At 45.3% G+C, this 428,485-nt stretch carries 362 protein-coding genes, 5 tRNA genes and 2 pseudogenes (1 of these 369 running past the window's edge); 140 read left to right on the top strand and 229 right to left on the bottom strand.

The genetic code is table 11. The features are described from left to right. Positions 1 to 182: 182 nt before the first annotated feature. Positions 183 to 254, bottom strand: a tRNA-Glu gene (locus HGH90_RS22000). Between the two features lie 142 nt (positions 255 to 396). Here HGH90_RS22000 and gap point away from each other — a divergent pair. The 3 genes from gap (at position 397) to HGH90_RS21985 (ending at position 4,344) form a co-directional block, all read left to right on the top strand. Beyond that, on the top strand, positions 397 to 1,413 hold the full coding sequence (gap, locus tag HGH90_RS21995; RefSeq protein ID WP_145660349.1) for a type I glyceraldehyde-3-phosphate dehydrogenase: 1,017 nt from the start codon (positions 397 to 399) through the stop codon (positions 1,411 to 1,413). A 167-nt stretch (positions 1,414 to 1,580) separates the two neighbouring features. Then, the gene (locus HGH90_RS21990; protein WP_168767091.1) at positions 1,581 to 2,780 is read left to right on the top strand and encodes a phosphoglycerate kinase; all 1,200 of its coding nucleotides are present in this window, start codon (positions 1,581 to 1,583) and stop codon (positions 2,778 to 2,780) included. Positions 2,781 to 2,928: 148 nt separating this feature from the next. Continuing rightward, positions 2,929 to 4,344 carry a cation:proton antiporter gene (locus tag HGH90_RS21985; protein WP_169191886.1) on the top strand — a complete coding sequence of 472 codons (1,416 nt, stop codon included), beginning with the start codon at positions 2,929 to 2,931 and terminating at the stop codon, positions 4,342 to 4,344. 77 nt (positions 4,345 to 4,421) lie between these two features. On the opposite strand, the gene HGH90_RS21980 is transcribed toward HGH90_RS21985, so the two are convergent. From HGH90_RS21980 to HGH90_RS21940, 9 genes and pseudogenes are all read right to left on the bottom strand, one after another. Continuing rightward, entirely contained in the window at positions 4,422 to 5,687 is a 1,266-nt protein-coding gene (locus tag HGH90_RS21980; protein ID WP_168767089.1) for a lytic transglycosylase domain-containing protein, read from the bottom strand. 10 nt (positions 5,688 to 5,697) lie between these two features. Next, positions 5,698 to 7,143 carry an Asp-tRNA(Asn)/Glu-tRNA(Gln) amidotransferase subunit GatA gene (gene gatA / locus HGH90_RS21975; protein ID WP_168767088.1) on the bottom strand — a complete coding sequence of 482 codons (1,446 nt, stop codon included), beginning with the start codon at positions 7,141 to 7,143 and terminating at the stop codon, positions 5,698 to 5,700. Between the two features lie 59 nt (positions 7,144 to 7,202). Continuing rightward, a complete protein-coding gene (locus HGH90_RS21970) occupies positions 7,203 to 7,454 on the bottom strand; it encodes a twin-arginine translocase TatA/TatE family subunit (RefSeq protein ID WP_246121025.1) in 252 nt (83 codons plus the stop codon). 190 nt (positions 7,455 to 7,644) lie between these two features. After that, complete coding sequence (gene rplS, locus HGH90_RS21965) at positions 7,645 to 7,992, bottom strand: 50S ribosomal protein L19 (RefSeq protein WP_079473603.1); 348 nt, start codon at positions 7,990 to 7,992, stop codon at positions 7,645 to 7,647. Between the two features lie 119 nt (positions 7,993 to 8,111). After that, a complete protein-coding gene (trmD, locus tag HGH90_RS21960; RefSeq protein WP_168767087.1) occupies positions 8,112 to 8,783 on the bottom strand; it encodes a tRNA (guanosine(37)-N1)-methyltransferase TrmD in 672 nt (223 codons plus the stop codon). A 13-nt stretch (positions 8,784 to 8,796) separates the two neighbouring features. Beyond that, positions 8,797 to 9,318: a ribosome maturation factor RimM gene (gene rimM / locus HGH90_RS21955; RefSeq protein WP_168767086.1), complete on the bottom strand. Its 522-nt coding sequence runs from the start codon at positions 9,316 to 9,318 to the stop codon at positions 8,797 to 8,799. 339 nt (positions 9,319 to 9,657) lie between these two features. Then, positions 9,658 to 9,909: pseudogene (rpsP, locus tag HGH90_RS31830) on the bottom strand (30S ribosomal protein S16); the annotation flags it as partial. Positions 9,910 to 10,017: 108 nt separating this feature from the next. After that, positions 10,018 to 11,343 (bottom strand): signal recognition particle protein, encoded by a 1,326-nt coding sequence (gene ffh, locus HGH90_RS21945; protein ID WP_168767085.1) that lies wholly within the window; start codon positions 11,341 to 11,343, stop codon positions 10,018 to 10,020. A 219-nt stretch (positions 11,344 to 11,562) separates the two neighbouring features. Further along, entirely contained in the window at positions 11,563 to 12,429 is an 867-nt protein-coding gene (locus tag HGH90_RS21940; RefSeq protein ID WP_089758842.1) for an RNA polymerase sigma factor RpoD/SigA, read from the bottom strand. A gap of 363 nt (positions 12,430 to 12,792) precedes the next feature. On the opposite strand from HGH90_RS21940, the gene HGH90_RS21935 reads away from it, so the two are divergent. After that, on the top strand, positions 12,793 to 13,173 hold the full coding sequence (locus HGH90_RS21935) for an START-like domain-containing protein (RefSeq protein WP_145660380.1): 381 nt from the start codon (positions 12,793 to 12,795) through the stop codon (positions 13,171 to 13,173). Here the strand turns inward: HGH90_RS21935 and HGH90_RS21930 are convergent. Continuing rightward, positions 13,170 to 13,787 carry a hypothetical protein gene (locus HGH90_RS21930; protein ID WP_168767084.1) on the bottom strand — a complete coding sequence of 206 codons (618 nt, stop codon included), beginning with the start codon at positions 13,785 to 13,787 and terminating at the stop codon, positions 13,170 to 13,172. The genes HGH90_RS21935 and HGH90_RS21930 overlap by 4 nt on opposite strands. Before the next feature lie 131 nt (positions 13,788 to 13,918). Here HGH90_RS21930 and HGH90_RS21925 point away from each other — a divergent pair, with 131 nt between their 5' ends. The 3 genes from HGH90_RS21925 to HGH90_RS21915 all read left to right on the top strand — a co-directional run bounded on the left by HGH90_RS21925 (position 13,919) and on the right by HGH90_RS21915 (position 17,768). Further along, positions 13,919 to 15,358 (top strand): LptF/LptG family permease, encoded by a 1,440-nt coding sequence (locus HGH90_RS21925; RefSeq protein WP_168767083.1) that lies wholly within the window; start codon positions 13,919 to 13,921, stop codon positions 15,356 to 15,358. A gap of 33 nt (positions 15,359 to 15,391) precedes the next feature. Next, complete coding sequence (locus HGH90_RS21920; RefSeq protein ID WP_168767082.1) at positions 15,392 to 16,066, top strand: phosphatase PAP2 family protein; 675 nt, start codon at positions 15,392 to 15,394, stop codon at positions 16,064 to 16,066. Positions 16,067 to 16,148: 82 nt separating this feature from the next. After that, positions 16,149 to 17,768, top strand: a complete 1,620-nt coding sequence (locus HGH90_RS21915) for an ArnT family glycosyltransferase (protein WP_169191885.1) — start codon at positions 16,149 to 16,151, stop codon at positions 17,766 to 17,768. 69 nt (positions 17,769 to 17,837) lie between these two features. Here the strand turns inward: HGH90_RS21915 and HGH90_RS21910 are convergent, their stop codons facing one another. Continuing rightward, positions 17,838 to 18,566: a superoxide dismutase gene (locus tag HGH90_RS21910; RefSeq protein WP_168767080.1), complete on the bottom strand. Its 729-nt coding sequence runs from the start codon at positions 18,564 to 18,566 to the stop codon at positions 17,838 to 17,840. Positions 18,567 to 19,020: 454 nt separating this feature from the next. On the opposite strand from HGH90_RS21910, the gene HGH90_RS21905 reads away from it, so the two are divergent. The 6 genes from HGH90_RS21905 (at position 19,021) to HGH90_RS21880 (ending at position 24,711) form a co-directional block, all read left to right on the top strand. Then, positions 19,021 to 20,115 carry a ThiF family adenylyltransferase gene (locus HGH90_RS21905; RefSeq protein WP_168767079.1) on the top strand — a complete coding sequence of 365 codons (1,095 nt, stop codon included), beginning with the start codon at positions 19,021 to 19,023 and terminating at the stop codon, positions 20,113 to 20,115. Positions 20,116 to 20,201: 86 nt separating this feature from the next. Next, on the top strand, positions 20,202 to 20,852 hold the full coding sequence (locus HGH90_RS21900; RefSeq protein WP_246121026.1) for a hypothetical protein: 651 nt from the start codon (positions 20,202 to 20,204) through the stop codon (positions 20,850 to 20,852). A gap of 56 nt (positions 20,853 to 20,908) precedes the next feature. Continuing rightward, on the top strand, positions 20,909 to 23,062 hold the full coding sequence (locus tag HGH90_RS21895; protein WP_168767078.1) for a 7TM diverse intracellular signaling domain-containing protein: 2,154 nt from the start codon (positions 20,909 to 20,911) through the stop codon (positions 23,060 to 23,062). Positions 23,063 to 23,076: 14 nt separating this feature from the next. Next, positions 23,077 to 24,174 carry a sensor histidine kinase gene (locus tag HGH90_RS21890; protein ID WP_168767077.1) on the top strand — a complete coding sequence of 366 codons (1,098 nt, stop codon included), beginning with the start codon at positions 23,077 to 23,079 and terminating at the stop codon, positions 24,172 to 24,174. Further along, a complete protein-coding gene (locus tag HGH90_RS21885) occupies positions 24,158 to 24,577 on the top strand; it encodes a two-component system response regulator (protein ID WP_168767076.1) in 420 nt (139 codons plus the stop codon). Before HGH90_RS21890 ends, HGH90_RS21885 begins: the two co-directional genes overlap by 17 nt. Positions 24,578 to 24,638: 61 nt before the next feature. Further along, positions 24,639 to 24,711: transfer RNA gene (locus HGH90_RS21880), tRNA-Ala, on the top strand. Between the two features lie 37 nt (positions 24,712 to 24,748). Here the strand turns inward: HGH90_RS21880 and HGH90_RS21875 are convergent. Genes HGH90_RS21875 through HGH90_RS21855 form a run of 5 tightly spaced genes read right to left on the bottom strand, consistent with a single transcriptional unit; the run spans position 24,749 to position 31,855 of the window. Then, positions 24,749 to 26,020, bottom strand: coding sequence for a response regulator (locus HGH90_RS21875; protein WP_168767075.1), 1,272 nt, complete (start codon positions 26,018 to 26,020; stop codon positions 24,749 to 24,751). 21 nt (positions 26,021 to 26,041) lie between these two features. Continuing rightward, the gene (locus tag HGH90_RS21870) at positions 26,042 to 26,614 is read right to left on the bottom strand and encodes a chemotaxis protein CheB (RefSeq protein ID WP_168767074.1); all 573 of its coding nucleotides are present in this window, start codon (positions 26,612 to 26,614) and stop codon (positions 26,042 to 26,044) included. A gap of 18 nt (positions 26,615 to 26,632) precedes the next feature. Continuing rightward, positions 26,633 to 27,460: a CheR family methyltransferase gene (locus HGH90_RS21865; RefSeq protein ID WP_168767073.1), complete on the bottom strand. Its 828-nt coding sequence runs from the start codon at positions 27,458 to 27,460 to the stop codon at positions 26,633 to 26,635. Between the two features lie 3 nt (positions 27,461 to 27,463). Beyond that, positions 27,464 to 27,838 carry a response regulator gene (locus HGH90_RS21860; RefSeq protein ID WP_169191884.1) on the bottom strand — a complete coding sequence of 125 codons (375 nt, stop codon included), beginning with the start codon at positions 27,836 to 27,838 and terminating at the stop codon, positions 27,464 to 27,466. Positions 27,839 to 27,844: 6 nt separating this feature from the next. Beyond that, entirely contained in the window at positions 27,845 to 31,855 is a 4,011-nt protein-coding gene (locus HGH90_RS21855; protein ID WP_169191883.1) for a response regulator, read from the bottom strand. Between the two features lie 155 nt (positions 31,856 to 32,010). On the opposite strand from HGH90_RS21855, the gene HGH90_RS21850 reads away from it, so the two are divergent. Then, entirely contained in the window at positions 32,011 to 32,412 is a 402-nt protein-coding gene (locus tag HGH90_RS21850) for a response regulator (protein WP_168767070.1), read from the top strand. Between the two features lie 151 nt (positions 32,413 to 32,563). On the opposite strand, the gene HGH90_RS21845 is transcribed toward HGH90_RS21850, so the two are convergent. Continuing rightward, positions 32,564 to 33,952, bottom strand: a complete 1,389-nt coding sequence (locus HGH90_RS21845; RefSeq protein ID WP_169191882.1) for a S41 family peptidase — start codon at positions 33,950 to 33,952, stop codon at positions 32,564 to 32,566. Between the two features lie 129 nt (positions 33,953 to 34,081). On the opposite strand from HGH90_RS21845, the gene HGH90_RS21840 reads away from it, so the two are divergent. After that, the gene (locus HGH90_RS21840) at positions 34,082 to 36,370 is read left to right on the top strand and encodes a hypothetical protein (protein WP_169191881.1); all 2,289 of its coding nucleotides are present in this window, start codon (positions 34,082 to 34,084) and stop codon (positions 36,368 to 36,370) included. A gap of 86 nt (positions 36,371 to 36,456) precedes the next feature. Here HGH90_RS21840 and HGH90_RS21835 read toward each other — a convergent pair whose 3' ends face one another. Both HGH90_RS21835 and HGH90_RS21830 read right to left on the bottom strand, forming a co-directional pair. Then, complete coding sequence (locus HGH90_RS21835; protein WP_169191880.1) at positions 36,457 to 36,879, bottom strand: VOC family protein; 423 nt, start codon at positions 36,877 to 36,879, stop codon at positions 36,457 to 36,459. A gap of 56 nt (positions 36,880 to 36,935) precedes the next feature. Next, positions 36,936 to 38,159 (bottom strand): ROK family transcriptional regulator, encoded by a 1,224-nt coding sequence (locus HGH90_RS21830; RefSeq protein WP_168767066.1) that lies wholly within the window; start codon positions 38,157 to 38,159, stop codon positions 36,936 to 36,938. Between the two features lie 233 nt (positions 38,160 to 38,392). Between HGH90_RS21830 and HGH90_RS21825 the strand changes: the two genes are divergently transcribed. From HGH90_RS21825 to HGH90_RS21805, 5 genes are all read left to right on the top strand, one after another. Beyond that, positions 38,393 to 38,474, top strand: a tRNA-Leu gene (locus tag HGH90_RS21825). Between the two features lie 215 nt (positions 38,475 to 38,689). Further along, on the top strand, positions 38,690 to 40,069 hold the full coding sequence (gene tig / locus HGH90_RS21820) for a trigger factor (protein WP_168767065.1): 1,380 nt from the start codon (positions 38,690 to 38,692) through the stop codon (positions 40,067 to 40,069). Beyond that, positions 40,059 to 40,760, top strand: a complete 702-nt coding sequence (gene clpP, locus HGH90_RS21815; protein WP_168767064.1) for an ATP-dependent Clp endopeptidase proteolytic subunit ClpP — start codon at positions 40,059 to 40,061, stop codon at positions 40,758 to 40,760. The genes tig and clpP overlap by 11 nt, the downstream gene beginning before the upstream one ends. A 223-nt stretch (positions 40,761 to 40,983) precedes the next feature. Continuing rightward, a complete protein-coding gene (gene clpX / locus HGH90_RS21810) occupies positions 40,984 to 42,231 on the top strand; it encodes an ATP-dependent Clp protease ATP-binding subunit ClpX (protein WP_168767063.1) in 1,248 nt (415 codons plus the stop codon). 57 nt (positions 42,232 to 42,288) lie between these two features. Beyond that, positions 42,289 to 42,573, top strand: a complete 285-nt coding sequence (locus HGH90_RS21805; RefSeq protein WP_168767062.1) for a hypothetical protein — start codon at positions 42,289 to 42,291, stop codon at positions 42,571 to 42,573. A 64-nt stretch (positions 42,574 to 42,637) separates the two neighbouring features. On the opposite strand, the gene HGH90_RS21800 is transcribed toward HGH90_RS21805, so the two are convergent. From HGH90_RS21800 to HGH90_RS21775, 6 genes are all read right to left on the bottom strand, one after another. Beyond that, entirely contained in the window at positions 42,638 to 43,513 is an 876-nt protein-coding gene (locus tag HGH90_RS21800; protein ID WP_169191879.1) for a cytochrome c, read from the bottom strand. Positions 43,514 to 43,937: 424 nt separating this feature from the next. Beyond that, positions 43,938 to 45,077, bottom strand: coding sequence for an acyl-CoA dehydrogenase family protein (locus tag HGH90_RS21795; protein WP_169191878.1), 1,140 nt, complete (start codon positions 45,075 to 45,077; stop codon positions 43,938 to 43,940). 12 nt (positions 45,078 to 45,089) lie between these two features. Then, positions 45,090 to 46,052, bottom strand: a complete 963-nt coding sequence (locus tag HGH90_RS21790; protein ID WP_168767059.1) for a helix-hairpin-helix domain-containing protein — start codon at positions 46,050 to 46,052, stop codon at positions 45,090 to 45,092. Positions 46,053 to 46,123: 71 nt separating this feature from the next. Then, positions 46,124 to 46,885 carry an MBL fold metallo-hydrolase gene (locus HGH90_RS21785; protein ID WP_168767058.1) on the bottom strand — a complete coding sequence of 254 codons (762 nt, stop codon included), beginning with the start codon at positions 46,883 to 46,885 and terminating at the stop codon, positions 46,124 to 46,126. A gap of 23 nt (positions 46,886 to 46,908) precedes the next feature. Then, positions 46,909 to 47,235: a hypothetical protein gene (locus tag HGH90_RS21780; RefSeq protein WP_168767057.1), complete on the bottom strand. Its 327-nt coding sequence runs from the start codon at positions 47,233 to 47,235 to the stop codon at positions 46,909 to 46,911. Between the two features lie 23 nt (positions 47,236 to 47,258). Next, the gene (locus HGH90_RS21775; protein ID WP_168767056.1) at positions 47,259 to 48,812 is read right to left on the bottom strand and encodes a response regulator; all 1,554 of its coding nucleotides are present in this window, start codon (positions 48,810 to 48,812) and stop codon (positions 47,259 to 47,261) included. Positions 48,813 to 49,159: 347 nt separating this feature from the next. Between HGH90_RS21775 and HGH90_RS21770 the strand changes: the two genes are divergently transcribed. The 8 genes from HGH90_RS21770 (at position 49,160) to HGH90_RS21735 (ending at position 57,162) form a co-directional block, all read left to right on the top strand. Then, positions 49,160 to 50,404: an HD domain-containing protein gene (locus tag HGH90_RS21770; RefSeq protein ID WP_168767055.1), complete on the top strand. Its 1,245-nt coding sequence runs from the start codon at positions 49,160 to 49,162 to the stop codon at positions 50,402 to 50,404. Positions 50,405 to 50,472: 68 nt separating this feature from the next. Then, positions 50,473 to 51,522 (top strand): UDP-3-O-(3-hydroxymyristoyl)glucosamine N-acyltransferase, encoded by a 1,050-nt coding sequence (gene lpxD, locus HGH90_RS21765; RefSeq protein WP_145660475.1) that lies wholly within the window; start codon positions 50,473 to 50,475, stop codon positions 51,520 to 51,522. Between the two features lie 42 nt (positions 51,523 to 51,564). Next, positions 51,565 to 52,974 carry a bifunctional UDP-3-O-[3-hydroxymyristoyl] N-acetylglucosamine deacetylase/3-hydroxyacyl-ACP dehydratase gene (locus tag HGH90_RS21760; RefSeq protein ID WP_169191877.1) on the top strand — a complete coding sequence of 470 codons (1,410 nt, stop codon included), beginning with the start codon at positions 51,565 to 51,567 and terminating at the stop codon, positions 52,972 to 52,974. A gap of 5 nt (positions 52,975 to 52,979) precedes the next feature. Beyond that, entirely contained in the window at positions 52,980 to 53,780 is an 801-nt protein-coding gene (gene lpxA, locus HGH90_RS21755) for an acyl-ACP--UDP-N-acetylglucosamine O-acyltransferase (RefSeq protein ID WP_168742722.1), read from the top strand. Next, positions 53,764 to 54,381: an ATP-binding cassette domain-containing protein gene (locus HGH90_RS21750; protein ID WP_168767053.1), complete on the top strand. Its 618-nt coding sequence runs from the start codon at positions 53,764 to 53,766 to the stop codon at positions 54,379 to 54,381. Before lpxA ends, HGH90_RS21750 begins: the two co-directional genes overlap by 17 nt. Positions 54,382 to 54,528: 147 nt before the next feature. Further along, positions 54,529 to 55,812 carry an MFS transporter gene (locus HGH90_RS21745; protein ID WP_168767052.1) on the top strand — a complete coding sequence of 428 codons (1,284 nt, stop codon included), beginning with the start codon at positions 54,529 to 54,531 and terminating at the stop codon, positions 55,810 to 55,812. Between the two features lie 73 nt (positions 55,813 to 55,885). Then, positions 55,886 to 56,725: an MBL fold metallo-hydrolase gene (locus HGH90_RS21740; RefSeq protein ID WP_168767051.1), complete on the top strand. Its 840-nt coding sequence runs from the start codon at positions 55,886 to 55,888 to the stop codon at positions 56,723 to 56,725. 56 nt (positions 56,726 to 56,781) lie between these two features. Beyond that, positions 56,782 to 57,162, top strand: coding sequence for a co-chaperone GroES family protein (locus tag HGH90_RS21735; protein ID WP_211092464.1), 381 nt, complete (start codon positions 56,782 to 56,784; stop codon positions 57,160 to 57,162). Between the two features lie 77 nt (positions 57,163 to 57,239). Here the strand turns inward: HGH90_RS21735 and HGH90_RS21730 are convergent, their stop codons facing one another. Together HGH90_RS21730 and HGH90_RS21725 are read right to left on the bottom strand one after the other, a co-directional pair. After that, on the bottom strand, positions 57,240 to 57,443 hold the full coding sequence (locus HGH90_RS21730) for a helix-turn-helix domain-containing protein (RefSeq protein WP_168742726.1): 204 nt from the start codon (positions 57,441 to 57,443) through the stop codon (positions 57,240 to 57,242). An 8-nt stretch (positions 57,444 to 57,451) separates the two neighbouring features. After that, complete coding sequence (locus HGH90_RS21725) at positions 57,452 to 57,949, bottom strand: DUF2975 domain-containing protein (protein ID WP_169191876.1); 498 nt, start codon at positions 57,947 to 57,949, stop codon at positions 57,452 to 57,454. A 167-nt stretch (positions 57,950 to 58,116) separates the two neighbouring features. Here HGH90_RS21725 and HGH90_RS21720 point away from each other — a divergent pair, with 167 nt between their 5' ends. Both HGH90_RS21720 and HGH90_RS21715 read left to right on the top strand, forming a co-directional pair. Next, complete coding sequence (locus HGH90_RS21720; RefSeq protein ID WP_168767049.1) at positions 58,117 to 59,670, top strand: helicase HerA-like domain-containing protein; 1,554 nt, start codon at positions 58,117 to 58,119, stop codon at positions 59,668 to 59,670. 51 nt (positions 59,671 to 59,721) lie between these two features. Then, positions 59,722 to 60,768 (top strand): Gfo/Idh/MocA family oxidoreductase, encoded by a 1,047-nt coding sequence (locus HGH90_RS21715; protein WP_168767048.1) that lies wholly within the window; start codon positions 59,722 to 59,724, stop codon positions 60,766 to 60,768. 22 nt (positions 60,769 to 60,790) lie between these two features. On the opposite strand, the gene HGH90_RS21710 is transcribed toward HGH90_RS21715, so the two are convergent. Next, positions 60,791 to 62,698, bottom strand: a complete 1,908-nt coding sequence (locus HGH90_RS21710) for an ATP-dependent DNA helicase RecQ (protein ID WP_169191875.1) — start codon at positions 62,696 to 62,698, stop codon at positions 60,791 to 60,793. A 146-nt stretch (positions 62,699 to 62,844) separates the two neighbouring features. Continuing rightward, the gene (locus tag HGH90_RS21705; protein WP_248277043.1) at positions 62,845 to 64,917 is read right to left on the bottom strand and encodes a heavy metal translocating P-type ATPase; all 2,073 of its coding nucleotides are present in this window, start codon (positions 64,915 to 64,917) and stop codon (positions 62,845 to 62,847) included. 214 nt (positions 64,918 to 65,131) lie between these two features. Here HGH90_RS21705 and tsaE point away from each other — a divergent pair, with 214 nt between their 5' ends. Both tsaE and HGH90_RS21695 read left to right on the top strand, forming a co-directional pair. Next, complete coding sequence (gene tsaE, locus HGH90_RS21700; protein WP_168767045.1) at positions 65,132 to 65,569, top strand: tRNA (adenosine(37)-N6)-threonylcarbamoyltransferase complex ATPase subunit type 1 TsaE; 438 nt, start codon at positions 65,132 to 65,134, stop codon at positions 65,567 to 65,569. A 43-nt stretch (positions 65,570 to 65,612) separates the two neighbouring features. Further along, positions 65,613 to 66,830: an alanine dehydrogenase gene (locus HGH90_RS21695; protein ID WP_168767044.1), complete on the top strand. Its 1,218-nt coding sequence runs from the start codon at positions 65,613 to 65,615 to the stop codon at positions 66,828 to 66,830. A 117-nt stretch (positions 66,831 to 66,947) separates the two neighbouring features. Here HGH90_RS21695 and HGH90_RS21690 read toward each other — a convergent pair whose 3' ends face one another. From HGH90_RS21690 to HGH90_RS21680, 3 genes are all read right to left on the bottom strand, one after another. Next, complete coding sequence (locus HGH90_RS21690; RefSeq protein ID WP_168767043.1) at positions 66,948 to 67,748, bottom strand: undecaprenyl-diphosphate phosphatase; 801 nt, start codon at positions 67,746 to 67,748, stop codon at positions 66,948 to 66,950. A 75-nt stretch (positions 67,749 to 67,823) separates the two neighbouring features. Further along, positions 67,824 to 68,120: a DUF3098 domain-containing protein gene (locus HGH90_RS21685; RefSeq protein WP_145660522.1), complete on the bottom strand. Its 297-nt coding sequence runs from the start codon at positions 68,118 to 68,120 to the stop codon at positions 67,824 to 67,826. A 40-nt stretch (positions 68,121 to 68,160) separates the two neighbouring features. Further along, entirely contained in the window at positions 68,161 to 69,033 is an 873-nt protein-coding gene (locus tag HGH90_RS21680) for a cell division protein FtsX (protein ID WP_145660526.1), read from the bottom strand. A 259-nt stretch (positions 69,034 to 69,292) separates the two neighbouring features. Here HGH90_RS21680 and leuS point away from each other — a divergent pair, with 259 nt between their 5' ends. Further along, complete coding sequence (leuS, locus tag HGH90_RS21675; protein ID WP_169191873.1) at positions 69,293 to 72,058, top strand: leucine--tRNA ligase; 2,766 nt, start codon at positions 69,293 to 69,295, stop codon at positions 72,056 to 72,058. 64 nt (positions 72,059 to 72,122) lie between these two features. Here the strand turns inward: leuS and HGH90_RS21670 are convergent, their stop codons facing one another. From HGH90_RS21670 to HGH90_RS21660, 3 genes are read right to left on the bottom strand one after another with little or no spacing between them, the layout of a single operon-like run. After that, positions 72,123 to 72,389: a hypothetical protein gene (locus tag HGH90_RS21670; RefSeq protein WP_168767041.1), complete on the bottom strand. Its 267-nt coding sequence runs from the start codon at positions 72,387 to 72,389 to the stop codon at positions 72,123 to 72,125. Between the two features lie 16 nt (positions 72,390 to 72,405). Further along, the gene (locus HGH90_RS21665) at positions 72,406 to 73,815 is read right to left on the bottom strand and encodes a radical SAM protein (RefSeq protein ID WP_168767040.1); all 1,410 of its coding nucleotides are present in this window, start codon (positions 73,813 to 73,815) and stop codon (positions 72,406 to 72,408) included. After that, positions 73,808 to 74,566: a prolipoprotein diacylglyceryl transferase gene (locus HGH90_RS21660; RefSeq protein ID WP_168767039.1), complete on the bottom strand. Its 759-nt coding sequence runs from the start codon at positions 74,564 to 74,566 to the stop codon at positions 73,808 to 73,810. The genes HGH90_RS21665 and HGH90_RS21660 overlap by 8 nt, the downstream gene beginning before the upstream one ends. A 66-nt stretch (positions 74,567 to 74,632) precedes the next feature. Here HGH90_RS21660 and HGH90_RS21655 point away from each other — a divergent pair, with 66 nt between their 5' ends. Further along, positions 74,633 to 75,319, top strand: a complete 687-nt coding sequence (locus HGH90_RS21655) for a peptidoglycan DD-metalloendopeptidase family protein (RefSeq protein WP_168767038.1) — start codon at positions 74,633 to 74,635, stop codon at positions 75,317 to 75,319. A 104-nt stretch (positions 75,320 to 75,423) separates the two neighbouring features. Next, the gene (locus HGH90_RS21650; RefSeq protein ID WP_168767037.1) at positions 75,424 to 76,275 is read left to right on the top strand and encodes an endonuclease/exonuclease/phosphatase family protein; all 852 of its coding nucleotides are present in this window, start codon (positions 75,424 to 75,426) and stop codon (positions 76,273 to 76,275) included. A 68-nt stretch (positions 76,276 to 76,343) separates the two neighbouring features. Here HGH90_RS21650 and HGH90_RS21645 read toward each other — a convergent pair whose 3' ends face one another. The 3 genes from HGH90_RS21645 to HGH90_RS21635 form a co-directional block, all read right to left on the bottom strand. Next, entirely contained in the window at positions 76,344 to 77,105 is a 762-nt protein-coding gene (locus HGH90_RS21645) for a hypothetical protein (protein ID WP_168767036.1), read from the bottom strand. Positions 77,106 to 77,250: 145 nt separating this feature from the next. Next, complete coding sequence (locus HGH90_RS21640; protein WP_169191872.1) at positions 77,251 to 78,567, bottom strand: M20/M25/M40 family metallo-hydrolase; 1,317 nt, start codon at positions 78,565 to 78,567, stop codon at positions 77,251 to 77,253. Between the two features lie 8 nt (positions 78,568 to 78,575). Beyond that, the gene (locus HGH90_RS21635) at positions 78,576 to 80,996 is read right to left on the bottom strand and encodes a TlpA family protein disulfide reductase (RefSeq protein WP_169191871.1); all 2,421 of its coding nucleotides are present in this window, start codon (positions 80,994 to 80,996) and stop codon (positions 78,576 to 78,578) included. A 106-nt stretch (positions 80,997 to 81,102) separates the two neighbouring features. Between HGH90_RS21635 and ruvB the strand changes: the two genes are divergently transcribed. Beyond that, on the top strand, positions 81,103 to 82,131 hold the full coding sequence (gene ruvB, locus HGH90_RS21630; protein WP_168767033.1) for a Holliday junction branch migration DNA helicase RuvB: 1,029 nt from the start codon (positions 81,103 to 81,105) through the stop codon (positions 82,129 to 82,131). Positions 82,132 to 82,250: 119 nt separating this feature from the next. On the opposite strand, the gene HGH90_RS21625 is transcribed toward ruvB, so the two are convergent. The 3 genes from HGH90_RS21625 to HGH90_RS21615 form a co-directional block, all read right to left on the bottom strand. Then, complete coding sequence (locus HGH90_RS21625) at positions 82,251 to 82,955, bottom strand: response regulator transcription factor (protein WP_145660561.1); 705 nt, start codon at positions 82,953 to 82,955, stop codon at positions 82,251 to 82,253. A gap of 103 nt (positions 82,956 to 83,058) precedes the next feature. After that, entirely contained in the window at positions 83,059 to 83,850 is a 792-nt protein-coding gene (locus HGH90_RS21620; protein WP_169191870.1) for a DUF3108 domain-containing protein, read from the bottom strand. 9 nt (positions 83,851 to 83,859) lie between these two features. Further along, a complete protein-coding gene (locus HGH90_RS21615) occupies positions 83,860 to 84,912 on the bottom strand; it encodes a lysylphosphatidylglycerol synthase domain-containing protein (protein ID WP_247680029.1) in 1,053 nt (350 codons plus the stop codon). On the opposite strand from HGH90_RS21615, the gene ruvC reads away from it, so the two are divergent. Together ruvC and HGH90_RS21605 are read left to right on the top strand one after the other, a co-directional pair. Beyond that, entirely contained in the window at positions 84,881 to 85,441 is a 561-nt protein-coding gene (gene ruvC / locus HGH90_RS21610; RefSeq protein WP_168767030.1) for a crossover junction endodeoxyribonuclease RuvC, read from the top strand. The genes HGH90_RS21615 and ruvC overlap by 32 nt on opposite strands. Positions 85,442 to 85,631: 190 nt before the next feature. Continuing rightward, entirely contained in the window at positions 85,632 to 86,327 is a 696-nt protein-coding gene (locus tag HGH90_RS21605; protein WP_168767029.1) for a response regulator transcription factor, read from the top strand. 6 nt (positions 86,328 to 86,333) lie between these two features. Here HGH90_RS21605 and HGH90_RS21600 read toward each other — a convergent pair whose 3' ends face one another. From HGH90_RS21600 to rsmA, 4 genes are all read right to left on the bottom strand, one after another. Beyond that, positions 86,334 to 86,723 (bottom strand): HIT family protein, encoded by a 390-nt coding sequence (locus HGH90_RS21600; RefSeq protein WP_168767028.1) that lies wholly within the window; start codon positions 86,721 to 86,723, stop codon positions 86,334 to 86,336. A gap of 87 nt (positions 86,724 to 86,810) precedes the next feature. Further along, positions 86,811 to 87,284 carry a transcription elongation factor GreA gene (greA, locus tag HGH90_RS21595; protein WP_168767027.1) on the bottom strand — a complete coding sequence of 158 codons (474 nt, stop codon included), beginning with the start codon at positions 87,282 to 87,284 and terminating at the stop codon, positions 86,811 to 86,813. Between the two features lie 182 nt (positions 87,285 to 87,466). Next, positions 87,467 to 88,396, bottom strand: a complete 930-nt coding sequence (locus HGH90_RS21590; RefSeq protein WP_168767026.1) for an NAD(P)-dependent oxidoreductase — start codon at positions 88,394 to 88,396, stop codon at positions 87,467 to 87,469. Further along, the gene (rsmA, locus tag HGH90_RS21585; protein WP_168767025.1) at positions 88,393 to 89,148 is read right to left on the bottom strand and encodes a 16S rRNA (adenine(1518)-N(6)/adenine(1519)-N(6))-dimethyltransferase RsmA; all 756 of its coding nucleotides are present in this window, start codon (positions 89,146 to 89,148) and stop codon (positions 88,393 to 88,395) included. The genes HGH90_RS21590 and rsmA overlap by 4 nt, the downstream gene beginning before the upstream one ends. A gap of 129 nt (positions 89,149 to 89,277) precedes the next feature. Between rsmA and pdxA the strand changes: the two genes are divergently transcribed. Beyond that, positions 89,278 to 90,339, top strand: coding sequence for a 4-hydroxythreonine-4-phosphate dehydrogenase PdxA (gene pdxA, locus HGH90_RS21580; RefSeq protein ID WP_168767024.1), 1,062 nt, complete (start codon positions 89,278 to 89,280; stop codon positions 90,337 to 90,339). 96 nt (positions 90,340 to 90,435) lie between these two features. Here the strand turns inward: pdxA and HGH90_RS21575 are convergent, their stop codons facing one another. From HGH90_RS21575 to HGH90_RS21530, 10 genes are all read right to left on the bottom strand, one after another. Continuing rightward, positions 90,436 to 90,738 (bottom strand): winged helix-turn-helix domain-containing protein, encoded by a 303-nt coding sequence (locus HGH90_RS21575; protein WP_168767023.1) that lies wholly within the window; start codon positions 90,736 to 90,738, stop codon positions 90,436 to 90,438. An 84-nt stretch (positions 90,739 to 90,822) separates the two neighbouring features. Further along, positions 90,823 to 91,473, bottom strand: coding sequence for a hypothetical protein (locus tag HGH90_RS21570; protein ID WP_168767022.1), 651 nt, complete (start codon positions 91,471 to 91,473; stop codon positions 90,823 to 90,825). 10 nt (positions 91,474 to 91,483) lie between these two features. Then, the gene (locus HGH90_RS21565; RefSeq protein ID WP_168767021.1) at positions 91,484 to 93,640 is read right to left on the bottom strand and encodes a TonB-dependent receptor; all 2,157 of its coding nucleotides are present in this window, start codon (positions 93,638 to 93,640) and stop codon (positions 91,484 to 91,486) included. A 137-nt stretch (positions 93,641 to 93,777) separates the two neighbouring features. After that, the gene (gene atpA, locus HGH90_RS21560) at positions 93,778 to 95,355 is read right to left on the bottom strand and encodes a F0F1 ATP synthase subunit alpha (protein WP_145660611.1); all 1,578 of its coding nucleotides are present in this window, start codon (positions 95,353 to 95,355) and stop codon (positions 93,778 to 93,780) included. Positions 95,356 to 95,436: 81 nt separating this feature from the next. Then, positions 95,437 to 95,997 carry an ATP synthase F1 subunit delta gene (gene atpH / locus HGH90_RS21555; protein WP_168767020.1) on the bottom strand — a complete coding sequence of 187 codons (561 nt, stop codon included), beginning with the start codon at positions 95,995 to 95,997 and terminating at the stop codon, positions 95,437 to 95,439. Between the two features lie 57 nt (positions 95,998 to 96,054). Beyond that, entirely contained in the window at positions 96,055 to 96,549 is a 495-nt protein-coding gene (gene atpF / locus HGH90_RS21550; protein WP_168767019.1) for a F0F1 ATP synthase subunit B, read from the bottom strand. 119 nt (positions 96,550 to 96,668) lie between these two features. Further along, entirely contained in the window at positions 96,669 to 96,926 is a 258-nt protein-coding gene (gene atpE / locus HGH90_RS21545) for an ATP synthase F0 subunit C (protein WP_089758700.1), read from the bottom strand. A 93-nt stretch (positions 96,927 to 97,019) separates the two neighbouring features. Then, positions 97,020 to 98,168 carry a F0F1 ATP synthase subunit A gene (atpB, locus tag HGH90_RS21540; RefSeq protein ID WP_168767018.1) on the bottom strand — a complete coding sequence of 383 codons (1,149 nt, stop codon included), beginning with the start codon at positions 98,166 to 98,168 and terminating at the stop codon, positions 97,020 to 97,022. A 403-nt stretch (positions 98,169 to 98,571) separates the two neighbouring features. Continuing rightward, positions 98,572 to 100,332, bottom strand: a complete 1,761-nt coding sequence (locus tag HGH90_RS21535; protein WP_168767017.1) for an ABC transporter ATP-binding protein — start codon at positions 100,330 to 100,332, stop codon at positions 98,572 to 98,574. 158 nt (positions 100,333 to 100,490) lie between these two features. Beyond that, positions 100,491 to 102,689 (bottom strand): hypothetical protein, encoded by a 2,199-nt coding sequence (locus HGH90_RS21530; protein WP_168767016.1) that lies wholly within the window; start codon positions 102,687 to 102,689, stop codon positions 100,491 to 100,493. A gap of 379 nt (positions 102,690 to 103,068) precedes the next feature. Between HGH90_RS21530 and HGH90_RS21525 the strand changes: the two genes are divergently transcribed. Both HGH90_RS21525 and HGH90_RS21520 read left to right on the top strand, forming a co-directional pair. Beyond that, on the top strand, positions 103,069 to 103,752 hold the full coding sequence (locus HGH90_RS21525) for a response regulator transcription factor (protein ID WP_079471020.1): 684 nt from the start codon (positions 103,069 to 103,071) through the stop codon (positions 103,750 to 103,752). A gap of 199 nt (positions 103,753 to 103,951) precedes the next feature. Further along, positions 103,952 to 105,004: a sensor histidine kinase gene (locus HGH90_RS21520; protein WP_168767015.1), complete on the top strand. Its 1,053-nt coding sequence runs from the start codon at positions 103,952 to 103,954 to the stop codon at positions 105,002 to 105,004. A gap of 45 nt (positions 105,005 to 105,049) precedes the next feature. Here HGH90_RS21520 and HGH90_RS21515 read toward each other — a convergent pair whose 3' ends face one another. After that, a complete protein-coding gene (locus tag HGH90_RS21515) occupies positions 105,050 to 106,378 on the bottom strand; it encodes a porin (RefSeq protein ID WP_211093121.1) in 1,329 nt (442 codons plus the stop codon). A gap of 157 nt (positions 106,379 to 106,535) precedes the next feature. Here HGH90_RS21515 and HGH90_RS21510 point away from each other — a divergent pair, with 157 nt between their 5' ends. Next, positions 106,536 to 107,456, top strand: coding sequence for a helix-turn-helix transcriptional regulator (locus HGH90_RS21510; RefSeq protein ID WP_169191869.1), 921 nt, complete (start codon positions 106,536 to 106,538; stop codon positions 107,454 to 107,456). Position 107,457: 1 nt separating this feature from the next. Here HGH90_RS21510 and HGH90_RS21505 read toward each other — a convergent pair whose 3' ends face one another. The 12 genes from HGH90_RS21505 to HGH90_RS21450 all read right to left on the bottom strand — a co-directional run bounded on the left by HGH90_RS21505 (position 107,458) and on the right by HGH90_RS21450 (position 127,856). Then, positions 107,458 to 108,942 carry an MBOAT family O-acyltransferase gene (locus HGH90_RS21505; protein ID WP_168767013.1) on the bottom strand — a complete coding sequence of 495 codons (1,485 nt, stop codon included), beginning with the start codon at positions 108,940 to 108,942 and terminating at the stop codon, positions 107,458 to 107,460. Beyond that, positions 108,929 to 110,212 carry a GDSL-type esterase/lipase family protein gene (locus HGH90_RS21500; protein ID WP_168767012.1) on the bottom strand — a complete coding sequence of 428 codons (1,284 nt, stop codon included), beginning with the start codon at positions 110,210 to 110,212 and terminating at the stop codon, positions 108,929 to 108,931. Before HGH90_RS21500 ends, HGH90_RS21505 begins: the two co-directional genes overlap by 14 nt. Beyond that, positions 110,187 to 111,590, bottom strand: a complete 1,404-nt coding sequence (locus HGH90_RS21495) for a hypothetical protein (protein ID WP_168767011.1) — start codon at positions 111,588 to 111,590, stop codon at positions 110,187 to 110,189. Before HGH90_RS21495 ends, HGH90_RS21500 begins: the two co-directional genes overlap by 26 nt. 21 nt (positions 111,591 to 111,611) lie before the next feature. Beyond that, complete coding sequence (locus HGH90_RS21490) at positions 111,612 to 112,187, bottom strand: glucosaminidase domain-containing protein (protein ID WP_168767010.1); 576 nt, start codon at positions 112,185 to 112,187, stop codon at positions 111,612 to 111,614. 311 nt (positions 112,188 to 112,498) lie between these two features. Then, positions 112,499 to 114,247 carry an aspartate--tRNA ligase gene (gene aspS, locus HGH90_RS21485; protein ID WP_168767009.1) on the bottom strand — a complete coding sequence of 583 codons (1,749 nt, stop codon included), beginning with the start codon at positions 114,245 to 114,247 and terminating at the stop codon, positions 112,499 to 112,501. A gap of 144 nt (positions 114,248 to 114,391) precedes the next feature. Next, positions 114,392 to 115,426: an NAD(P)/FAD-dependent oxidoreductase gene (locus tag HGH90_RS21480; RefSeq protein ID WP_168767008.1), complete on the bottom strand. Its 1,035-nt coding sequence runs from the start codon at positions 115,424 to 115,426 to the stop codon at positions 114,392 to 114,394. A gap of 73 nt (positions 115,427 to 115,499) precedes the next feature. After that, positions 115,500 to 121,553 carry an alpha-2-macroglobulin family protein gene (locus HGH90_RS21475; protein WP_169191868.1) on the bottom strand — a complete coding sequence of 2,018 codons (6,054 nt, stop codon included), beginning with the start codon at positions 121,551 to 121,553 and terminating at the stop codon, positions 115,500 to 115,502. Positions 121,554 to 121,699: 146 nt separating this feature from the next. Beyond that, the gene (sucD, locus tag HGH90_RS21470) at positions 121,700 to 122,587 is read right to left on the bottom strand and encodes a succinate--CoA ligase subunit alpha (RefSeq protein ID WP_145660657.1); all 888 of its coding nucleotides are present in this window, start codon (positions 122,585 to 122,587) and stop codon (positions 121,700 to 121,702) included. A 179-nt stretch (positions 122,588 to 122,766) separates the two neighbouring features. Then, complete coding sequence (locus HGH90_RS21465; protein ID WP_169191867.1) at positions 122,767 to 123,582, bottom strand: ABC transporter ATP-binding protein; 816 nt, start codon at positions 123,580 to 123,582, stop codon at positions 122,767 to 122,769. A 2-nt stretch (positions 123,583 to 123,584) separates the two neighbouring features. Further along, entirely contained in the window at positions 123,585 to 124,328 is a 744-nt protein-coding gene (locus tag HGH90_RS21460) for an MlaE family ABC transporter permease (protein ID WP_168767005.1), read from the bottom strand. A gap of 62 nt (positions 124,329 to 124,390) precedes the next feature. Beyond that, positions 124,391 to 125,422, bottom strand: a complete 1,032-nt coding sequence (locus HGH90_RS21455; RefSeq protein WP_168767004.1) for a hypothetical protein — start codon at positions 125,420 to 125,422, stop codon at positions 124,391 to 124,393. A 112-nt stretch (positions 125,423 to 125,534) separates the two neighbouring features. After that, positions 125,535 to 127,856, bottom strand: coding sequence for an NADP-dependent malic enzyme (locus HGH90_RS21450; RefSeq protein WP_169191866.1), 2,322 nt, complete (start codon positions 127,854 to 127,856; stop codon positions 125,535 to 125,537). Between the two features lie 144 nt (positions 127,857 to 128,000). On the opposite strand from HGH90_RS21450, the gene HGH90_RS21445 reads away from it, so the two are divergent. Further along, on the top strand, positions 128,001 to 128,444 hold the full coding sequence (locus HGH90_RS21445; protein WP_168767002.1) for a DUF4293 domain-containing protein: 444 nt from the start codon (positions 128,001 to 128,003) through the stop codon (positions 128,442 to 128,444). A 149-nt stretch (positions 128,445 to 128,593) separates the two neighbouring features. Here HGH90_RS21445 and uvrA read toward each other — a convergent pair whose 3' ends face one another. Then, positions 128,594 to 131,410 (bottom strand): excinuclease ABC subunit UvrA, encoded by a 2,817-nt coding sequence (uvrA, locus tag HGH90_RS21440; protein ID WP_168767001.1) that lies wholly within the window; start codon positions 131,408 to 131,410, stop codon positions 128,594 to 128,596. 292 nt (positions 131,411 to 131,702) lie between these two features. Between uvrA and HGH90_RS21435 the strand changes: the two genes are divergently transcribed. Next, positions 131,703 to 132,284 carry an RNA polymerase sigma factor gene (locus tag HGH90_RS21435; protein ID WP_246121028.1) on the top strand — a complete coding sequence of 194 codons (582 nt, stop codon included), beginning with the start codon at positions 131,703 to 131,705 and terminating at the stop codon, positions 132,282 to 132,284. Positions 132,285 to 132,364: 80 nt separating this feature from the next. On the opposite strand, the gene HGH90_RS21430 is transcribed toward HGH90_RS21435, so the two are convergent. Then, positions 132,365 to 133,564, bottom strand: coding sequence for a thiolase family protein (locus tag HGH90_RS21430; protein ID WP_169191865.1), 1,200 nt, complete (start codon positions 133,562 to 133,564; stop codon positions 132,365 to 132,367). 185 nt (positions 133,565 to 133,749) lie between these two features. Here HGH90_RS21430 and HGH90_RS21425 point away from each other — a divergent pair, with 185 nt between their 5' ends. The 4 genes from HGH90_RS21425 (at position 133,750) to HGH90_RS21410 (ending at position 139,230) form a co-directional block, all read left to right on the top strand. After that, complete coding sequence (locus HGH90_RS21425) at positions 133,750 to 135,651, top strand: hypothetical protein (protein WP_169191864.1); 1,902 nt, start codon at positions 133,750 to 133,752, stop codon at positions 135,649 to 135,651. A gap of 151 nt (positions 135,652 to 135,802) precedes the next feature. Then, positions 135,803 to 136,846: a 23S rRNA (adenine(2503)-C(2))-methyltransferase RlmN gene (gene rlmN / locus HGH90_RS21420; RefSeq protein WP_145660699.1), complete on the top strand. Its 1,044-nt coding sequence runs from the start codon at positions 135,803 to 135,805 to the stop codon at positions 136,844 to 136,846. Between the two features lie 59 nt (positions 136,847 to 136,905). Beyond that, on the top strand, positions 136,906 to 138,456 hold the full coding sequence (locus tag HGH90_RS31820) for a pseudouridine synthase (RefSeq protein WP_168766998.1): 1,551 nt from the start codon (positions 136,906 to 136,908) through the stop codon (positions 138,454 to 138,456). A gap of 15 nt (positions 138,457 to 138,471) precedes the next feature. Continuing rightward, entirely contained in the window at positions 138,472 to 139,230 is a 759-nt protein-coding gene (locus tag HGH90_RS21410) for an RluA family pseudouridine synthase (protein WP_168766997.1), read from the top strand. Between the two features lie 247 nt (positions 139,231 to 139,477). Here HGH90_RS21410 and HGH90_RS21405 read toward each other — a convergent pair whose 3' ends face one another. After that, a complete protein-coding gene (locus HGH90_RS21405; protein WP_145660707.1) occupies positions 139,478 to 140,113 on the bottom strand; it encodes a peroxiredoxin in 636 nt (211 codons plus the stop codon). Between the two features lie 213 nt (positions 140,114 to 140,326). Beyond that, the gene (locus HGH90_RS21400) at positions 140,327 to 140,953 is read right to left on the bottom strand and encodes a hypothetical protein (protein WP_169191863.1); all 627 of its coding nucleotides are present in this window, start codon (positions 140,951 to 140,953) and stop codon (positions 140,327 to 140,329) included. A 139-nt stretch (positions 140,954 to 141,092) separates the two neighbouring features. Here HGH90_RS21400 and HGH90_RS21395 point away from each other — a divergent pair, with 139 nt between their 5' ends. After that, entirely contained in the window at positions 141,093 to 142,097 is a 1,005-nt protein-coding gene (locus HGH90_RS21395; protein ID WP_168766995.1) for a helix-turn-helix transcriptional regulator, read from the top strand. 70 nt (positions 142,098 to 142,167) lie between these two features. On the opposite strand, the gene HGH90_RS21390 is transcribed toward HGH90_RS21395, so the two are convergent. Next, on the bottom strand, positions 142,168 to 142,884 hold the full coding sequence (locus HGH90_RS21390; RefSeq protein WP_169191862.1) for an outer membrane lipoprotein-sorting protein: 717 nt from the start codon (positions 142,882 to 142,884) through the stop codon (positions 142,168 to 142,170). Between the two features lie 120 nt (positions 142,885 to 143,004). Between HGH90_RS21390 and ade the strand changes: the two genes are divergently transcribed. Continuing rightward, positions 143,005 to 144,639: an adenine deaminase gene (ade, locus tag HGH90_RS21385; protein ID WP_168766993.1), complete on the top strand. Its 1,635-nt coding sequence runs from the start codon at positions 143,005 to 143,007 to the stop codon at positions 144,637 to 144,639. Between the two features lie 8 nt (positions 144,640 to 144,647). Here ade and HGH90_RS21380 read toward each other — a convergent pair whose 3' ends face one another. After that, positions 144,648 to 145,757, bottom strand: coding sequence for an anhydro-N-acetylmuramic acid kinase (locus HGH90_RS21380; RefSeq protein ID WP_247680028.1), 1,110 nt, complete (start codon positions 145,755 to 145,757; stop codon positions 144,648 to 144,650). A gap of 82 nt (positions 145,758 to 145,839) precedes the next feature. Here HGH90_RS21380 and HGH90_RS21375 point away from each other — a divergent pair, with 82 nt between their 5' ends. From HGH90_RS21375 to HGH90_RS21355, 5 genes are all read left to right on the top strand, one after another. Then, positions 145,840 to 147,753, top strand: a complete 1,914-nt coding sequence (locus HGH90_RS21375; RefSeq protein WP_169191861.1) for a YfbK domain-containing protein — start codon at positions 145,840 to 145,842, stop codon at positions 147,751 to 147,753. 42 nt (positions 147,754 to 147,795) lie between these two features. Then, positions 147,796 to 148,449, top strand: coding sequence for a uracil phosphoribosyltransferase (gene upp / locus HGH90_RS21370; protein ID WP_168766991.1), 654 nt, complete (start codon positions 147,796 to 147,798; stop codon positions 148,447 to 148,449). A gap of 171 nt (positions 148,450 to 148,620) precedes the next feature. Continuing rightward, on the top strand, positions 148,621 to 149,634 hold the full coding sequence (locus HGH90_RS21365; RefSeq protein ID WP_168766990.1) for a PorP/SprF family type IX secretion system membrane protein: 1,014 nt from the start codon (positions 148,621 to 148,623) through the stop codon (positions 149,632 to 149,634). A 191-nt stretch (positions 149,635 to 149,825) separates the two neighbouring features. Continuing rightward, positions 149,826 to 150,590, top strand: a complete 765-nt coding sequence (locus tag HGH90_RS21360; RefSeq protein ID WP_168766989.1) for an EI24 domain-containing protein — start codon at positions 149,826 to 149,828, stop codon at positions 150,588 to 150,590. Next, complete coding sequence (locus HGH90_RS21355; RefSeq protein WP_168766988.1) at positions 150,591 to 151,298, top strand: SAM-dependent methyltransferase; 708 nt, start codon at positions 150,591 to 150,593, stop codon at positions 151,296 to 151,298. A gap of 84 nt (positions 151,299 to 151,382) precedes the next feature. Here HGH90_RS21355 and HGH90_RS21350 read toward each other — a convergent pair whose 3' ends face one another. Together HGH90_RS21350 and HGH90_RS21345 are read right to left on the bottom strand one after the other, a co-directional pair. Next, entirely contained in the window at positions 151,383 to 151,775 is a 393-nt protein-coding gene (locus HGH90_RS21350; RefSeq protein WP_168766987.1) for a hypothetical protein, read from the bottom strand. Positions 151,776 to 151,798: 23 nt separating this feature from the next. Beyond that, complete coding sequence (locus HGH90_RS21345; RefSeq protein WP_169191860.1) at positions 151,799 to 153,172, bottom strand: M20/M25/M40 family metallo-hydrolase; 1,374 nt, start codon at positions 153,170 to 153,172, stop codon at positions 151,799 to 151,801. Between the two features lie 174 nt (positions 153,173 to 153,346). On the opposite strand from HGH90_RS21345, the gene bshA reads away from it, so the two are divergent. Then, a complete protein-coding gene (bshA, locus tag HGH90_RS21340; RefSeq protein WP_168766985.1) occupies positions 153,347 to 154,486 on the top strand; it encodes an N-acetyl-alpha-D-glucosaminyl L-malate synthase BshA in 1,140 nt (379 codons plus the stop codon). On the opposite strand, the gene HGH90_RS21335 is transcribed toward bshA, so the two are convergent. From HGH90_RS21335 to porU, 8 genes are all read right to left on the bottom strand, one after another. After that, the gene (locus HGH90_RS21335) at positions 154,483 to 155,871 is read right to left on the bottom strand and encodes a murein hydrolase activator EnvC family protein (protein WP_168766984.1); all 1,389 of its coding nucleotides are present in this window, start codon (positions 155,869 to 155,871) and stop codon (positions 154,483 to 154,485) included. The genes bshA and HGH90_RS21335 overlap by 4 nt on opposite strands. Before the next feature lie 93 nt (positions 155,872 to 155,964). Then, entirely contained in the window at positions 155,965 to 157,380 is a 1,416-nt protein-coding gene (locus tag HGH90_RS21330) for a murein hydrolase activator EnvC family protein (protein ID WP_169191859.1), read from the bottom strand. 91 nt (positions 157,381 to 157,471) lie between these two features. Next, on the bottom strand, positions 157,472 to 158,308 hold the full coding sequence (locus tag HGH90_RS21325; protein ID WP_168766982.1) for a DUF4292 domain-containing protein: 837 nt from the start codon (positions 158,306 to 158,308) through the stop codon (positions 157,472 to 157,474). Positions 158,309 to 158,332: 24 nt separating this feature from the next. Continuing rightward, positions 158,333 to 160,069 (bottom strand): tetratricopeptide repeat protein, encoded by a 1,737-nt coding sequence (locus HGH90_RS21320; RefSeq protein ID WP_168766981.1) that lies wholly within the window; start codon positions 160,067 to 160,069, stop codon positions 158,333 to 158,335. A gap of 3 nt (positions 160,070 to 160,072) precedes the next feature. Then, positions 160,073 to 160,516, bottom strand: a complete 444-nt coding sequence (dut, locus tag HGH90_RS21315; protein ID WP_168766980.1) for a dUTP diphosphatase — start codon at positions 160,514 to 160,516, stop codon at positions 160,073 to 160,075. Positions 160,517 to 160,552: 36 nt separating this feature from the next. Then, the gene (ispF, locus tag HGH90_RS21310; protein WP_168766979.1) at positions 160,553 to 161,041 is read right to left on the bottom strand and encodes a 2-C-methyl-D-erythritol 2,4-cyclodiphosphate synthase; all 489 of its coding nucleotides are present in this window, start codon (positions 161,039 to 161,041) and stop codon (positions 160,553 to 160,555) included. Between the two features lie 118 nt (positions 161,042 to 161,159). Next, positions 161,160 to 162,338 (bottom strand): type IX secretion system outer membrane channel protein PorV, encoded by a 1,179-nt coding sequence (porV, locus tag HGH90_RS21305; protein WP_168766978.1) that lies wholly within the window; start codon positions 162,336 to 162,338, stop codon positions 161,160 to 161,162. Positions 162,339 to 162,445: 107 nt separating this feature from the next. Beyond that, positions 162,446 to 165,853 carry a type IX secretion system sortase PorU gene (porU, locus tag HGH90_RS21300; RefSeq protein WP_169191858.1) on the bottom strand — a complete coding sequence of 1,136 codons (3,408 nt, stop codon included), beginning with the start codon at positions 165,851 to 165,853 and terminating at the stop codon, positions 162,446 to 162,448. Positions 165,854 to 166,006: 153 nt separating this feature from the next. Here porU and HGH90_RS21295 point away from each other — a divergent pair, with 153 nt between their 5' ends. Beyond that, positions 166,007 to 167,557 (top strand): SUMF1/EgtB/PvdO family nonheme iron enzyme, encoded by a 1,551-nt coding sequence (locus HGH90_RS21295; RefSeq protein WP_145660786.1) that lies wholly within the window; start codon positions 166,007 to 166,009, stop codon positions 167,555 to 167,557. 75 nt (positions 167,558 to 167,632) lie between these two features. On the opposite strand, the gene bcp is transcribed toward HGH90_RS21295, so the two are convergent. After that, complete coding sequence (bcp, locus tag HGH90_RS21290; protein WP_168766976.1) at positions 167,633 to 168,097, bottom strand: thioredoxin-dependent thiol peroxidase; 465 nt, start codon at positions 168,095 to 168,097, stop codon at positions 167,633 to 167,635. Positions 168,098 to 168,126: 29 nt separating this feature from the next. Next, a complete protein-coding gene (locus HGH90_RS21285) occupies positions 168,127 to 169,815 on the bottom strand; it encodes a M23 family metallopeptidase (protein ID WP_169191857.1) in 1,689 nt (562 codons plus the stop codon). 159 nt (positions 169,816 to 169,974) lie between these two features. On the opposite strand from HGH90_RS21285, the gene gldA reads away from it, so the two are divergent. The 7 genes from gldA to HGH90_RS21250 all read left to right on the top strand — a co-directional run bounded on the left by gldA (position 169,975) and on the right by HGH90_RS21250 (position 175,723). Continuing rightward, on the top strand, positions 169,975 to 170,889 hold the full coding sequence (gene gldA, locus HGH90_RS21280; protein ID WP_169191856.1) for a gliding motility-associated ABC transporter ATP-binding subunit GldA: 915 nt from the start codon (positions 169,975 to 169,977) through the stop codon (positions 170,887 to 170,889). 93 nt (positions 170,890 to 170,982) lie between these two features. Beyond that, positions 170,983 to 172,272 carry a phosphopyruvate hydratase gene (gene eno / locus HGH90_RS21275; protein ID WP_168766973.1) on the top strand — a complete coding sequence of 430 codons (1,290 nt, stop codon included), beginning with the start codon at positions 170,983 to 170,985 and terminating at the stop codon, positions 172,270 to 172,272. A 90-nt stretch (positions 172,273 to 172,362) separates the two neighbouring features. After that, entirely contained in the window at positions 172,363 to 172,674 is a 312-nt protein-coding gene (locus HGH90_RS21270; RefSeq protein WP_168766972.1) for an FtsB family cell division protein, read from the top strand. Between the two features lie 108 nt (positions 172,675 to 172,782). After that, positions 172,783 to 172,998, top strand: coding sequence for a hypothetical protein (locus HGH90_RS21265; RefSeq protein WP_168766971.1), 216 nt, complete (start codon positions 172,783 to 172,785; stop codon positions 172,996 to 172,998). A 39-nt stretch (positions 172,999 to 173,037) separates the two neighbouring features. Further along, on the top strand, positions 173,038 to 173,685 hold the full coding sequence (nth, locus tag HGH90_RS21260; RefSeq protein ID WP_168766970.1) for an endonuclease III: 648 nt from the start codon (positions 173,038 to 173,040) through the stop codon (positions 173,683 to 173,685). Between the two features lie 2 nt (positions 173,686 to 173,687). Further along, entirely contained in the window at positions 173,688 to 174,416 is a 729-nt protein-coding gene (locus HGH90_RS21255) for a YqjF family protein (protein ID WP_211172663.1), read from the top strand. A gap of 104 nt (positions 174,417 to 174,520) precedes the next feature. Next, entirely contained in the window at positions 174,521 to 175,723 is a 1,203-nt protein-coding gene (locus HGH90_RS21250) for a nucleoside permease (RefSeq protein ID WP_168766969.1), read from the top strand. Between the two features lie 97 nt (positions 175,724 to 175,820). On the opposite strand, the gene HGH90_RS21245 is transcribed toward HGH90_RS21250, so the two are convergent. Both HGH90_RS21245 and HGH90_RS21240 read right to left on the bottom strand, forming a co-directional pair. Then, complete coding sequence (locus HGH90_RS21245) at positions 175,821 to 176,408, bottom strand: DUF6134 family protein (protein ID WP_168766968.1); 588 nt, start codon at positions 176,406 to 176,408, stop codon at positions 175,821 to 175,823. A 143-nt stretch (positions 176,409 to 176,551) separates the two neighbouring features. Then, positions 176,552 to 178,402 carry a 2-oxoacid:acceptor oxidoreductase subunit alpha gene (locus tag HGH90_RS21240; RefSeq protein ID WP_168766967.1) on the bottom strand — a complete coding sequence of 617 codons (1,851 nt, stop codon included), beginning with the start codon at positions 178,400 to 178,402 and terminating at the stop codon, positions 176,552 to 176,554. Positions 178,403 to 178,686: 284 nt separating this feature from the next. Between HGH90_RS21240 and HGH90_RS21235 the strand changes: the two genes are divergently transcribed. Continuing rightward, on the top strand, positions 178,687 to 179,427 hold the full coding sequence (locus HGH90_RS21235) for a Bax inhibitor-1/YccA family protein (protein WP_168766966.1): 741 nt from the start codon (positions 178,687 to 178,689) through the stop codon (positions 179,425 to 179,427). 464 nt (positions 179,428 to 179,891) lie between these two features. Next, entirely contained in the window at positions 179,892 to 180,638 is a 747-nt protein-coding gene (locus HGH90_RS21230) for a head GIN domain-containing protein (protein WP_168766965.1), read from the top strand. 95 nt (positions 180,639 to 180,733) lie between these two features. On the opposite strand, the gene HGH90_RS31815 is transcribed toward HGH90_RS21230, so the two are convergent. From HGH90_RS31815 to HGH90_RS21195, 6 genes are all read right to left on the bottom strand, one after another. Continuing rightward, positions 180,734 to 182,107, bottom strand: coding sequence for a 2'-5' RNA ligase family protein (locus tag HGH90_RS31815; protein WP_247680027.1), 1,374 nt, complete (start codon positions 182,105 to 182,107; stop codon positions 180,734 to 180,736). Positions 182,108 to 182,116: 9 nt separating this feature from the next. Continuing rightward, positions 182,117 to 183,385 carry a kynureninase gene (gene kynU / locus HGH90_RS21215; protein ID WP_168766964.1) on the bottom strand — a complete coding sequence of 423 codons (1,269 nt, stop codon included), beginning with the start codon at positions 183,383 to 183,385 and terminating at the stop codon, positions 182,117 to 182,119. Positions 183,386 to 183,774: 389 nt separating this feature from the next. Next, on the bottom strand, positions 183,775 to 187,329 hold the full coding sequence (locus HGH90_RS21210) for an efflux RND transporter permease subunit (RefSeq protein WP_168766963.1): 3,555 nt from the start codon (positions 187,327 to 187,329) through the stop codon (positions 183,775 to 183,777). A 29-nt stretch (positions 187,330 to 187,358) separates the two neighbouring features. Next, entirely contained in the window at positions 187,359 to 188,480 is a 1,122-nt protein-coding gene (locus HGH90_RS21205; RefSeq protein ID WP_168766962.1) for an efflux RND transporter periplasmic adaptor subunit, read from the bottom strand. Between the two features lie 36 nt (positions 188,481 to 188,516). Beyond that, positions 188,517 to 189,875, bottom strand: a complete 1,359-nt coding sequence (locus tag HGH90_RS21200; protein WP_168766961.1) for a TolC family protein — start codon at positions 189,873 to 189,875, stop codon at positions 188,517 to 188,519. 4 nt (positions 189,876 to 189,879) lie between these two features. Beyond that, positions 189,880 to 190,524, bottom strand: a complete 645-nt coding sequence (locus HGH90_RS21195) for a TetR/AcrR family transcriptional regulator (RefSeq protein WP_168766960.1) — start codon at positions 190,522 to 190,524, stop codon at positions 189,880 to 189,882. Positions 190,525 to 190,654: 130 nt separating this feature from the next. Here HGH90_RS21195 and HGH90_RS21190 point away from each other — a divergent pair, with 130 nt between their 5' ends. From HGH90_RS21190 to HGH90_RS21140, 11 genes are all read left to right on the top strand, one after another. Continuing rightward, positions 190,655 to 191,263: a DUF502 domain-containing protein gene (locus HGH90_RS21190; RefSeq protein WP_168766959.1), complete on the top strand. Its 609-nt coding sequence runs from the start codon at positions 190,655 to 190,657 to the stop codon at positions 191,261 to 191,263. A 98-nt stretch (positions 191,264 to 191,361) separates the two neighbouring features. Next, a complete protein-coding gene (locus HGH90_RS21185) occupies positions 191,362 to 192,342 on the top strand; it encodes a zinc dependent phospholipase C family protein (protein WP_211093118.1) in 981 nt (326 codons plus the stop codon). A gap of 154 nt (positions 192,343 to 192,496) precedes the next feature. Next, entirely contained in the window at positions 192,497 to 193,609 is a 1,113-nt protein-coding gene (gene serC / locus HGH90_RS21180; RefSeq protein WP_317166165.1) for a 3-phosphoserine/phosphohydroxythreonine transaminase, read from the top strand. Between the two features lie 137 nt (positions 193,610 to 193,746). Beyond that, positions 193,747 to 194,991: a DUF1015 domain-containing protein gene (locus HGH90_RS21175; RefSeq protein WP_168766958.1), complete on the top strand. Its 1,245-nt coding sequence runs from the start codon at positions 193,747 to 193,749 to the stop codon at positions 194,989 to 194,991. A gap of 174 nt (positions 194,992 to 195,165) precedes the next feature. Further along, positions 195,166 to 196,242 (top strand): tetratricopeptide repeat protein, encoded by a 1,077-nt coding sequence (locus HGH90_RS21170; protein ID WP_168766957.1) that lies wholly within the window; start codon positions 195,166 to 195,168, stop codon positions 196,240 to 196,242. A 95-nt stretch (positions 196,243 to 196,337) separates the two neighbouring features. Then, complete coding sequence (gene paaN / locus HGH90_RS21165) at positions 196,338 to 197,993, top strand: phenylacetic acid degradation protein PaaN (RefSeq protein WP_169191855.1); 1,656 nt, start codon at positions 196,338 to 196,340, stop codon at positions 197,991 to 197,993. 63 nt (positions 197,994 to 198,056) lie between these two features. Beyond that, positions 198,057 to 198,722 (top strand): YceI family protein, encoded by a 666-nt coding sequence (locus tag HGH90_RS21160; RefSeq protein WP_168766955.1) that lies wholly within the window; start codon positions 198,057 to 198,059, stop codon positions 198,720 to 198,722. Positions 198,723 to 198,804: 82 nt separating this feature from the next. Further along, on the top strand, positions 198,805 to 199,092 hold the full coding sequence (locus HGH90_RS21155) for a 2TM domain-containing protein (protein ID WP_168766954.1): 288 nt from the start codon (positions 198,805 to 198,807) through the stop codon (positions 199,090 to 199,092). Positions 199,093 to 199,125: 33 nt separating this feature from the next. Then, positions 199,126 to 200,940 (top strand): AMP-dependent synthetase/ligase, encoded by a 1,815-nt coding sequence (locus tag HGH90_RS21150; RefSeq protein WP_169191854.1) that lies wholly within the window; start codon positions 199,126 to 199,128, stop codon positions 200,938 to 200,940. A 56-nt stretch (positions 200,941 to 200,996) separates the two neighbouring features. Next, positions 200,997 to 201,068: transfer RNA gene (locus HGH90_RS21145), tRNA-Arg, on the top strand. Positions 201,069 to 201,161: 93 nt separating this feature from the next. After that, the gene (locus HGH90_RS21140; protein ID WP_168766952.1) at positions 201,162 to 201,818 is read left to right on the top strand and encodes an alpha/beta fold hydrolase; all 657 of its coding nucleotides are present in this window, start codon (positions 201,162 to 201,164) and stop codon (positions 201,816 to 201,818) included. On the opposite strand, the gene HGH90_RS21135 is transcribed toward HGH90_RS21140, so the two are convergent. Further along, positions 201,819 to 202,463, bottom strand: coding sequence for a NeuD/PglB/VioB family sugar acetyltransferase (locus HGH90_RS21135; protein ID WP_168766951.1), 645 nt, complete (start codon positions 202,461 to 202,463; stop codon positions 201,819 to 201,821). A gap of 192 nt (positions 202,464 to 202,655) precedes the next feature. On the opposite strand from HGH90_RS21135, the gene HGH90_RS21130 reads away from it, so the two are divergent. Further along, on the top strand, positions 202,656 to 203,732 hold the full coding sequence (locus tag HGH90_RS21130) for a DegT/DnrJ/EryC1/StrS family aminotransferase (RefSeq protein WP_168766950.1): 1,077 nt from the start codon (positions 202,656 to 202,658) through the stop codon (positions 203,730 to 203,732). Between the two features lie 100 nt (positions 203,733 to 203,832). On the opposite strand, the gene HGH90_RS21125 is transcribed toward HGH90_RS21130, so the two are convergent. Both HGH90_RS21125 and HGH90_RS21120 read right to left on the bottom strand, forming a co-directional pair. After that, a complete protein-coding gene (locus HGH90_RS21125) occupies positions 203,833 to 204,774 on the bottom strand; it encodes a polysaccharide deacetylase family protein (protein ID WP_168766949.1) in 942 nt (313 codons plus the stop codon). Further along, positions 204,774 to 205,172, bottom strand: coding sequence for a DoxX family membrane protein (locus HGH90_RS21120; protein WP_168766948.1), 399 nt, complete (start codon positions 205,170 to 205,172; stop codon positions 204,774 to 204,776). The genes HGH90_RS21125 and HGH90_RS21120 overlap by 1 nt, the downstream gene beginning before the upstream one ends. Positions 205,173 to 205,257: 85 nt before the next feature. Here HGH90_RS21120 and HGH90_RS21115 point away from each other — a divergent pair, with 85 nt between their 5' ends. Then, a complete protein-coding gene (locus tag HGH90_RS21115; protein WP_168766947.1) occupies positions 205,258 to 206,103 on the top strand; it encodes an AraC family transcriptional regulator in 846 nt (281 codons plus the stop codon). Positions 206,104 to 206,160: 57 nt separating this feature from the next. Here the strand turns inward: HGH90_RS21115 and HGH90_RS21110 are convergent, their stop codons facing one another. Beyond that, complete coding sequence (locus HGH90_RS21110) at positions 206,161 to 206,442, bottom strand: hypothetical protein (protein WP_142684896.1); 282 nt, start codon at positions 206,440 to 206,442, stop codon at positions 206,161 to 206,163. A 144-nt stretch (positions 206,443 to 206,586) separates the two neighbouring features. On the opposite strand from HGH90_RS21110, the gene HGH90_RS21105 reads away from it, so the two are divergent. Beyond that, a complete protein-coding gene (locus HGH90_RS21105; protein ID WP_168766946.1) occupies positions 206,587 to 207,174 on the top strand; it encodes an SMI1/KNR4 family protein in 588 nt (195 codons plus the stop codon). Here the strand turns inward: HGH90_RS21105 and HGH90_RS21100 are convergent. Then, entirely contained in the window at positions 207,162 to 208,157 is a 996-nt protein-coding gene (locus tag HGH90_RS21100) for an AraC family transcriptional regulator (protein WP_169191853.1), read from the bottom strand. The two genes, HGH90_RS21105 and HGH90_RS21100, sit on opposite strands and share 13 nt — an antisense overlap. A gap of 142 nt (positions 208,158 to 208,299) precedes the next feature. Between HGH90_RS21100 and HGH90_RS21095 the strand changes: the two genes are divergently transcribed. Next, a complete protein-coding gene (locus HGH90_RS21095) occupies positions 208,300 to 208,695 on the top strand; it encodes a nuclear transport factor 2 family protein (RefSeq protein WP_169191852.1) in 396 nt (131 codons plus the stop codon). 59 nt (positions 208,696 to 208,754) lie between these two features. On the opposite strand, the gene HGH90_RS21090 is transcribed toward HGH90_RS21095, so the two are convergent. Next, complete coding sequence (locus HGH90_RS21090; protein ID WP_168766943.1) at positions 208,755 to 209,363, bottom strand: hypothetical protein; 609 nt, start codon at positions 209,361 to 209,363, stop codon at positions 208,755 to 208,757. A 195-nt stretch (positions 209,364 to 209,558) separates the two neighbouring features. Here HGH90_RS21090 and HGH90_RS21085 point away from each other — a divergent pair, with 195 nt between their 5' ends. Both HGH90_RS21085 and HGH90_RS21080 read left to right on the top strand, forming a co-directional pair. Beyond that, entirely contained in the window at positions 209,559 to 209,864 is a 306-nt protein-coding gene (locus HGH90_RS21085) for a hypothetical protein (protein ID WP_169191851.1), read from the top strand. A 194-nt stretch (positions 209,865 to 210,058) separates the two neighbouring features. Next, positions 210,059 to 210,385, top strand: coding sequence for a hypothetical protein (locus HGH90_RS21080; RefSeq protein ID WP_168766941.1), 327 nt, complete (start codon positions 210,059 to 210,061; stop codon positions 210,383 to 210,385). A 5-nt stretch (positions 210,386 to 210,390) separates the two neighbouring features. Here the strand turns inward: HGH90_RS21080 and HGH90_RS21075 are convergent, their stop codons facing one another. The 8 genes from HGH90_RS21075 to HGH90_RS21040 all read right to left on the bottom strand — a co-directional run bounded on the left by HGH90_RS21075 (position 210,391) and on the right by HGH90_RS21040 (position 219,720). After that, positions 210,391 to 211,611, bottom strand: coding sequence for an ABC transporter permease (locus tag HGH90_RS21075; RefSeq protein ID WP_168766940.1), 1,221 nt, complete (start codon positions 211,609 to 211,611; stop codon positions 210,391 to 210,393). A gap of 9 nt (positions 211,612 to 211,620) precedes the next feature. Then, complete coding sequence (locus HGH90_RS21070; RefSeq protein ID WP_317166168.1) at positions 211,621 to 212,322, bottom strand: ABC transporter ATP-binding protein; 702 nt, start codon at positions 212,320 to 212,322, stop codon at positions 211,621 to 211,623. A 47-nt stretch (positions 212,323 to 212,369) separates the two neighbouring features. Beyond that, positions 212,370 to 213,599 carry an efflux RND transporter periplasmic adaptor subunit gene (locus HGH90_RS21065; RefSeq protein ID WP_168766939.1) on the bottom strand — a complete coding sequence of 410 codons (1,230 nt, stop codon included), beginning with the start codon at positions 213,597 to 213,599 and terminating at the stop codon, positions 212,370 to 212,372. Positions 213,600 to 213,612: 13 nt separating this feature from the next. Beyond that, positions 213,613 to 214,962: a TolC family protein gene (locus HGH90_RS21060; RefSeq protein ID WP_169191850.1), complete on the bottom strand. Its 1,350-nt coding sequence runs from the start codon at positions 214,960 to 214,962 to the stop codon at positions 213,613 to 213,615. A gap of 85 nt (positions 214,963 to 215,047) precedes the next feature. After that, complete coding sequence (locus HGH90_RS21055; protein WP_168766937.1) at positions 215,048 to 215,509, bottom strand: DUF983 domain-containing protein; 462 nt, start codon at positions 215,507 to 215,509, stop codon at positions 215,048 to 215,050. Between the two features lie 15 nt (positions 215,510 to 215,524). Further along, positions 215,525 to 216,358 (bottom strand): helix-turn-helix transcriptional regulator, encoded by an 834-nt coding sequence (locus tag HGH90_RS21050; RefSeq protein ID WP_247680026.1) that lies wholly within the window; start codon positions 216,356 to 216,358, stop codon positions 215,525 to 215,527. A gap of 182 nt (positions 216,359 to 216,540) precedes the next feature. Further along, the gene (locus HGH90_RS21045) at positions 216,541 to 218,934 is read right to left on the bottom strand and encodes a prolyl oligopeptidase family serine peptidase (RefSeq protein ID WP_168766936.1); all 2,394 of its coding nucleotides are present in this window, start codon (positions 218,932 to 218,934) and stop codon (positions 216,541 to 216,543) included. A gap of 78 nt (positions 218,935 to 219,012) precedes the next feature. Then, positions 219,013 to 219,720 carry a sterol desaturase family protein gene (locus HGH90_RS21040; RefSeq protein ID WP_168766935.1) on the bottom strand — a complete coding sequence of 236 codons (708 nt, stop codon included), beginning with the start codon at positions 219,718 to 219,720 and terminating at the stop codon, positions 219,013 to 219,015. Between the two features lie 81 nt (positions 219,721 to 219,801). On the opposite strand from HGH90_RS21040, the gene HGH90_RS21035 reads away from it, so the two are divergent. From HGH90_RS21035 to HGH90_RS20980, 12 genes are all read left to right on the top strand, one after another. Then, positions 219,802 to 220,476: a FadR/GntR family transcriptional regulator gene (locus HGH90_RS21035; RefSeq protein WP_169191849.1), complete on the top strand. Its 675-nt coding sequence runs from the start codon at positions 219,802 to 219,804 to the stop codon at positions 220,474 to 220,476. A 47-nt stretch (positions 220,477 to 220,523) separates the two neighbouring features. Then, positions 220,524 to 221,741, top strand: a complete 1,218-nt coding sequence (locus HGH90_RS21030) for an MFS transporter (RefSeq protein ID WP_169191848.1) — start codon at positions 220,524 to 220,526, stop codon at positions 221,739 to 221,741. Positions 221,742 to 221,810: 69 nt separating this feature from the next. Then, positions 221,811 to 222,683, top strand: a complete 873-nt coding sequence (locus HGH90_RS21025) for an EamA family transporter (protein WP_168766932.1) — start codon at positions 221,811 to 221,813, stop codon at positions 222,681 to 222,683. A 66-nt stretch (positions 222,684 to 222,749) separates the two neighbouring features. Then, positions 222,750 to 223,400, top strand: a complete 651-nt coding sequence (locus HGH90_RS21020; RefSeq protein WP_168766931.1) for a tetratricopeptide repeat protein — start codon at positions 222,750 to 222,752, stop codon at positions 223,398 to 223,400. Between the two features lie 143 nt (positions 223,401 to 223,543). Next, positions 223,544 to 225,487: a TonB-dependent receptor plug domain-containing protein gene (locus HGH90_RS21015; protein ID WP_169191847.1), complete on the top strand. Its 1,944-nt coding sequence runs from the start codon at positions 223,544 to 223,546 to the stop codon at positions 225,485 to 225,487. A gap of 17 nt (positions 225,488 to 225,504) precedes the next feature. Beyond that, positions 225,505 to 226,098 (top strand): DUF6580 family putative transport protein, encoded by a 594-nt coding sequence (locus HGH90_RS21010; RefSeq protein ID WP_168766929.1) that lies wholly within the window; start codon positions 225,505 to 225,507, stop codon positions 226,096 to 226,098. A 170-nt stretch (positions 226,099 to 226,268) separates the two neighbouring features. Next, the gene (locus tag HGH90_RS21005; protein WP_169191846.1) at positions 226,269 to 227,597 is read left to right on the top strand and encodes a DUF5074 domain-containing protein; all 1,329 of its coding nucleotides are present in this window, start codon (positions 226,269 to 226,271) and stop codon (positions 227,595 to 227,597) included. Between the two features lie 53 nt (positions 227,598 to 227,650). Further along, on the top strand, positions 227,651 to 228,166 hold the full coding sequence (cobU, locus tag HGH90_RS21000) for a bifunctional adenosylcobinamide kinase/adenosylcobinamide-phosphate guanylyltransferase (RefSeq protein WP_169191845.1): 516 nt from the start codon (positions 227,651 to 227,653) through the stop codon (positions 228,164 to 228,166). Between the two features lie 9 nt (positions 228,167 to 228,175). Further along, positions 228,176 to 229,219 (top strand): nicotinate-nucleotide--dimethylbenzimidazole phosphoribosyltransferase, encoded by a 1,044-nt coding sequence (cobT, locus tag HGH90_RS20995; protein WP_168766926.1) that lies wholly within the window; start codon positions 228,176 to 228,178, stop codon positions 229,217 to 229,219. Next, positions 229,216 to 229,992, top strand: coding sequence for an adenosylcobinamide-GDP ribazoletransferase (locus tag HGH90_RS20990; RefSeq protein WP_169191844.1), 777 nt, complete (start codon positions 229,216 to 229,218; stop codon positions 229,990 to 229,992). The genes cobT and HGH90_RS20990 overlap by 4 nt, the downstream gene beginning before the upstream one ends. Beyond that, a complete protein-coding gene (gene cobC / locus HGH90_RS20985) occupies positions 229,977 to 230,534 on the top strand; it encodes an alpha-ribazole phosphatase (protein ID WP_169191843.1) in 558 nt (185 codons plus the stop codon). The genes HGH90_RS20990 and cobC overlap by 16 nt, the downstream gene beginning before the upstream one ends. A gap of 130 nt (positions 230,535 to 230,664) precedes the next feature. Beyond that, the gene (locus HGH90_RS20980) at positions 230,665 to 230,880 is read left to right on the top strand and encodes a twin-arginine translocase TatA/TatE family subunit (RefSeq protein ID WP_145660976.1); all 216 of its coding nucleotides are present in this window, start codon (positions 230,665 to 230,667) and stop codon (positions 230,878 to 230,880) included. 79 nt (positions 230,881 to 230,959) lie between these two features. Here HGH90_RS20980 and HGH90_RS20975 read toward each other — a convergent pair whose 3' ends face one another. The 4 genes from HGH90_RS20975 to HGH90_RS20960 all read right to left on the bottom strand — a co-directional run bounded on the left by HGH90_RS20975 (position 230,960) and on the right by HGH90_RS20960 (position 237,950). Continuing rightward, a complete protein-coding gene (locus HGH90_RS20975; protein ID WP_169191842.1) occupies positions 230,960 to 232,285 on the bottom strand; it encodes a DUF5690 family protein in 1,326 nt (441 codons plus the stop codon). A gap of 152 nt (positions 232,286 to 232,437) precedes the next feature. Then, entirely contained in the window at positions 232,438 to 234,024 is a 1,587-nt protein-coding gene (locus HGH90_RS20970) for a SusD/RagB family nutrient-binding outer membrane lipoprotein (protein ID WP_169191841.1), read from the bottom strand. Between the two features lie 28 nt (positions 234,025 to 234,052). Next, positions 234,053 to 237,262 carry a SusC/RagA family TonB-linked outer membrane protein gene (locus tag HGH90_RS20965; RefSeq protein ID WP_168766921.1) on the bottom strand — a complete coding sequence of 1,070 codons (3,210 nt, stop codon included), beginning with the start codon at positions 237,260 to 237,262 and terminating at the stop codon, positions 234,053 to 234,055. Between the two features lie 103 nt (positions 237,263 to 237,365). Next, positions 237,366 to 237,950, bottom strand: coding sequence for a helix-turn-helix domain-containing protein (locus HGH90_RS20960; RefSeq protein WP_168766920.1), 585 nt, complete (start codon positions 237,948 to 237,950; stop codon positions 237,366 to 237,368). Between the two features lie 87 nt (positions 237,951 to 238,037). On the opposite strand from HGH90_RS20960, the gene HGH90_RS20955 reads away from it, so the two are divergent. From HGH90_RS20955 to HGH90_RS20945, 3 genes are all read left to right on the top strand, one after another. After that, the gene (locus HGH90_RS20955) at positions 238,038 to 238,604 is read left to right on the top strand and encodes a MarC family protein (protein WP_168766919.1); all 567 of its coding nucleotides are present in this window, start codon (positions 238,038 to 238,040) and stop codon (positions 238,602 to 238,604) included. 47 nt (positions 238,605 to 238,651) lie between these two features. Next, positions 238,652 to 238,723, top strand: a tRNA-Arg gene (locus HGH90_RS20950). 103 nt (positions 238,724 to 238,826) lie between these two features. Further along, a complete protein-coding gene (locus tag HGH90_RS20945) occupies positions 238,827 to 240,428 on the top strand; it encodes a hypothetical protein (RefSeq protein WP_169191840.1) in 1,602 nt (533 codons plus the stop codon). Positions 240,429 to 240,663: 235 nt separating this feature from the next. On the opposite strand, the gene HGH90_RS20940 is transcribed toward HGH90_RS20945, so the two are convergent. From HGH90_RS20940 to pseF, 27 genes are all read right to left on the bottom strand, one after another. Beyond that, positions 240,664 to 241,824 carry an acyltransferase gene (locus tag HGH90_RS20940; RefSeq protein ID WP_317166167.1) on the bottom strand — a complete coding sequence of 387 codons (1,161 nt, stop codon included), beginning with the start codon at positions 241,822 to 241,824 and terminating at the stop codon, positions 240,664 to 240,666. Between the two features lie 159 nt (positions 241,825 to 241,983). Continuing rightward, positions 241,984 to 243,888 carry an ABC-F family ATP-binding cassette domain-containing protein gene (locus HGH90_RS20935; RefSeq protein ID WP_169191839.1) on the bottom strand — a complete coding sequence of 635 codons (1,905 nt, stop codon included), beginning with the start codon at positions 243,886 to 243,888 and terminating at the stop codon, positions 241,984 to 241,986. A gap of 223 nt (positions 243,889 to 244,111) precedes the next feature. After that, positions 244,112 to 245,698 carry a hypothetical protein gene (locus HGH90_RS20930; protein WP_169191838.1) on the bottom strand — a complete coding sequence of 529 codons (1,587 nt, stop codon included), beginning with the start codon at positions 245,696 to 245,698 and terminating at the stop codon, positions 244,112 to 244,114. 184 nt (positions 245,699 to 245,882) lie between these two features. Next, on the bottom strand, positions 245,883 to 246,965 hold the full coding sequence (locus tag HGH90_RS20925) for a mannose-1-phosphate guanylyltransferase (RefSeq protein WP_169191837.1): 1,083 nt from the start codon (positions 246,963 to 246,965) through the stop codon (positions 245,883 to 245,885). 2 nt (positions 246,966 to 246,967) lie between these two features. Further along, on the bottom strand, positions 246,968 to 247,903 hold the full coding sequence (locus HGH90_RS20920; RefSeq protein ID WP_169191836.1) for a GDP-L-fucose synthase family protein: 936 nt from the start codon (positions 247,901 to 247,903) through the stop codon (positions 246,968 to 246,970). Position 247,904: 1 nt separating this feature from the next. Continuing rightward, positions 247,905 to 249,017 (bottom strand): GDP-mannose 4,6-dehydratase, encoded by a 1,113-nt coding sequence (gmd, locus tag HGH90_RS20915; RefSeq protein ID WP_169191835.1) that lies wholly within the window; start codon positions 249,015 to 249,017, stop codon positions 247,905 to 247,907. A 196-nt stretch (positions 249,018 to 249,213) separates the two neighbouring features. After that, positions 249,214 to 250,338: a glycosyltransferase gene (locus HGH90_RS20910; protein ID WP_169191834.1), complete on the bottom strand. Its 1,125-nt coding sequence runs from the start codon at positions 250,336 to 250,338 to the stop codon at positions 249,214 to 249,216. Positions 250,339 to 250,427: 89 nt separating this feature from the next. After that, positions 250,428 to 251,846, bottom strand: coding sequence for a glycosyl hydrolase family 28-related protein (locus HGH90_RS20905; protein ID WP_169191833.1), 1,419 nt, complete (start codon positions 251,844 to 251,846; stop codon positions 250,428 to 250,430). A gap of 103 nt (positions 251,847 to 251,949) precedes the next feature. Beyond that, entirely contained in the window at positions 251,950 to 252,741 is a 792-nt protein-coding gene (locus tag HGH90_RS20900; RefSeq protein WP_169191832.1) for a glycosyltransferase family 2 protein, read from the bottom strand. After that, positions 252,738 to 253,922: a hypothetical protein gene (locus HGH90_RS20895; protein WP_169191831.1), complete on the bottom strand. Its 1,185-nt coding sequence runs from the start codon at positions 253,920 to 253,922 to the stop codon at positions 252,738 to 252,740. Before HGH90_RS20895 ends, HGH90_RS20900 begins: the two co-directional genes overlap by 4 nt. A gap of 6 nt (positions 253,923 to 253,928) precedes the next feature. Further along, on the bottom strand, positions 253,929 to 255,047 hold the full coding sequence (locus tag HGH90_RS20890; protein ID WP_169191830.1) for an EpsG family protein: 1,119 nt from the start codon (positions 255,045 to 255,047) through the stop codon (positions 253,929 to 253,931). A 36-nt stretch (positions 255,048 to 255,083) separates the two neighbouring features. After that, a complete protein-coding gene (locus tag HGH90_RS20885) occupies positions 255,084 to 256,148 on the bottom strand; it encodes a glycoside hydrolase family 99-like domain-containing protein (protein ID WP_211172662.1) in 1,065 nt (354 codons plus the stop codon). A 12-nt stretch (positions 256,149 to 256,160) separates the two neighbouring features. After that, positions 256,161 to 257,705, bottom strand: a complete 1,545-nt coding sequence (locus HGH90_RS20880; RefSeq protein WP_169191829.1) for a polysaccharide biosynthesis protein — start codon at positions 257,703 to 257,705, stop codon at positions 256,161 to 256,163. Between the two features lie 10 nt (positions 257,706 to 257,715). After that, positions 257,716 to 259,005, bottom strand: coding sequence for a hypothetical protein (locus HGH90_RS20875; protein ID WP_169191828.1), 1,290 nt, complete (start codon positions 259,003 to 259,005; stop codon positions 257,716 to 257,718). A gap of 341 nt (positions 259,006 to 259,346) precedes the next feature. Beyond that, a complete protein-coding gene (locus tag HGH90_RS20870) occupies positions 259,347 to 260,333 on the bottom strand; it encodes a hypothetical protein (protein WP_169191827.1) in 987 nt (328 codons plus the stop codon). A 637-nt stretch (positions 260,334 to 260,970) separates the two neighbouring features. Continuing rightward, positions 260,971 to 262,182, bottom strand: coding sequence for a UDP-4-amino-4,6-dideoxy-N-acetyl-beta-L-altrosamine transaminase (pseC, locus tag HGH90_RS20865; RefSeq protein ID WP_169191826.1), 1,212 nt, complete (start codon positions 262,180 to 262,182; stop codon positions 260,971 to 260,973). A gap of 9 nt (positions 262,183 to 262,191) precedes the next feature. Further along, the gene (pseB, locus tag HGH90_RS20860) at positions 262,192 to 263,208 is read right to left on the bottom strand and encodes a UDP-N-acetylglucosamine 4,6-dehydratase (inverting) (protein WP_169191825.1); all 1,017 of its coding nucleotides are present in this window, start codon (positions 263,206 to 263,208) and stop codon (positions 262,192 to 262,194) included. A 54-nt stretch (positions 263,209 to 263,262) separates the two neighbouring features. After that, entirely contained in the window at positions 263,263 to 264,333 is a 1,071-nt protein-coding gene (locus tag HGH90_RS20855; RefSeq protein ID WP_169191824.1) for a Wzz/FepE/Etk N-terminal domain-containing protein, read from the bottom strand. 65 nt (positions 264,334 to 264,398) lie between these two features. After that, positions 264,399 to 266,867, bottom strand: a complete 2,469-nt coding sequence (locus tag HGH90_RS20850) for an SLBB domain-containing protein (protein ID WP_169191823.1) — start codon at positions 266,865 to 266,867, stop codon at positions 264,399 to 264,401. Between the two features lie 746 nt (positions 266,868 to 267,613). Continuing rightward, complete coding sequence (pseI, locus tag HGH90_RS20845; RefSeq protein WP_169191822.1) at positions 267,614 to 268,672, bottom strand: pseudaminic acid synthase; 1,059 nt, start codon at positions 268,670 to 268,672, stop codon at positions 267,614 to 267,616. 6 nt (positions 268,673 to 268,678) lie between these two features. Then, on the bottom strand, positions 268,679 to 269,335 hold the full coding sequence (locus HGH90_RS20840; protein ID WP_169191821.1) for an HAD family hydrolase: 657 nt from the start codon (positions 269,333 to 269,335) through the stop codon (positions 268,679 to 268,681). Positions 269,336 to 269,356: 21 nt separating this feature from the next. Then, positions 269,357 to 271,282, bottom strand: a complete 1,926-nt coding sequence (locus HGH90_RS20835; RefSeq protein ID WP_169191820.1) for an ATP-grasp domain-containing protein — start codon at positions 271,280 to 271,282, stop codon at positions 269,357 to 269,359. Then, positions 271,275 to 271,853 carry a GNAT family N-acetyltransferase gene (locus tag HGH90_RS20830; protein ID WP_169191819.1) on the bottom strand — a complete coding sequence of 193 codons (579 nt, stop codon included), beginning with the start codon at positions 271,851 to 271,853 and terminating at the stop codon, positions 271,275 to 271,277. The genes HGH90_RS20835 and HGH90_RS20830 overlap by 8 nt, the downstream gene beginning before the upstream one ends. A gap of 156 nt (positions 271,854 to 272,009) precedes the next feature. Beyond that, positions 272,010 to 273,329, bottom strand: coding sequence for a glutamate-1-semialdehyde 2,1-aminomutase (locus HGH90_RS20825; protein ID WP_169191818.1), 1,320 nt, complete (start codon positions 273,327 to 273,329; stop codon positions 272,010 to 272,012). Between the two features lie 4 nt (positions 273,330 to 273,333). Further along, positions 273,334 to 274,095, bottom strand: coding sequence for a cytidylyltransferase domain-containing protein (locus HGH90_RS20820; RefSeq protein WP_169191817.1), 762 nt, complete (start codon positions 274,093 to 274,095; stop codon positions 273,334 to 273,336). Beyond that, positions 274,092 to 274,979 carry an aldo/keto reductase gene (locus HGH90_RS20815; protein ID WP_169191816.1) on the bottom strand — a complete coding sequence of 296 codons (888 nt, stop codon included), beginning with the start codon at positions 274,977 to 274,979 and terminating at the stop codon, positions 274,092 to 274,094. Before HGH90_RS20815 ends, HGH90_RS20820 begins: the two co-directional genes overlap by 4 nt. Positions 274,980 to 275,277: 298 nt before the next feature. After that, a complete protein-coding gene (gene pseF, locus HGH90_RS20810) occupies positions 275,278 to 275,976 on the bottom strand; it encodes a pseudaminic acid cytidylyltransferase (protein WP_169191815.1) in 699 nt (232 codons plus the stop codon). Positions 275,977 to 276,592: 616 nt separating this feature from the next. Between pseF and HGH90_RS20805 the strand changes: the two genes are divergently transcribed. Further along, on the top strand, positions 276,593 to 277,093 hold the full coding sequence (locus HGH90_RS20805) for an RNA polymerase sigma factor (RefSeq protein WP_168766886.1): 501 nt from the start codon (positions 276,593 to 276,595) through the stop codon (positions 277,091 to 277,093). 57 nt (positions 277,094 to 277,150) lie between these two features. On the opposite strand, the gene HGH90_RS20800 is transcribed toward HGH90_RS20805, so the two are convergent. From HGH90_RS20800 to HGH90_RS20750, 11 genes are all read right to left on the bottom strand, one after another. Further along, on the bottom strand, positions 277,151 to 278,365 hold the full coding sequence (locus tag HGH90_RS20800) for a sterol desaturase family protein (protein WP_169191814.1): 1,215 nt from the start codon (positions 278,363 to 278,365) through the stop codon (positions 277,151 to 277,153). 225 nt (positions 278,366 to 278,590) lie between these two features. Continuing rightward, entirely contained in the window at positions 278,591 to 280,003 is a 1,413-nt protein-coding gene (locus tag HGH90_RS20795) for an RtcB family protein (protein WP_169191813.1), read from the bottom strand. Positions 280,004 to 280,009: 6 nt separating this feature from the next. Further along, positions 280,010 to 280,756 (bottom strand): hypothetical protein, encoded by a 747-nt coding sequence (locus HGH90_RS20790; RefSeq protein WP_169191812.1) that lies wholly within the window; start codon positions 280,754 to 280,756, stop codon positions 280,010 to 280,012. A gap of 125 nt (positions 280,757 to 280,881) precedes the next feature. Beyond that, positions 280,882 to 281,943, bottom strand: coding sequence for an AAA family ATPase (locus tag HGH90_RS20785; protein WP_168766882.1), 1,062 nt, complete (start codon positions 281,941 to 281,943; stop codon positions 280,882 to 280,884). Positions 281,944 to 282,905: 962 nt separating this feature from the next. After that, the gene (locus HGH90_RS20780) at positions 282,906 to 283,481 is read right to left on the bottom strand and encodes a DinB family protein (protein WP_211172661.1); all 576 of its coding nucleotides are present in this window, start codon (positions 283,479 to 283,481) and stop codon (positions 282,906 to 282,908) included. A gap of 571 nt (positions 283,482 to 284,052) precedes the next feature. Further along, positions 284,053 to 285,135 (bottom strand): PA0069 family radical SAM protein, encoded by a 1,083-nt coding sequence (locus HGH90_RS20775; protein ID WP_168766881.1) that lies wholly within the window; start codon positions 285,133 to 285,135, stop codon positions 284,053 to 284,055. A 67-nt stretch (positions 285,136 to 285,202) separates the two neighbouring features. Further along, positions 285,203 to 286,984 (bottom strand): MutS-related protein, encoded by a 1,782-nt coding sequence (locus HGH90_RS20770; RefSeq protein ID WP_169191811.1) that lies wholly within the window; start codon positions 286,982 to 286,984, stop codon positions 285,203 to 285,205. 99 nt (positions 286,985 to 287,083) lie between these two features. Next, positions 287,084 to 288,514 carry a glycoside hydrolase family 125 protein gene (locus HGH90_RS20765; protein WP_169191810.1) on the bottom strand — a complete coding sequence of 477 codons (1,431 nt, stop codon included), beginning with the start codon at positions 288,512 to 288,514 and terminating at the stop codon, positions 287,084 to 287,086. Positions 288,515 to 288,578: 64 nt separating this feature from the next. After that, a complete protein-coding gene (locus HGH90_RS20760; RefSeq protein ID WP_169191809.1) occupies positions 288,579 to 291,008 on the bottom strand; it encodes a beta-propeller fold lactonase family protein in 2,430 nt (809 codons plus the stop codon). Positions 291,009 to 291,127: 119 nt separating this feature from the next. Further along, complete coding sequence (locus HGH90_RS20755; protein ID WP_169191808.1) at positions 291,128 to 294,529, bottom strand: methylmalonyl-CoA mutase family protein; 3,402 nt, start codon at positions 294,527 to 294,529, stop codon at positions 291,128 to 291,130. A 675-nt stretch (positions 294,530 to 295,204) separates the two neighbouring features. Continuing rightward, positions 295,205 to 295,924, bottom strand: coding sequence for an NUDIX hydrolase (locus HGH90_RS20750; protein ID WP_168766876.1), 720 nt, complete (start codon positions 295,922 to 295,924; stop codon positions 295,205 to 295,207). Positions 295,925 to 296,088: 164 nt separating this feature from the next. On the opposite strand from HGH90_RS20750, the gene ligA reads away from it, so the two are divergent. After that, positions 296,089 to 298,197, top strand: a complete 2,109-nt coding sequence (gene ligA, locus HGH90_RS20745; protein ID WP_168766875.1) for an NAD-dependent DNA ligase LigA — start codon at positions 296,089 to 296,091, stop codon at positions 298,195 to 298,197. A gap of 63 nt (positions 298,198 to 298,260) precedes the next feature. Next, positions 298,261 to 298,698, top strand: a complete 438-nt coding sequence (locus HGH90_RS20740) for a nucleoside deaminase (protein ID WP_169191807.1) — start codon at positions 298,261 to 298,263, stop codon at positions 298,696 to 298,698. Between the two features lies 1 nt (position 298,699). Here the strand turns inward: HGH90_RS20740 and HGH90_RS20735 are convergent, their stop codons facing one another. The 3 genes from HGH90_RS20735 to HGH90_RS20725 all read right to left on the bottom strand — a co-directional run bounded on the left by HGH90_RS20735 (position 298,700) and on the right by HGH90_RS20725 (position 301,041). Continuing rightward, positions 298,700 to 299,629, bottom strand: coding sequence for an SPFH domain-containing protein (locus tag HGH90_RS20735; protein ID WP_145661104.1), 930 nt, complete (start codon positions 299,627 to 299,629; stop codon positions 298,700 to 298,702). Positions 299,630 to 299,833: 204 nt separating this feature from the next. Further along, on the bottom strand, positions 299,834 to 300,049 hold the full coding sequence (locus HGH90_RS20730) for a hypothetical protein (protein WP_145661108.1): 216 nt from the start codon (positions 300,047 to 300,049) through the stop codon (positions 299,834 to 299,836). A gap of 287 nt (positions 300,050 to 300,336) precedes the next feature. Continuing rightward, positions 300,337 to 301,041, bottom strand: coding sequence for a LuxR C-terminal-related transcriptional regulator (locus HGH90_RS20725; RefSeq protein ID WP_168766873.1), 705 nt, complete (start codon positions 301,039 to 301,041; stop codon positions 300,337 to 300,339). 297 nt (positions 301,042 to 301,338) lie between these two features. Between HGH90_RS20725 and HGH90_RS20720 the strand changes: the two genes are divergently transcribed. Next, positions 301,339 to 301,947 carry a superoxide dismutase gene (locus tag HGH90_RS20720; RefSeq protein ID WP_168766872.1) on the top strand — a complete coding sequence of 203 codons (609 nt, stop codon included), beginning with the start codon at positions 301,339 to 301,341 and terminating at the stop codon, positions 301,945 to 301,947. Positions 301,948 to 302,020: 73 nt separating this feature from the next. Here HGH90_RS20720 and HGH90_RS20715 read toward each other — a convergent pair whose 3' ends face one another. From HGH90_RS20715 to HGH90_RS20610, 22 genes are all read right to left on the bottom strand, one after another. Beyond that, on the bottom strand, positions 302,021 to 303,412 hold the full coding sequence (locus HGH90_RS20715) for a Gfo/Idh/MocA family protein (RefSeq protein ID WP_145661116.1): 1,392 nt from the start codon (positions 303,410 to 303,412) through the stop codon (positions 302,021 to 302,023). Positions 303,413 to 303,673: 261 nt separating this feature from the next. Then, the gene (locus tag HGH90_RS20710) at positions 303,674 to 305,347 is read right to left on the bottom strand and encodes a S41 family peptidase (RefSeq protein WP_169191806.1); all 1,674 of its coding nucleotides are present in this window, start codon (positions 305,345 to 305,347) and stop codon (positions 303,674 to 303,676) included. 50 nt (positions 305,348 to 305,397) lie between these two features. Further along, a complete protein-coding gene (gene yidD, locus HGH90_RS20705; protein ID WP_145661122.1) occupies positions 305,398 to 305,628 on the bottom strand; it encodes a membrane protein insertion efficiency factor YidD in 231 nt (76 codons plus the stop codon). A gap of 86 nt (positions 305,629 to 305,714) precedes the next feature. Next, positions 305,715 to 306,095, bottom strand: a complete 381-nt coding sequence (locus tag HGH90_RS20700) for a ribonuclease P protein component (RefSeq protein ID WP_317166166.1) — start codon at positions 306,093 to 306,095, stop codon at positions 305,715 to 305,717. A gap of 25 nt (positions 306,096 to 306,120) precedes the next feature. Continuing rightward, positions 306,121 to 306,276 carry a 50S ribosomal protein L34 gene (gene rpmH / locus HGH90_RS20695; protein ID WP_012788729.1) on the bottom strand — a complete coding sequence of 52 codons (156 nt, stop codon included), beginning with the start codon at positions 306,274 to 306,276 and terminating at the stop codon, positions 306,121 to 306,123. Between the two features lie 177 nt (positions 306,277 to 306,453). Next, positions 306,454 to 306,963: an OmpH family outer membrane protein gene (locus tag HGH90_RS20690; protein WP_168765230.1), complete on the bottom strand. Its 510-nt coding sequence runs from the start codon at positions 306,961 to 306,963 to the stop codon at positions 306,454 to 306,456. 58 nt (positions 306,964 to 307,021) lie between these two features. Then, positions 307,022 to 307,537 carry an OmpH family outer membrane protein gene (locus HGH90_RS20685; protein ID WP_168765229.1) on the bottom strand — a complete coding sequence of 172 codons (516 nt, stop codon included), beginning with the start codon at positions 307,535 to 307,537 and terminating at the stop codon, positions 307,022 to 307,024. 66 nt (positions 307,538 to 307,603) lie between these two features. Next, on the bottom strand, positions 307,604 to 310,360 hold the full coding sequence (locus tag HGH90_RS20680) for an outer membrane protein assembly factor (RefSeq protein ID WP_168765228.1): 2,757 nt from the start codon (positions 310,358 to 310,360) through the stop codon (positions 307,604 to 307,606). Then, entirely contained in the window at positions 310,341 to 311,102 is a 762-nt protein-coding gene (locus HGH90_RS20675) for an isoprenyl transferase (RefSeq protein WP_168765227.1), read from the bottom strand. The genes HGH90_RS20680 and HGH90_RS20675 overlap by 20 nt, the downstream gene beginning before the upstream one ends. A 217-nt stretch (positions 311,103 to 311,319) precedes the next feature. Further along, complete coding sequence (locus HGH90_RS20670; protein WP_247679926.1) at positions 311,320 to 312,186, bottom strand: DUF6089 family protein; 867 nt, start codon at positions 312,184 to 312,186, stop codon at positions 311,320 to 311,322. A gap of 156 nt (positions 312,187 to 312,342) precedes the next feature. Next, the gene (locus HGH90_RS20665) at positions 312,343 to 313,233 is read right to left on the bottom strand and encodes an NAD kinase (RefSeq protein WP_168765226.1); all 891 of its coding nucleotides are present in this window, start codon (positions 313,231 to 313,233) and stop codon (positions 312,343 to 312,345) included. 69 nt (positions 313,234 to 313,302) lie between these two features. Continuing rightward, positions 313,303 to 314,715 (bottom strand): POTRA domain-containing protein, encoded by a 1,413-nt coding sequence (locus tag HGH90_RS20660; protein ID WP_168765225.1) that lies wholly within the window; start codon positions 314,713 to 314,715, stop codon positions 313,303 to 313,305. 178 nt (positions 314,716 to 314,893) lie between these two features. Next, positions 314,894 to 315,553, bottom strand: coding sequence for a CBS domain-containing protein (locus tag HGH90_RS20655; protein WP_168765224.1), 660 nt, complete (start codon positions 315,551 to 315,553; stop codon positions 314,894 to 314,896). A 116-nt stretch (positions 315,554 to 315,669) separates the two neighbouring features. Next, positions 315,670 to 316,446: an alpha/beta fold hydrolase gene (locus HGH90_RS20650; RefSeq protein WP_168765223.1), complete on the bottom strand. Its 777-nt coding sequence runs from the start codon at positions 316,444 to 316,446 to the stop codon at positions 315,670 to 315,672. A gap of 70 nt (positions 316,447 to 316,516) precedes the next feature. Further along, the gene (locus tag HGH90_RS20645; RefSeq protein WP_168765222.1) at positions 316,517 to 317,059 is read right to left on the bottom strand and encodes a CvpA family protein; all 543 of its coding nucleotides are present in this window, start codon (positions 317,057 to 317,059) and stop codon (positions 316,517 to 316,519) included. A gap of 93 nt (positions 317,060 to 317,152) precedes the next feature. Then, on the bottom strand, positions 317,153 to 317,605 hold the full coding sequence (locus HGH90_RS20640; RefSeq protein ID WP_168765221.1) for a GatB/YqeY domain-containing protein: 453 nt from the start codon (positions 317,603 to 317,605) through the stop codon (positions 317,153 to 317,155). Positions 317,606 to 317,623: 18 nt separating this feature from the next. Then, on the bottom strand, positions 317,624 to 317,971 hold the full coding sequence (gene gldC, locus HGH90_RS20635) for a gliding motility protein GldC (protein WP_168765220.1): 348 nt from the start codon (positions 317,969 to 317,971) through the stop codon (positions 317,624 to 317,626). Between the two features lie 52 nt (positions 317,972 to 318,023). After that, positions 318,024 to 319,139 (bottom strand): glycosyltransferase, encoded by a 1,116-nt coding sequence (locus tag HGH90_RS20630; RefSeq protein WP_168765219.1) that lies wholly within the window; start codon positions 319,137 to 319,139, stop codon positions 318,024 to 318,026. 74 nt (positions 319,140 to 319,213) lie between these two features. Further along, on the bottom strand, positions 319,214 to 319,645 hold the full coding sequence (locus HGH90_RS20625; protein WP_168765218.1) for a hypothetical protein: 432 nt from the start codon (positions 319,643 to 319,645) through the stop codon (positions 319,214 to 319,216). Positions 319,646 to 319,694: 49 nt separating this feature from the next. Then, positions 319,695 to 320,813, bottom strand: a complete 1,119-nt coding sequence (locus HGH90_RS20620) for an ABC transporter permease (protein ID WP_168765217.1) — start codon at positions 320,811 to 320,813, stop codon at positions 319,695 to 319,697. Between the two features lie 21 nt (positions 320,814 to 320,834). Then, positions 320,835 to 321,977 carry a glycosyltransferase gene (locus tag HGH90_RS20615; protein ID WP_168765216.1) on the bottom strand — a complete coding sequence of 381 codons (1,143 nt, stop codon included), beginning with the start codon at positions 321,975 to 321,977 and terminating at the stop codon, positions 320,835 to 320,837. A gap of 5 nt (positions 321,978 to 321,982) precedes the next feature. After that, positions 321,983 to 322,759 (bottom strand): alpha/beta hydrolase, encoded by a 777-nt coding sequence (locus HGH90_RS20610; RefSeq protein WP_168765215.1) that lies wholly within the window; start codon positions 322,757 to 322,759, stop codon positions 321,983 to 321,985. 252 nt (positions 322,760 to 323,011) lie between these two features. Here HGH90_RS20610 and HGH90_RS20605 point away from each other — a divergent pair, with 252 nt between their 5' ends. Both HGH90_RS20605 and HGH90_RS20600 read left to right on the top strand, forming a co-directional pair. Continuing rightward, entirely contained in the window at positions 323,012 to 324,805 is a 1,794-nt protein-coding gene (locus HGH90_RS20605; protein WP_169191805.1) for an acyl-CoA dehydrogenase family protein, read from the top strand. Between the two features lie 120 nt (positions 324,806 to 324,925). After that, complete coding sequence (locus HGH90_RS20600) at positions 324,926 to 326,662, top strand: N-acetylmuramoyl-L-alanine amidase (protein WP_169191804.1); 1,737 nt, start codon at positions 324,926 to 324,928, stop codon at positions 326,660 to 326,662. Positions 326,663 to 326,681: 19 nt separating this feature from the next. Here HGH90_RS20600 and HGH90_RS20595 read toward each other — a convergent pair whose 3' ends face one another. Next, positions 326,682 to 328,868, bottom strand: coding sequence for a transferrin receptor-like dimerization domain-containing protein (locus HGH90_RS20595; protein WP_169191803.1), 2,187 nt, complete (start codon positions 328,866 to 328,868; stop codon positions 326,682 to 326,684). Positions 328,869 to 329,104: 236 nt separating this feature from the next. Here HGH90_RS20595 and HGH90_RS20590 point away from each other — a divergent pair, with 236 nt between their 5' ends. Both HGH90_RS20590 and HGH90_RS20585 read left to right on the top strand, forming a co-directional pair. Beyond that, entirely contained in the window at positions 329,105 to 329,449 is a 345-nt protein-coding gene (locus HGH90_RS20590; protein WP_145661188.1) for a carboxymuconolactone decarboxylase family protein, read from the top strand. A 61-nt stretch (positions 329,450 to 329,510) separates the two neighbouring features. Beyond that, positions 329,511 to 330,551, top strand: coding sequence for a 2-oxoacid:ferredoxin oxidoreductase subunit beta (locus HGH90_RS20585; RefSeq protein WP_169191802.1), 1,041 nt, complete (start codon positions 329,511 to 329,513; stop codon positions 330,549 to 330,551). Between the two features lie 66 nt (positions 330,552 to 330,617). Here the strand turns inward: HGH90_RS20585 and HGH90_RS20580 are convergent, their stop codons facing one another. Both HGH90_RS20580 and HGH90_RS20575 read right to left on the bottom strand, forming a co-directional pair. Further along, a complete protein-coding gene (locus HGH90_RS20580; RefSeq protein ID WP_145661194.1) occupies positions 330,618 to 331,256 on the bottom strand; it encodes a LysE family translocator in 639 nt (212 codons plus the stop codon). Between the two features lie 29 nt (positions 331,257 to 331,285). Continuing rightward, a complete protein-coding gene (locus HGH90_RS20575) occupies positions 331,286 to 332,824 on the bottom strand; it encodes a GH3 auxin-responsive promoter family protein (protein ID WP_168765210.1) in 1,539 nt (512 codons plus the stop codon). A 181-nt stretch (positions 332,825 to 333,005) separates the two neighbouring features. Between HGH90_RS20575 and HGH90_RS20570 the strand changes: the two genes are divergently transcribed. After that, positions 333,006 to 333,776 (top strand): inositol monophosphatase family protein, encoded by a 771-nt coding sequence (locus HGH90_RS20570; RefSeq protein ID WP_168765209.1) that lies wholly within the window; start codon positions 333,006 to 333,008, stop codon positions 333,774 to 333,776. After that, on the top strand, positions 333,776 to 334,810 hold the full coding sequence (gene thiL / locus HGH90_RS20565; protein ID WP_168765208.1) for a thiamine-phosphate kinase: 1,035 nt from the start codon (positions 333,776 to 333,778) through the stop codon (positions 334,808 to 334,810). The genes HGH90_RS20570 and thiL overlap by 1 nt, the downstream gene beginning before the upstream one ends. A 54-nt stretch (positions 334,811 to 334,864) precedes the next feature. On the opposite strand, the gene HGH90_RS20560 is transcribed toward thiL, so the two are convergent. From HGH90_RS20560 to HGH90_RS20480, 17 genes and pseudogenes are all read right to left on the bottom strand, one after another. Continuing rightward, positions 334,865 to 336,544: an ArnT family glycosyltransferase gene (locus HGH90_RS20560; protein ID WP_169191801.1), complete on the bottom strand. Its 1,680-nt coding sequence runs from the start codon at positions 336,542 to 336,544 to the stop codon at positions 334,865 to 334,867. Between the two features lie 40 nt (positions 336,545 to 336,584). Beyond that, complete coding sequence (nagA, locus tag HGH90_RS20555) at positions 336,585 to 337,682, bottom strand: N-acetylglucosamine-6-phosphate deacetylase (RefSeq protein ID WP_168765206.1); 1,098 nt, start codon at positions 337,680 to 337,682, stop codon at positions 336,585 to 336,587. Between the two features lie 10 nt (positions 337,683 to 337,692). After that, positions 337,693 to 338,091: a VOC family protein gene (locus tag HGH90_RS20550; protein WP_168765205.1), complete on the bottom strand. Its 399-nt coding sequence runs from the start codon at positions 338,089 to 338,091 to the stop codon at positions 337,693 to 337,695. 25 nt (positions 338,092 to 338,116) lie between these two features. Continuing rightward, complete coding sequence (locus HGH90_RS20545) at positions 338,117 to 338,920, bottom strand: amidohydrolase (RefSeq protein WP_168765204.1); 804 nt, start codon at positions 338,918 to 338,920, stop codon at positions 338,117 to 338,119. 65 nt (positions 338,921 to 338,985) lie between these two features. Further along, a complete protein-coding gene (locus HGH90_RS20540) occupies positions 338,986 to 339,444 on the bottom strand; it encodes a regulatory protein RecX (RefSeq protein WP_169191800.1) in 459 nt (152 codons plus the stop codon). A gap of 41 nt (positions 339,445 to 339,485) precedes the next feature. Further along, positions 339,486 to 341,819, bottom strand: a complete 2,334-nt coding sequence (locus tag HGH90_RS20535) for an ATP-dependent helicase (RefSeq protein ID WP_168765202.1) — start codon at positions 341,817 to 341,819, stop codon at positions 339,486 to 339,488. Positions 341,820 to 342,014: 195 nt separating this feature from the next. Further along, positions 342,015 to 343,085 (bottom strand): fatty acid desaturase family protein, encoded by a 1,071-nt coding sequence (locus tag HGH90_RS20530; RefSeq protein ID WP_168765201.1) that lies wholly within the window; start codon positions 343,083 to 343,085, stop codon positions 342,015 to 342,017. A 371-nt stretch (positions 343,086 to 343,456) separates the two neighbouring features. Next, on the bottom strand, positions 343,457 to 343,957 hold the full coding sequence (locus tag HGH90_RS20525) for an RNA polymerase sigma factor (RefSeq protein WP_145661225.1): 501 nt from the start codon (positions 343,955 to 343,957) through the stop codon (positions 343,457 to 343,459). A gap of 317 nt (positions 343,958 to 344,274) precedes the next feature. After that, positions 344,275 to 344,391: pseudogene (locus HGH90_RS32290) on the bottom strand (DUF308 domain-containing protein); the annotation flags it as partial. 18 nt (positions 344,392 to 344,409) lie between these two features. Continuing rightward, positions 344,410 to 344,646, bottom strand: a complete 237-nt coding sequence (locus tag HGH90_RS20515) for a DUF308 domain-containing protein (RefSeq protein WP_169191799.1) — start codon at positions 344,644 to 344,646, stop codon at positions 344,410 to 344,412. Between the two features lie 543 nt (positions 344,647 to 345,189). Further along, positions 345,190 to 346,728 carry a M28 family peptidase gene (locus HGH90_RS20510; protein WP_168765199.1) on the bottom strand — a complete coding sequence of 513 codons (1,539 nt, stop codon included), beginning with the start codon at positions 346,726 to 346,728 and terminating at the stop codon, positions 345,190 to 345,192. Between the two features lie 121 nt (positions 346,729 to 346,849). Further along, complete coding sequence (rpiB, locus tag HGH90_RS20505; protein ID WP_168738060.1) at positions 346,850 to 347,308, bottom strand: ribose 5-phosphate isomerase B; 459 nt, start codon at positions 347,306 to 347,308, stop codon at positions 346,850 to 346,852. Positions 347,309 to 347,338: 30 nt separating this feature from the next. After that, entirely contained in the window at positions 347,339 to 348,196 is an 858-nt protein-coding gene (tatC, locus tag HGH90_RS20500) for a twin-arginine translocase subunit TatC (RefSeq protein WP_168765198.1), read from the bottom strand. A gap of 594 nt (positions 348,197 to 348,790) precedes the next feature. Continuing rightward, positions 348,791 to 350,062 carry a hemolysin family protein gene (locus HGH90_RS20495; RefSeq protein ID WP_168765197.1) on the bottom strand — a complete coding sequence of 424 codons (1,272 nt, stop codon included), beginning with the start codon at positions 350,060 to 350,062 and terminating at the stop codon, positions 348,791 to 348,793. A gap of 42 nt (positions 350,063 to 350,104) precedes the next feature. After that, positions 350,105 to 350,674 carry a guanylate kinase gene (gene gmk, locus HGH90_RS20490; RefSeq protein ID WP_168765196.1) on the bottom strand — a complete coding sequence of 190 codons (570 nt, stop codon included), beginning with the start codon at positions 350,672 to 350,674 and terminating at the stop codon, positions 350,105 to 350,107. Positions 350,675 to 350,803: 129 nt separating this feature from the next. Continuing rightward, entirely contained in the window at positions 350,804 to 352,114 is a 1,311-nt protein-coding gene (gene murA, locus HGH90_RS20485; protein WP_168765195.1) for a UDP-N-acetylglucosamine 1-carboxyvinyltransferase, read from the bottom strand. Then, entirely contained in the window at positions 352,111 to 352,833 is a 723-nt protein-coding gene (locus tag HGH90_RS20480; RefSeq protein WP_168765194.1) for a DUF4290 domain-containing protein, read from the bottom strand. The genes murA and HGH90_RS20480 overlap by 4 nt, the downstream gene beginning before the upstream one ends. Before the next feature lie 142 nt (positions 352,834 to 352,975). Between HGH90_RS20480 and HGH90_RS20475 the strand changes: the two genes are divergently transcribed. Further along, entirely contained in the window at positions 352,976 to 353,728 is a 753-nt protein-coding gene (locus tag HGH90_RS20475; RefSeq protein ID WP_168765193.1) for an SDR family NAD(P)-dependent oxidoreductase, read from the top strand. A 39-nt stretch (positions 353,729 to 353,767) separates the two neighbouring features. After that, positions 353,768 to 354,475 carry an alpha/beta fold hydrolase gene (locus HGH90_RS20470; protein ID WP_169191798.1) on the top strand — a complete coding sequence of 236 codons (708 nt, stop codon included), beginning with the start codon at positions 353,768 to 353,770 and terminating at the stop codon, positions 354,473 to 354,475. Between the two features lie 7 nt (positions 354,476 to 354,482). On the opposite strand, the gene HGH90_RS20465 is transcribed toward HGH90_RS20470, so the two are convergent. Next, positions 354,483 to 355,415 (bottom strand): tryptophan 2,3-dioxygenase family protein, encoded by a 933-nt coding sequence (locus HGH90_RS20465; RefSeq protein ID WP_168765191.1) that lies wholly within the window; start codon positions 355,413 to 355,415, stop codon positions 354,483 to 354,485. 55 nt (positions 355,416 to 355,470) lie between these two features. Further along, positions 355,471 to 355,938 (bottom strand): Lrp/AsnC ligand binding domain-containing protein, encoded by a 468-nt coding sequence (locus HGH90_RS20460; RefSeq protein ID WP_079471223.1) that lies wholly within the window; start codon positions 355,936 to 355,938, stop codon positions 355,471 to 355,473. Between the two features lie 517 nt (positions 355,939 to 356,455). Between HGH90_RS20460 and trmB the strand changes: the two genes are divergently transcribed. The 10 genes from trmB to HGH90_RS20410 all read left to right on the top strand — a co-directional run bounded on the left by trmB (position 356,456) and on the right by HGH90_RS20410 (position 363,263). After that, positions 356,456 to 357,163 carry a tRNA (guanosine(46)-N7)-methyltransferase TrmB gene (trmB, locus tag HGH90_RS20455; protein WP_168765190.1) on the top strand — a complete coding sequence of 236 codons (708 nt, stop codon included), beginning with the start codon at positions 356,456 to 356,458 and terminating at the stop codon, positions 357,161 to 357,163. Beyond that, a complete protein-coding gene (locus tag HGH90_RS20450; protein WP_168765189.1) occupies positions 357,135 to 357,347 on the top strand; it encodes a DUF5522 domain-containing protein in 213 nt (70 codons plus the stop codon). The genes trmB and HGH90_RS20450 overlap by 29 nt, the downstream gene beginning before the upstream one ends. Continuing rightward, the gene (locus tag HGH90_RS20445) at positions 357,265 to 357,696 is read left to right on the top strand and encodes an MGMT family protein (RefSeq protein WP_169191797.1); all 432 of its coding nucleotides are present in this window, start codon (positions 357,265 to 357,267) and stop codon (positions 357,694 to 357,696) included. The genes HGH90_RS20450 and HGH90_RS20445 overlap by 83 nt, the downstream gene beginning before the upstream one ends. Before the next feature lie 42 nt (positions 357,697 to 357,738). Then, the gene (locus tag HGH90_RS20440) at positions 357,739 to 358,182 is read left to right on the top strand and encodes an IPExxxVDY family protein (protein ID WP_168738072.1); all 444 of its coding nucleotides are present in this window, start codon (positions 357,739 to 357,741) and stop codon (positions 358,180 to 358,182) included. An 84-nt stretch (positions 358,183 to 358,266) separates the two neighbouring features. After that, the gene (locus tag HGH90_RS20435) at positions 358,267 to 358,497 is read left to right on the top strand and encodes a 4a-hydroxytetrahydrobiopterin dehydratase (protein WP_168738073.1); all 231 of its coding nucleotides are present in this window, start codon (positions 358,267 to 358,269) and stop codon (positions 358,495 to 358,497) included. A gap of 22 nt (positions 358,498 to 358,519) precedes the next feature. Next, a complete protein-coding gene (locus HGH90_RS20430) occupies positions 358,520 to 360,604 on the top strand; it encodes a histidine kinase (protein WP_169191796.1) in 2,085 nt (694 codons plus the stop codon). 27 nt (positions 360,605 to 360,631) lie between these two features. After that, a complete protein-coding gene (locus tag HGH90_RS20425; RefSeq protein WP_168765186.1) occupies positions 360,632 to 361,384 on the top strand; it encodes a LytR/AlgR family response regulator transcription factor in 753 nt (250 codons plus the stop codon). A 267-nt stretch (positions 361,385 to 361,651) separates the two neighbouring features. Further along, entirely contained in the window at positions 361,652 to 362,287 is a 636-nt protein-coding gene (locus HGH90_RS20420) for a TetR/AcrR family transcriptional regulator (RefSeq protein ID WP_168765185.1), read from the top strand. Positions 362,288 to 362,349: 62 nt separating this feature from the next. Further along, positions 362,350 to 362,952 (top strand): outer membrane beta-barrel protein, encoded by a 603-nt coding sequence (locus HGH90_RS20415; protein ID WP_168765184.1) that lies wholly within the window; start codon positions 362,350 to 362,352, stop codon positions 362,950 to 362,952. A 122-nt stretch (positions 362,953 to 363,074) separates the two neighbouring features. Continuing rightward, positions 363,075 to 363,263 carry a hypothetical protein gene (locus HGH90_RS20410; RefSeq protein ID WP_168765183.1) on the top strand — a complete coding sequence of 63 codons (189 nt, stop codon included), beginning with the start codon at positions 363,075 to 363,077 and terminating at the stop codon, positions 363,261 to 363,263. Positions 363,264 to 363,320: 57 nt separating this feature from the next. On the opposite strand, the gene rho is transcribed toward HGH90_RS20410, so the two are convergent. After that, positions 363,321 to 365,009, bottom strand: coding sequence for a transcription termination factor Rho (rho, locus tag HGH90_RS20405; RefSeq protein WP_247679937.1), 1,689 nt, complete (start codon positions 365,007 to 365,009; stop codon positions 363,321 to 363,323). Between the two features lie 466 nt (positions 365,010 to 365,475). On the opposite strand from rho, the gene asnS reads away from it, so the two are divergent. The 4 genes from asnS (at position 365,476) to chrA (ending at position 370,156) form a co-directional block, all read left to right on the top strand. Beyond that, positions 365,476 to 366,915: an asparagine--tRNA ligase gene (asnS, locus tag HGH90_RS20400; protein ID WP_168765182.1), complete on the top strand. Its 1,440-nt coding sequence runs from the start codon at positions 365,476 to 365,478 to the stop codon at positions 366,913 to 366,915. A 141-nt stretch (positions 366,916 to 367,056) separates the two neighbouring features. Continuing rightward, positions 367,057 to 367,578, top strand: a complete 522-nt coding sequence (locus HGH90_RS20395) for an ExbD/TolR family protein (protein ID WP_168765181.1) — start codon at positions 367,057 to 367,059, stop codon at positions 367,576 to 367,578. Between the two features lie 102 nt (positions 367,579 to 367,680). Further along, on the top strand, positions 367,681 to 368,637 hold the full coding sequence (locus HGH90_RS20390) for an isopenicillin N synthase family dioxygenase (RefSeq protein ID WP_168765180.1): 957 nt from the start codon (positions 367,681 to 367,683) through the stop codon (positions 368,635 to 368,637). Positions 368,638 to 368,962: 325 nt separating this feature from the next. After that, on the top strand, positions 368,963 to 370,156 hold the full coding sequence (chrA, locus tag HGH90_RS20385; RefSeq protein WP_168765179.1) for a chromate efflux transporter: 1,194 nt from the start codon (positions 368,963 to 368,965) through the stop codon (positions 370,154 to 370,156). On the opposite strand, the gene HGH90_RS20380 is transcribed toward chrA, so the two are convergent. From HGH90_RS20380 to HGH90_RS20370, 3 genes are all read right to left on the bottom strand, one after another. Continuing rightward, positions 370,151 to 371,494, bottom strand: a complete 1,344-nt coding sequence (locus tag HGH90_RS20380) for a sigma-54-dependent transcriptional regulator (protein WP_168765178.1) — start codon at positions 371,492 to 371,494, stop codon at positions 370,151 to 370,153. The genes chrA and HGH90_RS20380 overlap by 6 nt on opposite strands. A 66-nt stretch (positions 371,495 to 371,560) precedes the next feature. Continuing rightward, complete coding sequence (gene ligD, locus HGH90_RS20375) at positions 371,561 to 374,086, bottom strand: DNA ligase D (protein WP_169191795.1); 2,526 nt, start codon at positions 374,084 to 374,086, stop codon at positions 371,561 to 371,563. Beyond that, positions 374,083 to 374,865, bottom strand: a complete 783-nt coding sequence (locus HGH90_RS20370; protein WP_168765176.1) for a Ku protein — start codon at positions 374,863 to 374,865, stop codon at positions 374,083 to 374,085. Before HGH90_RS20370 ends, ligD begins: the two co-directional genes overlap by 4 nt. 106 nt (positions 374,866 to 374,971) lie before the next feature. Between HGH90_RS20370 and HGH90_RS20365 the strand changes: the two genes are divergently transcribed. Then, a complete protein-coding gene (locus HGH90_RS20365) occupies positions 374,972 to 375,319 on the top strand; it encodes a hypothetical protein (protein ID WP_168738085.1) in 348 nt (115 codons plus the stop codon). A gap of 201 nt (positions 375,320 to 375,520) precedes the next feature. On the opposite strand, the gene HGH90_RS20360 is transcribed toward HGH90_RS20365, so the two are convergent. Both HGH90_RS20360 and HGH90_RS20355 read right to left on the bottom strand, forming a co-directional pair. Beyond that, on the bottom strand, positions 375,521 to 376,075 hold the full coding sequence (locus HGH90_RS20360; protein WP_145661315.1) for a ferritin-like domain-containing protein: 555 nt from the start codon (positions 376,073 to 376,075) through the stop codon (positions 375,521 to 375,523). 29 nt (positions 376,076 to 376,104) lie between these two features. Continuing rightward, the gene (locus HGH90_RS20355; protein WP_168765174.1) at positions 376,105 to 376,332 is read right to left on the bottom strand and encodes a hypothetical protein; all 228 of its coding nucleotides are present in this window, start codon (positions 376,330 to 376,332) and stop codon (positions 376,105 to 376,107) included. A 302-nt stretch (positions 376,333 to 376,634) separates the two neighbouring features. On the opposite strand from HGH90_RS20355, the gene HGH90_RS20350 reads away from it, so the two are divergent. Beyond that, positions 376,635 to 378,074 (top strand): sensor histidine kinase, encoded by a 1,440-nt coding sequence (locus HGH90_RS20350; protein ID WP_169191794.1) that lies wholly within the window; start codon positions 376,635 to 376,637, stop codon positions 378,072 to 378,074. A gap of 81 nt (positions 378,075 to 378,155) precedes the next feature. Next, positions 378,156 to 379,583: a hybrid sensor histidine kinase/response regulator gene (locus tag HGH90_RS20345; protein WP_168765172.1), complete on the top strand. Its 1,428-nt coding sequence runs from the start codon at positions 378,156 to 378,158 to the stop codon at positions 379,581 to 379,583. 78 nt (positions 379,584 to 379,661) lie between these two features. Here the strand turns inward: HGH90_RS20345 and HGH90_RS20340 are convergent, their stop codons facing one another. From HGH90_RS20340 to HGH90_RS20330, 3 genes are all read right to left on the bottom strand, one after another. After that, the gene (locus tag HGH90_RS20340; protein ID WP_168765171.1) at positions 379,662 to 381,095 is read right to left on the bottom strand and encodes a sigma-54-dependent transcriptional regulator; all 1,434 of its coding nucleotides are present in this window, start codon (positions 381,093 to 381,095) and stop codon (positions 379,662 to 379,664) included. 73 nt (positions 381,096 to 381,168) lie between these two features. Further along, a complete protein-coding gene (locus HGH90_RS20335) occupies positions 381,169 to 381,531 on the bottom strand; it encodes a response regulator (RefSeq protein ID WP_247651693.1) in 363 nt (120 codons plus the stop codon). Between the two features lie 7 nt (positions 381,532 to 381,538). Next, positions 381,539 to 383,812, bottom strand: coding sequence for a glycosyltransferase (locus tag HGH90_RS20330; protein WP_168765169.1), 2,274 nt, complete (start codon positions 383,810 to 383,812; stop codon positions 381,539 to 381,541). A 419-nt stretch (positions 383,813 to 384,231) separates the two neighbouring features. Between HGH90_RS20330 and HGH90_RS20325 the strand changes: the two genes are divergently transcribed. After that, positions 384,232 to 384,510 carry a hypothetical protein gene (locus HGH90_RS20325; protein ID WP_145661336.1) on the top strand — a complete coding sequence of 93 codons (279 nt, stop codon included), beginning with the start codon at positions 384,232 to 384,234 and terminating at the stop codon, positions 384,508 to 384,510. A gap of 55 nt (positions 384,511 to 384,565) precedes the next feature. Here HGH90_RS20325 and HGH90_RS20320 read toward each other — a convergent pair whose 3' ends face one another. The 12 genes from HGH90_RS20320 to HGH90_RS20265 all read right to left on the bottom strand — a co-directional run bounded on the left by HGH90_RS20320 (position 384,566) and on the right by HGH90_RS20265 (position 405,808). Further along, positions 384,566 to 385,588: an NAD(P)H-dependent glycerol-3-phosphate dehydrogenase gene (locus HGH90_RS20320; protein WP_168765168.1), complete on the bottom strand. Its 1,023-nt coding sequence runs from the start codon at positions 385,586 to 385,588 to the stop codon at positions 384,566 to 384,568. 119 nt (positions 385,589 to 385,707) lie between these two features. Next, positions 385,708 to 387,081: an efflux RND transporter periplasmic adaptor subunit gene (locus HGH90_RS20315; protein WP_168765167.1), complete on the bottom strand. Its 1,374-nt coding sequence runs from the start codon at positions 387,079 to 387,081 to the stop codon at positions 385,708 to 385,710. A gap of 25 nt (positions 387,082 to 387,106) precedes the next feature. Continuing rightward, positions 387,107 to 388,456: a TolC family protein gene (locus HGH90_RS20310; protein ID WP_168765166.1), complete on the bottom strand. Its 1,350-nt coding sequence runs from the start codon at positions 388,454 to 388,456 to the stop codon at positions 387,107 to 387,109. Positions 388,457 to 388,600: 144 nt separating this feature from the next. Continuing rightward, positions 388,601 to 389,266, bottom strand: coding sequence for an ABC transporter ATP-binding protein (locus HGH90_RS20305; protein WP_145661347.1), 666 nt, complete (start codon positions 389,264 to 389,266; stop codon positions 388,601 to 388,603). A 76-nt stretch (positions 389,267 to 389,342) separates the two neighbouring features. Continuing rightward, positions 389,343 to 391,724 carry an ABC transporter permease gene (locus HGH90_RS20300; protein ID WP_169191793.1) on the bottom strand — a complete coding sequence of 794 codons (2,382 nt, stop codon included), beginning with the start codon at positions 391,722 to 391,724 and terminating at the stop codon, positions 389,343 to 389,345. Between the two features lie 26 nt (positions 391,725 to 391,750). Further along, positions 391,751 to 394,081: an ABC transporter permease gene (locus tag HGH90_RS20295; RefSeq protein ID WP_169191792.1), complete on the bottom strand. Its 2,331-nt coding sequence runs from the start codon at positions 394,079 to 394,081 to the stop codon at positions 391,751 to 391,753. A gap of 147 nt (positions 394,082 to 394,228) precedes the next feature. Beyond that, a complete protein-coding gene (locus HGH90_RS20290) occupies positions 394,229 to 396,622 on the bottom strand; it encodes an ABC transporter permease (RefSeq protein WP_168765163.1) in 2,394 nt (797 codons plus the stop codon). Positions 396,623 to 396,627: 5 nt separating this feature from the next. After that, entirely contained in the window at positions 396,628 to 399,015 is a 2,388-nt protein-coding gene (locus tag HGH90_RS20285; RefSeq protein WP_169191791.1) for an ABC transporter permease, read from the bottom strand. Between the two features lie 10 nt (positions 399,016 to 399,025). Further along, positions 399,026 to 401,380 (bottom strand): ABC transporter permease, encoded by a 2,355-nt coding sequence (locus tag HGH90_RS20280; RefSeq protein WP_169191790.1) that lies wholly within the window; start codon positions 401,378 to 401,380, stop codon positions 399,026 to 399,028. Positions 401,381 to 401,382: 2 nt separating this feature from the next. After that, on the bottom strand, positions 401,383 to 403,791 hold the full coding sequence (locus HGH90_RS20275) for an ABC transporter permease (RefSeq protein WP_168765160.1): 2,409 nt from the start codon (positions 403,789 to 403,791) through the stop codon (positions 401,383 to 401,385). Positions 403,792 to 403,822: 31 nt separating this feature from the next. Continuing rightward, positions 403,823 to 404,512 carry an ABC transporter ATP-binding protein gene (locus tag HGH90_RS20270; protein ID WP_168765159.1) on the bottom strand — a complete coding sequence of 230 codons (690 nt, stop codon included), beginning with the start codon at positions 404,510 to 404,512 and terminating at the stop codon, positions 403,823 to 403,825. Between the two features lie 48 nt (positions 404,513 to 404,560). Then, positions 404,561 to 405,808 (bottom strand): efflux RND transporter periplasmic adaptor subunit, encoded by a 1,248-nt coding sequence (locus HGH90_RS20265; RefSeq protein WP_145661365.1) that lies wholly within the window; start codon positions 405,806 to 405,808, stop codon positions 404,561 to 404,563. 153 nt (positions 405,809 to 405,961) lie between these two features. Here HGH90_RS20265 and HGH90_RS20260 point away from each other — a divergent pair, with 153 nt between their 5' ends. The 5 genes from HGH90_RS20260 to HGH90_RS20240 all read left to right on the top strand — a co-directional run bounded on the left by HGH90_RS20260 (position 405,962) and on the right by HGH90_RS20240 (position 412,186). Further along, entirely contained in the window at positions 405,962 to 407,374 is a 1,413-nt protein-coding gene (locus tag HGH90_RS20260) for a sigma-54-dependent transcriptional regulator (protein WP_247679924.1), read from the top strand. A gap of 130 nt (positions 407,375 to 407,504) precedes the next feature. Then, positions 407,505 to 408,845: a sensor histidine kinase gene (locus HGH90_RS20255; RefSeq protein ID WP_168765158.1), complete on the top strand. Its 1,341-nt coding sequence runs from the start codon at positions 407,505 to 407,507 to the stop codon at positions 408,843 to 408,845. A gap of 41 nt (positions 408,846 to 408,886) precedes the next feature. Beyond that, positions 408,887 to 409,594 (top strand): lysoplasmalogenase, encoded by a 708-nt coding sequence (locus HGH90_RS20250; protein WP_168765157.1) that lies wholly within the window; start codon positions 408,887 to 408,889, stop codon positions 409,592 to 409,594. A gap of 67 nt (positions 409,595 to 409,661) precedes the next feature. After that, positions 409,662 to 411,260 carry an L-aspartate oxidase gene (gene nadB, locus HGH90_RS20245; RefSeq protein WP_168765156.1) on the top strand — a complete coding sequence of 533 codons (1,599 nt, stop codon included), beginning with the start codon at positions 409,662 to 409,664 and terminating at the stop codon, positions 411,258 to 411,260. Positions 411,261 to 411,313: 53 nt separating this feature from the next. Then, positions 411,314 to 412,186 (top strand): lysophospholipid acyltransferase family protein, encoded by an 873-nt coding sequence (locus HGH90_RS20240; RefSeq protein WP_169191789.1) that lies wholly within the window; start codon positions 411,314 to 411,316, stop codon positions 412,184 to 412,186. Between the two features lie 10 nt (positions 412,187 to 412,196). Here the strand turns inward: HGH90_RS20240 and HGH90_RS20235 are convergent, their stop codons facing one another. The 5 genes from HGH90_RS20235 to HGH90_RS20215 all read right to left on the bottom strand — a co-directional run bounded on the left by HGH90_RS20235 (position 412,197) and on the right by HGH90_RS20215 (position 416,256). Continuing rightward, the gene (locus tag HGH90_RS20235) at positions 412,197 to 412,688 is read right to left on the bottom strand and encodes a BON domain-containing protein (protein WP_168765154.1); all 492 of its coding nucleotides are present in this window, start codon (positions 412,686 to 412,688) and stop codon (positions 412,197 to 412,199) included. Positions 412,689 to 412,793: 105 nt separating this feature from the next. Continuing rightward, positions 412,794 to 414,197 (bottom strand): MBL fold metallo-hydrolase, encoded by a 1,404-nt coding sequence (locus HGH90_RS20230; protein WP_169191788.1) that lies wholly within the window; start codon positions 414,195 to 414,197, stop codon positions 412,794 to 412,796. A 134-nt stretch (positions 414,198 to 414,331) separates the two neighbouring features. Beyond that, positions 414,332 to 414,691: an ArsR/SmtB family transcription factor gene (locus tag HGH90_RS20225; RefSeq protein ID WP_012788619.1), complete on the bottom strand. Its 360-nt coding sequence runs from the start codon at positions 414,689 to 414,691 to the stop codon at positions 414,332 to 414,334. Between the two features lie 213 nt (positions 414,692 to 414,904). Continuing rightward, complete coding sequence (gene tsaB / locus HGH90_RS20220; protein ID WP_169191787.1) at positions 414,905 to 415,582, bottom strand: tRNA (adenosine(37)-N6)-threonylcarbamoyltransferase complex dimerization subunit type 1 TsaB; 678 nt, start codon at positions 415,580 to 415,582, stop codon at positions 414,905 to 414,907. A gap of 8 nt (positions 415,583 to 415,590) precedes the next feature. Beyond that, positions 415,591 to 416,256, bottom strand: a complete 666-nt coding sequence (locus HGH90_RS20215) for a 3-hydroxyacyl-CoA dehydrogenase family protein (protein ID WP_168765151.1) — start codon at positions 416,254 to 416,256, stop codon at positions 415,591 to 415,593. A 99-nt stretch (positions 416,257 to 416,355) separates the two neighbouring features. Between HGH90_RS20215 and HGH90_RS20210 the strand changes: the two genes are divergently transcribed. After that, a complete protein-coding gene (locus HGH90_RS20210; RefSeq protein WP_168765150.1) occupies positions 416,356 to 416,736 on the top strand; it encodes a RidA family protein in 381 nt (126 codons plus the stop codon). A 64-nt stretch (positions 416,737 to 416,800) separates the two neighbouring features. Here HGH90_RS20210 and HGH90_RS20205 read toward each other — a convergent pair whose 3' ends face one another. From HGH90_RS20205 to HGH90_RS20190, 4 genes are all read right to left on the bottom strand, one after another. Then, the gene (locus HGH90_RS20205) at positions 416,801 to 418,471 is read right to left on the bottom strand and encodes a murein L,D-transpeptidase (RefSeq protein ID WP_169191786.1); all 1,671 of its coding nucleotides are present in this window, start codon (positions 418,469 to 418,471) and stop codon (positions 416,801 to 416,803) included. 188 nt (positions 418,472 to 418,659) lie between these two features. Continuing rightward, complete coding sequence (locus tag HGH90_RS20200) at positions 418,660 to 420,210, bottom strand: Rne/Rng family ribonuclease (RefSeq protein ID WP_168738114.1); 1,551 nt, start codon at positions 420,208 to 420,210, stop codon at positions 418,660 to 418,662. A gap of 453 nt (positions 420,211 to 420,663) precedes the next feature. After that, entirely contained in the window at positions 420,664 to 421,506 is an 843-nt protein-coding gene (locus tag HGH90_RS20195) for a tetratricopeptide repeat protein (RefSeq protein WP_168765147.1), read from the bottom strand. A gap of 24 nt (positions 421,507 to 421,530) precedes the next feature. Further along, a complete protein-coding gene (locus HGH90_RS20190; protein ID WP_073084475.1) occupies positions 421,531 to 421,818 on the bottom strand; it encodes an HU family DNA-binding protein in 288 nt (95 codons plus the stop codon). Between the two features lie 219 nt (positions 421,819 to 422,037). On the opposite strand from HGH90_RS20190, the gene mutY reads away from it, so the two are divergent. The 6 genes from mutY to HGH90_RS20160 all read left to right on the top strand — a co-directional run bounded on the left by mutY (position 422,038) and on the right by HGH90_RS20160 (position 427,936). Further along, the gene (gene mutY / locus HGH90_RS20185) at positions 422,038 to 423,111 is read left to right on the top strand and encodes an A/G-specific adenine glycosylase (protein ID WP_169191785.1); all 1,074 of its coding nucleotides are present in this window, start codon (positions 422,038 to 422,040) and stop codon (positions 423,109 to 423,111) included. Between the two features lie 196 nt (positions 423,112 to 423,307). Then, complete coding sequence (locus tag HGH90_RS20180; RefSeq protein WP_145661406.1) at positions 423,308 to 423,766, top strand: single-stranded DNA-binding protein; 459 nt, start codon at positions 423,308 to 423,310, stop codon at positions 423,764 to 423,766. Between the two features lie 132 nt (positions 423,767 to 423,898). Further along, entirely contained in the window at positions 423,899 to 425,236 is a 1,338-nt protein-coding gene (gene gldE, locus HGH90_RS20175; RefSeq protein WP_246121041.1) for a gliding motility-associated protein GldE, read from the top strand. Between the two features lie 28 nt (positions 425,237 to 425,264). After that, complete coding sequence (locus tag HGH90_RS20170; protein ID WP_169191784.1) at positions 425,265 to 425,867, top strand: hypothetical protein; 603 nt, start codon at positions 425,265 to 425,267, stop codon at positions 425,865 to 425,867. A 73-nt stretch (positions 425,868 to 425,940) separates the two neighbouring features. Next, the gene (locus HGH90_RS20165) at positions 425,941 to 426,510 is read left to right on the top strand and encodes a DUF3109 family protein (RefSeq protein ID WP_168765143.1); all 570 of its coding nucleotides are present in this window, start codon (positions 425,941 to 425,943) and stop codon (positions 426,508 to 426,510) included. 46 nt (positions 426,511 to 426,556) lie between these two features. Next, positions 426,557 to 427,936, top strand: a complete 1,380-nt coding sequence (locus HGH90_RS20160) for a LutB/LldF family L-lactate oxidation iron-sulfur protein (protein ID WP_169191783.1) — start codon at positions 426,557 to 426,559, stop codon at positions 427,934 to 427,936. Here HGH90_RS20160 and HGH90_RS20155 read toward each other — a convergent pair. Then, positions 427,933 to 428,485 carry the 3' end of an energy transducer TonB gene (locus HGH90_RS20155; protein WP_169191782.1) on the bottom strand. The gene runs 707 nt beyond the window's last position, so 553 of the gene's 1,260 nt are visible here — the last part of the coding sequence; its start codon lies off the right edge, out of view; the stop codon is at positions 427,933 to 427,935. The two genes, HGH90_RS20160 and HGH90_RS20155, sit on opposite strands and share 4 nt — an antisense overlap.

The following is a 428,485-nucleotide window of genomic DNA, read 5'->3' as shown; positions in this document are numbered from 1 at the left end:
TTTGCCGCCAGCTTCCTTCAGATTCCACCTTACGATGGACACCCTTGCTATTGGCTAATGCTTCCTGCTGCAAAGTGCATTCGGGACTTACACCCTAGAGCTATAACACATGCCTGGCGCACAATAAAAAGGCCCCTCTTTTCAGAGGAGCCTTCAGCTCTTTGGGACAATATCCCTTCTTGTACCACGTACGGGAATCGAACCCGTGACTCCTCCGTGAAAGGGAGGCGTCTTAACCCCTTGACCAACGCGGCATGTATCGTTTTGGGATTGCAAATGTAGGACGTTATTTTATATTTCCAAAAAAAATTTTGCTAACCTAAATTTATATTGATTAATAAGGGTATTGATTGTAAATTCGCTCTCGATTTTTTCATACTCAAATCACGATGTAAAATGGGAACTACTCTCAAAATTGGTATTAATGGTTTCGGTCGTATTGGCCGTTTGGTATACCGCCAAATTTACAAAATGCCCGGCATTGATGTGGTAGCTATCAATGACCTCACCAGCCCTAACGTGCTGGCGCATTTGCTGAAATATGATTCAGCACAGGGTAGATTCGATGCAGAAGTAAAGCATTCTGAAAACGCAATCAATGTGAACGGTGAAGATGTGAAAATATATGCACAGAGAGATCCGTCTCAAATTCCTTGGAAAGAGCACGACATCGATGTAGTCATCGAATGTACCGGCTTCTTCGCCGACAGAGATAAAGCTGCTGCACACATCACTGCTGGCGCTAAACGCGTAGTAATCTCTGCTCCCGCTACTGGTGATCTGAAAACGATCGTTTTCAACGTTAACCACGAAATCCTGGATGGTAGCGAAACCGTTATCTCCTGCGCTTCCTGTACTACCAACTGCTTAGCTCCTATGGCTAAAGTATTGCAGGACAAATTCGGTATCATCACCGGCTTAATGACTACCGTACACGCTTACACCAACGACCAGAACACCCTGGATGCTCCTCATCCAAAAGGTGACCTGCGCCGTGCCCGTGCTGCTGCCGCTAACATCGTACCTAACAGTACCGGTGCTGCTAAAGCTATCGGCCTGGTATTACCTGAACTGAAAGGTAAACTGGATGGTAACGCACAACGCGTACCTACTATCACCGGTTCTTTAACTGAACTGACCACCATCCTCGGTAAAAAAGTAACTGCTGATGAAATCAACGCAGCAATGAAAGCCGCTTCCAACGAATCTTTCGGTTACACGGAAGATGAAATTGTGAGCTCTGACATCATCGGTATCCACTTCGGTTCCCTGTTCGATGCTACACAAACTAAAGTAATGACTGTAGGCGAACACCAAATGGTTAAAACCGTTTCCTGGTACGATAACGAAATGAGTTATGTATCTCAGCTGGTACGTACTGTAAAGTACTTCGCTGGTCTGATTACTAAATAATTATACCATGTACTCCCCCGCTGTTGCAGGGGAGTCTTTAAATTCCGCGGGACTACACCATAGCAGCAATTGGCCAGATTTTTCTTTTTGGTTGTATACTTGCTTTGCGTTGTTGGTACCGCGGTTTTTTAATAGTACCCCGTTCTCATGATCTTAAATTGATACATATGAGCAAATTTGCTGACTATAACTTTAATGGCCGCAAAGCATTGGTACGTGTGGATTTCAACGTTCCCCTGAACGATGAATTCCAGATTACTGACGATACCCGTATGCGCGCAGCGGTTCCCACTATCCAGAAAATCCTGAAAGATGGCGGCGCCGTGATCCTGATGTCTCACCTGGGCCGCCCGAAAGATGGTCCTACCGATAAATATTCTTTAAGACACCTGGTATATCACCTCGTTAGCTTGCTGGGTGGCGTTACCGTAAAATTTGCATCCGACTGCGTAGGCCCCGTTGCCGAAAAAGCAGCTGCAGACCTGCAAATGGGTGAAGTACTGTTGCTGGAAAACCTGCGTTTCCACAAAGCTGAAGAAAAAGGAGATCCGCAGTTTGCTGAGCAACTCTCCAAGCTCGGTAATGTATATGTAAATGACGCCTTCGGTACTGCACACCGTGCCCACGCTTCTACTGCAGTAATTGCCCAGTATTTTTCACCTGCCAACCGCATGTTTGGCTTGCTGATGGAAGCGGAAGTAAACAGCGCCACCAAAGTATTGGACAACGCCGCAGCCCCCTTTACCGCTATCCTCGGCGGCGCTAAAGTGAGCGATAAAATACTTATCATCGAAACCCTGATGGATCGCGCCAATAACCTCATCATCGGTGGTGGTATGGCTTATACTTTTCTCAAAGCCCAGGGCAAGGAAATTGGTAGCTCTCTCTGCGAAAATGATAAACTGGACCTGGCTAATCAACTGGTAGCCAAAGCAAAGGAAAAAGGTGTAAAACTCTTACTGCCAGTCGATTCTATTGCCGCTGATAAATTTGCACCGGATGCCAACACCCAGGAAGTATCCAACGATAATATTCCTGCGGGATGGATGGGACTCGACATAGGCCCTAAATCTGTAGCCTTGTTTGGCGAAACTATCGCCAATTCCAAGACCATCCTGTGGAATGGCCCGATGGGCGTATTCGAAATGCCCGCCTTCCAGGCTGGTACCAAAGGAGTAGCCGAAGCTATTGTTACAGCCACTGCTAAAGGAGCTTTCTCCCTGGTAGGCGGCGGCGACTCCGTTGCTGCAGTAAACCAGTTTGGTATTGCCGATAAGGTGAGCTACGTATCTACCGGCGGTGGTGCGCTGCTGGAATTCTTCGAAGGAAAAGTGCTGCCAGGAATCGCGGCTGTAGGCCAGCAATAAACTTTAAGAACATTTAACATAACACAACAGCTACCAGGGAGAATGGCGCCAGCATCATTCGCACTGGTAGCTGTTACTTTATGAGACGGACTATAAAAATACCCCAACGTTTTTTAGTATTTTACCACCAACCATTCACTCTTGTGTTATGAACAAACGCCTGCTGTGGTATCCGGCCATCATCGGCTCTTTTGGGGTGCTCATCTGGATCATCCTGCAAAAAGGCCAATCATTGCCCGTCAACCCCAACCATTTTGTTCCGGCTAAGCCGGCAGCCGCTCCTCCCGCTACAGCCGGGTGGTGGCATTACCTCGATAACCTTAAACATCCACTGGGACTACTATTACTGCAAATTATTCTGATTATGGTGGTAGCCCGCTTCTTTGGGATACTGGCCAATAAAGTAAAGCAGCCAGCCGTGGTAGGCGAAATCATTGCAGGCGTATTACTGGGGCCTTCCCTGCTCGGTTGGATTGCGCCCTCCTTCTCTGGCTTTATCTTCCCGGTGGAATCGCTGAAAAACCTGCAGTTTCTAAGCCAGATAGGTCTGGCCTTCTTCATGTTTATAGTGGGCATGGAGCTCGACATCAGTAAAATCAGGCATAAAGCCCACGATGCAGTGATGATCAGCCATGCCAGCATCATTGTGCCTTTCTTCCTGGGCGTTTGGCTGGCTTATTTTCTCTTTACCCGCTTTGCCCCTGCCAATGTAAGCTTCCTTTCTTTTGCACTGTTTATGGGTATCGCCATGAGCATTACCGCCTTCCCGGTACTGGCGCGTATTGTACAGGAAAGAAAACTAACCCATACTCCCCTGGGAATTATGGCGATCACCTGCGCAGCCGCAGATGATGTAACCGCCTGGTGTATCCTGGCAGTGGTAGTAGCCATTGTGAATGCCAGTGGTCTGATGAGCGCACTGATTACCATTTGCCTGGCCCTCATATTTGTTGCACTGATGCTGCTGGCGGTTCGCCCATGGTTGAATAAAATAACAGCTTCCCTGGTGTCCAAAGGACGTGAGAAAGCGGCAGTATCGACCGTATTTTTGATGTTGCTGATTTCTGCCTGGGTAGCGGAAGTAATCGGTATTCATGCCCTGTTTGGCGCGTTCCTGGCGGGTGTAATTATGCCTGCTTCCACTAATATTAAACAATTGCTTACTGATAAACTAGAGGATGTTAGCGTTATGCTGCTATTGCCTATCTTTTTTGTTTTCACCGGTTTAAGAACGCAAATCGGTTTACTGAGCCAGGGCGATCTCTGGATCGTTTGCGGTATTATTATGCTGATAGCAGTAACAGGAAAATTTGGGGGGAGCGCCATCACCGCCCGGTTAATGGGACAATCCTGGCGGCAATCGGTAGCCATCGGCGCGCTGATGAACACCCGCGGATTAATGGAACTGGTGGTGTTGAATATCGGCTTTGACCTGGGCATCCTGTCGCCCGAAATCTTTGCTATGCTGGTATTGATGGCCCTTGCTACTACGTTTATGACCGGCCCTTTGCTAGACCTGGTTGCCATGAGCGAAAAACGGAAGCAAAGCTTAACCACTTTATAAATCATGCCGGCATACAACAAGAGAGGGAGCTGATAACCAGCTCCCTCTCTTGTTGTATCGTATACCCTGCCGGGTAATTATTTCTTCTTTTTCTTAGCAGTGTGCTTTTTGGTGGTATGATACTTCTTAGCTGCTGTATGATGTTTCCTGGAAGAATAAGTAGTTTTCTTGGCTACTGTTGTCTTTTCTGCCATTTTCACCGCAGGTGGGAATTTAGATTTATCTACACCTACCGCTTTATCGTCCAGTGTCATTTGTACCGACTCTTTCAGCATCTCATCTTTCTCTGCCATGAATTGCTTCATTTTCTCTTTCGGGATGCGCAGATCATAAGAATTTTCTGCGCTACCCATTGCTTTGGCAAACCCTGGGTTGAAACGGTCTAATTCCGGCACAGACATATCCAGTTTCTTTGCAATAGCTTCCAGGCGATATTTACCGGTGACATTAATTTCAACAGTGTTGAAAATTTCGTCTTCTGTTAATGGGCCTCTTGCTACAGGTGCGGCCATGTTTTCACCAGCCGGCATATTTACCGTAATAGTGGGATTTACATCGTCGCTTACACCGAAGAAGTTATTGAACCTGTCGAGAATATAACCAGTAGCAATGAATTTGTATACGTGGTTGCGGGACTCTGCTGGTAGGAAATACTGCATTCCCCAGAAGTCTTTACGCCCGCTGGCATTGATAGCACGTTGAACGCCACCTGCGCCGCAATTGTAGGCAGCTACCACCAATAACCAATCGTCGAACTGTGCATACAGCTGATTCAGGAACTGGGCAGCAGCCAGGGTAGATTTATAAAAGTCTTTTCTTTCATCCACTTTCTTACCTACGCTCAAACCAAAAATGCGGGCGGTACCGGCCATAAACTGCCAGGCGCCTACTGCGCCTACCCTGGAACGGGCATTGGTATTAAAGCTGGATTCAATCACTGCGAGGTATTTCATTTCTTCCGGGATACCGTTATCACGGAATACTTTTTCAATCATATTGAAATAAGGCTGTCCCTTATCAATCATGATTTGCAGATGTTGACTATACCGGGTGGCATAATTACTCACATAACCCGCTACCAGGTTATTGTTAATTTGCTCGTACACCTTCGCGCTGCGAATGGTGTTAGGCAAACTTTGGGCAGCCTTTCTAACGGCCACCGATGTGGGAGATGCCTGTACTGAATCCTTAGGTAAATGCACCTTATGACTCAGTCTTACAACTGAAGTATCTGGCGCTCCTATTGGATACACCATCTCTTTAGGATTGCTATTGCTTCCCTTCACTTCCAACCCCACTAAACTCGTTGCTGGCAACAGCAGTAGTAAAAAGATTTTTCTCATACAATTTATTTTAAACAACAGTAACCTGTTCTTTAGCCATGATCTGATTGGCTATATGCAACAAGTTTGCTTCGCTAAACTTCTTTGTGATGATCTGTACACCATATGGCATTCCGTTTGAATGCCGGCTCAAAGGAACGGATATTGCCGGAACCCCTGCCAGATTAGCCAGTACCGTATAAATATCGGCCAGGTACATGGCTATAGGGTCATCTGTCTTCTCCCCTAATTTAAATGCCGTAGACGGCACAGTTGGCATCAAAATGGCGTCGTACTCTTCTAATATTTCGTTGAGTTTTTCTGTTACAAGACGCCTAACCTGTTGTGCTTTAGTATAATATGCGTCGTAATACCCCGCACTCAGCACAAAAGTCCCCAGTAATATACGACGTTTTACTTCTTTTCCGAACCCTTCTGATCTACTTTTTTTGTAAAATTCGATGAGATCCAGGTGTTGTTCAGCCGTTCTATGCCCATATTTTACCCCATCATAACGGGACAAATTAGAGGATGCTTCAGCAGTAGTAAGTACGTAATAGGCTGGAACTACATAGTCGAGATATTCAAAACTTCTTCCTGATACCGAATGACCTAATGACTGCAAACTTTCAAAGAAATCAATATAGCCGTCCTTCATCTCTGCATCCAGGCCATCATGATACTGGGCATCTCTTAAATACGCAAATTTGAATGTTTTATTGTCTTCCAGGGCGGCTTTATAATCTGGTACTGTTTGTTGAGAAGCAGTACTATCAAACTCATCCGGTCCTGCGATTACCTGTAAAACAGCGGCCACATCAGCAATATCTTTGCCAAAAATACCGATCTGATCAAATGAAGAAGCATAGGCAATAAGTCCATATCGGGAAATACGGCCATAGGTAGGCTTTAACCCCACAATACCGCAGAAGTCAGCCGGTTGACGAACGGATCCACCCGTATCGCTTCCCAGGCTTACCTGGCATAAATCTGCCTGTACGGCTACCGCCGATCCTCCGGAAGATCCTCCCGGAACACGGGAATTATCCAGGGCATTAAGGGTAGGCCCGAAAGCAGAATTTTCATTGGTAGATCCCATAGCGAATTCATCGCAGTTGAGATTACCAATGATAATAGCATCTTCCGCCAGCAACCGCTCCACGGCTGTGGCAGAAAATAACGAAGTAAACCCTTCCAATATATGGGAAGCGGCGCTTACATTATGGCCTTTATAGCAGATAACATCCTTAATACCTATCACCACTCCTGCCAATGCACCCAGCTTTTCTCCGTTTTTTAAACGGGTATCCAGCAGTTGTGCCTTTTCCAGGGCTTCCTCCTCATACACTTCCAGGAAGGCATTTAAATGTTTTAGTTGTGCAATACGGTCCAGGTAATAACGAACCTGCTCCATACAGCTTGTGCTGCCGGCGTATAATGCTTTATGAAAAGTAGTTATACAGCTGAATTCAGACAAGGCTAAACCAGTTAAAATTGAAACTAATCAGTAAATCCCCGCAGGGTGTTGGCAATCAATTACGCGTTGTGATGCGGATCTACAGCTTCCTTAGTGGGAACATCAGTAGTAGCCGGTGCAGAAGGCTGAACAGGCTTTTCTCTCATTCCTTCTTCTATCTCCTGGCGCACATTGTTTTTGGCGTCATTAAATTCACGGATACCTTTACCCAGGCCACGCATTAATTCAGGGATTTTCTTGCCTCCGAAAAGCAGCAATACTACCACCGCAATTAAAAGCAGCTCGGACATACCAATATCCTGAAGAATCAAAAATGATGATTTAACAAAAACAGCTGTCATCGTCTCAAAAATTTATATTGTTCAGTCAACAAAGATAGCGCATAAAATCGGCTTTTTCACCCTTCCAGGCAGTCCTGACAGAGTTTTAATACCTTTTTAAGCACACGAAAAAAGCGGCACCGGAACGGTCCCGCTTTTAACAAATTTCCCTGTATTTATACTAAACCCTTTTTTCTTTGATACGGGCTTTCTTACCAGCTCTTTCGCGCAGGTAGTAAAGCTTAGCTCTTCTTACCTTACCCACCTTGTTCAACACGATACCATCGATATGAGGAGAGTAAAGCGGAAACAGTCTTTCCACACCAATGCCATCAGAAATTTTTCTAACAGTGAAAGACATAGTTGATCCTGTACCCTGGATCTTCAATACATCACCTTTAAAGGACTGAATCCTTTCTTTATTACCTTCCACGATTTTATAATTGACAGTGACGTTGTCGCCTGCTTTAAACTTCGGGTACTGTTTGTTAGCTGTCAGTTGTTCGTGAACAAACGAAATTGCGTTCATCTTTCAAATATTTATGGGAGTGCAAAAGTAAGTCAAGAAATAGCATTTACCAAATTAAAAACCGAGAAATTATGCATCTCAGATGGCAAAGCGATCTATATGACCTATAAATCATTATGTTATAACAGGTCGGGCCTGCGTTGTTTTGTTCTTTCCACCGATTCCTGGTGTCGCCATTCCTCGATTTTTTTGTGATCTCCGCTCATCAGCACTTCGGGCACCTTCCATCCACGAAACTCCTCAGGACGGGTATACACCGGCGGCGCCAGCAGGTTGTCCTGGAAAGAGTCGGTCAACGCACTGGTTTCATTGTTGAGCACACCTGGCAGTAAGCGCCCGATGGCGTCTACCAGTACGGCGGCACCCAGCTCGCCCCCACTCAGCACGTAGTCGCCGATAGAGATCTCTTTGGTGATGAAATGATCCCGGATACGCTGATCTATGCCTTTATAGTGCCCGCAAAGCATCAGCAGGTTGCCTTTAAGCGACAGCTGGTTGGCCATTTTCTGGTTCAATGTTTCTCCGTCGGGCGTCAGGTAAATGACTTCATCGTACTGTACCTTGGCCTGCAGTGATTCAATAGCATTGACAATAGGCTCCAGCATCATGACCATACCGGCGCCACCTCCAAACTGGTAGTCGTCTACCTGGTTATGTTTGAGGGTAGAGTACTGCCTGAGCGGATGTACATGCACTTCCAGCAAGCCTTTAGCCTGTGCCCGCTTCATAATGGAATGAGAGAGCGGGCTTTCCAGTAATTCCGGCAGTACGGTAATTATATCTATTCGCATGCTTTCAGCGTATTTAACTGGTATACAGCTCAATCAGGCCTTCGGGCAGATTCAGATATACCTTTTGATTTTTCTTATCCACTTTTACCAGCGATTGTTCATTCACTGGCAACAGGGCTTCTTTTCCTTTTATAAATACCTTCACCAGTATCTGCATAGGCATTTCAATTACTTCCTCAATAGTACCCAGGGGGCCATATTGCGCGTCTTCTGCTTCATACCCCAGCAATGCCAGAGGGGCAGAAGAGGCCGTTTGCTGCTTGAAATCGGCTTCCTGCAGGTATACCTGTGCCGGCATGAGCTTTTGTGCCGCTTCCTTCGTATCTATTCCTTCCAGCTTGATATATACGCTTTCTCCGTCTTTTACCGATACCTGCTGAATAAAATAGGGAATGAAGCTGTTTTTCCGCTCTTCCAGGAAAATAACGGTAACACCCTTCAGTGCTGATCTTTTGCCCAGGCTGTGCCTTAAAACCAGGTCGCCCTGTAAGCCATGCGCTGAAGCCAGCTTACCTATACTAAAATAGTTACTCATATTTTCAGCTGTTAGCCTTTGTATTACTGCGTTTCCGGTGCGGAAACTGGCTGGTAACAAAAATTAAAAAAGGAAATATTTGCGGCTGCAAATATTTCCTTTTTCAGGTATTGTTAAAACGTTGCCGTTTTATGCTTCTGTACCTTCTCCTTCTGCCGGAGCTTCAGTAGCTGGAGCTGGAGTGTCTTCTACCTTTCTTACGATTGGAGCTGCCATTCTAGCTTTCTTGTGACCGTCGCGACGGGCAGAAACTTTTTGTTCGTGTTCAGCCTGCCATTGTGCAAATTTTTGGTAAGCAGTAGGCTCGTCGAACAGGTTCAATGTAACACCTCTTAACAGATGTTTCAAATACAATACACCTTTGAAAGACAAGATTCTTCTAACAGTGTCAGTAGGTTGTGCACCTTTCTGCAACCAACGCAATGCCTTTTCGGTATCGATGTTGATAGAAGCTGGAACTGTTAAAGGATTGTAAGTACCGATTTTTTGGATGAATTTACCATCTCTTGGTGCGCGCGCATCGGCAACTACGATAAAATAGAAGGGTCTCTTCTTCGCGCCATGTCTCTGCAGTCTGATTTTTACTGGCATAAATAAGTCGAGTTATTTTTTGCGAGTTAGGAAATATTGTTTAATTAGGGATGCAAATGTAATCAGTTAGTTGATATTTGCAAAAAAAATTTATGTCATTTTGATCTTCTAGCGCATCATTCCCTTCAAACCCTTACCGCCACCGCCAAATTTATTCATCATCTTCATCATCTGGCGCATCTGCTCAAACTGCTTCATGAACTGATTGACATCCTGGATGTCTTTCCCGGCTCCTTTAGCGATGCGTTTGCGGCGGCTTCCATCGATCATATCCGGATCAGCACGCTCTGCTTTGGTCATAGAGTTGATCATGGCTTCAATGCCTTTAAAAGCATCGTCGCTGATATCCAGGTCCTTCACTGCCTTACCCACACCAGGAATCATGCCCATCAAGTCTTTCAGGTTACCCATTTTCTTGATCTGTTGTAGCTGCTCCTTGAAATCGTCGAAGTCGAACTGGTTCTGGCGGATTTTCTTTTCCAGCTTTTTAGCCTGTTCTTCGTTGAACTGTGCCTGGGCGCGTTCTACGAGGGTGGTAATATCACCCATGCCCAGGATACGCTGCGCCATACGCTCAGGGTAGAAAACATCGAGGGTATCGAGCTTTTCACCCATACTTACAAACTTGATAGGCTTTTCTACCGTGTATTTGATCGTAAGGGCCGCACCACCACGGGTATCGCCATCAAGCTTGGTCAGTACCACCCCGGTAAAGTCGAGGCGATCGTTGAAAGCTTTGGCGGTATTTACAGCATCCTGACCAGTCATGGAGTCCACAACGAACAGGATTTCGTTTGGCTTCACAGCGGCTTTTACAGCGGCTACTTCGGTCATCATCTGTTCGTCCACCGCCAAACGGCCGGCAGTATCTATGATGATAACGTTGAAGTTATTGGACTTTGCGTGCTTAATGGCGTTTTCCGCGATCTGCACCGCATTTTTATTTTCCGGCTCGCTGAATACCTCAACCCCGATCTGTTCTCCCAGTACCTTCAGCTGATCAATCGCCGCAGGGCGATAAATATCGGCCGCTACCAGCAGGGGCTTTTTATTTTTCTTGGTTTTAAGATAGCTGGCCAGTTTCCCGGAGAAGGTAGTCTTACCGGAACCCTGTAAACCTGCTATCAGTACGATGGAAGGATTGCTTTTGATATCGAAGTCAGCTTCAGTGCCCCCCATCAGGGTCACCAGTTCGTCCTTCACAATCTTTACCATCAGCTGTCCGGGAGAAATGGAAGTTAACACCTTCTCTCCCAAAGCGGTATCTTTTACTTTATCAGTAAATTCCTTGGCAATTTTATAGTTCACATCCGCATCCACCAATGCACGACGGATCTCTTTAACGGTAGAAGCGATATTTATTTCGGAAATCCGGCCTTCTCCTTTAAGCTGTTTAAACGCGGAATCGAGTCTCTCTGATAATGATTCAAACATTGTTGGTATTTTAAACGGATTGCAAAAGTATATTTTTTTTGGGTTATTTCCCGAAAAGGAACAGGGCCGCAAAGATGCGAAGCGGGGAAGAAGGGATTTACCTGGTTGTTCTTTGTAAATAAAACAGCGAAGACGATGGCGGACTCCCGTCATCATCTTCGCTAGCTAAAATCTTATACAATCAACTAAATAGCGTCTTTTTCGTGGCAGAAGAGCTGCCTATCCCAGGTAGTTGCGGAGCAACTTGCTTCTGGACGTGGTTCTTAACTTGGTAATAGCTTTATCCTTAATCTGGCGAACACGTTCGCGGGTCAGTCCAAACTTCTCGCCGATATCTTCGAGTGACATGGGATGTTCTACGGCGATGCCGAAGTACAGCATGATCACGTCTTTCTGGCGATCGGTTAACGTGGAGAGGGAACGCTCAATTTCGCGGCGGAGCGAGTCGTGGTGGTCCAGTTCCTCGTCGGCGCTAACTGCGTTCGGGTTTTCCAGCACATCCAGCAGGGAATTGTCTTCCCCGTCGATAAATGGTGCATCCATGGAAACGTGACGGGCAGCCACTCCGAGGGTAGCTTCTACTTCGTCAGTATTAATTTCCAGGATGGTGGCCAGTTCGTCAGGAGATGGTTCTCTTTCATATTCCTGTTCCAGCTGGGAATACGCTTTGCTGATCTTATTGCTCAGGCCCACTTTGTTGAGTGGCAGGCGAACAATCCTGGATTGCTCTGCCAGTGCCTGGAGAATAGATTGACGAATCCACCATACGGCGTAGGAAATGAATTTAAAACCGCGCGTTTCATCAAAACGTTGAGCAGCTTTAATTAACCCGAGGTTCCCCTCGTTGATCAGGTCACTGAGCGACAGGCCCTGGTTCTGGTACTGTTTCGCAACGGATACCACAAAGCGAAGGTTGGCTTTGGTAAGCTTCTCCAATGCTCTCTGATCGCCCTGCTTGATCCGGATAGCCAGGTTTACCTCTTCTTCCGGCGTAATTAAATCCACTTTCCCAATCTCCTGCAAGTACTTCTCCAGGGACTGAGATTCCCTGTTGGTAATGGATTTAGTGATTTTAAGTTGGCGCATTGACATAAAGTCGGAACAGTTACAGGTTAATAAAAAGTTAAGATTTGATGAATGCCTGACAAAAATAACTTTTTTTAGAAAGCCACCAAAAAAAATCTCTTGTTCTTAAATCATTTCCAAATAAAATCGATTGATCATTAAGTGCTTGCAATTGTCGCGGAAATTCGCCACTATAGGGGCGGTAGCATAAAGTCAATTATATACGGAATTTTAATATTTATTAAAATAGATATATGTATACTTTTATTAAGGTGTGTAAAGTTTTTGTGTACGCTATAAAAAAAAACCGTAAATTATTTTGACAGAGTAAAATATTTTCTATAATTGCAACTGGATGATATTGATTTACTAATTATTTGAGAGATGTCCAAGAAAGTGCTTTATGAACTAGAATTTCCGGTTAGATGCTCCCCGGGTATCCTGTATGAATTCTTATCTACACCCGCTGGCTTACAGGAGTGGTTCGCAGATAGGGTTGACTTCAGGGACAATGTCTTTTCCTTTTCATGGAATGGCACCGCGGAAGAAGCCGAAGTAATCGAACAGGAAGAAGATGAGTTTATCCGGCTGCATTGGACGCATGCTCCCAAAGATGAATATTTTGAGTTCCGTATACAAATTTCTGAAGTAACGAATGAAACTATCCTGGTAGTAAAAGATTTCGCAGAGAAGAAAGAGGTGAAGGACCAAAGTCAGTTATGGGAATACCAGGTGAAAGATCTTTTCCACCGCATCGGCAGCTAAGCTCCCCTCTTCCCGTTCATAATATTGAGTAGCGTAGCGTATGCCTCTACCACCTCAGTTATTATTTCGCCCCAATGACCGATCACGAAGGGTTTAGCCAACTTAATGAAATGATTGCGGCTAACCAGCGTCTTCCACTCATCTAAACTATACGTATCTATGAAACGGTAATTTCCATTTTCGAAATCATGCTCCCAGGGATCCTCCGGCAGGTATACCTGGAAACCAGCTTGTGTCAGCGCTGCATAGCCTTCTTCCAATACGGTATGGAAACGTGCTTTTACTTTGCCCCCCAGGTGCAGGGTAGCACTAAAGTAATGTCCCCACCAGAACATGGTCCGGAAGGCAAATATCTCCTCCTTATTGAAATACCTTGGATAATCCAGCATCACCCAGGGCAGGCCTTTATATTGCTCCCCTTTCGAAATCTTTCCTCCCTGTAACAACCACTCAGACGCAAACGGAAAATCCGTATCCCGGTCATATGCTGCCAGCGCTTCCTGCACACGTCCCATTAATCCCACCACTTTCTCTATTGCACTGTTTTTCAGGCGGATAAAATGCGTACTACTGACAATAGCCGCTTCTTCGGGCGTTAAATCTGAATTTTCCATATAATTTTAACGGTATTTTCAGGTCCTCCTGACCACTCCTTTAGGAAATCGTGCTAACTTTACTGTTTAGTAGCATCCTGGTACTAATCATACAAATATCAGGATTCCATTTTTTTAATATTGCATTATCAGTGAAAAAACTCGACAAACTCATTATAAGAACTTTTCTGGGTCCTTTTATTGCCACTTTTTTCGTCACCCTATTCGTACTGGTAATGCAGTTCCTATGGAAATATGTAGACGATCTGGTTGGTAAAGGCCTGGATACCATGGTGATTGTACAATTGATTGCCTATACCAGTGCTACGCTGGTTACCCTGGCCCTTCCACTGGCAGTACTCCTGTCTTCTATCATGACCTTCGGAAACCTGGGGGAAAGCTTTGAATTGGTAGCGCTGAAGTCGTCCGGTATTTCGCTGTTGCGCTTTATCCGTCCCCTGCTCATCGTGTGCAGCTTTATCGCAATCCTGGCGTTTTTATTCGCCAATTATGTGATCCCGGTAGCCAATCTTCAGGCCAAATCCTTACTATACGATATCACTTACGCTAAACCGGCGTTTAATATTAAATCGGGCGTTTTCTTTAAAGATATACCAGATTATACGATCAAGGTAGCCCAGAAAGATAAAGATAACCAGACCATCCACCAGGTGATGATCATCGATCACCAGAACAATAATGCTATGATCCTGGCCGACAAAGGTCAGATGGTACTTACCGCTAATAAACGCTTTCTCTACTTTATCCTGGAAAATGGCTGGAGATATGAAGAAAGGGGCAACCGCGGTTATACCGTTCCCGGCGATATGATCAGGCAAGGGTTTAAAAGATATACCAAGGCATTTGACCTTAGTTCCTTTGCATTCAACCGCCTAAACATGGACCTTTTTGCTTCCAACCAGCAAATGCTGAATGTGCGACAGCTGGATATGGCAATAGATTCTATGCAGAAAGCAGAGAAACAATTCAGTAAAACCGTAAATTCGTATGTAACCGTACGTTATCCTTTCTTCAAATGGAAAGATAGTGCCTGGGCTACCAGTGCGCCCCCTTTGAAAGAAAAAGAGTTTGCAGCCATCGTACCCCAAAAGAGTATGCGCAATGTGCTGGAACGTGCGGAACAAACCGTACGGGAAACGCAGAGTTCGCTGGATCAGCCTACCCTGGAATATGAAGACAAACATAACCTGATACTCATGCACAAGGTTGAGTGGCAACGTAAGTTTACCCTGGCCGCCGCCTGTGTAGTGATGTTCCTGATCGGCGCTCCCCTGGGGTCTATTATCCGGAAAGGCGGACTAGGTACCCCACTGGTATTTGCCGTCATTTTTTTCGTGATCTTTAACGTGTTCTTCATGATCGGGGAAAAAATGGCCAGAAGCGGCGTGATGTATACCTGGTCGGGCATGTGGCTATCCAACATTGTACTCCTGCCTATTGCAGGTTTTCTAATTGTTAAGGCCATGAATGATTCGCAGCTTTTTAATAAAGAATACTATTTTCGCGTTATCCAGAATGTGAAAAAATTGCTGGAGAAATTTAAAAAGAAGAAAGTTCTTAAAGCGATTTAATAAAGACAACCTACAAGTTTAAAACCTACAGAATTGAAAACGCTGATTACACTGTTCAGGAAGAACATATACTTCTTTCTGCCCTTCCTACTATGGTTGATTGTAGGAGGTGTGATGCTGGCAACATATAGCCAGCGGGAATTGTTCCTGGGTATTAACGGAGAGCACTCTGACTGGGCCGACGTGCTCGTAACCGGGCTTACTTACCTGGGCGATGGTATTATGTTTGGCATTCTATTATTCCTGATGCTGGTCACTCAGCGCTTCAGGCTATTCTTTATTGGATTGGCCGTCCTCCTGCTGGTAACCCTGATTGTACAGGTAGCCAAGCATTATTTTAATGCACCAAGACCTATCAGCTACTTTGGCGATGAAACGGCCACCCTGGTACACACCGTAAAATGGGTAAGTGTACACAGCAGTTGCAGCTTTCCTTCAGGCCATTCCGCTGCTGCTTTTGGCATGTTTAGTTTTCTTGCCCTGATCTGGAACAATAAAAAAGCCGGATTACTGTTCTTTATAATGGGGATTTGTGCTGCCTATTCCCGCATTTACCTGGCACAGCACTTTTTTGCCGATGTTTATGCAGGCAGCATAGTAGGTACGTTAAGTACAGTGATTGTATATGGGTTCTTTAAATTCAGACATACCACCTCCTCCCCGGAAGTTTGCGCAGAAGCGCTATTACAAGCGAATACAACTACTTAAACAATATTTAAATATTAACTGTCAAAAGGACTACACATCCCCCCAGGAGTATGTGTAGTCCAGCTTTTTTTTAAAATCTGTCATGAAATACCTGCTGATTGCTTTAGTGGCTGCTTTATTATTCATCCCCTTCCTGGGTGCTGTACATTTGTTTGACTGGGACGAAATCAACTTTGCAGAGGCAGCCCGGGAAATGATTGTCAGCCATCATTTCAGCCAGGTACAAATCGACTTCCGACCCTTTTGGGAAAAACCACCTTTATTTATATGGATGCAGGCCGGCAGCATGATGCTGTTTGGTATAAACGACTTCGCAGCCCGCTTTCCCAATGCCATCGTGGGAATTGCTACATTGGTAACGCTATTTGCGATTGGTAAAAAGCTCGCAGACGACCGGCTGGGCTTCTGGTGGGCGTTGGTGTACGCCGGCTCCTGGCTACCCCACTTTTACTTTAAATCAGGTATCATCGATCCTACTTTCAATTTTTTTATTTTCCTCGCCATTTATTTTGCCTACAGGATAGGTTATCATCCTAAGCCGGCCCGTATGGCTATTTTCAGCGGACTTTTCCTGGGCTTGGCAGTACTCACCAAAGGCCCTGTGGCCATATTGGTGGCTTTACTAACCCTGTTGGTATACTGGATCTGGAACAAAGGAAAAATAAGTATCCGCTTTGCGCACCTGGGTTTAATTGCCTTGTTTGCCAGCATCACCACCCTGCTGTGGTTTGGCTATGAAATTATTGCACATGGGTGGTGGTTTGTGAATGAGTTTGTAGCGTACCAGATCCGGCTATTGACTACAGAAGATGCCGGGCACGGCGGCCCCTTCTTTTATCATTGGGTCGTGCTGCTGATTGGGTGTTTTCCGGCCAGCACCTTCTTGTTCACCTATCTCCGGAAAAGAAAAAAAACAATATATACGACCTCTGCTGCCACTGAAATAAAGGATTTCAAAGTATGGATGTGGGTAATGTTCTGGGTAGCACTGATCCTGTTTTCTATTGTTAAAACAAAGATTGTCCATTACTCTTCCCTGTGTTATTTCCCGCTGTCGTTCCTCGCCGCCTGGCAGGTATACAAACTTGCTGAAGGCAAACTGCAATTACGCGGCTGGAATATCGCGCTGCTATTGTTTGTGGGAATTGTACTGGGACTGGCAATTGCCATATTACCACTGGTAGGGATATACAAAGATATGTTGATACCTTATGTAGATAAATTTGCGGCCGGGAACCTCCAGGCTGCGGTTTCCTGGTCGCCCGCAGAAATGGCGTACGGCATCAGTTATATTATCCTGGTGATTATCAGCGGAAGCTTGCTGATGCGCCGTAAGGTAACCAATGGGTTGCTCTGCCTCTTTATCAGCTCTATTGTCGTTATCCAGATATCGGTATTGCATTTTGTTCCCAAAATAGAGGCCTATTCCCAGCGGGCAGCTATTGATTATTTTATTTCCTTACAGGGCAAAGATGTATATGTAAAAGCGTTGGGGTATCACAGTTATGCCCAGCATTATTATACCCGGGAGCAACCGCATAGCAATAAAAACTATTACAACGAAAATTGGCTGCTGAATGGACAGATCGATAAACCGGCTTATTTTATTTGTCGAGTTACAGACAGTGAGCCTTACCGGCACCATCCCAACCTGGAGGTGATTGGGGAGAAAAATGGGTTTGTGTTCCTAAAGCGTAAATAATAACAGCTATTTTAATATAAATGCAACAGCCCTCCAATGTGAGGGCTGTTGCATTTATAAGACAAGCGTTTATACGGCAGCGTTATAGCGTTTTTCTACTTCACTCCAGTTAACCACGTTCCAGAATGCGTTGATATAATCCGGACGTACGTTGTGATATTTCAGGTAATAGGCATGTTCCCAAACGTCGAGGCCGAGGATGGGAGTACCTTTTACTTTCACAATATTGTGCATCAGGGGATTATCCTGGTTGGGCGTATTGGTAACCACCAGTTTCTTTTCAGGCGTAACTACCAGCCATGCCCAGCCGGAGCCAAAAACGGTTTTAGCGGCATCATTGAATTTTGTCTGGAACGCTTCCCAGCTACCAAATTCCTTGCTGATAGCCGCTTTCAGTTTATCCGACGGTGTTTGTTTCTGGGGCGACAGGAGTGTCCAGAACAGGGAGTGGTTGTAGTGCCCACCGCCGTTGTTGCGTACTGCTTTGTCGGCGTCGGTAACTTTGTAGAGTATTTGTTCCAGTGTCAGGGCTTCAAAGGCAGAACCTTTTACGGCTTCGTTCAAATTTTTTACATAGGCCCCGTGATGCTTGTCGTGGTGGATTTCCATGGTCATTTTATCGATGGAAGGTTCCAGGGCATCGTAGCCATAAGGCAGTGCGGGCAGAACAAAAGGGGCTTTAGGATCGGCTAATGCCGGCTGTCCGGATACAGAAGAAGTAGCCAGGCTGCTTAATGGTCTGCTTAAAATAGCGGCACCTGCGAGGCTGGTAAGCTTGAGAAATTCTCTCTTATCCATATTTATTTTTTTAAATATAATTATTGTATACGAAGTTGGGTGCCAAAGGGCCTCAAATATTAAACCAATATCTCCGTGGTGGGAAGAGACGAAAAGAAATATTAGAACTAAGGTAAAAGTATAAAAACAGTAATTTAATATCAAAATAATCAAAAACTTTTATCAAGTTTTCATATTAAATTACTATTTTACCTTACATTCATACAATAATTACAATATTGATTGTATTGTAGTTATTTATTGAATGCCAGACAATTTATCCCGGGCCTGGCAGGTAAGTTAAGAACGCCTGTTCATTAACCCGCCAAAGCCAACAAACCGACTACATAATAATAATAAATTTATAATATAAAAGCAACATATTTACGAGAGTAAAGAACCTTGCTTGTCACGGCGATCATACAGGAACATACAGTGCGATCAGGTCAGGCACCATTTTGCAAAAGCAGGAAACATGATACAAGACTATCTCAGGCAACAGGATGAAAGCAAAGACTACCAGCCTGTTTTTTATGATTTGAAGAATGCACAAGACCTTCATACCTTTGAGGCCCTTTTGAAATCCCGGCCGTATATCCGCATCAACGACGAAATTTATTCACAATTAAGGGAGCTGATGAAAATCAGGAATCCTACTAAGCGCTTGACAGCAGCTGAATACGATGAAAAAATACAGGCTTACCTGGATGGGGTGGACATAGAAAAATTTGGCGTTTGGGTATATTATCCCTGGAATAACCAGGTGGTTCACCTGGTAAACGAAGCAGATTTTATTGAATTACGTACCAGTAGGAACCAGCATAAAATCACCGCAGCAGAGATTGCCGTGTTGTCTAAAAAGAAAATAGGCATAGTAGGTTTATCGGTAGGGCAATCGATCGCATTAACCCTGGTGATGGAACGTTTATGCGGAGAATTACGACTGGCAGATTTCGACAGGCTGGAGCTGACTAATATGAACCGGATTCGTTGTGGCGTACACAATCTCCAGGTGCCCAAAGTAGTAATTGCGGCACGGGAGATTGCAGAACTGGATCCATTCATAAAGGTAAAGATCTACGAAGACGGCATGACAGAGGCTAACATGGACGATTTCTTCACCGAAGGCGGCGTACTCGACATTTTTATAGAAGAGTGTGATGGCGTAGACATTAAGATATTGAGCAGAATAAAGGCAAAGGAGCTTAAAATCCCTGTGGTGATGGAAATGAATGATCGTGGGATGATAGATATTGAACGTTTTGACCTGGAACCAGACAGGCCGCTAATGCATGGTCTGATTCCTGAAGTGGACATTCCAACGCTTCGGGGGCTGACCGACGCAGAAAAGCTACCTATCTTCAGTCCTATGCTGGCATTGGAAAATGCTTCTGCCAGGATGAAATTTTCGTTGGGAGAAATTGGAAAAACCATTACCACCTGGCCTCAACTGGCTTCATCGGTGGTATTGGGAGGCGCACTGGTGGCCGACACATGTCGTCGTATAGCCCTGGATCAGTTTAAAAATTCAGGCAGGTATTATGTAGATTTTGAGCAGTTGATTGTTTAACGTACTTACGCCTTGTATAAGCGCTATTCCGCAATGTCATGATTAATGTAAGGGTATTTAGGGCTCCGGATGATCCTGAGGCCTGTATGAGGTTTTATACAGGGCATCTCAAGCTGTTGGAAATTTATTTTGGTATAGCCCAGGTAACATCCGGCAGCGCTGATTGGATGCAACACGAAAACACGATAGTGATCATTGTTGAGGACGAAACCCGTACCAAGACATATGGAGGCGCGCGCGTACAGGTAGCCGATGGCAAGTTACCGCTCCCGATTGAAACAGCTATCGGCAAATATGATCCAAGGATATATTCTTACATAAAAAAAGGCAGTGCAGAAATCTGTGGTATGTGGAATTCCAAAGAAGTAGCAGGAATGGGAATAGGTAGCCAGGTACTGGCCAGGGTAGGCGTAGTACTTGGTGCCCAATTGCCGATCGACACCTACCACGTTTTGTGTGCTCCGATTACGGCACGGGTAGGTAAACGTGTAGGATTTATTATCGATGAATCGCTGGGAAATAACGGTACTTTTTTCTATCCTAAAGACGACTTCCTGGCAACCGCTATGGTAATTACCGATCCCTTCAGCCTGCCACACGCTGATCCTAAAGAAAAGCTGCTCATTTCAGACCTGCGGGAAAATCCCATGCAGACTAAAATAGAAGTAGGACCTAAGGGGAGTTATGATGTAAATTATAGCCTTAAAATCCCCTCTCCTGTTCATTCAACTCCCTGATTAAAATGATTATTAAAAAATAACATAAATTCAAGCCTTATTTAATCTCAGCATTGATGTTGTCCAAGCTTGTTATTTTGTGGTCTATATTTACCTTATCCTTCCTGTTACATATAACAGCACAACCTGTTGTATTTAAGAATTCAAAGGATCTGCTGCAGATAGGCGGGCACCTTGAACTTTATACGGATAAAGGCAATTCTCTTACCATTGAACAAGCCCGGCAACAGGCTTTCAAAGCCTCGGGGCAGGAAGTGCCCAACCTGCAGATTACGCCTTATACCCAATGGGCCAGGTTTTCGATCCACAATGAATCCAGCACCAGCCAACTGATGCTGGAAGTAGAATATCCCATCATAGATGATATTACGCTCTTCGAAATATTGCCAGATGGGCAGGTGAAAAGTACCCGGCTGGGAGAGTTTACCCGGTATAAAGACCGGGGTTATGATCACCAGAACTACCAGTTTCGTGTAAACATACCCGTTAACGAAACCCGGCAGTATTACCTGAAGGTGAAAGCGGGGGAACAGCTACAACTTCCTATTTACCTGGGCGCGCCCAATACAATAGCTGAAAAAAACAATAAGCGGGAGCTGATATTTGGTATATATGTGGGCGTTGCTTTGGCAATGATCTTCTATAACCTCTTTATATATGTATCTACCCGGGACAATAGCTACCTGATTTACGTGAGTTATATCGTCTTTACAGCCCTTACCCAGGTTACCCTGCAGGGATATTCCTTTCGCTTCCTGTATCCCAACAGTCCCTGGCTGGCAATACACGCCACGGCGCTGGTACCAGTACTCAACGGGTTGGCTGCCGTCACGTTTATCCAGCAGTTTTTATCTACCAAAGAAAATTTCCCGATAGGTAACAAAATACTTAATATCATCCTGGTGATGTACATGGTGGTATTTATACCCACCTTCCTGGGGATGTATGACTATGCACAAATCCTGGTCCAGCTGGATGCCTTCCTGGCTTCAGTGATGGCTTTCATTGTGGCACTTCGCATCAGCTCCAGGGGAGTACCTGCAGCCAGGTTCTTCCTGCTGGCATGGTCCATATTCCTGGCCAGCGTGGTGATTTTTGTACTGCGTAACTTTAACGTACTTCCTTACAATAACTTTACCTATTATGCCCTGCAGATAGGATCCGCCCTGGAAGTACTGTTACTGTCTTTCGCACTGGCGCATAAGATCAACGTTTTCAAGGCAGAAAAAGAAGCGTCTCAACAAATGGCACTGGCCATTTCACAGGAAAACGAGCGATTGGTAAGAGAACAAAATATTATCCTGGAAACCAAGGTAAGAGACAGGACGGAAGACCTGCAAGCAACCAACCTGGAGCTGAATACTGCATTAACCAACCTGAAAGACGCCCAAACCCAATTGGTAGAAAAGGAAAAAATGGCATCGCTGGGTCAGCTCACGGCCGGTATTGCGCACGAAATCAATAACCCGATCAATTTCGTGACCTCCAATATCAAACCACTGAAACTGGATATTGCCGACCTGAAGGAATTGCTGGAGCGATATGGTTCATTGAACGACAGTACCCCTGATATTCCTAAGGTACTGGCAGAAATAGAATCATTCAAAAAAGAAATCGATATCGATTATATACACGAAGAAATTACATCGTTGATAAAGGGTATTGAAGATGGCGCCACCCGGACCGCTGAAATCGTAAAAGGATTACGCACCTTCAGCCGCCTCGATGAAAGCGATGTAAAATCCATCGATATCCACGAGGGCCTGGATTCTACGCTGGTGCTACTTCGCAATGCCATCCCATCTTATGTGAGTATTGTAAAAGAGTATGGCAACCTGCCCAAGATTGAATGTTATGCCGGCAAGATCAACCAGGTATTCATGAACATTTTCTCGAATGCACTGAACGCCATTAAATCCAAGAAAGAACATCACAACGAGTCTATTACCATCAAAACGGCCCTGGAGCGCGAGTTTGTGATCATCACCATCAAAGACACAGGTATTGGCATGTCGGAAAGCGTACGCGAAAAGATATTCGACCCTTTCTTTACTACCAAGGATGTGGGAGAAGGTACCGGCCTCGGCTTATCTATTGTATTCAGCATTATAGAAAAGCATAAGGGAAAAATTATCGTGAATTCTGCCCCCGGAGAGGGAGCAGAATTTATTATATATTTACCACTCGATATAACAAACCATTTATCGTAACCTAAGATCTTTCAATGAAAGAAAACCGTATTAGAATATTATACATCGATGATGAAATTCATAACCTGAATGCGTTCAAAGCAGGCTTTCGCAGAAGTTATGAAATTTATACGGCTTCTTCGGCACAGGAAGGAAAACTGCTGCTGAAAGAGATCATGGTGCATATTATTATCGCAGACCAGAAAATGCCTGTTACCACCGGGGTGGAATTTTTCAACGAAATCAAAGAAGTTCTCCCCGACCCCATGCGTATTTTGCTCACGGGTTATACGGACGTAGAAGATATTATAGATGCCATCAACAAAGGACACATCTACTCCTATATCAAGAAGCCGTGGGATGAGCATGAACTGCACAGAACCATCAATAACGCTTACGAAATATACCGGACACGTAAACAACTCAGGGAGAAAATTGAAGAGCTGGAAAAAACCAATGATGAGTTGAACCGGTTTATTTATTCTACCTCTCATGACCTGCGTTCTCCCCTGATGTCTGTACTGGGAATTATTAATCTCTCACGGCTGGATAATTCAGTAGTCGATCCTAATGGCTATATAAATATGGTCGAAAGCTGTGTATTGAAGCTGGATGATTTTATTCAAAAGATTATTGAATACTACCGGAATTCACGGCTGGAAGTAGAATATGAAAAAATTGACTTCAGCAGTTTGCTGTCTGACTGCATCACTGCATTTAAACCGCAGAATACCCAGATACTTTTTCAAACCCAGGTAGACCAGGCGGTAGATTTCCGGGGAGATACGTTCAGGATCAGTGTTATATTGAACAATCTCATATCAAATGCTGTTAAGTACCAAAAGCCGGAGGAAGCTAACCCTATGGTAAACCTGGCCGTAAAAGTAGAACCACATAAGGCTACTATTTGCATTCGGGACAATGGTATTGGTATTTTGAGCGAGCATTTGAATAATATCTTCAAGATGTTCTTCCGATCCAAAAACAACAATAAACCGGGCAGTGGTATTGGCTTGTACATTGTGAAAGAGGCACTGAGTAAGATCGGCGGCACTATTAATGTAGAGTCAAAGTATGGCGAAGGCACCCAATTTGAAATTACCATCCCCAACAGAAATGAATTCGATACCTGACCTGCGTGTCATATTAATTGATGACAATGAGATTGATTTGTTACTGCATGAAAAGTTGATCGGAATTCAACAAATCAGCAGAACGGTACTATCATTTGCTAACGCCAACAAGGCGTTGGAGTTCCTGTCCTCCAATATTACCTTACCTAAAATCCCTCCTACTGTTATACTCCTGGACATACAGATGCCGGAAATGGATGGCTTCGAATTTTTGCAGGCATTTGATGCCTATCCACAAAAGATCAAGTCCCAATGCCACATCATTATGGTGTCTTCTTCCCTGGATTATGGCGATATTACCCGCACCAACGCCAACCCGATGGTCGTTAAACTACTTCGCAAACCCTTACTTTTAAAGGATCTGAAAGAAGCGGTGGAAGGAATTTTTAAAGATTTTATATAAAAAGTTGGTGTTTTCAGGAAAAGATATATTTTTGCACTCCCGAAAGGGGAAATTGAAATGAGGGGGATTAGCTCATCTGGTAGAGCGCAAGCATGGCATGTTTGAGGTGATCGGTTCGAGTCCGATATCCTCCACTTTTTTGAAACCCGCGCCCAGCGCGGGTTTTCTGTTTTATATACTATCTGCTTGCGGATACTTTCCCTGCCGGAGCGGCAATACAATTATAAAGGTAGCCCCTTCTGCTTCCCGGCTCCTGGCAGTAATAATACCTCCATGCTTATCGATTACTTTTTTGGCTATGGCCAGCCCAATCCCTGTTCCCTCATATACTTCTGCGGTATGTAACCGCTGAAATATGGTAAATATTTTAGAGAGATATTTTTCGTTAAAGCCAATACCGTTGTCCCGGATTACAATGCGGCAGTATTGCCCGCCGGAAAAGGCGGCACTGTCGGGATTCAAATCTGTTACTGTTTCAGCGGTAATCTCCACTCGGGGAGCCACGTCTTTCCGGGAAAATTTCAAAGCGTTGCTGATGATGTTCTGGAAAACCTGCCTCACCTGACCAGGCACCGCTTCAATCTGGGGCATTTTTTCTACAGCAATCACTGCGCCCCGCTCCAGTATCATTAACTCCAGGTCACTTAAAATTTCATCGATAATGACATTAAAATCCGTGAGTTCGTATATACTATCTACCGAAAGGCGGGAATAGTTCAACAAGTCGTTGATAAGCCTTGCCATGCGTTCAGAGGAGCTTACAATCCGCTCCATATACGACAGGGCGCTGGGATTCATCTGTAAAAATTTATCCCTCAGAATAGCTCCAAACAGCTGAATTTTACGCAATGGCTCTTTCAGGTCGTGGGAAGCCACGGAGGCAAACTGCTGAAGATCATGGTTGCTGGCCTCCAGCGATTTATTAATTTCCCTCAGCTCTTCGGTCCGTTCTCTTACCTTTTGCTCCAACATGTCGTTTACCTGCTGCTGATGCGCAATCAGCGCTTCCTGTGCCAGCTTGCGTACTTCCACTTCCTCTTTGAGCGACTGGTGCATTTGCTTTAATTCCTGCGACTGCTGGTAAAGCCGGGAAAACGTTTTTACTTTCATCAACAGGATATCCGGATCTACAGGTTTGGTGATATAGTCTATTCCGCCAGAGTCGTATCCTTTTACGATAAATCTTTTATCCTTATTCACAGCTGATAAAAATATGATGGGAATATCTTTCGCTTTACTGTAACCCGACAGCGCTTCTGCTACTTCAAATCCATCCATGCTGGGCATCTGCACATCAAGAATAATGAGCGTATAGTTTTGCTTCAATATTTTCCGGAGTGCTTCCTCGCCTGATAAGGCGGTGTCTACCTCAAACTGGTACTGTTCCAACGTTTTCCGGATCGATAAAATATTCTCCGGCTTGTCATCTACTATTAAAATCATACCGCATTCATTTTACATAAATCATATCCCACCCATCTCGTTTATAAACGCCGCCATCTCGGATGGCTGTAATACAATATCTACAGGCGCCTGCTCCATTGCATGACGTGGCATATAGTCTACTTCCGCCGTGGCAGGGTCTTGTACAGCCGTTGTCCCCCCCGCTTCATGCACGTCTATCAACCCCTCTATTCCATCATCATTAGCGCCAGATAGTAGGATGGCCGCCATATTATTGCGGTAGGCTAATGCAGCGGAAGAAAATGTGACATCAATACTGGGCCGGCTAAAATTCACTTTCTCCGAAGCATCCAGAGATAAAGTGTGATCCTTTTCTATCAGTAAATGATAGTCGGCCGGGGCAATGTAAACAACGCCCGGTAACAATGGCTCCTTCTCCGGCGCCTCTTTTACCGGCAATACAGACCTTGCCGATAACAAGCCGGTCAATTGCGATTCGTAATGGCTGGGCCGGTGTAAAACAATGACAATGGCCGCATTAATCAAAGTGTTTAACGCAGGCAATAAGTGCAACACAGGCTGTAGCCCGCCGGCAGAGCCGCCTATTACTATTAAATACGGAGCCGTAGTCATAAAGTCATTGTTTCATTATTACAACTGCATTTTCCGCCAGATCTTCTCCTTGTTATCTAATTGTCTGAACTTACGGGTTACACTGGTAAAACTCAGTGTTTCTTTACTCCCTAAGGCCAGGAAGCCCAGCTGTTCCAGGCTATCGCTGAATAAGGTGAGTACTCTGTCCTGTAGCTTTTTATTAAAGTAGATCAACACATTTCTGCAAATGATCAACTGGAATTCATTGAAAGAACCATCTGTTACCAGGTTATGCGGTGAGAAAATAATCTTATCTCCCAGCTCCCCCCTGAACTTGGCGTATTCATAATTGGCCGTATAGTAGGAGGAGAAATCTTCTCTTCCTCCTGCTTCCATATAATTACGGGAATATTGCTGCATCTGGGACAGGCGGAACATTCCTTTCCTTCCCTTCTCCAATACGCTCACATTGATATCGGTGGCATAGATAACAGATTTTTGCAACAACCCTGCTTCCTTCAGCAAAATGGCAACAGAATATACCTCTTCTCCCGTAGAACAGCCTGCATGCCATATCCTGACAGACGGATAAGTGGCCAATACCGGCAAAACATGTGTACGCAACGCCTGGTAAAAAGAAGGATCACGGAACATCTCCGTTACATTCACCGTAATTTCTTCCACAAAACGCATGGCATACTCCGGATCAGAAATAATACGGTAGCGGTACTCCGCGAAACTGGGGAAACGGTCCACCTGGAACAGGTGATTCACGCGCCGGTTAATCGAAGCAGGCGCATATTCCGTAAAGTCATAACCATACCGTTCCCACACATCGTTGAGTAATATATTTACTTCCTGCTCGCTTATCGGGTTCTTGCTCACGCCTTATACAGATAAATATTGTTGTAATTGTAAGAGTAATTTGTCTACATCAATGGGTTTTGAAATATAATCATCCGCCCCCGCTTCCAGGCATTTCTCCCGGTCGCCTACCATGGCATTGGCGGTTACCGCAATCACCGGCAATTGCTGATTTCCGGGGAGCGCACGAATAGCTGCCATTGTTTCATATCCATCTATTTCCGGCATCATGATATCCATGAGTACCACCCCAATGTCGTGATCTCCTGTTAGCAGATGCAACGCTTCTGCGCAGCTGCCGGCAGATAAACAGCGAATAGACCTGGATTTCAATACCGCCGTTAATGCAAAAATATTCCGTGTATCATCATCTACGATCAATACTTGCTTCTTGCCCATAACAATTTATTTCATCGCTTTATCGTATAGCCATACCCGTAACAGCGACAATAACTGGTCGACATCTACTGGCTTGGAAATATAATCTGAAGCTCCAGCTTGCAGGCATTTCTCACGGTCGCCCATCATAGCTTTGGCAGTAACGGCAATAATCGGCAGGTTCCGCAACCCCGGCTGCTTACGGATGGCTGCAATAGCGTCGTATCCATCCATTTCCGGCATCATCATATCCATCAGCACAATATCCACCGGATGATTTTTCAGCTGCTCTAATGCCTCTTTGCCATCGATAGCCGACAATACTTTCATCTGGTGCGTTTCCAAAGCCTTGGTTAAAGAAAAGATGTTGCGGACGTCGTCATCCGCTATTAACACGGTTTTGTCTTTCAGTACTTCATTCAGCGTGCCCATCTTTCCATTTCCACCGACCGGTACCGGCGCGTTTTCAGATACCAGGTGCAGGAACAGCGATACTTCATCCAGCATACGCTGGTAAGAATGCGCTGTTTTTACCACAATGGAATCTGCATATTGCCGGATACGCTGTTCCTCAGATTTTGACAGGCTTTTACCTGTAAAAATGATGATGGGCAACTGCTCCAGCCCTTTTATTTCCTTCACCATTTCCAGTGCTGCATAAGCTTTTTCATCAGGGATGCCCATGTCCAGGATCACACAGTCTACATCTTTCTGCTGCAGTAAGGTAACGCCATCCTCCACGTTATTACTGATTTCAGAATTTACCTGGTAACTGCCCAGGAAGTAAGCCAGTGCTTTGGCGTGCTTGGCATTCTCTTCCAGGATCAGCACTTTCTTGGCAGAACGTTGTAAAACAAATTCCATCTTTTCAAAGATCGACTGCATGCTCTCCGGGTCTATCGGCTTGCTGATAAAGTCTACCGCGCCTTTCATCAGGCTTTCCTTTTTGGCTTCCATGGAAGACATGATATGCACCGGGATAGGTCTTGTACGCGGATCATTTTTTAATTCTTCCATTACCTGCCAGCCGTCCTTAACGGGCAACTGAATATCAAGCAAAATGCCGATAGGCTTGTAGATACGCGCCAGCTCCGCGGCCTCATCTCCCCGTACACTTACAATGCCTTTATATCCCCTGACGTGCGTGAAATCCAACAGTGCCTTGGCAAAATGCGTATCGTCTTCCACGATCAGGATTACTGCATCATTTTTCTCTATCAGCCCGCGGTCATCAAAAACGCCTTCCGGTATCACCGGCGACAGGAAATGCGATCTGCCAATCGTTGGTACTTCCTGTTCTTTCGCCGCAGCCGGAGCCTCATAAGAATCGCCGGATTCCGCGGCCTTCGGCTTTACAGGAATCGTCATTACAAATTCGCTCCCCTCATTGCTCTTACTGGTTACGCTTAGCTGGCCTCCTAATAATTTCGCCAACTCTCGGCTGATAGAGAGCCCCAGGCCGGTCCCGCCGTACTTCCGCCGGGTAGACCCATCTGCCTGCTGGAATGCTTCAAAAATAACCTGCTGCTTGTCTTCCGGGATACCAATCCCGGTATCTTTCACCGCAAAACGAATAGTATCCGGCATTTCACCGGAGCTTACGGCCAATGTCACCGTACCCTTGGCCGTAAATTTCAGGGCATTGGATAACAGGTTCTTTATCACCTGCTCCAGTCTTACCTGGTCTGTTTCTATATAAGCCGGCGCATGTGCCGCTGTTTCCACTACCAGCAGCAATCCTTTTTCTTTGGCAATAGGTTCAAACAATGCCTGCATATTGGAACAAACGCTGGCAACAGCTACTTCTCCCAATTCCAGCTCCATCTTCCCGGATTCTATCTTCGATAAATCCAGTATTTCATCGATCAATGTCAGCAATCCTTTACCAGAGCTGTTAATGACCTGTGCATACTCCACCTGGTCGCCGTTGAGGTTATGATCATGATTTTCCGACAGGAGCCTTGACAACAGTAAGATGGAGTTCAGCGGTGTACGGAGCTCATGCGACATATTAGCCAGGAACTCTGATTTGTAGCGGGTACTGAGCGCCAGCTCTTCTGCTTTTTTATGTATATCGAGGTTGCGTTCGACGATGATCTGGTTCTTCTCTTCCAGCAGGCGGCTTCTTTCTTCCAGCTCTGCGTTGGATTGCATCAGTTCTTCCTGCTGCACTTTTAATTCTTCTTCAGATACTTGCAGCTTTTGCGTTTGTGCTTCCAGCTCCACATTCATACTCTCCAGTTCCCCATGCTGGGTTTGCAGTTCTTCGGCCTGCGCCTGGGTTTCTTCCAGCAGCTCCTGCAGGCGGGTACGACTACGGGTACTCTGTATGGCAACAGCGATATTGGTAGCCGCTTGTTTCACAAAATCGATCACGCTGCTGTTAAAAGGATACAGGGAGCCTATTTCCATTACACCTTCTGTAATGCCTGCATGCATCAATGGAATGATGAGTACATGTCCGGGAGTGGCGGCGCCGGTACCGGTGGTAATATACAGGAAGCTGTCTGGAGCTTCCTGCAGGTACAGTGGTTCTTTTCGCAATACCTGTTGTCCGAGCAACGTTTTACCTACTTTAATAGTGGCGGGTGCGGGGTGTTCCGGTGATAACGCATACCCTGCAGAAAAATGCAGTTCCCCTGCCTGACGGATATACAATACGCCTGTTTGTGCACCGGTATATTGTATTATATCTGTGAGTGCGTCGTTGCTGAGTGCGGACAAGTCTTTTTCTCCCAGGAGGGTTTCACTGATTTGATTAAGCCCTGATTGTATCCAGATGGTTTGTTCCCCTTTACTCCGAAACACTTTGAGGTCGGCTGCCATTTGAACGATGGCATGTCCCAGTAAATCGTCTTTACTGCGGGGTTGTACGTCAATGTTAAAATTTCCTTTTCCAATCTGATCGGCGGCATCGGCCAGCACCTGGCTGGTTTGATCAATTGTTTGAAAAGACCGGGCCAGGCTGCCCACTGCGTCTTTGGTAGCTATTTCCGGCGCCGAGCCGGGAATACCGCGGGCAATATTTACCGCCGCTATGCGCAGTAAATCGAGGCTATCGGTAATACCTTTGATGGTGAAGCTTACAAACGCGATTACCAGCACTACAATGAGCACTAGTGCCACGAGGTAGCGGGTTTTCAGGTCATTTTCTTTTTTCGAAATGGCCTTCGCATCCTTGCTCACTTTATCCATGATATTGTGCTGCAGCTGCTTCAGCTGGTCAACGGCCTGTGAAGAATTATCCCACCAGGAATCAGCATTAAAAAGCGTATCGATGCTGCGGGTAGTGACCGCATTCCTGATAAAATCGTTAGTGATAGTTGACTCGTTTGATTGTTCCATTTGCAGGAAACTCTTAGCCGTAGCAGGCGAAGCTCGTTCCAGCAACTCCGTACGCAGGGCATTGTACATGTCGTTGTTGTTTTCGATGCGGGCAAAGTCGTCCGGCCATACTTCTTTCTTCCGCATAAAATAGTAGATATCCATGCGCAACATGCCCTGGTAGGCAGCCATGCCGGCCAGGAGTGATTGCGCATTCATATCGCGCTGTAACCCTTTCAGTACCGGGATATCGGGAGTATTGATATTGGCAAGATCGTCCAACCGGAAAATGAGATTGGAATAATAATCAAGAACTTCCCGCTGGGGCATATTTTTATGGTCAATTTCCTGGCGTTTACGAGCTAAAGTGTTCAGTAAGGAGTACTGAAAAAAATGGCTGTCGCTGGCCAGCAACCTGCTTTTTACGGCTTCAATGGCCAGGTCGGTTTTGGCCCGTTGTGTCAGTAAATCATTCAGGCTGCCTGTTTGTAATACATAGTTTACGCTGCTTCTCCGCTCCAGGTGTATTTCGTCGGCTACTTTCATGATCACTGCAGCCGTGTTTACCTTTTGTACCAGGTTGTCGATCGTGTCAATATCTGCGCTTTGCTTGTTGAATACCTCTGTTCCGAAATAGATGAGGCATATCAGTGGTATAACAGCTATTAACATCAGCTTCCTCGGTAGCGGAAGTTGCATAAAAAATTTCTTCATCTGCCTGAGCTTGTTTAATGAACGGGTCTTAATTTAAATATGGCCGCCCTTGCCGGGTTTCTACACAATTCATTCCAAATAACGGTGTTATCTGCAGGAAATGATAATAAAATAACAACAAAATCCCATAGATTTGTCCCTATTCGAAAAATGATATGCCCGACCGTAGTAAATATACCTCAGTACTTTTAATAGATGATGATATAGATGACAGGATGATATTTGGTGAAGTATTAAAAGAGCTGGCACCGGATATCAATTACCACGAAGCTATCAATGGTGAAGATGCACTGATGAAGCTAAGCCATGATTTCACCCCCGACCTGATATTCCTGGACCTGAACATGCCCAGAATAAATGGTAAGCAGTTTTTAGCGGAGATCCGGCAACTCGATCATTTGAAGCATATACCAGTGATCATCTATACCACCTCTTCTCATGATTCCGATAAAAAAGAAACCCGGCAGCTGGGGGCTTCCTATTTTCTTACCAAGCCCAATAGCCTGCACGAACTTACCCATACGCTTTCCAGGATATTGCAGCAGCAGCTGTTCTAAAACAAAGAGCCTCACAAGGAATTGTGAGGCAGCTTTTCTACCATTGTTACTATTTTTTAAACCCTCATATATGCATAAGCATATGCTTTGTAGGGTAAAGGTGAGCAATTAAGCGCCCGTAAGTGTTAACCGGTTCTTAATAACTCCTGCATTAAAATTGTTTGACTACTTCTTCCAACCATCCGGGCGCAAAGAAATTCAACTTCATGGAAGGCTGAATGCCTTTGTTATCAATCCCTTGGCCTGCTGCCACTCTCCTCGACCGGGTGACCGGGTAGCGAATAATACATGCCGGTGCAGTAAATTTCACCTCATTTACATTGGAATAATCCAGCGCTCCTGCAGTAGGTGTGCCGTATACCTTTACTTTTCCGCTCTGTACTGCTTCCAGCAGGAATTGCTCTGCGGCATTACTGCATTTATTATTTACAACTACCGCCACCTTAGCGGGTGCGGGTAAAGGCGCCGGTAAAATCATGTTCTCATCCGGCCCCATGCTGACCAGCCTCCCCTGGAGACCATCACCCTGGTGAATTGCTTTCCGGGTTTGCTCAAGGTATTCATCCGGCATCTGACCACTTTGCTGATCCAGGATGCGGCTCCAGGCGGCAATATTGTCTGTTGTTGCCAGGAAATCGGCTCCCACAATACGTACCGGCTGTGTATACAACAAGGGGCGTAATCGTTCGGTGAGCTTATCCGTTCCTGCCCCGTTATCCCGTATATCGATGATCAGGCGGGGATTTTTACGGAGGTATTCATCATTGGCGTTCAGTACGGAGTCAGTTATGGGAAAATCAGCAGCTGTAAACCCACCGATGCGCAGGTAACCGGTGCTGTCGTCGACCTGGCGAAAGAAGGTAGTGGCAGCCGGCATATCGGTGAATGCCGGCATTTCCCGGGATGGCTGACGATGACCAGCGCCTTCCTTTTGCCAGCCCAGCCCTTCCAGGCCGTTTCTTTGCTTATTGATGGTTACCGTGTCTAACGTCACCCGCTGATGGTTGTAGTTAACCAGGTCGTATTTATCGGGCGCGATGGCGGCCAGTTCAAATACGACGTCGCCCGGGCTCCATTCCGGAAGGGGCGATTGCAATACTACTGCAGCATATTGCCGCAATCCGTGTGGGCTTTTCACCAGCGCCATTTTACCCATACTATCAGACTCGTAAATGCCCATCACCGGGCCGGCTGCCGGCTTTTCAAGTAACGCCAGCTGAGCGGGCGACAAGGTAATCTTTTCGATAACCGGCGTGTATTCCGGTTCCAGCGCCAGGTGCTGATCCCTGAAAAACCGCAGATACCTGTTGATCAGCAACATACAATGGCTGGCGCCCCGGATCGTTGCTGCCTGCAATTGCAGCCTGGTCACCAACGTCGAATACGTTTGCTGGGTAACCGGTGTTACCTTGTCAATAAATCCTACATAGTTTTTCCTGAGATAGATGTGTACGCTGTCAAATTTCTTTTTACAATCACATTCCTGTGCGTATAAACGGGCATTACATAATAGTAATACCAATACAGCTATTGCTTTCATAGCAAAGGGTTTGAATGTTTTTGGCTGATAATAAATGGTCTTTAAATATATATATTCGGACGGAACTATCAGAATTTATTTATCATCCTGCGTCAATATTAATAAATTACACGTCCTAATTAACCGCGTATGCAATTAGACGAACTGGAAAGGCTGTACAACGAACAGGCATATACCGAAGCGATAACAAAACTGGAAATATATTTACAGGATTACCCCAAGGAAGCCAGGGGATGGCACTTGCTGGGATTGTCCCAGCTGGAAAACGCCAGGGCCACCGACAACGCTGACCTGGTATTCGCTATGTATGAAGCGGCTTACGATGCGTTCACCCAGGTATTGACCATCGACACCACCCACGCGCAGGCAAGGCTGCACCGCGCCTACCTCGGCGCCAATATCATGACCGAAAAAGGCGATGAAGCGATTAGCGACTGTGATGTGCTCATCGCTGGCGGCGATGAAGACATTACCACCAAAGCCCTGCTTTACCGTTTCCAGATATGGGTACTCAAAGAAGAAACGGAAAAAGCGCTGGCAGACATGCAACGCAGTCTCCAGATATATGAATCGCTCTATGCCGACGACCTCCCCCAGCTCAGTGTAGCCCGCTTCCAGTGCTATACCCGCATCGGAGATGTTTACTACCATACCGAAAACCGGCCCGCTGCACTGGAATATTATAAGCAGGCCTTCGATTGCACCGTGTATAACAACCGGCTGATGTCGACCGTCTGGTTTGCCCTTGAAATGGCTGACTATGATTTTGCCGCAAATATGCTGCAGATCCTGATTTCTACCGGCGAAAATTCCCGGGAAGAAATGCTGCGCCTCCTCAAACATATACAGCAATTACTCACGGAAGGCGTCAGACACGCCATGCTGGCCCGTGAATATTGTAAAGGAACTACAGAGTTCTGGCATGAGTTCTATGGAGAAGATGATGATGAAGGCACGCTGGAGCAGATATTAGCAGGTAAAAACTTCGTGTCACAATATCCCGATGAAGCTTACTTTTATCACTATACCGCTACAGCGTTTTTCAACATCGGCAGCTACCAGGAAGCCTTTCCCTGGTACGAAAAATCGATGGCCATCAAACCCTATCCGTTCAGTATTGTAAGATGGTATTATACGACATACAAGGTGACCGGGCATTTCCCGGCAACATGGCCGGATATTGATCACCCCATACCGTACGACTGGTATGCCGCAGGCGTTATCTTCACAGAGATTATACAGCTGGAAAACGATCCGCTGTTGAAGCAGGCTGCTACGCCGCTTAAACGCTTTTTATACAAGAAAGCTTTTGATCTTTATCACGCCTACTGGTATGAAAATAAAGGCAATTCCTACGCCGGGCATCCACATCATTTCGCCATGTGCTGTAACAACTACGGCATCGCCTTATATGAAGCCGGTATTTTTGTGGAAGCTGCACACGTACACACCATTGGCTATAATATGTCGCCTTTCTGGGAGCAGCTGGAATCCAGGGCTGACGCATATCACAACATGGGCAAATTGGCCGAAGCCATTGCTGACAGGAGAAATATATTAGAGAATCATACCGATGTATTACCCCTGATGTACTATGTATCCATTCATGAACGCATGATAGACGACCTCTGCACCCTGGAGCGGCATGCAGAAGCACTGGACCTGTATGAAAAAATATTGAGCGAATACAATGAATGGATTGTCCGCGATATGGAAGAACTGGAAGTATACGACCGCGACACCATCACGTACAATATCGACCGCATTAAAACCGGCAGGGCATTTATCAGAAGCAACAGCGACAATGATTTGTCGGAACGTATACTGGCATTGGAAAGCCATTTAACCGACAAGCCGGATGACAGCGATGCTTACTTCAACCTGATGTATCTTTATTTTGATAATGGGCAGTATGAACATTGCATCGGTGCTATCAACAATCGTATCTCCATTGGCGGCATACCGCAATTGCCGGTCATCTCCCAAATGAAAATTTATTATTTCCGGGGGAAGGCAGCGCTGAAACTGAAACGATATAAAGCAGCCATTGCCGACATGCAGCAAACGCTGGAAATAATGGCCAGTGGCGACGCTGCGGACAATTCACCTAACTACAGGTTCGGGGTATACGCTTTTATGGCTGAAGCTTACCTGGGAGAGCAGGAGTATGACCAATGCCTGTCCTATGGTATACAGTGTGTAAATATATATGCGGGCAACAACTGGGCCTGGGACGCAGAAGCTTCTGCCATACGGTATACTATGGCACTGGCTTTTGAAGGGAAGGAAGATCTTTCATCCTGTAAAAAACTAATCGACCTGATTGTGGCGAATGATCCGGGATATCAGCCGGCAGTAGAAAAAAAGAAGCAACTCAAAGGCGGAGGATTATTTTCTTTCTTCAGGAAAAAGAAATAGTTATGTAAAGGTACTAAAAAGCAAAGCAGCAAAGGGATTACACCAATATCTCCTTTGCTGCTTTGCTTTTTAGCGCCTTTGCGTGATTACATCTCCATGGGCTTATTGTAGCTCACCATCCAATGCATACCGTACTTGTCGATTAACTGACCATAGCGGTGTGCCCAGAATGTTTCCTGAATGGGCATTGTCACTTTTCCTCCTTCAGATAGTTTAGCAAATACAGCTTCTGCGTCTTCTGTATTAGTAACAGTGAGTGCCTGCGAAACGGAATCACCATTTACCGGTGGCGGTCCCTGCATACCATCGGAGGCCATCAGTGCGAAGCCCGGTGTTTGAAGGAAGGCATGCATTACCAGGTTTTCTGTACCGGGAGGCACCTGATCTTTCATGGGAGAATCGGCCATCGTCATAACTTTCAGATCACCACCCAACACTTTTTGATAAAAGGTCATCGCTTCCCGGCAGTTGCCATTGAAAATGAAGTAGGTTGTTAGTGTGTTTGACATGACATTTTGTTTTGGGTAAAAGATGGAATTCAGGTAGATAATAAAGTTAACCAAAACTAACTTATCAACACCTTATTTCTTACCAACAGGCAGGCCCCGATGATGCCCGCCCGTTCACCCAACTTGGACATTTTAAGTTTGGAATCGTTACTCACCAGGCTCAGTGAATATTTTTTCATCGCGCTTTTTATGGGGAGCCTGATATGATCCTGGGTAGCTGCCAGTGCCCCGCCCAGGATCACCAGTTCGGGGTTAAAAATATTCATCAGCAGTGCCACGCCGCGCCCCAGTTTCTCCCCCACTTTAGCAATAAGTTCTATGGCCAGCATATCGTCGTTGTTAGCCGCTTCAATAATATCGGGCAGGTGAATGTCTTCGGGCGACCGGTGGGTACGAGACAACATCGAAGAGGAACCCGCTGCCAGTTTCTGGCGAAACATATTAACCAGGGCCCAGCCGGAAGCTTCCGTTTCCAGACATCCTTTTTTACCGCAATGGCAAATGATTTCATTATCGTACATGGGGATATGGCCCACTTCTCCGCTATAGCCGGATTTACCGTAATAGAGTTCCCCGTTGATCAGTACCCCCATCCCGATTCCGTAATCCAGGTTCAGGAACAACACATTGCGCTCGCCATGTACCAGGTCGGAGCAAAACTCCCCATAAGCCATGGCACGGGAGTCGTTTTCCAGGAACACCCGGATTCCTACCTTGTTGCCGATTACTTTGCTGAGTGGCTCCTCATCGAAGTAAAAGAGGCTATAGTTGTAGCCGGTGGCATAGTTGATGCGGCCGGAGATATTGATGCCGATTCCCAGGATTTTCTCCCTGGACACGGTTAATCCATCAATAAAATTATTAATAAGTTGACAAAGCTCTTCCAGTGAGGCTTTAGTGTTATCGAGCGTATAAGGAAGGGCTTCCTCCGTTGTGACCAGGTTTTTATGAAAATCTGACAGGCCCAGGTTGAGGTGGTCGTGTTTTACATCCACGCCGATAAAGAAAGCCGAATCGGCCACCAGGCCGTACAGGTTGGGCTTCCGTCCGCCAGTGGATTCAATCTTCCCGTAATCCATTACCAGCCCGTCGTTGATAAGATCGTTGACCAGGTTGGTTACCTTGGGTGTGCTCAGGTTCAGTTCCTTACACAAATCGGCAATGGTAGCATGGCCATTATTGGCAAAATAGGCCAGGGCGGCCTTTTTCAGGTTGATGTTCTTGTAAGCTACCCCTGTAGCATTTGCATTGTTTAATTCTTCAAAGAAGGTTTTGGCCATAGCGTCAGATAGACTTTTACAATAATTATCTCCAATTTAAGGCGCTAAATCTGATTTTTTTTAAAATAGGCCGAGAAAGGCGGTTAAAGTTCTCTTATAAATGATTTTGTTAATTCGCAAAAATTGATACCTTTGCAATCCTTTTTAAGCTAAAAAAGGTAGCTCTTGTCATGTGTGATCACCAGCCTTGGGGGGTGAATGAGTACAAAAATGAGTGAGTTCTTTTATTTAATGCGGATGTGATGAAATTGGTAGACATGCCAGACTTAGGATCTGGTGCCGCGAGGCATGGGGGTTCGAGTCCCTTCATCCGCACTTATAATTATGTGGCAATGCGTCAATATGGCAATGTGATAATGCTATGCTCTCCTTCCTTTTCATTGTCACTGTTGTCTTATTCAGACACACTTTCACCTGATTTTAATAACAAATAATTTCCTGCCATTCCTACTTGCCTTTGTGACTTCATGGCAGAAAAACAAACAAGGAATCATTATTGCTTCTTAAAGAACACTTTATATAATTCAATTATGGCAACCGTTACCAGAGAAAACATTGGTTTATTGAACGATAAGATCACTGTGAAAGTGAACAAGGAAGATTACCTTCCTAATTTTGACAAGGCAGTAAAACAATTCAGCAAAAACGCCAACATACCTGGCTTCCGTAAAGGAATGGTACCTGCAGGTATGGTTAAGAAGATGCACGGTCAGGCTATCTTTGGTGATGAAATTCTGAAAACTGTAGAAAGAGAATTAATGGGCTATGTGCAGGCAGAGAAACTGGAAATCTTTGGCCAGCCATTATCCCTGGAAAAAGAGCCTAAAGACCTGAACTTCAACGCACCGGCAGACTACTCCTTCGAATTTGAAGTAGGTCTGAAACCTGCTTTCGCTGTTACTCCACTGGAAAACAACAAAACCACCCTTACTAAATATAAAGTAACCGTTACCGATGAAATGGTAAACGATGAAGTACAGCGTTTACAGCTGAAAGGTGGTAAAACTACAGAACCTGAAACAATTACTTCGGAAGATAACGTGATTAACGTTAAATTCGAAGAGTCTGACGAAAAGGGTAATGTCATTGAAGGCGGTATCGTAAAAGAAAACGCTTTACTCGTTAAATATTTCTCCCCTGCTATCCAGGCTGAACTGCAGGGCAAGAAAAATGACGACAGCATCGTATTCCAACTGGCTACTTCCTTCGACGAACAACGCTTAGGCTGGATCCTGAAAGATCTGGGCTTTGAAACAAACGACCAGGAAGCAGCAAAAAAATATTTCAAACTGACTATTACCAAGGTAGGTCTGATTGAAAAAAGAGAATTGAACGAAGAATTCTTCAAAGAAGTTTATCCAGGTGAAGACATCTCCACAGAAGAGGCTTTCCGGACTAAACTGAAAGAAGAAATCGGTAAATACTGGGATTCTGAAAGCCGTAACCACCTTCACAACGACCTGTTTGAAGTATTGGTACACGAAACTCCCATTGACTTACCAAAGGATTTCCTCAAACGCTGGCTGCAGGTAGGTGGTGAAAAACCTAAAACCGCAGAAGAAGCAGAAAAAGAATTCCCTGGTTTCGACCACCAACTGCGTTGGACACTGATCAGCGATAAACTGGTTAAAGAAAATAAACTGGAAGTTTCTTTCGAAGACCTGAAAGAAAATGCCAAACAAAAAGTATTGGGCTACTATGGCGGCGCCGCTGCTGATGGAGCAGAATGGTTAGACAGCTACCTGGATCGCCTGTTACAGGATGAAAAATTCGTAGACCAGACTTACCGTGAAATGATCACTGCCAAGTTGTTTGACTGGGCGGAAGCTAAGGTGAACGTGAAAGAAGAGGAAATCAAAGCAGAAGATTTTGTTAATTTACCTCATAAACATCACCATCATGAACATTAATAACGAATTCAGAAAATATGCCATCCAGCATCGTGGAATCAGCAGCCTGGTAGTAGATAGTTACGCTAAAAGCCACCAGTTAAACAGCCTGACTCCTTATATCCTTGAAGAGCGTCAGTTAAACATGCAACAGATGGACGTTTTCTCCAGGTTGATGGCTGATCGTATTATTTTCCTGGGCGACCCGGTAAACGACTATGTAGCAAACGTAATTACTGCACAGTTGTTATTCCTGGAGTCTGCCGACCGTAACCGTGATATCCAGATGTACATCAACAGCCCTGGTGGTAGTGTGTATGCAGGCCTGGGTATTTATGATACCATGCAGGTAGTTTCTCCTGATATCGCTACTATTTGTACCGGTATGGCGGCCTCTTTCGGCGCTGTATTACTGGTAGCCGGCGCTAAAGGAAAACGTACTGCGCTGAAACATGCCCGCGTAATGATCCACCAGCCTCACGGCGGTGCGGAAGGCCAGACTTCAGATATCGAAATCACTGCGCGTGAGTTCGTAAAGCTGAAGAAAGAGCTGAACGAAATCATTGCCGGCCACTGCGGACAACCCGTAAAAAAAGTGGAAAAAGATTCCGATCGTGACTATTGGATGACTGCGGATGAAGCGAAAGAATACGGCATCATTGATGACGTTCTTCAGAAAAATCCAAAGAAAAATCTGGATACACCACAGTAAAGTTTAAAGTATAAAGCGCAAAGCATAAAGCTATTGTAGCGAAAAAGGATAGCCAGGATGATAGCGATTTTTTGATATATTTCGCTACCGTTTTCGCTATCCTTTTTCGCTACAATAGCTTTATGGACGATACTTTCCGCTTTCGGCTATTTAGTGTAAATTTGTAACCCTGCAATGCCAATGCAGACAATGATAGTTTCGTAGAAAAATAATCTATTCCGAAATGAAAGAATCAAAAATCCGTTGCTCCTTTTGCAGCCGTCCCAAGGAAGAAGTGCAGATACTGATCGCCGGCGCAGAAGGTCATATCTGCGAAAATTGTGTCGCCAACGCACAGGAAATAATTGACCAGGAATTATTCACTCCGGGCAAAAAGACCGCTGCGACCAGCGTAGCGCCCCATTTTACTCCAAAAGTGTCTAAACCCATAGACATGAAAAGATTCCTGGACGAATACGTAATCGGACAGGACGATGCCAAGAAAATACTGGCAGTAGCCGTATATAACCACTATAAAAGACTCAATCAGCAGATAGGTGACGATGAGGTGGAAATTGAAAAATCCAATATCATCATGGTGGGTGAAACCGGTACCGGTAAAACATTGCTGGCAAAATCCATCGCCAAACAACTGAACGTTCCTTTTGCCATCGTAGATGCTACTGTATTCACCGAAGCAGGTTATGTGGGCGAAGACGTGGAAAGTATCCTCAGCCGCCTCCTCCAGGTATGTAACTACGATGTGGAAGCAGCCGAACGCGGTATCGTATACATCGATGAAATCGATAAGATTGCCCGTAAAAGCGATAACCCGTCCATCACCCGCGATGTGAGCGGAGAAGGCGTACAACAGGGCCTCCTCAAACTGCTGGAAGGCACCGAGGTACTGGTACCTCCACAGGGCGGTCGTAAACACCCGGAACAAAAGCTGATAAAATTAAATACACAAAACATTCTCTTCATCTGCGGTGGCGCATTTGACGGCATTGAAAAAATTATCAGCAGAAGAATACAAACACATTCTATCGGCTTCACCGTTAACAAGGAAAGAGAAGAAGAAAACAGGAAACAAATCCTGCGCTATATCAATTCGCAAGACCTGAAATCCTTTGGCCTGATCCCTGAGTTACTGGGACGTTTGCCGGTAGTGACTTACCTGAATTCTCTCGACAGAGACACATTGAAAGCTATCTTAACAGAGCCTAAAAATGCACTGGTAAAACAATACAAGAAGCTTTTCAAAGTTGAAAACATCGATTTACAGGTAGAAGAAGAAGCGGTAGAGTATATCGTAGACAAAGCCATGGAATACAAACTCGGTGCACGCGGATTACGCTCCATCTGCGAGGTGGTGCTGAGCGATGCCATGTACGAACTGCCTTCCGCTAATGAAACTACTTTCCACCTTACCCGGGAATATGCACAGTCTAAGCTGGAGCAGTCTACCCTCGTAAAACTGAAAGTAGCCTGATCTTTTTCAGATATCCGGAAATTGCCAAACTATTGCTAACCATAAAACACGCATTTTATGCAGGAACTCATTCAGCAATTGCAGGAAAAAGCCGGACTTACGCCCGAACAGGCGGTACAGTCCATAGACGTGATAAAAGAATATGTGAAGGGAAAATTACCACCGTTTATCGCAGGTACTGTTGATAACTGGTTTGCAGGAATGTCAGGAAAAGCAGAAGACAAGAAGCCCGGCCTGATGGACCAGGCGAGCGATTTCCTGGAAGATGTGAAAGACAAGGCGGAGGATTGGGCGGAAGAGGCAAAGGAAAAAGTGTCTGACTTCTTCAAAGATAAAAAGTAGGCTGTCCCTGCTTATAAAAAGGGCTTTTCCGGTAGTGGCCTACCAGAAAAGCCCTTTCTCGTTTTTAGATACTTCTCAGATAAAGATAAAGCGCTGTCAGCTCATCATCGGTGTACTGCGCCGTCATATTCCAGGGCATATCACTTACCTTCAACTGTTTACCTTCCGGCGTTTTTCCAGTGCGTAATGCGGCGATAAAATCTTCTTTAGACCATTTTCCCACATTACCGGTAGCGGTAATATTGGCCACCGGGGCGCCACCGGGTACAGGATTATCTCCTCCTGTGAGCGTAGGGCGGTGACAGCCCTGGCAGGAGGCCGATAAATACCTGCCATAATCCACGGTAGCTGCCTTGGCTACCTTTTGCGGTTGCTGACGGGAATGATCTATCAACTCGGCCGGAAACATGGGGATTTTCCCGGCCACGGATAAAATCTTACCTAAAGCACCCACCTGTACACGTTGGGTAGGCACATCCACCGGAGGCTGTGCCTTACAAAACGCAATTATAGCCGCCATATCGTGATCATCCATCAAGGTGAACTCCTGGGAAGGCATCAGTAATAACGGCTTATTTTCGGCATTTAAACCATGCCGCATAGCCTTTAGCCAGGCCCTGTTATCAAAGCTTGCCGGCAGGCCGCCTTTTCCACGGGTAAGGTTAGGCCCCGAGAAACGCCCGATAGGCGGATCGTTCACAAACATCTTTCCTCCCAGGTTGGCGCCATGACATTCGCCACAGCCCTTGATTTCATACAAGTGGCGGCCCGCGGCAATAGTGGCAGAATCATCTGGAACCGGGATATCCCTTACCTGCACTGCATACTGCCGGTTTGCATGCTGATGAAAAAGAAAAGAAAAAATGCCGAATGAAAGCAATAATACCAACAATAGCGCCAGCCCAGCAATGGCGGCCCATTTTAAGATTTTGGAGAACATAACAAAAAGAATTAACAATAAGTGAGGGACAAAAGTAATAGGGATAAATATCATGAGGCTCAGTAGTAGTACTGAATTATGAACAAAATCATAACGTGGATTACAGGTCTACATCTTTTACTAAGCATCTTTATACGGGATAAACCGGCCAGACCCGGTATAGAAAAGCACCCATATTACAGGGTGCTTCTCATTGCGTAAAAGTGTTTCAAATCTTTCTTGATTTTGTGTGTTAAGGTTGATAAACGGTAAAGAGTGATGAATTAACCCAAATTTAACGTTCCTTTTGCAATATTCAATAACACTAAAGGGTTAATATCAAATTATTTTAAAAAAATGATGAACGGCTTATAAATGGCCTTTTTTTAAATTAAAAAAATTATATCTCTTCAAGCTTATCAAAATCAATTGCAAAATCGTTATTCTATCTTAGTGCTTCCCGGGCAATAACGATCTTTTGAATCTCGGAAGTACCCTCTCCGATGGTGCATAATTTTGCATCACGATAAAATTTTTCCACCGGAAAATCCTTTGTATAGCCATATCCACCAAAGATTTGTACGGCATCATTCGCTACTTTTACCGCCACCTCAGAAGCGTAATACTTTGCCATGGCGGCTTGCTGCGTCATTTTTACCTTCCGGTTTTTCATATCGGCGGCCTGCATAGTTAATAACTCCGCAGCGGCAACTTCTGTGGCCATATCTGCCAGTTTAAAGGAAATGCCCTGGAAATTGGAGATGGGCTGATCAAACTGGTGCCTTTCCTTGGAGTATTTGATAGCAGCATCCATAGCGCCTTTGGCAATGCCAAGTGATAACGCTGCGATAGAAATACGGCCACCGTCCAGCACCTTCATAGACTGAATAAAGCCATCGCCCTCCTCTCCCAGCATGTTTTCGGCGGGAATACGGCAATTATCAAATATCATTTCTGCAGTTTCGGAAGCCCGCATGCCTAGTTTATTTTCTTTCTTTCCTCCGCTGAAACCTGGAGTTCCTTTTTCTACCACAAAAGCACTCATACCGTGACTATCGCGTATATCGCCGGTACGGGCAATCACTACTGCCATATCACAGCTTTTGCCATGGGTAATCCAGCATTTGGTACCGTTGATCACCCATTCATTCCCCTCTTTTTTGGCTACACATTTCATATTCATGGCGTCGGAGCCGGTATTAGGCTCCGTTAAGCCCCACGCGCCGATCCATTCTCCGCTGGCCAGCTTAGGCAAATACCGCTGTTTCTGGACTTCATTGCCAAACTTCAGGGTGTGACCGGTACACAAAGAATTATGCGCAGCCACGCTTAGGCCGATAGCACCGCAAATGCGGGATATCTCACTAATAACTGTTACATACTCCAGGTATCCCAATCCACTGCCACCATATTCCTGTGGTACCAAAACCCCCATCAGGCCCAGCTCTCCCAACTGCTTCAGTACTTTTACCGGGAACTCCTGTCGCTCATCCCATTCCATCACGTGTGGCTGAATGTTTGTCTTTCCGAAATCCCGGATCATTTGTGCAATCTGTTGTTGCATTTCCGTAGGCTCAAAGTTCATAAACGCGTGGATTTAATGTTTGATGTCTATGTAATGCTCAATTTTACGATAAATAACGTCATCCACCAACGGCAGGCTGCGAAGCTCCGATACCTCCCTGAAACCCGCGTGGGTAGTGCGGTACTGCACAATTAAGTGGGCCAGTTTGTAGCGTATGTATGGGTGAGCTGCCAAAGATTTTTCATCTGTGAGGTTGAGGTCTATTTTTTTTAGAGAACTGCTACCGATCTTCAAAAAAGGTTGAATTTTTTGAAATGTTGAGTCAGGTAATCCATAACATTCAGCTACCTGCTCTACTGCATAAAAGCCTCCCAACCGGTCCCGGAAGGCAACAATCCTACGGGAAAACCCCGGTCCTATCCCCGGTAAAGTTTGCCAGACCGCCGAATCTGCGGTATTAATATCAATTATCTCCGGCGGCGTTTTCTTACTATAATGCCTAAACGTAGTATCTTTTTGCCAGCCACGATATCCCGACTGCTCCTTCCGGAACCCTGTTACAGTTTCCTTCTCCCCCTGTATTTTCTTCGGGCTGTTATTTTTTACAATACGTACCCAGGGCTGCAGGCGGGCATATAATGCTGGTGGCAGGCCATAGATTTTCTGCAGGTCGGCCGGCTCCCGGAAATGCCCGCCATGCGCTACATATTTCGTGACAGTAAGGGCCGTACGCTCGCTAAGCCCCAACTGCTGCCAGCCTGCTACTGACAGGGTATTGGGATCGAAATAAAATAATGGCTTATCGGGCGAAACCTTTTCCAACGCAGGTACGGCAGACACTGTATCTGCCTCCAACGCCTCAAAATATTGGATGGCTGCTTTCAGCTCAGTACTATCGGTAACGGGCACACGCCGGAAATAAAAAAGCAGGTCGGGGGTATAACAGGTAAGCAACATAGCTGCCACCAGCAGCGTTATGCCAGCGCGCTCTTTCCTGGAAAAGCGCAGGTATTCACGTACAACCGTTTTCCACATGGGTCAACAACAATTTGGCTCCAAAGCTAGTCTATTGCGGTACTTGGTATGTTAACAGAAATAAAACGACACTAAATTTCCAGGCTTAATCCGTCGTAGGCCAGGGCCATCCCGGCAGGCAGTTCTTTCGACACTTCCTCGTGTAAACCCAGCTGGTGGCTGATATGGGTAAAATACACCTGTGGAATTTCCAATTCCCGTCCTAGCTCAATGGCTTCGTCCAGGGTGAAATGGGAGATATGCTTTTCCTTACGGAGAGCGTTCAGCACCAGTATTTTCGACCCTCTTATCTTGTCCTTTTCCTCCGGTGCAATATAGTTAGCATCGGTAATATAGGTGAAATCATGTACGCGGAAGCCCATCACCGGCATCTTGTGGTGCATCACCTGTATAGGCGTTACGGGCAATCCATTGATATCAAAGGACTCGCCAGGAATGTTCCGTAAATTGATTTCGGGGATACCGGGGTATTTAAAATCGGAAAAGGCATAGGCAAACTCTCGCTTGATCACGGTTTGGCTAAATTCTGTAGCGTATATGTTGATAGCGCTTCTCTGAAAATAATTAAAGGCACGGATATCATCCATGCCTGCAATATGATCTTTATGTGAATGGGTGATCAGCACCGCTTCCAGGTGCCCTACCTTTTCCCGCAGCATCTGGTAGCGGAAATCAGGCGTAGTATCCACTACAATATTTCCAGCCGGAGCGGTAATCAGTATACTGCTCCGTAAACGTTTGTCTTTTTTATCAATAGAAGCACACACTTCGCAACCACAAGCTATTACGGGAACTCCCTGCGATGTACCGGTACCTAAAAATGTGACTTTCATCCCAATGCATTTGTCTGTTTAACTTATTCCGCTGATGGTGCTGCCTGTTCGTCCTCCGCAGCTGCCTCATCTGCGTTGGGAAGAAGTTTGCTGGACTGTATCTGTTTGTACAGCTTGTGAGATTCGGCTGTGAGGGCTTCTTCTTCCAGTGGCAACGTGCCCAAGATATCAATGAGGGTGTTAATACGCCCTTCCAGGTTCAGGAATTTGTTGATCACTACCACTTTCTTGTGTTCCAGAATGCAGTACCCGGAAAGGAAACTACCTTTTTCGAAGCGCAGTACATATTTAGCCTCCTCAAAGATCTTTTCCAGTTTAGACAGGTTGTTAGGTGTGATTTTGATATTCATGATGCGAAAATAGCAAAAAGCGCCTATTTGGTGGTCATTCTTGCAAAGGGCACAATCATTTCCTCCAGGGAAATTCCACCGTGCTGAAAGGTATTACGATAGTAATTGACAAAATAATTGTAGTTATTGGGATAGCAGAGATAGCCATCGCCTTTGGCAAAAATATAGGACGAATTCACGTTGGGCTTTGGTAAGCCGGCATCGCGGGGATCCCTGAAAGCCAGTACTTCCTTGGGATCGTAATTCAGGTTACGTCCGTGTTTGTAGCGCAGATTGGTGGTGGTTTGCTTATCGCCGATCACTTTTACCGGTGTTTTCACTCTCACACTACCATGATCGGTTGCGATTAGCAGGTTGAATTTTTTATCACTGATGCGTTTCAGTGCCTGGTGCAGCGGGCTGTGTTCAAACCAGCTGGCGGTAATAGAACGGTAAGAAGCCTCATCGCCGGCCAGCTCTTTCAGTACTTCCATTTCTGTGCGGGCATGACTGAGCATATCCACAAAATTATATACAATAACGCTCAGTGGGTAGTCGAGCATATTATGGATGTTATTAAGCATAGACTGGGCATCCGCGTGGTTGGTCACCTTGGTGTACGAAAACCGTGGATCCATTTTCAGCTGTTTCAGCTGGGCGGCAAAGAAATGCTCTTCAAACAGGTTCTTTCCCCCTTCCTCATCGTCATTCTTCCATTCCTGCGGGAAGCGGTGTTCTATATCTACCGGGAGCATACCCGCAAATATGGCGTTACGGCTGTATTGCGTACTGGTAGGTAAAATACTGAAGAAAGATTCTTCCTCCATGAGCCGGAATGATTCCTGGAAAATAGGAAGAATAGCTTTCCACTGGTCATAGCGCAGATTATCTATCAGCAGGAATACATTGGGTACATTGGGATCCAGGTTGGGTACCACTTTGTCGCGGAACAGGGTATGCGACATTACCGGGGCATCCTTGGTCTTCGGATGGAGCCAGTCGCTGTAATTCCGGGATATGAACTTGGAAAATTCGCTGTTGGCTTCCGTTTTCTGGGCGTTGAATACTTCCAGCATTTCGGGGCTATTGGTTTTGGCCATTTCCATTTCCCAATACACCAGCTTTTTATAAATATCCATCCACTCGTTGTAATCAGGATTGGAGCTTAACGCCATGAAAAGGCTGCGGAACTCCTGCTGATAGGCCGTAGTGGTTTTTTCAGCTACCAGTCTTTTGTTGTCAATTATTTTTTTGAGAGATAATAATACCTGGTTGGGATTGACGGGTTTAATGAGATAATCAGTGATCTGGGAGCCGATGGCGTCGTCCATTACGTTTTCTGCCTCATTTTTGGTGATCATCACGATAGGAATCTGCTGATCTATCTCCTTGATTTTACTCAGGGTTTCAAGTCCGGTGATACCGGGCATGGATTCATCGAGTAATACCACATCAACTACCTGTTCTTTCAGGAATTCGAGGGCATCATAGCCATTGGTGAGGGCGGAAACTTTATAACCTTTGTTTTCCAGGAAGATAATCTGCGATTTGAGGGATTCTATCTCATCGTCTACCCATAGTATATTTATCTGACTCATAGTAAGATTTAAGATGCCGTAAAAAAAGAAATTTAACCCTATTTTTCGGCAAATATCATTCCCTGCCTGTCAATTGGCCGTAATTATATGTTAAAAACGGAAATACCTGGTAAAATGATCGCAGTAAAAAGTGTGAGGGCTGATAAAGTTATTTACCTTCGCATCCATAACATTTAATTACCTGTAACCTACCAACTGTTTTTTACTGTCTGTCATAGGGGTTTCGTGGACGGAGAGCGTCATTATAAGTAAAAAAATTACATATAATTAATTCATGGTGTAGCTTTGCAACAGGCACCAGGGATTTCAGACGCGGACGCCCTGTCTGAAATGTATAATTAAATGCAATGACCGAACGCAAGCGAAAAATTGTTAATGATCCGGTGTATGGCTTTATTACCATAGATCACCCGTTGATTCTTAACCTCATATCACACCCATGTTACCAGCGGCTCCGCCGCATACATCAGATGGCGCTGGCCCACCTGGTGTACCCGGGTGCGATGCACACGCGATTTCATCATAGCATGGGCGCCTATCACCTGATGAGCATGGCTTTGCAGGAACTGCGGAGCAAAGGGGTAGCGATTACCGCCGATGAGGAGATAGCCACCAAATTGGCTATTTTGTTGCATGATGTCGGCCATGGTCCTTATTCTCACGCCCTGGAAAATGGCATTATAGAAGGGGTTTCTCATGAAGAGATTTCCCAGTGGCTGATGGAGCACCTCAACAAGGAAATGGATGGCGCCCTGACACTCACGCTTGACATCTTTAACGGACGGTATCATAAAAAATTCCTACATCAACTGGTATCCAGCCAGTTAGATGTGGATAGGATGGATTACCTGAACCGCGACAGTTTCTATACCGGGGTGGCCGAAGGCACCATTGGGTACGATCGGATTATAAAAATGCTGACTGTACATCATGGAGAACTCATGGTGGAAGAAAAAGGCATCTATTCTATCGAAAAATTTGTCATTGCCCGGCGGCTGATGTACTGGCAGGTATACCTGCATAAAACGGTGCTGAGTGCGGAAAATATGCTGGTAAAGATCCTGTGCAGGGCCAAACAGCTGGCCCAGGAGGGAAAAGAATTGTTCTGTTCTCCCGCACTGGCATATTTCCTGTATAATACAGTGACCAGGGATAACTTTGAACGAACACCAGACTGTCTGCAGTTATTTTGCCAACTGGACGACTATGATATCCTGGGAGCGATAAAGGTGTGGACGATGCACGAGGACAAAGTATTGTCGCTTTTGTGCAAATGGTTAATAAACAGGAACTTATTCAAAGTCGTTTTAAGTAACCAGGCATTTGATGACAGTGCCGCGCAGTTATTGAAGGAGCAGATTAAACAGAAATGGGGCATTGAAGGACCTGACCTGGATTACTTTGTTTTTTCCGGCGCCGCTACGTTAAGGGCCTATAATGTTAATGACGAGAAGATTAATATCCTATTTAAAGACGGAACTGTAAAAGACATTTCCTCCATCGACAATGCACTGATTAGCCATACGCTGGCGATACCGGTAAAAAAATTCTACATTTGTCATCCAAAAATTCAGGCTAACAACGTTTTATAAGGAATAAAATGTTAAAGAATAATTTCATACTATCCGGTGTGGCCTGGAAAACATTACAATTTTAAACTATGCAGTTTAGCGCATTACAATTAGCTACCATGTTAAATGGTAAGCTGGAGGGGAATCCGGACGTAAAGGTGAGCAACATCGCCAAGATTGAAGAAGCTGGCGAGGGCATGCTCAGTTTCATAGCCAATCCTAAATATGAAGAGTTCATATACACCACCAATGCCTCCATTCTTATCGTGAATGAAAGCCTGGTGATAGAACGTCCGATTAAATCTACGCTGATCAGGGTAAAAGATGCCTATAGCAGTTTTGCACTGCTGTTGGAGCAGTATCGCTACCTTACCGGTAACAAATCCGGTATTCAGCAACCTTCTTATGTCCCCGCTTCCGTGAAAATGGGTGAAAACGTGTTTGTAGGCGCTTTTGCCTATCTGGGAGAAAACGTGGTACTGGGCAACAATGTAAAAATATATCCAGGCGTATACCTGGGCGACAATGTGATCGTAAACAACGACTCCATCTTGTACCCAGGTGTAAAAGTATATGACAACTGTGTGGTAGGCAGCCGCGTTATGCTGCATGCCGGTTGCGTAATAGGTGGCGATGGCTTTGGCTTTGCCCCTCAGCCGGATGGTTCTTATAAAAAGGTGCCGCAGATTGGGAACGTGGTGATTCATGACAACGTGGAAATCGGCGCCAATACGACTATTGACCGGGCTACCATGGGCAGTACCGTGATCCGTGCTGGTGTGAAGCTGGACAACCTGATCCAGGTAGCGCACAATGTGGATATAGGCACCAATACGGTTATTGCCGCCCAAACAGGGGTATCCGGTAGCACCAAGATTGGCCAGAATTGCGTGATTGGCGGACAGGTAGGTATGGTAGGTCATATCCATATTGCTGATAACACTAAAATCAATGCACAGAGCGGCTTGTCTAAGTCGATAACCGTACCCAATACATCTTTAACCGGTTCTCCGGCGTACGATTATAAAAGTTCGCTGAAAAGTCAGGCAATTTTTAGAAATTTGCCGGACCTTGAAAAGCGCGTGAAGGAACTGGAGGAGATGGTAAAACAACTATTACAGGAAAGGGCAGGTGTATAAAATCGATTACTGGTCAAATAGTTACATATTAGTTAGCTTATTATGGAAAATCAGCAATACCAACATACCCTGAAGGGTGAAATTACCTTGTCGGGTATTGGCTTGCATACAGGCGCCTATGTTAATATGACCCTGAAGCCAGCAACACCAGGCCATGGGATTAAATTTCAACGTATAGATCTGCCGGGGCAACCTATCGTAAAAGCGGACGTGGATTATGTAGTGGAAACTACCCGCAGCACCACCCTGGAACATAACGGCGCCCGGGTAAGTACCATAGAACATATTATGGCTGCTTTGGCAGGAACCGGTGTAGACAACGCACTGGTAGAACTGGATGGCGGTGAAATTCCTATTATGGATGGCAGCGCCTGGCCATTTATTGACGCTATAGAAAAAACAGGCCTTCAAAACCAGGATGCCAAGAAAGTATACTATACCATAGATACCAACATCAGCTATTATGATGAGAAGAAAAAGGTAGAAATGGTAGCCATGCCGGCGGTAGACTATCGCATTACCTGTCTGATTGACTTCAACTCCCCTGTACTAGGCACCCAACATGCCAAAATGAAAGGGATAGAGGAGTTCAAAACAGAAATTGCGCCCTGCCGTACTTTCTGCTTTTTACATGAGCTGGAATACCAGTTGTCGCTCAACCTGATTAAAGGCGGCGATATTAACAACGCAATCGTTGTGGTAGACAAACCCGTAACAGACGAGGAACTGGCCCGCTTAGCCAAGGTGTTTAACCGGGACAACATCTCTGTACAGAAAGAAGGTATTCTCAACAACATAGAACTGCGCTTTCCTAACGAACCTGCCCGCCACAAGCTGCTGGACGTAGTAGGTGACCTGGCCCTGATAGGTTATCCGATCAATGCGCATATCATTGCTACCCGCCCGGGACACGCTTCCAACGTGGAATTTGCCCGTAAGATTAAAGCGTATATTAAAAAGAACAAACACAATAAAGACGTACCTGTATACGATCCTAATCAACCACCTATCTTCGATACACCACGTATTGAAAGAACGCTGCCGCATCGTTACCCGATGCTGCTGGTAGATAAGATCATTGAGCTGGGAGAAGAGAAAGTAGTCGGTGTCAAGAACGTTACTTTCAATGAAGGCTTCTTCCAGGGCCATTTCCCTGGTAACCCGGTAATGCCCGGCGTACTGCAGCTGGAAGCACTGGCACAGGTAGGCGGTATCCTGGCGCTGAACCGTGTCCCGGATCCGGAAAATTATGATACTTATTTCCTGAAAATAGACAACTGTAAATTCAAATCAAAAGTAGTACCCGGCGATACCATGATTCTTAAAATGGAATTGCTGAGTCCTATCAGAAGAGGCCTTGTAGAAATGCGGGGGACAGTATTTATCGGTAACAAGGTAGCTACTGAGGCCGACATGGTAGCACAAATTATAAAAACAAGAGAAGGCAAATAATCGCAATGATCCACCCGCTTACATACATACATCCAGACGCCAAAGTAGCGCCTAATGTAAAAATTGATCCATTTACCGTCATACATAAAAATGTTGAAATCGGTGATGGCACCTGGATTGGTTCCAACGTAACTATTATGGAAGGAGCCCGCATCGGCAAAAACTGCCGTATTTTCCCGGGTGCTGTTATTTCCGCCATCCCTCAGGATTTGAAATTTGCGGGTGAAGAAACTACGGCGGAAATAGGCGACAATACCACTATCCGTGAATATGTAACCATCAACCGCGGTACCAAAGACAAGTGGAGAACCAAAATCGGTAATAATTGCCTGATCATGGCTTACAGCCATATTGCACACGACTGTGAAGTAGGTAACTACTGCGTATTTTCCAATAACACTACCCTGGCAGGCCATATTTCTGTTGGCAACAATGTAGTGCTGGCAGGTATGGTGGCAGTGCAACAGTTCTGCAAAATCGGCGATCACGCCTTCGTTACCGGGGGCTCTCTGGTACGTAAAGACGTGCCTCCCTACGTAAAAGCTGCCCGCGAACCATTATCCTATGTGGGCGTAAACTCCGTAGGCCTGAAACGCAGAGGCTTTCCGCTGGAAAAAATCAATCACATCCTGGATATTTACCGGATAATTTTTGTGAAAGGCTTTAAGTTATCCAAAGCTATCAGTATCATAGAGGCAGAATTCCCTGCTACCGATGAAAGAGATGAAATCCTGTCGTTCATCCGTGAATCAGGACGTGGTATTATGAGAGGCTATACTTCCAGAACCAATGACGATATCTCTTAACCAGACAGGCAAGCGCTATAACTACGACTGGATTTTCCGGCGTGTAACCCTCACCTTTAGTGAAGGACAACGCTACGCTATACTGGGGCCCAATGGTTCGGGCAAATCTACTCTATTACAAGTCATCTATGGCGCCATTCAACATAATGAAGGCACCATTACATACGGCACACCGGAAAAACCCATCGCACCAGATGCGTTTTTCCGGTACTGTGCCATTGCAGCGCCCTACCTGGAACTGATTGAAGAGTTTACCCTTACAGAAATCATTCACTTTCACCAACAATTCAAAAGCCTTCTTCCTGGCATCACCCCCAAAAAAGCCATGGAGCTGGTAGGCCTGGAAAAGGCGGCCAACAAGCAGATACGGAATTTTTCTTCCGGCATGAAACAGCGTACCAAGCTGGCACTCGCCATTTTATCCGACGTTCCAGTGCTCCTGCTGGATGAACCCTGCACCAATCTCGATGCAGCTGGCACCGCCCAGTACCAGGCGCTTATCAACGAATATGGCGGCAATCGTACGATTATTGTCAGCTCTAATGATGAGCAGGAATATTTCATGTGCAAAGAGCATGTCCAGATCCTCGACTATAAGTAGCGGAAAGTACAAAGCAAAAAGCTATTGTAGCGAATGACCAACGCGATTTGCAGATATTCGCATAGATCATTCGCTACAATAGCTTTTTGCTTTGTGCTTTCCACTTTTTGCTTATAAAAACTATCTTCGTAAAAAGCTATAAGCTATATGAAGACTGCCAGTACTAAAGTGATCAATGGCTGGGCCATGTACGACTGGGCCAACTCCGTGTACAACCTGGTTATTACTACAACTTTTTTCCCTATCTATTTTCTTGCGGTAACCAATGAACATGTTTCCTTCCTGGGAATGAAATTTGTAAACTCCGCCTTGTACAATTACACCATGGCAGCGGCTTACCTGCTGGTGGCTATCGCTTCTCCCATATTATCTTCTATTGCGGATACCCGGGGAAACAAAAAGAATTTTCTCCGCTTCTTTACCATATTAGGTGCGCTCTCCTGTAGCGCGTTGTATTTTTTTGACTCGAGCACGCTAATGCTGGGGGTTGTTTGTTTTATGCTATCTACCGTAGGTTATTGCGGAGGACTGGTGTTTTACAACTCCTATCTGCCTGAAATAGCCGCGCCTGAAGACAGGGACCGTATCAGCGCCCGTGGCTTCAGCATGGGATATATAGGCAGTGTTATCCTGCAATTGATTGGTTTTGGCCTGGTGATAGCAGGTCCAAAGTTGGGCATGGATGAAAGTATGCCGGTGAAGCTCACCTTCCTGCTGGTAGGTGTATGGTGGCTGGGCTTTGCGCTTATCACCTTTGCACGGCTTCCGGATAGTATAGCTACGGTATCGCAACATACCGGCAGTGCGCTCACAGAAGGTTTTACTGAATTGCGCAAGGTATATGCCCAGGTAAAACAGATGCCGGTATTGAAAAGATTCCTGCGCGGTTTCTTTTTCTACAGTATGGGGGTACAAACCGTAATGATGGCCGCCACTGTTTTCGGCAGCAAAGTATTACACCTGCCGGCCCAGATGCTGATTGTAACCGTGGTGATCATACAGCTGGTAGCTATTCTTGGCGCCTGGAGCATGGCCCGCTTATCGGATAAATATGGTAATCTACGTGTATTGATTGGCGTAGTGATACTATGGGTAGGTATTTGTATTGCAGGCTATAAAATGCAAACCGCTACCCACTTCTATATGCTGGCTACTGCTGTGGGCCTTGTAATGGGAGGCATACAATCCCTCAGCCGCTCTACCTACGCCAAGCTGATGCCAGAAACAACAGACACCACCTCCTTCTTTAGTTATTATGATGTTACCGAAAAGCTATCTATCGTAATAGGTATGTTTTCGTTTGCCTATATAGATGACCTGACCGAAGATATGCGCAACTCAGTACTGGCGTTAGTCGTGTTTTTTATCATTGGGTTGATATGGGTTTTATCAGCGCTGCGTAAGCAGCAACAATTAAAACCGGCAATTTAATTTTATTGCTATTTGGATATTTGGTTACAGAAATGGGTAACTTTCTGGTATCAAATATCCAAATAACAATTTTATGAAATTATACACCATAGATACAGGATTCTTTAAGCTGGACGGCGGCGCCATGTTCGGTGTTGTGCCTAAAAGCATCTGGAACAAACTGAATCCGGCCGATGAAAACAACCTCTGTACCTGGGCCCTGCGTTGCCTGCTGATTGAAGATGGTAACCGGCTTATCCTCATAGATAATGGCCTCGGCGACAAACAGGACGCCAAATTCTTCAGTCATTATCAGCCTCATGGCGATGCTACCCTGGATAAATCACTGGCTGCACATGGCTTCCATCGGGATGATATTACCGATGTATTCCTTACGCACTTACATTTCGACCATTGCGGTGGTAGTATTGTCCGCCAAGGCGATGCCCTCGTGCCAGCCTTTAAAAACGCCGTATACTGGAGTAATGAAGGACACTGGAACTGGGCTACCCATCCCAACGACCGGGAAAAGGCATCTTTTCTGAAAGAAAATATCCTGCCCATTAAAGAAAGTGGCCAGCTCCGGTTCATTGCCCACACCGAAGGCATTTCATTTGTTGACAATATCTCTATCCGTTTTGTAAGCGGACATACGGATGCTATGATGCTTCCACAAATTCAATACAAGGGTAAGACCATTATTTATATGGCGGATTTACTGCCTTCTACGGCACATATTCCCATTCCTTATGTAATGTCTTACGACATGTTCCCGCTGAGGACGATTCATGAAAAGAAAACCTTTCTCCAAGAGGCGGTAGATAACGAATACATCTTATTTTTCGAGCATGACCCTGTGAATGAGTGTTGCGTGTTACAGCAGACTGAAAAAGGCATCAGGGCAGCCGAAACATTTAAGCTAAGCAGCCTCTGATAACTGTCACTCTGTCACCATTCCCGCTGCTGCATCATTTTTGATAATGGGGAGGTATGGCTATACACATAACAACGGATAATAAATTGAAAAAACTGATTGTAGTGGGCGATCGCGTGCTCATAAAGCCAGCTACTCCCCACGAGCGCACCAGCAGCGGCTTGTACCTGCCTCCGGGGGTACAGGAAAAAGAAAAAGTACAGCGGGGCTATGTTATCAAAACCGGCCCTGGGTATGCTATACCTACTCCCGCTGACGTAGATGAAGCATGGAAACCAGAAGAAGAAAAAGTAAAGTATATCCCTTTGCAGGTAAAAGAAGGCGATTTGGCTATCTTCCTCCTTAGTGGCTCTACGGCAGTGGTATATGAAGAGGAAACGTATTATATAGTACCACAGGGCGCTATCTTAATGCTGGAAAGAGAAGAAGACCTTTAAAGCGATCTACACATTTTCATATTTCAAAAATCTGCTGTTTAGCAGCAGATTTTTCGTTTTTATTGAATGAGGAAGCATTATTCCTTATATTCCAGGATATCCCCCGGCTGGCAATCCAATACCCGGCAGATAGCCTCCAGCGTAGAAAACCGGATAGCTTTGGCTTTGCCACTCTTCAATATACTCAGATTAGCCATCGTAATGCCTACCTGTACGCTCAATTCTGTAAGCGACATTTTTCTTTTAGCCAACATTACATCCAGGTTTACAATTATTCCCATAACAACAATTAAATAGTAAGCGCCTCTTCTTCTTTCAAGCGTACGGCCTTTTCAAAAACAACCGCTAAGATAAAAATAACAATGAATGCCATCAGCAGTTCCCAGGTCGATCCCAAAATGCCTGCTACACGGAAGTATAACCTGCTTGCTGCTGGAATCACGATGCTATTTCCAATGACCCACGCGAAAGCTATTTTCGTCAGTAATAATGCCAATAACGTCCAAAGAATTCCTTTTACCAAAGTCAAATTTTTACGGGAAATGAGCTCCCGATCTGCTGTTCCTACTAATAGCTTAAATGAACAAAAAGCGATCACTAAATAGAGTAGTGCCATGGCAATATGTTCGAACACTATAATTTGTGCATAAGCCACTGGACCAGCTCCTGCTGGAGTTCCCAACTCAAAAAAGTACATGTAAATATTCACTCCAATGACTCCAATAGTCAGCAATGCAGAAATAAGCACTGCTATTTTAAGTAACAGCAAATAGGTAGCAATTTTCATTTGTAGTTATTTTATTGAACTTAAAACTATGCAACCCGTATCGATAAACAAAATAATTTTATCGATTATCAATAAATATAAGCCGAAAAACAATATATATTCATAGGCAATAAATTGATACTTAAACGGTTAATGCTTTTTATTATCTTCATAAAAAAATCTAAGTCATGGCCAATCAGGATGCATTTCTGGACTATATCAAAAACGGCTATACCTTCAAAGGCGAGCATTTCAAATTAGGTTGTGCCATGTTGAACGGCGAAGTAGTTGCGGGAGCAGATGTATTGCTTCCATTGAGTACCCTTAACCGGCACGGCCTCATAGCAGGAGCTACGGGCACCGGTAAAACCAAAACCCTGCAGGTAATTGCAGAAGGACTGAGCGATGCCAGCGTACCTGTACTCTTAATGGACATTAAAGGAGATTTGAGTGGTATTGCCGCGGCCGGCACCAGTAATCCCAAAATAACAGAAAGGTATCAGAAAATAGGCGGCACCTGGAGCCCTGCAGCCTATCCGGCAGAACTACTGTCGCTCAGCCAGGAGAAAGGCGTACGTCTCCGCGCTACTGTCAGCGAATTTGGCCCCGTTCTGCTGTCAAAAATACTGGAGCTGAATGACACCCAAGCAGGCCTGGTAGCGATGCTATTCAAGTATTGCGATGATAACAAACTTCCCTTACTCGACTTAAAGGACTTTAAAAAAGTACTCCAATACGCCAGCGATGAAGGCAAGGCAGACCTGGAAAAAGACTACGGTAAAATATCTACTACTTCTACCGGCACCGTTTTACGTAAAGTGATAGAGCTGGAACAACAGGGCGCAGGTTTATTCTTCGGAGAAAAATCTTTTGAAGTAGATGACCTGATGCGTGTGAGTGACGACGGCCGGGGCATGGTTTCCATCCTGCGTGTAAGCGATATACAAGACAGGCCCAAGCTCTTTTCTACCTTTATGCTAAGCCTGTTGGCCGAATTATATGCCACCCTTCCGGAAGAAGGCGACCTTGATAAACCCAAGCTGGTAATGTTTATCGACGAAGCGCATCTCATTTTCAATGAAGCCAGCGATGCGTTATTGAAACAAATAGATACCATCATCAAACTAATCCGCTCAAAAGGAGTAGGTATTTTCTTCTGTACCCAAAACCCGATGGATGTACCTCCGTCTGTACTGGGGCAACTGGGTTTGAAGGTACAACACGCCCTGCGCGCGTTTACTGCCAATGACCGGAAAACCATTAAGCAAACCGCTGAGAACTACCCGTTATCGGACTTCTATAAAACAGATGAGCTGTTAACGCAGATAGGAATTGGTGAAGCACTGGTTACCTGTCTGAATGAAAAAGGGGTACCTACCCCGCTCGCCGCTACCATGTTGGTATCCCCGAGATCCCGAATGGATGTTTTAACAACAGCGGAAATCGATGCCATCGCAGATAATTCCAAGCTGGTAAAAAAATACAGCGAAGAAATTGACAGTGAAAGCGCCTACGAAATCCTTACTGCCAAACTGCAGGAAGCGGCCGACAAAACCGCTGCCCAGGAAGCGCCTAAAGCTGCTGGTGGTAAACAAAAAGAAGAAAAAGGGTTGATTGAACAGGTACTGGAAAGCTCTGCGGCCAGACAGGTAGGACGTACCGCCGCCAGCGTTATTACACGTAGCTTACTGGGTGCGCTGGGCCTGGGTGGACGGAGCAATAAAAGTAAAAGTTGGTTTTAATTATGCAACCGGCAGCGCTTCGCTGCCTGCTTACATCAATATATTTAAAGTATGAGTAGAATTATCAAGACGGGCGTATGCTCGTACGGCATGTCCGGACAAATATTTCATGCCCCCTTCCTTCATGTAAATCCGGGATTCGAATTTACAGCGGTCGTGGAAAGAAGCAAGGACTTGGCCCGGCAACGGTATCCTAACGTAAAGGTATATACGAGTGTGGAAGAAATGCTGGCCGACAAAGACCTGGAATTGATTGTGGTAAATACCCCCAACTACACGCACTATGATTACGTAAAAGCCGCCCTGGAAGCAGGAAAGAATGTAGTAGTAGAAAAGCCTTTCACGGTACATGCCAAAGAAGGCGAAGAGTTGGCTGCCCTCGCAGCATCAAAAGGACTGCTGCTCAGCGTTTATCACAACCGCCGCTACGACAGCGATTACAAAGTAGTGAAACAAATAGTGCAGTCCGGCCAGTTAGGCGACATTCTTGAAGCAGAAATACACTATGACCGTTTCAAAGAAGAGCTCAGCTATAAAAAACATAAAGAAGTAGGAGGTCCTGGTACCGGCTCCCTCTACGACCTGGGCTCTCACCTGATCGACCAGGCCATTACACTGTTTGGCATGCCTAAAGCGGTATGGGCGGATATCCGGGTTATCCGCCGGGACTCAATTGTAGATGATTATTTTGAACTGGTACTTTATTATGACCAGCTGCGCGCCCGTGTAAAATGCAGTTACCTGGTAAGGGAAGCCCTGCCGGCTTACCAAATACATGGACGCGTTGGTTCCTTTATCAAAACCAAGTCCGACATACAGGAAGCCCAGCTGCAAAGAGGCCTTTTTCCCAATAGTCCCGACTGGGGAGCAGAAGCGCCACACGAATGGGGTTTACTACATACCGAAATTGATGGTAAGGTGGTAAAGCAATATATACCTGGTGGCAGCGGCAATTACATGGACTATTACCAGGGAGTATTCGAAGCCCTGGTCAATAAAGCCGCCAACCCGGTGCCTCCGCAAGATGCTATTAAAGTAATCAGGGTAATAGAAGCAGCTTTTGAGAGCAGCAAAGAAGGGAAAGTAATTACCTTATAATTTCCATGCTTTCAGCTCTCAGCTACCTGAGAGCTGAAAGCCTACCCGCTTCATCGCGGAACACAAGCCCCTCTTCATTTAGGAATTGCAACACCTCCATCAGGTCATTTCTTCCCACATCTTGCATTTTTCCCTGTAATGCGATAAACAACAGCGGTTCTGCTTTCAAATAGCCGATAACGGTATCGGATATACGTTTAAATGCGGCCGCATCCAGCGGTTTTGATTTCTTCTTCAAACAAATATCACATACGCCGCAGGGGGCACATTCCTTTTCCCCGAAGTAGGCCACCAGCTGCTGTGTGCGGCAGGTATTACGGTTACGGGCATACGCAAACATTGCCTCTAGTCTGTCGGCGTATACTTTTTTACGCACCTCTACCCTAGCCATATTAACACGCAGGTATTGCGCCGAAGCCCGTTCATGCAGGAAGCAAAGCTGTGGCTGATCCCGGCGCGGCTGATAGCGTAAAACACCGTAGTTGTGCAATTGTTGCAGCTGCGCAGCAATATCATCATCTTCCATGAGCATGATACGGCCTATCTGTCTTTCATAAACAGGTACCGCGTTATCGAAGATCCCTTCATAGGTGCGCAGCAACGTTTTAATAATTTCTTCCAATGCAGGATATGCATTTTCGAACTCGTACAGTGACGCTTTATCAGTAACAAATTCCGCCCGGGAGGGCAGGAATACGCTCTCGCTCAACTGCAGCACTCCTTCCTGTTCCAGCAGGCGTACGGCGCTATAAGCCATGGTAAGGTTCAGTTGAAAAACACGGGCGAAGTCATTGATATCAAAATCAAAGTACATGCCTTCTGCGCTGCCTATAGGCACTTGCAGATAGTTGACGATAGCCTGGTATACTTCGCGAATTTGTTCCAGCGTAGGAAACTGCAATGCTATGCGTTCTTGCATATCCGCCAGCTCATCTTCGTTATAAAGCAATACGGCGTAAGCTTTTTGTTCATCACGCCCTGCCCGTCCGGCTTCCTGGTAATAGGCTTCCAGGCTGTCGGGCATATCATAGTGTACCACGATGCGTACGTCCGGCTTATCGATCCCCATCCCAAAGGCATTGGTACATACCATGATGCGGGTTTCATTATTGATCCAGGCTTCCTGCCTGGCAGCACGTTCGGCCTGGGGCAACCCGGCATGATAGTAACTGGCCTGGATACCCTGTAATGCCAGCAGGGAGGCTATCTCCTTTGTTTTTTTTCGATTACGGCAATATACAATACCACAGCCGGGTACACGTTCCAACAGGTATTTTATCTTATCAATTTTAGTAGCTTCCTCCAGCACACTGTAAGAAAGATTGGACCTGGCAAAACTTTTGGTGAATACCTGTGCATCTTTCATCAGCAACTTATCACAGATATCCGTCTGCACCTTAGGGGTAGCAGAAGCGGTGAGTGCCAGTACCGGCGCATCCGGGAAGAAACTCCGGATTTCGGCAATTTCGAGGTAAGCCGGCCGGAAATCGTATCCCCATTGTGAAATACAATGTGCTTCATCTACCGCTATCATATTTACCGGCAATCCATCGCAGTAAGTTTGAAAAAGTTTGCTTTGTAATCTTTCCGGAGATACATACAAAAACTTGCATCCACCACGGCGGGCAGCTTCCAGTACCCTTTCCACCTCCTTATACTGCATACCCGAATAGATGGAATAGGCGGTAATACCTCTTCGTTTCAGGTTCACGACCTGGTCTTTCATCAATGCAATAAGCGGCGTAATAACCAGGCATAAACCTGGCTTCATCATTGCCGGCACCTGGAAGCAGATCGATTTTCCTCCTCCGGTAGGCAGCAGTGCCAGCGTATCCTGACCCTCTAATATGGAATTGACAATATCTTCCTGTAACGGGCGAAACTGCTGGTATTTCCAGTATTGTTGCAATATGGCTACGGGTGTACTCAAAGAAAAATTTAATGGTTATTGCGAAGATAACTTATAAGGGCGTAAAGCAAAAAGCTATTGTGGAGCATGATCAACGCGAATGGGGTATCCGCTAAGATTGTTCTCCACAATAGCTTTTTGCTTTACGCTTTTTGCTTTATGCTTTTTTAAAATACTTTCTTATAACGCAACCTTACAGAATTAACGGCCAGTACTACATCCGACAATCCCATAATACCCGCCCCCACAATAGGATTCAGGAATCCCAGGGCAGCTACCGGTATGGCTACTACATTATAAATAAACGCCCAAAAGAGATTCTGTTTAATTGTGAGATAAGTATGTTTTCCCAGTCCCAGCGCTAGTGGCAGCGATCCGAGATGGTTATTGAGCAGGACTACATTGGCGCTTTGCATAGCTACTTGTGTAGCATCGCTCAATGAAATACCGATCGTGGCTTTTGCCAGCGCGGGCGCATCATTGATCCCGTCGCCCACCATGGCGGTAGGTGCTGTTTTCATGAGCGTATCCACCATCTGCAGTTTTTGTTCGGGAGATTGTTCGGCATAGATGGCTGTAATGCCCAGTTTTTCGCCCAACTCCCGGCATTTGCGGGCAGTATCTCCACTCAGCAGGATTGGCTCAATACCGGCCTGTTTTAATTGAGTAATCACAGCTGCTGCTTCCGGCCTGATTTCATCGCTGAAATCAATCCATCCGGCCAGCTGGCCATTTTTCAGGAGATATAAGTTATGACTGTCATCGGTGGTGGCATTACCGGCCAGGCGGAAAGAACCCAGTTCCCATTGATTGCCGGCTTTATCGCTGGCACGCATTCCCAATCCTTTATGCTCTCTTACCTGTTGTAAAGGCAGTTCCCCGGCAGTTTTCCAAAGTGCGGCGATAGAGCGGGCAATCGGGTGCGAGGAATATTTCTCCAGGCTATATACCACCTGTTTAAACTCATCTTCCGACATATTAAAAAACTGGCAGGCGCTGAGCTCCAGCTTACCCGTGGTCAGGGTACCTGTTTTATCGAATACCACTTGCCTGATATCTTTGAACATTTCCAGGGTATGTCCGCCTTTAATGAGGATACCATTGCGTGCAGCACGTCCCAGCCCCACCATTACAGCTGCCGGGGTAGCCAGGCCCATGGCACAGGGACAGGCTATCACCAGCACGGCTACGCTGCGCATCATAGCTGTAGCCAACGTAGTATGTCCGATGAAATACCAACCTGTAAAAGTAATCACAGCAATACCGAGTACCAGGGGAACGAATATAGCGCTGATGCGGTCGGCCAGCTTTTGCATGGGCGGTTTATCGGCCTGGGCTTGTTTTACCAGGTCTATAATATAGGATAGTACCGTATCCTTGCCTGTAGCGGTGATATACACCTTTATGCTGCCATCTTCCAGTATAGTACCGCCTATTACCTTATCCTTTTCTTTTTTACTGACAGGGGTGCTTTCGCCGGTAATCATCGATTCATTAATATGCCCGCTCCCCCAGTAGATGGTGCCATCCATGGGTATTTTGTCACCCGTATTTACCAGTACACAATCGCCTGTACGGAGGGTACGGTTATCTACTTCGTGGATATGTTCATGTCCGTGATCTGTGTTAATAAGTCTTGCAGTGGTGATTTGCATACGGGCCAGCTCAGAAATGGCCGTGGTAGTTTGTTTTACAGATCGCTCTTCCAGCATATTCCCCAGGAATACCAGGGTAATAATGGCGGCCGTAGTTTCATAAAACATATAATCGGGGTTGCCATATACGACGGTGCCTACAAAACTATATACAAAGGCAGCCGTGGCTCCTAATGTTACCAGCACATCCATATTGGCCATACGGTTGATCAGGGATCTGACCGCACTCTTCCCAAAATGCCACATCCCGGTAACATATACCGGCAGGGTAAGCCCAAACTGTACCCAGGGCTGGTGCAGCCAGGGCCAGCTCACCCACATATGTAATAACAGGGGTGCCGTAAATATGGCGCAAAAAATAAATTTGAATGTAAGAGTGGTATAAGACTTCCGTTCGGTGGGCTTGTCTTCCGGCAATACCACGCGATAACCCATCTGGGCAATCCCTTCCAGCGCTTCCTTGGAATCGGCTCCTGACGGGGCTGTAAAGCTCACTTCTTCTGTTGCAAAACTGACATTTACATCCTGCATCCCTTTTTTTTCCAGGTATTTGGAAACGCTGAGTGCACAACTGGTGCAATGCATCCCTTCAACCTTGCAATTTACTGGTGTCATCTGAGATGTTCCTCCAGTTTACAAAGTTATTGGCTGAGGCAATAAACCGGGAAAATATTAATGCAACGGGGAGTCATTTGGATGAGCGATTTACGCCAGGGTAGCAGGTTTACCTTCTTCTTACCGATGAGCAGGTATTAATGCAACAAAGCAGCATTTTGGGGTTATTTATGTAAATTCGTGCATGCAATGGACATTTACGCTGGACCAACTACCAGCAACCGCCCGGCAATTCTGGGAATATTTTGCTGACAAACAGGTATTTACATTAGACGGCCCGATGGGAGCAGGTAAAACCACACTGGTAAAGGCTTTATGCACAGCCAAAGGTGTAAAGGACGCCACCGCCAGCCCCACTTTTTCCATTATCAACGAATATGGCTATACTGATGCCGAAGGCCAGCCCCGGCGTATCTTCCACCTGGATTTGTACCGGCTCCGGGATGAAGATGACGCCATCAGTGCCGGTGTGGAGGACACGCTTTACCAGGACGCCATTTGTTTTGTGGAATGGCCCGAAGTGGTAGCCCCTCTTTTACCCCCCGGTACCATACATCTGCAACTGGAAGTGCAGGCCGACCAAAAAAGGGTGCTACGTGAAATCGCTTCCTCTCTCAAATGATGTATCTTTGAATACTTCGATTTATAAAAACTGAACACCGCATATGGAGCAGAGGCAAAAACCTGTAGTAAGTGCTGGATTTACCTATTCACCACTCGAGGAGACGCTGGACATTCCGCAGAAAAATTCCCGTTTGTTTATAGGTATTCCCAAAGAGACGTCTTTCCAGGAGAACCGAATTGCCCTTACGCCCGATGCAGTCAGCATTTTAGCGGCACATGGACACCACATTGTGGTAGAACATAAAGCGGGCGATGGATCGCACTATTATGATACTGACTACTCCGAAGCGGGGGCAGAAATAGTATACGATAAAAAAGAAGTCTTTAAAGCGGAGATTATCGTAAAATCGGCCCCCCTGAACGATGAAGAAATAGAACTCCTGCACGCTCACCAGATCGTTATTTCCCCCATTCACCTGGCAGCCCTGAAAGCGCTACAGGTACAGAAAATGATGGATAAGCGTATCACCCTGTTATCGTTCGAAAATCTGAAAGACGATGCCGGCACCTACCCGATTGTAAGGGCCATGAGTGAAATTGCAGGCGGTGCCTGTATGCTGATTGCCGGTCAGTATTTGAGCAACGATAACAAAGGCAAGGGCATCCTCCTGGGAGGCGTTACGGGTATCCCACCTACCAAGGTGGTGATCATAGGCGCCGGTATTGTGGGCGAATTTGCTGCCCGTACCGCGCTGGCCCTGGGATCTTCCGTAAAAGTATTCGATAACAACATTTATAAGCTGAAAAGGCTGCAAAACAACATCGGCGTACGGGTATTCACCTCCGTTATCCAGCCCAAAGTACTGGCCGAGCAACTGCGGAATGCCGACGTAGCGGTAGGCGCCCTGTCATCTCAAAGCGGCCGTACCCCGGTGGTAGTAAGCGAATCGATGGTGAGCAACATGAAAGCCGGTTCCGTGATCGTGGATGTGAGCATAGACCGGGGCGGTTGTTTCGAAACCTCTGAAATCACCACCCACGAAAACCCCGTGTTCAAGAAGTATGATGTGGTGCATTACTGTGTACCCAATATCCCTTCCGGTTTTGCCCGCACGGCCTCTGAAGCCATCAGCAATGTATTGATGCCGTTACTGGTAGAAGCTGCCGATGATGGCGGATTTGAGAACCTGGTGTGGATTAAGCGGGGCGTACGTAATGGTATTTACCTGTATAAAGGGGCATTAACCAATTACCATTTGAGCGAGAAATTCAAACTGAAATACACCGACCTGGAACTACTGCTGGCGGTGAAAGGATAGCTCTTTAAGCAGAAAGCAAAAAGCTATTGTGGAGAATGACCAATGCGGTTTTAGATATTCGCTAAGCTCATTCTCCACAATAGCTTTTTGCTTTCTGCTTTATGCCTTCAGCTCACTTTATACTTCGAGAGAATACCCCATCAGGATAGCGGCTATAATAACAAGGCCGATCACAATCCGGTAATATCCCCACATTTTAAATCCGTACTTTTTTACTGCTCCGATAAAGAATTTGATAGCACCCAGGGCTACTACAAATGCTACGACGTTGCCTATCAACAGGAGTTTCAGGTTTTCAGGATGCGCCATCAGCAGCTCTTTCCCTTTCAGGAGTTTGTAGCCTGTAGCTGCTGCCATGGTAGGCACTGCCAGGAAAAAGGAGAATTCTGCGGCCACACTGCGCGATAATTTTTGCTGCATACCTCCAACAATGGATGCCGCACTGCGACTGGTGCCAGGAATAAGGGCCAGGCATTGGTAAAACCCAATGCGAAGGGCAGTAAAAATATTAATCTTTTCTTCTGAGTCGATGGTAGGTTCTTTAAACCAATTATCTACAAAAAGCAATATGATACCGCCTACAAAGAGCGTAATGCCCACTGTTAGCGGGCTTTCCAACATGGCGTCTATTTTTTTGCTGAATAAAAATCCCAAAATCAGCGCGGGGATAACGGCTACGATCAACTTAAAATAGAAGTTAAACCGGTTTTTGTCGAACACCAGGAACTTTCTCCAGTAAAACACCACCACCGCCAGGATAGCGCCCAATTGGATCACTACTTCAAATAGCTTGGTAAATTCATCCTTGCTTATTCCCAGTAATGAACTCACAATGATCATATGACCAGTGGAGGAAATAGGGAGAAACTCTGTCAATCCTTCTACAATGGCAATAATGATAGCCTGTAAAACATTCATCGATTTAATATGGTTAAAAGTTAAAAAAAAAGCGATGAGCAATCATCGCTGTAAGAATACTTTTACGGGCTTACACTATGCGTTGGTCTTAGGACGACGCATAATGGCATATACCTCCACCAACAAACCCAGTACAATTACGATAGGCGCCAGGGTAATACGTTGGAAGCTATATACCTGTTCTGGTTTAAAGGAGTTGGGATCGTTGGAATCGCCTCCCATCATCAGGAGAAAACCCAGTACGATGACAACAATACCTGCCAGCATAAATTTGTAGTTTTCTTTGGGTAAAATAGGGTAGCTGTTGGCCAATGCGTCTTCCTTGGCCTGTACATCCTTTTTGGAACCTGGGTTTATGCTTGTTTTAGCCATAATATTTCGTGTGTGTTATATCTTCAGTTAAAGCAATTAATTAGTACAGATCGTCCAGCTTCAGTCGCAGGTACTTCATCACAGAGCGATGGGTGCTCACCAGGGAAATGCAGATACCGATCAGGATCATGCCTACAAAAAGCAGGGCAATCATCAGGTTGTCTCTTAACCCGGCCAGTTCAGGCAGTAATTTATCTGCAAAAGACATGATACCCACCAGGCCGGCAATGGCAATGGCAGCGCTGATAGCTCCATTGGCAATACTACGCAGGTCGAATGGCTTAGCAATGAACCAGCGGGTAGCGCCCACCATTTGCATGGTTTTAATCAGGAAGCGGTTACTGAACATAGCCAGGCGGATGGTATTATCTATCAGGAAAATAACCACCAGGCATAATAAACCGCTAATGATCAGTATGATCAGCCCTATCCGGTTCACATTTTCATTCAATTTGCTCACCAGCATGCGCTGATAGGAAATTTCCCTTACAATGCTCTGCTGGGAAAGGTTATTTTCAATAATCTTCAGGCTGTCGTTGTTAACGTAGTTGGCGTTAGCCTTGATATTGATGCTGCTGTACAGCGGGTTATATTGTAACAGGGTGATAAAGTCTTCCCCAAAGTCCTTTTTAAACCGCTGGGCGGCCATGTCTTTCGACACGTACTCGATCGACTTCACATACGGCTTATGCGCCATAGAGTCGCGGAGAGCCAGCGCCTGGTTTTCTTTTACATTGTCCCGGAGGATCACCTGTACCTCAATGCTTTCCTTAAAATACTTGCTTAACTTATTAGCATGTATTACCACCAGACCCAGTGTGCCCAATAAAAACAATACCAGTGCCACCCCAATGATGGAATACAGGTAGGATGGTTTCGACTTCTTTGCTGATGATTTCCCGGATTGCGCCATTAATCTGCAGTTTATCGGCGAAAATAATAAAAATTAGTAGTTATGTGTTTAATTTTGCCAACCCGTTCAGGGAATATACCCTATCTGGGCATTAGAATGGCAATATATACAGATGTTGGGGATTGACATTGGTGTATTAATGAATTTAACATTATTTTGCTGAACCGGCATTATTAAAAATTTTTAAACTATAAATGATAACGCCTTTATCATAGGATGTATTGTCATATCCGCTGATAAAGGTCCATCTGCAACCGATATGGAATACAATTTCAGGGCAATCGAAAAAAAATGGCAGCAACAATGGGAGCAATCGCATGCTTACCGTGTGAGCAATGACAGTCCAAAGCCCAAATGTTACGTACTGGACATGTTTCCCTACCCCTCCGGGGCTGGTCTTCACGTAGGACACCCCCTCGGATACATCGCTACAGACATCTACGCGCGTTATAAAAGGCTAAAAGGCTATAATGTGCTTCATACCATGGGATATGACGCCTTTGGGCTGCCGACCGAACAATATGCCCTGGAAACCGGCCAGCACCCTGCAGTCACTACCGAGCAAAATATCAAAGCCTTCCGTGAACAGCTCGATAATATCGGCTTTTGCTACGACTGGAATCGCCAGGTAACCACCAGCGACCCCTCTTATTACAAGTGGACCCAGTGGATTTTCCTGCAGATATTCGAAAGCTGGTATAACCGTACCAGCCAGAAGGCAGAGCCTATCAGCACGCTGACTGCCATTTTTGAGCAGGCAGGCAATACCGGGCATATTTGCCCGGGCGACCGCAGCATCCAGTTTACCGCCAGCGATTGGAAAAATTACAGTGAAAAGGAGCAACGGGACATATTAATGCAATACCGCCTGGCTTACTTGGCCCATGCTGAAGTAAACTGGTGCCCAGCCCTGGGAACCGTGCTGGCCAACGATGAAGTGGTGAACGGCGTGAGCGAACGCGGAGGTTACCCGGTAATCAAGAAGAAGATGAGCCAGTGGTTCCTGCGGATCACCGATTACGCCAACCGCCTGCTGGAAGGCCTGGAAACGGTAGCCTTCAGCGATGCCATGAAAGAAATGCAACGCAACTGGATCGGGAAAAGCCAGGGCGCAGAAATAAAATTTGCCCTGAAAAACTCCAGTGAACACGTAGAAGTATATACCACCCGCCCCGATACCATTTTCGGCGTAGACTTCATGGTGCTGGCGCCAGAACACGACCTGGTACCCCTGATCACCACACCGGAGCAAAAAGCCGCTATCGATAAATACCTCGAATACGTGCAAAGCCGCTCCGAGAGGGAACGTATGGCCGATGTAAAACAAATTACCGGCTGCTTTACCGGCGCATATGCCATCAACCCGTTTGATGGTCGCGAAATACCGGTATGGATTGCGGAATATGTACTGGCAGGCTACGGTACCGGCGCCATCATGGCGGTGCCTTGCGGCGACCAGCGCGACTATGGCTTTGCAAAACATTTCAATATCCCCATCACCAATATCATCGGCGATGCCTTCAATGGCCAGGAAGCCAATCCGACTAAGGATGCGAAACTGCAAAACAGTGGTTTCCTTGATGGCATGGACATGAAACCCGCCATGGACGTGGTGATCAACAAACTGGAAGAAATGGGCATCGGCAAACGCCAGATTAACTATAAAATGCGCGACGCGGGCTTCAGCCGCCAGCGCTACTGGGGTGAGCCGTTCCCGATTGTGTATAAAAATGGCGTTCCCTATGCGATGGACGAAAAAGACCTCCCGCTGGAACTGCCTCATGTAGAAAACTATAAACCCGGCGAAGAAGGTGAAGGCCCCCTGGCCAACATCTCCGACTGGGTAAATGTAGCGCCAGGCGTAAAACGTGAAACCAATACCATGCCCGGCTATGCCGGCAGTAGCTGGTACTTCCTGCGTTACATGGATCCTCATAACAGTCATACCTTCGCCGACCGTAAAGCAACCGACTACTGGAACCAGGTAGACGTGTACGTAGGCGGTACCGAACATGCGGTAGGACACCTGCTCTACTCTCGTATGTGGACCAAAGTGCTGTACGACCTGGGCCATATCGGCTTCGACGAGCCCTTTAAATCCCTGATCAACCAGGGAATGATCGGCGGAAGCTCCCGGCTGGTATACCGTGTTCGCGGCACTCACCAGTACGTATCTTACGGGTTAAAAGACCAATACGAAACAGACGAACTCCATGTGGATGTAAACATCGTAGACGGCGTGGAACTGGATACCGAGGCGTTTAAACGCTGGAAACCAGACTTCACCGATGCCACCTTCCTCCTGGAAGATGGCAAATATATCTGCGGCGTACAGCTGGAAAAAATGAGCAAGCGTTTATTCAATACCGTTAATCCTAACGACCTGGTAGAAAAATACGGCGCCGACACTTTCCGCATGTACGAAATGTTCCTCGGCCCTGTAGAACAGTCCAAACCCTGGGATACCAAAGGTATTGAAGGCGTACACCGTTTCCTTAAAAAGCTGTGGCGCTTATTTGCCGACGAACAAAAAGGTATCCTGGTAAATGAACAGGCGCCTACACCAGAAGAGCTGAAAATTTTGCATAAAACGATCCAGAAGATAGATCACGATACTGCCAGCTTCTCTTATAACACCGCTGTAAGCCAGTTTATGATCTGTGTAAATGAACTGGCTACCCTGCGCTGTCATAAACGCGCTATCCTGGAGCCGTTGCTTATATTGTTAACACCATACGCGCCGCACCTCTGTGAAGAACTGTGGCAATATATGGGGCACAATGAAAGCATCCTGAATGCTATCTTCCCGGTATATGAAGAAAAATACACCAAAGAAACGGCCTTCAACTACCCGGTAGCCATCAACGGTAAAACCCGCTCTGAAATGGGATTCCCGCTGGATGCCGCAGTACCGGATATCGAAAAAGAAGTGCTGGCCAATGAAGTAGTACAGAAATGGCTGGAAGGTAAAGCTCCTAAAAAAGTGATTATCGTAAAAGGTAAGATGATTAACGTAGTGGTGTAAAATCGCTGCCAGTATAATGAAAACGGGCTGTTGTGGAAAACATAACAGCCCGTTTTTGTATGTATCAATGAAATCCCATCCCATTCATAATTAATCCACAGGTGGAAAAGCCCACTAATAATATAACCCCAGCTGACAACAGCAGCACTTTCCCCCAATGCGTGTTAGCTGACAGCAGACAAATAATCCCTATTAAAACATATGCTCCTGCACAAAGCAGCATAGCGATACCTGCCAGAAGAATTCCTTCATCTCCTGTAATGCACATCACCAACATCAGCCCCAGCGGAATCAACGTAGCCATCAACAAATCTTTAAATGTTTTATTCATGGTATAAAAGATTTGATTAAACGAGTGGAGTAAAGGTCCGCTCTGCCTGTAATGTGTTCAGGTATTCCTCTTTCTCATCCCTGTAAAAAAGATTCATTGTTTCAAAAGGAATGATGCGCCCATCTTTGTGTACAATATGTACACATGATTTTTTAATCGCCCTTACATCGAAATCATAAGCATCCAGGAAGCGCATGATAACAATCCGGAATAGATTCGTATAGTCGAGACCAGGAGCTTGTACCTGTGGAAGACAGCAGAGCAGCGATTGCATATCATTTACTGCCGCATCGGTAGAAATCCCTGTACTGAATATTTTCAACACATGTTGATGCAGCCGTTCGTCCTGTTCATATACAATGGTATTCTTAGAATTATTGAGTAACACCGCAGGATCTACATACCGGGTGAGTGGGTACACCTGTCCATCTATCTTAAGTGCATAAGCCATGGCCAGTGCATCGGGGTTGCAGGGCACCGGGATAATATCATTTGCATGCCAGATAGGTGACTGCCGTAATATTTGTTGTCGTACTTCCGTTAACGTGATCCGGTCGGTGGCCGGATCAAAATCATCCGTCCGGCCTGCCACCTGTACCGGTTGGAAGGTAACACCGCGCACACAAGGCTGTTTGACGGCGTAATCGATAATAGCCCCCATTTCGTCGTCGTTTACGCCTTTCTGCAACGTAACCACCAGTGTAGTACTGAGGTTAACGGCGTTCAGGTTGGCCAGTGCCTGCTGGCGCACTTCCGTCAGATCCTTCCCCCGCATACGTTCCAAGGCTGCCGGCTTAAAAGAATCAAACTGGAGGTATACTTCAAAATCGGGCATATAAGTCGCCAGTCTCCGGGTAAATTCCAGGTCTTTGGCAATGCGTACGCCATTGGTATTGATCATCAGGTGCCGGATAGGCTTACGTTTGGCGATATCCAATATCTCAAAAAACTGTGGATGCAGCGTGGGCTCTCCTCCACTCAACTGTACTACATCGGGCTGGCCTTCATTCTCCACGATGATATCTATCATCCGCTCTATCTCTTCCAGTGTGCGGTGCCGGCCATAATGGGGCGACGACATGGCATAACAGGTAGGACAGGTAAGGTTGCACCGGTCCGTTACTTCTATCACGCTCAGGCAGGAATGCTGCTCATGATCTTGACATAGTCCGCAATCATATGGGCACCCATAATGTGTATGAGTATTGGTTTTCAACGGTGCTTCCGACGGCTTGTTATAGTTACGGGTATTCTTGTAGTAGTCGATATCGGTTGCTATTAATACTTTCTCACGTCCATGATGCGGACAATGTTTTATCATGAAAACTTTTCCGTCTTCAAATATCACTTTAGCGTCAACCCGCCGCAGGCAAGTGCTACAGATACTCAATGTAAAATCGTAATAGGTATAATTTTTTTCAGGCATATTGCTTTTGAATTAGGCGTGAGGGGAAAACAATATTGGGTAAATAATAGAGCAATCCTGCCAAACAGGCCAATTGTATAGATCCCAGGCCAAAAACATAACGATAGCCGGGTTTGATAAAGTCGAGCAATAGCCGGAATAGCAGGTATCCTATCATAAACAACTTAAAAGTAGCACCGCTAACCAGGGTATATCTCCTATTGATCATTATTAACAACCCCCACATGACCAGCAGGAAAATAATCTCATAGAGAGATACCGGGTGCCGGTAGATGCCATCGCCCAGCTTCATGCCCCAGGGCAGAGAAGTGGGTATCCCATATGTTTCTTCATAAATACCCATGGAAAAGCAGCCTATCCGGCCTATGATCATGGCAAGCATAAGTGGGTATACAAAGAGGTCGCCGGTAGATTGACGTTCACCAATTACCTTTTTTACCAACTCCACTCCTATCAGTCCGCCCAACAAGCCTCCTACAATAGTTTTACTTTGGTAGATGTATAACAGCATATTACCAGCCTGAAGCAATCCCGGCGGATTCTCCAATGCTCCCAGCAGGCGGCTTCCGAATAGCGCACCAAAAATAGCCCCTATAATGGCCCAAAGCCGGTTTGGCTGATTTACCTGGTCGCCCTGCTGCTTGCGCAGGTAAAGGAAATACCGGAAGCCTATAAACATGCCCAACGTTTCCGTAACCGCATGCAACGGCAGCTGTACAGAAAAAAAATGGATATAAACAGGAAACTGCAATGGGCAATGATTATTTAATACACAAATTAATATTTATATTTAGATGAACTTCAAGTACGCAAAAATATGTTACAAGAGGTATTAAAGAAGTATCAGTCCTCCTTCAAGCCGGTTATTCCGCTGATGGGCGATCATGAACCCCTGCTGGTAATGGATTTCACTGCCAACAACACTACACTCACCAAAAACATCCTGCAGGACATCAACCGGTTTAGCAAATACATTGATACCACATTGGAGCAAAGTGGCTGCCGCCTGGGCATTGGCGGGTATGCCGAACACAGAACGATATATGCAGTGAGCCCTCATTTCGATGCGGGCGAAGAACCCCGGCGCCTTCACCTGGGTATGGATGTATGGGGAGAAACCGGCACACAGTTGTATGTTCCGCTGAATGCGCATGTACATAGTTTCCGGTTTAATGATCATTTCGGGGATTATGGCGCTACTATTATTTTGCAGCACCAGCTTGATGGATACACCTTTTATACCTTGTACGGGCATTTGAGTATTTCCAATTTACAGGGGTTATATGAAAACATGCCTATTGCTGCCGGCCATCAGCTGGCACATTTCGGCACCCCTTCCGAAAATGGCGGATGGCCACCACACCTACATTTTCAGGTCATTGAAGATATGCAAGGTTTCCGTGGCGACTACCCCGGCGTATGCCGCTATAGCGAGAAAGAAAAATACTTATCCAACTGCCCTGATCCGGATATTATTTTGCAACTCAATCAATACACACATTAACTACGCTGCCTGCCAGTACAGAGATGATGAAATAGTAAATTGTTACCGATTCATTAGGATTTATCCGCACAGATGCTATTTTTACGCGTTTAAATCGATTTGGTATGAGAAAACTATTGCTGTCTGGCGTTTGCAGCCTGATAGTTGGCATGGCAACCGCACAGGTACCCTTGAAAGTAATGACCTTCAACATCCGTTATAATAACCCGGATGACGGTCTTAACGCATGGCCTCACCGCAAGGACAAAGTGGCCTCAGAAGTACTGTTCCTGGGAGCACATACATTGGGTGTTCAGGAAGCCCTGAACGATCAGATGCAGGACCTACAACAACAATTACCCCAGTACAAAAGTATTGGCGTAGGCCGGGATGATGGTAAAACCAAGGGAGAATATTCAGCTATCTTTTACGATACTACGCGCTTACAGTTATTGAAAAGTGAAACATTCTGGCTATCTGAAACACCCACAGTAGCAGGAAAAATTGGCTGGGATGGCGCCTGTACCCGTATTGTTACCTGGGGGAAATTTAAGGATAAGAAAACCAATAAGCTCTTCTTCCACTTCAACACCCACTTTGATCATATGGGCAAGATTGCCCGCCGGGAAAGTGCTAAGTTCTTGCTGCAACAGGTACATCATATCGCTGGCAATACCCCTGCTATCATTACGGGCGACTTCAATGCGGTTCCATCCGATGAACCCATCCAGATTATTATGAATCCGAACGATCCATTGCACTTAACAGATAGCAAGGCAATCAGCGAAACGCCTCACTTCGGTCCGATAGGTACTTTCAACGGCTGGCAGATGGCTGAAAGAGAGCCGCAACCTATTGATTACATCTTCCTCAAAGGCAAGTTCCAAATTCTTAAGCATGCCAGTATTTCCCCCACCTGGGAAGGCCGGTATGCTTCTGATCACTTCGCTGTATATACGGAGCTGATGATGAAATAAACAAATGCATAAAAACCCCCGGTCCTGGCATTCATCAACAGGAACCGGGGGCAATTCATTTACGGCAATCAGTCGTGCGTGTGTTCTACAGACATGCTGTTTTCCAGGGCATCTACCACCTTGTTGTGGAGGTCGCCATTTACATCTACACTGATCTTTAACTTACCGTTGGTGAATGAACCGGTAAAGTCGCCGATCTGCAGCTTGGTAAGAATCAGGTCCATTGAAATCTTAAGCGAGCCTTTCCAGTCGATCTTAGAGTCTGTTACCACTACATCCTTTCCGTGAGCCATCAGTTCAATCTTTCCGGAGAGCAGGATTTCCATTGGGATCTTTTTGCCATCCCAGGTAATAAATCCTATCAGTCGTACTGCAGGATCATTCTTGTCTCCTTCTACTCTTGCATACACTTTCACCTGTTGGTAAGTGCCGGTAGGAATTTTAATTGCACCCAGTACAGCAGGTACTTTTTTGAGGTCTACCTGCCTGTCTGTTTTCAATTTAAATTCCACTTCATCTTTTCCGCGTCTTGCATCAAAGCGGATTTCTCTTAAACGTGCCGTTGCAGTGTCCCAGGTGATGTCGAAACTACCAGGAGCTGCTTTTGCCATTGCTGCATCGCCGGTGATAGCAGACAAGCGGCCCGTAGCGTCTGGTGATAACGTGTACGTGGGATTTACTGCCGAAATTTCGTAGTTGACAGTGGCAGCGTTTGCGTTGTCGATGGGTGGTTGACCATCCGGTCCTGCCATATCATTCTTTGAACAAGAAGATAGCAGGATGGTTGCAATGCCAACAGCACCGCAGAATTGTAGGATTCCGGTTTTCATTATCGATATGGTTTTTAATGACTGGGGAAAATTATGGGGTAAATTTAACAAAGAATTTGGGAAAACGAACAGCTTTGGCGTTAATTAAAAAAGAATGATCCGACTAAGCTCGCTTAATCGGATCAATATATGATGCGCGCTGGTACTATTTTTCCAGCTTTTCAATTCGTGTAGGCGTATCCGTTCCATTTACAATGGTTCCAGCGCTGATAGCAATAGCCTGGATAATATCCGTAATATTCCTGGTATCGAGCGTCGTTACTTCATCACTTACGGTATGATAGTATTTATCTTTATCTATCTGGGTGGTAGAAATGGTATGTGCCGGAACGCCCTGCCTGGCCAGTGTGGCATTGTCTGAGCGGTAAAACAGCTGTTGGTCAGGATAAGGATCCGGGTGGAAATTAAAACTGGACCCTTTCAGGTTACGTTGCAGGATAGGCCCAAAATCAGAACGTTCAAACCCGGTGATAAAAGCGCTGTTTCTTCCAAATTTGGACTCCTTACCTATCATCTCGATATTAAACATGGCCACCACCTTATTGGGATCCTGTTTCTCTGAAAAATAGCGGGAACCATAACCGCCCGATTCTTCCGCTGTAAACGCTACAAAAATAACAGAGCGCTCAGGGAGATGGTGCTGAAAATACTTCGAAAGCATGACCACAGCGGTAGTGCCGGAAGCGTCATCATCTGCTCCGTTGGCAATACTATCGCCGGACTCGGCGGGTAAAATGCCCAGGTGATCATAATGGCCGGAAAATACTACATACTCATCAGGCTTGCTTTTTCCCTTGATCATGCCGGCTACATTGGCAAAATGTTGTGTCTCCACTTCTCTTTTCACATGTATTTCCCAGCTGGCAGTATCGGCTACCGGCTGTTCTTCGAACACCAATACCACTTGTTTTTCTGTTGCTCCTTTTGCGGCGACAGCGTCCAGTTGTTCACGGGTATCATAACTATGCTCGGAAAAATTACCGGTAAGCCCACCCAGGTAGCCACTCAGCGCTGAGCCTATCCATACCAGGGTATTTTTCTCCAGCTTTTCCGGGTTCTTTAAAATGCTCATCAGGGCGTGCGGATCATTTACATGCATCACGGCATAGCTGTCGTCTTTTACCCAGTCGAAATTGCTGCCGGCTCCAATCGGCATCACCGGCCAGCGCCGCGGCACGCCATTAACGGTAAGGGATACACTGGTAGCATGCATTTTATACTTGGCAAATGATTGCAGGTAGTTGCTTTCGCCTGGCAGTGGTTGTAGTCCGGCCTTTGCAAACTCGCCGCTGATAAACTGTGCCGCCTTTTCAATGCCTGGCGTTCCCGGGAAGCGGCCCTGCATATCGTCGGCCGCCAATGTAGAGATAATACGCTTTACTTCTTTTTCTTTAATATCCTGCGCCTGGCTGGCTATCGCCATACTCCCGGCTGCAAGGCATAATAATAGTGATTTCTTCATAAAAGGGTTTAGTCTTTTTGCTTGTTGTGAACCTTGATATCAGAGGCTTCTTTATCTTTCTGGGAATAGATATCGCTGTAGGCTTTTAAAATGGCGGCATAATCTGCCCCAAATTGTAATTCCAGCATCTTCCCCTCTGGCGAAACTAATACTTTGGTCGGATAACCAGCCACCTGGTACAATTTTTCTACCTGGCTGTCTGAATGGGCAGCTGCAAACACATAGGCATTGGCTTTAACGAAATCTCTCGCCGTCTCCAGGGTTTCATGGCAGGAAATGGTCAATATCGCATTTCCGGGGTGCTTGCCTTCATTAATTTCGACGGCCAGCTTATTCAGATGTGGTAAATCTTCCCGGCAGGGGGGACACCAGGTCCCCCAGAAGTCGAGCAACAACCACTTACCCCGATAGTCGGCCAGGCGAAAGCGTTCATTATTAATCCCGGTGAGTGCAAAATCAGGAGCATCTTTCCAGTCTTTCAGCAATACATCCCGGAAATAGCCGGCAAAGGATTTCCCCGGGAAATGGTTGTCAAAAAAAGATCTGGCTGAATCCAGCATACCTGGCTCTGTTGTCAGCTGCCGGGACAATACTTTCATAGCCTCTTGCGGCTTCCCTAGGGCATTCAGTTGGGCGGCAAACTCGGCCCGGTAATCCTCCTTCGAATCAAGAAATACACGATCATAAAAGCTTTCATGGGCTTTTTCCCGATTGCTTCCAGGCGAGTTGGCCGCCGCCAGGCCCAGGTAATTCATAGCGGCATCTTTGTCCTGCTTTACGGTTTGCTGATATTTGAGGTAGTAAGCATGCGCCAGGATATTCTTATTGGCATCCTTCTTCTCTTTTAGCTCCGGGTGGGCTCTCCAGAAAGCTGTATCCTGCTGGTTCCTCACCAGGTCGACCAAGGTTTTATCCAGCAATTGACCTGCTACGGCGTTTAACTGCGCATCTTTCAAAATACCTGTAACCATCAGCTGATAACGGGCGGCTTTCCCCAATGTTAATTCGGTAGCGCTCACCTGGCCAAATTGACTGGCAATGTTTTTTAGTGTAGCCGTGTCTGTTGTATGCATTGCCTGATCCCATAAATACATAGGGCGAACCGACGCCTGCAACACACTGTCTTTTTCCCGGGCTAACCGGCTTAATAACACCCTGCTGGCAGCGGGCACTTTTTCTGCTTCTTCAAACAGTTCTGCAATCCTTTTCTCGCTCATGCCACTCTCCCGGAAGTATTTCAGAATAGCCGCAGTATCTTCCTTTTCTTCCCTTCTCTTACGCAACCCCTGGGAAAATGACTGATCCAGCCAGGAATTTAGTATAGGCTGATTTGCGGATAACAGCTTTACTAAAACCACCGCCGTATCAGTATTCCTCCATACAGCATCTCCAAGTTTATTAAACAAATGGTTGGGATTATTGGCTATAAGATCAGATGTCGTTTCTTTTAGCAAGTTGTGGTATAGTTCGTAGATAAATTCGCTTCTCCCCCGATTTAGTAAATTCAGCGTAGCTACCTTAAAGGTCGCATCTAGTCCATATTTCGGCTGATTAATGGCGAGGAAATTCATCAGTTTGGCCGAATCGAGTTCGTTGTTTTTTGTCAGTAATTCATTGCTATATGCAATGCGGATCAGCATATTATAAAAGGCGGTATCTACAGGCGGTACAATTGTAGCAGCCGGCAAACGCTTCACTTGTGTAACTACCTTTGGCGCATTAGCGCTATGCCCCAGCCGGGCTACGGCCGTCAGCGTCAGTACGCTTCCGTTGTCACGGGAAAGCGTATACGAAACTGTAGTCCGCCCTTTCATAGTATCCGGCATTTCCCGGTTTGCTATGCCGCTGATTATTATTCCACTTTTCCGGACGCTGTCTACCCGGTAACTCCAGTAAGTCGTATTCCATTGATAGCCCGGCACTACCTGGGCAGGAAAATGTGCAAACAGATGGTTTATTTCCGTCGCTGCACTCTTCAGCCAGGCGGAATAGGCATTTTCCCATTGGGGTTCCAGTCCCACTTTATTCGCTGCAGCTGTCACCAGCGCGGGGATATTTACTGGCTGGCCAACACTATCATTTGGATGCAGGAAAAACGACAGCGGTTGATAAAGTGCCAACATGGGGAACATGAGATCGGGACTAAGCGGATAAGTTGCGGGTTGGCTACTACTATAGTGGGTGTTTCCCGCGGTGATAGTATATCCCTCCAGGGTGGCGCTGGCCTGTACGGTACCATTTGCCTGGGTACCTGTAATCGCAATACGGTATAGCTTTTCCCGCTGCACAGGCTCCTGCTGAAAACCGGAATCAGTAAATTGTACCAGGTATAACCAGCTATCACCTTTCTTGAATTTCGTTTGGGCAGCTACAGGCATGGTATGATAAAACAGGGCCAACAAAAGCAATAAAAACAGGGACTTTGTCATACGTGGGGATGGGGATTTTAGTAATATTAAAAATAATCAGGGAAAGATGAATATGCAAGCGTTCCTCTTCCTTTGAATATTTGCGTATTTTTGAGGGTATACAATTATGTCCAATCAGCCTTTAAGACCAGAAGAGAACAGGCTCAGCGCCGCTGAGAAAGAGTTCGAGAACAGCATCCGGCCGCGGGAAATCATGGATTTTTCGGGCCAGGATCAAATTATCGAGAACCTGAAGATTTTTATTAAAGCGGCCAAAATGCGTGGGGAAGCGCTCGACCATGTGCTGTTTCACGGACCTCCGGGTTTGGGGAAAACCACTTTGTCGCGTATTGTGGCCAATGAGTTGGGGGTAAATATCCGGGAAACTTCCGGGCCGGTGATTGAAAAGCCCGGCGACTTGGCGGGTTTGCTCACCAACCTGGAGGATAAAGACGTGCTGTTTATTGATGAAATACACCGCCTGAGTACCGTAGTGGAGGAATACCTATATTCCGCCATGGAGGATTACCGCATCGATATTATGATTGATACGGGTCCCAGTGCCCGTGCGATACAAATTAACCTGCAGCCGTTTACGCTGATCGGTGCTACCACGCGCTCTGGGCTGCTCACTGCCCCATTGTTATCGCGTTTCGGCATTAAATCCAGGCTGGAGTACTACAGTGCTGCCACATTGCAAAAGATCATCTGGCGCGCTTCCTCTCTGTTGAATATGAAAATTACTTCTGATGCAGCCAATGAAATAGCCAGGCGTTCCCGGGGTACCCCCCGTATTGCCAATGGGTTGTTGCGCCGCGTGCGCGACTTTGCCCAGGTAATAGGTACCGGCGTGATAGACATGGAAATAGCCCAGTTGAGCCTGAAAGCATTGAACGTAGATGAATACGGGCTGGATGAAATGGATAACCGGATACTGAATGTGATTATCGAAAACTTCAAGGGAGGGCCCGTGGGCATTACTACTATTGCCACCGCAGTAGGAGAAGAAGCAGGCACCCTGGAAGAAGTATATGAGCCTTTCCTGATACAGGAAGGCTTTATTAAGCGAACCCCCAGGGGCCGGGAGGTTACAGAAAAAGCATATATCCATCTAGGTAAGACCTCCTTCAGGGGCGGTTCGAACCTTCTTTTTTAAAGAGCGAAAAGCATAAAGCAAAAAGCTATTAAAGCGAATGATCAATGCGGATATCAAATCTCGTTAATCATTCGCTTTAATAGCTTTTTGCTTTATGCTTTCAGCTTTTCGCTTCCTTCTCAGGCATCTTTCACTACCAGTCTGAACCCATTACCGTGAATATTCACAATTTCAATATTGGGATCATCTTTGAGGTATTTGCGTAATTTGGCAATATATACGTCCATACTACGGCCGTTGAAGTAGGTATCGCTGCCCCATATTTTCTTCAGGGCCAGTTCGCGGGGAAGCAGGTCGTTTTTGTGCTCGCACAACATATGTAACAATTCGTTCTCTTTGGGCGACAACGTGTGTGTTTCATTATTATGCCCGAGGGTACGGAGGCGGGAATTGAAGGTGTAAGAGCCGATCACAAACTCATGTACTTCTTCATCTTTGCTGTTGAGCTCCTGGTTACGTTTCAGGATGGCTTTTATCTTCAGTAGCAGCAGTTCGCTGTCGAATGGTTTGGAGATATAGTCATCCGCACCCAGTTTATACCCTTGTATAATGTCTTCCTTCATGGTTTTGGCCGACAGGAAGAAGAGCGGGATATCAGGGTCCACATCTCTGATTTCTTCTGCCAGTTTAAATCCGTCCATATTGGGCATCATAATATCCAGCAGACAGATGTCAAATTTTTCGCGGCGGAAGGCTGCCAGGGCCAAGATACCATCGCGGCATAATTCCACATCATAATCGTTCAGTTCCAGGTAGTTCTTCAACACCATACCCAGATTGGTATCATCTTCAGCCAGTAATATCTTCGGTTTACGTTCTTCCATAATCATAAAGGGTTGATTATAACAAATATAAAGTTTTTCTGCGGGACGAAAGGTCGTGAAATTTTGACTGTTATCCCTCAAATGAATTGTTAAAACCGGGGTATTACTTCTTGTTCAGCAGCGAGCTAAAGGGATAACGGAGATTGCCGTAATTCACCATATCTACTACGATATTACCTACGGATATGGGGCTTTCAATGCGCAGGGGTACCTTATTGGCATCATCGCTTACCCACACGGTCATTTTTTCCCCACCTTCAAAGATCGTTCCTTTAATCAGCAGGGGCTTGAACTTGATAGCGCGAAATTTGCCGAATTTGGTGTTCACCTCTTCTTTGCCCATGTACCGGATATAGATATTGTATACCTGGTCATCGAGGAACATAGCGAAGGGGATTTTATCACCTACCTGGTATTTATTGAAGTCGATATTGCGGGCGTAGTAGATGGCGCTGATCACGTCCTGTACACAGGGCGGCACCGTGAAGGTTCCGTTGGTGCTGATAGCCTGGTGAGCGGCCTGGTTAAATACTACGTTGTTATAGATCTTATAACCGCCTTCATTTACATTACGGAGAAATTTGAGTGGTTGCATGGTGGCGGTGTCGATAAAGCTCTCGTATTTATCACGTACTTTAAAGATCCAGTCGTATGCCCGGTAGGTTTTCCCATCGCCGATAACATGGTATACTACGCGGTTGGCGAAGTTTTCAAGCACCACGTTAAAGGTAGCTTCACCAGCCCCTACATACATTTTGCCAAGGTTATAGAATACTTTCAGGGTGATACTTTCACCAGCGTTAAAACTGGTGTTGCGGATGGAGCAAAAGTCGTTTTGTGCTTCAACGGGCTGAAAACAGGAAAGCCATAAGATGATCAGTAGAAGATACTTCATTGATGGAAGCTATTTTTCCTTAAAAATTTTTACCCCTAACAATAACACACTTCCCAAAACGGCTGGTAGTACCAGGTTGATCAGCCAGATGCCTACCGTGGCGGCAATGATAGCCATGGTATTGGAGCTTAGCAAACCCAGAAAAAAGATACTTACTTTTCCGCGTACTCCAAGTTCTGCGATAGCAATGGTCGGAACTCCTGCCATAACGAGGTAGATTACGCTATTAAGGAGGAAAGCCTGCCACCACAAAAACTCCATGCCCAGCGCGTCCAACAAAATCAAATACTGTGCCGAGAAGACTATGTACCGGAAGGCTGAAAGCAGCAACAGGTAACGTAAATCGCCCGATGAGTATTTCACAATTATCTGCACGAAAACCTTCACTTTACGAAGAAAAGGCACCTTTTCAAATACAGCCAGAATGATTTGTAACCGAAAATATAACAATATCGTCAGGCCGCAAATAAGTATACCGGCTGCCAGCACTAATTTTTGCCACATACCGGCACTGAGGAATGCGCTTTGCGCTGCCAGCGCATAGTTGTTGATATAATATAGTAAACCAATTAACCCAAAGATAATAGTGACGATCAGCTGGCTGAAACTACCCACGATCGTTGCTGCTATTGCTTTTAGTTTATTATGATTTTTGAGATAAAGGATGCGCCCACCGTATTCGCCTACACGATTTGGGGTATTGATGGAAAGGGAAACGCCGGACATAATGGCGCTAAAAGCCCTGAGAAAAGAGACTTCTTCCAGCGGGGCTACCAGTTTCTGCCACTTACGGGCTTCCAGTCCCCAGTTGAATAACATTAATACCAGTACCAGGAAAATACCTACCCAACCTCTTTCCTGTAAGGATTCCCACATGTGTTTAACAGACAACTGTAAATTATCGCGATGGATGATTTGCGAGTAAATAGAGTATGCCAGCCACGTAAAAAGCCCTGCCCCTAATAAGTAATTGAGAATTATTTTGGTACTTTTGTTCAGATAGTCAAATTTTGGCAAAAATAAACTGTGGTTGGCAAACAAGTCAAAAATAATTCTCGGCATTGACCCCGGTACCCTCGTAATGGGCTATGGGCTTATACGTATTGAAGGAAAAAAAGCCAGTCTGCTCGGGATGGATGTGCTTAAACTGTCCAAATTCAAAGATCATTACGAGCGGCTGCAACAGATTCACTGCCGGGTACAAAGCCTGATCCGGGAACATAAACCCACCAGTTTTGCTATTGAAGCCCCGTTTTATGGTAAGAACGTACAAAGTATGCTGAAGCTGGGACGAGCCCAGGGAGTAGCCATCGCAGCGGCTATCCAGGAAGGCTTGTCTGTCACGGAGTACTCCCCCAAAAAAGTAAAGCAATCTGTTACAGGCAATGGTAATGCAGACAAAGAGCAAGTCTGGCAAATGTTGCAACGCACACTCAATATACCGGAGCGCCCTGATTACCTCGATGCTACGGATGCCCTGGCAGTAGCGGTTTGTCATTTTTACCAGGAAAGTAACCCCTTAGCTGGTATTACCAGCTCCAAAGGCTGGGAAAAGTTCCTGCAACAGCATCCCGAGAGGATTGTCAGATAAAAAACATCGGGAGAGAAGGTTATTCAATAAATCCGTAAATTGTAGTCACTTTGGTTAAAATTCATGAACCCAATTACAACTGCTACACGGCCATATACCGTTTTTAACAGCTTGACTATGAAAAGTGACCATCAATTGCTATACACAAGTTTTATAACAGCTTTTTTATATTAATCAGCATCAGGCAGATATGAAAGCAAGAATCCTATTGGTGGAAGATGATCAAAATGTTGGTGCGGCTACAAAGAAACGACTGGAAGAAGCGGGCTATGATGTAGTGCATAGTATAGATGGCCAGGCCGCATGGGAACAGTTCCAGTTACGCTCATTCGACATTTGCCTACTGGACGTGATGATGCCTAAAAAAGACGGCCTGCAGCTGGCACAGCAAATCCGCGAGCTGAATGACCATGTCCCCATATTATTCCTCACTTCTAAAAATGAAAAAGAAGATCGGATAGCCGGTCTCCAAACCGGTGCTGACGACTATATCAGTAAACCATTCAATATGCAGGAACTTATCCTGCGTATAGAAGTGTTCCTGAAACGGACCATGAGCAGGGGGAAAGACAAATCAAACCTGTTTACGATTGGTCAGCTTACCTTTGATTACGACGACCTTCGCCTCTATACCGCCGATGGGGAAGTGTCTATTTCTGTCACACAAAAGGAAGCCGACCTGCTCAAATACTTCTGTAATAATCCCAATAAAACACTCAAAAGAGAAGATATCCTTTCTAATGTGTGGGGAAAAGATGACTACTTCCTGGGCCGTAGCATGGATGTTTTTATTACCAAGCTTCGAAAACATTTCAAATCGGATCCGCAAATAAAGCTGGAAACTGTGCATGGAGTGGGATTCCGGTTCAATATTCCCCCCAGGTAAGCTCATTTATAAGGCGGCAACAATCTGCGCCTGTATCTCCTTAAATTCCTCTACTGACAGCTTTAGCTTACTACGGGAAAAATTCATATCATCGGCCGAGTTAATTGGAATCAGGTGCATGTGCGCATGCGGGACCTCCAAGCCAACTACACTAACGCCTATACGATTACAAGGCACTACCCGTTCAATAGCCTTCGCAATAGGCTTGGAAAATAACAGCCACTCTTTCAACAACTCATCTGATACGTCAAAAAACTTATCTGTTTCCGTTTTGCAGATAACCAGTGTATGCCCCTTTACCAATGGAAAAATATCCAGGAAAGCATAGAAGTGTTCATTCTCCGCTATTTTATAGCTGGGGATCTCCCCATTAATGATTTTTGTGAAGATGGTCATAGTAGATAGCTTAATCCAAGGTAAAAATAAAAAAGGGCTGCAAATGAATGCAACCCTGCAAATATCATGAAAAAGTATCAGTAGCGCTTATGCAGTAATACTGTCAATCTTAAATTTAATCTGTCCGTTAGGAGCCTGTACCTCCGCTATTTCACCTACATGCTTGCCCAATAAGCCCTTGCCAATAGGAGAAGTAATGGATATCTTACCCGCTTTCAGATCGGCTTCGGTTTCCGAAACCAGCTGGTAGGTAACGGTTTTCTTATTAGCCATATTAGTAATGGTGACTTTACAAAGGATAGATACCTTGGAAGTATCAATGGCAGCTGCACTTACTATACGGGATGTGGCAATAGCGTTCTCCAGCGTGGCAATTTTAGCTTCATGTATGCCCTGCGCTTCTTTGGCGGCATCATATTCGGCATTTTCCTTCAAGTCACCCTTTTCTCTCGCTTCTGCAATTGCACGCGCAATTTCCGCTCTCCCCTTGGTTTTAAGTATGGAAAGCTCACTCATCATTTGGTCCAGGGTTTCTTTCGTAACGTAATTTATGCCAGACATAACCTGCTGTGTTTTTTTGGTTATAAGAAAAAAAAATCAACGCCTCCATTTTCACAGAAGCGTTGTTTACTGGTGTTATCGCAAATATAATGAATTTATTATAAAGAAAAAACCCCTTCTCCCGGAATTAAATAAATTGAAAATCAATCATTTATTCCGGAATCACCACCTGTTTGACAGGCTTATAAAATGTTTAATTTTTCTAATACAATGCGGGCCATTTTAATGCTCGCCTGGTGTGAATAGCCAGCTATATGCGGTGTTATCACTACATTAGGTGCTTTCAGCAGCCAGGCTAACTGGGCCTTCTCGTCTTCACTATAAGTATTTAATTTTTCATTCTCCAATACATCCAGGCAGGCACCGGCAATAACGCCTCCTTCTAAAGCCCCGATCAGGTCCGGGATATTTACCAGCTTTCCCCTGGCCGTATTCATGAACCACACCGGCCGGGCAAAAGATTCAAAAAAAGCAGTATTACCAATATGTTTCGTTTCCGCCGTCAGCGGGAGATGCAGGCTTACTACCTCCGCTTCCTGGAAAATTTGCTCCAGCGTAGCTTCTTTCACTTCATTGGTACCAAATCCTTTCTTATACTTATCATACGCCAGGATATTTACATCAAAACCCTGTAGCTTATGTGCAAACGTGCTCCCGGTATTACCATAGCCTATGATGCCAACGGTTTTTCCATTCAGCTCGTATCCCCGGTTACCATCGCGTTCCCAAATCCCTTCTCTCAATTCCAAGTTGCTTTTCAGTACATTATTCAACAGGCAGAGCAACATACCTACTGCCTGCTCTCCTACCGCATCACGATTGCCCTCCGGGCTGCTCACGCAGTGAATTCCCTTGCTTTCTGCGTATGGAACGTCGATCAGTTCCATGCCGGATCCCAGACGGCCTATCCACTGTAATTCCCGGGCATGGTCAATAATATACTTATCTACCCGGATACGGGTAGTTACAATCAGTCCTACACAATCGCCAATGGCGCTATATACCTCATCATAGGAAATAGCCGGTTGATAAATGACTTCAAAGCCTTTTTCTTCCAGCTGTTCAACCAAATACGGATGCGTTTTCGCGGTAATTAATACTTTCCTGCTCATATCATCTTATGGGATAATGCTGCAAAATCAGCCACACTCAGTTCTTCTGCTCTTTTTGAAAAAATAGGATCCTGTGCTAACAGTTCCTTATTGAACATGGTTTTCAGCGGATTGCGCAGCTGCTTACGGCGCTGGCCAAAGGCTGTTTTTACCAGCACAAAAAATTTACGTTCAGAGGCAATATCTGCCGGCTGCTCCAGCCGGGTAAGGCGAATAACGGCAGATTTTACTTTAGGCGGCGGATTGAAGCAGTTTTCATGTACTTCAAACAAATATTCTATCTTATAAAAGGCCTGTAACAACACACTCAGGATACCATACTCCTTGTTGCCATGCGGAGCGGCAATACGCTGGGCTACTTCCTTCTGGAACATACCCACCACTACATCTACCTGCTGGCGCCAATCCAGCACCTTAAACATAATCTGGGTGGAAATATTGTAAGGAAAATTGCCGATCATCCGGAACGGCCCTTCAAAAGGCAGTTCAGCATCCAGTATGCTTACGTTGATCAACTTCCCCCGGATATCGGGGTAGGTTTTTTCGAGGTATTGTACCTTTTCGGTATCCAGCTCTATCGCTTTAAAGTGAATACCTGGCAGTTGCAACAGGTACTTCGTAATGGCTCCCCCTCCGGGGCCCACTTCCAGCACTTGCTGGCCTTCTGTTACAGGTAACGACGCCACTATTTGCCGGGAGATGTTTTCATCCTTAAGGAAATGCTGGCCGAGTGATTTTTTTAGTGTATACATTGTGCAGCGCAAAGATAAAGCATTTATTAGCTTTTATTTTCCCTGCTTTTAACAGGTCCTCCTGCCAACTAAAAGGGGGAAAGCTATAGCCTAAAAGCGTATATTTGCCATTCATTGAGGCAATACAGCATGAGTACCACCCAGCACAACAAACCGGTAATAGGCATCACCATTGGTGATATCAACAGCATTGGCGCAGAAATTATCATCAAAACGTTTATGGACACGCGTATGATGGAATTTTGCACGCCGGTAATTTTTGCATCTAACAAAACCATCAACTTCTACCGGAAGCTGATGAATGAAAATAATTTCAACTACCAGAGCATCAAAGACTTCACCCGCCTGAACCACAAGCAGGTGAATGTATACAACTGCTGGGAGGAAGAAGTGCAGATTACCCCCGGAGTGTTGAACGAAACCGGTGGAAAATATGCCGCCCGGGCACTGGAAGTGGCTATTAAAGCTATGAAGGATGGCTTCATCAGTGGGTTGGTTACTGCGCCTATCCACAAAAACAATATCCAGAGCGCCAACTTCAACTATACCGGCCATACCCCCTACCTGCGCGATGCCTTCAACGCCAAAGACGTTTTAATGTTTATGACCGCCGACAACATGCGCGTGGGACTCCTCACAGAACATGTGCCCCTGGCGGATGTAAGTAAATATGTTACCAAAGAAAATATTCTCGGCAAATTAGCGCTGATGAGAGATAGCCTGGTAAAGGATTTCGGTATAGACAAACCTCGTATCGCCGTGCTGGGCCTCAATCCGCATGCCGGTGATGAAGGTTTGATAGGCCGGGAAGAAATAGAACAAATCACCCCAGCTATTAAGCATGCAAAAGGTAATGGCATCCTGTGCTTCGGGCCTTATAGCGCCGATGCCTTCTTTGCTCGCGAAATGTTTAAACAATTTGATGGCGTGCTGGCTATGTACCACGATCAGGGTTTAATTCCCTTCAAATCGCTGGCCAGCGGCAACGGTATCAACTATACTGCCGGATTAGGCATTGTACGCACCTCTCCCGATCATGGCACCGCCTTCGATATAGCCGGTAAAAATGTTGCAGATCCTGAGTCTTTCAGACAAGCTATCTTTACCTGCCTCGACATCCTGGAGCAACGCGAAACTTATGCGGAAAATACCCGTAACCCACTGAAGAAAACAGAACTGGCATCTGAATAGCGGAAAGCAAAAAGCTATTATAGCGGATTAACGTCGCGAATATTAAAATTGCATTGGTCATTCGCTATAATAGCTTTTTGCTTTATGCTTTATGCCTTATGATTTCCGCTTTCCTGCGTTCAGGTAAGACTGTATAGAGGCAACATAGTCACTAAAGGCCTTTTTCCCCGTAGCGGTAATCTTACAGATCGTTTGCGGATAATTCTCTTTAAACTGCTTTAGCACAGTAATATAAGCTGCATCACGTAATTTATTAATCTGTACGCTCAGGTTACCTGCCGTAGCATTCGTCTTCTCTTTCAACAGCATAAATTCTGCTTCTTCCTCACTGACCAATATCGACATAATAGCTAGCCGCAATTGTGAATGTAGTACCGGGTCCAGATCTTTGAAGTCCATGTGCATAATTTTCTTATATAGCTACTTAGATATACCTGCAACGGGAACAAAATAACTAAATATCCAAAGAATTAAAACCTTAGATTAATTGCTGGCTTTAGTCAACAGCGTGCGAGTATATGGTTCGCCCCAATGTGGCGCAATATTGCTTTCTGGCTTAAAGGCCGCAAACTTTGTCAACGCCAGTTCCAGGGCTGTCTTTGCACCCGACTTACTGCCACCCCATTGTTCCGGTGTGAACAATAATGATTGTCCCTGCAGCATGTAAATACGCGGGTTTTCCGGGTTGTACTCCTTCGCTTGTTGCAATTGCTTGGCCGCTTCTGCGCCATACATCTGACCACGGGTCATAGGATCTACCGTTAATCTTGCAGTAGCCACCAGGGAACGGATACAGGCAATTTCAGAGTTCTTTGGGCTCAACGACTCCGCCTTGTCAAGATTCACCTCTGCTCTATCGATCAGTGGATCCAGCTGACTTTTATCCTTCAGCATAAATCCCTGCATTACCTGCATATAGGCAGCATAATAATAGGGCAGCCATTGGCTTTGCTCTGCATTGGCAATACGCTCAAAGGTGTTGCCTTTTTCCAGCAGATGATCAGGGGTAAAAGTGCTGCTGCTATCCAGGTCAGCAGTTTGTTTTGTCATCGCATCCATGTATTGCGCACTTTGGGCCATGGCAGCGGTAGCCATGCTACCAGTAAATAAAAATGCTAAAAAGAGACGTTTCATATGTGTGTTATTAGAGGTTATTAAGAACATCCTGTCTTCTGTCGATACCAAAATTCATAAACATACCCAGATAAACAAATCTTGGTACATTGGGTGTAATCTCATTCCGGCGTAATCCATCAGAGGAATAGTGATAACCAAATACCTGCTTGTTGCCAAGTGCATTGCTCACCGACAACACAAATATGGTAAAGGCTTTGCGGATATTGGTGAGATAACTGGCACTCACGCCCACGGCATTATAGGTCATCGTTTTTTCTGACATAAATTTCTCCGCAGGTAAATTAGGATCGTAATACGGACGACCTGTAGCAAAGGTGTATGTTAAACCCAGGTTAGTACTGATTTTAGATAAATAGTGTTTGTATACTAAGCTGGCGGTATGATTGGCTGCAAAATCGGGTTGTACCCGGAATGGATAATTCAGGTAATCCCTTTTAGTATCCAGGTAAGAATATGAAATCCAGTAATCCACGTTCTTAAAGGTTTTGCGGTCGCGCCAAAACACTTCGACGCCCTTGGCATAGCCATCCCCGCTGTTGTTATAGGAAGGCACGGTTTTAACAAGGTCTTTATACTTCTTATAAAACACTTCCGTACGGAAAGTGTAACTATTGGATATCCGCTGGAAGCTGGCAATATAGTGGGTAGCTTTCATATAACCCAGGTAGTTATTGAAACGGAGATACTGTGGTTCTGGCTTCTGGTAATAGTCGCCATAGGCCAATGAAAACTGGCTATAGTTATCGAATTTATAAGCGAGTGATACGCGGGGCGCCAGGTTCATTTTTGCCAGTATAGAAGAATATTCTGCACGTCCACCCAGGCGGCCTACGAGGCTGGGCGTAATGTAGATATCGCCCTCCGCAAAAGCAGCGGTGTAGTTATCCACGTAGTTGGCCGTCCTGTCGTTGAAGGATGAGTTTTCAATAGCATACTGGTATTCTCCGCCAAACCGGATCACAGAAAAGCTGCCCAGGTTTTTGTACAGCATCAGCTTCGACTGGCTCAGGGTAGATCGTACTTTGATCAGGGTAGGCGCAGGGTTCTTCAACAGCGTATCTGTATGAATATTATCCGTATTGATGCTGAAGGAGGCCCCGGCATATACATGCCAATCATGCCCTATGTTTTCACGGTAGGTCAGATTCGTATATACGTTGTTGTTATATACCTTAAAAGACTCCATATAACCGGGATATTCCAGGCTGTTAGTATTGAAGCCCATTTTGGTCCAGTTGCCATATCCATAGAATTTAAGCATCCCGGTGGAAGAAGTCTTCCTGCGGAAGTTGGCAGATGTGCCAATAATTTCGGGTCCCAGGTTGGGTGTTTGTTTAGGCTTTACCACATTAAAGTATGGCGCCAGGTTGGTATAGTCCGCTTCCACGCCGTAAGAGGTCTTTTTATCTTGCGTTAGTTTATCTACGCCGCCGTTTATTCCGATCACGGACAATCCCAGCGAGGAAGAAGAGCGGGTGGGCAGGTCGGTAGATTCCAGTATCAGCGCAGATGACAGGGCCTGGCCATATTGTGCCGAATAACCACCGCTGCTGAAGGTAGTACCTTTAAACAGAAAAGGGGAAAAACGGCCACGGCCCGGAATGTCTGGCAGGCTGGTTGAGAAAGGATTTCTTACCAGCATACCATCTATCAGTGTTTGGGTTTCATAGCCGGTACCGCCGCGTACAAACAGCCCCTCCCGGTCGTTTGTTTGCTGGGCGCCCGGTAATGTTTTGATAGCGTTTACAATATCAGCGCCTGCCCCTGCCGTAGTAACGATGTCCAGGGGTTTTAGCACGGTTCCTTTTTTATCATCGCTGGCTTCAAAGCTACCGGCGGAGATAGTAACTACCCGCAAGGCATTGACATTATTCTTCAATATAATATTTATCGGTTCAAACGCACTTACGTTTGCCTTTAAGTCCATAGGCTGGTAACCGGTAAAGGAGGCAGATATAATTTGGTCGCCGGAGGCGGTGGTGGTAAAGGAAAAGGTGCCGTCTGCTGCGGTGGTAGCGCCATCATAAGTACCTCTGATGGCGATGTTTACACCTGCCAGTGGGTGTTTTTTGCTATCAGTTACCTTACCCGTCACTTTATTTTGTGCCAATGATACCAGCGGAAAGCAAATTAGCAGATATAGATAGAGGTTGAATTTCGACATACCAGGGATTAATTTGATGAAACAAAACTAAACCAGTTTATATTATAAACCAAAATTTCAAAAGAAGATTCACCGAAATTAAAAAGGGCTTTACCGATAATGGTAAAGCCCTTTTATATTTTCAGCAAATGCTTTGCTTATGCGAATCTGTGTTTCAGCTCATTAGCGAGTGTTACCATTTTCTTCAGACCATCTTCCGGCAGATTTCCTTTCTTGAATTCAGCCAGTACATCAGGCAGACGAACATCCATTTCGTTTAGGAAGGCTTCTTCGAAAGCGCGTACCTGTTTAACAGGAACATCACGCAGCAGGCCATTAGTACCGAGGTAGATGATAGCCACTTGTTTTTCAACCGGGAATGGGCTGAACTGTGGTTGCTTCAGGATTTCCACGTTACGGGCACCTTTATCGATAACTGCTTTGGTAGCAGCATCCAGGTCACCACCAAATTTGGAGAAGGCCTCCATTTCGCGGTATTGTGCCTGGTCGAGTTTCAGGGTACCAGATACTTTCTTCATGGATTTGATCTGCGCGTTACCACCCACACGGCTTACAGAGATACCTACGTTGATCGCCGGACGGATACCTGCGTTGAACAGGTTACCTTCCAGGAAGATCTGACCATCCGTGATGGAGATTACGTTGGTAGGGATGTAAGCGGATACATCACTTGCTTGTGTTTCAATGATAGGCAATGCTGTCAGGGAACCGCCACCTTTTACCAGGTGTCTAATAGACTCTGGCAGGTCATTCATTTGCTGGGCGATTGCGTCATTGTTGATAATTTTCGCAGCACGCTCGAGCAAACGGCTATGCAGGTAGAATACGTCACCAGGGTAAGCTTCACGGCCAGGAGGACGTTTCAGCAGCAGAGATACCTCACGGTAAGCAACCGCTTGTTTAGACAGATCATCATATACGATCAGTGCAGGACGGCCTGAGTCACGGAAGAACTCACCGATAGCGGCACCGGCAAATGGAGCGTAGAACTGCAGTGGAGCAGGATCAGCGGCATTTGCAGCTACGATGGTAGTATAAGCCATAGCGCCTGCTTCCTGTAATGTTTTCATTACTCCGGCAACAGTAGATGCTTTCTGACCAATCGCTACATATATACAATACACAGGTTTACCTGCGTCAAAAAATTCTTTCTGGTTGATGATGGTGTCGATACAGATAGCTGTTTTACCTGTTTGACGGTCACCGATTACCAGCTCACGTTGACCACGGCCTACGGGGATCATCGCATCGATCGCTTTCACACCTGTTTGCAGCGGTTCTTTTACCGGCTCACGGAACAATACTCCTGGTGCTTTACGCTCCAGTGGCATTTCGTACAATTCACCTTTGATTGGGCCTTTACCATCAACTGGTTCACCCAGTGTATTGATAACGCGACCAATCACACCTTCACCCACGTTAATGGATGCGATTTGTTTGGTACGACGTACTTTATCACCTTCTTTAATCCCTGATGAAGCACCCATCAATACCACACCCACGTTATCTTCTTCCAGGTTCAGCGCAATTGCTTTTACACCATTGCTGAATTCAACGAGTTCACCGTAACCAACGTTACCCAAACCGTAAATGCGGGCAATACCATCACCCACTGACAATACAGTACCTACCTCTTCCAGGTCGGCAGAAGCATTGAAGTTGCTTAACTGCTGGCGTAATATCGCCGAAATTTCATCAGGTTTAATATCAACCATAATTATGATTTTAAAAAAAGTCGTTAGATAAATTTAGTATAACGACAACAGCTTTGCGTGTACGCAGCGGCTGCTGTATAATTAACGTATCTCAGATACGTAAATGTTCTTGGTAAATTGTTGTTTGATATCCTTCAGATCGCGCAGGATAGAAGCATCAAACAATTTATCATTGGTTTCCAGCACGAAGCCACCAATCAGATCGGCGTTTACAGCTGTTTCCAGCGCTACCTGCTGAGGAACTTCACTGGCTATCCTGGATTTGATTACATCCAGTGTAGCATTGTCCAGTGCCACGGCAGTAGTGATTTTTACAGCACTGATGTTTTTCAGTGCGTTGTACTGGCGCTGAAACTCGGTAACGATTTCAGGCAATGCGCTTTCGCGGCCTTTGTTTACCAGGAGGTTCAGGAAACTCAGTGTAGTTGCACTTACCCGTCCTTCCAGCACTGCTGCCAGGATCTTCTGCTTTTTATCAGCCTTAATGATGGGGCTCTTCAGCAAACTCACCACATCCGGGTTGCTTTTCATCACCTGTTGTAAGTACTGCATGTCGGTATGTACAGCTTCCACCTGGTTCAGTTCCTGTACCAGGTCTATCAATGATTTTGCATACCGGGATGCTAAACGGGGATTCTGCATATTTAAAAAAGCTTTTAGCCGTTAACTCTTTGCTGTTACCAGCATTCAGTTAATCTCTTAGTTCAATTTGATTTCTTCTGCCAGTTGTTTCACGTAACCTTCCTGTGCTGTTTTATCAGCCAGTTCTCTTCTCAGTACTTTTTCAGCTACTTCGATTACGAGGGTACCTACCTGGTTCTTTACATCCGTTAACGCAGCCATTTTCTGGTTTTCGATAGCGGTGTAAGCCTCACTGATGATTTTCTTAGCTTCAGCTTGTGCCTGAGTTTTTGCTTCGCTGATAATCATGTCCTTCGCGTCTTTTGCTTCCTTCAGGATCTTACTTCTTTCAGCTTTAGCTTCCGCCAGCACATGTTCGTGCTCAGCTTTCATCTGTGCCATTTCTTCTTTCACTCTTTCAGCGGTAGTAATGGAATCAGTGATTGAATCTTCCCTTTCTTTCAGAGTAGCAAGGATCGGTTTCCAGGCAAATTTCTTCAGTATCAGGAAAACGATAACGAAAACGATAAACGAAAAAGCAAACAGGCCTAACGCGGGTTGCAACAGATCCATATAATTAGGATTTTATGATATTGTTATGTTGATATTTACAGATGTTGAATGAGCTGTGTTCAGCATAAAAATTTACTGCATCCATTGCCCTGTGCGCCGGATGCAGTAAGAAGTTTTGCTTACATAACTACCGCCAACAGACCAGCGATAACGCCGAAGAGGGCAACACCCTCAACCAGCGCAGCAGCCAGGATCATGTTTGCACGGATGTCGTTAGCAGCTTCTGGTTGACGAGCGATAGACTCCAGAGCGCTCTTACCGATGTTACCAACACCGATACCAGCAGCGATAGCAGCGATACCAGCACCAACAGCACCACCAGCTTTAGCCAGACCAGATGCAGCAGCAGCCTGCAATAAAATAGACAAAAGTGCCATAATGAATATGTATTTGAATTTAAAAAATTTCGTTTGTTCGTAAAAACTGCAGTAAGCTACTCTTCACTTTCAATCATTCCTGATTAAAAGAGACTAGTGGTGATGTCCATCTTCATGATGCGCACCTTCCATCGCCTGGCCAATAAACACCGCAGTCAGGTTGGCAAAGATAAATGCCTGGATAAAGGCTACCAGCAATTCCAGCATCATCATTACCAGGTTGAAGGCAATAGATACCGGCATAAAGCCATAACCAATTCCACGGTTCATAGAACCAAAAATGAATACCAGGCTGATAATACTCAGGATGATAATGTGACCTGCCAGGATGTTGGCAAACAACCTGATCATCAGGGAGATAGGTTTAGTAAATACCCCAATCAACTCCACCGGAGCCAGGATCAGCTTTACGCCAAATGGTGCCGGAGGATTGAAGATATGACCCCAAAAATGCTTGTTGGTGCTGAACATAGTAGCAATAAAGCTGATAAGCGCCAGTGCCGCAGTTACCGCAATGTTACCGGTTACGTTGGCAGAACCAGGCAACAGTCCCAACAGGTTGTTGATCAGAATGAAAAAGAATACAGTGAGAATAAAAGGAGTGTATTTAGCGCTCCGGTGACCAGGAATATTTGGTTTTACCACCTCATCACGCATAAAGATGATAACCGGCTCTATGAGGCTCTGTAAACCTTTAGGCGCTTTCTTGGCGCCACGGGTTTTGTAAGCCGCTGCTACCGTGAGCATGATCCAGGTCAGCAGGATGGCAGCAATCAGCATAGAGGTGATATTCTTGGTCATAGACAAATCGTATACCTTCTCATTGGTCGGCATACCATTATCATCTACCGCAATTACTTTATTGTTAGGATAGGCGGCTTCATCCAGCCCCTTCTCCGCACGATAATGCGCATTTACCAGCTGGTAACCCGCATATGGCTGATGGCCGTGCTCAAAACGGGACGACATGAACGCTGTAACACCATGCGCCGGAGAATACATAATTACCGGTAAAGGAATAACCACCGGGGTATGTTCACCCAGATCAAACAGATGCCAGTCATGTGCATCGGAAATGTGTCCGAAGAGCACCTCCTTAATATCAATCTTCTTGGACTCACCTGCTTCAGCGTGCTTTTCTTCACCTGATACAGCAGCTGCTGCATGTTCAGGGTGCGCCTCCTCAGCGTAGGAAAAATTACTAAAACTGTGAAGGCCTAAAACCATCACAAGTGCTACCATTCTATGTTTGAACCAATTGAAAGAAATCACCGTTTTCTGAAATTTTGCGCAAAGATAACCGTTTTTATTTTTAAAATTAAGCGACTACGAAAAAAAAGAACGATATATTGTAATTATATTGATAGCCAAGCCCTTGTAACCGCATATTTCACCCTTTTTCTATAAAAAATTCCCCCGAAAAGCGACTATTGTTAACGGTCATTCATATTTTAAAAATTATAATTTAAATATTTGCCATAACATTCGGTTTAGAATCGATCTTTCCCTGCATATATTAAACAAAAAAGACAGCCATTGGCTGTCTTTATGATAAATGACTAATCATTTTTTAAGAAATATTACGACGAAACAAGATAAGAATGCTTTTCTTCCGAAAGACGGACCGGTACATGCCGGCACGGCGCTATACTTTCGCAGTATTAAACTGCATGCTATGCAGCTTGTAATAGAACCCTTCCAGCTTCAGCAACTCATCATGTGTACCCATTTCCTTCACTTCTCCCTTATCTAGTACAATAATCTTGTCGGCCTTACTGATGGTTGACAAACGATGCGCAATAATGATAGCAGTCCGGTCGGCAATCAGCTTATCGATGGCCTGTTGTATCATCATTTCAGATTCTGTATCGATAGAAGAAGTGGCCTCATCGAGCACCAGGATGGCCGGATCATACAGTAGAGCCCGCACAAAAGAGATCAGCTGCCGCTGTCCGAGCGATAAAGTACTGCCCCTCTCCATGACCTGGTAGTCATATCCTCCCGGCAACTGCATAATAAAGTCGTGGATACCGATCAACCGGGCTGCTTCTTCCACTTTTCCCCGGCTGATACTGCTGTCGTGCAGGGTAATGTTATCGTAAATAGAACCCGCAAACAGGAATACATCCTGTAATACCACACCTATCTTACTCCGCAACGATTCCAGCGAGTAAGCCGGCAACGGAATTCCGTCTATCTTGATACTTCCTTTCTGGATTTCATAGAGGCGGTTAAGAATGCTGATAATAGTGGTTTTACCCGAACCGGTATGCCCTACTATCGCTACCGTATCGCCCGGATTAGCGTGGAAATTGATGTCTTTCAGTACATAACGGTCCTCTACATAGGCAAACGACACATGCTCAAAGCTGATGTCGCCCTTCATCTGATCGGCCTTGTGATGCCCCTTATCCGCTATGTAATCCTGATTATCCAACACTTTGAATACCCGCTCACTGGCTACCATCCCCATTTGCAGGGTATTGAACTTATCCGCCAGCATACGCAGCGGGCGAAACAGCATGTTCAGATACATAATAAACGCGATCATTACGCCCTGGGTCACTTCATAGTTCAATACCTTATTGGCGCCCCACCATACCATCAGCCCCAATGAAATAGCCAGGATAATTTCCACTACCGGAAAAAACACGGAGTAGGCAAAAATAGCGTCGATATTGGCGTTGCGGTGATCTTTGTTGATATGCTTAAAGCGGGCAAACTCCCTTTTTTCTGAAGTAAACGCCTGCACCACTACCATACCGGTAAGGTGCTCCTGTACAAAGGCATTCAGCGCTGATACAGCGTTGCGCACCTTGTAAAAGGATTTATTCACACTTTCCTTAAAAATGTAGGTAGCAAAAATCAGTATAGGAAAGGGCGACAAGCTAATCAGCGTCAGGCGCCAGTCTTCCATAAACATCACCACCAGGATGGCAATGATCATCAACAGGTCAGCTACAATAGAAATAATCCCTTCCGAGAAAACATCGTTAATGGCTTCAATATCGTTGATGGTCCGGGTAGTAAGGGTGCCGATAGGTGTTTTATCAAAAAATGCCAGGTTCAGGTGCACAATCTTCTTATATACCGTTACCCGCAAGTCCTTTACCACCGACTGCCCCAGCCAGTTGGTCAGGTAGGAGAAAAAGAAACGCACCACCGTTTCCAGCAACAGCAATCCTATTTGTACAACGGTGACCAGGATCAGCATCCTCATCAGCTGGCCCGCAATGTATTTATCTACCGTTACCTGGATCAGGTAGGGCCGTAATGGAGATATAGCAGCCAATACAACCGTTAATATCATGGATATGTAGAAGGACCGCTTATAAGGAGCCGCGAACGAGAAGATGCGCCGTAATAAACTAAAATCAAATACTTTCTTTACCGCAAGATTTTCCAATGTGCCGGGTTTGAACTACACTACAAACGTACAACAAAAAGCAGAAAGCATAAGGCTTAAAGCAAAAAGCTATTGTGGAGAAGAACTTAGCAAATATCTAAAATTCGCTTTAATCATTCTCCACAATAGCTTTTTGCTTTAAGCCTTATGCTTTCTGCTTACTTTTTCTCGTCCTTCATCACCTGTTTGTAGGCCTTAATGAAAATGGCGCCCAGGTTTTTATGCGGCGGCACATAATCGCTGAAAAGCTCTTTATTCCGCGCATCTCCTGCAAATCTCTTGGTGAGGGCTGCCCACATCTGCACCCAGTCAACATTTCTACCTGCACGTACCTGGTCTTCCAGGGTGTGGATAATCGGTTCGTTCACAAAACGGGTACCTACCTGTTTGGAAGAAATAATATGCGCTTCGGGTGACTTTTCCAATACGGTAGCCAGGTTATGGTAACCTCCGCAGGAGCCCAGCATCACAATCTTGGCGGAGCTTTGCAGATTATCCAGCGTGGTATTGATATGATAGCTATGGCCCCGGTGAATAAAGATGCTCGGGTGAATATCATTTTCATCCAGGTAGTCCGATAGCTTGGCAATCGCTTCTTTATCGCCCGGTTCATCTATTGGCAAATTCGCATAGATCACCGTAGGCTTGCCTTTAAGAGAAGAAATAGTAGCCCAGTATTTATTCTTGGTTACTCTCCATTCAGAAGACGGGAAATTAGTCATGAAGCTGGAAAACGATTCCTGCCCATCTTTATCTCCATAGAAAAACACCTGCTGGAATACCTTTCCGCTATCACTTTCCAGGCCGTTAAAGGACACGAAGTTGATCGGCGGCAGCTGGAATTTGCTGGCCATATCAGTGGCTTTGGACGAGTCGTTTTCTGTTTTGGATTCTGTTTCAAAGAGACTGCTGAGCAACTGGTAGATAACGGTACCTCGCTTATCTTTATGGCGACTTACATACGCCAGGTTCTTTTTTACTTCGGCCCGCAGGAAGTCGAGCAGTTTCTCATCACGGATACTTCCAAAGGAATTGGCTACATCCACTGCATCTTCCAGGTCCTCAGTTTTCTCCAGGTTCTGCACATATTTCTGCATCAGGTAATTGGAGTTTTCCGGCGCCATTGATTTCAGGAAATTATCGAGGGTGTTGAATCCCGCTGCCATAGCGATGAATTTCTTAAACCGGTCGAAATTCACCATTACCAGCAGGCTATCTCCACGCGGCGGTTTCATACGCAGCATCATCTGGTCGTATAAGCCGGCGTTGTTATGATTGGTGTAGCTGGAAGTATACAATTCTTCCTGGCCATTGATGATGAGATAATACAGCTCTTCGGGGGTAAAGTTTTTAACGATCGCAAAACGCACCGGGGCAGATTCTTCGTGCAAATCGTTTACCTCGCGGATATACAGCAGTGATTTAGCCTGCATATTTTCCATCATTGCTTTCAGCCCGTAGGGAGTTTTTCCTTCGCTTTTCAATTTCTGCAGGGCGATGGTAGATTTTACCATTTGCTTGTAGTACTGGTAGTCATTGCTGACAATGGGTTCCAGCTTTTCTACTGTAGTAGTGCCGGCCAGCAGTTCGTCCAGGAAAGGCAATATTTTGGTGCTTTGGGGAGATTGACCAATGCGCACAATCTGCTGTACGATAGGATCCTGGTTACGTTTAATGGCGTTGGCCATAGGCGTATAGGAAGTAGCGTAGGTAAGCACCTGGTTGGGATACTTCCGGGCTACAGCAGCCACAATGGAATCGGTGCCAGGGAAGTCCAGGTATTCCGATAGTTTGGGCATAATGGTTTCCAGGTTACCGTAAGCGTATTTGGCAAACACTTCCCCTTTTGCGTCTTTGTAACCAGCATTATCCTGAAATGATTCAATCATTCGTTCAGCCCCGTCGAAGGAAAGGTTCCTTACGTAAGGCGCGATGCTCTGTCCTTTGATATCGGCGTGCATCATATCGCGGAAGGCGGTTACAATGGCAGGTGCTTCTTCCGGATCAATTTTGTGACGGGCGCGTTTTGTATTATAGTCTTTCAGCATTACATAGATGCCGGAAAGGTATTTTACTTTCAGACGGTGATCCAGTGCATCATTATCTTCAATCTCCTGCTGCATGTTGTCTACTTCTTTCAGGAGCGCGTTGGTTACCTGCAGGTTGGTTGTCTGATCGTCTGATACTTTAACAAAATCATCGGCTTTACCATCAAATTTGGCTGCGGCGGCCTGTTCTTTGTCGATGTTATCATGAAACCCCTGTCTGCTGATTGGAATCGAATGATGACTACTCTGAGCCATTAAGGAACTGACTGTGAATACTGCCAGTGCAAAAAATAATAAAAATCGTCTCATACTAAAGTGATCTTTTCCCGTGGGACCAGATAGCAAATTTACAACCAAAATACAGAGTTTGCCAGTAGTGGTCGTTTATCTTTTGTTTTTAAGGAGAAATATATATTAATATTCTATCTATAACTAACATAATTATCTAACGGGGCATATTTAGGTATTCCGGTAGCTTCAAAAATAAAAATACTCCATTTCAATAACAATCACATCCATATAAATGAAAGATAATTTTCATATTGAAGGGAGATTATAAATTCCTGTACCTTGCGGATGATCGCGGAAAACCAGGCTGATACTGAATTAACAATTTCATAATGTTAATTTTCCATTAATCACGGGGATGGCTTTATAATTTTGTCCCGTCTTTTTAAAAGCAAAATTTATGATAGACCAAGCGGTAGCAGGAAAAATACTGGTAGTAGATGACGAATTGGACATTCTGGAAATTATCAGCTACAATCTCAAAACAGCGGGTTATGATACCGTAACCGCCAAAGACGGCAGCGAGGCTATCCAGAAGGCTAAAATATTCAGACCGGATCTGATTATGCTGGATATCATGATGCCCAACAAAAACGGGATTGATACCTGTCGCGAAATCAGGAAGATCCCGGAATTCAAAGACACCATGGTACTGTTCTTGACCGCGCTGAATGATGAAAAATCGGAAGTAGATGGTTTGAACATGGGGGCTGATGATTACATTGCTAAACCCATTAAGCCCAAACTGCTGGTGAGCAGGATCAACGCACTGTTTCGCCGTTTGCACAAACCGGAAGAAACCCGTGTAACCCTCGGAGACCTGATCATTGACCGTGAGAAATTTACGGTTACCTACAAAGGACAGGAAATCATTCTGGCGAAAAAAGAATTTGAGTTATTGCAACTGCTGGCATCCAAACCCGGTCGTGTATTTCTGCGCAATGAAATTCTCAACCAGGTATGGGGAACCGAAGTAATTGTAGGCGACCGCACCATTGATGTGCACATCCGCAAAATCCGCCAGAAAATTGGTATCGACTTAATCACTACCGTTAAAGGAGTAGGATACAAGTTCGAAATGTAAGCTGATGTTATCATTAGCTGTTGGCCTTTACTGTTAGCTGTTAGTATCACTATCAGCTATTGGTTTTTATTGGCCCTCCATCCCACCAAAACATCATCTTCCTGAAAGCTGAAAAGCTACTGGGCTAAACTGATTTCCGTTGGCAAGTAAAAAATTTAAAGTAATTTCCCATTATTATACTAATTACTCACTTTGGAGTATGTTTAAAGCTAAAAACCTATCCCCGCAAAAACTGGCGGGATTTACAGCCCTGATAATATCAGCTGTTATAGCATTGGGAAGCCTGCTAATTGATGGCAACTGGAAGGTGGTATTGGGGGCATTTATACTTACGTTTCTTGTTTCCTACTACCTGTACCTCTACACGTTGCAGAACTTTATTTACCGTAAAATAAAGCTGATCTACAAGTTCATTTACCAAACCAAAGCATCCAAGCGGGAAGAGTTCTTCCAGAAGAATATACTTCCCCTGAAAACCATTGAAGAGGTAAGTGAAGACGTGGAAAAATGGGCCAGCCAGAAAAGAGAAGAACTGGAAAACCTGCGCCGGAACGAAGAATTCCGGAAAGAGTTCCTGCTCAATCTTTCTCATGAATTGAAAACCCCCATCTTCGCCGTACAGGGCTATATTCACACGCTGCTGGATGGCGCGCTGGAAGACCCCAACGTGAACAAATTATTCCTGAAAAACGCCACCAAAAATATTGATCGCCTTTGCCGCCTTATTGATGACCTGGATGAAATATCCAAACTCGAAAGTGGTGAAATGACGATCAACGCAGAAGTATTCGTTATCCAGGACCTGATCAAGGATGTATTTGATACCTTGTCCCTGAAAGCCAATACCAAAGGCATAAAATTCAGCATCAAAAAAGGCTGCGAAGCGCCACAGCCGGTGTTTGCAGATAAAGAGAAAATCAGGCAGGTGCTAATCAACCTGGTAGATAACTCCATCAAATACGGTAAACCTGATGGCCATACCATTGCCAGTATTTACAGCATGGATGGTAAACGGGTACTGGTAGAAATATCTGATGATGGCATCGGTATGGCAGAAGAGCATCTGCCTCGTGTGTTTGAACGTTTTTACCGCACCGACCGTGCCCGCAGCCGCGATATAGGAGGTACAGGTCTTGGCCTGGCTATTGTAAAACATATCGTAGAGGCACACGACCAATCTATTACTGTTCGCAGCAAGCCTGAAATAGGCAGTACTTTCGGCTTCACAATGGAGTCGGGGAGAGAGCAATAAGGACAGCGGATTTGCGGATAGTGATATCCGCAAATCCGTTGATTATTAAAACCGGTACTGCATTCTGCAGGTCAGCACATTATCTTTCAAATCGTTGGTATATCCCTCCAGTGCTGTTTCTTCATTAGTCACCCAGTCATAATAAAACATAAACTTCAGGTGTTCGTTCGCATAATACAGGTAGCCAACTCCCCATGTATTATAACGTATATCCGCCGCCGTTAACCCTGATCCCGGCACACCAATGTCTTTCCCGCTCACCTTTTTATTGGGATCATACCAATCGTATTTTATCACCAGCTGATGTTGCTCACTGGCCAGATTCTGCAGGAAATACAGGTAGGCGCCATCAAAACTGCGGATGTACAGCGGTGCATATTTTCCCTGGGGAGTAAGCGGGATAGCGCCGGGTGTTTCGGTTGTTTGTGCTGTGGCGGTTTGCTGTCCCCGGATATACTCAGCCCTGAACTGGGTACTGCCTTTTCCGGGACCATTCGGAATTTTCACCTGTATATCAGCGCCGTAATAGTGACGGGGCGCAATCTTCCCGGCATTGACTACGCTGGAATCTACCAGATAACCTGGTTTACCGTTTACTGTACCCATAGTATTGATATAGTTCGTAAACTGCTGCATGCCTCCATATAACACCGATACTCCGGCAGATACCAGGGTTTTCGAAGCCCCTATCTGCTGAGGCTTAATGGCAATACGCCCTATAATGTCTTTGTGGCTGTCGAAATCGGTGGTAGCAGTCAGCCCCTGCCCGTTAAAAGCGCCTAAATCAATTTTTAGAAACCGTAATGGATGATCTTTGCGGCGGGGCTCAAAAGAGACCATCGCGCCGAGGTCGCGCTCCGTTTTCATCAGTATCTGCGACATACGCCCTCTCTCCGGGGTTTCGCGGTCGGCCGACGACAGGTTTACCTCATAACCAAAAGGACGGGCAAACATTCCTCCCACCAGTGATAATACATTGAATTTAGTTTCAAAGAAGCGGCCATAGAAATCCCGGATAAACACGCCCCGCTCTGTTCCATCAAATTGGAAAGCAAACTGTACTACGGGCATATCCTGCTTATTATAGCGTTCGTAATCCACACGGATACGGCCACGGCGAAGTGTAAACCGGTTATCAACAGCGGCACCAAAATCGCCGCCTGCGTAACCGACTGCTCCCTTAGACTGTGCCATCTGGAACTGCGGCTGGATATAGCCGCTAAAACGTAGCGCATCATACTTCTGGTAGATGGAAATCATACCCTTTCCCAGCTCAGAGGTGGTATCTATCATATCCATCAGGAATTGCGCCCGGGCGCCCATACTGGATAACAACATCAAAAGAACAACTGGTAATATTCTGGCTATGCGCATCTCGTTTTTGAATTATTGCGCAAAAGTAGATAATTAACTATTATTTAATAGAAGTAGTCAGATGTTAAGCGCTCGTTAATACACCCCCATTTTGCCAGATCCCGCAAACCAGATTATCATTCTGACTACATTAGAATCATCTTCCAAATATGCCAATATGAAAACTTCCACCATTACCCACTGGGAAAAGAAGATTGAGCACGCCATTGCTTTATCGCATGATGATCCTTACGGTGAAAGGGACGTCAGAACTGTAGCTGCAATGATTGCCGAATCATACGACAACTTCTCGCATAAGTTTGTGGAAATGTACGGTGAATCTTATGTTCACTTTGCCAAAAGAAGGCGACTGGAAGCGGGCGCCGGCTACCTGCGGCATAGTGACTTTAGCGTAAAACAGGTTGCGGAAATGTGTGGATATACGCATTCCAGCTTTACCAGGGGCTTCCGGGAACTGTACAACGAATCTCCTGTCAACTTCCGCGACCGGCTGTACTTACCCAATGAAGCGCACACACTGGCAGAAACGTCGAAAGCCACTACGCCCCATAACGATCCACAACATCTCATTTTCTCTACAGACAGAACGCTCAATGTAGGTCTACCGGATTATATCCTGTACTACAACATATTGCCTCAAAACAACAACCCGGTAAAAAGCATGGTGGAGTATATGGACCGGTACCAGCAGCAGCTGCATACTATTAATGCGGTACTGCAACTGTCTGGTGCCATGGTAATTACCGGCACATTGGATGTGGTACCAGTTACCTCTTATAGTAAAATGATGATGTATGCAGGTATTCTCGTGCCCCAGGAAAGTGTCTATGACAGGGCACATCGGCAGATACAGCTCACCTTCCAGGAATCACATGGCCTGTATACCAAAATGATTCCCGGAGGTAGTTATAAAAAATTGCCAGTCCCCATGAGCTTTGTTGCTGCCGGCCTGCCTATGTACCAGTTTATCAATACCAGTTGCAGATCCGGGTACTTTAAAATGAGTGGCAATCATTTCTTTATTTCGCTCACCGGAATCGATCATTGTGAGATCTTCATTCCCTGGCAAAAGCGCTGAATTAAAATTGGAAATAGATCGGAATCATGGGTTGGGTACTCTTTACCTGCACCAACAACCATATGAATACCACCATGATGGCTACACTGCCCACCACTGGCACCCTTCCAAGAAACTTCTCCAGCGAGAATTCTACCCTGGAAGGCAGGAAATGCAATACAAAACCCAGCACCATTACCCAGAACACGGCGGTATACCCCTGGTAGAGTTCTATCGCTATTTCTGGCTGGAAATCGTATGCTACCTGGTGTAACAGCGACCAGGCATCATGGAACGTAGCAGCCTTGAAAAATACCCAGCAGAAACATACAAAGTGGAAAGTAATGAGTACGCCTATTATCTTAAAGAACGTGGCTTTCCAACCAGTTATCACTGTTTTACGTTTTTTCAACCAGTCAATGCGTACCTTATCAATGGCCAGCGCACTGCCATGCATCGCTCCCCAGAATATAAAATTCCAGCTCGCGCCATGCCAGAAGCCACCGATTAACATGGTCAGCGCCAGGTTAATATACTGACGTACTTTTCCTTTACGGTTGCCACCCAATGGGATATAGAGGTAATCGCGCAACCAGCTGGACAATGAAATATGCCAGCGGCGCCAGAACTCTGTAATGGAGGAACTCTGGTAGGGAGAGTCAAAGTTAGGCGGAATCTTAAAGCCGGTCCACCGGGCAATACCCAGCGCCATATCAGAATAACCGGAGAAATCGCAATAGATCACCAGGGCATAGCCATACACGCCTATCAGGCATTCCAGGCCAGTGTGCTTACTGGGGTCATCAAAAATATATTGTACAAAATTCTGGTAGATGAAGTCAGATATCACGATCTTCTTAAACAAACCACCCATAATCAGGTACATCCCCTTCCCGATGTCTTCAGAGGTAAGACGATAAGGCATGGATATTTGCGGAATGAAATCTGCCGCACGCACAATGGGGCCCATCATCAGTTTCGGGAAGAAAGACAGGAAGAAGAGATAATCCATGAAATTGCTTACCGGCTTGATTTCCCCACGATATACGTCGATCGTATAACTCAGGTTCTCAAAGGTATAGAAGGAAATCCCAATCGGCAGGATGAGGCTTAATGGATGAATATGTCCGGCAGTAACATCGTTGATAATACCAATAAAGAAGTTGGTGTACTTGAAATAAAACAGCAATCCTATATTCAGCAGGATGCTAAATATGAGCAACGATTTCTTTACTTTTTTATCACTACTATGGTAGATCCATCGCGATAAATTAAAGTCGACAATGGCCGACAGGATAACCAATCCCACATAATAGCCGCAGGCTTTATAGAAAAAATACAGGGAGAATACTGTATACACCCATACCCTGGCGGTTTTGCTCCTACTGGCCAGCAGGTAACACATCATGAATAAAGCAAAGTAATAAAAGAAGAAACCGCTGTTAAAGAGAACCGGATTTTTCTCGTCGTACAACAGTTCTGACAACAACTCATTAATGCTGATCATTGGAGATAACTGGATTTTTCTTGGTTTGCTGTAAGTAATGCGTGTAAGATTGCTGCAGGGCTTCGTATAGTAACTGGCCCTGTTGCTGGTATCCTCTCACATTAAAATGAATATGGTCTGGCGCCCATGCCCCTGCAAATCTATCCTTCTGCGCTTTATTTACCGCATTAAAATTCCAACAGGCAATGCCGTGTTGCCGGGCATATCCCATAATCTGCTGGGTAACCATTGAAATATATGGGTTGGGGTAATATACCGTATGATATATCGTCTTATATTTTCTTTTCCCTACTTTCTTTCTCACTCCTTTCCTCCCGGCGCGCATACAATCGGGCGGTGTGGTAAGGAGAATACGGGCAGCAGGATTTTGTTCCCCGATCAGGGTTACCATTCTTTCTATTTCATCTCTGAAGGCCAGCGGATCCATCCTGCCCCCATATGCTTCATTTGTACCCAGGGAGATGATAACCAGCTGTGGTTTCAGCACTGCCATCTGTGCCAAAAGCGTGTTATCAAACTCGTTGTATTGCTGGTACATGGCGCCATTAATTCCAATGCTATGGTATAGTATGCCCGGACGACCGTTTTTCATGACCGCACCAAAAAAGCGGAATGGCCCATTACCTGTACCTTCCCACCTTACCTGGAATGAGTTGACCGCTTGCGGGAAATGAAGGGTAGCCATACTGATGGTTGGCGAGCCTGGAAATGGAGCGGGGGTCACCGTAACTGTAGCATCAGGCGCCACCACGGTATTGTTGGTATTCCCGGCATCATACAACAGTTCTGCCTCGCGGAAGTTATTATCCATACTCCCGTCTGGTTTTCCGGAGAAAGCCAGGTTAGGTGCATCATTGAGGGAAGTGATCACAATGGCGCCAGGGCCAAGGACACTGGACTTATTCCGGTCTACCACTCTCTCCGACGACCATCTTACCGTACTGTTCCATCTGAAGTCTTCCGGGCCGTTGGTGCCTGCAAGGCTATAAGGGAATACATATCCCCTGCCGGCATATCCAAACTGTTGTTGCAGCAGCGAAGCCGTGGCCAACGGAAAATAGCCTGCCTGCACATGGGAATCGCCCAGGTGAAGAATAGATATTACACTACTGTCTGCAGCGGAAAGGGAATGAAAAACGCTAAACAGTGCAGTATCCTGCTGAATATTGTTAACGTTTACCTGCTGTGCATAAGTTGTTGTAATACCGGCGAGCAACAGCGAAAGCACTGCCACCCATGTTTTGTTAAGGTTGTGCCAGCCTGTATTCATTCATAATAGCTTTATAAAGCAGCGCTCCTACTTTGGCTGCTCCTGTTCTGTTAAAGTGTGTATAGTCTTTATTGGCCATGACGGTATCGCCCTCTACCCACTTTACCATAGAACCGTCGCCACCCATGGCGGCGTATAGGTTCCAGTAGGCGGTACCATGGCTTGCAGCCAGGTCGTGCTGCACCTGCAGCAATGCAGGCACTCCTGGTGCAGTGATATATTTATCGGCTTTGCGGTAAGATTTATCTGCTGTACCAATGATGAGGAAAGAAGTACCTGGCAGGTCGTTGCGCAAGGAATCCATTACCTTCTTCATCGGGCGCTCGTACCAGCTGTAATCTGTCAGTTCCGGGCGAAATAGTACGTTGGCGCCATAGTGCATCACGATGAGGTCATAAGGACGTTCCTGTTGCATACGACGTACCATTTCGGCCGACAGATGGCCCAGTTCTACTCCGCTGATTCCTCTGAAGGAGTAGTTGTCTACATAAATGCCATTCCCATTTTCAAAACAAACACCATAGAAAGGCATGGCGCTGCCACTATAACGCAACATCAGCGAAGGTTGCGCAGTATCCTGCGCCAGGTCCAGCCTGTTCACTGTTTCATTACCAGAAAGCGTATAGGTTTTGTCGTTAATGGTAACGGTGCTGGAAGCTACAGGCCCATATAACAGGGATATATCCTGGAATTTGTCGAGCAACGGCTTTTTCACAGGCGAGTATTTCACCCAGCTGTTTCCACCCGGGTAAAAGGTATGCCCCGACAGGCCCAGCGTGATATTAGAAGGGGGAGAATTTTTATAATGATAGTCCTTCCAGTCGGTAGAAAAGGTATGTGTGATAGTGGTTCTGAAAGAAGCCACCACGGAGGTAACTGGTACAAATCCTACACCAGCGCCACCGAAGAAGTGTTGCAGGCTGTCGCGCAGGTCACCAGTGATCAGGTCCCCTTCAATCATAGAGTCGCCGAAATAGGCAATCCGTACTTTACGGCGCTTACCGGATTTCAGTTCGCGAAGCGCGTTAAAGAAATGCTGCATACCAGCGGAGCTATCTCCGGGAACAGGGGAAGGATATTCCATAATCCCGGTATACGACATGAAGTCATGAGCATGATCGGGATTGGGTACTTGGGGGTTGGCAGCTCCGGCGCTGCTGTCTAAACCAGAAAGCTTACTGTTGCCTCTACCGGCAGCAGTAAGCTTTTGATTGTTTGTGGAAGCTGAATCTGTTCTTAGATCTGACAACAAATCCAGTTTCCTGAATTGAAAGTCTTTATATGATAAGCGGTAGTTCAGTTGTGACAGTCCTACCAGGCATGCGAGCGTTCCAATAATGATATAAAACGGGTAGGCAGACTTATTTTTGCCGGACATAGTTTATAATAGGTTAGCGCATCACTGTTCGCCTGCTGGCGGCATGCCTACGGTTAACCATTGCTTGGAGTCCGTTGCCACGCTATCCATGCTTGCGTCCAGCTTATACAATTTATAGCGGTTAATAATATTTGTCACTCTTCTGATCCATTCATGGCCGGCGGAAGAATAACCGCTATGGTTCATTTTTTTGAGCCAGGCGGAAAATTCGGGGTTTCCTTTCATTTGACCGAACCATTTTTTACTGGCCAACAGCTCCGCAAAATGCTCGTAGGAAGCCAGGTCAGTAACATATTGTTTGTATACGGAGCGGTGTCCGGACTTGGTCTTTGCCAGGTCGTTCTTACCTACAATACCAAAGTGGTTATGCAGCAATTTAGCATTTCTGCTGGTACCGGTGCCAGATTCCAGCATAGCAATTCCGAGGATAACGCTTGCCGGTATACCGGTTTCCTGCATAATTTCTACGGATACTGGTTTAAATTTCTTCAAATAATTGGTTGTCGATTGTTGAGCAAACCCAACATTGCTGAGCATGAGCAATATTAACACCGCACCTGACCATACTGTCCGCTTCAAGAATGTAGAAATTCTCATGGTAGTATTTTTTGTTGGTGATAGTTTTTTCTTTGTTTTCAGCATCATTTCTTCCTCACATATCAACGATGATCACATCGCAATATTACTTTAAAAAATTTAATAATATCTCTTCTCTCTGTTTCTTTACTCTCGTTAATCTCTTGTTAAAAAATATTGTCCCTATATTAGTGCTAATCCCCTTTGATGCAGCAAATTGCCATATCAAAGGGGATTTTTAGCTACGAAGCCCTCTTCTTGCAAAGACTATGCCGGTAAGTCCGTTTCTACGGCAGAGGCTGTTACGGTTTAGTTAAACCCGCCCCTGGAAATCACTTAACCAGGCTGATCCTTAACTCATTAAGCTGCGCTTGATCAATTTCACTAGGAGCATCCATCATTACGTCGCGACCCGAGTTATTTTTCGGGAATGCGATAAAGTCACGAATGCTTTCACTGCCACCTAACAGCGCACACAGGCGGTCAAATCCGAGTGCGATACCTCCATGCGGTGGTGCACCATATTCAAATGCACCCAACAGGAAGCCAAATTTGCGTTCTGCCTCTTCATTAGTCATTCCCAGAGCGGCGAACATCTTCTGTTGCAGATCGCGCTGGAAAATACGGATAGAACCACCACCGACTTCTGTACCATTTAAAACTATATCGTAGGCGTTTGCCTTAATTTTAGCGTATTGTGAAGGATCATCCATCAGGGCAATCTGCTCTGGCTTTGGTGACGTAAACGGATGGTGACGGGCCACCCATCGTTTTTCTTCTTCGGCGTACTCAAAAAGCGGAAAGTCTATTACCCACAACGGTTTAAACTCGTTTTTGTTGCGTAACCCAAGCCGTTCTCCCATTTCAAGGCGGAGCTCGCTGGCGGCTTTACGAGTGCGCTCTTCCTTGCCAGCCAGCACCAGGATAAGATCTCCAGGTTGCGCCTGACATTTTTGCGCCCATAATGCCAATTGCGATTCATCAAAAAATTTATCCACAGAGCTCTTTAGCGTGCCATCCGCATTATATTTAACATAGATGAGACCGCTCATGCCAATCTGCGGACGCTTTACCCAGTCTGTTAATTCATCCAGTTGTTTACGGGTATATTCGGCGCAGCCCTTGGCAGCAATAGCCACTACCAGTTCTGCCTCGTCAAATACCTTAAAACCCTTGCCTTTTACGGTATCATTCAGGTTTACCAGCTTCATCTCAAAGCGGATATCCGGTTTATCGTTACCATAATATTCCATGGCATCGTCGAAAGTCATTCTAGGGAATGGCTCATTAAACTCAAGACCTTTGATCTCTTTGAAGATATATTTCAACATCGCTTCAAAAGTGGTCAAGATATCTTCTTGTTCTACAAAGCTCATCTCACAGTCGATCTGCGTAAATTCTGGCTGACGATCTGCACGCAAATCCTCATCCCTGAAGCACTTTACGATCTGGTAGTAACGATCGTACCCACTCACCATCAACAATTGCTTGAAAGTTTGGGGCGACTGTGGTAGTCCATAGAACTGGTTTGGATTCATACGGCTGGGCACCACGAAATCGCGTGCGCCTTCAGGGGTAGAGTTAATCAGGAAAGGTGTTTCCACATCCATGAAACCGGCGGTGTGCAGATAATTACGTGCTGCACGGCCAACCTGGTAGCGGAGCTCCAGGTTCTGTCTTACCGCATTGCGGCGCAGATCAAGGAAACGGTACTTCATACGCAGCTCATCACCACCATCGGTATCATCCTGGATGGTAAACGGCGGTGTTTTAGCCGCGTTGAGGATCGTGAAGTCGCTTACCGTGATTTCTATATCTCCTGTCGGAATATTCTTATTCTTATTGGAACGCTCTGTTACGGTACCTTTTACCTGGATAACAAACTCACGGCCCAGGGGCTGTGCATCCAGTTTTGCATTCAGGCTTTCGCCGAACAACAATTGCGTAATACCATACCGGTCTCGCAGATCAAAGAAATTGATACTGCCAAACTTTCTTACTGTCTGTATCCATCCGGCCAATGTTACTTCCTGGCCCACCTGTTCCATTCGTAATTCCCCGCAAGTGTGCGTCCTGTACATGCGCAAATAATTGATTTAGTTAGTTTTATGGTTGACATACGGAATAAGCTGTCTGCAAATGGCGACCACTATCCAGTTGTGCACTTACACCCATAAGGGGGGCAAAGATACGGTTTGCATCGGGCATTTTATCCCGGGAGTATGTTAAAAATATCTGTGCAAGTCTACTTCCTGCATCAGTGGGGCATTTGCAACAAGCACTTCCTTAAAATGCGCTGCCATAAAAGGCGCCAGCGAGCAACCCTTGGTTCCAAGCCCGTTAAATATACCTATGGCGGGATACTCCGGATGAAAACCAATAATAGGCCGGCGGTCGTTTCCGGAAGGCCGTACAGCCGATAACTGATCGACCACCTCATATGGTACCTTAAGCAACTGTTGCAGACTCTTTTCCAATACTTCCCGCTGCTTCATTGTAGGCCGATCGTCTGTATAATCCCATACAAAAGAAGACCCCGCCCAATACAATCCATCTTCCTGGGGCACGAGGGTAATGCTCTTCTTCAGAATATCATTGGTTACTAATCCCGGTATCTTCACCAGCAGTACCTCCCCTTTATTGGGCAAAAATTTTACGTTTTTAAAGAAAGGTCTACTGGTAGTCCCCACTCCATCGCAGCAAATCACTTTGCCGGCACTGACGTCCTTATACGTTATACCGGAAGCTGTTATTTCCAGGGCTGCTGTGTCGAAATGTTCTTCCAGCAAAGCATCCTGTTCTGCCAGGTAACGACGATAAGCGGGCAACAAGGCCCGGAGATTTACGGTAGCTCCCTGCACAATGGCAGCGCCATACGGCTGGTCCAGGAATGCATCATATTTCAGGGTAGTTGGCAGCTCCGTATATTCATTACCGGTAGTCTTGTTCAGGAAAGCGTCTCTCATTTGGGACGAGGGGAATACCGTCCATAGCTCACGTTCGGTAAAAACCGGTACCTGCAGCAAAGCCGAAAGCTGCAGATAGGTAGCTTTTGCAAACGGATAAATAGTATCATACATCCAGGCTGGCTCAAAACGACGGCCAGATACCGGGTTAATAATGCCTGCAGCCACCCGCGAAGCACTGTTGGGTTTGGCATCGTCGATAACAATTATCTTTTTCCCTGCCTGTAGTAAGAACCAACTCAGCATGGTTCCCGCAATTCCCTGCCCTATAATAAGGTAATCTGCTTTCCTCATGATGCTGCGAAGATATAAAAAGGAGATTTTACGGAAAACCGCAAAATCCCCTTTCCTGTATTTTGTGTTGACTTTACTCTGTCACTTTCACATTCAACCCTTCGCTATGCGCTGTAAACTCCGGTGCATACATGCATTGCGCCTCACTGATGCCGTTCGAATACCGGCCCTCATGTGTTACAAATAAGGCGTATTCAAATACATATGTACCTTTGGGCAAATAGCTGAAGAAGAAATCTGTAGATGCATCTTTGGTACTTTCATAATAACTCATACCATTCTGCCATTTGCTGGTACTGATTACATTGGTTGGCTCAAAACAAGCTGCCCGCATATCTTTCAGGTGAATGTATTCCATGGTCCTGTCGGCACGCAGCACAATGCGTACTTTCACTTTATCTCCCACTTTCAGTTCGTTGCCATCTGTAATCCTGGTGAGTACCGGGCCTTTGTCGCTGTTCACTTCTTTGTACAGTTCTTTTTCCAGCACCAATGGCGTTTTAGCCGTGGTAATCTTATCCAGCTCTTCAAAATACTGCCAGTACACGGCTCCCCAGGAAGGTTGTCCCTTGCTGTCTTGTACGGTTACACTGATATGTCCCATATCCGGCTTTACCGCTTTGCCATCTATTTTTTCCTTGAAGTAGCCAGTGCCTGCTTCGGTGGCCACAGGCTGTATGGTTTGTGTACCCAGTTGCAACGTAACCTGCGGATTGGCAGCCAGCCAGTTACTACCCTGCAGAAGCATGGCGTAGCAGGCATCGGCGGTAGCTTTGGTGGTAGACCAGTTATTGGTTTGTTTGTTTTTCAACAACCAGGTCTTCATATCGGCTACTGCTTTCTCATCTTTACCAATCAGTTGGAATGCTTCTATCAGCAATGCCTGTGTTTCAATAGGCGCCTGCTGCCAGCCATAGCCAGCAACCACATCTTTCCAATACATCCCCATTTCCGGGCTGGTTATCGCATTTTCTTTCAGCGATTTCAATATAGCCGCCGGCGTTACCTTATCTCCTTTCCTGAATTGGGTCAGGGCTATCATGCCTTGTGCATAGCGTTCCTGCTTTGTCCACACCATTTTTTCCTGGGCGTAAAAGAAGTCGAAAGACTTTTTCATCGCGTCTGGCACGGGCTTATCGAAGAAGCTGCGGGCGTAGAGGTAGTGGATTTGCAGGTAGTTGATCTGTGGTGTTTTCAGATCCGCTTTTCTTTTGATAAGCTCATAGTAATCTTTATCCAATAGTCTATCCAGGTAATCAATGGCTTTATTAGCCATATTTGTGGTTACCGGGTCTTTTACCGCCGCCAGTTGTTGCAGGTGGCCAATACCCGCCACAATATACTGTGTAATAAATCTATCTTCCCACATGCCGGTAAACCAGGGGAAAGCGCCGCTGGGCAATTGTTTGGCAGCCAGTTTATCCAGGGAAGATTTGCTTTCCTGTTTCATGCGTTGCAGATCAAACAACAAGGCGATATTTTTCTTCTGTTGCGCTTCGTTCTTTGCTTCCAGCACCCAGGGTGTTTGTTGCAGCAATACTGCTTTCAGTTCTTCATTCTTCTGCAGGTTGCTCTGCAATGCGGTGGTGTCGGTAGTTTTCCATTTTTCAAATACCGACTTTAAGCCTGGCGTAGCACCAGTAATATAGGTGGCAAGTGCGTTGGCGTAATAACGGTTAAACACCTGTTCTGCACATTCATACGGGAACTCCATCAGGTAGGGCAATGCCTGTACCGCATACCAGGCAGGGTTGCTGGTATATTCTACTGTAACGGCATGTTGCACCAGTGTTTGGGAAGCATCGCTATGCAGCAGTTTCTCAAAAGTAAAATCATGTTTTCCATCTCCTCTTACCGGCAAAGGCATCGCTTCTGTTACCAACATCCGGTTAGTGAGCACCGGCAGGGCGTTTTCCTCTCCATCGCTGAAGTTGCCTGCCTGCGCGGTTACACGATATATCAACGCACTTTGGAAACCATGAGGAATCTGTAAAGGAAAACTTACCACAGTGCTTTGCCCCGGTTTAGCTGTGAAATGTTGCACAGGGAAGATATTCTGGAACCATCCGTCAACTGGCTGCATAGTTGTTGCATCCAGCAATTCCAGGTGGGCCTGGCCTATCTGCAGGGTATCAGACAGGTTGCTCACTTTAGCAGTGAAGGTTATTTTATCGCCTTCACGTACAAAGCGGGGCGCATTAGGCTGCACCATCAGCATTTTCTGTGTAACGATGCTGGCACTTGTGGTGCCGAATGCCAGCTCTTTGGTATGTGCCAGCGCCTGGAAGTTCCATTTGGTAAGGGCTTCCGGCACGGTGAACTCGAAAGAAATATTGCCGTCTTTGTCGGTATGAAGATCGGGGAAGAAAAAGGCCGTTTCCTGGAAGTTTTTACGGACGGAGGCAACAGGAGCTTCGCCCGCCGGGGCCTCGGCGGTATCCGTTTTTTTCTTAGTTCCATATCCTACTTCTACTATCTCATTTAATTGAGCATTTTTAGCAAGGCCTATTGCAGAAGCCGATGCGGGCGCCGGAGCCATCATTTTAGCATCTTCCGCCAGCACTAAGCCTGGAACTCTTCCGGCTAAAGCTTTTCTACGTATATTTCCGCCAGGGCCTGCTCCCATCCAACCTCCGCCATCTGCCATGTTCCAATCAAACAGGTTCAACTCATCATACTCTTTTGACTCAGATGGATAAGATTTATCCGGACGGATATACAGCCCGGTAGATACTTCCATTTTAAAGTTTTCGCTGCCGTTGAAAGCAGAGGGCCTGGAAGCATATGGATAAATACCGGGTATGGACCAGGCACTATGGGCAAAGGCATCCAGCGAAGCATCGTACATGGCAGCCAGCATTTCTGCAGCTACTTTCTCACCTTTATTGCCGGAAATTTGAACTGTCCACTTTTCTTTTTCGCCGGGTAACAACTTGTCGCGGTGAGTGCCGAGTTTCACTTGCAGGTCCTTATTGCTCCAGGGAACAACAATGCCTGCTTCTGTAGTGAATATGCGATTATCTTTTACAAAAATATAGTTGATCTGTTTACCGCCTCTTTCTTTTTCTGTGATAGAATATTCCAGCTTTTTCACCCCACCGAGATCCACGCTGGTATGTACATCACCATCCTCCACGGTTTGCGTGGATTGTAATATATTCAAGGGGCCTGCGCTGGTACCGAATAGGATGCTGGCGGTATTGCCCGGTTCTACAGTGGCTTCAGGCTGATAAGTCCACAAATAGGCAGGAGCCGGCAATACTTTGGCATTTGGGTCTACCAGCTCAAAGGTGGTTTTCTGTGTTACTGTATCATTGTTTTTATCAATGGTACTTACTTCCAGTTCGTAAAAACCAGGTTTCAACTTTTGGGTATTGAGGGTTACCCGGCCATCGGGATTGCTTTTCACGGTTTCCTGCATCACTGGCGACAGACGGGGCCAGGCAGCGGTTTCATCTTCATTTTTATAAATGTCTACCGGGAAAGTGCTGACATAGGCTGTTTCGTCCATTACAAACTGATCTGGTTTTTCCCAGTAGCGGGGACGTATCAGGCGTTTGTTGGGTGTAAGCGGCTTCAGTTGTACCTGAAGTGTAGCCGGTTCATAGCCACCATTCAGGTTCTTGGAAATAATCCTGATATCCGCCAATTCCTTTTGCTGCATGCGCTCTGCGGCACGCAGCTCTATTTCCATGGATTGGTAACCTACGCTCACAGATTGGCCTGCACTGCGGGTTTCACCGTTCAGATCTGTTACATCTGCATGTACGTAGTAACTAAAAATAGGCTTGTTGGCCGGGTCTACTGTTTTATCACTCAGCGCCGGGAATTTTACAGTAAATGCGCCATTGGCATCCGTGGTGGTTTCACCGTGTGCAATTTCACGGGAAGCATAATAAGGTATAGGTTTCCGGTAAAACATCCATAAGTAGGGATAACGCACCTGGCGTTCTACCCGGTACTTTACTTTTGCCCCATCGATGTTGTTTCCTGCATAGGCGAGTGCTTTGGCGGTGGCAGTAACAGTGTCGCCTAAACGATAGCTTTCCTTCACGGAATCAAAGGCAACATAAAACTTAGGTCGTTTATATTCTTCCACGCGGACAGCCAGGTTTCCTTTCCCTTTGGCTTCTTTCAGGGAGAAAATACCGTTCATTCGCCCCTCGGGCAAAACAAACTTCCCGGAGTAAGTTCCATATTCGTTGGTGGTCAATTTCAGGGAGTCTACTTTGGTACCGTTGGCATCATATAAATAGATATTGGATTGATAGCCTGGTTGCAGCTGACTTTGTACCTCCTTGGCATTTTGCTTTATGACAATCCCTTTAAAGTAAACAGTTTGACCCGGGCGATAAATCCCCCGGTCGGCGAAGAGGTAGTGATAGATGCCGTCAGTATTGTTGTTGTAAGTATTATTATAGAAATACTTGTACTCATCTATATACAGTTCATCTGCACCATTTTTCCAGTGAGTACGGATCTGTTGGCCATTATTAGCATACTTGACTTTTACATTACCATTTTTATCGGTCACCAGGCTTTGCAATAATGTCCAGTTATCCTGGTCATCGCGGTAGTTGCCTTTATATATATCTACCGTTACTCCTGGTAAAGCCTTACCAGTAGTGCGGTCCAGCGCATAGTATTCGCTGTTCCCGCTGATATAGCTAATATTTGACACCCAGGTCAACTGCATGGCCATGGGGTTATTGTTCAGCGCAAATGCAGGATCTACGCTGGACAGCAGCATGTAATGTCCTGCCGGTAATGCATCAACTTTAATCTCCGCCTTATGTAAGAGGTAGTCGTTGGGGTTGGGCAGGGCTTGTTCCCATGATTTCAGCGCTGGCCGCGCCAACGCTAGTTTCCAGTAAGAATTTTCATCGTTCCGGTAATTCTGCTGCGCTTTGCGTAGCTGTTTAAGGAATGCTTCATCCACCTTTACCATGCGGAGGTAGATCTTATTGATGTTCTTGTATTTAACCAGGGTTCTAAAGGGCAACGCTGGTACGTTTACTGCTTCCGTGGTCAGTTCCAGCGATTTTTCGTTCACCTGGTCCAGCATCTGGGCGCAGGCTACGCCACCGGCCGATTGAGGCGCCAGTTGTATGGCTTTCTCACAAATTTCCTTTGCTTTTTTGATAGCAGCTGCATTGGGCGCCTCTTCATGTAGGCCTTCCTGGAGGTAGTGAGCGGCCTGTAGTTGCAGGATGGCTGTTACTTCTGGTTGGCCGGTATAGGTTTGGGTCATCTGGTCCAGGGCTTGCAGGTAAAGGTCGTCCTTGTTGTCTATCACCGCTACCTGGTTCATATAGGTAATTCTTTCTGCGTCGATATCCAGCAGGGCTGCTTTGTCTCCGGCATGCAGGCGAATAAGCTCCTGTAGGATTAACAAGGCATGATATTGCAAAGAGGCGCTATCCGTGGTAGTAAAGCGATGGGCTGCGAAGGTGGCTGCGGGGGCAAAAGCTGCTGCATCTGTCAGCTCAAACTGGTTAACCGGGTTGGTGATAGCCGACTCGCCGGATTTAAAATACTCCAGGGCGCGATGGGCCAGCAAATCGTATAGTGTGGGCCGTAATGCGCGGGTATTGCCAGGTATGATAATAGGATCAAACTCACGGAGCGCAGTCTTTTCCAATAATAATTTATCAGACAAAGAGGACTCGTAAGCGTCAGTAATTTCCCGGTGTAGTTTTTCCATGCCCCAGGTAGTGATATCTGTGCCTTCATCGCCGGCGATAGCGGTGCGGTTGTACAGCTGGTAGCGGTGATACTGAAAATACCGGAGCAGCATTTCTGCCTTGATGCTTTGCAGAACCGCTTTTTGAGCGCCGGAGGCAGCAGCTATCTGCTTATCGATGCGTTGCATGTTTTCCAGGGTGCTGCTGTCTTTGATCTGGGTATTGTATTTCATTTGGTAGATCAATGCTTTGATCTCCTGTACCGTTGCTTTGTCTTTTACAGCATGGGCGTAAATATCGTTTGCCACTTCCAGTGCCGATTTAGGTAATCCCTTTTCTTCGAGGGTGGTTACTTTTTTCCAGGAGTTATCATAATTAAACTGGGCCATTATCTGAATGCTGCTAAAGATTAAAACAATGAATATTCCGATGAATAAACGCATAAAACCGTTATTTACATGAAGTAAGATACTTTTTAAAGAGATGCGGGTTTCAGTAAGGTTTCCATAAATGGGGGATAAAAAAAGGTGAAAAGTGATGGGATGATACCGCCTCACTTTTCACCTTTATATATTTTACCTGCAGATAATTATGCCAGGGCTGCTTTCTTGCTCAGTACTTCTGCCATGGTTTTACCGATGTTGGCAGGGCTTTCTACAACGTGCACACCGCATTCCGCCATGATCTTCATTTTAGCGGCGGCGGTATCGTCTGCACCACCGATGATAGCACCGGCGTGGCCCATACGGCGTCCCGGAGGAGCGGTTTGACCAGCGATGAAGCCTACAACCGGCTTAGTACCAAATTCTTTGATCCATTTAGCGGCATCTGCTTCCATGCTACCACCAATTTCACCGATCATGATGATGCCTTCTGTTTCAGGATCGTTCATCAGCAACTCTACTGCATCTTTCGTAGGTGTACCGATGATAGGGTCGCCACCAATACCGATAGCGGTAGAAACGCCTAAACCAGCTTTTACTACCTGGTCAGCTGCTTCGTAAGTGAGGGTACCGGATTTGGAAACGATACCGATGTTACCTTTTTTGAAGATAAAGCCAGGCATGATACCTACCTTAGCTTCTTCTGCGGTGATAACACCAGGACAGTTAGGCCCGATGAGGCGGGTAGTAGTTCCCTGCAGGAAATTCTTCGCTTTGATCATATCCTGAACAGGAATACCTTCGGTGATACATACCACCAGGGCAATACCAGCTTCGGTAGCTTCCATGATTGCATCTGCTGCGAATGCTGGCGGTACAAAAATGATAGAAACATCTGCACCTGTTGCTTTTACTGCATCCGCTACTGTATTGAATACCGGGCGCTCCAGATGCGTAGTGCCACCCTTACCAGGGGTAACCCCACCCACTACCTGGGTACCATATTCAATCATCTGCGTAGCATGGAATGTACCCTCAGTACCGGTAAATCCCTGAACAATCACTTTACTATCCTTATTAACTAAAACACTCATCGCGCTTGTTTTATTGGTTTAATATTATATATCTGATTCTTCTGGACGGCAAAAATAAGCCGATTTCCATAATTCTGCAATTTATCGCCTTTAAGATAAAGCTACCAATCGCCCGGGAAAATAATTTAAGGAACATCTCTCCGTATATATATTTATACTAATGTATAACATACTATTTTCTATTTCCCGTCCTGTTCTTTTTTCAGCTGATCCCGCCACTTTCCATCCTTAAACATTTCTAACTGCCGCATTTCTTTGGCTTCCCGGAGGAACTCAGACGCGAAAATAAAGTCGTTTAATTTCTGATCCTTGCTGAATACAATGTCTTTATTACTTCCCTCCCATTGCTTCTGACCCTGGTACATATATACAATGTGGTCGCCACTTTCCATTACTGTATTCATGTCATGGGTATTGATCACAGTAGTGATATTATATTCTTTGGTAAGCTCGGTAATCAGTTTATCGATGAGCAGGGAGGTTTGCGGATCCAGGCCGGAGTTGGGTTCATCGCAGAATAGATACTTTGGATTCAGCACAATGGCGCGGGCAATACCTACTCTTTTCTTCATACCACCGCTGATTTCAGCAGGATATTTTTTAGCGGCTTCTTTAAGCTGTACCCTTTCCAGACATTCGTCTACACGGGCTTTCTTTTCTTTATGGGTGCCAGCACCAAACATTTCCAGGGGAAACATTACATTCTGCTCCACCGTCATACTGTCAAATAGGGCAGATCCCTGGAACAACATGCCTATTTCCTGGCGGATGCCTTTTTTCTCTTTATCGTCCATACTGGTAAAGTCCTGGTTATCATACAGTACCTTACCACTGTCTACGCCCATCAATCCCACAATGCATTTCATCAATACGGTTTTGCCACTACCACTGGCGCCAATGATCAGGTTTACCTTACCGGGCTCCATTGTTGTAGACACGCCTTTCAATATTTCCTTATCCCCAAAGCTCTTTCTTATGTCTTTCAGTTCAATCATGATTACAGTAATATAGCCGTTAATGCGTAGTCCATGAATAATACCAACACACAACTTACCACGACGGCCGTGGTGCTGGCTTTACCGATTTCCAATGCGCCACCGGTAACATTATAGCCGTAGTAGGCAGATACGCTGGCAATAATAAATCCGAAAGTGTAGGATTTAGCCATCGCAAAAAATACGTTGTATGCTTTAAACTCCTGTCGTAATCCCTGCATAAATTGTTCGCCAGACAGTACTCCAGACAGCTCCCCCGCTTCCTTACCACCCCAGATACCCAGGAAACCCGCAATGGCAACCAGGACTGGTATCATCAGTACGGCAGCCAGGATTTTAGGGGCTATAAGGTATCCTTTGGTATTGATACCCATAATTTCCAGGGCGTCAATTTGCTCGGATATCCGCATATTACCCAATTCCGACGCTATTTTTGAGCCGACCACACCGGCCAGTACAATACTGGTCAAGGTTGGAGCAAACTCAAGGATAATGGTATCACGTACCACCTGTGCAATGGTACTCTTGGGTATGATAGGGCTTACAAGCTGATAGGCTGTTTGCAGCGTCGTTACACCACCCATGAACAGGGAAATAATAAAGACTATCCCAAACGACCCTACGCCGATATCCACGCATTGCTGCATAAATTGTTTCCAGTACATCTTCATGTTTTCCGGGCGGGAAAACATGCCCTTTAACATTAGCAGGAAATTTCCGAAATGATAGAAGAATTTGAACTCCATAACTGATCAAAGATAGGAAGGATTTTTTCAAACCTGTCTTAATTTAAGATTTAATACCAGGCTTACCGTAAGCTGCTCACCAGCAAACGTTTTAAACTACGTTCTATAATTTCCCCCATGGTCTTGCAACGCGAGAAAACGGCATCATGATAATATTCGGCCAACTCATTCCCTAACTGCTGTATTTTTTCAGGGAAAGACACCCGGTCGGTCATGATCACATCCCGCAGATCCTTGATCCGGTGGCGGTGTGCTTTGATACGGCGGGCAATTACGGCACGTTCCTCCTGTTGATATTGTTTCACTACTTCCGCATTCAGGTGCTTAATCGCCAGATCTACAAACACCCTGTTTTCCTTGAAATACTGCGGCATGTAGAGTGTACGCCGGCCTTCGTAAAACTGCTGGTCGAAGTCTATAGCCCGTATTCTGAACTGCACATCATCAAAATCAGGCGTGATATCGAACACGAAGTTATATGAACGCATATCACCCAATAATCGTACAAAGCAGCGTTCATTGAATTTCACAAACTCTTTGGCGATACGCTTCGGGTTAAACTCAGGCCTGTTCAGGTAATGCGAAATGAACTGATCACCAGGTACACCTGCAATATGTTCTTCTACCAGGGTATTACCATCTATCAGGAAGTTCATCCAGTAGGGAGATAAGATATGCTCCAGTTCCAGGCCATAAATACGGGAAGCATCGGCTATCTTAATATAAAAATAGTCGTATACTTCATTGTAGTTATTGACGATTTTAATACGAAAAGGATGAGAATTTCCGAAAGTGCAGTAATCGATCCGTTCTATATGTAGGTGCTCCTCTGCGGTTTGATCCCCACCCGCCTTCAAAATAGAATATATCCGCTTTAGCCCTGCGTGAATGGATCCAACCATGCTCTGGGGATAGAAAACGGTTTCCCATAGCGTGTCTTTTCCCTCTTTATCATACACGGAAATAGATTGATCATAATACCGCAGTTCCTCGTAGGATATAGGCAACTTCAACTCCCGCTCATATAATTTGAGGTAATTGCGGAAGGCCGAGTTGATAGGGAAAAATATTTTCTTACGGGAAATAGTTTGCATGGTTAAATATAGGAAAAAGCGGAAAGCAAAAAGCTATTGCAGAGAATGAGGATAGCGGATATTAAAAATCGCTTCGGTCATCTCCGCAATAGCTTTTGCTATGCTTTATCGTTTACTTTTTCTTTTTCTCTTTCTTTCTTTTTTCCTCTTCACTAGCCTGACGGCAGCATTTCTCCTGCGCATCTACCACTGCGATATTCACCATGTTTACTATTTGGCGCACAGTACTACCCAATTGCAGGATATGCACTGGCTTTTTCATGCCCAACAGGATGGGGCCAATAGCATCAAATCCGGCTACTTCCTGTAAGAGGTTATAGGCGATATTACCCGCTGCCAGGTTAGGGAAGATGAGGGTATTTACTTCTTCTCCCAACAGTTCCGTAAACGGATAGTTATCTTTCAGAATTTCCTTGTTAAAGGCCATTGCAGCCTGTATTTCACCATCTACAATGAGCGACGGATCGCGTTGTTTTACGATTTCGCGCGCCTTACTCATTGTTTGCGCCTCGGGCGTCTGGCTACTGCCAAAGTTGGAATAAGACAGCATCGCAATGCGGGGCGTGATATTGAAGTTTTTCACTTCCTTAGCCACCATCATGGTAATATCGGCCAGTTCTTCTGCCGTAGGATTGAAGTTTACGGTGGTATCTGCCAGGAACAACGGTCCGCGTTTGGTTTGGATAATGTACATACCAGCTACGCGTTTGGCGCCATCTTCCATACCTATTACCTGCAGCGCAGGACGGATCGTATCCGGGTATTTGCGGGTAAGACCGGAAATCAGCGCATCTGCTTCGCCGGTTTCCACCATCATACAGCCGAAATAGTTACGCTCACGCATAATTTTACGGGCTTCGTACTGGTTGAGTCCTTTGCGCTGGCGCTTCTTGAAGAAAAGATCTCCGAAGCGATGACGCATTTCCTTCATTTCTTCACTCTTCGGATCAATGATCACTACATTTTCAATGTCGATGGCATTTTCCAGCATCAGTTCACGGATACGGGTTTCATTACCCAGCAGGATGGGGTGGGCAATACCTTCGTCGTTCACTACCTGGGCAGCTTTCAGCACTTTCAGATTATCTGCTTCCGCAAATACAACCTTTCTTGGATCACGGCGCGCTTTCGTACCTATTACGCGGAACAGCTGGTTATCCAGTCCCAGTCGATGATTCAGCTCATTCCTGTAAGCTTCCCAATCGGTAATGGGCCGGTGGGCAACACCGCTTTCCATGGCGGCCTTAGCTACTGCAGGCGCTACGGTGCTCAATAAGCGGGGATCCAGTGGTTTAGGAATAATGTATTTAGGTCCGAAGAAAATATTTCTTTCGTTATAGGCCAGGTTAACGATATCCGGTACCGGCGATTTGGCCATTTCTGCCAGGGCTCTTACGGCTGCCAGTTTCATGGCTTCGTTAATCTGTGTGGCCCGCACATCGAGTGCGCCACGGAAAATGTATGGGAAGCCCAATACGTTGTTTACCTGGTTGGGATAATCAGAACGGCCGGTAGCCATTATGATATCCGGGCGGGCGGCAATAGCGGTTTCGTAAGCTATCTCCGGGTCAGGATTTGCCATGGCAAACACAATAGGGTTCTTAGCCATGCTCTTGATCATGTCGGTAGAAACCACGTTGCCCACTGATAATCCCAGGAACACATCCGCTCCTTTCATGGCTTCTGCCAATGTAGTTATTTTGGTATTGGTAACAAATTGCTTATGCCTGTCGGATAAGTCCTTGCGGTCTTTGTTCAACACACCATCCTTATCAAACATGATGAAATTTTCCGATTTGGCGCCCAGGGCTACATACAGCTTTACACAGGCCATGGCAGCGGCGCCCGCGCCGTTTACCACAATTCTCACCTTCTCTATCTTCTTTTTAACCAGTTCCAGCGCATTCAGTAAAGCGGCGGAAGAAATGATGGCCGTACCATGCTGATCATCATGCATGATCGGAATTTTCAGTTCTTTTCTCAGCCTGTCTTCAATTTCGAAACATTCCGGGCTTTTGATATCTTCCAGATTAATACCACCAAAGGTGGGCTCCAGGGCCTTTACAGCCGCTACGAAGGTATCCGGATCTTTAGCGTCCAGCTCTATATCAAATACATCTATATCGGCAAATATTTTAAATAATACGGCTTTACCTTCCATTACCGGTTTGCCGGCTTCAGGACCTATATCTCCTAATCCCAGTACAGCGGTGCCATTGCTGATAACGCCCACCAGGTTACCTTTCGCGGTATATTTATAAACGTTTTCTACGTCGTTGTAAATTTCTTTACAAGGTTCTGCTACTCCGGGAGAGTATGCGAGTGACAGATCCCATTGTGATTTAGTGTCTTTTGTAGGTATGACTTCAATTTTACCCGGCCTGCCCATTGCATGATAGTCTAACGCATCCTGCTTATTCAGTTTCTTTGCCATATAAATATAAGATTGTTATTGGGCGTGCAATATACGAAGTATTCAAATAGCGCATCCAACACAATAGTGGGATACCTGCCTATTATTAACGATACTAACCATTAAAATTACTTACTTTTACAGCGTTAAACATTCGCAAATATCATGATACAACGCATCCAGAGTCTCTATCTGCTATTGGCTGCCGCCGCAGGCGCTGCTGCTTTATCTTTTAACCTGTGGAAAGCTACCCTGACCAACAACCCTAACCCGGTGTATGTGAACGCTTCCAGCAACTATCTCCTGTTTGTACTGTATGTGGTGATTATACTGCTGAGTGCAGTGACTATTTTCCTCTTTAAGAAGCGTAAACTACAGTTCCGGCTGACAATATTTAACATTCTTTTTGCTTTTGGCGCCCTGGCTTACCAATATTATGTGGTGCAGCAAACTGCTAATAAATTAAGTACCGGTGGCGTAGCCATCACATCCGCGTCTTATCAGATCGCCTCATTTTTACCCATTGTGATCATCATTTTGCTAGTCTTGGCGGTAAGAGGCATTTATAAAGATGAGAAACTGATTAAATCTCTCGACCGACTCCGATAACCAGGCATTTACCTACAAAATTTTCAGGGCCGCCACCTCCAGGTGCGGCCCTTTTTTATTGAGCAACTGTTAGCATCGCTGACCGCTTTCACAAAAAAAAGGTGTATCACAACCGATACACCTTTCTAACTTTATTTTTGATGCCCTCGTTACAGGAACTTCCCGGTATAGCTTTCGGCTACTTTCTTTAACCCGTCTGGAACACCCGCGTACAGCAGGTTGCCACCGCCAGCGCCGCCCTCGGGTCCTAAATCGATTACCCAATCGGCGCTCCTGATCACATCGAGGTTATGTTCGATCACCAGCACCGTATGGCCTTGATCGATTAGCGCATTAAAGGAGTCCAGCAACTTCCTGATATCATGGAAATGCAAGCCAGTAGTAGGCTCATCGAAGATAAAGAGGATATGTCCCTGGGCTTTCCCTTTTCCGAGGAAAGACGCCAGTTTCACACGTTGCGCCTCTCCACCACTGAGCGTATCGCTGCTTTGTCCGAGTTTCACATAGCCCAATCCCACACTGCTCAAAGGCCGTATTTTATTGCATACTTCTTTTTCATCTTTGAAGAAGTCCAGCGCCTCATCTACGCCCATTTCCAGTACTTCATAGATATTTTTCCCTTTATAGGTAACTTCCAGCACTTCGTCTTTAAACCTTTTACCACCGCAGCTTTCGCAGGTAAGGTGTACATCTGCCAGGAACTGCATCTCCACAATTACCTCTCCTTCTCCCTTGCAGGCATCACAACGGCCGCCATCTACGTTAAAAGAAAAATGTTTGGGCTGGAAGCCACGCATCTTACTCAGCTGTTGTTTGGAATACAGATCCCTGATTTCGTCATAGGCTTTGATGTAGGTAACGGGATTGGAGCGCGACGATTTACCAATTGGGTTCTGGTCAATCATTTCCACCTGTGTAATATCATCCATAGCGCCTTTCAGGGCTTTGTGGTTACCCACTCTTTCTGCAAACTCGCCCTTTAGCTTCATCAGCGCGGGGTAGAGAATCTGTTTTACGAGGGTGGTTTTTCCGGAGCCGCTCACACCGCTGATAACGGTGAGTACCTGCAACGGAAAATCAACAGTGATATTTTTCAGGTTATGTTGCCGGGCGCCTTCCACGGTAATGGCTTTTTTCCATTTGCGCACCTTCGCCGGAGGATCGATGGTAAATTGTCCGCTGAGATACTTACCAGTAAGGCTTTTGCCATCTTTCAGGATCTGTGGATAAGTACCTGCGAAAATGACTTCCCCTCCCAGGTGGCTGGCTAGTGGCCCCATATCGATGATATAGTCGGCTTCTTCCATCATCTGTTCATCATGTTCTACTACTACCACCGTATTGCCAAGATCACGCAGTTCTTTCAATACGGCGATAAGGCGATGGGTATCACGTGCATGCAAACCGATACTGGGTTCATCCAGTATGTACATGGAGTTAGTAAGGTTACTGCCCAGCGTGCGCGTCAGTTGGATACGCTGACTTTCGCCACCACTCAGGGTGTTGGCTACCCTGTTGAGCGTAAGATATCCGAGACCTACATCCAGTAAGGTTTTGATACGATGATTTATTTCAATAAGAATACGTTTGGCGATCTGCTGATCATATTCGTTGAGATCGAGTTCATCGAACCATTTTTTCAGGTCTGATACGGGCAAATCCACCAACTCCGCGATATTCCGGTTGCCCACTTTGATGTAGAGGGCTTCTTTGCGCAAACGTCCGCCGCCGCACTCGGGGCATATGGTGCGACCGCGATAGCGGGCTTGCAATACACGGTATTGCACCTTATACAGGTTCTGCTCTACCATCTTAAAGAATTCGTTCAGCCCATAGAAATGTTCGTTGCCGGTCCAGAGCAATTTCACCTGTTCATCCGTTAATTCGGCGATAGGCTTATGTACGGGGAAATTGAATTTACGTGCTACTTTAATGAGCGCATCTTTGTACTCCCCCATTTTCTCACCCCGCCAGGGTGCGATAGCGCCTTCAAAAACGCTCAGCCGCTTGTCGGGTATCACCAGGTCGGCGTCGAGGCCGAGTACCTGCCCGAATCCTTCACAAGTGGGGCAGGCGCCGTAGGGGTTATTAAAAGAAAACAGGTTAGGTACAGGTTCTTCGAACGTAATACCATCCAGCTCAAAGCGGTTGGCAAAGTGCTGGATATCTTTTCCATCTACTTCTACAAAGCAATCACCCTCACTTTCATAAAATGCCGTTTGTACGCTATCGGCTATACGGTGTTTATCATCGTCTTCAAAATCCTTTACCACCAAGCGATCTATCAATACCCAGGCATCAGCGGGTACGGTAATCTTTTTTTGTTCCAGCAGCTCCTCTATCCGTAACAGGCCGTTACCATCGCCACCGGGTACGTATAAACGGGAAAATCCTTTCTGCTGCAGTATGCCCAGTTCCTCCTTGGACTCTCTTTTTGCATGGCGACGGAAAGGCACCAGCAGCAATACTTTACTGCCATTTTTTAGTTTCGTGATAAAGTCTACCACGTCACTTACCTCATGTTTTTTTACCAGTTTTCCGGAGATGGGGGAATAGGTTTTACCCACTCTTCCAAATAAAAGCCGGAGATAATCATAAATTTCCGTCATAGATCCCACAGTAGAGCGGGGAGTACGGGTAATTACTTTCTGTTCGATAGCGATGGCCGGGCAAATTCCCTTGATATAGTCGACATCCGGCTTATTCATTCGCATCAGGAACTGACGGGCATAGGAGCTTAAGCTTTCCGCATACCGGCGCTGGCCTTCGGCATAGAGGGTATCCATGGTCAGGGAGGATTTTCCCGAACCGGACACACCAGTCACTACCACGAGTTTGCTACGGGGGATGGATACGCTTACATTCTTGAGATTGTGTACCCTGGCTCCTTTTATGAAAATATGGTCCTGCGGGCTAACTTCCTGAGGATCAATTGCGCTTGTTTCTTTCTTTACTTTTGTTGCCATGACAGAACAAATTTAAGGGAAAAGATGTTAGTTCAATAGTTAGCTTTTGGGCGGTGCGTCGAATCCGCTCAAAGCCTTTATTTTAGCCTCCCAAAACCTATTTTAATATTATTTGTTTTATTGAACTATTCTGTTATATTTGCATAAGACCAGAGTCTATCTCGCTGGCATTTCAGGCATCAATCTTTAACTAAAAACTGCTCATTATCGCATAAACTCTACTTAATTAAAACAACCAAACTGGCTGTAAAGTCTGTAATTTATTTACTAACCCGCCTAGTTGTAGAAGTTTATGCAAGTAATGTACAAATTGTGCGATGAGCAGTTGATTACCCTCTTTAAAAAGGGACATTCTTCCGCATTAGAAGAGTTGGTGCACCGTCATAAAGACAAGGTGTTCACTTCCATCCTGCTACTGGTAAAAGATTCCTTCCTCGCAGAAGATATCTTCCAGGATACTTTTATTAAAATCATTGATACGATTAGAGCTGAACGTTATACAGAAAAAGGAAAGTTTCTTCCCTGGGCCATGCGTATTGCGCATAACCTCTGTGTAGATCATTTCCGGAAAATTAAGCGTACGCCAATGATCAGAACAGGCGATGACAAAGACATCTTCGATGTATTAGGTTTCAGCGACAGTTGTGCGGAAGACAAGCTAATTACCCGTCAAAGTCATGACCGCGTTCGAAGGATGTTGGATATGCTGCCGGAAGAACAACGGGAAGTGATTATCCTGCGCCACTATGCAGAATTAAGTTTTAAAGAAATAGCAGATCTCACGCAAGTGAGTATTAATACAGCATTGGGTCGGATGCGTTATGGTCTGATCAATCTTCGGAAAATGATGACGGAGAAACAAATCTGTCTATGATGAACCCTTTTTTTTGCTTGCCAGCAACGAGCGGCCGGATGTAATGTCCGACCGCTCGCTATTTTAGGACAGTCCTACGCTTATATTTTTTCGAAGATAATCGCTGCTCCCTGCCCAACGCCCACGCACATGCTAGCCAACCCATATTTAGCCCCAGGTCTGCGTTTCATTTCATGTAACAAAGTAGCTGTAATACGTGCGCCGCTGCAACCCAGTGGATGCCCGATCGCAATGGCGCCCCCATTTACATTTACCAGCTCGGGGTCCAGGCCCAGGTCACGTATACAGGCCAACGATTGCGCTGCAAAGGCTTCATTGAGTTCTACCAGGTGCAATTGATCCACCGTGAGCCCGGCACGTTGCAAGGCCTTATTAGAAGCGGGTACAGGGCCGATACCCATAATGGAAGGATCTACGCCCGCTACCGCTATACTTTTGATCTGTGCCAGCGGCCGGAGGTTAAATTGTTTCAATGCTTTTTCCGACACAATAAGCACCGCGGCAGCGCCATCGTTGATGCCAGAGGAATTGCCTGCCGTAACAGATCCATTTTTAGCAAAAGCAGGGCGCAAAGCAGCCAGCTTCTCCAGGGTAGTAGCCCGCGGATGCTCATCTTCAGCAAACAGTATTTTTTCGTCTTTCCCCTGGATAATTTCTACCGGTATAATTTCCTGTTGCCATCTACCGGCTTCTAATGCCTGCCGGTAAAGGGTTTGGCTACGCAATGCAAAAATATCCTGCTCTTCTCTTCCTATCTTCCACTGGTTAGCCACATTTTCGGCTGTTTCCCCCATCGCATAGGGATGGTACATGTCGGCCAGCTGTGGGTTAGTGAAACGCCAGCCTATCGTGGTATCATACATCTCTGCTTTGCGGCTGAAAGCAGTATCCGACTTGCCCACTACAAAGGGGGCACGGGTCATGCTTTCTACACCTCCGGCCACGTATACATCACCTTCTCCGCACATCACAGCCCGGGCTGCATCCATAATTGCCTGCATACCGGAAGCGCATAAACGATTTACAGTATTACCGGCTACGGTGACCGGTAGCCCTGCCAGTAGTGCCGCCATCCGTGCCACATTCCGGTTATCTTCCCCCGCCTGGTTGGCAGCGCCTGCAATCACATCTTCTATGGCAGCAGGATCCAGGGAACTATTTCTTTTCACTAACGCTTTGATCAGATGCGCCAGCAAATCATCCGGGCGGATGGTGCTCAGTGCGCCACCATAGCGGCCTATGGGAGTACGTACCGCATCTACTATGTAAGCAACTTGCATGTGATTGTTTTGGTTTAACTGCAATATAAAGCATCCCCATTAAATCGCCTCGTCACCTGCAAGCTACCCGTAAAACACCGCCAATTATAATGTTATTCCCGCCTTTTAGTAAATACCATTTGGCCAACTTTTACAGAACCGTAGTTTTGCCCCCGATTATTATTCATCGTTAAAAAACCCCAAGAATGAAGTACTTACGTATCCTATTGTGCTTGGCAGGCCTCTTTCCCGTGATGACCAACGCACAGCAACCTGTCGGAGAAAACGACGCCAATCTCTCGGAATTACTTTACAGGCCTATCAAACCCGTTGCCCCTATTAAGGAAGGCATAGAACCTTCCCGGCAACACCCGGTAGCACCAGGCCGCAACCTGAATGTACAGCGCCTGTCGCCAGCCCCCAAATGGAACATGGTCATTAACAGCAAAACCGCTTTCATTGGCATCGACAATGGTCCTGTTACGGTAAAAAAGCTAAATACACCGGCCTTTTGTACCACCCCTACTGTTACCATTGGTTGCTGCAGCTATAACATCAAAGATGAAGCAGCTAATAAAAACCAGCTATACGCATCTCCTGCAGCCATTTTCAGCACTGAAAACGATGCTCGGACCTACGCGGAAAGCCTTACTCCCAAAGTACCTTTCTTCCTCCCCTTCACTAACAGCAAGGTATATCCCGGGGGCGCCTGGAAGTATGATAATGGCAGTGGCCATGGTTCGGTAGACTTTTCCAAAACATCAGATGCTTACGGCCCCGGTATAGATCCTACTTTTGGCGTATACGCCAGTGCTGCAGGTAAGGTAGTTACCGCCATGTGGGATCCTTTCTTCGGTAATGTGGTGATCATAGAACATATTGCCCAGGACGGCACCTCGTACCGCACTGGCTACTTCCACCTCCGCGGCGGGTTTGATCATGATATAGCTAACGCAAAAGTGATCCCCGTCAGTGATCCCGGTAACCTGGATGCGCGGGATACCAAGTATAAGAAATTCGCGAACCTGCCCAATCCTTCCCAACTGCTTTGGGGCACCAACGATCAAAAACTGAAGGTAAAGGCCGGCGACAAAGTATATGCAGGCCAGCAGATTGCCTGGTCGGGCAATACGGGCTTTGGTGGCGCAGGATGGGGACTTAACCAGGATGGTACGCCCACCAATCCTTATACCGCCAATAACCACCTGCATTTTATGCTATGGATCAAGAGTCCGGGTACCGGGGCCGACTGGATGGAGGTAGATCCCTACGGTGTTTACTCCACTTCCGAGACCAGCAACGCCTCCTGTTATGAAATCGGCGCCACCGGGGCGTTCAACCGTTTCTTTGCCCCTTTCTACCCTTCTTTCCACAATGTGCCGGTGCAGCATATCACCCAGTATTGGGGCTATTATACCGGTATGGGCATGGCTTTGCAAACATTGAGCGTACACAAAGCCGGTAATCAATACCTGGCATCCGGCTCATTCCAATACGGTCTGCCCTCGCAGTGGTATTGCCGTATCAATATGAATTCCACCCAGTATCAACAATACTTTGATGAGTATTATGCCAAAGGCTTTATTCCCCGCCAAATTTCCGTGGCAAACGATGCCGGAGGCAACCCCTTATTTACAGTCATATGGAAACTCCGCGGCAATGAAAACTTTGTAGCAATACACAATGCTACCGATGATGTGTGGAATGCCAAATGGAAAACCTGCGTTGACCAGCAAAAAATGCGGGTTACCGAACATGTGGTATACTATGCGGGGGGCAAACGTTATCATGCCGGGGTATTTGGCAGCAACAACCCTGGAGGATTTTACATGTATTATGGCATGAATACCAATGATTTTACCAAAAAATTCGACGAGCTTAATAAAGCCGGATTGATGACGGTGAACGTCAATGTGGAGGAAAACGGCAGCCAAAACAATGTTGGAGGCCTATGGTGGCCAAGGAATAAGGCCTATTACTCTTACATGAACATGAGCCCGGCCGATTACCAGGCCAAGTTTACCGACTTAACCGCCCAGGGATACCAGCTGTACCGGGTACAGGGGTATGACAATTCTTCCCGGTTTGCGGCCATATGGATGAAATAAATACTATACATAACTGCAGCCATGCCACAGCTGGAAACGGCTGTGGCATGGCCTTTTAGGCTACATTCTGTCAGTATCCCAATATTACGTATCTTTGCCGTTACTTTTCGACTGCCGGAAGGCAGCCAATTGCTCAAACAACGGTCAAATAATGAAGTCTGACAATAAAAATATCCGGCATTTAAGCCTGCCGGCCTTACAGGAATATTTCGGGTCAATAGGTGAAAAACCTTTCCGCGCGAAACAGGTATACGAGTGGCTTTGGCTACGTCATGCCGATAGTTTTGAAGCGATGACCAATCTCTCAAAAGAACTAAGACAAAAACTCACCGAGCATTTCACCCTTCCGGCCATAAAAGTAGATGCCGTACAGCAGAGTAATGACGGCACCATTAAGAGTCGTTTTCGCCTGCACGATAATCACCTGGTGGAAGGTGTACTGATACCTACCGATAGCCGTCAAACGGCCTGTGTATCCTCCCAGGTAGGCTGTAGCCTGAGCTGTAAATTCTGTGCTACCGGCTATATGGACCGTAAGCGCAACCTCGATTTTGATGAAATCTATGATGAAGTAGCGCTCATCAATGAGCAGGCCATGACTTCTTATGGCAAAAAGTTAAGCAATATTGTGTTTATGGGTATGGGCGAACCTTTGCTCAACTATAAGAACGTACTGCAGGCCATTGAGCGGATTACCGCCCCCGACGGACTGGGCATGTCGCCTAAACGTATTACGGTGTCTACTGCGGGTGTAGCCAAAATGATCCGGCAGCTGGGAGATGATAAAGTAAGATTTAACCTGGCTTTATCTTTACACGCAGCAAATGATAAAAAACGCAGCGAAATCATGCCGATCAACGATTCCAACAACCTGAAAGAGTTGATTGCAGCGCTGAACTACTTCTACAAGGCCACTGAAAACGAAATTTCCTTCGAATACATTCTCTTCAAGGATTTTAACGATGCCAAAGAAGATGCCGATGAATTGATTAAAATTTACCGGCAGGTACCGGCCGACCTGGTGAATATTATCGAGTACAACCCAATTGGTATGGCCCGTTTCCAAAAGCCTGATGCCCAAACAGCAGAAGAGTTTATGGAATACCTGGCTAAAAACAAGGTGAATGCAAGGCTGCGCCGTAGTCGTGGTAAAGATATTGATGCTGCCTGCGGACAATTGGCCAACAAAGGCTAACTATTAACATGCATATTCTTATTGGTCATGCATCCATGATCATCAATCAATGATAATTTATGAAGAAAAAACAACCTGCTAAAAAAGGGTTTGGTCCATCCAGGGACAATAAGTTGGGTAAAAGCGACAAACCAGCAGGCAACCGCAACCGCTTTTCCGTTGACGGCGAAAGGCCAGGAAGAGCCTCTGCAAAAGATAGCGGCCATACAGAAGGCAAACCGTCTTTCCGTTCCTCCCGTTTTGAAGGTGGGAAAACCGGGGACGAAAAACCTGCATTCCGCAAACGTACTTTCGATAATAACGAACGCCCTGCCCGTAAACCAGGTTTCTCTGCCGATGGCCGCAAGCCTGGCTTCGGCGCCGGTAACGATAAACCGAAACGCAGCTTTGGTGAAAGAGGAGATGATAAACCCAGGCGCAACTTCGGCGAACGAGGCGACGATAAGCCTAAACGCAATTTTGGAGAAAGAACTGAGGATAAGCCTAAGCGCAGTTTTGGAGAGAGAAGTGAAGATAGACCTAAGCGTAGTTTTGGTGAAAAGAGCGAAGATAAACGTGGCGGCGGCTTCAAGCGCGACGACAGGCCCGCATTTGGTAAACGCACTGGCAGCGAAGACAAACCATTACGTAAACGTACCTACGGCATTACCAAAAAGAACGATGACAGTGCCTTCCATTTTCATGGCGACAGTAAAAAAGGCGGCAAATCTGCAGATAGAGAAACTCCCAGCGGATTTAACCGAAAAAAATTCTTTGATAAAACCAATGAACGTTTTGCCGACAAACAAGACCGGAAAAAACGTATTAAGGTAAGAGATGGTAACCACCCGTCTGATGCAAAACCTGCTACAAAAGACAGCGACGAAAACAAGCAAAGTATCTTTGGCCCCGGCGAAATGCCATTGAACAAATTTGTGGCGCACTGCGGTCTTTGCTCTCGCAGGAAGGCGGTAGACCTGATCAAAGAAGGTAAGGTAACGGTGAATGGCAAAGTAGTTACGGAGCCTGCTACGAAAGTAACCAGCAGCGATCACGTGACGATGCAGGATAAAAAAATTACCCCTACCAAAAACCTGATTTATATCCTGTTGAATAAACCCAAAGGTTATATTACTACTACTGATGATCCCGAAGGCCGCAAAACCGTAATGGACCTGATCCAGGACGCTGCAGAAAATGAAAGAGTGTACCCGGTAGGCCGTTTGGACCGTAACACGTCTGGATTACTGTTACTCACCAATGATGGAGAACTGGCGCAGCGATTGGCACATCCTAAACACAATATCAAAAAGATTTACCAGGTAGAACTGGATAAGCCGCTTACCAAGGGCGACTTTGACAAAATTATTGACGGCGTAACCCTGGAAGATGGTGTAGCTGTTGTAGATGCACTAGGCTATGTTGATCCAAAGGACAAAAAGCAGGTAGGAATTGAGATCCACAGTGGCAAGAACCGTATCGTACGTCGTATTTTTGAACACCTGGAATATACCGTTGAAAAATTGGATCGGGTAATGTATGCAGGACTGACCAAAAAAACGTTGAACCGGGGTCAATGGCGCTTTCTCACAGAGAAAGAGGTTATCCTGTTGAAACATTTTAAAAAATAACTGCCAAATAGCCTGATGCGATTAGTAGATCATATTATACTGGAAACACCTGATTTTGTTATCGTGAACAAGCCTGCCGGTATGCTCACGCTACCAGACCGTCATGACAATGAGTTAAGCTCATTAATTGCCATCATGAAGAAAGCGTATGGTGAAGTATTCACCGTACATCGGCTGGACCGCGAAACCAGCGGTATTATCCTCTTTGCCCGCAATGAAGCTGCTCACAAATATTTCTCCCAGCTGTTTGAAAGCCGGGACGTGAAAAAATTCTACCTGGGCCTGGTTAGCGGTCAGCTTACCACTAAACAGGGGAATGTGAGTGAGGGTATCATGGAACATCCCGTGCAAAAGGGAAAGATGGTGACCAACCGTAAGGGTAAGCCTTCTTCAACCGACTATGAAGTACTGGAAGAATTTGGTTTGTACAGCCTGGTCAGGATGCAGATTCATACGGGGCGTACACATCAGATCAGGGTACACATGAAGTTTCTGGGTCATCCGATTGCGGTAGACGAGTTTTATGGCAGCGCGCAGCCCATACTTTTGTCGGCCATCAAGAAGAAATTTAAGCTGGGTAAACATACGGAAGAAGAGCGTCCGTTATTGAGCCGGTTAGCGTTGCATGCGTCGATGCTGGTGTTTAAGGATCAATACGGAAAGGAATATACTATAGAGGCGCCACTGCCTAAAGATATGAGTGCCCTGCTGACGCAATTGCGGAAGCATCGGGGCAAGCAGCCTGCCATTGGGGAAGGGCTGTCTGCCGAATAGGGACTGTTATAAAGAATGTTGTTTTGTTTGATTTTTAGGGATTAGGGGAAACGGAAGCAGGAAGCTGTTTTTGTTTTCCCTAATCTTTTTTAATGCCGGCTCCTGGGAGTCCTATCTATATGGGGAGATGGTTAACAGGCATCAAAAGGGTATAAAAAAAACGGGGAGAAATCCCCGTTTCGTAAAAATCAAAAACCAACCATTAAAAAATCTTTATAAGTAAAGCCTTTCGCCGGCTACTTCGTCATTATTTGTTGGGCTGAGGTGTTGTTCTCAGGTAAGGCTTGATAATTTTGTGGCCTTTCGGAAAACGGGCAGGAATATCTGCCGTGGGCACCGCTGCGGTAACGATCACATCTTCTCCATCTTTCCAGTCGGCTGGTGTAGCTACGCTATATTTAGCAGTAAGCTGCAGGGAATCCAGCACGCGCAGCACTTCATGGAAGTTTCTGCCGGTAGAGGCCGGATAAGTGATGATCAGTTTCACTTTTTTGTCCGGTCCAATGATAAACAAGGATCTAACGGTAAACGTTTCAGAGGCGTTTGGGTGAATCATGTCATACAAATTCGCTACTGTCTTGTTTTCATCTGCAATAATAGGAAAAGTTACGTCACACTGTTGTGTTTCGTTAATATCATTTATCCAGCTCAGGTGTTTATCCAACGGATCTACACTGACAGCCAGCACTTTAGTATTACGTTTCGCGAACTCATCTTTCAGAAGGGCAGTTTTACCAAGCTCGGTAGTACATACCGGGGTAAAGTCTGCCGGGTGAGAAAATAAGATTCCCCATCCATCACCAAGAAATTCATAAAAATCTATCTCTCCTAAAGTGGTATTAGCCTTAAAGTTTGGAGCAACATCGCCCAGTCTTAAACTCATAGTTCTGCGATTTTATTGACCAAAAATAACCTTTTCCTACAAAATTTATAGACTTCTAGGGATTTTTTTCTCAGTTTTGCCGTTTTTTTTTCCGGCGGAAGGGGAATTGGGGCTAACAAACAATGTTTAACAGGGTTCAATCAACGGATAGAAGGGGTACATACAACAGCTGAAAGGGGTTATTCAACAGATAAAAATATGGCTAACAGGGGTTTAAATATTTGAGGTATGTAGCTGCCAGGCATAATAAGCCATGCTGAACTTATAGTCATTTTCCAGACCGGCCTTCATTCTGGCAGCTTCATCCCCGAGTTCAATCTCAATAAATCCAAGGTATAGGTTATAGGCATCATGAAGTAATTGGATACAATACTCCATTTTCTCGTTATCTTCTCCCTGCAGGCGGGCAGCGGGTGGTAAGGTGGGCGGTACCGGCACTATGGGCATTTGTATCACCCGTTCTATATAATAGCACTCTTCATCCGCATAAGCTTCCCAGTTATCGTCCTGCTGCAGGCATGGACGGCGCATATAAAAAATAAGATTGTCAAAAACTACGGCGGTTCCCAATTCGGCCTCCAGGTCAATAATATCCGGGATACGACGCATATCTTCCAGTTTTTTCACAATGGTCATCTGTACCGCATCGTGTTTATCCTGGCCGAAACGCAGCATGGTATTCATGACTTCATAGGTAGTTACAAAATCACAGGGATACCACACATCATCCTGTAGCACCTGGCCCCAGAGTGTCAGGTAATTGGAATCATCCATGATGATTTGCCCAATTGAAATTGCCTGCATTTGTGTAATGGCTGTAGTTGTATTTACTTGATTCATAACCATTCCGTTTTGATAACAATACAAATCTAGCAGGGCTGCACGCATGGAATTTGCGTAGTGATCTTTTCGCTATATTTTTTTTATCCTTATTTGCAAAAGCAGGAATTGCTTATTTTTATTATCTAAATTTTATCTATTGCCAAAGAACAAAGATGCGGTGTCGCGCTACCGTTGGATCGATGAGCGACTGCGCAGCAAACAGAAACCCAAACCTACCCTGGACAACCTGATTGAATATGTATCTGATAAAATGGGAACGGGTATCTCCGTCCGTACCATACAGAAAGATTTACAGGACATGCGACAGGACCCGGAATTAAACTACATGGCGCCTATCGTATACGACCGCAGCAGTGGCACCTATCGGTACGCAGATGAAAGTTTTTCCATCAGTAATTCCCCTATAGAAGAAGCAGATCTCCAGGGGCTGGAAATCGCTATTGGGATATTGGAACAATTCCGCAGTTTGCCTGTAGTACAACAATTTGAAGACGCTATCCTCAAAATAGCCGCCAGCCTGAAAATGAACCGGGAAGCGCTGCAACATAAAGGGTTGATTAAATTTGCCCGCGCCTCTCAATACAAAGGCGCTGAACATATTCCTGAAATTGTAGATGCCATTAAAAACCTGGAAGTGATCCGGATTGCCTACCAGAGCTTTGAACGCGACGAACCCAAGGAACACTGGGTAGAGCCCTATCACCTGCGGGAATATCAACACCGCTTTTATCTGATCGGCAAAAGCCAGCAGACCCGTGGCGGCGCTGTTATTACCTTTGCGTTGGACAGAATTGTGAAACTCTGGCCTACCATGAAACATTTTGATGAAAAGAATTTTGATGATGCCAGCTATTTTAAGCATGCTGTTGGCATCACTGTACATGATGGGGAACCCGAACATGTTTTGCTGAGCTTTGCTCCTAAACAGGGCAAGTATGTTAAATCACAGCCCATACACGCTTCCCAGGAAGTAGTGGAAGATAATGACCAGGAATGTCGTATATCCCTTAACGTTGTCATCAACCCTGAGCTCACCATGACCTTGCTCAGCTATGGCGCCCAGGTAAAAGTGTTGCAGCCAGCTCACCTGGCACAAAAAATGGCCGAAGAGGCAAAAGCCATGGCCAAATTGTATAAATAATATTTGTACATAGAAGGTATACGCTGGCGGGCCTGTCAATCTACATTCCACCAGCGTATATCCGTTATCCTTATTGTGGTTTAGCAAACAGCGTATCTACCACCGGTGTATTCACATCTACTTTCGACACATTTATTTTAACATCGCCCGGTGTTTGCGTAGTAGTAGCCGCATAGGCATAGCCTTCCGGCGTTTTCTTGTAATCAGACATCATCAATACCAGCTCCAGCGACTGCCCCTTGATGTTAATATTATTCACTGTTTTTACAATCAGGAAAGTATTAGCATCTATATAAACATCCCCTGTAGCGCCGTTCTCCCCGGTCACTTTCAGCTTATAGGCCGGTGTGCCATTCACATCTTCCTTACCTGCTAACGCTATCCTTTTTCCTTTGTTTTTATAATCATACAGCTCTCCTCTCAGATCCAGCTGCGCTTGCATGATTTTTAGGGTAGCACTATCCATATCCTGGGGCGCTGTTTGCATCATCACCGGCATCAGGCTCCAACCGGTAGACCGGGTTACTACCTGTACATTGTTGCTTCCCATTACATTGAATTCCAGTCGCATGCCTTCATTCTGCTTTACCCATTTTTTGATCGGCACAGACTGCCCCTGCACTTCCATATTTCCCTCTACATATTGGGTTTTCAGGTCTTTTAATTTTGCTTCCCCGCCCATTGCAGCAGTATTCTTTGCAATAATTTCATCCGCAGTCTGGGCGTAAGTGCTGATTCCTGTTATCAAAAAGGCAGCCAGCAGCGCGTAAGATTTAATCCTTGTCATAAATACGTTTTTGATATTCGTTTCTTTGGTAACTAAAGATAACCAAAAAACATCTCCCCAAACATTTTACCAAAAAATACGCCAGGACCGAAAATGCCGCCTATTCCTTAGCTTTACGGCATGAATACATTCCAGATATCGGGCAACCTGGTGGATATCCTGCAAGCCGAAATTTACCCTGCTACCTTGCATATAGAAAACGGCCGCATAGCCAGGATTACACGCGATAGCCAATCTTACTCCAGCTACCTGCTGCCGGGCTTTACAGACGCGCATGTACATGTGGAAAGCGCGATGCTCATTCCTTCCGAATTTGCGCGGATGGCCGTTGTCCACGGCACCATTGCCACGGTTAGCGATCCGCATGAAATAGCCAATGTGATGGGCGTTGCCGGCGTTAACTATATGCTGGAAAACGGCAAACAGGTTCCCTTCCGGTTCAACTTTGGCGCCCCTTCCTGTGTGCCTGCCACCACTTTTGAAACTGCGGGCGCCACCATTACAGTGGCCGATATTGAAGCCCTGCTGGAAAGATCCGATATCAGGTATCTCACGGAAATGATGAATTTCCCGGGCGTACTGCATAAAGACCCGGAAGTGATGGCCAAAATTGCCGCTGCAAAAAAAGCGGGTAAACCTGTCGACGGCCATGCACCGGGACTTAGAGGCGACGCCGCCCGCGACTATATTGCCGCAGGCATCAGCACTGACCACGAATGTTTTACTATTGAAGAAGCGTTAGATAAACTGAAGTACGGCATGCATATCCTTATCCGGGAAGGAAGTGCTGCCAAAAATTTTGAGGCATTATATCCATTACTGAATAACTATACCGACCATATTATGTTTTGCAGTGATGATAAACATCCTGATAACCTGGAGGAAGGGCATATTAACCTGCTGGTAAAGAGAGCGCTGGCACATGGTATAGACCTCTTTAAAGTATTACGTGCTGCGTGCATCAACCCGGTAGTACATTACAAGCTGGATAACGGCCTGCTGAAGGAAAATGATCCGGCCGATTTTATCGTGGTAGATAACCTGGAAGACTTCAACATACTGGCCACTTATATTGATGGGATGAAAGTAGCAGAAAATGGACGTACGCTCATACCCAGCATTGCCTCGGCCCCTGTAAACAATTTCATATGTAATCCTGTAAAGGCGACCGACTTTTGTATTCCGGCCAATAGCGCCGAAGTAAGCGCCAAAGTGATAGCAGCGCTCGATGGTCAGCTGATTACTAATGCGCTACAGGAAATACTCCCGGTAGCTGAAGGGAACGTACAAAACAGTATACCGAAAGATGTGCTGAAACTGGCCGTCGTAAACCGTTACCGGCCGGCAGCTCCCGCAATGGCATTTATCCATGGGTTTGGATTGCAGCGTGGCGCCATTGCCTCTTCGGTAGCGCACGACAGTCATAATATCATTGCTGTAGGTACCGACGACGAAAGCCTCGCGGCTGCTATCAACGCAGTAATAGCCGAGCGAGGCGGTATCAGCGTGGTAAATGGCGCCGATACCGCTGTATTGCCCCTGCCAGTAGCAGGTTTGATGAGTAACCTCGACGGCTATACGGTAGCTGCACAATACAGCGCCCTCGATAAAGCAGCCAAAGCCCTGGGATCCCGGCTGGCATCACCATTCATGACATTATCCTTCATGGCATTATTGGTTATTCCTCATTTGAAACTAAGCGATCTTGGCTTGTTTGATGGAGATAAATTCCAGCTCCTCGACAACAATTTTTAATATATTGCTTACCGGCTCGTCCAGAGTGCTCCATTGATAGAGTCTCTTGATGCGCCGGTAACCCCGCTTAAGACATTATCTTCCTGTCTCCAGCGCAAAGTGCCTATCAACGCCATAATCAAGGCTTCTTTAAAATTAACAGTCAGTGCATCGGGCACTTCTACGGTAACTCCTAATGGCTCCAGCTGTTGTTGTATGGTATTTACCAGGAAGGTATTGAATGCGCCGCCGCCGGTAACAAGCATTTTACCAGGTCCTTCCGGCATGTTTTCTTTCAATGCTTTTACGGCCTGCGCTACCTGTGCTGCAATATGTTCTACATAGGTGCGCAACTTACCTTGTACTGAAATACGCAAAGGCGCTATCATAGGCAGGATAGTATCGGTACCGAAGTCGTTGGCGAGCGACTTAGGCCATGAAGCAGCGTAATAAGGCAGGCTGTTCAGCTGATTCAACAACACTACATCTGCAACGCCACCGGCCGCCAGGGCGCCTCCGTCGTCGTAAGGCTTATTCAGCGCCGCTGCCAGGGAGTTCAGCACACGGTTGGCAGGACAAATATCAAATGCTACAAATTGATCCGGCAACTGGGCTGAAACATTAGCAATGCCTCCCAGGTTCAACCAGTATTGATATCCCGGCAATAGGTATTTTTCACCAATAGGCACAATAGGCGCTCCCTGACCACCCAATGCCACATCTACTGCCCGCAGATCCGTAATCACCGGTAATCCCGTTACTGCAGTAATAGCCGCTCCATCGCCCAGTTGGGCCGTTGTTTTAGCAGAAGGTATATGAAAAGTGGTATGACCATGTGAGGCAATAAAATGTACTTTATGATCCAGCTGGTTCTTTTCTATGAAAGACAGGATACGGTGTCCGGTATAATGCCCATAGGCCGTATGCAGCAGCAGGTAGTCCCGGGCTGATAAGGTGGTGGCCCCGGCCAGTTTCTCCACCCATTCCGGCTCATAAGGCAGGCTTTCGGAGGCTTTAATAGCATAGGTCCATTGTCCGCGTATTTCGGTCAGTTCTGCAAAAACTATATCCAGTCCGTCTAATGAGCTACCAGACATGGTGCCAATCACATTATATACCATCTCAAAAAATTTCAGCAAAGGTAGTTTTAAAATATTTTTTTTCCTGATTTATGGAAACGGCCACATGGATGCCATCCTATTGGCAGAAAACAATATCGCCATGAAAAAATATCTTGCTCTGCTATTACTCCACTGCCTAGTAGCGCTCACCGTATCCGCCCGGCAGCCTCGCACTATCACTGGTACCGTAAAAGAAAGCGCAGGTAATCAGCCTGTAGCCAATGCTGTAGTCCGGATAAAAAATACAGATGTGATGACAGCTTCTGATGCCAAAGGGCATTTTAGCCTGAAAGTCCCTGTGGGAAAAGTTACGCTGGAAATCAGCGCCACTAATTACAAAGTAGTAACACTCACTGTAAGCGACAAACAGACCGCTGTCAATGTTACCCTCCATCTGCTGCAACGGCTAGCGAAAGACAGGAGCCGGTATATAATGCAGGATGCGGTCATCTGTGGAGAGCCGCCAGCACCGCCCCCGGCGCCTACCGTTAAATTTACTGCTCCCAAACGTAATATGGTGGCTGCGCAGAATTATGAGATGGTGATATCGGGTGTAGCCGCCGGTAGTGCCCGCGTTTCATATCCATCTTCCAACACAGAAGCTTACAGCCCTATCAACGAAAATATCTTCCATGCGGTAACAGATCAGCCATTGAGCACCTTCAGTATAGATGTGGACCGGGCTTCTTACAGCAATTTGCGCCGTTTCCTTAACAACGGCGAAATGCCACCACCGGATGCGGTCAGAGTAGAAGAAATGATCAATTACTTCGATTACGGCTACAAAGCTCCTACCGGCAAAGACCCGGTGGCCATTTACACCGATATGGCCATCTGTCCCTGGAATACCGGTCACCAGCTGGTGCGCGTGGCCCTGAAAAGCAAACAGGTAGATACTAAAGATCTTCCTCCCACCAACCTTGTGTTCCTGCTGGATGTTTCGGGATCTATGGATGAAGAAAATAAGCTTCCATTGGTTAAAAAAGCCTTCCGGGTATTGACAGAACAATTACGCCCGCAGGACAAAGTAGCCATTGTGGTATATGCAGGCGCTGCCGGCGTGGTATTGCCGCCTACCAGCGGCAACAACAAGCAACGTATACTGTCGGCCCTCGATGAACTACAGGCTGGCGGCTCTACTGCCGGTGGCGCCGGCATACAACTAGCCTATGACATTGCAGGGAAGCTTCGCAAAGAAAACAGCAATACCCGGGTAATATTGGCTACAGACGGCGATTTCAACGTGGGTATCTCCAGTGAGGGAGCATTGACCCGCCTGATAGAAAATGAAAGGCAGAAAGGAATCTTCTTGTCTGTACTCGGTTTTGGCATGGGTAATTTAAAAGATAACACCATGGAACTGCTGGCCGACAAAGGCAACGGCAACTATGCATATATTGATAATTTCGAGGAAGCCCGCAGAACGTTTGTAACCGAGTTTGGAGGTACCCTGTTTACCGTGGCCAAAGACGTAAAACTGCAGGTTGAATTCAATCCCAGCTTCGTGCAGGCTTACCGGTTAGTAGGTTATGAAAACAGGATATTGCAGAACGAAGATTTTAACAACGATAAGAAAGATGCCGGCGATATGGGCGTGGGGCACACCGTGACCGCACTGTATGAGCTGATACCTACCGGTAAGAAAGGGGAAAACGTGAACTGGGTAGATCCGTTGAAATACCAGCAAGGTAAGATAGTAGGTAACCAGAAAGAGGTGTTGACCGTAAAATTACGCTACAAAGAGCCTACTGCAGAAAAGAGCCAGTTAATGGAAAAGGTGCTGCCTTATGATAACCAGGAAATTGGCGCTGCACCGGAAGACTTCCGGATGGCTAGCGCAGTAGCCGCTTTTGGCCAGTTGCTGAGGCGTTCTGCCTTTGCAGGTACGGCTACCTACGACCAGGTGTTGTCGTGGGCGGGCACCGCGCGGGGAGAGGACAAAGAAGGATACCGGGCTGAATTTATACAGCTGGTAAAGAAAGCCAAATTACTGGACAAGGACGAGCAAGAGTAGTTCACTATTTTTCGGTAATTTGCGGCCTCAAAGGGATTGCTCATGATTATCAATTTAAGTGAAACCAATTCGTTGGTTGGAGAATGGTTAAGCGAGATCAGGAATGTGGAGGTTCAAACAGACCGTATGCGCTTCCGGCGTAATTTGGAGCGACTAGGGGAAGTGGCGGCTTATGAGATCAGTAAAACGCTGGATTACGAAGACAAGGAGGTGACTACCCCAATGGGTATTGCTACCTGTCGAATACTGAAGGCGCAGCCGGTACTGGCCACTATTTTACGCGCAGGCTTGGCCCTGCATCAGGGATTACTGCATTATTTCGACAAGGCAGATCATGCGTTTATCTCAGCTTACCGTAAACATAACCACGATGGCTCTTTTGATATCAGCCTGGAATATGTTAGTACCCCATCTATCGACGGGCAGGTGCTAATTCTTTCAGATCCCATGCTGGCTACCGGCGCCTCGCTGGTAAAAACCATCGAGCACCTGGAAGCCATTGGGAAACCCAGTCATATTCACCTGGTGGTGGCTATTGCCTGTACTGTGGGGATAGAATATGTGCTGCGTAATACGAACGCTAATCTGACCATCTGGGCAGGTGATATTGACGATGAACTGACCGCCAAGGGGTATATCGTACCAGGTCTTGGAGATGCAGGCGATCTGGCCTTCGGAAATAAATTGCAACAATAGTCACAATAAAATCGTTTTGCGAATAGCAGTTTTGTATCTTTAATGGGTACTGCTGCTATTCGCTTTTTTATGTCAGCGGCTTTTTATACATGAATTTAATTTGCGATATGAACTAATTAATGTACCTTCACCGACATTGCATAACTACCCTATGCTTTAAGCTTTACTACTATGAAAAGAGCTTTACTATTCTTGACCATATTACTTTATTTTAATCCTTTAAGGGCGCAAGATCCGCACTTTTCGCAATTTTTTGCCTCACCGCTTACGCTTAACCCAGCATTTACCGGCTTATTTTCAGGAGATTACCGCTTATCCGGCAACTACCGGTCCCAATGGAGCAGTATTGCCTCTCCTTTCATTACCGGGACAGCTGCCATTGATTTCGGGATACTTAAGAACGTTATTTCCTATACAGATATCTGGGGCGTTGGGCTCCAGGCCATGTATGACAGAAGCGGTGGCGGGGCATTAACTTCTACTTATCTTTCGTTCAGCACAGCCTATCATAAGGGCCTGGATCCAGAAGGTAATCATACCCTTGCCATAGGTTTGCAGGGAACGCTAGTGCAGAAAAGGATTGATAATACTAAATTACAATTTGAGAATCAAATAGATAACAACGGTTATAACCCGTCTATTCCAAGTAATGAAACGCTGGTAAATCCGAAAATTTCCTATTTCGATCCCAACGTGGGGATCCTGTACAACGGTTTAATCGGGGAATCGTCCAATATTTACCTGGGCGCCTCCTATTATCATATTACCCAGCCTACCGAGTCGTTCATGAACCTGACCCAGAACCGGCTCAGCTATCGCTGGACCGTGCATGGCGGGGGGTCTGTACCGGTAAACGGGAAAGACCGCTTTCATACCAGTATTCTGTACATGAAACAAAGCACAGCTACTGAATTTACGTTTGGCGGCGCTTATGGCTTCTCCCTCAGCGATGTGGATGATCAGCCTACTACTTTTTACGTAGGTAGCTGGTACCGTCTTAAAGACGCCGTTATTCCCTATGTGGGCCTGGAATACAAGGGTTTCCAGCTGGGGCTCACTTATGATACCAACGTTTCTACCCTGAAACCAGCCTCCAATTACAGGGGAGGCTTCGAGATTTCACTGATCTATATTCACACCAGGAACGAAAATAACAAGTATAAGACGCTTTGTCCGCGCTTCTAAGAGCCGGAAGCGCAAAGCAAAAAGCTATTATGGAGAATGACTGCTGCGATATTGTTAAATATTCGCCAATATCATTCTCCATAATAGCTTTTTGCTTTGTGCCTGCAGCTTTATGCTCACATTTAAAATATTTTTGCCTTAGTTTCGTTGCTCTTTCATAAAACATTTAGTTACACTAAAAAATTCAGGCGTTGTTTTCATTCAGAGAAGTACTGTCGGCTGTTCAATCATATGGAAAGGCCCACCAGTTTATCATGCAGCATAAATTATGGAAATGGATACTGATACCGGGCATTATTTACTGCTTGCTTTTTTTTACGGGGTTTTACTTTGTATGGGGATATTCCGGGGATTTTGTAGAGTACCTGACCAAATTGCTGCATATCACCGAGTGGGTACAGGACCTGGAAAGCAGTTGGATTAGTTTTCTTTTTATCCTCGTAGCTTTTTCTGTGAGGATAGTCTTTGTATTCTGGTATTTCTCTTACTTCAAATACTTGTTTTTGATAGTGGCCTCACCGGTATTCTCTTATTTATCAGAAAAAACAGAGGCCATCCTGGAATACAAAGAGTTTCCATTCAGCTGGTCACAGCTGGGCCAGGATATCATCCGGGGCGTTAAGATGTCGTGCCGTAACATCGTTTACCAAACTGCTGCGATCCTGGTATTGCTGCTGGTATCTTTTATTCCGGTTGTAGGCTGGTTGATCCCCATGATCAGTTTTTTTGTAGAGAGCTATTTTTACGGCTTTGCCATGATGGATTATAGTTGTGAAAGACATCGCTTAAATATGTCACAAAGCATTGCATTTATACGCCAGCACAGGGGCATGGCCATTGGTAATGGCATGGTGTTTTACCTGTTTATGCTGATCCCGGTGGTGGGCTGGATGCTGGCGCCGTCGTACGCTGTAATTGCCGCCACTATTGACTTACAAAATAAAAAACTGCGATAAATGAATACTCCTGGCAATGTGTACCTTGTTCCTACCGTGTTGAGTCCTGATGCCTTATTCAGCATCCCGGCCTATGTAACAGTGATTGTACAGCGGCTATCGGTTTTTTATGTAGAAAATGAACGTACTGCCCGGCGCTATTTAAAAGCGCTCGACAGAAATATTAATATAGATGCCCTCCAACTGCTGATCATGAATGAAAATCAGCCACCAGATGTAACCATTGGCCGGAAATTACTGTTGGAAGGTAAAGATATCGGGATACTAAGTGAGGCGGGATGCCCTGCCATTGCGGATCCCGGACACCTGGTAGTGCAAATGGCCCACAGCATCGATGCCCGGATCATCCCGATGATCGGGCCCAACTCTATGCTGCTGGCGCTAATGGCCTCCGGTATGAATGGGCAAAACTTTCAGTTTGTAGGCTACCTGCCTGTTAAGGGTCCTGAGAGAATCAAAACCATCCGGGAGCTGGAAACCACCTCTGAACGGAAGCAACAAACCCAACTCTTTATTGAAGCGCCTTACCGTAATAACCAGCTGTTGAAGGATATAGTAGATAACTGTAAAGACGGGACCCGCGTATGCGTGGCGGCGGATATTACCGCACCTACAGAATACATCAAGACCAAGACCGTGAAAGAATGGAAAAAACAATTACCAGATCTCCATAAAAGACCTGCTATATTCCTTATACAGGCGGGATAGGGCGCAATGCATTCCTGCTCGCCCAAAAAAAATGCTGCAGCCATGAAATGAGCTGCAGCATTTTTTTTGGGTGATATTTTTATTTTAAGGAACCAGGTTCTGAGGGCCCGGGTTGGTGATAGAAATAATACTATCTACAATAAAGGGGCTGTAGCCTCTCCAGGGAATAGCGCCCAGGTATTCTTTATAGTGCAGCTCTACCACTTTGCCGCTGGCGGTCATTAACTGCTGGGCAATACGTTCGCTGGCCACCGAAAACTGAAATTCATTGGACTGAATAGTTCCTGCTACTTTACCACGATAACCAGACTGGATCAATTTGCCCTCGTAGGTTTTAAAGACATATCCTTTCTGCACAAAATAATTAAGCTCGCCTGCCTTTACTCCCTGTCCGAAAACGAAATAGTATTTATAGAAGAATATGCCTCCCAATACCAGTATAATAATAGAAACAACAATAAAGACAAAACGACCCATAAGTATATTTTAGTAGTGGATAATCAGAAATTCAGATCTACAAGGTAAATTAAAGCAGCCATACCAAAAGCACCTAGCTCCAGTTCCCTTTTATTCACGTTTTCGAATACATCATTAGCTGCATGATGAATATCGAAATAACGCTGCGAATCAGGAGAAAGTTCAGCCATCGGTGTTCCTAATGCTTCGTGCAATTGTCCCACATCTACGCCCCCACCGGGTTCTTCAAAATCGTATATGCCATAGGGTGCAAATAAGGGTTTCCAGCTATCCATCTTTGCTTTTTCGGCAGCATCCATCGTAGTGGTAAAGCCACGTGGCGTAAAGCCGCCTGCATCGCTTTCCAACGCGAAGATATGTTTTTCCTGGCGTGCTTTGGCTACTTCCGCGTACTTACGGCCACCCCGCGTTCCGTTTTCTTCATTGGCAAATAATACTACCCGAAGGGTACGTTCCGGTTTTATTCCTGTTGCTTTGAAAGCACGCAGCACTTCTATAGACTGCACACAGCCGGTGCCATCGTCGTGGGCGCCTTCCGCCACGTCCCAGGAATCAAGATGGCCGCCTACCGTGATGTACTGATCAGGATACTTACTACCCCGTAGTTCCCCGATTACGTTATGGCCAATAGTATCTTTCAGCATCACGCAATTGGTACGCAGGAACACCTTCGCATCAACATCATCTTTCAGCCGCTGACTCAAACGGTCGGCATCTTCCAGTCCGATAGCCACCGCCGGGATCTTAGGGTAGGCACTATCATATGCCATAGCGCCTGTGTGGGGGAAATTATTGGCTGCATGGCTCATAGAACGAACAATGACAGCAACTGCACCGTATTTAGCTGCACGGCTGGCGCCCTGGCCACGATATTGTACGGCGTCCCTATAGGAATGGAACGTTTTGATAAAAGTGGGATTGAAATGATAGTTATAAAAAACAATCTTCCCTTTAACCTGGTCTTTTTTGGCCTCCAGGTCATCGAAAGAAGCTACTTCCAGCACTTCGGCTGTTACACCGGAAGGTCCGCTGCCTACGGAATTTCCCAAAGCCAGTACATTCAGCGGGGGAATGAAATCGCGCCGCTTCGATATAATACGGGCTTCTTCGGCAGCGCCTCTTACCCAATGAGGCACCATGCATTCCTGGAGATATACGGTATCTGCTCCGGCAGCCTTCAAGGCTTTCACGCCCCATTGTTCGGCTTTTACCATCTGGGAGGATCCTGCCAGGCGGCCACCTACCTTCTTGGTTAAGGTGTGCAGGTTGTCGTATGCTGTACTATGCGTGAGTACTTCATCCGCCAGCCTTCTTAATGTGAGGGAGTCCTTTTCCTGGCTCTGGGCAACAACAGGAAGGGAAAAGGCCACTAAAATCGGCATTATAAACTTTTTCATGCAGCAGGTTAATTTATCGTTAAAACTACTAAAAAAGCCGCAGGAGTAAAGCATAAAGCTATCGAGGTGAGGCCGGCAATAGCCGATTGCCTATCCCTGCATCCCGGCTGGCTTTGGCCTATGCTGTATCCTTTCTGCTTTTTAGTACCTTTGCGGAATGCAAAAAAACATCTCATGCGCATAGGAATAGTATGTTACCCTACCTACGGTGGTAGTGGTGTATTGGCAACCGAACTGGGTAAGGCCCTGGCAGATAAGGGCCACATGGTACATTTTATCACCTACCAGCAACCAGTAAGGCTTAACGCGTTTCACGCTAATATATATTATCACGAAGTACAGGTCCCTACATATCCGCTTTTTGATTTTCCTCCCTATGAATCTGCTCTCAGCAGTACTATGGTGGATGTGATTATTAACCAGAAACTGGATCTGTTGCATGTACACTACGCCATCCCACATGCATCTACCGCATATATGGCCAAACAAATCGTGAAAAAACATGGCAGAACAGTGCCTTTTATTACTACGCTTCACGGTACAGACATTACCCTGGTGGGCAAGGACAAAACCTATGAACCGGTAGTTACCTTCTCCATCAATGAATCCGACGCTATTACCGCCGTTTCGGAAAACCTGCGGGATGAAACCTATAAGTCTTTCCCTATTGAAAAGGACATATCGGTGATCTACAACTTTGTGGATACCCAACGTTTCAGCCGCCGGGAACTGCCTCATTTCAGGCAGGCAATTGCCCCTAATGGCGAAAAAATATTACTGCACGTGTCCAACTTCCGTAAAGTGAAGCGGGTACCGGATGTCGTGAAAGTATTTGCCCGGGTGCGCCAGGAAATTCCTGCTAAACTGTTGTTGGTAGGTGATGGCCCTGACAGACCTTCTATAGAATGCCTTTGCCGTGAGTTAGGCATCTGCGAGGATGTAAGGTTTGTCGGAAAACAGGAACAATTAGAAGATGTGATGTCGATCAGCGACCTGTTTTTGCTGCCTTCAGAATATGAAAGCTTCGGGTTGGCCGCATTGGAAGCCATGGCGGCACAAGTACCAGTAATCTCCTCCAACGCAGGCGGGTTGCCTGAAATCAATATCCCCGGACAAACCGGCTATATGAGCAATGTGGGCGATGTAGAAGGCATGGCTGCACACGCTATCCGGTTGCTGAAAGATGAAAACCTCCTGAAGCAGGTAAGGCAGGGGGCATGGGAACAGGCCCAACGTTTTCATATCGACAATATCATACCAAGGTATGAGGCGCTATATGAAGAAGTGCTGCAAAAACAGGTGCAATTACTTTAACGGGAACGTATCCAGCGTTCTGGGTTCTGTTTTATAGTATTCCGGTATATCTGCAATTCTATTTCACCACCGCTGCCGGCGCCACCGGTAGCAGCAACACCCAGGGTTTGACCACGTTTTACAGTAGCGCCCTTGCTGACACGTACATCCAGTAGTCTCACGTAATTGGTAAAATACTTTCCATGGCGCAGGGTAACCATATATCCTGCGCCTGGAATCATAAATACCATAATCACCTCTCCATCAAAAATGGCTTTGACAGCCGCTCCTTTGCTGGTAGCAATGATAACACCGTTGTGGTCCACTTCAATTTTTCCTATTTTGCCTGCCCCAAAGTGGCCCGTGATTCGTCCGGCGTCTACCGGCCAGGGTAAGCGCCCCCGGTTAGATTCAAAATCACGCGACAGGGAGAGTGCTTCAGGCGTGGCCGCCAGTACATCTTCGGCTGATGTTTTTACCGGTGGTAGATCATCGTCAGCTTCTTCTTTCTCTTCTTCCACAGGTTTTACAGGCAGCTTCTTATGCGCCTTTTTCGCGGCAGCTAATGCGGCTTTCCTCCTGGCCTCCCTGGCAGCAGCCAGTTGCCTACGTTTGGCCTCCGCTGCTTTCTTCCTGGCCAATGCCTGGGCAGCTGCTTTTTTCTGCGCGGCGATAATTTCGCGGCGGATCGCTTCCTGGATGGCCCGGTCAACCTGTTTAGCTTCGGCTTTACTTTTATTGATTTGTCGCTGTAAGTCCTGTTCCTGGCCTTTCAGCTGGGCAATTGTTTGATCTGTTTCCTTTTTATCCGCCAGCAGATTAACCCGCTGTTGCTGCTCCTGGTGCAGGCTTCCTGCCTTTTCTGCTCGTTTTTGCTGGAGCACTACTAATTTCTGGCCCAGTAGTTCCCTGGTAGATAAGAGGTTTTCTGCCTGCCGGCGGCGGTTTTCACGATATTGCTGCAGGTACTGGTACCGGCGTATGGCATCGTTGAAACTGGTGGCCGAAAAAAGAAAGCTGAGTACATTGTATGAGTCGCGGGTTTTATACGCATATACCACCAGCTGGGCATAACGTGCCCTTAAAGAGTCTACTTCCTTTTCCAGCGTGTGTACGTTATTGTTAGTATTGCTGATATCGCCTTCTATTAAGCTGATTTCTTTATTAATGCTAACGATCTGCTGATTGCGGCTGGCAATTTTCTGCTCCAGTTCCCGCTGTAGGGAGAGGTTCTGCCGCGTTGACTTCCTGGTTTGCTGCAGGGCTTTATTTGCTGCTTCTATTTCTTTTAGCAGCTCCTGTTTACGGTTTTCCAATACGGTGCGCGACTGTACCTTACTCCGTTGTGCCAACAACGGTGCAGGTAATAGCCACAGCGCCATCAGAAGAGGGATCAACTTTCTCAAAAAAAAAGCATTTGGTTAGTAAGCGAAAAGCTGAAAGCACTCAAAAGTGCTTTCAGCTTCATCGTATAGTTTCAGTTAGTTAAGCTCAAATATCTATCTTCTTCTTATCCACTGCTCAGGATTCTGCTTGTTAATGCCTTTCCATATCTGCAGTTCTACTTCACCGGTGTTTTCAATATCATTGGTACTGGCGGTACCTATTACCTGCCCTGTCTTAACCATATCTCCTTTTTTCACCTTCGTTGTCTGCAAACGCACATACGTGGTGAAGTATTGTCCATGACGAATAATAATTACATAGCCGGATCCTGGCATCACTACTACGGATTTCACTTCTCCATCAAAAATGGATTTAACGGCGCCGCCCTTATTGGTGGCGATCACAATACCATCAGAAGGTACCTGGATATGTTCCATTACCGCATGTTGGTGAATACCAAAGTGCTCGATAATGTTACCTGCATCTACCGGCCATGGGAGCTTTCCGCGGTTAGCTTCAAAACTTTCAGATAAGGCCAACGCTTCTGGTGTGGCCTCCAGTACGTTCTCCGTACGGGCGGCTGGTTTTTCCGGTTCCGGAGTAGGTTCCGGTGGTTTCACTGGCGGAGGTACCGGTTTTTCAGGAACTGGTTTATTGGCGGCGGCGGCATCCGCTTTTGCTTTTTCAGCGGCAGCCAGTGCGGCTTTGCGGACTTCCTCGTCTCTCCGGCGTTTTTCTTCTGCAGCCTTACGACGGGCAGCTTCTTCCTCTATAGCTTTACGGCGCGCCTCTTCTATTTCCCGGCGGATTACTGCCCGGATAGCTGCCTGTACTTTCTGTGCATCTTTGTTACGCTGATTAATATCCGCTACCAACTCTTTCTCACGTCCTTTCAGCTTACTCAACACCTCATCTTTTTCCTTCTTATCTTCTTCCAGCGTAGCTCTTTGATCCTGTTCCGTTTTCAGCACATCCGAACGCTTTACCCGCTGGTTTTCCAGGTTTTGAATTTTATGATTCAGCTGTTCCTGGGTAGTCACAATATTATCGGCCTGCCGGCGACGGTATTCACGATATTGCTTTAAATATTGAAACCGCTTTACGGCGTCATTAAAACTCTGTGCTGAAAACACAAAGTTCATCATATCGTAAGAGGAGCGGTTCTTATAGGCGTAAACAACCAGTTGAGCATATTGGGCTTTCAGGGTATCTAGGTCTTTCTGTAGTGTTTTTACATCCCGCATCGCGGTATTGATATCCCCGTTAATAAAGTTGATTTCTTCATTAATGTTATTGATCAGCCGGGAACGCAGGGTGATTTTATCACGCAGGGCGCGCAATTGCCCGAGGCTTTCCCGGGTAGATTTCTTGGTTTCCTTCAGTTGTTCGTTGGCATCATCTATTTCTTTCTGCAGTTCCCTTTTCCTACGCTCAAGTTCCTCCCGCGATTGTTGCTGCCCATTATTCTGGGCTGCCAACATAGCTGGCACTAACCATAGCATCAATACAAACGGGATAATCTTCTTCAAATACAACATGACTAGTTTTAGTAACTGCAAATTAAATAAATATACAACGTTTATTAGTTTAATAAAGACGACATTTTACGCAATGTTCATTTTACATGCGCTTATAGCTGGAAGGCATGCTAAAAGGAAAGCTCAGCGGCGTATCAAAATCGTACCGCGTAAAGTCAAGCGCTACCTTGGTTACATTTTTTTCTTCCACATAAATACGACGGGTGGTAGGGAATTTACGCCCGGCCACCGTTGTATAGTCGCCATAAGTGAGCTCGCAGGAACGTTTGATAGCACTGATGCTGTCTTTGTCCATGACCTTGCTCTGCTGTAATCCGTAGTCATCCGCAAACACATTAAACAGGCTCACAAACTTCGCATGATCGCAGCTAAAAGAGATGATAGATGGCGTTTTTACCACCTGGTATACGGAGTCGGTGAGATATACCGGGTTACCAATCAGCATATCCTGCAGAGTCGAGAAATCAAATGGTATATTAAGTAACTCCTCTGCATCCGACATCTTTCGGAGGAATAATTGTTTATCCAACCGGTTATACATTTTAAGGCTATCCGGCGTAATTACTGCCCTGATCACTTCGTCTACAATAGGCGCCGAAATAGAAATCCAAATGATACTATCCTTTTTGATACGGAAGGTAGCATTCAGGTTATTGTGGCTTTTTTTATCTGTTTCAAATGCCAGCTTCATCTTACCGGAAAAAGTGGTAAAATCGATATGATTGGCATGTATTCCCTTCAGCATGTCACTGGTAAACCTGGCTAACTCCTCATTAGAAGAGCTATCCCTGGCAACGGTTACCTTAGTAGTATCCGCGGCTGGGAAAGTGTTTCTTGCCAGTTTCTTGGGATGACGGCAGGCCATCATACCCATACCAATGGATGCAATTAAAAGTGTGACGATAATGTTTCTCTTCATTGATCAATACTTGTAGCTAAAAGCCTATTGAATATATCTTTTTTCAGCAATTTTACGGACCAGGTCTACAGAGGATGCTCCTTTGTCTTTAGCCATCTGCCAGTACTCTACTGCCTTTGTAACTTCTTTCAGGTTAAACAGAATGTCTCCATAATGTTCCAGTACATTCGGATTTTTCTGTGCCTCCGGATACTGCAGGGCTTTTTCAATCCATTGCCTGGCCTCTGTAAACTTCTCCTGACGGAAAAGTATCCAGGCGTAGGTATCCATGTAAGTTGGGCTATCGGGTTCTATCTCCAGCGACTGCTTTGACATTTCCGCCGCCCTGTCCAGGTTTTCTCCCCGTAGCGACAGGTAGTAGCTGTAATTATTCATGATCAGCGCATCTTTTGGACGCAACAGCAAAGCGCGTTCATAGCTGCTGTCTGACTGTTTATGCTGTCCTGTTGCATGGTAAGCATCTCCCAGCAGCGAATAAATATCTCCTAAAAATTTCTTTTCCCCATTTCCTATCTCCAATGCAGTATTCAATGAGTTGATTGCATTAGGATATTGTTGTAACAAGAAGCTGGCCACCCCTTTAAAATAATAGCCCATAAATTCCTTAGGGAATTTGGTGGTAACATTATTACTGAGGGTAAGCAATGCCGTTGGATCATCTTTGCGGGAGTAAATCCACATTAGTTGGTACCATACTGAAAAGCGGGTATCGTCGAGGCTGATCGCCTTTTTATAACTCACTTCTGCACTGTCAATCATATCGGCCTGGGAAAACATATCCCCTTGTAATGCGTAGGCTTTGGCATCCTGGGGATGTGCCCGGATAATCAGGGCAGTAAGGCGCAATCCTTCGTCCAGCTTGGCTGTATCGAGGTTCAGCATTTGAAGATATGGATATACGTAGGCAACTTTTTCGTCGATATTATAATTCGGGTTGGCAAAAGCTTTGGTAAGATTAGCCCAATAAGTAGCCATATCATTGTTTTTCCTGGCATATGAAGCCAGGGCAATCAGTGCCCTGGGGTTATCCGGGTCCTTGGTCAGGATGGTATGATATACCGATGCCGCGTCAGGAACGCGGTCATTGGCGTCATAAATTTCTGCCAAAAGGTAATAATAGCGGATTTCCTGAGGATTCTGATCAATCAGTTTCTGTATTTCTGCTGCAGCCTCATCTACCATGCTCATCTTCAGCAGCAATTTTTGTTTTTGGTAGATAAGTTCTTCTACTACGCCTACTTTTTTCTCCAGTTGGTTAAAAGTAGCCAGTGCTGAAGCAGGTTTATTGGCTTTCGCCAGGAGTATGCCTTTATTGTAGAGATAATCTTCATTATCGGGATACCTGTTGGTAAGGCCATCAAACACGTAGGCTGCGCTGTCAAATCTTTGATTAACGGCATACGCATCCGCGAGGGTTACCTGGAACCAATGATTTTGCGGATCGAGGGCTGCGGCCCTGCGAGCAAAAATCAGGGCGTTCTCTGCATGCTGCGTCTCCATGAACAAGCGAGCCAGCTCATAGTTAACTGTTGCATTATTTTTATTCAGCCGTAAATAGTCTATGTACTGGGTAATGGCCGTGCTGTAATCGCCCAGCATTTTGGAACGCTGTGCGGCAAAAAAAAGACTATCAGCCCGTTGTGCAAGCACAACGGCATTTTTGCTGGATGCGTTTTTTCGCGACGCCGTTTGCCTGGCGCCACTACAAGCTCCCATTAACAAAATGCCAGCCAGTCCTATAACGGTGAAGTATATCCGCATTTATCAGGATTTACCGGTATGTCCAAACCCACCTTCTCCCCTAACGGTTTCTGTCAATACGGTTACTGGCTGAACAACCACCTGTACAAAGGGGGTCACTACCATTTGAGCGATACGGTCGCCCGGGTGAATAGTTTGCGGTTCGTTAGACAAATTGATGATGATTATTTTTACTTCTCCGCGATAGTCCGCATCTATCGTGCCGGGTGTATTCAGGACGGTGAGTCCCTGTTTAACAGCCAGTCCACTGCGTGGGCGGATCTGCGCCTCATAACCAGTTGGCAGCTCCATAAATAAACCAGTAGGAATCAGTACTCTTTCCAGCGACTGCAGCGTTACCGCTGTTTCCAGGTGTGCCCGGAGATCCATTCCTGCCGCATCCGCCGTAGCATAGGCCGGTAATTCGTTACCGGACTTATTAATAATTTTTACAATAATATCCGCCATTGAACAAAGATATTTTAAAATACTAAGGAATGGTAATTACTGGGTAATATGCTCCAGTAATACCACTGCATGGGCCGTAACGCCCTCTTCACGGCCTACAAATCCCATTTTTTCTGTGGTAGTTGCCTTTACGGATACATCTTCTGTGCTGATATGTAAGATAGATGCAATAACTGCCTGCATAGCCGGTACATAAGATTTGATTTTGGGCGCCTCCAGGCAAAGGGTACTGTCTACATTCACTACCTGGTAACCTTTTTCTCCAATGAGCTGCGCACAACGGGCTAATAATATCTTACTGTCGATATTCTTATAGGTATTATCTGTATCGGGAAAATGCACGCCGATGTCCCCCAACGAAAGGGCACCGAGCATAGCATCGCAGATGGCATGCAACAACACATCGGCATCGCTGTGTCCCAAGGCACCTTTGTGATGTGGTACCAATACTCCTCCCAACCAGAATTCGCGGCCTTCCACCAATTGGTGAAAGTCTACCCCTAATCCAATACGTATCCTACTCATATTTGTAATTATTTAATCATTATGCCAATCCGCAAGGTAAGGCATTAAATATAAAAATCCCCCCGTCTAGCGGAGGGATTCAACCGTTTAACCAGTTAGTTATTTTACGGGTATATCGTTACCAGCCGGTACGACTCTCTTCATCTCTCGGGCCCAGGTCGAAGGTCAGTGTAAACCTCAGGGTATTCGACAGCGGGTTACGCTGAATACCGGTTCCGGAAGGCACCAGGTAAGAAAAATTCAGTCCGAAAATATCATACTTGACACCGATACCAGCAGTAAAGTATTTACGATTTCCCTTGTATTTGTTTTCGTTGAAATAACCTGCTCTAACGGCAAACTGCTGGTTATACCAATATTCCGCACCTACAGAATACATTAGCTCCTGCATTTCTTCTTTAAATCCTCCCGGCGCATCTGTAAAAGAGCTAAACATGCCCTGCAGGGTGCCTTTCTCTTTATAGGCTCCTGATGAATCCGGCGTAGGCACCATCAGTTTATTAATATCCAGCGCAAAAGTCAGCTGGTTGCTCTCATCCAGGGAAATGGTATAAGCCGTTCCGATACCCAGGTTGGTAGGCAGGAAATCTTTGTTGGCAGCAGAACCCAGGTAGGAAATCTTGGTTCCGATATTGGAAATGGCCATCCCGATATTCAGCCGGTTTACCAGCCCATCAGACTTTTCAAACTCTTTGGTATAAAATCCGGACAGATCTACCGCAAAAGATTTACCTGCCTTGATAATACCATCGTTGGTACTCTGGCCTCCTGCGAGGTTAGAGTAAATATAGTGGCCGGTTAACCCGATAGAGAAGTGGTCAGACAGCTTACGGGCATAACCTGCATCCAACGCAAACTCCCGCGGGTGGAAATCGCCATTGGGATTACCGGTTAAGTCCGTGAAATTGATGGTTCCCAGGGAAAAATAACGCAAAGACCCCGATATGGCTTCTTTATCGTTTAGTTTAGTATACCCGGTAAGACTCGCCAGGAAAACGTCATTCACCAGTTCTTTCAACCAGGGTGTATAGGTAACTGCAAGCCCCGCATTCTTTTCTGCGAATGGCAGTTTGGAAAGGTTATTATAAATAGAATATGCATCCGGTGAGAGTGCTACGCCCACATCGCCCATAGCACCACTTCGTGCATCCGGTGTAATTCTCAGAAAAGGGACGGCGGTATTAACAGCATTAGTACGGCCATCTGTCTGCCCCGGATTGGTGATTTGCGCTGAAACGTTAAAACTTATGAAAGTACCGTAAATGAACACAAGGCCCATTGTTACCTTTCGGATCATGCAGATTTTGTATTTGATAAGGATGTAAAAATAATCTTATTTATTAATATAACATAGAAAGGGGTTTATTTGGGATATTGGTCAAAATACTACGCACTTTACACGGACTACCATAATACCAGTTTACCGCCTTTTGTCTGCGTTCTTTTCGTGGTCTTGATAATTAACCTGTACACGTACAAACCTGGAGATAGTTTTACTCCCGCATCATCACAACCATCCCAGGGTATGCCATCATAACGACCAGTGACAGAAATTATTGTGCTGCGTAATGTTTTCACCAAGCGCCCCCCTACTGTATATACCTGCAAAGTCAGTTGTAATTCTTCTCCCTGCTGGTTATGCAAAAAGGTAAAACGTGTTGCATCATGAAAGGGATTTGGATAATTCCTCACCTCTTCTACTGCCAGTGCTCCTTGTTCTGCTACCTTAAAATAGATCGTAGTAGTGCCAGCGTTGTTATAAGTGTCCCATGCTTTAATAGTAATCCTATGCTCTCCGACGGGCAATCCACCCAAAGGAAATAGTATACTTCCTTTCTTATAACTGTCCAAAGATGCCGCAAAATAATCATTTAACACAAAATATTCTGAACTATCCAGAACGGCCACAAGGCGATAGCTGTCATTGTTCCCGGAAATATCGATTCCACTGCTGTCAGCCAGGTCTATCAGCAATACCGGCGATGGCCCGGTAATATCGCCATTTTTGAAGCGCCGGTTATCCAACCAGGCCGTTATTGCCGGTCCGGATACATCCCGGGCAGGATTGGCTGCAAGGCCGTTGGTAATGAAATGATCGAAGTAGCCATTACCATCCTGCCGGTCGTTACTCACATAATAACTCATCTTTCCCTTACCTGTACCATCCCGGATGTCCCGGGGCGCTACAAATGTAAATGAAAACTTCCCCTGTGTCACCGTTTGCGTTCCCTGGAAGAGTACATTTTGCTGTAGGGCAAAAGCTGCCGGCTGGCTGCCGGGATCATTTCCCCGCGTTTTTAGTTGGGCTGGCTGATCGTATACAGTAGTGTTCAGCGTACCACTGTAAGCATCCAGGGACTTTCCTTGCGCATCGGTAATATGTCCTTTGATGGTGTAAGTACCCAGCCCTTTTATCGTATCCACCGTACCATTCACTGCTTTCCCGTTAATGGAATCGGTTACCACCCGGCAGGCAGGAAAAGCCAGCGTGAGGGCAGGATCGCCAAGTAATTGGAACTTGCGGTTATTAATTACATCACTGGAGCTGCTGTTAGTCTGCTTTTTAGCCAGCATAGCTGCCATGCCCAGGGTAGGCATAGCACCATCGGCCAATGGCGTAAAGGCAACCTCCAGGTAATTTGCATTCATTAATCGGTTAGAGGCGGCAAAAACGGCCCTGGTAGTAGTCATTAAGGCAATAGCCCCTCCGGAATGCTGTAACAGCACACGATGCCCGAGGGAGGTAATCCCTGGGTCGTCGTATGGAGCAAAGTCGCAGGTAGCCGTGATAAATAAGGGAAGCTGCTGATCATTGTGCCAGTCATTAATGCTGGTAGCGTCCATGATATTTTCTGCAGCCAGCCGGGAATTGCTGCCATGCCCCGAATAGTTGAATACCAGGGTACCTTTGTTGATACGCCTGGCAATAGCAGCATTAACCGCCGGAATAACAGGACCGGCACTACTGGATTCCTGGGGCCAAGCATCCAGGTATATTTTATCTATATCGAGCTGTTGCGCGCTACCTGCTATGACGGTTCCCATTTTCTCGGCATCTTCAAAATGCAGGTTATCATCTTCGTCATCTGCTACCAGGGTTACCTGGTTACGCCAAGGGCCAAAAGCTGCCGGTTGCCGATAGCGGATAATTTTATCCACTGCCAGGGAAGCTTCCCCTATCGTGCGGGCTGGGATACGCCCGATACCCATTTCCGGCAAATCTGGTATATCCATGCGGTTAATATCTGCCCCATCTTTTAAAATCCCAAAATAATCATCAGTTACGTAAGACCGGATAGCATCCAGGGACGCCATACTTTCCCAGGAGGGAACGTCATTCGTATTATTCTTTACCCGCCAGCGGTAGTCGTAGGAGGCCGCACCGAACAATAACAGGTAGCGGGGCGCGGGCCCTCGGTCATAAAACATCTTTATGTAATCGCGCAACGCGGTAGGGTCGGGAGTACCCGCTCCAAACTCGTTGTACACCTGGTCAATGGTAGTTACCTGCACTTTCAGCTGATCCATATCCTGGTGCAGCGCTGCCAGTCTTTCAGCAGCCCCTTTCAATGGCGCGGTGGTAATAACAATCATATCGGCAGCCTCATTTCCATGAAGGTCCTGGTTGGGAACGGTCCCCACCAGCATGGGAGTCATGGCAGCTGTTTCGTTAAAAGCGATGTATTCACGGAGACGATCATTTTTCCGGTTAAACAGCAGGGAATCGCCCTGCAGTAGAGCGTTTACAGCCACGGGATGTATGGGATCGGTAACATCCCATATTTTCGTTTGATCACCAGCATTGTGGAGGACAAGGGGGGTATAGGGAAAAGCCCCCGCCGTAGTGTTGCGAAAATCCAGCATACCATTGGACGGCAGTACTAGCGGGCAACGGGCCTGCACCTCCAGGTAATCCAGCCATCCCCGGTCGTTGAGATTGCCCGGTACAAAGGTCACTCCTATTTCCACCTCGGACTGGGCCGCCGGAGCAGTGCCCGAGCCCGTGGCCACGGTAGCCACCCCATCAAATATATTGTCCGTTACCGGCAACAGGTATAGGCTATTAATGGCGCTTGCCTGGTTAACCGTGGCATTAAAGGTACTTCCGCTCCCCCCACTGCGGGCGGCCGCCCGCATGGTCAGCGTTACCGGCCCGGTAGGCGCCGCAGGCAGTATGAAACGGTAGTTTCGCGACAGCCCTACTACTTTACTGAACTCCTGTCCCCACCATTGCTTCCCGCTGTTCAGGAAGTTAATGCTGTCCCGTTCGTAAAAGGCATGGTAATCGAAGGTATTTTCCGGAATGCCGGGTTGTAAAGGTGTGTTATCGGATGTTATACGGAGGCCATTGTCCATGGCTGTAATAAAATACCAGGCAGTGTCGGCATACAGGTTATGCTGATGGCTGAAGATACCGGACCCAGGGTTGAACTTCCAGCTATGTGGACCGGGAGCATAAAAAAGCAGGTAGTCATCGTCATCCAGGTAGCCATCTCCGCTATCCTGCGCATAAAGCGCTACCTCGGGCAAATCGTCATAACGGGGAGAGCTGGTGGCTTCGTCCAGCATCTGCCCACCGGTGCCAAACAAGCGGATAGTCCCTGTGGGCAGACGGGCGGTCATGCCCATACTTTTTAGCAGGGAGCCGCTAATTTTATAGACGCCAGGTTCGCTGACCGCCAGTTTATACCAGCTGCCGCCGGCCAGCACGGAATTTTTTTTATACTGCCTTGGGCTTTGCTGGGCAGATGTTCTTGTTTCTCCCAGCAAAAAAATCAGGAACATCCCTATAAAAATATAATTGAGTTTCATTATCTTAATCGCCGTTTTTCGGCCTTCTGGTTTAGCAGACCCTTTATCAGCGGGGACGATTGGCAGCAAATTACAAATTAATTTTTTTCGCCATAAAATAAAAAAGAGTACATTTGCGTTTACTGTAAATATACTAGACAAAAGCTGTATCGCATGCGTAGATTAACCTCTTTATCATTGCTCGTAGGTACCAGCGTAATGCTATCCATGAGTGCCTGTCACAAAGACGGCGGGGGACTTTTCGGTAAGAAGAAGTCGGCTTCTTCTGCTACCGGCTGGAACTATAACGACCAGAAAATGGGCGGTTTCAGCGTAGCAAAAAATGTAAACCAGCAAACAGGTCCTGGTCTTGTTTTCGTACAGGGCGGTACCTTTGCCATGGGAGCAACGGAACAGGATGTAATGGGCGACTGGAACAATATTCCACGTCGTATTACTGTTTCCTCCTTTTACATCGACGAATCGGAAGTAGCCAACATACACTACCGCGAATATCTCTACTGGTTGAACCGCGTTTACGGCGAGTCATTCCCGGATGTATACCGCAACGCGTTGCCAGATACCCTGGTATGGCGTAGTGAACTGGCCTACAACGAGCCACTGGTAGAATATTATTTCCGACACCCGGCATATAATGACTATCCGGTAGTAGGCGTTACCTGGAAACAGGCAACCGACTATTGTAAATGGCGTTCCAACCGCGTAAACGAAAAATTGCTGATGGACAAAGGCCTGCTCTCCAAAGCAGACGTAAATAACCAGTCAGACGATAATACGTTCGACACCAAGTCATATACTGCCGGTTTATACGAAGGTACTCCCGGTAAAATGTCTAAAGGAACCAAGGGCCAGTTCAAAAATGCGGACGGAACTCCCCGTAACGCTGCCTTTGAAGATGGTATCATGTTGCCTAATTACCGTCTCCCGACGGAAGCTGAGTGGGAATACGCAGCACTGGGTTACATTGGTCAAAACCCCGGTCCTTCCAAAAAAGAAGGTAAACACGGGGAAGAGCTGATCATGAACAAACAGGTATATTCCTGGGGAACCAATACCAGCGGTTTACGTGATATCCGCCGCGGTACCATGCAAGGACAGTTCCTGGCCAACTTCAAGCGTGGTTCCGGTGATAACATGGGTGTGGCTGGTGGTTTGAACGACCGGGCTTCTATCCCTGGTCCCATCCGCTCTTTCTATCCAAACACTTTCGGTATCTACAATATGTCGGGTAACGTAGCAGAGTGGGTACTCGACGTATACAGACCACTGAACCCGATCGATGGAGAAGACTTCAACTACTATCGTGGTAATAAGTTCCAGACTGTTTACCAGAACGAAAATAAAGAGTTCGAAAAGGACAGCTTAGGGCACCTGAAAATGCGTGATGTAACAGACGAAGAAAGTGCTAACCGTCTTAACTATCAAAAAGGTGATGTAATCAACTATCTTGATGGTGACTCGCTCTCTCAGGTAGAATATGGTTACGGTATCACTTCCCTCATCAACGATAAATCACACGTGGTGAAAGGTGGTAGCTGGAATGACCGTGCTTACTGGCTTTCGCCGGGTACACGCCGCTACATGCAGGAAGATATGGCCACAAATACGGTTGGTTTCCGTTGCGCCATGGACCGTGTAGGTAGTCCGGAAGGTAACAAGTTTAAAACAGGTAACCTGTTTAAGAAACAACGCCAGAAAAGATAATACTTAATATAAGCGATAAAAAAAGAGCGAAGATGAAATCATCTTCGCTCTTTTTTTATCGCTTATATCAACGGGTTATTTCCACAGTTCCAGGATTTCTTCCGTATGATTTTTAGTGTCCGGCTTTTTGATAATATGTGCAATCTCGCCTTTTTCATCAATAAGGAAAGTGGTGCGATGAGTCCCATCGTACACTTTTCCCATCATTTGTTTTTCGCCCCACACGCCGTACTGGTTAACAATCTTCCTATCTTCATCGGCCAGTAAGGTAAATGGCAGCTCATATTTTTCAATGAACTTCTGGTGACTTTGTTCGCTGTCGGTGCTCACACCCACTACTACATATCCTTTTTTCAACAATAATGTATAGTTGTCGCGCAGATTGCATGCCTGGGTAGTACATCCCGGTGTCATGTCTTTCGGATAAAAATATAACACCACCCGTTTTCCTTTAAAATCCGTTAGTGAAATGGTTTTGCCATGTTGATCTTTTCCTTTAAAAACGGGGGCTTTATCGCCTTCTTTTAAGTTTCCCACCATATATAAGAGTTTAGGTTTCCAGTGTTCAATTATCTTTTAAAAGACAACCGGTAAGTGCCTTCATTTCCGGCCACGTCGGTCACTTTCATCACCAGTACGTGTGTTCCTGGCTGGCAATGCTCGTCAAACGTATAAGTAAGCACGTTACCTCTGCGTGAAAACAGCAACCATTTGCCATCCAGCTCTGCGCGATAGCTTTGAATACCACTGGCGTCGTTCATAGCGAAGGCTATCTTCGTTGCTTTGGCGAGGTTAGCGCCAGGCTTTATGCCCAGTGGCGTTACCTTGGGTGCAATAGTATCCACTTCCAGGTGGAAATTGCCAAAATCGCGGAAAGTGCCTTTATACCAGCCATTTTCCAGTGTGGTACCGGAAGTGCTGCTTCCCATACCTTCCCGCACCATTACTACCTTTGACTGCAGGTGTTCAGGCACTATTTTCGATGGGCGCATACGTACGCCAAAGAAATCGTGTATGGGCACCAGTGGCGTATGCAGGTGAAAAATATTGGAATAAGCCTTGGGGTTTGTTGCCGGTGTTTCCTGGTAGTTGAAACAAATTTTATCGTACAATGCGTCTTCATCCAGGTAAAACTCCACCTGGTTGTTTTCAAATATGTTCCGGGAATCGGGGTACATCGTATTGGCGCAAGGTTTGTCTGCCGGCTCCGGGCCACCCTGCTGCAAGGCCAGTTTCACGGTGGAGGTATTGCCATAGGCATCTTTCACCAGCAATTTCACATCATGTACAGCGCCATCTTCCAATGAAATGGTACCATCTCCCTTTACATCGTGATAGATATCCAGTTTGTTGCCCGGCAAAGAAAAGAGCAGCTGGTAGTATGGACCTCCGCCTTTCTTTATTTTATAATCGATATGTGCATTCAGGTAACGGGTTTCATCATATCCGATATTATCCAGCTGGAAGTCGATATCCGGCTCATTGCGCTGGTAAAGGGTTACCTCATAAATACCGTAAATATTGCCGGTATTCATGCGGTCTACCGCGCTAATGCCCAATGCTGCTTTGCTGGCGTTCAGCTTAATGACAGGTTGTGTCGTAACATACTCGCCTCCGACTTTCTTTACTGCCAGCGTAATAGGTTGTTGTTCGTAGATACTTTTCTCCCGGTCGTACACAGCAATGCGGTATACGTCAGGGGCTTTCGTATCTGCAATATCAAAACCGAACAGCAGCGGGTTTAGCGGTTTTTCGGTTTGGGTATTTCTGATTTCAAAATGAAGATGCGGACCGGCCGAACCTCCGGTGTTGCCGCTCCACGCCACGAAGTCGCCTTTCTTTACGGGAAACATGCCGGGCGGGATAACAAGGTCACTGGCCCAGCTTTCGGCCTGGTACTGCTGCTTTTTCACGTATTGCTGCAGGGCCGGAAAAAAGGCGTTCAGGTGAGCATACACTGTCGTATATCCATTAGGGTGAGTAATGTATAATACATTACCAAACCCGGTATGTGAAACACCGATGCGGCTTACGTATCCATCTGCTGCCGCATGAACCGGCAGGTTTTCCCTTTGTTGGGTTTTGATATCCATTCCCGAATGGAAGTGATTAGGTCGCAGTTCTCCAAAGTTACCAGCCAGTTCAATGGGAATATTCAAAGGATTTCTGAAATAACCCTGCGGGTAGTCTTTTACCGGAATAGATTGCGCCTGTAACAGTTGCGGTAGCAAACAAAATAGGCCGATGACTCTCTTCATAATATGCAAATGTAGGAAAAAGGGAAAAGGTTATGTGTCCTTCACAGTTACCAATTACTGCCGGCGGGTGAAGCAGCTTGCTGCTGCTGCATATGCGGGGGCTTTATACTTTATCCTCTTTTTATAGTACATTAGTTGCCGCAAAACGTGCAAGCATACATGTCTATCCAGGTATCAGAACTCAGTAAAGTATACGGCGAACAACGGGCGGTAGATGCCATTTCCTTTACGCTTAAAAAAGGGGAAATTACCGGCTTCCTGGGACCAAATGGCGCGGGGAAATCTACTACCATGAAAATGATTACCGGCTTTTTGCCGCCTACCAGCGGGAAAGCCAGTGTATGTGGATTTGATATCGTTACCGAATCGCTGGAAGTACGTAAAAGAGTAGGTTACCTGCCAGAGTCTAATCCCCTGTATTATGATATGTATATCAGGGAATTCCTGGAATTCGTGGCCGGCATCCATCAGCTGGGCAAGGCAGGTGCGCAGCGGATAATGGAGGTAATCCGGTTAACGGGCCTCCAGCCGGAACAACACAAGAAAATCGGCGCTTTATCCAATGGATATAAACAACGGGTTGGGCTTGCACAGGCGCTCTTACATGATCCGGAGGTGCTGATACTGGATGAACCCACTACAGGACTGGATCCTAACCAGCTGGCAGATATCCGCCGGTTGATCAGGGAATTGGGCGCCAACAAGACGGTCATCCTCTCTACCCACATTATGCAAGAGGTAGAAGCGCTCTGTGACCGGGTTATCATCATCAACAAAGGGAAAATTATTGCCGATGACAAGTTATCCCTCTTACAGCAGCAAAATGGCTCCCAGGGTTATTTAATGGTTACATTTGGCGAATCCGTTACGGAAGCCGAACTGATGACGATAGGCGGCATTAGCCGCGTGGTGGCCAGGGAAGACCAAAGCTGGCAGTTATTTACCGGGGAAGTGGATGAGGTGAGAAAAAACCTCTTACAATTTGCTTTGATTAATAACCGGAACATACTTTCTTTGCAGAGCAATTCACAAAGCCTGGAAACCATATTCCGGGAACTAACGAAAAGTGCTTAGCCCTTGGTCGCTTTTAGCCCTGGTCTTACTCGCCCGCTAAAGCGCTAAGCGCTGAGAACCAAATAAATAGCTAACAATAACAACTTTCGAATTATGAGTACTATTTCAGAAATCCATGCCAGGCAGATCCTCGACAGCCGCGGTAATCCTACAATTGAGGTTGATGTAACCACCGAAGACGGACATTTTGGCCGTGCAGCAGTACCATCCGGTGCTTCTACAGGTAAGCACGAAGCGGTAGAGCTGCGCGACAACGATAAGGCTGTTTACATGGGCAAAGGCGTATTACAGGCTGTAAGCAACGTAAATGATATTATTGCGGAAGAACTGATTGGCTGGGAAGTAACAGATCAGGCTGGTATCGATAAAATGCTGATCCAGCTCGATGGTACTCCTAATAAAGCTAAACTGGGCGCTAACGCTACCCTGGCGGTGAGCATGGCGGTAGCTAAAGCTGCTGCTGAAGAAAGCAATCAGCCACTTTACCGTTACCTCGGTGGTGTGAACGCTTTGACCCTGCCTATTCCTTTAATGAACATCATCAACGGTGGTGCTCACGCAGATAATAAAATCGACTTCCAGGAATTCATGATCGTACCGGTGGGCGCTCCTTCTTTTTCTGAAGGTTTACGCTGGGGCGTGGAAATTTTCCATCACCTGAAATCTGTACTGAAAAAGAAAGGATACAGCACCAACGTAGGTGATGAAGGTGGTTTTGCTCCTGAAATCCAAAGCAACGAAGAAGCTATTGAAACTGTACTGGAAGCTATCAAAGCCGCTGGTTACGAACCAGGTACCCAGGTTGCTATCGCCCTGGATGCTGCCAGCAGCGAAATGTACGACGAAGCTACCAAGAGCTACAAATTCTACAAGAGCTCCCAAAAAGTAATCAGCAGCGATGAAATGGTGGCTTACTGGACAGAATGGGTAAACAAATATCCTATCGTTTCTATCGAAGACGGTATGGCAGAAGATGATTGGGATGGTTGGAAAAAACTGACAGATGCCGTAGGCAAACGTGTACAGCTGGTAGGCGACGATCTGTTCGTTACCAACGTACTGCGCCTGAAAGAAGGTATCGATAAAGGTATTGCCAACAGTATCCTGATTAAAGTAAACCAGATCGGTACCGTTACTGAAACCATCGATGCAGTTAACATGGCACATAAAGCCGGTTATACTTCTATCATGAGCCACCGTTCCGGCGAAACCGAAGATACCACTATTGCTGACCTCGCTGTTGCATTGAACTGCGGTCAGATCAAAACCGGTTCTGCTTCCCGTACTGACCGTATGGCGAAATACAACCAGTTACTGCGTATCGAAGAAGCACTGGGCGAAGTAGCGATCTATCCTACTAACGCTATCGGTGTTAAAAAATAATCCTCCGGGAGCAATCATATTACGAATTACAAAGGGCGTATTACTGTAAATACGTCATTTGTAATTCGTAATTCTTTAGTAAATTGCCTTATGTCCAGGTTTAAATCCATAAAAGTGCCGGCTTTTCTGAAGAACAAGTTCTTCATAGCATTCGCGGCATTTGTTATCTGGATATCCTTCCTGGACAAAACCAACCTCATGTCGCAGTACCAGTTTCAGTCTGAGGTAAATAAACTGGAAGAACAGAAAGCCTTTTTTATCCAGGAAATCAAACAAACCCGGGAAGAACAACAGGAACTCCTTTCCAGCCCCGAAAAACTGGAGAAATTTGCCCGCGAAAAATATTATATGAAAAAAGATAATGAAGACCTTTTCATTATCACCCCCGCCCCACAACAATAGCCCTGGCGCCCTCTTGCATTTCTTAAAAATTTATCTTAAATTAACAATAGATTCCACTTTATCTCCGTTATAAAATAGAACCTATTCTTTTTACTAAAACAATAATGCATGAGTAATTTTACACTTTCTGTACTGTCTACCCTGTGTCTGGTTACAAAAAGCGACCTAAAACATCACCAGGAGGAACTTTCCTTAACCCAGGAAGAACAAGCCCGCTTTAAAGACACCGCAGCAGCACTGAATACAGTATGCTATACTCCCCGGCCATCTACCCTCCAGCTGATCTTTGATTATGCCAGCAACAAGCAAACTGAAAAAAAGTAGCCCGCTGCTTACTTTTTTCATTTTTCCTATCTTTAGGGCATGACTCAAAAAGAGCGCTATGCGTTTGTTCTCAAGTACTTTGAGGAACATGCGCCCAATGCCGAAACAGAACTGATCTACGACAATCCATACCAATTACTGGTAGCTGTTATCCTGTCTGCGCAATGCACAGATAAACGTGTAAATATGACCACCCCGGCCATCTTTGAGCAATATCCGGACGTATACGCCCTCAGTAAAGCCACGTTCGATGATCTGTTCCCACTTATCCGCAGCATCAGCTATCCCAATAATAAAACGAAACACCTGATTGGCATGGCCAACATGGTGGTAGAGGACTTTAATGGAGAAATCCCTGCCACGGTACCAGAACTGGTGAAATTACCCGGCGTAGGACGGAAAACCGCCAATGTTATTACTTCCGTGGTACACCAGCAACCCAATATGGCTGTGGATACCCATGTATTCCGGGTATCGGCACGCATTGGCCTGACTACCAACGCCAAAACACCCCTGCAAACCGAACTACAACTCATTAAACATATACCCAAAGAAAAGGTGTACATCGCCCACCACTGGCTTATCCTGCATGGCCGCTATATTTGCGTGGCCAGAAATCCCAAATGCGGAGAATGCGGGCTTCGCCCGGCCTGTAAGTATTACGCCAAACTTGTAAAAGCCAGTTAATCATGCGCCCGTTCCTTACCGCTGCCTGGAAAAAGCTGTTGATGATCAATTTTGAAGCTGATCCGGCAGTGCTCCGCCACTGGCTGCCAGCACATACAGAACTCGACACCTGGAATAACACCCACTATATCAGCCTGGTAGGATTTCTCTTCGAAAATACCCGGGTAAGAGGCTTCAGTTTACCTGGCCATCGTACTTTTGAAGAGGTTAATCTTCGTTTCTACGTTCGCTACAAGGAAAGCGGTACCTGGAAAAGAGGAGTGGTATTTGTAAAAGAACTGGTTCCCAAACCACTTATCACCCTGGTAGCCAACAGCATTTACCGCGAAAGGTATGCTACCTACGAAATGAGTCATAGCTGGCAATATCCCGATGCACACAGCCTCAAGGTTAGCTACCGGTGGAAAGTTGAAAATGAATGGAACCATTTATCTGCTACCGCGCTACAGGCCACCCAATCCATATTGCCGGGCAGCGAAGCCGAATTTATTACTGAACATTACTGGGGATATACCCAGCTGAACGCATACAGCACCAGCGAATACCAGGTCACGCATCCTCAATGGGAAATTCATCCCGTAACCGATTTTGCATATCATTGTAATGCCTGTGCTTTGTATGGCAATAGCCTCGAACCCATGTTGCAGCAACAGCCACTAGGTGCTCTGCTGGCCGTGGGCTCGGACATTGCTGTCATGCCAGGCAAAACAATCAGACGGGGTACGCTGTAAACAACGAAAGTTTCTTTTATCCATCATTAATTTCAACTATAACTATCATTTTTTATTTATCTTAAATGGTTCATTAAGATGCAATAAATTAAGTATTAGTCGTTATGAGATTAGCTGTTAGGGTACAACTATCGTTTATGATGTTCCTCGAATTCTTTATTTGGGGAGCATGGTTTGTTACACTGGGCACCTTCGTGCTGAAAAACCTGCAAGGCACCACCGACAGCCAGGTGGGAGTAGCGTTTCTGACCCAATCTATTGGTGCAGTGATAGCACCATTCATTGTAGGTATTATTGCCGACCGTTTTATCGCCGCACAAATTATCCTGGGCGTAATCCACCTGCTGGGAGCTGCGCTGTTATGGACCTGTTCGGGCATGACGAGCTTCGATACTTTTTACCCCTTGCTGCTGGCATATATGATCCTGTATATGCCTACGCTGGCGCTGGTAAATTCTATTTCTTTCCGGCAAATGCGTGATCCCAGCAAGGAGTTTTCCTTTATTCGTGTATTTGGCACCGCGGGATGGATCATTGCGGGCCTGCTGATCGGTTGGCTAAATTGGGAAAAGAACAGTTCTCTCGACCTCACCTTTAAAATGGCGGCCGCTGCTTCGCTATTATTGGGAGCGTTTAGCTTTACCCTGCCCAAAACACCGCCGTCAAAGAAAGGCACGGAAATTTCTGTAAGGGAAATCCTGGGATTAGATGCTATCCGCATGCTGAAAAACCGTTCTTACCTGCTGTTTTTTCTATCCTCCATCGCCATCTGTATACCACTGGCATTCTATTATAATTTCACCAATCCGTTTTTAAACGAGATAGGTATGAATGCCGCTGCCGGCAAGCAATCTATGGGCCAGATGTCGGAGTTCCTGTTTATGCTGGTAATGCCCCTGTTCTTTGCGCGCCTGGGCGTAAAGAAGATGCTGGGATTAGGTATGCTGGCCTGGGTAATCCGGTATACCCTGTTTGCCTATGGAAATATTGATGCCAATTACTGGATGTTGATTATAGGTATTGTGCTCCATGGCATCTGTTATGACTTCTTCTTTGTAACTGGTCAGATTTATACTGATAAGATAGCGGGAGAAGAATTCAAGAGCTCTGCCCAGGGCTTTGTGACGCTGGCCACTTACGGCGTGGGGATGCTTATCGGATTTTTAATTTCCGGTCCTATTGTAGCGTCCTATAAAACCGCTAATGGTCACAACTGGCAGAGTATCTGGTTAATTCCTGCAGGTATTGCCGCTGTGGTGCTGGTGTTATTTATGTTATTTTTCAGAGATAGCAGGCAGAGTAAGTAGCTGCATACATAATCATTGAGCAAAGCGTTCAGATTTCTATAAAGCAAAAGGGCTATGTGATCATACAGCCCTTTTGCTTTATAGAAATGCTTTGTATTTAACTTACTTTTACGAATATGGCTTTACCGAAGGAATGATTTACCTCTACCAGTACCAGGGTACCGTTTTCATATTTATATACATTCTTTCTTCCTTCTGGTAAAATCAGTTCATACATGCCTCCGCCTATTGACTTTACCGGCAGGAATAGCCCTAAGGTTTCAGAGAATACCCGGCTCAGCTGCTTGGGTTCTGCAAAATAGAGATCCGCCACACAGGCTTCTATTTCGGCATTATCCAGCGTCGACTTTTCACCATTGACTATAATTGTATATTCTTTCCCGTTACGACGGGTAAGTGTTTGCTTATCTTCCCCGTTTTTAGTGATCCGGGAAGATTTGGCCGTATTGAGCACGTTATTGCTGTATTCATTTATGATGTCGCTGTTTACCTTAGATAACATCACCTGTATACGTGTTTTTATAACGATGCTTTTTGTTTGCCCGTTTACTTTCCTGTTGGCTTCTATGGTGCCAACCGGATGGTTAGCTACGCGTACTTCGAAAGTATTGGTTTGTGCATATACCTCCGCATGCAATACAGCTGATGTTATAACGGTAAACACTACACGAAAAAGGCTATTCATAATACCTAGCTTGATCAAAAAATATTTTTTATGGAGCGCTGCAGCTGTAAATCCTCTCCCCATATAGGAAAATACAAAAAATCCTGTCACGATGGACAGGATTTTTTATTGTGTGCTATAAATAATATCTGATGGCTGGCAGACTAGGCCAGCATTTCTTTGATCTTGGTAACCAGCTCGCCCTTGGTGATGGGGACGCCCATGATTTTATTATAACCATGTGCATCGATCAGGAACTGGTCGCGGATAATTTTGATTAATTGACCATTATTGATTTCCGGGATCAGTACTTTATCGTAGCTGTGCAGGATTTCGCCCAGGTTTTTGGGGAAGGGACGGATATGGCGGATATGTGCATGTGCCACTTCGTGTCCTTCGGCCAGCAGGTCCAATACAGCACTCTTGATGGCGCCATAGGTTGATCCCCAGCCCAGTACGAGTACCTTACCTTTTTGGGGCCCCAGCTCTATCTTCTGCAGTGGAATATGTTCTGCTATTTTATCTACTTTCTCCTGGCGGATTTTCACCATCAGCTGATGGTTTTCCGGATCGTAGCTTACATTACCGGTGATATTTTGCTTTTCAAGCCCTCCGATGCGGTGTTCCAGGCCGGGAGTACCGGGCACGGCCCAGGGGCGTACCAGGTTCTCGTCGCGGTGGTAAGGCAGGAACTGCTCCTCTCCTTCTGCCAGTTCTCTTTTGAACTTCACTGCAATCTTTGGCAGATCGGCTGCTTGGGGAAAGCGCCAGGGTTCAGAACCGTTGGCAATATATCCATCGCTAAGGAAAATAACCGGTGTCATGTGCTGTACGGCAATACGGAATGCTTCAAAAACAGCGTCGAAGCAATCTGCCGGCGTAGATGCCGAGATCACGGGCATCGGACATTCGCCGTTACGGCCATAATAAGCCTGTAAAAGGTCAGATTGCTCTGTTTTGGTAGGTAAGCCGGTAGAAGGTCCTCCGCGTTGAATGTCAACAATTAAAAGCGGAATTTCGAGCATCACCGCCAGGCCCATGGCTTCACCTTTCAGTGCCATGCCCGGACCGGAAGTAGTGGTTACTCCCATATGTCCGCCATAGGAAGCGCCAATAGCGGAAGTAATTCCGGCTATCTCATCTTCCGCCTGGAAGGTACGGATACCAAAATTCTTGAAGCGGCTCAATTCGTGCAGGATATCGGAAGCCGGTGTAATGGGGTAAGTACCCAGGAACAGCGGCAAGTCGGCTTTTTGTGAAGCGGCCACGAGGCCGTAGGCCAGCGCCGTATTCCCTGTAATACTGCGGTAGGTACCTGGTTCCATGCGGGCTTTTTCCACGCGATAGCGGGTGGTAAAGGCTTCTACAGTGTCGGCAAAGTTGTAGCCGGCGTGCAGAACTTTCAGGTTACTTTCCAGGATTTCTGGTTTTTTACCGAATTTCTCTTTGAGGAAGGCTTCGGTATTTTCCATGTTACGGTCGTACAGCCAGTAGAGAAAGCCCAGTACAAACATATTTTTGGCGCGGTCTTTCTCTTTCATCCCAAGGGAAGAGTCTTTCAGGGCTTCCCTGGTCATTTTGGTAACGTCCATGGTGTGCAGCTGGTAAGCTGCCAGTGAACCATCTTCCAGCGGATTTACTCCTTCCGGATAATTGGCAAGACGGAGGTTTTTTGCATCAAAGCCATCGGTGTTGGCCAGGATGATGCCTCCTTTTTTAAGTCCCTTGAGGTTAGCTTTCAGCGCAGCCGCATTCATCGCTACGAGCACATCGCAGGCGTCTCCCGGGGTGAATATCCTGTTAGATGAAAAATGTAGCTGGAAACCACTCACACCTGGCAAGGTTCCTATTGGGGCACGTATTTCGGCCGGAAAATCCGGGAATGTGCTGAGGTCATTACCAAATAAAGCGGTATTATTTGAAAACTGGGTACCTGTTAACTGCATCCCATCTCCACTGTCGCCCGCAAATTTTATCACTACATCCTCCAGCTGTTGAATCGAAGTATTAGGCATCTATTTATTCTTTTAAAGGTATTCTTTATTTAAAGATGTAAATTTAGGTAATCGGCCGGTGTTATTGCGCTATGAGGCAATATTATTCCCGATCCGATTACAAAAGTACACAACTTTAGTAGACTATTATGACTTAAAGCTGGCCTGCTCATTACTTATTGTTATGGGTGATAACATGAAGTTATTGGTTATAAAAATGCTAATTTTGGCCGGATTTGGGGGATATAAGGGCCCTGGTATTAAATCAAATCGTATTTTTAACCCATAAATTTAAACTATACTTTATGGCACTATTTCAATCGAATAACCCTGTACTGAAACAAAGTGTATTTGACAAAGCTCCTCATTTGGCGGGAGAAACCATGACTATCCGTGGTACTGTTAACAAAATGTCTTTCATGTTGCTTTTGCTGATGGCAGCGGCAGTTTTTTCCTGGGGTCAATTTTTCAGAAACGGCAGCTCCGTGATGCCGCTGGCTATAGGTGGCGCTATTGGTGGGTTCGTACTGGCTATGGTGATTATTTTCAAAAAAGAATGGGCTGGCTACCTGGCTCCCGCCTATGCATTGGCAGAAGGATTATTCCTGGGTGCTATTTCCGCAATTTTTGAAGCACAGTGGCATGGTATTGTGTTGCAGGCGGTTGGACTTACCTTCGGTACTTTTATCGCTATGCTGGTACTATACCGCACAGGCGTGATCCGCGCTACCGAACGTTTTAAAGCTATTGTAATGACAGCTACCCTGGGTATTGCTGTTTTCTATCTGATAGCGCTGGTATTGCGTTTATTCCATATAGAAATGCCGTTAATCCACAGCAGTGGTACTTTCGGCATCCTGTTTTCACTCGTTGTCGTGGGTATCGCAGCGCTGAACCTGATTCTCGACTTTGATATGATTGAACAGGGAGCAGCACAAGGTGCACCTAAATATTTCGAATGGTATGCATCTTTCGGGTTAATGGTAACCCTGGTTTGGTTATACCTGGAAATACTGCGCCTGCTGAGTAAGTTGAACAGAAGATAATCACCTTTTTCGATAAGCTCAAAAGCCGTCACCATCCGTGTGACGGCTTTTTTATTTGCGGATAATCGATCACGTTATTTTGTTAATATCTTCCAAAAGATATGTTAAATGCAGGAGCTTGAAATATTATGGCACCGTAATTGCAAAATCGATCCATAACATCAGGTACTTTACATCTTGAGGAGCAGGAAGCAAAGACTTTGAATAAGCCTACAACTGTTACTACCAGTGTAAATTAACTGAGAACGATATTCAACAAGAGCAATAGTTTGTTTTCATAGGGGTTAATCAAAAAGCCGGTTCCGTACGTCTGTACGGCCGGCTTATTTCTTTTATATGGACGATCATCACCTCTGCTCATTTCTCTCCTTTCTTATTTAGCTGTTCGGGGAAATTTAACTGCGCCATAGGGGTATTGGTGTTGGTATACGTCATTTTTTAAATCGCCCCTTAAAACAGCAATTATGAAGAAGCAGTTTATTATCACATATACCAGCTTAAGTATCGGATGGCTACTGTTAATGATAGTGATCTTCAGTATTATACTGTCCAGCTGCAACAAGGACAATATTTCCGGATCTGGCAATGTAGTGAAGGAAACCCGCAGTGTGGGTGCCTTTACAGATTTGGAGGTATCGGGGCCTTTTGAAGTGCGGCTAATACAGGAAGGCAATGGCGCCGTAGAGATTCGAGCAGAAGACAATATTATTGGCGTGATAGAAACGGGCATCCGCAACAACAGTTTGTTTGTGCGTTTGCGTAACCGGGTAAACCTGCGCCGTCATTTGCCCATAAAGATATACGTGCACAATTCCATTTTTCAGCGGGTGAAATTTGATGGCAGTGGTTCTTTAGATAATAAGGATACCATACATACTTCGCTTTTCAAGTACGAGCTGAACGGCAGTGGAGATGCTTCGTTGTTGCTGAATACAGGGGATCTGAACACCACTGTTAATGGGTCGGGGAATATTGGGTTGAAGGGGTTGGCGACTACTTTAAGCAGTGAGATCAATGGGAGCGGAAAGATAGCAGCGATGGACCTGGAGGCGCAGAATGCGATTATTACTATCCGGGGTTCTGGCGATCATGCCGTGTATGTGCATAAAAACCTGGAAGCGAGGATTTATGGAAGCGGGAATATTTTCTACACTGGGGAAGCCAGGTTGATAGCCGATGTAAAAGGTTCCGGAAAAATTATCAAGCAATAATTTCGTATAGCCTACATAGTTATACTGTCTGTGTTTATAACGAAAAAGGCCCCCGCATCTGCGGAGGCCTTTGTTATTTGAGGATGGATCCTTTATCAGGCGCCACCTAATTTGCATTTCTGCAGCACTTCCCATGATTTTCCGTTGTGACGGAGGAAGTAGAGGTTATTTACCTTAAAGGTAGCCTCGTATTCCTTGTTTTCATATTCGGGCCATGCTTTATTAAACTGTTCATCTTCCAGGTCTTTAAAGGCCACGGTAACGTGTGGCGTAAATCCTGTACGTGCCAGCATGGTACTAAAGCCAAATTCCTTACGCAGGAAGTTGATTAATTGACGGTGCATGGCCGACATGGTTTCACTCTTTTCCACGTTGATGAAGAGTACACGGTTTTGTTTGTTCGGGAAAGTACCGAAGCCTTTCAGAGACACTTCAAAAGGAGCCTGTGTTTTGGCAAACTCTGTCAGTTCGTCGCAGAAAGCTTTTTCCAATGCCGGATCAGCCGTGAAAGGTACCTGCAGGGTAATATGCGGTAACACTTTCAGTGCGTACATAGGACCGTATTGTTCTGCAAATTCCTGTTTGATCTTTATAATTTCTTTACCTACTTCTGCAGTTGGCAGGAGGGCGATAAAGTAAATTTTATTATCTGGTTTAGGTTCGAAGCGTTGAGGTCTTCCGCCCTGTCTTGGGCTTCCGCCGCCGCGATTGTAACCACCACCGCCACCGCGATTGTAGCCACCGCCACCACCGCCACCGCGATTGTAGCCACCGCCACCGCCGCCACGGTTGTAACCACCGCCGCCACCGCCGCGATCATAGCCACCACCGCCGCCGCCACGGTTGTATCCACCGCCGCCACCGCGATCATAGCCGCCGCCGCCACCGCCGCGATTGTATCCACCGCCGCCGCCGCGATCATAGCCGCCGCCGCCACCTTCACGGTTGTAGCCACCGCCGCCGCGATCGTAACCGCCGCCGCCTTCACGGTTGTAGCCGCCGCCACCGCGATCGTAACCGCCACCACCGCCTTCACGGTTGTAGCCACCACCACCACCGCGATCGTAACCGCCGCCACCGCCTTCACGGTTGTAGCCGCCGCCACCGCGATCGTAACCGCCACCACGGTCATATCCACCGCCGCTGCGATCATATCCGCCGCCACGGTTGTAGCCACCACCACGATCGTAACCACCACCGCCGCGGTCATACCCGCCGCCTTCACGGTTGTAGCCACCATCACGGTTATAGCCGCCATCACGATTGTAATCTGTACGCGGACGATATCCGCCTTCACGATTGTAACCAGGGCGCCCTTCAGAGCTGCCACTGTTGTAGTCGGGTTTGCCGCCTTCCCGCTCGTTGTTTAAGTTGGGTTTGTCATCGCCTTTCTCCTTATTGGGATCATTCTCTTTGTTGGTATCAGGAGAATAAGGCCTGCGGGGGCGTTCGTTTCTCTCAAAATTCATCTTACTTAATTAAGCGTTTGAAGCAATATTTGCTATGATTTCATAAAAATGAAATACGTCCTGATAGGAATTATACAGGGGTGCCGGTGATACCCTGATAACTCCAGGCTCTCGCCAGTCAACGATTATACCGGCATCGGTCATCCGTTGATGTATTTCTTTACCGCTGTTGATAAACAGCAAAGATAGTTGAGCGCCGCGTTCATTACAATTTTCCGGTGTTATAATCTGGAAGTTTATGCCTTTTAACTGTTGCAACAGGAACGCAAGATAACCAGTCATTCCTATGCTTTTGCTACGTAAAGCGCCGATACCGGCCGCTTCAAATAATTCCAGGGATGCTTTCAGGCTTACCATATTAAACACCTGAGCGGTGCTTTGTTGCCATCCTTCAGCTTCTTTTTTAGGCACAAACCCCTTTTCCATTTTAAAACGTGCACTCTCTTCATTGCCCCACCAGCCTCCTAATCTAAGAAAATCACGGTTGCTGGCGTGTTTCTCATGCACAAATGCGCCTCCTACTGCGCCAGGACCGCCATTCAGGTACTTATAAGAGCACCAAACGGCAAAATCTACGTCCCAATTGTGCAATTCTACCGGTATATTTCCAGCTACATGTGCCAGGTCGAAACCTGCGTAAGCACCTGCCTTGTGAGCAGCAACTGTTATAGCGGGGATATCAAAAAACTGTCCGGTATAGTAATTTATACCTCCAAATAAAACCAGCGCTAAGCTATCACTTTCCCGGTTAATAATCTCCAAAATATCTTCTAATCTTATCAAACGTTCTCCTGGTCGGGGAGAAACTTCTATCACTGCAGTTTTCGGATCAAATCCAAAGAGCTTTACCTGCGTTTCAACTGCGTATTGGTCGCTTGGAAATGCTCCTGCTTCCATTAACACTTTAAACCGCTGTTTGTTTGGCCGGTAAAAACTTAGCATCATTAAATGCAGGTTCACCGTCAGCGTATTCATTACTGTCAACTCCTGCTGGCTAGCTCCTAATAAGCCCATCAACGGTTTACTGCAGTATTGCTGATAATATAACCAAGGATTTTTAGCTTTCCAATAACCTTCCACCGCACATTGCTGCCAATCCGCCAGTTCCTGTTCTATAGCCGCTTTCACGTTCTTTGGCTGTAATCCGAGCGAGTTACCACATAAATAAATCGCATCCTTCCCGTTACGCTGTGGAAAATAAAATTGATCTCTGAATTTATGTAGAGGATCCTGTTGGTCCCTTTCTCTGGCAAAAGCCAACGTCGCTACGTACTCCATGGTCTTCCAATCTTACGCCTTAGTATTCTCTCTTAATGGCGGTTCTTTGGTTTGTCAAGTTTATCCCCTATACTATTATTGTAATATATCTATCTCTCATTACAGGCTAAATGGCCTAACCAACTATTTAAAACAGACTGTCTTTTAATATTTTATTGCTTAATTATCATATGGCATATAAGGCTAAGGCTGTATATGGCTAGTAACGTGTCAATTGTCTGTGGGTCAAAAGTAATAAAGGCTATTCAAATGCCACTCATTCCAAATGTTAAAATTTGTTAATGAAAGGAAAAATCTAAATCCAGCCCGAATATACAAAAAAAATCCGTCCCGAAGAATCGGGACGGAGACTGTTAACCTACAACTGTTACACTGTATTGAAAAAAAACTTAATTCACGGAAATGCCATCTACCTTTTTCTTACCCCGTACTTCCTCTACGGTAGCTTCAGGCTCGGGGAAGAAATGATAGGGCTTGGGCGACAGATACTTAGGATCATGCATCTTCCTCACTTCATCGCGCTTCATAAATATCTTTATCACGAGCACCAGGAAAGGCACATATTTGAGCCACCGGGGCAGATTGTACCGATCCAGTACATCGATAGACCTTTTGTTCATGGCATACATCACCGGTACCAGTATCAGGGTCAGGAATGTGGCAAACACGAGCCCGAATACCATGGTCCAGGCTAAAGGTCCCCAAAACGCCACGTTATCTCCCCCAAAGAAAATATGCGGATTAAACTCGCTGAACAGGGAAGCAAAGTCAATATTAAAGCCCACAGCCAAAGGAATCAGCCCTAATATAGCCGCTATGGCGGTCAATATTACCGGCGTCATACGGGTTTTACCTGCTTCCACCACCGCATCATATACCGGCATCTTCTGCTGGATCAGCAAATCGGTAAACTCTACCAACACGATACCATTACGTACCACAATCCCTGCCAGGGCCATAATACCTACCCCGGTCATTACTATTGAAATGCTCATCTTAAAGATGGAAAACCCAAGGAATACCCCTATGATACTGAATAATATTTCCATAAAAATGACCATCGGGCGGCCAATCGAGTTAAACTGGGTTACCATGATCATTAAAATCAACCCAAAAGCTCCCAACATTGCCATCATCAGGAAGTTCATGGTTTCCTGCTGGTCTTCCTGCTCACCGGTCATCTTAATCAATACAGAAGCCGGGTGACTGAAATCATGCAACGATGTTTCGATATGCTGCACTACTTCATTGGCATTAAAGCCGGTCAACACGTTGGAATACAGTGTAATCACCCTTTTCTGGTCGATACGTTTGATACCTGCATAGGTATTTGAATAATGGATATCCGCTACTGCCGACAAAGGTACCTGGCGAACGACGCCTCCCATATTCATATCCCGGTAAACCAGGTTCAGGTTCATCAGGTTGTTAATGTTATTACGCTGATCTTCCCTTAATCGTACCATGATCTTGTATTCGTCTTTCGCATCGCGAATCTTGGATGCTTCGAACCCGAACAAGGCCGTACGTAAAGCGCCTCCGATCTGGCGGGTAGAAATCCCCTGGGCATTAGCCCGTTCCCGGTCGATGTTCACTACGATTTCTGGTTTATTGGCTTCAAAGTCGCTTTTCAGCTCTTCCACGCCACCAATCTGCAGGGAGTCGAGGTAACGTTTAAGCCGGAACGAGGTGCTGGTGAGCTCATCGAAGTTATCCCCACTGATTTCGATATTGATCGGCTTACCAGTTGGCGGTCCGCCCTGCTCCTGTTCTACCGTGATATTGGTTCCGGGGATACCTTTTACCGCTTCACGGATCTTATCCAGGTACTGCACAGTAGATTGCCCGTTCCTGGCGCTAAATTCCACGAAGGCCACCGTAACCTTACCTTTCTGCGGCTGTACGCTCAGGTCCATCTGGGAAGGATCTCCGGCGCCTTTAGCCACATTGGAAATAATAGATTCAACGATCGGATTCCTGGCTCCTACTACCTTGGTAATGCGGCTTTCCACGATACTGGTAATGGAATCTGTGTATTTCTGATCGGTACCATTCGGCAACTCTATATAAGTATAAATGAAGTTAGGATCGGCCTGCGGGAAGAACACTACCTTTGGATTTCGTATAGCCGTTAACATGATACTGAAAATCAGTAATCCGAAAGTAGCTATTACAATCCATACCGGGCGCCATCCTAATAAACACCACTTCAAAATACGTTTGTAACGTTCCTGTACCCTGGGCCAGAAGTTGTGCTGGAAGCGGCGCGCTACGCCACCCAGCCAGAAACGTTCCAGTACAATCATCAGGTACACGAATATGACAAAGTTGCCCGTGCCCACGCTGCCATTCGCATATCCCATCAGGGCAATAAAGGCAAATACGCCGGAAAGGATGGCAAACTTCTTATCGAACCTGGGTTTAGGATGATTTTCGCCTTCATGCCTGTCCATGAAATCTACTGCAAATACCGGGTTAATGATATAAGCCACAATCAGGGAGGCTCCCAGCGTAGTGATGAGGGTTACCGGCAGGTAGAACATGAACTTACCGATTACCCCGGGCCAGAAAAGCAGGGGGAAGAAAGGCGCCAGTACTGTAAGAGTACCCGAAAACACTGGTAGGAACACCTCTCCCGCCGCTATCTTGGCGGCTCTCACAATACCCAGGTCCCTTCGCTCATTATAAATACGGTGTACGTTTTCTATCACCACAATCGCGTCATCCACCACGATACCCAATGCCAGCAGGAAAGAGAACAACACCATCATATTGAGCGTAAACCCATACATCGGCATCAGCAGGAAGGCGATGAACATGGATATAGGCACCGACAAAGCAACGAAGATCGCATTCACGGCTCCCATGAAAAACATGAGGATCACTGTTACCAGCAGGAAGCCGATAATGATAGTATTAATCAGGTCGTGCAGGGTTACGCGTGTGGATTTGGACTGATCAGCCGTGATGGTCACTTCCAGGTTTTTAGGAAAATAATTTTCCTTCATATCCTTGGTGATAGCCTGGATCTTATCAGATGCGTCGATCAGGTTCTTTCCGCTCTGTTTAATAACGTTGAGGGTGATTACATTCTTTCCCCGGAGGCGGGCATAGCTTTCCTGTTCCAGGAAGCCATCAACCACCGTAGCTACATCTTTCAGGTAAACGGTGGCGCCGGATTGTCCGCGTACAATAATATTTCCAATCTTGCCCGGGTCTTTATATTCGCCTTTTACACTGAGCGTACGTTTCTGGCCATCCATGGCTACCAGGCCACCGGAGATAGTAATATTTTCGCCCTGTATAGCGCCGATGATGTCGTCAAAGCTGATCTGGGCCGCATCCATCTTGTATTTGTCCACATTGATCTGGATTTCGCGTTCCAGTTCACCTACCAGGTCCACACGGGTAATTTCATTAAGCGCCTCGATACGGTCTTTCATATCATCTGCATACTTTTTCAGGGTTTGCAGATCGAAATCGCCCGACAGGTTCACGTTCATGATAGGAATTTGCGATACGTCGATCTTCACGATCTGCGGCTCCTGTGTGAGGTTCTGCGGCAGGTCTTTCTTGGCATCATCTACTTTTTCACGCACCTGCTGACGGGCTGCTTCTATATCTTCATTGGCATTGAACTCGATGGTGATCGCAGAAAAGTCCTGCATAGAAGTACTCTTGATCTTCTTTACACCGGAGATGCCGTTGAGTTGTTTTTCGATAGGTTTGGTAACCGTCGTTTCCATATCTTCCGGAGAAGTACCGGCGTTAATGGTGTTGATATAGAACTGCGGGAATACCACCTCGGGAAACTGTTCCTTTGGCAGGCTATTATAGGTAAGAATACCGGCAAGTGCAATGATAATAGTGGCAACGTATACGCTTACCTTATTATCAATGGCCCAGCTGGTAGGCTTAAATTCTTTATGGAGATTATCTTGCATACACTTGGTTTTAGCCGTTATCGCCAGCTTTATAATTTAATCAGGTCGTTATCATTCAGCCCCTGAAAACCGGTAGTCACAATTTTATCACCGTTGACCAGTCCACTTTTCACTTCTGCCTTATCGTTGTACGTGCGGCCCATTTCGATACTTTTGCGTTGAGCGATCATTTTGCCATTGGTGCTCTGCGCTATGATTACGTATGGTTTTCCGGCAGTATACTGGATAACGCTCACCGGGATTACCACCGCATTTTTGGCGGTGTAGTCAACAATCCGGATGTGTGCAATCATGTTAGGACGCAGAACATTATCAGGTTTCAGTGGTACTTCAATCTTGATGGTCCGGCTCAGCGGGTCGATGGTCCGGGAGGCGAAGCCGATATTGCTCCGTATTTCCCGGTTAACATCCGGGAAGGCGATAATAACGGCATCTCCTGTCTTTAAAAAGCCGGCATAGGCTTCCGCCACGTTGGCGGTTACTTTCAGGTTGTTAGCATTTACCACGCGGAACGCAGGTGCACCCGGGGCAGCGTTATCTCCTACTTTAGCGATCACTGCGTCTACCGTACCGCTGATAGGAGCAATGATGCGGGTTTGCGCCAGTTGATCCTGCAGGGTGGCCATTTTCCTTTCCAAGCTTTCCTTTTGGTTTTTAGCGTTCAGGTATTGTACTTCAGAACCTATTTTCTGTGCCCAGAGGTTCTTTTGCTTTTCGAAAAGGGTGTTGGCCAGGTCCATCTGGGTGCGAAGTTCGGCCATATTTGCTCTCAGTACCTGGTCATCTACCTGCGCCAGTGTTTGTCCTTTGGCTACCTGCTGGCCTTCTTTTACGAGGATGCTGGTAATCACACCTGGTACCCGGGCAGAAACGTTTACGTTTTCACGGGCGTCTACGCTACCCTGTACATCGATATAGTGTTCGAATAAGGTATCTTTCACTTCTGATACCGTTACATCTTTCATTTTGAGTACGGTATCTTTCACGCCTACTTCTTTTTCAAGTGCGGCAATCTTCTTGTCGATATCTTCATTATACTTCACTTTCTCCTGTTTCAACTGTTGCAGTTTTGCTGCTTTATTCTCGCCACCACCACAGGCAGCCAGTACCAAAGCGAGGAAGGGAACCAGGAAAGAATATCTTGTTGTCATATGAGTTGTAGTGAATAGTGATTGTAATGGATTAAGCTATAGTTTGCCGTATGATTTCAGCAGGTCTATTTTTGCAACGATGGCGTTGAACAGAGCGGTGAAATAGTTATTCTGCGCGGTGAGCAGATCATTTTCCGCGGTGGTCATTTCCAGGCTGGAACCTACGCCCTCCCTGTATTTCACCTGTGTGGTGTGGTATACATCCTGTGCCAGTTGCATATTCTTTTCCTGTGCTTCCAGCGTCAGTACGTTGTTGCGGAAGGTAGAGGAAGATTGTTCTCTTTCGAGGTCGATTCCCAGCTTGGTATTTTCAATCGCCACTTCACTTTTCTTGACTGCCAGCCATGCCTGGTCTACCTGGCGTTTGCGCTGTAGGCCGGTGAAGATGGGGACAGATAGGTTCAGTCCTGTATTCACATACCCGTACCAAACCTGGCTCTGGAAGTAGTCGAATTTATCGCTGCCACGGAGCGCACCGGTGGCGCCAAACAGTTGCAGGGATGGCAATGCTTTCATCCTATATCTTTTCAGATCATATTCATTCGCTTTCTTCTGGGTTTGGAGCAACTGGTATTCTATTCGTTGGGAATAGTCGAATTTGTCCATATCCAGCACATCGGCTACGATCTTTTCTGTAGAGAGTGTATCCGTTAGCGTTATAGGTTGTTTCAACGGCATGCCCATCTGGTATTTCAGCGAGGCGGTACCCAGTTCAACCAGGTTGCGGAGCTTGGTTTGTTCCGTCTGGAGGTTGGTGTATTGTACTACCAGCCTGTCTACATCCAGTTTTTCCGCCATCCCGTTTTTATAAATCTCTTTGGTCTCGCCGAGGATTTTTTCCAGGGAGGTAATATTTTCAGACAGAATAGCCAATGCTTTATTGGCAGAGAGTACATTATAATAGGCTTTGTATACGGTAGATTTTACATCTATTTCCGCTTTTGTGACATTTTGCGCCACCAGTATTTCCAGTGTTTTACGGGCCTGCAGGGCTACGAGTACGCTGGGATCGAAGAGTGTTTGGGTTACCCGGAGCTCTCCAAGCAGGTTGTTTTTGAGCTGGAATGATACGGCCGTAAAGGAATCGATAGGTGCACCAAAGTTCCGGGTATTGAACAATTGTTTCTGAACGATTGGGTTGTACTGATAGGAGCCGGTTCCTGCAACGGATGGCAGTGCCAGGCCGGCCACCTCTTTGTTTTTGGCCAGTTGAATCAGTTCGTCCAGTTTAGCGGTTTTGACGGAGCTCTGGTTAGCCAGCGCATAGTCTACCGCTTGTTTGGCAGACAGGCTGATGGGCTCCGGGTTTACCTGCTGCTGGGCAATGGCGGCAGTACCCGTAAACAGCAGCCATCCGACAAAAGCCATACTGGTGAGCCTTTTGATTGATAGCATAGTATTATTTATTTTGCGATAGTTGTTTATATTTTTCAATAAGCTGGTATCCCTCTAAAGAAGCCACCCCGTATAAAAAATTTTCCAACAATACTTTCTGCACTTTCATCATATCATAACCTGCGGGGAAGACTTCGGGTTGAAAACAAATCATGCAGGCATGGATCCGGTACTGTGTTAATATTTTAATGTCCAGGTCCGGACGGTACACCTTTTCACGGATCCCTCTTTCCAGGTTTTCGCGGATCATGGTGGAAAGTGTATTATTCTGGTAGTCCAGGAACAGTTGATAGGCTTTTGAATGAAACTTTTGCAGATCGAGGATAATAACCGGGTTCATATTACGTATCCGGCGATCCAGCATGTCCATTACCAGGAACAGTTCCTGTATAGCGTCTTTAGACTGTTGCCGGTCTGTAAGACACTCCTCTTTCACTTGTACAATGAACCTGTCAATGGTTTGGGTAACCATATCGTTTTTATCGGTGAAATGAGCATACAGTGTTTTTTTGGAGATGCCCATTCTTTCGGCGATATCGTCCATGGTGATAGAGCGGGTACCAAATTGACGAAACAGGCCAAAAGCCGTGTCCATAATGCGTTCCTGTACTTCCATACTTGTTTCAGGATAACCTTTGTTATGCTGCACAAAACTATGGAAACTTTACAAACTTCCAAAGTTTCCAGTAATTATTTTTTACATGTGGTAACATTCATTTAAGCGGTGGTAGCTTTCCGCTTTGCGCTTTATTGTCTAATTTGCAGTCTAATTTTGAACCATGTCGCCAAAGCTTAGATTTAAAGTATTTGCATCGAGACTGTTGCGTTACTTCTTCCAGGGATTACTCATCCTGGCGCCGATAGGGATTACGGCGTTAACCTTATACTGGGCTTTCGTTACCATCGACAATATTATACCCAAGGAGATCATCCCGGAGGATGCCTCCTTCAGTTTCCTGAAATATAAGGGGGTGGGATTTGTGCTGGTATTGCTGTTGATCGTTGTGGTGGGGTATCTCAGCTCTTCATTTATTATCGGGCGGATCTTTGATTTGTTTGATCATTTACTGGAGCGCACACCATTCATAAAATACATTTATACCTCCATCAAGGATGTTTTTGATGCTTTTGTGGGTGAGAAGAAAAAATTTGATCACCCGGTATTGGTGCAGATTTACGGGATAGATGTATGGGAAATGGGGTTCATTACCCAGAGCGATGTCAGCAACCTGGGCCTGGAAGGCTATATGGCCGTGTATGTACCTCATGCGTATGCCATTACCGGTAAAGTTTTTATGGTCCCGAAAGAAAGGGTAAAACCGTTGACCAACATCTCTGCGGGCGAAGCGATGAAGTTTGCCGTAAGCGGAGGTGTGACAAATATTTAATTATTCCCGTATTCAACGGGTAGCATTAAATAACGCGACGCCGTTGGATATTCGGACAGGTAAAATGGCTATATTCGTGTACCCAAAAATATAGCTATATGTTAACCCAATCCCGTTTACGTATTACCGTAATCTTTAGTGTAATAATATTATCATGTACCGATGCGGGTGCATGGGGCTTTTTCGCGCATCAGCGTATTAACCGGCTGGCGGTATTTTGTTTGCCGCCGGAGATGATGATATTGTATAAGCCGCAGCTGGAGTACCTGACCACCCATGCTACTGACCCTGATAAGCGCCGGTATGCAGTAGCGGCAGAGGCGCCGCGGCATTTCATAGACATCGATTTATTTGACGCGCCGCCGTACAATAATATACCCAGGAACTGGGCTGATGCGGTAGCGCGGTACACGGCCGATACGCTGCATCGCAATGGCATACTGCCCTGGCATCTTGAAAAGATGATGGCTTTGCTCACGGGCGCGTTCCGTGAGGGGGACCAGCAGCGTATCCTGCGGTTGTCGGCCGAGTTGGGCCATTACATGGCAGATGCGCATGTGCCCCTGCATGCCTGTTCCAATCACAATGGGCAACTGACAGGGCAAACTGGTATCCACGGCTTGTGGGAGTCGCGCATCCCCGAATTGCTGGCCGACGAGGAATTCAGCTATTGGGCGGGGAAAGCCATGTATATTGCGGAGCCGCGGAAATATATATGGGATGTGATACGGGTAAGTGGCATGGCGGCAGATACGGTGCTAAGATGTGAGAAACAGCTGAGCCAGGCGTTTCCGGCGGCGCGTCGGTTTGCTTACGAAAGCCGCAACGGCGTGTTGGTACGTACTTACGCCGACGACTATACGAAGGCATATTCACGGTCTATGGGCGACATGGTAGAGCGCCGCATGCGCCAGGCCATTGGGGCGGTAGCCGCCGCCTGGTACACCGCCTGGGTCAATGCGGGGCAGCCATCCCTGCAGGCATTAACCCATACAACCCTTACCCCATCGGAGTTACAGGCATTTGAACAGTTGCAACAGCAATGGGGGAAAGGGAATTTAACCGTCAGAGAAGAGTAAGTGCGCTAAAATATTTATAGTAATTCTAAATAATTAGAAAAGAAATTTTATCTTTGCCCATACCATCTTTTAGCCTATCCTACACCACGCGCCTTACAGGTTTTAAAACACCCGTGCCGTTTTTTTTCCGTTTCCTTAGAAAAACCAAAACAAAGTGGAAAGATCAAAAAATGAATTTAATCTGAATCGCAACATGAAGGTGCATAATTTTAACGCAGGTCCTTCTGTATTACCCAACGAGGTATTGTACAAAGCCAGTAAAGCGCTGATTGACTTTGAAGGGTCGGGCATGTCGATACTGGAAATTGGTCACAGAACGGAACCGTTTATCGCGGTGATGGACGAGGCGCGCAACCTGGTGAGGGAATTGATGCAGCTTGATGACGACTTTGAGGTGCTCTTCTTACATGGAGGAGCTACCACGCAGTTTATGCAGGTGCCAATGAATCTGCTGGAAAGCAGTGAAACAGCGGCATATGTAGATACCGGCGTATGGTCTAACAAAGCCATCAAAGAAGCCAAAGTGTTTGGTTACGTTGACGTAGTAGCCAGCTCCAAAGAAAGCAACTATAATCACATCCCCAAACAGTTCACCATTCCGCCGCAGGCCAGCTACCTGCATATCACTACCAACAATACTATTTATGGTACCCAATGGCATATGACCCCGGTGACCGACGTACCCCTGGTAGCTGATATGAGTAGCGACATCATGAGCCGCAGCATGGACTTTAACAAGTACTCGCTGATTTATGCCGGTGTACAGAAAAACATGGGCGCCGCAGGTGCTACCATGGTGGCAGTACGCAAGAGCATATTGGGCAAAGTGAATTCCCGCAAGATACCCGGTATCATGGATTACCGCAACCATATTGAAAATGGTTCCATGCTCAACACCCCTCCCGTTTTTGCTGTATACATCAGCATGCTTACACTGCGCTGGCTGAAGGAACAGGGCGGTATTCCTGCCATTGAAAAAATCAATGATAAAAAAGCAGCCTTGCTGTACGATGAAATTGACCATAACCCGCTGTTCCGTGGCACCGTGGTGAAAGAAGACCGTAGCAAGATGAACGCCTGCTTCATCATGGATAAACCGGAAATGGAGGACGAATTCCTGAAGTTCTGTAAGAAGGAAGACATTGTTGGGATCAAAGGACACCGTCTCTCCGGCGGCTTCCGCGTATCCATGTATAATGCCCTGCCTTATGAAAGTGTAGAAGTGATGGTAGAAGCCATGAAATATTTCTCCCTGAAAAAGGCCTGATAAAAAATAAAGATATCTCTGTTTACGGAGTTGCGGATAGTTATTTTACAGATAACTCCCCGTAACTCCGTAATTCGTTAGGGATAAATCGTTATTTTTATTATAACATTTACCCTCAAAAATTATATATCTATATCATGGCTATTATCAGACCTTTTAATGGATTAAGACCCAAAGAAGCATTGGCCGCCCAGGTAGCAGCAAGACCCTACGACGTACTCAGTTCGGACGAGGCAAGAACCGCTGCAACCGGTAACCCGTATTCATATTATCATGTTTCTAAATCTGAAATAGATTTACCCGAAAGCATTGATACCCATAGCCAGCAGGTATATGACAAGGCTGCAGAAAACCTTCATCGACTGGTACAGGAAGGTGTACTTTTCGCAGAAGCACAACCCGCCTATTATATTTATAAGCTGGTGATGAACGGCCGCGCCCAAACAGGACTGGTATGCGTTTCCTCCATTGCCGACTACAACAACGGCATCATTAAAAAACACGAATTTACCCGTCCCGACAAAGAACTGGACCGGATTAATCATATTAAAACCACCAAGGCACAAACCGGGAACGTATTCCTGGCCTACAACGATGTACCGGAATTAAATGCCCTGATAGACCGCTGGCAGGAGCATAACAAACCGGTATACGATTTCAAGGCCGACGATGGCATCCAGCACACGGTTTGGGTGGTAAATACGCCTTCAGCTGTCCAGGAAATCACGACCCTCTTTGCGGAGAAAGTGCCCTGTACTTACATTGCCGACGGGCATCACCGCGCCGCCTCCGCCAGCCTGGTACAAAAAGAATTTGAAGCCGCCGGTAAAATCACGTCTATAGAAAATCCGATCAACTACTTCCTCACCACTATATTCCCAGCCAGCCAGCTGGCTATCCTGGACTACAACCGGGTGGTAAAAGACCTCAACGGCTTGAGCAAAGAAGAGCTGCTGTCCCGCCTCGATTACGATTTCACGGTGGAAGAAATCGGCCATTTGCCACAACAGCCCACCATGCTGCATGAATTCAGCATGTACCTGGAAGGCAAATGGTACCGCCTCGTAGCCAAAGAGGGCACTTATACTACCGACCCAATCGGCATCCTGGATGTAACCATCCTTTCTAACAATGTGCTCGACAAACTGCTGGGCATCAAAGACCAACGCACTGATAAACGCATCGACTTTGTGGGAGGTATCCGCGGACTCGGGGAACTGGTGAAACGTGTAGACAGTGGGGAAATGAAAGTTGCCTTTGCCCTGTACCCGGTTACCATTCAGCAATTATTTGATATTGCCGACAGTGGTAATGTAATGCCGCCCAAAAGTACCTGGTTTGAGCCGAAGCTGCGTGATGGCCTGATTACCCATACTATTTAATATCATCAGTTCTTCTCCCCGCTTTCAGCGGGGAGAGACAGTTTATCTCCCTATCACCCAAATTATAATTTAAAATAATATAAACCTGGCATTTTCTTTGCCTACCTGCGGATCGATTGATTGGCGGCACATTACCCCATTTTCCTTACTTTTACAACAAACGACAGACAAGGAATGAATAAGCGGTCTTCTTTATTGAAAGCATTTATAGTTGCAGGAGTTTTATTTTCGCAGGTAGTAGTGGCGCAGGATGCCAAGGAATTGTACAATACAGCCAGCGGCTTTATACGTACCGGAGATTATTCCAATGCTATACTGGTGTTGAACCAGGCCTTACAACTGGAGCCGGACAATTTTGAATATAAAAAGCAGCTGGGCTTTACCTTCTACCTGAAAGGAGACCTTGTAAAAGCCAAGAGTGTGATAGAACCTTTGCTGAACAGCAAAGAGGCAGACGTACAGACATTCCAGATAGCTGGTAATATTTTTATAGGACGGGAAGAATGGAAAGCAGCGCAACGTATCTACGAACGTGGCATCCGCAAATTCCCCAACAGCGGGGAGCTGTACAATGACAACGGCAATATGCAGATGAACTTCAAGATGTATGATGCAGCATTGAAGAGCTGGATTAAAGGTATTGAGCAGGATCCGGGATTTCCGGGCAACTACTACAATGCCACCAAAACATACAGCTACAGTAACAATCCGCTTTGGTGCATATTGTATGGCGAAACCTTCATGAATATGGAAAGTTTCACCACCCGTACCGCAGAGATCAGGAATATAGTACTGGAATCCTATAAGAAATTATTCAATGATCCGTCGCTGTTCGAAAGTGCGCTGACCGACGATAAAAAGGGAAAAAGAGGTGGTGGAAGCGACTTCGTAGAGGCCTATAAAGCCTGTATGGGTAAACAGATCAGCGTAGTAACGGGCGGAATAGATCCCGATGCTTTGATAATGGTACGTACCCGTTTTCTGCTCGACTGGTTTAATTTTTATGGTATGAAGTATCCGTATGCGCTCTTCGACTTTCAGCGTAAACTGTTGCAGGAAGGAATGTTTGACTCTTACAACCAGTGGTTATTTGGCCCAGCCTCCAACCAGGCCAACTATAAAGCCTGGGTAGGATTACACAAACAGGATTACGATGCCTTCCAGAAGTTTCAACGCAGCTACCCATTAAAGCCAAGACCGGATGAGTATTACAACGATGGGAAGTTTACGCTGATTAATTCGGGGTACTAGTATTTGGATATTTTTTGGATTTACCCGTATAGTCATTTAGTTGCTGTAGCAACTGAATGACTAAATCCGTAAATTGTAAATCTCAAAATCTGAATATGCTCGTTACCAAACACCAAAACACCATCAACAACGCGGTAAAGGCGAACCACGAAAGAACTTTTTACTCGCAATACCCGGAGCACCCCAAAGCTTACGGTGAAGAAGCCCATGCAAAGGGCGTTCAGAGTTACCAGCAACTGCTGGGCAAGCCCTTCAAACAGTTATTGCAAACCGGAGAAACAGGCTGGAGCGGTGAAGAGGTATCTCCCTACACCCAGGAAGTTTTAGGCGTGAGTTATCCCATTTTTGCGGTCAGTGATTTACTTAGCAAAGCTGCCGAGGCGGGAAAAAGCTGGGGCAAGTTACCAGTAGCAGAAAGAGCCGGCGCCCTCACCGAAACCCTGGAGCGTATCAAAGATTATTTCTTCGACATCGCCAATGCCACCATGCATACTACCGGGCAAAGTTTCATGATGAGCTTCCAGGCTTCCGGTCCGCATGCCAACGATCGTGCCCTCGAAGCCATTGCCACTGGTTACCACGAGTTGCAACGCTACCCTCCCCACCTGGAATGGGAAAAGCCAATGGGCAAAACTAACATCCGGCTTTATAAAACCTTTAAGCCTATTCCCAAAGGCACCGGCGCGGTCATTGGCTGCTCTACTTTCCCTGTATGGAATACCCTGCCTGGTGTATATGCCGATCTGATTACCGGCAACCCGGTCATTGTAAAACCACATCCCAAAGCTGTTCTTCCCATAGCTATCGCCGTTAGCGCCATACAACAGGCTTTGCGGGACAATGGCTATGATCCTCATATCTGCCAACTGGCAGCCGATAGCTCAGATCACCTGATTACCAAGGAGCTATGCGAACATCCGGATGTCAGACTCATTGACTACACCGGCGGCAGCGCCTTCGGCAACTATATAGAATCCCTTCCGGGAAAGACCGTATTTACGGAGAAAGCTGGCGTTAATTCCGTTATAATGGATAGCGTAAAAGAATTAGGTCCCGTTATTGAGAACCTTGCTTTTTCCATTAGCCTGTATTCCGGGCAGATGTGTACCGCGCCACAGAACTTCTTTATCCCCGAAAATGGGATCAATACCGCCAGTGGGCATGTATCTTTTAATGAAGTGGTACAACAGTTAAGGGATGCCGTGGTGGGCCTGGTCAACCATCCTAAAATGGGGGCCGGCACCCTGGGCGCCATACAAAACGACCAAACCCTGGCGAGGGCCAAAGAAGCCCGGCACCTGGGCGGAAAGGTAATACTGGAAGGCGGTCCAATAGCCAACGAAGAATTTAACAAAGCCAGGATATGCTCTCCTACAATACTGGAAGTGAGTAGCGCCGATACAGCTATTTACGAGAAAGAGCTATTCGGCCCTGTTATCCTGATCATTAAAACCAGGGATACAGACCATAGCATTCAACTGGCCAAACAGATGGCGGTTAAATATGGCGCTATCACCTGTGCCGCCTATGCTACGGACAAACCTACCAAAGACAAAATAGAAGAAGAAATGAACAGCGTATTCACCCCTGTATCCTTTAATCTTACCGGGTTTATCTGGGTGAATCAACATGCTGCATTTTCCGACTTCCATGTTACCGGTGGTAATCCGGCAGGAAACGCCAGCTTTACCAACCAGGAGTTTATTGTGAAGCGATTTGTGTGGGTGGGCAACCGGGAACTGGCTGAATAACAAAAACATTGGCAAGCGTCCCGGAATCAAGGGGCGCTTGTTGTTTAAAGCCTATATGTATTTATGAGAAAACTGCTATCTGTCATTTTCGTTACTACCTGCTATACCATAGCATGTGAGCAGGCGCCCAAAGCTGATAAAGCTACGATTACCGAAGCACAGACCGTGCAACCCGGAACGGGCAATGCTTATCTGCCTGACACGGCCGCCAGCCAGGTGGAGTGGATCGGTACCAAACCTACCGGCAAACATCATGGCACCCTGAAACTGGCAGGTGGAGCGCTCTATGCACAAGACTCCGTTATTACAGGCGGACAGCTTATCATCAACATGAATTCCCTGCAAGATGTTGACCTGGCAGGTGATACCGCCATGCAACACAAACTGGAAAATGAACTGAAAGGGCAAATGTTTTTCGATGTCAAAAAATATCCCCGTGCCACCTTTGAAATTACCCGCGTAACGCCTTTTCAGCCGGCAGTGGGTGATTTACCTACTTTAAAAAATGCCACCCATACCATTAACGGCAACCTGACGTTGAAAGACTCTACCAAAAATATTTCCTTCCCGGCCATTATCACTTTTACGAAGCACCAGATCAGGGCCATTGCCAACTTCAATATAGACCGCACCCAATGGGGAATCAGTTACCGGGCCGACAAATCGCTGCAGGATAAACTGATCAACTCACAGGTAAATATTTCCTTCGATATCAGTGCTACCCGTTAAGTTCGCTTTTCGTTTTTTTCTGCGCGAAGCCAATAAAATATTTTAAATTTAGTATCACCACTACTATCTAAAACTGACTGCGATGGAAACTTCCCAAGAACGAGACGAGCGACTATGGCGCATAGCGAAAGCCAGGGCCAGGTTTAAATCTCATCTCATTATTTACCTTGTTATTAACCTGGGATTATGGGCCGTTTGGTTTCTGACAGACAGTAACAAAATGCATGGTACTCCCTGGCCAGTGTGGATGTCGCTGGGATGGGGTATTGCACTCGCTTTTCAATATTTTAATGCTTACCATAAAGACCCTTATGGCGATGCGCTGAAAGAATATGAAAAGCTCCAGGAGCAACAACACACGCGACCCTGATATCATTGAATTAAAACGAAATTCGACAGTTATATGGATCTACCGCAGCGACTATTTGACGTGATTGCTTACCAACTCTCCAACTATCCCAAAGCAGATATGTTGGCCGGTAAAGAAAATGGGGAATGGAGAAAATACAGCACAAAGGAAGTAGCGGACATTACCCTCCGGTTTAGTTCAGGCCTGCTCAAACTAGGCATCAGGGCGGGCATTAAACATAATGAAGAAAAAGATAAAATAGCCGTCATTTCACCTAACCGGCCGGAATGGCTGCTCACCGACCTGGCGGTACAACAGCTGGGCGCAGTACTCACTCCCATCTATCCTACTATCAGTGAACACGAACTGGCCTATGTACTCAATGACGCAGAAGCGCGCATTCTCTTTGTAAGCGATAAAGACCTGCTCGATAAAGTAACCGCATTGCGTGATAAATTTCCAACCATCCGGGAGATCTTCACCTTCAACAAAATAGAAGGCGCCCGCCACTGGACGGAAATACTTGACATGGGCAATGAAGCGGATTTTGCACAGATAGAGGAAGGGAAGAAAAATATTTCACACGAAGAACTGGTCACCATCATCTATACCTCCGGGACCACGGGCACCCCCAAAGGCGTGATGCTAAGCCATCACAATATCATGAGTAATGTGCTGGCCTGTAAGCCCTACCTGCCGGTAAACAAGGACGCCAAAGCCCTGAGCTTCCTTCCCCTAAACCATATTTTTGAAAGAATGGTGACTTACCTATATCTCACCACCGGTGTACCTATTTACTATGCCGAAAGTATGGACACCATTGGAGATAATCTGAAAGAAGTTAAACCGACCATTTTTACCACTGTGCCCCGGCTGCTGGAAAAAGTATATGAGCGGATTATGGCCACCGGCCTGGAGCTCAAAGGCATTAAACGGGCGCTGTTTTTCTGGGCGGTTGACTTAGGCAAACGGTACGAAATCAATAAAGACCAGGGCGCCTGGTATAACCTACAGCTAAAACTAGCTAACAAACTGGTTTTCAGCAAATGGAGGGCTGCTTTGGGAGGTAATATCCAGGCTATCGTGAGCGGTGCTGCAGCCTGCCAGGTGCGCCTACTCAAAATCTTTACTGCCGGCGGTATTCCCATTATGGAGGGCTATGGCCTTACCGAAACATCGCCGGTCATCAGCGTTAACCGCATTACCGTGGAAGACCGTATGTTTGGCACGGTAGGCCCCATTATCAGCGGCATTGAAGTAAAACTCGCAGAAGATGGGGAAATTCTCTGTAAAGGGCCTAATATTACCATTGGTTATTACAAACGCCCCGATCTTACCGCTGATGCCATCAAAGATGGCTGGTTCCATACCGGCGACATAGGCGTACTCATTGATAACAAGTTCCTGAAGATTACCGATCGCAAAAAAGAACTTTTCAAAACCTCTGGTGGCAAGTTTGTAGCGCCTCAGCCTATTGAAAATAAGTTCAAGGAGTCGCCCTACATAGAACAAATCATGGTAGTAGGCGAAGACCGCAAGTTTACCGCCGCCCTGATCGTTCCTTCCTTCTCCAATTTGAAGAACTGGGCCCAGAAACGCGGCATTACGGCCAATTCCAACGAAGAGCTGCTGAAACACCCCGATGTGCAGGACCTTTTCAAACAGGCAGTAGAGAAGTACAACCAATTCTTCAACCACATTGAGCAGGTAAAGAAATTTGTACTGCTACCCAAAGAATGGACCGTGGACGGCGGGGAACTAACCCCCACCCTAAAGGCCAAACGAAAGGTGGTACTGGAGAAATACAAAGCGGAAATTGATGGTATTTATGCCCCCGCCAATGGGAAAGTAGATATAGAAAGTCTTTAAATATTAATTTAAAACCCTTACTTTTGCCACCCGATCCCTAAATCGGGCGGTAGAATGGCCTCATAGTTCAATGGATAGAATAGAAGTTTCCTAAACTTTAGATACAGGTTCGATCCCTGTTGAGGCTACGAAAAAGCCTTACAATTTATGAATTGTGAGGCTTTTTTATTTACAGATAAACGGGAAGCATATTGTTGACATGACTTAATTTCGCTCTCATCATGAAAACACAATCCTTCAAACTCTCCGTCTCTCCTTCCATAGGTACGGTTTCAGCCAAATACATCGCACCGGATAAACCTACCTGCGTTTTCACACTCGCACATGGAGCAGGAGCAGGAATGGACCATTCATTTATGGAAACATTGGCCCATGCTCTTGCCGAAGCAGGCATTGCTACCTTGCGGTTTAACTTCCCCTTCGCTGAAGGTAAAAAAGGCCGGCCTGATTCTCCGGCGGTAGCTCATGAAACAATAGCGGCGGCGATTGCAAAGGCCCAGGAATTACATCCTAAGTTGCCGCTGTTTGCTGCCGGTAAATCTTTCGGAGGAAGAATGAGCTCCCAGTACCTTGCCATGCATCCGGAAAGCGTTGTTAAGGGCATTGTTTTCTATGGATTTCCGCTTCATCCATCCGGTAAACCTGGTACTGAACGCGCGGAACACCTGAAGGCACTCAAAATCCCTATGCTTTTTCTACAGGGCAGCAAAGATACACTGGCTACCTGGGAACTAATTGAAACCGTATGCCGGTCTTTGCGAAAAGCTACGCTGGTAAAGCTGGAAGGAGCCGATCATTCTTTTAAGGCCGGGAAGAAAGATGTGATGTCGTTGTTAGTAAGTGAAACCAAACAGTGGGTGGAGAAGGTGTTGAGGTAATTATCGCTTCGTCAACTTCCGCACCGGTACGCCTGTATACACGCCCTCTTCCAAAATATCTTTCACCACTATGCCTCCCATGCCGATGGTTACGTTGTCTGTAATCTTCACTTTCTGTCGTACGGCGGCGTTGGTACCCAAATACACCCCACTCCCAAAATGGCAGTTGCCGCTGATATTTACGCCCGGCGCGGTGGTAAAGAAATCGCCCACTACACAGTCGTGGCCCAGGGTGGTATGGTGATTTAAGTGCGCGTGCTTCCCAATTTTTGCATTCAGACTAACGATGGCGCCGGGAGTGACGATGCTGCCTTCTCCGATTTCTACCTGTTGAGAAATATAGGCGGCGGGATGAATGATGGTGGCATACGTGGTATCAGCCGGGAGCTTGTCTACTATCCCTTTCCTTACTGCTGGATCAGCGATGGCGATCACCACATCATACCATGAGGCATCAAAAGCAGAAAACGGGATGACGGTTACGCCCATTAAGGTGGCGACTGTATAGTATTCATCATCTACCATGAAGCAGGCCATATCTGTTATCGCCCGTGTTTTATCCATAATATCCATAATGTAACAGAGTACTTCCCTGCCAAATCCGCCTGCACCCACAATGCATATTTTCTTGTTGTTGCCCGTCATACGTTTCCTGTTGGTATGATAACTGAAGATATTTTAGGATTTAAATGTAGGAAAATTGCAGAACAGTAACTACATCCATTAAATCAATAATTTATATATGAATATCTTCCACTACCCGTATTTTATATACAATCTTTGTACCTTCACTCTTCCCGATAATTATAAATTCGAGGGATTTGTAATATAAGCCAGATGATACCAGTAACTAAACCCTTTCTTCCGCCGAGAGAAGAATACAATAAGTATCTCAACGATATATGGGACCGGCAATGGCTCACTAACCACGGACCTTTGGTAAATGAGCTGGAGAGCAGCCTTAAAAGATTCCTGCATGCATCGAACCTGCTGTTTCTTTCCAACGGCACCATTGCTATTCAAATAGCCATTAAAGCACTCGATTTAAGCGGGGAAGTAATTACAACACCTTTTTCCTATGTGGCTACCACCAGCACTATTGTTTGGGAGAACTGTAAACCGGTGTTTGCGGATATTGATCCGCTTACTTTCAACATCGACCCCGACAAGATAGAAGCTGCTATCACAGAAAAAACAACCGCCATCCTGGCGACCCATGTTTTTGGTAATGCCTGCAACATAGACCAGATACAAGCCATCGCAAAAAAGCACCGGCTGAAAGTTATTTATGATGCCGCTCATTGCTTTGGAAGTCTTTACAATGGCAAATCTGTTTTTGAATACGGCGATATCAGTACCTGCAGCTTTCACGCCACCAAAATCTTTCATACGGTAGAAGGAGGCGCGGTATTTACTACCCAACCAGAGCTGATTGACCGCATGGGGTTACTGCGGAATTTTGGCCATACCTCTCCCGTTACTTTTGATGGTATCGGCATTAATGCGAAAAATTCCGAATTCCATGCTGCCATGGGACTGTGCTGCCTCGAGCATATGAATGAAATTTTCAAAACACGTAAAGCTCAATGGCATCGGTACCAGGCGGCCTTACAGGAATCCAATAAAGTGCAGTTGTTAACCATCACCAAAGGATGCGATTTCAACTGTGCCTATTTCCCTGTAGTATTTGAAAGTGAGGCCGTATTGTTGAAAGTGATGGCAGCACTCAATTTGCAATATATACAGCCAAGAAGATATTTCTTTCCATCGCTCAATACTATCAATTATGTAGATAACAGTAGCTGTCCAAACGCTGAGTCGATTGCGCAAAGGGTATTGTGCTTACCTCTCTATCACACCCTGCGAAAGGAAGACCAGGACCTGATTTTGAAAGTAGTCCTGAAAAACATATAAAGGGAAGATCAAAGTGCCGGCCACTTTGATCTTTTTTATGATGCTGCCGTTAAAAATAACCAGGTGGCCAATACCGACCTACCTGGTTATACGGGCGCTGCTATTCTCTGATGGTATGTTTATCTGCCAGGGCCATTTTTGCAATTTCATCTTTCCGTTTAAAGCTTACGCCTGCATGTTGTTTCATATAGGTAAACAACTCACTGGTGGCCTTCACCATTTGAGGCGATCCTCCTATACGATCATGAAAACTGATAGACATCATTCGGCGGCGATGAGCAGCTTCTTCGTACAATTGATCAAACTCCATTTTTACCTGCTGTAAAAACTGGTCGGTCGAAAACCATTGCCCGGTGATCAATTGAATATCATTACAGCGTAGCGTGTAGGGCACCACTGCAAAATCGACGTTATTCACTTTCGTTATAAATGGTTCATCGCGACTGAGATCATCTATGTGATACAAAAACCCCAGTTCCTGCAGAATGGTGAGCGTATTATCGCCACGCCGCAACCAGTTGGCATTGTAGCCTACCGGCACTACGCCGGTAGCTTTCTTCACCGCTTCCACCCCATCTTTAATGAATCGTTTTTCTTCTTCATAAGACAACATATACTGCGACGACCAATCGCGGCCATGCGCTGCGGCCTCATGTCCACGCTGCACAATTTCCCTGGCAAGCGCCGGATTCTTTTCCACCGCACTGCCCACCATGTGGGAAGTTACCTTAATGCCGTGCTTATCCCAGTTATCCAGCATACGGGGAATACCTTCTTTGTAGCCGTATTCATACCAGGTATTAGCGGGCCAGTCTTTATAGCCTTTCAGCATGTTCTGCGGAAAAGGGCTTTCCGGATGTTCTGGTTGTCCGCCTGCTTCAAACTGCATGGATACGGATACTACCAGGCGGGAGCCGTCGGCCCAGCCAGAGCGCTGTTCGCGTTGAGGCGTTGTGGTGACAGCCATCATACTAACTGGATTTACCATACTGGCCAATCCAACCAGGCCGGCTGTTTTCAGGAATTCTTTTCTTGTAGCCATTATTTTTTAATGAGATGATCAACTGCGATGGTGTTGTATTGGATGAAGGCGAGCAATATGCCGAAGAATGCGGCATGAATAAGTTGAGAAGGCAAGGCTTCCCAATTTTCTATCATAGCGGTGCCAAAGATCAGCAGCACCATTACCAGGCCTCCACCAATCAGCGATACGCGGGTAAACAGGCCCAGGATGAGCAGCAATCCTATCACAAATTCAGCGATGGGTAATGCATAACTGAAGGGTACCACCATTACCTCGGGCAACATGGATTTCTCAAAACTTTTTACCATCCAGGCGCTGAAACCATTTAACTTAGGGAACCTTACCAAACCGTGTCCAAACATACTGGCAGCAACGGCCAGGCGGAGCAAAAAGAATACGATAGCGTTATTTTCCATTTGTGTGCGTTTATACCACAAAGATCAGCTACCGCCCTGGGAAATAATTTGTACATTTTTAGGATCATTCTGTACTTTTGCAAGTATGCTACAAGAGAACTTATATCAACCTTTCGAGATAGAATACCGGGAGTGCACGGAGTGTCCGATAGATCCGCACAAGCATAATTTTTTCGAACTGGTATATATCGTAGAAGGCAGTGGGATACAGTGCGTCAACAAAAACCAGCTACCTTACAGCCAGGGGAAGCTGTTCCTGGTATTTCCGCAGGACTGTCACTCTTTTGAAGTGCAGGAAAGCACCAAATTCTTCTTTATCCGCTTCAATAACATCTACCTGCAAAATCAGCATAAAGATTGGATTCAGCAACTGGAGTTTATTTTCCAGAATCATAACCACCTGCCTGGCTGTATTCTGAAGAACAGGAATGATAAACCGCTGGTAAAAGCACTGGTAGAGGCACTGATACGTGAATTAGTGAATCAACAGGCTTATCACCGGGAAATGGCGCAGCAAATTGTGAACACCATCATTATGGTGATAGCGCGGAATATATTGCTGCAGATGCCCGAACAGCCTAAACATCCGGCCAGGAATGAGGCGTCGCTTAATATCCTGCACTACATACATGAGCATATTTACGCGCCGGAAAAGTTAAGGGCCGACCAGATTGCGGCACATTTCAATATCTCACCCACCTATCTCAGCGAGTATTTTAAACGTAATAATGGTGATACGCTACAACAGTATATTATGCAGTATAAGCTCAAGCTGGTAGAAACAAGGCTGCAGTACAGCAGTATGCGGGTAGGTGAAATTGCAGATGAGCTGGGCTTTACAGACGAAAGTCACCTCAACAGGATGTTTAAAAAATATAAGGGGATCAACCCTTCCGCCTTCAGGAAGGAATTGGCTGCGCAGGCGAATTAAGTGCATATAAAAAGCGGCACCTCCTTGGATGGTGCCGCTTTTTACCGTTCATTGTTACTATTCTTCGTCCTCTTCTTCTTCGCCATCATCTTCCAGCCACTCCATGTAGGAGTAGTACCAGTCTTCCAGCTGTTCCAGCAGTTCCTGTTTCTTTTCCGGCGCATTTTTGTAGAACTCTTCTACATTGTCGATTTCATGAATAATATCAATGTAGGCAGTTTCTTCATCTTCCTCTACACGTTTGGCGAAGAAGCGGGGTTTTTCGGTATGAAAAATATATTCATTTTCCGGATCTGTTACAGGATCATCTGCAATCAGAAATTTAGGTAACTGTGCCATAAAGGAGTTATTTTTTTTATGATGTTGTACTCTTCTCAAGAAATACAAAATTATTGATAATTACCTAATAAAAAACATGCAGTGAGAATGAATAAAATTATTGATAAAATTTCACATCTTTATAGTCGTTAAAACCCATACCATATGCAGCAATATTGGATCAGATGGGAGAACTGGATGACTCAGCATGCCCCCAGACTGCTCAATCTCCTTCGTCCCGGGGCTTCTTTCGAGGCGGTGGAATCGCTTGAAAAACTTATCGGAACGGCATTACCGCCCGCTTTCAAAACCTTTTATGCTATTCATGATGGCCAGCAAAAGGCCAGGGCCGGCCTGGTAGATGCTGATCAGCTGCTCGGCATGGAAGATATTACTGCCCAGTGGTATCACTGGAAAGATCAGCTGGACTCCGGAAGTTTTACCTGGCGCGATGAACCTATTCAATCTACGCCGGATACCGGTATCAAAAACGACTGGTGGAATCCACTATGGATCCCCTTCACCAGCGATGGCTTCGGCAATCATCTCTGTATTGACCTGGACCCGGCCCCCGGTGGCAAACATGGACAGATCATCACCCTCTGGCACGACGACAGCCACCGCGCTATTTTAGCGCCATCCTTTGAAGCCTGGCTGGATGACTATCTCACCGCACTGGAAAAAGGAGAGTATATTTTCGTTAAAAAATGGGGAATTGTACATAAAGACACATTCCTGAACTACAACGACTGATAATTAACCGGAGTACTACCCGTCCACCGTTTAAAAGCCCTTGTAAACGCACTCAACTCATTATAGCCAAGCATCCAGGAAATATCTTTCAGCGGATAATTACCAGAAGAAATATAATAAACTGCCAGTGAACGCCTTACCGCATCTGCAATATCCTGGTATTTCACTCCTTCCTCTTTCAGCTTACGCTGCAGACTACGCGGACTTACATTGAAGTTGGCAGCGATATCGTCGAGCGAAGAAACCCCCAGGTATGAGTTAGCTATCAGGTAATTATAAATTCTTGTTTGCAGGTTTTGGGAATCAGGTACCGGTTGTGGCATACTGCTTACTTTCTTCAATAAGAGCTCCTGCAGCTCATAATTAGCCGTTAACAGCGGTTCCTCCCAATACTTGATATCAAATACCAGCGCATACTCTCCATGGCGTTTCAGGGGCTTACACCTGAACACCCGTTCATATTCAGCCTGATCGGGCACTGTATAGGCCAGGCGCACACCTTCAGGCGTAATTTTTTCCAGCAACAGCCCATCCAGTTCATGGATGACCATAACCATCAGCAAGTCAATCAACTGCCGGAAAGCAAAGGGCGGCGTGGCGCCATAATCCTGTGCAGGTATCAGCTTTACCGTAAATGCCTTATTACTGCGGTTTATCTCCATGCGTACCTGGTCTGTTACCAGGTGAGTAAGGGCCGCTGCATGCGTAATGGCCTCTCCCACTGTGGCGCTGCTCTGGATGATTTGTCCTACTATGCCCAAAGCTGCAGGCTTCAGGGATTCGCCAAAGTGCAGCCCAAATAAGGGATCGTTGGTAAGCCGGCTTGCATTCAACCACAAGTCCTGTAGCTGCTGCGCAGATACAGTCGCGGATTGCTGCTTTTTTAGGGCCGCTACGTCAATGCCCGACAGCTTGCATAGCTGCACCGCGTCTACGTCCCGTTGTACGGCATAGGCAATCATACTTAATACTAACTGTTTCATGCTGTAAAGGTATTTATCTCCCTGCTCACAAAAATCAGGTTGTCGTTAAATGGTAAGTAATTGTCGTGTAAAGGTAAGTGATACGCCTGCTCCGGGAGGTAGCTTTGCATTATCAATTCATCAACAACTAAAAACTATAAAAATGGAAAAGCAAACATTACAGGTAGTCACAGAATTTGTGCAGGCAGTACAGCAGTTGAATTTTGAAAAACTGGACGCGTTATTACATCCTGACATCAGCTGGGAACAACCAGGCAGCAACCGTTTTTCTGGTACAAAAAAGTCCAGCGGCGCCGTATTTGAAATGGTGGGCGGTATGTTTAGCGTATCAGAAAATACCATGTCACTGGCCGATGTAAAGACGATTGCCATTAATGGTGATCAGGCCTCCGTAGTGCTTACCTGGAAAGCCAGCCGGCCGGGCGCCACATTACACACCGACAACGTGGACGTATATACGGTAAAAGACGGCCAGATTGTAGCGGCTAAAATATTTGCAGCAGATATCCAGCAGGAAGACTTCTTCTGGGGCAATTAAACTATTAGGCAACAGCATGGGTAACACCTTCCGGGCTACGGGCAGCCTGGAAGGTGTTGCTATTTAAAAAAGAGGAAGCGTTTTTTCTTTTTTTCCTCTTGAGCAGGCGCCTGCTGCTCATTGCCACGCAGGGATATACTCCTTCCAGAATAGTACATCGGCTCGTTTTCCTGCTTAGGCGGCTTAATGGTTGCGCCTTCGATTACACAAACAGCACCGGTAACGCTAGATGTTTTCCTGGTAGCGTATGATGTCACCACTACCTCCGGCAACTGCTTTATTTTCGCATTGGGCAGGGCAGAATCTTTAGCGGCGGGCACAATTCCGACTTCTACCCTTTCCAGCTCCCTGGATTCGGTATGCCCCGTGGTAACAATACCAAGGGTAAGCCCGGCGCTCAGGAGCATGGCGGGCACCGAATAATGACGGGCAGGCACGCCCGGCATTATTGCTCTTTCCAGCTGTGATGGCACAAAATGGCCACAAACAGTTCCTTTACTGTTAGTAATAACAGCAAAAATTTCAGCATCTGATAATAAGGAGAAGTCGACTACCGTTTTTTGACAGCTGCCACAGCGGCGTCCATCTGCAGACAGGGGCATGTCATTCCAATTCTCCTCGCAAGGTGTAGGAACAGATAGATACAGACCTTTTTTCGATGATTTCACGGGCATAACAATATCGTAGATGAATATACGAAGAATAAAGCGATCAGATACGGGGAAAATCCCCAGTATGCCATCTCAACAAATCAACTACTCATCCATAAAAGGGCGTATTTTAATGAACAAACAATATGGCATTATTGTTGAAAATACGCCTATTGAGGAAACAATTTTTTAAACATTAATAGTACTCATAACATGAAAGCTCCAAAACATATCGCCGCCTATCTGTTTGCAGCCGTTACAGCCGCCGCTCTTTCCTTCGCCAGCCATACCACTGAAGCGCAGGGTATCAAAAAAACGGCTGAAAAAGTCGGGAATAAAACCGCTTCTATCGCTGTGAAAGGGACCTCAGCAGTTACAGACAAAATTTATAAAGGCAAGGAAGGGCCCAATGGCGAAACGGTATACATCGATAAAAAAGACAGGAAGTTTATCGTAGACGACAAAGGGAAAAAGGTATACTTGAAAAAATCGCAGATACATAACAAGAAAAAAGACTAATTACTAAACCTATAATTTGAGCCGGACAGGGAAACCTTCCGGCTTTTTTTATCTCGCAAACATACACCCGGCGGGAATTACCGCATTGCGTTTGTCCGTGGCCGGTACAACAAAAATGCAATTAACAGATGATAATTTTATCTTCGCCGGCTGCCAATTGTTCCGTAAATTCATAGTGCCGTAAATCCCTTTTTATGCAATTGAAACCAGGCAGCTGTTACAGGATCAATGCACACGCCATTGCCCGGCTGCAATCATTTGGCAACTATGAATTTATTGTCACAGTAATCCATGCCAATGACACCTCTGACAGCGTTGTATTTGAGTTCAGGAAGATCATTGGGAAGGCTACCCGCCTGCAGGAAATTGCTACCCGGCAAATAGTGGAAATGCACGCCGATGGCACCTCACTGGAAGATATTACCGGCGCCCCCCTTAACCTGGCACCGTTTGAAAAGGAAAGTGCCTTTCAACAATGGATAGCCACCGGGATTGCCGCGCTGTGCGACTGCGATGCCTGATACAGTTATTCATACCGCAATGCTTCAATGGGATCTAACCGCGACGCTGCCTGTGCCGGGTAATAACCAAAGAATACTCCTGTAAAAGCACATACAACAAACGACAACACGATAGATGACTGCGATACCACCGTAGGCCATCCCAGTGCGAGGGTAATTACTTTAGCAGTAGTAATCCCCAATACTACGCCTATCAGCCCGCCGGTAACACTAATAATAATTGCTTCAACCAGGAACTGTAACAGGATATCCAGCTCCCGGGCGCCTATCGACATACGCAGCCCTATTTCACGGGTACGCTCTGTTACCGATACATACATAATGTTCATGATGCCGATACCGCCTATCACCAGCGATATGCCGGCAATAGCGGTGAGCAGGATGGTTAACAGGCTGCTGGTAGAGCTCAATGTTTTGATCAGTTCCTCCATCGTTCTTACCTGAAAATCGTTTTCATCGGCCGGCCGCAAACGGTGCGTTCCCCGCAGGATATCTATTATTTCATCGGTGGCCTGGGCTGATGTTGTTTCACTCACCGCCGATGCATAAATGCTCTGGAAATAAATAGTAGCCAGGATGCGCTTTTGTACAGTAGTATAGGGCGTAAGTATAATATCGTCCTGGTCTTGCCCGAAAGAACTCTGTCCTTTGGGAGCCAGGGTACCGATTACCTGCAATGGGATGGAATTCAGGCGTATTACCTTCCCCACCGGACTTTCCCCGCTGGGAAACAAGTTGGAGATCACTGTTTGCCCCAGCACACACACCTTTGCCGCCGTAGCTACATCGGCATCGGAAAAGGCGATGCCATCACTGATTGTTAACTTGCGGATATCAAAATAAGAGGGCGCCACGCCCTGCAATGTGGTAGGCCAGTTCAACGCGCCAAAGATCGCCTGCCCTTTAGTAGACGATACCGGTGATACCGCACTTACATGCTCAGCTCCCCGTTGTATAGCCAACACATCTGGCAGTGTCAACGACTGATAACTGGCCCCTCCTATTCTTACGCCGCCAGCCACATTACTGGCCGGTAAAACAGTAATCATATTGGAGCCCATGCTACTAAGCTGTGATTGTATACTTTCTTTAGACCCTTCTCCTATGGCCACCATAGCAATTACTGCGGCCACCCCTATAATGATACCCAACATGGTCAGGAATGCGCGAAGCTTGTTTCGCTGCAAGGCTCTTAATGCTATGAGAATGAGGTTGAGTGTACTCATACTTACTGATTAATAATCATCAGCCGGAGGCAATGCTGCCAGTGCTTCTTTGGCCGACCGGACATTTTCATTTTTACTGTCCTTAACTACCTTCCCATCTCTCAGCATGACCGTTCGGCTGCTAAACGCGGCTATATCTGGCTCATGTGTTACAAATATGATTGTTTTGCCTTCCTGCTGATTTAGTTCCTGCATTAATGCCATGATTTCGTAGGATGTACGGGTATCCAGGTTACCGGTGGCTTCATCGGCCAATATCATCACCGGCTGATTCACCAGCGCCCTCGCAATGGCTACTCTTTGTTGCTGACCGCCCGAAAGCTGGCTGGGCGTATGATCTTCCCGGTCCACCAGTTTCACGGACGCCAGGGCGCCCATTGCCCGCTCACGACGCTCCCGGGTAGTCAATTCGGGATTATAGAATAATGGTAGCTCCACATTCTCCAACGCCGATGTGCGGGGTAGCAGATTATACGATTGAAATACAAAGCCTATTTTATGATTACGTAGCCGGGCCAGCTCATTGCGCGATAACTTACTTACATTGACCCCGTCCAGCAAGTAATCGCCGCCAGTGGGCTTATCCAGGCAGCCCAGGATATTTAACAGAGTGGTTTTCCCCGAACCACTGCTCCCCATAATAGTGACAAACTCCCCCGAAAACACGTCAAAAGACACGCCCTTTAATGCACGAACGGTCTCCGTACCCATCACAAATTCACGCTTGATCTGCTGTAATTCTAATATCTTGCTGCTGCTCATCGTCTACGCCCTCCTCCCATTTTTGGTAAAAACGGACTGCTGGTACCTCCCTTCGCGGCCACCACACCGCCGGCATTAACACCGAGAACAACGATATCGCTTTCCTTTAATCCCGATAATACTTCAATGTGTGTATTATCATTCAGTCCTGTTCTGATATGCTTTTGCACCAATGTATCACCGCGCAATAACCATACATAGTTTGAAGACCCAATACGGGCAGTGCTTTTGAAGCTTCTGCCAGTGGTATCTTTCCGCTGTGCAGGACTTTTATATACTGCACTCTGGATGATATAATCCTTTAGCTGTACACTATCCGGTTTGAATTTCAACGCCTTTACCGGCAATAACAATGCTGAATCTTTTTCTGCCGTATAAATTGTAACATTAGCCGTCATACCGGGCTTCAGCTTCATATTATCATTGGGCGCATTGATGATCGTATTATAAGTCACCACATTAGAAGATACGGAAGGTTGCAGCCTGATTTCTTGTACCTGCCCGGAAAACACATCTTCCAGGTAAGCATCTACGGTAAAGCTTACCCGTTGCGAATCTGCCACATTGCCAATATCAGCCTCATCTACACTGGCTTCTACCTGCATTTTAGTAATATCCTTGGCAATGACAAATAAGGTAGGGGTATTAAAGCTCGCTGCCACAGTTTGCCCTACACTTACATTCCTGTTTAATATCACCCCATTTATCGGGGAATGAATTTCTGTAAAGGAGAAATTTTTCAAAGCCGACTGCAACTGTGCCGTTACACTGGCCACATTGGCTTTTCCCTGCTCCAGTGTATTCCTGGCTACATCGTAGTCTGCTTTACTGATAGCACCGGTTTTATACAACAGTTCCTGGCGTTGAAAATTATTTTGCTGATAATTATAGTTTGCCTGGGATACCTGCAGGTTCGCTCTCAGCTGATCTACCTGCGCCTGGAATAAATCTTTATCCAGTTCCCCCAACAGCTGTCCTTTCTTTACCTGGCTGTTGAAGTCAACATACAGGTATTTGAGTGTACCGGAAACCTGCGTACCCACAGCCACAGTATCTACCGGCTGAATTCTGCCGGTAGCGGTAACACTGGTAGCAATATGTCCATAGGCCGGGTGGGTAGTATCAAAAGATATAGGCACTGGTTTCTTTCTGATAAATAAATACCAGATAGCCGCTAACAATAGTATAATTACTAAGGTGATGATGATTCTTTTATATTTTCTCATACCTCCATTGCGTTTATAGTTTTACCGGTGTCCCCCTGTAAAAATCATATATCCTAATATTCAATGCGGCATTGTATTTAGCCTGTATATATGACTGTAGTGCCTGTATGTATAGATTTTTTTGTTGCAGGAACACAACGATATTGGCGGCCCCTACTTTTAACTGTTCTGTAGCGATACGGTATCCTTCTTGTGAATATTTAAGTTGTTCTACTGCTGCATCATACTGGGCCTGCGCATTCAATACGTTGATATACGATTGCTCTATTGTTTGGGAGAGGTTTGTCCGTGTATCCTTTAACGTAAGCTTCGATTGATCCACTTCTATCTTTGCTTTTTCTACGTTGGTTTTCACCACGCGACGGGTGAAGATAGGCACGGACAACGTGAGCCCTATCTGCTGGTAAAAATTATTATCCAGCTGTTTAAAATAGCTGGAGCTGGCGGATCCTCCATTATAGGAAGAGCCCAGGCCACCACCGGCTGTAAGCGTAGGCAGGTAGCCTGTTTTAGCTTTAGCCAGGTTAAATGAAGATACCTCCACCCCTAATTCACTGCTCTTCACTTCCGGTCTGTTAGCCAACGCCGAGTCTTGTACTTCCTGCAAAGCGTATAGATGGGTGCTACTGATCAGGGTATCGGGACTGACTATTTCAAAATCGTAATTACTGGGTAATTGCAACAATTGTTTGAGTACCAGTTTATTTTGCCGGTACTGGTTTTGCGCGGTGGTAAGCAGGTACCGGTCGTTGGATAATTGGGCCTGCAGTTGTACCAGTCCTATCAGTGCAATGGTTCCTACATCGTATTGTTGTTGCCCTTGTTTTACCTGGGCTTCGGAGGTAGTCACCACATCTTTTACGTAAACGATATTTTCCCCGGCCAGCAGGATATTAAGATAAGCCTGTGTGATCAGCACGGTGATGTCATTCATTTGGGTGGCTACATTCAAGCCTGCTACTTGTGTTTGCAGCGATTTTTGTTTGATATCGTAGTTGAGGTATCCTCCCTGGTAAAGGGTTACGTTGGAATTAACGCCATAGGCGCCGGATGGTGTAATTTCATAACTGCCGATGCCCCCGCCGGCGCTCACAGATTTTCCGCCATTGATATTCTGTGTGGCCGTTCCATTGAGGTTAGGCAGTTTCGCTGCCCTTGATAAAAGCAAATCCTGTTCAGCGCTTAAACGGCTAAGCCGCAAGCTATTTAACTGGATGTTGTTTTTCATGGCGTAGTCGAAGCATTGTTGGAGGGTCCATTGGACAGGCAACCCTGCTGTGGTAGTATCCTGCGCTTTCAGCAGGAGCGGCAGGAAAAGAAGGAGTATCAGGCAATGTAAAACAATAACCAATTGTTTACCCATGCATAACAATATTGATAAAAAAAATACGGACCCAGAAATAATAACCCCTGAATCCGCATTTTGTTATCAATATTCCCTAAAAAATTTACATCGCTCCTTTAAAGGTGGCATTTGCACGGCCGGTACCTTCCGGTGGGCCCTTATGCCAGTCATTATCGTAATACACAAAGAAAGCCATCCATATGGTGCGGGACCAGCGCATGAGCAACGGTTGCAGGATCAGCAATAATACGGCATTTACACCCAGCCACCAGAAAATGCGATTATCGTAGATAGAAAAGCCGATAAACAACCACCATGCAATGAGACTGGCTACGCATACGGCGATAGACAGGGCGTAACTCACATAGCCGGTACCGTAGTAAAAGCCTACTTCTACTTCTACTTGCTGACCGCATACGGGACATCTATCCGGCATCTTCAAGCAGTTTTTCAGATCGTAGGGATTTTTGGTGGTATAAATAGATCCGCGTCTGCAACGGGCACACTTGTTCCCCAACAGACTTTTCAGCAGGTTGGGCTTTTCATGGTTTTTATCTGCACACATGTTTTGAAGATTTTATCAGGAGATGTTCTTTCGGAATTCTTCCGGTGTTACCCCTGTATATTTTTTAAAAAATTTGGTGAAGTAAGAATTATCGGCAAAGTTGAGCTGCCAGGCAATGGTGGCTATACTCATATCTGCATTGATCAGTAATCTTTTAGCTTCCAGCAATACCCGGTCGCGGATAATTTCCCCGGCCGATTTTCCCAGCATATGCCGGCAAAAAGCATTCAGGTAATTCGGTGTTACATATAGCAGGGCGGCGTAATCTTTCGGTAACCGCAACTGCATGTGATGCTGGTCTACCAGTTTGCGGAAATTGCGCAGCAACATGTAGTTGTGCGGTGGTTCCTGTCCGGATGGCGCCTGCCCGGTATTTCGGGTTACCTGGATAAACAGTTCCAGTACCAGCAAGCGGAGCATGTCCTGACTGTATCCCTGTGGATGCTTCATTTCCTGTAGCATTGCTTCCAGCAGCCGGCTAGCTACCGGGATAGCTGCCTGGGGCAATTGTACTACACCTTCGGCGCTCACTCCGCTGAAAAACGGGAACCGTTCCAGATATGCCGGGTCCTGCAAGAAAGCATTAAAGAAACCAGCGGATACGTTCATGACATATCCATCTATCTTCCCGGAAAAAAACCAGCTATGTACCTGGCCGGGTACCATGAAATAAAACTGTCCCGGTTTTACAGGAAATGTCTCAAAGTCAATGGTATGTGTTCCTTCGCCAGCAGTAAAAAGTGCCAGATGGTAAAAAGAGTGCCGGTGGGGGAAATGAATATGCTGATGTGCCTCGAGGTAATCCGGGAAACGGGCAACCAGTAAGTCTTCGGTGACTTGCACTCCCATTGACAGAGAACAAATATCGTATGTGGGAATGTGTGCCTTTGACATCATGGCACAAAGGTACTAAGGAACGGAGAAAGCAGGTTGTGGTATTAGGGGCTTTAATGGTACTTTTTACTTATTGGTAGTTTCTGAGGTAAAAGGATTTGCGGGAATAATACCTCGCAAATCCTTTTACATAATTATTATTTTACATATTTCATCAGCCATTCGTCCATTTCCCACAGCATGTGCAACACGCTTTCTTTGGCGGCGTAGCCATGGCTCTCCTGGGGTAGGAATACCAGGCGGGCGGTACCGCCGTTACCTTTTAGGGCATTATACAGCCTTTCGCTCTGGATAGGGAAAGTACCGGAGTTATTATCAGCTTCCCCATGAATCATGAGGAGTGGTGTTTTAATCTTGTCGGCATAAGAAAACGGCGACATGTTATAATATACCTCCGGTGCCTGCCAGTAAGTACGTTGTTCATTCTGGAAACCGAACGGCGTAAGCGTACGGTTATAGGCGCCGCTGCGGGCGATGCCGGCCTTAAACAAATTCGTATGTGCCAGCAGGTTAGACGTCATAAAAGCGCCATATGAGTGTCCGCCTACGGCGATGCGGTTTTTATCGCCTATCCCCATTTCTGTAATTTTATTTACCGCCGCTTCTGCATTCATCACCAGTTGTTCTATAAAGGTATCATTTGGTTCCTTATCGCCTTCGCCCACAATTGGCATTTCCGTAGCATCCATTACGGCGAAACCACGGGTAACCCAGAAAATAGCGGAGCCGGAGGTAACACGGGTAAACCTGTATGCAGAGCCACGCACCTGTGCAGCATCGCTGGCAGATTTATATTCCCGTGGATAGGCCCACATGAATACTGGTAAACGGCCATCTTTTGCCGGATCATATCCTTCCGGCAGGTACAGCATGGCGGTGAGATCTACCCCATCTTTGCGCTTATATTTCAGCAGTTGTTTTTGTACGCCCTTTAGTTGTGGTTGCGGATGCGGAAAGTCTGTTAATGCTACCGTTGTTTTCTTTTTCAGGTCCTGCAGGTAGTAGTTTACGGGAGAAGTAACTGACTCACGGGCGGTTACCACTACAAGCTTAGCCGGATCTATTACTTTTGCTACCTGCTCATAATAAGGAGCGGCGGAACGCCAGAGGATACATTGTTTGCTATTATCGAGATGGAAGGTGGCCAGGAACGGGCGATCTCCTTCCGGCGAAGCGCCGGGGGCGGTCATCAACAATTCGCGGGAAGGTGATATATACAGCACGGATTTATTGAACCGGTTCTTCACCATTACCGCATCGCCAGGATCGTTATAACGGTCGTTCTCAGAGCGATCGATGATGGTCACCGGCGCTTTTTCGGGATGAGAAGGATCAATGCGGCTTACGCGGGTACGCTGTTGGGTGCTGTTGGCATCTGTTACCAGTGCCAGCTGGTTATCTGCCCAGCTGATGCCGGCAAAGCGATTCACGGTTTTCACCAGCTCCGTTGGTGCAGCGGTAAAAGGCGCTGCCAGCATATTTACCACATCGCGGAAGGGAACTTCTTTTTTTGGATCACCACCATCCAGTGCCTGTACCCAGGTAATTGTAGCCGGTGCATCATTGCGCCAGGAGAAATGACGGGGGTAGTTGCTGGTAGCATCAAATCCTTTGGGTCTTACCTCATCCAGCGGGTTGCTGGCCAGCTTTTTTACTTCTTCCCCGTTTAATTTCCAGATGGCCACTTCTGTTGGAAAGCGGGAAGCGCCTACCAGGTAGGAGTACGGACGATGCAGGGTTTCCACCAGCAGATATTGGTTATCCGGCGAAGGTGTGGCGTTTACATAAATAGCGGTTTTGCCGATTGTCTGTTCGCCTGTGCTGCTGATGATAAGCGGTTCAGACTGAAAATAATAATCGAATAGCTGTTCATCGTATGGATTTTTCAGCATATCCTGGTAAGTAGCGGCGGGTGCAGCTTTTCCACTGGTTTGCTGTACGGTGGGGCCTTCCGGCGCTGCCGGCTTTACTGGTGCATTGCCGATGCCTGCGGGTACAGCTAATGCCAGTATGCGGTTATCATCTATCCAGGTAAATACAGGTCCTGCAATATCATTGAGTGCCCGTGCACTGAGCCGGGTAGCGGCTCCGGAGGCGACGTCGGCCTTCCACAACGTAATCTGGCGATTATCTGTAACCGTGAAAGCTATGCTTTTTTGCGAGGGCGACCAGGTGACATGGCTGATGCGCGCATTGGCAGGTAGTCCTGTCACTGCGTATTCCCGCTTATCGCGGATAGATTTGATACGGATGCCTGTTACATAACTGGCGCGGCTGGGACCAAAATTAGCCGGGTTGATACGCATCCCTGCGAGGCGGTATTCCGGTTGTGACAATTCTTCGATGGTTGGGTAGCTGGTGCGGTCCATTACCAGCATAATCTCCCCTTTACTATTAAAATCTGTTAATGGCGAAGGTGCTGCCATGGCCAACTCCATAATACTTGCAGGAGGCGTTTGGTACTTCAGCGCATCCTGGGCATAGGAACGAAAAGTGATGAATAAGGATAATGATAAAATTAATTTTCTCATAAAGCAGTTGGTATTAGTTCGCAATCTGGCAAAATAAACTTTATGAGAGACAGCGCAAAATAGAATTGATGAGTGCTATCAATGGTTTTCGCGGAATGTATGAAAGAAACGATCCCAGATACTGGTGTAAAAACCGAAGTTACATTGCTCATCCCGGTGATGGGCATGATGAAAAGTAGACGTACCCAGGTACTTCAACACCCGCCACTGACGTATCTTTTCAGGCACCGGCTCCATACCGAGGTGTCCGGCCATACCAAATATAACATTGATAACCAGGTAGGTGATCACGCCATAAATATTCACGTCAAACAGTAATAACAAAAACAGCCACAGCGCGCCAAAGCTCAGTGTTTCGAGCGGATGAAGTACAAACAAGTCTATCGGTTCGGGATCGGCGGCTTCATGATGTAAGCGATGCAGTGCTTTATACAAGGGGGTTTTGTGGATCAGGTAATGGAACACATACATTAGGAAATCCATCGCCAGGAAGAGAAACAGTGCGTCTATTAACACCTGAACAGAAAGATCAGTTGAAAGACTGATATACCGCTTTGTCCACAACCAATAGCCGAGGTAAGTAACCAGTGTATTCAACAACGTGGTAACCCAGGCCATGCGCCACTGATGGCGGCTATAGCAAAACATCACCGCCGCCGGCTTGCGTTGCAGGCGGTTTCCCCATACCAATACTCCCAGCATAATGGCAGCATTTTCCGCCAGGAAAAAAATGTACAACGCCCAAAGTGGCCAGGATTGTATGTTTTGAAGAAATAAGTCCATCATTCGGTCAACAATCTTCAGAAAAAAATATCAAAATCAAAAAAATATTGGAAAAGGACATTACCTTTACAGTCATCAGATGATATGACGAATATACATACTTCTCCTTTAAAACGACTCAGCTTAGCAGAGGAAGTGGCAGACAGGCTGCAGGAATTGATTGCTTCGGGCAAGTACCAGGTGGGACAAAAACTACCTACGGAGCCGGAGTTGATGACACAGTTTTCCGTAGGGCGTTCCAGCATCCGGGAAGCGGTAAAGATACTGTCGCACAGGGGACTGGTGCGGGTACAACAGGGCCTGGGCACCTTTGTATTATCGTTATCAGGTACGGGGGAGCCGCTATCACAGCGGCTGCAGCGGGCTGATTTTGACGACTTGGTGGAAGTACGTTTTTTACTGGAGGTGAAGATTGCGGAGAAAGCTGCCATGCACCGCAATAACAAAGATGTGGAAAAGATGAAAAGCGTTTTGAAGAAGCGTTTTGAATATGCGTCGGCCAATCAGCTGGAACCTTGTATACAGGCAGATATTAATTTTCATATGGCCATTGCGGAAGCGGGCAAAAATGAAATTATGCGTGACCTCTATAAAATAGTGGCGGAACATCTGAAAAAATCTTTCCTGTTGCGCTATCAGAATACCGATAGCTTTATCCATACGCAGCATTACCATGATGCCTTGCTGCAAAGTATTGTGGACAAGGATCCCAAGAAGGCGCTGGTTTGGGCGACAAAAATAAGTGACCAGCCTAAGTAATTTTTTTACCTATAAACATCAGATGATCTGATCTTAAAAGAAGAAAAATGGAAACAACGTTACAAGAACAGTCGAAAGCCGCCCAGCAGGTAGCGCAGCAAACTGTATTTTCTATCCTATTGGCCCTGAGTTTTACCCACTTCCTGAACGACACTATGCAGTCGCTCATTCCTGCGATATACCCGGTACTCAAGGATTCTCTCAAATTAAACTTCACACAGGTGGGGCTCATTACCCTTACCTTCCAGATGTCGGCTTCATTGCTGCAACCGTTGGTAGGCCTGTACACCGATAAAAAGCCACAGCCCTATTCACTGGCCATTGGGATGGGTTTTACGCTAATAGGACTTATCAGTTTATCCCTGGCGCATAACTTCCCGATGGTATTGGTATCTGTGGGCCTGGTGGGTGTGGGTTCTGCGGTATTCCATCCCGAAGCATCCAGGCTGGCGCATATGGCTTCCGGCGGCAAGCATGGCATGGCGCAATCGTTGTTCCAGGTTGGAGGCAACGCCGGTAGTTCACTGGGGCCATTGCTGGCTGCCATGATCATTGTTCCCTTCGGGCAGTTTCATGTTATCTGGTTCTCCCTGGCCGCTTTGCTGGCCATTGTCGTGATGCTCAATATCAGTAAGTGGTACCTGGGTAATACCCATCGTATTAAGCCTAAAAAAGCGGCCCTTCAACTGGATCAGCCCCGCTTGTCCAATACAAGGGTTATTTTCTCGCTGGGCATCCTGCTAGTATTGATCTTTTCAAAATACTTCTATATGGCCAGTATGACCAGCTACTATACTTTTTACCTGATAGATCGTTTCCATATATCCGTGCAGAGCGCACAGGTATACCTGTTTATCTTCCTGTTTGCAGTGGCTGCCGGCACTTTCATCGGTGGGCCGGTAGGTGATCGTATTGGCCGTAAATATGTGATCTGGATCTCCATCCTGGGTGTGGCGCCGTTTTCGTTGTTATTGCCGCATGCCTCGCTGATGTGGACCGCCATTCTCAGTGTATTCATTGGCGTTATTCTCTCCTCCGCTTTTTCTGCCATCCTGGTTTATGCACAGGAGCTGGTGCCTGGCAAGGTGGGCATGATTGCAGGATTGTTTTTCGGTCTTGCTTTTGGCATGGCCGGCGTGGGATCTGCGCTGCTGGGCCGCCTTGCCGATGCTACCAGTATCGCCTATGTTTACCAGGTGTGCGCTTACCTTCCGTTAATAGGACTCCTTACCGGGCTGCTGCCTAACCTGGAGAGAAAGAAGTAACTGTTTGTTTTACCCGGTGCAAAACCGGGTAAAACAAATTCCCCTACATTCGCACCCTAAAAAGTTGTTATGTGGAAAGGCATTCTGCTGGTGCTGTTGGGCGCCTGTAGTTTTGGAATATTATCAACCATCGTAAAATCGGGTTACCACCAGGGATATACGTTGGGGGAATTGTGCAGTGTACAGGCAGGTTTTGGGATGATTGCCTTATGGATGATCCATTTATTTTCCGGTCGTGCTACCTACGGTCTTGCCAACAAGGATGCCCGCAGTTGTTTTATACTGGGTAGTTCTACCGGTTTGGTGAGCGTTACCTATTATCAGAGCGTACAATATATTCCTGCCAGCGTAGCCATTATACTACTGATGCAGTTTACCTGGATGAGTATGCTGGCAGAGTGGATGATTTATAAAAAGCGTCCAACAGCGGTGCAATGGCTGGCAGTGGGTTGTATCCTGGGAGGCACTTTACTGGCTGGAGGCATTTTCAACAATGGGGAGACGCCGCTCAACTGGAAAGGTATTGGCTTTGGTATGCTGGCCGCTCTTTGTTATACCGTATTTATTGTAGTAAGCGGAAGAGTGGCAGCTTCACTGGGGCCGGTATTAAAAAGTGCCTGGATTGTTACCGGGGCTTTTGTCATTATTACCTTGTTATTCCCGCCTGTTTACCTGGTCAACGGGCGCTTCATAGGTTCCGGCTTATGGGTATGGGGTATTCCCCTGGCCGCTTTTGGCACTGTGTTGCCACCCTTCCTGTTTTCCAAAGGCATGCCCCAGACGGGAGTATCGCTCGGAGCTATCCTCAGTGCAGCCGAATTGCCGGTAGCGATGCTGGCTGCCACCATCTTCCTGCATGAGTCAGTATCGGGGCTGCAAATACTGGGCGTAGTGATCATATTAAGCGCTATTGTGATGGCAAATTTGAAACGCCGGAAATGAAAACCCATGAGGTGTTTTTTTTATTTATCTTTGCACCCTTAATAGTGATTTACGAACTGTTTTTTCATGAAAGCATTTAATTTTTTTATTCTATATCGCCTTCCGATCGGAATCGTATTATTAGCCGGCGGTATTGTTCTGGGCCTGACTATAGGCTGGTGGGAAGCCACTATCGTGCTGGTGCTGGCGCTGATATGTCTGGTGACACACGTGATGTTCGGTCCCATGAGATTAGTACAAGAAGCGGTTGAAGCAGGAGATATCGAAAGAGCTACTGCCCTGATGAACCAGGTAAAATTCCCCAAACTGTTATACAAACCCATCCGCTCTGTATATTATTTTATGCAAAGTAATATGGCGATGTATTCCAATGATCTTGATAAGGCAGAATCTACTATTCGCCAGAGTATCAATTCCGGCAGTCCTATGAAGGAATATGAAGGTATGCAGTATTTTCAGCTGGGTACCATTGCCTACCAGAAGAATGATTTAAAAACAGCCGATCAGAACCTGAAAATCGCTATGCGTAAGGGACTGCCTGATAAAGAAAACACTGCTGCGGCGCTCTTAACACTGGCCTCTATTGCCATGACCCGCCGAGACTTCAAATCTGCAAAGGAATATTTCCGCAGAGCTAAAGCCCAGAAGCCTACTACAGCGCAGATCGTGAACCAGATTAAAGAAATGGACAAATATATTTCCCGGATGCCGGGGTGAGTTGACGGCCTGCAGGCAGCAACCTACATGTATTGAAGCGGAGAAGAAAAGCGAACATTAAAAATTCGCTTGGTCTCCGCTTCAATCGTTTCGTGCCTTTTTATAAAAAAATAGCTAATAACTAACCAAAACTCTAGTTCGAGATGCAATTAAAATGCTACCCTTTTATCCTTTTAACGTTGGCTTACACGGCAGCTATGGCGCAAGACAGCAGTCGCACCAGCCAATTGAATGAAGTTACCGTTACAGCGTCCAAAGGACCACAAAAAGCCGGGGAAACCGGCAAGGTGGTCACCATCCTTTCCCATGAATACCTGGAGCAAAACAGTGGTAAAACCATTGCAGGCATCCTCAATCAACAACCCGGCCTGGTGATCAATGGTGCAGAAAATAACCGGGGTACTACTCCTAACGTATATATGCGGGGAGCCTCCAATGGCAATACCCTGATCCTGGTAGACGGGTTACCGGTAAACGATGCCTCCCAGATCAACAATACCTTCGATCTTAATTTTATTACACCCGACCAGGTAGAAAGAATTGAAATACTCCGCGGCAGCCAGTCTACACTCTATGGCTCCAATGCCGTGGCTGGCGTTATCAATATTATTACCCGCAAAACCGGCGATAAAAAGCTGGGAGTGGGCGCTAATATTGGCTATGGCAGCTACCGCGATTTCCAGGGGAGTGTAAATGTGCATGGCAATATTCAACGCTTCTCTTACCTGGTAAGCTATAAACATGAGAAGGCCAGGGGCTTTTCTGATGCCTACGATTCTACCCACCGCGCAGGGTTTGATAATGACGGTTTCCGCCAAAATACCCTGTTTGCCAAACTAGGTATGACTGCCGGAAAACGGTGGCAGTTTCAGTATATCACTAACTGGACCAACAACCGGCACGACCTGGATGAAGGCGGCTTTGTTGATGATAAAGATTATACGGGTACTTCCAAATACCTACTGCAGGGCATTAGCAGTGAGTATAAGTTTAAAAATGGGTCCTGGCATGTACTTGCCAGCTACCAGCATACCAGTCGTGATATCCTGAATGATTCCAATTCAGTATCCAAATCGGCCTATGCAAAATTTGACAGCTCCGTATTTGTAGCCAAAACAGCCCAGGTAGAATCTTATGTAAACTGGGACTTCACCCGTCAGATCAAACTGGTGGGCGGCGCCGCATTTACCTTTTCAGATACCCGCCAGTACGATCATCTGCTGAGTACTTACAGCCCTGTATTCCAGGATACCGAGTTATCGCCTGATAGCTCCCGTACCAATCAAACCAGTGTATATGCAGCACTCCTGTTTCATAACCTGAGCGGCTTTAACCTGGAATTGGGCGGACGCCTTAATCATCACAGCCTCTATGGCAACAACGGTACCTTTACCTTTAACCCTTCTTACCTGATTGGCCAACATCATAAAGTATTTGTTAATATATCTTCTGCGTACAATGTTCCTACCTTATACCAGCTGTATGCGGCAGGTTATGGAAACAAATCACTGAAACCGGAAAATACAATCAGTTATGAAGCCGGTTACCAGGCCGACCTGGCACAGAGCCGGGTAGGCTTCCGGGCCACTGGTTTCAGGCGGGATACCCGCGACCTGGTTATATTTTACTTTGACCCGGTTACCTATTTCAGCCAATACCAGAATGCCAATAAACAAAAGGCTTATGGAGTGGAATTTGAGGGCAACTGGACCATCAGCAAGGGCCTGGTACTTACCGCTAACTATACTTATGTAGACGGTAAGGTAACCATGCAGCAAAATAACAAAGACACCTCCTACTATAACCTGTACCGGGTACCCAAACACCTGGTTAACGCCAGCTTGGGTTACCAGATGAACAAGGCGCTGTTTGTATCGGTAACGGGTAAATATGTAGGTCAACGCTTCGAGCAAACCAAACCTTTAGGGGATTATTATACCCTGGATTTATATGGTGAATATAAATTTGGTAACTTGCTTAAGATTTTCGCCGGGTTTAGGAATATCACAGATTATAAATATTTTGATATTTCCGGTTATAATTCACGCCGGTTTAACTTTAATACCGGTATTTCCTTTAATTTGTAAACATTAAAACCAGCATAATGTCATTAAAGAATCTTAATCCGCGATTTAGTGTATTGCTGCTCTTCATACTGGCAGCAGGTATCCTTCGCATCGTGTTGGGAGCTGATACCGCCATGTCACCAATAGCCATGTTTTCTCCTGTTGGCGCGATGGCCTTATTTGGCGGTGCTTCATTTTCGCAAAAGTGGAAATCTTATGCATTTCCTTTACTAGCCTTATTTATCAGTGATATTGTACTGATGCAGTTTTTCCACAGACAATATGCGGAGGGCTTGCTCTACAAGGGCTGGATGTGGAATTATGCCAGCTTTATACTGATCGTATTATTGGGTCAGCTGGTTATTAAAAAAGCGAGTGTAGGTAATATATTAATCAGTGCCGTAGGTGCTGCTTTTATTCACTTCCTGGTGTCTAACTTCGGCGTATGGATCAGCGGTTCTACCAACATGCTAACCGGACAGCCTTACACCAAGGACCTGGCAGGTATCAGCAGCTGCTACATCCAGGCTATTCCTTACATGAAATATGCGCTGGTGGGCAATCTTATCTACTGCACTATTTTCTTTGGCAGCTTTGAACTGGTAAAACGCCGCATGCGTTTCGCTCAATAAGCGTGATACATTTGTTTTTAGAGATTTAGAGATCAGGCAAATGCGTACATTTGCCGGGCTCTAAATCTCTAAATTATTATAGGGGGCGCCTCTCCTGCATCAGCATTCTGTTCCAGCACTATTTCACGGTAACATTTGTACGAAAACAAGAAGTAAAATACATACTTAACATGCGCAGCATTACACGCAAATTTCAACTTTCTCTTACTGTAGCAGCATTCACCATAGCAGGTCTGGCATCCTGTAGCAAAACTAACGATGCCGATGTAGTGGTACCACAGATTGTGAGTCCTGGTTTAAAAAACGGTAAAGACACCATTTATGTAGGCGACACCCGGTTATTAAGTCCCCAATTGGCAGATGTTAAAAACCCCACTTTCCAATGGCTGGTAAATGGCGTACAGGTAAGCTCAGACTCCCTGTATACGTTCAAGCCCATTGAAAGAGGTGATTACACGATCTCCTATAAAATTATTTCTGGTAACGCTATCTCTTCCTATTACTACCAAATTAAGGTAATGGGTAAGTTCGATAATGGTTTTTTCCTGGTGAATGAAGGCTGGTTTGGACATGAACCCGGCGATGTCAACTTTTACCGTAACGGAGAAGATTCTGTTTACCAATACGTATTTCAGCGCAACAACCCGGGCAAAACACTGGGTACTACTACCGATTTTGGCGCGATGTTCAACAACAGGTTGTACCTGGTTTCCAAATCGGGCGCCTTTGTGGTAGCAGATGCCTCTACTATGAAAGAAACGGGCCGTGTAGATCAGTTACCTGCCACTGGTAATTCCTTCTGTGGTATAACACCTGGTCAGGGCCTGATAGGCACTTCCGATGGAGTTTATCCCGTTAACCTGCAGTCACTCGCGTTGGGCAGCAAATTAAGCACCGTAACCGGGCAAATAGGCGGCATCATCAAATCCGGTGCTTATGTGCTGGTAATGTCTCAAACGGATGGTATCGTGGTTTTAAACAGCAGCGATTTCAGTGTAGCGAAGAAGCTGGGTCCAGCAGATGTGGGCTTTGCACAAACTCCCGATGGCAGGATATGGGCAGCTAAAGGCCAATCGCTCTTTGGCATTAACCCGCAAACGCTGGCAGTGGATACCGTTAGTGTGCCGTTTGATGTATATGGATCCTGGGGCGCGTGGAATGCGGGTATGCTGAGTGCCTCCACCACAGAAAATGCCCTGTTTATCGGAAAAACCAATGCGTGGGGCGCTGGTGGCAGAGAAATCTACAAATATGCAACGGGCAATCCTAACTCGCTGCAGGCACCATTTATTACTATTCCTGCCGGCCGCGAACTGTATGGCGCAGCAGTAAGATATAATCCAGGTAATAACACCGTGGTAGTGACCGATGTTAAATCCGGCTACGGCCAGAACTACGCCAATAACGCATTGTATATTTACGATGCCGGCACCGGCGCTTTAAAGAAGACGGTGTCTTACACCGGCTACTTCTTCCCGGCTATCCCTGTATTTAACTAAGTATATAGCTCCCGGTATCATAGATACCGGGAGTTTTGTTTAATACAACCGCCATGATCTATCTAATTACCGGCGGAGCCAGATCCGGCAAAAGCAGGTACGCGCAGGAACTGGCGCTGTCGCAGAGCTCACAGCCAGTATATGTGGCTACTGCCAAAATATGGGACGATGATTTTGCCCAACGTATCGAACGTCATCGGGCAGAACGAGGAGCCGCCTGGATCAATTACGAGGAAGAACTGCATATCAGTAAACTGCCACTACAGGGCCATACGGTGGTGATAGATTGTATCACCTTATGGCTCACCAATTTTTTCGTGCAAACGGAATACGATACCGATCGTACTTTACACGCCATACAGGCAGAAATAGATCACCTGCATCGGCAGCCAGGCACCTTCATCATTGTTACCAATGAAATAGGAATGGGCGTGCATGCTGAAACAGCAGCGGGACGTAAGTTTACAGATCTGCAAGGCTGGATAAATCAATACATTGCCCGTATAGCCGACAACGTAGTATTGATGGTATCCGGCATACCCGTCATTATTAAACAAGCAACGTCATAAATTCATCGTATGAGCAATATCCGGATAACACCTGTATCACAGGAATTGAAAGCCGCATTACAGGATAAGATAGACCAGAAGACCAAGCCACCCGGATCGCTGGGTAAACTGGAAGGAATTGCTTTACAGGCCGGACTTATACAGAACACACTCACTCCCGTTATTCAACAGCCTTCCATTATTGTGTTCGCCGGTGATCACGGTATTGCTGCCGACGGACAGGTAAACCCGTTTCCACAGGCCGTTACCGCGCAGATGGTCTACAACTTTTTACAGGGAGGCGCTGCGATCAATGTATTTTGCCGGCAGCATCAGCTGCAGCTCAGGGTGGTAGATGCGGGCGTAAACCATGTTTTTGCACCCCATCCACTCCTGAAAGACCGCAAAATGGGGATGGGTACGCAGAACTTTCTGCATATGCCTGCTATGTCGTTAGACCAGTGTAAGCTGGCTATGCAGGCCGGCGCGGAAGAAGTGATTCTATTACATCAACAGGGATGCAATACCATCGGTTTTGGAGAAATGGGTATCGGTAATACCTCCGCCGCCGCGCTGTTGATGAGCCACTTTACGGGGATACCTGTGGCGGAATGCACCGGTATAGGCACCGGCAGTAATGCACAACAGCTGGCACAAAAGCGGGCTATATTGCAACAGGTGATGGCCAAACATGCCAGGCCGGCATCGCCCGAACAGGCGCTGGCCGCCTTTGGCGGATTTGAAATTGCCATGATTTGCGGCGCTATCCAACAGGCAGCTGCGCTGCAAATGCTGGTGGTGATAGATGGTTTTATTGTTACCGCCGCCCTGCTGGCAGCGGTCAACATGCAACCCGCCGTGAAAGATTATTGTGTGTTTGCGCATTGCTCGGAGGAAAATGGCCATAAAGCCATGTTGAAACACCTGGAGGTATCGCCCCTGCTACAAATGGATATGCGTTTAGGAGAAGGAACCGGCGCAGCATTGGCCATACCACTTATCCAGAGTGCCGTAGCATTTCTCGGTGACATGGCCAGCTTTAATAGTGCACAGGTATCAAATCGGACGATATGAAAAAACAGTGGCAGCTGTTGCTTACCGCTATCATGTTTTATACGCGTTTACCCGTTCCCGTTAATACGCCTTATCACCCGGATATGCTCAACCAGGCAACCCGCTATCTTCCGCTTGTTGGCTGGATCGTGGCAGGTTGCATGATAGCCGTACTATATCTACTATCTAATATCGCCCCTCCCATGGTCAGCATCCTGCTGGCACTTATTACGGGTATTTGGGCTACCGGCGCCTTTCACGAAGATGGGTTTGCCGATATGTGCGATGGCTTTGGCGGTGGATGGACCCAAGAAAAGATACTCGATATCATGAAAGACAGCCGCATTGGCACCTATGGTATGCTAGGGCTCCTGCTACTGATGGCGCTCAAATTCCTCTGCTTGCGGGAACTACCGATATTCGGTGTAATGCTGGCTATCCTGGCGGCACAGCCGCTAAGTCGCTTCATGGCGGTAACGGTAGTATATACCCACCAATACGTTCGTGAAAATGAAGATAGTAAAGCCAAACCCATTGCGAAAGGAATTAGCTCAATAGGGCTGATCATAGCAGGCATATGGGGATGCGTACCTTTTATTGCCATCCTGCTATACCTGCAGAATTATACCTTGCTGCTCACGATACCGGCCTTGTTATTGGCGCGTTGGTACCTGGTGCGTCTCATGAAAAAATGGATTGGCGGTTATACAGGCGACTGTCTCGGTGCGGTACAACAGGTATCAGAAGTGGTTATTTATTTATGCTTTTGTATTCTCACATGGAAATATATTTAATCCGGCATACCACGCCGGCAATAGAAAGTGGTGTTTGCTATGGTGCCTCCGATGTGGACGTAGCGGCAAGTTTTGATACGGAAGTAGCCAGGATAAAGCCATTACTCCCTGCTAAGCCACTGGAAGTATATACCAGCCCGCTGCAGCGTTGCGAAAAGCTGGCAGCCGCCTTATTTGGCGATGTATACACTAAAGACGGCCGGCTGAAAGAGATGAACTTTGGTGACTGGGAAATGCTGCCCTGGGATAATATCAGCCGCACTGCTTTACGCAAATGGGCTGATAACGTGGTCTTTGAACATATTCCGGGAGGTGAAAGCTATGAAGAATTATATGTTCGTAGTATACAGCTATTGGAAGAAGTAATGGCCCAGGGAAAGGACGCTGTTTTGGTGACCCATGGCGGGGTGATCCGCTGTATACTGGCGCATGTGACCGATACTGCCCTCGTGGATGCGTTCGACATTTCGGTGGATTATGGCCGTATTTCTCACTTACAGGTAGAGAATGAGGAGATAAAAGTGATATTTTCTAATTTATAAGTAATTGCGAACAAGTCAATTATATTAAAATTTTTAAATATCTCCCTAAAAAACAAAAAAACTGGTATTTCGTGCTAACTTTATGTTTGCATATACCTTAAATAAAAGAACACAATTTAAAACTGTTATAATGACAACATCTTTTCTGAATATCCCGCTTTTGTTTTTGCAGGAAATAGGTATCAAAGAATTGCTGCTGATAGCATTAGTAGTACTGTTATTGTTTGGTGGTAAGAAGATACCTGAGCTGATGCGTGGTTTGGGTAGCGGCATACGTGAATTTAAAGATGCCAAAGATGAACCAACAAAAAAAGGAAGCAGCGCTGATGCTGATGCAAAAAGCTAATTAGATTCCTGTTATAAAGACATAAAAGGCAAACCGCTCATATGATATGAGCGATTTGCCTTTTTTAATCTTCCATTGTTTAAGCCGCCATCCGCACTTCTTTGCTAAATCCCGGGGTGCTTTTATTGTTCACTGATTCATATCTTTTCTTAAAATACCAGGCGGCTATCATCATCATTACAATACCGGTAACGGATATACTGATTACTGCATCTATGAAAAACTGGCTCCAGGACAAGGATACGCCACTGAAATTTTTAAATAGCATCACGGTTACGCTTCCCAGGTAGCCAAAAGAATCGGCTACATAAATAACAAAGCCCACGTTACTCACATATCTGAACACGGCTATCAACCGCTCGAAAAAAATACAGTTGAAGGGAATATATCCCATATAAAGTCCCAATCCCGTCAGGGTCATCCACCAAACCGGATCTAACCGGTGCTGACGGAACATCAGGGTGCTTATCAATGCAATAAGAAAGCCGGTGATCACGATGATGTGATTCAGCATAAAGGCATGGAAATTATTCCTGACAAATACCAGCAAACTCATAATCAGGATAATAGCGATAGAAATAGGAATTTCCGTTTGAGTAAAAATTCCGGCCTCAGAGCCGTAGCCCAGGTCTTTCCAGATATCGGCGGCAAAATTATCACGCATATCTCTCAATATCGTTAATAACACATAAGCCGCGATCAGCAATACCAACCCAGGTAAAAATGCCTGTAAAAAGCTTTTACGCTCCTGTTTATTCATAGGCGCCCGCCTGGTTCTGAGCTGTTCGTCTGCTGCCGTTGGCGGTGGGATTTGCTCTAACAACACCACGAAAATTACGATCGGTACAATGAATACCAGCCCGGTCACAAAAGGCATCCAATATTCTGTTACATGCCAGTCTACTACAGTCATCTTCCCTACTGACTTTACAAAGCCAGAAGAGAAAATAAAGCTGATAGACAACACAGCTCCCATAAACTCTGTACTGCGCCGCCCTTCCAGGTAACTGAATACCAGCCCCCAGATCATTCCCAGGGGAAAGCCGTTGATGAATAAAAACGCAATATTATAGGGAGTAGGCGCCAGGGCAAAACCCAGCAATGCCAGCCATGAAATAGCAATCAGTAATAAAATACTCTGTGCACGCTTGTTACCTTTCATTTCTGCAATGAAACGAATACCATAAAACTTACTGCAGGCATAGCCAATTGTTTGCGTGATCACCAACCATATCTTATAATCTATCCCCAGGAAAGTGGCCCCTTCAAAAATCCCGGATGTAAAGGGTTTCCGAAAGGCATACATACAGGAATAAGTGCCAAAAGCCACCAGTGCCGCATACAATGAAAACGTAAGATGATGGGCATTTTGCAACCGCTTCCGCAACCAGGAAATATTCAGCATCGTAACAAATGGTTTGGGACAAAGATGCGGGTCCAATGTAAACGGAATGTTAACAAACACTGAACTTAATGTTAAGTATTATTAAACATCCATTAAATGAAGAAGGCTATGGATATTCCATAGCCATTCTTCGTTTTGAAACAACGAGTTTTTTATTTCAGCAGCCACATGCTGCCGTTGATATCGTCGGTAGTACCTCCAAACTGGCTTTGCAGCGCGGCGGTCCAGTTAATGGTATTAGATGAACGCTCTGCATCAGGATATTTAAAGCGCTTGGGAATGACACCACTATTGCCGGTACCCGTACCTACTGTAAAGGTGGGCACACCGGTTCTTCTCCAGTTGTTATAAGCCTCCCATCCGGAATTTTCGAAGAAGGCCAGGTACTTCTGTGTCAGGATCTGGGCTAGTCCTTGCGCATTATCACCTTTGTACATTACAGCAGCTTGCTTATAGTATACATTTTCGAAATCAAACGGAATCTCATAACGTTTACCACCATATGTTTTCACCACGGCGCCTGGCGCTTCAGCAGGAATACCATAGAAACCCAAAGAAGCCTTGATACCTTTCTTATACCATGTTTCGGCATTACCACTGATCCACCCGCGATTAATCGCCTCTGCCATATTAAAACATAATTCCGGGAATCCCAGTAGCACACCCGGTTCTGCAGCATAGTTACTGTAATAACGACTCCGACTGCGCACGGAATATTCTGCCGTATCAACGTTAGACATGCCGGAAGACATCACTGATTGGCTGATACCCGGATCGGCGCCCATATAGGCGGTAATATCAGCCGGTGTTTTACCCAGCTTATTCAACTGTTTAGTAGCTGGTTCAGCAGTGATATACGCGCGTGGGTCGTTTAGGGTCACCAGGGTATTCAGGTAGGTGGCTGACATATTATAACGGGTAGCATCAAAGCCCAGGTTATCCGGGTTAGATGGGTACTTGTTAATATTGTTATAAATGAACTGCAGGTTCTGATCCATTGACTCTATTATGGGATACTTAGTAGGATTGCTAACGATATCCTTAAACTGCTGAGCTATCTTCAGGTCCGTATCTGCTGTTTTCCGGCTCAGGGCAATCAATACCCGCAAACGCAAGGTGTTTACTGCGCGTTGCCATTTGCTCATATCATTCCCATAGTAGAAATCGCCTTTCAGCAGTTGTCCTTCTGCCGTAGCACTTTTGTCAGGATTAGCAATCTGTTGTGCCAGTTGGGTGTTGGCATCTTCCAGCCATTGCAGGATCTGTATAAAAACGGCTTTCTGGTTGTCATATACCGGGGTAAGGTTTGTTTTTCCCTGCAAAGCAGCTTTCATTGGCAGATCTCCCACCAGGTTAGTTAAGCGGTAAAAGAACCAAGCGCGGAAAAACTTACCCAGCGCGGTGTATGGATTCACGGCCTGGCCACCTAAACGCAACGCTTCGCTCTCCATTTGCTGCACGTTACTCATAGAATAATAACTGTTAAAATCAGCACCGCCCCAATCATAGCGTTGATCGCCATAATAGTTATAGTTACAGCAATCAAACTGGTTCCAGCGCATTACGTTGCTCCAGGGTTTATCGGAATTCATGTCCGACAATACGCCACCTAATACGAGGCTGGGCGGAGTTTGAGATGGTTTATTCGTATTGATAGCATAGTCTTCAAATTGCTTATTACAACCGCTCACCACAGCACCAGTGATTGCAACGAAGGCTAATATTTTAAATGATTTCATACAAAGCTTGTTTAATAAATGAGCGTGATCAGAATGTGAGATTTACGTTGAAGCCATAACGTTTAGTCGTAGGCGACTGCAGGGTAGATATTCCCTGTGTACCAGGATACTGGTCGATATCCACATCTTTGTTCTTAGCAAAGTACAAGAGGTTTCTGCCTACGAAAGAGATATTTGCACCACGGATAAACGTTCCTTTCAGCATGTTGGCAGGCAAAGCATAACCGATCGTTACTTCGCGCAGTTTTGCAAATGTTTTGCTGATCAGGTTGGCTTCATTGGTTTTATAGTACACGCTGATATAATCCTGCAGAAATGCTTTGGTAGTATTCGGAGCATACTGCAACTTATCGTAGTTGGTTACATTTCCGTTATTATCATACTGGATAGGCACGCCATTGCTCACCACTACGCCGTCGCCCTGGTATGATTTCACACCTTTATAATCCTGGTAACGGGCATCTCCCATAGCACCTTGTGTGGTAAGGATATTACGGCCACCACGGAAAGTTTGCTGTTGAATGTAATCGATCATGCTACCACCTACGCGGCCATCGAACTGGAAGCTGAGGCTCACACCTTTATAGCTGAAGCTGTTGTTTACGCCCCAAACCCAGTCCGGATTGGCATATCCCAGGAACTGCGGAGTAGAATTCACTACCGGACGTCCATCATCCCCATTGATAATTTGTCCACTCTGGTTTCTTACAAACTTGCTACCGTAGATTTTATCCACCCTGTCGCCCACACCGGTATAAGCATCCAGCTTAGTTTCACCATCATAAATGCTGATATACTTTTCCTGGAAGGTAGACCAGTTGGCAGTTATATTCCAGTTCAGGCCATTGGGATTCCTGAGTGGACTACCATTCAGGGTAAACTCATATCCTACTTTGCGGGTGTTCACACCATTGATACGGTTTTTCGCAAACCCGGTAGAGCCGGGGATAATCACGTCATAGATCTGCGGACCGTTCTTGCTGGTAAAGTAAGTAGCGTCGATACCTATGCGGTTTTTGAGGAAGCGGATATCCAATCCGGTTTCAAACACCTTGGTAGCAAATGGTTTCAGGTCAGGATTAGCAATTGTTTGGGAAACATAAGCACCCGCCTGGTTCTGGTATACGGGGAGAACATTGTAAAATTTGGTATTGAAAATCGGACCATCGTAGGAAGACTGGTACTCTGCACCATATCCCAACGGATAACTGGCCAGCGGCGTAGCGCCTATAGTAGCCTGGGTGAATCCTCCTTTTACGTTGGCATAAGATCCTCTCAGTTTCAGGAAGGATACCACTTCTGGCAGTTGCACATAATCAGATACTACAGTACTGATAGCCACAGAAGGATAGGAATATACGTTGTTGTGAGGAGGCAAACTGGAGTTTTTATCGAAACGATCTGTGAGCGAGATAGTCGCGTACTTACCCAGGTCAATATCTACATAACCATATGCGCTCAATACCAGCATCTGGGCCGAATAGTTGGTAGCAAACAGTGGATCGCGGCTATTGGCAAAGCCATACCATCCGGGCGCATTCAGGTAGTTGGTGGTTACAAAGCTGGAATTATACCGGTATGAACGGGCGTTAGCGCCAACAGAGGCATGAATCCCTATTTTACGGGGGAATACATTGGTATAAGATAACAACACATCGGTATTGTTTTCAAACAACGAGCGTTTGTCTTCCCGGTAGTTACCTTTACCTTCTTCCATGCCATAAGGGTGCGCAGAGAAAGGTACTTTTTCATTTCTCATCAGGTCGTAGGTAGTCACCTGTGTACGGGCGAGCAGCTCCAATTTATCGTTGAACTTATAATTCAGTTTGGCATAACCGTTTACATCTGTTTTGTAATGCCCGCGTAACCATTCGTAGGTCATAAACCATGGGTTATGATAGCGTTGGTATTCGGCATATATCGACTGGATGCCTTCTTTACCTGGTTGCCAGTAGTTGCGCATATCATCCATGCTCCAGTCGGCGCCGGCCCAGATCAGGGTATTATAAATGATACTGTTGGGGCCATAAGTTACATCCGGGAAGTTGTTGGTGTACTGGCGGTTGTAATTCATGTAGGCATCCAGGCGCAGGCGTGGGCTGAAGTTATAGCCTGCAGAGATGTTGAAGTTGGTAATGTTTAGAGAAGTATTGGGCACAATTCCTTTCTGGTAGGAATGTGACAGGGAGAAGCGCAAATCGGCTTTTTCCGTGTGAGAGGAAACGGCGATGTTGTTGGTGCTAAGCATGCCTGTTTGCAGGAAGCGCTGCAGGTTGTTTTTACCGCGTGCTACCCATGGGGTGCCGGTGCGTTTACCGGTAGCTGGATCCACGGGACTATCGTATTGAGGAATTAATTGTCCTTCAAACTTTGGTCCCCATACATCGTAGTCGCCATCGTTGGTTCCGTTTCCTTTACCGTCTACAAACGCGTATTTACCATGGTCGCCGGGGCCATACTCATCCTGTACTTTAGGGATGGCATTGAATCCTTTTTCGAACATGGTGCTGGAGTTAAAGTCGATGGACAGGCCACGCTTGTCTTTAGTTCCTTTTTTGGTGGTGATCATGATGGCGCCGTTCAGGCCACGGGAGCCGTACAACGCGGAGGCGGTAACGCCTTTCAGTACGGTATAGCTTTCAATATCATCGGGTGAAATGTTCCAGGTGTCGGAGTTAATAGGTACGCCATCTACTACATAGAGCCCGATATTATTGCCTCTTAATAATACCTGTGGAGCGGCCAATAACTCAGCGGAAGCACCTACGGTGAGGCCGGCTACTTTTCCGACTAATCCGTTAACCGGATTAGGTTCACGGGCTTTTACCAGGTCGGCGCCTTTTACTTCCTGAACGGCATACCCTACCCGTTTTACTTCTTTTCGTATACCCAGTGCCGTAACTACTACTTCATCCAATGCTTTTTTGTCAGGTTGTAGGGCAATAGTAATGTCTGTAGCTCCTTTGAGCGGAAATTGCTGCGGAAGGAAACCAATAAAAGTGATTTCGAGTACTCCATTGCCCGGGGCAGAGAGGGCAAAGTTACCGTTGGCATCTGTTACCGCTCCGCGGTTGGCGCCCAACACTTTAACCGTAGCGCCGATAACGGGCTGGCGGTCATCGCCTGAGATAACCTTTCCGGTGATGGCTTGTTGTGCGAAAACTGATGAGCTGATAAGCAACAGCAATAGCAGAGCGCGTAGCTGCCTTTTGAGCGCACGACGTAGATTTGATTGCATGTAAAGTAGGTTTGGGTAAAATTTTATTTACATGCAAAGGTGATGGTCCAATATGACCGAACTGTTAAGTTATACTAAATTTAATGTTAAGTATTTGTATATTCTATTTCTCTGAATCCAGGAAGAAATATACCACGAGGATCTGGGCGTTATCGGGGCCAATATTACGGGGTTTATGTCCCAGGCGGCCGTCGAAGAAGAGAGAATCACCTTCTTCGAGAATGTATTTTTCATTATCGATGAGGTATTCTACCGTGCCTTTAATGATATATTTATATTCATAGGCATCGGTTTTCACAGTTTGGGTACGATGGGCTCCTTTCTTTAATTCCAGCAGTACGATGTCTACCGGGAAGTTTTTCACATTTTTAGTCAGCACCCGTTTGTATACAAATCCTTTGGCCGGTTCTTTTTCAAACTCCTGGTAAGCGGCTTTCTGCTTGATTATTACTTTGGCGCATTGCGTTTGCTGGTCTATTTCGTTGAAGAACTCGTTCATATCGAGGCGTAGTGCCCGGATAATATTGATCAGTACGAGCAGGGACGGCACAGTTCTGTTATTTTCAATCTGGGAGATCAGTCCTTTGCTCACTTCAGCCCTATCGGCCAACTCCTGGATGGTGATTCCTTTGCTCTTTCTCTTTTCCTTGATCTTATTACTGATCTGAATAATAATATCCTCCGTCATAAAATAGCAGTATTCAACAAATATAAGCAGAATGGGGCTAGGATAAAACCCAGGCCATTCTGACTATATTTACACAAAATAGCACACATGTTCAGTATCGACCAAATTTTGGCTATTACCTTTACGTTATTCGCAGTTATCGACATTGTAGGATCTATCCCTGTATTGGTATCCCTGAAGGAAAAGCTGGGACATATAGATGCCGGCAAAGCAACGCTGGCTTCGGGTTTCCTGATGATACTGTTTCTGCTGGTGGGCGAGCCCTTCCTGAAATTGCTGAGCGTTGATGTGCACTCCTTTGCTGTAGCGGGTTCCATCGTTATTTTCGTGATAGGACTGGAAATGATCCTGGGCCTCGAACTTTTCAAGACAGACCCCGACGCCAAAGCTGGCAGTGTAGTGCCCATTGCCTTTCCCCTGATAGCCGGCTCCGGCACCCTGACCACCATTATGTCGCTGAAAGCCGACTTCGGACAGTATAATATCCTCGCAGGCATCTGCCTCAACCTGGTCATCGTATACATTGTATTACGCTGCCTGAATTACATAGAACGCTTGCTGGGCAAGGCGGGGCTGATGGTATTACGTAAATTTTTCGGGGTTATCCTGCTGGCTATTGCGGTCAAAATCTTTAAAAGTAATATTAATCTTTAACCTGATTTGGGATTGTACAACAGAAAATGTAGTTTTGCGTTCTTTCCGGCCTCGTAGTACAATGGATAGTATAAGAGTTTCCGAAGCTCCAGATTCAAGTTCGATTCTTGACGAGGCTACTACCTGATATCTGCAAATAAATTATTTGCAGATATTTTTTTTATATTACTGTCGTGTTTTGTTAACTGAATAAATTTTCCATAAAACCTCTATTCTTTATCTATGAGAAAAAAGCTATTGTCCCTGTTAATCTCAGGTACTATTCCATTTACATTATCCGCACAGGATACTGCTTACATCAAAAATCAGGCGCTGTCAGCCCAAAATGCAAATGCATGGATCAGCGGAAAATTTACTTCTGGTTTTATGCAAACTTTCCAGGGCACCAGCACCGGCGGGACGAGGCATTATGATTTTTTTGGTGGGTCGGCCACTCCAGCGGGCGCCAATTTAAGATGGAGCTTTGTATTACAGGGCCAGGAAACAGGAAGTAACGCGGGAACGGATTTCAAGATATGGAGTTATGCGGATAACGGTACTTTTTTGAACAACCCTTTCTCCATTTCAAGGGCATCTGGCGTAGTGAGTATTGGCACCGCCCTGGCAGCCACCATTATCAACACTAATAATCCCAATGTTGCCCTGAGTATTTCTGGTGGCACCAGGGATGCCAATGGCTACCGGGGAGCTGAAATAGGGCTCCGTGGTGGCAGCTACAGTACTACGCCGGGTGAAATGAGCTTCCATACGGGATTGGGAGGTGGTGGCACCGCCCAGCCAGAAAGGATGCGCATAGATGCCAATGGACTGGTGACTATGGGTTACGGCTTAAGATTAAATAATGCCACCTCCAATAACATCAGTTTTGACCCTGTTGGATTGGGTGGTCCCACCTTTACTACCAGGAGCGTTGGCACCCGGATCACCCTGCATCCTGCATTAGGCAGCGCATCGGGAGATTATGCCATTGGTATCGAGCCTCAGCACATGTGGTTTGGTATCAATGTTAGAAATGTTGCCAATGGTTTCAAATTTTACGCAGGTACCAACCAGATAGGAAGAATCGATGGCTTTGGGGCCACCGACTGGGAGGGGCAAGGCCGTTTTAAAGGATGGTATAATGCCAACGGAACCGGTCCAGCCGCAGAAATAGGGGTATCAAATGGCACAGCAGTGCTTATTGGCTACGACAGAACTCCAGGGGCTACACGGTATATTCCATTAGCTCTCTCAGGTGGAACTACCAGCAGTAATCAAACGAATATTACTATTAATGAAATTGGCGTAGGCGTTGGTACCAACACCTTCTTCGGTAAATTCAATATATATGATCCGGTTAATAATAAAGCTTCTATTACCATGCAGTCTAATGGTGACAGCAGGTTCTGGATCAATGAAGGCGACAATGCCCTTAAACTTGGCGGAGTAGGCGGTAGCACCCCTCCTGCCCAAGGCGTATTAAACATTACCAACCAAGGTCTGGTAGGTATCGGTACCCTGGCTCCCCAATCCGAACTTTCCGTGAAAGGCACGATCACCGCGCAACGCGTTAAAGTAACGCAAACAGGCTGGGCCGATTATGTATTTCATAAAGACTATCCCCTTTCTCCATTAGCAGCTGTTGAAAAATATGTAACCACATATCAGCACCTGGAAGGTATTCCCTCTGCGGTAGAAGTAGCAAAAGAGGGTATCGACGTAGGAGAGATGAACAAAAAGTTGTTGGAAAAAGTGGAAGAATTAACGCTTTACCTAATTGAGCAAAATAAAAAAATAGTGGCACTGGAAGAGTGGAAAAAGCAACAAGAAAGCAGGCAGCATTAGTGTCCTCCCGATAATTTATAATAAAACAAAGTGAAATATTCACAACTTAATCTGACAAAAGGGGATTAACTTTAAGTTATCACACTATTAGTTAATCCCCGTTTGACCTTGAACTGTTAGAAATGAAAAGCTATGAAATTGATCCCCACACACTCAATGAACAATCCTATGTGTAATTCTTCAATGAAAGCTTTAGAGGTGAATTCCTAAATGCCCATTGGTTTCTTTTGATTTCTTAAATTCCTTGGGCCCTCTCTACCTCTGCTAAAGCATTTGTATTTAGCCGAGCTGGTACAATAACATTTTTTCTTAGGAAAAGTAATCTCTTATACCAATCTTTTTGCATGCACGGCCTCTCTACGACGATAAAGAACAAGCAACTCGCACCCAATGTTATGAGGGAAAATACCACTGAGATAATAAGATAGTTTATCGGGGACCACTTACTAAATTGATACTTTAACAAGTAGTTCGCCACAATTGAAATAATAGGACCGTGGATTAAGTAAATGGTATAGCACATGCCACCAATGACTACCAAGAACTTTTTGCTGAAAATATTCTTCCAGAATATTGTGAATAATGCGAGATAATATAATACAAATATCATTACCGGAAGCGCAACGCCCCACCCGACTTTCCATAAGAATGGATCTCTCGCCTCTGGCCGGTATAACCAAATACCAAATAAACTTAATGCCCCCGAAATAATAGCGCTCCATTTTGATACCTGAAGATTGAGCGGTTCCACATATAAGTCAGCGAGAAGAAATCCTAATAAAAAAAACTGCATTTGATCATACAGCCATCTAAATTTAAAAACATATAGTTGCTGTATCACAATAAATACTAAAATTGCTGAGATAATCTTTATCCTCCTGGCATACGCATTATGCGACTTAAAAAAGAAAGCAGCCAGCAATGGAGCCAGTATATAGAACTGTACTTCTATCTCTAGTGTCCAGGCCACAGGATTGACAATAGGTAATATATCCGCACCGTAAAAAAAATTATGTGAATAGGTCAGGGAAGCCAGCAAACTGGGTAACAGCTGATTAAACGTATATTTATGTTGCAAGAAAACAATATACACAAAAAGCAATATCATTATCAGGATATATGGCGGCTCCAGCCTGGTTAATCTTCTTAAAAAATATTGCTTCATAACGGGCTGCTTAGCTCCAGCCAGGTAGTGCTGTACAAAAGGGAGCGCCAGAATAAAACCGCTGATAGCAAAAAAAAGCTGTACACCGTATCCGCCGTGAGAAATATAGGTTTTCCATATGCTATTAGCACACATAGCATCATAATAAATTGATTTGTCCTTCACATTCAGGATTTCACTAACATGAAAAATGAAAACCGAAAAGATTGCGATAAAGCGTAACCCATCAATTTGAGGAATAAATTTTCCCGAAGACGTACTCTCCGAAGCTGGGCATAAACACGTTGGTTTAAATTTCTAAGCATACAATACAAATGGATAATAAGGGGATAATAAGGGGATAATGACAGAATAATAAGGTATAGTAAAAATAAAAAAATAGTACGAGGGCTACAAATTTAGTTCACTGAGTTCCAGCCACCGCATGCCTTTATCATCGAGTAATTGGATGATCTCCCCAATGCGATGTGTCATGGGTTCTATCTTATCGAAGCTAAGTTCACCACTGGATAACGCCGTTTCAATGGTTTTCTTTTCTGTTTCCAATTGTTCGATTTCTTTCTCCAGCAATTCCAACTCACGCTTCTCTTTAAAAGACATTTTACGGGCTTTGCTTTCCGTAGGTAGTGTAGCCATTACCGTTGGTTCAGGCATTACTTCCTTCTTAGGCGCAGCTGTTTTCTTTTTATCTTCTTCCTTCTGCCATTCGCGGTACTGGGTATAGTTACCCGGGAAATCACGTATTTCACCATCCCCTTCAAAAACAAGCAGGTGATCTACCAGTTTGTCCATGAAATAACGGTCGTGGCTCACAATGATCACACATCCCTGGAAGTCCTGCAGGAAGCTCTCCAGGATGCTTAGCGTGGGCAAATCCAGGTCATTGGTAGGTTCATCCAATACCAGGAAGTTGGGATTACGGAATAAAATAGACAGCAGGTGTAGTCTTCTTTTTTCCCCACCGCTCAGCTTAGAAATATAGGTGTATTGTTTCTCTGCGGGAAACAGGAATAATTCGAGGAATTGTGCAGCGCTTACTTTGGTTCCGTCAGCCAGGGGGAAATTTTCAGCAATATTCTTTACGAACTCAATTACCCGCATATCTTCTTTCACCACCAGGCCTGACTGGGAATAGTTACCAAACACAATGGTTTCACCCACATTGATTTTTCCGGAGTCGGGTTGTTCTGTGCCCAACAGCATATTCAGGAAAGTAGACTTTCCCACGCCGTTTTTACCCACAATACCTACGCGCTCTCCCCTTTTGAAAGTATAGTCCATCCCTTTCAGGATTGTCAGATCTCCGTATGACTTATAAACTTTCTTCAGCTCCAGGATTTTTCCACCCAGGCGGGTCATTTTAACATTAAGTTCCAACTGTTGATCGGCTACTCTTTGGCTGGCTTTCTCTTTTACTTCGTAAAAATTATCCTGCCTGGCTTTAGATTTGGTGGTGCGGGCTTTGGGCTGTTTTCGCATCCATTCCAATTCTTTCCGGTACAGGTTTCGGGCCTTGTCTACGCTTGCTTTTTCACTTTCTTCCCTGGCAGCTTTCTTTTCCAAGTAATTTTCATAGTCTCCCTTATAGATAAACAGTTGTTCCTGGTCCAGCTCCATTATTTCGTTACATACGCTGTCGAGGAAGTAGCGGTCGTGGGTTACCAACAGTAAGGTAACCCGTTCCTGGTCCAGGTAGTTTTCCAACCATTCGATCATACTCACATCCAGGTGGTTAGTGGGCTCGTCCATGATCAGCAGCACATGCTTGTGTTCAAAGCCAATTTCAATCAGGACCTTAGCGAGTGCCACCCGTTTTTGTTGTCCGCCGGATAGGGAACCAACGGGCTGGTCGAGGTTGTGTATATTAAGTTTTCCTAATATCTGTTTTACTTTAGCATCGAAATGCCAGGCATTTAGCTCATCCATTTTAGCAATGGAGGCTGTCAATTTATCTAGGTCAGGCTCTCCGTGGCCCTCTTCTGTGAGCAGTTCATATTCTTTGATAGCGTTCAGTACAGGGTTATCGTGGTTAAAGATGTTTTCGATAACGGATTTGGTCATATCAAAACCGGACTGTTGCTCCAGCATGACTACAGTAACATCCTTATGGATCCAGACTTTACCAGCGTCTGGCACATCCTTTCCGCATAAAATCCGCAACAGCGTGGATTTTCCGGTCCCGTTGAGCGCCACCAGCGCTATTTTATCCCCTTCTTCGATGTGAAAAGAAATGTCTTTAAATAATGGTTTGGTGCCAAAAGATTTGGTAAGCCCTTCTACTGAAACGTAATGCATAGTGCAAAGTTATAAATTATCGGGAACACTGGGTGATGGAGTCAGTGATGATTTTTTCGTATACTCAGCATAGGATAAACAGGGTTTCCCGTTATCTGACTATTTCTTATTAACAGGCATTATTTCGGCCTTTGTCCATTATTATCCTCCCCTCTTTGCGTATTAAAAACATGCAAGCCCTTCTGCGCTGGCAGAAGGGCTTGCATGTTTTTATAAGAAACTATTAAAAGTCGTAGTAGAACTGACGGAAAGTACTGCGCAGGCCAAAACTGAATATCAGATCTGTGCTTTTATCAATGTCGTTACTCAGCTTTCTTGCTGCCAGGGAGGCTTCCAGGCGAAGATTATACTTGGGATTCACAACATATGCGATAGTACCCTGTGCATATAGCAGATTAGTTTTAACACCTTGCCCTATCCAGTTACCATATTCATTGGGGTGGGTAGTATACGGTTTGGATATATCATGGCCGTAATTGGTTTTAACATCGGGGTCGTCACCATATTTTGAATACATCAGTTCTCCTCTGCCATACCATCTTTTATAACGATAAGTAGCAATACCCAATAACTCCTGGAAATTGGCGCCCAAAGGATGCGCCAGCGATTGGTTGTAATGCTCATAGTTAATCATGGTACTTTTGTAACTATAAGTATATGGTCTTACTGCATTGTATTCTCCCTGGAGGTCCAGATTTTTCACCTTAAAGATGTCAAATGACCGGAATCCCAATTGCCAGCTTTGCTTATTGGCCCACCAGCCTCTACCTCCAAAAACTTCCTTCAGCTTAAATTCATCCAATACCAGTTGACCATATATAGTTGTTTTTGGAAATAATTTAAACTTCGCATTCATACCGACCAGGGCATTATCTGAAGAACCTTCAGAAAACTCTGCTGACCGCAGGAATATAATCGGGTTCATGTAACTCCAGTCAAAGCCACGTTTACGGCCTGAAGAATCGGCATCTGGCCAGATAACTGCGTCAAATAGCCCAATAGTTAATTTTTTATTGACATTCCAATCGAGGAAATGAAATACGCCCCATTTTTTATAATATCCAAGATCATCATATGCGCTGGCAAAACTTTTACTATGTTTATCCATAAATTGGGCCCACATCGCTGTATACTGAACGTTGCCCAAGTTGCCGGTTAATTTGAGGTAAGGATAACTAAACTGTATATCAGAGAATATCAGAGAACGATAACCATCACCTATAAAATTAGTGCCATAACCAGCTGTTACATTAAGATATTTATTAGGGGTATAAGATAGTAAAGCACTGGCATAGTTATAATCGAAAGCCTTGCCATTACTATAATCCTTAATTCCTCCTTGTCCCGGCACAATCTGATTTTTTCTTATATATTGATCTAAATACTCAGGAAATTTTCCCTGGTTCTCAAAAAAGTAAGATTCGAAATAAAATTTAGTCCCAATATTAGCCTGAATGCTGGCTCCGCGGGTATTCAACCAAGTAGTTCTGCTACCGGTTCTTGATTTGCCTACCTGGAAATCAGGCAGGAAGTCAACAAAAACATTATAGTCTTTATTTCGGAATTCCAATAAATGTTCATCAAATAGCTTCCGATGAAACAAACTATGTTTGGCCGTATCGGATTGGATATACATAGCGCTGGTATCTTCATGAAGAGCAGGCTTAAAAGCAGTGTGATGATTGTTGGTATCCATGTATAGTTCCCGAACATTCTGATAATTATAGGGCGCTATCACTGGCAATTTTTCTTGTGCATAAACTGCACCGGACAGCAGCGTTACTGCTATCATCCAAACGGAATGTTTCATTGATTTTTGTTTGTTTCGTTCAAATACACACGCAAACAGGTGCCACAAACACATTACATACCACTTTCAAAAGCGAATATAACTACAACTGCGGGTTATCGATACACAAAGATACTCTTTTCGCTAAATGCCCGTATCGTCAAATCGTTTTTCAACTTTATAAACGCAGGATTAACGCCATAAATTACAAATAATGGGATTGATTTCCTGATTTAAGCTTCTCAGTAATTTTTTTAATTTCCTGCTCTGCTTGTTTAGGATATATTAATAAAACATTGCTATCATCCACTATAATATAATCTTTTAATCCTCTTATCACAGCGAGCTTTTCCGCAGGCAAATGAATAATACAGTTTTCTGTTCCTTCCAGTTGGATATTCTGAGCAGAAATAGCATTGTTCGCTTCTTTTTTCTCTGTCACTTCGTAAAGCGACGCCCATGTGCCAAGGTCGCTCCAGCCAAAGTTTGCGGGAACAGTAAACACGTTATCCGCCTTCTCCATAATAGCATAGTCTATAGATATATTAGGGGATTGCGGATAGTATTCATCGATAAAATTCTGTTCTCTGGAAGTATTATAGCTACTCTTTCCTTTCTCAAACAGCGCATATATTTCCGGAGCAAATTGCTGGAAGGCATTTAAAGCACTCTGTACATTCCAAATAAAAATTCCTCCATTCCATACAAAATCTCCACTGGCAACAAACTCTTTTGCTTTCTCCAAAGGAGGCTTCTCAGTAAAACGGTTCACCTTGTGTATGCCATCTTTACCTGCTTTATCAAAATTAATATAGCCATATCCGGTGTCCGGTCTTGTTGGGGTAATTCCTAAAGTAAGCAATACAGGCTCTTCTTCAGCTCTCTTCAGTGTTAACTTTATTTTTTCTATAAATACATCCTCGTAGAGAATAAAGTGATCGGATGGGGATACTACCATGTTTGCATTGGGATCTTTAGCCGCGAGCTTAAATGCAGCATAAGCTATACAGGGTGCAGTATTGTTCCGTGATGGCTCACAGAGGATATTATTTTCAGTAATATCGGCCAATTGTTGTTTTACCAATGCTTTGTATTGCTTATTGGTAACAATATAAATATTCTCTGCCGAACAAAGCTTTAAAAACCGGTTATAAGTAATCTGTAATAAGGATTGCCCTGTACCAAGAATATCTATAAACTGTTTGGGATATTCATTTCTGCTTTTGGGCCAGAAGCGGCTTCCTACGCCTCCTGCCATAATAAAAACGTGCGTATTGTTATTGTTCATATTTATGCTGACCAATTGTTATTTTTAACATTGTTATAAACCTCTCTGATACCTTCTTCCAGGGGAATGGTAGCTTTCCAGCCCTGGTTATGAAGCTTAGTCACATCCATCAATTTACGTGGAGTACCATCAGGTTTGGTGGTATCAAACACCAACTCTCCCTCATACCCTACAATTTCCCGGATAAGCGTTGCCAAATCTCTAATGCTAATATCCTCTCCTACTCCAATATTTACCAAACCTTGAGCATCATAATTTTTCATAAGAAAGAAACAGGCGTCAGCCAAATCATCAACATGAAGAAACTCACGTTTAGGCATTCCCGTTCCCCAAATAGTTACCTGGGGTTTATTATTTATCTTAGCTTCATGCATTTTCCTCAGTATAGCGGGGAGCACATGCGAGCTGGAGAGATCGTAGTTATCGTTAGGGCCATACAAATTTGTAGGCATGACCGAAATAAAATTGCTCCCATATTGAGTACGGTAAGCATCGCACATTTCGATGCCAGCAATTTTCGCGATGGCATACGGTTCGTTGGTCGGCTCTAATGGCCCTGTTAACAAATACTCTTCCTTCAACGGCTGTGGTGCCTTCTTAGGATAAATACAAGAGGATCCAAGAAACATCAATTTGCGTACGCCAGTAACATGTGCCTGATGAATAACGTTGCTCTGGATCATGAGATTTTCATAAATAAACTGCCCCCGGTATGTATTATTAGCAAGTATACCTCCTACCTTTGCCGCTGCCAAAAAAACATACTCTGGCTGCTCTTGCTCAAAAAATGCCGCCACCGCCGCCTGATCAAGCAAATTCAATTCTTTAGAAGTACGTGTAACTATATTCGCAAATCCAGCCTTCTGGAGCCGTCTGACAATAGCTGATCCCACCATTCCTCGGTGACCCGCCACGTAAATTTTATCTTTGAGATTCATGCTATTCAAATTGATTCAATACTTTATATCCTGCATCTTTTAGCAACTTTTCACGGCGGAAAAGCTCTACATCGGCAGCTACCATTTCCTTTATCAATGCAGATAAATCATATTTAGGGATCCATCCCAATTTTGTTTTGGCTTTAGTGGGATCACCTATCAATAACTCAACTTCGGTGGGTCGAAAATATCTGGGATCAACTGCCACTACTTCCTGACCTGGCTGCAGCGGACACGTGTTATCCACGCAACTTTTGACATACCCCTTTTCTTCCACTCCTTCTCCTCTGAATTCAAGCACCACTCCCACCTCTTCAAAAGCTTGGGTAATAAAGTCCCTTACCGTAGTAGTTATACCTGTGGCAATCACAAAGTCTTCCGGTTTTTCTTGCTGCAGAATCAACCACATCGCTTCTACATAGTCTTTTGCATGTCCCCAGTCGCGCTTTGCATCCAGGTTTCCCATATAAAGTTTGTCTTGCAATCCTAAAAACATCTTTGCAATGGCACGTGTAATTTTCCGTGTAACAAACGTTTCACCGCGCAAAGGGCTTTCATGATTAAACAGTATACCATTACATGCAAACATATGGTAAGCCTCCCTGTAGTTGACAGTAATCCAGAATGCATACATCTTTGCCACAGCGTAGGGAGAACGAGGATAAAAGGGGGTCTTTTCTGATTGAGGTACCTCTTGTACCAAGCCGTAGAGTTCAGAGGTAGAAGCCTGATAAATCTTTGTTTTTCCAGTCAGCCCTAGCAGCCTCACTGCCTCCAGGATGCGTAACGTACCTACGCCATCAACATCTGCCGTGTATTCTGGTGCCTCAAAACTCACCTGTACATGGCTCATTGCACCTAAATTATATATTTCATCGGGCTGCACCTCCTGGATGATGCGAATTAAATTTGTACTATCGGATAAATCTCCGTAATGCAATTTGAAATTCACATTTTTCTCATGAGGATCCTGATACAAATGATCAATACGATCTGTATTGAAAAGGGAAGTCCTTCGTTTGATGCCGTGTACCTCATACCCTTTCTTCAGAAGCAACTGTGCCAAATAGGCGCCGTCCTGTCCTGTTATACCCGTAATTAAGGCTATTCTCATAATTCTTTTTAATATGAATTCTTAGTAAAAATAAGTAATTCCACATTATGATATATATAATATATAAAATATACATATATAACAAAATGCACAATATGAAAACAAATGGGAGAATTAGCAAGATAGGCGGCTAAGTCGAATTAGCTTTCCTGTAAGATTCCCCACCAAGATTAGTTTTCAGAACGTATGAATATTATTAGTGGTTTTCATACAGCTCGATAAAAGACCCTACCATTTTATCTGCCGTGAAATAGGTTTGATACCTTACTTGCGCATTCCCGGCACATTGGTCATATAACTGCTGATCTGATATTAATCTGGTAATCTGGTTTGCGAGTGATACTGCATCTTCTATATTAGCGTTTAATCCGGTTACACCATGCTGATTCACCCAATTAACACCAGAACCTTCTATATTGGTAGCAACAATAGGTTTTCCATAAAACATTGCTTCTAATAAAACTACGCCGAATGCTTCGGATCTTTTGTTCGATGGAAGACAAAAAACCTTGCATAACCTGAAATATGCACTTAATTGGTCTTGTGGAATTCTACCAACCAGGAAAACTTTATTATCCAATCCCAGCTCCTTAATGAGCAACCGGTAAGCTGGTGTCAACTGTCCTTCACCTCCTATTAATATTACAGTATTATCATCCAATAATGCCGCAGCCCTGATCAGATGCTCGAATCCCTTATAATATACATGCCGGCCTAAACTGAATACCACTTTTTTACCATGGAATTTATGAGTCATCTCGGCCAGCAGTTTATCATCATCAGATTGAAAATGAGATACATCAATCCCTATTGGAATAATAACACACTTATCGACAAACTGCGACAATTCAGTGGATGCGTCCATATAGGGCTTCGTAGTACAAACAATCGCCTCTGCCCTCTTAAGCAACCAGTTCTGCAAAGGACGATACAATGGCAATACCAGCATTTGCTTGGCATTCACTATATCACTATGCCAATGTACTATCACCTTCTTTCCTTCCAAGTTACTGCGAAATAGCGCAAGATTAGCCAGAGGATCAGGCAAATGCACATGGATAATGTCATACTGCCCCACTATCTTTTTCAATAACCTAACATAGTCGGGCGAAATGGATGTAGACAGTAGCTTAGCAGCCCGGGCAGCCCGGTGAACTTTATATCCATTAATTTCAGTTAATTCATACCTGTTAGTAGTATTAGCGCAAAGTACATCACAAGATATTCCCCGTTTGTTCATCCCCTCGGTAATATCGAACATCACCGTTTCAATTCCACCTTTCTCGGGATAATAATATTTGCCTACTTGCAAAACTTTCATATATAAACTCCTCTTGTATAAGATACAAACTTTTATGCTACTGTTGCTAACAGAGTAAAATATATTAGACCCATCAAGGTGCCGACAAGTTAATTAGTTGCTTTCTCAATAAGTTTTCTTCCTTGTTGGCTAACATTTGAATTCATAAAATTCAGACTTGCTTTGGTACCATTGGCGTGAACATCTCCACCTCCGGAAAACCGGGAATTCATAATTACAAATTTATTCTTTCCCGAATTTGAGAAAAATGAAGCGCCTGCTCCACCAAAATTCTGAAAGGTACATCCGTCAAATGTAACATTTGAATCTGCAAAATAGAAATTCTTATTATTGGCATTGATAATACAATCTTTAAGCAGTTTAAGTCCAACCACACTTTGATAGGTTCGTTGTGCAGAATTGGAATAATCAAGGGTACTTTTATAAACAGAAATGGTTGGCATACCGTACATTGATAAAAAAACCAACGCACTTCCATTATCTTTCCCATCGGAAAGCCCTACTGTAAAAGTACAATTATAAAAATTCATCGTAGCATTATCGCGGATATTCGCTATCGCATAATTAAAGTCAGCGAATTTGCATTGATTAATATTAAAAGTAGAGTTATTTTTCTCTTCTATGTGTATGCACTTGGCATAACCTCTCACATCACATCCCTTAATGTTGGCATTATAGTTACTGGATGAATATTCAAAGGTAATACCAACCCGACTTCTCATATTACCACTTTTAATACCAGTCATTGTACATGAAGCAATACTTACACTGGCGTTTTCACGCAAGGATGAAATATAAATCGCATCTCCAAAGGCATCAAAATCTACTTTATCTGCGCTAGGTGTTTTACCTCGTCCTCCTACCCTGGCAAAATTGGTGCTGTTTACATTTAGCGTAGAAGCCCCATGCAATCTTATGCCATAACCAAAAATATTCTGAAAGGTACAATTACTTACATTGATATTCTGAGCAGATACTTGTAAAGCGATAGCAATGTCAGCATCATTTTTCGGAGGAAGGGAAACAACTTGAAAAGCCCGTCCATCGAAACATAATCCTTTAACGTTTACACTTACACCGTCATTATTAACAAACGCCTTATGCACATCACTGGAGGCCTCTCTTGGACCTAATGATAAAAACACATGTTCAGGATAGGAAGTAATATTATAAATACTTTCATTTTTCACCATACCGATAGGTCTGATAGTAGCCCCATCCGAATTAATAGTGATCTTGTCATTCGCATTTAATGACAGTCTTATTGTTTTTGAGATATTGTAAAATCTGGTCGTTTTAGGAATATAACAAACGCTGTTGGTTTTTACAGCCTGCGTTAATGCTTGAATTATGGCATCTGCATCATCTGTAACTCCGTCTCCTTTTGCTCCGAAATCCTTCACATTAATGATACTCTGGGAAGGCTTAATCCGTTTTTGACCAGCAGTACTTTTTATCGAAAAAACAATGAAAAAAGAGGTCATAAAAAAGGCAAAATATCTTGTCATAAAAAAACATTTAACTACTTATTAAACCCGCTGATATTAAAAAAGTTTAAAGCCAAGGTCCCTATTCCATATTTAACAACATATTTACGTTGGCTCAAAACAGCTATTTTAAAGAAAGCAAACTCCGACGTAAAAATTTTAAGAATGAAAAGCAGCTGGCAGCAATAAAAAGTGGGAAAGAGATATATCCTTTATTTCGTAATACCTGATAGTTATCCAGCTCCCCTTTTTCCATGGCCCATAAATACCTGGATAATCCTGAATGACCAAAAGCCGGCTTGTTAAAATAATTCCAGGCCAATTTCTGCATGACCAGAACCGCCTTATGACTGTATATGATATGCAGCCATAAATAGTAGTCTTCAGAGAATTTCTTCGCACTATTGAAGGAGACCTGCTCAGATATTACACTCTTCCTTATTATTACACAGGGTGTAATAAAGTAGTTCTTGAATAACATCTGCTTAAACGAGATCACAGCACTCCCTCCTTTCTCCTCTATATTTCCGTTTCCATATAGAGCACCCACTATTGCCACCTCCGTATCATCAAAAAAGGGTAGCTGACAATGCAACTTGTCTTTCGCCCATATATCATCTGCATCCAGGAATGCAATCAGCTCCCCCGAGGCACGTGAAATACCATTATTACGTGCTACTGATGGTCCGCTATTCTGCTGTTCTATCACCATTACCTGTTGGTAGTTATGCGCATTGACATATGCTAACACCTTAGCGGAAGTATCATCCGACGATCCGTCATTTACAACAATAACTTCTTCAACAGCATAGGATTGCTTCATTACAGATTCCAGACACGGAATGATAGTAGCAGACGCATTAAACGCCGGAATAACTACAGATACAGTATGCTTTCTCCTACTATTAGCTATCATACGAATATTTCTCTTTCGGTTAACTGACGAGCAAATTCCTGTCCTAACGCCTCATTGGAAAAATTCCGCTTAAAAGCCTTCATATTCTCTACAAAAGTATTGTACTGGAGATCTCCGGCTCTCAAGATCCTAACAATCATTTCCTCCATTTCTTCCAATGAATCACACAGATATCCAATAGCACCCGCCTTATCAAATATCTCACTGAAATAATCATTCCTCAAGGATATAATTGGCTTCTCAAAATTGACTGCGTCAAAAATTGCACCACTACTACACAACTGGTAATAGCTATTATCATAAAAATATATCGCGTAATCAATCTGATTAATACGCTTCTCAAACTCCTCTCTTTCCAGTAGCTCTTCTGACTTATCGCTCTTTACCCATTCATTCACATAAGGCAAAATAGATTTATGCAAAGAACCAACTATGGTGAATTCGATTTTGTTATTTATTACCTTCTCTTTGAGTGTTTCTGCCAGGCGATAAATCAAATGCGATTTCTTATATACAGCCATTAAACCAATAGCAGCCAGTCGGATAGGCCTATCTTTTCCAGCAGTCACCTGTTCCTTTGGGCTACGGCTGTAAAAATACGGGTGTATAAGGGTAAGAATTTGTTCCTGATTTATAGGAACCGTGTTCAGTAAATTGTGCTTTATGCTATCACCTAATACCAGATAGTGGGTGTTATTGTGCTTTTTAAGCAATCCTCTTAATAACAGTTTCTGTAAGACGCCCCCCGCTTTTTCCTTCAACAGCTCCAGCTCTCCATGAAGCGTAATGATAATTTTCTGATCAGGAAAAAATCTCCGGAGAATGGTATTCAAAAAATATATGCTTGTAGGAAACATGGAACAAAAGAAAACCAGTGGGGCGTTTGCTTTTCTAGCTTTTTGCATCACTCTCAGGGTATTCCACCACTCAAATGTAATTCGTGGAATCCAATAAAGCCTGTTAATATGGTTTGAATAGGACACCTTTACGTTACGTGTAGTCAAGTTATTAACAGCTGCCTGTTCACGGGAAAGCGTGGTCAGTATGTATTCCTGATGATATCTATCTGCAACAAAACAAACTTTTCCGAATCGAACAATACGCAAGAATATCGACAGGATAGATGCGTTATATTGTATATGAGCCTGCTTTGTATGATTCAATTCAGCGATGATTATCATAGAAAATTAATAGCGGTTAATATTCTTGGTATCAAAAACACTATAGTAAGGAATATAGAGATCCTTATATCCCGAGAAGCCATAGTAGAACTTCGTAAAGGCAAAAAGAAATATGAACATATAAGCCAATGACCTGACTGTTTTTTGTTGAATATTTTTCACCACCAAAACAATCAGTAAAATTTCATAAACAAAGAAGTAGGTGGAAATTCGCTGCAATGCCACAAAGTTTCCAGTAAGAAAATAAAGGCAGGTCCCCATAACCAATAGATTCAGATAGCCATTATATACCTTGGTCTCATCAGCACTTATTTTATTTCTGAACCAGAAGAAGAATGGAAATATAATCGCACGCTTTAAGATTCCCAGTACCAATACCATCCCTTTACTAACCCCCATTCCAAAAGTCTGGTCTTCCCCTCCCTGGAGATATTCTGTCATTTTATTGTTGAGGTATTCATTAAAGCCCAGATAACCAGATATCAGTTGCAGCATACGTATATCAAGATCTATTATTCTGCAAACAACACTGGCAAGTAATAAAAGAATTAAAAACTTATTCGATATTTTGAGATTAAATATAAAATAACTGAAGATGAATAGTATAGCCGATCCATGAAACAGGCTGGCTATGTAGACAAATAATGCGAATAACAGCAGCTTTCTTTCTATAATATACTTTGTACTGAGCAGTGTAAAGGTGATAGCTATTGATTGGCGCACAAAGAATATATCACAGAAAAAGTAGGCGTAGTAAAGGAATATAGCCAATAGGGGCAATGCAGTATATTTACCAAAAAACTTAAATTTTCCAGGAATAATCAGAATTGCTGATATCAACAACAGTATTGTATAGTTGGAAGTAACATTCCGTACAAATAAATTCAAGTAGCTGAACCCTGCTTCAAAGGTATTCATTGGGGTTCCAAAAACAGTCTGAACACTAGAAAAGTAGTCGTAATAGGTTCCCCAATCCGTCCCAGTTTTCCATCTCAATCCTGCTACTAAAACAAAGAATAATCCAAATATAAAAATAAGGAACTTCTTAAGAGCGGAAATATCCTTTACATAGTCGAATACGCAAAATAGAAAAAGAACAATAAAAATTGTTAAATAAAAAAGCATTCATCCTCCCTTTTATAGTTAAATCTGCATTTTCTCTTAACTATGTTCCTTTATTGCCCTTTGAAGCGCTTCCAGATAATCTCTTCCAAACTTGACATCCGGTTCCATATAATTACCTTCTGCCCACTCATTCCATGATTTCAGCAAGATAATTTTATTTTTCTTGTTCTTATTAATATGCAATACTTCTTTTACGTGTTCATAAAAATCCTCAGGACTGGAATCTGTCAAGATCATTGCTCTATTTCCAGAACGTGGAGAATTATCCCAACCTGGAATAATAGAGGGATAGCATTCTTCCCTACGCTCCAGCTCCCCAATAAACAGCCGGGAAGCCTTTTTGTAATCCATTATAAATGGGCGTTTCAGCACTTTTCTTTTGACTTTGGAGAAAAAAGAGGCTGTAGAAGGCAGATTTGCCAACCTGTTTGGCCCTACTGCACTAAAACCCTTCTTTAACAGGTCATCTGTTTCCGCGTCCGGATTATTGCTAAGCGCAATAAAATGTATGCCATTAAAGCCATCTTTAATGGCCAGTTCATTCCAATAATTGATGAAGTTGGCAACTCCAGGGACATTATTAGGCCTGTACAACATGAAAATCGGGCAATTGTCGACTTTCATATACCGGTTATCCAGAAACGCTGTCCTCGCAAATTCATAATGCCTTAAGTAATCTTCCCTTCCTGGATATGATTGCTCAATTAATACTTTACCCGGATTCCCATGCCAGATGCCGCTCCAGGTTTCATTAGCCCAGGCAAGACAGAAAGGGAAATCAGGCTTTCCGCTATATAAAACTTCATTAAAAGGGCGCTCAAGAATGCGTTTTCCTCCAAACCAGTAGTGCCAATAGGCAAACCCGTCTACTCCATATTCAGTGGCCATTTTTGCCTGAGCAATTCGGGTCTCTTCGAGTCTTAAATCGTAATATCCTAACTCACCGGGGATATGTGGCTGATAATGGTTTCTGAACATCGGCCTGGCTTTGCCAACGTTCGTCCATTCAGTAAAGCCCCTCCCCCACCACTCGTCATTTTCTGGGATTGGATGAAACTGGGGTAAATAAAACGCAATTATTCGATTCTTATTAACGTCCATTATATTTGACAATCAATGCTTTTTTGTTATTAATTTCGTAAATATCCCTTTAAAAAAATCCTGTATATATTTATCCGTTAACCAATAAATTCCCATTGCACCGATCACTGTCCCTCCATAACAGGCTACGCTGATGATTAGACTGTGTATCCCCTTTTCAGGGGTGAACTGCCTTGTCACTAATAAACTAGTAAGCCCGATAAAGATAATTGGCAAAATTAAATGTTTCAAATACGTAATTAAAAAATTATATAATGAAATATGGAAATATTTTAATGTGATAAATAACAGGTAGACCACATTTACATATATGGAAATTACTTTAAATAAAGCATATGATAAAACGCCCAAGTAATGCTGGGTTAAGAGTACCCCTGCAAAGAAAATCAGGGGTAATGTTATCGCGTTTACGTATAAACTACGAAGTTGTACTCTCGCTGTCAGCAACCCACCCGCCGGATAAGTAATAAATCCAAATAAAGCAGATGCTGTTAATAACCGCACTATATTCACGGAACTATCATAGTCCCTACCTACCCAAGATATGATAATGGGAGATGACAAAGCTATCATAGTCAGTAGTGGCAATACCACGATCGGGACGCCTATTTTTAAGAGGATATGATACAGTTCTTTTAACCCTTCAGCATTTCCAGTTCCAACGAAATGGTTAAACCTAACCATAAATGGATAATAAAAAGTACCATAAGCGTCTCTGAAGAAGGTGAGTACAGTAAATCCAATGGCGTAATGTGCCACAGCATTCTTCCCAAGGAAGAAACCAATATAGACTAAATCCAATTCAAAATAGAGAATCCACGAAAAAGCCAATGCAAGGGAGTTAAATGCCAGCGCCGAAGTCTTATCATACATATCCTTCGAGAACCTGAAACTCTTCAACAACAAGATAAAATCATACTTGTATCGTTTTCTGGCAATATAAACACTACAACAAAGAGAAATAAGACTCAGGCAATTGTAAAAAAGAAAGTATTCAAACAATTCGTATTTGCCATTACCAAAAAAATAGAAAACAGATACAATACGCAATATAGCAGCGACCAGATTAATACGTTGAGGATAGTAGTCTTCCAATCTGACAGAAAAAATAATCTGTACAATTCGCTGTAATACTAATATTGGAGCGAAACAAAAGAGAGTAAATAATAGATGGGAGGATAACTTCCATTCATCTGCCGAAGTACTAATTCCTTTTATAATAAATTCAGGATGAAATGAAATGAATAACATTCCCAGGTTAACTGGAATAATAAAGAGAATAAACATAAAACAGGAAAACCCGGTTACTCTAATCTCATTTTTCAAATCTTTCTTTCCAAAAAACTCTGAAGCATATTTTTGGGCAGCATTTATAAATCCTAAGTCAGCGTACTGAAAAAAAATATTCAAGGACATGCAAAATGCAAAAATCCCGTATAGAGCTGGCGAACTAGTAATTCTTGGAGTTACAAGCCCTAAAGATGCAAAACTTGCAAAGTATCCAATAAACTTCCAAAAATATATTTTGAAATAATTTTTTGTATAACTTACTGACATTTAACTTATCTTAACAAAACAAATGTTGAATAGCTGTAATATCAAAGGGAGCCAAATAGGTATTGACTAACTCTGGGTTGACAGATTCTTTATTTTTTAGCATCCGCAGGAGCTCACTATCGGTAAAGGCGACTGGTATATTATCATCACTTCCATCAAAAGGAGGTACAAGTGTATAGCCAGTCAGATCTTTTCCTTCGAAAACAGGTTCAAATATAGTGTAATTAACTCCATGAAACACTGATTCCAATAATACTGTTGACGTGGGACCAACTACCAGGGATGACCGCTGCAGAGAAGCTGGAAGAGGTTGCGTATCCACAGTGAAGAAGTCATCACCTAAAAAACTCAATAGCCAATCCACACTCATGGTAGGATGTGGTCGCAACCGGGCACGCTTTACACCCAGGGATTGCAATACCTCCTTAATACGAAGCAAATAAATAACCAATACCCCCCGATCACATACTATAGGAGAATAGGAGTGTTGGTGCGCTGATACCGCTTTCGCCAATACCAAGACATCAGATAAATCAAATCTTAATGTCTGTTGAGTATAATTGCGTTGTTGATATGCCGGATGCCCGGAAACTAAAATTTTTTCCTCACTGAAACCTGCCTTTATATAATTTTCCTTTATCTTGTTTCCCCACACCATTAGATAGTCTGCTTTACTATCAATATATGAAGAATAAATACCAGGTAGACCATGCGACAAAATAAATGAGGGCCTATTCTGCTGTTTAAATGCTTTTATACTCACCTTTGCCTGAAAATATTGATCTGTATACAAAAACAGCGCCTGATAGGGTTGCTCCTGTAGAAAAGTGCTAATCAATTCCTGGTAATCCTTTATCTCCTGCTGAAAGGATGTACTGATCAACTGTTGAAAGGAAGCATTTTTTAATGTAGCGGTAATGCCTCTCACCGACCTTATAATAGCCGCATTCCCGGCAACTTTTTTCCCCATGGGAGCCCAATAGGGCGAAACAGGATTTATACCTGCTTTCTTTAAAGCATCATTGAAAAAGGGAAAATAAACAGATGACAATACATTTTTTTTATTGGAGTCGCAGTGATTGTTTCGGAGAGCCGCATAAATATTATATAGTTTTATTATTTTTTTTCGAATCGAAAATCCACCACGGACCTCATTTCGTTTCAAGGCAAAGTGTTCTCCATAATGATATATATGCCAATCAAGCTCTAGTTTTATTAAATTAATATGATCCTTAAAATAACCCTCTGTATCGGATTCAATTAAATAATTTAAAAGATAGCATTGCTCCTCTAAACTCATTATTATTTATATTAACATTTTAAGTATCATGATTAGATAACAGCATTTTAACTGGTATGTATGCGTACTTACCAGCAAAATAAAGGGCAGTCATACAAGTCGTCGATACCCTTAAATTTTTTGAATTGACCTGATGCTAATGAAATAAAACAATATCCCCGATAAGGAAACCAGGTGGAGAAAAATATGGATGTATCTTCTAATGGTTGATATACTTCACCAAAAGGAAAATGATCATCATAAATCCGATGATCACCTATTTGACTCCATTTCCTTCAATCCGAAGCCTAACCACACAAATAAAACGCGAAGTTACATAATCATTCCCATTTAGGAGGGGATTAATTGATTTTATACCTACTCAAATAGATGGCCCTATAAGCGTGAGTATCTTCTGAATAATACGAAATGTATAAAGTACCATCATCATAATATAGGCCAGGATAACCGGTATCATATCCGGAAGGTAATACAGTCAACTCCTTCAGCTGCTTTTTTCCCAGGTCCAGTTTAAATAATGCAGTTCTGTCTTCTGGATTGTAAATTCGCCCGGCAACATAAATATCCTGACCTACCTGAATCATATTGGGAGATTGAAGTACAATATTCAAGCTGGTCCACTGGATAGAATCATAAGGGTAAGAAGCTATCCCGAGCATTGTTGCTCTATTCTCACAGTCCCTTCTCGTTATTGTGACCATAGACCTGTCATCCAAAAAAAGAAAAGCGCTTTCTGTTGGACAACCGCCACATGGAAAATCCTTTCTGGCAAGCCTGAAGTTTGGAAATGACTGCCTGTTACTTGTATAAAGAGATATCGTGCTGATAGCCGTAGGCGTTCTCCTAAAATTATATCCTAAGGAGAAAAGCTCTTCCCCGTTTAGCTTCATCTTCCATAGCCAATCTGAGGAAACATCACTTTTAATATATCCGGTCCAGATAGCTCCCGCAGAAGCTAACTTCCACATTATATTGCTGATCTGGGTTTCCTTCATCCCGCAATATATAATAAGCTCACCATCCAACCCGACCACAAATTTAGGATCCCGCAAATCTGTCCCGGGAATACGCAACACGGTATCTACCTCCCACTCCTCTGTATCAGTAGAAGTCATTACACGCAACACCCCATCACCACTAACGTGAGATGTCCCTTCCCTGAAAACACAGTACCATTTGTTATCAAATTTAATTATATCTGTAAAAGCGGCATAGCTTTTATTCGACCATATTTTTTGCACACCACGATATATATCAGCTTTCTTTCCACAACTGGTGCCAGTAAACATAATAAAACCAATCAAGAACAGAACAAAAAGTTTCTGCATACATTCAAATTTAGGCATAAGTAAATAGGAACATTAGATTTTGACAGTTCTGACAACCAACATAATAGCTACTCTCATATATTCAATTGTAAATCTATCTGCACATCATTCCAACATTTTAGATATTTTGGAATACTTAAATACTTTCCTCTGATGCGCCTAAACTGTCTATTGTTCTAATTAGTATCACAATATAAACGCCGTAATAGTCTCTCCCCTCTAGAAAATAAGATTAATAACAGATTAAAGATGTAGATCTCGGATTTAACAGTTTGTTCTCTGGCTGCTCCATTACAAACCTGGGTATTCTGATGCACAATCAATCCTCGGAAGGGCACTTAACACAGATTTGTCACCTATGCGTTGGGAAAAACGCCTGACTATATCAGCTTTTGTTTTGCAACGGATATGCTGCAATAATCCGTTATGATCAGTTTTAAAAAACATGTCTTTGACAAGTTACGGGTAATTGAGTATCGCATATGCTTATTATTCCGGCATTCAGGATACCGAAAGGGGTTTATACCTGTCTTGCTAACCAAGCATTTATCTAGGGATAATTACACCAACTGCTACATTAAACCAAGAAATAACTCAACACCATTTATTGATGATCGACGCTATCTTGCAACGGGCTTTACACCGTTGCAAGATAGTTATTGATTTCATTAATTACATAGCTTTGTTGCTCATCAGAAAGCGATGGGTACATAGGTAAGCTCAAACATCTACTATAATAGTTTTCCGCCACAGGAAAGTCGCCTGGCTTCCATCCAAACTGACGATAGTAAGGCATTAGATGAGTTGGAAAATAATGTACTTGAGCAAATATATTCTTTGTTCTAAGGTAATTATACAAACCTAACCTGTCATTCACCTCAATCACATATAAATGGTAGGCATTCTCAAAATTATTTTCAGTAAGCTGTATACCCTGAGATTTTACTTTCGGGTGGTGCTGGAATGCATTATCGTAATTTTTTGCTATTTCCAGACGACGCTTTAACCCCATATCTGCCCTTTTTAACTGGCTTAAGCCAAGCGCAGCTTGAAAATCGGTTAATCTGTAGTTAAATCCCAACTCCTGCATTTCCATATACCATCCCGGAAATACGCTCTCATTGTTAGTTGGGTAGCCATTAGCTATAGCCACAGAATTACTGAAATCATCTGTCTTCCTGGTAATACCATGCGTACGTAGTAGCAGTAACTGTTCATATAATTCCTTCTTATTTGTAGTAATCATTCCTCCCTCTCCAGCTGCGATATGCTTTACCGGGTGGAAGGAATATATAGCCAGGTCAGTATATACTCCATTACCACTATATTGTTTGTTACCCTTACTATCAGTAAACCAAGCGCCAGGCGCATGACATGCATCCTCTATAATCCATAGATTATATTCATCTGCTAATTGCCTGAATGCTTCCATATTCACTGGATATCCGGCAAAATCAACGGGGATAATACCCTTAAAAGTATTCTTCGGGTGTTGTTCCAGCAGTGCTCTTACTTTATTGAGATCCAATAGAAATGTATTGGCATCAATATCTGCAAATACAACCTCCCCTCCACAATACCGAACACAGTTAGCTGATGCTGCAAAGGTGATAGGAGTTGTAATGACCTTATCTCCTGGCTTGATATTAATTGTCATAGCCGCTAAATGAAGTGCTGCAGTGCCATTCGATACTGCAACAGCATATTTTACACCTATGTAGTTTGCGAACGCATCTTCAAATTCTTTAATAGCAGGCCCCTGGGTAAGGTAGTCCGACTGTAAAACTGATACTACTGCCTCAATATCAGACGATGTTATTTCCTGTTTACCGTATGGTATTATTTTCATCTTCGGTTATTAAATGGTAAATGTTGGATCTACATGCTTAACAATAAGTTCACGGATATCCTCTACCGACACCCATTCGCTGTTTTCACCTGAATTATACCTGAATCCCTGTGCAACAGGTTTTGCATCAAATGCAATTATATAGTCCCCCAGTTTAAAATTAGGATGCTGGGGTAAGATAGCATAATATGGCCCCAGGTCGTAGGTACTGAAAGAATCCGAAGAGGTAATCATTTCCTCATGAATTTTCTCTCCAGGACGTATTCCTACCACTTTATGCTCACAATCAGGCCCAATAGCTGTAGCAACGTCTGTTATTTTATAAGATGCAATTTTAGGCACAAAAATTTCCCCTCCCCAGGCTGTTTCCAAGGCATGCAATACCATTTCCACACCTTCGGTGAGTGTAATATTAAAACGAGTCATGGTGGAATCAGTAATCGGTAAGATACCTTCCTTCCTTTTGTTTAGGAAAAAAGGAATTACTGATCCATTAGATCCCATAACATTACCATATCTTACTACTGAAAAGTTAATCGGATTAGTTCCCCGAATATTATTAGCCGCAACAAACAATTTGTCAGAAGCCAGTTTAGTAGCTCCATATAAGTTGATGGGGGCAGCAGCTTTGTCTGTAGATAACGCTACCACTTTTTGTACGCCCGTTTCCAAACAAGCGTTGATCACATTTTCCGCTCCTATGATATTGGTCTTAATACACTCCATTGGATTATATTCGGCGATAGGTACATGTTTCATCGCAGCTGCATGAATTACATAGTCGATGCCTTTCAATCCTCTTCTAAGCCGATCATAGTCTCTGACATCTCCGATAAAAAATCGGACCTGTGGATATTTGGATTCCGGGAATTCCATCGCCATTTGAAATTGCTTTTGTTCATCTCTGGAATAAATTACAAGGCGTTTTATCTGGGGCCAACGCTCCAAAATGATTTTGGTGAAAGCTTTTCCGAAAGAACCAGTACCACCGGTTATAAAGATACTTTTGTTATTTAAGTCCAACATTTCTTACTTTTTAAATTTCTTATATATCTGAAATGGATATATTCAATAATTTTATCAATTAACCAAATGATTCGTCCTGAATATATCACTAAAAATTTTCCTTAAAATCAGTACTAAAATTGTTATAAATCCTAATGCTATTCCTCCGATCAATAGTCCCTTCATTTTTCCAAGCTTTTTCTTAGGCAGTGGATAAATTGGTCGATCCACAATTTGGATGACTGGCGTTTCCTGGGACATGGCGATTTTACTTAATTCAAGATTTCTTACAATCTCACCATACATTGTTTGCAACACAGCTTTGTCTCTCATTTCAACCTCTACCCCGACACCTGCTACCTGACGGGCAGGATTCAGATTAATATCTTGTGTCGCCGCTACTGCATAAGTCTTTTTATTCAGCAATGTCCTCAGTGAATCTGATTGTCCCTGCAACCGATCAATATTTGATTTTGCCTTTTGAGTTTTTGTGCTAATGTAAAAGAGAATTGCTTCTTTAACAAGTTGCTCAACGAATTGCTTGGAAAAGACCTCATTTGGGGAGGTACATTTCGCAGAAATAAAACTTAGCTTTTTGTCTGGTTTATCTACCGACAAATATTCATTCAATATCTTTTGATGGATTCGGTCTAAAATGCTGTCCTGCAAACGGGTAAAATTTTCTCGGCTTTCACCAACCAGAAATCTAACATTCTTCAACTCCGGTTTTGTTTCCCATTCCTTACGCACTTCATTGATCTCAATGAATAGCTCTGCCAGCGTTTTCTTGTTAGCATCTGGTCCTTTTACAGGAGACATTAATGCTTGTTCAACCATCAACCTGGATTTAAGGAACTCCATGATATTGTCGCCCTCAAATACACCACCAGATCCCCCCATGTTCAAGCCAAATTGGCTGGCTAGCCCCATATATGCTGAAAGGGGGTTCTGATCCTGCCCTTCAACAACAAAAGTTATTTCTGCTTCATATCTGGGTTCCGAAAGAAAAGCTAAACATACTCCAAGGGCTGCACCCACAAAAGAAACAGGAATGATTACCCATTTTTTCTTCCATAAATACACCCACCATTCCTGTATATTAAGTAGCAATTCTTTAAAGGAAATCTGATCAGAATTTTTATCCATATCTATTTAATGACTTATCGAAGCTCTCTTATATTTTGATGCCTTAATAAAACGCGACTCTCCTGTTACTTAACACGTGTTAGTATGGTCACTACTATCAGTGCAATTGACGCAATTCCAGAGCTCAAACCTATTACCTCTTGTCCAGACAATCCTCTCCGTTCTCTCTTCGTAGGCACATATATTTCTGATCCCGCCTTTACCTTAGGATATTTATTAAAGAAAAATATCTTCCGGGTACTTTTTACTTCTCCATTTGGATAAACTACATAAGTACGTCTTTTCAACGCTGAGGAAGTAAATCCACCTGCACCACGGATATAATCTCTGAAAGTGATGTTATCTTCGTAACGAATCTTCTTTGGGAAATAAATTTCCCCAAATGTCTGAACTGTTTGCAGCTTCTTCGGTATCTTCAAAACATCACCTTCCTCTAACAGGATGTCATATTTTGATCCGGGCCGCTTTATGATATCAGCCAGGTTGATACCCAGTAACTGATACTTTCGCTCCATCATATTTTTAACACTGTTAATACTCGTACTATCTTCCAGTTTATTATAGAACAATGCCAGTTTATAGCTTAATAATGAGCTGTCGGAACTATTGATATATGTTTTTCTCAACAATACAGCTCCTTCAGGGAAGGCTTCCGATTTAAGTCCACCGGCTCTTGCGATGAGGTCAGAAATATGTTCTTTTTTATTTACAATAACATACTTCCCTGGATATACCACCTCTCCTTCAAGCATTATATTTGATTGTTCGCTGTAGGCTGGTGATTTCCGGATAACTACTTCATCAAAAGGTTCTAATATCAATTGCTGATCTTTTATGCTACTGAGATCAGCACTTATATCAAATTGCTTGATAATAGCTTTCAGGCTATCGCCACTATTATAGTCCCCCTTTCTGATTCTCCGGGAAACTTCTACATGTTTGAGTGAAGCCGCATCGCGAAGTCCGCCGGCCAATAAAACCAAGTCCTCCAGACGCATACTATCTGCATAAGGAAACACGCCAGGCTTGTTTACCTCTCCACCAATTGTCACCTCGAATTGTGGTCTCAGGTCTAACTTGGAGAATACCACTACGCTGTCTTCTTTTTTTAACTCTAGGGTAACTTTCCCGCTCAATATATCTTGTACATTAAAATTAATAATTGCTGGTGAAAAGTCGTCTTGTAAACGCCTGATCAATCCACGATTTAATAAGGCTTCTTCTCTTACCCCATCCGCTTTTTTAATAAGGTCCACAACTGTCATTCCCCGCTCCATGCCATAACTACCAGGGTGAAAGACAGCTCCACTGATGGTAACCCGGTTGCTAAAGCGGTTCAGGATAGAATCTATAAAAAACTGATCGCCTGATTTAAGTTTAAAAGACGCAATCTGATCAGCAGGTACATTAATGACTTCTCTTTCCTTACTATTGATACGATAGCCAGTTATATTGTCTTTAAAAGATCCGTCTGTATACCCTCCTGCATAATCAAGCATGTTTTGCAAGGTTTCATTGTCCTTCGCCTCGAAAATTGCAGGGCGTTTTACTTCGCCAATGAGCTCGATTCTGGTCTTATAAGGATTAACTTTTACGATATCCTGATCCTGTAAAACGATATTGTTGGTAAGATCTCCCTTTGCTATAAAATCATATAGGTCAAAGGTGGTGATAACCTGTCCATTCCTCATTACTTGAATATTACGAAACGATCCGTTCTCATCCGGACCACCAGATACATACAAAGCATTAGCAACCGTAGCCAGGGAAGGCAATGTATAAGTACCGGGACGTTGAATTTCCCCTATCAGCAATACCCTAATGCTACGTATATTTCCCAGTGAAATCTGTACAAAGGTCTTACCAGTCGCAATAGTGGAATAAATAGTTGACAATTGTTTAGTTATCCTGTTCTTAGCTTCTTCCATGGTAAGACCATTTACATAAACAGGACCGAGATTGGGAATCCTTATATAACCTTCTGAAGTAACTGTCAGTTTATATTGCACTTCGGAATAACCATATACATCAATCATTACCTGGTCATCTGCTGCCAATCTATAATTGCTAGGAGTAGGCATTCTCAGATTGGGCTCAAATGTCAGGTTCTTGTTAGTGAAGAGCTCTGCCCCAAACACCTTACGTCGTTTCACGTCAGAAGGATCCGTACCCTGTCTGAACAAGTCCACTTTACTGGTATCAGCATTATTAAATGACCTGCCGGAATATTGATTGTCTTGTTGAAACAGTTCCGTGCTCTTCTTTGCCTCCAAAGATTTATCGAGTCCCATCATTACTATCCGGCTCTTCAATTTTTCAGCTTCCGAGGCGGGCACCCCCTTCTGTTCCGCATATGAATCAATATCAGACATTGTCATATTGTTTTGCTTCATTTCGGCAACTATTCTCTTGATCTGGTCATCCGACATATTATCAACATTCACCTGCCTGATCTGAGCCTGGGAAGATATTGGAGCCAGCATACACAAACCCACAAATAGGAACAGTTGGACCAACAATAATTTTCTAAACATGTATAATAGGATATAAACTTTCTCAAATACCTTTTTTGGAAACAATTTTATCTGGATTTTCGCCAAATAAAGGTGCAAATCTATTAAAAATAACATATAAATGTTAGGTCTACGAGAATTCCTAACATTTTTAAGCTTAAATCATTAGAATCCATTAAATGCGTGTTCAAACATAAAAATTAGAAGTAAACTCCAGTTTAAGCAAATATGCATCCAGTTATATATTTTACATAAAATAACAAAAAATTCATATTCATAAATCAATTGAGATCAAGTAATATACGCTTAATATATTATATAACTATTTGCTTGCTCAGATAAAAATGCTTTAGTTCTACTGCTATAAAATGTTGAGCAACTCACTTTCTGCAGCGTTCGGTATCTGACAGTCGCATTCCCTTGACAATCAATTTAGTTGGTAAAAATGTATCCTATTTGGGTATTAATCTACTATTCAACCTTTAATCACCATTATTATGGGTTAAACCTTGTTCTTTCCTGTCTTTCTGTGAATTATTATAAATAGTATGGTACCAGTGGCTCTGACAGAGGGTTATGGTCAGCGTATTCCGGGGGACTTTGGGTACAATTATAGTAATACGCGTTGCGGGCAATATGGTTTATGGCAGCTATAAACAATTGCTAGTTTGTCTGGCCGGTTTGCCCAGCCGGGCAAACCGGTTACCTATCATTAGTGACTATCCTTGACCGCATAATAATACCTATTGTGTTCAACAGTCATCTTATCACACAATCTCCCATGATAACGGGGTCCCTTTTTTAAGGTCGTCTTTTGCCACCCGCCCCAGTAATTTTTCATAATTACGGGGATGCAGTCCATCACCTGGTCTGATAACACGAATATTCTCAGTTGTAAATACTTCTCCTTTCTCAATATCCTTCGCTACATAAATAGAACGCTTGTGAAGCAAACTTTTCTTTTCAGATTCCTGCACACCATATTGGACCTCTCCTAAAGCAAGAAAAGCCCGCTCTGTTTCTATCACAAGGGATTTAAATTCTTCCGGCTCCAAAGAAAATGCGCTATCAACACCTCCTTCAGCTCTACTTAAACAAAAATGCTTCTCAATCACCCTAGCGCCCAAAGCCACAGCGCCCACAGCCGCACCTACTCCCATGGTGTGGTCTGACAGCCCTACTTCACATTTGAACATTTCTCTCATGTGTGGAATAGTCCGGAGATTCGTATTCTCAGGTGTTGCTGGATAATTGCTGGTGCATTTCAATAAAACAATATTTTTACATCCATTCTCACGTAACACCTTTAGGCTCTCTTCAATGTCCGCTAACGTGGAAGCCCCTGAAGATATGATTACTGGCTTACTCGTTGCCGCCACTTTCTTTAACAATGGATGGTGTATATTCTCAAAAGAAGCTATTTTATAACAGGGAGCTCCCAGCTCTTCCAACAAATCAACAGCTGTTTCATCAAATGGTGTAGAAAAACAGATAATCCCCAATTCACGGGCATATTCAAATATTGGTTTATGCCACTCGTAGGGGGTCATTGCTTCCTGGTAAAGTTCATACAGATTTTTACCATTCCAAAGTGATTTCGGATCAGTAATTTCAAATAACCCTCCTCTATGATCAATTGTGATAGTATCCGCAGTATAGGTTTGCAACTTAATTGCATGCGCACCGGCAGCAGCAGCAGCTTTTACGATCTGTAAAGCACGCTCCAACGATTGGTTATGGTTACCACTCATTTCTGCAATGATAAACGGCTTATTATTTGCGCCAATGGCAAAATTGTCGATATAAAATACTCCTTGGTCTTCCATAAAAAACTATAATTTTTCGAAATCTATCTCGGTTAAACTTTCCACTAATTTATCCGCTTCATATTCTGCGGTAAGACGGTAATCTTTAAACATGCCCCTTCGAACACGCACGGTCTTGAAACCCAGCTTCTTGATTTCTACGAAGTCCTTTTTGGGATTATCACCGATATACACAACGTCCTCTGGCTTCACTTTTTCAAGGTCACATATTTTAAGGAAACAATAAGGGTTAGGCTTTTCCCTATCAATACCATACCTGCGTGTAATAAATACTTTATTGAATTCGTGGTATAAATCCAAAGCAGTGACTTTATTGTGCTGGACATGTTTGTTACCATCCGTTACCAGGTATTTAGCGCGGTTCTTACATTGAGTTAGTACCTTTCTGGCATCATCAAACAATGATATATCCGGCTTATGTGAACGATATACCTGCAGACATTGCCCCAATCTCTCTTTGGTGCTTAAGTTCCATTTTTCCAATGCTCTGTCAAATACCTTTCCCCGTCCATTAGCTTCAAGTTCCGCAAGCATTACTCCCATACTGTCCTCTGCCGAAACCCGGTAAGTTGTGTGAAGATACTTAGCTACTGCCCTGAAACCACTTTCTACAAATGTAATCTCAGGGTATAGCGTATCATCCAAATCAAAAACAAGTATCATTGAATCGTTCTAAAGTTTTTATCAGGCATGTACCAATTTATCGGCAGCAAATCTGATTTGCTTAATTACTGTAGCTCTGGGAATAAATGGGTAAGAAGATAAGTCATTGTCTAATACTTCCAGCAGCGCCCAGTAAAAACTATCCAAACCAGCAGCAACACTTAATGTGGAAGCTCCTCCAAATCTAGCATTGCATTCGATGATGTGGAAATTACCAGCGTCGTCTTCCAATACCTGTAGAACGATATGCCCAGTCACCTGTAGCGCTGTTACCAGTTTGTTGCACAACTCTTCCAGTTGCGGTTTCTGTTCTGTCACTGTAATCTGAGATTCACCATTCACAACCTTCACTCTTGCTCTGGTTACTACTCCTTTCAGCCTTCCTGTCTTCGTAATAAAAGCATCCACACTGTACTCTTTTCCTTTTACAAACGGCTGAAAGATAGGCGCTGATAAATCTCTGGCATGGGTAGCAGCAGCATCTTTACTGAGGTTTATACCAATATTAAGTGCTCCCGCACCATAACGCTCTTTCACTACAAAACTATCAGCTTTAATATCTTCCTGGTTTTCGGATGTATAAATAGCAGGTAACTGTTGCTTCTGAAGCACTTCAAAGAAACGAAGCTTATCTAGTGTATTCTCGATGGCTTTTTCCCCCGACACCATAATACTAATGCCTTTATCCAGGAATAATTGTTTATGCAGGGCCCAGAAAGCCAGCTCTCCATCCCGGGTCGGGATAATAAGCCTGATATTGTTAGATGTGCAGTAGTAAATGATATCATTTATCAACTCATCTTTCAAACGAGGCATATTCCAGAACTCATCCACAAAATACTTACCAATTGGTTCGCTGTCAACATCCCCACCAAAAAGCTTACTTCCACTTCCCAGCTTATGCATAGCATGCTTTACACTTTGCAGCAAAGGTACTTTTTTTGAGATGCTGGTCACCAGCACATTAATTCCTTGTAATTGCTGATGATTGTAAATTCCACCCCGTTGTTCTTCAAAATCCACAATCGCATTTACACTTTGTTCCAATGTATATTCGGGAGACCATCCTGTAAAATGCTTCAACAAAGTATTATCAGATTGAGATGCTTCGTATGGAATATCCTCTGCGGCTTCATTCTCCACATAAGTCATCTTAGGAAACCGGGTTTGGAGGATCGCCAATACGTCAGCTACTCGCCTAGATTTTCCGGTACCTAAGTTTATGATACCTTCTGCTTGTTCACTGGCAGCAAGCCGGAGTAATCCTTCAGCAGAATCTTCTGAGAAGATATAATCAAACATGCCTTCTTTTCTGTAAACAGTAAGGGAGGCCGATTCATCATTAATTAACGTTCTTGCCCAACGGGAAATAATATCCCTGGAGTTAAGTCCATGCCCTCGATAAATGCGGGCAGAAACTATTTTATATTGATTCTTTTTAAATTCGTTAATGAATCTCAGTTCTATCTCGTGCGAAAGTTTAGCCACCCCTGTCAAGTTACGTGGATAGATAGGATCTGTTTCTTTCAGAGAGTAAGGAGTTGAAGCAGGAGTATCAAACTGATAAAGAGCGGGATCGTAAATAAGATAACTGGAAGCAAACACTACCTTTTTTAAAGAAGGACAATCTTTGAGGCAACTCATCAAATGATTACTTAGCTTCACATTATGCTGAAAATTCTCATCCCAGAAAGAATAAGATTCTGCCGAGCGTTCAAAGGTGGCAGCCAGATGAAAAAAATACTCAGGGGCAAAGTTCTCTAACTCCTCTTTTGTAATAAAATTCAGATCGCCCTGACGATAAAGCACCTCTTTAGGTAAATCTACAGGTCTTGCTTTCAAATCGCCGGTAAATACCACTGCACCCTGTTCATGCAACTTTCTAACTAAACAGTTGCCAATAACACCATTTCCACCACTAATAAATACTCTTTTCCCTTTAAACATTTCTATACTCTTTTAAAAAACCGTGAATCAATGAATCGCAAAAATTTCCATTCATAAATATATGTTGTTTCATTCTCCCTTCCAGTAAAAATCCATTGTTCTCTAGCACCCCAATATGAAACGGGCGAATGTCATAAGTTTCTGTAAATAATCGATTAAATTTCAGGTCGTCAAAGGCAACCTTCTTCATAAAATCAAGAAATATAGAAAATTCCTTCCTATATTGTTCATTGTCACTTAATCTATTATTGTCAAGTAGAAAGGAAATTTCACCTCGTTTATCTGCCCAGGTTATATGTACCAGCCCTCCATAACCAATACAAACATTTTTATATAGGAAAGAAAATAATATCTGCTGAGGAAATTCCTGGGTAAACAAAGGGGCGATTACATTAGTAAAATACTTTGATTGATCCTCGATTGTCAAAACTCTATTCTGGCGCAGGACATCCATTTGTGCATTGCGCCAATTCATAATATCCTGTTTATCAATGAGTCTAAGCGGCAAAATAGTATAATCATCGAAATTATAAACCTGCTTTGTCAAGCAGGCGTAACTACTGTTATCCATTTATTTTTTTTTCGAGAAATTGCCTTATGGACTTATTTCTCAAGTAAATCCATAAGGCCGCAATTATTAAAATAAGTGTTGTAAAAATAGTACTTCTTTGATTACCTGATATGAAAACGTTTTTTTTTTGCGTTAAAAAATTATATATTATATAAATTATATATATCTTCTAAAGACAGGAGCAGTTGGATCTCCCACTAAATGCTGGGAATAATCCGCATTCAAGGCCTCCTGATACGTGTTCAGCGCACTATCAAAAGCCGCTGCAAAAAAGTCAACATCCTCGTGCTGATGACTAAAACAAGGTATAAAAGCTCCCTGAAATAAAACACCACGGGCAATCATCTCTTGCATCATCAATGTTCGCATTCCTGGAGAAACAGCCTTATCCTTATCTTTAAAGGTAAATATTGGCATCCAATCACAATTTGCCATTTCAATGTAATCACCTAAGGACGCTTTATTTATAATCGAGTTGAGGCTCTCTATAAAATACCTGCCTACAGCGTGATTATGCGCGACTACCTGTTTATTCCGAAATTCAGCTATGGTAGCCAATCCTGCTGCCAGAGCATGCGTTTCACCGCCGTGAGTGGTGGAAATTAGAAATACCTTTTCACTACCTTTTTGCTTTATTCCACCCAATTCCATAACCTCTTTCTTCCCCGTTAAGGCACAAAATGCAAATCCGTTAGCAATCCCCTTTCCCCAGGTAGCCATATCGGGCTCTACGTTATACTTTTTAATAGATCCCGGAAAGTCCGTTTTAAAACCAGTTACCATTTCATCAACTATGTACAAGGCTCCATGTTGATGAGCGAGGTCAATCGCTTTCTTCAGGTATGCTTCTGGTATACCGGCATTCTTTTCAGGCTCGGAGATCACGCAGGCTATCTGTCCGGGATACTTTTCGAAAAGGACCGTAAGTGATTCCAGATTGTCCGCTTTATAAGTGACCGAAAGATTTTTAATAGCTTCAGGAACTCCTCTGTTACAGGCTGTTTGAGAAATAAACCAATCATCGTAAGAATAAAAAGGATGCTCCTGTGGAAATGCGACTAAATTTCTTCCAGTAAATGCCCGAGCAAGTTTAACTGCTGCCGTGGTAACAGTTGATCCATTTTTGGCAAATTTAATCATCTGGTGACAGGGAACAAGCCCCAGGAAGGTTTCTGCCATTTCCAATTCAATGACTGACGGGCGTTGAAAATTAACTCCTCGCTCAAGTTCTTTTCTGACCCGCTCTAAAACAGGCTCATAGGCATGTCCTAAACTTACAGAAGATAATCCCATTGAACAATCCAGAAATTTATTACCGTCTATGTCCCAAACATAGGCACCCTTTCCATAATCAATCGCTGCAGGAGCCAATGCCGGGAATTGATCATCCCCTTTTGAATAAGTATGTGCCCCACCGGGAATCAACTGATGTATCCTACTTCTATACTGTTCTGATTTCTGAAAATTCCTAATCATATGATTACTTGATGTCTTTATTGATAGAGTTGATGTATCCCTCATTATGAATAATATGCTGATTCATTCTTTGTATCTCTGGATGAGTCTTTACATAATCTGCATATTCCTTCCAGGATGAATTAAGGCCCAGTTGGCCTATCAGTAACTGAATTAAATCAAAATCTACCTGCTCATCCACAGTCAAACGTAAGGCTCCATAATCCCCTCCGCTAGACACATTATCTGCAACAAATAAAGCTCCGCCTTTAAATGAGGAGTTGCGCCAGATATAGGGGGTTACATGCTCTCTATCCGAACGCAGCGCTGCTTCGGTCCAGGCTTGCTTCAATGCCTTCATGGTAAATACCTCTACGTCCATACCATCAGGAAAAGTAGGCAACAACGTATTGGAAACATAGTCTAGCTGATGGGCAACAGTGAAGTCAATTACTTCGTCTATCACTTGCGGATCTATCAGTGGACAATCGGAAGTAATGCGTACAACATAATCTGGGTGCTCATCAATGACACATTGATAGTAGCGATCCAGCACATCGTCCGTTGAGCCACAATAACTATCGAGCCCAAGTGCCGAAGCAATATTGCAAATACTTGCGGCCTCTGATTCTAATGTGGTAGCTACTTTTAACTTATCAATCCTCCGGGATTTTAAAATTCTTTCAAGGTGAATCTGAAGTAGCGTAATACCATCGATTTCGCGTAATACCTTTCCTGGTAGCCGTGAAGACCCTACCCGGGCCTGGGTTACTGCAATTATTCTCATTTCCAATTAACGGGATTTAATAACGGCGTTTCTTGCACCTTAATTTTGTCAATTTCCTTAAAAATAGCCTTATCCAATGGGGCGCTCAATGCACTAATATTCTCAGTTAACTGTTCAACTGAATCAACACCAATAAGCATCTTATCAATATGTTCATTCTCTGCTATGTATTGCAGAGCAAGACTTTCTAAATTGACAGCCGCTTCCTCTGCCAACGCCTTTATCTTACTGAGATATGGTTCCAATGGACGGAGATAAGCTGGGATTAAACTCGATTCCATGAAAAATAGCCCCTGTAAATAAACAGATCTTACATGAATCTCTTTTCCCAGTTCCTTCGCCTTTTCAAGTAAATAACCTTTTTGCGTAAAATTATCAAGTAAATTGAAAGGAATCTGAATAATATCACATTGCCGATCCGTGATCGCAGCGGCAATCTGTTCATTGGAGTAGACAGAAACGCCTATCTTCTTGACCCAGCCACGTTCCTTAAGTCCGACCAACGCCGTTAGCAATTCCGGAGAATTTCTATACATTTGGTAGTTATGGAACAAATAGCCTTCCAAAATATGAAGTTTCAGTACTGACAAGGAGTCTAGCAGATGGCCTTCTATCGAGCCTCCAACAAAACCATGCGAAATCTTGGATATTACCTCAAATCTATCGCCCAGATCGTGGTTGGCATGATAGTCCCCTATTATTTGTTGGGCAGTCCCATAATCTTCTGCAGTGTCCAGATTTACAACTCCAGCGTTCCTGGCAACATCGAATATTTTAAAAACACTTGAAGCTGTGGGTTGGCCAGCCTGATTATTAATGCCATATCTTGTACCGAACTGGACGGTCCCCAAAATTAGCTTACTCACACGGGTTAAATGGTTCATTACAATTATTAATTTACGCGTCGTCGTACTACGCCGCGTATTATTAACGCCGTAAAAGTAAATGCCCCCTAAATTTGGCATTAGTATGAGCTTAATAATTAATTAAAAATAGCAGTGGAATGTACTTAAGAGAGAACAAGATTAAATTGAGATTAAATTACCAATAAGTGGCAACATCCTGGATGGAAGGAATTAGTGGGTTAACAAAACACTTATTTTTTGTGCGTCGCATTGTCGCATAATACCATCTTACAAGTTGAATAGATAGCAATCCCTCTGTACCAATGGGCAAATAACTTTAACTTGAATATTTCAGCTTCCATTTTATTTCGGCCATTCTCCAGTCTTCCTCATTATCAATATCCTGAAACTCAAGGGGGCTAAACTCTAGAACGCCCGAATTGGGAGTGAAAAAGGATTTATGCTTATAAAACTCGATAATATTTGCCCAATAAAACTGCCCACAATCGTGAAAAGCGGGAGGAATATCCTGGCTGCGGGTTGTTAAATACTCTGGCCAAATCATAGATACACAATTTGTTTCAGGATCTTTCTTCAATGCACGCATAATTGGGTAAGAGAACTGGCTTACAGGAAAAACTGACGCGAACTTTTGTTCCACCATTAAGTTGAGTGCTTCCTCTAAGCGCTTGGGAGTGGCTAAAGGTGCAGTTGCAAATATACAGCAAACATTATCATATTCTTCCTGTTTTACGACCTTATATTGCTGCAATACTTCAGTCACCACATCGGTTATCGTAGCAAAGTCATCTGCATTACGGGCAGTTCGCATAAAAGGTACCTTGGCACCTCCCGCTAACGCCAAAGTAGCAATCTCCTCATCATCTGTAGAAACCATTACTTCGTCAAATAACCCTGATGTTAACGCCGCATCAATAGAATAGTGAATAATAGGTTTACCCCAAAAAGACTTGATGTTTTTCTTAAAAATACGTTTACTACCGCCTCTCGCAGGAATTATGGCTATGTTTTTCATATAGTATGCCTAGCTCAGTTAAATATCAATATATAATCAAAATACTATCAATTACCTACATATTAGTATACCTAATTTTTAATAATCCGTTACTTATTGGCTAAAACATTGGGACTGTTATCAATCTCGTGAAAGACAGCATCAGATCTGTGGAAATAAATCTGATCAGGTGTATCCTCTGTTTTAAGACAGCTGTGTAAGTTCGGTTGACAGTTGACCACTTGCTGCATTGTGGGCAAATCTAACAAAAATAACCTATAAACCTATATCTGACTGTCTTCAATCTTACAAGGTTATTATAATAAATTTCATTACAGATTGTATCTGTAACATATAGAACAAGTTGTTGTAGGTAATACAAAAATCACTATGTTACCAAATCCTTTCATCCACATTTTACGTTAATCTAATCAGAGTCGTTCTGTGTTACCTGTTTGAAAAATCTATATCATACTTAAACTACCACCTGTTTTATCGATCTAAGAATTGGCATAAGATCAATTGCTTGAGAATCAATTTTTTACGAGAAAAAGTCATGTATTAGCCACCCACCTGGCTCCGTCTGAATACTTAAGTACCCCTTTGTTTAAATCAATTAAGGCAAAACTTAAACATTATGTCGTCTGTTGAATTTAACACCTTACTTATCGGAAACGCAGATTTCCTGAAACCCTTTGCTTTTACCCTTACTAAAGATGCCGAACAAGCAAAAGACCTTTACCAGGAAACCCTTTTCAGAGCCTTATCTAACCAGGAAAAATACCTGGAAGGCACCAATATCCGCGCCTGGCTATTCACCATTATGCGGAATATTTTCATTAATCACTATCGTAAAAGATTGAAACACAGGATGATCGCAGAACCAAATGCCAGCGATTTCTTTATTAATTACCAGCAGAATGCGGTAAGTAACAAAGCGGCCTCTAACTTACAAATGAAAGATATCCATGTGGCGGTATATCACCTCCCCAGTATCTTTAAAAAGCCGTTTATGTTATATTATGAAGGGTACAAATATTTCGAGATCGCCAATATTCTTCAAGAACCCCTGGGCACCATCAAAAGTAGGATACATTTTGCCCGGAAAATATTGAAATCTCAAGTTCCCAGGCAATAAGAGTAAATTATACCGATTTTAAGCCAGCTCGAATAGAGTCTGGGCCAGCCCATTTTTTTATGATCTGGGATAGCCATATACCAACCGCAGATAACGCTCCTTTAAATGCGACTGGAAATAAAAGGCCATGATCATGATAATAGCTGCGGCACAAAGGAACCCTGCATGCGGCCATATATAATAACCCGCCAGGCACAACACCAGATACCGGGCATACTCCAGGTAAAATACCCATTTCTTTTGCTCCATAATAGCACCACAGTTGATTAGGGTCAATAATATCAGGAACGTAATACATACCTGGATAAAAACCGGCACATAATATTCCAGTAACAGGAAGGAAAACAATACTAACAGGGTGGCAATGATTTGCCACAATACATACCGGATCAACCTGGGCGCTTCTGCCTGTGGATTCCTTAAAAGAAACGCTTCTTCCAACACCCTCCTGGCGTCCGGATCCACGTAATCGGGCTTACCAAATATAATACGCAACTTATTGCGCCAGCCACTGGTCCTCCGCACCGAATACAACATTTCCAGGATAAAATGAAAATGCTGCCACAGGAAACTGTTACTCTCCAAAGGCTTGGTAAGCCCATACACCGGCTCTTCTTCCTCTTTCACAAAAGTCCCGAACAACTTATCCCAGATAATAAATACATCTCCATAATTCTTATCAAGGTATTGCGGATTACTGGCATGATGCACCCGGTGATGCGAGGGCGTTACCAGTATATATTCCAATATCCCCAGTTTCCCGATTGTACGGGTATGAATAAAAAACGGGTACAACCCATGCACCAGCAACATACTGGTGATCATCGCCGGCGGAAAACCAATTACCGGCAATATGGCCCAGAAACCCGTACGTATAAATGCCTGGAATACGGTAATCCTGGCGGATACGGTGTAGTTAAACTCCTCACTCTGGTGATGCACCACATGCGCACACCAAAATACCGTTACCTCATGTGCCAACCGGTGATACCAATACCATACAAAATCAGTACACATCAACAAGGCCACCCACAACAATACACTGCTCTTAATATCAAAAATGGCAAAGTGACGGTATAACCAGTCGTATACAAAATAAAAAAGCCCCACCGTAAAGGTATCCAGTAACCGCTCCGCGATACCTACACTCAGGTTGGTAATAGAATCGTTAAACTTAAAATATTTCTTTCCCTGTTTACCCGCTACCAGGTATTCCAACCCAATAAACGTCAGGAAAAAAGGAACAGCCAATGCCAGGTAGTTTAGATGCACGTTGTAATTTTTTAAATCCGGAATAATAGCGCGACACAGGTCTTCCTACATGGTGCCAGCCCATGCAAGGAATTTAGATAAATAAATGGTGGTGGTAAATTATCTATCGCAATAATAAGTAATAAAATTCAATTATCCTACCAAACAAGTAGACTAATAAAAATACGAAAAGCGAAAAACAACTTCGGTTGTCTTCCGCCTTCGCTTCATTGCATCTCTTTTTTATTAATCTTCCGGAGGTCCTCCATCGGCCATCCTGACCACTTTTGGAATAAACCGGCCAATTACTTCTACCAGCTCTGTTTGCGATGCCATCACCGTACTGATATCCTTGTACGCACCCGGCGCTTCATCCAGTCCACCGCCGATCAGCGTTACCCCATGTTCCTGTAACATGGCATTCAGCTCCTGTGGAGTAATAGATGCCAGCGCTTTGGTACGCGACATTTGCCGGCCAGCCCCGTGGGAAGCCGAATGCAAACTACGCTCCTCTCCCTTTCCTCTCACAATAAATCCAGGAGCGGTCATAGAGCCAGGAATAATACCCAGCACACCCTTACCGGCAGGCGTAGCGCCCTTACGGTGTACAATCACTTCCTTTCCCTCGTACATTTCCTGCCAGGCAAAATTATGATGGTTCTCCACCCTCGCCAGCAAAGTAGCACCGGTGGCCTTGATCAGCCGCTTATGTATCAGGTGGTGACAGGCCGACGCATAGTCCCCCGCCAGGTTCATAGCCAGCCAATACTCCTGCCCTGCTTCTGTATCCAGGTCCAGGTAAGCCAAGTGCTGTACCTCTTTAGGCAATGGACACAACTCTTTGGCCAATTGGGTATAGTGACCGGCTATCTGTGCCCCCATTCCACGGGAACCGGAATGCGACAACAAGCCGACATAATTACCCGGCGCCAGGTTCCATTCATTATTAACATCTGTAATGCTTACAACTCCCCACTCCACAAAATGATTCCCTGAGCCGGAAGTACCCAATTGTCCCGCTGCTTTATCCAACAGGTTACGCACAAACCGGATATCCCTAAATTCCGTTCTTTCCAGTATCGGGTCAGCTTCCCGCTTTTTCCATTCGGCGCCAGCGCCAAACTTGGTATGACTGGTCAGTTCCTTTACATATGCCGCCTCATTGGTATATAGCGAATGTTCGGGCAAATCCAGTATACTTAAACACATACGGCAACCGATGTCTACTCCAACACCATAAGGGATGACAGCATTTTCCGCAGCCAGCACCCCGCCAATCGGCAGCCCATACCCCTGGTGCGCATCTGGCATCAGGGAACCAGCTACGGCAACGGGCAAACGAACTGCATTATTGATCTGCCGGATAGCACCTTCTTCTATATAATCTTTTCCATAAACAGTATATGGAACAGGCGTAGCTCTCAGTTCAATTTCTGGCGGCGCCACAGGTTGTAACAGCTGCTCAGCAATAGTTCCCAATACCGGATCCCCCACGTATGCAGCCGGGTTTGCCAATATCTTCTTCAATAATTCAATTGCTTCTTCCTGGCTCAGGTGACTGAAATCTGCTTCCATTACGCGCATGGCGATACGAAATACAGGCGTCTGCGGGTAACCTATCTCCAATAATGTTTTGCCTCCGATTTTAGTGTGTGCCATATGAGGTTAATTTTTATCAAACCATTCGTCCTGCAATATTTGCTGCAGGGTACGATGCGGATGTTTATATTTTTTTTTATCCGTGAAAATCCAATGCCTTTTGCCGGAACTTTTACTTCGGGTTAATTTAAAAATTCTGTGTTGTAACTGACGACGTTTTATGTAGTTGTCCAGTTGATCCATCTGAGAAAGCAGTTCCGGTATAATCATCCTTGTTTGCGTGATCATATTGGGCCTTACTCTCAGAACAAATCTCCAGGGCTCTTTAAACACATAGCGCTTCACGGGTTCCTTACATCTTCCGATAAAAATAAACCGCTCTTCAAAACAAGCCGCTTCTTTATCTGAAAATTGTAACCGTTTAAAGTGTGCTGCATCCGGGTGCAATAACGCCTGTGGCTTCTCCACCAGCTTCTTCCTGCCATGCGATCGCTTCTTTACTTTAAAATCGCGCCGGTGGCTGTATTCGAAAGTATTGATTTTTTGTAATAATTGCCTGTAAAAATCGGCCATACGGCTTCTCTCCACATCGTCCCTCAAAACAAAAAAACGTTTATAGCCTTTCGTTACCGGTGGTTCCAGCGGTACATATCCCCGCTGGTTCCATGCTCTCCTTAATTCGAACTCCTGCCTGTTTAAAGAAAGCAATGTTTTATCATACTGTGTTTTCGCATCGCGCAGTCTGCGCCTCGCAGTTCTTATCCGTGATGATGCGATGTATTCATCAATGTCAGTGTGTATTTGATTGTCCATAAACAATAGTGACTTCGCCTGATCAATACCTCTGCGCTGAGGCGGAGGTTGTTTACTATGCGGTATTGTATGGACATAAATTCTTTTCTCATAACTGTTATTGTTTATTTGGGGTGATAAATATGTTATGCAATTTCTCCAAGTGATGCTCTTCTGAAACCAATCACATGTTGCTTAGTTTCAAAAGATGGCTCATGTTGATTGGCAATCTCAGCGACTGTCATGGGCTTATCGATAATGTTATCAAATCCCATATGCCGGGAAAGTTGCTGCGCTTTTCCTACCGGCAGGCGCTTAAATTCATACTTGGCAATGAGCCGGCCCTTACGCAGCAAAGCACTATCGATGGATGACAAATCGCTGTTGAAAGAGCATACCAGCTGTATATTCAGGCAGTCTGCCAGCAGCCCGTCAGATAAATTGAGCAGGTTGGAAACGGATGAATTCCCGGTAAACTTGCGGTCCATGATCACATTTTCTGCATCTTCAATCACCACTACACAATTCGGATTGTCGATCAACAGCTCCATGAACTCGGGGTTCATAATATTACTGGCCAGATCGGGGGAAACAAATAATACCCGCTTCTTAATCTTTCCAATCAGGTAGCGCAGGTAAGTGGTTTTACCTGTTCCTGGCAGGCCGTGCAATAGCACAATACCTTTATCTTTATCTTTCTTCAGCCGTTGCTGTATGATTTTGTCCACCTCTTTAAAATCGTCATCATACAACATCCCGATATCCAGCCGGGTACGTTTTATTTCGAGGCTTTTTAACTCTAATCCCCTGCGACCGCTGGTAATCAGGTTGATTTCATGCGGTTCCCGGCGTTGTTTTTCCTTAAACCGGGTAACCATCTCCGTTACCTCCGATATAAAATCTGGCACTGATCCATCGTGCAGTATTTCACAAATCGACATCCAGAAAGATACTACACAATGATTGTTTAGCACCATCACCGTTCGATTATGTTTGTACTTTTTCTTCTTGTTGTCATAATCGGTATAGCGATGGGTATGGAGTATACTGGCGTGGTATGTTTTGGTAAACAACGCAGCTGCTTTATCACCATCTATTTCATAAATGTTATTGATATCCGGGATGGCATTAAAATGGAAGGTATATACCCCTTTCGCGTCAAAATGATCTCCATCAGTGATATCTATCTGCTTAACTATATGCTTCATGTTATGATCTTCTTTTTGTTTAATTCCCGTTTGATAAAGGTTTACCAGGACCGCTGCGGGTCCTGGGTAAATCCAATTTATCATGGGGGAAATACAGGTTATCCTTATGATAGCCTGGTGATTGGGGTTAAATGGCAAACAGAGACGAAAAAAATATCTTCTTTATAAGGAGTGAGGCGGAGCAGGATTACTCCACCTGCCTGTTTATGATGTACCTCCTCAAATAATCTCTTGCCTGGCAATACAAAAAAACCCGGTCTGTTTTCACGGACCGGGCTACTAACGTTAACGCATATACTACGTTAAGGCATAACTTGTCCGTTTAGCATTCCATGCTGGCATGCTATCCTGAAACCATTTGCTGCGGCGGATTTGAATCCTTTTTGTATCTGCTGGTAAATTCATTATCAGTGTACAGTGATAACAAAAAAACCCGGATCCATGGACCCGGGCTTCTGTTATACTTACAAATATTATTAAGCTACCTGTAACCATAAAACGCCCGGAACCCTCGATCCTCTTGCGCTAAGCAAGGGATGGAGCTGCCGATATTTAGATTAAAGCGTTTCATGTTTATAAGTTTGTTCTATTATTAATTTTTAACGATGCAAAGATAACAGGATATATTTTGATATTGCAAATTTTTAACAAAATATTTCAAAAAATATTTTTATACTATCCTTATCCCATGGCATTTCGGCTATTAATAAAACAGTCTAAAAACGGCTGTGGTATTATATATAATCACCAATCTCTCTTTTATAAAGTTTTCTTGTTTTCTTTAGATTCAGACAGCACCTCAACAACTATCGTCAACGTATATACGACAAAAGAAGTTATTCTTATATAGCACTCCAAACTATTTTCATACTGCATTTTAGCACTAAAAAGGCCGGCGCATGAATGCCCGGCCTTAATAACTATCAGGATTAACAAAAACGGAAGTTGGTGGTCGACCTAAATTATATTAATACTGCATCCTCTTCGTACTCCTTCTGTAGACGCTGCATTTGACGGATATGCCGTTCAATATGCTTGGTGAGAAAGTAGATGTATTGATAAATATCCAGTTTACCGAGTTGGTTAACAGACATATTGGTAAATACGAGTACCCCTTCTCCGTTTTTCAGTAAAGACAGGTTATACATGCACTGTGCATATTGCTGTTTCAGGAGGGCTTTTATTTCCGCTATATCTTTAAACCCGGTAGGTTCCATATGCTCTGGTCTTACCCAGCCAAAGGATTTGCTGCCTATCACATCTATCTGGTCAAATTTATCCTGGTAATCGGCTGGCAATATCACCGTATGGCCGGTTTTCTTACGCTCCAGTGCACGGCGGGTGCTCTTGTTAATGATCAGCAGGAGGAAATAATTGGTCAACGCAATGTGCTCCAATACTTCGCGGATGTTCCATTGATCACGGTCTGGTTTGAAGTGCAGTAATGCCTGGTCTTTTTCAAACCACTGATCTAACTCCCTGAAATTGGTGAGTAAGGCCTCTCTTACAACCTGGATAACGTTTCTGTTTCTCATCATCTAACGTTTTTGGGATTATGCACTTTACTTATTGCTAATCGAATGGGTTAGCGCATAACATCATTTAAAAAATATTTGTTCCATTTTCATGCCGGATTGGCCACAAAAAAACCCGGCCGCATTTACGGACCGGGCTAATAATGATGAGCGTTATCTCACACTATCGCATACCTTGTCCGTATGGCTTTCTTAAGGCAAAGCCATCCCGTTTACGCCATGAGGCGCATTTTTCTTGCATTATAGTTATCGCTTGAAATTCTTTCAATGTCGTCATTTCATTACTGCTTCTAAAGCAAAAAGTCCCACACTTTTATTTAGTGCGGGACTTTTGTTTATATCGTTTGATAACTTCTTCTATCGTTAACAATCGGTGCAACATGCCCGCAATCTGGCCTTGACCTGCTTTTGCTTGCAGGCCATCGCTGAAAACTCGTATGTTGATATAAGTTGCACAGTTATTTTTGTTCTTTCAACAAAGATAATTTTTATTTTTTTTATTACACAAAAAAATACCTTACTTTTTTCGCGGACTTAACAATTAGTTCAAACTGCAAGGATCTTTAGGGAGCTGTCAGAACAAACTTAACTGGGCATTTGGCCGGCGAAACGCGTCTGTATTGAATTCGAAGCGTTCCTGATTCATCCCGTTCTTCTTTGTATGAATTTTAAATTGCTGCTTAATCAAATCGGCAATATTACCTGTTCCCCTCATCCTTCTGCCAAATTCGCTGTCATTCACCGTTCCGCCATGCATACCTTCTATATGATGCCATACCTTGTCGGCCCGGTCAGGAAAGTTTTTATAGAGCCAGTCGTTGAAAATGATCTTCACTGCATCATTGAGCCTGACTACCGTATACCCTGCATACTTAGCGCCATTGGCCGCAGACGCCTCCAGGAGCCGGGGAATTTCATGATCGTTTAATCCCGGGATGATAGGCGCCGTCATAACGCCAACGGGTATACCCACTTCACTGAGTTCCTTTACTACCTTTAAACGCTGTGCTGCCGTGGCAGTCCGGGGCTCCATCTTCTGGCGCAGCTCCTCATCAAGCGTAGTGATAGACACGTATACGCAAACCAGGTTATCTTGTGCCAGCTGCTGTAACAGGTAACGGTCCCGCAGCACCAGCGAGTTTTTGGTGATGATTCCCACCGGCTGTTTATATTCCAGCGCCACCTCCAGCAACTGCCGGGTAAGCCACATCTTGCGCTCCACGGGTTGATAACAATCGGTATTCCCTGATAACGAAATGGGCTTGGGCACCCAGTTCTTATTATCCAGGAATTTCCGCAATAGCTCCGGCGCATTATGCTTTACAATGATTTTCCGTTCAAAATCAAGACCGGCACTGAGCCCCCAGTACTGATGCGTATTACGCGCATAACAGTAAATACAACCATGTTCGCAGCCCTGGTAGGGATTCATGGAAAACCACATCCCCACATCCGGACTATCCACTTTATTGACCAGCGTTTTTGCATGCTCTTCAAATACCTGGGTTGGTACATCTGCCTGCCACCACTCGTCAATACCTTCCGCGTGCTCCTGGGCATATTCATCTGCCAGGAACCTGTTCTTAGGGTTTATCTGCGCACCACGGCCCTTATAATACTGAGGCGCAGATTCCCCTTCCTGGAATGGCAAAGTCATAACTAAATATTTTAGTAAAACTACTAAAATATTTAGTTATTCAAATAATTTGTTTTATGGAGGCCATCTAAATAATCTCCATCTGCTTCATCAGGAAGGTAGCATTCTTGTTGCGGGCGATGCCCTGCTGTATACAGTAGTCGAAATACAGGTGATCGTCCTGGATGGTGCTTTCGAAGCAGTAGTTCCGGATCTGACCGGGGTAGTTATCTTCCAGGTGGCCGAGCTCCAGGTCGTGCGTGGCAATCATTCCCAGGCAGTTATACTGCAGAAAATGCTCTATCAGGCTGCGGGAGCCAGACAGCTTGTCTTCCGAGTTGGTCCCTTTCAAAATTTCGTCCAGCAGGATAAATACCCGTTCCCCGGCCTTTAGCTGGAGTATAATATGCTGCAGGCGCAGCAACTCCGCCTGGAAATAAGAAGTATGACTGGCAATGGAATCCTTGATCCGCATGGATGTCATCAAACGCATGGGAGTAAACCGCATCTCCGCTGCACACACCGGCGCCCCGCACATAGCCATCAGCAGGTTGGTGCCCACGCTACGTAAAAAGGTACTCTTACCCGACATATTGGAACCGGTGATAATCAGAAAGCTATCTTTCTCCCCAACGGCCCCGTCATTTTTTACACAGTCGGAAACTGGTATCAGTGGGTGACCCAGGGCAACAGCCTCCATTACGCGCCCTTCCGATTGAGGTGTTGGCCAGGTAAATTCCGGATGATTATAGGCATAGGTGGCCAGGCTATTCCACACCTCCAGCCGTGTAACTACATCAAACCATTTAGTGATATGCTCCCGGTGCTTTAATTTCCAGCGCTCCAGGCGAAGGATGCAATGAAAATCATACAGCACCACGGAATTCAACACAATGCCCACCAATAGGTTCAAACGCTGGTCGAAGGCGCCACTCACACGTGATAACTGCCGTAAGGCCACATCGGCCTCCTCGGCGGTTTCCTGCTGCTGCAAGAGTAACCGCGACGCACCAAAGGCACCTTTCCTGATCAATTGCAATAAAATGGAAAACTTATCCAGTATCCTTTCTTTATGCGCTATCAACACATATTGCGACATAATTTTCTTTTGATTGGCCCCCAGCAACAACCAGTTGATCATGATCAATATCAGTAACGGGTAAAAATGGCCTGTCAGGATATTTACCACAATCGCTCCTGTGACCAACAACGGGCTTGCCCAGATGGCCACTTTCACTACCCGGTTATTCAGAAACTGGATGGGCATATCCAACCAGGCATAAATTTCCCGGCGATCGCCTGCTTCTTCCTTGGCCAGCAAAGCATTAGCGGTGAGCAGTTGCCGGAATTCCAATTCCGGGGCCAATACCTTCAATGCTTCCTGTGTGGCAGCTATTCCCGCTGTGTTCTGTAACGGCTGCCGCAGCGCCTGTGCCAACTCCTGTTTGCCCGACAGCGTCCCGGTGCGGTTGATATGCTGATAAATCGAAGAAGGACCGAATACGTCCAGGTCACTGCTGAAATCATGCTGGTCATCCACAAACTCATTACCACTGTCAAACCCTGATTGCCCGGTGGTAACCAGCTCTTTTTCTTTCTCATTAAGATCCAGTAAAGTGTTGTACAACTGCAGCCGTTGCTGCGATTTTGAATAACGTACCAGGAAAAAAACAAAAGCCACCAGTCCTATGGCAGACAACAACAGCCACGTGCCCTCCCTACCATTCCGGAAAAACAACACCACGCCCGCCAATGCCACGAGGAAGGATGCCAGCCTGCACCATGCCAGGGTAGACGTTAATCGCTTTTCCTTCCTAATGGCCTCCCGGAATTGTACGATTCTCTGCTGGTATATTGCTGCTACGGTCATCGATATAGTATTACTAATAAAAAAGGGATTTTGAAGTTTACGTTCACAATTTATTGAACATAAACCACAAAATCCCTGGTTTCAGTTGACCTGGATTATTTAAGCATACTGTCTTTTCAGTAAGTCAGGGTATTCCTGGCTCACTTTCAATATAAGTTCACCAAATAAAGTATTTACCCAGGCAAACCATGGACGGGTATATTTAGTTGGATCGTCCTTTTGATAAGATTCGTGAATAAAACCAGTGTCACCGTCGGTATTACGCAGGGTCTTAATGCAGGCGGCTATCTCTTCTTTATCATGACTGGTCAGCGCTTTAATAATAATGCTCATTGGCCAGATATAACCATCGCCGGTATGAGGACTACCTACCCCATCACCATATTTACCGCGGTAAAACCAGGGCTGGAAATTACTCCATACAAAGTGACGGGAAGCCTGGTACAGCGGATCATCTACGCCGGTATAGCCCAGGTAAGGGATCGACAGCAGGCTTGGAACGTTGGTATCATCGAGGAACAAACGGTTACCGAAGCCATCTACTTCAAAACCGTACATCATGCCCAATTTAGGGTGTTCCACGATAGCGTGGGCCTTGATGGCACGGTCTACTTCGTCGGCCAGCGCCGTACACTCTGCTGCAAAGGCATTGTCTTTATAGATACTTTCACTGATTTCGGCCAGTTGGCGCAGGGATACTACGGCAAACATGTTGGACGGAATCAGGAATGGGAATACGGTAGCATCGTCCGATGGGCGGAAAATAGACACGATCAGTCCCACCGGGGAAATGGGGTTACCCCATCCGCCATTGGCCACCGTATCTGATTGTACCGCCGATACCCGCTGGAATTTGTAAGGCCCCTTTCCTTCTTTACGCTGTTGTTCCTTGAACGTTTTCACGATCAGCTGCGCTGCCTGCTTGTATTTAGCATCGAATGGAGTATTGTCGCCACTGATCTTCCAGTAGTTATAAGACAACCGTACCGGGTAACACAGGGAATCGATCTCCCATTTCCGCTCATGCAGCTCTGGCTTCATCTGCGTAAGGTCTTTCTCCCATTCGCTGCCGGTAGGCCCTTCATTGAAAGCGTTGGCATATGGATCAATGAGGATGCATTTAGTCTGCCGGTTAATGACCCCCACCACCATATCTTTCAACTTCGTGTCTTCCTTCACCAATGGCAGGTAAGGCCAAACCTGGGCTGAGGAATCACGCAGCCACATAGCATTGATATCACCGGTGATCACGAAGGTATCCGGCTTACCATTGTCCATTTTAAAGCTCACCGTGGTATCGAGCGTATTAGGAAAGCAGTTTTCAAATAACCATCCCAATTTTGTATCTGCAATCTGAGATTTCACCTTCACGATGGTCTTTTCTACGGCTTCGCTGGTGAATTTCCGCTTTGCCAGTGGTGGGCGCTGGGAAGTATACCCTGCCCATCCAAATACTGTTTTGGGCAGTCCCAGCCCAACAGCGCCTGCTACAAGTGCACTGTTTTTAAGAAAATCTCTCCTTGCAACCATAACGTTTTTTGAATTTAGGAAGCCCTAAAATAGAAAAGTTTCCCGGATTTGCTTAATCGATTTATCAATCGTCCTCTTCTTCGGCAGCCTGTAACTTCACAAAAGCGCTTCTCCGGGGCGCCGGCATTACCGCATGTTCGCCATGGACGGCCTTCCACACCACTTCATTCAATTCCAGGTCCGGTACCCGGTCTTCATGCGCCAGGTCAAAATTAGCAGAACGGCGGGCGCTTTCATTCCAGGCCATATTTCTTTCATGAATATCTACCTGGGCTGGCAATACTGTATAAGGCGTCAGGTCCGGTGTGGCGGTAAACAGCTCCCACATAGGAGTGGCTGCCGCGTCGTACTGGCTCATAGGAGGTAAACCCAGGATCAGCTCCATAGTGCGCAACATACCGGAAGTGGAGTACATATTATGGTTTACTGACTTTCTTTTTATATAGGGACTGATAACATAGGCCGTAGAGCGATGTGCATCGATATGATCAGGACCATTTTGGGCGTCATCTTCCAGGATAAAAATGGCGCTTTCCTTCCATATCTTACTATGGGAGATGTAGTCCACCAGCTGCCCTACCGCCAGATCGTTGTCTGCCACGGCAGCATAAGGAGAATAGGCCCCCTTCCTCATACCGCTGGTATGGTCATTGCCCAGACGGATACTATTAAAGCGAGGCACCGCGTCGATAGCCAGCAGGGAATCAAAATCACGTTGCCATATTTGCTGGCGGGCTATATCCTGGACACCCAGGTCGAAAGAAGGATAATCAGTACAGAAGTTATTTTCCAATGATTTTAGCGACGCCTTTCCCTTCCCTGCAAATTCTCCATAAGTACGGTAGCTGATACCCGCACGATTACAGTAGTCCCAGATAAATCCTTTTTTGGGATACGCTATTTTCCGGCTACCTTCATAGTCATAGGTACCACCACGGCCACCATAGCTGGTGGGCCAGGTCTTTTCCACATAGTCTGTAGCATAGGCGGCTGTGCTCCAGTTATGGCCATCGGCGCTTACTTCCGCATCTACATAAAAATTATCTAACAATACAAAATTCTTTACCAGGCTATGCTGATTAGGGGTAATCCTGTCGGGGAAAATACACAGGCTGCTATCACCATTTCCTGCTGCTATATCGCCCAGTACCTGGTCGTAAGTACGGTTTTCTTTAATGATGTAGAAAACATATTTAATAGGAGAACTTTGTCCTGCTTCCCTGGGAACAGGATTGCCCGTTTCTCCGGCGGCCGTGCGTTCTTTGTCTTTGTTGTAAGGAGTGTTTTCATACACCAGCCGCGACCAACGGGCCAGCAGGGCATCATCCGGTGCATTAAAAACAGACAGGGTACCTTTAAACAACCCGCCAATATACTGTACAGGCCTGTCTTTCCGGGTATTGCCCTGATGTGAGCCACTCTCATCTTTTTTGCTTACAGGATTAGGTCCATCGGGATTGGCCATCGACGTAAATCCTTTACCGTTCGCTACCCATAACTTGCGTCCTATCATCCGCACGCAGGTGGGATACCAGCCCACTGGAATAAAGCCTTTGGAACGGCTTTTACAAGGATTGGATACATCAAAAACAGCCAGGCAGTTGTTGTCGGCATTGGCAATGTACAGTTGTTGGTTGTTGGCAGATAACGCCAGGCCATTTGTAGTGGAGCCGGCGGGAGCATCCGGATAAAGTGCTGTTTGCAGGGTTTCTATCACCTTCTGATCCGCCGTGCGGATCACCGATACTGCATTATCGTTGGCATTGGCCACATAGAGGTATTTCCCATTGCCGGACAGTATCATTTCATTAGGATGACTCCCTACAGCAATAGAGTGCTGGAGTTTTTCGGCCTTCAGATCAAATACGGCCACTTCATCTTTACCCCACAGGGAAATATATAACCGGCTTTTATCCTTAGATAGTACTACCGTGTAAGCTTCTGCGGGTAATGGAATACGGGAATTTACCTTATTCGTTTGCAGATCGATAATATACAAGCTATTATCTTCTTTCGTAACTACGTATAGCCGGTTACGTGAGTAATCGGCTACCATTCCGGTGGGGCATATTTTTTCCTTTGGCCAGCTCAAACCCAACCGGATACTGTCTGTTACCTGCAAATGATTATTATTAATGGAATATTGCCAGATCACGTTATCGTTGGCGCCGGAGGCATACAGTTTTTGCTCATCTTTACTGAAAGCCAGTCCTAACCAGGCTTTGGGGATGGTTACTTCATCCAGTTGCCCTTCATTTTTCGCGTCGAGCAGCTGGATGGTTTGCTTACTTTGCCCATTATTGGTAACAGCTACATATTTCCCGGAAGGCGATACCACCATATTCAGGGGCAAATCGCCCAATGGCAATGAGTGCCCTACCGGGGATAAAGACCAGCCATTAGGCAGTACTACACGCTTTGCTACTGTGTCAGTTGATTGCCCGTTTACCTGCAAGGCGGCCAGCAATAGCACGCCCCAACATAATTTTTTCATAGCGATTTCAATAAGTGAAGCGGTAAAAATAAAATGAACAGCCGGGTCGTCGTCCTGTCTTACCAAAAAGTAATACTAAGATAATATAAAGCAAAAAGCTGAAAGCCTTCAGCTCTCTATTACATGTTCCTTCTGTACTGCCCTCCAACTTCATACAGGGCATGGGTAATCTGGCCAAGGGAGCAGTGCTTCACTGTTTCCATTAATTCGGCGAAGAGGTTCCCATTGTTTACGGCTACCTGTTGCAAATGCTTCAGGGCTGCTTCGCTTTTGTGCTCATGCCTGCGCTGGAAGGCTTCCAGGGTGTGGATCTGAAATTCTTTTTCTTCGGTGGTAGAGCGGATTACTTCTGCCGGGATGATGGTAGGCGAGCCATTTTTATTCAGGAAGGTATTTACGCCTACTATAGGGAACTCACCGGTATGTTTCAGCGACTCGTAGTACAGGCTTTCTTCCTGTATTTTATTTCGCTGGTACATCCTTTCCATGGCGCCCAAAACGCCACCACGTTCGGTAATACGGTTAAATTCCGCCAGTACGGCTTCTTCCACCAGGTCGGTCAGTTCTTCAATGAAGAAGGAACCTTGCACGGGGTTTTCATTTTTAGCAGTACCCAATTCCCGGTTGATGATCAGCTGAATAGCCATTGCCCTTCTCACGCTCTCTTCTGTAGGAGTAGTGATGGCCTCATCGTACGCGTTGGTATGCAGCGAATTACAGTTATCGTAAATGGCGTACAATGCCTGTAGTGTAGTACGGATATCGTTAAAATCGATTTCTTGCGCGTGTAAACTGCGGCCGGAAGTCTGGATATGATATTTCAATTTCTGGGAGCGGTCGTTGCCTTTGTATTTATACTTAATGGCTTTGGCCCAGATGCGGCGGGCAACACGACCTATCACCGCATACTCAGGGTCCATACCGTTGCTGAAGAAGAACGACAGGTTAGGTGCAAAGTCATCGATGTTCATGCCCCTGCTCAGGTAGTATTCTACATAGGTAAATCCATTGGCCAGTGTAAATGCAAGCTGGGTAATGGGATTGGCGCCTGCTTCTGCAATATGATAACCCGAAATACTTACTGAGTAGAAGTTGCGTACTTTCTGGGTGATGAAATATTCCTGCACATCGCCCATCAGCTTCAACGCAAATTCGGTGGAGAAGATACAGGTATTCTGCGCCTGGTCTTCTTTCAGGATATCTGCCTGTACAGTACCACGTACCGTACTGAGGGCATGGGCTTTAATTTTCTCATATACTTCACGGTCCAATACTTCTTCTCCCGAAATACCTAGTAGCTGCAGGCCAAGGCCATCATTGCCGGCGGGCAGATCCCCGTTGTAATGTGGCAACGGATGGTCTTTGAACTTTTGGGCTATCAGGGATTTTACTTTTTCGGTAAGTCCCTGTTCCCTGATATATTTCTCGCATTGCTGATCAATGGCGGCATTCATGAAAAACGCCAGCAGTATAGGCGCAGGGCCATTGATGGTCATGGATACCGAGGTTTTGGGATCACAGAGATCAAAACCACTGTATAGTTTTTTAGCATCATCCACGGTGGCGATGCTTACGCCGGAGTTACCCACTTTACCGTAGATATCGGGTCTTACCGCAGGATCTTCCCCGTACAGTGTAACGCTGTCGAAAGCGGTAGACAGGCGCTTTGCTGGCTGGTCGAGCGATACGTAGTGAAAACGTTTATTCGTTCTTTCCGGGCCGCCTTCACCGGCAAACATACGGGTAGGATCTTCGCCTTCCCTTTTCAGCGGGAATACACCGGCGGCATAAGGGAATTCTCCGGGCAGGTTTTCTGTGAGCTGCCAGCGAAGAATATCGCCCCAGTCGTTGTATTTGGGCAGGCTCACCTTGGGAATCCTGCTGTGGCTCAGGCTTTCGGAATACAGTGGAAGCTTGATCACTTTATCCCTTACCTGGAATTCGTAAAAATCGGCGGTGTATTTTTTCACCAGAGCGGGCCATTCTTCTACCAGTTTTTTACATTCCGGGTGCAGGGCCTTTTCCAGGTGTGCTTTGATATCAGCCAGCGCAGCGGACTGTGAAGCTTGCAGGGCTGCCACGCCGGCTACCTGGTACAATTGGGTAGCCAGTTTGCATTGTTCGTTTACCCAGTTGCCATAGTCGACGATAGCTTCTGCTATCTCAGCCAGGTAGCGCACGCGGGCTGGCGGTATGATCTGCGATTTAGTGGCAGTAGATTTAATGCTTTCATGTGGCATAGGACCGAAGCTGATACCGGCTTTCTCCGTTACCTTCTCCATTACCTTTTCATAGAGCAGGTTGATCCCGGCATCGTTGAACTGGGAGGCAATAGAGCCTACTACCGGCAGTTCTTCTTCTTTCGCATTCCAAAGGTTATGGTTGCGTTTATATTGCTTGCGTACATCGTGCAATGCATCGAGTGCGCCGGCTTTATCAAATTTATTGATGGCAATCACATCAGCATAGTCGAGCATGTTGATTTTCTCCAGCTGGGAAGCGGCGCCATATTCCGGTGTCATCACGTACAGGGACACATCGCAGTAGTCGGTGATAGCGGTATCGCTCTGGCCAATGCCCGATGTTTCGAGGATGATAAAATCGTAGGCAGCCAGCTTACAGATATCGATGGCTTCCTGTATATGTTCGCTGATGGCCTTATCGCTTTCGCGGGTAGCAAGAGAGCGCATATAGGCACGCGGGTGATGGATGGAGTTCATCCGGATACGGTCGCCCAACAAGGCGCCCCCTGTTTTCTTTTTAGAGGGATCTACCGAAATAACGGCAACGGTTTTATCGGTGGTATGATTCAGGAAACGGCGTACCAATTCATCTGTTACGCTACTTTTACCAGCACCTCCGGTGCCGGTGATACCCAGTACCGGTGATCTTTCGGGTTCCCCTGCGGTAGATGTGATCCGCGCACCGGCTGCTTCATCTATGGTTACCGCAGTGCGGGCTTTTTGTCCGCTGAGCAGTGCTACCGGGATATCGTTTTCTGCCAGGCTGATAGCACGGGCAATAATTTTCGGGTTTTTATCTTTCCGGAGCTGCGGGATGTCTTCCACGTTGCTGCCGGCAGGCAAAGGCTTAATGGTTATATCACATTGGCGGATTAGGTCTTCAATCATGCCTTCCAGGCCCATTTGTCTACCATCATCAGGTGAGTAAAGGCGCGCAATACCATAGGCATGCAGCTCTTCTATTTCTACAGGGAGAATGGTTCCTCCGCCACCGCCAAATATCTTTATATGTCCGCAACCTTTTTGCTGGAGCAGGTCATACATATACTTGAAAAACTCCACATGACCACCCTGGTAGGAAGTCACGGCTATGCCCTGTGCATCTTCCTGTATGGCACAGTCAACAATTTCCGCAGCAGAGCGGTTGTGCCCGAGGTGAATAACCTCGGCGCCCTTTGCCTGCATGATGCGCCGCATAATGTTAATGGCGGCATCATGGCCGTCGAATAAAGCGGCCGCTGTTACAATGCGCACCTTATTTTGTGGTGTATAAGACATATCAATAACCGGTTTTTGTTACGCAAAGGAGCAATGGAGCAAAGGAGCATAAGTGCTTTGCATCGCTGCACCGCTGTTGCTTTGCGTGAGACATGCAAGTTACGGAAAAACCGGCTGAACTGCCGGTATGGCGCGGGTTTTATCAGAATTAGAATAGATTGAACACCTACCTCATCTTGTTGCAAAATTTTTAACTGATACCAAAATGAGTTAGTATTTCCCTAAAACAACTTTCCCCTGTACAAAGCCTGTACAAGGGAAAGTGTAAAGTTAAGACACAAGGCATTAATGCTTAGCAGTCTTATGTTTCATAACGTGGAACTATAAAATCAAACTATTGATCAAATGATTTTGTAGTCTTTCAAACTTATTAAATGGAATTTTTCTACATACGGCAAAAAACAAAAAAAAAAATTTAGAGCGAACTCGTCTTAGATCCTGGTGATATACTGATATTAAGTCGTTTTATAGGATGTGTACATCTTACACAATCTTACTTAAAATTTTGTTAAAAACAAACTTTTTTTTCACGGCCGATATAAAATTAACAGTGCAATTTTTATGCAGGTACACATCACCCCAAACCCTTACTGAAAAAGGATTTTAGCGGTATAAATTTTGACAGAAATAAAAAATATTTAACAACCCCGTGCTAAAAAAGTACCAGAAACAGGGTTAGAAGCCAATACCCAGGTAGCGCTTCTTGCGTTGGTCGTACTTGTCGAAATTAAACTTATACAGTTTGGCAGGACGATGAGGCACATCTTCCTCTTCCTCGTTCAGATCCATCAGTAAATCCATCGACAAGAACTTCTTCCGGAAATTACGCCGGTCGAGCTCCATATCCAGGATAGCTTCGTAAAGGTTTTGCAGTTCGCGGAGGGAAAACTTGCGGGGTAATAAGTTAAAGCCAATAGGCTGCACCAGCACCTGCTGTTTGAGCCGCTCATGGCAGGTATCCAGTATCTGTTTATGGTCGAATGCCATTTCATGCAGGTCTTTTACGCTATGCCAGTGCAGTTCATTGTTATGCAGCTTTAGTTCTACGTGCTCAATGTTGACCAGGGAGTAATAGGCTACGGTAATGACTCTCCCGGCGGGATGGCGGTGAATGGCACCAAAGGTTTGTACCTGTTCCATGTATACATCATCCAGTCCTGTACGTTCTTTTAGCACGCGATAGGCTGCTTCATCCAGCTCCTCATCAGGCCGGACGATATCTCCCAGCAATGACCATTTACCTTTGAATTCTTTAAGGTCAGATTCTATCAGTAATACTTTCAGCTCATCATCATTAAAACCGAAAATGACACAATCTACCGAAATAGCTACCTTGAAATAATCCTTAATTTCAACAAGGTGCGTGTTGATGTTCTTGGTGTGCATAGACATCATAATGAACGTGGAATTACAGCTATTGGTTATTTTAAATAACGTGCGGAATTATAATCAAATGAAAGAAAAAAAAAGCATATTTAAAACAAAATGGGTCGAATTTTTTGAACAGCTATCCCTATCCTGAAAGATAAGTTTAAATTTACGTTTCAGTATCATACATTATGTACACAAAGGAGATAGAAATAACCCTGGCGCAGTTGGCCAAAGACCTGCTAAGCCACTTGCAGCAACAACGGCTGCTGGATTCCGTTGACAATACCCTGGAAGCTTTACGCCGCGTGATCGCTTACAACGACTGGCGTTATTATGTGCAAAGCGAACCTGTTATCAGTGATTATGAGTATGACCAGCTATTTGCCTGGTTAAAGAAGCTGGAACAGGAGAACCCACACCTGATCAGTGCCGACTCTCCCACCCAACGGGTGGCCCTGGGGCTTACCAAGGAATTTGTAACGGTGCCTCACCTGGTACCCATGCTCAGCCTGGAAAACTCCTATAATGCAGATGATCTGCTCGACTGGGACCGTAAAGCCCGGGAAAGTGCAGGCCTGGCCGAAATTGAATATTGTATAGAACCCAAGTTCGATGGCGCCAGTATCTCCCTGATATATGAAGACGACCGACTTACCCGCGGCGCCACCCGCGGCGATGGCGTAGCCGGTGAGGATATCACCACCAACATAAAGCAGATCCGCTCCATTCCACTATCCGCCAGCTTCTCCAAATATGGGATTCATCAAATCGAGATCCGCGGAGAAGTGTTGATCAATAAAAACACCTTTAAAGCTTTCAATGATAAACGCATTGCCGAAAACTTGCCACCACTGGCCAATCCGCGCAATGCCGCTTCCGGCTCCCTGCGCATGGTAGATCCCAACGAAGTAGCTAAACGCGGGCTGGAAGCGTTTCTGTATCATATGAGCTACCATACCATGAACCCCGGGCAACAGGAACCGGCCGCGCTGCAAACACACAGCGGGACGCTGGAGCTATTGTCAACATTGGGCTTCCGCAGCCCCGCCAAAGAAAAAAAAGTGGTAAAAGGTATACAGGCAGTGATCGACTATTGCCTTTTCTTTGAAACAGAGCGTGATAATCTCCCCTACGAAATTGATGGTATGGTGATCAAAGTCAATGACTATGATCTCCAGGATGAATTGGGTATGACCACCCATCATCCCCGCTGGGCCATTGCCTATAAATTTAAAGCAAGGCAGGCCACCAGTAAGCTGCGTAGCGTGGAATTCCAGGTAGGCCGTACCGGTTCTATTACCCCTGTTGCTAAAATTGACCCGGTACCTATTGGTGGCGTTACGGTAGGATCTATTTCTCTTTTTAATGAAGAAGTGATCAAAGAAAAAGACCTGAAACTGGGCGACACAGTGCTGGTAGAAAGAGCCGGCGATGTAATCCCTTATATCGTAAAATCGGTAGCTGACCTGAGGGATGGCAGCGAGCGGGAAATTGTATTCCCTACCCATTGCCCGGTATGCGGCGATAAACTGGTAAAGCCGGCAGAAGAAAGTGTATGGCGTTGTACCAATATCAACTGTGAAGCACAGGTGGTAGAAAGAATGATACATTTTGTGAGTAAAGACGCCATGGATATCAAGAGCTTTGGAGAAAGCAATGTGCGCAAATTCTTTGCAGCCGGCCTGATGCATGATATCCCCGGCATCTATGAACTCGACTTCGGGAAGATTGCCGCCATGGAAGGATTTGGTAAAAAGTCCCTCACCAACCTGCAATCCGCTATAGAACAATCTAAAACGCAGCCGCTGCACCGGTTGATATTCGGGCTGGGCATACGTTATGTAGGCGAAACCACCGCCAAAACACTGGCCAATGCAGTGATCAATATTATGGACCTCCAGCATTGGACGGAGGAACAAATACTAGCGTTGGAAGATATAGGGCCTAAAGTAGCCGGATCTATCCGTTCATTTTTTGCCAATGCCGATAATATAGCCATGTTACATAAACTTGCTTCACTGGGGATTAACATGGAAAACACCAAAAAATCGACGGTGACATCGGGTAACCTCAATGGGCAAACGTTTTTATTTACCGGCACCCTTCATAAACTGAAACGCAGTGAAGCTGAAGAGCTGGTAGAGCAGGAAGGCGGTAAAATAGTGAGTGGCGTAAGCAGTAAACTCAACTACCTGGTAGTAGGCGAAGAGGCTGGCAGTAAACTGGAAAAAGCCAAAAAAATAAATACCATCAAAATATTGACAGAAGACGAGTTTCTCGTGCTGATCAACAAATAATCATACCTGCAACGCCTGCTGTTGCCGGCAGGTGTTGCTATTGACAGCTAATGAGCAAGTGATATGACCGATGAACATTTTATGCGACAGGCCCTGCAGGAGGCCCGGAAGGCCTTTGAAGAAGGGGAAGTTCCCATTGGAGCAGTAGTAGTAATGAACAATCGCATTATTGGCCGGGGATATAATCATGTAGAACGATTGAATGATTGCACTGCCCATGCTGAAATGATAGCATTGACTGCGGCATTCAATACGCTGGGAAGTAAATATTTAATGGATGCAACGCTATACGTAACAGTAGAACCTTGCCTGATGTGTGCGGGCGCCCTTTACTGGAGTAAGATTGGCAGGATTGTATATGCTGCAGCGGATGATAAGAACAGCTACCGCCGGGCTACCGGCGACCGGTCCCCGTTTCATCCTAAAACAAAACTGGAAGCCGGTCCGTGCCGCGAAGAAAGTTTACAGTTGATGAAAACGTTCTTTGAACAAAGGAGATAAATTATTTTTTTGCCGCCTCCGTTATTTTATTCAGTCCCATCATCTGTTTCATGGTATGGTCCATCCCTTCGGAAGAGCCATCCAGGAAGATAACGTTGCCTTTTGAATTTTCTGCAAAGTGCTTAATGGCTTCTGTCCACATGGAGAATAAGATAACAGAGGTATCCAGGTTAGCCTGCTGCATCTCTTTGGCGGCCATCGTCATACCTTTTGCTACCTCTTCCCTGAACAGGGCCACGCCCATACCACGCAGCTGGGCAGCCTGGCGTTCTGCTTCGGCAGCAATCTTGATGGCATTACCATCTGCTTCGGCAGCCTTTGTCTTTGTAATCAGTAATGCCTGCCCTTCGTTTTCTGCCGCAGCTTTCAGGTTATTGGAGGCGACCACCTGGGCCATGGATTTCATGATCACCTCATCAAAAGTGATGTCATTCATTTGAAGGTCTAACAGGTGAAAACCCCATTCTTCCAGGGTTTTGTCGATCTGTTCCTTTACATGCTCCGTAATGTCCTTACGTAATCCCAGTACTTCTGCCTGTCTTTTAGTAGCTACAAATCCACGGATAGAGCCTTCAATAGTACGTACCAGCGCCTGCATGAAACTTCTTTCATCCATGAATTTAAACGCCACATTTTTCAGCGTTTCTTCTTCCTGGTTCCATACTGCATATAAGAGCATGGCTTTAAAATAAACGTTGGCCTGGTCAATAGTGATGGCCTGGAATTCCAGTTCTACTGACCGGTTCTGAACAGATATTTTCTTGAAAACTTTTTCAATGATGGGTATCTTAAAGTTCAATCCGGGAAAAAGCACCCGGTTGTACTTCCCGAAAATGGTGGTGATGGCGATGTTTCCCTGTTGAACGGTAACAAAGCTGGAAAGTATGACTACAGCAGCCAATACCAACAGAATAATCCAGATAACATTCATAGAGCGATTGTTTAGGTAGGGTTTAAGCACCTAAATATAGCAAAATAAAGTCAATGGGGAGGACAGGCATAGATTTCCTATCACATACACAGGCAGATTTATCTTGTAGCGTAACGACAAAAAAAAGAAGAAACAATGGATGAGCCACTGAGCTTAAAAACACAACGAATGAATATTACAAAAAGCTTAGTTCGTGCTCTCTTTCTATATTCTTTGTCTTCTTCTGAAATATATAAATACGTCGTCTAACTCTATTTGTTTTAACTGGTAGGCCAACCGTGTTCTCAAATCTTCTGTTTCGTCTTTTATTCTCCTGTATTGATCTTTCAGTACTTCGTAACGGGCCACAATTTCCTCCGCCGTAGCGGTATCCTCCAGTTGTAAAATATTAAAGGCTCTTTCCTCGGTTATCATAGTCATAGGGGTGTTTCAGCTAGTAATCATATCGGATGTTTAAATAACATACGTAATATTTAATTCACTAAATTAGTGGAGTTTAAAAGACGAGCAAATACCCAAGATTGGGTATTTTTCCCAAAATGTGATTTTTTTAGCAAACTTTTAGCAACTTTCTTCTCATTTTGAATACTGATTACCAATTAAATACAGTTTAATAATTACGGTGCTCTTTTTCTGCAGGCATAGAAGTTAACAATGGGTAAACCGGTATTTCAGCAGCAGGCAACACTAATACTTTTTTTAGCCGCTTATTCAAATCCAATCTTTCGGGCAATAGTAATCAGTTCAGAAGTATTGCGGACTTTCAGTTTCAGGCGGATATTCTTACGATGCGTTTCAACGGTATAACGGCTAAGGTTCAACGAATGTGCAATCTCCTTGTTATTCAGGCCTTTCACGGCCATAGCCAATACATCTTTCTCCCGGGAGGTAAGTTTATTAAACAGGCTTTCATGTTGGCGGCGCATAATGGCATTCAGCGCTTCCGACAGTTGTACATTGGTATCAATAGCATTAGTAAGATCGAGGAAAGCACAGATGATTTCTACCACCCTGCCATTTTTATCATGGGTAAAAGGCACCTCTAATCCCAATAGCCAGCGGTAATCTACCTCTCCTTTTTTCCGTATACGGGCCAGCCCTCCAAACTGCTCTTTGTTATTGAGGAAAGATTGCTGGGCTACCGCCGCCAGTTTAAAATCGTCAGGGTGCATGATATGCCGGAAAAACTCCATGCCCATACCGGTCATTTCAGCAGGGGTGAAGCCCACTGTTTCCGCCAGCCTATCGTTGCACCAGGTGACAGATTTGTTATTGTTATCGTAACTGTAAATCATGGCAGGCACATGATGTAGAATACTTTCCAGCCAATGTATACGATTTCTTAATTGCTCATTTTCCTTTTGCAAAACATTGAGGGAAAAACTTTGCCCTGTATCCGAGCCTGTCTGCATACTATACGTTTTAAACAAACAATAGGTAAACAACAACCGGGCACGCTAAGATGCCTATGGGATGTCTTGTTAAACCGACTACCCGTAAATTTAAAATAATTTCCCATATGATCAAGTCCGCTTTTCCGACTCGCTTCGGGATTTCGCGCCTTAGTTGCCCGGTTTTTCAACCAGACGCGATTACTTAACCTAAATATCTAAATAAGTAAATAATTAAATGGCTAAATTTTAACGGATTGGCAGTAAATTTGGCGACTATCAAGAAATCATATTTTCAAACCCATAAAACTTTGAGTTATGGCATTTACACTTCCGAGCTTACCCTACGCAACTGATGCGTTAGAGCCGAATTTCGATAAACTGACAATGGAAATTCACCATGGTAAGCACCACCAGGCTTACGTAGATAATCTGAACAAGGCAATTGCAGGTACAGAAAATGAGAACAAATCATTAGAAGAGCTGATTGCCAACGCTGGTAAAATCAGCCCGGCTGTAAGAAACAATGGTGGTGGTCACTGGAATCACAGTTTCTTCTGGACAAGCCTCGCTCCAAACGCAGGCGGCGCTCCAACCGGCAAACTGGCTGATGCTATCAACAGTACTTTTGGCTCTTTCGAAGCCTTCCAGGAAAAATTCACGAACGCCGGCATTACCCGCTTCGGTTCTGGTTGGGCCTGGCTGCTGGTAAAAGACGGTAAACTGGAAGTTACTTCTACTCCTAACCAGGATAACCCGCTGATGGATGTAGCTGAAGTAAAAGGTACACCCATCCTCGGTGTAGACGTATGGGAACACGCGTACTACCTGAAGTACCAAAACCGCCGTCCGGAATACCTGAAAGCATTCTGGAATGTAATTGACTGGAACGCTATCAGCAAACGCTATGAAGCAGCTGTCAAATAAGCACTAAGCCAATAGCTATAAAGGAAAAGGCCCCGCGTTGTAACGCGGGGCCTTTTCCTTTATAGTCCAGGAATTACTTATTTACCAATTTCAGATTTTTCGGATCCCAGTGGATGATCTTATTATCGAAGTAGCTTTCATTACACAGTAATGCCGGAGCCGCTGCACGGAAACCAAACGTAGGATCTTCCGCTACTTTACCACCTGTACGCATGGCGTTGAACAGGTTGTAGAAGTGGTCAAAATGGGCTCCCTTATACCCTTTCTCTGCCTCATACTCCATTTTCTCCTGCGGCAATATATCGGCACGGTGATAGGCATACGATTTTCCGGTATTGGATGCAGCCGCGTTGGCAGCCGCTAACGGGTCATTTTCATCTACGTGTACGCTATTACGGTATAAGGTTACTTTGTCCCATTCTACCGTCATAGATCCTTCGCTACCCACCATACGCAAGTAGTTGGTACCACCGGTACCATCCACAAAATTTACACGGAGCGACAGGTTAAAGGCCGGGTGTATTTCTGTTTCCGGGTAATCAAACATACCCAGCATAACATCCGGTACTTCCCTGCCATCTTTCCAATAACGTAGGCCACCGGTAGCCATTATTTTATTTGGACCGAGGGAACCGGTTACCAGGTGCAGGCTTGAGAACAGGTGCACGAATAAATCGCCGGAAACGCCGGTACCATAATCGCGGTAATTGCGCCAGCGGAAAAAGCGCAGTGGGTCAAAAGCACGCTTGGGCGCGTTCTTGAGATAAGCCTCCCAATCTACTGTTTTGGTAGAAGCATCTGCAGGAATAGGATATTGCCATGCGCCGGTGGGCGACATACGTGCCCAGAAACCTTCTGCATAGTTGAGTTTACCAATGGCGCCATCTTTCAGAAGCTGGCGCGCCTTTTCATTTCCCAGGGAGCTCATACCCTGGCTGCCTACCTGGTAAACCACTTTTCCATTGCGTTGCTGCGCTTCCACTACGGCAGGAGCTTCACTGATATCATGTACCATTGGTTTCTCGCAGTATACCGACTTCCCTTTATTCATGGCGGCTACTGAGATATCCTTATGCCAGAAGTCCGGCACCGCAATGATAACGGCATCAATGTCTTTACGCTCCAGGATTTCCTGGTAGCTACGGGTAGTATAAATGTCATTTCCCCATTTCTTTTTAGCATCCGCCAAACGGCCATCGTACAGGTCGCAGGCAGCTACCAGCTTTACACCAGGAACGGTAATGGCTGTATTTGCATCGGCCGTACCCATTCCCCCGGCGCCTATCAATGCTACCTGGATCTGATCATTGGCGCTATATTTCTCCTTGAGGCGGGAAAGTGACTCAATATTTCTTTTCTTGTCTGCAGCGGTTAGAATATTGGGCAGCAGGGAAGCTCCTACTACCCCCTTTGCAACTTTGCTGATAAAGCTCCTGCGGGAAGCTTCATTGGAATTTACTGGCATGATTACCCTTTTAGGTTGAAAAATGATAACGGTTTATTATTCACTGAGATTCTCAAAATATAAACAATAAATCGGAATTCATAATTTAAGAAAAACAGTTCTAGTAATTAAATAATGGAAGATAAATAATCTTCCGGGCTGTCACAGGCAGCAAACGCCAACAAAAAGGGCCGGCCAGTGGCCAGCCCCAACATATGGTAATAAGTATCTATTTCGCCTGTAAGGGAATTACAACAGCTTTTTCAAAGGTGTATACCATCATTACCTTGCGATAGTCAGCAACTGTTTATATTTAGCCTGGTTATGCAGGATGTCTGCCGCGGTATTCACTTCGTTATCCCATTCCAGCGACCTCGCAATACGCCCTTTCTGCAGGTAATAACGATTTACAATTTCTTCTTCCAGCAAACGTTTTATTTCTGTTTTATTCTTCAACAGGTCCTGCTTTTTATCATGCTTCATTTTTGCTTCGAGCGTTTCCAGCTCGTTAGCAATGGCATCATAGTACTTTTCTTTCCTGGCAGTGCTTTTGAAAGAATCCAGCGCCTCCTCACTACGGGTTTTGTAGCTGTAATCTTTATTCTCGAGATAACGTTCAAAGTCGGCAAATTCAGCATCACTCAGTGAAAATGCGGCGGGCGCCGTTATTTTCGGGTGACTGTAATAATAGGTAGTAGCGTAGTCGAAGATAAATTGCTTACGGAGCAGTGTAATCGCTACCTGGCTGATATAAGAGGGATCTACCTTGGCGTCTGGCTCAATGCCTCCTCCATCTTTTACAGCGCGGCCTCCGGCGGTTGTAAATGATTTACGCAGGGAATCAGGTACATAATCCACGCTACCATCATCATTGCGGTGTGAGTAGTCAATGGCCTGTATGCAACGTCCGCTGGGAGTATAGTATCGCGCGGTAGTGACCTTTAATTTGGTATTGTAGGGAAGTTGGCGGGTAGTTTGTACCAGGCCTTTACCGTAAGAGCGCTGTCCTATTACCACGCCACGGTCCAGGTCCTGCATACTACCGGCCACTATTTCAGAAGCGGAAGCAGAAGAATGATTGGTGAGCACGGTCAGTGGGAGATGTACATCTACTGGCTGGTCGGTGGTTTCATAGCTCCGGTCCCAATTCTTTACCTTGCCCCGGGTGCTTACAATCAGCCTGTTTTTATCCACGAAAATATTAGCTACTATCACGGCTTCATCCAGTAATCCACCAGGATTGCTGCGAAGGTCCAGGATAATTCCTTTCAGGCCCGGGTTGGACTGTTTCAGCTGTTCTACCGACTTACGTACCATGGCGCCGCTGTTTTCGGTAAACTGCGTCATCTTGATATAGCCAATATCGTTTTTCACGATCCCTGCATAGCTAACAGGCTTTACATTGATTTCTTCCCGTACTATTTTCCTGGGTGTTTCCACGCCAGTCAAAGGATTACGGAATACCATGTCGAGCGAAGTACCGGCCGCTCCTTTCAGTTGTCGGCTGATTTCTTCCTGGGCTACATTCTTCACAGATTTGCCATCCATGCTCACAATAATATCACCGGGCTTTACGCCTGCTTTGTCCATCGGACTGCCTTCATATACGTCAGTAATGGTGGTCCAGTCACCGTTGGTATTGATTGAAGCACCTACGCCGCCATACTTGCCTGTGGCCATAAACTTGAGGTCATCCAGGTTTTCTTCTGAAACAAAATCCGTGAAAGGGTCTGTTTCTTCCAACATGGCTTCAATGCCTTTATGCATTATTTTTTCGGGGGGCAGATCATCTACATAATAGGTATTCAGCTCCCGGTAAAAAGCAGCGAAGATGTCCAGGTTTTTAGCGATCTGGAAGTATTTATCATTTTCATTAAAAGCAAAAACGCCGGCTGCGATGATAATCAACAACAGGGCGGTTATCAGCTTCTTTTTCCTATTAAAAAATGCACGCATGCAGCAGAGTATATAAGATGAGTGATAAAGTTGGCGGCCGGCAGCCTTACTCAGGGTACCGGATCATATCCGTGACCACCCCAGGGATGGCAGGACAAGATACGCTTTATGGTGAGATAGCCGCCTTTGAAAGGTCCATATTTTTTAAATGCTTCCAACCCATACTGTGAGCAGGTGGGCGTATAGCGGCATTTACTGCCCAACAGGGGCGAGATAAACCATTGATAGATTTTTATCAGGAGGATAAAAGGATAACTCAACCAGCGAACTACACGATTCATAATCAACTTTTTGCGGTCAGCTTGTAGCCATTAAAAAAGTATTTGACTAACAGGTTGCAATCAGCCGGAAAGCTAACCGCTAAAGGCTAAATGCTGTTTTGCAACTTCTTTAAAATTACTGAAATTTTGTCTTGCAGGGTCGAAAAATCGGCTATTTTTTTGTCGGTATAGATGAGGAAAACAGCGAGCTGCTGCGAGTGTAACCGGAGATGGTCGTATAATGTATGCTTCTGGAGGCGCCAGGCTTCGCGCCCCAGGCGTTTGATGCGGTTACGATCTACCGCATGGGGGAATCTGCGGGTAGTAGCGCTAAAACCTACCTGCACGGGGTATTTACATGGCGTTTTAAGGGGCATGTAAACCACGCGGTATGGAAAAACAGAAAACGCTTTTCCTTCACGAAAAAGCGTTTCAATAAGTTTTCTGCTTTTTAACCTTTCTTCCTTGCTAAAAGAATAAGTTTTTATGGCAAATAGTATTTAGCTACTATAATTATTTCAGCTTACGCTCGTCGGAAACAGTCAGCTTCTTACGACCTTTTGCTCTACGGGAAGCCAATACCTTACGGCCATTAGCAGTTTCCATTCTCTTTCTGAAGCCGTGAACGCTCTTTCTGCGTCTGTTATGCGGTTGAAAAGTACGTTTCATTTCTTTTTTTTGTTTTTACCTGTACTACTAAAAGTCCCGGATTAAAGGATTGTTTTTTAAAACGGAAGGCAAAGGTAGCAGAAAATATTTGAAAAGTAAAATTAAAATACGAATTCTTAAATGTAAAGGTGGAATGCAGTTTTCACCACATTCCACCTTTAATATTAAAAAATTAAATTATTTAATACCCAGTTTAACCTTTACAGGGGCCAGGATATCATCTGCTGCAGGAGAAACCAGCAACATACCAGAAGAACTGTCGATTACATAACCATAACCTTTTTCTTTTGCCACATCTTCGATCGCTTTACGGGCTTTATCGTAGATAGGTTTCAGGAGCTCAGACTGTTTAGCCTGTACTTTCTGTTCAGCTGCTTCACGGTAGTCCTGGATACGTTTCTGTGCATCCTGGATTTCACGACCTTTGATTTCTTTTATGTTGTCGGTCATTGTAGCCGCCTTGTCATCAAATTCCTTCATTTTCTTAGTATACTCGTCTACCAGCGCTTTACCATCAGCTTCCAGGCTCTGTGCATAAGTCTGCAAATCAGTTTCTGCCTTTTTAGCTTCTGGCATGCTGGCCACCAGTGCCTGTGCATTGATATGCGCTACTTTGGATTGTGCCATTGCATTCACGCTGAACAAACCGGTAACCGCCACAAAAGCAATAATTACGTACTTCTTCATGATGTTGTCTGTGTTTAAAAAAATTTAAATACTTATAGTTAAAAAATAGGTATACGCCTTACTTCTTCACTCCGAGAGACTTTAAGATCTCTTCGCTCTTATCAATCTTGGGATCATAGAATATAACAGTAGCTCCGCTCGCCTTATCCAGTACAAAGTCGTACATCCTGCTGGCAGACAGCTTCTGTACAGCATTGTAAATCCTGTCCTGGATAGGTTTTACCAATTCCTCCCGCTTCTTGAAAAGATCGCCCTCGTAACCGAAACGCTTCTTCTGCAAATCCTTTGCCTCTTTTTCTCTGGCTACGATCTCGTCTTCTCTTTTACGCTTTAATTCTTCTGTCAGCATCACCTGCTCCGCCTGGTAAGACTTATACATCTTATCCACTTCCTGGAACTTGGCGTCAATCTCCTTCTGCCATTGGTCAGCAACGGCATCCAGTTTCTTCTGGGAGTCCTTATACTCAGGAATACTCTCCAGTATATACTTTGTATCTATCACACAATAGCGCTGTGCACTTGCTGCACCGCCCATAGCCAATATTATAGCGGCCGTAATAAATATTTTTTTCATGCTACAATGGATTTTTTGCAAAACCAAAACAACGGTTAAACTTGCAATATATAATTTATTTTCACATTATTCTGGTTCGAAACCGAGCATAAAGGTAAACTTAGCAGCATCCTTCAGGCCACCTCCGGGTGTAAGACGGTCGAACCCAATACCATAGTCAAATCCAAGCAATCCAAACATAGGCAGGTAGAAACGCATACCGATACCGGCAGATCTACGCAGCCTGAACGGATTGTACTCATTCAGATCCTTATAACCATTGGCTGCCTCCAGGAATGCCAACCCAAAGATGGTAGAACTTGGGTTCAGGCTGAATGGATAACGCAACTCCATTACGAATTTGTTAAATACTGTAAACCCGGAATAGTTCGCTGGCTGGCCATTTTCAGGATTCACGCTCGGATCGGAAGTATAATACACCGGATACCCTCTCTGGGAAATGATATCACGATCATAAATAGCGAAGTTACTCAGACCATCACCACCCAACTCAAACCGGCCAAACGGCGACAACGTAGTACGGTTATTATAACGTCCAATATAACCAAATTTAGCGGCTACTTTCAATACAAACGTCTTATTATCGCTACCCATCGGACGGCTTAATGGCACATACCATTCTGCATTGAAGCGATACTTCTGGTACTCAATGAAGTTAAATTGTTTGGATGCCGGCTCCTTGCTGTAGTCCTTGTCAGGATTAAACAGGGAGTAAGGCGGCGTGTACTGGGCAGACAGCATAAAGTTGGAACCACTGCGCGGGAATATCTGCTGATCCACAGAAGAGCGCGCCAGCGTAAGCTTTACGTTGACGTTGTTGGATGTACCGTTCTCAAATCCGGCAATACCAAAGTAGTTATAGTTCTTCAGTTTGTACTGCTGGTAGTTCAGCGAGTAAATCAGGGTGAAATAGTCATCCGGCCATTTCAATTGTTTACCCAGGGATACGGAAGCTCCCAATACCTTAAAGTGACCATCTACAGACGTGCTGGTATCTCCGGGCAGCTTGTAATAGTTACTATAGGCATATGGATTCTGGTAACTGCTATAGAAGCTCACAGAAAACTGGTTTCTTTTCTTACCACCCAGCCACGGCTCAGTGAAAGAGAAGTTATAAGAACGGTAGGCCTTACCATTGGAAGATACACGCACAGATAATTTCTGGCCATCTCCACTTGGTAACGGATCCCAGGTTTCTTTCCTGAAGATGTTGCGAAGGGAGAAGTTGTTAAACGTAACCCCGAGTGTACCGGTTAAACCGATATATCCACCCCAACCGGCGGATAATTCCAGCTGGTCGTTGGCTTTTTCTTCTACTGTATAGTCAATGTCCACTGTACCATCCTGCACATTAGGTACCGGGTTCATTCCGATCTTTTCCGGGTTGAAGAAGCCGAGGTTGGCAATTTCACGGTTAGAACGGATCAGGTCTGTACGGCTGAATTTTTCACCGGGAATGGTGCGCAGCTCACGGCGGATAACGTGTTCATTGGTTTTTTCGTTACCGGCAATGCGTACTTCCTTGATCGTTGCCTGCGGACCTTCACGCAAACGGATTTCGTAGTCGATGGTATCACCACGGATACCAATTTCTACCGGGTCGATCTGGAAAAACAGGTAGCCATAATCCATGTAGTAGCCACTGATATCGCCGCCTTCCTGTGACATCTGCTTACCGATTCTTTTTTCCAGCAACTCCAGGTTATACACATCTCCCTTCTTAATACCCAGGAGGCGCGTTAACACTGAGTCGGAATAACGGGTATTACCTTTCCAGGTGATATCCCCGAAATAATATTTTTTACCCTCAGAGATCTGCATATCAATATTCAGATTCTGAGAACGGGTTTTATAAACGGTATCTCTTACGATTACCGCATCGCGATAACCTTTGGAGTTATAGAGACTTACTACTTTACCTTTATCTTCCAGGTATTTATTTTCATTAAACTTAGCAGAGCTGAAGAGTTTAAAGCGGAAATAGGGATCCAGCTTTTCCAGCGCCCTTGTGGGCTGGAGGAAGCCATAGGTTTGCCAGAAGTCATCTTCCTGGGCCAGTGAGTCAACGTATACATGTTCAATATCCGGATGAAGGGTAAAGCGGGAACGCTCTTTCGTACCCTTCATTCTTTTCTTGATCTTACTATCTGCTACATTATAGTTACCTACGATATTGATATTTTCGGTACGTACCTTACTCCCTTTGGTTACGTTGAACACTACGTGGCGGGAGTTGACGGTGGAGCTATCAGCTCTCTCTTCTATTTTAACAGTAGCGTTACCAAACCCTTTATCAGCATAGAATTTATGTACGACGCCGATCACATTTTGTTTCAGGGCCTGGGTAATTACCGTTCCTTTACGGATACCGGCTTTGGTAGTAATATCGTCGGCTTCTGCTTTCTTAATTCCTTTGAAGGAGAAGGAGGACATACGGGGCATTTCTGTTAACCCGATTTCCAGCCAGATTTTATCGTTTTCGATTTTAGTTACGTAGATGGTAACATCTGCGAATAAACGTTGTGACCAGAGGCTTTGAATGGCCTTGGTAAATTGATCGCCCCCCGGATAGGTTACCTTATCGCCTACACTGAGGCCCGAAAGCGACAGCAGTAATGATTTGTCCAGGTATTGGGTACCTACAACGGTGATTTCGGCAATTTCGTACTGTTGCGGATTACCCATATTAATGGGAGCAACTGCCGGCGGATTAGCAGGTGGCTGCGTTGGAGGCACCGTATCTTTCTGCTGAGCGGATACACGTATGCCTGCACTGCAACATAATGCTATAGCCAGTAGGCCCTTAGGAAATAATTTCTTCATTCTGCTGAATTTGTTCGCTTGTTTTGCCAAAGCGCCGTTCTCTGGTTTGGTAATTTAAGATGGCCTGGTAAAGATGTTCATTGCGGAAATCCGGCCAGCGGGTGTCTGTAAAGTACAGCTCCGCATAGGCCAGTTGATATAGTAGGAAGTTACTGATCCTGCATTCTCCACTGGTACGAATCATTAATTCAGGGTCCGGCAGGCCGGTGGTACAGAGATATTTTTCCCATACCTCAGGCGTCACAGCTGCAGGGTCCAGGGCTCCATTTTTCACATCCAGGGCAATTTTCCTGGCTGCATTCACGATTTCCCATCTTGCACTGTAGCTAAGAGCCATAATGAGATTCAGGCCAGTATTTTGGCTGGTTAGGGCGATGGCCTCTTCCATTTCTCGCTGCGCTTGGGGAGGCAGCATGTTCATATCGCCAATTACGCTCAGACGGATATTATTTTTAGACAGCGTAGTCACCTCCTGCCGGATGGTGTTTACGAGCAATTCCATGATACCAGTCACCTCATAAACCGGGCGGTCCCAGTTTTCGGTAGAAAATGCATATAGCGTAAGATAGCCGATTCCAAGTTCTGCACAGGTTTCCACTATGTTGCGCACGCTTTCTACCCCTTCATGGTGCCCGTACAGCCTGTCTTGCCCACGCTCCTTTGCCCAACGGCCATTTCCATCCATAATAATGGCAATATGGCGTGGTAACCGTTGCAAGTCCAATTTATCCTTCAAACTCATTTGTGTCAGGCGTATTATAACAGATTATAACAGATTCTAAAAGGGTGCAAAGATACAAAAATAGAGTAATGACTTTTTTAGCAAAGCCCAAGAAGGTCTTTTAACGTAGTTTTAACAGCGAAATCAATACCAGTGGGGATTTTAGCAAATTCGACGAACTTTCCGGGTGGTTCGCAGGTATCTAATGGCTGCCCGTAGAAAGTATTTTCCCGGTAAATTAAAATTTACAGTGATAGGAAGTAAAAAGAATACTAATGGTCAGCTCAATGGTCAGAAACTGGTCCTTATCCCGGCTATTACCCCGCTGACGGCCAGTTACCCCTATAGGGGCGCCATAAACGCCAGATCTGTCCTGCAGCTGGGCCGCCACCGTGGGCTGTCCGCCAGGCAATGTTGGAAATGCCGCCGGACCTGCGTAAGTGGTACTTACATCATCCAGGTAATCGGTTTGGGTATACCGGTAAAGAGCCTCCAGCCCCACATTTACTTTTTTGGAGAGATTATACTTAAAGCCACCCCCGATTAACCAGGCATAGGAAACGAGGCTGTAAGGCTTACGCTCAGGATACAGGGCACTTCCCTGCCCCTCCGTACGCAATGGCTGTAAAAAATATTTAGTCCCGTTCAGGTAAGTATATGGATTGAAATAAAAAAGGCTGGCGCCCCCTGTCAGATATGGAGAAAAACGTTCATATAAACTACCCGGTTCAAACCGGAAGAAATTAAAATCTCCTTGTAGCGACAGTTCCCATAAATTAGTATTGAAACTGAGGTTGCGCAGCTTCTGAAATTCGTTTTTACTGTACACATCCGAATAACCGAGTTGCATAAAACGGCCATGGGCTCTCACTCCCACGTAATCGTTCATATATTTCCGGTAATAGATCCCAATGGCAGGCTTAATAGTATTTAGTGCTCCACGGGTATTCAGGTCCCCGAAGTATTGGGCGCCTCCGATCGACAAACCCAGCTCCCCTACATATTGCAGTTCATTTTGCGCGGAAACACGCCCGGCAAATAAGCTACCAGCCGTTACCAGCAGGGAAAAGAGGATATATTTAGGATATAAAAAAGATTTCAGCATAAATCAGTCCTACTTAAACGCTAAAATGCCGGATTTATTTAATGTATAGCTGACGATTATGCTAACTGGCGAGACGCTCCTAGTCCTCATGGGGCATAATTTGTGTTACAATCAGCAGACAACGTATTTGTAAATGTAGCAATATAATTTATATTTCTATATTTTAATCGTATTACGGGCATCAATACCCCATAATAGCTTATTACGTAAGGTATGCAGGAAGTTGCTGTCATCCAGCCGCAGCAGGCTCAGTTTAAACTGTTCTTTTTTTATGGCCAGCTGCACCGTACTGTCAATTGTTTCCATCCGGCTATCGAGGGTACACAGAAACTGGTCGCTGCGCCCTTCCACTTCAAAGGAAATGATATTGTCGTTGGGCACAATAATAGGCCGCACATTGAGATTGTGGGGCGCCACCGGTGTGATCACAAAATTACCGGCATCCGGGAATACAATGGGGCCACCACAACTCAGTGAATAACCGGTAGAACCAGTGGGGGTGGATACAATTAACCCATCTGCCCAGTAAGTATTGAGAAACTCGCCATTAAGGTAGGTATGGATCTTTACCATAGCCGAGGTATCTTTCTTATGGATCGTAAATTCGTTCAGGGCATAAGGCACTTCTCCAAATAAGGGAATATTAGCGTCAAGATGCAACAGCGAACGCTGGTCTACCACATAGGTGCGGTTCAGGAGTGCCTGCACCAGCGCATGGATTTCGTCTTTACCAATGCTCGCCAGGAATCCAAGGCGGCCAAAATTAATACCGATCACCGGTATATTGGTATCCCTAACATAACATACCGTGTCCAGCAGCGTACCGTCGCCACCCAAACTCATTAAGAAGTCGATTTTTCCTGGTAAATCCTCCGCACTGGAAAACAGTACCGGGGTCGTTTCAAAAGGGACATGTTGCTGTAATACCCGGAAAAACGGCTCATAAATCATTGCTTCAATCTCTGCCCGCTCCAATTCCTCCAGCAATAAGCGGATGTTTGCGATGTCTTCAGTAATAAATCCCCTGCTATAAAGTGCTACCTGCATAATTTATTAAGCTTTCAGCGGCCCGTTACCTGCCTGTTGACAGACCAACGCTATCAGGGCAATTGGGCACTACATGTCTATGCTTGTGTGTAAAAATAGTCCTTTTTGCCCTAACTGGTTAAAGCTATACTCGATCCGCAGGCAGGTATCATAGAAAGAAACGATGTCGATGCCCAGCCCGCCGGTATATAGCATACGGTTGTTGAGGAAGCTGGTGCCCGGAAATTTATTGTAAGAATAACCTGCATCGCCATAGGCTTTGGCAAAAATGCGTATAGGTACCTGGCTGAATTTCTTAGGTACGATGGGCAGCTTTATTTTCACCGACAATAATTCCTGCCGGAGTGTCGACTTCAGGATAGCGAAGCTGGTACCATCTACCACATAATATTCTAATCCTCTCAGGTAGTCATCGTTATATCCCAATGCCTGTTGATTGATGTATGGTTGTTCATTTGAAAACTTCGCCATTCCGCGGAAGCCAAGGGCTGCAAAGGTTTTAGGCCGTAGTTCCCAATACCTGGCTACGTTTAGCCTGAAATGAATATCATCAATATCATTCCAGGGGCCTATACCTCTTTTTCCTACTTCGGCTAATATACTCATTCCTTTAAGAGGATATACCCAGCTATCCGCTTTGATGTAGGTCATCCGGTAGCTGATATCCAGGAAGCTTACACTGGTACGGCCTTTTCCGAGGTAATTAGGATTGATGATTGCTACAGAGTCGGCTACTTTCTCATAGTTATAATTTACAAATACCTGGTGCCTGGTATTTATAGCCTTGCGATAGCTGTAGCTCAGCCCTACCTGGTAGATCTGGCGAAGGAAATCTTCTTTGCGGAAAAACTGTTGTTTATTGCCTTTGGTGCTGTCGTTTACTTCTCGGTTACGTTTATAGATGGCGATTATACCCAACCCGTGATGAAAATGTTTATCAATGTAAGGAAGATTATACTGGAGGGCAAATCGTTGGGTATACCCAAACTGCAAGGAAGCATTCAACTCGTCGTTGCGTCCGGTAAGATTTCCCTGGGTTCCGCTGAGGCCAATATTTACCCGGCTAAGGCTATGATTTTTTTCCACCCACCACTGGTTAAAATTGCGGTCAGCCAGCTTAAAGATGGGAAAAGCAAACGTGTACCAACGTTCCCACACTTCGAAGACCAGGTCGGCATTGTTGCCCTCCCAGTTTTTTACATTAGCGGTGGCATTGAGAAAAAGAGACGTATTAAGCAGTTGTTTACGTGTTCTTTCGAGCACGTCTCCCAGGTCCCGGAAATAGATGGTATCTCCGGGCACCGTACTGATTTCCCGCACGATAACAGAGGTACGGGTTTTCTTATTTCCCAGTATAACAATGTTACGCACTACCAGATAGCTGCTATCCTTTGCAGGTACAGATTGTCCTTCAGCAGTTCCGGGTAACACCAATCCCAACAGGCAAATCATGGCCAGCAGGCAGTAACAGCATCTCAGCATGTAGGTCCTGTAAAAATTTTTAAAAGCGTTGACAATAGTCAAATATAATAAAAAGCCGAAAGGATAAAGCGGAAAGCAAAAAAGCTATTATGTAGAAGAATTTAGCGAATATTTAAAATTCGCCGTGATTATTCTACACAATAGCTTTTTTGCTTTTAGCTTTATGCTTTTAGCGCTCCTACATCCCGATATAGTTCATCAGGAGATCGTAGTTCTTTTTAAGAAGTTCTTCTTCCGGCTCTTCCGCAAAAACGTATTTAATTACATAATTGAAGCGCTCGAAAGTAGCCAGCAGTCCCTGTAATTCCTGCCGGTTAGTTTTCAGCACCACTTCCATCTTACCTGTGGCAGGGTTGCTGAGGGTATTTACGCTCAGGAGGGTGACATCGTTTGATTCGGCGATCCGGGCAATTTCGCTCAGCGCGAAATCGCGGGGCTCCACTTCGAAGGCGATGATACCTCCCGGTTCCTTTACTGCGTTGTAGGCAGCGAAAGCGTTAACCAGGTTATCTTTGGTAATGATACCCAGGTATTCGTTTTCCTTGGTAACTACCGGGAGCGCAGATAATTTAAAGTCGTAGAATAATTTCAGCGCCTCAAACAGATGAGCATATTCCATGACAGCCGGGCGGGCACCACTGTATTCCATAGATTCCAGGGGTACGTCCAGGTCTTCGATATCCATGATATCGTCTTCCTCCACCAGGGCCAGGTATTTGCTATCCACTACCATAGGTAGTTGCGTCAGATGATATTCATTCATCAGACGCAGCGCCTTTGCTCCTGTATCGGAAGGATGCAGAGCAGGTACTGACGATATGAGTTCTCTGGCAATCATGTTAGTGTATTCTTATACAATAATAGTAAAGAATATGCCAACAGAAAAAGAAATTACATGTACGCGAAAACGCTGCACATTTCAGTACAGTCGGAAGCGGCCAGGAAAGCGCCGGTTTAACTGACAGGCTGGTGCTTCAGTTTCTCCAGAAAAGCGTGCAAAATTTTGTTGAATTCATCAGGGACTTCCATCATAGGTGCATGTCCACATTTGTCGATAAACTGCAGTTCAGAATTAGGTATCAGTTTTTTAAATTCTTCACCAACCATTGGGGGCGTAACGGTATCATTCATACCCCAGATCAGTAAAGTTGGTTGCTTAATATCCTGCAGTTCATCGCCCAGGTTGTGACGGATAGCTGATTTTGCCAGGGTGATAATTTTAATCACTTTCAGGCGATTATTTACAATTTCGAACATTTCATCTACCAGTTCTTTGGTAGCGACTTTCGGATCGTAAAAAGTAAGTTCTGCTTTTTTGCGGATATATTCATAATCCCCGCGTTTAGGATAGGTTTCGCCCATGCCGTTTTCAAACAAGCCGGAGCTGCCGGTCAGGATCAGCGATTTCACAGGTGCTTCAGGATGTTTGAGGAGGTATACCAATGCTACGTGGCCTCCCAGTGAATTGCCCAGCAGATGCACATTTTTGTACCCCCTGGCTTCAATAAACTTGTGCACATATTTGGCTAATCCACCTACCGATGTTTCCAGGATGTTTAAATCATACAGGGGTAACATCGGAATCACAACCTTGTTATACTGCCGGAAATATTCGATCATGTGCGAGAAATTGCTCAAAGCACCAAAAAGTCCATGCAATAATACCAGCGGCTCTCCCTCTCCTTCTTCTATAAAATTAAACTTACCCTGTGTTTTGATTTCGTAATCCATTGCCAAATCTTGAAAGTCAATTTTACGCTAAAATAATTCTTTTTATTAATCTAAAAACCCCCGGAACAAGTTAACCATGTTGAATATGCTGCGCTGCCTGCTCGAAAAATGTCTGCAACTGAGAGAACATATTCTTAAAAACCGGTATCACTCCTCCGATATGATCTAACACCCACGGGCCGACGTTCTCAATATAAGGATATACTACCGACTGTAGCTTCGTTTCAGGGCTTAACCAATATACCTGGTTGGCCATCCACAACACTACACTATAAATTATTATAAATATAACGCTATACAATAGTATTCCCCCCAATTTATTCAGCCAACCTAGCATCACCATTTCCACCAGCTTCTGCAATATGCCGGCTCCCAACCGGACCAGTAGTATCACCCCGAGGAACAAACCGACGAAGCAAATGACTGGTATCCAACGGGAATGCATATCCCAATGCTGCTGTACATACAATGCAGTAACAGCCGATAATTTGAGGGCTGCTGCCAACCCCAGCATCACTGCCACCAACGAAAACACTGCTACTATTAACCCACGCGTGTAGCCCCGGTAAATGGCAAACACCATGATAATAGCAAAAATAATATCTATAGACATGTTAGAAATATGGGTATTTACAAATGTTGGAATTTTTTGACGGGAGAAAAACTCCCCCGGCGAAAAATTCCAATATTTATAAATCTGGCCCTACTACTTGCTCAGCAGTTCCTTTACCAGCGCGGAAATAGCCTTTCCATCGGCTTTACCGGCCAGTTGTTTGGTAGCAACGCCCATTACTTTTCCCATATCAGCAGGGGAACTGGCGCCAGTGGAGGTAATAATATCAGTAATGGCCGTACGTAATTCGGCCTCGCTCATCTGTTTAGGAAGAAAACGCTCAATCACTTCCAGCTCTTCCTGCTCTTTTACAGCCAGGTCTTCGCGGTTCTGGGCCCTGAAAATTTCGAGGGAGTCCTTTCTTTGCTTGGCCAGCTTCTGCAGCAATTTGCTTTCATCGGCTTCTGTCAACTCAGCACTGGCTCCTTCTGCGGTTTTAGCCACCAGGATGGCCGCTTTAATAGCACGCAGGGCGCGCAATTCTGCTTCTTTTTTACCCAGCATCGCAGCCTTAATGCCTGCGTTGATATCTAATTCTAATGACATATGGTTAGGTTTAATGGATTATTGTCCTTCAGCAGCCTGCTTTTCCTGGAATTTCTTAAAGAAATCCTTTGCAAAAGCACGCATTTCATCGGCCTGATCTTTATAAGGCGTAGCCCTTGCATAGGTATCTGCCATGGTCATCATTGTCTGAAAGAAGAAGTCAGCCATTTCATCTACCATCATATCTTTCGTCCACAAGTCTATACGCAGGGCAGCTCTTTCTGCCGGGTCCCAGAAGGATACGATCATCCCCTTGGCCTTCATTAATTTATCATCCTTATTGTCGGTAGCACTCCAGGCTATTGATTCCGGCACCTTCTGATCGTCCAGTCCTACCTGGATCTTTATAGTAGATATTGTACTCATGTCTATCAATTAAAGCGCAAAAATAGCCATCCTTGGTGATTTTGAGAAACTCCTATCTGGTCAGGCACTTCCACCACTGCAAAGCCGCCTGTTCCCAGCCGGAAGAAAGCTTCACTGGCGGCGTTTTTGAGAGCAACCGGCTCCTCAGCTGCTCATCTTTGTATAAGAGACTCATTTTTTCGGACAAATCGTCCAGGCTGGCCGGATCAGCATATAATACCGCATCCCCGCCTGCTTCCCGGGCCGCCGCACTATCCAGGGCAATCACAGGCACCTCGCAGCGCTGTGCCGCATAAATGGGTAAAGCCAATCCCTCAAACCTCGACGGATATACGAGTGCATAAGCGGCGCCTGTTAGCCGGGCCAGCGTAGCCTCATCGGCTGCTTCCAGGCAAACCACATCCTGGCGGAATTTATAGCTCTGCAAGGAAGCGGCAATATCTGCGCCGGCCGGTGTAATACTCCCTGCCAGTACCAATTTTATATTACTCCGCTGCCGCTTCTTCAAAGCTGAAAATGCTTTTAGCACAGGCATTATATTATTCCGGGGATGCACGCTTCCTGTTACCAGGAAATACTCTGCTCCTCCGGCAAATTCTTTCTTTACCGCCTCCCGCTGCTCCCATTCCAGCGGCCGGTAGGCATCGCTCAAACCTATATCCAGGGTCACCAGTCTGTCCGTTACCCCAGGGGCATATCGCACTACTTCCTCATTGGTAGTAGCTGATACTACACCTACACACCTCGCTTGTGCGAGATATTGGCGCATATTGTTTTTGAGCGACCGCTGCTGTACTTCCGGCTGTAGCCCCGCTTCTTTCAGAAACGACAGGTCCCTGACCAGCAAGCCGGCGGGGACTTTACTACGCAAAGGCAGCGTTCCGTCTAATCCCAGGTAAAAATCCGGCCGGGAAGATTTCATAGCCTTCACCAGCTGCCATTCCAGCCACCAGTAGTAATGCCAGGACTTATTGCCTTTACGGGGCAATATCACAGTGGTTACATTGGCGGGCAGCGACAACCCTTGCGGAATCTCCCCATCAAAATAGAAGGTGAATTGATGTCCCGGTTGTTGCCGGCACATCGCCAGTATGATATCAGCAGCCACCCTTCCGGTATCGGCAGGCATGTCCTGTCTTAAACAAGCGGCATTAACAGCAATTTGCATAAACGAATCCTTTGTCTGCGAGCATGCAAACCTACACAATTTTAGATTCGGGAAGCAGGATTTCGGGATTCCCGCTATTGATCCGACTTATTGGTAATATAAAATACCTGGTGGGTAGTTACGTTGGCGGTGTTGCCCAGGGAAGACAGCCACACCGTTACCTCGTAAGTCTTCAATGGCTTCAAATGACGCAGGTTGATGGTAAATTGCGGCGTTTTAGTGTCCGGCACCGGATCCTGTGACAAAGGAATGCTACCGGTTTCTGTAGCCACGCTCAACATCACCTTTATGCCGGCATCCGGCATTTTGGAAGTGACATTTACTTTCAGGGCATAACTGCTGTCCATCGCCATATTATACTTGCCCAGTTGTATGTCTGGGAGGGTAAACGCCAGTGTTTCCTCCTGTACATTGGGAGCAGGATTATCACTCTTCTTCTTTTTACAGGAGACGAAAGTCAGCACAACAAAAGCTAATAATACAGGGAAACAGTTTTTCAATAGCATATTTCAAGTATATATGGGACTCTGAAATTAGTTTTTTTTTACATGCAAATCAAATTTTACTTCGTACATCCATAGCATCGCGTAAACCGTTCCCCAACAGATTGAAAGCCAGTACCAGTAACATGATAGCAATGCCTGGCGCCAGGGCCAGCAAGGGATTATGGGTAATAATAAAGTTATAGTTTTCCTTTATCATCAATCCCCAGGAAGGTTGCGGAGGCTGTACGCCCACGCCCAGGAAGCTAAGTCCCGCTTCTACCACGATCGCCGTTGCAAAGTTACCTGCTGCTACTACCATCACCGGCCCAAGGATATTAGGTAATATGTGTTTTACAATGATCCGGACATGGCTATATCCCAGCGCCCTTGCGGCTTCTACATACTCCAGCTCCCGGATAGCCAGCACCTGTCCGCGGATAATGCGGGCCACGCCCACCCACATCGTTAGCCCCACCGCAATGAATACCTGCCAGAAGCCCTTGCCCAACGCCAGGGTAAGTGCAAACACCAACAGCAACGTAGGCATCGACCATACTACATTTACCAGCCACATCACCACATCATCGGTACGGCCCTTAAAATAACCGGCTACAGCGCCCAGTAACACGCCTATGCTCAGGGAAATAACCACGGCAATACATCCTACTCCCAGGCTCACCCGGGTACCCACCAACAGCCGGCTTAAAATATCCCGGCCAAACTTATCCGTACCCAGCCAATAAGTAGCGGTAAAAATCCGCGTCTTCCGGACTTCCTGCTGCAACTCCGCCAACGACGCCGTAGCAACAGGTTTGCCGTATAGTACAGTAGTAAGCGGATATACTTCTTCCCTGCCGGTAGATTCATCTACATAACGTTGTATAACAATCGCGCTGTCTTTAAATTGCCAGGAACGCAGCGGAATCCAGGTCATATCCGGTTCCTGCCCGTATAAAAGCCGCTCCCATAAAGGTACTGCGGCCACCGGCCTATCTTTCTTCACGGCCAGCATGGTAATCCGGAATCCTGGGTGTTGCCCCTCTATTTCCAGGATCATTCTATTGGCATCCGGCGTGTTGTCCGGCGCCAAAGCATAAGCCAGCACACTGATGAGCACCGACAGGGCAATTACCAGCAAACCGGCCACTGCCCCCTTATTACGGTATAATCGTTTCCAGGAAGATTGCATACTTGATAAAAGACGATGTATTTAGTTAACCGTGCGGCCTTTCCACTGATAGCTGCCAAACTTACCCAGCCAGCCGGCAACAACAATATAAGGAATATGAAACACCTGACCGGGAATAAACCATAGTAACAATTCCGTTTTGTTGAAAAATTTTGCTACGGGTAACAGGAAATACAGCTCGAGCGTTATTTTAAACAATAACACGATCAGGAACCAGGGCCACCATACCGGGAAAAATAAGACCATCACTCCCATAATCAACAGGCCCAGGTTAAACAGGTATACCAGCAACAATACCCAGGTAAGTCGTTTGTCTTCGTATTTATCGGCTTTGGACGACCAACGGATACGTTGATTCATAAAATCCTTCAACGTATCTACAGCGAGGGTGCGTACAATGGCATCTTCATTTTTCAGGTATCTTACGCTATCGGGATAAGCACTGTATATCTTGTACATCAGCAACATATCATCACCGGAAGCAATGTTGTCAATTCCGGCGAAACCGCCCACTTCATGAAATGTTTTCCTCTCATAGGCCAGGTTAGCCCCATTACACATAGTACCAGAGGCTAATTGCGCGGCAGCTCCGGTAATGCCTTGCATGGTCATAAAATCGAGCGATTGCAAGCGTTTAAAGAAATTATGCTCTTTGTAGAAGCTAACCGGTGCCGCTATAAATTTGGGGAGATGATGTTCATAGAATTGTACCATCGTTTCAATCCAGCGCGGTCCCATCACACAATCAGCATCCGTGGTAACAATAAGATCTCCACTGGCTTTGGCGATGGCGATTTCAATAGCTTTCTTTTTATAGGAATTCAATCGCTGTTCTTCATCCAGGTATTGTCTCAGTTCCAGCAAGTGAATATTATCTGCCGGGAAATGCCGGATAATATCGGCAGTATTATCTGTAGAAAAATCATCGATAATAATCACCTCCAGTAAAGTGGTTGGATAAGTTTGGCGCCGGAGCGCTTCCAGCAAAGCCGGTAGGTTAGCGGCTTCATTCCGGGCGGGAATAATAACCGTTACGGCAGTATGGCCGGCCCCTTGCCCTACAGTGGAAAATTTCTTCAACCGCTTCCAACCCAGGCTATACCACAGCATTAGTACACCATAGCCAAGCGACAGCACAATCAATATAATTACAAAAAACTGCATCCAGGTTAAAGATTTTCATTGATGATAAGGCCCAGCTGCGCGGATATCAGCTGATGCCCTTTGTCTAATACCAATATTTTAGAGGGAAATGAACCATCCGCAAAGCGGGTACCCAATACAGGAGGAATAACGCGATCATATTTTCCGAAGATCAACAGCGTTAAAACGTTATATTGAGATAATAATTGTTTACACTTCTTTTTGTCCGGCATCATATGCCGTAAGTTGGTCCATACATTGTATACCAATGCTCTTTTCGATTGTTCATTCATCCGGTGCAATGCAAACTTATATACACTCTGATTCAGCAGACCCAATTTACGCCAGGTATACAGCAGCATAAAGAATAAACGGGGATGGTAGGTATTATATTTGAATATCCGGTTGCCTACACCGGTTTGTGTAACAAACATATGCCATGGATTGTTTCGCAAACCGTCTGCAGCAGCTAATACCAGGTAATCTATCCTGGCCGCCATCTTTTCTACCAGGCAAAGTGATAGCCGGCCACCCATACTATATCCTATCAGGGAAAACCTGTCTTTTCCCTGTTGTTGCAATACCATAAGCACAATGGCTACCAGGTCTTCCTTTTCGAAAGCTCTCTCTTCGCGCCACACCGTGCTGCCGTGCAGTGGCATGTCCAGCGCTACGATAGTAAAACGCTGTCCCAGCGTAGCTGTGAGCGGCTGAAAGTGTGCGGCGCTTTCCCCAAAGCCATGTAAGCATATCAATAACGCTCCTCCCGTACCCTCACAGGTACCGTGAAACTGGCTTTTCAAATATGAGAGATAAAAATCAGACATAAAAGGGGGACAATGATAGTGAATAAAGCGCAAAGGAGAAAGTTAGCCACTGATTGACTTTCTGCCAGTTTATTTTTTGTTAAAAATAAACCAATGCAGGTTTCAGTAGGCGAATTGGTTTAAATTCAGTGAAAAAACAGCATCAGCGTGTTTAGCTAAACCAGATCAAAACCCACGCAGCTTTATGCTTTTTTCAGTAAATTACAGAACTACCAAAAATTCAGTAACATGGACGCAACAGTTGAAAATAAGACTGCGCTGAAAGGCGCAGAATTCCTGGTAAAGGAAAGCGCTCCGGAGGATGTTTTTACCCCGGAAGACTTTTCAGAAGAACAGCTGATGATCAAAGACATGGCAGACCAGTTCATCAGCAAGGAGGTAACCCCGATTGTAGAACGCCTGGATAAACAGGAAGAAGGTTTGATGCAATCGCTGCTGGAAAAAGCGGGTGAACAAGGCTTGCTGGGAGCTTCCTTCCCGGAAGAATATGGCGGACTGGGTAAAGATTTTGTAACCGCTACGATCATCAACGAAGGACTCGGCGCCGGACACTCCTTTTCTGTTGCCATGGCTGCACATACAGGTATTGGTTCCTTACCGATCCTCTATTTTGGTACCAACGAACAAAAAGAAAAATATATTCCCAAGCTGGCCACTGGTGAAATGAAGGGAGCTTATGCCCTTACGGAGCCAGATTCCGGCTCCGATGCCCTTGGTGCTAAAACTACCGCCAAGCTCACAGAAGACGGCAAATTCTATGTACTGAATGGCCAGAAAAGCTGGATCACCAACTCCGGTTTTGCAGACGTGTTTACAGTATTTGCCAAAATTGATGGCGACAAATTCACTGCATTTATTGTTGAAAAAGGCACACCCGGATTTACCCTGGGCGCTGAAGAACATAAAATGGGGATCAAGGGTTCTTCTACCCGCCAGATCTATTTCCAGGATGCCAAAGTACCGGCAGAAAATGTGCTGGGTGTAATAGGTAAAGGTCACCTGATTGCCTTCAACATCCTCAACATTGGCCGTCTGAAGCTATGCGCCGCTGCGCTGGGCGCCGCCAAAAAATGTATCAATACTTCCGTACAATACGCAAATACCCGCACCCAGTTTAAACAACCGATCGCCAACTTCGGCGCTATCAAGCATAAACTCGCGGAAATGGCTATACGTACCTGGACTTCCGAATCGGCCCTGTTTCGCACTGCTCAACTGATAGACGAGAAAGAAAAAGAACTGCTGGCCGCCGGCAAACCTTTTAATGAAGCGCTGCTGGGCGCCGCTGAAGAATACGCAGTAGAATGCGCCATCCTCAAGGTAAACGGTTCCGAAGTGCTGGACTTCGTAGTGGATGAAGGCGTACAAATTCACGGTGGCAACGGCTTTAGCGATGAATATATCATCTCAAAAGCTTACCGCGATTCCCGTATCAACCGCATTTTTGAAGGTACTAATGAAATCAACCGGCTGCTTACACTCGACATGACCCTGAAACGTGCCATGAAGGGGAAGCTTGACCTGATGACACCAGCCATGAATGTGATGAAAGAGCTGATGAGTATACCTGATTTTGGGAGCGATGATGAAACGGCCTTCAGCAAGGAAAAGAAGATGATCTCCAATTTCAAGAAAGCCATCCTCATGGCTGCCGGCGCCGCTGCGCAGAAACTGATGATGAAACTGGAAAATGAACAGGAAATCCTCATGGACATTGCTGATATGGCCATCGAAACGTTTGTGGCAGAAAGCGCCTTACTCCGCTTAATTAAACTCACCGGCAGCAAAGGCGAAGCCGCCGCTTCTTTCCAGACTGATATTGTTCGCACCTTCATTTACGATGCAGCAGACCGTATCAACAAATCCGGTAAGGATGCTATCAACGCCTTCGCCGAAGGCGACGAACAACGCATGATGCTGTTAGGTCTCAAACGCTTTACCAAAGCGGAACCATTTAACGCAAAAGATGCCCGCAGAAGAATTGCGGATAAACTGATTGCCGACAATAAATACAGCTTCTAATAACATATAAAGCTTTTAGCTGTTAGCAACCCTGGCAGCTAAAAGCTTTTCTCCTATTCCCCTCTCCTGCTTATCTTTACACTCTTTCATAGATATTGATGACAGGTTATTATGCTATCGTTGAAGTTTTTTCCTCCAATTTTTATTGCACTTTGTATCCCCTTCTTAGCCAGCAGCCAGGCTACTCTGCGTCTTAGCCAGCCGTCAAGGGATCAGAATAATGTGAACACGGCAAAACAATTTATCGCCGGCCGCACCTGCGTGGGTTGTACCGTCACTATCAATAATGATTCAGTACACGTATACTCCACCGGTACCTTTGCCGCCAAATATGAACTATCTACCGGGCGTAACAGTTTTTCCGTTACCACTACAGCCCCTAACGGTGAAACCTATACTAAAAATGTAGTGTTCTATTACAGCACGCCACCAGCACCCGTTGCTACCAGCATTTTTCGTATAGACTATATAGATATATCTCCTTCTGGTAACCTGGACCTAATGGAGGGCGATACCCTGCGGATAAAAATGAAGGGATACCCCGGCGAAACAGCCAGCTGGTTTAATGACAGCCCGCTCAGGGAAATGCCAACCTCGCAAACCGGCGGTGTGGCGGGTTACTACACCGGCACCTATATCATACAACCCGGTGACTCGCTACTGAACGGAAAAATAATGGTGCACCTGCGTAAACGCAATGGCGAAACAGCGGTACTGGCCAGTCCCAACCACTACCGCGTTATGCGCAATGAGCTGCCCTTCACCGGCCGCACCATCGATAACATGACCTACCTCACTTCCAGTCCGCATGGCGATCGCCTGGGACCCGATAAAATTGGCTATCTCGATAAAGACGTATTGCTGCATATTGTAGGCAGGCAGGGCGATTATAACAAAGTAAGGCTGTCTTCCAAACAAACGGCCTTTATCCCCGAGCCCCTGGTAGATACTGAAATTCCCCAGGAACAGCTCTCCGTGAGCATTGCAGACGATGCCAAAATATGGGGAGACGATAAATATGATTATGTTTCCGTGGCCTTGTCTGACAAACTACCCTATACCACCACCCAGCTCGTGTCTTCCAAAAAAATTATTGTAGACATACATGGCGCTTATGCCGAAAAAGGATTAAGCACGCTGTTGCAGAACACGAAAGAAATTACTTCCGTTGCCTGGGGCCAGCCTTCCCACGATGTGTGCCGTATGGTTATATCCCTGCAACATGCACCCTGGGGATACCAGATATACTATGAAAATAATCGTATAACAGTAAAGGTTAAACGTGTACCGGCCAACCTCTCATTGAAAAACCTGGTGATTGGGTTAGATCCCGGCCATGGCGGAAGTAATCCCGGCGCTACCGGGCTAACCGGCGCGGTAGAAAAGCAAATGACCCTGGTAATTGCGCTACAGCTCAAAAATCTGCTGGAAAGAGAAGGCGCCACAGTGATCATGTCGCGCACTACTGAAAAGTTTGTGGCCAATGAAGACCGGCTGTCTTTTTTCCGCCGGGCTAATCCTGACCTGCTATTGAGCATTCATTTCAACTCTTCTGTAAACCCTGTGGATGTGTATGGTACGGCTACTTACTACAAACAGCCTTTCTGTGAGCCACTCAATGCGGCTATCCATGAGCGTTTGCTACAAACTGGCCTAAATGATTTCGGGAATAACGACAACTTTAATTTCATCCTCAATAATCCTACAGAGTTCCCCGATGCGCTGATTGAAACGTTATTTATCAGCAACCCGGGCGATGAGGAAAAGATATTACAACCGGCATTTCAGCAATTCATTGTTACCAAAATTGTGGATGGGGTAAAGGATTATCTGAAAGAAGCAGCGGTTAGCCGGTAAGGCCACTGCTGCATAAAAGCTATAATCCATTTAAGTGTGCAGTAAGTCGGTTGAGAGCCGCTGCCACGATGAAAATTTGTTCCTGGGCTTCTGTCCACCGCCGCTGTTCAATCGCTTCTCTTACACCTGGAATTGTTTTTACTCCATACCCTGTATAAAAGCCGGGAGCATACAAAGTATGTTTATACCAGCTGCGGGCAGGCAATCCTTTGCCGTATAAGAGCTGTTGTTCCGCCTGGTACAACGCTTTGTCATAGGCGGGGCCTATATGACTTTTCCGGGAAGACAGGGCTTGCGTGGTGGTATCGAGCGCTACGAGCGCATTTTGCAGGACTGAAAAATTAAGGTAGGGAACTTCTGCTTTAGGCGATGGTGGCAATAGATGTTTGGCGGTATCTGTTACCAGCTGGTATTTCTGCTCTTCGATTAACTGGTTTTCGATGGACGTTGTTTCGCGCATACTGGTTGCCAGTTCTGTAAGCTCATTCACATATCCGTTCACTGTTTCATACAGCCGTCGAAAATCGAAAGGCAGGTTAACGGCGTCGGCCACACGCAAAACAGTATGGCCGGCAGCTTCGGAGAGAGCGACGCCATATTGAAAGCCGGGATCTTTAAACCGGCGGTAATCGTCGTAAGAATCGTAGATAGAATGGTATTCGCCGCCGGCATCCTCTCCTCCAAAGCCATAATCCAGGGAAGGAATGCCCAGGTGTTGCAGGAAGGAAGAATAGTCAGACCCCGATCCCATAGCGCCGATGGCCAGGCTCTTTTTTGCCAGCCGTTCTTTTTTCAGTTTGGCAGTCGGTGCTTTCAATGCGTCTGCTGCCTGCTTGCGGGCCAGTATGCTCGCATTGGTTTGAGGGTCGGTGATATCACGGGCTACATCGTTGACCAGCGTTTCCAGTGCATGGGAGCCGCTGGCGTTGAAAAAGCCCCTTCCATTGTTGTCGGTGTTAAGGTATAACACTGCTTTTTCCTGTAATTCGGCCGCATGGTCTTCCACCCATTCAGTGGAGCCCAGCAGCCCTGGCTCTTCGCCATCCCATGCACAATACACCAGTGTGCGCCGGGGCGTATATCCCTCGCGATGCAGCGCTCCTATTGCCCTGGCTTCTTCCAGCAGGGCGGCCAGCCCGCTGACGGGATCCGCCGCGCCATTTACCCAGGCATCGTGGTGGTTGCCACGGATTACCCACTGGTCGGGCAATTCACTACCTTTTAATTTGGCGATTACATTATGGCAAGGGCGTATTTGCCAGTCGAATTGCAGCTTCAGGTGTACGAGGGCTTTTCCGTTGCCGATATGATAGGTAAACGGTAATGCACCCCGCCATTCCTCTGGAGCTACAGGGCCTTCGAGGGATTTGAGCAGCGGTGCAGCATCGTGATAACTGATGGGTAATACTGGTATTTTAAGCAGATTAGGGGCCTGGAGCCTGTCCAACCGCTGTGCGTTGGCAGTAGCGCCAATATTGGGGGTCAGCGGGTCGCCGGGATAAATAACGATATCCATCACCGAGCCTCTTTGTACGCCGTATTCATTTTTAAAGGCTCCTTTCGGGTAAACATCTCCCGCATAATACCCATCATCTTTAGGGTCGGAGTAAATAATACAGCCAATGGCCCCATGTTCCTGTGCTACCTTAGGTTTGCTGCCTCGCCAGGAGCGGCCATATTTGGCGATCACTATTTTACCCTTTACGCTGATACCGGCACGCTCCAGGTATTCATAATCATCCGGAAGACCATAATTCACAAATACCAACGGCCCCTCCACGTCGCCATCGGCGCTCCAGGCGTTGTAGGTGGGTAACTGGCCGGCCTGCCCGGAGGTGGCGTCTTCTTTCAGCGCCGGTTCTTTCAGCAGGGCTTTATAGCTGGTGGGACTCTTCAGTTCCAATACCCGCTCTTTGGGCGTGGGAAACAGTACCTGGTAGGTAACTATTTCTGCATCCCAACCGTAGCTTTTAAAGCGTTGCAGGATATCTTCCGCTACAGCTTTTCCCCTAGCGGAACCAATATGGTGTGGTTGGGAGGACAGCGATTGAATCGTTTCACCTATGTGGGAGCTGTTCAGCTGTTTATCGAAACGTTGTTCCAGCTGGCGTTGCTGGTTGCCCCCAGCGGAGCTTTGGTCCTGGCCCCGGGTAATCCCGGGCCAACAGAAAGCCAGGGCCAGCAGGCAGATATAATGATTGGTCATAAGCAATATGGCGCTTGTTGATAAAAAGGGTTTATTAGCTGAATATACGAATAGTCTATAATATCTATGGACTAATTTAACGGAATATATTCCCCAGCATAACTTTTGGTTATGATCCATAAATACAGGTTATAGGCGAAATAGTCTACTCAGTCAGTAGATTAATCTATATTTGTAAATCCTTTCATAGCTTTATTGTGTGAAAAGATCTTGATAATATCATAAACAGCAGTTATATGGCGAATGCGATTCAGGAGTTTAACGACTACCGCGCTAAAATGAATGAGGTAATATTGGGCAAACAGAATAAAGTGATCAACCGCCTTTTTAACCTGGACACCAATACTTATGCAGAGGGAGCACTGAGTACCAAAACAAAGGAGATGCTGGGATTGGTGGCATCTATGGTACTCCGTTGTGATGATTGCATCAAATATCACCTCGGAAAAGCACATGAGCAAGGTGTTACCACAGACGAGATGTATGAAATCTTTGCAGTAGCCAACATTGTCGGTGGCACTATTGTAATTCCCCATACCCGCCGGGCGGCAGAATATTGGGAGGAATTACAGGCCCAGTGACCTTAATTTACAGGTATCTATCGTAACTTTACAGACTCAATAATACATATAAATCAAACTAATGTCAACAGCAACTATAGCTCCGCAGGCAGCCCTCACGGCAAAAGACTTTGCAACGGACCAGGAAGTACGCTGGTGCCCTGGCTGCGGCGACTACTCTATACTTAAACAGGTACAAACGATTATGCCTACGCTGGGTGTTCCCCGCGAAAATATTGTAATTGTTTCTGGTATCGGATGCTCCTCGCGTTTTCCGTATTACATGAATACTTATGGTATGCACTCGATCCATGGCCGTGCTACCGCCATCGCTTCCGGTTTGAAAGCTACCCGCCCGGAACTGAGCGTATGGATTGTAACCGGTGATGGCGATGGCCTTTCTATTGGCGGTAACCATACCATTCACCTGCTGCGCCGCAACTTTGATGTAAACGTAATGCTGTTCAACAACCAGATTTATGGCTTAACAAAAGGACAGTACTCTCCTACTTCTGAAGAAAATAAAGTGACCAAATCTACCCCCATGGGTAGTATCGACCATCCGTTTAATCCCCTGGCCCTGGCCCTGGGTGCAGATGCCACTTTTATTGCCCGCAGTATGGACCGCGATCCGAAGCACTTACAGGAAATGCTGAAACGCAGCCATGCGCATAAAGGCGCCTCCTTCCTGGAAATCTACCAGAACTGTAACATCTTCAACGACGGTGCTTTCGAAGCCTTCACTGAAAAAAGCACCAAGGCAGATGAAACTATCTTTGTAGAACAAGGTAAACCACTGGTATTTGGAGCTGCCAAAAATAAAGGCATCCGCCTCGACGGTCTGAAACCGGTAGTCGTAGAGCTGGGTACCGATTTCTCTGAAAGCGATCTGTGGATACACGATGAAAATGATTTCTATAAGGCGCAGCTGCTCACTCGCATGTTCGATGATACCCGTATCGAAGGACACTTACCGCGGCCGTTTGGTATATTCTACCAGGCTTTCCGTCCTACTTATGAAGACATCATGCAGTTCCAGCTGACCGACGCCGTAGCGAAGAAAGGCCCTGGCGACCTGGATAAGATGCTGGCTGGCAATGAAACCTGGACGATTAAAGCATAATAGCCTTACCTTATAAACTAGAAAGCCTTCCGTGCAATACGGAAGGCTTTCTAGTTTATAAAAAAATTAATGCCCTAAGTTCCCTACATTAAACAGCACCTCATACAACAATACCACCCCAAAGATGATCATACTTACGCCGGCAATGCGGTTCAGCCATTCGACATTGGTGAGGGTAAGCTTATGACGGATTTTATCGGAAACAAATACTTTAAGGATATCCGCCGATAACACCAGGCTTAAACATACAGCGTACATCACGAGCCGGTGGCCTACGCTAGTGGCGCTGTTGGCAACACATACCCCCAGCCAGAAAATAATCACTCCCGGGTTCAGGGTGTTCATCAGAAAACCTGCGAGCCATATTTTGAGATAATCGTGGGTCCGGAACATCTCTGGTTTTTCATCGCCGGTGCTGATTTTCACCTTCTTGAACAATAGTCCGTAGATACCCATGCCTATCAGTAAAAAACCGCCACAGGTACCTATCGTTCTTTTATATTCTTCCAGACCGGTAATAAAAGAAGCGGCGAGGTTGCCGGTCAATACAAACATGATATCGCTGAAAGACACGCCCAGCGCAAAGCTGATACCTGCCTTAAAGCCATTATTAATACTGTATTTTATAATCGCGAAAATTACCGGGCCTACCGATAAAGAAAGAAATAATCCCAGTCCCAGTCCCGCTACAATTGATGCTATCATGCTTATAATTTCCGAATCACAGGTGCTACTTAGTTCTTAACGGTTTTACCAACCAGGAATTTCTCCCAGTCTTTTAGTTTCTCACCTTTCATTACGCGTGGAAACTTATTCATGGCGCCTTCCTTACCCTTACAACGGAGGTAATCGATGAATACATCATTCGGCAATATTTCTACAAATACTTCTTTCAGGGCGGCAGAACGTTCTACGGCATAATCGTCATTCACTTCGCTGAGCGTTTGATCGATGATTTCCCGAACTTTTCCCGCATCTACCCCGGGAGTATCCGTACCTATATACCAGCGATGTGCAAACAGGTTCTCATAAGGGAAACCAGCTACAGTAAACTCCCTGATGGTGATACCCATTTTCTTCTGAACATTGTCTATTGCCTTGTTCATGTTGTCAATACTCATGTGCTCCCCGCAAAGGCTGAGGAACTGCTTGGTACGGCCTACAATCACAATTTCATGTTCTTTCACGGAAGTAAACTTCACCACATCTCCAATCAGGTAGCGCCAGGCGCCGGCGCAGGTCGACAGCATTACCGCGTATTCCACATCTTCCACCACTTCGTTGACCATGTATGATTTAGGATTGGGTTTCACCTCTCCTTCCCCATCAAAATTTTCCTCATTAAAAGGAATGAATTCGAAGAAGATACCAGCATTCAGCACCAGTTTAATGCCCCGGGTACCGGGACGAGCCTGGAACCCGAAAGATCCCTCCGACGCCATATACGTTTCAATGAACGCAATGGGTTTTCCGAGCAGTTTCTGAAAACTATCACGGTAAGGTTCGAAAGATACCCCTCCATGGATATATACAGCCAGGTTAGGCCATATTTCATGGATATTCTTTACGCCATGGTATTTAATGATTTCTTCCAGTACGATCTGCACCCAGGCAGGTACGCCGCAAACGGTACCTACATCCCACTCCCGGGCCTTGCGTACGATCAGTTTAATACGTTGTTCCCAGTTGGGTTTACGTGATATTTTGCCTCCGGGCTTATAGAACCGTCGGAACCATTTCGGGATATTTTTGGCCTGGATGCCGCTCATATCCCCCTCGTAATAGTCGCCCTTCTCGAATAGCGAAGTAGTTCCCCCCAGCATCAGGATCCCTTTCTCAAAGGACCGGGGCGGTATATTGAAGTTAGCCATGGAATACAGCTGCTTAACCCCTACTTTCTTCACGGTTTTCAGCATGGCCTTGGTAACCGGTATATGCTTGCTCGCCGATTCTGAGGTACCTGAACTCAGGGCGAAATATTTAATTTTCTCGGGCCAGCTTACGTTAGCTTCACCTTCCAGGCAACGATACCACCATTCCTTATGCATTTTGGAATAGTTATGTACAGGTATCTTTTCACGGTATTGTCCTATAAAATTGGGACTGTCCAGAATATCCTGAAACTGGTAGTGGCGACCAAACTCTGTCTCCTTAGCCTTCTCCAGCAAACGATGCAGCACCTGCAACTGGTATTGGCGAGGTGTTCCTAATTTAAACGTGAACTTCTTCCTGATGCGTAGTGACCTGGAAATAAGATTACCTATGATGGCCATTAACTTTCCCTCTCTTTAAAATGAACTACAAAAATAAGTGGAATATTGAATATTACGGGTCTGATAATTTAGAATTACAGTTTATGTATTATCAATAAGTTGTCTATACATACAAAATATAACAAAGATGTAGGCTATAATTCGCAATTCATAATTCGTAATTCGTAATTACCTTTGCGGCATGTTAAAAACTACTTTACTCAAAGCTACTGAAGCCAGCGGAAAAATACTGCAACAATATTTCGACGGTCCTTTCGAGGTGAGCAGTAAAAGTACCGTGAATGACCTCGTAACAGAGGTGGATAAAAAATCTGAAACAGCCATCATCGCTACAATCAGGGAAAGTTATCCAGATCATTTTATCTTGAGTGAAGAAGTTGGGGAGATAAAGACTAGCTCGGCCATTAAATGGATCATTGATCCTATCGACGGAACTGTCAACTATGCCAATGGCATCCCGATTTGTTGCGTATCTATAGGTGTGGAACAGGACGGGGAAATGATACTGGGCGCAGTGTATAACCCCTTCATGAACGAATTGTTTGTCGCAGAAAAAGGAAAAGGCGCCACCCTGAACAATAAACCTATTTATGTTTCCACCAAAAGCGAGGTGGCAAAGTCGTGCCTGGTGACCGGTTTTCCCTATAAATGGGAAGAAAGCACCAATAACCCCGCGGTGGTTTTTGAACGTATCATTAAACAAGGGATCCCGGTACGCCGTTTGGGCTCCGCAGCCATAGACCTTTGCTGGGTAGCCTGTGGCAGGTTTGACGGGTTTTACGAACATCACCTGCAAGCCTGGGACGCCGCTGCAGGCTTCCTGATCGTGGAAGAAGCAGGCGGAAAAGTAACCGACTACTCCGGTAACCGGTACTCTCCTTATCAAAAAGAATTACTGGCCACCAATGGCCATATCCATAGTGCATTACAAGATCTTGTTAACGGAAAATAATGGAACAGGAAAGAACTGAAATACAGGACCTGGGCGAGTTTGGCTTAATAGACTACCTCACCAGGAACATAGAAATACAAAATGCCAGCACCGTATTAGGTGTAGGCGATGATGCCGCCGTAATTGATCATTTCGGCAAACAAACCGTGATCAGCACGGATATGCTGGTAGAAGGCATTCACTTCGACCTGATGTATACCCCACTGAAACACCTGGGCTATAAATCGGTAGTGGTAAACCTGTCGGACATTTACGCCATGAATGCCACCCCTACCCAGATCACCATTAGCATTGCCTTCTCTAACCGTTTTTCCCTGGAAGCGCTCAACGAATTCTATGAAGGCGTATACGCCGCCTGCGAAAAATACGGAGTAGACCTGGTAGGGGGCGACACGAGTAACTCCCAGAAAGGGTTTATTATCAGCGTAACGGCTATCGGAGAAGTGACGCCCGACCAGTTTGTAAAAAGATCTACCGCACAAAAAGGCGACTTATTGTGCGTAACCGGCGATCTCGGAGCCGCCTACCTGGGCCTTACTCTCCTCGAAAGAGAGAAAAAGATTTACCTCGAAAGCCCCGACGTAAAGCCCGACCTGGAAGGCCAGACTTATATTATAGGCCGGCAACTGAAGCCGGAAGCCCGTAAAGATATTATTGAGTTCCTTCAGCAGGAAGAAATTATACCTACTGCCATGATGGATGTAAGCGATGGGCTCAGCTCTGAAATACTCCATATTGCCAAACAAAGCAACCTGGGAGTAGTGCTCTATGAAGAAAAAATTCCCATTGCCCAGGAAAGCAAGGAAATAGCCATGAAGTTTGGCCTCGATCCCACTGCCTGCGCATTGAGCGGCGGAGAAGACTATGAACTGCTGTTCACCATGAAACAACAGGATTACGATAAAATTGTACTTAACGAGCAAATCAGCGTGATAGGCTATATGGCCGATATCTCAGAAGGTGCGCATATCCTCACCAAAGGCGGTAACAAATTCAAGTTGGTAGCCCAGGGTTGGAATGCTTTCAAACAGTAAGTTTACATCAGTACCATAAACAGATAAGGCGCACCGTTGGTGTGCCTTATCTGTTTATTTCTCTACTATTACCGGTATCACGGGACTATTATGGGTAGGAGGCAGATCTCCTGCAAACACCGAAAACTTCAGTTGGTAATGTCCCGGCTTATCCGGCATCACCACCTCCAGGTTTATTAAGCGGCGCAACACCGCCCTTTCAAGCGTCATAGCCGATTTAACCGGTGGTAAATCTTCGTCTTTAGTAGTAAAGCCATATCCTAACACCGGCTCATTGGTACGATCCAACCGGATGGGCTGATGATAATCATTATTAGGCTGCAACATCACATTAATATGCTCTCCCCGCTTTGCCTTGATCTGCTTCAATGCCGGCTTTAACTGTATCAGTGAATAAGAATAATAAGCAGGCACCATATCGTAGTCCCACACGCCATAAATCGTACGCACACTATCCGTAACAGGAATGCCTGATCCCGGGTCAAATACTATCATAGCGGGCTTTCCCCACAACTGTACTTCTGTATCCCAGAAATTATACTGGCTACGACGGGAATAGCGGCTATTGAGGCTATAAGACAACTGCCCGGTATAAAACATATATTTAGATGGCAGCTGGTAGCTGTTCAGAAAAACTACCGGGCGCCCCTGTGCCCGGGCCGCCACCTGCGAAGTCCATTCTTTGTTGTGATGGATTTCCGGCCTGATTTCTACTCCCGGCATAAAGTCCCAGATCATGTACACCCTGGTAGCCAATACCAGCAACAGCGTAACCGGCAAAGTATATAACAACCATTTCTGTGACCAGCCCTTTCTTACAATCGCCTGGTGGGCCAGGATCACCGTTGGCGTAAACAGCATCACCGTCCAGTTGGCCTCTACTCTTCCCTTGAAGGTGCTGAGCAGGAAAAATGCCAACACGCCTATCACACAGAACTTCAGCGCCCGCTCAAATGAGTTCTGGATAGGACTCCGGAAAGCATAATACAGGATCAGCCACCCCAGCAAAGGCCCGAACAACAACAATTGCCCTCCCAGGTAGTCGAGCGTATAACTGATATCATAAGAAGAGGCATTACGTTCTACCAGGTGATATTGCAGGGACGGGAAGCCATGGGTATACTGCCAGTAAATATGTGGAAAAAACAGGATTGTTGTAATGATCACTGCCACATAAAACTTGAAAACTTTGATGAGATTGATATTGGATAGGAAGGTAAAAAACACCAGTAACACGCCATGGTACTTACTATAAAACATCAATGCCATGGAAACGCCCAGCAACAGGGTATTCTTCCAGGTTTGTTCATTCACAAAATTACGGTATACCCAGAAGTAAACAGCTGCAAAAAAGATCAATGGTACATCCGGCACCGCCAGTATCCCACCAATCTGCATTGCGCCCATGGCGCCTATCAGCAGGTAAAACAGTTTATTATCCTTTGAAGCAATGAGCCTGGCGGTTATCCACAGCGTGAGCGTATTGACGATTGCGATCAACAACCTCACTCCCAACTCATTATGAAAGATGCCGTAGCCTATCTTGATGAGTAACGCAATCATAGGCGGGTGATCAAAATACCCCCAATCCAGGTGGCGTGAATACACCCAATAGTATGCCTCATCATCCCACAGCTCCGAGAAGCAGGCCTGTAACAAGCCTAAGATCAGCCAGGAAAGCAGGAACAGATTTTTATACTGGTCTTTTTTAAAAAACTGAGGTAGTGCACTCATGTGGATATACAGTATGATTAATCCTGCGAAGATAGGGCTATTAACAGTATACTGTTGTACTCCAATTTGAGTGGATGGCTACCAGCGCCGCATCATAGCCTACGGCAATGCGTCCAAGCTCCTGTTCCCGGCCTATTGCCCGTGCCGGGTACAGCGACCCCATTCTCAGGGCTTCTTCCAGCGGAATGCCTACCTTCTCTACACAGTTACGCACGGCCTGGGTCATTGTCAAACAGGAGCCTGACAGCACCCCGGTAGCACTTACAAAACGATCCTTCTCCCGGATATATATGTAGCCACCAGCCCTATTCTCTTCTACCGCATCGGTAATCAGGAATAAGCGCTCCTTCATCATCTTTTTGCTGATGCGGATAGATGCAAAATCCACATGTATACCATCAGCCACAATGCTGGCGCATACCTGGGGATGATCGTAAATAGCACCTACTATTCCCGGAGCCCGGCTTTCCATCGGCGACATGGCATTAAAAAGGTGGGTAGCATGATGGATACCATTATTGAAAGCGGTATAGGCCTGGTTGTAAGTAGCATTGCTGTGTCCTGCAAATACTACGATACCTGCCGCCTCAAGCTGTCTCACCAGCTCCGGATCACAGCATTCGGGCGCAAGGGTAATGATCTTCACTACATCCCGTCCGTTATCCAGGATCCAGTTGATGTCTTCCTGGGTAGGCGGATGAATATATTGTTCCAGGTGGGCGCCTTTCTTGGCCGGGTTAATAAATGGTCCTTCCAGGTGCAGTCCCAACACACCCGTTCCCCCCTGCTGCCAATAGGCCCTTACCGCTCTCATGGCCTCCAGCATGATTTCGGGACCAATAGTAGCAACTGTTGGCATAAGCCATGCGGCGCCACCAGCGCGGCTATAAGCCACGGTACCAGCGAGCGACGCGATGGACGGGTACATGGAAAACACCTCTCCATTTCCGCCATATATCTGTAAGTCAATGAATGCCGGCGCCAGCAAAGCCCCCTGTAAGTCCGTTTCATGGCCGCTAACCTGGTATTCCGCTGCAGGCACTATGGTTGTTATCTTTCCCTGGTGGGTGGTCAGTACGTGATTATCCAGTATTTCTTCACCAGTAAAGATCCTGGCGTTGACGAAGGTAACAGACATACAATATCATTTACAGGTGTGAAACAACTTCATATAACTCTAAAGGCAGCCCATCAGGGTCTGTAAAAAATGTAAAACGTTGTTGGGTATGCGGGTCAATGCGGACGGGTTCTGTAGTCACCCCCTTTTGTAGTAGTTGTTGTACTGCAACAGTAATATCTGCCACGGCAAAGGCCAGGTGTCGCAGACCACAAGCCTCCGGGCGACTTACCCGCGGGGGAGGGTTCGGGAACGAAAATAATTCGATAATGTACTGGTTACCCAGTGCCAGATCCAGCTTCCAGGAGTCCCGTTCTTCCCGGTATACTTCCCGGATTACCTGCAGGCCCAGCACATCGGTATAAAAGACTTTACTACGGTTGTAATCAGCACAGATAATAGCGATGTGATGGACTGCCTGTAATAACATATGTTTTATTTTAGCCGCGGCTAGGTTATCCTTTCGGTAAAATCGTGAATGCGTCTGCGTCTTTCAGGAAGGGGATATTTTTCCTCACTTCATCCAGCCGCTCACGTTGAAGCGTATACGTAAATACATCTTCATCGTGCGATTTGCGGTAAATAATTTCTCCCATTGGATCTATCAGGCTGGTTTCTCCACTGTGATAGATATTGTTCCCATCATTACCTACCCGGTTTACACCGATGGCAAAGCATTGATTTTCAATAGCTCTTGCTTGTAACAGGGTGGTCCAGGCTGTTTTACGCCTTTCCGGCCAGTTAGCAACATATACCAGCAGGTCGTAAGCCGCTTCATTGGTATCGGCTTGTATTGTATTGCGGGCCCATACCGGGAAACGCATATCATAACAGATATTCAGGTTAATTTTCCATCCCTTTACCTGTGCAATCAGGCGCTTGTTGCCGGGAGTATAATGTTCATTTTCACCTGCATATCCAAACAGGTGACGCTTATCATAGGTACCATAGGTACCGTTGGGCAACATCCAGATCAGGCGGTTCAGATATTCGCCTTGTTCTTCGATAATTAAACTACCAGTAATGATAATATTCTTCTCAGCCGCCTTTCGTTTCATCCACTGAACAGCAGTTCCGTCCATCGTTTCAGCAAGCTGCGCGGACTTCATACTGAACCCGGTGCTAAACATTTCCGGTAAAAAAACCACTTCCGTCCTTTCGGTAATGCTGTTGATTTTTTCATCAAACATGCGCAAGTTGGCTTCCCTATCTTCCCAGTGCAATTGCGACTGTATAAGTGTTACTTTCAGATCTGACATTATCGGTTATTGTGATCACAAAATTAAGTCGTGGCCAGTTAGAAACTTTTCAAATTATTGCCCTGTTAAGCGTCGTTCTTTGCGATTTGTTCAAGTGCCTCCTGGATTAACTCCGATTCGAACCCTCTTTGCAAGAGGTATTGCATTGTTTTATACCGGCGCTTCATGGCTGTTTCATTGCGGAGCGACTGGTATTTCTTATCCGCCAGCTTTAACAATACGGCGGCATAATCATCCGGATCTATCTCCTCCATTCCTTTCTTAATGCAATAGGCCGATACCTGCTTCTGTTTTAGCTCCATCTGGATTTTCTTCCGGCCCCACTGCTTGATGCGAAACTTTCCGCCAGCATAGGCCCTGGCAAACCGCTCTTCGTTGAGGAAGTTTTCGGCCACCAGTTCTGCAATGGCTTCTTCTACTTCCTCCCCCCTTAAGCCCAGCTCGAGGCACTTATACCTGGTTTCCTGGTGGCTTCTCTCCTGGTAAGCGCAAAACTGCCTGAGTTTTAATATGGCTGATAGCATGTAGCTGTTAGCTTTAAATGTAGTTCACCTGCCGTACGCCGCTATTTCACAATTCTCAGCTTGGCATAATTCAGCATTATTTTCTTTTCGCCACCTCCTTTAGGGAACAGGATCGTAGCAATCCTGTTGTTCGGCGCGCCTTCCATAGCGGTGATGGTACCAAAGCCGAACTTCTGGTGCTCTACCTGCATACCGGGCACCATACCCGCCGGGTCATCTGGAGCAAAATCGGCCGAAGGTACATGGGTAGTAGCTCCGGAAAAAGTAGGCTTGGGCGCTGGCTTCTGTACTGGCTGCTGTTGCTGCTGTCCAGGTGTTTTCCGTTGCATGCGGTCAAACATATTGCCGCTATTGCTCCAACCGGAAGTGTTACCTCCGCCAAAAGCATTACGTACACTACCTCCGCCGGCATAGCTGCGGTCTATAAATTTCTCCGGCATCTCTTCCAGGAAGCGGCTAGGCTCATTTTGCACCAGGTTACCGAAGCGGTAACGGCTGTTGGCATAAGTAAGCCACAAACGCGCCTTAGCGCGGGTGATAGCTACATAAAACAAACGCCTTTCCTCTTCCAGTTCCTCGCGGGTGTTGATAGACATCCCACTGGGAAACAGGGTTTCTTCCAGTCCTACGGTAAACACTACCGGGAACTCCAGCCCTTTGGCAGCGTGAATGGTCATCAGTTTTACTACATCGCTGTCTTCATCATTACCCTGATCTGCATCGGTCAGCAGGGTAATTTGCTGCAAGTAGGAGCCCATGCTCTTATCCAGCAGCTCGCCTTCCTCATCGGGAGTTTCAGTAAATTCCTTGATGGAGTTCAGGAGTTCCTGCACGTTTTCATAACGGGCAAGCCCCTCCGTAGTTTTATCGTTAAAGAGTTCTTTTACCAGGTTGGTCGATTTGCCCACAGCCACCGCCACATCATAGGCATTATGTGTGGTCAGCAATGCCTGGAAGCTCTTAATCATCACCACAAAAGCCTCAATAGCCTCCACTGTACCGCCTTTGAATCCAAATTCACGGGCTCTTTCCAGCACTTCCCACATGGTAATGTTGTGCTCATTACTCAGCACAATGGTTTTTTCGATCGTTGTTTTACCTATTCCACGTACCGGGTAATTAATTACCCGCTTCAAACTTTCCTCATCACGGGTATTCATGGTAATGCGGAGATAGGCCACAAAATCCTTAATTTCTTTACGCTGGTAGAAAGAAAGGCCTCCGAAAATGCGGTATGGAATGGCTTTCCGGCGTAAGCTTTCCTCGAAAGAACGGCTCTGGGCGTTGGTACGGTACAGGATTACAAAATCGCGGTTGTCGTAATGATTCCGCAACTTTTGTTCTGCGATGGTATCTGCCACAAATTTACCTTCTTCGTTATCTGTCATGGTGCGTACCAGTTTAATGGTATCGCCTTCCGTGTTATCAGTCCAGAGATTTTTCTCAATTTGTCCTTTATTGTGGGCAATCACTTCATTGGCCACATTCAGTATGGACTTGGTACTGCGGTAATTCTGTTCCAGTTTTACCACTTTCACATCGTCATAGTCTTTTTCAAACTGGAGGATATTCTGAATGGTAGCGCCGCGGAAGGAGTAGATACTTTGGGCATCATCTCCCACCACACAAATATTTTCATTGACAGCACCCAGTAATTTGATGATTTCATACTGTGCAGGGTTAGTATCCTGGTACTCGTCGATCATGATATATTTAAACTTATGCTGGTATTTATGCAGTACTTCCGGAAAGGATTTAAGCAGTACATACATTTTAAACAGCAGGTCGTCAAAGTCCATCGCACCATTCTTGAAAGTACGTTTGGCGTACATATCGTAAATTTTACCTATCAGGGGCCGGTTGGCGCGCATATCTTCGGTTTGCACCAGGTTGTCCATGAGGTATTCTTCCGGCGCCATGAGGCTGTTTTTGGCAGCGGAAATACGGTTGTAAACGAAGCTGGGTTTATAGTGTTTATCATCGAGATTTAGCTCGTTGATAATTGTTTTGATCACGCTTTTGGCATCGTCGGTATCGTAAATGGTAAAATCGCTGGGATAACCAAGCCGGTGAGCTTCTCCACGCAGGAGGCGGGCAAATACCGAGTGAAAGGTACCGATGTAAAGATTACGGGCTTCGCTGCCGCCTAAAATCTTTTCCACACGCTCTTTCATCTCGCGGGCAGCTTTATTGGTAAAGGTGAGTGACAAAATATTAAACGCATCCACTCCATTCCGCATCAGGTGTGCAATCCGGGTGGTAAGCACCTTGGTTTTTCCCGAACCGGCGCCTGCTACAATCATCAAAGGGCCGTTGATATGTATTACTGCTTCCCGCTGTTGCTCGTTAAGCTCGTCTAAATAGTTTGCCTTCATCACGACTGCTGTTTATATTTTATATATGTAGAAAGATATGTATTTCAGAAGGGTGTAAAAGTACGAAAAAGGAGCTAAGGAATAAACTGACAAGTGGGGTTTTCGCGTATCAATGTTAACTTTTTACAAAAACAGCGAAGAACAATCCGTTATTTGTTCTTCGCTGTTCCCTGGCGACCGTTATAGGTCAATATCTTATGGCTTTGCGCCTAGTGCTTTCATAAAACGGAAATGAGATACCACCGCTCCCTGCATAGTGGGAATACAATTGTAGGGCAAATTATGCTCTGCACATTTGGCCGCCACAATTTTACTGAGCGCCGGATAATGTATATGGCTGATCCGTGGAAAAAGGTGATGTTCCACCTGGTAGTTCAGTCCACCTAAGAACCAGGAAATCGTTTTATGGTCCGGGGCAAAGTTGGAGGTAGTTTTTACCTGGTGAATAGCCCATTCGTTTTCAATCACTTTGGCATCATCTCCTACCGCTTCAAATTCCGTTTCTTCCACCACGTGCGCCAATTGGAATACAATAGCGAGGGTGAAACCCATTACCGCATGCATTACTGCAAATCCGGCAGCCCAGGCTTTCCAGCCCAGGAGCACGATAGGCAGTACGATATAAAAGCCAATATATAAAACTTTACTTCCCCAGAACACCATATGATCAGTTATTTTCATGGGTTGCAGGGGAGTTCTGTAGACTTTACGCCCCAGGTATTTCACAAAATCCATAATAAATACCCATGCGAAGGATGAAATAGCATATATCAATACCACATACAGGTGTTGAATACGATGCATGGGCACCCATTTTTGAGAGCTGCACTGGCGCATCAGCGGACTTTTTGCGATGTCGTCGTCCAGGCCGTCTACATTCGTGTAAGTATGATGAATAATATTGTGCTTTTGTTTCCAGATGAAGGCATTGCCTCCCAGGGCATTGAGGGTAAGCCCAAAAGTATCGTTCACCCAGCTATTGGTAGAATAGCTGCCATGGCAGGCATCATGCATGACATTAAACCCGATACTGGCCAGTACAAAACCCAGAACGGCGCAGCAAGTCAATGCAAACAGGCCCGACATGGGAATGAACAGTACGGCTATATACAGCGCGATGGCTACGGGAATGAGGATAGCCGTTTTAAGGTATAGCTTCCAATTGCCGGTTTTTGCGATGTTGTTAGACTTAAAATACTCTTCCACAGCCGATTTGAGCGCCGGAAAAAACAAAGCATTCTTGTTGTTGAAAGTAACTCTTGGCATAATAAGCATTGTTGAGCCGGCGTACAGTAATAGTAGGAAAGCTGCAGATGATTGAATCGTGTTGCTAAGTAACGGTTTAAAACCGGTAGTTGTATATTATTCTCCCCGGGAACCGATTATTTAACAAAGAATTGTGCTTATTGCCTGGAGGGTATTGAAAACAGGTAACAGAAATCTGCAAACCGGCGTACAGCAGATACCTCGCTTATCTGAAGGGAATTCAGATATGGGTACAACATAACAATCGTTTAGTCCTTGCTACGGGTTGTTCACAGACCCCTAGCAGCGCTAATCATGGTATTGTTGAGGGTTTGCAGACTTCTGTTATCCAAAAGCCTGAATGGGTTTATTCATCCTTCCGGTTGCGGTCATTAATGCCTGGTAATGCGCGTTTTCAGCATTTTCCGGGCAAAATGGATCCGGCTTTTCACCGTTCCCAGGGGTTCATTGAGAATGGCGGCAATTTCATAATACTTATAACCTTCAAAGTAGAGCAGGAAAGGCTGTTTGAAAATTACAGGCAAGTTGTACACTGCCATCTGTACATCTTTCACCCGCAGGTCGGACTCTGCGAAATTTCCGATGGCAGAGGGCTGGTGACTCAACAGGTAATCGCCGACCGCATTATCGAGCAACCGGTATTGCCGGTTACCACGACGGTAGTTATTTATAAAAATGTTCCGCATAATGGTGTAGAGCCAGGCGCGGATGTTAGTGCCGGCCAGGTATTTATCGCGATTAGATAACGCGCGGAACAGTGTTTCCTGGTAAAGGTCCTTGGCAGATTCTGAATCTTTCGTCAAGGTCACTGCATAGGGCCGCAGGAAATCGGCATTTCCAAGTAATAAGCTATTGAATTCGGTGGATGACATAACGGTTAACTTTAAGTGATTCACAATTACTACAGTAACAGCCGTTAAACGGCCGGGAGACAACATAAGGCAGCATGGTAAACATCGGGCTCCCTCCGGTTTGCTACCGGCACCTGTGGCGCTTTATTCACAGGGCGGTATCAACACCCTGAAACAGCAAAACAGGTGCCTTAATCAGGTGTGGCGGTTATCATCAGGAATAGTTTTAGTGAAAAAATAAACTTGCATATGGGGTATTTTAAATCGTAAACAGCGTATTGGATCATTGGATCTTCTATTTCTACTATTGTTCAAAGCCTGCCACCTCCTGCTATATACTATCCTTCTCCTGTAAACATTCTCCTCAGCCTGATAGTGCTAATTAATTCAAATACGCCGGCTATCATGGCCCAAAATGCTACCAGGTAGATCAGCGCAGTTCCTGTAGCAAACGGATTGTGAAGTAAGGAAACCTAATATAACGCCAGCAATCCCGAAAGTAAGAATATGCTACGGTTTTCACTTATCTTGCGCGCCGCGATCGCTCCCACTATTGCTAATAATTCTCCGATAAAAAGATACGCGCCAAAGAAGACAATCAACGTAGCCAAAGTAGCATCAGGCCATCCTACTTCCAGTCCCCCTAATACCAAAGCAAAAATCCCTCTTAATAAAAAGATCCACCAATAAGCGTTATAAAAGTCATGCATGCATTTGCAGTTTAAGGTTTCACGATAGTAACTGTTAAATGGCAGGGTTTATCAATTGCGTGCAATAAGCATTTTCCGTTTTAATGTGCTGAACAACCAGGAAATAATAACAAGGTTTTAGTAATGCATGTACTTAAGTGTTTTTGCAACAACATCGGTGTCTCACCATTACACATGGCTGCCTTATGGAGTAGTAATGTTCTGAAGCAAAGGTGGCACGTGCTTCCATACTGGTAAGTTTATTGGTTACAGATAGCGGAACATCGCATAACAACACTCTGCCTGCTATAGCATCCGCATGATCCTATAAATACCGATTGAACAACAACAGCTTAAAAATTTCGGTGGGGCCCGACTCTCAAAAATAAAGGTCTGATATACTCACTTGCAAATCCCTACATTCCTTTTATGCAAATCAAAAGACCACGTAATGATTGCTCTACACACAATTTAAAAAATTTTGTTAAAATAAACAAAAAGGTTTTTACTTATCCTGTAAAGCAATGCAGTAGCGGAAATATAGGGAGCTCATCTGCAATAAAATTATCTCTCATGACGGTCTACCACTAACCGGTGTTCGCGATTGGCAATCTCCCAGGCTGTGTAAAAAACCAATTGTGCCCGCTTGGCGAGCAGGTCATAATTGATTTTATCTACCGTATCAGTAGGCGCATGGTAATCGGCATGCGTACCATTGAAGTAAAAAATGATGGGAATACCGTGTCGGGCAAACATATAGTGATCTGACCGGTAATAGAAGCCCTCAGGATCGTCGGGATCGTTGTACTTATAATCCAGTTTTAAACGGGTGTAGGTATCGTTAGCCCGTTCATTAATAGGTCGCAGGGCCGAACTGAGCTTATTATCGCCAATAATATACAGGTAGTTGGTATCTTTTTCATGTGCCGGATCTATACGCCCAATCATGTCGATATTCAGATCGGTAACTGTTTGCTGCAAGGGGTAAATGGGATGTTCGGTGTAGTATTGCGATCCGAGCAGGCCTTTTTCTTCGCCTGAGACAGTCATAAATACCATACTTCTACGTGGGCCATGACCGGCTTGTTTAGCCCGGGCGAAGGCGGCGGCTATCTCTAATACTGCGCAGGTACCGGACCCGTCGTCATCGGCGCCATAAAAAATCTCGTCACCCTGTTTTCCCAGGTGATCGTAATGCGCTGTTACGAAAACCAATTCTTCTTTTTTATCGGTGCCCTCCAGGTAAGCCAGTACATTAGATGGATGGAAGATAGTGGCGGCTTTATCAAATACAATACGTACCGGCGTTTTGATCAGGGAAGGTATCTTAAGGCCTTTATCTATCTCCTCCGGCAAACGGTCGTTACTATCTATCCCAATAATGGCTGCAGCAAGCGTGGGCGTAATGAAATATACATTGGGATGAGCGGTCGTATCCTTCTGGGAATAAAGGCCCGTCATGCGGATCCTCTGTTGATTCAGCGACCGGTAACGGCCGGCAGACGGCGAAATCACCAGTACTGCCAGCGCTCCCCTGGCTTTAGCGGCTGCAATACGTTCGTCCAGGTTGCCTTTATCCCGGTATGCGCCACGTTTTACCATTTCGCGGATCATCACCACCTGTCCTTTTACATCGAGGTTATGATAGTCATTGTATTCTCCCGTTACAATTCCCTGATCGGCATATATTATCTGAGAGATGTTGATATCCTGGTTCTCTCCCGCGCGGAGATCGGAAAGAAAGTCTTGCCCATATAAAAAGGTTTGGTTCCGGACGGTGATGCTGCTGTTTACCAGGCTATCAGAATATAACGGATAATATTGCTGCCATTGACCATTAGCGCCTGGTTTAAGCCCTGCAGCGGCAAACTGGTCCACTATATAGGCTGCAGCTCTTTCCTGCCCCGCTGTGGTGGTTTCCCGCCCTTCCATGCCCGGACCTGCAATAATATGCAGCTGTTTGCTCAGCTTCTCCGCGGTAATGGTTTGACCATATTTTTTCGCGACGGGGTTATCCACCGGAGTAGCAGTATTTTCTACCTGCGCCTGCACAGTAGCAAAAAAGAAGAAGCAAATAACAGTAGCTGCAACCCGCATGAACATGATTTTATTGAACAATCACCTGGATACTAAAATAAAAAGAGCCGGTTGAAAGCCGGCTCTTTAATATTACCACATTTTCGTGTATTCGTTACAGTAAAAAATGATATATGGCGTTAAACCGTTACAGGCAGGCCATTTTGCGTACCCTGTCCTGGTGGCGGCCACCTTCGAAAGAGGTGCCCATAAATACTTCCACCATTTGCGTAGCTACGGGAATATCTACAAAACGGGCTGGTATACACAGCACATTGGCATTGTTATGAGAGCGTGCGAGCCTCGACAATTCCTCTCCCCAGCAGATAGCTGCCCTGATGCCCTGATGCTTATTGGCTGTGATAGCTACACCATTGGCACTGCCACAAACCAGGATACCAAATGCAGCCTGTTCTCTCTCCACGGCAGTAGCTACCGGGTGCGCGTAGTCAGGGTAATCCACAGAATCTTTGGAGTAGGTACCATAATCTTTTACCTGCAGACCTTTGGATTCAAGGAAAGAAATTATCTCTTCTTTATACTCAAACCCTGCGTGATCTGAGCCAATTGCTACAGGCAGAGCAAGATTAAATATCGTGTTTTCCATTTCAGTTACTTTGTTTACAGTTATAGATAATTAAGACCACTCTTCCACCTCTGTTTTCGCCAATTTATCTTCACGATCTCTCATCGCCTTTTTGGATATAAAGATACTGATTTCATACAGACAGTATAAAGGCGTAAATACGATCAGCTGATCCACCAGGTCGGGCGGGGTAATAATGGCCGCCAGGATCAGGATAACCACAATAGCATGGCGCCTGTAGGCCCGGAGAAAATCTGGTGTAAGAATACCAATCTTGGTGAGGAAAAATACCAGCACCGGTAATTCAAACAGTAATCCCATACCTAATACAATCTGTGTCATCAGGTCCATGTAATCATCTATAAAAAACTGGTTAACAGCTTTTGTTGTCACGGTGTAGGAAGCGAGGAAGTTAATGGTAAACGGCGCCATCAGAAAATAGGCAAAAGCGATACCCAGGAAGAACTGGAAGGATACCCAGAAGATCACTCCCCTGGCGCCCCTTAATTCTCTTTCCTTCAACGCTGGTTTTACGAAACGCCAGAATTCCCAGAAGATGTACGGAAAGGCGCAAACAAAACCAATAATAAATGCCATTCTGAATTGCAGCATAATTTGCCCTACCATCTTATAGTTCAGGAATGTCACTTTTACCGGCGTAATACACAGTTGGTTGCCCAGCCCAACCCAGTGTCCCAGCTTGCAGAGGGCGATATAGGAAGGGAAGTTAGCGTTGGTAGGCCCAAAAATAACGTTGTCAATAATTTCCTGGGTATATACAAAGCCAAATATGCTGAATGCCACGAGTGCCAAAGCCGATCTGACGAGGTGCCACCTTAAGTCTTCCAGGTGGTCGAAAAAAGACATTTCTGCCTTGTCCTCATTGCTTGAGAAAAATTTCTTTAACATACTTTATATGATCGAACGATATTGAAAACTGTTTGCTATTAAGGATCACAAATATAGCGGTTGGATACTACAAATTAGAGTAGCGTCGGCATTTTAATGCTGCTTTAAGTAATTGATCGGGTAAAATGCGAGAGAAAAAATAAAGTGTAGGAAGATAAAGGGAAAACAGAGGGAAAAGTAGATAAAAAAAAGAGCCAGCCCGAGAAGAATCAAGAGCCGGCCTTTCATCCATTGTTTGTTAACCCCAAAAAAGTTGAATTCGAGAATGTCTTTAGCTTCCAGTTAAACTACTTACCCAATTGATGGCAAGCGTTCAGTATAAGTAAGAATTCCTGGTTGCGTTTTATTTTGTAATACAAAAATAACAAGAATTATTTTATTATCAATGTTGGAACACTTTTTTTACAACCTTTTAACAAAAATCAAATCATTGTGTTACATCATCTAGAGCAAATGTATACAATCCGTGTTAAATTCCTACTACTTTTTTTTAAAACGTTTTAGCTAATTTGTTATTGACTCGTTAATATTAGTATTAAATAAATAATTATATCATATTAATATCTGATAAGTCAACCTGATTCACAGTAACCCCTATACTAACATTTTCATCTTCACCATTTCAATCCGGGTATCTGTAACATTCAGAATATCAAACTCATAGTCATCGATAATGATGCGTTCTTTGATCTTCGGAATGGTTTCGTGGTGATTGATTATATACCCCGATAACGTTTCGCTTTCGTCTTCCGGGAAGTCCAGACCATATCTTTCATTCAAGTAATCGAGCTCCAATCTGCCGGAAAAAATATATTCTTTCTCGGCAATCTGCTTCTCCACAAACTCTTCTTCATCATGTTCATCCTTTATATCGCCGAATATTTCTTCCAACACATCTTCAATCGTAACAATTCCGGCTGTTCCGCCGAATTCATCCACTACCCAGGCAATGCTTCTACGCTCCTTATTGAATTTGCTCAACAGGTCGATAGCGCTCATCGTTTCAGGCACGGCCAGGATAGGATGGATAATGGAACTGATATCCTTCGGATTTTTGAACATATCTAACTGGTGGATATAACCGAGGATATTATCGATGGAACCTTCATAGATGATAATCTTTGAGAGCTTGGTATCCATGAATTTTTTCTGCGCATCACCAATAGGGCGATGAATTTCCATGGCTTCAATCTCCTTGCGTGGAATAAGGCAACCACGGATTTTTACATGTGCAAGGGACAAGGCATTTTCAAACAGTTCTGTATTCAGGTCCTGGTTGTTTTCCCCGAAGTGTTGTTGCGACTGCCTGATAAAATGCTCTACATCCACGCGGGTAAAGGATTCACCGTTTTCGAGCAATCTTACATTAAACAGGTATTTAAGCATCCACTCAGATATAGATACGAGAACGTTACCTATTACATAGAGTGGTTTCGCAATCAATGAAATGGGCAGTGCAAAAAAGCTGAGCAGTGCTTCCGGCCTGGACCGGAATAGGGCCCTGGGAATAAAGAAACCCAGGAAAAGCATGATCAGGCTGGCCAGTATTACCTCAATGAAAATAACAAATGGCTGCAGGCCGGCAGCTTCAGATTTGCCCATGAAAGAATCCCAGGCGGGCTGAAAGACGCCTGCCACCATAATACCGTAGATGACTACAGTAATAGTAAATCCCACCAGGCTGGTTGCCAGGAAACGACTAGGATTTTCATTCAGACTGGCCAATATCTTACCAGTAGCCCGTCCCTGCTTCTTTTTCAGCTCAATGCTCAATTTATTCACATTGGCGAAGGCGGCTTCTATACCAGAAAAGAAACCCGCCAGCAGTACGAGAAAAACTAAAATAATAATTGTGTATCCATCCATCCTAACAAAAATAAGGAATTAGGAAAACCAACGATCAAACCGCTATTTTATATTTAAAAAATCTGTTACCAGCTTTTTTACTTCTTCATATGCCTTTTCCAGTTCATCGTTCACCACAATCTGGTCAAATTCATGTGAGAAGGATAATTCATAGCGCGCTTTGGCCAAACGCTCCTCCAGGGAAGCCTGCGTTTCGGTACCGCGCTCGCTGAGCCGCACTCGTAGCGCTTCTAACGATGGCGGTTGTATGAAAATAGTCAGCGCATTTTCATGATACTTCTCCTTAATAGATAATGCGCCCTTCACGTCAATATCCACCATGGGGATCTGCTCGTTACTCCAGATACGTTCCAGCTCACTTTTGAGGGTGCCATAATACTTACCGGCATATACCATTTCATATTCCGCAAAAGCATGGTTGTCGATATGCTGATGAAATTCATCTGCAGACATAAAATAATAGTCTTTCCCATTTACTTCACTGGCCCTTGGTGTGCGGGTACTGGCGGAAATAGAAAAAGCCAGCACAGGCAGGTTAGCCAATAACTTTTTAACGATGGTGGTTTTACCAGCGCCAGAGGGAGCGGTAACGATAATGATCTTTTTTTCCATTAGTAATGATAAAGTAGATGTAGCTGACTATGCCAAATGCAAAACCCAAAAACCAGTAAAAAAGTATTGCTGGTATTTGGGTTTGTAAATAGCGGCTGCTACTATGATAGCTTAAATAGCGTGCAGCTCTTATACTCGTTTAATATCCGCGCCCAGTTTTCTCAACCTCTCATCGATATATTGGTAACCGCGGTCTATCTGGTCTATGTTCTGAATAGTACTCTTTCCTTCTGCGCTGAGAGCGGCAATGAGCAAGGATACCCCTGCACGTATATCGGGAGACGACATGGTAATACCGCGTAGCGGATGCTGACGGCCCAGGCCAATCACAACTGCCCGGTGAGGATCACACAACACGATCTGCGCCCCCATGTCTATCAGCTTGTCGACAAAGAACAGGCGGCTTTCAAACATTTTCTGGTGAATCATGACACTGCCTTTTGCCTGCGTAGCTACTACCAGCACAATACTGAGCAGATCGGGCGTAAAACCGGGCCAGGGATGGTCTGAAATAGTCAGTATTGATCCATCCAGGAAAGTTTGTATTTCGTAGGAATCCTGTGAAGGAATGTAGATATCGTTGCCCCGAATCTCCATCTGGATACCGAGTTGACGGAATTTTTCCGGGATGATGCCCAGGTGTTCGATACCGGCATTTTTGATGGTGATTTCACTTTGCGTCATTGCCGCCAGTCCTATAAAGGAGCCGATTTCTATCATATCCGGCAGCATGCTGTGTTCACAGCCACCCAGCTGCGTTACCCCTTCAATAGTGAGCAGGTTGGACCCTACCCCACTGATACGGGCGCCCATGCGGTTCAGCATTTTGCAAAGCTGCTGCAGGTATGGCTCGCAGGCCGCGTTATAAATAGTGGTAGTTCCTTCCGCCATTACAGCTGCCATCACAATGTTGGCAGTACCTGTTACGCTGGGTTCATCGAGGAGCATATAGGTGCCTTTCAACCCACCCGCTGTTTCCAGGCGGAAGTAGTTATCGTCAGCATCATATACAAACCGGGCTCCCAGCTTTTCAAAACCGATAATATGGGTATCGAGTCGGCGACGGCCTATTTTATCGCCACCTGGTTTGGGAATGAAAGCACGTCCAAACCTTGCCAGCAAAGGCCCTGCAATCATCACAGAGCCACGGAGACGGCCGGACTTCTTTTTAAATTCGGGACTTTCCAGGTATTTCAGATCTACATTATCGGCCTGAAACTCGCAGGTATCGCGACTTATACGGTTTATTTTTACACCTGCATCTCCTAACAACTCTATCAGCAGATTTACATCTACTATATCGGGAATATTTGTGATAGTAACCTTTTCGGGGGTTAGCATCACGGCACTGATGATTTGTAAAGCTTCGTTTTTGGCACCCTGGGGTATAATTTCCCCTTTTAAGCGGTTGCCGCCTCTTACTTCAAAAGCACTACTCACTTGTTCCTGTTTTTGTTGTATTTATTATTGTGCTTATTGCTACTTCCGCCGCTTTTATTTCCACCGCTGTTGCTGCTTTTGAATTTATTCTGCTGGAAATTTTTACGTTTGTTGCTGGAACGGAATTGCTCACCGCCACCAGCTACATTTCCGCCGCCACCAGGGAAGTTAGCGGGAGCTGTTGCAGTACCGCTGCTATGGCCCGGATGGTATTCCAGCTGACCATTTGTGATGGCCAGTAATTCGGCCTTAATGGCGTCATCATGTACACTTTCCTTATGCCAGTTAGTGTAAGCCAGCTTCATATAATTGCCGATACATTGGGTAAACCCTTCTTTCATTTCGGGGTTTTCTTCATGTACCGCTTTATCTATGATCATTTCCAGGTTTTTTCCGAAGTGACGGTTCCTGGGATATTTTTTAGGGTAAGGCAGTCTATCTGGTTTAGCCCTCAACTTTTCAATAGTAGGAATCGGGTAAGGTGATTCCACTTTTAGGGTGAAGCCGGAGATATTAAAGATATGGTCCCATAATTTATGCCTGAAGTCCTCCACATTCCGTAAATGCGGGTTCAGTGTACCCATAAGCTCTATTACGGCCATGGCATTACGCTGACGCTCCTCGTCGTCTTCTATGGTTCCCAGGTATTCCACCATTTTCTGGATATTCCTGCCATACTCCTTCATTATCAGGTAATTACGCGTGGTATTGTATTCCATTACTAGTATTTAAAAAAACATGATTTGATGATGGGACATCTTAAGTGAAGAAAATTAATCGGCAACATCTATGCAAACATAATAAAAAAATATGAGGAACATTTCATCCGCCGGTATTGTTTATAAGAGCAAAATGTTTGTTATGGAAGTACTGAAAAACAAGGTAGCACTGGTAACAGGCGCCGGATCGGGGATTGGCAAATGCGTGGCAGAACTCTATGCCAGGAACGGGGCGAGCGTAGTGATCAGCGACATCGATGAAAAGGGCGGAGAAGCGGTTGCCAAAGCCATTCAGCAGACCGGTGGCAAAGCTATCTTTGTAAAATCAGATAGCAGCAATCCTGGCGACTGTGAGCAACTGGTAGTCAAAGCGCTGTCGGAATTTAACCAGCTGGACATTGCCTGTAATAATGCCGGCATTGGAGGTGCAGCAGCTCCAACGGGCGAGTACAAACTGGAAGAATGGCAAAAAGTTATCAATATCAACCTCAGTGGCGTCTTTTACGGCATGCGTTACCAGTTACCAGCCATGGAAAGGGCCGGTGGCGGGGTAATTGTCAATATGGCATCTATTCTGGGCGCCGTAGGCTTTGCCGGTTCCTGCGCTTATGTAGCCGCCAAACATGGGGTGGTAGGACTTACACAGGCAGCGGCGGTAGAATATTCTGCCAAAGGCATCCGGATTAATGCAGTAGGGCCCGGCTTTATAGAAACGCCTTTATTAACCAAACACCTGAGCCAGGAGCAAATGCAGGCCCTGGTAGGATTACATCCGATTGGCAGGTTAGGGCAGCCGGAGGAGGTGGCGGAAATGGTATTGTGGCTGAGCAGTCCTCAATCGTCCTTCGTCACTGGTGGCTATTATCCCATTGATGGCGCTTACCTGGCCAGATAAGCTTTTTGCTTCTTAAAAAATGTTTGCTAGTTTTAGTCAATGCAAACAAATAAGCTCCCCATACTTTTTTTACACGGCGCATTGGGCGCTGCCTCTCAATTTCAGCCATTAGCTGCCGGGTTATCAGAACATTATGAGGTACATCAGCTTAATTTCAGCGGCCACGGCGACGTACCCTTTTCCGAGCAGGGATTCAGTATACAGGTATTTGCCGCAGAAGTATTATCCTATCTGGAAAGTAAGGCACTTGACTTCGTACATGTTTTTGGATACAGCATGGGCGGGTATGTAGCCATGTACCTGGCCAGACACTATCCAGAAAAAATTGGCCGCGTTATTACACTCGCCACCAAGTATAACTGGAATGAAGCTACTGCCGGCAAGGAGGTAAAACAGCTGGATCCAGTAGTAATAGAGGAAAAGGTACCTGCTTTTGCGAAGCTGCTGGCCGAGCGGCATACGGCCGGCGACTGGAAAACGGTGGTATCCCGTACTGCCCAGCTGATAGAAGAACTGGGACACCAGGCATTACTGAAGCCCCGCGATTATGCGCAGATCGTTACTCCGTGCATGCTGATGATGGGCGACCGTGATAATATGGTATCCTTCCAGGAAACCATTGAGGTATATAAGGCCTTGCCACTGGCCCAGCTCACAGTATTGCCCGACACGGCGCACCCCCTAGAAAAGGCAGATGTACCTCTACTGGCCTATTATATCAGGCGTTTTACAACCCAAAATATTTGAGGTATTATTAGTGGTGGCCCATGGCCAGCTTTCCCCAGTTATCAAGGTCCGCTTCGGTCCATAGCCCGGGGAAGAAGACGATGCGTTTATTTTTCGGCGGCAGGTATTGTTGCCAGTTGGTGCCACCGGTAGCAGCAATGTCTTCAGGGGTTTTGTGGAGATATCTTACAGCTGATTTATAATGTACTAGGGGCCAGCGTACGTTTACATTCAGATCGTATTCTTTTAATAAGGGCGCCACGATGGCCTGATCGGCCGGAGAAAGCTGCTGGTAACGAGCTTCCAGGTGGCGGTGCTCATATAGGGTAGCCATCTGGAGAAAATCATCCATATACTTTAGCTCAAACTGCCGCAGGGTAAGTGTTTTCTTGCCAGTAGCCAGTTCTGTGGCGCCACTGCGCCAATAAATACTCTCCAATACATCCTTCAGGGGCGCTTCCTTCAATGGAGGGCGCATAGGTTCATATACCAGGTTGATTAACCGGGTAGAACCTATTTCTATCATCCTGAACTGGCCGCTCTGAAAGCCGCTGGCAGGCAGTAATGCCATGCGAAATTGCAGGAACTGTTCCTTATCCATCCCATCTACCATTATTTCAAATGAGCTGATAAGGCTATGGAAATAGCTGTTAATCCGTTTGAGCTGGGTAACAAATATTTCAGCCGACAGAACAGGCGTCAGCGCTATTTGTGCGATGGCCTGCAATGATAATTTAAAATACAATTCCGTGATCTGGTGATAAATGATGAAAATTCTTTCATCAGGAATCTGCGTGCGCGGGTGTTGCAGGTTGAGCAACACATCCAGCTGAATATAATCCCAATAGGTAAGGTAGTCCGCGTACAGTAAGCCATCCAGGTAAGCCGACAGGTTTTGGCCCATAGCGGCATACTTCTCCTCCAGCTGTCGGATTTTCTCGGCGATTTCTGGTGTAACCATACTGGAATTTAACGATTAAGCGTGAAAATTTAACCGCGCTGTTCCATTCCGGTCACTATTCCACAACGTTGATTGTTCGGTAAAAGCTCTCTTCCAGGGAAATCAAGGTTTCAGTTCTTTCAATGCCTTTTATTTTCTGTAATTCATCATGGAGGATACGGCGAAGCTGGGTAATGTCTTTACAGATAATTTCAGCAAACATGCTGTAACTGCCTGTGGTATAATTAAGGCGCACCATTTCGGGAATTTTCCTTAATTCTTTGGCTACCGTGTCGTACATGGAGCTTTTTTCCAAATAAATACCAATAAAGGCAATTACATCGTAGCCAATCATTTTTAAATCTACATGTAATTTAGTACCTTTAACTACACCCAGTTCTTGTAATTTCTTCATTCTCACGTGGATAGTCCCGCCGGAAACGAACAATTTCTTCCCCAGGTCGGCGTAAGAGATCTCAGCATTAGACATCATTTCGCTGATAATCTGCAAATCGAGTTTGTCAATATTCAAATTGTGGCTCATTTTTACAATTTGTTTTTGAATGTATTAAAGTTATATGCAAATATTTAAAAAATATCGAAAATTCCAAAATTTCTCTTAAAAAATTTGCAAGAAACTACCCTTCTCTTTAGATTTGCATCATAATCATTACACAAACGGCTAACGACAAGCAATAGCAGGTAATGATATAAACACACTGTGGGATGATGAAATTGGCAGACATGCCCTCTTGTCTCGGGGGTGGGGATCACAGGATAAACGTAGTATAATTGGGTTGACCACTAATCTTATTTGTGCTATGGCTAACTGCCCCGTGGAGGTTCGACTCCTCCTCCTACAGCTTAATTGGTTTAAAGAGCTCGTAAGTTATTATGCTTACGGGCTTTTTTTTTGAGCAAAAAGCGGAAGGTGGAAAGCAAAAAGCCATTGAGATGATTGATCAAAGCGAATTGATATTATTTAATATCTTCTTGCAAACGGGTCAATAGCTTTTTGCTTTCCACCTTCTGCTTTCTGCTTTTTCTTATTTTTGCCGCAAATGGGACAAAAAAAATTACAACGATTTGCTGAAATTGAAACCTTCCCCAACGTATTGATTTACCCGGAAGGTATGCAGGGAAAATGGAATGAATTTTTTAAAAACAACCACCCTGTTACATTAGAACTGGCCTGTGGCAAAGGGGATTATACCCTGGGCATGGCCCGGCTGTATCCGGATCAGAACTTTATCGGAGTAGACCTGAAAGGCAACCGTATCTGGAGGGGGGCAAAAACAGCTCTGGAGGAACCGCTTCCCAACGCTGCCTTCCTGCGCACCCAGATCGACAAACTCAACAACTATTTTGCGCCGGGAGAAATTAAGGATATCTGGATTACCTTTCCGGATCCATTCCTCCGCCAATCCAAATCAAAGAAAAGGTTAACGCACCCTAAGTTCCTTCAGCTGTTTCAGCCACTGCTGGCGCCAGGTGCTACCATTAACCTGAAAACAGACTCTCCTCAGCTGTATGCTTTTACACAGGAAGTGATCAGCGCAGCGGGATGTACCCTGATAGAAGATATTGCTGATGTATATGCTTTACCCGAAGTGCCGCCATTATTGAAAATACAGACCTATTATGAGGGCATGCACCTGGCTGATGGCAGAACCATCCGTTATCTGAAATTTCAATTGCCTGCTGCTCCGCTGAACTGGCAAAGCATAAAACTGCCGTCAGATGAAGCAACCGTTGGTGGAGAAGATTGACTTCTATTATAACGCCGAGGGCTATATGGTATTTACGGAAAAGTTCCATGTAGACCGGGGGTATTGTTGTGGTAATGGCTGCAAGCACTGTCCTTTTGATTATGAAAAAGTACCTGAACCCAAAAGAGCTGCCCTCCTTGCCCGTAGACGGGAAGAAGGAGAAAAAGGAAAAGAAGACCAGTAAATCGGATTCTTTTTTTAAAACCGTATTTAAAATAGCCCGCACCATTCCACGCGGCAGGGTCACCTCGTATGGCGCCATTGCGGATGCCTCGGGGTTGAAGCTGACCGGCCGTATGGTTGGCTGGGCTATGAATGCAGCCGGCAGCGCCAAACCGGCCGTACCCGCCCACCGGGTTGTCAACAGCAAAGGAGAACTCAGTGGCAGAAGCCACTTTGCCACTCCCACCCTCATGCAGGAGCTGCTGGAACAGGAGGGCGTGGTAGTAAAAGCAGATAAAGTGCAGGATTTCAAAACCGTTTTTTGGGATCCCGCTAATCCTTCGGAAAAAAGCCGCAAAAAGAAAAAGTAGATTTTTTCAATATCCAGACTGGATGTACCGTTACTTTTCTATATGACAATACTCAAGTTAAAGCTGGACCAGGAGCAATTGGTGGAGGATTTCTTTGAAAACACCCACCTGATCGGGATTGCATCTTCTGCGAGAGATTACCAGTTGTGCTGGCATATTAACCGCCAGCTGCATACTAATTTCCGGGTAAACAATAACCTGGAAATCACGCTCTCCAAGAGAAGCAGGTCTTTTCATTTTCCTGTACTTGAGTTCCTTGAACCCACCAACTCTGTAGCACACTACTTTTACAACAATCACTGCCAAGCAGAATTTCTTCTGCCTGAACTCAAACAGATCCATTTTCTATGGATGATCAAGGGCGATTATTACCAACCCCATGATGTAAAAAAATTATTGGAAGAATTACGCATTGTTCCGCTCGTACAATTAGTATCTTTACTGGACATCAGGGAAATCAAAAACAAGATGAACCTTATTTTTTAAGACAGGCACTACACAATAACACCTGATAATATTTAACCAGATTCGAAGAAAGACCCCTTGTTTTACCTTTTAAACCCCTGAGTTATGTGGGAAGAAAGAAACAAACAGCTTTACCGGGCATTTGAATTTAAAGATTTTCGGGATGCGTTTGCATTTATGACCAAAGTGGCGATGGTAGCTGAAAAAATGGACCATCACCCAAACTGGCGTAACGTTTATAACAAAGTGGAAATATATCTGAGCACACATGATGCAGGGGATGTTATCACCGCCAAAGATGAAGCATTAGCCAGCGCCATTGATAAATTGCTATAACTAACTATATATAAGACACTTTGTGAAGCGCATTATTTTAATGCTGCTGTTGTACTGTTACACTGCAGAATCCTTTGCCAACGTCGATCGTACGCCCGTAGATACATTGATCACCGATGCCGCATTTGCTCCCGCAAGTATGGATCTGAGGCCTTATATCAATATTATTTCCGACGAACAGCAACAACTCACCATTGCACAAGTCAGCCGACTTACCTTTCACCATGATGAAAACGTATTTCATAATTATCCCAAAAACAACGGACAGGTAAACAACTGCTGGCTGAAACTGATGGTAAAAAATCAATACAGTAAGCCCCTGTCATACCGCCTTTTTTCCGGCTGGCATGACTTTATGTATTGGTATAGCCAGGCTCCCGGCGGTTCCCCCCAGCTACTGATGCAAACCGGATTAATGCTGGACAATGGTGGTGTAGAGCGGTGGCATCATTATGCCTTTAATGTGCAGGTCCCTCCCGGGGAAGTGCGCATCTTTTACCTGCATATCATCAATAAATCCTACAATGAAAATGCGCTGATGCCCCTCCTTTTCAGCACAGAAGGCTACGCCGTTTTCCGCGACCAGCAGCTGGATATCTATCGCAAAGAGGCCGTTGTGATACAGGTGCTACTGGGTATGCTGATGGTATTCTTCAGTATTTCTATTATTAATTATATACAACTCCCCGATAAATCGTATATCTACTTTGCCGCTTATGTGCTGGGGCTCATTCTCTTTTTTGCTTTGCGGCTGGAGAGCAAGCCTTATCAGCTCTCTTTCTTCCATCGCTGGCCTATGCTGAAATATTACTGGGATATACCCGGTTTACTGTTCTGCTTTTACCTGATGTACCTGCTGTTCGGAAACGCATTCCTGAACCTTACCGAGCGATATCCTTTTATGGAGCGGGTATTTACCTGGGTAGCGGCTGTTGTAGGGGGATTGATCATTTTCTGCATGTATTGTATCCTGGAGGAACAATATCATTTACCCACGATTATTTACAGCTATGTATACTTTTTAACGCTGATCCCTTTGCTGGCGGTATTTGTGGCGTTGGCCCGGCGTTCCCGGCACCATCCGCTGGTAAGGTTCTTCCTCTATGGCTCCGTTTGCCTGTACCTGGCCTGTTTCGGCTCTTTCCTCATGCACGTACGGCCATTGGGGTTACTCAGCGCGCTGGGAGAACTCGCGGCTCCTACTATGCTGTTAATTGGCGGCGTACTGTTACAGGCTATGTTTTTCCTGGCAGGACTCAGCTACCGGAACAAGCTGGTGCACCTGGAACGCACCCGCACCCAGGAGCTGCTGATCAAACAGTTAAATAAAAATAAAGAGCTACAACATAAGCTCAATGAGCAACTGGAAGAACTGGTAAAAGAACAGACCACGGAAATATTGCGTAAAAAACAGGAACTGGAAGAACAACGAAAGATACAACTGGAAACAGAATACGATAAAAAGCTGACGGAGATTGAGTTAAAGGCCATCCGCGCTCAGATAAATCCACACTTCATTTTTAACTGCCTCAACTCCATACAGCTGTTCGTCATGCAGCGCGATTATGAGTATGCGCAGAAATACCTGTCTGATTTTTCTTACCTGATCCGCAAAACACTCGACTTCTCCCGGCGTAATTTCATATCCCTGGCCGATGAAATTACTTATCTCAACACCTACCTGGGATTGGAGAAAATGCGCTTTGAGAACAGGATGGAATACGAAATTGTGGTAGATCCGGTAATCGCCACGGCTGAATTGGAAATTCCTGCCATGCTGTTACAGCCTTATGTGGAAAATGCAGTGAAACATGGCATGACGAACCCCAAGCAGCCAACCGGACAGCTATCTATTTATTTTAACCAGGTAGCTTCTGATATGCTGGAATGTATTATCGCCGACAATGGTATTGGCATTGCCCGTTCAAAATCCCTGCGTATGCTGCCCAAACATCACCAGTCGTCAGGTATGGAAATCAGCCAGAACAGGGCGGAATTGCTGAATAAAATGTATAACACCGAAATCCATATAGAAATTATTGATAGATCATCTGATGATGATTCAGATAGCGGTACAACAGTTAAAATACTGATCCCTCAGTTATAATTCAGTATATCCGTTAATGTTACTTATATGATAAAGGCTATTATTATAGATGATGAGAGGAACAGCCGGGACATTATTGCATTAATGCTGGAGAAATATTGCCCCGGGATTACCATTGCCGACACAGCGTCTGACTGCGCTGATGGTATCGAAAAAATCAAGAAGCATCGCCCCGACCTGGTATTCCTTGACCTGGAAATGCCTGATGGGACGGGATTTGACGTACTTTCAGGCACCCTGCCGGACATCCCGTTTGAAGCGGTGTTTGTAACCGCGTTTGAAAAGAAGTTTCTCCATGTGATCCGTTTCAGCGATGTAGAGCTGATCCTGAAGCCTATTGACAAAGAAAGCTTGTTGCAGGCGGTGGCGCTGACAACCGGCCGCATTAATGCTGGGGCCCCGAAAGACCGGTACCGCGTATTGCTGGAAAATTTCAACAACAGCAAGCCGGTCGCCTGGAAGTTGTTGATCCCCGCCACTAATGGTGAGGCCTATACTATACAGCTTCCGGCTATCGAATACCTGGAAGCACAAGGCGACAACTGCCTGTTTTACCTGAACAATGGAACAAATATCACGGCCCTCCAGTCTTTCCGTTACTATGCCGACCTGTTTGCCACCCTGCGCTTTTACCAGATTAATAATAGCCAGATGATACAGCTGGCCAATGTGAGTCATTTAGATGCTTCATCCAGTAAAGTAGTGCTGAAAAGCGGCGTGGTACTGGAAATTACAGAGCGGAGGCAACGCGACCTGGTACATAAACTGTCACATTCCTAAACGGCCAGCTTCGTATATCCATTTCCGGTAATTTTAAATTTTCAATTTTTCCGGAGTCTCCTTTTTGATTTGTTTAAAGTATTGCCAACGTTTTTGTTAACGAAACGTGTTTACCCGGCATTTCTGTGCATTTTGATATCATGCGCGAAGAGTACGTAACAATTTCTTAACAAAAAAATTTGGTGAAATAACTTTTGGTTGTACATTTGACCCGCAAAACAAAATAGTCAAACAGTCAATTTTGCATTTGCGCCCAACCTACACCTTATGGCAGAACAGGACCAGAAACGTATTATGATTCTGGAAGCGGCACTAAAGCGCTTCAAGCGGTTTGGCTTATCTAAAACTACCATGGAGGAGATAGCGAGGGATCTGGAAATATCCAAAGGCTCTTTATATTATTATTTTTCTGACAAGGAATCCATATATGTAGCAGTTGTGGAGCGAATGATAGCTGATTGTTTTCTGGACATGTCAGCCTATGTAGAAACCGCCCCAACTATCACTGCTATTATAGACCGTTACCTGGCATTGAAAGAAAAAATGTTGCTGGAATATCATTTTCTGTTTGGCGTAAATGAATGGATTAAAGATGTCCCTTCCAGTTTGATGCGTCAAACGATAGAGTTACTGCAGCAGGTAGAAATTTCTTTCCTTTCCGCCACCATTGCTAAAGGCGTGGAAAATGGGGAGCTGCATGAGGGCACGGATCCTGAATTAACGGCGCAGTTGCTGGTAAACGTATTATTCGGTTTATGGGTAATATGGTGCAAGTGGCAGGCAGCAGGCTTTGATCCTCATGATAAGGATGGGCTGAAATGCTTTATGAACCGTGAACGTCAGGTATTGAATATATTTTTTAATGGATTAAGATATCGACCAAACATCAACAAGAATTGCTAGCAAGTATGTAGAAGAATCAAGACACAGGAATAGTTTTAATGAATATTTAAATTTAACGACAGATGAAAAAGTTGATTGTAATGGCCGCAGTAGCACTGTTCGGCACACAAGTAGCAAAGGCTCAGTTATCGAAAGGCGATTTTATTTTAGGAGGTAATCTGAATGTTTCTACTACCACTGACAAACAAAAAGGTACTGATAACAAAACCACCAACACCACCTTCGGTATCAGCCCTAAAGTAGGTATGGCACTGAACTCTAACTGGGTAGTAGGTGTATTTGCCAACACTGAATTCGGTACCAAAAAAGTGAATGGCTTAAAAACTACTAACACCAGCGTAACTCCAGGCCTGTTCGTTCGTAACTACCACATGATTGGTCAAAGCAAATTTGCATTCTTCGCTGAAGGTAATGCAGGTTACCACTTTGGTACAGACAAAACAGACGGTAACAAAACCTATACTTACAATGGTTTCTCCGTTAAAGTATTACCTGGTATCACTTACTTCGTGAGCAAACACTTCATGCTGGAAGGCGCTTTCGGTGGTCTGAGCTATGCTTATGACCAGAGAAAGACAGAAGCAACCGGTGTTAAAAATAACACCAGCGCGTTCAGCTTCGATTTCCCTAAAGAATTTCAAGTGGGTGTAAACTGGATATTCTAATAAGCATCTGATGATGTTTTATGTAAGATAGTTATAAGGTTAGATAGATTGGATAATCCCGCCATAGTATTACTCTGGCGGGATTTTTGCATGATAAGAAGATCACTCATTTAACATCTGTCATGAAAAAAATAGTACTCCTTTTATGTGGGCTGTCGGTTGTATTCTGCTATAGTTGCGTAACGCCTGTATATACAGAAACAGGCAATCCACACGGATTACCGCCAGGACAACAAAAGAAAATTTACGGCACCAAGTCGGCGAAACCGTTTGCGCCAGGACAACAGAAAAAACAATACAATCAATACTAAAGTAAAAGGCCCGTTACGATGATCGTAACGGGCCTTTTACTTTATCGTAGTCCTGCTCTAGCTGTTCATAGAAATCAGGAATTCTTCGTTGTTTTTAGTACCACGCATATGTTGCAGCATAAAGTGCATAGACTCATCTGTGTTCATATCGCCAAGGTGGTTACGGAGAATATGGATACGTTTGAGAGAATCTTTATCCAGCAGCAGGTCATCGCGACGGGTAGACGATGCAGAAACATCGATAGCCGGGAAGATACGTTTGTTAGCCAGTTTACGATCCAGTAACAGTTCCATGTTACCGGTACCTTTAAATTCTTCAAAGATCACCTCATCCATTTTAGAACCGGTATCAATCAGGGCGGTAGCCAGGATGGTTAATGAACCACCGTGTTCAATTTTACGGGCCGCACCGAAGAATTGTTTTGGTTTCTGCATGGCGTTAGCTTCCACACCACCGCTCAATACTTTACCGGAAGCAGGAGCCACGGTATTGTGAGCTCTTGCCAGACGGGTAATAGAGTCGAGCAGGATCACCACATCATGTCCGCATTCTACCAGGCGTTTTGCTTTCTGTAATGCGATGGCAGATACTTTTACGTGTTTCTCTGCAGGCTCGTCGAAAGTGGAGGCAATTACTTCTGCCTTTACGCTGCGTTCCATATCTGTTACCTCTTCCGGACGCTCATCAATCAGTACTACCATCAGGTATATTTCAGGATGGTTGGTAGCGATTGCGTTGGCTACTTCTTTCAGTAACATGGTTTTACCTACTTTGGGTTGGGCAACGATTAGTCCGCGTTGTCCTTTACCGATAGGCGTAAACATATCCATGATACGGGTAGAGTAGTTATTGGAAGTGGTTGTTAACCTGAGTTTTTCGAAAGGAAACAGTGGCGTCAGGTAATCGAATGGCACGCGGTCGCGTACTTCTTCCGGCGACTTATTATTAATCGTTTCTACTTTCAATAAAGCAAAGTACTTTTCCCCTTCTTTAGGTGGGCGTACAGAGCCTTTCACGGTATCCCCGGTTTTCAGGCCGAAGAGTTTTATTTGAGAAGGCGATACATAAATATCATCGGGGGAGCTGAGATAGTTATAGTCAGAAGAACGGAGGAAACCATAGCCATCCGGCATCATTTCCAATACGCCTTCACTCACGATAACGCCATCGAACTCTATGTTGAAAACGGGTTCTTTCTTATTTGGAAAACGGTTTTTCTGTGCCGCGGGCGTTACTGGTATTTCTCCAGGTACTACAAAGTCATCGTCATCCAGTTCATCTTCTACCGGCGGTATTACTACTACTTCTTCTTCCTCTTCTTCCGGTTCTTCATCTTCCGTAAAAGAAGGGATAATAATATCATCATCGTCGTCGAAAGTAAGGGAAGGAATGCTATCCAAGTCTATTTCGAAATCTTTTACTTTAGGCTTGGCAGAAGCGGCTGCAGGAGCTTCGTGTTCGTCGTGTTCTTTAGTTTTTGTTCCGGTGCTTTTCTTTGCTGCTGCTTTTTTCGCAGCTGGTTTTTCTTCAGCGTGCGCAGGTTCTTCGGCCGGGTGGCTAGCTTCGTCTTTCTTTACAGGTTTGCGTTTCCGTGCTTTTTTCTCGTCTCCGTTGGCTTGGTTATCTTCTGAGGCTAATACTGCTTGTTTATCAAGAATTTTGTAGATAAGGTCCTGTTTGTTCAGTTTTTTTGCGTTGGGAACGTCCAGTTTCTCTGCAATATCAAGCAGCTCAGGAACGAGCATGTCGTTCAGTTGTAAGATGTCGTACATCATCTGTGTTGTCAAATTTTAGAAGTGTTGTGAGGCGGGTACCACTGCATACCAACATACACCAATTACAAATAATTGTTTTGAGTCAATAAATTTAATTAGCTTATTAAATTTGATAGGGAATGTTGAGTTTAGGAACTGCTGATGAAGATGGAAAATGAACTTAATCAGGCAGAATATACCGCAAGATTAAAACAACTTTTACTATTATCCAAAAATTTTTAGGCACCAAATGCCCCAAAGTAGCCCCTATTCTGTTCTTGTGCGGGGCAAACCGGCCACCGGACTGGCATTCCGAGCCCCCAGCCGGGGCTTGCCCCTGTTCCACTGCTATTTTTAACATTTTGTTGGCACCCTGGGAAAGGAAAAAAGGCGGTTACCGGTATTATATACTATGAAGATTTACGCTTATTTTTGCAATCCTAAAAATTAAATATATATGAGCCAAAGGGTAAAAGTCAAGCAGATCTTGTCCGATGACAAGGCGCATTACGAAGTTACAGTTAAGGGTTGGGTGCGTTCATTTCGCAACAATCAGTTTATAGCTTTGAACGATGGCTCTACCAATAATAATTTACAGATCGTTATAAACGCCGAAAATACTGATGCCGCGCTGATCAAGCGTATTACCACCGGTGCCGCTATCAGTGCTACCGGCGAAATTATACCTTCCCTCGGTAAGGGTCAGAAAGTAGAGCTGAAAGCCAGCTCCCTGGAAATACTGGGTGATTGCGATCCTGAAAAGTATCCGCTCCAGCTGAAAAACAAGCCCAGCCTGGAATATCTCCGTGAAATTGCGCACCTGCGTTTCCGCACCAACACATTTGGCGCCATTTTCCGCGTACGCCACGCCCTGGCATTTGCGGTACACCGCTTCTTCAATGAGCGGGGTTTTGTATACCTGCATACGCCTATCATTACAGCTTCTGATGCGGAAGGCGCCGGTGAAATGTTCCGGGTAACCACGCTGGACGTGAAAAATCCGCCGCGTACCGACAGCGGGGACATTGATTTCAAAGAAGATTTCTTTGGTAAATCTACCAACCTCACTGTTTCCGGGCAGCTGGAAGGCGAATTGGGCGCTATGGCTTTTGGTGACATCTACACCTTCGGCCCAACTTTCCGTGCAGAAAACTCCAACACCGCCCGTCACCTGGCGGAGTTCTGGATGATAGAACCAGAAATGGCTTTCTATGAGCTGGAAGATAACATGGACCTGGCAGAAGCTTTTATCAAGTCGGTAATAGGCTATGTACTGGATAATAACCGCGATGATCTTGATTTCCTCGCGAACCGCCTGGTGGAAGAAGATAAGCAAAAGCCCCAGCAGGAACGCAGCGAAATGGGCCTGATAGAAAAACTGGAGTTTGTATTGCACAACGAGTTCGTACGCATTACCTATACAGAAGCGATCGACATTCTTAAAAACAGCAAACACAATAAGAATAAGAAGTTCCAGTACCTGATTGAAGGCTGGGGCGCTGACCTGCAGAGTGAGCACGAGCGCTACCTGGTAGAAAAACACTTTAAGAAGCCGGTTATCTTAACTGATTATCCTAAAGAGATCAAGTCTTTCTACATGAAACTCAACGACGACAATAAAACCGTAAGGGCAATGGATATCCTGTTCCCGGGTATCGGTGAAATGGTAGGCGGTTCACAGCGTGAAGAAAACTATGACAAGCTGGTAAAGCGTATGGAAGAAATGCATGTTCCGGTAGAAGAGTTGAGCTGGTACCTGGATACCCGCCGCTTTGGAACCGCTCCTCACGCCGGCTTTGGCCTCGGCTTTGAGCGCCTGATGCTGTTTGTAACCGGCATGTCTAACATCCGCGATGTGATTGCATTCCCGAGAACACCGAAGAGTGCGGAGTTTTAAACAAATCATTAAATAGATTTTTCCCGGAAAGGGCGTTCAGATTGAACGCCCTTTCTTTTTGCATTTATGGAAAAAATCCGCTGCCGCATCTAATAGCTGAAAGCGCTTTCAATCATTTTCGTATACCCTAAACCGTTAGTTATGGCTGAAATGAATACTGCTGCTCCCAAAGGGGGCCACGGCACCCGTAGCAATAAAAAGTCGACCCGCGTGGATATGACACCCATGGTAGACCTGGGCTTCCTGCTAATTACCTTCTTTATGCTGACCACCACCATGACAAAACCCAAAACCATGGACCTGGTGATGCCCCGGGAGGATGGAGAGCCGATGTCGCTCCCGGCAAAGAAGGCATTAACCGTAATACTAGGGCCCGATAACCGTATTGCCTGGTATGAAGGCATAGGCAACGACCCCGCCCAGCCGCCACAGGTGCACTACTCCAGCTATGCCAATCACGCTGGCATCCGGGATGTAATTATTGATAAAAAAGCGGCTGTGATGGACGCGTTTCATAAAAATGATCTGATGGTACTGATCAAAGCAGATAAAAGGGCGAACTACAAGAATATGGTCGATATCATGGATGAAATGCTGATCAGCAAGATAGCCCGGTACGCTGTGGTAGACATCACCCATGAGGAGGAACAATATTTCCGGTAAGGGCCGCCGGCCAGGGGGATTTGGCCGGTAACCCGATAGCTTTTCTGCTGCCCATAGTGCTATTTTCGCTACCTTTATCGCTCCAAAACAATAATATAAGATATGGCAACCACCCACTCAATCCCCTCAGTGGACCTTGCGGACTTCACATCCGGAGACGCAGGGCGAAAAGCAGCATTTGTGCAGCAGTTAGGTAAGGCTTATGAAGAAGTTGGTTTTGTAGCAGTAAAGAATCATGGGATTCCTGACGAACTGATTGCTGACCTCTACAAGTACGTGCAGGAATTTTTTAAGCTCCCTTTTGATACCAAACACCAATACGAGATTCCGGAGCTGGCCGGCCAGCGGGGTTACACTTCGTTTGGGAAAGAGCATGCCAAGGGATACGAAGCCCCGGATCTGAAAGAGTTTTTCCAGTTTGGACAAACCGTAGAAGATAACGATCCTATCGGGGCAGAATACCCGGATAATGTACAGGTGGCGGAAGTACCTGCATTCACACCCACCTTTTTCAAGGCATACCGCGGATTTGAACAATCCGGTAAGTACCTGTTACAAGCCATTGCCTTGTTCCTGGGGCTGGACGAGCATTATTTCGATAATAAAATCCATAATGGTAATTCCATCCTGAGAGCCATTCACTACCCTCCTATTACGCAGGAGCCTAAATCGGCCATCAGGGCAGAACAGCACGAAGATATCAACCTGATTACCCTGTTGGTGGGTGCGTCGGCCGACGGACTGCAAATTCTTGACAAGCAGAACAACTGGGTACCGGTGACCTCACTGCCAGAACAGATTGTGGTAAATGTGGGAGACATGCTGCAACGCTTAACCAACAACCGTTTGAAGTCGACCACGCACCGGGTGGTAAACCCTCCCCGGGAAATGTGGAATACTTCCCGTTACTCTATTCCCTTCTTCCTGCATCCTAAGTCAGCCATGAAGCTGGACGCACTGGAAAGCTGTGTTACAGCCAACAACCCGCTGGCTTATGAGCCGATCACTGCAGGTGAATACCTGGATGAACGTTTACGTGAAATAGGTCTTAAAAAATAAGGTGCTATAAAACTCAAAGTCCCGGCAACTCATCGTTCCGGGACTTTATAAATATCCTGCGTATAAGCAAGTCATTCTTTAATGGTTCCTCAATATGGTTATTCTTTAGGTCCGAACATCTCAGACATTGGTGGGATATTAACCAGGCTAGTATCGAAACTATCACAACGGACAAAAGGCCATATTCGTTATAATGGGGCCAATATTACAAGTATTGTGCCTTTATTATTTTGAGGGGTTACCAATATTGGCAACGCGGTTGTATTTTGTCAGGATATTTGATTACCTTATTGCTTCGTCCAATCGGAATTCACTAAAAAACACTGTGCTTCTACGTCATATTCCTTTCTTAAAAGCTGTGCTATTACATAGCATTACCGCCTATGGAGGCCCGCAGGGTCATCTGGCGATGATGATGAAAACGTTTGTACAGCAACGTAAGGATGTTACCGAGCAAGAGTTGATGGAATATAATGCTTTCTGTCAGTTATTACCCGGCGCCTCCTCCTCCCAAACCCTTACCCTGATTGGCTATAAACGGGGAGGAGTAATCCTGGCCGTTATTACGCTGCTGATATGGATTTCTCCGGCTTGCCTGATCATGGGGTCCCTGAGTTTCCTGTTACAGTATTTTGGTAAGAATGCCCTTAGAACAGATATTTTCAAGTATGTGCAGCCGATGGCCGTGGGTTTCCTTGCCTATGGCGGCATTCGGGCTTTTCGCATCAGTATCAACAACCTGGCTACCGGCGCCATCATGGTGGTAGCCATGTTTACCGCATTTTACCTGAAATCGCCCTGGACCTTTCCGGCGCTGATCATATTAGGTGGCATCGTATCTAACTTCAGTAATAAACGTATTCCCGGGAATGCGGAAAAGCCCCGGAAAATACAATGGGGAAATATCTGGCTGTTTGCTTCTATATTCATCCTGGCGGGAGTTTTATCTGAAATGGCGCGTACCCACGAGTGGATTACCCGTCGTCCGTTCAACCTCTTCGAAAACTTTTACCGTTTCGGTAGCCTGGTATTTGGAGGCGGCGATATCCTGATAGCGATGATGCTGGAACAATATGTAACCCGCGCCAAATCGCAATATCTTTCTGCAGAAGAGTTGCTGACAGGCGCCGGTATCATGCGCGCACTTCCCGGTCCTACCTTCTCCATATCTGCTTATGTAGGCGGTATGGCTATGCGTAACCTGGGTATGGGTTACCAATTCCTGGGCTGTATGCTGGCGCCAATTGCCATTTTTCTGCCGAGCTTGCTACTGGTATTGTTCTTTTTCCCTATCTGGAACAACCTCAAAAAATATGTAGTGATTTACCGCGCCCTGGAAGGTATCAATGCCGTAGTGGTAGGGATTATGTGGGCAGCCACCTTTATCCTGTTCTTTGCCATACCGATCAACTGGTACAACTTGTTGATCATGGCCAGTACGCTGGCGTTATTATGCCTAACCAGGCTACCCTCTCCATTTATCGTACTGGCGTGCCTGTTACTCGGATGGCTGTTATAAGGCAGTAATATTGTATTCTTTTATCTTGTTATAGAGCGTAGTTAAGCCTATTTCCATCAATTCTGCGGCCTTGGTCTTATTGCCTTTGGCGTGTGCCAGCACCCGGATAATATGTTTCTTTTCCATGTCGGCCAGGCGGAGAGATGTGTTTTCTTCGGAGCTGCCTTGCTGAAAATCCAGGGGAAGTACCGGCGTATCCAGTATATCCGTATCCGTTAAAATGGCGGCCCGCTCAATCACATTACGCAATTCACGTATATTTCCTTTCCAGCTGTGTTGCTGCAGCGCCTGCAGGAAAGCTGGTGTCATACCAGTAATCCGCCTGTTTATTTTAGGTGCTATCTGTTGTAGGAACCAGTTAGCCAGCAGTGGAATGTCTTTGCGGCGCTCATTGAGGGATGGCAGCGAAATCTGGAAGGCGGATAACCGGTAGAACAGGTCCGCACGGAAATGCCCCGCCGCAATTTCCTGCTCCAGGTTACGGTTGGTAGCTGCTATGATGCGCACATTGGTTTTAGTGGGTTTAGATTCCCCCACTTTATAAAACTCCTGGTTTTCCAGCACACGCAACATTTTCGCCTGTAGTTCAATAGGCATTTCCCCTATTTCATCCAGGAAAATAGTGCCGCCCCGGGCTTCCTCGAAAAATCCTTTCTTATCTTTTACTGCGCCGGTAAAGGCGCCAGCCACGTGGCCAAACAGCTCACTTTCCAGGATATCTTTTCCGAAAGCGCTGCAATTCACTGCTACAAAAGGTTGTTGTTTACGTTGGCTTCCCTGGTGAATGGCGTGGGCAAATACTTCTTTACCAGCACCGGTTTCACCCAGCAGCATCACCGTCATATCTGAAGGCGCTACCTTTTCTGCCAGGGCAATGGCAGCACGGATTTCCGGCGAATCGCCAAGTATGTTGCCAAAGCTGTACTTACCTCCTATCTTCTTTTCCAGGTCACGGATTCGGAATTGCAGATGTGCCTTGTCCATGGCTTTGCTCACCAGGGGAAGAATACGGTTGTTGTCATCTCCCTTGGTAATATAATCGAATGCGCCGTTTTTAATGGCTTGTACGCCATCGGCAATGTTGCCGTAAGCCGTCAGTACAATCGTTTCTATTTCCGGATATTTGACATGTATCTGCTGTACCTGGTCTACTCCATTGCCATCGGGCAACTTTACATCGGAAAGAATAACATGTATTTCTTCCTTCTCCAGGATTTTCATAGCCGCCCTCAGATTGGGGGCTTCATGGAGGGTATATCCTTCCAGGGCCAGCAGCCTGCTTAATAGCTTGCGCAGCTGGTCTTCGTCATCAATGATTAAAATATGGCCTTTAGACATAGCCCTGCAAAGATAATAGTTCCTTTGCCTCCGGGAACGGGTTGTTTTGCGCAGGCATAAAATCGGCTATTGTCCTTCCATCTCCCCGATGATTTTACGCAAATCGTTTTTTACTTTATTGATATCCTGCCATATGTCGCCGGTTTCGTTTAGCCGGTCCAGTGAGTTATGGATATCAAAATCGCTCATGCGCAGGTCGTCATTCAATTCCTTCCAATCTATCGGCATAGACACCGTAGCGCCAGGCTTGGGCCTTACCGAATAAGGCGCAGCCACAGTTTGTCCGCGGCTGTTCTGGAGGTAGTCGATGTATACCCGTTTGTCCCGGGATGCCTTTGCCCGGATAACACTGGTGGTACGGGGAAGTTCTGCGTTTACGTGCCGGGCAATATACTCTGCAAAAAGGCGGCTGGTGTCATAACTTACTTTGGCACCGGTGGGAATGTAAATGTGCAAGCCGGTAGACCCGGAAGTTTTACAGAAAGCCTGTACCTTAAACCGGTCCAATGCAGCTTTAATATGTACCGCCGTCTCCACTACATAACGAAAATCTATATGCTCGGGATCAAGGTCCAGTACAATGAAATCAGGATTCTCCAGGCTGTTTAAACGCGACAGCCAGGGATTGATTTCAATGCAGCCCAGGTTGATCATATAAGCCAGCGACGCTTCGTTGTTGCATACCAAGTAGTCCACGTCTTTACCCGTAGAACCTGAATGCAGGGGGATAGTCTTGATCCAGTCGGGCGTTTGTTCCAGGTCCAGATCTTTCTGATAAAAAGATGGTTTGTCGATACCGTTAGGGAAACGATGCAATGATTCTGGCCTGTCTTTCAGGTGAGGTAGTATATAGTTGGCCACGGACAAATAATAGTCGATCAACTGACCTTTTGTTATCTTCTCTTTCGTCCAGTACAATTTCGACTGGTTGGTTAATGTTACCTTTTTGCTGTTTAACGTAAGGATACGCTGGTTTTCAGTTGTTGTCATGGTCAACGGTTTTGCTATTTCCGGCTGTACTTCCTTTGCAGGCTTATCTTCCCGCAGCCCCAGGAAAATAGGTTGCCGCATAATTTTGTCGCTGGTCCATTCCTGGAACTTTACTTCGCACACCAGTACAGGCTTCACCCAGGTAACGGGCATATTGGTGACTACCTTTTCCGCAAAGGGGGTAGTTTTGGTAACGAGTGGCTGCAGGCGGTTGTATAGCTCGCCAATAGTGGTGTCATTGAGCCCGCCTCCGCAGTGGCCTATGTACTTCAGTTTTTTATTTTCATAGATGCCCAGGACCAGCGCTCCTATTTTCTTGCGGCTGCCACGTGGGGCCGTATAACCACAGATCAGCGCCTCCTGTTCATTGACTATTTTTATTTTGAGCCATGACATGCCCCTCCTGCCCTCTTCGTAGGCGCTGTCTGTTTTTTTGGCGATAATGCCTTCCCACTGCAGCTTCCGGGCTTTCTCAAAGAACTTAACCCCGTTTTTCAGTACATGTTCCGAAAAGCGAACGGTATCATCGTTGAGTGTCGATAACAGGTCTTTTAATAAACTTTTCCGTTCCAGCAGGGATAGATGTTGCAGCTCATGTCCGTCGAGGTGCAGGAGATCGAACACCATATACACGATGTGGCCTTTGCCGGTAGTGGTATAGTGCTGTAAGGTTTGAAAGTCAGCCCGATTCTTATTATCCAGCACCATAATTTCCCCATCCAGTACGGCCGTATGCGAAATTTTTTCCACGGCGGCTACTACTGGTGGGTAGTCTTTTAAAAAAGATTTATCATTCCGGGAGTATAAACGCACTTTGTTATTCTCCACTGCGGCGATGGCGCGGTAGCCGTCCCATTTTGTTTCAAACAACCACTCTTCCCCATCGAAGGCATCATTTACCAGGGTAGCCAGCATGGGCTTGTAACGATTCTTTACCGGGTGGCCGCCGGTTATTTTCTTTTGTTTGGCCGGCGCAGCGGTGGGTGCTGCTTTTACCCGTATTACGGGCTTCTTTTTCCCGGCCTGCTTCATAGCCGCTTTTTCTTTTACCCCCTGGGTTTTTACTTTTTCCGGCGTATAGTCTTCGCTGTTATACTCCGGCACGGCATATTTATCTTTGTGTTTCAGCAGCAGCCAGGCATTATCTTCTTTACCTTTCATTTTTACCAGCGCGAATTCTCCCTTTAGTTTCTTTCCTCTCATCACTATTTTCAGATCGCCGGATTTTATTTCGCGGAGTGCTTCTTTGTCGAAGCTGTCACCATTGGGATGGAGCAATTCGAAGGTACCTTTATCCCAGATATAGACGGTGCCTGCGCCGTAGTTACCGGCCGGAATAGTGCCTTCAAAATCCTTATAATCGTAAGGATGGTCCTCTACTTCCATCGCCAGTCTTTTATCGGCCGGGTTCATAGAAGGACCTTTGGGTACGGCCCAGCTTTTAAGCACGCCATCTACCTCCAGGCGAAAGTCGTAATGCAGCCTGGATGCATGGTGGCGTTGTACCACGAAAATATGCGAGGTGGCTTTTCCCTTCTTACCGGATTCAGGTTCACTGGTCTTGGAGAAATTACGTTTTTGCTTATATTTTACAAGGCTCATGAGGCGCGTTTTTTAGCAGCAGGCTTGTTGAGGCTGGCCTTCAGCTGATCAAACAAATCATCGCTCTTGGTATGTACCACGCGCATTTTCTTTACTACCGGCTTCTTGCCACTGGCTTTGGCTTTTATTATTTTGAGCAGTTCTGCTTTATATTCATCTTTATACTGCGTGATATCAAATTTGGCGGTATATTGTTTCACCAGCTCCATGGCCATGTCTAGCTCTCTTTTAGACAGTTTTACGCTGGAAGGGAGGGACAGGTCTGCCGATGATCTTACTTCTTCTTCAAAGCGCAATTGCTGAAGCAACAGGTAATTTTCCCGGGGCCTGATTACGGCCAGGTGCTCCTGGGATCGGAGTACGAACCGGCTCAGCCCTGCTTTGCCGCTTTTTTCCAGCGATTGCTGGAGTAAGGCATATGCTTTTTCGCCTCCTTTTGCGGGCTCTACGAAGTAGGCAGATTCAAAATAGATATCATCTATATCTGTTTCTTCTACAAACGATTCTATTTCTATGATCTTATTCTTCTTGGGGCTGGCGGCTTCAAAATCTTCTTCTTCCAATACCACATATTCATCTTTATAGAGATATCCTTTCACAATCTGGTCCCAGGGTACTTCTTTGCCGGTATTTTCATTTACACGCAGGAACCTGATATGAGCGAGCGTTTTGCTGTCGAGCATATCGAGGTCTAACCGGCTGTCCTGGGTTGCGCTGTATAGTTTTATGGGAATATTTACTAACCCGAATCCAATAGATCCTGACCATATTGCACGCATAGTATGAAGGTTTTGATATGTAAAAAAGTAAACACAAATAGTACCACTATGTTAAAACATCGCGGCATAACTTTTGGTTTTTTGAGGTTAACTAAAACCTTTTCTTATGGAAAAACCAGGTGAAATGACAACTTTATCCAGGGTATTGGAAAGACTACATGAGCGCGGATTTGACCATGAACTAAAAATGAGTGATCACGGTAGGTTACAGAATACGGAGGCACAAAAAATTTATAATCCGGAAGATCTGACCATTATTAAAACTTACCGCTTTGAAGGAGAATCTGACCCTTCTGATTCCTCTGTACTGTATGTGCTGGAAGATAAGGACGGAGAAAAGGGATATGTACTGGATGCTTATGGCGCCTACAGTTCGCACGAAGAAGCGGGATTTGACGAGTTTATCAAGAAAATAAAGGTAGAAGACCGGGAGGAACAACTCCTGTTTGCATAACGGGCTTAGCCTTTATGGTTTTCTTTGGGAAAATGCAATGCACATTACTTATTGTACCCCTCCGCCGTAAGCGGAGGGGTATTTATTTACGGCTATTCATCAATCTGTTGTAGATATTCCCCGATGTTGCCGTCATAATAAGGGCTCCCCACTTAGAGGAGCCCTGGTAACATTCCGTTTAACGTATTTTATTACTCATTATTACTCGGCCAATGCTGCTTCATTTACAGTTGATTCGGCTATTTCAGTAAGTAAGCTGTCTGCATTTTTTTCTTCCTGTAAAGTTTGTTCCAGTATTTTGGCTACGTCGGTATGTCCCATGGTATTGGCCAGTGTACACAAGCTGCCATAGGCTGCTATCTCATAGTGTTCAACTTTCTGGGAGGAGATGATAATCCCCGCATCTCTTACGGCGGTATCTTCCTCTGTGTCTCCCAGCAGTTCCTGTGCTTCTGCGATCAGGCCTTCCATGGCTTCGCATTTTTTTGCCCGGGCTTTTTTACCCAATAGCTCAAACACCTGCTCCAACCGGGTTACATGCCCTTTCGTTTGCTCCAGGTGGTCAGCTATACAATTACGCAAATCGTCTGACGAAGCTGCATTTTGCATTTTAGGTAATGCTTTCACCAAATTTTTTTCGGCCCAGTAGATATCTTCCAACTCTTCCAGGAATAGTTCATGGAATTTTGAATGTTCCATTTTGTCACTGGTGCTTTTTCTGGTATTGCCGTTACCGGCTGATTTACTAGTAGGCATTGTAACAGATTTTTAATTTAAAAAAATGGTTATGTTATTGGTGATTGTTTATCAAAGGCTTGTCCCTGTGGGTCTGCCGGTTTATGTGGCTTCTCCCGCCCGGGCAATTCCTCCGGAATGGGATCTAGTTCGGGCTTATCCGGAGGTGGTTGTACAGGCGGCGGTTGTACCGGCGTAGGCTCTTCTTTTCCGGGCTGTTGTTTGCCAGGTATTCCAGGATCTGGTGTTGGTTCTGCATTTCTTTCCGGCTTATTCATAGTCTGATTTTTTAGGTGAACGTAATGATATGGGAGATGGCCCAAAGTTCATTCCAGCCATGCATAGTTCACCGCCGTATATGCCTCCTGGTAGATCAAATGCTCTACTGCAGCGGGATAATAAATAATCCTACCTCAGCATTAAACGGCGGTTGCCTAAGTTTGCTGAGCTCGTAGAATTATAAAACACTCTGTGGAATATGTTGCTCAGTGGGTGATTTGAGGCAAAAAAGATATTTTAATCCGGAATTCCGTGTATAAATAGTAACTTCAAATGCTTTCTCAACAGCCCTTAAAGTCAGATGCATTTTTCAGTACACAAAAAGATACGACTCGGCTTTTTTATTGCATTTACCGTAATTATAGCAGCCTCGGTGTTTTCCTACCTTGTGGCTAAAAACCTGCTCGACAATGCAGGACGCCTTAATCATGCCATAGAGGTATCTAAAAGGCTGGAGGTAATTACCCGTCAACTGAAGGAAGCAGAAGCAGCCATCAGGGGCTACAATCTCACTAAAGATAGTTCATTCCTGGACCCCAGTATGGCCGAACGCAGTAACAGGATTGAGAAAGAATACCAATTGTTAAGAAAAATAACCGCCGACAACTCCGTACAGCAGCGGCATTTGGATACCCTTCGGCAGCTGCTGGCCATTAAATATCAGCAACTAAAATTAGGCGGAGAAAAATCGGCCCAGCTGAACCAGCTCTCCTCCGTAAAAGAGGGCGAACGCTCCATGGACCTCATCGACAACAAAGTGAGGGATATGATCAAAATTGAGGAAAACCTTGTACAGGAGAAATCCGAGCTGTTCCATTTTTTTGCGGTTATGTGGGTACCCATGATCTTTATATCGTCCCTGGTAGCCATTATAATCGGCATCTATTCCTATATCACGCTTACCCGGGAGTTCAGGCTGCAACTGTATATAGAAAGCAGGATGAAGTCGTATCAGCGGGATTTACAGCAGAACATTTCCCTGCTGAATAAAACCAACCAGGAGCTGGAGCAATTTGCTTATGTGGCCTCCCATGACCTCCAGGAGCCCCTGCGGAAGATATCAACATTTAGTGACCGGCTCCAGATGAAATATAAAGAACAGCTGCCTCCCGATGCCAGCCAACTGATAGAGCGTATGGTATCGGCTGTTTCCCGCATGCGGGTATTGATCAATGATTTGCTGATTTTTTCCAGGGCCGGGCGTATTACCCCTGAGAGTATTACCCGGGTAGATATGAACCAGTTACTACAAGAAGTGCTCAGCGACCTGGAAGTGACGTTGGAAGAAAAGAATGCCCTGGTAAAATATGACCAGCTGCCGGTAATTGAAGGGAGCGATACCTCTTTTCATCAACTGTTTCAAAACCTGTTGGCCAATTCTATTAAGTTTGCCAGCCCCGACAGGCGGTTGGAGATACAGATACACCATCAGCTCTTAATGGGTAAAGAATTAGGTATGGTAAAAGAAAGTCAATGGGATGATACTTTTTGCCGTATCAGCCTGGAAGATAACGGTATTGGCTTTGACCAGGCTTATGCCGAACGTATTTTCCTCATCTTCCAGCGCCTGCACGGTATCAGCGAATACACCGGCACCGGTATAGGACTCGCTATTTGTAAAAAGATTGTAGATAGTCATAACGGGTTTATCCAGGCTTATGGTATCCCCAATGAAGGCGCAACCTTTGTTGTAACACTACCGTTGAAACAAAAGCAAGCCCACCCCGATCTAAAAGCCTAGCATCTTTATTGCGGGTAAATTTGTCTTTAATTGCAAACACGCTAATCTACGCCAATGAGTGAGCGCCTAATCCGAATTTTAATGATAGATGATGATGAGGACGATTTCTTCCTGGTCACACAGCTATTACAAGACATCTCACCCGGCCAATATGAGATCGAATGGGCACCGTCCTATCAGAAAGGAATTGCCGCCCTTGAAAGCGATGTCCACGACGTGTACCTGGTCGATTATCGCCTGGGACCTAATACCGGTATTGATGTGTTACGCCGGGTACAGGAAATGCCTAACCAGTTGCCTGTAATTATGCTTACCGGTAAAGGCGACTACCACATTGACCGGGAAGCCATGCTAGCAGGCGCGTACGACTACCTGGTAAAAGGGGAAATCACCGCCGACCTGCTGGAAAGGTCTATCCGTTACGCCCTGGATGAATACAATCACCGCCGTACAATTGAAGAAAGTGAAAAAAAATATTACGGCATCTTCGAAAAAGCCCATGACCTGATTATACTGGCGGATTGCGACAGGAATATTATTGACGCTAATCCTGCTGCATTAAAAGCATTTGGATATAACCGGGAACAGATATTAGCACTGCACCTGCGGGATCTTTTTCTTTCTAAAGATGAAAGTGAATCGTTTTTAAACAATATCTGTCATGATGGCTATACCTTTACACCGGAATATGAATTTAAAACCGCTATCAACAAAAAGATGGTGGTACATATCAATGCAGTAATGCTGGATGAAGCAGCTCAGATATTCCTCTGTGTTATACAGGACATTACAGAGAAGAAAAGAGAAGAACAAGAAAAACAACACCGGGAAAAATTTGTCATTACCGGTCGTATTGCCAGGGTGATTGCGCATGAAGTAAGAAACCCACTCACAAATATCCTGCTGGCAGTAAGCCAATTCAAGGAAGAAGATTCTATTGTAACCAGCGACGATGCCGTGTTATACACAGATATCATAGAGCGCAACTGTACAAGGATTAATCAATTGATTACAGAGCTGCTGCATAGCACGCGAATGATAGAATTACATACGGACCCCCATGGTATTAATGAATTGATAGAAAAAGCATTATCGTTGTCGCATGACCGGTTGCAGCTCAACGACATACAGGTAGACCGCAAACTGGTATCTCCGGATATCATTGTCAATGCAGATGAGGAAAAAGTGGTGATTGCCTTCCTGAATATCATTATCAATGCCATAGAGGCAATGGTATCAGGGAAAGGAATACTAACGGTGACGACCACACGCACCCAGGAAAACAGGGCCAGGCTACAGATTGCTGATAATGGAATTGGTATCCCATCGGATAAACTGGGACGGTTGTTTGATCCGTTTTATACCAACAAAGCCAAAGGCACCGGCCTTGGCCTTACCAGCACCCAAAATATACTGCTTAATCACAAAGGAACTATTAACGTGGAGAGCGAACCAGGTAAAGGAACTGCATTTTCCATTACCATGCCGCTTTTTGAGCCCAAAGCATAAAGCTATTGTGGAGAATGATCTTAGCGAATATTATAAAATCGCTTTGGTCATTCTCCACAATAGCTTTATGTTTTGGGCTTAGTAATTAATATTTAACAAGCGCAATTTGTTGTACAGTGTTTTACGATCGATGTTCAGCACCTGGGCAGCTTTGGTTTTATTGTACTTCACTTCTTTCAGCACATTAATGATCTTGTTGTACTCTGCTTGCAGCGCTACTGTTTTCAGGTCGTTATCATTGGAAAGCAGGGCCAGTTCGCCGGAGATCTGCACATCTTCCGGTGTTTGGATAAATGCTTCTTTCATTTCGAGTGGCAATGCCGACATGGTAATATCTTCCATTTCGGGTGTCAGCAGGCAGGCCCTTCTGATCACATTTTTCAGCTCGCGGATATTACCTGGCCAGTTGTATTGTTTGAAGCAATCCCACACTTCCGGGGAGATCTTACCGCAGGACTTATCCAGTTCTCTTTCCACCTGGTTTACGAAGGCAGAAGTAAAGAGTGGCAGGTCTTCGCGACGTTCTCTCAATGGCGGAATATAAATGGTAAACTCGTTCAGGCGATGAAAAAGATCTTCCCTGAATTTGCCCCGTTGTACAGACTCAGAGAGCTTTTCATTAGAGGCTACAATGATGCGTACATCGATGGGAATTTCTTTCAGGCTGCCTACGCGGCGGATCACTTTTTCCTGCAATACCCGGAGCAGGGCTACCTGGATATCGTAAGACAGGTTCGAAATCTCATCGAGAAATAAAGTACCACCCTGTGCTTGTTCGAATGCACCGATCTTGGTATTAATAGCGCCGGTAAAGGAGCCTTTTTCGTGACCAAATAGTTCACTGGCGGCCAGTTCTTTCGACAGGCTTCCGCAATCCAGCGCAACAAAGGGTTGTTGGCTTCTCTTACTATGATGGTGGATCAGGTGAGCAACCGATTCCTTGCCCGTGCCGGTTTCCCCAAAGATGATCACACTATAGTCCGTAGGCGCAACCAGTTTAATCTGGCGGAATAACTCCTTGGCGCCCAGGCTTTCGCCATACACGTATTTATCATTCTTATCGCTTTGGTTACGGGAAAGCAAGGTTTCCCGCACTTCCGGTTCCGACCCTGATTCTACGGGCCTTACGGCTTGTCTTTCCTGTTCCGCTTCTTTATGCGCAAAAGCTTTATGTACCAGGTTTAAAATTTCATCAGGGTACAGTGGTTTGGAAAGATAGTCATAGGCGCCGTTTTTCACCATTTCCACGGCCACTCTTACATCGGTATAACCGGTGATAATAATAACGATGGTAGAGGGGTTGATCTGGTGTATATCTTGCAGCAACTGGGCGCCATCTGTGTCTTTGAGCCGGTAATCGCAAAGTACCAGGTCATAGGCTTTCTCTTTCATCATTTTCAATGCGGCGCCGCCGGTCATGGTAGTATCCACATCAAATCCATGCTTCCCGAGGAATTTACTCAGGAGGGTACAGATATTAATTTCATCATCTATAATCAGGATATTTTTCATACTTCTTTAATATGTGGTAATTGGCAACAGAATAGCTAGATAAAATTACTAATTAAAACTAAGTGGCATTTCATCAGCATTTGATATTGTCTATTAGTTCATCAACATGTTTTACGCTAAAAGGTTTAGCGAGGAAAAAAGCAGCGCCGGCATTTAACGCTGTTTGCTTTTCCATGGCATTGTCGTATGCACTGATGGTAATAACGGGTAAGGATGGGCATTTTTCCTTAATTATAGGCAATGCCTCCAGTCCCGATCCATCCGGGAGGTGTATATCGAGGAAAAGGAGATCCGGCTGATGCTTAAAGATCGATTGCAATCCTTCCCCCAGTTCGTGTACATACCTGACTGTATATCCATGGCGGACAAGGGTAAGCTGCAACAATCTACAAATATCCGGCTCGTCATCAATAATCAGAATACTAGGATACTTCATTGTACTATCAGTTGAACCCGAGTCGGGCGGGCTCCAGGTTCTTTTGTCTCGTTGTAACATATTTATGTTTATTCCACTGTTCCATCAAAAGTCTGGCGATCAGGTAACAAACGGTTGATTCGGCGCCCTGGTTCTGGTTAATATTATTTTTTTCCAGGCCATCATAACAACCGTAAGTTAGTGGATTATATACGAGTTGTTTTAGATGATTATTTCCAAGGTACCAACTGAATGCCAGACGCATTTTTTCCAGGTATGAATTGTTTTTTGTGATATTATAAAATGTATTCAGTGCCAACATAGTATAGGCCACTTCTATGGATTGCTCTCCGCCTTCTTCCAGCGGCAGCTGGGTGTCGCGATGATACCAGGTTTTATTGCTGATCACCTTCATATGGCTATCCGTGAAGGTTTTACTGCAAAGGAAGGTGAGGCTGTCTTCAGCCGTTTTACGCCAGGCATCTACTCCGGTTACATGATAAGCCATCATCATTGCTTCTGGTAATACGGCGTTGCCGTAGGTTAATGAGGATTCATACCAATGCCAGGCATCATCTGCTTCTCCTTGGTAATAGCCGTATAGTTTGGACGCCAGATTTTCCAGTAATTCGGCGGCTCTTCCGCCGGGCTTGTATTGCAGGAAATAGTATAACCCCTTAATGATAAAAGCGATAGCCCTGGGCGACCGAACTTCTGGTATCCAGTGGAAGCATTGGCGGAACCGCGACAATACTTCCTGGACGGTTTCAAACGGGAGATGTTGGTGGTAGGCCATGGTGTATCCCAGGGCCCAAACTGCCCGGCCATTGGCATCTTCCAGGTTTACCTCGTCGTTCATGGAAGAAAAGTGACCGTGGATATCAACATAATTCCGGAATTTCCCGGAGGGTTTCTGGCAATAGCCTATAAAATCGATGTATTTGCGGCACAATGAATTCACAAAAGTGCTGGGTCTTAATTCCATGCTATACATACACATGGCGATGAGCGCCCGGGCATTATCATCCAGCGTATAGCCATATTCAGGATCGGGCACATCGTGTTTGGAAAACTGGAGCATCCCAAATTCGTCCGTCATGCGATCAATATGATCGAGGTATGGAGGGGGCAGGTTAGGCAATATCTTGTCTTCTGCCAAGATTTCGCTGATGATGCTCATATGGGTAAGGGCTACGTTTTCCCATATAGAGCTGCGTGTTTTTTCGATGGCCGACTGGCTCATTTGCAGGCGCAGCTCCGGGTTGCCCAGCAACTGCAATGCGGCAGACGCCAGCTGTTCCGGGTTATTAAAATCTACCAGGCAGCCCACGCCGTCTTCCAGCATTTCAGTGGCTTGTACAAAAGAGGTGGAAATAACCGCGCAACCGGCGCTCATGGCGTATACAAAAGTACCACTCACTGCCTGGTGCGGGTCTTTAGACGTAAACAGGTAAATATCCGTTAATGACAGGTAATCGAGCAAGGTTTTGAGGGAGAGATAGGCATTTACGAATCTCACATTATTTTCCAGGTTCAATTCTTTTACCAACTGTTCCAGGGAATTGCGGTAGGCTTCTCCTTCCCTGGCACAAACCACCGGGTGCGTTTTTCCCAGTACCAGGTAAATGGCATCCGGATACTGCTTTACAATTTCTTTCATGGCCCGGATGCCTGTTTCAATGCCTTTATTTTCGCTGAGCAGACCAAAGGTACTGAGCACCATTTTACCCTCCAGCTGGTACTGTTTTTTCAGCGTTGGTATGTCCTCTACAATATGTGCATGGGTGCCATGTGGTATGTGCACAATTTTATCGGAGGGCACATGATATACACGGCGTAGCAGTTCAGCCGAAGAACGGGTCATTACAATTACCTTTGCCGCCAGTTCGCTGATAAGGCTTACCACCTTCATGCATTTAAGGTCGGGATAAGGTAATACGGTATGAAAGCGTACAATAAAAGGCTTATCCAGCAGCGAGAGCATGGCCAGGAGGTTATGCCCATATTCACCGCCATAGAGCCCAAATTCATGTTCAAAACATACCAGGTCTATTTTATCGTTCTCATTAATCTGCTGGGCGAAATCGATACAATTGTCAATATCGAAGGGATTAACAGTATAGTTAACAGGCGGCTGTATTACATTGGCCACTTTGCCGGCTTCTTCAAGCGCCGCTATTTCAATCTGCAGGTTGCCAGCGAAATTTTTATTCATTGCATTTACCAGGTCTTGTGCAAACGTCGCAATACCACACTCACGTGGTGGGTAAGAAGTAACAAAAAGCAAGGTTCTACTCTTCATGGTAAAAAATTTTAGCTAAACCAGTTATCAAGTTGCCTGTTTTTCCTTCCGGATCGGGACTTTGGATGTTTCAAATATCAATCCAACGCCGTCCCCACACGGTTAGCGCCGCATTTGACCACTAGAACCGTAGAATTAATTCCACACTTTTTTCCCCATTTTTTGACAATTCAAGCCATAATACCGCAGGGATATTTACATTTAATTAACAGTATCTATAAACATAATTAATTACAATTGTAATATTATTCAATCCACTAGCACCTATATTTAGCACAAATGACATTATTTAACCAACATATCAGCAACAAAAATGCCCACTTGTCCATTTCAGCTTATTTTAGCTGCAGTAAGCATTCCGGGCTGCCATTAAAATACACTGGTCTACCATTCCTTTTTTCATTTAAACCCAAGGCGCTATGAGAAATATTGCATGTACATTTAATGTAGATGGGGTACCTACCAAAATCAATTTGAGGAAGTTGCCGAAGCAACGCAGATTTCAGGCTATTATAGACCGTAACATCACGGAATACATTATTTCAGATGAGACCAATGAGATCGAATACTACGAGGGGCCGGTACTAAATGAATATCTTTCTACGCGTATAGCCACGCTGATAAAACAGTATTTTCCTAATGTACGGGCTATTATAAAAATTGGGGAAGATAACTACGAGGATTACGACGATTTTTAGTCACATTTCCGTTCCGCCCCGCGGTTCCGCAGGGTGGAACAAGAAATAATCAGGATTAGATAAACCCTTTCTCCAGCGACAGGAATGCTTCTGAAGGATGTACCTGTTGCCATAAAATGGCATATACCGCCTGTGCTATCGGCATATAAGCGCCTATCTCTCTGTTCATTTCGTACATACACTTACTTGCGTAATAACCTTCCGCCACCATATTCAGTTCCAGTTGGGCAGCCTTTACGCTGTAGCCCTTTCCGATCATATTACCGAAGGTACGGTTACGGCTATGTAACGAATAGCAGGTAACCAGCAGATCGCCCAGGTAAGCGCTGGCGCTGTAATTATGCACCATCTGGGGTGTTCCGGCCACCGCTGCTTTTTGCTCTTCATATTTTTCCAGGAAGCTTTGCATTTCCCGGAAACAGTTGGTGATAAACACACTCAGGAAGTTATCTCCATATTCCAGTCCATGGGCAATACCGGCGCCCAAGGCGTAAATATTCTTTAATACCGCTGCCAGCTGCACACCCACCACGTCTGTGTTGACGATCGTTTGCAGGAAGCTGCCGGTAAATTTGTCTGCAATCGCCTGGGTATCTTCTAATGAAGCACCTGAAAAAGTGAGATAAGATAATTTTTCATTGGCCACTTCTTCTGCATGGCAAGGGCCTGTAATAGTAAAATACTGATTGGCCGGCAATGCAAATTGTTTGTTCAGGTACTGTCCAATCAGGTCATTATTGCTGGGCACCAGCCCTTTAATGGCAGATATGATTTTCTTATTATGCAGCGCATCCGGAGACAACAGGCCTAATACATCTTCCAGGAAAGCCGAAGGCACAGCCAGCACCAATTCGTCGCACGCAGCTACCATGGCTGGCAGATCGCTGCTGAGCGATAACAGGCTGGTATCAAAATATACAGAGGTGAGGTAATGCTTATTATGATGACGCAGCTGCATATGGCGGATGGTTTCATCATTCCTTATCCACCAATGTATCGGGTGCCCGTTATCTGTCAGAATTTTTGCCAGTGCGGTAGCCCAGCTTCCGCTGCCAATAATGCCAATGCTCTTGCTCACGATGCTTTTTTTGTGCAATATAAGGAGAATGCGGAAAGCAAAACGCTATTGAGGCGAATGACCCGGGCGGTTTTTCCGGATCATTCGCCTCAACAAAGACATGTATGATATGTTTTATCCTACTTACTCTGACCTTCAAACAATTCAGACTTAGGTACTATCTTCACTTTTTTACCATTCTCCAATGTCCTGGAAATCGCCGTATAAGGTGCGCTGATCACCTGGTCGCCTTCATTAATCCCTGAGAGGATCTGAATCCAGGCATCATCCTGTACGCCTGTTTTTACAGTTACCATTTTCACGGTACCATCCTTTTGCAATACAAACACCACTTCGTTGACCGCCACCTTGGTGTTGGCAGAAGAACCGGGCGTAGTATCATCCTGTTTCTTTTTATCCTTATCCCCATGGGTATTGGATGAATCCCTGGTGGATACGGAGTTGATAGGAATAGCCAATACATTGTTGACATGCCTTGTCTGGATATTGACGCTGGCGCTCATGCCCGGGCGGAACGGAAATGTTCTGCTACCTGCCAGGATCAGATCCTGGTAACTTTCCGGCAGGATGCGGATATGTACGATATAACTGGTTACCTGTTCTGCCGAAGAAGCGGTGGTAACGGTAGCAGTAGCTGCCCCCTTGCTGGAGCTGGCAATTTGTGTTACGATTCCTTTAAACTGGCGGTTGTTATAAGCATCTACCTCAATAATGGCGGTATCACCATATTTTACTTTGGGGATATCGTTTTCGCCTACATCTACCTGTACTTCCATGGTACTCATGTTAGCGATACGCAGCATTTCGGTACCGGTCATTTGTGCAGTACCCACTACGCGTTCGCCTTTCTTTACAGAGAGCAGGGAAATAATTCCGCTCATGGGTGCTGAGATCGTAGTACGGCCGAGATTTTTGTTGGCTTCATTCAGATCGGCCTTTGCACTTTGGATGGCAAATCTATTACCGTTGATTTGCTGCAGGGCTGCGTTATAGTCTGCCTGGGTAGCCAGGTAAGTAGCTTCTGCGGTTTCAAATTCTGATCTTGAGATCACTTTCTGGCTAAGCAGTTCTTTGTTCCTGTCGTATGCTGCTTTACTCTGGGCCAGTTTGGCTTTATAAGAGTTTAAAGCGGCCGTGGTATTGGCCAGCTGGGCCTGTTGCTGACTTACAGAGGCGGCGGCCTTGTCTACCATTGATCCATAGATATCTGCGTATATGCGGGCCAGTACCTGGCCTTTTTTAACAGAATCGCCCTCCTGTACCAGGAGATCGGTGATTTCACCAGATACATCGGAACTTACCTTTACCTCTATTTCGGGATAAATTTTTCCGCTGGCAGTCACCACTTCTATGATGTTCCTGTTGGCAGCCTTTTCAACAGCAACTTTAATCCCTTCTTCCTTACCAATCACTCCGGACGCTTTCAGTACCATGAGTAAAATAACGAGTGAACCAAGTATGCCTATGAGCCAATAAAGTGTCTTTTTCTTCATAAAGCAATTTAATTTCCTGGCATTGCTACAGTGATATTTTTTGATCCCTGTAGAATTCCAGTAACTTCATTTTAAATATATAATCGTATTGCGCGGTTACTTTATCTACCTGTGCTTTGTACAATTTACTTTGTGTGGTAATATAGTCGATGGTGTTCATCAGCCCGAGATTGAACCGTTTGGTAGCAAAATCGTAGGCTTTCTGTGCGGCCATCACCCCGGTAACAGAGGCATTAAACTTCTGCAAGGCGGCTACTGCATTGGCATGCGCCGTATAAATGTCCTGTTTCAGCTTCTGGTGATCCAGGTCACGGGTCAGTTCCAGGTTATAAACATTCACTTTTGCTTTGGCCACATTGGTACGCTGCTGCCAGCCATTGAAAATCGGTACATTCAGGGTTAAACCGATTGATTTCCTATAGGTATTATCAATCTGGTCTTTAAACGGCAACAGCTTCCCGGTCAGATCGTAGTAATTGTTGGCGTAAGTGGTATATAAACTACCTCCCAGGCTGAGGTTAGGATACAATTGTGATTTGGTGGCCTGGTATGCCTTGGCTGCACTGCGGATCTTCAGCTCATCTGCTTTTACCAGCGGGTAAGTCGTTAAAGCTGTACTATATACCATTTCCGGCGCCATTTCCTGCAGGGGTGCCAGTGGCAAAGACGTAATATTTTCCGGTACTTCCGGCTCAAACGGAATCTCGAACCCGAGGTTGAGGTACGCCTTAATCTGGAGTATAGACAAGATCACATTATTCTGGGCGGTTACCAGGTTGGTACTGTCCTGTGCCAGCTGGGCTTCCAGGTCGGCCTGGTTGCTTTCCGGAACAGAACCGGCTATTACGAGTTTCTTGGTATTTTCCAGGTTAGAGTTGGTGAGCTTAACATTTTCCTCATTCACTTTTACTGTCTGGATATTCAATAAAATCTGAAGGAAGGCCGTAGCCACGTTGAAGGCAGCATCATTCCTGGCTTTTTCCAAAAGGAAACTATTGGCCTGTACGTCCAACCGGTTGGCGGCAATCGTTCTTTGCTGGTAAAACCAGCTAAAAAGATTGCTTTGCATGTTCAGGTTTCCACTGGCGGAGAACACCGTTTGGTTCACGTACTGGTTATTTCCCAAACTAGGGGTCCTACCATCTGAGTATCCTCCCTGTACCTGTCCGCTAAAGCCGGGGATCATTTGTAAACGGCTTTGTTGCAAGGTAAGGTCGGATAAGCGCTTTTGTACCTCCTGCTGTTTAATAGTCAGGTTGTGTTGCAGGGCATAATCCACACAGCGTTGTAAACTCCACGTATCCTGTGCTACAGCGGCTGATATGTTAGCAAACAATAAGATCAGGATTGCTCCTGCTATTCGGGATGTTCTCATAACATTCCAAAAATATAATAATTGTGAGATTACTTTTCCACCCTTCTTGATAGAAGGTAAAAATTTAGTAGGTATGGCTGTATACCTGACTAATTGAGAGTACAACATAGTCTTTTTTTTACATAATTCTTAAAAGCCGCCGGTTTATGGCAAAATATTACCATCCCGGAGCTGAATAATGCGGTTGCCGTAGGTGGCATTCACATCGGAATGGGTTACTTGTACAATGGTGATTTTATCCTGTTCATTCAGGTGTTTGAACAGTTGCATAATCACCTTTGCCTGGTCGGAATGCAAGTTGCCGGTAGGTTCGTCGGCCAGGATCACCCGGGGTTCGGCTACTATAGCCCTGGCAATACCCACCAGCTGTTGCTGCCCGCCAGACAATTGATTGGGGAACAGGTCTTTCTTTGCTACCATATTAAAACGATCCAATACGTCCGCAACCCGGCTCTTTCTTTCAGAAGAGGGTATGTTTTTATATAGTAAAGGGGTTTCAATGTTTTCATATACTGTTAATTCATCGATGAGATGATAGGCCTGGAAAACAAACCCGATAGCGCCACGGTGCAATTGGGTACGTTTCTTCTCATTCATCTTATCTACCCTTTCGCCTTCAAAAAGGTACTGTCCTTCGGAAGGCTCTTCCAGCAATCCCAGGATATGCAGCAATGTAGATTTTCCAGAACCGGAAGGCCCCATAATAGATACAAACTCTCCTTCGTTAATAGTGAGGTCCACATCTTTCAAAATATAATTCTTTCCGAATCCTACCGGGTAATGCCTGGAAATTTTCTGCAATTGTATCATGATCAGTTAATTTTTAGATAAATATTGATATTGCTGCATTTCGGCAAAGCAATATAATTAAAAGTAATGCCTCATTTTATTCGGATCGTAAACTTTTTACCGGGTTGGCCAATGCCGCTTTCACCGACTGCATGCTTACCGTCAGCAACGCTATAACAATAGCCAGCATTCCTGCCAACAGGAAAGTCCATACACTCAATGTGGCATGATAAGCAAATGCTTCCAGCCAGTGATGCATAGTATACCAGGCCAATGGCGCCGCTATACAAAGTGCCCATAATACCAGCCTGATAAAATCTTTCGACAACAGCATTACTACGCTGCCTGCGGAAGCTCCCAATACTTTACGGATACCCACTTCCCGGGTACGTTGTTCGGCTGTAAATGCCGCTAGTCCCAGTAATCCCATACAAGACACCAGTATTACTATAGTAGAAAATGTGCGTAAAATGTTACTGGTGTTAAATTCTGCTTTATACAACTGGTTAAAGTCTTCGTCCATAAAATGATATTCGAAAGGAACTCCCGGCTGGTACTGATTCCACAGGTTTTCTATCGCCGCAACTACCTGCTGATTATTACCCCCGGAGGTCTTGAGCAATACCTGTCCAAAGTAATTATACTCGGGAAAAACAATGATCGGTGCTATCTGATCCTTCATGGAGGCAAAATGGAAGTCTTTCATCACTCCTTTTACACTGCCTTCCCGGCCATTTAATAAGAGGCGCTTGCCCACAGCCTCCTCTGGTCTGATCCCCAGCTTGTAAACAGCCGTTTCATTCAGGAAGAAGTGATTAGTTTGCATGCTGTCTTTCCTTAAAACATCTTGTATATCTGCATTCGTCAGATCGGCGCCGGCTACCAGCCTGATCCCCATAGTGCGCAGATAATCTTTTTCCACAGGGATGGCAGTAATATTCATGCTGTAATCTGCCGGCTTACCCTCAAACGCTGAAATCGAATACCCGCCTCCTACTGCTACCGGTGAATCGTAGGAAGCGCTTACCTCCTTAATGCCGGTTTGTTGTAATAACCTGCTCTTAAATAAGGCCAGCTGGTCAGGGGTAAAACCATCGCCTCGTAACACCAGCACCTGTGCCCTGTCCAGCCCTAATTTCTTATGTTGAATATAATAAAGCTGCTGTCCTACTACCAACGTACAGATGATAAAGAAAACAGAAGCGGCAAATTGAAATACCACCAGCGTTCTACGGATATTTCCTCCCTTTGCAAGCATAATCCTACCCTTCAGTACCTGCACCGGACGAAAACCGGAAAGGAACAATGCAGGGTAAGTACCTGCGAGAAAAGTAGTGCCCATAAACACGGCCCCCAGCAAGATATACAGCGTATACCCATTCGTAAAGCGTAATCCTCCACCAGTCATGTTATTAAAATACGGCAGCAACACCGCCGCCAGCAAAACCCCCACTCCCATCGCACAAAAGGTGATCAGGCATGACTCCGCAATAAACTGCCAGAATAACTGCCCCCGTACAGCCCCCAACGCCTTGCGCACACCTATTTCCAGGCTGCGATCGGCCGAGCGGGCTGTTGCCAGGTTCATAAAGTTGATACAGGCTATCAATAACAGTAAAATCGATACTGCGGTGAGTATGTAGTTGTAACGGATATCTCCTCCGGGTTCGATGGAATTTCCTGCAATGGAATGCAAGTGAATAGCTGGCACAGATTCCGGCACAAAATCAAGCGTAGCACCACTTCGTGTCCGTCCCTTCATCATCTCCTGTATAAGGTTACCCAGTCTCTTATGAAGTGCATCTGCGGTGACTTTATCGGTCAATTGCACATAGGTGAAATAATTAGGTGCATTCCAGCTGTCCTTTTTCCCCATAGAGGCATAACTGGCCACAAAATCGAACTTTAAGTGCGTATTAGACGGAGGATCAATAGATACGCCGGTAACCTGGTAACTTTTTTCATTATTAATGGTCAGCGTTTTGCCTACTACATCGGTGGTTCCGAAATATTTCCGGGCCATAGTAGCAGTTAGTACTACCATATTGGGCCCATTTAATACTGTAGCTGTATTTCCCGATAGCAGCGGAAAAGAAAACATCTGGAAAAAAGCCGGATCGGCGTAAATGAACTTTTTTTCATTCATGATCTTGTCTCCTACCTTTACGGTAGTGCCCTCCGGATATACCCTCGACATGTACTTTACCTCTGGGAAGTCTTTCACCACCGGGCCCAGTCCACTGGGATTCATGGCCGTGTGGGTAACCGGCTGATCTCTTTCGCCATAGTCGAGCCTGATGCGGTATAATTCATTGGCATGAGTATGAAATTGGTCGTAGGTCCATTCATTCTGCAGATAAAGGGTTAGCAATATAAAGCTGGCAATGCCTGCCGCTAAACCAAATACATTAATTACAGTATATAGTTTACGCCTTCCCAGATTTCTCAATGCCGTCTTCAGATAGTTGCGCCACATCATGTTATGTTTGTTAATAGATGAAATGATTAATTATTGCTAAGACTTTTTACCGGGTTGGCCAATGCCGCTTTCACCGACTGCATACTTACCGTGATAAATGCAATACACACCGCCAGTAAACCAGTCAGCACAAATACCCACCAATGGATATTGACATGATACTGGAAACGTTCCAGCCAGCGGTCCATAAAATACCAGGCTGCCGGCGCGGCGATCACAACAGCAATCAAAACAAGCCGGAGGAAATCTTTCGATAATAACAGCACAATACCGCTTACAGAAGCGCCTAACACTTTACGAATCCCTATTTCCTTCTGGCGTTGGGTCATCACCATTACAGCAATGGCAAATAACCCCATACAAGAGATAATGACTGCCAGTACTGCACCAGTCATAAATATGCGGGAGAAGCGCTGTTCCTGCTGGTACATACGCTGGGTATTTTCATCCAGGAAGGAAGCTGCATTTTCTGCCAGCGGGTTAATATCTTTCCATATAGCGCTTATCTTACTGATGGTGCTAACAGAATTGGGAGTTTCTACCTTTACAAAAATATAATTCAGCGCTGTGGGCTCATTAATAACCATTACCAACGGCTCTATTCCTTTACGCAGCGATTCATAATGGTAATCTTTTACTACACCAATCACATGCAGTGGTTTACCCTCATCCATAGAAAACTGCGTCCCTACCGGATCTGCAACATCCAGCAACTTAGCCATTTTTTCGTTAATCACCACTGCGGTACTATCGGTACCATAGTCTCTTGAAAAATCGCGCCCAGACAACATCTTCAAATCCAGTGTTTTAATATAATCATAATCCACAACCAGGCACTGTGTTGTAATCTGTTTATTCTTATATCCGAAACCGCGGGTCCAGTTACCAGAGGAGCCGTCTTTTCCCATTCCCAGGTTGAGCATACTGGCCGTAACACTTTTAACCTCCGGCAGCTCTGCCAGGCGGCTCCGCATAGCAGCCATATTTGCGGAAGTAGCATTATCCAGCGGGATACTGATGACCTGTGTGGCGTTATAGCCTAACGGGGCCGACTGTATGAAATTTAGTTGCTGCCATATAATAGAAGTACAGCTGATAAGCACTACTGCCACCACAAACTGGATGATGATAAGGCCATTGCGCAGCGCGCTGCTCTTTCCCATTGCCAGCTTACCCTTCAGCACTTCCAAAATATTGAGCCGGGCTACCTTCCAGGCAGGTAATCCTCCGGCCAGTAAAGTAACCAGGAAGAATCCTGCCACCACACCCAACAGCACCGAAATATGCCGGAAAATATGTAAAGAGATATTATGCCCAAAAGTCCGGTTATAATATGGAAGCAATGCCAGCATCATTCCTATACTAAGCAGGAATGCAAAGAAACATAACAGGAAAGACTCTGCCCAGAACTGCAGCAGCAACTGCCGGTCCATGGCGCCGAGAGATTTGCGCAATCCTATTTCCCCGCTGCGTCCAAGGGAACGGGCTATAGAAAGGTTAATGAAGTTGATGCCGGCAATGCTGATAATGAGTACCGCCAGGATAATCATCAGCCAGGGATAAAATTTATTCAGGCCACTGTAAAAATTGCTGCGTTCATCCAGGTGAAAGTCCTTCATGCGCAACGCTTTCATCAAAAACACTTCTTGTCCTTTGGCGCTGGCGCCAGCCTGTTTCTGCATATCTTCTATCTTCCCCTTATAGTACTTATGTAGCAGGGGGATGATATTCCTTTCCAGGGAAGCCTTATTAACGCCGGGCTCCAGCTGAACAAACAGCGGAAAATTGGAAGAGTTCCAATCGTTTTTATAGGTAGCATAGTCCGGTTCATTTTCAAACCGGGTAAGCAGTTCGAAGCTTATTCCTGAGTTATCGGGCAAATTAGCCGCCACCGCACTTACAATGAAAGGCTGCCATTTACCAGAGAGGTTCAGCTCAATGGTCTTGCCAATGGGATCTTCCTGTTTAAAAATTGCGGCAACAGCGTTTTCCGTGAGTACTACTTCATTGAGTTGTTGAAGCGCAGTTTGTTTATTGCCTTTTACCAGGGGGAAGGTAAACATCTGGAGAAAACTGGCATTTACCTTCTCCGTACTGAGATAAAAATGTTTATCACCATATCTCACCGGCACGTTGTATCCAGCCATAAAAGTAACAGCCTTTACGCCTGGTATCTCTTTCTGGATGGCGGCCGACAATGGTACGGATATGCTGGAAGTTGTTCTTATATTGCCACTATTATTTTCTTCGCTCACGATCTGGTAGATATGAGCCCCATTTTCATGGAAATTATCGAAAGTCCATTCCCGGTAGGCGGTAACTGATAACAGCAAAGCTGCGCAGAGGGCTGTACTCATGCCTGCAATGTTAACCGCTGCAAACACTTTCTGTTTACGCAAATTCCTCCAGGCGATTTTTAAATAACTAATTAACATGCTGGTATCTTTAAAAATGAATAAAAAAGCAGGGTGCGTAGACACGCTCTCTGATTTGCTGTTCACTTGTTATTCTCTTTTTAATGATATTACCGGGTTACTGATGGCTGCCTTTAGGGTTTGTACTCCAATGGCAGCCAGCGCGGCGCCGGTCACAATAAAGGCCGACAGCACAAACATCCATGGCTGCATATCGATGTGGTAAGCAAATTGCTGCAGCCACTGCTGCATCAGGTACCATGCCACCGGTGCGGCCATTACCAGCGATATCAAAATTAACTTTATAAAATCTTTCGACAATAGTGCAGTGATTTGCGCTATGCTAGCCCCCAACACTTTACGGATGCCTACTTCGCGCATACGCTGTTCAGTTGAAAATGCCGCGAGGCCTAATAGGCCCAGTGCAGCTATCAATATCGTTAAGGCCGTAAAGCCACCGAAGATAGTGGACAAATGGTCTTCTGCAGTATACATACGTCCAAATTCGTCATCAAGGAAACTATATTGAAATGGCGTTTGGGCATCGTAGTGGGCATATATCTCCTTGATCTGCTGTATCAGGGCCGGTATATTTTGCCGGGCAGCCACCTTTACATATAAGCAACCCGGGCCTCCTGTACCCCATTTGGGCGAATCACTTTTAGATACCGCCAATGCCAATGGGGACATCGCCTCATGTAACGATTTAAAGTGGAAATTCTTTAGAATACCTATTACCGCCACTTGCCGGTTCCCCATATTTAAAGTTTTACCTATGGGAGACGGGATAAGATTGAAGTCTTCTGCTGCTTTTTCATTCAGGACGATGGTTCCATCCACGCCCAGCTGGTGCATATCTGCCGGCGGAAGCTTCCACTGGAGGCCTGCTAACATGATCAATGATTCGTCCACCTCTAACTGTGTCAGGCTCCTGGGCGGATGTTCCTCATCGCCGCCCACAAACCAGATACTATACATGCCGCTGTACAAGGAATAACGGACTGTACCCGTTTGTAATACGCCTTTAAGGCCGTCTACCTGTTGACGATAAGCCTGGTAATGCGTGCCTATAGAGGTACGGAATGGCAACACCAATACATTTTCTTTATCAATACCCGTAGCCGTATGCCGGAAAAAATGCAGTTGCCGGTTAATTACCATACTACAGATAATCAATGCTGCCGCCGTACCAAACTGTAGCACCGTCAATACTTTCCGTACCCTCGCGCCTCCGCTCACCGGGCTCATTTTGCCCGACAATACGGTAACAGGGTTATAACGTGAAAGTACAAACGAAGGATAACTGCCCGCCACCAGAATGGTTATAAGTAACAGGGCTGCATACATTGCCATGACGGCGGGATGATACAGGAAACTGCTATCTATCTTCAGGTCCAACAGGTTGAAAAACCAATTACGCAACAAAAGGTATAGTCCTATCCCAAGTACAAACGCCAGGATAGCATATAAAGCAGATTCTATATAAAATTGTTGGGCAATGCCTTTGTGATCTGCGCCCATCACTTTCCTCACCCCTATTTCCTTCGATCTTACGGTGGCCCTGGCTGTAGATAAGCTCATATAGTTAATAAGGGCCATCAACAATATCAATGCGGCTACCAGCGAAATTAACTTCAGGTAGCGGAGGGCGCTCCCATCACCGAAATAGCCTTGCCGGTGTTTATCTACCAATAGTGTTAACACGGCGCGTCCGGGCTCTTTCTTTGAAGCAGAAAGCTGGTCGATATGCTGCGCCACGGTAGGTGCATGGTCCGCATTATCCAGCTTCAGGTACAAGCGGAAAGCACCACCAAAAGTTTCCAGTTGAGTAACCGCCTGGCGTGTTTCCTGCATCCCTGCTGCACTGGCATTCGACAAAAGAAAATCTGCCTTAATGCTGGAATTGGATGGTGCATCTGCCATTACGCCAGATACTACGAAAACATATTGGTCATTATAACGCAACTGCTTGCCCAGGGCCTCTTCATTACCAAAGTATTTCTTTGCCATGGAAGCGGAAATAACCGTTGTAAAAGGTTGCTGAAGTACCGTCGCGGTGTCGCCCTCCAATAAAACAAAAGAGAAAAAACTAAAGTAATTGGCATCTGCAAACCAAATAGAAGCTTCCTCATCGCGGATAGCAGGATTGGCTACGTTCTGTATCACCGCTGGTTCGGACGATAATTTCCCCATGCGCACAAAACCAGTTACAGCTGCATCCTGGTTAGCAATAGCCGGTCCGGTAGCGTAGTTAAAGCAATCTAACTGCAAGGTGTCGTGCGCCATTTTCATTCGCTGTACCAGCGAAAAAATCCGGGAACTGTCTTTATGGAAACGATCGTAACTCAATTCATGCACTACATACAACATAATCAGCATGCACACGCAAAGTCCCGCTGCCAGCCCGCCAATATTGATGATACTATACAGCTTTCGCTTGCAGATATTACGCCACGCCAGTTTTATGTAGTTGGATAATAACATACCTGTTAGTCGTTTCTTAGGTTATCTGCTGGGTTGATGCCTACCGCCCGCCAGGTTTGTGAAAAAATCGTGATCAGGGCCAGCAGTGCAAGGGCAAGGAAGCCTCCTAGCAATTGTAAGATGCCTATACTTACCCGGTAAGCGAATATCTGCAGGAAGAACATACTTCCCAGGTATCCTATGGGCAGGGCTATACAACCGGCAATGATAATTAACCGTATATAGTTTTTAGACAACAGCATCAGCAGGCCGGGCGCAGTAGCTCCCAATACCTTGCGGATACTGATTTCCTTCCTGCGGGTAAAAGAGGTATATGCTACAATGCCCAACAAGCCCAGGGCGGAAATCAAGGTAGAAATAAATACCAGGAAACCCAGCATGGATATTACCTCCCGTCCATTGCGGCTGGCCAGTTGTTCATCCATCCATTCGGCCGAAAACGTTTCGCCGGGATGTAGTTCCTGCCATACCCTTTTTACGCCTGCCATTTCCTGTTCCTTATCACCCGCTACCATAGCCATTTGCAGTTGGTTAAATTCTGCCGGCCGGTACCGGAGCGCCATAGGACCTATATTTACTTCCATAGGCTGGTAGTTAAAATCCTGCACTACCCCTATGATACTCATAGAAGTAGAATCGTTCATCCACAATGTTTTACCGATTGCATCAGTAGCAGACTTAATACCCATTACCTGCAAGGCCCGCTCATTCACGATTAGGTACTGTTCCTGGTCTCTGGAAGCCGCCGCCGGGAACGTCGTACCAGCCACTAGTTTCAGGTGCATTACCTTAATAAAATCGGCATCTGCGGCGTAGTATCCAAATTGAATTTTATCCTTGCTTTCATTTGTCTTCAGCTCAAAGAAACGGCAATCGCGGGGCATCCCCAGGGTGCCGGAGCTCGCGGTAGCGATACTCACCCCCTTTAATTGCTCCATCCGCTCCTTCATCCGTTGGAAGTCTACATCCGCTAACGGTACATTCAATATATCTTTTCTGTAAAAGCCCATATCCATGGTAGCCTTATAGCTGAATTGACGATACACGGTTACCAGGAAAAGCATGGCCGCAATGGATAAGGTAAACTGTACAACTATCAGGGATTTCCTCAATCCAAGGCCACCAAACAATTTAATATCTACCAGGTTCTTGAGCACTTTTGCCGGCTGGAAAGCGGATAATGCCCAGGCAGGGATGATTCCCGCTACAGCGCCCGTAATGATACTAAACGCCAGGAACCAGAGCAGCAGATGCCAATCCAAAAGGTTTACATCCGGTACGGGCAATGCATTGAAGTGAGTGGATTGCATTACCAGCAGCAGCAAAACCGCCAGTATAAGCGACAATAAACACATGAACACAGATTCCACAATAAATTGTACAAAGATCTGCCAGCGATGCGCCCCATTTACTTTACGCACCCCTACTTCTTTTGCCCGTTGTAAGGAACGTACAATGGATAAATTTGTATAGTTAAAGCAGGCACATATCAACAGGCCCAGGGCTACTCCCAATTCTGCCAATATTTTACCCCATGGAGGGCCGCCACCAAAGTCGTCATATAATTCGCGTGAAGGCGTTATCTTCGACAATGCCTGCGGTTCAAAAGCAAGGCTTCCTTTTCCTTTCCCAGGCAGCTCATCATATCGATGGCCGATATCAGCAATGGCAGCTTCTAGTACCGACTTTCCCTCCCCCGGGCGCATTTTCACATAGGTATAACTTCCCTGCACAACATCCCAGTTCTGCGTACGGCCTTCCAGCGCTTTGGACTGCTCCAGCCCCGGAACGGAAGACAAGGAACCCAATGCATCGAAATCAATATGGGAAAGCGAGGGCGCAGGTTGTAATACGCCGCTTACAATATAGCTTCCCAGCTTATCAAACCGGATTACTTTACCAATAGGATCTGCGGTACCAAAAAAGCGCTGCGCCGTTTCTGCACTCAGCACAATGTTATTAGGCGCCGAAAGCGCTGTTTCCGGATTGCCGGCTGCCAGCTTAAAGCCGAATACACCGAAAAAGGCTGAAGTAGTAAAAGTACCCCTGACATTCAATTTCTTTTGATCTGTTTTTCCTTCCCCAAAAAGAGCATTGTATAAAGGAACGGTTTGCTCAATGCCCGTATAATTATTTTTCAGCGCGTCTGCCATAGGCAACGGTGTACTGGCCATATGAAATTTACGGCCATCCGGCGTTACTACCCTGGTAGTTATCCGCCAGATCCGCGAGATATCTGGATGAAAATTATCGTAAGACAGGTTAGTCCGGGTAGATATCAGTACTATCAGGCATACGGCCATGCTTACTGCCAGTCCGGCAATATTAATGAAGGTAAACAACCGCTGCTTCTTCAGGTTCCGTAATGTGATAATGATATAACGCTTAAACATATATGCTTAATTATTCCGCTTTTAATGAATGTACCGGATTAGCCAATGCGGCCTTCACCGATTGATAGCTCACCGTCGCCATAGCGATCAATACAGCCATTACGCCAGCTGCAATAAAAATCCAGGCCGATAAATCCGCATGATAAGCAAACCCTGACAACCAATTATTCATCAGGTACCAGCTAATCGGTGCTGCCACCAAAATACCCAGCAGGACCAGTAACAGGAATTCCCGGGAAAGCAACGTGGTCACACTTATGACAGATGCACCCAATACTTTGCGAATACCAATTTCTTTCTTACGCTGCTCGGCCGTGAAAACAGATAATCCAAACAAACCAAGGCAGGAAATCAGCACCGCTACGATAGCAAATACTCGCGCCAGCTTTTGCAGCATGGTTTCCGATTGATACATACTGTCGAATGCTTCGTCCATGAAATGATATTCTACCGGGTAGCCTGGATTCATCATGTCAAAGATCTTCTCTATTGATGCTACCTGTGAGGTCACATCTCCCTTGGCTAATCTTACCATCAGGAAGCTGTTAACAGGTGTTAGCATCATTACCAGTGGCTTAATATTCTCATGTAGGGAACTGAAATGGAAATCCTTCACTACACCTATGATCTTTCCATCACCATTCCAGAAGGAAATTTTCCGGCCTACCGGATTTGTCATATTCATAATACGGGCGGCCGTTTCATTGATAACATAAGCGCCGCTGTCGGTCGGAAAATCCTTTGAGAAAAACCGGCCTTCTTTCATACTCATTCCCATGGTAGCCGGGTAATCATATCCTACCTGGAGCGGTGCGGTACCCAGTACCAGCTTTTCAGGTTTACCTTCCCAACTCAGGTCGGCACTGGTGCCACCAATGGTGATAGGCAGGGAACTGCTGTAGGTAAATGACTTCACTTGGGGCAATTGCGACAGGGATTGCTCAATCACTTTTTGTTTACCGAGGAAGCTCTCTTCCAGGGGTACATATAAAATATTTTCCCGTGCTACGCCTATATTGCGATGGTAGATATACCGCATCTGGTTATAAATCACCAGGCTGCTTACAATGAAAATAAAAGAGAGCACAAACTGCAATACCACCAGGTTTTTACGGAACAGTGTAGCGCCACCGCCGGTACTTACATCGCCCTTCAGCACTTTTACCGGTAAAAAGCGGGATAAAACAAAGGCAGGATAACTACCGGCCATCAGCCCGGTAACCACAATGACCAACAACAATAACAACAGGTATTGGCCTGCAACAGGCAGGGTAAACGTAATATGTTTGCCTGTAAAGTTGTTAAAGACAGGCATCAACAGCCATACCACCACTGCTGCCGAAATTGCGGCAATAACACACATCAATATTGCTTCGCCGGTAAATTGCAGGACCAGGGAAATCCGGGTAGCACCCATAGATTTACGTACCCCTACTTCGCGGGCCCGTTTGGAAGCCTGCGCAGTGGAGAGATTCATAAAGTTGATACAGGCAATAGCCAGTACTATCAGCGCTGTAATCAGGAACAAGCGTACATATTCGATACGTCCGCCGCTTACTTTTCCATTGTCATATTTCCCATACAGGTAAGTGTCTTCAAAAGGTTGTAACCAAAGCTGGTTGGTATTATCTTTATTTTTGCTTCTATAGTATTGCTGCATCTTTTCCGTTAGCTGTGCTGCATCAGCTCCGGGTTTCAGTACCATATAATTGCTTATGGAATAACTGCCTGGCTTCAGCAGCCATGGATCAGCCTGTATAGTCAATGCCATCGGCAGCACATAATCGAACCGAATGGAAGAATTAACCGGCGCATCTTTAGCTACCCCCGTAATCTGCAAACTTCGGCCATCTTCGAGGGTGATCATTTTCCCTATTGGGTCTTCTTTAGCGAAATACCGACCAGCAACAGCCTCCGAAATCACAATAGCATTGGGTTGCGAAAGCACTGTACGTTTATCTCCCGATACCAGCGGGAAATCAAACTCGGTAAACAGGTTACCGGTGGCATATATAACATGCTTCCCCTTTACTTTATTTGTTCCTGTTCTATACAGCAGGTTATCGTACGACTCTCTTACCTGTACATTGGCGGTTACTTCAGGAAAGGCATGACTCAAGTCTTCTCCCAGCACAACCGGCGTGGTGGTGAGGGTACGTACACCTCCCCAATCGGCATTTACCGCTAGTAAATAAATATCTTTTCCCTTCTTGTGGAACTTATCGAAGCTATACTCATCCAGCACCCAGCAAAGCAGAAACATACTTACCGCCATACCAAAGGCCAGCCCCGCAATATTGAGGGTGGCAAAAAACCGGCTTCTCGTCAGGTTTCTCCAGGCTACGCGGAAATAGTTCTTAATCATGATTATTCAGATCTAAGTGATTTTACAGGATTCATTAATGCAGCGCTTACCGACTGGAGGCTTACCGTACACAAGGCAATCAATACCACTGTAATAGCGGTACTGGCAAATACCCACCATTCCAGGTATATTCGGAAGGCAAAATGCTGTAACCATTTTTCCATACCATACCACGCAATGGGAGAGGCAATGCAGATACCAATTAATACCAGGGTGAGAAAATCTTTCGATAACAACAGGGAAATATTGGCCACGGAGGCACCCAACACTTTCCGTATGCCAATTTCTTTGGTGCGCTGGCGGGAAATAAGCATGGATAAACCCAGCAAACCCATACAGGCAATGAAGATAGCCAGGCCGGAAAAGATCCCAAACAGCTTTCCGAGTACACGTTCACTGGTATATTGCGCTTGTATATCTTTCTCAACGAAGGTATAGTTCAGGGGTTCGTCAGGAACCATACTGCTCCACACTTCGTCTACATGTTTGAGTACTGCCTGCTGGTCGCCGGGAGCCAGGCGCAGGGTAATGATAGGAGCCTCCGTTGGCTTTACCATGTAAATAATGGGGTCTACCGGGGTGCGCAGGTTGCGGAAATTAAAATCCTCCACCACTCCTACAATAGTACCATGCCGCGAAGTATAACCGGGCCTCCATTCAATTCTTTTGCCAACAACATCGCCTTTAAAGCCCAGCCGCCGGGCAGCGGCCATATTTATAATAAAAGCATCGGCCGAATCTGTAGCCATTGCCGGGTTAAAATCACGGCCAGCCACCAGTTTTATACCGGTAGTTTTAAGGAGATCAAAATCAGACTGGATGATTCCCGCCAGAAAAGCTTCTTTGTCGTTGCCTCCTTCATGCACAACCGGGTTATTGTTAAATACGCCGCTACCCATGAGGATATTATGCCTGGAAGCACCCTGTATTCCAGACAATCGTAGAAAGGAGGACTTCAACAGCTCCGCTTTGGGCAAATCGGTATCCGACAGATATACATTCACCAGTTGCTCTTTATCGAAGCCCAGGTTCTTCTTCTGCCAAAAACGTAGCTGCGAGTATACAACTACGGTGGCTATAATCAGCGCCACCGCTATGGCAAACTGTGCTACCACCAGGCTCCTTCTGATTAATATTCTGGATCCGGTGGCAATGAAATTTCCTTTCAGCACCTTCACCGGGATAAGCCCCGACAGGTACAAGGCCGGATAACTGCCGGCAATCAAACCTACCACCAGCACCAGCAATACCAGGGCTATATATACCACCGAATCGGCGGCATTGAACAACGACAGGCTTTTCCCGGTAACGCTGTTAAAGGTAGGCATCAGCATTGCCGCCGCCAACAAAGCCAGCAGGAAAGATATAGCTGTAATCAGTAATGATTCGGTGAGAAATTGATAAATAAGACTCTTTCTTTCTGCACCCAGTGCCTTGCGTAATCCTACTTCCCTGGCTCTCTCATGCGCGCGGGCAGTAGTCAGGTTCATAAAGTTGATACAGGCAATTAATACCAGGAAAGCAGCGATAACAATATATAACCAGATCAACGGCGTTTCGTCCACAGTTCCCATATCGCCACGCGGGTGCAGATGTACATTTTTCAAGGGTTGTAAATGCAGGGAAAATTCAATTCCTTTTTTGGCCAGTAAGCCACTGAGGTAATGGTTTACAAAATTTTTCAACTCAGGCGCCAGCCTGGCAGGATCTGTATGGTCCGCCAGTTGTACATAGGTAACAGTATTGCTGAACATAAACCATTGATGCTCTATGTCGTCGCCCACCTTATTGGATTCCGCTACCAGGGTCGCAAACGACATCACCATCTCCATCTTCAGATCGGTATTGGCCGGCATATCTTTCGCTACACCGGTAACCGTACAAACGAAATTAGCTACCTTCATTGGTTTGCCCAAAGGCGACTCATTTCCAAAGTACTTCCTGGCCGCCGACTGGGTGAGTACAATACTATAGGGTTCCTTCAGTACAGTGGCTGCGCTGCCCTCTATCAAAGGATAGTTAAAAACCTGGAAAAAACCTGCATCTGCATAGCCTGCACTTTCATCCCAGATCTTCTTATCCCCAACGGTGACCAATAAACTTCCGGGAGCGTTAATACGCACGGCCTCCCTGATACTACTGATGTCTTTTTTCAGATTAGGCGCCAACGGAAACTGGGTAGTGGCATCATAATCTGTGGTGCCGGTGCTGGAACGGGTGATTTCTGTGGTAACCCTGTAAATATTTTCAGGATGATGATGGAATATATCAAAACTCAACTCATCACGCACATACAGTACAATCAGCATACAACAAGCCATGCCAACGGTTAACCCGGCAACATTGATGACTGTAATAAATTTGTGACGCTGCAAGTGACGGACAGCGATTTTGAAATAACTCCGAAGCATTATAATGTGGTTTTAGAATGGCGAAAAAAAATCACACGTGAAATTGCTCCTTGATATTTTCTGTTACTACTCTTCCATCAAACAGGTTGATAATACGGTGGGCAAATCCTGCGTCGTAGGGAGAGTGCGTTACCATGATCAAAGTAGTACCCGCATTGTTCAACTCCTGCAACAATTTCATTACCTCTTCCCCATTGGTGGAATCCAGGTTACCTGTGGGCTCATCCGCCAGTATCAGGTTAGGTTTAGCTACTACCGCACGGGCTATAGCTACCCTTTGTTGCTGACCACCCGACAGTTGCTGCGGGAAGTGATTGCGGCGATGCATAATGTTCATTCGCTCCAGCACTTCTTCTACTTTTCCCTTTCTTTCTGCTGCCGGCACTTTCAGATATAATAGTGGTAACTCCACATTTTCGTAAACTGTTAACTCATCGATCAGGTTAAAGCTCTGGAATACAAAGCCAATAGAGCCTTTGCGAAGCTGCGCCCTTTGCCGTTCACTCATACGCGCTACTTCTTTATCCCAGAAGTGGTATTCTCCATCACTCGGGTTGTCCAATAAACCTAAAATATTCAATAAAGTAGATTTACCACATCCGGATGGCCCCATGATGGCAACAAATTCGCCATCCTGTATTTCCATGTTAATACCATTGAGGGCAGTGGTTTCTACCTCTTCTGTTGTAAACAGCTTCTGCAAGTTAACAGTACGTATCATACCTGTAGTTTGTTTTTTTAATACTAGTTTATGTAAAATGGATGATGCTTAAAAAGATAAAACGTCTTTATTACCAAAGTTTTCGTAGGATGAAGTGATTACCTGGTCGCCAGGTTGTAATCCTTCCAATACCTCAAAATACAAAGGATTTTTTCTGCCAAGTGAAATATTCCGTTTTACGGCACGCTTACCGCTTTTGTCTACTACATACACCCAGTTACCACCGGTGTCGGAGAAGAAACCTCCCAGCGGTAACAGTGTAGCTTCTGCAGACTTGCCCAGCACTAGGCGGATGGGAGAGGATTGCCCACGGCGGATACCTTCAGGTGTATTTTTTTCAAAATTCATATCAGCCTGAAAACGACCACTTTTTACTTCCGGATATACTTTAGTGACCACCATATCATAGGTTTTTCCATCAAATTCGAAAGAAGCTTTCAAACCGGCAAATACCTGGGAAACATAATGTTCATCGATATCCGCGCGCAGCTTAAACCCGTTCAGGTCGTCGATCTGACCAATATTCTGGCCGGCCGTAATACTGGACCCTACTTCCACATCGATAGAAGATAATTGTCCTGATACAGGAGCCCTTACAATCAGGCTGTTCAGGTTTTCTCTCATCAGCTCCAGGTTGTGCTGGGTACGGGCCAGGGTACCTTCCAGCTGCGTAATCTGCATCTTGGCATTGTCTTGCTGGTATTTCTGTGACTGTAACTGGATATCTTTCTGGCGCAGTAGGCCTTCCAGCTCAAATTTGTTCTTATTAAACTCCTGGCGGGCTACTATCTTTTCTTCTACCAGCTGTTTGTTACGATCATATAAATCCTGTGCAGCAGCGATTTTCGCGTCTATATCGGAAATTGTTTGTTGCATGGTAAATTCCTGTTGACGGATATTTAACCGGGTATTCTGCAGTTCATTACGTAAACGGTAGATCTCTGTTTCATGGTTAACAAAGTCCATCATCATATGCTGGTTGTCCAGCCGTAAAATAGAGTCCCCTTCCTTTACCATACTACCACCATCCAGGTACTTACGGCTTACATACCCGCCCTCAATGGCATCCAGGCGGATGGTTTTCAATGGCATTACTACCGCAGTAACTGCAATATATACATCGAAAGTGCCTTTTTTTACTGCAGAGATAGTGATCTTGTCTTTTTCCACATTGAGGGTAGCGCGGTGGTCGGCAAAAATCAGCGTATATAATAGCAACATAGCTACCGCTGCTCCACCACCAATCATCATGATGCGCTTTTTATTCCAAAACTTCTTTTCTATTTTTCTGTCCATGTTATTTTAGCGAAAAGTTTGCTGAACCCAGAAAGTCAATCCACATGCCAAAGCGCAAAACGCTTTACCAGCAATGGATTCGTGGAATACCCCTTAAAAAAAACGTCCTTTGTCGGACAAGGGGTGTCCATAATCGGACACTTTTAAAAGTTCATGAAATTAGCTGTGGCTTTGAAAGAATCTTTGTTTAATATTGTTACCTATTCACTTACGCATATGACTACCATGCAACCAGCTAAGATTTTAATTGTAGATGATGATGTAGACGTTTTACGTGCCGCACGCCTGTTATTGAAAAGACACTTTGAACAGGTTGATTTTGAGAAGAATCCGCAAAAAATCCCCTACCTCGTATCCAATTTTGACTACGATGTCATATTGCTTGATATGAACTTCACCCGCGACCTTAGCAGCGGGAAAGAAGGTTTCGAGTGGCTGGACCGGATACTGGATATCAAACCAGAAACGGCCGTGGTATTGTTTACCGCCTACGGTGATGTGGAAATGGCCGTGAGGGCTATTAAAGCCGGGGCCGTCGACTTTGTACTCAAGCCCTGGGAGAATGAAAAGTTACTGGCCACCATTCAGAACGCCTACAATAAAAGAATAACAGGACAAGACAAACCGGCTGCCGCCCTTCACCATTCCGGTAACCAGATCATCGGCAAAAGTCCTGCTATGCTGGCCGTGTTTGATACAGTGTCCAGGGTAGCCGCCACCGATGCCAATATCCTGATCCTGGGTGAAAATGGCACCGGGAAAGATATGCTGGCCCGCCAAATACACGCACAATCCAATCGCAATAATAAACCCTTCGTTAGCGTAGACCTCGGCGCCATCAGCGAAACCCTCTTTGAAAGTGAATTGTTTGGCCACGTAAAAGGAGCCTTCACCGATGCCCGCGAAGATCGCAATGGCCGCTTCGAAGAAGCCAACGGAGGAACTATCTTCCTCGATGAAATCGGGAATGTCTCTATCCCCTTCCAGGCCAAACTGCTGACCGTTTTACAAAACCGGTCTGTTACCAAAGTAGGCTCTAATAAAAATATACCCATAGACGTTAGACTCGTCTGCGCTACCAACCGCAACATACAGCACATGGCAGCCCAACACCTGTTCAGACAGGATTTGCTCTATCGCATCAACACTATCGAAATACATCTGCCCCCACTGAGAGAACGCGTGGAAGATATTATTCCATTGGCAGAACATTTTATGCAATTGTACCGCGACAAATACAAACGCCCGGTCAATAGTATGCATGACTCACTGCTTACCCAGCTGCAGCGATACGACTGGCCCGGTAATATCCGTGAATTACAACATGCCATTGAAAGAGCCGTTATTCTCTCCCAGGGAAAAACATTACAACCCAAAGATGTATTTGTAAAAAATAACAATAATACCGATCAAGCCATGGACACCGGCTACAACCTGGAAGAAATGGAACGCAATATCATTTCCCAGGCCATGAAAAAATGTAATGGTAATATTACAGAAGCAGCCAGGGAACTGGGACTAAGCAGGGCCGCACTCTATAGAAGACTTGAAAAATATAATATTTAGCGACAAGCAGAAAGCGGAAAAGCAAAAAGCTCCCGCGAAGTATGCCCATTTTATATTCGCTTTCTGTATCGCTTAAATCAATCGCTCAGATGGCTTTTTGCTTTTCGCTTTACGCTTTAAGCCTTTTCTCATGAATCGCTTCAGCATCAATATCGGGTTAAGGGTCATCCTGCTGGCCATTTCCATAGCAGGGGCCATCTGGCTGTATATGCACAATATGCAGCCCTTATCTTTTTTGTTGACGCCCCTCATATTACTGCAGTTATATGGCATTTACTATTACCTGAACAGGATTAACCGAAAGCTGACCCTGTTTCTGGAATCTATCCGCTACGAAGATTTTTCTATCCGCTTCAGCGCCGATAATAAGCTGGGCAAAAGCTTCAGCATGCTAAATCACCAGTTTAATGAGGTACTGGAAGCCTTTCGTCAAACAAGGGCGGAAAAAGAGGCCAACCTCAAATACATCGACACCATTGTACAACACATCAGCATCGGCGTATTGTCTTTCGACACAGAAGGCAAAATAGAACTGATTAATCCCGCCGCCTTCCGGCTAATGGGTATCTACCGGCTTAGGAATATCCATGAACTGAAAACCGTACATCCCGGGCTGGCAGAACTCTTGATGGAGTTGCCCTCGGGCAATAAAACCCTGTATGCCACCAGACAGGAACAACAGCTGTCGATACACGCGGCTACCGTGCGGTTACAAGGGCGGCTGGTAAAGCTTATCTCTATACAAAACATTCATTCTGAACTGCAGAAAAAAGAACTGGAAGCCTGGCAAAACCTGACAAAAATATTACGGCATGAAATCATGAACTCCGTGACGCCTATTGTATCCTTAATTGGTACCATGCAGGAAATCGTCGACCTGGACATTGCCCCTGGCTCACAACACCAGGAAGGTATCTCAGACTTACGGGAAGCCCTGCAAACCGTTGAAAGCCGTAGTAAGGGTATTATGAACTTTGTGAATGCCTACCGCGATTATACCACACTACCACAACCGCAATTCACCAGCGTAAATGTAAAAACGCTGATTACCTCCGTGGGTAGTCTTTTCCAGGCAGACATGAAACAGGCCGGCATTCAGTTTAACGTAGAAATAGACGCCGAAAACCTGGAGCTGCATGCCGATGTATCCCAGCTGCAAATGGTACTGATCAACCTTGTTAAAAATGCTATGGACGCGCTGGAACATACATCCAATGGCAGCATCAACCTGAAATTGTATCAGAACACCATCCAACAGATCTGTATAGAAATTACCGACAATGGCCCCGGCATTGATGAAGACGCCATGAATAAAATCTTTATTCCCTTTTTCACGACCAAAAAGAAAGGATCGGGTATTGGCCTGAGCTTATCCCAACAAATCATACAAATGCATGGCGGCCAGCTAAAAGCCATCAGTCCGGGAGCTAACGGCAACGGCACTACGTTTTATATTTTGCTCAATACTTAGCCCGATATTCCTTACATTTAGCAACAGGTAACTTTGTTATTATGTTTCGTACGGGAAGCTTCATTATCTATTTTTTGGTGTTACTGGTTGATATCCTGTTCATTGCAACGGATCATGCATCACTGCGGTTTTTCAGTAAGCCCTTGTTAATGCTGTTACTGATTATATACGTGCTGTACGCTCCTGTGAAAATCCCCCGTGATTATCGCATCCCTTTGCTACTGGCGCTCTTTTTCTCTTCTGTAGGCGATGACCTGTTGCTATTCAACAATCTTTTTTTACCCGGGCTGGGAAGCTTCCTGCTGGCACATGTGATGTATATTATTTTCTTTCTGAAAATACGCTATAGCAATCCCCCGGTTCCGTACTGCAAATATCCGCTGATTTTCCTCCATGCGGCGATCGTTATTTCCTTCATTTTATACCTGGCACCCCACTTGGGCAGTTTAGCCGTTGCAGTTATTATCTACGCACTCACCATTTCTGTAACGGTGCAAAGTGTGCTGCATGCCTTTCACTTCCGGCGTCAGCCGGCAGCCTGGTATTGCATCATTGGCGCCCTATTATTTATGCTCTCCGATTCGCTCATTGCGGTGGGTAAATTTGTCCATCCCCTGTGGGGCGGCGATATCCTGGTAATGCTTACCTATGGCACTGCGCAATGGGGATTGGTAACCGGTAGCACAGAATATTTTGCTGGAAAAAACCGCCCCTTACAAGTAAGCCCCGAGGGATTGATAGCGCCATAATACCTTCCCTATCCTGCATGTTGCTAAATCGTAATTTTTAATTCCTATTGATTACTTTTGTCTTACTATGCAACAAACAGATTTTCTTGTCATCGGTTCAGGGATTGCAGGGCTCACTTATGCGCTCAAAGTCTCACAGCAATACCCGGATAAAAAGATAACTATCATAACCAAAAGCAGGGAGGATGAAACCAATACCAAATACGCCCAGGGCGGCGTGGCGGTAGTGAACGACCTGGAAAACGATAGTTTCGAAAAACATATTGAGGACACCCTCATTGCCGGTGACGGGCTCTGTAACGAACAGATTGTAAAAATAGTAGTGACCGAAGGCCCGGAAAGGGTTAATGAAATTATTGAATGGGGAGCCAACTTCGACAAAAACGCAGCGGGCGATTTTTCCCTCGGCCGTGAAGGCGGACACTCCGTATTCCGGGTTATCCACCATAAAGATGTTACCGGTAAGGAAATAGAACGAGCCCTGCTCGAAGCCATTCATGCCCGGCCCAATATTGAACTGGTAACTCATTGCTTTGTAGTAGATCTCATTACACAGCACCACCTGGGCTACCTGGTCACCAAATCTACGCCGGATATCGAATGCTATGGCGTATACGTACTCAATCTTGCTACCAATCAAATAGAAAAAATACTGTCTAAGGTAACGTTGCTGGCTACAGGCGGTAACGGGCAGGTTTATCGCACCACTACCAACCCCAATATCGCCACTGGCGATGGCGTGGCCATGGTATACCGTGCCAAGGGCCGCATCGAAAACATGGAGTTTATCCAGTTTCACCCTACCGCTCTTTATGAGCCAGGCGTAAGCCCTTCTTTCCTGATTACAGAAGCAGTACGGGGCGACGGCGGTATTTTAAGGAATATTCACGGGGAAGATTTCATGCATAAATACGATCCCCGCCTGTCGCTCGCTCCACGCGATATCGTGGCCAGAGCTATCGATAGCGAAATGAAGATTACCGGTACAGAACATGTGTACCTCGACTGCCGGCATATGGATATGGAGAAATTCATTCATCATTTCCCCAATATCTACGAAACCTGTAAGGCGGCAGGTATTGACATCAGCACCCAAATGATCCCGGTAGCTCCCGCTGCACACTACAGTTGCGGAGGTATCAAAACCAACGAGTGGGGACTTACCTCCATCCGTAACCTGTATGCCTGTGGCGAATGCGCCAGCACCGGCCTTCATGGCGCTAACCGCCTCGCGTCCAACTCCCTGCTCGAAGCCATGGTATTTGCGCACCGCTGTTTTATGGATGCTACCAGCAAAATAGACTTGCTCGATTTTAAAGAGAATGTCCCTGACTGGGTAGCCACCGGTACTACGGCGCCCAAAGAAATGATTCTCATCACACAAAGCCTGAAAGAACTCAAGCAGATCATGAGCGATTATGTAGGGATTGTAAGAACAGATGTACGTTTGCAAAGAGCATTACGCCGTCTGGATATCCTGCACGAAGAAACAGAAGACCTCTACGAAAAAACCACCGTATCTCCCCAGTTGTGCGAATTGCGCAATCTGATTACAGTGGGCTATCTGATCGTAAAAGGTGCTGCCTTCCGCAAAGAAAGCAGGGGACTTCATTACAATACCGATTATCCGTTTAAATGCGAGCTGGTGCAGAACATCGTCCTGTAAGCTAAACGGCTGTATTTCATTACCTTTGCGTCGGATTTACAACAATCAGGCATATGTACTATCTGCTACTGGCTTTTTGCAATAGTCTTTCCATATTACCACTTCCGGTACTATACCTTCTCAGTGATGCACTGTATGTGTTAGTGTACCATATCATCGGCTATCGCAAAAAAGTAGTGATGGCGAATTTAGCCCAGGCATTCCCTGATAAGTCGAAGGAGGAAATTACTGCGATCGCCAAAAAATACTATCATAATCTTACCGACATGATGGTGGAAACCATCAAGCTGCTGACTATGAGCAAAGCGCAGTTACAAAAGCGCTTTCGCTGCGATCTGACCGTGCTGCATAAATTATATGCAGCAGGTAAGAGCTGTCAGTTACACCTCGGACATAACTTCAACTGGGAATGGGCGAACCTGTTCTGCATGCAGGGGGTCAACTTTCCTTTCCTGGTGGTATATATGCCGTTAACCAGCAAACCGGCAGACCGCATGTTCCGCCATTTCCGGGAAAAATTCGGCACCATTCTCATTCCCGCCAATGATATGGGCAATAGCATGAAAGCCTGGCTCAACAAGCAATATCTGATTGCACTTGTGGCCGATCAAAATCCCGGAAACCCCCGCAGCTGCTATTGGTATCCTTTCCTCAATAAGATGACGCCCTTCTATAAGGGACCGGAAATGGGCGCCAAAAGAAGCAATATCCCCGTGGTATTTGTAGATATCCGCAAAGTAAAAAGAGGTTATTACAACGCTACCTTAACCCTGGCTTTCGAAAATCCACAAGAAGAACCCGAAGGAAAAATTACGGAAGCATTTGTCCGCTACCTGGAAAAGAACATTCATGAACAGCCTGAAGTATGGGTATGGAGCCATCGGCGCTGGAAACATACGTATCCAGGCCCGAAGAATGGTCATTAAAAGAGGTCGCTTATTTCCCTTTTACATGGCTGACAACTTTCTTATTGGAAGCCTGCTGTGCCATCTTTACGACTTTGCGTAGCTGCTTCCTTTTTACAGTGCCGTCCAACGTTATTTCTCCTGCGGAAATAGTAACAGTAATATCGGTAAATCCATTGGCGGCATAAACGGAATCTAATTTCCTTTTGAGCAGCTGATCCGGATCAGCTGTAACGGTAGTTTGCGGCGCCGGAGTTGCGGGCAGTGGCGCTTTCACAGTGATGTTGTCCTGTACCGACTTAATCCCTTTTACACCCCGGAGCGCATCTTCTGCAGCGGATTTGGCAACTTCATCGCTCACTTCCCCACTCAGGATAACCGTTCCGTTTTTTACATCCGCGGTGATGCCCGGTACCAGGCTTAGTCTTTCATTTACTTCTTTCTGAAGAGCCGAATCGGAAGGCTGACAGGCGAACAAACATACGCCCAAACATAACGAGGCTATCAGGCTTTTGTTAGTCATTCCCAAACATTTTATTCCAGAAGTTAACAAATAGACGGGGAATAGCCAAAAAAGAGGAGCGGCAACCTGGTGGTCACCGCTCCTGCGCTTGATAATATATAACGATTAGTTGAGTACTGTTTTTTCCTGTACGACCTGCAATCCTTTCTGGTCTTTCATTTTAGCGAAGCCACCTTCTACATTACGCAGATTGTGGATTCCTTCTCTTTTCATGATAGAGCAGGCGATAATACTCCGGTAACCACCCTGGCAATGCACGTACAGGTTATGGTTATCTTCAAAATCCGCGATCTTACCAGGATCCACCATGTCGCCCAGGGAAATATTGATGGCATTTTTGATATGGCCATCTGCAAACTCAATGGGTTTACGAACGTCTATGATCACCAGGTTGGGATCGTGCGGAATATCCATGGCCAATTCATCTGCTTCTACCGTGATGATCATGTCGATGGCTTCTCCGGAGGCAGCCCAGGCAGGATAACCACCTTCCAGGTAACCTACTACATTGTCGAAGCCCACTCTCGCCATTCTTACTACCGTTTCTTCTTCCTGGCCGATGGGGGCTACCAGAATAATATCCTGGTCAAATGGCAACAGGCTACCGGCCCATTCAGCGAAGCGGCCTTCCAGGCCAATGCTGATAGAGCCAGGTACAAATCCATCACCAAATTCTTTCGCGGGTCGGGTATCCAGGATCAGGGCGCCAGCTTTTGCTTTCGCTTTAAATGCGGCAGGATCTAATGGCTGCATAGCCTTTTCCATCACGGCTTTCAGCGCATCATAACCTTCTTTGTTGATCTTTGCGTTAATCGGGAAATAAGAAGGAGGTGTACTTAAGCCACTGGTCACCTGGTCTATAAACTCCTGCTTATCAGTTGCCAGTAATGCGTAGTTCGTCGCCTTTTCATCACCAATAGTGCTGAAAGTATTTGGTCCCAGATTCTTACCGCAGGCAGACCCAGGGCCATGCGCCGGATATACAATTACGTTATCCGGCAAAGTTTTGATTTTACTGTTGAGAGAATCAAACAAGTAGTCGGCCAGTTCTTCTTTGGTTAAATTACCACTGAACAAATCCGGGCGACCAACATCCCCTACGAATAAGGTATCTCCGGTGAATACGGCATAAGGCTGTTGCTTTTCATCAGACAACAGGTAGCAGGAAGATTCCAGGGTGTGACCAGGTGTATGCAGCACTTTCATTGTTACTGCCCCGATGTTGAAAACTTCGTTGTCGTTGGCAACATACGTTTCGAAGTTGGTTACTGCGCCGGGACCATAAACGATTTTGGCACCCGTAGCAGCAGCGAGTTCCAGGTGTCCTGAAACAAAGTCCGCGTGAAAATGCGTTTCAAAAATGTATTGAATGGTTGCGTTGTGTTCTTTTGCCAGATCAAGATAAACCTCGATATCTCGTAACGGGTCTATCACAACCGCTACTCCTTCAGATGCAATGAAGTAAGCAGCTTCTGACAAACAGTTGGTGTACAATTGTTTTACGAACATGGTTTTTGATTTTGACAAATTTACAACTTCTCCGGCGCTCCACTTATGGATAAAATCTATACCAAAATAAAAAAGTAGCCATAAAGGCTACTTTTTTATATAATGTTTTCCGTATGTGATACGGACCAATACTTTTAACCAACAAGTTCTTCCACGAACTTCGCCACCTCAGCAATACGTTGCTTGTTGATGGTGTAGTGAATAAACTTACCATCTCTTTCTGTAATTACAATGCCTGCACGCCTTAAAATGGCCAGGTGCTGTGATGCTACCGATTGTTCCAGACGCAATTTCACATAAATCTCTGTCACAGTCATTTTCTTGTGGTCTTCCAACAGCTTAATCATCTGCTGGCGCAGCTTATGGTTGATAGCACGCAAAACCATAGCGGCTTTCTTAACGGCAATGTAATCCAATTTGATCTGGTCTTTTTCATTGGTACCTCTAGAAATAATAAGAGTATTAGAAGAGGTAGTTAATAATGTTTTTTCCATCGCATAATAGTTTTAAAAAAATGATGAAATGAAAGGGATCAACGGACAGTACTCGCAAACAGTTAGACAACAATTGCGGTTATCGATTTATACAAAAATATAATATCTATCACAATAAAAAAAATTTCCATACCTTATTTTATCATATATAACCCCCGGATACTTGCAAATTAGATGTAATTTGACTGTTTCATGACAAATCAAACATATGTGTTAGGGTTTTGGAGGAGAAAAGAAGGGTTTCAGGTAAAAAGGGCTGAAATAAGCCAGATCAACGAACTGTTTTTTCTCGAACGCCTGCGCTGAAAGCGGAGCCATATGCGCGGCATTTATCACATATTTTGCAAAAATAGCATTTCTAGGCGAAGATAACATCACCTCCCATTTTGGGCTACCATCTCCAAAGAAATAAATTTTCTTTTCTGCCAATGAAGCTTCTAATAAATGAGGCTCCAGGATCATCGCCTGTGGCGCCATCACCTCCTGCAATTGGGCATCATAAAGCGCCATGAATACCTCCTGCCTGCGGGCATCCAGCATTGGACAATACCAGGCAGTAGCATCTTTTACTTCCGCTAATAATCCCTGCGCCATCATCTGTAGCGTGGAAATAGCCAGCAGCGGCTTATTCCAGGCATAGCATAATCCTTTGGCCGTAGCCACGCCCACACGTAAACCCGTATACGAACCCGGACCCGCACTCACCGCTACAGCATCCAACTCCTGCGCACTAATACCCTGGTCCTTTAATATCTGTTGTACAAACAGGATCATAGCAGCAGCATGATCCTGCTGCTTTTCGTTTACCAAGGTCTGTATCGCTTGCCCATCGCGGGAAAGACTTACTGAGCCAACAGTAGTAGCTGTATCAATATTTAATATAAGTGCCATGGAAAAAATTAAATTGCTTCGTATGCTGTCTGCAGCGCCCCTGCCACGGTATAACGGTCATCGCCGGTAATATCGTGTACTGCTTTTAATACTTCATATACATGCCTAATCCCAATCCGCTCGCTCCACTCAAAAGGACCATATGGGTAATTGGTCCCCAGACGCATGGAAGTATCTATATCTTCCCGGGAAGCAGTACCCTCTTCCAGGGCCAGGTAGGCTTCATTAATAATCATACATATTACCCGGGGAGTAACCATTCCGATAGCATCCGCTACCAGGGCATATTCCCAGCCCAACTCGTGCATAAGATCATCTACCGTTTCCTGCTGCCCTTCATCCATTACCGACACTTCTGTTACCGGCATGCTCACAAAACCAGGCAGAAAATTGCAGCCCATAATATTGAAACCCTGCTCAAACGCATACTGGTTCATCACTTCAGCCAGCGAAGTTTTTACCATTCCCGCCAGTACCGGCACCGCCGGGTTCTTTGCATATACCCCGGCATGCTCTGGCCTGTCATCGAAAATAAGATCCAGCACCAGGTCGAATACTTTCAGCGACAAAACCTCTTCCAGGCTCGTTTTCCACTGTACTTCATGATGCTTGGCTATTCCTTTCTGCTGCAATTCTTCAAACCGTTGCGCATCTGCTATTACCAGGATATTCATGCGTTAAATTTCGGCAAACCTAATAAAGAATCATTAATTAACGTACATCTGCCCCCACAGACGTTTGTACGTTCTTATTTATTATTTACTTTCGTTTATATGGAAAAGCAAATTATTAATACTCCCAATGCGCCCGCTCCTATCGGGCCTTATAACCAGTCTGTAAAAGTGGGGAATACCCTCTATGTATCCGGACAAATTCCCCTGGACCCGGCTTCAGGTAACCTCGTTACTTCAGGAATCTCAGATGAAACCCATCAGGCGATGAAGAACCTGGCAGCAGTACTTACTGCCGCGGGTATGGGTTTTCAAAATGTGGTCAAAACCACCATCTTTATAACAGATATGCAAACTTTCCCACAAGTGAATGAAGCATATGGCAGCTATTTTACGAGCGACTTCCCCGCCCGGGAAACAGTCCAGGTAGCAGCGCTGCCCAAAGGCGTAAATGTGGAAATATCTGTAATAGCGGTAGACTAATTAAAGCATAAAGCCATTGTAGTGAATGATCAATGCAATGGCTTTATACTTTATGCTTTCAGCGCTATCTACCAAATAACGCAGCCGCCAGTTTCTGGTCGTGGCCATATACATCATCCCTGAAATTCAGCTGACCATTGTGGTCCACAAAGGCAGTGAAATAAACGATAAATACCGGCACCTTATCTTTCACTGTCACAAATTTTTCTTTCCCGGCATTCATTAAGTCATCTATCTTCTGGGACGTCCAGGAAGAATCATCGCGTAGCAACCATTCTGCCAGGTGTTTAGGCTCTGAAACCCTGATGCACCCGTGGCTGAAAGAACGTTTGTTTTCTCCAAACAAATAACGCGCAGGGGTATCATGCAGGTAAATATTATACTCGTTGGGAAACAGGAATTTCACTTTGCCCAGGGAGTTTTTGCCACCGGGCTTCTGACGCACCACATAAGGGAAATTTCCGCCGGAATACTTGCTGAAATTGATGGATCCGGGAGCCACCACCTTGCCGCTGGCGCCTACTATCTCCATGTTTTGCCTGGCCAGGTAGCTACCAGCACTACGTTTTAAACCCGGTAATACTTCTTTTGACAAGATACCCGGAGGTACATTCCAATAGGGGCTAAACACGATATAGCGCAACTCTTTAGTAAATATCACGGTATTAGCCCCGGGCTTACCCACCACTACATTTGCACTCCAGGCTAGTTTGCCTTTTTCATATGCATGCATTTTAAACTGCGGGATGTTAACCAGGATGTAGTCTGTAACAGGCTCTATAGGTACCCAGCGTAAGCGCTCCATATTCAGCAGTATTTTCCGGATACGATCTTCTACAGGCACATTCAGCGCATCGAGTACACTTTTATTGATAAGGCCATCTATTTTTATTCCCATCCGGTCCTGGAACCCCCTAACAGCCGTGTCCAGTGCAGCAGTGAAGCGTTGGCTGCTATCCGTTCCCGGCAAATCGCCAAAGGCTTCCAGTCTGTATTTTACCTGGGCAATTACTTCAGCTGAATCCCCCTTTTTAAAGCTTTTGGCACTTGCCCGGATAGAGTCCCATTTATTACCTGTAGCTATCTTAGCTAGTTTTTTCAGCTGTTGACGCAGGAGAATATACTGTCTGTTTACCGGTTCATCATCTTCAAAGGCATTATTCTTCTTAGCCACCATGGAGTCCAGCAGGCTTTCCATATCAATCTTCTTACGCGGAATAAACCATTCCAGGTCCTTGGTAGAATCGGCGGTCAACCCGCCCCAGACCTTATTACCATAGGCAAAGAATTGAGCGGTGAGCATCATTTCTATACGCGGAATGGCAGTATCGCCGGGCTTCAGCCCCGAATCGCTTACCAGCATGGTATCCGTCAGCTGCTGCAGATCGGGCGTCATCAGGCTACTGTCTTTAATTCCATAAGCGGCGTCATTTTTCATCATATTGATGAAGTTGCCCGCCTGCTCTGTTAAACCGTTTTTATCGATCCAGGCATAATGGAAATCGCGTTTGCGGTAGAAATTACGGATATATTCGTCGTAGGCATCATAGGAGGTATTGGCTGTCAGAAACTGGTTCACATAATTGCTGTCAAGCGTCTGATCAATATAGTCCTGCCTGGTATAGTGGGTGGTATCCCTTGTTCTTGTTTTCTTACGGGTCCCGCTCTGCTGCTGGCAGGCAGCGAAAATAATCAGGGATAATAAAGCCAGTGAGGTGTAAAGGCGTATAGTCATATGCGTAATGGATGTATATTTTAATTACTTAAAAACAATCATGACAATAATATAAATGGGGATAATAGGGTAAATGTATGAAATATATAGTTTTAGAAGCGCAGTACACAAAATGATAAAACTATTAAACGAATCGCCCCCGCGGTTGCGGGGGCGATTCGTTTAATAGTTTTATAGGTTCCTTTTTCTTACAACTTTATTTCTTCATCGTTGGCGTCGAAAAAGCGATATTCAGTAAGATGGTAGTTAGCATCTGCTTTTAATTTGATCCATTTTTTATACTGGAAATACCATTTCCATTGTTTGGATCCCAGGAATCCCTTAGTTAGGTAAGCATGTAGTATAGGATGTACGCGGATGGTTAGTCCTTTATGCTGGTGGTTCAGCAGGTATTGCAGATTTTTTTCAATGTCTTCAAGAATCAGCATGGAGGCGCCGATTTTACCTGTTCCCCGGCAGGTAGGACAATCTTCCGCAACAGATATCGTGATCTCAGGTTTTACCCGCTGGCGGGTAATCTGCATGAGCCCAAATTTCGATATAGGTAAGATAGTGTGTTTAGCCCGGTCTTGCGCCATGAACTTTTCCATGGCTTCAAAGATGGCTTTTTTGTTTTCCGGCAGTTTCATATCAATGAAGTCAATGATAATGATACCGCCGAGGTCTCGCAATCTCAGTTGCCGGGCAATTTCTGCGGCGGCTTCCAGGTTGGAGGCGAGAGCATTTTGTTCCTGGTTATTACTGGAACTTTTATAGCCGCTATTCACGTCTACTACGTGCAGGGCTTCAGTGGCTTCAATAATAAGATATACACCGCTATCGAGGTTAACGGTTTTACCGAAGGAGGCTTTTACCTGCCGGGTAATGCCGAAATTGTCGAAAATGGGCGATCCGTTATTATAGTAGTTAACGATATCGGACTTTTCCGGAGCAATTTTCTGGATATATGTTTTAGCGTCTGTATATATATTTTTGTCGTTGACTACGATACGGTTAAAGCTCTCGTTCAGCAGATCCCGGAGAATACTGGTTGTTTTGGTTTGTTCACTGAGAATCTTCTGCGGAGCCTGGCCGCCATTGAGATTAGCCTGGATATTTTTCCAGGTTTGAACGAGGGTTGTCAGGTCTTCGTGTAATTCTGCTGTTTTCTTTCCTTCAGCGGCGGTGCGAACGATTACGCCAAAGTTGGGCGCTTTGATCGCTTCCACGATTTTCTGCAATCTTTTTCTTTCTTCGGAAGAGTGGATTTTCTTTGAAACCGCAACAATATCATTAAAGGGTGTTAACACGATAAATCTTCCGGGTAAAGAGATTTCGCAGCTAAGGCGTGGGCCTTTAGAAGAAATGGGTTCTTTCAGAATTTGTACGAGGATATTGGGTTTTCCTCCCAGTACGTCCGTAATTTTACCGGTCTTTACTATTTCCGGTTCATTTTTAAATTTAGTGAAGTCAAAACCATCGGGCGTTTTATCGCTGATGGCCATGGCAGTAAATTTAAGAATAGAGCGGATATAGGGGCTTAGATCCGTATAATGTAAAAAGGCATCTTTTTCGAAGCCTACGTCGACAAATGCAGCATTTAAGCCGGGTATCAGCTTTTTGACTTTACCCAGGTACAAATCGCCTACTGCGAAGTTAGGATTGCCACTTTCGTGATGTAATTCAACTAGCTTCTTATCTTCCAGTAACGCAATTTCCACCCCTGTGGGAGCCGCATTTATAATAAGTTCCTTATTCAAGCGTCCAAAATTTTAACCTTTAAAACTTCACCTTTATGTTATGCACACGGCTATTAAGAACAGCTTACTGCATACCAAAACAATAGCTCACCATAAAGTTAGCGTATTTCTTCACGTTCGTGATGATGGATTGCTTAAGGGTTCAGCGATCACTGCAGGCAATGTCCGGAGAGTTCAATTGCGGGATCTATGGAAACAACCTGCATGACTATAGCAATTTAAGAAGTAAATGCTAGAATCATGCAGGATATATGAAAATTTTTATCCGACCACCGCGCCGGGAAAATACCTGATTAGTATAAATGGCGGGAAACTGGAGTAATTATTTCTTCTTACTTTTATGCCGGTTCTTTCTCAGTCTTTTTTTACGCTTGTGAGTGGCAATTTTATGTCTTTTTCTTTTCTTACCGCAAGGCATACGCTGATACGTTTTTAAATGATTGAAAAATAATATTATTTAATGCTCTTAATGTAGCTATCTACTTCTTTCTTCAGTTCCGGATCATTCATGAATTGCTTGCTTTTTTCAAACAATTCAATCGCCTTTTGCTTATCTCCTTTACTTCTATACGATTCTGCCAGTACAAATAACACTTTTGCGTTATCGGGATGCGTTTTCAGGACCCCTTCCAGTCTTTCGATAGCTTTGTCGTACTGACCTGATGTAATGGCCAGATTAGCTAAAGTAACCTGTGCATCGATGTTATCAGGATGAGCAGCAACAACTTCCCTCAGCTTGGCTACTCCTGTCATAGGCTCACCGGTATTCATATATACCATAGCCTGTGATATTTTCAGCGTGTCATTAGCTGGGTTCAGCTGTATGGCCTGATCAAACAAAGCGATTGCCTGCCCGGCCTCCCATTTTGCAATACGCGGATCTTCTGCGTGCTGCAGGTGGGCTAAAAATAAATTGGCTGCAAAGGTGAGGCTTTTTTCGGAATTTTCCAATTTCGCGGCTTCGCCAAGATAATATGCAGCTACGGGCAGCTGATTCAAGCTGTCCCATGTGCTGTATAATTGCTGGTATGCAGCAATCTTCTGGGTTTTTACATCCCCACGAACAACATTGGTTTCAATGGTATTGACCTGTAGAAGTTTATCAGCAGGAATTTTCCCTTTTGCTGTAGCCAGCAGTTCGGAGAAGGCAATAGGTTCCACATCCTGACCACCCTGCATAGGGGCAGCAGATGACATAGGTTTCTTTTCTGACCGGGGCACAGTGCGGCCAAAGGCGAATAATATCACCAATAGTGCTACCGCAGCACTCACCAGAAGAACTTGTGATTTTTGCATCGCCTAAAATATTAGGCTGCAAAACTAAGAACTTTTGAGCTTCTTTACTTCAGCAACAAATTCTTTCGAAGGTTTGAATGCCGGAATAAAATGCTCGGGGATCTCCACAGCTACGTTCTTCTTGATGTTACGCCCAATCTTGGCGGCTCTTTTCTTTGTGATAAAGCTACCAAAGCCACGGATATAAATATGTTCTCCGTTAGCAAGTGCTTCTTTCACCTCCTTGAACATGGCCTCAAGAGTGACTAACACGTCTACTTTGGGGATGCCGGTTTTTTCAGCAATGTTGTTTATTAAATCAGCTTTTCTCATATGAAAGCGAGAGGATTACTTTACTCTCAAAGTTAATTTAAAAATTCTAATTGCTGAATTTTAAGCAAATAAATTTTATCATTTTTTCTTATAACTGGTATTGGCGATAATTTATATTTATTTGCATGCCCGGAAACGGGTATCTGTTGTACCTTATAGGGTTTTGTACAGCATTTGCCATATCAATATACTAAATAATTTTATTAAAATAATATATAAATGATATCAGACCGACATTTTTTTACCGAAAAATTACTGGAGTGGAATCGGGACACCAATACCCGCAACATGCCCTGGAAAGGTGAAAAAAATCCATATAAGATCTGGCTATCGGAAATCATTCTCCAGCAAACCCGTGTGGAACAAGGCTGGCCGTACTATGAACGGTTTATTCAACACTACCCCACCGTTAAAAAACTGGCTGCAGCGCCCGATGAGGAGGTATTCCGCCTCTGGCAGGGCCTCGGCTACTACGCCCGCTGTAAAAATATGCTCGCTGCCGCCCGCCAAATTACCAACATCCACCAGGGAAAATTCCCCGATCAATATGATCAGATTAAAGCACTCAAAGGCATCGGCCCCTATACCGCCGCTGCCATCGCCTCCTTTGCTTTCCATCTCCCCTACGCCGTACTGGATGGCAATGTATTCAGAGTGCTGGCCCGCTACTTCGGCATAGATACACCGATTGACAGCACCGCCGGAAAAAAACAATTTGATACCCTGGCACAGGAACTACTCCCCAAAGCACATTCCGCCGAATATAATCAAAGCATTATGGATTTCGGAGCCGTCGTATGCAAGCCACAGCAGCCCGCCTGCGATGATTGCCCCCTTCGCAAGAAATGTGTGGCGCGTCATCAGCAATTAGTCTCCCTCCTCCCGGTAAAAACAAAAAAATTACAGATCAAAAAAAGATATTTCAATTACCTGCTGCTCCATTACAAGAATGATATTTTTATCCGGAAGAGAATAGGTAACGATATCTGGCAGAATTTGCACGAGTTCATCCTTATTGAAACTCCCGGCCCTTCAGATGCTACAGCACTCCTGGCGTCCACCGCTTTTAAAACCATATTGGGCAACATACCCTTTGAGCTGGAAGAGGTGTCTGCTCCACTTAAACAACAACTCACCCATCAAACTATTCATAGCCAGTTCATCAGCCTGGTAGTTAAGCAACGGCCCAATCTACCGGATTATATGCTGGTACCAGGAAACAGCCTGCACAAATATGCTTTTCCGAAAACCATTACTACTTTCCTGGAAAGTCACCATCTTCAATTATTTTAGTCCACACGCATAGAGATAAAAAATATACATTAAACATTCAATCACTTCTGCAATAGCCCGTAATAATAAAATCCGGCTCCATCCGCCGCCAGTAAGAAATTTTTAGGTATCGATTGGAAAAAAATATTAACTTTAAGAAGGTTGTTTATTTATCGAAGAAGAACTCTTTAACAATAGACTAAAAAAACCTACAACTATGAGAGGTGTTAATAAAGTAATCCTGATAGGCAATTTGGGCAGAGATCCGGATGTACAATTTCTGGAAGGGAATATCGCAGTAGCCAAATTTTCACTGGCCACTACTGAAACATTTAAAGACAGAGCAGGCAAGCTCATTTCACAAACAGAATGGCATACGGTAGTGCTATGGCGTGGGCTGGCCGAACTAGCGCAGAAATACCTGCACAAAGGCAGCCTGGTTTACATCGAAGGTCGTTTACGTACCCGCAGCTGGGAAGACAAAGAAGGCAATAAAAAATTTGCTACCGAAGTTGTAGGAGATAACCTGGTTATGCTGGATAAACGCATGGACCTCAACAACCAAGATCACCCCATACCTCACCATAGCAGCAGCGGTTCCGGTGCGGGCGACAATTTCCCGGGAATGGAAATTCCCCCCTCCCTGAATGAACCCGCAGACGATCTGCCGTTTTAGTTGCAAAAAAATATTAAGTTTTTAATGTACGTAATCCCATATAGGGACATTACTTATATTTGCGTGCAGGGAAAGCGATTCCGTGAATTACTTTCCCCTTATTTTTGATTTTTTACATCAAAGTTGAACATTTTGGGCATCCTTTCGGCAAGCAACGTATCCTATCTTTTACAAGCCAGCACTCCTATTGGCACCCCTAACGTGGTGGTGTTCCTGCTTGTTATATTTGTGCTGCTGCTGCTTACCTTTATCGTATCCGGCGCAGAGGTAGCTTTCTTTTCCTTGAATTATAAGGACCTGAATGTACTTAAAACCCGGCAAAACGCTTCCGGCAAGCTCATTACCAAACTGCTGGAAAAGCCCAAATCCCTCCTGGCCTCCCTGCAAATAGCCGGGGTATTGCTGATGATCGCCTTTATTATGATCACCAACTATCTCGTAACCCAAATGGAGGACCTGCAAACACTGCCCGTAGTTTCACTTGTGGTACGCATTTCCGCTATCTGTCTCATATTATTGTTTTTCGGACAAATCCTCCCCCGCGTTTGGGCAGCCCAGAATAATATCCGGTTTGCTACCTATTTCGCCTGGTTTGTAAGCCTCATCCATGCCACCATGGAACCAGTAAGCGACTTCTTTGTAAGCCTGAGCGGAAGCCTGGAAGCCAGCCTCTTTCATCGCGGCGCCGGCCCCGTCAACTACCAGGAAATTGACGAAGCCATCGAAATGAGCGTAGATCCTACAGCTTCCCAGGAAGAAAAAAATATCCTGAAAGGCATCCTTAAATTCGGAAACATCACCGTAAAACAGATTATGCGCGGTCGCCTCGACGTTAACGGCGTAGAATACGACAACTCCTTTTCCGACATCATCAAAAGGGTGGCCGACCTCCACTACTCAAGGTTACCCGTATATAAAGATAATCTCGACAACATCGTTGGCGTTATCCATACCAAAGACCTACTGCCTCACCTCGATAAAGGCGACAGCTTTGACTGGCACGAAGTAATGCGCCAGCCTTTCTTTGTACATGGCCACAAATTAATTGAAGACCTGCTCTCTGAATTTCAGAGCAGACGCATGCACTTTGCCGTAGTGGTAGACGAATTTGGCGGTACCTCCGGTATTGTTACCCTGGAGGATATCATGGAAGAAGTAATTGGCGATATCAAAGACGAATTCGATGAAGAAGAATTCAACTACAGCAAAGTAGATAACTTCACCTACGTATTTGAAGGCAAAACCATGCTCAACGATGCCTGCCGCATCATGAACATTACACCCGAAACCTTCGAAGCAGTAAAAGGCGAAAGCGACTCCCTTGGCGGCCTCATATTAGAGCTGGCCGGAAAATTTCCGGAAGAAAACAGCGTTATTAACTACAACAACTTTGATTTTACTGTACTGGAAGTGAATAAAATGCGCATCCAGAAAGTACAGGTCACCATCAGGCCGGACGCCGCTGAATAAGTATAACCGCCTGTTAAATAAGCCTAAAATGCCAGATGTAAAAGGAAGGGCCCTCGCCCTGGTTTCCCTGTTCATATTACTGTTTACCGCCTGTGAAAATGTGCCCACACCTAAGCCCAGGGGCTATTTCCTGATAAAATTGCCGGAAAGACAGTACCGCAAATTTGATATGCCAGGATACCCCTATACATTTGAATATCCTGCATACGCCAATATCGTAAAGGACACCTCCTTCTTTGGAGAAGCTCCGGAAAATCCTTACTGGATCAATGTAGACTTTCCCTCCCTCAATGGAAAAATTTACCTGAGCTATAAAATTATCGGGCCAGGCAATAATACCTTCCGTAAACTGGTAGATGATGCCTTTAAAATGACCTATAAACACACCTACAAGGCCGAATACATTGACGAAAACGCGATTCATACACCCAACCATGTCAATGGCACCTTCTATGAAGTAGGTGGTAATGCCGCCTCGTCCAAACAGTTTTTTGCCACCGATTCCGTCCATCACTTCCTCCGGGGAGCCCTCTATTTCGATGCCACCCCCAATGCCGACTCCCTCGCCCCCGTTTACAAATTCCTGGAACAGGATATGTGGCACATGGTGGAAACCCTCCGCTGGAGATAAGCCCGTAATACTGTAACTTTGTGGTCTTATTAAGATTGTCTGTTACACAATTCAGGCAAAAGACCATTTCCCGATGATCATCATTGACGATAAATACATAAGTGACGAAGTAATTGAAGAGCAATTTGTTTGCAATCTCTCCGCCTGTAAAGGCGCCTGTTGTGTAGCGGGTGACTGCGGCGCCCCACTCGATAAAACGGAAGTTAAAACACTGAAGAAAATTTACCCGCAAATTAAATCCTACCTGCGGGCAGAAGGAATACAGGAAATTGAACATACCGGCACAAATACTACCGATGACGAATACGGATACGTAACGCCCATTGTTAACAAAGGCATCTGCGCTTATGCTACCATAGACGATCATGGCATTGTTGGTTGCGGTATAGAAAAAGCATATAACGATGGCGTGGTGGACTTTAAAAAGCCTATCTCCTGCCACCTCTACCCCATTCGTATTAAAAAATACGAAACCTTTGAAGCCGTAAATTACGACCGCTGGGATGTTTGCAAACCAGCCTGCAAAAACGGTAAAACCTTACAGGTACCTGTATACCGGTTCCTCAAAGATGCTTTGATCAGAAAATACGGCACGGAATTTTATGAAGTGCTGGACAAAATTGCAAGAAAAGAACACGAGTAAATCATTTTGAGATTTAACTATCTTTAATCAGGAATATTGCTTGCTTATGCATCAAATAGCATCTACTTTTCTCGAAGAAAGTGATAAAAAAGCGGCTGATCTGGGCCACCGGCAGACGATCAATTTCAATATAGGCAAATATAATACAGCCGTAAAAGCGGGTAAACAACAGTTTGCAGACCTGGCCATTGCGCGCGAAAGAGCTAAAAATATAAAGTGGAGAGCGATCGAGCATCTGGATAATCTCCTGGAAGAATTTGAACAAAACTTCACCCGGCGTGGCGGCAAAGTGATATGGGCTGAAACTGCAGAACAGGCACAACAGGAAATCCTGGCCATCTGTCAGGCCAAACAATGCAAAAGCATTGTGAAGAGCAAGTCCATGGCCACCGAAGAGGTACATCTCAACGCCTTTATGGAAAGCAACGGGATTGAATGTGTGGAAACAGACCTGGGCGAATACATCCAACAACTCGACGGAGAACCTCCTTATCATATCGTTACACCGGCCATGCATAAGAGCAAGGAAGATGTCGCCCGCCTTTTTGCAGAAAAACTGGGCACTGATCCGGGTCTTACGCCAGAGCAACTCACCTTGGTAGCCCGCGATAAACTCCGCCACAAATACCTGGAAGCAGAAATTGGCATCACCGGCGCCAACTTTATCCTGGCTGATACCGGTTCTGTGGCCGTCACAGAAAATGAAGGTAATGCACGCCTCACTACTGCGTTTCCCAAAACACATATTGTATTGGTGGGCATCGAAAAAGTATTGCCTTCCATCGCCGACCTGGGCCTCTTCTGGCCTTTACTGGCCACCTATGGAACCGGGCAACAGGTGACCGCCTATAACAGCATTTTCAGTGGCCCCCGCCAGGAAGGAGAAACCGACGGTCCCGAAGAAATGTATGTGATCCTGATGGACAACGGCCGTACCAATATCCTCCAGGATACTACCGCCCGCGAAAGCCTGTATTGTATTCGCTGCGGCTCCTGTCTGAATGCTTGTCCCGTTTATAAAAACATTGGCGGTCATACTTATGCCGCCACCTATAGCGGTCCTATTGGCGCTGTTATTACGCCCCATCTGAAAGGGATGGATTCCTATATCCATCTGAGCTTTGCCTCTTCCCTTTGTGGCAATTGCACAGAAGTATGCCCGGTACGTATCAACCTGCATGAACTCTTGCTGCATAACCGGCAAAAAGCAGTGGAGGAAAATTATACTTCCGGCGGGGAAAAATTTGCCTGGTATCTATGGAAACAGGGCTGTGGCAGTCGGAAAATGATGAATATGGCCAGCGGAAAAATGAAGAATTTCCTATTACGTCGTTTTTTTGCCAAGAGCTGGGGAGATAACCGGGAACTGCCGGTATTTGCCGCTAAATCTTTCAATCAGCAATGGAAAGAGCGGAATAAAGGCTAATCTTTTTTTGCGCTGAATTTCACACTTACCTTTACTTTGGCTGGTTTCCCGTCTGATGCCGGCGTCCACGACGGCCCTTCTTTAATGACCCTGATAGCCTCTGCATCACAGGCCTCATTTAAATGACGCAGTATCTTAAAGTGCTGCAACGACCCATCGGGCATAACAGTAAAGGCTACACGTACAATGCCATGGTATTTATTTTCCGGGTTAGCGGTTTTGGTACGCAGGTAGTTCTCAAAAGCAGTAAGGCCTGTTACCGGCGAAGGTGCGCGGTAGGTCGGGTCTTCCGCATTTTCACTACGGCCAAATCCAACTACCACCACATCATTAAGCGCGTTCGATTCCCGCTCAATAGCCACTCTGGCTACCTTCCCCTGCAGCGCTCCCTGTAAACCTGAATCCGGGCTAATGCCACGAATCATCAGCTTAGCGGATGCTGATTCCTTTTTCTGCGCGCCATATCCTACCACCACTGCCTCATTCAGCGCTTTGTCTTTATTGTCTAACAAGGCTACATTGCCCGATAAAGAGGTATCTGTCTGTTGC

Source organism: Chitinophaga sp. Ak27 (genome assembly GCF_012726295.1).
Lineage (GTDB): Bacteria > Bacteroidota > Bacteroidia > Chitinophagales > Chitinophagaceae > Chitinophaga.
This window is presented reverse-complemented; position numbering and strand designations above follow the sequence as displayed.

Excerpts from the sequence above, each read along its gene's own strand:
- gap (WP_145660349.1), top strand. The coding sequence starts at position 397 with ATGGGAACTACTCTCAAAATTGGTATTAATGGTTTCGGTCGTATTGGC.
- HGH90_RS21990 (WP_168767091.1), top strand. The coding sequence starts at position 1,581 with ATGAGCAAATTTGCTGACTATAACTTTAATGGCCGCAAAGCATTGGTA.
- HGH90_RS21985 (WP_169191886.1), top strand. The coding sequence starts at position 2,929 with ATGAACAAACGCCTGCTGTGGTATCCGGCCATCATCGGCTCTTTTGGG.
- HGH90_RS21980 (WP_168767089.1), bottom strand. The coding sequence starts at position 5,687 with ATGAGAAAAATCTTTTTACTACTGCTGTTGCCAGCAACGAGTTTAGTG.
- rplS (WP_079473603.1), bottom strand. The coding sequence starts at position 7,992 with ATGAACGCAATTTCGTTTGTTCACGAACAACTGACAGCTAACAAACAG.
- trmD (WP_168767087.1), bottom strand. The coding sequence starts at position 8,783 with ATGCGAATAGATATAATTACCGTACTGCCGGAATTACTGGAAAGCCCG.
- rimM (WP_168767086.1), bottom strand. The coding sequence starts at position 9,318 with ATGAGTAACTATTTTAGTATAGGTAAGCTGGCTTCAGCGCATGGCTTA.
- ffh (WP_168767085.1), bottom strand. The coding sequence starts at position 11,343 with ATGTTTGAATCATTATCAGAGAGACTCGATTCCGCGTTTAAACAGCTT.
- HGH90_RS21940 (WP_089758842.1), bottom strand. The coding sequence starts at position 12,429 with ATGCGCCAACTTAAAATCACTAAATCCATTACCAACAGGGAATCTCAG.
- HGH90_RS21935 (WP_145660380.1), top strand. The coding sequence starts at position 12,793 with ATGTCCAAGAAAGTGCTTTATGAACTAGAATTTCCGGTTAGATGCTCC.
- HGH90_RS21930 (WP_168767084.1), bottom strand. The coding sequence starts at position 13,787 with ATGGAAAATTCAGATTTAACGCCCGAAGAAGCGGCTATTGTCAGTAGT.
- HGH90_RS21915 (WP_169191885.1), top strand. The coding sequence starts at position 16,149 with ATGAAATACCTGCTGATTGCTTTAGTGGCTGCTTTATTATTCATCCCC.
- HGH90_RS21910 (WP_168767080.1), bottom strand. The coding sequence starts at position 18,566 with ATGGATAAGAGAGAATTTCTCAAGCTTACCAGCCTCGCAGGTGCCGCT.
- HGH90_RS21905 (WP_168767079.1), top strand. The coding sequence starts at position 19,021 with ATGATACAAGACTATCTCAGGCAACAGGATGAAAGCAAAGACTACCAG.
- HGH90_RS21900 (WP_246121026.1), top strand. The coding sequence starts at position 20,202 with ATGAGGTTTTATACAGGGCATCTCAAGCTGTTGGAAATTTATTTTGGT.
- HGH90_RS21895 (WP_168767078.1), top strand. The coding sequence starts at position 20,909 with ATGTTGTCCAAGCTTGTTATTTTGTGGTCTATATTTACCTTATCCTTC.
- HGH90_RS21890 (WP_168767077.1), top strand. The coding sequence starts at position 23,077 with ATGAAAGAAAACCGTATTAGAATATTATACATCGATGATGAAATTCAT.
- HGH90_RS21885 (WP_168767076.1), top strand. The coding sequence starts at position 24,158 with ATGAATTCGATACCTGACCTGCGTGTCATATTAATTGATGACAATGAG.
- HGH90_RS21875 (WP_168767075.1), bottom strand. The coding sequence starts at position 26,020 with ATGATTTTAATAGTAGATGACAAGCCGGAGAATATTTTATCGATCCGG.
- HGH90_RS21870 (WP_168767074.1), bottom strand. The coding sequence starts at position 26,614 with ATGACTACGGCTCCGTATTTAATAGTAATAGGCGGCTCTGCCGGCGGG.
- HGH90_RS21860 (WP_169191884.1), bottom strand. The coding sequence starts at position 27,838 with ATGGGCAAGAAGCAAGTATTGATCGTAGATGATGATACACGGAATATT.
- HGH90_RS21855 (WP_169191883.1), bottom strand. The coding sequence starts at position 31,855 with ATGAAGAAATTTTTTATGCAACTTCCGCTACCGAGGAAGCTGATGTTA.
- HGH90_RS21850 (WP_168767070.1), top strand. The coding sequence starts at position 32,011 with ATGCCCGACCGTAGTAAATATACCTCAGTACTTTTAATAGATGATGAT.
- HGH90_RS21845 (WP_169191882.1), bottom strand. The coding sequence starts at position 33,952 with ATGAAAGCAATAGCTGTATTGGTATTACTATTATGTAATGCCCGTTTA.
- HGH90_RS21840 (WP_169191881.1), top strand. The coding sequence starts at position 34,082 with ATGCAATTAGACGAACTGGAAAGGCTGTACAACGAACAGGCATATACC.
- HGH90_RS21835 (WP_169191880.1), bottom strand. The coding sequence starts at position 36,879 with ATGTCAAACACACTAACAACCTACTTCATTTTCAATGGCAACTGCCGG.
- HGH90_RS21830 (WP_168767066.1), bottom strand. The coding sequence starts at position 38,159 with ATGGCCAAAACCTTCTTTGAAGAATTAAACAATGCAAATGCTACAGGG.
- tig (WP_168767065.1), top strand. The coding sequence starts at position 38,690 with ATGGCAACCGTTACCAGAGAAAACATTGGTTTATTGAACGATAAGATC.
- clpP (WP_168767064.1), top strand. The coding sequence starts at position 40,059 with ATGAACATTAATAACGAATTCAGAAAATATGCCATCCAGCATCGTGGA.
- clpX (WP_168767063.1), top strand. The coding sequence starts at position 40,984 with ATGAAAGAATCAAAAATCCGTTGCTCCTTTTGCAGCCGTCCCAAGGAA.
- HGH90_RS21805 (WP_168767062.1), top strand. The coding sequence starts at position 42,289 with ATGCAGGAACTCATTCAGCAATTGCAGGAAAAAGCCGGACTTACGCCC.
- HGH90_RS21800 (WP_169191879.1), bottom strand. The coding sequence starts at position 43,513 with ATGTTCTCCAAAATCTTAAAATGGGCCGCCATTGCTGGGCTGGCGCTA.
- HGH90_RS21795 (WP_169191878.1), bottom strand. The coding sequence starts at position 45,077 with ATGAACTTTGAGCCTACGGAAATGCAACAACAGATTGCACAAATGATC.
- HGH90_RS21790 (WP_168767059.1), bottom strand. The coding sequence starts at position 46,052 with ATGTGGAAAACGGTTGTACGTGAATACCTGCGCTTTTCCAGGAAAGAG.
- HGH90_RS21785 (WP_168767058.1), bottom strand. The coding sequence starts at position 46,885 with ATGAAAGTCACATTTTTAGGTACCGGTACATCGCAGGGAGTTCCCGTA.
- HGH90_RS21780 (WP_168767057.1), bottom strand. The coding sequence starts at position 47,235 with ATGAATATCAAAATCACACCTAACAACCTGTCTAAACTGGAAAAGATC.
- HGH90_RS21775 (WP_168767056.1), bottom strand. The coding sequence starts at position 48,812 with ATGAGTCAGATAAATATACTATGGGTAGACGATGAGATAGAATCCCTC.
- HGH90_RS21770 (WP_168767055.1), top strand. The coding sequence starts at position 49,160 with ATGACCGAACGCAAGCGAAAAATTGTTAATGATCCGGTGTATGGCTTT.
- lpxD (WP_145660475.1), top strand. The coding sequence starts at position 50,473 with ATGCAGTTTAGCGCATTACAATTAGCTACCATGTTAAATGGTAAGCTG.
- HGH90_RS21760 (WP_169191877.1), top strand. The coding sequence starts at position 51,565 with ATGGAAAATCAGCAATACCAACATACCCTGAAGGGTGAAATTACCTTG.
- lpxA (WP_168742722.1), top strand. The coding sequence starts at position 52,980 with ATGATCCACCCGCTTACATACATACATCCAGACGCCAAAGTAGCGCCT.
- HGH90_RS21750 (WP_168767053.1), top strand. The coding sequence starts at position 53,764 with ATGACGATATCTCTTAACCAGACAGGCAAGCGCTATAACTACGACTGG.
- HGH90_RS21745 (WP_168767052.1), top strand. The coding sequence starts at position 54,529 with ATGAAGACTGCCAGTACTAAAGTGATCAATGGCTGGGCCATGTACGAC.
- HGH90_RS21740 (WP_168767051.1), top strand. The coding sequence starts at position 55,886 with ATGAAATTATACACCATAGATACAGGATTCTTTAAGCTGGACGGCGGC.
- HGH90_RS21735 (WP_211092464.1), top strand. The coding sequence starts at position 56,782 with ATGGCTATACACATAACAACGGATAATAAATTGAAAAAACTGATTGTA.
- HGH90_RS21730 (WP_168742726.1), bottom strand. The coding sequence starts at position 57,443 with ATGGGAATAATTGTAAACCTGGATGTAATGTTGGCTAAAAGAAAAATG.
- HGH90_RS21725 (WP_169191876.1), bottom strand. The coding sequence starts at position 57,949 with ATGAAAATTGCTACCTATTTGCTGTTACTTAAAATAGCAGTGCTTATT.
- HGH90_RS21720 (WP_168767049.1), top strand. The coding sequence starts at position 58,117 with ATGGCCAATCAGGATGCATTTCTGGACTATATCAAAAACGGCTATACC.
- HGH90_RS21715 (WP_168767048.1), top strand. The coding sequence starts at position 59,722 with ATGAGTAGAATTATCAAGACGGGCGTATGCTCGTACGGCATGTCCGGA.
- HGH90_RS21705 (WP_248277043.1), bottom strand. The coding sequence starts at position 64,917 with ATGCATTGCACCAGTTGTGCACTCAGCGTTTCCAAATACCTGGAAAAA.
- tsaE (WP_168767045.1), top strand. The coding sequence starts at position 65,132 with ATGCAATGGACATTTACGCTGGACCAACTACCAGCAACCGCCCGGCAA.
- HGH90_RS21695 (WP_168767044.1), top strand. The coding sequence starts at position 65,613 with ATGGAGCAGAGGCAAAAACCTGTAGTAAGTGCTGGATTTACCTATTCA.
- HGH90_RS21690 (WP_168767043.1), bottom strand. The coding sequence starts at position 67,748 with ATGAATGTTTTACAGGCTATCATTATTGCCATTGTAGAAGGATTGACA.
- HGH90_RS21685 (WP_145660522.1), bottom strand. The coding sequence starts at position 68,120 with ATGGCTAAAACAAGCATAAACCCAGGTTCCAAAAAGGATGTACAGGCC.
- HGH90_RS21680 (WP_145660526.1), bottom strand. The coding sequence starts at position 69,033 with ATGGCGCAATCCGGGAAATCATCAGCAAAGAAGTCGAAACCATCCTAC.
- leuS (WP_169191873.1), top strand. The coding sequence starts at position 69,293 with ATGGAATACAATTTCAGGGCAATCGAAAAAAAATGGCAGCAACAATGG.
- HGH90_RS21670 (WP_168767041.1), bottom strand. The coding sequence starts at position 72,389 with ATGAATAAAACATTTAAAGATTTGTTGATGGCTACGTTGATTCCGCTG.
- HGH90_RS21665 (WP_168767040.1), bottom strand. The coding sequence starts at position 73,815 with ATGCCTGAAAAAAATTATACCTATTACGATTTTACATTGAGTATCTGT.
- HGH90_RS21655 (WP_168767038.1), top strand. The coding sequence starts at position 74,633 with ATGTTACAAGAGGTATTAAAGAAGTATCAGTCCTCCTTCAAGCCGGTT.
- HGH90_RS21650 (WP_168767037.1), top strand. The coding sequence starts at position 75,424 with ATGAGAAAACTATTGCTGTCTGGCGTTTGCAGCCTGATAGTTGGCATG.
- HGH90_RS21645 (WP_168767036.1), bottom strand. The coding sequence starts at position 77,105 with ATGAAAACCGGAATCCTACAATTCTGCGGTGCTGTTGGCATTGCAACC.
- HGH90_RS21640 (WP_169191872.1), bottom strand. The coding sequence starts at position 78,567 with ATGAAGAAATCACTATTATTATGCCTTGCAGCCGGGAGTATGGCGATA.
- HGH90_RS21635 (WP_169191871.1), bottom strand. The coding sequence starts at position 80,996 with ATGACAAAGTCCCTGTTTTTATTGCTTTTGTTGGCCCTGTTTTATCAT.
- ruvB (WP_168767033.1), top strand. The coding sequence starts at position 81,103 with ATGTCCAATCAGCCTTTAAGACCAGAAGAGAACAGGCTCAGCGCCGCT.
- HGH90_RS21625 (WP_145660561.1), bottom strand. The coding sequence starts at position 82,955 with ATGGAAGAACGTAAACCGAAGATATTACTGGCTGAAGATGATACCAAT.
- HGH90_RS21620 (WP_169191870.1), bottom strand. The coding sequence starts at position 83,850 with ATGAAGTATCTTCTACTGATCATCTTATGGCTTTCCTGTTTTCAGCCC.
- HGH90_RS21615 (WP_247680029.1), bottom strand. The coding sequence starts at position 84,912 with ATGCCGAGAATTATTTTTGACTTGTTTGCCAACCACAGTTTATTTTTG.
- HGH90_RS21605 (WP_168767029.1), top strand. The coding sequence starts at position 85,632 with ATGAAAGCAAGAATCCTATTGGTGGAAGATGATCAAAATGTTGGTGCG.
- HGH90_RS21600 (WP_168767028.1), bottom strand. The coding sequence starts at position 86,723 with ATGACCATCTTCACAAAAATCATTAATGGGGAGATCCCCAGCTATAAA.
- greA (WP_168767027.1), bottom strand. The coding sequence starts at position 87,284 with ATGTCTGGCATAAATTACGTTACGAAAGAAACCCTGGACCAAATGATG.
- HGH90_RS21590 (WP_168767026.1), bottom strand. The coding sequence starts at position 88,396 with ATGAGCAGGAAAGTATTAATTACCGCGAAAACGCATCCGTATTTGGTT.
- rsmA (WP_168767025.1), bottom strand. The coding sequence starts at position 89,148 with ATGTATACACTAAAAAAATCACTCGGCCAGCATTTCCTTAAGGATGAA.
- pdxA (WP_168767024.1), top strand. The coding sequence starts at position 89,278 with ATGAGTACCACCCAGCACAACAAACCGGTAATAGGCATCACCATTGGT.
- HGH90_RS21575 (WP_168767023.1), bottom strand. The coding sequence starts at position 90,738 with ATGGACTTCAAAGATCTGGACCCGGTACTACATTCACAATTGCGGCTA.
- HGH90_RS21570 (WP_168767022.1), bottom strand. The coding sequence starts at position 91,473 with ATGAAACGTCTCTTTTTAGCATTTTTATTTACTGGTAGCATGGCTACC.
- HGH90_RS21565 (WP_168767021.1), bottom strand. The coding sequence starts at position 93,640 with ATGTCGAAATTCAACCTCTATCTATATCTGCTAATTTGCTTTCCGCTG.
- atpA (WP_145660611.1), bottom strand. The coding sequence starts at position 95,355 with ATGGTTGATATTAAACCTGATGAAATTTCGGCGATATTACGCCAGCAG.
- atpH (WP_168767020.1), bottom strand. The coding sequence starts at position 95,997 with ATGCAGAATCCCCGTTTAGCATCCCGGTATGCAAAATCATTGATAGAC.
- atpF (WP_168767019.1), bottom strand. The coding sequence starts at position 96,549 with ATGGATCTGTTGCAACCCGCGTTAGGCCTGTTTGCTTTTTCGTTTATC.
- atpE (WP_089758700.1), bottom strand. The coding sequence starts at position 96,926 with ATGGCACTTTTGTCTATTTTATTGCAGGCTGCTGCTGCATCTGGTCTG.
- atpB (WP_168767018.1), bottom strand. The coding sequence starts at position 98,168 with ATGGTAGCACTTGTGATGGTTTTAGGCCTTCACAGTTTTAGTAATTTT.
- HGH90_RS21530 (WP_168767016.1), bottom strand. The coding sequence starts at position 102,689 with ATGAGACGATTTTTATTATTTTTTGCACTGGCAGTATTCACAGTCAGT.
- HGH90_RS21525 (WP_079471020.1), top strand. The coding sequence starts at position 103,069 with ATGATAGACCAAGCGGTAGCAGGAAAAATACTGGTAGTAGATGACGAA.
- HGH90_RS21520 (WP_168767015.1), top strand. The coding sequence starts at position 103,952 with ATGTTTAAAGCTAAAAACCTATCCCCGCAAAAACTGGCGGGATTTACA.
- HGH90_RS21515 (WP_211093121.1), bottom strand. The coding sequence starts at position 106,378 with ATGCGCATAGCCAGAATATTACCAGTTGTTCTTTTGATGTTGTTATCC.
- HGH90_RS21510 (WP_169191869.1), top strand. The coding sequence starts at position 106,536 with ATGAAAACTTCCACCATTACCCACTGGGAAAAGAAGATTGAGCACGCC.
- HGH90_RS21505 (WP_168767013.1), bottom strand. The coding sequence starts at position 108,942 with ATGATCAGCATTAATGAGTTGTTGTCAGAACTGTTGTACGACGAGAAA.
- HGH90_RS21500 (WP_168767012.1), bottom strand. The coding sequence starts at position 110,212 with ATGAATACAGGCTGGCACAACCTTAACAAAACATGGGTGGCAGTGCTT.
- HGH90_RS21495 (WP_168767011.1), bottom strand. The coding sequence starts at position 111,590 with ATGTCCGGCAAAAATAAGTCTGCCTACCCGTTTTATATCATTATTGGA.
- HGH90_RS21490 (WP_168767010.1), bottom strand. The coding sequence starts at position 112,187 with ATGAGAATTTCTACATTCTTGAAGCGGACAGTATGGTCAGGTGCGGTG.
- aspS (WP_168767009.1), bottom strand. The coding sequence starts at position 114,247 with ATGTACAGGACGCACACTTGCGGGGAATTACGAATGGAACAGGTGGGC.
- HGH90_RS21480 (WP_168767008.1), bottom strand. The coding sequence starts at position 115,426 with ATGAGGAAAGCAGATTACCTTATTATAGGGCAGGGAATTGCGGGAACC.
- HGH90_RS21475 (WP_169191868.1), bottom strand. The coding sequence starts at position 121,553 with ATGCGTTTATTCATCGGAATATTCATTGTTTTAATCTTTAGCAGCATT.
- sucD (WP_145660657.1), bottom strand. The coding sequence starts at position 122,587 with ATGAGTGTTTTAGTTAATAAGGATAGTAAAGTGATTGTTCAGGGATTT.
- HGH90_RS21465 (WP_169191867.1), bottom strand. The coding sequence starts at position 123,582 with ATGATTGAACTGAAAGACATAAGAAAGAGCTTTGGGGATAAGGAAATA.
- HGH90_RS21460 (WP_168767005.1), bottom strand. The coding sequence starts at position 124,328 with ATGGAGTTCAAATTCTTCTATCATTTCGGAAATTTCCTGCTAATGTTA.
- HGH90_RS21455 (WP_168767004.1), bottom strand. The coding sequence starts at position 125,422 with ATGCAAACTATTTCCCGTAAGAAAATATTTTTCCCTATCAACTCGGCC.
- HGH90_RS21450 (WP_169191866.1), bottom strand. The coding sequence starts at position 127,856 with ATGGCAAAGAAACTGAATAAGCAGGATGCGTTAGACTATCATGCAATG.
- HGH90_RS21445 (WP_168767002.1), top strand. The coding sequence starts at position 128,001 with ATGATACAACGCATCCAGAGTCTCTATCTGCTATTGGCTGCCGCCGCA.
- uvrA (WP_168767001.1), bottom strand. The coding sequence starts at position 131,410 with ATGGCAACAAAAGTAAAGAAAGAAACAAGCGCAATTGATCCTCAGGAA.
- HGH90_RS21435 (WP_246121028.1), top strand. The coding sequence starts at position 131,703 with ATGCAAGTAATGTACAAATTGTGCGATGAGCAGTTGATTACCCTCTTT.
- HGH90_RS21430 (WP_169191865.1), bottom strand. The coding sequence starts at position 133,564 with ATGCAAGTTGCTTACATAGTAGATGCGGTACGTACTCCCATAGGCCGC.
- HGH90_RS21425 (WP_169191864.1), top strand. The coding sequence starts at position 133,750 with ATGAAGTACTTACGTATCCTATTGTGCTTGGCAGGCCTCTTTCCCGTG.
- rlmN (WP_145660699.1), top strand. The coding sequence starts at position 135,803 with ATGAAGTCTGACAATAAAAATATCCGGCATTTAAGCCTGCCGGCCTTA.
- HGH90_RS31820 (WP_168766998.1), top strand. The coding sequence starts at position 136,906 with ATGAAGAAAAAACAACCTGCTAAAAAAGGGTTTGGTCCATCCAGGGAC.
- HGH90_RS21410 (WP_168766997.1), top strand. The coding sequence starts at position 138,472 with ATGCGATTAGTAGATCATATTATACTGGAAACACCTGATTTTGTTATC.
- HGH90_RS21405 (WP_145660707.1), bottom strand. The coding sequence starts at position 140,113 with ATGAGTTTAAGACTGGGCGATGTTGCTCCAAACTTTAAGGCTAATACC.
- HGH90_RS21400 (WP_169191863.1), bottom strand. The coding sequence starts at position 140,953 with ATGAATCAAGTAAATACAACTACAGCCATTACACAAATGCAGGCAATT.
- HGH90_RS21390 (WP_169191862.1), bottom strand. The coding sequence starts at position 142,884 with ATGACAAGGATTAAATCTTACGCGCTGCTGGCTGCCTTTTTGATAACA.
- ade (WP_168766993.1), top strand. The coding sequence starts at position 143,005 with ATGAATACATTCCAGATATCGGGCAACCTGGTGGATATCCTGCAAGCC.
- HGH90_RS21375 (WP_169191861.1), top strand. The coding sequence starts at position 145,840 with ATGAAAAAATATCTTGCTCTGCTATTACTCCACTGCCTAGTAGCGCTC.
- upp (WP_168766991.1), top strand. The coding sequence starts at position 147,796 with ATGATTATCAATTTAAGTGAAACCAATTCGTTGGTTGGAGAATGGTTA.
- HGH90_RS21365 (WP_168766990.1), top strand. The coding sequence starts at position 148,621 with ATGAAAAGAGCTTTACTATTCTTGACCATATTACTTTATTTTAATCCT.
- HGH90_RS21355 (WP_168766988.1), top strand. The coding sequence starts at position 150,591 with ATGAATACTCCTGGCAATGTGTACCTTGTTCCTACCGTGTTGAGTCCT.
- HGH90_RS21350 (WP_168766987.1), bottom strand. The coding sequence starts at position 151,775 with ATGGGTCGTTTTGTCTTTATTGTTGTTTCTATTATTATACTGGTATTG.
- HGH90_RS21345 (WP_169191860.1), bottom strand. The coding sequence starts at position 153,172 with ATGAAAAAGTTTATAATGCCGATTTTAGTGGCCTTTTCCCTTCCTGTT.
- bshA (WP_168766985.1), top strand. The coding sequence starts at position 153,347 with ATGCGCATAGGAATAGTATGTTACCCTACCTACGGTGGTAGTGGTGTA.
- HGH90_RS21325 (WP_168766982.1), bottom strand. The coding sequence starts at position 158,308 with ATGAAGAGAAACATTATCGTCACACTTTTAATTGCATCCATTGGTATG.
- HGH90_RS21320 (WP_168766981.1), bottom strand. The coding sequence starts at position 160,069 with ATGCGGATATACTTCACCGTTATAGGACTGGCTGGCATTTTGTTAATG.
- dut (WP_168766980.1), bottom strand. The coding sequence starts at position 160,516 with ATGGCGGATATTATTGTAAAAATTATTAATAAGTCCGGTAACGAATTA.
- ispF (WP_168766979.1), bottom strand. The coding sequence starts at position 161,041 with ATGAGTAGGATACGTATTGGATTAGGGGTAGACTTTCACCAATTGGTG.
- porV (WP_168766978.1), bottom strand. The coding sequence starts at position 162,338 with ATGATCCGAAAGGTAACAATGGGCCTTGTGTTCATTTACGGTACTTTC.
- porU (WP_169191858.1), bottom strand. The coding sequence starts at position 165,853 with ATGAAACTCAATTATATTTTTATAGGGATGTTCCTGATTTTTTTGCTG.
- HGH90_RS21295 (WP_145660786.1), top strand. The coding sequence starts at position 166,007 with ATGCGTAGATTAACCTCTTTATCATTGCTCGTAGGTACCAGCGTAATG.
- bcp (WP_168766976.1), bottom strand. The coding sequence starts at position 168,097 with ATGGTGGGAAACTTAAAAGAAGGCGATAAAGCCCCCGTTTTTAAAGGA.
- HGH90_RS21285 (WP_169191857.1), bottom strand. The coding sequence starts at position 169,815 with ATGAAGAGAGTCATCGGCCTATTTTGTTTGCTACCGCAACTGTTACAG.
- gldA (WP_169191856.1), top strand. The coding sequence starts at position 169,975 with ATGTCTATCCAGGTATCAGAACTCAGTAAAGTATACGGCGAACAACGG.
- eno (WP_168766973.1), top strand. The coding sequence starts at position 170,983 with ATGAGTACTATTTCAGAAATCCATGCCAGGCAGATCCTCGACAGCCGC.
- HGH90_RS21270 (WP_168766972.1), top strand. The coding sequence starts at position 172,363 with ATGTCCAGGTTTAAATCCATAAAAGTGCCGGCTTTTCTGAAGAACAAG.
- HGH90_RS21265 (WP_168766971.1), top strand. The coding sequence starts at position 172,783 with ATGAGTAATTTTACACTTTCTGTACTGTCTACCCTGTGTCTGGTTACA.
- nth (WP_168766970.1), top strand. The coding sequence starts at position 173,038 with ATGACTCAAAAAGAGCGCTATGCGTTTGTTCTCAAGTACTTTGAGGAA.
- HGH90_RS21255 (WP_211172663.1), top strand. The coding sequence starts at position 173,688 with ATGCGCCCGTTCCTTACCGCTGCCTGGAAAAAGCTGTTGATGATCAAT.
- HGH90_RS21250 (WP_168766969.1), top strand. The coding sequence starts at position 174,521 with ATGAGATTAGCTGTTAGGGTACAACTATCGTTTATGATGTTCCTCGAA.
- HGH90_RS21245 (WP_168766968.1), bottom strand. The coding sequence starts at position 176,408 with ATGAATAGCCTTTTTCGTGTAGTGTTTACCGTTATAACATCAGCTGTA.
- HGH90_RS21240 (WP_168766967.1), bottom strand. The coding sequence starts at position 178,402 with ATGCCTAATACTTCGATTCAACAGCTGGAGGATGTAGTGATAAAATTT.
- HGH90_RS21235 (WP_168766966.1), top strand. The coding sequence starts at position 178,687 with ATGGCACTATTTCAATCGAATAACCCTGTACTGAAACAAAGTGTATTT.
- HGH90_RS21230 (WP_168766965.1), top strand. The coding sequence starts at position 179,892 with ATGAAGAAGCAGTTTATTATCACATATACCAGCTTAAGTATCGGATGG.
- HGH90_RS31815 (WP_247680027.1), bottom strand. The coding sequence starts at position 182,107 with ATGAATTTTGAGAGAAACGAACGCCCCCGCAGGCCTTATTCTCCTGAT.
- kynU (WP_168766964.1), bottom strand. The coding sequence starts at position 183,385 with ATGGAGTACGTAGCGACGTTGGCTTTTGCCAGAGAAAGGGACCAACAG.
- HGH90_RS21210 (WP_168766963.1), bottom strand. The coding sequence starts at position 187,329 with ATGCAAGATAATCTCCATAAAGAATTTAAGCCTACCAGCTGGGCCATT.
- HGH90_RS21205 (WP_168766962.1), bottom strand. The coding sequence starts at position 188,480 with ATGACAACAAGATATTCTTTCCTGGTTCCCTTCCTCGCTTTGGTACTG.
- HGH90_RS21200 (WP_168766961.1), bottom strand. The coding sequence starts at position 189,875 with ATGCTATCAATCAAAAGGCTCACCAGTATGGCTTTTGTCGGATGGCTG.
- HGH90_RS21190 (WP_168766959.1), top strand. The coding sequence starts at position 190,655 with ATGTCGCCAAAGCTTAGATTTAAAGTATTTGCATCGAGACTGTTGCGT.
- HGH90_RS21185 (WP_211093118.1), top strand. The coding sequence starts at position 191,362 with ATGTTAACCCAATCCCGTTTACGTATTACCGTAATCTTTAGTGTAATA.
- HGH90_RS21175 (WP_168766958.1), top strand. The coding sequence starts at position 193,747 with ATGGCTATTATCAGACCTTTTAATGGATTAAGACCCAAAGAAGCATTG.
- HGH90_RS21170 (WP_168766957.1), top strand. The coding sequence starts at position 195,166 with ATGAATAAGCGGTCTTCTTTATTGAAAGCATTTATAGTTGCAGGAGTT.
- paaN (WP_169191855.1), top strand. The coding sequence starts at position 196,338 with ATGCTCGTTACCAAACACCAAAACACCATCAACAACGCGGTAAAGGCG.
- HGH90_RS21160 (WP_168766955.1), top strand. The coding sequence starts at position 198,057 with ATGAGAAAACTGCTATCTGTCATTTTCGTTACTACCTGCTATACCATA.
- HGH90_RS21155 (WP_168766954.1), top strand. The coding sequence starts at position 198,805 with ATGGAAACTTCCCAAGAACGAGACGAGCGACTATGGCGCATAGCGAAA.
- HGH90_RS21150 (WP_169191854.1), top strand. The coding sequence starts at position 199,126 with ATGGATCTACCGCAGCGACTATTTGACGTGATTGCTTACCAACTCTCC.
- HGH90_RS21140 (WP_168766952.1), top strand. The coding sequence starts at position 201,162 with ATGAAAACACAATCCTTCAAACTCTCCGTCTCTCCTTCCATAGGTACG.
- HGH90_RS21135 (WP_168766951.1), bottom strand. The coding sequence starts at position 202,463 with ATGACGGGCAACAACAAGAAAATATGCATTGTGGGTGCAGGCGGATTT.
- HGH90_RS21130 (WP_168766950.1), top strand. The coding sequence starts at position 202,656 with ATGATACCAGTAACTAAACCCTTTCTTCCGCCGAGAGAAGAATACAAT.
- HGH90_RS21125 (WP_168766949.1), bottom strand. The coding sequence starts at position 204,774 with ATGGCTACAAGAAAAGAATTCCTGAAAACAGCCGGCCTGGTTGGATTG.
- HGH90_RS21120 (WP_168766948.1), bottom strand. The coding sequence starts at position 205,172 with ATGGAAAATAACGCTATCGTATTCTTTTTGCTCCGCCTGGCCGTTGCT.
- HGH90_RS21115 (WP_168766947.1), top strand. The coding sequence starts at position 205,258 with ATGCTACAAGAGAACTTATATCAACCTTTCGAGATAGAATACCGGGAG.
- HGH90_RS21110 (WP_142684896.1), bottom strand. The coding sequence starts at position 206,442 with ATGGCACAGTTACCTAAATTTCTGATTGCAGATGATCCTGTAACAGAT.
- HGH90_RS21105 (WP_168766946.1), top strand. The coding sequence starts at position 206,587 with ATGCAGCAATATTGGATCAGATGGGAGAACTGGATGACTCAGCATGCC.
- HGH90_RS21100 (WP_169191853.1), bottom strand. The coding sequence starts at position 208,157 with ATGAAACAGTTAGTATTAAGTATGATTGCCTATGCCGTACAACGGGAC.
- HGH90_RS21095 (WP_169191852.1), top strand. The coding sequence starts at position 208,300 with ATGGAAAAGCAAACATTACAGGTAGTCACAGAATTTGTGCAGGCAGTA.
- HGH90_RS21085 (WP_169191851.1), top strand. The coding sequence starts at position 209,559 with ATGAAAGCTCCAAAACATATCGCCGCCTATCTGTTTGCAGCCGTTACA.
- HGH90_RS21080 (WP_168766941.1), top strand. The coding sequence starts at position 210,059 with ATGCAATTGAAACCAGGCAGCTGTTACAGGATCAATGCACACGCCATT.
- HGH90_RS21075 (WP_168766940.1), bottom strand. The coding sequence starts at position 211,611 with ATGAGTACACTCAACCTCATTCTCATAGCATTAAGAGCCTTGCAGCGA.
- HGH90_RS21070 (WP_317166168.1), bottom strand. The coding sequence starts at position 212,322 with ATGGGTACGGAGACCGTTCGTGCATTAAAGGGCGTGTCTTTTGACGTG.
- HGH90_RS21065 (WP_168766939.1), bottom strand. The coding sequence starts at position 213,599 with ATGAGAAAATATAAAAGAATCATCATCACCTTAGTAATTATACTATTG.
- HGH90_RS21060 (WP_169191850.1), bottom strand. The coding sequence starts at position 214,962 with ATGGGTAAACAATTGGTTATTGTTTTACATTGCCTGATACTCCTTCTT.
- HGH90_RS21055 (WP_168766937.1), bottom strand. The coding sequence starts at position 215,509 with ATGTGTGCAGATAAAAACCATGAAAAGCCCAACCTGCTGAAAAGTCTG.
- HGH90_RS21050 (WP_247680026.1), bottom strand. The coding sequence starts at position 216,358 with ATGGGAGTGCAAGTCACCGAAGACTTACTGGTTGCCCGTTTCCCGGAT.
- HGH90_RS21045 (WP_168766936.1), bottom strand. The coding sequence starts at position 218,934 with ATGAGAAAATTAATTTTATCATTATCCTTATTCATCACTTTTCGTTCC.
- HGH90_RS21040 (WP_168766935.1), bottom strand. The coding sequence starts at position 219,720 with ATGATGGACTTATTTCTTCAAAACATACAATCCTGGCCACTTTGGGCG.
- HGH90_RS21035 (WP_169191849.1), top strand. The coding sequence starts at position 219,802 with ATGACGAATATACATACTTCTCCTTTAAAACGACTCAGCTTAGCAGAG.
- HGH90_RS21030 (WP_169191848.1), top strand. The coding sequence starts at position 220,524 with ATGGAAACAACGTTACAAGAACAGTCGAAAGCCGCCCAGCAGGTAGCG.
- HGH90_RS21025 (WP_168766932.1), top strand. The coding sequence starts at position 221,811 with ATGTGGAAAGGCATTCTGCTGGTGCTGTTGGGCGCCTGTAGTTTTGGA.
- HGH90_RS21020 (WP_168766931.1), top strand. The coding sequence starts at position 222,750 with ATGAAAGCATTTAATTTTTTTATTCTATATCGCCTTCCGATCGGAATC.
- HGH90_RS21015 (WP_169191847.1), top strand. The coding sequence starts at position 223,544 with ATGCAATTAAAATGCTACCCTTTTATCCTTTTAACGTTGGCTTACACG.
- HGH90_RS21010 (WP_168766929.1), top strand. The coding sequence starts at position 225,505 with ATGTCATTAAAGAATCTTAATCCGCGATTTAGTGTATTGCTGCTCTTC.
- HGH90_RS21005 (WP_169191846.1), top strand. The coding sequence starts at position 226,269 with ATGCGCAGCATTACACGCAAATTTCAACTTTCTCTTACTGTAGCAGCA.
- cobU (WP_169191845.1), top strand. The coding sequence starts at position 227,651 with ATGATCTATCTAATTACCGGCGGAGCCAGATCCGGCAAAAGCAGGTAC.
- cobT (WP_168766926.1), top strand. The coding sequence starts at position 228,176 with ATGAGCAATATCCGGATAACACCTGTATCACAGGAATTGAAAGCCGCA.
- HGH90_RS20990 (WP_169191844.1), top strand. The coding sequence starts at position 229,216 with ATGAAAAAACAGTGGCAGCTGTTGCTTACCGCTATCATGTTTTATACG.
- cobC (WP_169191843.1), top strand. The coding sequence starts at position 229,977 with ATGGAAATATATTTAATCCGGCATACCACGCCGGCAATAGAAAGTGGT.
- HGH90_RS20980 (WP_145660976.1), top strand. The coding sequence starts at position 230,665 with ATGACAACATCTTTTCTGAATATCCCGCTTTTGTTTTTGCAGGAAATA.
- HGH90_RS20975 (WP_169191842.1), bottom strand. The coding sequence starts at position 232,285 with ATGCTGAATATTTCCTGGTTGCGGAAGCGGTTGCAAAATGCCCATCAT.
- HGH90_RS20970 (WP_169191841.1), bottom strand. The coding sequence starts at position 234,024 with ATGAAATCATTTAAAATATTAGCCTTCGTTGCAATCACTGGTGCTGTG.
- HGH90_RS20965 (WP_168766921.1), bottom strand. The coding sequence starts at position 237,262 with ATGCAATCAAATCTACGTCGTGCGCTCAAAAGGCAGCTACGCGCTCTG.
- HGH90_RS20960 (WP_168766920.1), bottom strand. The coding sequence starts at position 237,950 with ATGACGGAGGATATTATTATTCAGATCAGTAATAAGATCAAGGAAAAG.
- HGH90_RS20955 (WP_168766919.1), top strand. The coding sequence starts at position 238,038 with ATGTTCAGTATCGACCAAATTTTGGCTATTACCTTTACGTTATTCGCA.
- HGH90_RS20945 (WP_169191840.1), top strand. The coding sequence starts at position 238,827 with ATGAGAAAAAAGCTATTGTCCCTGTTAATCTCAGGTACTATTCCATTT.
- HGH90_RS20935 (WP_169191839.1), bottom strand. The coding sequence starts at position 243,888 with ATGCATTACGTTTCAGTAGAAGGGCTTACCAAATCTTTTGGCACCAAA.
- HGH90_RS20930 (WP_169191838.1), bottom strand. The coding sequence starts at position 245,698 with ATGAAACATTCCGTTTGGATGATAGCAGTAACGCTGCTGTCCGGTGCA.
- HGH90_RS20925 (WP_169191837.1), bottom strand. The coding sequence starts at position 246,965 with ATGAACAATAACAATACGCACGTTTTTATTATGGCAGGAGGCGTAGGA.
- HGH90_RS20920 (WP_169191836.1), bottom strand. The coding sequence starts at position 247,903 with ATGAATCTCAAAGATAAAATTTACGTGGCGGGTCACCGAGGAATGGTG.
- gmd (WP_169191835.1), bottom strand. The coding sequence starts at position 249,017 with ATGAGAATAGCCTTAATTACGGGTATAACAGGACAGGACGGCGCCTAT.
- HGH90_RS20910 (WP_169191834.1), bottom strand. The coding sequence starts at position 250,338 with ATGAAAGTTTTGCAAGTAGGCAAATATTATTATCCCGAGAAAGGTGGA.
- HGH90_RS20905 (WP_169191833.1), bottom strand. The coding sequence starts at position 251,846 with ATGACAAGATATTTTGCCTTTTTTATGACCTCTTTTTTCATTGTTTTT.
- HGH90_RS20900 (WP_169191832.1), bottom strand. The coding sequence starts at position 252,741 with ATGATAGCTAATAGTAGGAGAAAGCATACTGTATCTGTAGTTATTCCG.
- HGH90_RS20895 (WP_169191831.1), bottom strand. The coding sequence starts at position 253,922 with ATGATAATCATCGCTGAATTGAATCATACAAAGCAGGCTCATATACAA.
- HGH90_RS20890 (WP_169191830.1), bottom strand. The coding sequence starts at position 255,047 with ATGCTTTTTTATTTAACAATTTTTATTGTTCTTTTTCTATTTTGCGTA.
- HGH90_RS20885 (WP_211172662.1), bottom strand. The coding sequence starts at position 256,148 with ATGGACGTTAATAAGAATCGAATAATTGCGTTTTATTTACCCCAGTTT.
- HGH90_RS20880 (WP_169191829.1), bottom strand. The coding sequence starts at position 257,705 with ATGTCAGTAAGTTATACAAAAAATTATTTCAAAATATATTTTTGGAAG.
- HGH90_RS20875 (WP_169191828.1), bottom strand. The coding sequence starts at position 259,005 with ATGAGTTTAGAGGAGCAATGCTATCTTTTAAATTATTTAATTGAATCC.
- HGH90_RS20870 (WP_169191827.1), bottom strand. The coding sequence starts at position 260,333 with ATGCAGAAACTTTTTGTTCTGTTCTTGATTGGTTTTATTATGTTTACT.
- pseC (WP_169191826.1), bottom strand. The coding sequence starts at position 262,182 with ATGAAAATAATACCATACGGTAAACAGGAAATAACATCGTCTGATATT.
- pseB (WP_169191825.1), bottom strand. The coding sequence starts at position 263,208 with ATGTTGGACTTAAATAACAAAAGTATCTTTATAACCGGTGGTACTGGT.
- HGH90_RS20855 (WP_169191824.1), bottom strand. The coding sequence starts at position 264,333 with ATGGATAAAAATTCTGATCAGATTTCCTTTAAAGAATTGCTACTTAAT.
- HGH90_RS20850 (WP_169191823.1), bottom strand. The coding sequence starts at position 266,867 with ATGTTTAGAAAATTATTGTTGGTCCAACTGTTCCTATTTGTGGGTTTG.
- pseI (WP_169191822.1), bottom strand. The coding sequence starts at position 268,672 with ATGGAAGACCAAGGAGTATTTTATATCGACAATTTTGCCATTGGCGCA.
- HGH90_RS20840 (WP_169191821.1), bottom strand. The coding sequence starts at position 269,335 with ATGATACTTGTTTTTGATTTGGATGATACGCTATACCCTGAGATTACA.
- HGH90_RS20835 (WP_169191820.1), bottom strand. The coding sequence starts at position 271,282 with ATGTTTAAAGGGAAAAGAGTATTTATTAGTGGTGGAAATGGTGTTATT.
- HGH90_RS20830 (WP_169191819.1), bottom strand. The coding sequence starts at position 271,853 with ATGGATAACAGTAGTTACGCCTGCTTGACAAAGCAGGTTTATAATTTC.
- HGH90_RS20825 (WP_169191818.1), bottom strand. The coding sequence starts at position 273,329 with ATGATTAGGAATTTTCAGAAATCAGAACAGTATAGAAGTAGGATACAT.
- HGH90_RS20820 (WP_169191817.1), bottom strand. The coding sequence starts at position 274,095 with ATGAGAATAATTGCAGTAACCCAGGCCCGGGTAGGGTCTTCACGGCTA.
- HGH90_RS20815 (WP_169191816.1), bottom strand. The coding sequence starts at position 274,979 with ATGAACCATTTAACCCGTGTGAGTAAGCTAATTTTGGGGACCGTCCAG.
- pseF (WP_169191815.1), bottom strand. The coding sequence starts at position 275,976 with ATGAAAAACATAGCCATAATTCCTGCGAGAGGCGGTAGTAAACGTATT.
- HGH90_RS20805 (WP_168766886.1), top strand. The coding sequence starts at position 276,593 with ATGTCGTCTGTTGAATTTAACACCTTACTTATCGGAAACGCAGATTTC.
- HGH90_RS20795 (WP_169191813.1), bottom strand. The coding sequence starts at position 280,003 with ATGGCACACACTAAAATCGGAGGCAAAACATTATTGGAGATAGGTTAC.
- HGH90_RS20790 (WP_169191812.1), bottom strand. The coding sequence starts at position 280,756 with ATGGACAATCAAATACACACTGACATTGATGAATACATCGCATCATCA.
- HGH90_RS20785 (WP_168766882.1), bottom strand. The coding sequence starts at position 281,943 with ATGAAGCATATAGTTAAGCAGATAGATATCACTGATGGAGATCATTTT.
- HGH90_RS20780 (WP_211172661.1), bottom strand. The coding sequence starts at position 283,481 with ATGATGAGAAACAGAAACGTTATCCAGGTTGTAAGAGAGGCCTTACTC.
- HGH90_RS20775 (WP_168766881.1), bottom strand. The coding sequence starts at position 285,135 with ATGACTTTGCCATTCCAGGAAGGGGAATCTGCGCCTCAGTATTATAAG.
- HGH90_RS20770 (WP_169191811.1), bottom strand. The coding sequence starts at position 286,984 with ATGACCGTAGCAGCAATATACCAGCAGAGAATCGTACAATTCCGGGAG.
- HGH90_RS20765 (WP_169191810.1), bottom strand. The coding sequence starts at position 288,514 with ATGGTTGCAAGGAGAGATTTTCTTAAAAACAGTGCACTTGTAGCAGGC.
- HGH90_RS20760 (WP_169191809.1), bottom strand. The coding sequence starts at position 291,008 with ATGAAAAAATTATGTTGGGGCGTGCTATTGCTGGCCGCCTTGCAGGTA.
- HGH90_RS20755 (WP_169191808.1), bottom strand. The coding sequence starts at position 294,529 with ATGTCTTATACACCACAAAATAAGGTGCGCATTGTAACAGCGGCCGCT.
- HGH90_RS20750 (WP_168766876.1), bottom strand. The coding sequence starts at position 295,924 with ATGATGTCTATGCACACCAAGAACATCAACACGCACCTTGTTGAAATT.
- ligA (WP_168766875.1), top strand. The coding sequence starts at position 296,089 with ATGTACACAAAGGAGATAGAAATAACCCTGGCGCAGTTGGCCAAAGAC.
- HGH90_RS20740 (WP_169191807.1), top strand. The coding sequence starts at position 298,261 with ATGACCGATGAACATTTTATGCGACAGGCCCTGCAGGAGGCCCGGAAG.
- HGH90_RS20735 (WP_145661104.1), bottom strand. The coding sequence starts at position 299,629 with ATGAATGTTATCTGGATTATTCTGTTGGTATTGGCTGCTGTAGTCATA.
- HGH90_RS20730 (WP_145661108.1), bottom strand. The coding sequence starts at position 300,049 with ATGACTATGATAACCGAGGAAAGAGCCTTTAATATTTTACAACTGGAG.
- HGH90_RS20725 (WP_168766873.1), bottom strand. The coding sequence starts at position 301,041 with ATGCAGACAGGCTCGGATACAGGGCAAAGTTTTTCCCTCAATGTTTTG.
- HGH90_RS20720 (WP_168766872.1), top strand. The coding sequence starts at position 301,339 with ATGGCATTTACACTTCCGAGCTTACCCTACGCAACTGATGCGTTAGAG.
- HGH90_RS20715 (WP_145661116.1), bottom strand. The coding sequence starts at position 303,412 with ATGCCAGTAAATTCCAATGAAGCTTCCCGCAGGAGCTTTATCAGCAAA.
- HGH90_RS20710 (WP_169191806.1), bottom strand. The coding sequence starts at position 305,347 with ATGCGTGCATTTTTTAATAGGAAAAAGAAGCTGATAACCGCCCTGTTG.
- yidD (WP_145661122.1), bottom strand. The coding sequence starts at position 305,628 with ATGAATCGTGTAGTTCGCTGGTTGAGTTATCCTTTTATCCTCCTGATA.
- rpmH (WP_012788729.1), bottom strand. The coding sequence starts at position 306,276 with ATGAAACGTACTTTTCAACCGCATAACAGACGCAGAAAGAGCGTTCAC.
- HGH90_RS20690 (WP_168765230.1), bottom strand. The coding sequence starts at position 306,963 with ATGAAGAAGTACGTAATTATTGCTTTTGTGGCGGTTACCGGTTTGTTC.
- HGH90_RS20685 (WP_168765229.1), bottom strand. The coding sequence starts at position 307,537 with ATGAAAAAAATATTTATTACGGCCGCTATAATATTGGCTATGGGCGGT.
- HGH90_RS20680 (WP_168765228.1), bottom strand. The coding sequence starts at position 310,360 with ATGAAGAAATTATTTCCTAAGGGCCTACTGGCTATAGCATTATGTTGC.
- HGH90_RS20675 (WP_168765227.1), bottom strand. The coding sequence starts at position 311,102 with ATGAGTTTGAAGGATAAATTGGACTTGCAACGGTTACCACGCCATATT.
- HGH90_RS20670 (WP_247679926.1), bottom strand. The coding sequence starts at position 312,186 with ATGCTGAAATCTTTTTTATATCCTAAATATATCCTCTTTTCCCTGCTG.
- HGH90_RS20665 (WP_168765226.1), bottom strand. The coding sequence starts at position 313,233 with ATGCAGGTAGCACTTTATAGCAGGGGATTTATTACTGAAGACATCGCA.
- HGH90_RS20660 (WP_168765225.1), bottom strand. The coding sequence starts at position 314,715 with ATGCTGAGATGCTGTTACTGCCTGCTGGCCATGATTTGCCTGTTGGGA.
- HGH90_RS20655 (WP_168765224.1), bottom strand. The coding sequence starts at position 315,553 with ATGATTGCCAGAGAACTCATATCGTCAGTACCTGCTCTGCATCCTTCC.
- HGH90_RS20650 (WP_168765223.1), bottom strand. The coding sequence starts at position 316,446 with ATGGATTACGAAATCAAAACACAGGGTAAGTTTAATTTTATAGAAGAA.
- HGH90_RS20645 (WP_168765222.1), bottom strand. The coding sequence starts at position 317,059 with ATGTCTATAGATATTATTTTTGCTATTATCATGGTGTTTGCCATTTAC.
- HGH90_RS20640 (WP_168765221.1), bottom strand. The coding sequence starts at position 317,605 with ATGTCATTAGAATTAGATATCAACGCAGGCATTAAGGCTGCGATGCTG.
- gldC (WP_168765220.1), bottom strand. The coding sequence starts at position 317,971 with ATGAGTACAATATCTACTATAAAGATCCAGGTAGGACTGGACGATCAG.
- HGH90_RS20630 (WP_168765219.1), bottom strand. The coding sequence starts at position 319,139 with ATGCAAATTGCTGTTAATGCCGCTTGTTTAAGACAGGACATGCCTGCC.
- HGH90_RS20625 (WP_168765218.1), bottom strand. The coding sequence starts at position 319,645 with ATGCTATTGAAAAACTGTTTCCCTGTATTATTAGCTTTTGTTGTGCTG.
- HGH90_RS20620 (WP_168765217.1), bottom strand. The coding sequence starts at position 320,813 with ATGCAATCTTCCTGGAAACGATTATACCGTAATAAGGGGGCAGTGGCC.
- HGH90_RS20615 (WP_168765216.1), bottom strand. The coding sequence starts at position 321,977 with ATGCAGTTTTTTGTAATTATATTGATTGTGCTGTCGCTTGGCTATGGT.
- HGH90_RS20605 (WP_169191805.1), top strand. The coding sequence starts at position 323,012 with ATGGACGCAACAGTTGAAAATAAGACTGCGCTGAAAGGCGCAGAATTC.
- HGH90_RS20595 (WP_169191803.1), bottom strand. The coding sequence starts at position 328,868 with ATGACCAATCATTATATCTGCCTGCTGGCCCTGGCTTTCTGTTGGCCC.
- HGH90_RS20590 (WP_145661188.1), top strand. The coding sequence starts at position 329,105 with ATGGCGAATGCGATTCAGGAGTTTAACGACTACCGCGCTAAAATGAAT.
- HGH90_RS20585 (WP_169191802.1), top strand. The coding sequence starts at position 329,511 with ATGTCAACAGCAACTATAGCTCCGCAGGCAGCCCTCACGGCAAAAGAC.
- HGH90_RS20580 (WP_145661194.1), bottom strand. The coding sequence starts at position 331,256 with ATGATAGCATCAATTGTAGCGGGACTGGGACTGGGATTATTTCTTTCT.
- HGH90_RS20575 (WP_168765210.1), bottom strand. The coding sequence starts at position 332,824 with ATGGCCATCATAGGTAATCTTATTTCCAGGTCACTACGCATCAGGAAG.
- HGH90_RS20570 (WP_168765209.1), top strand. The coding sequence starts at position 333,006 with ATGTTAAAAACTACTTTACTCAAAGCTACTGAAGCCAGCGGAAAAATA.
- thiL (WP_168765208.1), top strand. The coding sequence starts at position 333,776 with ATGGAACAGGAAAGAACTGAAATACAGGACCTGGGCGAGTTTGGCTTA.
- HGH90_RS20560 (WP_169191801.1), bottom strand. The coding sequence starts at position 336,544 with ATGAGTGCACTACCTCAGTTTTTTAAAAAAGACCAGTATAAAAATCTG.
- nagA (WP_168765206.1), bottom strand. The coding sequence starts at position 337,682 with ATGTCTGTTACCTTCGTCAACGCCAGGATCTTTACTGGTGAAGAAATA.
- HGH90_RS20550 (WP_168765205.1), bottom strand. The coding sequence starts at position 338,091 with ATGTTATTACAGGCAGTCCATCACATCGCTATTATCTGTGCTGATTAC.
- HGH90_RS20545 (WP_168765204.1), bottom strand. The coding sequence starts at position 338,920 with ATGTCAGATCTGAAAGTAACACTTATACAGTCGCAATTGCACTGGGAA.
- HGH90_RS20540 (WP_169191800.1), bottom strand. The coding sequence starts at position 339,444 with ATGCTATCAGCCATATTAAAACTCAGGCAGTTTTGCGCTTACCAGGAG.
- HGH90_RS20535 (WP_168765202.1), bottom strand. The coding sequence starts at position 341,819 with ATGAAGGCAAACTATTTAGACGAGCTTAACGAGCAACAGCGGGAAGCA.
- HGH90_RS20530 (WP_168765201.1), bottom strand. The coding sequence starts at position 343,085 with ATGCCAAGAGTTACTTTCAACAACAAGAATGCTTTGTTTTTTCCGGCG.
- HGH90_RS20525 (WP_145661225.1), bottom strand. The coding sequence starts at position 343,957 with ATGTCATCCACCGAATTCAATAGCTTATTACTTGGAAATGCCGATTTC.
- HGH90_RS20515 (WP_169191799.1), bottom strand. The coding sequence starts at position 344,646 with ATGCATGACTTTTATAACGCTTATTGGTGGATCTTTTTATTAAGAGGG.
- HGH90_RS20510 (WP_168765199.1), bottom strand. The coding sequence starts at position 346,728 with ATGTTCATGCGGGTTGCAGCTACTGTTATTTGCTTCTTCTTTTTTGCT.
- rpiB (WP_168738060.1), bottom strand. The coding sequence starts at position 347,308 with ATGGAAAACACGATATTTAATCTTGCTCTGCCTGTAGCAATTGGCTCA.
- tatC (WP_168765198.1), bottom strand. The coding sequence starts at position 348,196 with ATGTTAAAGAAATTTTTCTCAAGCAATGAGGACAAGGCAGAAATGTCT.
- HGH90_RS20495 (WP_168765197.1), bottom strand. The coding sequence starts at position 350,062 with ATGGATGGATACACAATTATTATTTTAGTTTTTCTCGTACTGCTGGCG.
- gmk (WP_168765196.1), bottom strand. The coding sequence starts at position 350,674 with ATGGAAAAAAAGATCATTATCGTTACCGCTCCCTCTGGCGCTGGTAAA.
- HGH90_RS20480 (WP_168765194.1), bottom strand. The coding sequence starts at position 352,833 with ATGGAATACAATACCACGCGTAATTACCTGATAATGAAGGAGTATGGC.
- HGH90_RS20475 (WP_168765193.1), top strand. The coding sequence starts at position 352,976 with ATGGAAGTACTGAAAAACAAGGTAGCACTGGTAACAGGCGCCGGATCG.
- HGH90_RS20470 (WP_169191798.1), top strand. The coding sequence starts at position 353,768 with ATGCAAACAAATAAGCTCCCCATACTTTTTTTACACGGCGCATTGGGC.
- HGH90_RS20465 (WP_168765191.1), bottom strand. The coding sequence starts at position 355,415 with ATGGTTACACCAGAAATCGCCGAGAAAATCCGACAGCTGGAGGAGAAG.
- HGH90_RS20460 (WP_079471223.1), bottom strand. The coding sequence starts at position 355,938 with ATGAGCCACAATTTGAATATTGACAAACTCGATTTGCAGATTATCAGC.
- trmB (WP_168765190.1), top strand. The coding sequence starts at position 356,456 with ATGGGACAAAAAAAATTACAACGATTTGCTGAAATTGAAACCTTCCCC.
- HGH90_RS20450 (WP_168765189.1), top strand. The coding sequence starts at position 357,135 with ATGAAGCAACCGTTGGTGGAGAAGATTGACTTCTATTATAACGCCGAG.
- HGH90_RS20445 (WP_169191797.1), top strand. The coding sequence starts at position 357,265 with ATGAAAAAGTACCTGAACCCAAAAGAGCTGCCCTCCTTGCCCGTAGAC.
- HGH90_RS20440 (WP_168738072.1), top strand. The coding sequence starts at position 357,739 with ATGACAATACTCAAGTTAAAGCTGGACCAGGAGCAATTGGTGGAGGAT.
- HGH90_RS20435 (WP_168738073.1), top strand. The coding sequence starts at position 358,267 with ATGTGGGAAGAAAGAAACAAACAGCTTTACCGGGCATTTGAATTTAAA.
- HGH90_RS20425 (WP_168765186.1), top strand. The coding sequence starts at position 360,632 with ATGATAAAGGCTATTATTATAGATGATGAGAGGAACAGCCGGGACATT.
- HGH90_RS20420 (WP_168765185.1), top strand. The coding sequence starts at position 361,652 with ATGGCAGAACAGGACCAGAAACGTATTATGATTCTGGAAGCGGCACTA.
- HGH90_RS20415 (WP_168765184.1), top strand. The coding sequence starts at position 362,350 with ATGAAAAAGTTGATTGTAATGGCCGCAGTAGCACTGTTCGGCACACAA.
- HGH90_RS20410 (WP_168765183.1), top strand. The coding sequence starts at position 363,075 with ATGAAAAAAATAGTACTCCTTTTATGTGGGCTGTCGGTTGTATTCTGC.
- rho (WP_247679937.1), bottom strand. The coding sequence starts at position 365,009 with ATGCTCGTTCCTGAGCTGCTTGATATTGCAGAGAAACTGGACGTTCCC.
- asnS (WP_168765182.1), top strand. The coding sequence starts at position 365,476 with ATGAGCCAAAGGGTAAAAGTCAAGCAGATCTTGTCCGATGACAAGGCG.
- HGH90_RS20395 (WP_168765181.1), top strand. The coding sequence starts at position 367,057 with ATGGCTGAAATGAATACTGCTGCTCCCAAAGGGGGCCACGGCACCCGT.
- HGH90_RS20390 (WP_168765180.1), top strand. The coding sequence starts at position 367,681 with ATGGCAACCACCCACTCAATCCCCTCAGTGGACCTTGCGGACTTCACA.
- HGH90_RS20380 (WP_168765178.1), bottom strand. The coding sequence starts at position 371,494 with ATGTCTAAAGGCCATATTTTAATCATTGATGACGAAGACCAGCTGCGC.
- ligD (WP_169191795.1), bottom strand. The coding sequence starts at position 374,086 with ATGAGCCTTGTAAAATATAAGCAAAAACGTAATTTCTCCAAGACCAGT.
- HGH90_RS20370 (WP_168765176.1), bottom strand. The coding sequence starts at position 374,865 with ATGCGTGCAATATGGTCAGGATCTATTGGATTCGGGTTAGTAAATATT.
- HGH90_RS20365 (WP_168738085.1), top strand. The coding sequence starts at position 374,972 with ATGGAAAAACCAGGTGAAATGACAACTTTATCCAGGGTATTGGAAAGA.
- HGH90_RS20360 (WP_145661315.1), bottom strand. The coding sequence starts at position 376,075 with ATGCCTACTAGTAAATCAGCCGGTAACGGCAATACCAGAAAAAGCACC.
- HGH90_RS20355 (WP_168765174.1), bottom strand. The coding sequence starts at position 376,332 with ATGAATAAGCCGGAAAGAAATGCAGAACCAACACCAGATCCTGGAATA.
- HGH90_RS20350 (WP_169191794.1), top strand. The coding sequence starts at position 376,635 with ATGCATTTTTCAGTACACAAAAAGATACGACTCGGCTTTTTTATTGCA.
- HGH90_RS20345 (WP_168765172.1), top strand. The coding sequence starts at position 378,156 with ATGATAGATGATGATGAGGACGATTTCTTCCTGGTCACACAGCTATTA.
- HGH90_RS20340 (WP_168765171.1), bottom strand. The coding sequence starts at position 381,095 with ATGAAAAATATCCTGATTATAGATGATGAAATTAATATCTGTACCCTC.
- HGH90_RS20335 (WP_247651693.1), bottom strand. The coding sequence starts at position 381,531 with ATGAAGTATCCTAGTATTCTGATTATTGATGACGAGCCGGATATTTGT.
- HGH90_RS20330 (WP_168765169.1), bottom strand. The coding sequence starts at position 383,812 with ATGAAGAGTAGAACCTTGCTTTTTGTTACTTCTTACCCACCACGTGAG.
- HGH90_RS20325 (WP_145661336.1), top strand. The coding sequence starts at position 384,232 with ATGAGAAATATTGCATGTACATTTAATGTAGATGGGGTACCTACCAAA.
- HGH90_RS20315 (WP_168765167.1), bottom strand. The coding sequence starts at position 387,081 with ATGAAGAAAAAGACACTTTATTGGCTCATAGGCATACTTGGTTCACTC.
- HGH90_RS20310 (WP_168765166.1), bottom strand. The coding sequence starts at position 388,456 with ATGAGAACATCCCGAATAGCAGGAGCAATCCTGATCTTATTGTTTGCT.
- HGH90_RS20305 (WP_145661347.1), bottom strand. The coding sequence starts at position 389,266 with ATGATACAATTGCAGAAAATTTCCAGGCATTACCCGGTAGGATTCGGA.
- HGH90_RS20300 (WP_169191793.1), bottom strand. The coding sequence starts at position 391,724 with ATGATGTGGCGCAACTATCTGAAGACGGCATTGAGAAATCTGGGAAGG.
- HGH90_RS20295 (WP_169191792.1), bottom strand. The coding sequence starts at position 394,081 with ATGAGTACAGCCCTCTGCGCAGCTTTGCTGTTATCAGTTACCGCCTAC.
- HGH90_RS20290 (WP_168765163.1), bottom strand. The coding sequence starts at position 396,622 with ATGTTATTATCCAACTACATAAAACTGGCGTGGCGTAATATCTGCAAG.
- HGH90_RS20285 (WP_169191791.1), bottom strand. The coding sequence starts at position 399,015 with ATGTTTAAGCGTTATATCATTATCACATTACGGAACCTGAAGAAGCAG.
- HGH90_RS20280 (WP_169191790.1), bottom strand. The coding sequence starts at position 401,380 with ATGATTAAGAACTATTTCCGCGTAGCCTGGAGAAACCTGACGAGAAGC.
- HGH90_RS20275 (WP_168765160.1), bottom strand. The coding sequence starts at position 403,791 with ATGCTTCGGAGTTATTTCAAAATCGCTGTCCGTCACTTGCAGCGTCAC.
- HGH90_RS20270 (WP_168765159.1), bottom strand. The coding sequence starts at position 404,512 with ATGATACGTACTGTTAACTTGCAGAAGCTGTTTACAACAGAAGAGGTA.
- HGH90_RS20265 (WP_145661365.1), bottom strand. The coding sequence starts at position 405,808 with ATGGACAGAAAAATAGAAAAGAAGTTTTGGAATAAAAAGCGCATCATG.
- HGH90_RS20260 (WP_247679924.1), top strand. The coding sequence starts at position 405,962 with ATGAAATTAGCTGTGGCTTTGAAAGAATCTTTGTTTAATATTGTTACC.
- HGH90_RS20255 (WP_168765158.1), top strand. The coding sequence starts at position 407,505 with ATGAATCGCTTCAGCATCAATATCGGGTTAAGGGTCATCCTGCTGGCC.
- HGH90_RS20250 (WP_168765157.1), top strand. The coding sequence starts at position 408,887 with ATGTTTCGTACGGGAAGCTTCATTATCTATTTTTTGGTGTTACTGGTT.
- nadB (WP_168765156.1), top strand. The coding sequence starts at position 409,662 with ATGCAACAAACAGATTTTCTTGTCATCGGTTCAGGGATTGCAGGGCTC.
- HGH90_RS20240 (WP_169191789.1), top strand. The coding sequence starts at position 411,314 with ATGTACTATCTGCTACTGGCTTTTTGCAATAGTCTTTCCATATTACCA.
- HGH90_RS20235 (WP_168765154.1), bottom strand. The coding sequence starts at position 412,688 with ATGACTAACAAAAGCCTGATAGCCTCGTTATGTTTGGGCGTATGTTTG.
- HGH90_RS20230 (WP_169191788.1), bottom strand. The coding sequence starts at position 414,197 with ATGTTCGTAAAACAATTGTACACCAACTGTTTGTCAGAAGCTGCTTAC.
- HGH90_RS20225 (WP_012788619.1), bottom strand. The coding sequence starts at position 414,691 with ATGGAAAAAACATTATTAACTACCTCTTCTAATACTCTTATTATTTCT.
- tsaB (WP_169191787.1), bottom strand. The coding sequence starts at position 415,582 with ATGGCACTTATATTAAATATTGATACAGCTACTACTGTTGGCTCAGTA.
- HGH90_RS20215 (WP_168765151.1), bottom strand. The coding sequence starts at position 416,256 with ATGAATATCCTGGTAATAGCAGATGCGCAACGGTTTGAAGAATTGCAG.
- HGH90_RS20210 (WP_168765150.1), top strand. The coding sequence starts at position 416,356 with ATGGAAAAGCAAATTATTAATACTCCCAATGCGCCCGCTCCTATCGGG.
- HGH90_RS20205 (WP_169191786.1), bottom strand. The coding sequence starts at position 418,471 with ATGACTATACGCCTTTACACCTCACTGGCTTTATTATCCCTGATTATT.
- HGH90_RS20195 (WP_168765147.1), bottom strand. The coding sequence starts at position 421,506 with ATGCAAAAATCACAAGTTCTTCTGGTGAGTGCTGCGGTAGCACTATTG.
- HGH90_RS20190 (WP_073084475.1), bottom strand. The coding sequence starts at position 421,818 with ATGAGAAAAGCTGATTTAATAAACAACATTGCTGAAAAAACCGGCATC.
- mutY (WP_169191785.1), top strand. The coding sequence starts at position 422,038 with ATGATATCAGACCGACATTTTTTTACCGAAAAATTACTGGAGTGGAAT.
- HGH90_RS20180 (WP_145661406.1), top strand. The coding sequence starts at position 423,308 with ATGAGAGGTGTTAATAAAGTAATCCTGATAGGCAATTTGGGCAGAGAT.
- HGH90_RS20170 (WP_169191784.1), top strand. The coding sequence starts at position 425,265 with ATGCCAGATGTAAAAGGAAGGGCCCTCGCCCTGGTTTCCCTGTTCATA.
- HGH90_RS20165 (WP_168765143.1), top strand. The coding sequence starts at position 425,941 with ATGATCATCATTGACGATAAATACATAAGTGACGAAGTAATTGAAGAG.
- HGH90_RS20160 (WP_169191783.1), top strand. The coding sequence starts at position 426,557 with ATGCATCAAATAGCATCTACTTTTCTCGAAGAAAGTGATAAAAAAGCG.